At 71.4% G+C, this 451077-nt stretch carries 399 protein-coding genes, 2 tRNA genes and 9 pseudogenes (2 of these 410 cut by a window edge); 203 read left to right on the top strand and 207 right to left on the bottom strand.

Going from position 1 to position 451077, the window contains the following annotated elements; genetic code table 11:
* The 3 genes from gmk to QM782_RS13640 all read left to right on the top strand — a co-directional run.
* Positions 1-104: the 3' end of a guanylate kinase gene (gene gmk / locus QM782_RS13650; RefSeq protein WP_415203444.1), read on the top strand. 517 nt of this gene lie to the left of the window's left edge; only the last 104 of its 621 coding nucleotides appear in the window; the start codon falls outside the window, past its left edge; it ends in the stop codon at positions 102-104.
* Positions 105-122: 18 nt separating this feature from the next.
* A complete protein-coding gene (gene rpoZ, locus QM782_RS13645; protein WP_145544909.1) occupies positions 123-326 on the top strand; it encodes a DNA-directed RNA polymerase subunit omega in 204 nt (67 codons plus the stop codon).
* A gap of 91 nt (positions 327-417) precedes the next feature.
* Positions 418-2700, top strand: a complete 2283-nt coding sequence (locus QM782_RS13640) for a RelA/SpoT family protein (RefSeq protein ID WP_415203443.1) — start codon at positions 418-420, stop codon at positions 2698-2700.
* Here the strand turns inward: QM782_RS13640 and greB are convergent.
* From greB to QM782_RS13605, 7 genes are all read right to left on the bottom strand, one after another.
* Positions 2673-3236: a transcription elongation factor GreB gene (greB, locus tag QM782_RS13635; RefSeq protein WP_415203442.1), complete on the bottom strand. Its 564-nt coding sequence runs from the start codon at positions 3234-3236 to the stop codon at positions 2673-2675. The two genes, QM782_RS13640 and greB, sit on opposite strands and share 28 nt — an antisense overlap.
* A 28-nt stretch (positions 3237-3264) precedes the next feature.
* The gene (locus QM782_RS13630; protein WP_415203441.1) at positions 3265-3609 is read right to left on the bottom strand and encodes a hypothetical protein; all 345 of its coding nucleotides are present in this window, start codon (positions 3607-3609) and stop codon (positions 3265-3267) included.
* Positions 3590-3847 carry a hypothetical protein gene (locus QM782_RS13625; RefSeq protein WP_415203440.1) on the bottom strand — a complete coding sequence of 86 codons (258 nt, stop codon included), beginning with the start codon at positions 3845-3847 and terminating at the stop codon, positions 3590-3592. The genes QM782_RS13630 and QM782_RS13625 overlap by 20 nt, the downstream gene beginning before the upstream one ends.
* 237 nt (positions 3848-4084) lie before the next feature.
* Positions 4085-4489 (bottom strand): HipA domain-containing protein, encoded by a 405-nt coding sequence (locus QM782_RS13620; RefSeq protein WP_415203439.1) that lies wholly within the window; start codon positions 4487-4489, stop codon positions 4085-4087.
* Positions 4470-4724, bottom strand: coding sequence for a hypothetical protein (locus tag QM782_RS13615; RefSeq protein WP_415205649.1), 255 nt, complete (start codon positions 4722-4724; stop codon positions 4470-4472). The genes QM782_RS13620 and QM782_RS13615 overlap by 20 nt, the downstream gene beginning before the upstream one ends.
* A gap of 518 nt (positions 4725-5242) precedes the next feature.
* Entirely contained in the window at positions 5243-6460 is a 1218-nt protein-coding gene (gene zigA, locus QM782_RS13610) for a zinc metallochaperone GTPase ZigA (protein ID WP_415203438.1), read from the bottom strand.
* Between the two features lie 30 nt (positions 6461-6490).
* On the bottom strand, positions 6491-6751 hold the full coding sequence (locus QM782_RS13605; protein ID WP_415203437.1) for a hypothetical protein: 261 nt from the start codon (positions 6749-6751) through the stop codon (positions 6491-6493).
* On the opposite strand from QM782_RS13605, the gene QM782_RS13600 reads away from it, so the two are divergent.
* The 5 genes and pseudogenes from QM782_RS13600 (at position 6722) to QM782_RS13580 (ending at position 9390) form a co-directional block, all read left to right on the top strand.
* Entirely contained in the window at positions 6722-7210 is a 489-nt protein-coding gene (locus tag QM782_RS13600; RefSeq protein WP_415203436.1) for a hypothetical protein, read from the top strand. The genes QM782_RS13605 and QM782_RS13600 overlap by 30 nt on opposite strands.
* A 155-nt stretch (positions 7211-7365) precedes the next feature.
* Positions 7366-7746 (top strand): annotated as a pseudogene (locus QM782_RS13595) (transposase); the annotation flags it as partial.
* 43 nt (positions 7747-7789) lie between these two features.
* Positions 7790-8164, top strand: a complete 375-nt coding sequence (locus QM782_RS13590) for a hypothetical protein (protein WP_415203435.1) — start codon at positions 7790-7792, stop codon at positions 8162-8164.
* A 6-nt stretch (positions 8165-8170) separates the two neighbouring features.
* Entirely contained in the window at positions 8171-8455 is a 285-nt protein-coding gene (locus QM782_RS13585) for a hypothetical protein (RefSeq protein ID WP_415203434.1), read from the top strand.
* Positions 8456-8538: 83 nt separating this feature from the next.
* Positions 8539-9390, top strand: coding sequence for a PoNe immunity protein domain-containing protein (locus tag QM782_RS13580; RefSeq protein WP_415203433.1), 852 nt, complete (start codon positions 8539-8541; stop codon positions 9388-9390).
* 322 nt (positions 9391-9712) lie between these two features.
* On the opposite strand, the pseudogene QM782_RS13575 reads toward QM782_RS13580, so the two are convergent.
* Positions 9713-10910, bottom strand: a pseudogene (locus QM782_RS13575) (IS256 family transposase).
* 160 nt (positions 10911-11070) lie between these two features.
* Here QM782_RS13575 and QM782_RS13570 point away from each other — a divergent pair.
* A pseudogene (locus QM782_RS13570) lies at positions 11071-11837 on the top strand (IS30 family transposase); the annotation flags it as partial.
* On the opposite strand, the pseudogene QM782_RS13565 reads toward QM782_RS13570, so the two are convergent.
* From QM782_RS13565 to QM782_RS13540, 6 genes and pseudogenes are all read right to left on the bottom strand, one after another.
* A pseudogene (locus QM782_RS13565) lies at positions 11804-12025 on the bottom strand (transposase); the annotation flags it as partial. The pseudogenes QM782_RS13570 and QM782_RS13565 sit on opposite strands and share 34 nt — an antisense overlap.
* A gap of 246 nt (positions 12026-12271) precedes the next feature.
* A complete protein-coding gene (locus QM782_RS13560; RefSeq protein WP_415205648.1) occupies positions 12272-13036 on the bottom strand; it encodes a substrate-binding domain-containing protein in 765 nt (254 codons plus the stop codon).
* Between the two features lie 92 nt (positions 13037-13128).
* Positions 13129-13965, bottom strand: a complete 837-nt coding sequence (locus tag QM782_RS13555; RefSeq protein WP_415203432.1) for an anti-sigma factor family protein — start codon at positions 13963-13965, stop codon at positions 13129-13131.
* 9 nt (positions 13966-13974) lie between these two features.
* Entirely contained in the window at positions 13975-14481 is a 507-nt protein-coding gene (locus QM782_RS13550; RefSeq protein WP_415203431.1) for an RNA polymerase sigma factor, read from the bottom strand.
* Positions 14482-14493: 12 nt separating this feature from the next.
* Complete coding sequence (locus QM782_RS13545; protein WP_415203430.1) at positions 14494-14931, bottom strand: nuclear transport factor 2 family protein; 438 nt, start codon at positions 14929-14931, stop codon at positions 14494-14496.
* Positions 14932-15220: 289 nt separating this feature from the next.
* Positions 15221-16138 carry a DUF6683 family protein gene (locus QM782_RS13540; RefSeq protein ID WP_415203429.1) on the bottom strand — a complete coding sequence of 306 codons (918 nt, stop codon included), beginning with the start codon at positions 16136-16138 and terminating at the stop codon, positions 15221-15223.
* A 235-nt stretch (positions 16139-16373) separates the two neighbouring features.
* Between QM782_RS13540 and QM782_RS13535 the strand changes: the two are divergent.
* A pseudogene (locus tag QM782_RS13535) lies at positions 16374-17128 on the top strand (IS5 family transposase); the annotation flags it as partial.
* A gap of 55 nt (positions 17129-17183) precedes the next feature.
* Here QM782_RS13535 and QM782_RS13530 read toward each other — a convergent pair.
* Complete coding sequence (locus QM782_RS13530; protein WP_415203428.1) at positions 17184-18299, bottom strand: NAD(P)/FAD-dependent oxidoreductase; 1116 nt, start codon at positions 18297-18299, stop codon at positions 17184-17186.
* Complete coding sequence (locus QM782_RS13525; protein WP_415203427.1) at positions 18299-19147, bottom strand: N-formylglutamate amidohydrolase; 849 nt, start codon at positions 19145-19147, stop codon at positions 18299-18301. Before QM782_RS13525 ends, QM782_RS13530 begins: the two co-directional genes overlap by 1 nt.
* Before the next feature lie 149 nt (positions 19148-19296).
* Between QM782_RS13525 and QM782_RS13520 the strand changes: the two genes are divergently transcribed.
* Positions 19297-20001 carry a glutathione binding-like protein gene (locus tag QM782_RS13520; protein WP_415203426.1) on the top strand — a complete coding sequence of 235 codons (705 nt, stop codon included), beginning with the start codon at positions 19297-19299 and terminating at the stop codon, positions 19999-20001.
* On the opposite strand, the gene lolD is transcribed toward QM782_RS13520, so the two are convergent.
* From lolD to QM782_RS13505, 3 genes are all read right to left on the bottom strand, one after another.
* Positions 19981-20682, bottom strand: a complete 702-nt coding sequence (lolD, locus tag QM782_RS13515; RefSeq protein ID WP_415203425.1) for a lipoprotein-releasing ABC transporter ATP-binding protein LolD — start codon at positions 20680-20682, stop codon at positions 19981-19983. The genes QM782_RS13520 and lolD overlap by 21 nt on opposite strands.
* Positions 20675-21931 carry a lipoprotein-releasing ABC transporter permease subunit gene (locus QM782_RS13510; protein WP_415203424.1) on the bottom strand — a complete coding sequence of 419 codons (1257 nt, stop codon included), beginning with the start codon at positions 21929-21931 and terminating at the stop codon, positions 20675-20677. Before QM782_RS13510 ends, lolD begins: the two co-directional genes overlap by 8 nt.
* Positions 21932-22001: 70 nt before the next feature.
* On the bottom strand, positions 22002-24341 hold the full coding sequence (locus tag QM782_RS13505) for a putative bifunctional diguanylate cyclase/phosphodiesterase (RefSeq protein WP_415203423.1): 2340 nt from the start codon (positions 24339-24341) through the stop codon (positions 22002-22004).
* 220 nt (positions 24342-24561) lie between these two features.
* On the opposite strand from QM782_RS13505, the gene QM782_RS13500 reads away from it, so the two are divergent.
* Both QM782_RS13500 and recJ read left to right on the top strand, forming a co-directional pair.
* A complete protein-coding gene (locus tag QM782_RS13500; protein ID WP_415203422.1) occupies positions 24562-25509 on the top strand; it encodes a hypothetical protein in 948 nt (315 codons plus the stop codon).
* Entirely contained in the window at positions 25506-27212 is a 1707-nt protein-coding gene (recJ, locus tag QM782_RS13495) for a single-stranded-DNA-specific exonuclease RecJ (RefSeq protein WP_415203421.1), read from the top strand. The genes QM782_RS13500 and recJ overlap by 4 nt, the downstream gene beginning before the upstream one ends.
* Positions 27213-27219: 7 nt before the next feature.
* On the opposite strand, the gene QM782_RS13490 is transcribed toward recJ, so the two are convergent.
* From QM782_RS13490 to QM782_RS13465, 6 genes are all read right to left on the bottom strand, one after another.
* Positions 27220-28383 (bottom strand): ABC transporter substrate-binding protein, encoded by a 1164-nt coding sequence (locus QM782_RS13490; protein ID WP_415203420.1) that lies wholly within the window; start codon positions 28381-28383, stop codon positions 27220-27222.
* A 10-nt stretch (positions 28384-28393) separates the two neighbouring features.
* Positions 28394-29701, bottom strand: coding sequence for a CitMHS family transporter (locus QM782_RS13485; RefSeq protein ID WP_415203419.1), 1308 nt, complete (start codon positions 29699-29701; stop codon positions 28394-28396).
* Positions 29702-29720: 19 nt separating this feature from the next.
* Positions 29721-32447: a CoA-binding protein gene (locus tag QM782_RS13480; protein WP_415203418.1), complete on the bottom strand. Its 2727-nt coding sequence runs from the start codon at positions 32445-32447 to the stop codon at positions 29721-29723.
* 26 nt (positions 32448-32473) lie between these two features.
* Positions 32474-33760: an ATP citrate lyase citrate-binding domain-containing protein gene (locus QM782_RS13475; protein ID WP_415203417.1), complete on the bottom strand. Its 1287-nt coding sequence runs from the start codon at positions 33758-33760 to the stop codon at positions 32474-32476.
* 125 nt (positions 33761-33885) lie between these two features.
* On the bottom strand, positions 33886-34626 hold the full coding sequence (locus tag QM782_RS13470) for a LytR/AlgR family response regulator transcription factor (RefSeq protein WP_415203416.1): 741 nt from the start codon (positions 34624-34626) through the stop codon (positions 33886-33888).
* A 31-nt stretch (positions 34627-34657) separates the two neighbouring features.
* Positions 34658-35695 carry a histidine kinase gene (locus tag QM782_RS13465; RefSeq protein WP_415203415.1) on the bottom strand — a complete coding sequence of 346 codons (1038 nt, stop codon included), beginning with the start codon at positions 35693-35695 and terminating at the stop codon, positions 34658-34660.
* A 71-nt stretch (positions 35696-35766) separates the two neighbouring features.
* On the opposite strand from QM782_RS13465, the gene argH reads away from it, so the two are divergent.
* Positions 35767-37164, top strand: a complete 1398-nt coding sequence (argH, locus tag QM782_RS13460; RefSeq protein WP_415203414.1) for an argininosuccinate lyase — start codon at positions 35767-35769, stop codon at positions 37162-37164.
* Between the two features lie 24 nt (positions 37165-37188).
* Here the strand turns inward: argH and QM782_RS13455 are convergent, their stop codons facing one another.
* From QM782_RS13455 to QM782_RS13445, 3 genes are all read right to left on the bottom strand, one after another.
* Positions 37189-38832 (bottom strand): ShlB/FhaC/HecB family hemolysin secretion/activation protein, encoded by a 1644-nt coding sequence (locus QM782_RS13455; protein ID WP_415203413.1) that lies wholly within the window; start codon positions 38830-38832, stop codon positions 37189-37191.
* The gene (locus QM782_RS13450) at positions 38819-53068 is read right to left on the bottom strand and encodes a leukotoxin LktA family filamentous adhesin (protein ID WP_415203412.1); all 14250 of its coding nucleotides are present in this window, start codon (positions 53066-53068) and stop codon (positions 38819-38821) included. The genes QM782_RS13455 and QM782_RS13450 overlap by 14 nt, the downstream gene beginning before the upstream one ends.
* A gap of 278 nt (positions 53069-53346) precedes the next feature.
* Complete coding sequence (locus QM782_RS13445; protein ID WP_415203411.1) at positions 53347-55374, bottom strand: 7TM diverse intracellular signaling domain-containing protein; 2028 nt, start codon at positions 55372-55374, stop codon at positions 53347-53349.
* A gap of 61 nt (positions 55375-55435) precedes the next feature.
* Here QM782_RS13445 and QM782_RS13440 point away from each other — a divergent pair, with 61 nt between their 5' ends.
* Positions 55436-56140, top strand: coding sequence for a response regulator transcription factor (locus QM782_RS13440; RefSeq protein ID WP_415203410.1), 705 nt, complete (start codon positions 55436-55438; stop codon positions 56138-56140).
* Positions 56141-56197: 57 nt separating this feature from the next.
* On the opposite strand, the gene QM782_RS13435 is transcribed toward QM782_RS13440, so the two are convergent.
* Positions 56198-56701: a gluconokinase gene (locus QM782_RS13435; RefSeq protein ID WP_415203409.1), complete on the bottom strand. Its 504-nt coding sequence runs from the start codon at positions 56699-56701 to the stop codon at positions 56198-56200.
* Positions 56702-56828: 127 nt separating this feature from the next.
* On the opposite strand from QM782_RS13435, the gene QM782_RS13430 reads away from it, so the two are divergent.
* From QM782_RS13430 to QM782_RS13405, 6 genes are all read left to right on the top strand, one after another.
* On the top strand, positions 56829-57488 hold the full coding sequence (locus QM782_RS13430; RefSeq protein ID WP_415203408.1) for a response regulator: 660 nt from the start codon (positions 56829-56831) through the stop codon (positions 57486-57488).
* Positions 57489-57742: 254 nt separating this feature from the next.
* Complete coding sequence (locus QM782_RS13425; protein WP_415203407.1) at positions 57743-59002, top strand: ATP-binding protein; 1260 nt, start codon at positions 57743-57745, stop codon at positions 59000-59002.
* Positions 58999-60228 carry a CaiB/BaiF CoA transferase family protein gene (locus QM782_RS13420; protein ID WP_415203406.1) on the top strand — a complete coding sequence of 410 codons (1230 nt, stop codon included), beginning with the start codon at positions 58999-59001 and terminating at the stop codon, positions 60226-60228. The genes QM782_RS13425 and QM782_RS13420 overlap by 4 nt, the downstream gene beginning before the upstream one ends.
* Positions 60229-60336: 108 nt before the next feature.
* Complete coding sequence (locus tag QM782_RS13415; protein ID WP_415203405.1) at positions 60337-60684, top strand: carboxymuconolactone decarboxylase family protein; 348 nt, start codon at positions 60337-60339, stop codon at positions 60682-60684.
* 76 nt (positions 60685-60760) lie between these two features.
* Positions 60761-60961 (top strand): hypothetical protein, encoded by a 201-nt coding sequence (locus QM782_RS13410; RefSeq protein ID WP_415203404.1) that lies wholly within the window; start codon positions 60761-60763, stop codon positions 60959-60961.
* Positions 60958-62190, top strand: a complete 1233-nt coding sequence (locus QM782_RS13405) for an MFS transporter (RefSeq protein ID WP_415203403.1) — start codon at positions 60958-60960, stop codon at positions 62188-62190. The genes QM782_RS13410 and QM782_RS13405 overlap by 4 nt, the downstream gene beginning before the upstream one ends.
* Before the next feature lie 6 nt (positions 62191-62196).
* On the opposite strand, the gene QM782_RS13400 is transcribed toward QM782_RS13405, so the two are convergent.
* The gene (locus tag QM782_RS13400; RefSeq protein ID WP_415203402.1) at positions 62197-64416 is read right to left on the bottom strand and encodes an EAL domain-containing protein; all 2220 of its coding nucleotides are present in this window, start codon (positions 64414-64416) and stop codon (positions 62197-62199) included.
* Between the two features lie 200 nt (positions 64417-64616).
* Between QM782_RS13400 and QM782_RS13395 the strand changes: the two genes are divergently transcribed.
* The 13 genes from QM782_RS13395 (at position 64617) to QM782_RS13335 (ending at position 76778) form a co-directional block, all read left to right on the top strand.
* Positions 64617-66110: a DegQ family serine endoprotease gene (locus QM782_RS13395; protein ID WP_415203401.1), complete on the top strand. Its 1494-nt coding sequence runs from the start codon at positions 64617-64619 to the stop codon at positions 66108-66110.
* 125 nt (positions 66111-66235) lie between these two features.
* Positions 66236-66460 (top strand): hypothetical protein, encoded by a 225-nt coding sequence (locus QM782_RS13390; protein ID WP_415203400.1) that lies wholly within the window; start codon positions 66236-66238, stop codon positions 66458-66460.
* A 21-nt stretch (positions 66461-66481) separates the two neighbouring features.
* Positions 66482-66802 carry a thioredoxin family protein gene (locus QM782_RS13385; protein WP_415203399.1) on the top strand — a complete coding sequence of 107 codons (321 nt, stop codon included), beginning with the start codon at positions 66482-66484 and terminating at the stop codon, positions 66800-66802.
* 44 nt (positions 66803-66846) lie between these two features.
* Positions 66847-67812: a YcjF family protein gene (locus QM782_RS13380; RefSeq protein WP_415203398.1), complete on the top strand. Its 966-nt coding sequence runs from the start codon at positions 66847-66849 to the stop codon at positions 67810-67812.
* Between the two features lie 31 nt (positions 67813-67843).
* Positions 67844-69055, top strand: coding sequence for a tetratricopeptide repeat protein (locus QM782_RS13375; protein ID WP_415203397.1), 1212 nt, complete (start codon positions 67844-67846; stop codon positions 69053-69055).
* A 230-nt stretch (positions 69056-69285) separates the two neighbouring features.
* A complete protein-coding gene (locus QM782_RS13370; RefSeq protein ID WP_415205647.1) occupies positions 69286-70518 on the top strand; it encodes an MFS transporter in 1233 nt (410 codons plus the stop codon).
* 45 nt (positions 70519-70563) lie between these two features.
* Positions 70564-71424 carry a dihydroorotate dehydrogenase electron transfer subunit gene (locus tag QM782_RS13365; RefSeq protein WP_415203396.1) on the top strand — a complete coding sequence of 287 codons (861 nt, stop codon included), beginning with the start codon at positions 70564-70566 and terminating at the stop codon, positions 71422-71424.
* A complete protein-coding gene (locus tag QM782_RS13360; RefSeq protein ID WP_415203395.1) occupies positions 71417-72367 on the top strand; it encodes a dihydroorotate dehydrogenase in 951 nt (316 codons plus the stop codon). The genes QM782_RS13365 and QM782_RS13360 overlap by 8 nt, the downstream gene beginning before the upstream one ends.
* A gap of 12 nt (positions 72368-72379) precedes the next feature.
* Positions 72380-73636, top strand: a complete 1257-nt coding sequence (locus QM782_RS13355) for a hydantoinase/carbamoylase family amidase (protein ID WP_415203394.1) — start codon at positions 72380-72382, stop codon at positions 73634-73636.
* A gap of 3 nt (positions 73637-73639) precedes the next feature.
* Positions 73640-74698 (top strand): dihydroorotase, encoded by a 1059-nt coding sequence (pyrC, locus tag QM782_RS13350; protein ID WP_415203393.1) that lies wholly within the window; start codon positions 73640-73642, stop codon positions 74696-74698.
* Positions 74699-74829: 131 nt separating this feature from the next.
* A complete protein-coding gene (locus tag QM782_RS13345; RefSeq protein ID WP_415203392.1) occupies positions 74830-75735 on the top strand; it encodes a helix-turn-helix domain-containing protein in 906 nt (301 codons plus the stop codon).
* A 12-nt stretch (positions 75736-75747) separates the two neighbouring features.
* Positions 75748-76440 (top strand): orotate phosphoribosyltransferase, encoded by a 693-nt coding sequence (locus tag QM782_RS13340; RefSeq protein WP_415203391.1) that lies wholly within the window; start codon positions 75748-75750, stop codon positions 76438-76440.
* 11 nt (positions 76441-76451) lie between these two features.
* Complete coding sequence (locus tag QM782_RS13335) at positions 76452-76778, top strand: hypothetical protein (protein ID WP_415203390.1); 327 nt, start codon at positions 76452-76454, stop codon at positions 76776-76778.
* 32 nt (positions 76779-76810) lie between these two features.
* Here the strand turns inward: QM782_RS13335 and QM782_RS13330 are convergent, their stop codons facing one another.
* Positions 76811-77971 carry a fatty acid desaturase family protein gene (locus tag QM782_RS13330; RefSeq protein WP_415203389.1) on the bottom strand — a complete coding sequence of 387 codons (1161 nt, stop codon included), beginning with the start codon at positions 77969-77971 and terminating at the stop codon, positions 76811-76813.
* 140 nt (positions 77972-78111) lie between these two features.
* Between QM782_RS13330 and QM782_RS13325 the strand changes: the two genes are divergently transcribed.
* From QM782_RS13325 to QM782_RS13305, 5 genes are all read left to right on the top strand, one after another.
* A complete protein-coding gene (locus tag QM782_RS13325) occupies positions 78112-79158 on the top strand; it encodes a DnaJ C-terminal domain-containing protein (RefSeq protein WP_415203388.1) in 1047 nt (348 codons plus the stop codon).
* A 304-nt stretch (positions 79159-79462) separates the two neighbouring features.
* A complete protein-coding gene (locus QM782_RS13320) occupies positions 79463-85387 on the top strand; it encodes an alpha-2-macroglobulin family protein (RefSeq protein ID WP_415203387.1) in 5925 nt (1974 codons plus the stop codon).
* A complete protein-coding gene (locus QM782_RS13315; protein WP_415203386.1) occupies positions 85380-86354 on the top strand; it encodes a GSU2403 family nucleotidyltransferase fold protein in 975 nt (324 codons plus the stop codon). Before QM782_RS13320 ends, QM782_RS13315 begins: the two co-directional genes overlap by 8 nt.
* The gene (gene pbpC, locus QM782_RS13310; RefSeq protein ID WP_415203385.1) at positions 86351-88498 is read left to right on the top strand and encodes a penicillin-binding protein 1C; all 2148 of its coding nucleotides are present in this window, start codon (positions 86351-86353) and stop codon (positions 88496-88498) included. Before QM782_RS13315 ends, pbpC begins: the two co-directional genes overlap by 4 nt.
* A gap of 100 nt (positions 88499-88598) precedes the next feature.
* Positions 88599-89747: an NAD(P)/FAD-dependent oxidoreductase gene (locus QM782_RS13305; protein ID WP_415203384.1), complete on the top strand. Its 1149-nt coding sequence runs from the start codon at positions 88599-88601 to the stop codon at positions 89745-89747.
* Positions 89748-89799: 52 nt separating this feature from the next.
* On the opposite strand, the gene QM782_RS13300 is transcribed toward QM782_RS13305, so the two are convergent.
* The gene (locus QM782_RS13300) at positions 89800-92037 is read right to left on the bottom strand and encodes an NADP-dependent isocitrate dehydrogenase (RefSeq protein ID WP_415203383.1); all 2238 of its coding nucleotides are present in this window, start codon (positions 92035-92037) and stop codon (positions 89800-89802) included.
* A gap of 159 nt (positions 92038-92196) precedes the next feature.
* Between QM782_RS13300 and dinB the strand changes: the two genes are divergently transcribed.
* From dinB to QM782_RS13285, 3 genes are all read left to right on the top strand, one after another.
* Complete coding sequence (gene dinB / locus QM782_RS13295; protein WP_415205646.1) at positions 92197-93345, top strand: DNA polymerase IV; 1149 nt, start codon at positions 92197-92199, stop codon at positions 93343-93345.
* A gap of 163 nt (positions 93346-93508) precedes the next feature.
* Entirely contained in the window at positions 93509-94966 is a 1458-nt protein-coding gene (locus QM782_RS13290) for a YncE family protein (protein WP_415203382.1), read from the top strand.
* A gap of 94 nt (positions 94967-95060) precedes the next feature.
* Positions 95061-95408, top strand: coding sequence for a hypothetical protein (locus tag QM782_RS13285; protein WP_415203381.1), 348 nt, complete (start codon positions 95061-95063; stop codon positions 95406-95408).
* Here QM782_RS13285 and QM782_RS13280 read toward each other — a convergent pair.
* From QM782_RS13280 to QM782_RS13245, 8 genes are all read right to left on the bottom strand, one after another.
* A complete protein-coding gene (locus QM782_RS13280) occupies positions 95365-96273 on the bottom strand; it encodes an alpha/beta hydrolase (RefSeq protein WP_415203380.1) in 909 nt (302 codons plus the stop codon). The two genes, QM782_RS13285 and QM782_RS13280, sit on opposite strands and share 44 nt — an antisense overlap.
* Entirely contained in the window at positions 96270-97070 is an 801-nt protein-coding gene (locus QM782_RS13275) for an ABC transporter ATP-binding protein (RefSeq protein ID WP_415203379.1), read from the bottom strand. Before QM782_RS13275 ends, QM782_RS13280 begins: the two co-directional genes overlap by 4 nt.
* Entirely contained in the window at positions 97067-98137 is a 1071-nt protein-coding gene (locus QM782_RS13270; protein ID WP_415203378.1) for a FecCD family ABC transporter permease, read from the bottom strand. The genes QM782_RS13275 and QM782_RS13270 overlap by 4 nt, the downstream gene beginning before the upstream one ends.
* Positions 98134-99252, bottom strand: a complete 1119-nt coding sequence (locus QM782_RS13265; RefSeq protein ID WP_415203377.1) for an ABC transporter substrate-binding protein — start codon at positions 99250-99252, stop codon at positions 98134-98136. Before QM782_RS13265 ends, QM782_RS13270 begins: the two co-directional genes overlap by 4 nt.
* A 170-nt stretch (positions 99253-99422) precedes the next feature.
* A complete protein-coding gene (locus QM782_RS13260; protein WP_415203376.1) occupies positions 99423-101057 on the bottom strand; it encodes a PepSY-associated TM helix domain-containing protein in 1635 nt (544 codons plus the stop codon).
* On the bottom strand, positions 101054-101374 hold the full coding sequence (locus tag QM782_RS13255; RefSeq protein ID WP_415203375.1) for a hypothetical protein: 321 nt from the start codon (positions 101372-101374) through the stop codon (positions 101054-101056). Before QM782_RS13255 ends, QM782_RS13260 begins: the two co-directional genes overlap by 4 nt.
* Positions 101355-101627 carry a hypothetical protein gene (locus QM782_RS13250; RefSeq protein WP_415203374.1) on the bottom strand — a complete coding sequence of 91 codons (273 nt, stop codon included), beginning with the start codon at positions 101625-101627 and terminating at the stop codon, positions 101355-101357. The genes QM782_RS13255 and QM782_RS13250 overlap by 20 nt, the downstream gene beginning before the upstream one ends.
* Before the next feature lie 74 nt (positions 101628-101701).
* Complete coding sequence (locus QM782_RS13245; RefSeq protein ID WP_415203373.1) at positions 101702-103837, bottom strand: TonB-dependent receptor; 2136 nt, start codon at positions 103835-103837, stop codon at positions 101702-101704.
* A gap of 232 nt (positions 103838-104069) precedes the next feature.
* Between QM782_RS13245 and QM782_RS13240 the strand changes: the two genes are divergently transcribed.
* The 5 genes from QM782_RS13240 to QM782_RS13220 all read left to right on the top strand — a co-directional run bounded on the left by QM782_RS13240 (position 104070) and on the right by QM782_RS13220 (position 112700).
* Positions 104070-104966 carry an alpha/beta hydrolase gene (locus QM782_RS13240; protein ID WP_415203372.1) on the top strand — a complete coding sequence of 299 codons (897 nt, stop codon included), beginning with the start codon at positions 104070-104072 and terminating at the stop codon, positions 104964-104966.
* The gene (locus QM782_RS13235) at positions 104963-106186 is read left to right on the top strand and encodes an MFS transporter (RefSeq protein ID WP_415203371.1); all 1224 of its coding nucleotides are present in this window, start codon (positions 104963-104965) and stop codon (positions 106184-106186) included. The genes QM782_RS13240 and QM782_RS13235 overlap by 4 nt, the downstream gene beginning before the upstream one ends.
* A 2-nt stretch (positions 106187-106188) precedes the next feature.
* Positions 106189-107847 (top strand): (2,3-dihydroxybenzoyl)adenylate synthase, encoded by a 1659-nt coding sequence (locus tag QM782_RS13230; protein ID WP_415203370.1) that lies wholly within the window; start codon positions 106189-106191, stop codon positions 107845-107847.
* Positions 107840-108082 (top strand): phosphopantetheine-binding protein, encoded by a 243-nt coding sequence (locus QM782_RS13225; RefSeq protein ID WP_415203369.1) that lies wholly within the window; start codon positions 107840-107842, stop codon positions 108080-108082. Before QM782_RS13230 ends, QM782_RS13225 begins: the two co-directional genes overlap by 8 nt.
* A 712-nt stretch (positions 108083-108794) precedes the next feature.
* Complete coding sequence (locus QM782_RS13220) at positions 108795-112700, top strand: amino acid adenylation domain-containing protein (protein WP_415203368.1); 3906 nt, start codon at positions 108795-108797, stop codon at positions 112698-112700.
* A 366-nt stretch (positions 112701-113066) separates the two neighbouring features.
* On the opposite strand, the gene QM782_RS13215 is transcribed toward QM782_RS13220, so the two are convergent.
* A complete protein-coding gene (locus tag QM782_RS13215) occupies positions 113067-113507 on the bottom strand; it encodes a hypothetical protein (RefSeq protein WP_415203367.1) in 441 nt (146 codons plus the stop codon).
* Positions 113507-114523, bottom strand: coding sequence for an NADP-dependent oxidoreductase (locus QM782_RS13210; protein ID WP_415203366.1), 1017 nt, complete (start codon positions 114521-114523; stop codon positions 113507-113509). Before QM782_RS13210 ends, QM782_RS13215 begins: the two co-directional genes overlap by 1 nt.
* Before the next feature lie 89 nt (positions 114524-114612).
* Here QM782_RS13210 and QM782_RS13205 point away from each other — a divergent pair, with 89 nt between their 5' ends.
* Positions 114613-115182: a TetR/AcrR family transcriptional regulator gene (locus tag QM782_RS13205; protein WP_415203365.1), complete on the top strand. Its 570-nt coding sequence runs from the start codon at positions 114613-114615 to the stop codon at positions 115180-115182.
* A gap of 61 nt (positions 115183-115243) precedes the next feature.
* Positions 115244-115468: a hypothetical protein gene (locus tag QM782_RS13200; protein WP_415203364.1), complete on the top strand. Its 225-nt coding sequence runs from the start codon at positions 115244-115246 to the stop codon at positions 115466-115468.
* Positions 115469-115557: 89 nt separating this feature from the next.
* Here the strand turns inward: QM782_RS13200 and QM782_RS13195 are convergent, their stop codons facing one another.
* From QM782_RS13195 to QM782_RS13185, 3 genes are all read right to left on the bottom strand, one after another.
* On the bottom strand, positions 115558-115758 hold the full coding sequence (locus tag QM782_RS13195; protein ID WP_415203363.1) for a hypothetical protein: 201 nt from the start codon (positions 115756-115758) through the stop codon (positions 115558-115560).
* 126 nt (positions 115759-115884) lie between these two features.
* Positions 115885-116232 (bottom strand): DUF2845 domain-containing protein, encoded by a 348-nt coding sequence (locus tag QM782_RS13190; RefSeq protein WP_415203362.1) that lies wholly within the window; start codon positions 116230-116232, stop codon positions 115885-115887.
* 5 nt (positions 116233-116237) lie between these two features.
* Entirely contained in the window at positions 116238-117098 is an 861-nt protein-coding gene (locus QM782_RS13185) for an alpha/beta fold hydrolase (protein ID WP_415203361.1), read from the bottom strand.
* A gap of 91 nt (positions 117099-117189) precedes the next feature.
* Between QM782_RS13185 and QM782_RS13180 the strand changes: the two genes are divergently transcribed.
* A complete protein-coding gene (locus QM782_RS13180) occupies positions 117190-119076 on the top strand; it encodes a bifunctional metallophosphatase/5'-nucleotidase (protein WP_415203360.1) in 1887 nt (628 codons plus the stop codon).
* A gap of 336 nt (positions 119077-119412) precedes the next feature.
* Here QM782_RS13180 and QM782_RS13175 read toward each other — a convergent pair whose 3' ends face one another.
* From QM782_RS13175 to QM782_RS13145, 7 genes are all read right to left on the bottom strand, one after another.
* On the bottom strand, positions 119413-120777 hold the full coding sequence (locus QM782_RS13175; RefSeq protein WP_415203359.1) for a hypothetical protein: 1365 nt from the start codon (positions 120775-120777) through the stop codon (positions 119413-119415).
* Entirely contained in the window at positions 120774-121673 is a 900-nt protein-coding gene (locus QM782_RS13170) for an ABC transporter ATP-binding protein (protein ID WP_415203358.1), read from the bottom strand. Before QM782_RS13170 ends, QM782_RS13175 begins: the two co-directional genes overlap by 4 nt.
* A complete protein-coding gene (locus tag QM782_RS13165) occupies positions 121670-122062 on the bottom strand; it encodes a GntR family transcriptional regulator (protein WP_415203357.1) in 393 nt (130 codons plus the stop codon). The genes QM782_RS13170 and QM782_RS13165 overlap by 4 nt, the downstream gene beginning before the upstream one ends.
* A 311-nt stretch (positions 122063-122373) precedes the next feature.
* On the bottom strand, positions 122374-123219 hold the full coding sequence (gene queF, locus QM782_RS13160) for an NADPH-dependent 7-cyano-7-deazaguanine reductase QueF (protein WP_415203356.1): 846 nt from the start codon (positions 123217-123219) through the stop codon (positions 122374-122376).
* Positions 123216-124076: a 2OG-Fe(II) oxygenase gene (locus QM782_RS13155; RefSeq protein WP_415203355.1), complete on the bottom strand. Its 861-nt coding sequence runs from the start codon at positions 124074-124076 to the stop codon at positions 123216-123218. Before QM782_RS13155 ends, queF begins: the two co-directional genes overlap by 4 nt.
* Before the next feature lie 227 nt (positions 124077-124303).
* Positions 124304-125080 carry a peroxide stress protein YaaA gene (gene yaaA / locus QM782_RS13150; RefSeq protein ID WP_415203354.1) on the bottom strand — a complete coding sequence of 259 codons (777 nt, stop codon included), beginning with the start codon at positions 125078-125080 and terminating at the stop codon, positions 124304-124306.
* Between the two features lie 43 nt (positions 125081-125123).
* A complete protein-coding gene (locus tag QM782_RS13145) occupies positions 125124-125987 on the bottom strand; it encodes an amidohydrolase family protein (protein ID WP_415203353.1) in 864 nt (287 codons plus the stop codon).
* A gap of 103 nt (positions 125988-126090) precedes the next feature.
* Here QM782_RS13145 and QM782_RS13140 point away from each other — a divergent pair, with 103 nt between their 5' ends.
* The 9 genes from QM782_RS13140 to galU all read left to right on the top strand — a co-directional run bounded on the left by QM782_RS13140 (position 126091) and on the right by galU (position 138520).
* The gene (locus tag QM782_RS13140) at positions 126091-126864 is read left to right on the top strand and encodes a crotonase/enoyl-CoA hydratase family protein (protein WP_415203352.1); all 774 of its coding nucleotides are present in this window, start codon (positions 126091-126093) and stop codon (positions 126862-126864) included.
* Between the two features lie 30 nt (positions 126865-126894).
* Positions 126895-128805: a feruloyl-CoA synthase gene (locus QM782_RS13135; protein ID WP_415203351.1), complete on the top strand. Its 1911-nt coding sequence runs from the start codon at positions 126895-126897 to the stop codon at positions 128803-128805.
* A 19-nt stretch (positions 128806-128824) separates the two neighbouring features.
* On the top strand, positions 128825-129589 hold the full coding sequence (locus tag QM782_RS13130; RefSeq protein ID WP_415203350.1) for an SDR family NAD(P)-dependent oxidoreductase: 765 nt from the start codon (positions 128825-128827) through the stop codon (positions 129587-129589).
* Positions 129590-129625: 36 nt separating this feature from the next.
* The gene (locus QM782_RS13125; RefSeq protein WP_415203349.1) at positions 129626-130615 is read left to right on the top strand and encodes a tripartite tricarboxylate transporter substrate-binding protein; all 990 of its coding nucleotides are present in this window, start codon (positions 129626-129628) and stop codon (positions 130613-130615) included.
* 31 nt (positions 130616-130646) lie between these two features.
* Positions 130647-132326 carry a tannase/feruloyl esterase family alpha/beta hydrolase gene (locus QM782_RS13120; RefSeq protein ID WP_415205645.1) on the top strand — a complete coding sequence of 560 codons (1680 nt, stop codon included), beginning with the start codon at positions 130647-130649 and terminating at the stop codon, positions 132324-132326.
* A 36-nt stretch (positions 132327-132362) separates the two neighbouring features.
* The gene (locus tag QM782_RS13115) at positions 132363-134072 is read left to right on the top strand and encodes an acyl-CoA dehydrogenase family protein (protein WP_415203348.1); all 1710 of its coding nucleotides are present in this window, start codon (positions 132363-132365) and stop codon (positions 134070-134072) included.
* 16 nt (positions 134073-134088) lie between these two features.
* Positions 134089-134610: a MarR family winged helix-turn-helix transcriptional regulator gene (locus QM782_RS13110; RefSeq protein ID WP_415203347.1), complete on the top strand. Its 522-nt coding sequence runs from the start codon at positions 134089-134091 to the stop codon at positions 134608-134610.
* 64 nt (positions 134611-134674) lie between these two features.
* Positions 134675-137521 carry a valine--tRNA ligase gene (locus QM782_RS13105; RefSeq protein ID WP_415203346.1) on the top strand — a complete coding sequence of 949 codons (2847 nt, stop codon included), beginning with the start codon at positions 134675-134677 and terminating at the stop codon, positions 137519-137521.
* A 96-nt stretch (positions 137522-137617) separates the two neighbouring features.
* A complete protein-coding gene (galU, locus tag QM782_RS13100) occupies positions 137618-138520 on the top strand; it encodes a UTP--glucose-1-phosphate uridylyltransferase GalU (protein ID WP_415203345.1) in 903 nt (300 codons plus the stop codon).
* A 17-nt stretch (positions 138521-138537) separates the two neighbouring features.
* Here galU and QM782_RS13095 read toward each other — a convergent pair whose 3' ends face one another.
* From QM782_RS13095 to QM782_RS13070, 6 genes and pseudogenes are all read right to left on the bottom strand, one after another.
* Complete coding sequence (locus QM782_RS13095; protein ID WP_415203344.1) at positions 138538-138777, bottom strand: sulfurtransferase TusA family protein; 240 nt, start codon at positions 138775-138777, stop codon at positions 138538-138540.
* An 11-nt stretch (positions 138778-138788) separates the two neighbouring features.
* Positions 138789-139310, bottom strand: coding sequence for an NUDIX hydrolase (locus QM782_RS13090; RefSeq protein WP_415203343.1), 522 nt, complete (start codon positions 139308-139310; stop codon positions 138789-138791).
* Positions 139307-140209, bottom strand: a complete 903-nt coding sequence (cysM, locus tag QM782_RS13085; RefSeq protein ID WP_415203342.1) for a cysteine synthase CysM — start codon at positions 140207-140209, stop codon at positions 139307-139309. The genes QM782_RS13090 and cysM overlap by 4 nt, the downstream gene beginning before the upstream one ends.
* A 773-nt stretch (positions 140210-140982) precedes the next feature.
* On the bottom strand, positions 140983-141612 hold the full coding sequence (locus tag QM782_RS13080; protein WP_415205644.1) for a transposase: 630 nt from the start codon (positions 141610-141612) through the stop codon (positions 140983-140985).
* Entirely contained in the window at positions 141546-142820 is a 1275-nt protein-coding gene (locus tag QM782_RS13075; protein ID WP_415203341.1) for an IS256 family transposase, read from the bottom strand. Before QM782_RS13075 ends, QM782_RS13080 begins: the two co-directional genes overlap by 67 nt.
* A 66-nt stretch (positions 142821-142886) precedes the next feature.
* Positions 142887-143622, bottom strand: a pseudogene (locus tag QM782_RS13070) (IS256 family transposase); the annotation flags it as partial.
* A gap of 544 nt (positions 143623-144166) precedes the next feature.
* On the opposite strand from QM782_RS13070, the gene QM782_RS13065 reads away from it, so the two are divergent.
* Positions 144167-144895: a PEP-CTERM sorting domain-containing protein gene (locus QM782_RS13065; RefSeq protein ID WP_415203340.1), complete on the top strand. Its 729-nt coding sequence runs from the start codon at positions 144167-144169 to the stop codon at positions 144893-144895.
* A 221-nt stretch (positions 144896-145116) separates the two neighbouring features.
* Positions 145117-145299 carry a hypothetical protein gene (locus QM782_RS13060; RefSeq protein ID WP_415203339.1) on the top strand — a complete coding sequence of 61 codons (183 nt, stop codon included), beginning with the start codon at positions 145117-145119 and terminating at the stop codon, positions 145297-145299.
* Positions 145300-145307: 8 nt separating this feature from the next.
* Here QM782_RS13060 and nhaR read toward each other — a convergent pair whose 3' ends face one another.
* On the bottom strand, positions 145308-146204 hold the full coding sequence (gene nhaR, locus QM782_RS13055) for a transcriptional activator NhaR (RefSeq protein WP_415203338.1): 897 nt from the start codon (positions 146202-146204) through the stop codon (positions 145308-145310).
* Positions 146205-146357: 153 nt separating this feature from the next.
* Here nhaR and QM782_RS13050 point away from each other — a divergent pair, with 153 nt between their 5' ends.
* Complete coding sequence (locus tag QM782_RS13050; RefSeq protein ID WP_415203337.1) at positions 146358-146888, top strand: Rrf2 family transcriptional regulator; 531 nt, start codon at positions 146358-146360, stop codon at positions 146886-146888.
* Here QM782_RS13050 and QM782_RS13045 read toward each other — a convergent pair.
* Positions 146878-147798 carry an SDR family oxidoreductase gene (locus QM782_RS13045; RefSeq protein WP_415203336.1) on the bottom strand — a complete coding sequence of 307 codons (921 nt, stop codon included), beginning with the start codon at positions 147796-147798 and terminating at the stop codon, positions 146878-146880. The two genes, QM782_RS13050 and QM782_RS13045, sit on opposite strands and share 11 nt — an antisense overlap.
* Before the next feature lie 47 nt (positions 147799-147845).
* Between QM782_RS13045 and QM782_RS13040 the strand changes: the two genes are divergently transcribed.
* The 4 genes from QM782_RS13040 to QM782_RS13025 all read left to right on the top strand — a co-directional run bounded on the left by QM782_RS13040 (position 147846) and on the right by QM782_RS13025 (position 152627).
* Positions 147846-148931: a CDP-6-deoxy-delta-3,4-glucoseen reductase gene (locus tag QM782_RS13040; protein WP_415203335.1), complete on the top strand. Its 1086-nt coding sequence runs from the start codon at positions 147846-147848 to the stop codon at positions 148929-148931.
* Entirely contained in the window at positions 148928-149908 is a 981-nt protein-coding gene (locus QM782_RS13035) for a Bug family tripartite tricarboxylate transporter substrate binding protein (protein WP_415203334.1), read from the top strand. The genes QM782_RS13040 and QM782_RS13035 overlap by 4 nt, the downstream gene beginning before the upstream one ends.
* A 421-nt stretch (positions 149909-150329) precedes the next feature.
* On the top strand, positions 150330-151436 hold the full coding sequence (locus tag QM782_RS13030; RefSeq protein WP_415203333.1) for a response regulator: 1107 nt from the start codon (positions 150330-150332) through the stop codon (positions 151434-151436).
* Between the two features lie 357 nt (positions 151437-151793).
* A complete protein-coding gene (locus QM782_RS13025) occupies positions 151794-152627 on the top strand; it encodes an endonuclease/exonuclease/phosphatase family protein (RefSeq protein ID WP_415205643.1) in 834 nt (277 codons plus the stop codon).
* A gap of 20 nt (positions 152628-152647) precedes the next feature.
* Here QM782_RS13025 and QM782_RS13020 read toward each other — a convergent pair whose 3' ends face one another.
* Both QM782_RS13020 and phaC read right to left on the bottom strand, forming a co-directional pair.
* Entirely contained in the window at positions 152648-153826 is a 1179-nt protein-coding gene (locus QM782_RS13020) for an acetyl-CoA C-acetyltransferase (protein WP_415203332.1), read from the bottom strand.
* A gap of 55 nt (positions 153827-153881) precedes the next feature.
* A complete protein-coding gene (gene phaC / locus QM782_RS13015; protein WP_415203331.1) occupies positions 153882-155582 on the bottom strand; it encodes a class I poly(R)-hydroxyalkanoic acid synthase in 1701 nt (566 codons plus the stop codon).
* Positions 155583-155663: 81 nt separating this feature from the next.
* On the opposite strand from phaC, the gene QM782_RS13010 reads away from it, so the two are divergent.
* Complete coding sequence (locus tag QM782_RS13010) at positions 155664-155963, top strand: hypothetical protein (protein WP_415203330.1); 300 nt, start codon at positions 155664-155666, stop codon at positions 155961-155963.
* On the opposite strand, the gene pgeF is transcribed toward QM782_RS13010, so the two are convergent.
* From pgeF to QM782_RS12995, 3 genes are all read right to left on the bottom strand, one after another.
* Positions 155895-156656: a peptidoglycan editing factor PgeF gene (gene pgeF, locus QM782_RS13005; RefSeq protein ID WP_415203329.1), complete on the bottom strand. Its 762-nt coding sequence runs from the start codon at positions 156654-156656 to the stop codon at positions 155895-155897. The genes QM782_RS13010 and pgeF overlap by 69 nt on opposite strands.
* Positions 156656-157306: a maleylacetoacetate isomerase gene (gene maiA / locus QM782_RS13000; protein WP_415203328.1), complete on the bottom strand. Its 651-nt coding sequence runs from the start codon at positions 157304-157306 to the stop codon at positions 156656-156658. The genes pgeF and maiA overlap by 1 nt, the downstream gene beginning before the upstream one ends.
* Positions 157307-157407: 101 nt before the next feature.
* Positions 157408-158079, bottom strand: a complete 672-nt coding sequence (locus tag QM782_RS12995; RefSeq protein ID WP_415203327.1) for an OmpA family protein — start codon at positions 158077-158079, stop codon at positions 157408-157410.
* A 190-nt stretch (positions 158080-158269) separates the two neighbouring features.
* Here QM782_RS12995 and QM782_RS12990 point away from each other — a divergent pair, with 190 nt between their 5' ends.
* Together QM782_RS12990 and QM782_RS12985 are read left to right on the top strand one after the other, a co-directional pair.
* Positions 158270-158968 carry a fumarylacetoacetate hydrolase family protein gene (locus tag QM782_RS12990; protein WP_415203326.1) on the top strand — a complete coding sequence of 233 codons (699 nt, stop codon included), beginning with the start codon at positions 158270-158272 and terminating at the stop codon, positions 158966-158968.
* Between the two features lie 43 nt (positions 158969-159011).
* Positions 159012-159560 carry an NUDIX hydrolase gene (locus QM782_RS12985; RefSeq protein ID WP_415203325.1) on the top strand — a complete coding sequence of 183 codons (549 nt, stop codon included), beginning with the start codon at positions 159012-159014 and terminating at the stop codon, positions 159558-159560.
* Positions 159561-159575: 15 nt separating this feature from the next.
* Here the strand turns inward: QM782_RS12985 and QM782_RS12980 are convergent, their stop codons facing one another.
* From QM782_RS12980 to QM782_RS12950, 7 genes are all read right to left on the bottom strand, one after another.
* Complete coding sequence (locus QM782_RS12980) at positions 159576-160289, bottom strand: ABC transporter ATP-binding protein (RefSeq protein ID WP_415203324.1); 714 nt, start codon at positions 160287-160289, stop codon at positions 159576-159578.
* A 1-nt stretch (position 160290) separates the two neighbouring features.
* Complete coding sequence (locus tag QM782_RS12975) at positions 160291-161061, bottom strand: ABC transporter ATP-binding protein (protein ID WP_415203323.1); 771 nt, start codon at positions 161059-161061, stop codon at positions 160291-160293.
* 12 nt (positions 161062-161073) lie between these two features.
* A complete protein-coding gene (locus QM782_RS12970; RefSeq protein ID WP_415203322.1) occupies positions 161074-162267 on the bottom strand; it encodes a branched-chain amino acid ABC transporter permease in 1194 nt (397 codons plus the stop codon).
* 14 nt (positions 162268-162281) lie between these two features.
* A complete protein-coding gene (locus QM782_RS12965) occupies positions 162282-163211 on the bottom strand; it encodes a branched-chain amino acid ABC transporter permease (protein ID WP_415203321.1) in 930 nt (309 codons plus the stop codon).
* A 162-nt stretch (positions 163212-163373) separates the two neighbouring features.
* Complete coding sequence (locus QM782_RS12960; RefSeq protein ID WP_415203320.1) at positions 163374-164675, bottom strand: replication-associated recombination protein A; 1302 nt, start codon at positions 164673-164675, stop codon at positions 163374-163376.
* Positions 164676-164715: 40 nt separating this feature from the next.
* The gene (locus QM782_RS12955) at positions 164716-164832 is read right to left on the bottom strand and encodes a tyrosine-type recombinase/integrase (RefSeq protein ID WP_415203319.1); all 117 of its coding nucleotides are present in this window, start codon (positions 164830-164832) and stop codon (positions 164716-164718) included.
* 204 nt (positions 164833-165036) lie between these two features.
* On the bottom strand, positions 165037-165696 hold the full coding sequence (locus QM782_RS12950; protein ID WP_415203318.1) for a phage integrase N-terminal SAM-like domain-containing protein: 660 nt from the start codon (positions 165694-165696) through the stop codon (positions 165037-165039).
* A 152-nt stretch (positions 165697-165848) separates the two neighbouring features.
* Here QM782_RS12950 and QM782_RS12945 point away from each other — a divergent pair, with 152 nt between their 5' ends.
* Positions 165849-166406 carry a hypothetical protein gene (locus tag QM782_RS12945; RefSeq protein WP_415203317.1) on the top strand — a complete coding sequence of 186 codons (558 nt, stop codon included), beginning with the start codon at positions 165849-165851 and terminating at the stop codon, positions 166404-166406.
* A gap of 414 nt (positions 166407-166820) precedes the next feature.
* Here QM782_RS12945 and QM782_RS12940 read toward each other — a convergent pair whose 3' ends face one another.
* Positions 166821-167837, bottom strand: coding sequence for an IS110 family transposase (locus QM782_RS12940; RefSeq protein WP_415203316.1), 1017 nt, complete (start codon positions 167835-167837; stop codon positions 166821-166823).
* Between the two features lie 139 nt (positions 167838-167976).
* Here QM782_RS12940 and QM782_RS12935 point away from each other — a divergent pair, with 139 nt between their 5' ends.
* Entirely contained in the window at positions 167977-168810 is an 834-nt protein-coding gene (locus QM782_RS12935) for a hypothetical protein (protein WP_415203315.1), read from the top strand.
* 68 nt (positions 168811-168878) lie between these two features.
* Here QM782_RS12935 and ltrA read toward each other — a convergent pair whose 3' ends face one another.
* Positions 168879-170216, bottom strand: a complete 1338-nt coding sequence (ltrA, locus tag QM782_RS12930; RefSeq protein ID WP_415203314.1) for a group II intron reverse transcriptase/maturase — start codon at positions 170214-170216, stop codon at positions 168879-168881.
* A 670-nt stretch (positions 170217-170886) separates the two neighbouring features.
* On the opposite strand from ltrA, the gene QM782_RS12925 reads away from it, so the two are divergent.
* The 4 genes from QM782_RS12925 to QM782_RS12910 all read left to right on the top strand — a co-directional run bounded on the left by QM782_RS12925 (position 170887) and on the right by QM782_RS12910 (position 173614).
* On the top strand, positions 170887-171348 hold the full coding sequence (locus QM782_RS12925; protein WP_415203313.1) for a YybH family protein: 462 nt from the start codon (positions 170887-170889) through the stop codon (positions 171346-171348).
* Positions 171349-171628: 280 nt separating this feature from the next.
* Positions 171629-171844, top strand: coding sequence for a hypothetical protein (locus tag QM782_RS12920; RefSeq protein WP_415203312.1), 216 nt, complete (start codon positions 171629-171631; stop codon positions 171842-171844).
* Positions 171845-171926: 82 nt separating this feature from the next.
* Positions 171927-172283, top strand: coding sequence for a hypothetical protein (locus QM782_RS12915; RefSeq protein ID WP_415203311.1), 357 nt, complete (start codon positions 171927-171929; stop codon positions 172281-172283).
* A 482-nt stretch (positions 172284-172765) separates the two neighbouring features.
* Complete coding sequence (locus QM782_RS12910) at positions 172766-173614, top strand: hypothetical protein (RefSeq protein WP_415203310.1); 849 nt, start codon at positions 172766-172768, stop codon at positions 173612-173614.
* 837 nt (positions 173615-174451) lie between these two features.
* On the opposite strand, the pseudogene QM782_RS12905 reads toward QM782_RS12910, so the two are convergent.
* The 6 genes and pseudogenes from QM782_RS12905 to QM782_RS12880 form a co-directional block, all read right to left on the bottom strand.
* Positions 174452-174561: pseudogene (locus tag QM782_RS12905) on the bottom strand (IS110 family transposase); the annotation flags it as partial.
* Positions 174559-174706, bottom strand: a pseudogene (locus QM782_RS12900) (IS110 family transposase); the annotation flags it as partial. The pseudogenes QM782_RS12900 and QM782_RS12905, both read right to left, overlap by 3 nt.
* A gap of 213 nt (positions 174707-174919) precedes the next feature.
* On the bottom strand, positions 174920-175252 hold the full coding sequence (locus QM782_RS12895) for a hypothetical protein (RefSeq protein ID WP_415203309.1): 333 nt from the start codon (positions 175250-175252) through the stop codon (positions 174920-174922).
* 57 nt (positions 175253-175309) lie between these two features.
* Positions 175310-175504 carry a hypothetical protein gene (locus tag QM782_RS12890; RefSeq protein WP_415203308.1) on the bottom strand — a complete coding sequence of 65 codons (195 nt, stop codon included), beginning with the start codon at positions 175502-175504 and terminating at the stop codon, positions 175310-175312.
* A gap of 213 nt (positions 175505-175717) precedes the next feature.
* Positions 175718-176113, bottom strand: coding sequence for a hypothetical protein (locus QM782_RS12885; RefSeq protein WP_415203307.1), 396 nt, complete (start codon positions 176111-176113; stop codon positions 175718-175720).
* An 87-nt stretch (positions 176114-176200) separates the two neighbouring features.
* On the bottom strand, positions 176201-177496 hold the full coding sequence (locus QM782_RS12880) for a diguanylate cyclase domain-containing protein (RefSeq protein ID WP_415203306.1): 1296 nt from the start codon (positions 177494-177496) through the stop codon (positions 176201-176203).
* A gap of 632 nt (positions 177497-178128) precedes the next feature.
* On the opposite strand from QM782_RS12880, the gene QM782_RS12875 reads away from it, so the two are divergent.
* From QM782_RS12875 to QM782_RS12865, 3 genes are all read left to right on the top strand, one after another.
* A complete protein-coding gene (locus tag QM782_RS12875; protein WP_415203305.1) occupies positions 178129-178458 on the top strand; it encodes a hypothetical protein in 330 nt (109 codons plus the stop codon).
* Between the two features lie 61 nt (positions 178459-178519).
* Positions 178520-178858, top strand: a complete 339-nt coding sequence (locus QM782_RS12870) for a YnfA family protein (protein WP_415203304.1) — start codon at positions 178520-178522, stop codon at positions 178856-178858.
* Between the two features lie 119 nt (positions 178859-178977).
* The gene (locus QM782_RS12865) at positions 178978-180222 is read left to right on the top strand and encodes an SMP-30/gluconolactonase/LRE family protein (protein ID WP_415203303.1); all 1245 of its coding nucleotides are present in this window, start codon (positions 178978-178980) and stop codon (positions 180220-180222) included.
* A gap of 34 nt (positions 180223-180256) precedes the next feature.
* On the opposite strand, the gene QM782_RS12860 is transcribed toward QM782_RS12865, so the two are convergent.
* From QM782_RS12860 to QM782_RS12850, 3 genes are read right to left on the bottom strand one after another with little or no spacing between them, the layout of a single operon-like run.
* Positions 180257-180454 carry a DUF2892 domain-containing protein gene (locus QM782_RS12860; protein ID WP_415203302.1) on the bottom strand — a complete coding sequence of 66 codons (198 nt, stop codon included), beginning with the start codon at positions 180452-180454 and terminating at the stop codon, positions 180257-180259.
* 44 nt (positions 180455-180498) lie between these two features.
* Positions 180499-181026: a rhodanese family protein gene (locus QM782_RS12855; RefSeq protein ID WP_415203301.1), complete on the bottom strand. Its 528-nt coding sequence runs from the start codon at positions 181024-181026 to the stop codon at positions 180499-180501.
* A 15-nt stretch (positions 181027-181041) separates the two neighbouring features.
* The gene (locus tag QM782_RS12850) at positions 181042-181347 is read right to left on the bottom strand and encodes an ArsR/SmtB family transcription factor (protein WP_415203300.1); all 306 of its coding nucleotides are present in this window, start codon (positions 181345-181347) and stop codon (positions 181042-181044) included.
* An 83-nt stretch (positions 181348-181430) separates the two neighbouring features.
* On the opposite strand from QM782_RS12850, the gene QM782_RS12845 reads away from it, so the two are divergent.
* From QM782_RS12845 to QM782_RS12835, 3 genes are all read left to right on the top strand, one after another.
* On the top strand, positions 181431-182315 hold the full coding sequence (locus QM782_RS12845) for an MBL fold metallo-hydrolase (RefSeq protein WP_415203299.1): 885 nt from the start codon (positions 181431-181433) through the stop codon (positions 182313-182315).
* Positions 182312-183511, top strand: a complete 1200-nt coding sequence (locus QM782_RS12840) for an MFS transporter (protein WP_415203298.1) — start codon at positions 182312-182314, stop codon at positions 183509-183511. The genes QM782_RS12845 and QM782_RS12840 overlap by 4 nt, the downstream gene beginning before the upstream one ends.
* A 71-nt stretch (positions 183512-183582) precedes the next feature.
* Positions 183583-185337 (top strand): ABC transporter ATP-binding protein, encoded by a 1755-nt coding sequence (locus QM782_RS12835; RefSeq protein WP_415203297.1) that lies wholly within the window; start codon positions 183583-183585, stop codon positions 185335-185337.
* A 25-nt stretch (positions 185338-185362) separates the two neighbouring features.
* On the opposite strand, the gene QM782_RS12830 is transcribed toward QM782_RS12835, so the two are convergent.
* On the bottom strand, positions 185363-186112 hold the full coding sequence (locus QM782_RS12830) for a dienelactone hydrolase family protein (RefSeq protein ID WP_415203296.1): 750 nt from the start codon (positions 186110-186112) through the stop codon (positions 185363-185365).
* Positions 186113-186132: 20 nt separating this feature from the next.
* On the bottom strand, positions 186133-187107 hold the full coding sequence (locus QM782_RS12825; RefSeq protein WP_415203295.1) for a tripartite tricarboxylate transporter substrate binding protein: 975 nt from the start codon (positions 187105-187107) through the stop codon (positions 186133-186135).
* A 267-nt stretch (positions 187108-187374) separates the two neighbouring features.
* Here QM782_RS12825 and QM782_RS12820 point away from each other — a divergent pair, with 267 nt between their 5' ends.
* The 3 genes from QM782_RS12820 (at position 187375) to QM782_RS12810 (ending at position 191420) form a co-directional block, all read left to right on the top strand.
* Positions 187375-189159, top strand: coding sequence for an NAD(P)-binding domain-containing protein (locus QM782_RS12820; RefSeq protein ID WP_415203294.1), 1785 nt, complete (start codon positions 187375-187377; stop codon positions 189157-189159).
* A 129-nt stretch (positions 189160-189288) separates the two neighbouring features.
* Entirely contained in the window at positions 189289-190221 is a 933-nt protein-coding gene (locus QM782_RS12815) for a LysR family transcriptional regulator (protein ID WP_415203293.1), read from the top strand.
* A 179-nt stretch (positions 190222-190400) separates the two neighbouring features.
* Positions 190401-191420, top strand: a complete 1020-nt coding sequence (locus QM782_RS12810) for a Bug family tripartite tricarboxylate transporter substrate binding protein (protein ID WP_415203292.1) — start codon at positions 190401-190403, stop codon at positions 191418-191420.
* Between the two features lie 105 nt (positions 191421-191525).
* Here QM782_RS12810 and QM782_RS12805 read toward each other — a convergent pair whose 3' ends face one another.
* Positions 191526-192098 (bottom strand): carboxymuconolactone decarboxylase family protein, encoded by a 573-nt coding sequence (locus QM782_RS12805; protein WP_415203291.1) that lies wholly within the window; start codon positions 192096-192098, stop codon positions 191526-191528.
* A 467-nt stretch (positions 192099-192565) separates the two neighbouring features.
* On the opposite strand from QM782_RS12805, the gene QM782_RS12800 reads away from it, so the two are divergent.
* The 3 genes from QM782_RS12800 to QM782_RS12790 all read left to right on the top strand — a co-directional run bounded on the left by QM782_RS12800 (position 192566) and on the right by QM782_RS12790 (position 195055).
* Complete coding sequence (locus QM782_RS12800; RefSeq protein WP_415203290.1) at positions 192566-193663, top strand: zinc-dependent alcohol dehydrogenase; 1098 nt, start codon at positions 192566-192568, stop codon at positions 193661-193663.
* A 56-nt stretch (positions 193664-193719) separates the two neighbouring features.
* Positions 193720-193914, top strand: a complete 195-nt coding sequence (locus tag QM782_RS12795; protein ID WP_415203289.1) for a hypothetical protein — start codon at positions 193720-193722, stop codon at positions 193912-193914.
* Between the two features lie 157 nt (positions 193915-194071).
* Positions 194072-195055, top strand: a complete 984-nt coding sequence (locus QM782_RS12790; protein ID WP_415203288.1) for a tripartite tricarboxylate transporter substrate binding protein — start codon at positions 194072-194074, stop codon at positions 195053-195055.
* A 48-nt stretch (positions 195056-195103) separates the two neighbouring features.
* On the opposite strand, the gene QM782_RS12785 is transcribed toward QM782_RS12790, so the two are convergent.
* The 8 genes from QM782_RS12785 to QM782_RS12750 are packed head-to-tail and all read right to left on the bottom strand — an operon-like array spanning position 195104 to position 203411.
* On the bottom strand, positions 195104-195922 hold the full coding sequence (locus QM782_RS12785) for an SDR family NAD(P)-dependent oxidoreductase (RefSeq protein ID WP_415203287.1): 819 nt from the start codon (positions 195920-195922) through the stop codon (positions 195104-195106).
* Between the two features lie 27 nt (positions 195923-195949).
* Positions 195950-196720, bottom strand: coding sequence for an SDR family NAD(P)-dependent oxidoreductase (locus QM782_RS12780; RefSeq protein ID WP_415203286.1), 771 nt, complete (start codon positions 196718-196720; stop codon positions 195950-195952).
* Entirely contained in the window at positions 196717-197478 is a 762-nt protein-coding gene (locus tag QM782_RS12775) for a carboxymuconolactone decarboxylase family protein (RefSeq protein ID WP_415203285.1), read from the bottom strand. The genes QM782_RS12780 and QM782_RS12775 overlap by 4 nt, the downstream gene beginning before the upstream one ends.
* A 26-nt stretch (positions 197479-197504) precedes the next feature.
* Entirely contained in the window at positions 197505-198764 is a 1260-nt protein-coding gene (locus QM782_RS12770) for a thiolase family protein (RefSeq protein WP_415203284.1), read from the bottom strand.
* 18 nt (positions 198765-198782) lie between these two features.
* Positions 198783-200282, bottom strand: coding sequence for a class I adenylate-forming enzyme family protein (locus tag QM782_RS12765; protein ID WP_415203283.1), 1500 nt, complete (start codon positions 200280-200282; stop codon positions 198783-198785).
* A gap of 22 nt (positions 200283-200304) precedes the next feature.
* Positions 200305-201372, bottom strand: coding sequence for an amidohydrolase family protein (locus QM782_RS12760; RefSeq protein ID WP_415203282.1), 1068 nt, complete (start codon positions 201370-201372; stop codon positions 200305-200307).
* Positions 201373-201374: 2 nt separating this feature from the next.
* Complete coding sequence (locus tag QM782_RS12755) at positions 201375-202379, bottom strand: tripartite tricarboxylate transporter substrate binding protein (RefSeq protein ID WP_415203281.1); 1005 nt, start codon at positions 202377-202379, stop codon at positions 201375-201377.
* Between the two features lie 45 nt (positions 202380-202424).
* A complete protein-coding gene (locus QM782_RS12750; protein ID WP_415203280.1) occupies positions 202425-203411 on the bottom strand; it encodes an Ldh family oxidoreductase in 987 nt (328 codons plus the stop codon).
* A gap of 263 nt (positions 203412-203674) precedes the next feature.
* Between QM782_RS12750 and QM782_RS12745 the strand changes: the two genes are divergently transcribed.
* Complete coding sequence (locus tag QM782_RS12745; RefSeq protein WP_415203279.1) at positions 203675-204451, top strand: SDR family oxidoreductase; 777 nt, start codon at positions 203675-203677, stop codon at positions 204449-204451.
* 9 nt (positions 204452-204460) lie between these two features.
* Here QM782_RS12745 and QM782_RS12740 read toward each other — a convergent pair whose 3' ends face one another.
* Genes QM782_RS12740 through QM782_RS12725 form a run of 4 tightly spaced genes read right to left on the bottom strand, consistent with a single transcriptional unit; the run spans position 204461 to position 208733 of the window.
* Positions 204461-204928, bottom strand: coding sequence for a C40 family peptidase (locus tag QM782_RS12740; RefSeq protein WP_415203278.1), 468 nt, complete (start codon positions 204926-204928; stop codon positions 204461-204463).
* Between the two features lie 5 nt (positions 204929-204933).
* Entirely contained in the window at positions 204934-205593 is a 660-nt protein-coding gene (gene lolA, locus QM782_RS12735; RefSeq protein ID WP_415203277.1) for an outer membrane lipoprotein chaperone LolA, read from the bottom strand.
* Between the two features lie 31 nt (positions 205594-205624).
* The gene (locus QM782_RS12730) at positions 205625-208012 is read right to left on the bottom strand and encodes a DNA translocase FtsK (RefSeq protein ID WP_415203276.1); all 2388 of its coding nucleotides are present in this window, start codon (positions 208010-208012) and stop codon (positions 205625-205627) included.
* Positions 208013-208058: 46 nt separating this feature from the next.
* Positions 208059-208733 carry a Crp/Fnr family transcriptional regulator gene (locus QM782_RS12725; RefSeq protein WP_415203275.1) on the bottom strand — a complete coding sequence of 225 codons (675 nt, stop codon included), beginning with the start codon at positions 208731-208733 and terminating at the stop codon, positions 208059-208061.
* 161 nt (positions 208734-208894) lie between these two features.
* Here QM782_RS12725 and trxB point away from each other — a divergent pair, with 161 nt between their 5' ends.
* The 8 genes and pseudogenes from trxB (at position 208895) to QM782_RS12685 (ending at position 214948) form a co-directional block, all read left to right on the top strand.
* Entirely contained in the window at positions 208895-209845 is a 951-nt protein-coding gene (trxB, locus tag QM782_RS12720; protein WP_415203274.1) for a thioredoxin-disulfide reductase, read from the top strand.
* 136 nt (positions 209846-209981) lie between these two features.
* Positions 209982-210218: a 50S ribosomal protein L28 gene (rpmB, locus tag QM782_RS12715; RefSeq protein WP_145551552.1), complete on the top strand. Its 237-nt coding sequence runs from the start codon at positions 209982-209984 to the stop codon at positions 210216-210218.
* 21 nt (positions 210219-210239) lie between these two features.
* Complete coding sequence (gene rpmG, locus QM782_RS12710) at positions 210240-210410, top strand: 50S ribosomal protein L33 (RefSeq protein ID WP_087282504.1); 171 nt, start codon at positions 210240-210242, stop codon at positions 210408-210410.
* 124 nt (positions 210411-210534) lie between these two features.
* A complete protein-coding gene (locus QM782_RS12705) occupies positions 210535-211395 on the top strand; it encodes a 3',5'-nucleoside bisphosphate phosphatase (RefSeq protein ID WP_415203273.1) in 861 nt (286 codons plus the stop codon).
* The gene (locus QM782_RS12700; protein WP_415203272.1) at positions 211392-212270 is read left to right on the top strand and encodes a DMT family transporter; all 879 of its coding nucleotides are present in this window, start codon (positions 211392-211394) and stop codon (positions 212268-212270) included. Before QM782_RS12705 ends, QM782_RS12700 begins: the two co-directional genes overlap by 4 nt.
* A 6-nt stretch (positions 212271-212276) precedes the next feature.
* Positions 212277-212909: pseudogene (locus QM782_RS12695) on the top strand (L-threonylcarbamoyladenylate synthase); the annotation flags it as partial.
* A gap of 13 nt (positions 212910-212922) precedes the next feature.
* Positions 212923-213591, top strand: coding sequence for a site-2 protease family protein (locus tag QM782_RS12690; RefSeq protein WP_415203271.1), 669 nt, complete (start codon positions 212923-212925; stop codon positions 213589-213591).
* A gap of 10 nt (positions 213592-213601) precedes the next feature.
* Complete coding sequence (locus tag QM782_RS12685) at positions 213602-214948, top strand: tryptophan--tRNA ligase (protein WP_415203270.1); 1347 nt, start codon at positions 213602-213604, stop codon at positions 214946-214948.
* A 31-nt stretch (positions 214949-214979) separates the two neighbouring features.
* Here the strand turns inward: QM782_RS12685 and QM782_RS12680 are convergent, their stop codons facing one another.
* Positions 214980-215600: a superoxide dismutase family protein gene (locus QM782_RS12680; RefSeq protein ID WP_415203269.1), complete on the bottom strand. Its 621-nt coding sequence runs from the start codon at positions 215598-215600 to the stop codon at positions 214980-214982.
* A 123-nt stretch (positions 215601-215723) separates the two neighbouring features.
* A complete protein-coding gene (gene glgX, locus QM782_RS12675) occupies positions 215724-217838 on the bottom strand; it encodes a glycogen debranching protein GlgX (RefSeq protein WP_415203268.1) in 2115 nt (704 codons plus the stop codon).
* 337 nt (positions 217839-218175) lie between these two features.
* Here glgX and QM782_RS12670 point away from each other — a divergent pair, with 337 nt between their 5' ends.
* The 3 genes from QM782_RS12670 to QM782_RS12660 are packed head-to-tail and all read left to right on the top strand — an operon-like array spanning position 218176 to position 220913.
* The gene (locus QM782_RS12670; RefSeq protein ID WP_415203267.1) at positions 218176-218814 is read left to right on the top strand and encodes a CDP-alcohol phosphatidyltransferase family protein; all 639 of its coding nucleotides are present in this window, start codon (positions 218176-218178) and stop codon (positions 218812-218814) included.
* A 54-nt stretch (positions 218815-218868) separates the two neighbouring features.
* Positions 218869-219630 carry a c-type cytochrome gene (locus tag QM782_RS12665; RefSeq protein ID WP_415203266.1) on the top strand — a complete coding sequence of 254 codons (762 nt, stop codon included), beginning with the start codon at positions 218869-218871 and terminating at the stop codon, positions 219628-219630.
* The gene (locus QM782_RS12660; protein WP_415203265.1) at positions 219627-220913 is read left to right on the top strand and encodes a cytochrome c; all 1287 of its coding nucleotides are present in this window, start codon (positions 219627-219629) and stop codon (positions 220911-220913) included. Before QM782_RS12665 ends, QM782_RS12660 begins: the two co-directional genes overlap by 4 nt.
* Positions 220914-221348: 435 nt before the next feature.
* Here the strand turns inward: QM782_RS12660 and ybaL are convergent, their stop codons facing one another.
* Together ybaL and phbB are read right to left on the bottom strand one after the other, a co-directional pair.
* Positions 221349-223049 (bottom strand): YbaL family putative K(+) efflux transporter, encoded by a 1701-nt coding sequence (gene ybaL / locus QM782_RS12655; RefSeq protein WP_415203264.1) that lies wholly within the window; start codon positions 223047-223049, stop codon positions 221349-221351.
* A gap of 137 nt (positions 223050-223186) precedes the next feature.
* Positions 223187-223924, bottom strand: a complete 738-nt coding sequence (gene phbB / locus QM782_RS12650; protein WP_415203263.1) for an acetoacetyl-CoA reductase — start codon at positions 223922-223924, stop codon at positions 223187-223189.
* Between the two features lie 58 nt (positions 223925-223982).
* On the opposite strand from phbB, the gene QM782_RS12645 reads away from it, so the two are divergent.
* Positions 223983-224504, top strand: a complete 522-nt coding sequence (locus QM782_RS12645) for a hypothetical protein (RefSeq protein ID WP_415203262.1) — start codon at positions 223983-223985, stop codon at positions 224502-224504.
* 61 nt (positions 224505-224565) lie between these two features.
* On the opposite strand, the gene ampC is transcribed toward QM782_RS12645, so the two are convergent.
* From ampC to ppsA, 12 genes are all read right to left on the bottom strand, one after another.
* A complete protein-coding gene (gene ampC / locus QM782_RS12640) occupies positions 224566-225729 on the bottom strand; it encodes a class C beta-lactamase (RefSeq protein ID WP_415205642.1) in 1164 nt (387 codons plus the stop codon).
* Positions 225730-226045: 316 nt separating this feature from the next.
* A complete protein-coding gene (locus QM782_RS12635) occupies positions 226046-226660 on the bottom strand; it encodes a PEP-CTERM sorting domain-containing protein (protein ID WP_415203261.1) in 615 nt (204 codons plus the stop codon).
* Positions 226661-227212: 552 nt separating this feature from the next.
* Positions 227213-227300: transfer RNA gene (locus tag QM782_RS12630), tRNA-Ser, on the bottom strand.
* Between the two features lie 51 nt (positions 227301-227351).
* Entirely contained in the window at positions 227352-228674 is a 1323-nt protein-coding gene (gene serS / locus QM782_RS12625) for a serine--tRNA ligase (protein ID WP_415203260.1), read from the bottom strand.
* A 16-nt stretch (positions 228675-228690) separates the two neighbouring features.
* Positions 228691-229644, bottom strand: coding sequence for a threonine/serine dehydratase (locus QM782_RS12620; RefSeq protein ID WP_415203259.1), 954 nt, complete (start codon positions 229642-229644; stop codon positions 228691-228693).
* Positions 229644-231044, bottom strand: coding sequence for a replicative DNA helicase (gene dnaB / locus QM782_RS12615; protein WP_415203258.1), 1401 nt, complete (start codon positions 231042-231044; stop codon positions 229644-229646). The genes QM782_RS12620 and dnaB overlap by 1 nt, the downstream gene beginning before the upstream one ends.
* A 182-nt stretch (positions 231045-231226) precedes the next feature.
* Complete coding sequence (gene rplI, locus QM782_RS12610) at positions 231227-231679, bottom strand: 50S ribosomal protein L9 (protein ID WP_415203257.1); 453 nt, start codon at positions 231677-231679, stop codon at positions 231227-231229.
* A 12-nt stretch (positions 231680-231691) separates the two neighbouring features.
* Positions 231692-231976: a 30S ribosomal protein S18 gene (gene rpsR / locus QM782_RS12605; protein ID WP_415203256.1), complete on the bottom strand. Its 285-nt coding sequence runs from the start codon at positions 231974-231976 to the stop codon at positions 231692-231694.
* Positions 231963-232286: a primosomal replication protein N gene (gene priB / locus QM782_RS12600; protein WP_415203255.1), complete on the bottom strand. Its 324-nt coding sequence runs from the start codon at positions 232284-232286 to the stop codon at positions 231963-231965. The genes rpsR and priB overlap by 14 nt, the downstream gene beginning before the upstream one ends.
* Before the next feature lie 43 nt (positions 232287-232329).
* Positions 232330-232701 (bottom strand): 30S ribosomal protein S6, encoded by a 372-nt coding sequence (rpsF, locus tag QM782_RS12595; protein WP_415203254.1) that lies wholly within the window; start codon positions 232699-232701, stop codon positions 232330-232332.
* A gap of 93 nt (positions 232702-232794) precedes the next feature.
* The gene (locus tag QM782_RS12590) at positions 232795-235062 is read right to left on the bottom strand and encodes a VC_2705 family sodium/solute symporter (protein ID WP_415203253.1); all 2268 of its coding nucleotides are present in this window, start codon (positions 235060-235062) and stop codon (positions 232795-232797) included.
* Positions 235063-235084: 22 nt separating this feature from the next.
* A complete protein-coding gene (ppsA, locus tag QM782_RS12585) occupies positions 235085-237475 on the bottom strand; it encodes a phosphoenolpyruvate synthase (protein ID WP_415203252.1) in 2391 nt (796 codons plus the stop codon).
* 227 nt (positions 237476-237702) lie between these two features.
* Here ppsA and QM782_RS12580 point away from each other — a divergent pair, with 227 nt between their 5' ends.
* On the top strand, positions 237703-238524 hold the full coding sequence (locus tag QM782_RS12580; protein ID WP_415203251.1) for a pyruvate, water dikinase regulatory protein: 822 nt from the start codon (positions 237703-237705) through the stop codon (positions 238522-238524).
* A gap of 21 nt (positions 238525-238545) precedes the next feature.
* Here QM782_RS12580 and QM782_RS12575 read toward each other — a convergent pair whose 3' ends face one another.
* The 6 genes from QM782_RS12575 to QM782_RS12550 form a co-directional block, all read right to left on the bottom strand.
* Positions 238546-239307 carry a heme ABC transporter ATP-binding protein gene (locus QM782_RS12575; protein ID WP_415203250.1) on the bottom strand — a complete coding sequence of 254 codons (762 nt, stop codon included), beginning with the start codon at positions 239305-239307 and terminating at the stop codon, positions 238546-238548.
* Entirely contained in the window at positions 239304-240350 is a 1047-nt protein-coding gene (locus QM782_RS12570; RefSeq protein ID WP_415203249.1) for a FecCD family ABC transporter permease, read from the bottom strand. The genes QM782_RS12575 and QM782_RS12570 overlap by 4 nt, the downstream gene beginning before the upstream one ends.
* Positions 240347-241189: a heme/hemin ABC transporter substrate-binding protein gene (locus tag QM782_RS12565; RefSeq protein WP_415203248.1), complete on the bottom strand. Its 843-nt coding sequence runs from the start codon at positions 241187-241189 to the stop codon at positions 240347-240349. Before QM782_RS12565 ends, QM782_RS12570 begins: the two co-directional genes overlap by 4 nt.
* A 184-nt stretch (positions 241190-241373) precedes the next feature.
* A complete protein-coding gene (locus QM782_RS12560; RefSeq protein WP_415203247.1) occupies positions 241374-242429 on the bottom strand; it encodes a hemin-degrading factor in 1056 nt (351 codons plus the stop codon).
* Positions 242426-242749, bottom strand: a complete 324-nt coding sequence (locus QM782_RS12555; RefSeq protein ID WP_415203246.1) for a hypothetical protein — start codon at positions 242747-242749, stop codon at positions 242426-242428. Before QM782_RS12555 ends, QM782_RS12560 begins: the two co-directional genes overlap by 4 nt.
* A 244-nt stretch (positions 242750-242993) precedes the next feature.
* Positions 242994-245198 (bottom strand): TonB-dependent hemoglobin/transferrin/lactoferrin family receptor, encoded by a 2205-nt coding sequence (locus QM782_RS12550; protein ID WP_415203245.1) that lies wholly within the window; start codon positions 245196-245198, stop codon positions 242994-242996.
* A gap of 288 nt (positions 245199-245486) precedes the next feature.
* Here QM782_RS12550 and QM782_RS12545 point away from each other — a divergent pair, with 288 nt between their 5' ends.
* From QM782_RS12545 to QM782_RS12505, 9 genes are all read left to right on the top strand, one after another.
* On the top strand, positions 245487-246026 hold the full coding sequence (locus QM782_RS12545; protein WP_415203244.1) for an RNA polymerase sigma factor: 540 nt from the start codon (positions 245487-245489) through the stop codon (positions 246024-246026).
* 410 nt (positions 246027-246436) lie between these two features.
* Positions 246437-247585, top strand: coding sequence for a FecR family protein (locus QM782_RS12540; RefSeq protein WP_415203243.1), 1149 nt, complete (start codon positions 246437-246439; stop codon positions 247583-247585).
* Positions 247586-247716: 131 nt separating this feature from the next.
* Positions 247717-250170 (top strand): TonB-dependent siderophore receptor, encoded by a 2454-nt coding sequence (locus tag QM782_RS12535; protein ID WP_415203242.1) that lies wholly within the window; start codon positions 247717-247719, stop codon positions 250168-250170.
* Between the two features lies 1 nt (position 250171).
* Positions 250172-251101, top strand: coding sequence for an alpha/beta hydrolase (locus tag QM782_RS12530; protein WP_415203241.1), 930 nt, complete (start codon positions 250172-250174; stop codon positions 251099-251101).
* 99 nt (positions 251102-251200) lie between these two features.
* Complete coding sequence (locus QM782_RS12525) at positions 251201-253621, top strand: TonB-dependent siderophore receptor (protein ID WP_415203240.1); 2421 nt, start codon at positions 251201-251203, stop codon at positions 253619-253621.
* 14 nt (positions 253622-253635) lie between these two features.
* On the top strand, positions 253636-253932 hold the full coding sequence (locus tag QM782_RS12520) for a DUF3649 domain-containing protein (protein WP_415203239.1): 297 nt from the start codon (positions 253636-253638) through the stop codon (positions 253930-253932).
* Positions 253929-255542: a PepSY-associated TM helix domain-containing protein gene (locus QM782_RS12515; protein WP_415203238.1), complete on the top strand. Its 1614-nt coding sequence runs from the start codon at positions 253929-253931 to the stop codon at positions 255540-255542. The genes QM782_RS12520 and QM782_RS12515 overlap by 4 nt, the downstream gene beginning before the upstream one ends.
* Positions 255539-255838 carry a DUF3325 domain-containing protein gene (locus tag QM782_RS12510; protein ID WP_415203237.1) on the top strand — a complete coding sequence of 100 codons (300 nt, stop codon included), beginning with the start codon at positions 255539-255541 and terminating at the stop codon, positions 255836-255838. The genes QM782_RS12515 and QM782_RS12510 overlap by 4 nt, the downstream gene beginning before the upstream one ends.
* 45 nt (positions 255839-255883) lie before the next feature.
* Entirely contained in the window at positions 255884-257053 is a 1170-nt protein-coding gene (locus QM782_RS12505) for a YncE family protein (protein ID WP_415203236.1), read from the top strand.
* A gap of 45 nt (positions 257054-257098) precedes the next feature.
* On the opposite strand, the gene ahpF is transcribed toward QM782_RS12505, so the two are convergent.
* Together ahpF and ahpC are read right to left on the bottom strand one after the other, a co-directional pair.
* Complete coding sequence (gene ahpF / locus QM782_RS12500) at positions 257099-258655, bottom strand: alkyl hydroperoxide reductase subunit F (RefSeq protein ID WP_415203235.1); 1557 nt, start codon at positions 258653-258655, stop codon at positions 257099-257101.
* Positions 258656-258753: 98 nt separating this feature from the next.
* Positions 258754-259317 (bottom strand): alkyl hydroperoxide reductase subunit C, encoded by a 564-nt coding sequence (ahpC, locus tag QM782_RS12495; RefSeq protein WP_415203234.1) that lies wholly within the window; start codon positions 259315-259317, stop codon positions 258754-258756.
* 249 nt (positions 259318-259566) lie between these two features.
* Between ahpC and bfr the strand changes: the two genes are divergently transcribed.
* From bfr to hemP, 11 genes are all read left to right on the top strand, one after another.
* Positions 259567-260043, top strand: coding sequence for a bacterioferritin (gene bfr / locus QM782_RS12490; RefSeq protein ID WP_415203233.1), 477 nt, complete (start codon positions 259567-259569; stop codon positions 260041-260043).
* A 147-nt stretch (positions 260044-260190) separates the two neighbouring features.
* Complete coding sequence (locus QM782_RS12485; protein WP_415203232.1) at positions 260191-261708, top strand: efflux RND transporter periplasmic adaptor subunit; 1518 nt, start codon at positions 260191-260193, stop codon at positions 261706-261708.
* Complete coding sequence (locus tag QM782_RS12480) at positions 261708-263696, top strand: MacB family efflux pump subunit (RefSeq protein ID WP_415203231.1); 1989 nt, start codon at positions 261708-261710, stop codon at positions 263694-263696. The genes QM782_RS12485 and QM782_RS12480 overlap by 1 nt, the downstream gene beginning before the upstream one ends.
* An 11-nt stretch (positions 263697-263707) precedes the next feature.
* On the top strand, positions 263708-265102 hold the full coding sequence (locus QM782_RS12475) for an efflux transporter outer membrane subunit (RefSeq protein WP_415203230.1): 1395 nt from the start codon (positions 263708-263710) through the stop codon (positions 265100-265102).
* Between the two features lie 445 nt (positions 265103-265547).
* On the top strand, positions 265548-267767 hold the full coding sequence (locus QM782_RS12470) for a catecholate siderophore receptor Fiu (protein WP_415203229.1): 2220 nt from the start codon (positions 265548-265550) through the stop codon (positions 267765-267767).
* Between the two features lie 16 nt (positions 267768-267783).
* Positions 267784-268461, top strand: coding sequence for a Fe2+-dependent dioxygenase (locus QM782_RS12465; protein WP_415203228.1), 678 nt, complete (start codon positions 267784-267786; stop codon positions 268459-268461).
* 126 nt (positions 268462-268587) lie between these two features.
* Positions 268588-268878 (top strand): bacterioferritin-associated ferredoxin, encoded by a 291-nt coding sequence (locus QM782_RS12460; RefSeq protein WP_415205641.1) that lies wholly within the window; start codon positions 268588-268590, stop codon positions 268876-268878.
* A 111-nt stretch (positions 268879-268989) separates the two neighbouring features.
* Positions 268990-269694, top strand: coding sequence for an energy transducer TonB (locus QM782_RS12455; protein ID WP_415203227.1), 705 nt, complete (start codon positions 268990-268992; stop codon positions 269692-269694).
* Between the two features lie 29 nt (positions 269695-269723).
* A complete protein-coding gene (locus QM782_RS12450; RefSeq protein WP_415203226.1) occupies positions 269724-270440 on the top strand; it encodes a MotA/TolQ/ExbB proton channel family protein in 717 nt (238 codons plus the stop codon).
* Between the two features lies 1 nt (position 270441).
* Positions 270442-270852, top strand: coding sequence for an ExbD/TolR family protein (locus tag QM782_RS12445; RefSeq protein WP_415203225.1), 411 nt, complete (start codon positions 270442-270444; stop codon positions 270850-270852).
* Positions 270853-270993: 141 nt separating this feature from the next.
* Positions 270994-271161: a hemin uptake protein HemP gene (gene hemP, locus QM782_RS12440; protein WP_415205640.1), complete on the top strand. Its 168-nt coding sequence runs from the start codon at positions 270994-270996 to the stop codon at positions 271159-271161.
* Positions 271162-271323: 162 nt separating this feature from the next.
* On the opposite strand, the gene QM782_RS12435 is transcribed toward hemP, so the two are convergent.
* Positions 271324-271731, bottom strand: coding sequence for a GlcG/HbpS family heme-binding protein (locus QM782_RS12435; RefSeq protein WP_415203224.1), 408 nt, complete (start codon positions 271729-271731; stop codon positions 271324-271326).
* Positions 271732-271907: 176 nt separating this feature from the next.
* Here QM782_RS12435 and QM782_RS12430 point away from each other — a divergent pair, with 176 nt between their 5' ends.
* Complete coding sequence (locus QM782_RS12430) at positions 271908-272609, top strand: Bax inhibitor-1 family protein (protein ID WP_415203223.1); 702 nt, start codon at positions 271908-271910, stop codon at positions 272607-272609.
* Positions 272610-272685: 76 nt separating this feature from the next.
* Here the strand turns inward: QM782_RS12430 and rlmD are convergent, their stop codons facing one another.
* The 5 genes from rlmD to surE form a co-directional block, all read right to left on the bottom strand.
* Positions 272686-274113, bottom strand: coding sequence for a 23S rRNA (uracil(1939)-C(5))-methyltransferase RlmD (rlmD, locus tag QM782_RS12425; RefSeq protein ID WP_415203222.1), 1428 nt, complete (start codon positions 274111-274113; stop codon positions 272686-272688).
* 100 nt (positions 274114-274213) lie between these two features.
* A complete protein-coding gene (locus QM782_RS12420) occupies positions 274214-275197 on the bottom strand; it encodes a sigma-70 family RNA polymerase sigma factor (RefSeq protein ID WP_415203221.1) in 984 nt (327 codons plus the stop codon).
* Entirely contained in the window at positions 275194-276138 is a 945-nt protein-coding gene (locus QM782_RS12415) for a peptidoglycan DD-metalloendopeptidase family protein (protein ID WP_415203220.1), read from the bottom strand. The genes QM782_RS12420 and QM782_RS12415 overlap by 4 nt, the downstream gene beginning before the upstream one ends.
* Before the next feature lie 50 nt (positions 276139-276188).
* A complete protein-coding gene (locus QM782_RS12410) occupies positions 276189-276944 on the bottom strand; it encodes a protein-L-isoaspartate(D-aspartate) O-methyltransferase (protein WP_415203219.1) in 756 nt (251 codons plus the stop codon).
* The gene (gene surE, locus QM782_RS12405) at positions 276944-277720 is read right to left on the bottom strand and encodes a 5'/3'-nucleotidase SurE (protein ID WP_415203218.1); all 777 of its coding nucleotides are present in this window, start codon (positions 277718-277720) and stop codon (positions 276944-276946) included. Before surE ends, QM782_RS12410 begins: the two co-directional genes overlap by 1 nt.
* A gap of 108 nt (positions 277721-277828) precedes the next feature.
* Between surE and QM782_RS12400 the strand changes: the two genes are divergently transcribed.
* Positions 277829-278818, top strand: coding sequence for an NADPH:quinone oxidoreductase family protein (locus QM782_RS12400; RefSeq protein ID WP_415203217.1), 990 nt, complete (start codon positions 277829-277831; stop codon positions 278816-278818).
* A 59-nt stretch (positions 278819-278877) separates the two neighbouring features.
* On the opposite strand, the gene QM782_RS12395 is transcribed toward QM782_RS12400, so the two are convergent.
* Together QM782_RS12395 and QM782_RS12390 are read right to left on the bottom strand one after the other, a co-directional pair.
* Positions 278878-279774 (bottom strand): PP2C family protein-serine/threonine phosphatase, encoded by an 897-nt coding sequence (locus QM782_RS12395; protein ID WP_415203216.1) that lies wholly within the window; start codon positions 279772-279774, stop codon positions 278878-278880.
* Positions 279771-280787, bottom strand: a complete 1017-nt coding sequence (locus tag QM782_RS12390) for a serine/threonine protein kinase (protein ID WP_415203215.1) — start codon at positions 280785-280787, stop codon at positions 279771-279773. Before QM782_RS12390 ends, QM782_RS12395 begins: the two co-directional genes overlap by 4 nt.
* 72 nt (positions 280788-280859) lie before the next feature.
* Here QM782_RS12390 and QM782_RS12385 point away from each other — a divergent pair, with 72 nt between their 5' ends.
* Positions 280860-281777 carry a YicC/YloC family endoribonuclease gene (locus QM782_RS12385; protein WP_415203214.1) on the top strand — a complete coding sequence of 306 codons (918 nt, stop codon included), beginning with the start codon at positions 280860-280862 and terminating at the stop codon, positions 281775-281777.
* Positions 281778-281915: 138 nt separating this feature from the next.
* Here QM782_RS12385 and fdhD read toward each other — a convergent pair whose 3' ends face one another.
* From fdhD to QM782_RS12370, 3 genes are all read right to left on the bottom strand, one after another.
* Positions 281916-282758, bottom strand: a complete 843-nt coding sequence (fdhD, locus tag QM782_RS12380) for a formate dehydrogenase accessory sulfurtransferase FdhD (protein ID WP_415203213.1) — start codon at positions 282756-282758, stop codon at positions 281916-281918.
* 102 nt (positions 282759-282860) lie between these two features.
* Positions 282861-283952, bottom strand: coding sequence for an iron-sulfur cluster carrier protein ApbC (gene apbC, locus QM782_RS12375; protein WP_415203212.1), 1092 nt, complete (start codon positions 283950-283952; stop codon positions 282861-282863).
* A 215-nt stretch (positions 283953-284167) separates the two neighbouring features.
* Positions 284168-285085, bottom strand: coding sequence for a LysR family transcriptional regulator (locus QM782_RS12370; protein ID WP_415203211.1), 918 nt, complete (start codon positions 285083-285085; stop codon positions 284168-284170).
* Positions 285086-285226: 141 nt separating this feature from the next.
* Between QM782_RS12370 and QM782_RS12365 the strand changes: the two genes are divergently transcribed.
* The 4 genes from QM782_RS12365 (at position 285227) to fahA (ending at position 291424) form a co-directional block, all read left to right on the top strand.
* On the top strand, positions 285227-287299 hold the full coding sequence (locus tag QM782_RS12365) for a hydantoinase/oxoprolinase family protein (protein WP_415203210.1): 2073 nt from the start codon (positions 285227-285229) through the stop codon (positions 287297-287299).
* Entirely contained in the window at positions 287296-289062 is a 1767-nt protein-coding gene (locus QM782_RS12360; protein WP_415203209.1) for a hydantoinase B/oxoprolinase family protein, read from the top strand. Before QM782_RS12365 ends, QM782_RS12360 begins: the two co-directional genes overlap by 4 nt.
* The gene (locus QM782_RS12355) at positions 289059-290030 is read left to right on the top strand and encodes a Bug family tripartite tricarboxylate transporter substrate binding protein (protein WP_415203208.1); all 972 of its coding nucleotides are present in this window, start codon (positions 289059-289061) and stop codon (positions 290028-290030) included. The genes QM782_RS12360 and QM782_RS12355 overlap by 4 nt, the downstream gene beginning before the upstream one ends.
* Before the next feature lie 74 nt (positions 290031-290104).
* Complete coding sequence (fahA, locus tag QM782_RS12350; RefSeq protein ID WP_415203207.1) at positions 290105-291424, top strand: fumarylacetoacetase; 1320 nt, start codon at positions 290105-290107, stop codon at positions 291422-291424.
* 25 nt (positions 291425-291449) lie between these two features.
* Here the strand turns inward: fahA and QM782_RS12345 are convergent, their stop codons facing one another.
* Together QM782_RS12345 and QM782_RS12340 are read right to left on the bottom strand one after the other, a co-directional pair.
* Positions 291450-292403, bottom strand: a complete 954-nt coding sequence (locus tag QM782_RS12345) for a 2-hydroxyacid dehydrogenase (RefSeq protein WP_415203206.1) — start codon at positions 292401-292403, stop codon at positions 291450-291452.
* Between the two features lie 6 nt (positions 292404-292409).
* Positions 292410-293252, bottom strand: a complete 843-nt coding sequence (locus QM782_RS12340) for an IclR family transcriptional regulator (RefSeq protein WP_415203205.1) — start codon at positions 293250-293252, stop codon at positions 292410-292412.
* A 190-nt stretch (positions 293253-293442) separates the two neighbouring features.
* Here QM782_RS12340 and QM782_RS12335 point away from each other — a divergent pair, with 190 nt between their 5' ends.
* The 10 genes from QM782_RS12335 (at position 293443) to QM782_RS12290 (ending at position 304083) form a co-directional block, all read left to right on the top strand.
* Positions 293443-294507, top strand: a complete 1065-nt coding sequence (locus QM782_RS12335) for an ABC transporter ATP-binding protein (RefSeq protein WP_415203204.1) — start codon at positions 293443-293445, stop codon at positions 294505-294507.
* Positions 294504-295361 carry an ABC transporter permease gene (locus QM782_RS12330; protein ID WP_415203203.1) on the top strand — a complete coding sequence of 286 codons (858 nt, stop codon included), beginning with the start codon at positions 294504-294506 and terminating at the stop codon, positions 295359-295361. Before QM782_RS12335 ends, QM782_RS12330 begins: the two co-directional genes overlap by 4 nt.
* A gap of 11 nt (positions 295362-295372) precedes the next feature.
* Complete coding sequence (locus tag QM782_RS12325) at positions 295373-296167, top strand: ABC transporter permease (protein WP_415203202.1); 795 nt, start codon at positions 295373-295375, stop codon at positions 296165-296167.
* A 13-nt stretch (positions 296168-296180) separates the two neighbouring features.
* Positions 296181-296510 (top strand): (2Fe-2S)-binding protein, encoded by a 330-nt coding sequence (locus QM782_RS12320; RefSeq protein ID WP_415203201.1) that lies wholly within the window; start codon positions 296181-296183, stop codon positions 296508-296510.
* Positions 296507-297937, top strand: a complete 1431-nt coding sequence (locus QM782_RS12315; protein WP_415203200.1) for an FAD-dependent oxidoreductase — start codon at positions 296507-296509, stop codon at positions 297935-297937. The genes QM782_RS12320 and QM782_RS12315 overlap by 4 nt, the downstream gene beginning before the upstream one ends.
* On the top strand, positions 297930-299063 hold the full coding sequence (locus tag QM782_RS12310; protein ID WP_415203199.1) for an NAD(P)/FAD-dependent oxidoreductase: 1134 nt from the start codon (positions 297930-297932) through the stop codon (positions 299061-299063). The genes QM782_RS12315 and QM782_RS12310 overlap by 8 nt, the downstream gene beginning before the upstream one ends.
* A 17-nt stretch (positions 299064-299080) precedes the next feature.
* Positions 299081-300136: an ABC transporter substrate-binding protein gene (locus QM782_RS12305; RefSeq protein ID WP_415203198.1), complete on the top strand. Its 1056-nt coding sequence runs from the start codon at positions 299081-299083 to the stop codon at positions 300134-300136.
* Positions 300137-300201: 65 nt separating this feature from the next.
* The gene (locus QM782_RS12300; protein ID WP_415203197.1) at positions 300202-301734 is read left to right on the top strand and encodes an aldehyde dehydrogenase family protein; all 1533 of its coding nucleotides are present in this window, start codon (positions 300202-300204) and stop codon (positions 301732-301734) included.
* Positions 301735-301807: 73 nt separating this feature from the next.
* The gene (gene metG / locus QM782_RS12295) at positions 301808-303880 is read left to right on the top strand and encodes a methionine--tRNA ligase (protein ID WP_415203196.1); all 2073 of its coding nucleotides are present in this window, start codon (positions 301808-301810) and stop codon (positions 303878-303880) included.
* Positions 303880-304083: a hypothetical protein gene (locus tag QM782_RS12290; RefSeq protein WP_415203195.1), complete on the top strand. Its 204-nt coding sequence runs from the start codon at positions 303880-303882 to the stop codon at positions 304081-304083. Before metG ends, QM782_RS12290 begins: the two co-directional genes overlap by 1 nt.
* 34 nt (positions 304084-304117) lie before the next feature.
* On the opposite strand, the gene fdhE is transcribed toward QM782_RS12290, so the two are convergent.
* From fdhE to fdnG, 4 genes are read right to left on the bottom strand one after another with little or no spacing between them, the layout of a single operon-like run.
* Entirely contained in the window at positions 304118-305059 is a 942-nt protein-coding gene (fdhE, locus tag QM782_RS12285) for a formate dehydrogenase accessory protein FdhE (RefSeq protein ID WP_415203194.1), read from the bottom strand.
* On the bottom strand, positions 305059-305685 hold the full coding sequence (locus QM782_RS12280) for a formate dehydrogenase subunit gamma (protein WP_415203193.1): 627 nt from the start codon (positions 305683-305685) through the stop codon (positions 305059-305061). The genes fdhE and QM782_RS12280 overlap by 1 nt, the downstream gene beginning before the upstream one ends.
* Entirely contained in the window at positions 305682-306611 is a 930-nt protein-coding gene (fdxH, locus tag QM782_RS12275; RefSeq protein WP_415203192.1) for a formate dehydrogenase subunit beta, read from the bottom strand. Before fdxH ends, QM782_RS12280 begins: the two co-directional genes overlap by 4 nt.
* Before the next feature lie 12 nt (positions 306612-306623).
* Positions 306624-309689, bottom strand: coding sequence for a formate dehydrogenase-N subunit alpha (gene fdnG / locus QM782_RS12270; RefSeq protein ID WP_415203191.1), 3066 nt, complete (start codon positions 309687-309689; stop codon positions 306624-306626).
* A 106-nt stretch (positions 309690-309795) separates the two neighbouring features.
* On the opposite strand from fdnG, the gene QM782_RS12265 reads away from it, so the two are divergent.
* On the top strand, positions 309796-311469 hold the full coding sequence (locus tag QM782_RS12265) for a SulP family inorganic anion transporter (protein ID WP_415203190.1): 1674 nt from the start codon (positions 309796-309798) through the stop codon (positions 311467-311469).
* 71 nt (positions 311470-311540) lie between these two features.
* Here QM782_RS12265 and bamE read toward each other — a convergent pair whose 3' ends face one another.
* Positions 311541-312053, bottom strand: a complete 513-nt coding sequence (gene bamE, locus QM782_RS12260) for an outer membrane protein assembly factor BamE (protein WP_415203189.1) — start codon at positions 312051-312053, stop codon at positions 311541-311543.
* 40 nt (positions 312054-312093) lie between these two features.
* Here bamE and QM782_RS12255 point away from each other — a divergent pair, with 40 nt between their 5' ends.
* The gene (locus QM782_RS12255) at positions 312094-312300 is read left to right on the top strand and encodes a DUF3460 family protein (RefSeq protein WP_415203188.1); all 207 of its coding nucleotides are present in this window, start codon (positions 312094-312096) and stop codon (positions 312298-312300) included.
* Between the two features lie 32 nt (positions 312301-312332).
* A complete protein-coding gene (locus QM782_RS12250; protein ID WP_415203187.1) occupies positions 312333-313178 on the top strand; it encodes a segregation and condensation protein A in 846 nt (281 codons plus the stop codon).
* 6 nt (positions 313179-313184) lie between these two features.
* Here the strand turns inward: QM782_RS12250 and QM782_RS12245 are convergent, their stop codons facing one another.
* The 4 genes from QM782_RS12245 to QM782_RS12230 all read right to left on the bottom strand — a co-directional run bounded on the left by QM782_RS12245 (position 313185) and on the right by QM782_RS12230 (position 315445).
* The gene (locus QM782_RS12245) at positions 313185-314189 is read right to left on the bottom strand and encodes an NAD(P)H-dependent glycerol-3-phosphate dehydrogenase (protein WP_415203186.1); all 1005 of its coding nucleotides are present in this window, start codon (positions 314187-314189) and stop codon (positions 313185-313187) included.
* A gap of 30 nt (positions 314190-314219) precedes the next feature.
* Entirely contained in the window at positions 314220-314693 is a 474-nt protein-coding gene (gene secB / locus QM782_RS12240) for a protein-export chaperone SecB (RefSeq protein WP_415203185.1), read from the bottom strand.
* Positions 314694-314765: 72 nt separating this feature from the next.
* Positions 314766-315035: a glutaredoxin 3 gene (gene grxC / locus QM782_RS12235; RefSeq protein WP_415203184.1), complete on the bottom strand. Its 270-nt coding sequence runs from the start codon at positions 315033-315035 to the stop codon at positions 314766-314768.
* Positions 315035-315445 carry a rhodanese-like domain-containing protein gene (locus QM782_RS12230; RefSeq protein WP_415205639.1) on the bottom strand — a complete coding sequence of 137 codons (411 nt, stop codon included), beginning with the start codon at positions 315443-315445 and terminating at the stop codon, positions 315035-315037. Before QM782_RS12230 ends, grxC begins: the two co-directional genes overlap by 1 nt.
* Before the next feature lie 117 nt (positions 315446-315562).
* Between QM782_RS12230 and gpmA the strand changes: the two genes are divergently transcribed.
* The 3 genes from gpmA to QM782_RS12215 all read left to right on the top strand — a co-directional run bounded on the left by gpmA (position 315563) and on the right by QM782_RS12215 (position 318666).
* Complete coding sequence (gene gpmA, locus QM782_RS12225; RefSeq protein WP_415203183.1) at positions 315563-316309, top strand: 2,3-diphosphoglycerate-dependent phosphoglycerate mutase; 747 nt, start codon at positions 315563-315565, stop codon at positions 316307-316309.
* Positions 316310-316418: 109 nt separating this feature from the next.
* Positions 316419-317855, top strand: a complete 1437-nt coding sequence (locus tag QM782_RS12220) for a S41 family peptidase (protein ID WP_415203182.1) — start codon at positions 316419-316421, stop codon at positions 317853-317855.
* 61 nt (positions 317856-317916) lie between these two features.
* The gene (locus QM782_RS12215; protein ID WP_415203181.1) at positions 317917-318666 is read left to right on the top strand and encodes a HesA/MoeB/ThiF family protein; all 750 of its coding nucleotides are present in this window, start codon (positions 317917-317919) and stop codon (positions 318664-318666) included.
* On the opposite strand, the gene QM782_RS12210 is transcribed toward QM782_RS12215, so the two are convergent.
* A complete protein-coding gene (locus QM782_RS12210) occupies positions 318667-319179 on the bottom strand; it encodes a thermonuclease family protein (protein WP_415203180.1) in 513 nt (170 codons plus the stop codon). It lies immediately after the preceding gene.
* 71 nt (positions 319180-319250) lie between these two features.
* On the opposite strand from QM782_RS12210, the gene QM782_RS12205 reads away from it, so the two are divergent.
* A complete protein-coding gene (locus tag QM782_RS12205; RefSeq protein WP_415203179.1) occupies positions 319251-320969 on the top strand; it encodes a SulP family inorganic anion transporter in 1719 nt (572 codons plus the stop codon).
* A gap of 40 nt (positions 320970-321009) precedes the next feature.
* On the opposite strand, the gene QM782_RS12200 is transcribed toward QM782_RS12205, so the two are convergent.
* Genes QM782_RS12200 through QM782_RS12170 form a run of 7 tightly spaced genes read right to left on the bottom strand, consistent with a single transcriptional unit; the run spans position 321010 to position 328350 of the window.
* A complete protein-coding gene (locus QM782_RS12200; protein WP_415203178.1) occupies positions 321010-321888 on the bottom strand; it encodes a DUF429 domain-containing protein in 879 nt (292 codons plus the stop codon).
* Entirely contained in the window at positions 321873-322310 is a 438-nt protein-coding gene (locus QM782_RS12195; RefSeq protein WP_415203177.1) for a type IV pilin protein, read from the bottom strand. Before QM782_RS12195 ends, QM782_RS12200 begins: the two co-directional genes overlap by 16 nt.
* Complete coding sequence (locus QM782_RS12190; protein ID WP_415203176.1) at positions 322307-325576, bottom strand: pilus assembly protein; 3270 nt, start codon at positions 325574-325576, stop codon at positions 322307-322309. The genes QM782_RS12195 and QM782_RS12190 overlap by 4 nt, the downstream gene beginning before the upstream one ends.
* An 11-nt stretch (positions 325577-325587) precedes the next feature.
* On the bottom strand, positions 325588-326325 hold the full coding sequence (locus QM782_RS12185) for a PilX N-terminal domain-containing pilus assembly protein (protein WP_415203175.1): 738 nt from the start codon (positions 326323-326325) through the stop codon (positions 325588-325590).
* On the bottom strand, positions 326322-327149 hold the full coding sequence (locus tag QM782_RS12180) for a prepilin-type N-terminal cleavage/methylation domain-containing protein (protein ID WP_415203174.1): 828 nt from the start codon (positions 327147-327149) through the stop codon (positions 326322-326324). The genes QM782_RS12185 and QM782_RS12180 overlap by 4 nt, the downstream gene beginning before the upstream one ends.
* Positions 327146-327802 carry a type IV pilus modification protein PilV gene (pilV, locus tag QM782_RS12175; protein WP_415203173.1) on the bottom strand — a complete coding sequence of 219 codons (657 nt, stop codon included), beginning with the start codon at positions 327800-327802 and terminating at the stop codon, positions 327146-327148. The genes QM782_RS12180 and pilV overlap by 4 nt, the downstream gene beginning before the upstream one ends.
* The gene (locus QM782_RS12170; protein WP_415203172.1) at positions 327793-328350 is read right to left on the bottom strand and encodes a GspH/FimT family pseudopilin; all 558 of its coding nucleotides are present in this window, start codon (positions 328348-328350) and stop codon (positions 327793-327795) included. Before QM782_RS12170 ends, pilV begins: the two co-directional genes overlap by 10 nt.
* Before the next feature lie 224 nt (positions 328351-328574).
* On the opposite strand from QM782_RS12170, the gene QM782_RS12165 reads away from it, so the two are divergent.
* From QM782_RS12165 to QM782_RS12155, 3 genes are all read left to right on the top strand, one after another.
* Positions 328575-331442: an aconitate hydratase gene (locus tag QM782_RS12165; RefSeq protein WP_415203171.1), complete on the top strand. Its 2868-nt coding sequence runs from the start codon at positions 328575-328577 to the stop codon at positions 331440-331442.
* Complete coding sequence (arfB, locus tag QM782_RS12160) at positions 331439-331858, top strand: alternative ribosome rescue aminoacyl-tRNA hydrolase ArfB (RefSeq protein ID WP_415203170.1); 420 nt, start codon at positions 331439-331441, stop codon at positions 331856-331858. The genes QM782_RS12165 and arfB overlap by 4 nt, the downstream gene beginning before the upstream one ends.
* 166 nt (positions 331859-332024) lie before the next feature.
* Positions 332025-332612, top strand: coding sequence for a CBS domain-containing protein (locus QM782_RS12155; protein WP_415203169.1), 588 nt, complete (start codon positions 332025-332027; stop codon positions 332610-332612).
* A 73-nt stretch (positions 332613-332685) separates the two neighbouring features.
* On the opposite strand, the gene QM782_RS12150 is transcribed toward QM782_RS12155, so the two are convergent.
* Complete coding sequence (locus QM782_RS12150; protein ID WP_415203168.1) at positions 332686-333906, bottom strand: M20 aminoacylase family protein; 1221 nt, start codon at positions 333904-333906, stop codon at positions 332686-332688.
* Between the two features lie 219 nt (positions 333907-334125).
* Positions 334126-335184 (bottom strand): porin, encoded by a 1059-nt coding sequence (locus tag QM782_RS12145; RefSeq protein WP_415203167.1) that lies wholly within the window; start codon positions 335182-335184, stop codon positions 334126-334128.
* Between the two features lie 295 nt (positions 335185-335479).
* On the opposite strand from QM782_RS12145, the gene coq7 reads away from it, so the two are divergent.
* Entirely contained in the window at positions 335480-336097 is a 618-nt protein-coding gene (gene coq7, locus QM782_RS12140; protein ID WP_415203166.1) for a 2-polyprenyl-3-methyl-6-methoxy-1,4-benzoquinone monooxygenase, read from the top strand.
* A 16-nt stretch (positions 336098-336113) separates the two neighbouring features.
* Here the strand turns inward: coq7 and QM782_RS12135 are convergent, their stop codons facing one another.
* On the bottom strand, positions 336114-336566 hold the full coding sequence (locus QM782_RS12135; RefSeq protein ID WP_415203165.1) for an OsmC family protein: 453 nt from the start codon (positions 336564-336566) through the stop codon (positions 336114-336116).
* A 293-nt stretch (positions 336567-336859) separates the two neighbouring features.
* On the opposite strand from QM782_RS12135, the gene ilvA reads away from it, so the two are divergent.
* The 3 genes from ilvA to QM782_RS12120 are packed head-to-tail and all read left to right on the top strand — an operon-like array spanning position 336860 to position 339808.
* The gene (gene ilvA, locus QM782_RS12130; RefSeq protein WP_415203164.1) at positions 336860-338428 is read left to right on the top strand and encodes a threonine ammonia-lyase, biosynthetic; all 1569 of its coding nucleotides are present in this window, start codon (positions 336860-336862) and stop codon (positions 338426-338428) included.
* 13 nt (positions 338429-338441) lie between these two features.
* Positions 338442-339248 (top strand): adenosylcobinamide-GDP ribazoletransferase, encoded by an 807-nt coding sequence (locus QM782_RS12125; protein WP_415203163.1) that lies wholly within the window; start codon positions 338442-338444, stop codon positions 339246-339248.
* On the top strand, positions 339248-339808 hold the full coding sequence (locus QM782_RS12120) for a histidine phosphatase family protein (RefSeq protein WP_415203162.1): 561 nt from the start codon (positions 339248-339250) through the stop codon (positions 339806-339808). The genes QM782_RS12125 and QM782_RS12120 overlap by 1 nt, the downstream gene beginning before the upstream one ends.
* On the opposite strand, the gene QM782_RS12115 is transcribed toward QM782_RS12120, so the two are convergent.
* Positions 339795-340262, bottom strand: coding sequence for a type II secretion system protein N (locus tag QM782_RS12115; protein WP_415203161.1), 468 nt, complete (start codon positions 340260-340262; stop codon positions 339795-339797). The genes QM782_RS12120 and QM782_RS12115 overlap by 14 nt on opposite strands.
* A 48-nt stretch (positions 340263-340310) precedes the next feature.
* Between QM782_RS12115 and gspG the strand changes: the two genes are divergently transcribed.
* From gspG to QM782_RS12045, 14 genes are all read left to right on the top strand, one after another.
* Complete coding sequence (gene gspG / locus QM782_RS12110) at positions 340311-340748, top strand: type II secretion system major pseudopilin GspG (protein WP_415203160.1); 438 nt, start codon at positions 340311-340313, stop codon at positions 340746-340748.
* Positions 340723-341193, top strand: coding sequence for a Tfp pilus assembly protein FimT/FimU (locus QM782_RS12105; protein ID WP_415203159.1), 471 nt, complete (start codon positions 340723-340725; stop codon positions 341191-341193). Before gspG ends, QM782_RS12105 begins: the two co-directional genes overlap by 26 nt.
* Positions 341190-341546: a type II secretion system minor pseudopilin GspI gene (gene gspI / locus QM782_RS12100; protein WP_415203158.1), complete on the top strand. Its 357-nt coding sequence runs from the start codon at positions 341190-341192 to the stop codon at positions 341544-341546. Before QM782_RS12105 ends, gspI begins: the two co-directional genes overlap by 4 nt.
* Positions 341547-341548: 2 nt before the next feature.
* Positions 341549-342217 carry a type II secretion system protein J gene (locus QM782_RS12095; protein WP_415203157.1) on the top strand — a complete coding sequence of 223 codons (669 nt, stop codon included), beginning with the start codon at positions 341549-341551 and terminating at the stop codon, positions 342215-342217.
* Positions 342214-343203 carry a type II secretion system minor pseudopilin GspK gene (gspK, locus tag QM782_RS12090; protein WP_415203156.1) on the top strand — a complete coding sequence of 330 codons (990 nt, stop codon included), beginning with the start codon at positions 342214-342216 and terminating at the stop codon, positions 343201-343203. The genes QM782_RS12095 and gspK overlap by 4 nt, the downstream gene beginning before the upstream one ends.
* A 97-nt stretch (positions 343204-343300) precedes the next feature.
* Positions 343301-344533 carry a type II secretion system protein GspL gene (gene gspL, locus QM782_RS12085; protein ID WP_415203155.1) on the top strand — a complete coding sequence of 411 codons (1233 nt, stop codon included), beginning with the start codon at positions 343301-343303 and terminating at the stop codon, positions 344531-344533.
* Positions 344533-345048, top strand: coding sequence for a type II secretion system protein GspM (gene gspM / locus QM782_RS12080; protein ID WP_415205638.1), 516 nt, complete (start codon positions 344533-344535; stop codon positions 345046-345048). Before gspL ends, gspM begins: the two co-directional genes overlap by 1 nt.
* Positions 345048-345857, top strand: a complete 810-nt coding sequence (gene gspN, locus QM782_RS12075) for a type II secretion system protein N (protein ID WP_415203154.1) — start codon at positions 345048-345050, stop codon at positions 345855-345857. The genes gspM and gspN overlap by 1 nt, the downstream gene beginning before the upstream one ends.
* 4 nt (positions 345858-345861) lie before the next feature.
* Positions 345862-348261 carry a type II secretion system secretin GspD gene (gene gspD / locus QM782_RS12070; protein ID WP_415203153.1) on the top strand — a complete coding sequence of 800 codons (2400 nt, stop codon included), beginning with the start codon at positions 345862-345864 and terminating at the stop codon, positions 348259-348261.
* The gene (locus QM782_RS12065; protein ID WP_415203152.1) at positions 348258-349652 is read left to right on the top strand and encodes a GspE/PulE family protein; all 1395 of its coding nucleotides are present in this window, start codon (positions 348258-348260) and stop codon (positions 349650-349652) included. Before gspD ends, QM782_RS12065 begins: the two co-directional genes overlap by 4 nt.
* A gap of 1 nt (position 349653) precedes the next feature.
* Positions 349654-350880 (top strand): type II secretion system inner membrane protein GspF, encoded by a 1227-nt coding sequence (gene gspF, locus QM782_RS12060; RefSeq protein ID WP_415203151.1) that lies wholly within the window; start codon positions 349654-349656, stop codon positions 350878-350880.
* A 268-nt stretch (positions 350881-351148) separates the two neighbouring features.
* Positions 351149-352054: a 5'-nucleotidase gene (locus QM782_RS12055; protein WP_415203150.1), complete on the top strand. Its 906-nt coding sequence runs from the start codon at positions 351149-351151 to the stop codon at positions 352052-352054.
* A 55-nt stretch (positions 352055-352109) separates the two neighbouring features.
* Positions 352110-352532: a septal ring lytic transglycosylase RlpA family protein gene (locus tag QM782_RS12050; RefSeq protein WP_415203149.1), complete on the top strand. Its 423-nt coding sequence runs from the start codon at positions 352110-352112 to the stop codon at positions 352530-352532.
* 70 nt (positions 352533-352602) lie between these two features.
* Positions 352603-354387 carry an ABC transporter ATP-binding protein/permease gene (locus QM782_RS12045; RefSeq protein ID WP_415203148.1) on the top strand — a complete coding sequence of 595 codons (1785 nt, stop codon included), beginning with the start codon at positions 352603-352605 and terminating at the stop codon, positions 354385-354387.
* 44 nt (positions 354388-354431) lie between these two features.
* Here the strand turns inward: QM782_RS12045 and QM782_RS12040 are convergent, their stop codons facing one another.
* Positions 354432-354896, bottom strand: coding sequence for a DUF1854 domain-containing protein (locus tag QM782_RS12040; RefSeq protein ID WP_415203147.1), 465 nt, complete (start codon positions 354894-354896; stop codon positions 354432-354434).
* Positions 354896-357196: an ABC transporter ATP-binding protein gene (locus QM782_RS12035; protein WP_415203146.1), complete on the bottom strand. Its 2301-nt coding sequence runs from the start codon at positions 357194-357196 to the stop codon at positions 354896-354898. Before QM782_RS12035 ends, QM782_RS12040 begins: the two co-directional genes overlap by 1 nt.
* A gap of 80 nt (positions 357197-357276) precedes the next feature.
* On the opposite strand from QM782_RS12035, the gene cphA (QM782_RS12030) reads away from it, so the two are divergent.
* The 7 genes from cphA (QM782_RS12030) to QM782_RS12000 all read left to right on the top strand — a co-directional run bounded on the left by cphA (QM782_RS12030) (position 357277) and on the right by QM782_RS12000 (position 366435).
* Positions 357277-359508: a cyanophycin synthetase gene (gene cphA / locus QM782_RS12030; RefSeq protein WP_415203145.1), complete on the top strand. Its 2232-nt coding sequence runs from the start codon at positions 357277-357279 to the stop codon at positions 359506-359508.
* A gap of 47 nt (positions 359509-359555) precedes the next feature.
* Positions 359556-362141, top strand: a complete 2586-nt coding sequence (gene cphA / locus QM782_RS12025; RefSeq protein WP_415203144.1) for a cyanophycin synthetase — start codon at positions 359556-359558, stop codon at positions 362139-362141.
* Between the two features lie 90 nt (positions 362142-362231).
* Positions 362232-362975 carry a septum site-determining protein MinC gene (gene minC / locus QM782_RS12020; RefSeq protein WP_415203143.1) on the top strand — a complete coding sequence of 248 codons (744 nt, stop codon included), beginning with the start codon at positions 362232-362234 and terminating at the stop codon, positions 362973-362975.
* A 25-nt stretch (positions 362976-363000) separates the two neighbouring features.
* On the top strand, positions 363001-363813 hold the full coding sequence (minD, locus tag QM782_RS12015; protein WP_415203142.1) for a septum site-determining protein MinD: 813 nt from the start codon (positions 363001-363003) through the stop codon (positions 363811-363813).
* A 5-nt stretch (positions 363814-363818) separates the two neighbouring features.
* The gene (minE, locus tag QM782_RS12010; RefSeq protein WP_415203141.1) at positions 363819-364079 is read left to right on the top strand and encodes a cell division topological specificity factor MinE; all 261 of its coding nucleotides are present in this window, start codon (positions 363819-363821) and stop codon (positions 364077-364079) included.
* A gap of 4 nt (positions 364080-364083) precedes the next feature.
* Positions 364084-364566, top strand: coding sequence for a CreA family protein (locus QM782_RS12005; RefSeq protein WP_415203140.1), 483 nt, complete (start codon positions 364084-364086; stop codon positions 364564-364566).
* Between the two features lie 234 nt (positions 364567-364800).
* Positions 364801-366435, top strand: coding sequence for an MFS transporter (locus QM782_RS12000; protein WP_415203139.1), 1635 nt, complete (start codon positions 364801-364803; stop codon positions 366433-366435).
* Between the two features lie 77 nt (positions 366436-366512).
* Here the strand turns inward: QM782_RS12000 and erpA are convergent, their stop codons facing one another.
* The 3 genes from erpA to rplM form a co-directional block, all read right to left on the bottom strand.
* Entirely contained in the window at positions 366513-366878 is a 366-nt protein-coding gene (gene erpA, locus QM782_RS11995; RefSeq protein WP_415203138.1) for an iron-sulfur cluster insertion protein ErpA, read from the bottom strand.
* A 127-nt stretch (positions 366879-367005) separates the two neighbouring features.
* Positions 367006-367398 (bottom strand): 30S ribosomal protein S9, encoded by a 393-nt coding sequence (gene rpsI, locus QM782_RS11990; protein ID WP_415203137.1) that lies wholly within the window; start codon positions 367396-367398, stop codon positions 367006-367008.
* 11 nt (positions 367399-367409) lie between these two features.
* Positions 367410-367838, bottom strand: a complete 429-nt coding sequence (gene rplM / locus QM782_RS11985; RefSeq protein ID WP_415203136.1) for a 50S ribosomal protein L13 — start codon at positions 367836-367838, stop codon at positions 367410-367412.
* A 167-nt stretch (positions 367839-368005) separates the two neighbouring features.
* Here rplM and QM782_RS11980 point away from each other — a divergent pair, with 167 nt between their 5' ends.
* From QM782_RS11980 to QM782_RS11970, 3 genes are all read left to right on the top strand, one after another.
* Complete coding sequence (locus QM782_RS11980; protein ID WP_415203135.1) at positions 368006-368926, top strand: 23S rRNA (adenine(2030)-N(6))-methyltransferase RlmJ; 921 nt, start codon at positions 368006-368008, stop codon at positions 368924-368926.
* A 104-nt stretch (positions 368927-369030) separates the two neighbouring features.
* On the top strand, positions 369031-370089 hold the full coding sequence (locus QM782_RS11975; protein WP_415203134.1) for a porin: 1059 nt from the start codon (positions 369031-369033) through the stop codon (positions 370087-370089).
* 31 nt (positions 370090-370120) lie between these two features.
* On the top strand, positions 370121-371020 hold the full coding sequence (locus QM782_RS11970) for a DMT family transporter (RefSeq protein WP_415203133.1): 900 nt from the start codon (positions 370121-370123) through the stop codon (positions 371018-371020).
* A gap of 12 nt (positions 371021-371032) precedes the next feature.
* On the opposite strand, the gene QM782_RS11965 is transcribed toward QM782_RS11970, so the two are convergent.
* The gene (locus tag QM782_RS11965) at positions 371033-371722 is read right to left on the bottom strand and encodes a histidine phosphatase family protein (protein ID WP_415203132.1); all 690 of its coding nucleotides are present in this window, start codon (positions 371720-371722) and stop codon (positions 371033-371035) included.
* A gap of 82 nt (positions 371723-371804) precedes the next feature.
* On the opposite strand from QM782_RS11965, the gene QM782_RS11960 reads away from it, so the two are divergent.
* On the top strand, positions 371805-372533 hold the full coding sequence (locus tag QM782_RS11960) for an alpha/beta fold hydrolase (RefSeq protein WP_415203131.1): 729 nt from the start codon (positions 371805-371807) through the stop codon (positions 372531-372533).
* On the opposite strand, the gene coaD is transcribed toward QM782_RS11960, so the two are convergent.
* The 3 genes from coaD to QM782_RS11945 form a co-directional block, all read right to left on the bottom strand.
* Positions 372499-372999 (bottom strand): pantetheine-phosphate adenylyltransferase, encoded by a 501-nt coding sequence (coaD, locus tag QM782_RS11955; RefSeq protein ID WP_415203130.1) that lies wholly within the window; start codon positions 372997-372999, stop codon positions 372499-372501. The two genes, QM782_RS11960 and coaD, sit on opposite strands and share 35 nt — an antisense overlap.
* Positions 373000-373047: 48 nt before the next feature.
* Positions 373048-373653 carry a 16S rRNA (guanine(966)-N(2))-methyltransferase RsmD gene (rsmD, locus tag QM782_RS11950; protein ID WP_415203129.1) on the bottom strand — a complete coding sequence of 202 codons (606 nt, stop codon included), beginning with the start codon at positions 373651-373653 and terminating at the stop codon, positions 373048-373050.
* Positions 373654-373718: 65 nt separating this feature from the next.
* A complete protein-coding gene (locus tag QM782_RS11945) occupies positions 373719-374336 on the bottom strand; it encodes a LysE/ArgO family amino acid transporter (RefSeq protein WP_415203128.1) in 618 nt (205 codons plus the stop codon).
* An 85-nt stretch (positions 374337-374421) separates the two neighbouring features.
* On the opposite strand from QM782_RS11945, the gene QM782_RS11940 reads away from it, so the two are divergent.
* Positions 374422-375315 carry a LysR family transcriptional regulator ArgP gene (locus tag QM782_RS11940; protein WP_415205637.1) on the top strand — a complete coding sequence of 298 codons (894 nt, stop codon included), beginning with the start codon at positions 374422-374424 and terminating at the stop codon, positions 375313-375315.
* 1 nt (position 375316) lies between these two features.
* Here QM782_RS11940 and QM782_RS11935 read toward each other — a convergent pair whose 3' ends face one another.
* Together QM782_RS11935 and QM782_RS11930 are read right to left on the bottom strand one after the other, a co-directional pair.
* Complete coding sequence (locus QM782_RS11935; protein ID WP_415205636.1) at positions 375317-376642, bottom strand: M16 family metallopeptidase; 1326 nt, start codon at positions 376640-376642, stop codon at positions 375317-375319.
* Between the two features lie 35 nt (positions 376643-376677).
* The gene (locus QM782_RS11930) at positions 376678-378078 is read right to left on the bottom strand and encodes a M16 family metallopeptidase (protein ID WP_415203127.1); all 1401 of its coding nucleotides are present in this window, start codon (positions 378076-378078) and stop codon (positions 376678-376680) included.
* Positions 378079-378107: 29 nt separating this feature from the next.
* On the opposite strand from QM782_RS11930, the gene ftsY reads away from it, so the two are divergent.
* A complete protein-coding gene (gene ftsY / locus QM782_RS11925; RefSeq protein ID WP_415203126.1) occupies positions 378108-379307 on the top strand; it encodes a signal recognition particle-docking protein FtsY in 1200 nt (399 codons plus the stop codon).
* Between the two features lie 78 nt (positions 379308-379385).
* On the opposite strand, the gene QM782_RS11920 is transcribed toward ftsY, so the two are convergent.
* Together QM782_RS11920 and QM782_RS11915 are read right to left on the bottom strand one after the other, a co-directional pair.
* Positions 379386-379826 carry a peptidase dimerization domain-containing protein gene (locus QM782_RS11920; RefSeq protein WP_415203125.1) on the bottom strand — a complete coding sequence of 147 codons (441 nt, stop codon included), beginning with the start codon at positions 379824-379826 and terminating at the stop codon, positions 379386-379388.
* A 16-nt stretch (positions 379827-379842) separates the two neighbouring features.
* Positions 379843-381579, bottom strand: a complete 1737-nt coding sequence (locus QM782_RS11915; RefSeq protein WP_415203124.1) for a peptidase M20 — start codon at positions 381577-381579, stop codon at positions 379843-379845.
* 330 nt (positions 381580-381909) lie between these two features.
* On the opposite strand from QM782_RS11915, the gene QM782_RS11910 reads away from it, so the two are divergent.
* Entirely contained in the window at positions 381910-382332 is a 423-nt protein-coding gene (locus QM782_RS11910) for a Fur family transcriptional regulator (protein ID WP_415205635.1), read from the top strand.
* Between the two features lie 34 nt (positions 382333-382366).
* Here the strand turns inward: QM782_RS11910 and QM782_RS11905 are convergent, their stop codons facing one another.
* The 12 genes from QM782_RS11905 to QM782_RS11850 form a co-directional block, all read right to left on the bottom strand.
* Positions 382367-383737, bottom strand: a complete 1371-nt coding sequence (locus tag QM782_RS11905) for an OprD family outer membrane porin (protein WP_415203123.1) — start codon at positions 383735-383737, stop codon at positions 382367-382369.
* 11 nt (positions 383738-383748) lie between these two features.
* Positions 383749-384960, bottom strand: coding sequence for a DUF1624 domain-containing protein (locus tag QM782_RS11900; protein WP_415203122.1), 1212 nt, complete (start codon positions 384958-384960; stop codon positions 383749-383751).
* Positions 384961-385062: 102 nt separating this feature from the next.
* A complete protein-coding gene (locus QM782_RS11895) occupies positions 385063-386400 on the bottom strand; it encodes a sigma-54-dependent transcriptional regulator (protein WP_415203121.1) in 1338 nt (445 codons plus the stop codon).
* Positions 386397-388259: an ATP-binding protein gene (locus tag QM782_RS11890; RefSeq protein ID WP_415203120.1), complete on the bottom strand. Its 1863-nt coding sequence runs from the start codon at positions 388257-388259 to the stop codon at positions 386397-386399. Before QM782_RS11890 ends, QM782_RS11895 begins: the two co-directional genes overlap by 4 nt.
* 235 nt (positions 388260-388494) lie before the next feature.
* Positions 388495-389382, bottom strand: a complete 888-nt coding sequence (locus QM782_RS11885) for a transporter substrate-binding domain-containing protein (RefSeq protein ID WP_415203119.1) — start codon at positions 389380-389382, stop codon at positions 388495-388497.
* A 155-nt stretch (positions 389383-389537) separates the two neighbouring features.
* The gene (locus QM782_RS11880) at positions 389538-390293 is read right to left on the bottom strand and encodes a hypothetical protein (protein WP_415203118.1); all 756 of its coding nucleotides are present in this window, start codon (positions 390291-390293) and stop codon (positions 389538-389540) included.
* Between the two features lie 284 nt (positions 390294-390577).
* On the bottom strand, positions 390578-391750 hold the full coding sequence (locus QM782_RS11875) for an acyl-CoA dehydrogenase family protein (RefSeq protein ID WP_415203117.1): 1173 nt from the start codon (positions 391748-391750) through the stop codon (positions 390578-390580).
* 49 nt (positions 391751-391799) lie between these two features.
* A complete protein-coding gene (lpdA, locus tag QM782_RS11870; RefSeq protein WP_415203116.1) occupies positions 391800-393200 on the bottom strand; it encodes a dihydrolipoyl dehydrogenase in 1401 nt (466 codons plus the stop codon).
* Positions 393200-394459 carry a dihydrolipoamide acetyltransferase family protein gene (locus QM782_RS11865; RefSeq protein ID WP_415203115.1) on the bottom strand — a complete coding sequence of 420 codons (1260 nt, stop codon included), beginning with the start codon at positions 394457-394459 and terminating at the stop codon, positions 393200-393202. Before QM782_RS11865 ends, lpdA begins: the two co-directional genes overlap by 1 nt.
* A gap of 3 nt (positions 394460-394462) precedes the next feature.
* The gene (locus tag QM782_RS11860) at positions 394463-395254 is read right to left on the bottom strand and encodes an enoyl-CoA hydratase/isomerase family protein (protein WP_415203114.1); all 792 of its coding nucleotides are present in this window, start codon (positions 395252-395254) and stop codon (positions 394463-394465) included.
* A 17-nt stretch (positions 395255-395271) separates the two neighbouring features.
* Positions 395272-396261 carry an alpha-ketoacid dehydrogenase subunit beta gene (locus QM782_RS11855; protein ID WP_415203113.1) on the bottom strand — a complete coding sequence of 330 codons (990 nt, stop codon included), beginning with the start codon at positions 396259-396261 and terminating at the stop codon, positions 395272-395274.
* Positions 396258-397229 carry a thiamine pyrophosphate-dependent dehydrogenase E1 component subunit alpha gene (locus QM782_RS11850; RefSeq protein ID WP_415203112.1) on the bottom strand — a complete coding sequence of 324 codons (972 nt, stop codon included), beginning with the start codon at positions 397227-397229 and terminating at the stop codon, positions 396258-396260. Before QM782_RS11850 ends, QM782_RS11855 begins: the two co-directional genes overlap by 4 nt.
* Before the next feature lie 301 nt (positions 397230-397530).
* Here QM782_RS11850 and QM782_RS11845 point away from each other — a divergent pair, with 301 nt between their 5' ends.
* Both QM782_RS11845 and QM782_RS11840 read left to right on the top strand, forming a co-directional pair.
* Positions 397531-398325: an SDR family NAD(P)-dependent oxidoreductase gene (locus tag QM782_RS11845; protein WP_415203111.1), complete on the top strand. Its 795-nt coding sequence runs from the start codon at positions 397531-397533 to the stop codon at positions 398323-398325.
* A gap of 64 nt (positions 398326-398389) precedes the next feature.
* Positions 398390-401851 (top strand): indolepyruvate ferredoxin oxidoreductase family protein, encoded by a 3462-nt coding sequence (locus tag QM782_RS11840; RefSeq protein WP_415203110.1) that lies wholly within the window; start codon positions 398390-398392, stop codon positions 401849-401851.
* 95 nt (positions 401852-401946) lie between these two features.
* On the opposite strand, the gene QM782_RS11835 is transcribed toward QM782_RS11840, so the two are convergent.
* Positions 401947-402561 (bottom strand): TetR/AcrR family transcriptional regulator, encoded by a 615-nt coding sequence (locus QM782_RS11835; RefSeq protein ID WP_415203109.1) that lies wholly within the window; start codon positions 402559-402561, stop codon positions 401947-401949.
* Positions 402562-403077: 516 nt separating this feature from the next.
* On the opposite strand from QM782_RS11835, the gene QM782_RS11830 reads away from it, so the two are divergent.
* From QM782_RS11830 to QM782_RS11815, 4 genes are all read left to right on the top strand, one after another.
* Complete coding sequence (locus tag QM782_RS11830) at positions 403078-404040, top strand: Bug family tripartite tricarboxylate transporter substrate binding protein (RefSeq protein ID WP_415203108.1); 963 nt, start codon at positions 403078-403080, stop codon at positions 404038-404040.
* Between the two features lie 658 nt (positions 404041-404698).
* Entirely contained in the window at positions 404699-405427 is a 729-nt protein-coding gene (locus tag QM782_RS11825) for an autoinducer binding domain-containing protein (RefSeq protein ID WP_415203107.1), read from the top strand.
* A gap of 152 nt (positions 405428-405579) precedes the next feature.
* Positions 405580-406320, top strand: a complete 741-nt coding sequence (locus tag QM782_RS11820) for a LuxR family transcriptional regulator (protein ID WP_415203106.1) — start codon at positions 405580-405582, stop codon at positions 406318-406320.
* Positions 406317-406514 (top strand): helix-turn-helix domain-containing protein, encoded by a 198-nt coding sequence (locus QM782_RS11815; protein ID WP_415203105.1) that lies wholly within the window; start codon positions 406317-406319, stop codon positions 406512-406514. Before QM782_RS11820 ends, QM782_RS11815 begins: the two co-directional genes overlap by 4 nt.
* Before the next feature lie 737 nt (positions 406515-407251).
* On the opposite strand, the gene QM782_RS11810 is transcribed toward QM782_RS11815, so the two are convergent.
* The 4 genes from QM782_RS11810 to QM782_RS11795 all read right to left on the bottom strand — a co-directional run bounded on the left by QM782_RS11810 (position 407252) and on the right by QM782_RS11795 (position 411774).
* Positions 407252-407536, bottom strand: coding sequence for a hypothetical protein (locus tag QM782_RS11810; protein WP_415203104.1), 285 nt, complete (start codon positions 407534-407536; stop codon positions 407252-407254).
* A 9-nt stretch (positions 407537-407545) separates the two neighbouring features.
* Positions 407546-410518 carry an RHS repeat-associated core domain-containing protein gene (locus tag QM782_RS11805; RefSeq protein WP_415203103.1) on the bottom strand — a complete coding sequence of 991 codons (2973 nt, stop codon included), beginning with the start codon at positions 410516-410518 and terminating at the stop codon, positions 407546-407548.
* Between the two features lie 281 nt (positions 410519-410799).
* A complete protein-coding gene (locus tag QM782_RS11800; RefSeq protein ID WP_415203102.1) occupies positions 410800-411540 on the bottom strand; it encodes a PEP-CTERM sorting domain-containing protein in 741 nt (246 codons plus the stop codon).
* Positions 411541-411774 carry a hypothetical protein gene (locus QM782_RS11795; RefSeq protein WP_415203101.1) on the bottom strand — a complete coding sequence of 78 codons (234 nt, stop codon included), beginning with the start codon at positions 411772-411774 and terminating at the stop codon, positions 411541-411543.
* A 173-nt stretch (positions 411775-411947) separates the two neighbouring features.
* Between QM782_RS11795 and QM782_RS11790 the strand changes: the two genes are divergently transcribed.
* A complete protein-coding gene (locus QM782_RS11790) occupies positions 411948-412625 on the top strand; it encodes an alpha/beta hydrolase (protein WP_415203100.1) in 678 nt (225 codons plus the stop codon).
* Positions 412626-412694: 69 nt separating this feature from the next.
* Here the strand turns inward: QM782_RS11790 and QM782_RS11785 are convergent, their stop codons facing one another.
* The 4 genes from QM782_RS11785 to ptsP form a co-directional block, all read right to left on the bottom strand.
* Complete coding sequence (locus QM782_RS11785) at positions 412695-413522, bottom strand: shikimate 5-dehydrogenase (RefSeq protein WP_415203099.1); 828 nt, start codon at positions 413520-413522, stop codon at positions 412695-412697.
* Positions 413519-415291: a fructose-specific PTS transporter subunit EIIC gene (locus QM782_RS11780; protein WP_415203098.1), complete on the bottom strand. Its 1773-nt coding sequence runs from the start codon at positions 415289-415291 to the stop codon at positions 413519-413521. Before QM782_RS11780 ends, QM782_RS11785 begins: the two co-directional genes overlap by 4 nt.
* 19 nt (positions 415292-415310) lie before the next feature.
* Positions 415311-416273 (bottom strand): 1-phosphofructokinase family hexose kinase, encoded by a 963-nt coding sequence (locus QM782_RS11775; RefSeq protein WP_415203097.1) that lies wholly within the window; start codon positions 416271-416273, stop codon positions 415311-415313.
* Positions 416274-416430: 157 nt separating this feature from the next.
* The gene (ptsP, locus tag QM782_RS11770; protein ID WP_415205634.1) at positions 416431-418980 is read right to left on the bottom strand and encodes a phosphoenolpyruvate--protein phosphotransferase; all 2550 of its coding nucleotides are present in this window, start codon (positions 418978-418980) and stop codon (positions 416431-416433) included.
* A 186-nt stretch (positions 418981-419166) separates the two neighbouring features.
* Between ptsP and QM782_RS11765 the strand changes: the two genes are divergently transcribed.
* Positions 419167-420207, top strand: coding sequence for a LacI family DNA-binding transcriptional regulator (locus QM782_RS11765; RefSeq protein WP_415203096.1), 1041 nt, complete (start codon positions 419167-419169; stop codon positions 420205-420207).
* A gap of 7 nt (positions 420208-420214) precedes the next feature.
* Here the strand turns inward: QM782_RS11765 and QM782_RS11760 are convergent, their stop codons facing one another.
* Positions 420215-420727 carry a DUF1697 domain-containing protein gene (locus QM782_RS11760; RefSeq protein WP_415203095.1) on the bottom strand — a complete coding sequence of 171 codons (513 nt, stop codon included), beginning with the start codon at positions 420725-420727 and terminating at the stop codon, positions 420215-420217.
* A 10-nt stretch (positions 420728-420737) separates the two neighbouring features.
* Positions 420738-421802, bottom strand: a complete 1065-nt coding sequence (selD, locus tag QM782_RS11755) for a selenide, water dikinase SelD (protein WP_415203094.1) — start codon at positions 421800-421802, stop codon at positions 420738-420740.
* Positions 421803-422007: 205 nt separating this feature from the next.
* Here selD and rpoH point away from each other — a divergent pair, with 205 nt between their 5' ends.
* The 3 genes from rpoH to QM782_RS11740 all read left to right on the top strand — a co-directional run bounded on the left by rpoH (position 422008) and on the right by QM782_RS11740 (position 425546).
* Entirely contained in the window at positions 422008-422943 is a 936-nt protein-coding gene (gene rpoH / locus QM782_RS11750; protein WP_415203093.1) for an RNA polymerase sigma factor RpoH, read from the top strand.
* 97 nt (positions 422944-423040) lie between these two features.
* Positions 423041-424012 (top strand): Bug family tripartite tricarboxylate transporter substrate binding protein, encoded by a 972-nt coding sequence (locus QM782_RS11745; RefSeq protein WP_415203092.1) that lies wholly within the window; start codon positions 423041-423043, stop codon positions 424010-424012.
* Between the two features lie 40 nt (positions 424013-424052).
* Entirely contained in the window at positions 424053-425546 is a 1494-nt protein-coding gene (locus tag QM782_RS11740) for a hypothetical protein (RefSeq protein WP_415203091.1), read from the top strand.
* Between the two features lie 22 nt (positions 425547-425568).
* On the opposite strand, the gene QM782_RS11735 is transcribed toward QM782_RS11740, so the two are convergent.
* The 5 genes from QM782_RS11735 to QM782_RS11715 all read right to left on the bottom strand — a co-directional run bounded on the left by QM782_RS11735 (position 425569) and on the right by QM782_RS11715 (position 429730).
* The gene (locus QM782_RS11735; protein ID WP_415203090.1) at positions 425569-426159 is read right to left on the bottom strand and encodes an SCO family protein; all 591 of its coding nucleotides are present in this window, start codon (positions 426157-426159) and stop codon (positions 425569-425571) included.
* Complete coding sequence (gene cyoE / locus QM782_RS11730) at positions 426156-427028, bottom strand: heme o synthase (RefSeq protein WP_415205633.1); 873 nt, start codon at positions 427026-427028, stop codon at positions 426156-426158. The genes QM782_RS11735 and cyoE overlap by 4 nt, the downstream gene beginning before the upstream one ends.
* A 101-nt stretch (positions 427029-427129) precedes the next feature.
* Positions 427130-428299 carry a COX15/CtaA family protein gene (locus QM782_RS11725; RefSeq protein ID WP_415203089.1) on the bottom strand — a complete coding sequence of 390 codons (1170 nt, stop codon included), beginning with the start codon at positions 428297-428299 and terminating at the stop codon, positions 427130-427132.
* Positions 428296-429024, bottom strand: a complete 729-nt coding sequence (locus QM782_RS11720) for a hypothetical protein (RefSeq protein WP_415203088.1) — start codon at positions 429022-429024, stop codon at positions 428296-428298. Before QM782_RS11720 ends, QM782_RS11725 begins: the two co-directional genes overlap by 4 nt.
* Positions 428966-429730, bottom strand: a complete 765-nt coding sequence (locus QM782_RS11715) for an SURF1 family protein (RefSeq protein WP_415203087.1) — start codon at positions 429728-429730, stop codon at positions 428966-428968. Before QM782_RS11715 ends, QM782_RS11720 begins: the two co-directional genes overlap by 59 nt.
* Here QM782_RS11715 and QM782_RS11710 point away from each other — a divergent pair.
* On the top strand, positions 429715-429942 hold the full coding sequence (locus QM782_RS11710) for a twin transmembrane helix small protein (RefSeq protein ID WP_415203086.1): 228 nt from the start codon (positions 429715-429717) through the stop codon (positions 429940-429942). The two genes, QM782_RS11715 and QM782_RS11710, sit on opposite strands and share 16 nt — an antisense overlap.
* A 49-nt stretch (positions 429943-429991) precedes the next feature.
* Here the strand turns inward: QM782_RS11710 and QM782_RS11705 are convergent, their stop codons facing one another.
* The 7 genes from QM782_RS11705 to QM782_RS11675 all read right to left on the bottom strand — a co-directional run bounded on the left by QM782_RS11705 (position 429992) and on the right by QM782_RS11675 (position 436054).
* The gene (locus QM782_RS11705; RefSeq protein ID WP_415203085.1) at positions 429992-430873 is read right to left on the bottom strand and encodes a cytochrome c oxidase subunit 3; all 882 of its coding nucleotides are present in this window, start codon (positions 430871-430873) and stop codon (positions 429992-429994) included.
* Between the two features lies 1 nt (position 430874).
* Complete coding sequence (locus tag QM782_RS11700; RefSeq protein ID WP_415203084.1) at positions 430875-431480, bottom strand: cytochrome c oxidase assembly protein; 606 nt, start codon at positions 431478-431480, stop codon at positions 430875-430877.
* 7 nt (positions 431481-431487) lie between these two features.
* Positions 431488-431598: a cytochrome oxidase small assembly protein gene (locus QM782_RS11695; RefSeq protein WP_415203083.1), complete on the bottom strand. Its 111-nt coding sequence runs from the start codon at positions 431596-431598 to the stop codon at positions 431488-431490.
* Positions 431599-431614: 16 nt separating this feature from the next.
* Complete coding sequence (gene ctaD, locus QM782_RS11690) at positions 431615-433237, bottom strand: cytochrome c oxidase subunit I (protein ID WP_415203082.1); 1623 nt, start codon at positions 433235-433237, stop codon at positions 431615-431617.
* A gap of 34 nt (positions 433238-433271) precedes the next feature.
* Complete coding sequence (gene coxB / locus QM782_RS11685) at positions 433272-434459, bottom strand: cytochrome c oxidase subunit II (protein ID WP_415203081.1); 1188 nt, start codon at positions 434457-434459, stop codon at positions 433272-433274.
* A gap of 41 nt (positions 434460-434500) precedes the next feature.
* Positions 434501-434977 carry a DUF2244 domain-containing protein gene (locus tag QM782_RS11680; RefSeq protein WP_415203080.1) on the bottom strand — a complete coding sequence of 159 codons (477 nt, stop codon included), beginning with the start codon at positions 434975-434977 and terminating at the stop codon, positions 434501-434503.
* A gap of 171 nt (positions 434978-435148) precedes the next feature.
* The gene (locus QM782_RS11675; protein WP_415203079.1) at positions 435149-436054 is read right to left on the bottom strand and encodes a biotin synthase; all 906 of its coding nucleotides are present in this window, start codon (positions 436052-436054) and stop codon (positions 435149-435151) included.
* A gap of 42 nt (positions 436055-436096) precedes the next feature.
* Between QM782_RS11675 and QM782_RS11670 the strand changes: the two genes are divergently transcribed.
* Both QM782_RS11670 and QM782_RS11665 read left to right on the top strand, forming a co-directional pair.
* Positions 436097-436801: a phosphoribosyltransferase family protein gene (locus tag QM782_RS11670; RefSeq protein WP_415203078.1), complete on the top strand. Its 705-nt coding sequence runs from the start codon at positions 436097-436099 to the stop codon at positions 436799-436801.
* Between the two features lie 19 nt (positions 436802-436820).
* On the top strand, positions 436821-437306 hold the full coding sequence (locus QM782_RS11665) for a tRNA (cytidine(34)-2'-O)-methyltransferase (protein ID WP_415203077.1): 486 nt from the start codon (positions 436821-436823) through the stop codon (positions 437304-437306).
* A gap of 98 nt (positions 437307-437404) precedes the next feature.
* Here QM782_RS11665 and QM782_RS11660 read toward each other — a convergent pair whose 3' ends face one another.
* Complete coding sequence (locus QM782_RS11660; RefSeq protein WP_415203076.1) at positions 437405-438025, bottom strand: AAA family ATPase; 621 nt, start codon at positions 438023-438025, stop codon at positions 437405-437407.
* A gap of 106 nt (positions 438026-438131) precedes the next feature.
* Positions 438132-438887, bottom strand: coding sequence for a sulfite exporter TauE/SafE family protein (locus QM782_RS11655; RefSeq protein WP_415203075.1), 756 nt, complete (start codon positions 438885-438887; stop codon positions 438132-438134).
* Positions 438888-439020: 133 nt separating this feature from the next.
* Here QM782_RS11655 and QM782_RS11650 point away from each other — a divergent pair, with 133 nt between their 5' ends.
* Entirely contained in the window at positions 439021-439455 is a 435-nt protein-coding gene (locus QM782_RS11650; RefSeq protein ID WP_415203074.1) for a DUF1841 family protein, read from the top strand.
* A 74-nt stretch (positions 439456-439529) separates the two neighbouring features.
* Here QM782_RS11650 and QM782_RS11645 read toward each other — a convergent pair whose 3' ends face one another.
* Positions 439530-440213, bottom strand: coding sequence for a c-type cytochrome (locus tag QM782_RS11645; RefSeq protein WP_415203073.1), 684 nt, complete (start codon positions 440211-440213; stop codon positions 439530-439532).
* An 88-nt stretch (positions 440214-440301) separates the two neighbouring features.
* Here QM782_RS11645 and QM782_RS11640 point away from each other — a divergent pair, with 88 nt between their 5' ends.
* From QM782_RS11640 to QM782_RS11605, 8 genes are all read left to right on the top strand, one after another.
* Positions 440302-441144, top strand: coding sequence for an AAA family ATPase (locus tag QM782_RS11640; protein ID WP_415203072.1), 843 nt, complete (start codon positions 440302-440304; stop codon positions 441142-441144).
* A 9-nt stretch (positions 441145-441153) separates the two neighbouring features.
* Complete coding sequence (locus QM782_RS11635; RefSeq protein ID WP_415203071.1) at positions 441154-441756, top strand: GNAT family N-acetyltransferase; 603 nt, start codon at positions 441154-441156, stop codon at positions 441754-441756.
* Positions 441757-441768: 12 nt separating this feature from the next.
* A complete protein-coding gene (locus tag QM782_RS11630) occupies positions 441769-442965 on the top strand; it encodes a vWA domain-containing protein (protein ID WP_415203070.1) in 1197 nt (398 codons plus the stop codon).
* Between the two features lie 4 nt (positions 442966-442969).
* A complete protein-coding gene (locus tag QM782_RS11625; RefSeq protein WP_415203069.1) occupies positions 442970-444883 on the top strand; it encodes an autotransporter assembly complex protein TamA in 1914 nt (637 codons plus the stop codon).
* Positions 444883-448965, top strand: a complete 4083-nt coding sequence (locus QM782_RS11620; RefSeq protein ID WP_415203068.1) for a translocation/assembly module TamB domain-containing protein — start codon at positions 444883-444885, stop codon at positions 448963-448965. Before QM782_RS11625 ends, QM782_RS11620 begins: the two co-directional genes overlap by 1 nt.
* A 25-nt stretch (positions 448966-448990) precedes the next feature.
* Positions 448991-449065: transfer RNA gene (locus QM782_RS11615), tRNA-Arg, on the top strand.
* Positions 449066-449476: 411 nt separating this feature from the next.
* On the top strand, positions 449477-450136 hold the full coding sequence (locus tag QM782_RS11610; RefSeq protein ID WP_415205632.1) for a response regulator transcription factor: 660 nt from the start codon (positions 449477-449479) through the stop codon (positions 450134-450136).
* On the top strand, positions 450133-451077 hold the 5' portion of the coding sequence (locus QM782_RS11605) for an ATP-binding protein (protein ID WP_415203067.1). The gene runs 417 nt beyond the window's last position; the window shows 945 of its 1362 coding nt (coding positions 1-945); its start codon is at positions 450133-450135; its stop codon lies beyond the right edge, outside the window. The genes QM782_RS11610 and QM782_RS11605 overlap by 4 nt, the downstream gene beginning before the upstream one ends.

Genomic DNA, 451077 nt, shown 5'->3' with positions numbered 1-451077 from the left:
GGGCCGTCTTCGACTTGAAGACCATCGTGCATGCCCAGCGACTCAAATACCTGGCGCAGGTTCGCGCCAGGGCCGAAACCTTCAAATCCCTGCACATCCTCTAGCCGCACTGGAGCATTGCCATGGCCCGCATCACCGTCGAAGACTGCCTCGAACAGGTTCCCAACCGCTTCCAGCTGGTGCTGGCCGCGACCTACCGCGCCCGCATGCTGAGCCAGGGCCACGCGCCCAAGATCGAGAGCAAGAACAAGCCCGGCGTGACCGCGCTGCGCGAGATCGCGGCCGGCAAGGTCGGCCTGGAAATGCTGAAGAAGGTGCCGACCTGAGCGTCCGCGCCCGTTGCTGAAAAGGCACCGCCCCGCGGTGCCTTTTGCTTTTGGGGCCCGCCGCGAGGAGCCTGCACGCTACAGTTGGGCCATGAACGCCGCGCTGCCCACCTCGGCCATCGATCGGACCGCCCCCGTGCCGGAGACGCCGGCCGCGGCGAACGCCGCCGCCGCCAGCTTCGCGGCCCTGACCGCCAGCCTGGACTACCTGGACGCGCAGAGCATCGAGCAGGTGCGTCAGGCCTACCGCTTCGCCGACGAGGCCCACCTGGGCCAGCTGCGCTCCAGCGGCGAGCCGTACATCACGCATCCGATCGCCGTCGCCGCCCAGTGCGCGGCCTGGAAGCTCGACGCCCAAGCCCTGATGGCCGCGCTGCTGCACGACGTGCTGGAAGACTGCGGCGTGACCAAGCCCGAGTTGATCGAGCGCTTCGGCGCGCCGGTGGCCGAGCTGGTCGACGGGCTGACCAAGCTGGACAAGCTGCAGTTCAACACGCGCGAGGAGAACCAGGCCGAGTCCTTCCGCAAGATGCTGCTGGCCATGGCGCGCGACGTGCGCGTGATCCTGATCAAGCTGGCGGACCGCACCCACAACATGCGCACCATGGGCGACATGCCGCGCAGCAAGTGGGGCCGCATCTCGCGCGAGACGCTGGACATCTACGCCCCGATCGCCTACCGGCTGGGCCTGAACGTGACGTACCGCGAGCTGCAGGAACTGGCCTTCCAGTACCTGATGCCCTGGCGCCACGGCGTGCTGGCCAAGGCCGTGGCCAAGGCCCGCAGCCGGCGCCGCGACCTGGTGCAGAAGGTGCAGCAGGAATTGGAGGGCGCCTTCGCCGCCGCCGGCATGAAGGTGCGCATCGCCGGGCGCGAGAAGACGATCTACTCCATCTACCGCAAGATGGACGACAAGCACCTGTCGTTCGCCCAGGTCAACGACATCTACGGCCTGCGCGTGATCGTGGCCAGCGTGACGGACTGCTACACCGCCCTCGGCGTGCTGCACCAGCTGTACAAGCCGGTGCCGGGGCGCTTCAAGGACTACATCGCGATCCCCAAGGCCAACGGCTACCAATCGCTGCACACCACGCTGGTCGGGCCGGCCAACGTGAACATCGAGTTCCAGATGCGGACCGAGGCCATGCACGTCGTGGCCGAATCCGGCGTGGCCGCCCACTGGCTCTACAAGGCCCACCAGCCCGATGCCGGCGCGGCCGAGCGCAACGGCACGCAGTGGCTGCAGTCGCTGCTGGACATCCAGCAGGAGACCCGCGACGCCTCGGAGTTCTGGGACCACGTGAAGGTGGACCTGTTCCCCGACGCGGTCTACGTGTTCACGCCCAAGGGCCAGATCCTGGCGCTGCCGCGCGGCGCGACCGTGGTCGACTTCGCCTACGCGATCCACAGCAACGTGGGCGACCGCACGGTGGCCGCGCGCGTAAACGGCGAGCAGTCGCCGCTGCGCACCGAGCTGCACAACGGCGACGTGGTGGAGGTGATCACCGCGCCGGTGTCTTCGCCGAACCCGGCCTGGCTCAGCTTCGTGCGCACCGGGCGGGCCCGCTCCAAGATCCGCCACCATCTCAAGAGCCAGGCCCTGACCGAGTCCGAAAGCCTGGGCGAAAAGCTGCTGACCCAGGCGCTGCGGGCCGAGGGCATCGAGGCCCTGCCCGCCCAGGACGCCGAAGGCCAGGCGGTGTGGGACAAGCTGCTGCGCTTCTCCGGCAACCGCACGCGCGCCGAGCTGATGACCGACATCGGCCTCGGCAAGCGCATCGCCAGCATCGTGGCCAAGCGGCTGAAGGTCATGGTGACCGAAGGCGGCGCCAAGCCCGACGCGCTGCTGATGACGCGCGAGCGCTACACCGCGCACGAGACTGTGTCGCAGGGCGGCGTGCTGATCGACGGCAGCGAGAACGCCTCGGTGCAGTTCGCGCGCTGCTGCCGGCCGGTGCCGGGCGACGAGATCGTCGGCTACCTGGGCCGCGGCGAGGGCCTGTTCATCCACACCGCCGAATGCGCCACGGCCAAGCGGCTGCAGTACAAGGACAGCGAGCGCTTCATCGCCGTGGCCTGGTCCGACGAGCCGGTGCGTACCTTCGAGACCGGCATCGTGGTCACGATCAGCAACGGCAAGGGCGTGTTGGCGCGCGTCGCGGCCGCGCTGGCGGAATCCGAGGTCGACATCACGCACATGGACATGGGCCAGGAAGAGGCGCAGGACGCCACGGACCTGCGCTTCGTCGTCACCGTGCGCGACAAGGCGCACCTGGACCAAGCGATGCGCAACCTGCGCCGCACGCACTCGGTATTGCGCGCCGTCCGCGCCACGCCGGCCCCGTATCAGGGCACGGCCGGCGGCGCCGGGTAGCGCACCGCCAGCACCTCCAGTTCGCGCACGCCGGCCGGGGTGGCCAGGCGGACCTCGTCGCCCACGCGCGCGCGCAGCAGCGCACGCGCGATCGGGGCGATCCAGCTGACCTCGCCGGCCGCGCTGTCGGCCTCGTCGATGCCGCGGATCGTGACGGTCTGCTCCTCGCCCTGCGGATCGGCATAGGTCACGGTCGCGCCGAAGAACACCTGGTCGCTGCCGTGATGCACGGTGGGGTCGGTCACTTCGGCGATCTCCAGCCGCCGCGTCAGGAAGCGGATGCGCCGGTCGATCTCGCGCAACCACTTCTTGCCGTACAGGTAGTCGCCGTTCTCGGACCGGTCGCCGTTGCTGGCGGCCCAGTGCACGACCTCGACGACCTTGGGCCGCTCGTTGTCGATCAAGTCCAGCAGTTCGGCCCGCAGCCGCGCATAGCCCTGGGGGGTGATGTAGTTCCGGCCGCCCGCGGGCAGCGCCGGTAGCACCGGCCCGTCGTCGTCCTCGCCATCGGTTTCCTTGGTGAACGCCTTGCTCATGGCACGAGTGTGCGGCAAAAAACGAACGCTACAGCCGCGGCAGGTCGCGCAGGCTGCGCCCGGGCCGGCGCGGGTCGACCTCGATCGACTCGCTGCCGTCGGACTCCACATGGACCTTGACCGCGTCGCCCAGCCGGGCACCGTCCGGCCCCTGGAACAGCGGCACCACCGGCTCGGCGTCCAGCAGCTTGTCCACGACTTCCACCGTGTCGACCACGGCTTCCTGCGACAGCGGGGAAGGCACGTGGTCGGCCGGACACGCCAGTTCGCGCCGGTCCGCCAGGTACCAGCGCACCCGTACCACCTGGCCGCGGGCGTCCAGCTGCACGCCGGTCACGACGTGGGCCGGGCCGTCACGCGCCTGGATGCTCATGGCGCGGCGAATGGCGGCGGGCCACCCGGATCGGCTGGCCCGGATGCCCGGGCAGGCGCGTCGGAACATCGCCCTCGTCGGGCGGCTCCTGCACCGGCACCCCCGGCTCGGGGTTGACGGGTTCCTCGTCGTCGAACGGGCCGCCGGGCAGCGGCACGGGCGGCACCGGCTGCGGCGCCGGTACCGTGGACGACAGGAGGGGCGCCAAACGGGCGACGCGTTCAATGGTCACGAGCATGCAGACATCCTCCGGAGGGACTCTGCATGGTGGCCGCCGCGCCCGTGGCCCGGCATCGGCCGGCGGCCCGGATGGCCGTAGTCGAAGACCGACAGGTTGGGCGGCGAGCTTCCCGCGTCAACGAGGCAACGAAAAACGGCTTATCGATCCGGCGGTGGCCATCTCGCCAGGAGTCAACGCCGGGCTGCAACCGTCCAGGCATGCGCCATGCCGTCTGCCCACGCACGGTGCATCTGCTCAAGCGGATCTGCCGGCATCCGCCCCATCGCTCCGGGCTTCCGGCAAGGTGTGTTCCATCGCATGGGCGATGGCCGCGAGGACCTGTGCAGGCCGCGTGACGCCGCAGATGGGGCACCCGAAATCGTGGAATTCCTCGGCGAAGAAATAGGTCCTGGCCTGATGCCTGCCCGCGAACAGCTTCAGCGCCAGCGTTCGGTCCTCCAGTGGCGGGCCTCCTCCCTGGTAACGGGTGTATTCGTAGATGGAGGCCGTCACCACCTCGAACATCGGCGCCAGCCACAGATCCTCGTCGGGGCGGCAAAGGACTTCACAGTTCTTCAGGTGGGCGTCGCCGTTGCGGACCATGACGAAGAACGCGACTTGCAGGAAGAAGCGGTGCAGCTTACCGCCGTGCAGATGCAACCGAAGCAGCAGCTCCGCGATTCGCTGGTCGCTGTCCCGGTACGTCGGTCGGACAGGATGTCGCGCACGCCCAGTCTCCCGCACGCGCAGCGATGTCCTCGAGACCGAGGCGGCCGACCCGCCCGTCCTCATGGGCGACCAAATCGAAGCGGTCGAGCACAAGCATCGGCCCGTCCTCGGACAGTTCGCACATAGGCACCTCGATTCCTGCCCGGCGTGCCGCGCCGAAGCACACGTACTCGTTGACAGCCAGGCCAGGATGCCCGGCGACGAGGCCCTGTTCTTCTGGCTGCCGCTGCCCGCGCCGTGGGGCGCCTCGGATTTCGCGATGCGGCTGCGCCGCGAGGGCGCGGTCGTGGCACCCGCCAAGGTGTTCTCGCTGGAACTGGCCTGCGCGCCCAACGCCGTACGCATCGCCACCGGCACGGTCGCGTCGCGGGAGGAACTCCCGCTGGCGCTGCAGCGCCTTCACGGCCTGCCGGCGCAGAACCCTTCGCTGCCCAGCGCGATCGACCGATCAAGAAGAGGCCGGACCTCCGCCACGGCGCCTGTCAGTCGTCGGTCCACGCCTCGCCGTCCTGCACCCGCAGTTCGTACAGCGCATAAAAGGGCACGCCAGCGATGGCGCGAAAAGCCGGGCCCAGCCAGAGAACGGCAGCCCATCGCCCTCCATCACGGCATGGGCCGCCGCCAGCCGCAGCCGCGGCGATGCCGCGGTCAGCTCACTCAGCCGGCATGGGGAACATGGACATGTCAGGGCCAATCAGGGAACGGGTTGCGCCAGGTCGTCCACGTCTCGGGCCCGCACTCCATCTCCTCATCCGTCAGCAAACAGGCGTCGAAGCGCGCACGAAGTGCCGCTTCGTCCATACCCATGCCGATCAGCACGAGCTCCTGGCGGGCATCGCCCACGTTCTCGTCCCAGTTCTCGCGGATCAGGGCCAGGGATTCCGGATCCTGCGGCCAGCGCTCCTGCGGCACGGCGGCCCACCAGTAGCCGGCCACGCCGTGCCGGGCCACCGCGCCCGCCTGCGACCAGTTGCCCGCCAGCGCCGGATGGCTGGCCAGCCAGAAGAAGCCCTTGGAGCGCACCACGCCGGGCCATTCGCTTTCCACCAGGTCGAAGAAGCGTTGCGGATGGAAAGGCCTGCGCGCGCGGTAGACAAAATTGCGGATGCCGTATTCCTCGGTCTCCGGTGTGTGCGTGCCGCGCAGCTCCTGCAGCCAGCCGGGCGCCTTGGAGGCTTCGTCGAAGTCGAACAGGCCCGTGTTCAGCACGCGGTCGAGCGGCACCTGGCCGAACGCGGCGACCTCGACACGGGCGCGCGGGTTGAGGCTGCGCAGGATCGCCATCAGCCGCTCGCGCTCCGCGTCGCCGATGAGGTCGGCCTTGTTGAGCACGATCACGTCGCAGAACTCGATCTGGTCGATCAGCAAGTCCACCACCGTGCGCCGATCTTCCTCGCCCAGCGACTCGCCACGCGACTGGATGCTGTCGCGCGAGCTGTAGTCGCGCAGGAAGTTGTAGGCATCGACCACCGTCACCATCGTGTCGAGCCGGGCCACTTCGCCCAGGCTGCGGCCGTCCTCGCCCTCGAAGGTGAAGGTCTCGGCCACGGGCAGCGGCTCGGAGATCCCGGTGGACTCGATGACGAGTTGGTCGAAGCGGCCTTCCTTGGCGAGCCGATCCACTTCCACCAGCAGATCCTCGCGCAAGGTGCAGCAGATGCAGCCGTTGCTCATCTCCACCAGCTTCTCGTCGGTGCGCGACAACTCCGCCCCGCCGTCGCGCACCAGTGCGGCGTCGATGTTGACCTCGCTCATGTCGTTGACGATGACCGCCACGCGCCGGCCTTCGCGGTTGTGGAGGATGTGGTTGAGCAGCGTGGTCTTGCCCGCGCCGAGGAAGCCGGACAGGACGGTGACAGGGAGCTTGTCGAGCCGGGACGGGGTCTGAAGGTCGGTATTCATCGTGGTGTCTTGTGGAACAACTGAGGTCGATCACTGATGGCGATCGGTGCTGCCGGCGTGGTCAGCTCCCATCCGGCCCTGGTCCCGTGCAGGTCGCGCATCTGCCGCAAAGCTCGAGGACGGATGTGCGTTCCAGGAGCAGGCGTCGTTCTTCATCCAGTGGCCCAGCTCGTCGTCGGTGAACGCATCGGCATGCCCGCAGCCGCCGCAGAGGGCGAACGCCTTGGGCCATGCCGACAGCCGCGGAAGGATGCACGACACATGGGCGTTCAGCGCTTCCAGGCGCTGCACCCAGCCATGCGCAACCGGTCGCGCAACGCACGAGCGCTGCGCGGGCCGTCGGCCTGCCGCAGCGTCGCAAGGATTCGCTGCCGGCTGGCGAGGTCAGTGGCATGGGAATCTCCTGCCGGACACTTCTCGGTCGCATCACTTTCAAGAAACAGATGTTATAACATAACCTACATCGAGGAAAAGACGCCGTGCGACCTCGGTGGCTGCGTCAAGTCGTGCAAGGCCGCGGCGAAGGAGAAGAGCTTGATCCCCAAAACCTACGACCAGTGGCACCACTGCATCACCGTCGAATGCGGCCTGGCGTTGACACGAACGTTCATCGCCCAGCGCCTGGCCGTGTGGCGCAACGCGCAATCGGAAGAAACCTTACGCTTCCGTCGACTCTACGGCGATCAGCATTGGAAGTCGGTGATGGCCTGGTTCGAGCAGGCCAGCCTCGAGCCCGATGCCAGGGAATGAAGCCCCCAGGCCGCCCCCAGCGCGCCGATGCGACGTCGACCGACTGTGGTCCCGCAGCCCTTCTTCATCCAAGCCGCGGCGCCTGATGTGCAGCGACGCCAGCTTGCGCACCATCCCCCCACGGCAAAGGCGACATGGCCCTTCACACGCGCAGCATCGTCGCAGACAACCGCCACGACTCGGTGGTGTTCGACGCGCTGGTCGACGCGATGCCGGGTGTGGGCGGCAAGCGCGGCAGGCCGCGCCGATGGCCAGGCAAGCTGCATGCGGACAAGGCTGACGACTGTGAGCGATGCCGCGCTCACTTGAAGCGCCGGGGCATCGAGGAGCGCATCGCCCGCAAGGGCATGGACCGGCTCGGACATCGCCGCTGGATGGTTGAGCGCACGCATGACTGGCTGGCCGCCTTTGGCAAGCTGCGCACTCGGTTCGAGCGCCGCACCGACATGCATCTCGCCTTGCTTTCCGTCGCCTGCTTCATGGCTGGCAGCCCGGTACGACGAGACGCCAAACACCGCCGAGCCTATTGCCGATAAATCGCAGGCCAAGGATGCCGGCCTAAACGGCTGGTCTGTCGCCGTGCACTGGTACACGCAGCTGGCCGATCTGATCGCGTCACCGGCCTTTCATACCCTTGCGTTGTCATCGGGCTATGGGAGCCCGGCGCAGCTGCGTGAACAGGCCGTTCTGAGGGCGGCGGTGCGACCGATGCCGGGCGGTCACGGACTGACTGCAGACTGCCCGGCCGCGTTGCGCCAACTGATCGATCACGCGGAAGCTTTTCCAGCCGAATCCGCACGCCAAAAGATGAGCCGCGTGACACGACTGCACCTGTTCCGCGAGTTCCAGAGCACCATTGGCCTAGCCTACTATCGCGGTTGCGAAGGCGTTGCAGCTGACCGCGACCGGGCCTACGAATGGCTGGGCCGCCTGTTTCCAACAACGAACAAGTGAGTCGACTTGAATCTTGACTATCCGAGTCACCTGACGCCGCCGGCGCAGCAGGCCTGGGCGGAATTGCTGGACAAGGGTACCCCGAAGCACCCGTCCCGCCCGCGCGATGCTTTCAACGCCTATTGGCGGATGTCCAACGACAGCCCCGCGCAGATGATCGAGGCAGGCAAGCCCTATACCAACCTGGCAATCGAGCATGCCTGGCACTGTTACTTCCTGGCAGCTCGCAAGCATGCGCAGCACGAGGCCTTGCGATGGTTGCGGGTGCATCCGCAGGTAAAGTGCAAATAGGCCATCACGGCGTTCCAGGCTCGCAACAACCGGCGGATTGCCAATCGATATTCGGTCTGGCGACGTGCGAAAGGATAAGAAATATGCATGGTTTCGGCGTAGCAAAACCCGAGAAGGAATTCCTGTCTGACAGGCGGGATGTATCAGTGACGTATAGCGTCTATCGCGATCAGATGGACCGCTTCCTGGAGGCGTTTGATTTCCATGATGAACGGCCTTTCGAGCAGTACGTCGTGCCTAGCGATGGAGGACAATCGCTCGCTGCCGTCTCAGGGGGACTTGGTGCAATGGCGTGGGATACGGTTTCGTATCTGCACCTTCAATACTCTTCCGGTGCGTCGCCCAGCGAAATGCGCAGCTGGTATCCAAGTGCATTGGCATTTTGGGAGGAATACGCGTACTTTCATGAGGCGTTTCATCAAAGCCCTTCGTCGAATTACGTCATTGCGCACATGACGCTCGGCGATTCCGGCTACTGGGATGCGATACGCATGACCAGCTTCGCAATCTTGCTCGGGCATGTCGATGCGCTTGCTCGCTTGTGCGCCATCTGGGACTACGGCAACCAGCCACTCGATGGTCTTCTTGAGCGGCTTGTCGCCCCCTTCGTTCCGGGCCGCGCGCCGCCGCCCGCCACCTGCACCCGCCACCTGCCGTATTCCATGCTCCTCGAGGTCTTCGACTCCTCACCCGACCAGCGCCCCGCGCTCATGTCGAAGTACCTGGACGAGTGGTACACCGCCAGCCGCCGCGAACCCTACTACGAATCGCACAAGAAAGGCCGCGAGCACAGCTATTTAGGCCTGTGGAGCTTCGAAGCCGCCGCGGTGACCCGTGTTCTGCAAATCACCGACAGCAGCTATCGCGACAAGAACTTCTATCCGGGCGACCTGCTCGATTATGCGCGTGGCCTGCCCACGCCTCCGGACCGATAAGAACCGGCTTTCCAGATTTCCAGACCATCCGCCAGGATGGCTGCCGGCGCGAGTGGAAATGGGTGCGTTTCCTCGATGCATCTCCCTCCAGCACGATGGCGTCCCGCGTGAGGTTGACCATGGTGTTTTCAACATGGTGGCGAGTTGCAATGGTCGGGAATGTCGTGCATTGGGTGGATTCAACCGGTCGTCGCAACACCTTCAATCAAGGAGGTTTCTATGGGCCGACCTGCGGGCGGATGCAAAAGCTGACGGGGCGTGGTGGTCGCGTCCCATTCCGTGGTGTAGGTCCACAGCCCGGACAGGCTGAGATGCACGGTACTCAGCGAGCCACAGCGGACAGCCGAGTGGGGGCAGTGTCGCTCAGGGCCTGCAGGCCTTCAAGCTGCATGTAGCGCCGGTTGAGCGACCACTCGTCGTTCTGCTCGAGCATCATGGCGCCGACCAGGCGCACGATGGACGCGTCGTTGGGGAAGATGCCCACGACGTTGGTACGCCGCTTGATCTGCGCGTTCAGCCGCTCCAGCGGGTTGGTGCTGTAGATCTGCGTCCAGTGCGCCCGCGGGAAGGTCATGAAGGCCAGCACGTCGTTCTCCGCCTCGTCCATCACGGCACTGAGCTTGGGGAACTTGTCCCTGAGCTGGCCGGCCACCGATCTCCATTGCGTGCGCGCCGCCTCGGCCGACTCCTGCACGAACACCGTGCCGATGGCCGCAGAGACCATACGCCGCTGGGTCTTGCCGGCGTGCGCCAGCGCGTTGCGCATGAAGTGCACGCGGCAGCGCTGCCAGGTGGCCTTCAGGACCTTGGAGGCGGCCGCCTTGATGCCCTCGTGGCTGTCGCTGATCACCAGCTTGACCCCGCGCAGGCCGCGCCGGTTCAGGCTGCGCTAGGCGCTCGGTCCAGAACGGCTCGGCTTCCGAGGCGCCGACTTTCAGCCCCAACACCTCGCGCTGCCCGTCGGTGTTCACGCCCACGGCCACTATCACCGCCACGCTGACGATGCGCCCGGCCTCGCGCGTCTTCACGTAGGTCGCATCCACCCACAGGTAGGGCCAGTCGCCCTCGATCTGGCGCCCCAGGAAGGCGTTGACCCGCTCGTCCAGTTCGCCGCACAGCCGGCTGACTTGGCTCTTGGAGACGCCACTCATGCCCAGCGACTTGACCAGCTCGTCCACCGAGCGGGTGGAGATGCCCTGCACGTAGGCCTCCTGGATCACGGCGGTCAGCGCCTTCTCGGCCGTGCGCCGCGGCTCCAGGAACTCGGGAAAGTAGCTGCCCTGGCGCAGCTTGGGGATCTTCAGCTCCACCGAACCGGCGCGCGTGTCCCACACCCGTTCGCGGTAGCCGTTGCGGCTGTTCAGCCGCTCGGCACTTTTTTCGTCGTAGCCGGCGCCGCAGCGCCCCTCGACGTCCAGCTCCATCAGCCGCTGGGCCATGAATTGCACCATCTGGCGCAGCACGTCGATGTCCGCTCCCTTCTCGGCAAGCTCGGTCAATGCCATAGTGGCGTTGGTCATCGTGATTTCCCTTCGCAAGGATCAAGGTTGGTATTCGCACCTCAACCCTATCCGGGATCACGATGGCCACCCCACAAGGAGCGGCCGCCGCGCGGCAGGCCGCTGCGGGTTACGCCCTACGGGCTCCACCCTGCGCGGCCTGCCGCGCGATCAAGACTTACACCACTTCCTGGGACATCAACTCGCAGAGCGAGAGGAGATTGCCTTGCTGCGAGCCCAGGATATCAGTGTGAGGGAGATAGCTCGCCGTCTGGGACGAAGCCCCTCGACTGTCTCGCGAGAGCTGACGCGCAATGCCGCGACACGCAGTGGCAAGCTCGACTATCGGGCATCGGTTGCGCAGTGGAAGGCCGAGCTTGTGGCCAGGCGGCCAAAGCCAGCCAAGCTGGTCACCAACGCGCGGCTGCGGCGCGATGTCCAGGACCGCTTGGAGGGCAAGCTGCATGACATCCAAGGCAAAGAAGTCACCGGTCCACGGCAGGCGCCGCTCATTGGGCGCAGCAAGCCATGGCCAATGCGCTCAAGCAAACAGTGACCACGCTGCCTGCGCAACTGTGGCGGTCGCTGACCTGGGACCACGGAAAGGAGTTGTCCGATCATGCTCGGTTCACCATCGAATCGGGCGTGAAGGTCTTCTTTGCCGATCCACACAGCCCCTGGCAGCGCGGTACGAATGGGAGCACCAACGGCCTGCTGCGCCAGTACTTCCCCAAAGGCACTGATCTGTCTCGGTGGGACGTGCGCGAACTTCAAGCTGTGGCCAACGCCTTGAGCAACAGGCCACGCAAAACGTTGGACTGGAGGACTCCGGCGGAGGCGCTGAACGACTACTTAATTCCGCCGCGTAACCCGGTGTTGCGACGACCGGTTGAATCCACCAACCAGGTCGGAACCTTTGCCAGAATGTTGCGCTCCATCTGGCCTTGACGTGACAGCTGCCGGCGCAGCCTTGCGAGTTCCTCGCGTTCTCTCCCGTTCAGAGCCCTGCCGCCCGCCTGCCCAGAAGATGCCCGTGCACCGGCAGCACCGACCCAGTTGGCGATGGTCTGCGCGCTCACATCGAACTCGCGCGCCAGCTCCGCCAGGGTCCTGCCGGCTCGCACCAGCTCTGCCATCTATTCTCGAAACTGCGCCGGATACGGCGACCTTGTCTTGCCCATCTCGGACTCCTTGTTCTACAGCGTAAGGTGCTCGTCAAACCGGGGCTGCTTCAGGCTGGCACAGCCTGTTCTGACGGACAGGACCGCGGCGTGAGCGGGGTCCGGCGCGACGAAGAATGGCCGCCAGCAAGCCGAGGAAGTCGTGAGATCCGGCGTCGCCGCCACACCGCCGCTGCGGCTAGAAGACCAGCCGAGGCAAAGCTACCGAGTACCGGGTTGCGTATGCCACCCCCACTTGGCGAAGACACGCCGACCCTCTTCGGATTTCAGGTAGGCGACGAAACCGCGTGCTGCCTCAACATTCTTGCCTTTGGCGGTCAATACCACTCCGGCGTCTCGATAGATGCGATACGGCTCCTCCACGGGCACGACCTGCGCCAGGCCGGGATTGGCAACCTGCCAGATATTCCAGATCAGCCAGGCATCGATCTCGGGCCGCTCGGTCCATTGCCGGCGCGCCAACGCGCTGTTGGCCGCCTCCGGCAATACCAGGTTGCGCCGGAACGCCTTCACGATATCGATGTCTCCCGTCCGGCCTGCGACGTCTTCCCACAGCCCTGTCTGGCCGGCGCCGGCAACGGCCAGGATTTTGATGCCCGGTTTCAGTAGGTCGTGGAAGCCCTGGATCCCCTTGGGATTGCCTGGGCGCACCAGGATCGCCACCGGACGCAGGTAGAGCGGTTCGGCCTCACGCAGGTCGAAGGCACCCGGAAGCGCCTTGGCAAAGTCGCTCATCATGTTCTCGGCACCGCTGAACACGACGTCGGCGTCCGCTTTGGCCTTCTCCACCCACTGCGGAGTCGGTCCGGCCACCACCTCGACACGGACACCACTGGCCGCGCCGTACGCCTGGGCGGCCTCCTGCATGGCAGGGGCCGGTCCGCCCGGACCATAGACATTGATCGTCACCGGCTCGTTCGCCGCCGCGGTCAGCGCTGCCGCGGTCAGCGCGATGGCGGCCACCAGACGAAGGGGCGAGACCCTCGTGGACATTCTGAAACTGCACATGGATGTGCTCCGCAAGAAGAAGAGGAAAAGAGAAAAGCAGGTTCAGGCCACTACCTGCCGTTGCCGATCTGGCGATAGACCTCGGTGGAAACACGCCCCAGTTCCGCCCGGCTCGAGAAGGAGGAAAGCGCATAGCCGAACGAGCCATCGATCCAATAGAACACATTGACGTCACCCTCTCGCACGAACCGGAACGCAGTCTCGCCGGGCACGGCATTCCCTTCGCTGCGAGCCGCCGTCGTGGCGGCTCGCACTTCGTTGGAAACGTACAAGGTGAGCCGCGTTCCTACGGAGTCGCGGTACATGAACTGCGCCACGGGACCTGCGCCACCGGGCAGCAAGCGACCACCTTCCAGGGTGTAGCCGAGCGCTTGCAGGCGCGGTGGATGCATGGGGCTCCCCATGCGCTTGGACAGCCAGGTGACGAGCTGATCCTCGTGGAGGCCATCGATTTCCACCGCGCGCCGCTGGTCCGGCACAAAGACGGCATGGGCAACCGCCGCCCGCTGCGCAAAGCCGTTGGCGTTGCCGGCCTCCCCCCTTGCGGCGGTCGGCGATTGGTGGCGTGAAGCCGCAAGTTCGCCGCGCAGTCCCCAGCCCAGCACGCCCCCGGCGCATACCAGAGCGACGCTGGCCACCAGGCGCCAAGTCGTCCAGCGCGCAGCAGGACGAGCCGCCCGCAACAACCCGGCCGGGATCGGCTCATCGGCCACGCCGTCGAACAGCCCATGCAGCTCGCGGTTCTGCGCCCGCCACGCCGCCACGCGGTGCGCTTCGTGCGGATGCGCGGCGAGATAGGCGTCGACCTCGCGCGCGCGGCCTTCGGCCAACTGGCCGTCCACCAGCGCATGCAACTCGGCTTCAGTGACGGGGGAAGAGGTTTTCATGGCAGCAGCTCACTTCACGACCTTCATGCGTACAGGCGGTGCGCTTCCCTCCATCAGCGAGCGCAAGCGCTCGCGCCCGCGTGCCAGCCGCGACATCACCGTACCCGTGGGAATGCCCAGCGTCAGCGCCACTTCGGCATACGTCATGCCCTCCAGCCCGACCAGCAGCACCACCTCCCGCTGTTCGGCGCTCAGATGCAACAGCGCGTCCTGCAGGTCGAGCATCTCCGGGTGACCCGCGGAGGGCGCGGCGACAACGATGTCCTCTCCCTCCTGCCACTCGACCGTCGCCACCCCCGGTCGTCGCACCCTGTCGATGTACAGGTTGTGCATGATGCTGAACAGCCAGGCCCGCATGTCGGAGACTTGGGGCCAGTGCGACGCCTTGGACCAGGCCCGCTCCAGCGTCTCCTGGACGAGGTCATCCGCATCTTCCCGGTGGCGGGTCAGCGCACGCGCATAGCGCCTCAGCCGTGGCAGCCAGGCCAGCAGGATGTGCTCGTCGTGCAAGCTCATGCGTGGAGCGGCTCAGTGGGTCTGGGGTACCGGGAGCTTGGGGTCGATCTGCCAGATCTCGTTGACGATCCTGCCGTCACGGAACGTCAGGATGTAGCGCACCTGGATCCGGCCCTTGCCTTCGAACAGCACGTTCGCCGATACCGTCGCCCCTTGGGGGTTGGCCGACTCCTCCAGCGCGCCGACCTGGAGCCTGAGGGGGCCTTGCGACCCCGCGAACTTCGTCCAGACGCCGCGAATGGCATCGGCACTGGAATAACTGCCGTCCAGTGGCCCGCCCACCCATTGGAGCTGGGCCCCCTCGGCATAGGCACGCATCACCGCGTCGACGTCGCCGGCGGCAATGGCCTGGAAATGGCTGCGGGCATCATCGGCAGCCGCGGCGTGCACGGCGCTGGCGAGCAGGGACATGCCGCTGGCCACGGAAACAAGGAACAGGCGTTTCAGCATGGAGGCTCCAAGGGAAGATTGATCAGGACTTGAAGGACCATTTGTGGTCCGTCATCGCAGCAGACGTTCGCGGTCCTGGCTTTATTCCAGAGGCCCGGGAAAAATTCCATGGGACGCGGCCCACCCCGCCACAGCAAGGCCTGCACGCTTGGTCGGCCTCGTCACATCCGCCTCCACACCGTCAGTCTGCTTGGCGCGCCATTCCTTCAGCGTCCCGGTGGCTCACCGAACCTCCGTGCGGGGCCGGCGACCCTGAGCGGATGGGATGGGCATTCACCGCGCCGCTTTCTCAGCGCTGCACCACCCCCTGCGCAGTCATCTCCGTGCGGGCGGCGTCGACGCCCAACTGCGCGAGGTAGCCGCGCGCCGCTTCTCGCATGCGGGCCTGGATCTGCGCATCGGGCTGGCGTCGCAGGGCCTGGCGGGTGAGCGCCATGAACGTGCCCAGTATGGCGAGTTGTTCGTAGGCGTCCTGCTTCTCGGCGGTGCCGATGCGCGCAAAGCCGGGCTGGCCGACGACGGCGGGGCGCAATTGCTCGACCACGGCCGGGAAGTACGCGTCGGGGACGTCGCGGTCGTGGTAGGCCATCAGGTTGCCGGCGATGAAGGCGGCCAGCGCACCAGCCAGGTCGCCGCGGGGCACGCCCATGCGCGCCTCGACCTGGTGGTAGCCGTCCAGCAACTGGCGGAAAGTCCGCACCGCCTCGACGCGGCGCTGGGGCGGGTAGTGCTGGGCCAGCTTCTGTGGCGCGCGGGGCGTGGCCCGGACGGGCACGACGGTCATGGTTCGGGCGCGATGGTCCATGCCGCCTTCGACGAACGCCGCATTGCCCGCCTCTTGTCGCTTCTTCTGCCCCTTCTGGAGCATGCGCCTGGCCAGCACGCCCTGCATGAGGCCCGTGGCCAGGTCGTCGCTGGGCACGAAGATCGGCGGATCGGCCTGTGCGGTGGACAAGGCCGTGGTGAGCAGAGCTGCCAGCAGCGCGTGGACGGCGTCGCGCCACGAAATCCGCAGGCGGGGGAAGCAACGGGGCAAATGATTCATCCGTTCTCCTAGCGGCGAAGACTCTCCGATGCGGCCATCGGGAAGCAGCAGGCCGACGCCCCCCCCCCCGAGGATCGGGGAGACTGCCAGGTCAGCCTCGGCGACTGCCCTCGATGGGCCGCCCGCGCCACGCCAGCAGATGCACTGACGCACGATGATCACCCGGCGCTTCTTGCTTCAGCCATGCGGGCGCAGCGAGGCCTCGACCATCTGGCCTCCCCCGGGTAGTCCACCAGGCCGGCTCCAGCCCCGTCCCCCGATCCTCGGCTTTAAACGCATCCATGGCAACCCGGCCCCCACAGGATCCCCCTGACACGTCAAAAAGACAACGGGCTCGGGCGCCTGTCATCAATCGGGCCAGGTCGTTGGAAGCAGTTCCTTCCATCATGTGGAGACGATGGCCAAGAGACATGCCCCGGATGATGGGCAATGGGAGCGCATCAAGCACTTGTTGCCGGGCCGGGCAGGACAGCCCGGAGCCAGGGCCAAGGGCCGCCGATTGTTCGTGCATGCAGTGCTGTATCGCTACCGTGCCGGCATCCCCTGGCGGGACTTGCCGGCGCGCTTTGGCGATTTCCGCGTCGTGCACACACGCCACTCGCGCTGGAACACCAGCGGTGTGGGGCAGCGGGTATTTGAAGCCTTGGCGCAGAACGCGGACAACGAATACGCGCTGATCGACACGCACCATCGTGCGCGCCCATCAGCACAGTGCCGGGGCTAAAGGGGGAGCCCGACCACATCAAGCGCTCGGGCGCACAGCCGAGGCGGCCTGAGTACCAGGATCCACGCCACGGTCGATGCGCTGGGCCACCCCACGGACCTTCACCTCGCGCAGGGCCAGGCCCACGACCTTCAGGGTGCCGAATCCTGCTCAAGGCCAACACCCGCGCAGGCCGTCATCGCCGACAACGCCTACGAGGCCCTGCCCGGCCGATCGAGCCCTTGCTGCGCCAAGGCAAGGCCATGGTCATCCCTTCGCGGGGAACGAACGAACAGCCGCGCGAACATGACCGAGACCTGTGCGAGGCACGCCACCTGATCGCAAATTTCTTTGCGCGCCTGCAGCAGTGCCGTGCCAGTGCCACGCGCTACGACAAGGCTGTGCGCAACCTTCCGGGAGCCGTTCACCTAGCCGCAGCCATGGCGTGGCTTGCACCACAGGCCCGATCCACACGGCCTTTGCGGGCGCTGATTGATGACACGCCTAGCCGTCGCCCAGCAGCGCGGCCACGCGCTCGCCGATGGCCAGCGAACTGGTCAGCCCCGGCGATTCGATGCCGAACAGGTTGACGAGCCCGGGCAGGCCATGCTCGGCAGGCCCCTGGATCACGAAGTCGCGCGCCGGCTCGTGCGGCGCCTGGATCTTGGGCCGGATGCCGGCGTAGCCGGGCTGCAGCGCCCCATCGGGCAGGCCCGGCCAGTACTTGCGCACCTCGGCGTAGAAGGCGTCTCCGCGGCGCGGGTCGACGACCAGGTCGTCGGGCGACTCGACCCACTGCACGTCGGGCCCGAACTTGGCCTGGCCGCCCAGGTCCAGCGTCAGGTGCACGCCCAGGCCGGCAGCCTCGGGGGCCGGGTAGATCAGCCGCGAGAACGGTGCGCGCCCGGCCAGCGTGAAGTAGTTGCCCTTGGCAAAATGGCTGGGCGGCACCAGCGCCGGGTCCAGGCCCTCGCAGCGGCGCGCTAGCGCCTGCGCCGTCAGGCCCGCGGCGTTGACCACGGCGCCGGCCAGCAGCTCGGTGCCGTCGCGCATCGTCAGCACGAAGCCCCCGGGCACGCGGCGCGCACGCTCCACCGGCGTGTTCAGCGCGACCACGCCACCGGCGTTCTCGAAATCGCCCTGCAGCGCCAGCATCAGCCCATGGCTGTCGACGATGCCGGTGGACGGGGAATGGATGGCGGCGGTGCAGCGCAGCTGCGGCTCCAGCGCGCGCGCCTGGTCGGCCGACAGCAGCACGAGGTCGTCCACGCCATTGGCCGCGCCCTTGGCGACGATGCCGGCCAGCTGGGCGACCTGGGCCTCGTCGGTCGCGACGATCAGCTTGCCGCAGCGCCGGTGGGCGATGCCGCGCTCGGCGCAGTAGGCGTACAGCAGCGCCTTGCCGTGCACGCACAGCCCGGCCTTCAGCGAGCCCTGGGCGTAGTAGATGCCGGCGTGGATCACCTCGCTGTTGCGCGAGCTGGTGCCGGTACCGATGGCGTCGGCCGCCTCCAGCACCATCATCTCGCGGCCGGCGAAGGCCGGGGACAGCGCCAGCGCGCGCGCGGTGGCCAGGCCGACCACGCCGGCGCCGATCACGATCAGGTCGACGCGGTCCATCACAGGCTCCTCGGGTCGGTCGCCAGCAGCCGCTCGACCAGCGAGCGCAGATGGCCCTTGAGCCGCTCGGCGCCCTCGTGCAGCACCAGGGTCTGCTCGTCCATGTAGAGCTTGCGGTTGATCTCCAGCTGCACGCTGTGGCGCTGGCGCGCCGGGTCGCCGTAGCGGCGCACCAGCTCCACGCCCTTGTACGGGTGGTTGTAGGAGACGTCGTAGCCCAGGCCCTGCAGGTGCTCGCCGATCAGCCGCGACAGCGCCGGCGCGGCGGTGCTGCCGTCGCGGTCGCCGACCACGAAATCGGCATGCGCCAGGCCCGGAAAATCGGTGGCATAGCGCGAGGCCACGGCCGGCATCGAATGGCAGTCGACGTGCAGGCTGTAGCCGTGGCGCGCGTGCGCCGCGTCGATGGCCGCGGCCACGGCCGCGTGGTAGGGCTGCCAGCAGCGCGCGATGCGGCCCTGCACCTCCGCCACCGAGAGCTTGCGGTCGTACAGCGGCACGCCCTCGTCGGTGGTGCGCCAGATCAGGCCCTTGCCCAGCCGCACCTTGGACAGCACGCGCGGGTCGGTCGCGATCGGGCCGGGCCACGGTGCGTCCAGCAGCGATTCGTCGATCTCGGTCAGGTCGCGGTTGGCGTCCAGGTAGCTGCGCGGGAACAGCGCCTCGATCCAGGCCACGCCCAGCGCCGGCGCGAAGTCGTAGAGCTTCTCCACATGCGTGTCCTCGGTCCGGCGCAGCACCTGCAACGCGCAGACGCAGCCGAAATCCTCGGGATAGGTCGTGCCGCTGTGGGGGGAATCCAGAACCAGCGGGGTGCTTCCCGCCAGGGCGCGAACATAGGAAGACATGCGCCGGATTGTGCGGCAAAACACCGCCCCGGCGATCCCGCCCACGGGCACCCCGCGGTGCGGCCGCCACGCGGCCGAACCGTGGAATACTCCTCTCTCGGCAGGGCGCGTCCGGCACCGGGGCGCCTGCCGCACCTGGTGCCAATCCCATGATCGAGCTGCACTACTGGCCGACGCCCAACGGGTGGACCATCTCCATGATGCTGGAGGAGTGCGGCCTGCCCTACCGCATGGTGCCGGTCAACATCGGCCGCGGCGAGCATTTCACGCCCGAGTTCGTCGCGCTGATCAACCCGCACCCCAAGATGCCGGCCATCGTGGACCATGCGCCCGCCGGCGGCTGCCCGCCGCTGACGGTCAGCGAGACCGGCGCCATCCTGCTGTACCTGGCCGAGAAGGCCGGCTGCCTGCTGCCGGCCGCCGGCCCCGAGCGGCTGCAGGTGCTGCAGTGGCTGATGTGGCAGGTCGGCGGCCTGGGGCCCATGGCCGGGCAGTACGGCTATTTCCTGCAGTACGCAGCCGAGCACGTGCCCTACGCGATCGAGCGCTACGGCATCGAGGTGCGCCGGCTCTACGGCGTGCTGGACCGCCAGCTCGGCAGCACCGGCGCGCACGTGGCCGGCGCGGCGTTCTCGATCGCCGACATCGCCGTGCTGCCCTGGATCCGCATGCACAAGGCCCACCGCATCGACCTGGCGGCGCACCCGCACATCGCGCGCTGGCACGCCGCCGCGATGGCCCGGCCCGGCGTGCAGCGCGGGCTGGCGCTGGGCCGCGAGCTGCGCGCGCCGGTGCTCAGCGAGGAGGCGCGCCAGGCCCTGTTCGGCGGCGGCTCACAGGGCCGGCCGCGCTGATCCGCCTTCCAGCACCCCGCGGTTGAGCCGCAGCAGCCGGCCGCAGCGCGCGGCCAGCGATTCGTCGTGCGTCACCACCACGAAGGCCGTGCCATGGTCGCGCGCCAGCCGCAGCATCAGGCCGAACACGGCCTCGGCCGTGGCGCGGTCCAGGTTGCCGGTGGGCTCGTCGGCCAGCACGCAGCGCGGCGCGGCGACCAGCGCGCGCGCGATCGCCACGCGCTGGCGCTCGCCGCCCGAGAGCTCGGCCGGCCGGTGCGCCATGCGCTCGCCCAGGCCGACCTGCGCCAGCACCGCCGCGGCGCGCGCGGCCGCGGCGGCGCGCGTCTCGCGCCGGATCCACAGCGGCATGGCCACGTTGTCCAGCGCGCTGAACTCCGGCAGCAGGTGGTGGAACTGGTAGACGAAGCCCAGCTCGCGGTTGCGCAGCGCGCCCTGCGCGGCCGGCCCCAGCGCGCCCAGGTCCTGGCCGGCCAGCTGCACGCGGCCGGCCGAGGGCGCGTCCAGCCCGCCCAGCAGATGCAGCAGCGTGCTCTTGCCCGAGCCGGAGGCGCCGACGATGGCGACCGTCTCGCCGGCGTGCACCGCCAGGTCCACGCCCTGCAGCACCGTCAGGTCGATGCGGCCTTCGTGGAAGCGCTTGCCCAGGCCCTGGGCCAGCAGGATGGGGGCGTCACTCATAGCGCAGCGCCTCCGCCGGGTTCACGCGGCTGGCGCGCCAGCTCGGGTACAGGGTCGCCAGGAAGGCCAGGACCAGCGAGATCACGGCGATCGGCACGATGTCGCCCTGCTGCGGGTCGCTGGGCATGCGGTTGATCAGGTAGACCTCGCGCGGCAGGAAGCTGGCATGGAACAGCCGCTCCAGCGCCGGCACGATCACGTCGATGTTGAAGGCCACGGCCAGCCCCAGCGCCAGCCCGGCCAGCGTGCCGATCACGCCGACCATGGCACCCTGGACCATGAAGATACCCATGATGCTGCGCGGGCTGGCGCCCAGCGTGCGCAGGATTGCGATATCGGCGCGCTTGTCGGTCACCGTCATCACCAGCGTGCTGACCAGGTTGAACGCGGCCACGGCCACGATCAGCGTCAGGATGATGAACATCATGCGTTTTTCCAGCTGCACGGCGGCGAACCAGGTGGCGTTCTGGCGCGTCCAGTCGCGCAGCAGCAGGTCGCCCGACAGCGTGCCGGCCAGCTGCAGCGCCACCTCGCGCGCCTGGTGCAGGTCGCGCAGCTTGAGCCGCACGCCACTCGGGCCTTCGAGGCGGAACAGCCGCTCGGCGTCCTGGATGTGGACCATGGCCAGCGCCGAGTCGTACTCGTAGTGGCCCGAGTCGAACAGGCCCACCACCGTCATCTGCTTCAGGCGCGGCACCACGCCGGCCGGAGTGACCTGCCCCGAGGGCGCGACCAGCGTCACCGCGTCGCCCTCGTGCACGCCCAGGCCGCGCGCCAGGTCCACGCCCAGCACGATGCCGAACTGCCCCGGCACCAGCCGCGCGATGGCCGCGCCGCGCTGGCCGCCGGCCAGGTCGGTCACCTCGCCCTCGGTCGCCGGGTCGATGCCGCGCACCAGCGCGCCCTTCATGTCCTCGCCGCGCGCGATCAGCGCCTGGCTGGCGATGAACGGCGCCGCGCCAATCACCTGCGGGTTGCGCCGGGCCTCCTGCATGGTGCGCTGCACGTCGGGGATGGCCTGGCCCTGCGGCGCGTAGATCTCGATGTGCGAGACCACGCTCAGCATGCGGTCGCGCACCTCCTTCTGGAAGCCGTTCATCACCGACAGCACGATGATCAGCGCGGCCACGCCCAGCGCGATGCCCAGCATGGACACGCCGGAGATGAAGGAGATGAAGCCGTTGCGGCGGGTCGCCCGCCCGGCGCGGGTGTAGCGCCAGCCGACCGTCAGTTCATAGGGAATGGGCATCGACCGAGTGGACCGGCAGGAGACGCCCGCCGCGGAACCGGCGATTGTGGCACCGCGCCGCGGCCGCCCCTCAGGGCAGCGCCGCCGCGGCCAGGGCGTCCTGCTGCGCGAGGAAGCCCTGGATCTCCGCCGCCGCCAGCGGCCGGCTGAACAGGAAGCCCTGCAGCAGCTCGCAGCCGCGCTCGCGCAGCATGTCGGCCTGGCGCTCGGTCTCCACGCCCTCGGCCACCGCGATCACCTGCAGTGCGCGCGCCATCGCCAGGATGGTGTCCACGATCACGCGCGCGCCGTCGTTGCGCGACAGGTCCTGCACGAAGCTGCGATCGATCTTCAGCGTGTCGAACTGGAAGCGGCGCAGGTAGCCCAGCGCCGAGTAACCGGTGCCGAAATCGTCCAGCCCGATGCGGTAGCCGCGCCGGCGCAGCGCCTGCAGCGTGGTCACGGCGTTGTCGATGTCGTCCACCAGCGCGGACTCGGTCACCTCCAGTTCGATGCGCTGCGGCGCGATCGCGCCGGCTGCGGCCTCGATGCGCTCGACCAGATCGCTCGCGCCGAGCTGGGTGGCCGACAGGTTGATCGCCACGCTCAGCTCCGGCGGCCAGCCCGCGGCGTGGCGGCAGGCCTCGGCCATGACCCAGCGGCCGATGTCGTGCATCAGCCCCGCCGATTCGGCGATGCCGATGAACTCGGCCGGCTCGACCTCGCCCAGCTCGGGATGGCACCAGCGCAGCAGTGCCTCGAAGCCGCGCAGCCGGCCGCTGCTGGCGCAGACCTGGGGCTGGAACGCCAGCCGGAACTCGCCGCGCTCGACTGCGCCGCGCAGCGCCTGCTGCATCAGCACGCGCCGGCGCGTGGTCTCGGCCAGGCCCGCGTGGTAGAAGGCCCAGCGGTTGCCGCCCTGGCGCTTGGCCTCGTACATCGCGGCATCCGCGTGGTTCATCAGCGCATCCACGTCGTCGCCGTCGGCCGGCGCCAGCGCCACGCCGATGCTCGAGCGCAGCTGCAGCGGCCGGCCCTGCAGTTGCACCGGCTCGGCCAGCGCGGCCAGCAGGCGCTGCAGCAGCGGCTCCAGGTCGGCCTCGCGCCGCGTCCCCAGCGCCAGCAGCGCGAACTCGTCGCCGCCGAGCCGGGCGATGCCGTCGCTGCGCCGCGCCACGGTCTGCAGCCGCCGCGCGAAGGCCTGCAGCAGCGCGTCGCCAGCCGCGTGGCCCATGCCGTCGTTGACCTGCTTGAAGCCGTCCAGGTCCATCACCAGCACCGCCAGCGGCGCCGTGCGGCCGGCGTCGGCCTGCAGCTGCGCCTGCAGCGCCTCGCGGAAGCTGGCCCGGTTGCCCAGGCCGGTCAGCGCGTCATTGTGCGCCATCCAGCTCAGGCGCCGGTGCGCCAGCTGGCGCTCGGTCACGTCCGCGGCCACGCCGCGCCAGCCGGCCGGCACGCCGGCCGCGTCCAGCAGCGGCCGGGCCGTCAGCGCCCACCAGACCGTGTCGTCCCCCGCCCGCAGCGCCACCATCTGCTCGCGCATGGCGCCGCCCTCGCGCAGCCGCCGGCGCAGCGCCGCCATCAGCCGGCGCGCCTCCTCGCCGGGCGGGCACAGCCGGCGCAGCAGCGCCAGCGCGCGCAGCCGCCGCAGCCGCTCGCGCGGCACGCCCAGCCGCTCGGCCAGCCGCCTCGACGCCCGCACGAAGCGCCCGCCCGCGTCGATCTCCCACAGCACGTCGCTGGTGTGGTCCTCGAAGTCGCGCAGCAGCAACCCGATGACCTCGGCCTGCTGGTCGGCGCGCGCCTCGGCCAGCAGGCGCGCGGCGAAGGTCCGCGCGAACGCCCAGACCGCGTACACCACGGCCGTCGTGAACAGCGCCAGCATCAGCAGCGAGCCCGTCCACTGGTCGGCGCGCGCCAGCCCGAGCAGCCCCCCCGCCGCCACCAGCAGCACGAACGTGGTGCCCGCGCCCGGCAGCGTGAACAGCGCGAAACCGCCGCCGCAGATCATGCCCACGGTGATGGTGCCGACGAAGAAGCGGCCGTTCTCTTCCACCAGCGGGAACAGCGTGGCGGGCAGCACGGCCCAGGCCAGGCCCATCAGGCCGGCCTGCAGGGTCGCGCGCCACACGGCCCGCCGCGAGGCGGTCGCCCGCGGACCGGCGCGGCGCGAACGCAGCCAGCCGTGCAGGCCCCTGGACGCCAGCAGCACGATCACCACGCCCCAGCCCAGCAGCAGGGCATGCGGCGCATGCGACCACAGCACGATGGCGATCACGATCGCGTTCAGCACGTTGACCGCCATCAGCGCCGGCGTGATCGCCAGCAGGCCCTGCAGCTGGCGCGCGCGGAAACGGGCGGCGTCGGCCTCGGTCGCGTCGTAGACCCGGAACAGCGCCGCTAGCCGGCCGAGGACGCGCGGCAACCTCATCGGAGCAGCCCGGCCGCAGTGGGGAGCGCAGCGCAGCGGAGACGGACCTGCATGGCGTGGCGTGGCTCTGGTGGAATGCCTTCCGGGAGGCGACGCAGGCACCCCGGCGATGGCGACATTTGCTCATTTTAGTAACCACTGCTTGCACTGTGTTCGCTATCGCGCAGCACGAATCCCGGCGCTCCACGGCGGCCGGCCAACTCCGGGACAATCGCGCGCCATGCCTGCTCCCGCCGCCCTGCTGATTCCCCACGCCGCCAGCGACGCCCCGGCCTGCCGCGCCGCCCTGGGCACGCTGCAGCTGCCCGCGCTGGCGGCCCTGCTGGCGCGCCTGGCGCCCGGCCCCGTGCAGCGCCTGCCCGACGCGGCGCTGGACACGCCGGCCGAGCGCGCACTGGCCGAGGCCCTGGCGCTGCCCGGCGGCGACGGCCGCTGGCCCTGGGCCGCGCGCGCGGCGCGCCAGGCCGGCCTGGCGCCGGGCGACCGGGCCTGGGCGCTGCTGACGCCCTGCCACCTGGAAGTCGGTATGAGCGCCGTGGGCCTGACCGACCCGGCCGCGCTGCAGCTCGCGCCCGACGAAGCCGAGGCCCTGCTGGCCACGATGGCGCCCTACCTGGCCGAGGACGGCATCGTCTGCGAGCGCTGGCTGGGCCACGCCTGGCTGGCCCACGGCGAGCCCTGGCGCGGCCTGGCCACGGCCGGCCCCGAACGCGTGCTGGGCGAGGACGACCTGCACCCCTGGCTGCCCGGCAGCCCGCTGCTGCGCCGCCTGCAGAACGAGATGCAGATGCTGCTCTACACGCACCCCGTCAACGCCGCCCGCGAGGCCGCGCGCCGCACGCCGGTCAACGCGCTGTGGATCAGCGGCTGCGGCACCTGGCCGGCCGCGCCGCAGGCCGCCGCGGCCGAACCGCAGGTGGCCGTGCAGCTGCGCGACGGCGCGCTGCGCGGCGACGCCGCCGCCTGGGCGCAGGCCTGGACGCAGGTCGACCGCGAACACTGCGCGCCGCTGCTGGCCCGGCTGCAGGCCGGCGAACCGGTCGCGCTGACGCTGTGCGGCCGCCGCGCCTGGCAGCGCCTGGACGGCCGCCCGCGCCCGGCCTGGACGCGCCTGCTGGGCGGCTGGCGCACGGCCACCAGCCCCGCCGCCGTGCTGGAGGCGCTGTGAAGATCCGTCCGCGCGACGTGCCGCCGCGCGCGGCCTGGGCGCTGGAGCAGGCCGGCGTGCACCCGCTGCTGGCGCGGCTGTACGCGGCGCGCGGCATCCGCAGCCACGAGGAGCTCGACGACGGCCTGGCCCGGCTGCTGCCCACCGACACGCTGCGCGGCGCCGACGCCGCCGCCCGGCTGCTGGCCGACGCGATCGCGCGCGATGCCCGCATCTGCATCGTGGCCGACTACGACTGCGACGGCGCCACCGCCTGCGCCGTGGCCGTGCGCGGCCTGCGCCTGCTGGGCGCGCGCAGCGTGCGCTACCTGGTGCCCGACCGCGTAGTCGACGGCTACGGCCTCACGCCGCAGATCGCCGAACGCGTGCACGCCGGCGGCTGCGACCTGCTGGTCACGGTGGACAACGGCATCGCCAGCGTCGAGGGCGTCGCGCGCGCACGCGCGCTGGGCATGGCCGTGCTGGTCACCGACCACCACCTGCCCGGCCCGGCGTTGCCGGCGGCCGAGGTGCTGGTCAACCCGAACCAGCCGGGCTGTGCGTTCGAGAGCAAGTCCATCGCCGGCGTCGGCGTGATGTTCTACGTGCTGATCGCGCTGCGGGCCGAACTGCGCGCGCGCGGGGCCTTCGGCGCCGCGGCGCAGCCGCGGCTGGACGCGCTGCTGCCGCTGGTCGCGCTCGGCACCGTGGCCGACGTGGTGCGGCTGGACGCCAACAACCGCCGCCTCGTGGCCCAGGGCCTGCGCCGCATCCGCGCCGGCCACGCCCAGCCCGGCCTCGCCGCGCTGTTCGAGGCCGCGGGCCGCCGCGCCGCCCAGGCCACGGCCTTCGACTTCGGCTTCGCGCTCGGCCCGCGCCTGAACGCCGCCGGCCGGCTGGCCGATATGACGCTGGGCATCGAATGCCTGCTGGCCGACGACCCCGGGCGCGCCGCCGAGCTGGCGCGCACGCTGGACGCGATCAACCGCGAGCGCCGCGGCATCGAGGGCGAGATGCGCGAGCAAGCGCTGGCCGTGGCCGCGGCCCTGTGCGGGCCGGACGCCGCGCCGCCGCCGGCGCTGTGCGTCTACGACCCCGGCTTCCACGAAGGCGTGGTCGGCATCGTCGCCTCGCGGCTGAAGGACCGGCTGCACCGCCCGGCCTTCGTGTTCGCGCCCGCGCACGAGGGCGGTGCGCTCAAGGGCTCGGGCCGCTCGATCCCGGGCTTCCACCTGCGCGACGCGCTGGACCTGCTGACCAAGCGCCATCCCGGCGTGCTGCTGCGCTTCGGCGGCCACGCGATGGCGGCCGGCTGCACCGTGGCCGCCGACCGCTGGCCCGAGTTCGACGCCGGCCTGCGCGCGATCGCCGCCGAATGGCTGGACGAGGCGGCGCTGACGCGGCGGCTCGACACCGACGGCCCGCTGCCACCCGAGTACCGCCGCGCCGACATGGTCGACGCGCTGGAGCGCGAGGTCTGGGGCCAGGGCTTCGCGCCGCCGACCTTCAGCGAGGAGGTCGAGGTGCTGTCGCAGCGCCTGGTCGGCGAGCGCCACCTGGCGCTGAAACTGCGCCACCAGGGCCAGCCGGTGGACGGCATCTGGTTCGGCCGCGCCGAGCCGCTGCCCGACCGCGCGGTGCTGGCCTTCCGGCTCGGCGCCGACGAATGGCAGGGCCAGCGCCGCGTGCGCTTCGTGGTCGAAGGAATGGACGGCGGCGGCTGAGCGAGCCTCAGCGGCCGCGCAGCGGCTGCCCGATGGCCTGGCGCCAGCGCTGGATGAAGGCGCGGTAGGGCTCCAGCTGCAGGTCGCGCGTCAGTTCCGCGCCGGGCACGATGGGCCGCAGCGCCTGGCCCAGCTGCTGCGTCAGCTGCGCGGCCGTGGTCTGGCCCTGCACGTCGGCGCGCACCGCGTACAGGCCCTGGCGCGCGATCAGCGCCTGGCCGCGCCGCGACAGCGTGTAGTCCACCCACAGCCGCGCCGCGTTGGGCCGGCGCGCCCGCTGGGCGATCAACTGCAGCCGCGACAGCACCAGCGTGTAGTCGCTCGGGAACAGCACGCCGATCTCCGGGTGGCGGCGCGCCTGCGCCAGCGAGTAGGCGCCCAGCACGTTGTAGGCCACCGCCGCCTGGCCGCTGGCCACCTGGCGCAGCATGGCCCCGGTGGTCGCGGCGAAGCGCACGCCGGCCTTGCCCATGGCCTCGGCCAGTTCCCAGAACGCTGCCGGCATGGCGCGCGCGTCCTGCGCGGCCAGCAGGAAGCCGAGGCCCGACTTCTCCACGTCGAAGGTCATCACCTTGCCCCTGAGCGGCGCGGCCTGCGCGGCCAGCAGCTTGGCCAGGTCGGCATGCGTGCGCGGCGGCTCGGGCACCAGCTTCTTGTTGTAGGCGACGGCGATGGGCTCGAAGGTCGTCGCCCAGGCCTGGTCGTGCAGCCGCGCCCAGTCCGGCAGGCCGGCGCGCTCGGGCGAGGCATAGGCCAGCGCATAGCCCTGCTCGACCAGGCTGACCTGCAGGTCCATGGCCGAGCTCCACAGCACGTCCGCGGTGTCGCGGCCGAGCTGCGTCTCGGCCACGAAGCGGTGGTGCATCTCGGTGCTGGTCTGGTCCTCGTACTCCACGTGCACGCGGGGGTACATGGCCTGGAAGTCGTCCAGCAGCGGCTGCGCCACGTCGGTGTCGGTCGTGGCGTAGATGACCAGCCGGCCCTCGTCCTCGGCCGCGCGCACGGTGGCGGCGTAGTCTGCCGAGTAGCCGGCCGGCGGCGCGGCGCGCGGCGCGAAGTCCAGCAGCTCGTCCGCGTTCTGCGCGGCGGCCAGCCGGCTGGCGCCGAGCGCGGCCAGCCCCAGCACGAGGCGGCGGCGGGTGGCGAACGGAGGCAGTGCGTGCTCGTCCATGGCCTGCACCTCAGCCCAGGCGCGCCAGCGGGATCACGCCCAGCAGCAGCGTGGCCACCAGCATCACCACCGCCGCCGACAGCGCCCACAGCAGCGTGAAGCGCTGGTGGTCGCCGAACTCCACCTTGGCCAGGCCCACCAGCAGGTAGGTGGACGCGACCAGCGGGCTCAGCAGGTGCACCTGCTGGCCGACCAGTGAGGCGCGGCCGATCTCCGCGGCCGTGAAGCCGTGGATCGCGCCGGCCTTGGCCAGGATCGGCAGGATGCCGAAGTAGAACGCGTCGTTGGAGATGAAGAAGGTGAACGGCACGCTCAGCACCGCGGTGACCACCGCCAGGTAGGGCTCCAGCCAGTGCGGCAGGCCGGAGATGACGCTGGCCGCGATCGCGTCCACCATCTTCGTGCCCGACAGGATGCCGACGAAGATGCCGGCCGCGAAGATCAGCGCCACCACCGGCACGATGTTGGCGGCATGCGCCTCGAGCCGCTCCTTCTGCTCGCCCAGGCGCGGGTAGTTGATCATCAGCGCGATCGCGGCGGCCACCATGAACAGCACCTGCAGCGGGAAGGTGTCCATGATCAGCAGCACCATCAGCGCGATGGTCAGGGCGAGGTTGACCCAGATCAGGTGCGGGCGCGCGGTGGACTCGCTGGCGCCGACCGCGGGGTCGGCCACCACGCCCCCGCCCACCGGCAGGTCGATGCGGCCCAGGCGGCGCTGCTCGCGGCGGCCCAGCACGAAGGCGACGAACAGGCCCCAGGCGCCGGTGATGATCATCGGCAGGATCATCGGCACGAACAGCTGGCTCGCCTCGACGCCCAGCGCGCTGGCCGCGCGCGCCGTCGGGCCGCCCCAGGGCAGGATGTTCATGTTGCCGCCGGCCATCATGATCACGCAGGTCAGCACCAGCCGGCTGATGCCCAGCTTGTGGTACAGCGGCAGCATGGCCGCGCAGGTGATCATGTAGGTGGTGGAGCCGTCGCCGTCCAGCGAGACGCAGGTGGCGAGCAGGAAGGTGCCCATCACGATCTTGGTCGGGTCGTGGCCGACGATCTTCAGGATCATGCGCACGGCCGGGTCGAACAGCCCGGCGTCGATCATGATGCCGAAGTACAGGATGGCGAACATCAGCATCACGCCGGTCGGCGCGAGCTTCTTGATGCCATCGAGCATCATCGGCCCCAGGCCCATCCCGAAGCCGCCGATCAGCCCGAAAACGATCGGCACGATGATCAGCGCGATCATCGCCGACAGGCGCTTGGTCATGATCAGCGCCATGAAGACGATGATCATCGTGTAGGCAAGTGTGGTCAGCATCTTTCTTGTCTCCGCCAGCTCAGGCCACGAACCTGCAGGCAGAGGCCGCGGTGCGCGTGTCCATGTTGCGGCCGCGGTTCAGGTGGTCGTCGGCCTCGGCTGCGCAGCCTAGCATACGCGGGTACAGGAAGATCGTGAACGCGGCCGTCTCGAGCTCGCGCTCGCCGATCTGGCCGGCCGCCAGCGGCTGCCACAGCATCTTCAGCAGCAGCGCGGCGATCACCGCGTCCACGTTCACGCAGTAGACGTTGCGCGAGACGCCGGCGTCGTACAGCGCCTGCACCAGCTCGCGGTAGAAGGCGTGGAACACGTTGCGCTCGCCGCGTGCCTCGAACTGCCGGGCGATGAACACCTCGCGCGGGTCGTGGTTGACCGGCTTGTCCTTGAACACCGGGTGGTTCACGCCCGGCAGCTTGGCGATGTCCAGGCTGCCGGCGCTCTTCTTCTGCGTCTTGTAGCGGGCGTACTGCTCCACCGCACGCCGGGCCAGCGCCTGCAGGTCGACGCCGTGCTCGGCGGCGGAGGGGTCCTGCAGGCCGCTGTCCTTGAACTGCTCGCACAGGTAGGCGATGCCTTCGTAGCCGTTGCCGCCGTGCGCATAGCCGGTGTGCGTCAGAAAGCCCATCAGCGCCTTGTTCAGCTGCACGCGCTCGGGCTGCTCCGGCCCGTCGGAGGACACCGCGCCCTTGGCGCCCTGGGCCGAGATCGCGCCGGGGCCGTTGGTCAGCAGCAGGCCGACCAGGGTCTCGAACGCGAACAGGTCGTCCTGCTTGGGCAACTGGCCCAGCAGCGCGGCGAAGGCGATCTCGCCCAGGCGGAGCTGGCCGAGCAGCCGCGCGTCGTCGATGCCGCAGAAGCGGCCCTCGGCGTGCTGGCTCGCATCGGCCGAGGCGCCGATCAGCGTGCCGAACAGCTGCAGCCACCACGGGAAGCTCTCGGCCGTGACGCGCGAGATGCGCTTGCGCGACAGCGGCCCCCAGGCCAGCGTGGCGCTGATGGCCGCCAGCACCGCGGCCTCGGTCGGATGGCCGGGCTGGCTCTGCAGCCAGCGCAGGAACACCGAGCGCGCGCCGCGCGCCTGGACGCCGGCCAGCAGCCGCTCGGCCTGGGCGTCGGGCGCGGCGGCGGTCAGCGCCGGCCCGCCATCGGCGTCGACCCGGCCCACGTCGAAGTCGTCGGACAGCGAGGCGCCGAACTCGTTGCCCAGCCCCGCGGCATGGAAGCGCTCGATCATGAAGCGCAGCGCCTCGCGGGCGGCCTGCTGGCGCTTCGGCCCGACGATGGCGGCGGCGGCGGCCAGCACGGCGTTGGGCGCGTTGCCGGCCTCGCGGCTGGCCTGGGCCGCGGCCAACTCGGGCTTGCCGTGCAGGTTCACGTAGGCCGCGATGGCCGGCGCGACCAGCTTGCGGTCGTTCTCGCCGCCCACGTCGTGCACCAGGGCCAGCGCCACGTTGGACTCCAGCGGCAGCGTGGCGGCCGTCAGCATGCTGGTGCCGTGCAGGCTGCTGACCTGCGTCTTCGGGTCCATCTGCGAGGCGCCGGAGGCGTCCTTCATGGCCTGGCGCGGCACCACGCCGCCGATCTGCGTGTTCAGGAGCGCGATCTGCTCGTCGTACGGCGCGATGGCGCGCACCACCGGGATGCGCAGCGCCTCGGGCAGGTCCAGCCCTTCGTCGGAGCCGAACCAGGGCTTGAGCGCCAGGCTGCCCTCGGGCGCGAAGTCGGGCATGGTGGCGTTGGCGCGCATCACCGCCGTCAGCGCGGCCGGGATGTGGGCGATGTTGGTCACCACCGCGCCCCTGGCCGAGAACACCGGGTTCTCGGGCGTGAAGATGCCGTCCACGCCGAACTTCTCCATGAACCAGCGTTCCTTGGCCTGGGCGTCGTCGTTGCCGCCGGCCATGGCGCCGGCATGGCCCACGGCGCGCGTGAGCTTGCTCTTCCAGCGGCCGACCACGCAGGCCACCACCGGCTTGGTGAACTGCGCGTCGTACTCGTAGTAGCCGCCCGGCTCGCAGTACAGGACCGCGGCCTTGCTGCGCGCGTCGTTGGCCAGCGCGAAGGCGAACTCGGGCGCGGCGTAGTGGATGTAGACGTCCTTGCCGCTGCTGATGACGGTGGTCGTGCCCCAGCCGGCCATGCGCAGGTACTGCGCGATCGTGGTGGAGAAGCCACCGGAGTTGGAGAAGATCGCGATCGAGCCGGGCTTGAGCGAATCGCCGGGCTTGTCGCCGCCCAGCGCGCCGCCGATGCGCACCTGGTTCCACGAGTCGGCCACGCCCAGGCCGTTGGCGCCGAAGATGTCGATGCCGTTCTGCTGGCCCATGGCGCGGATCTCGCGCGCGTCGTGCACCGCGATCTTCTCGGTGATGATGAAGATCTTGCGCAGGTCCGGGTTCACGCGGATCAGCTCGGCCACGCCGTCGCGCGCGGCCGAGGGCGGCAGGTAGACCACGCCGCAGTTGAAGCGGTGGCCGGCGGCCAGCGCGTCGCGCACGTTGTTGTAGACCGGGATGTCGCCGATCGGCGTCTCCAGCACCGAGCCGCCCTTGCCGGGCGCGGTGCCGCAGACCACGTTGCCGCCGGAGTAGGCATGGCTCACGGGCGTCACGTCGCTGGATTCTCCGCCCAGGATGTTGAGCACGCAGACGCGGTCGTCGCGCGAGGCGACCTGCGTCAGCGAGCTGATGCCCACGTGGTACTTGAAGTCGCCGACGCCGCGCCGCTGCCAGTTGTTGTTCAGCATGATGTGTCTCCGCAGGAAATGAGGGTTCAGGCGGCCACCGGGGCCTCGATGCCCAGGCGGCTGGCGACCTGCTGGCGGCCGCCGTTCTGCATCCAGGCGTCCACGTCCTTGGCGAACTGGATCACCTCGCTCATGTCCGAATCGAAGCCGAACAGCCGGTACGGCAGGCCCAGCGCGTCGCAGGTGTCGCGCAGCGCGCCCATGCCGCGCACCAGGTTCGGGCCGCCGCGGCCCAGCACCACGTACAGCGGCGTGGGGCCGTGCGCGCTGAAGTGCTCGCGCAGCGCGTCGGCCATGGCGCGCAGCGTCTCGAAGATGTCGGTGTTGTTGCTCTTGCCGCCGATGATGAACAGCACGTTGGCCTGGCGCAGCCAGTGCTTGAAGCAGATGCGCGCGACCTCCTTCATCTTCTCGTAGGGCGGGTTGCCGCCGAAGTCCGAGCTGATGATGGCCGCGTCGCCCAGCATCTCGGTGACCAGCGAGTTGGCGCCGCCGCCGAAGGTCGGCGCCAGCACCGTGCCCTTGTCGTTGATGACGTACACGTCGCTCTGGCCCTGGTGGGTGCGCAGCGTGTTGATCTCCTGCTCGAAGGGCGAGTAGTCGGCGGCGAACAGGTGCACGGGCAGCTTCAGGCGCAGCCAGCGCGGGTCGTCGCGGTCGAAGCCGCACTTGAAGTCGCAGGCCACCGGCGTCAGGCGGCCCCGCTTGTCCGGCCGCATGCGAATCGGGTTCAGCTCCAGCGTGGTCATGCCGAAGTTGTGGAACAGTTCCCACAGCTTGGGCAGCTGCTGCACCAGCGGCGAGATGATCTCCCGGGGCGCGCCGATCTCGGTCAGCGCGTTAGCCACGACGAAGGCCTTCAGGCCGGTCAGCGGGTCGAACGGCACCTGGGCCACCAGGCTCTTGTCCAGCTCCTCGATGTCCATGCCGCCCATGTGCGTGAGCGTCATCATCGGCGCCCGGTAGTGCGTGGAGTCGGTGATCGAGAAGTAGACCTCGTGCTCGGCCGGCACGCCGGCCTCGAAGGTCACGCCATTGGCCTTGGCCCGCTGGTTGCCGTGCACGTGCTCGGCGAAGTACAGGCGCTCCTTCTCGGCCAGCGCGGTCTGCATGTCCTTGGCGCGGCCCAGCAGGCCGGCCTTGCCCTTCTTGCCCACGCCGCCCTTGAAGACCGGCTTGACGAACAGGAGGCCGTGCTTGTCGAGCATGGCCTTGATCTCCTCCTCGGTGGCGCCGGGACCGAGGACTTCGGTCGTGGGAAAGCCTGCGAATTCGAGCAGGCGCGACCCGTGCAACATGCCGGTGATCTGCATGGCGTTGTCTCCGTTGGTTGTGGTGAGGGGAACGGCTTCGATGCTAGGAATCGAAGCTTTCAGTCCGCCATCACGGAGTCGAGGGATAACCCCGATGGCACGCCATGCGCGCCGGGCGCGTGGATTCAGCCGGCCAGCACCTCGCGCACCGCGGCGAGCTGCCGGCGCGACACGGCCAGCGGCTCGTCCAGGCCGTGCAGGCGCACGGCCCAGCCCTCGCCTTCCTCGGGGTCGTGGTGCTTCTCGAGCGCGCGCAGGGCCTTGCGCGCCACCAGCGCGTTGCGGTGCACGCGCAGGAAGTGCTCGGGATGGCGCGCCTCCAGGTCGTTCAGCGCGCCGTCGAGGATGTAGCTGCGCGCCAGCGTGCGCACCGTCACGTACTTCAGCTCCGCCTTCAGGTACAGCACCTGGGCCAGCGGCACGCGCTCGGTACGGCCGCGGTCCTGGATCAGGATGAAGGCGTCCGCGTCCGGCTCGGCCGGCTGGCCCGCCAGGCCGCGCAGCCGCTCGACCTTCTGCAGCGCATGCTGCAGCCGCTGCAGCCGCACCGGCTTGGTCAGGTAGTCCACGGCCTCGACGTCGAAGGCCTGCAGCGCATGCTGGGCATAGGCCGTCACGAACACCACCGCCGGCGGCTGCGGCAGCGCGCGCAGGCCGTTGGCCAGCACCAGGCCGTCGCGGCCGGGCATGTGGATGTCCAGCAAGGCCAGGTCGAAGCGCTCGCGCTGCAGCAGCGCCATCGCCTCGGCGGTGCTGGCGGCCTCGCCGCAGACCAGCGCCGCCGGCGCATGGCAGTCGCCCAGCAGCGTGCGCAGGCGCGCACGCGCCAGCGGCTCGTCGTCCACGATCAACACGCGCAATGCCATGGCTCGGCTCCTCTGATGGTTGGCCGGCGGCTCACATCGGCACCTCGATGCGCACGCGGAACACCCCGTGCCGCATGCCGGCCTGGAAGCTGCCGCGCATGTCGTGCAGCAGGCCGAGCCGCCGGCGCACATTGTCCAGCGCCACGCCGTGGCCGGCGGGCCCCTGGCCGGCCGGCACGGTGTTGACGACCTGGATGACCACCGTGGTGCCCTGGCATTCGCTGCTGATGCGGATGTCGGCCCCTTCGTCGCTGGGTTCCACACCGTGCTTGACGGCGTTCTCCACCAGCGGCTGCAGCAGCAGCGGCGGCAGGCGCACGTCCTCGGCCCGCGGATCGAGCGACCACTGCACCCGCAGCCGCCGCCCGAAGCGCACCTCCTCGATCGCCAGGTAGCGCTCGGCCAGCGCGATCTCCTCGCCCAGCGTGACGGACGCGGCCGGCGCCATCAGCGCGTGGCGGAACAGTTCGGCCAGGTCCTCCAGCAGCGCCTCGGCCTTGGCCGGCTCCTCGCGTACCAGCGCGATCGCGCTGTTCAGCGTGTTGAACAGGAAATGCGGCCGGATGCGCGCCTGCAGCTCGGCCAGCAGCGCGGCGGTGGCCGCCGGCGTGCGCGAGCGGGCGCGCAGCAGCAGCCCGGCGACCAGCAGCATCGACAGCAGCAGCCCGGTGGCCGCGCAGGCCAGCCAGGGCGGATCGGCCACGGCCCCGGTGACGCGCAGCAGCGCGCAGGCGGCGAGCCCGGACAGCACGCCCAGCACCACGCCGGCCGGATAGTGCGCGCGCCGCCCGAGCCGGCCCAGGCTGTGCTTGAGGCTGCAGCCCAGCGCCAGCCACAGCAGCGTCGCCGGCAGCGCGCCCACGGCCCACAGCGCCAGCCGCTGCAGCCAGTGCACGACGCCGGCGCTGCCATACATCGCGCCGACCGCCAGCACCGTGCCGACGAACAGGATGGCCCGCAGCACGACGCCCGGCTGGCAGGCGTCGAACACGAGCGTGGAATCGCGGCGGCCCCGGCGCGGCGGGGCCGCGCGGTCCTGGAAGGCCGATAAAATTGACGGGTCCTTCATGCGCGGGCTGCGGGCGGGGCCCGGATTATGGGCCACCGCCTGCGCGCACCGCCCCCCTCTCCCGCACCTCCATGTCCCAGAACCAACTCGACAAGAAATCCCAGGCCTGGTCGGCCCTGTTCGACGAACCCATGAGCGAGCTGGTCAAGCGCTACACCTCCAGCGTGTTCTTCGACAAGCGCCTGTGGCAGGCCGACATCGCCGGCAGCCTGGCGCACGCGGAGATGCTGGCCGCGCAGCAGATCATCTCGGCCGACGACCTCGCGGCCATCCAGAAGGGCATGGCGCAGATCGCGCAGGAGATCGAGTCCGGCGCGTTCGACTGGAAGCTCGACCTGGAGGACGTGCACCTGAACATCGAGGCGCGGCTCACGCAGCTCGCCGGCGACGCCGGCAAGCGCCTGCACACCGGGCGCAGCCGCAACGACCAGGTGGCCACCGACGTGCGGCTGTGGCTGCGCGGCGAGATCGACCTGATCGACGGCCTGCTGACGGACCTGCAGAAGGCGCTGGTCGGCATCGCCGAGCAGAACGCGGACGTGATCCTGCCCGGCTTCACCCACCTGCAGGTGGCCCAGCCGGTGAGCTTCGGCCACCACATGCTGGCCTACGTGGAGATGTTCGCGCGCGACGCCGAGCGCATGGCCGACGTGCGCCGCCGCACCAACCGGCTGCCGCTGGGCGCCGCCGCGCTGGCCGGCACCAGCTACCCGCTGGACCGCGAGCGCGTGGCGCGCACGCTGGGCATGGAAGGCGTGTGCCAGAACAGCCTGGACGCCGTCAGCGACCGCGACTTCGCGATCGAGTTCACCGCCGCGGCCAGCCTGGCGATGGTGCACGTCAGCCGCCTGTCCGAGGAACTGATCCTGTGGATGAGCCAGAACTTCGGCTTCATCCGCATCGCCGACCGCTTCACCACCGGCTCGTCGATCATGCCGCAGAAGAAGAACCCCGACGTGCCCGAACTGGCGCGCGGCAAGACCGGCCGCGTGGTCGGCCACCTGATGGGCCTGATCACGCTGATGAAGGGCCAGCCGCTGGCCTACAACAAGGACAACCAGGAAGACAAGGAGCCGCTGTTCGACACCGTCGACACGCTGAAGGACACGCTGCGCATCTTCGCCGAGATGGTGCAAGGCATCACCGTCGTGCCCCAGGCCATGGAGCAGGCCGCCGCGCGCGGCTACGCCACGGCCACCGACCTGGCCGACTACCTGGTCAAGAAAGGCCTGCCGTTCCGCGACGCGCACGAGACCGTGGCGCACGCGGTCAAGGCCGCGCAGTCGCACGCCTGCGACCTGTCGGAATTGCCGCTGACCGTGCTGCAGGGCTTCCACCCCGCGATCGAGAAGGACGTCTACGGCGTGCTGAGCCTGCGCGGCTCGCTGGATGCGCGCGGGACGCTGGGCGGCACCGCGCCGGCGCAGGTCAGGGCGCAGATCGCGCGGCACCGCGCGCGGCTGGGCTGAGGCGGCCGAGGCGCCGCGCCGGCGTCAGAAGGCGCGCAGCACGATCTGCGCGTTCACGCGCACGTGGTCCTGGTCCGGGCGCACGTCCAGCAGCGGCCTGCCGACGGTGACCTCGCCCGACACGCGCTGGCTGAACTGCCAGCTGAAGCCCACGCCCACGCTTTCCAGCTTTTCCGGCTGGATGAACGAGGCATCGATCCGCCCGAAGTCGTAGAACGCGAAGGCCGTGAGCCGCGGATCCACGCGGTAGTTGGCCTGCACGCTGCCGTACACGCCGCCGTCTCCGGCCAGCTCGCCCTGCCGGTAGCCCCGCACCGTGGTGGCGCCGCCGATCTGGAACAGCTGGCTGGAAGGCAGGCCCTCGCGGTGCGCATGCTGCCAGGCGCCCGAGAAACTGACGAAGCCGTTGCGGCCCACGTTCCGGCTGGCCTGCCAGTTGCCGGACCATATGTCGAAGCCCGCCGTGCTCGGCGTGCCCAGCAGCTCGCTGTTGGCGCGGCGGTAGCCCAGGCCCAGGCGCAGCGAGGTGCCGGGCGTCAGGTACAGCGCGCTGATCTCGCCCTTGGCGCCTTCCACCTTGTTCTCGTTGAGGAACACGCCGGACACGTGGTTGGTGGTGCGCTGGTAGCCGTAGCCCAGGTAGCCGGTCAGCAGCCAGTCGGCATTGCTCCACAGCGGATGGCTCAGGAACACCTCGGCGTTGTCCGAGTCGCTGCGCGAGTCCAGCGCGGCGAACGGCCCGCGGACCACCTCGGCGCGGCTCTTGCCCAGGCGCACGCCGGCGCGCGTGCCGCGCCGGTTCACCGGCGCGTCGTACGACAGCGAGCCGACCGCCGAGCCGCGCGAGCCCGCGGCGAACAGCGAGAACACGTCGTCGCCGCCGAGCGCGCCGTAGTGGCGGAACATCAGGCCGGCCTGGGCCTCGCCGGTGGCGTCATAGCCGTGGTTGTTGACGAACACGTCCAGGCTGTTGCGCGGCGGTTCGGACACGGTCACGTAGACGTCGGTCAGCCCGTAGCGCTGGCCCGGCTGCAGCGCGGCGGTGACGCTGCTGGCGTACAGGCGGTTGTAGCGCGAGAGCTCGGCCTCCAGCCGCTGCGGATCGATGACCTCGCCGGCCGGCAGGTCCAGCCGCTCGCGCACGAACCCGGGGCGCATGTAGGTCAGGCCCTCGACCTTCACCTCGCCCACGCGGCCCTCGACCAGTTCGATGCGCACGCGCCCGCCCTCGATGCGCTGCGCCGGCAGCACCGCGCGCGCGGTGGCGTAGCCGCGCTCGTCGTACCGGCGGTTGACCGCCGAGACGACGTCCTTCAGCTCGGCGAAGCCGATCTCCCGGCCCAGGTAGGGCTGCGCGATGGCCTCGAGTTCGCCGCGCGACAGGATCGCCGAGTCGCTGAACACCAGCGCGTTCAGCGTGAAGCGCAGGCTGTCGTCGGCGGGGACGGTCGGGTCGGCGGCGCGCGGCACCTCCAGCACGCGCGCCGGGTCCTGCTGGCGCTGCTGGGCGTCGAGCCGCTCGCGCTCGCGCTGCTGCTGGCGCAGCAGTTCGGAGCTGATCGCGCCGGGCGGGATGGCCTGCACCTGCGCGTGCGCCGCGGCCGCCATCGCGCAGCCCAGCACCAGGCCCGCGATCGGGCGCACCATGTCGTTCTTACTTGCTCTCACGGTCGTCTTCTTCCAGGAGGTTCACCGCCACGGGGGCGTTGCCGAGGTTCGGCGTGCGTTCGTCGGCCGGCCGGGTGGGATGCTGCGCACCGAACGCGGGCGGCGTCCCGCCGGCATGCAGCGGGGCCAGGTCGTGGCTGAACATCGGGCGGGCCAGGTCGAAGGCCGCGTAGCCGTTGGTCACCCAGTTGCGCGTGAACACGCCCCTGGCGGAGTCGAACCACATCGGCGCGCGCGAGCCGGTGGCGCCCTTGCCTTCCAGGTCCATCGTGAAGTCCCGCGTGGGGATGAAGTACTGGAAGTCCTGCGTGTAGCGCAGCGCCGGCGTGATGTTGTCCATCAGCAGCGTGGCGTGCGCGTTCGACAGCGTCATCTCCTCGCCGATGTGGCCGCTGACCACGTGGGCACGCTCGGCGTCGGTGGCGATGTCGGCCCGCCGCGCGGACAGGCGCTCGAAGCGTACGTGCGGCGCGCCGGCGACGTGCATCGTCACGCGCTCGGCCGGCTGGCCGTCCAGGCCGGTCGCCCAGACCTGCAGCGGCGTGGCCTGCTGCGTCTGCGTGACCTGGGCGCGCAGGCTTTCGGTGCGCACGTCCAGCTGCCGGGCCACGCGCACGTCGGCCAGGTCGAGGTCGGTGGTGGCGCGCCGGCCGTCGCCTTCGCCGCGCAGCCAGGCCGAGCCGGCGAGCGCGTGCACGCGGTCGGACTGCGCGTCGCGCAGCAGGTGCAGCCGCACGTCGCCGGCCGGCGTTTCCGCATTGAAGCGGCCGGTGTGCAGGCGCACGGCGTTGGCCGCCTCGCCGATGCCGGTGGCCGCCAGCAGGTCCACCTGGCCGGTGGCCTCGTCGGTGGTGGTGATGACCGCTTCTTCGTCGCCCATGCGGATCGCGCCGCGGTCGGACCGCAGCACGGCGCGGCCGTCCAGCGTGCTGGTGCCGATCACCAGGTCGCCGCTGGTCGCCTGCACGTTCGCGCCCAGGCCGGCCAGCTGCAGGCTGCCCTGCTTCTGCACCAGCCGGAACGCCTGCTCGGCGGTGCCGATGTGGCCGGCCGGGCGGCCGTCGGCGTCCACCGCGCGCAGGCTCACCAGCGCGCTGTCGAAGGTGGCGTACTCGCCCAGCGAGCGGAAGTCGCCGCGGTTGGCCACGATGTGGGTCTCGCCCCGCACGTCCAGATTGCCGAGCACCACGTCGCCGTCGACCACCCGCACGTGGGCCGTGCCGGGCGCCACCAGGCGGTAGAGGGTCACCGGATCGCCGCCCAGGCTGGTGACCCGGACCGGGCCGCCCGACGAACCGATGTCGCGGCCCGCGTCGAGGTGCAGGCCACGGGTGGCGATGACCGCTGCCTCGTCGCCCATGCGGATTGAACCGCGGTCGGACCGCAGCACGGTGCGGTCGTCCAGCGTGCTGGTGCCGATCACCAGGTCGCCGCTGGTCGCCTGCACGTTCGCGCCCAGGCCCACCAGTTGCAGGCTGCCCTGCTTCTGCACCAGCCGGAACGCCTGCTCAGCGGTGCCGATGTGGCCGGCCGGGCGGCCGTCGGCGTCCACCGCGCGCAGGTTCACCAGCGCGCTGTCGAAGGTGGCGTACTCGCCCAGCGAGCGGAAGTCGCCGCGGTTGGCCACGATGTGGGTCTCGCCCTGCACGTCCAGGTTGCCGAGCACCACGTCGCCGTCGACCACCCGCACGTGGGCCGTGCCGGGCGCCACCAGACGGTAGATGGTCACCGGGTCGCCACCCTGGCTGGCGACCTGGATCGGGTCGTCCGGCGAGCCGATGTTGCGGCCCGCGTCGATGTACAGGCCGCGGGTGACCGCGCCGGCCACGCCGGCGGCGGTCTGGTTGACCACGTCGCGCCCGGCGTAGACGTACAGCGTGCCGCCCACCGAGATGTCCTTCAGGATCACGTCCCGCGAGGTGCCGACGTGGTAGTCGCCCTTGGCGTTGATCACCACCGGCTCGCTCGACTCGACCACGAGGTCGAAGCGCGGCTGGAGCGTGAAGCGCACCGTGTCGCCGTCGATCTGCTCGGCGCGCATCGTGCCTGGCTTGGCCTCGGCCAGGAAGGCGAGCAACTGGCTGGCCGAGTAGCTGTTGCCCTCGGAAGAGGACAGCTGCGTGACCGTGGACGTGTAGCCGCTGCCGCGCTTGACCGTGAACACCAGCGTCTCCGACGCGGGCAGCGCCTGGTTCGGGTCGTTGTTCAGGCGGATCGCGCCGTTGGGCGCCGACACGTTGGGCAGCGCGCCGGTGGACGGGCGGGTGCCCGCTTCCGCGCCGGCGTTGACGGCGGTGCCCAGCGCGCCCTTGTCCCAGACCGCGCCGTGGGTCATCTGCGCGTACAGCGGCGACGAGGCGTCCAGCGTGTACTGCAGGTTCGCGGTGCGTGTGCGCAGCAGGCCCGCGTCCAGGCCCGGCACGCCGTTCAGGAAGTCGCGGGCTTCCTGGTAGCGCGCCCGCATGGCGGCGTCGACCTCGGCGTTGCTCGCGTCGCGGCCCAGGCCGGCGCTGACCTGCGCGCGGAACAGGTCCAGGCCCGCGGCGGTCAGCGCGAAGCCGCCGTCCGGGTTCTGCGCCACCTCGCGGATGTTCCAGTAGTCGCTGTAGTAGCGCCCGACCCGGTTCTCGTAGCCCCGGATGGTGCTGCCGGCGTGGTCCGCGTCGGTGATGCCCATCGACTCCCACAGCGCGATCTTCTCCTGCATCTTCGCGTCGTGGTCGGCGCCCTTGGGCGCGGCGCCGAGGATCTGGCCGCCGGGGGTGTTGAGTTCCACGCTGCCGAGCAGGGACTCGATGCTGCCCACGTTCATGTTGCCGCTGGCCTGGGTCAGCGTGACGCTGCCGGGCGCGGAGGCATTCATCTCCTGGCTCTGCGTGACCAGCGGCCGGCTGGCCGAGCCGATCGAGCTGCCCGAGCCGGAATGCAGGTGGAGCACGTCGCCCGAGATCGAGGCACCGCTGGCGTCCGCGTGCTGGTAGATACCGCCGACCGCGTTGATCGTCACGTTGCCCGGCGTCTGGATCGACCTGGCGTAGAAGTCGCCGGTGCTGTCGAGGAACACGTCGCCCTGGCTGGTCGCGCTCACCGACGCGCCGGCCACCCGGTTGTCGATGATGTTCAGGCCCTGGGCCGCGCTGCCGATGCCCGCGGTCGCGTTGAGCTGCAGGTCCAGGCCCTGGATCGAGCCGCCGGCCTGCAGCAGCGCGCCGCCGTTGACGTCGAAGCGGGTGGTGCCCACGTCGTTGCGGATGTCCCCGCCGACCAGCACGTTCGAGGTCGAGTCCACCTGCAGGCGCGACGCGCCGTTGCCGACGAAGCGGATCGGGATCGCATGGTCGGCCTTCACGCTGTTCGTGATGTCCAGCGTGATGTCGGTGGCCACGTTGAACTTCGTGCCGGGCTGGTAGCCGCCCCACTCGTGGCCGCCGCCGGTGACGGTGACGGTCGTGTAGTCGATGTCGGCATCGGCCCACTGCATGAAGGCCTGGCTGGAGCCGGTGGGCGCGCGGACCACCACCTTGCCCTCGCCTTGCAGGTAGGACTTGCCGTCGGCCGTCGCGATCTGGCTGGTCCAGTGGCCGAGGTTCTGGTAGACGACCTCGTCGTACCCGTTCTGGGTGAGCGGGCCGTCGTACGCGCGGGTGACGTGGTACTGCTGCGTCCACTCGTAGCGCGCGCCGGCCTGCGGGTTGTAGGCGAACGCGCGCCCGATGTCGCTGTCCCGGGCCGCGCCGGCCAGGCTGGTCGCGCCGTTGGCGTCGTTGTACACCTGCACGCTGTCCTGGCCGGCCTGGTTCACGTACCACCAGGTCTGCGCGCGGCCCGCGGCCGCGCCCGAGCCCCAGGTCTTCAGGGTGTCGGTGATGCGCACCACGCTCTGGCCACCGCTGCCCAGGTCGATGTCCGACAGCTGCAGGTCCCGGCCGGTCGTGTTGTGGATCTGCACGTCGCCGTAGCCCGAGTGGACGACGATGTTGCCCAGCGTGTTGGTGTTGATGATGTTGCCGGTCAGCGAGACCTGGCCGCCGCCCGAGGCGTCGATGCGCTGCACCTGGATGCGCTGGTGGTCGGAGTCCCAGTACACCGCCGGCACGTCGTCGGCGCCGTTGCCGTCGGCGATGGCCTGGACGTTGTGCAGCCGCACCAGGCCGTTGCCGCTGGCGATGCTGGCGATCTCGGTGGCCGCGGCGCTGCCCAGGTCGAGCGACCAGTCGGTGCGCTGGCCGGCCTCGATGCCCGCGTTGATGTTGATGTTGCGCGCGTTGACGTTCAGCGAACCGCCGACCTTGATCGCGCTGGCGGCCGAGCCGGACGTGTCGGACTGCGACAGCGCGGCCGCGCTGCGGCTGGCGATCGGGTGGATGCCGGTGTACGACCAGCGGAACACGCCGGTGTTGTTGGTCCAGAAGCTGTGGTCGCTGGCCGACAGGTTGCCGCTGTAGCGGTAGACGCCGTCCTCGAACCAGGTGCGCCCGGTGGTGTCGTCGCTGGTGGTTTCCCAGTAGCCGCGCCACAGGCCGTCGAGGACGACCTGCTGGTCGTAGCCGTTGCCGCGGCCGTAGCGACGGACCAGGTAGTCGGTCAGCGCTTCGCTGGTGCCGTACTTCAGCGTGCCGTCGGCGTTGGTGTTGTAGACCACGTTGGCCGCGTATTCGGCGATCGCGTCGGGTACGTTGCGGCCGTTGAGGCGGCCGATCTCCTCGGGCGACAGGCCGTTGATGAGGCCGGCCCACTCCGCCTCGACCGAGGCGACGTTCCAGCTGCGGCCCGGCAGGTTCACGAACAGGTCGCCGTTGGGCACGTCCATGCTGAGGCGGTAGCTCTCGATGGTGGCGAACTGCGAGATGTTGCCCGACTGGTTGCGCAGCGAGGTCGTGCCCTGGAGGTTCTGGATGTCGCCCAGCACCAGCAGGCCCGGCGCCCTGCCGGTGTTGCCCGGCAGCTGCGTGTCGTAGGTGTTCTCGATCACCACCGAGGGCAGGTCCGGCCGCTGGCTGGCTTCGTAGTAGTCGGACTGCGAGCCGCCCACCTCGGTCAGCCGGGCGCCGCTGGCGGACAGCCTGGCCGCGCCGGTGGAGACGATCCGGCCGCTGCCGGCGGCCGACACCAGGATGCCGTTGGTCACCAGGTAGTCGTCGGAACTGTTGTGGACCACCACCGTGGGTGCGCCATAGGCGGTCAGGCGGGCGCCGGACTGCTGGATGCGGTCCGCGCCCACGCGGATGTCGCCCGCGCCGGCGATGACGTCGCCCACCACCAGCGTGTCCACGCTGGTGCTGCCGTTGGCGCCCGCGCCCAGCGCCTGGGCGGTGCTGGCGCGCATCTGCGTGTACAGGTCGATCTGCTCGCCCAGGCGCGCGTATTCGCTGGACGACGGGTTCAGCCCGGCGCGCTGCTGGGCGAGCGCGGCCAGCGTGGCGTCGATCTCGGCCAGCGGGCGGAACGCGCCGGTGCTGCCCGCGGCCTTGAACTGCACCTCCAGGTCGCCCAGCGACGAGACGGTGCGCAGCGTGCTGCCGTCCCAGTAGACCTCCTGCCGGTTGCTCGCGCCCGCGACGATCTCGGCGTTGGCCAGGTCCATGCCGGCGGACTGGTGCACGCGGTTGGAGCGCGTGGTCTGGTCGCTGGAGAACAGCGCCAGGTACGGGTTGGTGCCCCGGCCGTTGCCGTCCGCGCGCACCGCGCCGTTGGTGGCCACCAGGTCGACGTTGCGCACCGAGCGCACGCGGTCGTTGGCGCCCAGCACCAGGTCGTTGGTGGTGGTGGCGGTCGCGTCCGCGTCCAGCACCGCGGTCACCGGGATCAGCGTGTTGTTGATCACCACGGTGCTGGCCGAGGCCTCGATCTCGTTGGACAGGTTGCCGTCGGCGCTCTGGCCGGCGCGCAGGCCGACGTTGCCGTAGCCCAGCACGTCGGCGTCGGCGCCCAGGCGGACCAGCTGCCGGGCCTGGAGGGCGATCTGCGCATCGCCGCCGCCGGCGCCGACCAGGCCGTACACGTCCACGTGCGCGCGGGTGGCCGCACGGGTATCGGTGTAGGCGCCGGCCTGCAGCAGGCCGCTGCTGCGCAGCTGCGCGCGGTCGCCCGCCACCACCTCGTTGGCCAGGCCCACGTCCATCCGGGTGCCGGCGAACGGCGCGGCGATGGCGCCGCCGGCCGACAGGCGGGCGGTGTCGGTCGCGCGCAGGGTGTTGTGCGCCGTCATGCGCAGGTGGCCACGGTCGGTGTCCAGCGGGCTGCCCACGGTGGACAGGGCCACGTCGTTGCCGAGCTGGACGCGGCTCGCGTCGCGGATCGTGTTGTCGATCAGCACGGCGCTGCCGCTGACGACGCCGCCCGAGCCCGAGAAGGCGTCGGCGCCGCCCTGCGTGATGCTGTGGGCTTCGAGGTCCAGCCCTTCGGCGGCCGCGACGCGCGCGCCGTCGCGCACCAGCACCCGGGTGTTCGCGCCCAGGTCCAGGTCGATGAAGGTGCCGGAGGCGCCGACCATCGCGGCCTGCAGCGAGTCGCTGTCGGCCGCGTAGTCCAGCCGGTGCTGCGCCAGCGCGTCGACCCGGCCGGCCAGCACGTCGGCGGCGCCCAGCAGCTCCACCGTGGTGGCGCTGGCGCTGTCCAGGTGCAGGGTCGAGGCGCTGCCCGCCACCACCCCGCCGCTGCCGGCGACCGCCTTGCCGCCGACGCCGTTGCTGCCCGTGGCACTGAGGTCCAGCGTGCCGCCGACCAGGCCGGTCGCGCCGAAGCGCACGCCCTGGCTGTTGTGGATGCCGGCGTTGCCGATGTTCGCGCCGACGGCCAGCAACCCGCCCACGGCGATGCCGGTGGCATCGGTGCGCGCACGGGTGGCGTCGCCGGCCTGCACGGCCGCGTCGCCGCCGATGGCCAGCTGCGTGCCCTGGCCGAGTTCGGCCTGCACCTGGGTGGCGAGGCTGGCGTTCGCCAGCGTGGCGTTCACGCCCAGCAGCACGCCGCCGCTGGCGCCGACCGCGCGGGCCTCGGCGCTCTGGTCGCGGGTGCGCTCGGCCGCCGCGGACACCTCCAGCGAACCGCCTTGGAGGTTGACCGCGCCGGCGCCGGCCTGGACCTGGCTGTCCACGCGCGCGTCGGCCACGCTGGCGCCGACGGCGCCGCCGCCCACCGTGGCGCCGATGGCCACGGCGCGGGCCATCGGGTCGGTGCTGGCGCGGATGCCGATGGCGCCGCCGGCGGCCAGCCGGCTGCCGTCGCCGACCCAGGCGCGGGCCCGGGTGTCGTCCGCGGCCAGCGCGGCCACGGCGTTGCCCGACACGATGCCGCCGCCCACGCCGACGGCCTCGACCGTGTTGCCCGAGCGGGCCGACGCATCGACCGCGATGCTGCCGGCGTTCACCTGCACATTGCTGCCCAGCAGCGCCTGCGCCTGGCCGGCGCTGCTGGCCGTGGCGATCGAGGCGCCCACCGCCACGCCACCGATGCTGGCGCCGATGGTCTGCGCGTTCAGCGCGTGGTCCAGGCCGGCGTCCACGGTCACGGCGCCGCCGGCCGTGACCGTGGCGCCGTCGCGCACGCGTGCGGTGGCCTGGCTGGATTTCTCGCTGACCGCCACCGCGGCGCCCAGGCCCAGCAGCCCGCCGCCGCCGGCGCGCGCCTTGGCCTCGGTCACGCCGTCCTGCCCGTCCTCGGCCCGCAGCGCGACGTTGCCGCCCGCCGTCGCGCTGCCGCCCAGTTCGGCCAGGCTGCGGTCGCCGGCGTTGATCACCGCCACGCCGCCGCCCGCGCCGGCCAGGCCGGCCGCCACGCCCCAGGCTTCGCTGGACGCATTGGTGCGGTTCGCGGCCTCGACGCCGATGTGGCGCCCGGCCTCCAGCCGGGCGTCGCCCACGCGGGCCGCGGCCGAGTACTGCGCCGAGTCCGGCGCGGACAGGAAGCGGGCGTTCGGGCTCACCGTCTTCTGGCGCGCGTCGATGTCGCCTTGCAGCCTGCCGGCGCCGGCGTAGCTGCTGCCCATCTGCCCGCTCAGGCCGGAATCGCGCGCCACGTTCTGCGCGTTCGACACGCTGCTGTCCAGGCTGCCCGTGGCCTGCGAGGAAGCACCGGCCGACACGCTGACCACGGAAACGCCGGCGCCGGCGCCGACGAAGCCGCCGCCGGCCGCGGCGGCCGACAGGGACGCGATGTCGCGACGGTTCTCCGCCGCGATGGCGATGTCGCGGCCGGCGCGCACGTCGGCGCCGTCGCCCACCGCCGCCACCGCGCCGCTGCGCACCACCTGCACGTCGGCGCCCGCGCCGACGCCGGCTGTGCCGCCCACGCCGGCGGTGCCGAGCACGCTGTGCGTGGCGAGCGCGTCCTGCGCGTGCACGCGCACGTCCTGCTGCGCGCCGCCCAGCTGCGTGTTGATGCGGCTGCCGGCGCCGATGCCGGCGACGGTCTGGCCGGTGGCGGTCAGCACGCTCACGGTGCCGGCCACGCCGGCCGTGCCGCCGCCCGCGCCGGTGAAGCCGATGAGGTCCACGTCCTGCCGGGCGCCGGCGACGATCGCCGTGGTGCCCGCGGCGTCGAGCCGGCTGGCGCCGGTGGTGGATGCCTCGGTCTTCTGGTCGAGCGTGGTGACAATCACGGTCGCTCCGGCGCCGACGGTGCCGCCGGCGGCCAGGCCGCCGGCCACGATGTCCAGTGCGTTGTCGGCGTCGGCCGTGACCGCGATGCCGCCCTGCTGGCTGCGCAGGGCGGCGTTGTCCGCGCTGGCGCGCACCGCGCCTTCGAGCGTGGTCACCGCCACCGAGCCGTTGGCGCCGGCGGTGCCGCCGATGGCCGCGCCCACGACCACGGCGTCGAGGTCGTGCGTGGCGCGCGCGGCGACGCCCAGCGCGCCCTGCGCCGTCACGCCGGCGTCGCGCACGCGGGCCTGGGTGTCGTGGTCCATGAAGGTGGTGGTCACCGAGGCGCCCACGCCGGCGGTGCCGCCGGCGCCGCCGGCGCCGTTGCCCGCGTTCACGCGGGTGTGGTGGTAGGCGCCGACCTGCGCGGCCTGCTGGCTTTCCACCGTGCCGCCATCGATGGCGGCGAGCGTGGCGCCGCCGACCTGGTTGACGGTGACGGCGCCGGCGATGCCCACGTTGTTGCCCGCGCCGACGCTGGCGGCCACGGTGTCGATCTCGTCGGTGCCCAGCGCCACGACGGCCACGCCCTGGAGGGTGGACTGGCCGGTGCGCGCGCGCAGGTCCTGGCCCGTGTCGCCGCCCAGCGTGCCGTCGGCCACGTTCTGGGCCGCGCCCTGGCCGTTGGCGCCCAGGCGCGTGCCGGCGCCGGCCACGCGGGCCGTGGTCGTGCCCTCGAGCTGGTTGACCGCCACCGCGCCGGCCAGGCCGACGCTGGACAGGCCCACGCCCAGCGCGCCGGCCACGGTCTCGATGTCGCTGTCGGAGCGGGCCGACAGCAGCAGGCTGCCGTCGGTCTGCACGTTCGCGCCGCCGGCGATCTCGGCCAGCGTGGCACCGCCCACCGTGTTCACCGCGACCGAGCCCGCCAGCCCGACGGCGCCGCCGCCGGCACCCGCGGCCAGCGACTGCAGCTGCTGCTCACGCAGCGCGCTAACGCGCACCGGGCCGCCGGCCGACAGCGTGCCGCCGTCGACCCCCGCGTCGACCTGGCTGCCGATCTCGTTGTACGAGCCGGCGATGCCCACGCCTGCGCCCTGGCCGCCGTAGGCCAGCGCCCCGGTCAGGCTGCGGATGCGCGAATGGTCGGCGGCGTCGACCAGCAGCGCGCCCAGCGCCGTGAGCTGGCCGCCGTGCGTGCGCGCGCTGGTGCGGTTGTCGATGGTGTTGATCGCCACCGAGCCGGCGACCGCGGCGGAGCGCGACGCCACGGCGCCGCCGGCCACCAGCGCGCCGATGTCCGCGGACTGCGCGGCCGCCACGCGCACCGCGCCGGCCTGCGCCTGGCTGCCGGCGATCTCGGCGCTGACGCTGTCGCCGATGGTGTTGTAGCCGAAGCTCGCGCCCAGGGCGCCGCCGCTGCCGATGGCGGCCGAGCCCGAGGCCGTGTGGATCGCGCTGCCGTTGCCGGCGTCGACCGCCAGCGCGCCGCCGAGCTGCAGGCCGCCGCTGTCGCGCAGCGCGGCCGTGGTCTCGCGCCCGACCTCGTTGATCGCCACCGCGCCGTCGAAGGCGTACTGGTTCGAGTAGCCCATGGCCGCGGCCACGGACACCAGCTCGGCCTCGCTGCGCGCCTGCAGCGTCAGCCCCGCGCTGCTGGTCACGCCGCGCAGCTGCTCGGCCAGCGCCTCGGTGCCGCCGCCGATGTGGTTGATCGACAGGCCCGCGCCCACGCCGGCCTTGCCGCCGAAGTTGGCGGCGCCGGCCACCGCGTGGATGGCGGCGTGGTCCTGCGCGGCCACCTGCATGCCCTGCGCGGCATCGACCAGCCCGTCGGCCACGCGGGCGCGGGTGGTGCTGTCGATGTCGTTGATGCTGACCGAGCCGGCGACCTGGTAGCTGCTGGCCGACGCGCTGGCGGCCACGCCGGCGGAGATCGACAGCGCGCTGGCGCCGTTGTCGGCCTGCACGTCCACCGTGCGGGCGGCGACGCGGCCGGTGGCGGCCAGCTCGGCCTCCACCCGCGCATCGACGGTGTTCTGCGTGTAAGCGCCCGCCAGGCCGACGCCGCTGCCGCGGTTGGTCGAGACGGCCGCGCCGCCCGCGACCGCGTGCAGCGCCGTGACGTCGGAGGCCTGCACGCGCAGCGTGCCGGCCTCCACGTCGAGGTCGTCGGCGATGCGCGCGCCCACGCGGTTGTCCAGCAGGTTGACGGCGGCGGAGCCGGACACGTTGACGCCGAACGCGCCGGTGCCTTCACGCAACTGCGCCGCGCCCTGCGACGACGGTGCCGGGGGCGAGGTCAGCGCCACCGACAGCGCGTAGTTGCCCACGCGGCCGCCGCTGGCGGCCTCGACCCGCAGGTCGCCGGCGGCCGACACTCGGCCGGCGGCGCCGTGGGTGTCGCGGCTGCCGATCCAGGCCTCGGTGGTGCGCGAGAAGTCGTGCACGCCGGCCGCGACGCCGGCGGCGCGCGAGGACGACGCGGCGACGCCACCGGTCACGGTCAGGCTGTCGGTCTCGTCGCGCGCCGCGACCGTCACGTCGCCCTGCGCGCCCTGCCCGGCGCCGACCTCGACCGTGGCGCCGTCGTCGATGCCGGCGCGGCTGCGGTGGTCCAGCGTGCTCACCGCCACCGAGCCGTTGAGCGCGTTGGTGCCGCCCTTGGAGCCGGAGACGGCGTAGTGGACCATGTCCACGTCGACGTCGGCGCTCACGTCCAGGCGGTTGGCCTGGATCTGCGCCGCGCCGACGATCGCCTCGGCGCGGTGGCTGTAGTTGCCCACGACCACGCCGGCGCCGATGCCGTTCTTGCCGCCTTCGCTGCCGAACAGCGACGGGTCGGCGGCGACGTGGACCATCTGCGACGCGACCTGCGCGCCGATGGCCACGCTCTGGGCCTGGCCGGGCGCGCGGTAGGCGGCGTCCTGGTTGATGCGTACGCCGTCGCCGACGTTCACCAGTGCCTGCAGGCCCACGTTGTGCACGTTGACCATGCCGCTCAGGGTGTTGCCGCTGTCCTGGGCGCCTTCGGCGGCCACCGTGGCGGCGGCGTCGACCCAGGTGCTGAAGAACTGGTCGTTGTGGCGCACCGTGTCGAGGAAGTCGTCGACGTTGCCCTCGCCGAACGCCTTGATCAGGTTCGACAGGAAGTTCTGCTCGGCCAGCGGGATGCTGGCCTTGGCCGAGATCTCGAGCGCGCGCAGCGCGTCCAGCTCGGCGCCCTCGCGCACCGTCAGCAGCGCGCTGTTGTCCTGGCTGCTGACCAGCACGGCCACCGACGCGCCGTTCTTCTTCTGGCCGCCCTCGGCCTGGAAGTCCAGGGCTTCCTTCTTGGACGCTTCGTCGCTCACCTGCGCCGACACCGAGGAGTCCAGCGTGTCCTGCACCTCGGCGTGCAGCGCCGCGTCGCGGCCCGCCTTGACCTGGGCGCTGCCGCCCAGCGTCAGGTCGGCGCCGTTCGCGTGGTCCACGTAGGCCAGCGCGCCGGCCACGCCCAGCTCCTTCAGGAAGCCCTGGGTGTCGCCATTGCCGCCCTGGGACCCGCCCGCTGCGGTGAGCAGCGAGAACAGTTCCTTGGTGCCTTCGATCGCGGCGGTTCCGCCGTCCGCCGAGCGCAGCGTGCCGACCTTGTCGGCCAGCCCCTCTTCCCCGCCGATCTGCACCGACGCCGCATGGCTGTTGGCCAGCGTGCGGGCCAGCGCCTCCAGGCGGACGTCGCGGCCGGCCTCGGCGCGGCCGTCGAAGGTGTTGCGCGCCTGCAGGTCCGAGCGGGCCACCAGCACGGCCACGCCGATCGCGCCGTCGCTGTCGCCGGCCGTGGCGACCACGCTGAAGTCCTTGACCATTTCGGCACGCACCGACACGTCCTCGGCGGCCTTGAGCACCGAGCCGCTTCCCACCTCGGTGATCGCCCGGCCCTGGGCCAGGGCGACGTTGGCCGTCAGCGTGGCCGGCGGCGCGCCCGTCACGGCCATGGATTCCACCAGCGTGTCCACCGTGGCGCGGGACTGGCTGTCCAGCCGCACGTTGCCGGCCTGCGATGCGATGCGCACGTTGTCGCCCACCTGCAGGCGGGCGTCGGCGTTGGTCACCGACACGACGGCGCCGATCAGCAGCCCGTCGATCGCGGCCTTGGCCTGGGTGGCCGCGTGCGCGGCGATGTCCACGTCGCCCGCGGCCAGGATGGTGGCGTTGTCGCCGATGTGGATGCCCGCCTTGGCATTCAGCACCTGCACGCCGGCCAGCAGGCCGGTGCCGGTCAGCGTGTCGACCACCTCCTCGATCAGGCCACCGCCGCCGGGCTGCGCCTGGAGCACGCCGGCGGCGACCAGCGCCTGGCGCTGCTGGGCGCGCTGCGCCTCGCCGGGCAGGTCGGCCTGCGGGTTGCCCTGGCCGTCGTAGGTCGCGTAGAGCGTGCTCTGCGCCATCGCGTCGGTCAGCGCGGTGGCGGCCTGCGCCACCATCGCCACGCGGTGGCCGCGAATGTCGGCGCGTTCGCCGATCGTGATGCTGGCTTCGTTGCCGCCCGCGCCGACCAGCACGCCCGGCGCCACCTGCACGCCCTCGGCGCGATGGGCCGTGAGCGTCACCTCGCCGCCCTGCAGGCCGGCGCTGTTCGTGTGCGCATAGAGCCGCGCGTCCTGGCCCACGGCGATGCGGGGCGCTTCGAGCGCGATGTGGCCCGAGTCGGCGCCGGACACGGCGTCGCGCTGCTGCTGCGCGCCGGCCGTTTCGCTGCCGGCGAAGCTGCGGGTGGACAGCAGCGCGCCGTCGCCCAGCGCCACGCGCGCGCCCGCCTGGATCTCGATGCCGCCGGCCGCGCCGTCGGTGCGCAGCCGGCCGTCCACGGCCGCGCCGTCCGCCGCCACGATGCGGATGTCGCCCGGCGTGCCGCTCAGCGCCACGCCGCCGGCCAGGCCCTGCAGGTTGACCAGTTGCTCGATGCGCGCGCGGCCCTGCTGGCCGGCGGTGACCTCGCCCTGTGCGCCCACCTCGACGTTGCGGGCGGCCAGGTTCACGGCGCCGGTGGCGTTCACCTGGCCGCGGATGGCGATCAGGCCAGACTCCGACATCGGCACGTTGCCGGCCATCAGCTGGGCCGTGGCCGCGGCGCTGATGCTGCCGCCCGGGCCCACCAGGGTTTCGGCGAAGGCGGCGGTGGGCGCGGTGACGGTGAGCGAGCCCACGTTGACCACGCCCGACGCGCCCACCACCAGCCCGTGCGGGTTCACGAAGAAGATGTTGCCGCCGAGCTGGCCGTTCTGGTAGCCGTTGAGGATGCCGTCGATCTCGCTGCGCTGCTCGCGCACCACGTTGACCAGTGCGCGCGCCGCGTTGGGCACGTGCAGGTTGGCGATCTCGCCGCCGCCCACGTTGAAGCGCGAGAACGAGTTGAACGCGTTGCCGCCCTGCAGCGTGGCGGTGGTGATGTCGGCGGTGCTGCCGTTGCGCACGACCGCGGTCTGCGTGCGCCCGTCAGCCACGATGCCCTGCGCATGCAGCGCCGGCGTGGCCAGCAGCGCGCCCAGGGCCACCAGCGCGGCGCCGTTGGCGCTCTTGGCGGACTTGGACTTGCCACCCGACGTGGCGTTTTCCCCCACGACCTGCCAAAGGCCCCTGGCGCGGTTCCAGACGGTGCGATAGATGTGATTCATGCCGGCGAGATCCCTTCTACGGAACGGATCGGCGCGGCCAGGCTTCCGCTGGCCCCGGTCTTCGGCGCATGGGCGCGCGTGCGCGCGCCCATGGCGGATGCCCTCAGGGGAACAGGCCTTGCGCGGCAGCCCTTTCAGCGGCAGCGCGCAACGGAATCTGGCAAAGCCGATCCGTCAAAACAAACCCAAATGTTTCGACGTGCGAATTTCTTTGCCAAATCTATCGGCCCGGGCAAACCCGAGGCTGAGCAAATCTGAGCGCCGGCCGTAGCCAGCCGTCACAAAGCCAGCCGCAGCGAGAAGCACACGGGTTCCGCGCCGCCGGCCGCCGCGAGGGAAACCGCGCCACCCAGGCGCTGCGCGATGCGCTGTACCAGGTACAGCCCCAGGCCGGCGCCCGGCCGGTTGCCCACGCCGGCGCCCCTGTAGTATTTTTGAAACAGCCGCTCGCGCTCGGCGGGGGCGATGGCCTCGCCGGCGTTGACCACATCGATGTGCAGCCACGGGCCCTCGCGCCGCGTGTGCACCTGCACCGGCTGGTCCGCCGGCGCGTGGCGGTCGGCGTTGGCCAGCAGGTTGCGCAGCGCGATGCGCAGCAGGCCGGCATCGCAGGTCACGGCGTCGGCGCCCGGGCCGATGCGGCAGGCCATCCGGCCCGGCGCGAATTCGCGCGCCAGGTCGTCCAGCAGCGCCCGCAGGTCGCAGCGCTGCGGACGCAACAGGGAACGCGGCTCGCTGATCCGGTCGTCGGTCAGGTATTCGTCGACCAGCGCCAGCAGCCGGCGCGCGGCGTCCTGGATGTTGGCGCAGCGCACCAGGTTCCGCTCCGGCGGCGCGCCCAGGTTGCGCCCGAGCTGCTGGGCCAGGGTGGTGATGATGGCCAGCGGCGTGCGGAACTCGTGCGACACCATCGCCACGAAGTCGCGCTGCTCGGCGCGCACGCGGCGCTCCAGCTCCAGCGTGGCGCGCAGGCCTTCCTCCAGCTGCTCGCGGCGGCCGATCTCGTCGAGCAGCTCGGCGGTGCGCGCCGCCACCTCCTGCTCCAGCCGCTGGCTGTGCTCGCGCGCCAGGTGGGCGGCCAGGTGGGCCTGCTCGCGCTCGCGGGCGCGCCGGCGGCGCTCGTACCGGCCGAAGATCGCCAGGCTCAGCAGCACCATGTGCAGCATGGTGCCGAGCGCGGAGGCGTATTCGGTCCAGACGTTGAGCGGCAGCCAGCCCAGGTTGCGCAGGAAGCTCGTCGCCACGCCCAGGTAGAACACGCCGAACACCAGCGCGAAGAAGCGGGCGGGCCGGTAGCCCCGCAGCAGCAAGAACACGTCCAGCGCCGTCAGCAGCACGATCATCGCCAGCGCCACCGCCTGCACCGGCACCACGCCGGCGCCGTAGCGGCCGAGCAGCACGTTGGCCACGCCCGCCAGCGCCACCGCCCACAGCGCGGCGAGCAGCGCGCGCGCCATGCGCGGGTAGATGGCCGCCAGCTCGAGCTGGCGGAACGCCACCAGCGCGGCCACCGGCATGGTCAGGCACATGCTCGTGCCCAGCAGCGGGTCGCTCCAGGCCACCGGCATGCCGGTGGCCTGCTGCACCAGCCCGAGCGAGACCACCTCGTTGAGCACGGTCCCGCCGATGTACGCCAGGAACAGCCCGCTCATGCGCGTGCGCGTGGCGACCCAGAACACCGCGTGCAGGCAGATCAGCAGCAGGTAGAAACCGAAGTACAGGCCGAAGAACAGCCCCTCGCGGCGCGACTGGTTGTCGAACGCCAGGCGCTGCCAGACGCTCAGCTGGGTCTGCATCGCGTTCTTGCTCTGCAGGCGCAGCATCAGGGTGTAGCGGCCGGGGGCGGACGGCGAGAACTCGAACGCCGGGCTGCGGTAGTCCACCGGCCACAGGTGGCGGGGCAGGTCCTCGCCGCTGCGACCGAGCAGCCGCCAGCCGCCGTCCGGCCCGGCCACGTAGACGCGCACGTCGTCCAGCAGCGCGTTGCCCAGCTGCAGCATCCAGCCGCTGGGCTGGACCGCATCGACCCGAAGGGTGACGCGCAGCCACACGACCGACCGGATGTAGCCCGCGCCCAGGTTGCCGGGCAGCGGTCGCCAGGCGCCGGCGGCGGCGGCCTCGCCGGGCGCCAGCGCGCCGCCCGGGTCGTCCAGCGCCTCCAGCTGGCCCGCGGTGCCGAAGAACCGCTGGTCGGCGGCCAGCGCCAGCTCCCCGCCGCAGGCGGGCCCCGCGGCGCCGAGGCACAGGGCGAACCACAACATCAGCGCCTGCCATCCGAAGGGCCTGCGGTAGTATTTCACGGACATTTCTTGGTGCTTGCGCCGGCGGCGGCCAGGGTAGCCGGCGCGGCCGCCCGGCGACTTTTCCATGCTCGACATCATCCTGCTTGAAGACGAGCCCATTCTGAGCCAGGAGCTCGGCGAGTTCCTGGAGGAACAGGGCTACGCGCCGCTGCGCCTGGACAGCCTGCAGGCGTTCGACCGCCATTTCGACCCGAAGCGGCACCGGCTGGCGGTCATCGACATCGGCCTGCCCGACGGCAGCGGGCTCGAACTGATCCGGCGGCTGCGGCATTCCGGCGAGCCGGTGGGCATCGTGGTGTTCAGCGCGCACAGCACCAGCCTGGACCGCATCCGCGGGCTCGCCGTCGGGGCCGACCACTACCTCGGCAAGGGCTGCGACCTCGACGAACTGGCCGCGACCCTGGGCGCGCTGGTCCGCCGCCTGGACCTGCAGCATGAAGCCCCGCCCCAGCCGTCCGCCAAGCCGTGCTGGACCCTGGAACTGGGGCCGCGGCACCTGCACGTGCCGGGCGCGCCGCTGGTCCCGCTGTCGCAGCAGGACCTGGTGGTGCTGGGCTGCCTGATGGCCAGCCCCGGCGCCAGCATCAGCCGCCGGCAGATCGTCGCGGCGCTGGGCGCCGACTACCTGGACTACGACCAGCGCCGGCTGGACACGCAGATGCGCCGCCTGCGCCGCCGGGTGGAGGACATCAGCGGCCGCCCGCTGCCGGTCAAGACGCTGCGCAACAGCGGCTACTGCTTCTACGAGCCCGCCACGGTCCTGGACTGAGCGCGCGCCCCCGCCAACCCGAGCTCGCCTCGCCAAGCCCTGGGGGGCGCCGGCGCACTACGGCGTGGTGCCGAGCCACTCCCCCACGCACCGCGCCAGCACCTCCAGCGGCTCGGTCGCGTCCAGCCGCAGCACGCCGGCCTCGCCGGTCGGCGGCTCCAGCGTGGCGAACTGGCTGTCCACCAGCGAGGCCGAGAAGAAATGCGTGTCGCCGCGGCCCTGCACCCGTGCCAGCGACTCGGCCGGCGTCAGCTCCAGGTAGGCGAAGCGCAGGCCCGGCAGCGCCTGGCGCAGGCGGTCGCGGTAGCTGCGGCGCAGCGCCGAGCAGGTCAGCACCACGCCGCGCGCGCCATGCATGGCCAGCTGCCGCCCCAGCTCGTCGAGCCAGCCGGCGCGGTCCGCGTCGGTCAGCGGCACGCCGCGGTGCATCTTGTCGCGGTTGGCGGCGCTGTGGAACTCGTCGCCCTCGACCAGCACCGCCCCCTGCGCGGCGGCCACCGCCGCCCCGAGGCTGGACTTGCCGCAGCCCGCCACCCCCATGACCACCAGACCACCCTGCATCGCGCCGCACCCTCGCCGAAGTTGTGAAGAGGCGCCATCGTAGCCGCGCGGCAGCACGCCCCCGGCGAGCAGCCCGCTTAAGCCCGGCTTCAGCCGGCCGCCGCGGGCGGCTCCTATCATCGGCCGCATGCGCCTGCTGCTGGTCGAAGACGACACCATGATCGGCGAGACCGTGCTCGACCTGCTGCGGGCCGAGCATTTCGCCGTGGACTGGGTGCGCGACGGCGAGATGGCCGACCAGGCGCTGCGCAGCGAGCGCTACGACCTGGTGCTGCTGGACCTGGGCCTGCCCCGGCGCGACGGCCTGGAGGTGCTGCGCGCCCTGCGCGCGCGCCAGGATGCGGTGCCGGTGCTGATCGTCACCGCGCGCGACGCCGTGGCCGAGCGCGTGGCCGGCCTGAACGCCGGCGCCGACGACTACGTGCTCAAGCCCTACGACCTGGACGAGCTGCTGGCACGCATCCACGCGCTGATCCGCCGCAGCCACGGCCGCGCCGACCCGGTGGTCGCCTACCGCGACCTGCGGCTCAACCCGGTCACGCGCGAGGCCACCAAGGGCGGCGAGCCGGTGATACTGTCCGCGCGCGAATGGGCGGTGCTGGAAGCGCTGATGAGCCGGCCGGGCCAGGTGCTCTCGCGTGCGCAGCTGGAGGAAAAGCTCTACGGCTGGAAGGACGACATCAGCTCCAACGCGGTGGAGGTCTACATCCACGGCCTGCGCAAGAAGCTCGGCCCCGGCCTGATCCAGAACGTGCGCGGGCTGGGCTACCTGCTGCCCAAGGCATGAGCACCGCCGGACCGCCCCAAGGGGCTCGCACCGCAGCCGGTACGGGCGAAGACACTCCAGTGAGCCCCGCCCGGCCGCCCGATGGAGCGCATTGCCTCCCGGAGGAACCAGGCCGCAGGCCCGAGGGTGCGCCGGTGAGCGCCGCACGACGGCAGCATGCAGGCGCGGACACCGCGGCTCGGCCGGGCGAAGGTCCGCCGCCCTCCCCATACGCGGCCCGGCATTCGCTGCAGCGCCGACTGCTGGCCTGGCTCATGACGGCCATCGTGCTGGCCGGCGTGATCCTGGCCGTCACCGCCTGGCGCGGCGCGCTGCGCCAGGCCGACGAGATGTTCGACTACCACCTGCAGCAGATGGCGCAGGCGCTGCGCGGCGGCATCCCGCTGGCGCCGCCGGGGTTCGACGGCGACGCCGACGACGAGTACCTGGTGCAGATCTGGGGCGCGGACGGCGTGCAGCTGTTCCGCTCCGTGCCCACGCCGCTGCCGCCGCGCGCGGTGCTGGGCTTCTCGGACGCGCGGCTGCAGGGCCGGCACTACCGCGTCTACACGCTGCAGACGCCGCTGCAGACCATCCAGATCGCGCAGGACCTGGACCAGCGCCAGGCCCGTGCGCGCGCGCTGGCGCTGCGCGCGGCCCTGCCCATGGCCGCCGCCGCGCCGCTGCTGATGCTGCTGGCCTGGTGGGGCATCCGCCGCTCGCTGGCGCCGCTGGCGCGCACCCAGGCCGAGGTCGCCACGCGCGCGGCCGGCGACCTGTCGCCGCTGCAGGGCGCGGGCCTGCCCGACGAGGTGCGTCCGCTGGTGGACGAGATCAACGCGTTGTTCGGCCGGCTGGACCAGGCCTTCGCCGCGCAGCGCGCCTTCGTCGCCAACGCGGCGCACGAGCTGCGCTCGCCGCTGGCCGCGCTGAAGCTGCAGGCCCAGGCGGTGGAGCGCGCGGCCGACGAGGCGGCCCGCGCCACCGCGCTGGCGCGGCTGCACCAGGGCATCGAGCGCGCGATCCGGCTGATGCAGCAGCTGCTGGTGCTGGCGCGCCAGGAAGCCGCGGCACCCGCGGCAAGCGCGCCGGCCCCGGTGGCGCTGGCGGCGCTGGCGCGCCGCGTGGCCGGCGAGATGGCGGCCGAGGCCCAGGCCCGCGGCATCGACCTGGGCGTGGACATCGCGGCCGAGACCAGCGTGCCCGGCGACGCCGAGGCGCTGGCCATCGGCCTGCGCAACCTGCTGGACAACGCCATCAAGTACACGCCCGCCGGCGGCCGCGTGGACCTGGTCGCCGAGCCCTGCGCCCTGGCCGTGCACGACAGCGGCCCCGGCATCGCGCCCGAGGAGCGCGAGCGCGTGTTCGAGCGCTTCTACCGCAGCCCCGGCGCACCGGCCGGCGGCAGCGGGCTGGGCCTGGCGATCGCGCGCGCGATCGCCGAACGCCACGGTGCGACACTGCGGCTCGGCCCCTCCGAACACCTGGGCGGCACCTGCGCGCGCCTGCGGTTCCACCCGCCTCCTTCCGCATGAACACCGCCCCTCCAGACCCCCGCGCCGGTGCCGGCGCATCCCCCGAGGCCCGCCTGCCCTACGCCGGCGTGCGGGTCGTCGAGTTCACCCACATGGTCATGGGCCCGACCTGCGGCCTGCTGCTGGCCGACCTGGGCGCCGAGGTCATCAAGGTCGAGCCGATCGAGGGCGACGGCACGCGCCGCCTGCTCGGCTCGGGCGCCGGCTTCTTCCCGGCCTTCAACCGCAACAAGAAGAGCATCGCGCTGGACCTGAAGCAGCCCGAGGGCCGCGAGGCCGCGCGGCGCCTGGCGGCCACCGCCGACGTGGTGAGCGAGAACTTCAAGCCCGGCACCATGGCCAGGCTGGGCCTGGACTACGCCAGCCTGCGGCCGCTGAACCCGCGGCTGGTCTACGTGAGCCACAAGGGCTTCCTGCCCGGCCCGTACGAGGACCGCACGGCGCTGGACGAGGTGGTGCAGATGATGGGCGGGCTGGCCTACATGACCGGCCGGCCCGGCGACCCGCTGCGCGCCGGGGCCAGCGTCAACGACATCATGGGCGGCATGTTCGGCGCCATCGGCGCGATGGCCGCGCTGCGCCGGCGCGCGCAGACCGGCGAAGGCTGCGAGGTGCAGGCCGCGCTGTTCGAGAACAACGTGTTCCTGGTCACGCAGCACATGATGCAGTTCGCCGCCACCGGCCGCGCGGCCGACCCGATGCCGGCGCGCATCTCGGCCTGGGGCGTCTACGACGTGTTCACGGTGAAGGACGGCGCGCAGATCTTCCTCGCGGTGGTCAGCGACCGGCAATGGGCCGCGTTTTGCCAGGCCTTCGCGCTGGCGGACCTGGCGGCCGATCCGCGGCTGGCGACCAACAACGACCGCGTGCGGGCGCGCGAGTGGCTGCTGCCGCGGCTGCGCGGGCACCTGGCCGGCTACGCGGCGGACGAACTGGCCGCCGCCTTCGAGGCGCACGAACTGCCGTTCGCGCCGATCGCACGCCCGCAGGACCTGTTCGACGATCCGCACCTGAACGCCAGCGGCGGCTTCGGCCAGGTGCGCATGAACGACGGCCACCTGTCCAAGGTGCCGCTGCTGCCCTTCACGCTCGACGGCGCCCGCCCCGGCATCCGGCTGCAGCCGCCCGCGGCCGGCGAGCACGGCGACGCGCTACTGCGCGAACTCGGCTACGGCGAGGCCGAGATCGCCGGCCTGAAGGCGCGCGGCATCGCCGGCGGCGGCTGAACCCCGGGGCGCCCGCCCGGCCCGGCCGGAACCCGCCATTGGCATAAGCTCCCGCCGCCGGGCGCCATGCCGGCGCCCGGATACACCAACCCAGAAGAGGACGACGACATGATGCAAGACTGGAACGCCTACCGTGATGCCCTGCTGGAGCGCGTGGGCGACTACGCCAAGCACAGCCCCGATGTGATGCGCGGCCTGGCGACGATCAACAACGCCGCCGCCAAAACCGGCCACCTGGGGCCCAAGGTGCACGAGCTGATCGCGCTGGCGGTGGCCGTCACCACCCGCTGCGACGGATGCATTTCCTCCCACACCAGGAAGGCCGTCGAGGCGGGCGCCACGATCGAGGAGATCTCCGAGGCGCTGGGCGTGGCCGTCGCGCTGAACGCCGGGGCGGCGCTGACGTATTCGGCGCGCGTGATCGAGGCCTACCAGCAGTTGCCGAACGGCAAATAAGCCGCACCGGCAGGCCCCCTCCGGCCTGGCGGTCCCGTTCCGGCTTCAGCAAACGCGGCCGCACGAACGGCGCGCCGTGCGCATCGACACGGGCCCGCATCGTCCCGGCGCCGCGAGGCCTGCACCCCTGTTCCCGGACGGCATCGAGCAGGCCGGCCTGCGGCGGCTGGCGCCGGGCCGCTTGCCCGGACATCGTCGTGCCGACGATGAACCACCCGCACCGCATACGATGCGGCCTGCGCAAAAAAAAGAGCGGGACATCCGGGAAAACCAATGACGAACAACAAGACCGCGCCGGCAAGCAGCGCTTCCTCCGTGCTGCCCGAGAAGGTGCAGCGCGGAAACATCTGGCGCCTGTCCATCGCCCAGGCGCTGGCCGGCGCGAACTCGGTGGTGGTCTACGCCACCGGCGCCATCGTCGGCAATGCGCTGGCCCCCGAGCCGATGCTGGCCACCCTGCCGCTGTCCATCTTCGTGGTCGGCATGGCAGCGTGCATCCTGCCCGTGGGTGCCATCGCGCGGCGCCATGGCCGGCGCGCCGCCTTCCTCGCAGGCACCGGCACCGGGGCGCTGGCCGGCCTGCTGGCCATGCTCGCCGTCCTGCTCGGCGCGTTCTGGCTGTTCTGCCTGGCGACGTTCTTCGGCGGCTGCTACGCGGCCGTGGTGCTGTCCTTTCGCTTCGCGGCCGCCGACGGCGTGGCCCCGCAGCGGCGCGCTCGCGCGCTGTCGCTGGTCATGGCCGGCGGCGTGGCCGCCGGCGTGGTGGGGCCGCAGTTAGTGACCTGGACCATGGACCTGTGGCCCCCGCACATGTTCGCGGCCACCTTTCTCGTGCAGGCCGCGGTCGCCGTGGTGTCGGCGGCCATTCTGCGGGGCGTGCGCCTGCCGATGCCGACGGCCGAGGAGCTCGCCGGCGGCAGGCCGCTGGCGGAGATCGTGCGCCAGCCGCGCTTCGTGGCCGCCGCGATCTGCGGTGCGGTGTCCTACATGCTGATGAACTTCCTGATGACGGCCGCGCCGCTGGCGATGCATCTCCACGGGCATTCCCAGGGCAGCGCCAACCTGGGCCTGCAATGGCACGTCATCGCGATGTACGCGCCCAGCTTCTTCACCGGCCGGCTGATCGCGCGCTTCGGCGCCGGGCGCATGTCGACGGCAGGCCTGGTCTTGACGGGCCTGTCGGCCGCCATCGGGCTGGGCGGCGTGGACGTGGCGCATTTCTGGGCCACGCTGATCCTGCTGGGCCTGGGGTGGAACTTCGGCTTCCTCGGCGCTTCCGCGCTGGTGCTGGAGTGCCACCGGCCCGAGGAGAGGACACGCGTGCAGTCGCTCAACGACTTCATCGTCTTCGGCCTGATGGCGATCGGGTCGTTCTCCTCCGGCGGGCTGCTGTCCGCCTACGGCTGGAACACGGTGCTGTGGGTGTCGTTCGTGCCGCTGGCGCTGGCGTTCGCGGCGCTGGCCATGGCGGCGACGATGAAGGGCGACACCCGCGCGGCGCCGTAGGCGGCCTCACGGCCCGGACTGCGCCGACAGCCAGGCCTCGAACGCGTCCAGCCGCATCGGCATGCCGTACAGGTAGCCCTGCACCTCGTCGCAGCCGAGCTGGCGCAGCGCCGCGGCCTGGCGCTCGGTCTCCACGCCCTCGGCCAGCACCCGCATGCCCAGCCGGTGGCCCAGCGGCACGATCATCTCGGCGATGCGGGCGTTGCCGCTGTCCGAGTCCAGCGCGGCCACGAAGGCGCGGTCGATCTTGAGCCGGTCGGCCGGCAGCCGGTCCAGGTAGGACAGCGAGGAAAAGCCTGTCCCGAAGTCGTCGATCGCCACGGCGACGCCGCGCGCCCGGATCTCCTGCAGCAGCGCGGCCGCGCGCTCCATGCCCATCACCGAGACCGACTCGGTGATCTCCAGCTCCAGCGCCGCGGGTGGCAGGCCGGCGTCGCGCAGCGCCTCGTCCACCTGGGCCAGGAACTGCGGCTGCGCGAACTGCAGCGGCGACACGTTGACAGCCATGCGCAGCGCGGGCCGCTGCGCACGCAGGTGCGCCAGCGCCTGCAGCGCGGTGCGCAGGACCCAGCTGCCGATCGGCACGATCAGGCCGGACTGCTCGGCCACCGGGATGAAGACCGCCGGCGGGATGAAGCGCCCGTCCTCGGCGCGCCAGCGCACCAGCGCCTCGGCCCCGACGACGCGGCCGCTGGCCAGCGACAGCTGCGGCTGGTAGACGACGAACAGCTTGTCGTGGTCGAACGCCTGCTGCAGGCCGTGCATCAGCCGGATGCGCTCGCGCGCGGCCACGCCGACCTCGGCCGTGTAGTACTGCGCATGGCCCTGGCCCGAGGTCTTGGCCTGCTTGAGCGCGATCAGCGCGTTCTTGAACAGTTCCTGTCCGCTGGCGGCGCCCTCGCTGCGCGCCAGGCCCATGGACAGCGACACCGGCCGCGCCACGCCCTCGACGTCGTAGGGCCGCGCCGACCACTGCGCCAGCCGGCCCGGCTCGACGACCGCGGCATCGCCCCAGATGCCGAAGGTGTCGCCGGCCACGCGCGCCAGCATGCAGCGCGCCGGCAGATCATGCTGCAGGCGCTGGACGATGGCCAGCAGCAGCATGTCGCCGTAGACGTAGCCGAACATGTCGTTCGTCTCGGAAAAGCGGTCGATGTCCACCAGCGCCAGCACCTGGCCGGCGCCGCGGCCGGCCTCGATCTCGCGGTCGATGTGCCGCAGCAGCGCCGGGCGGTTCGGCACGTCCAGCAACCGGTCCTTGAAGGCCAGCTCGCGCAGCCGCGTCACCAGGTCGATGTTGGACGCCGACAGCGCGATGTTGGCGCAGAACACCTCCAGCAGCCGCGCTTCCACGTCGCGCAGCGGCCGCCCGGTGCGCACGAAGGCGGCGAAGTCGCGGCCCTCGCGGCCGGCGAAGAACAGCGTCAGGTGGCCGGCTTCCAGCTGGTGGCGGCGCTCGGCCCAGGCGCGCGCGAGGCTGCCCTCGGCCACCGGATCGCCGAGATCGCAGGAGTCGCGGTCGATCAGGTGGGCGAACGCGCCGGCCGCGGCGATCACCGTGCAGTGCGGCTGCCCGGCATCCTCGGCCAGCCGCCGCGAGGCACACACCAGGCCGTCGGGCGCCACGCCGACCAGGCCGGCGATCTGGGTGATCACGCCCTCGGCGAAGGTGCGCAGGCCCTGCTCGGCCAGGAACTGGTTGCTGGCCCGGATGATCTTCTGCAGCCCGCGGCGGCCGTCGTCCAGGCGGCGCAGCTGGTCGTAGGCGCGGATCGCCGCCGTCAGCGTGATGTACAGCTTGGCGGGGGTCAGCTCGCCCTTGGTCCGGTAGTCGTTGATGTCGTAGCGCCGGATCGTGTCGATGCCCGGCGCGTAGTCCGGCTGCCCGGTGTGCAGCACGATGCGCACCTCGCGCAGCCCGAGCTCCTCGCGGATACGGCCCACGGCCTGCAGGCCGGCCTCGCCGGTCTCCATGACCACGTCCAGCAGCACGACGGCCACGTCGCGCTGGCGTGCCAGCAGTTCCAGCGCCTCGGCCGAGGAGCGGGCATGCAGGAGTTCCAGCGGGCGGCCCTCGATCTCCAGCCCGCGCAGGCCGAATTCGGTGCACGCGTGGACGTCCTCGTCGTCGTCCACCACCAGGATGCGCCATGGCGCCTGCCCGGCGGGATCCGTGCAGGGAACCTCGTCGTCGATGAATTCTTGGGGTGCTTGCGGCTCGTTCATGTCCTGTGCCAGGCGCGCACGCGCGAGCCCGCCCCCGGCGGCATTGCACGACGTGCGAGTACATCAGTGTGGCAGCTACCGCGGCAGCTGGCAGTTCTGACAGGCCGCGCTGCACAGGGGCGATCCCCCGACTTAAGTCTGATCTAAGCCTGCCTCCCCATGATTGCCGACATCCGCAATCGAACCGAAGGATGCATGCCATGACCAAGAACCTCCACACCCCGGCCCCCCGCAAGACCCCGATGATCCTGGCGCTGCTGGCCGCCGGCGCCATCGGCGGCGCCGGCGTCGGCCTGGCGCGCGGCGGCGCGGCGCAGGCCGCGGACACCCAGGCCATGCCCGCCGCCACGGCGCCGGCGACCACGGTCGCCCTGCCCGACTTCTCGCAGATCACGCGCCAGTACGGCCCGGCGGTGGTCAACATCAGCGTGACCGGCAAGGCCAGCGCCACCGGCGACGAGCGCAGCGCGCAGGACGAGGACCCGTTCGGCAACGATCCGTTCTTCGAGTTCTTCCGCCGCTTCCAGCAGCCCGGCCAGGGCCGCATGCCACGCGGCGAGGCGCCGCTGGTGCGCGGCCAGGGCTCGGGCTTCATCGTCAGCCCCGACGGCGTCATCCTGACCAACGCCCACGTGGTGCGCGGCGCCAGCGAGGTCACGGTCAAGCTGACCGACCGGCGCGAATACCAGGCCAAGGTGCTGGGCGCCGACCCGCGCACCGACGTGGCGGTACTGAAGATCCAGGCGAAGAACCTGCCGGTCGTGAAGATCGGCTCCACCTCCGACCTGCAGGTCGGCGAATGGGTGCTGGCGATCGGCTCGCCGTTCGGCTTCGAGAACACCGTGACGGCCGGCGTGGTCAGCGCCAAGGGCCGCTCGCTGCCGGACGACAGCGCCGTCCCGTTCATCCAGACCGACGTGGCCGTGAACCCCGGCAACTCCGGCGGGCCGCTGTTCAACGCACGCGGCGAGGTGGTCGGCATCAACTCGCAGATCTACAGCCGCACCGGCGGCTACCAGGGCGTGTCGTTCGCGATCCCGATCGACCTGGCCGGCCGCATCCAGCAGCAGATCGTGCAGCACGGCAAGGTCGAGCATGCGCGGCTGGGCGTCACGATCCAGGAAGTCAACCAGACGCTGGCCGACTCCTTCAAGCTCGACAAGCCCGAGGGCGCGCTGGTGGCCAGCGTGGAAAAGGGCAGCCCGGCCGAGAAGGCCGGCCTGCAGCCCGGCGACGTGATCCGCGCGATCGACGGCAAGCCCATCGTGGCCTCGGGTGACCTGCCGGCCGCCATCGGCCTGGCCGCGCCCGGCGACACGGTCCGGCTGGACGTGTGGCGCAAGGGCGGCGCGCAGCAGGTCGCCGCGCGCCTGGGCGGCGCCAAGGAGCAAACCGTGGCCCAGGCCGGCGGCGACGCCGGCGCGCCGCAGGGCCGGCTCGGCCTGTCGCTGCGCCCGCTGCAGCCGCAGGAGCGCCAGGCCGCCGGCGTGAGCGAGGGCCTGGTGATCGAGCAGGTGGGCGGGCCGGCGGCGCGCGCCGGCGTGCAGCCGGGCGACGTGCTGCTGGCCGTCAACGGCACGCCGGTGCAGAGCCTGGAGCAGGCCCGGGCGGCCGTGGCGCGGGCCGACAAGTCGGTGGCCCTGCTGATCCAGCGCGGCGAGGACAAGATCTTCGTGCCGGTGCGCCTGGGCTGAACCGCCCCCGCGCCCCCAGAGGGCGCGCTGTAGGCGGCGGCCGACGGCCGCTGGCGGCGCGCCACCCTTGCGCGGCGCGCCGCGGCCGGCCAGCATGGGGGCTCGATCCACCGCAGGAGACCCGCATGCCCGCCCCTTCCCCCGTCGAACGCCAGGCCCCCGACCCGATCGTCGCGCGCGAGCAGGCTGCCACCGGCCACCATGACACGCCGCTCGAATCGCTCGGCAAGGCCATCACCGACCCGCTGCGCGAGGCCGCCGGCCAGCCCGAGGAAGACGTGCGCCGCGCGCGCGAGCACGCCACGCCCCAGCCGTATCCCGACGACGACGATGCCGACGCGGACCGCTGAGCGCGGCTACGATCGCCACCCATGAACGCCCCCTATACCGAAGAGCCGCCGCGCGCCGAGATCGAGGCCACCCGCGGCCCGCTGGTGCTCGAGTTCGGCGACAACTTCTGCGGCATCTGCCGCGCCGCGCAGCCCGAGATCACCCGCGCGCTGGCCACGCGGCCCGACGTGCGCCACCTCAAGATCGCCGACGGCCGCGGCCGGCCGCTGGGCCGCGCCTTCGGCGTGAAGCTGTGGCCCACGCTGGTATTCCTGCAGGACGGCCGCGAGATCGACCGGCTGGTACGCCCGGTCGATCACCACCCGATCGCCAAGGCCTTGCGCGCGCTGCCCGCGAGCTGACATAAGCTGGCGGCCCTTCGTCGCCGCCACATCCGCTACCCGCCATGACGCCTGCCGAGAACCGCGCCATCCTGTCCCTGAGCCTGCTCGCCGCCTTCGCCGACGGTGACAAGCACGAACGCGAGCGCGCCGAGATCCGGCGCATCGCCGACAGCCTGGCGCAGGCCGACGGCGTGCACCTGCCCACGCTGGTGCAGGACGTGCTGATGCGGCGCGTGCAGCTGGCCGACATCGCCGCCGCGCTGCCGGACGCCGGCGCGCGCCAGCTCGCCTACGAGATGGCGGTGTGCGTCTGCGACGCCGACGGCACGCAATCGCCGGCGGAACGGCAGTTCCTGGCGCAGGCCAAGGCCGCGCTGGCCCTGGCGCCGGCCGATGCCGAGCGCTTCGCGCAGCAGGCCGAGGCGCTGGCGGCCATGCCACTGGAATCCGCGGCCGCGCCTGCCACCGCACCTGCCGCCACGGCTGCGGCACCCGCCGCCGCGCCGACCGTCGACGAGGCCGCGCTGGACAAGAAGATCCTCGACGCCGCCATCCTGAACGGCGCGCTGGAACTGCTGCCCGAGAGCCTGTCCACCATGGCCATCATCCCGCTGCAGATGCAGTTGGTCTACGGCATCGGCAAGGCGCACGGCTACGCACTGGACAGCGGCCACGTGAAGGACTTCCTGGCCACCGTGGGCGTGGGCCTGACCTCGCAGTACCTGGAGCAGGCCGGCCGCAAGCTGATCGGCGGACTGCTCGGCAGGCTGGGCGGCCGGCTGCTGGGCGGCGCGGGCCGCCAGGCCGTCAGCTCGGGCATGAGCTTCGCCACCACCTACGCGCTGGGCCACGTCGCCAGGCGCTACTACGCGGGCGGGCGCGTGCTGTCCGCGCAGCTGCTCAAGGACAGCTACGCCGGCCTGCTGCGGCAGGCCCAGGGCCTGCAGGCACGCTACCTGCCCGAGATGCGCGAGCAGGCCCGCACGCTGGACGCCGGCAAGGTGCTGGACCTCGTCAGAGGGCGCTGAGCCGCGCCGGCGCCGGCTATGCTGGCGCCGCATGAACGCACCGAACGACGACGCCTTCGCCCAGGCCCGCGCCCTGTTCCTGGACGCCGTGGCGCTGACCGAATCCGGCCGCCATGCCGAGGCCGAGCCCCGGCTCGAAGCCGCCGCGCGCCTGGTGCCCGACCGCCCCTCCACGCTGCTGAACCTGGCCATCGTGCGGCTGCGGCTCGGCCGCCTGCAGGACGCCCTGGTGCCGCTGGACCGGCTGGCGGCGCTGCAGCCGCAGGACGCCGCGGCCGGCTACCAGCGCGCGCTGGCGCTGAACCGCCTGGGCCGGCACGCCGAGGCCTTGCAGGCGCTGGACGCGCTGCTGGCCGTGCAGCCCGGCCTCGCGCCGGCCCACCAGATGCGCGGGCAGACCCTGCAGATGCTGGAGCGGCATGCCGAAGCCCTGCCGGCCTACGAACGCGCCGTGGCCCTGGACCCCGGCCTCGGCGAGGCCTGGCACCTGCTGGGCCAGATGCTGCGCGACCTGCGGCGCACGGACGACGCGCGCGACGCATTCCGCCGCGCGCTGGCGGCCGGCGCCGACCCCGCGCTGTGCCGCTACTTCCTGGCCGGCCTGGGCGAAGGCGACGCGCCGCAGGCCTCGCCCGAGGCCTATGTGCGCGGCCTGTTCGACACCTACGCCGCGGACTTCGAGCCGCATCTGCTGGACGTGCTGCGCTACCGGGCGCACGAGCATGTGGCGCGCGCCGCCGCGGCGCACGGCGCCGCGCCCGTGGACGCCGCGCTCGACCTGGGCTGCGGCACCGGCCTGTGCGGCCCGCTGCTGCGCCCGCTGGCACGCACGCTGCACGGCGTGGACCTGTCGCCCACGATGCTGGAGCAGGCCGGCCGGCGCGGCGCGTACGACGCGCTGGTCCAGGCGGACATCGCCGACTACCTGCAGAACACGGCGGAACGCTACCAGCTGGTCGCGGCCGCCGACGTGTTCATCTACGTCGGCGACCTGGAGGCCGTATTCGCCGGCGTGCGCCGCGTGCTGGCGCCCGGCGGCGTGTTCGCGTTCTCGGTGGAACGCGCCGACGGCGAAGGCTCGCGCCTGCTGCCCAGCCTGCGCTACGCGCACTCGGAGGCCTATCTGCGCGCACTGGCCGCGCGGCACGGCCTCGCGGTCGCCGCGCTGCAGCCCGCCACGCTGCGCGAGGACCAGCGCCAGCCGATCGCGGGCCTGGTGCTGTGCCTGCGCGCGCCGGCCTGAGGTTCGGGCCACGGCCAGCCGGAGCCCGCGCCGGCTGCACCCGGATGGGCGCCTGCACGGCAGTGCCATGCGCATCCCCGAACTTTCTCCATCTGGCCATACGCCCTATGGCGTAGGGGTTAGCACCAGTGCCTATCCACTGGATGTATATCTTTTTTGATACGAGAATCGGGTACTTCTTTATTTCGATACTTTGACGAATCCAAGGAGAAATCGACGTGGAAGCGAACATGGGCACTTCGGCGGCCGAACCCGCCGGAAAAGACAAAGTCACCCGCTACGGATGGAAGGCATTGGCCGGCTCGGCCATCGGCTACGCCATGGACGGCTTCGACCTGCTGATCCTCGGCTTCATGCTGCCGGCGATCTCGGCCGACCTGCAGCTCACCCCCGGGCAGGCCGGCTCGCTGGTGACCTGGACGCTGGTCGGCGCGGTGGCCGGCGGCATCCTGTTCGGCGCCTTGAGCGACACCTACGGCCGCATCCGCGTGCTGACCTGGACCATCGTGATGTTCGCCGCGTTCACGGGGCTGTGCGCCGTCGCCCAGGGCTATTGGGACCTGCTGGTCTTCCGCACGCTGGCCGGCGTCGGCCTCGGCGGCGAGTTCGGCATCGGCATGGCCTTGGCGGCCGAGGCCTGGCCGGCCCGGCACCGGGCCCGCGTGTCGTCCTACGTCGCGCTCGGCTGGCAGGCCGGGGTGCTGGGCGCGGCGCTGCTGACGCCGCTGCTGCTGCCCCACATCGGCTGGCGCGGCATGTTCGTGGTCGGCGTGTTCCCGGCGCTGATCGCCTGGGTGATCCGCAACCGCCTGCACGAGCCCGAGGTGTTCGTGCGCCGCGCCAAGGCCGAGGGCGCGCGCGGCAAGGCGTTCAGGCTGCTGGTCAAGGACGGCCGCACGACCCGCACCAGCCTGGGCATCGTGATCCTGTGCTCGGTGCAGAACTTCGGCTACTACGGGATCATGATCTGGATGCCCAGCTTCCTGTCCAGCAAGCTCGGCTTCAACCTGACCAAGTCCGCGCTGTGGACCTCGGTCACCATCGTCGGGATGATGGCCGGCATCTGGGTCTTCGGCCAGCTGGCCGACCGCATCGGCCGCAAGCCCAGCTTCCTGCTGTTCCAGGCCGGCGCGGTGGCCATGGTGCTGGCGTACGCCCAGCTGTCCGACCCGGTGGCCATGCTCTGGGCCGGCGCCGTGATGGGCATGTTCGTCAACGGCATGCTGGGCGGCTACGGCGCGCTGATGTCGGAGGCCTATCCGACCGAGGCCCGGGCGACGGCGCAGAACGTGCTGTTCAACATCGGCCGCGGCGTCGGCGGCTTCGGGCCCGTGGTGGTCGGCGCCCTGGCCGCGGCGTATTCGTTCCAGGTGGCCATCGCGCTGCTGGCCGCCATCTACGTGATCGACATGCTGGCCACGCTGTTCCTGATCCCGGAGCTGAAGGGCGTCGAGCTCGATTGAGCGCCACAGGCGCCGGCCCCACGCAACGCCACCACGGAGAACCCCATGGAATGCACGACGCAGGCATCCGCCTGCTTCCAGAGAAATGCCGAGCACGTGGCCTCGCACCGCTGCACGGTCGCGGAACACCGCTGGGTCAACGACCGCTACAAGTACCTGCGGCTCAGCGCCGAGGCCGACCTGGCCGGCGCCACCCGCCCCGGCCAGTTCTACCAACTCAAGTGTCCGGCCACCAGCGACCTGCAGCCCTTCCTGCTGCGGCCCATGAGCGTCTACGGCGTCGGCCCCGAAGCCGGCACCATCGAATTCCTCTACAACGTGACCGGCGTGGGCACGCATGCGCTGTCGGCGCTGCCGGTCGGCGGCACGATGGACATCGTCGGCCCGCTGGGCAACACCTTCGTGCTCGAGCCGGGTTTCACGCGCATCATGGTGGTCGCCCGCGGCGTCGGCCTGGCCACCATGGCGCCGCTGCTGCAGCACGCGGCCCGGGCCGGCGTCGCGGTCACGGCCGTGATGTCGGCCCGCACGCCCGGGGACCTGATGCGCGACGAGTTCCTGCGCGGCGTGCCGGCCGACGTGCATTGCGTCTACGACAGCGACGGCAGTTCCTCGGTGGAGGCGCTGGAAGTCCTGCTGCGCGGACTGCTGCAGGCCCGGCACCACGACGTGGCCTACACCTGCGGCTCGCACCGCGTGCTGATGCTGCTGCAGCGGCTGCTGCAGGACCATCCGCAGACGCGCGGCGAGGTCGCGATGGAGCAGCGCATGGCCTGCGGCATGGGCGTGTGCCTGTCCTGCGTACGCATGTTCGACAAGGGCGGCGACAAGCAATTCCTGCGCGTCTGCCGCGAGGGCCCGGTGTTTCCGATCCACGAGGTCGTCGGGGAGGTGGAATTTGGCTGATCTGTCCGTCCGCGTCGGTGACCTGCGCCTGCGCAACCCGGTGATGCCCGCCTCGGGCTGCTTCGCGATCGAGTACGCCGAGGCGCTGGACCTGAACCGCCTGGGCGCCCTGGTCATCAAGAGCGTCTCGCCCAAGAGCCGCGCCGGCAACCCCACGCCGCGCGTGGCCGAGGCCTACGCCGGCATGCTCAACTCGATCGGCATCCCGAGCAAGGGGCTGGACTACTACCGCCGCGAGGTGCTGCCCGCCTACACGCCGTTCGACACGCCCGTGGTGGTGTCGATCTCGGCCGACACCGTCGACGAATTCGCCGACGCCGTGGCCCAGATGTCGCTGCCCGAAGTGGCGGTGATCGAGGCCAACATCTCCTGCCCCAACCTGGAAGCCGACGGCATGGCCTTCGCGATGACGCCGGAGACCACGTACAAGGTGGTCAGCGCGATCCGCCGCAGGACCAGCCATCCGTTCTGGGCCAAGCTCACGCCCAACGCCTCGCAGATCGCCGCCGTCGCCCGCGCCGCCGAGGAAGCCGGCGCCGACGCGCTGGTGATGGGCAACACCGTGCTGGGCATGTCGATCGACGTGCGCACGCGCAAGCCCCGGCTCGGCAACGTGATGGGCGGGCTGTCGGGGCCGGCGATCAAGCCGATCGCCGTGCGCATGGTCCACCAGTGCTACCGCAGCGTGCGCATCCCGATCATCGGCTGCGGCGGGATCCAGAACGCGGACGATGCCGTCGAGTTCATGCTCGCCGGCGCCAGCGCCGTGCAGGTCGGCACGGCCTCGTTCCTGGACCCGGGCGTGATGCAGAAGATCATCGACGGGCTGCAGGCGTATTGCGACGCGATGGGCGTGCAGAGCCTGCGCGACCTGACCGGCCAGGTGAAGATCGACCGGCAGCTCTCCGACCGCTGGCTGCGCTTCGCCCAGCAGTCCGGCTGAATGGACCGCGCCATGGACTTGACCTCACTGCGCCCCCTGGCGGAGAAGCTCTTCGCCGACATCCGTGCCCTGTCCTTCGACGGCGTGGGCGTCACGCGCGCGAGCTACGGCGCGGGCGAAACGGCCGCCGCCGACTACCTGCGCGCCTTCGCCCTGTCCGAGGGCCTGCGCGTCGCGGACGACCGTGCCGCCAACCTGGTGTTCGGCCAGCCGGATGCCGATCCGGCCGCGCCGGCGGCCTGGACCGGCAGCCACATCGATTCCGTGCCCCAGGGCGGCAACTTCGACGGCCTGGCCGGCGTGGTCGCCGGCCTGCTGTGCCTGGTCGCCCGCCGGCGCGAACCACATGGCGCCAGGCTGCCACTGGAGGTGGTGGCCTTCCGTGGCGAGGAGAGCGCCTGGTTCGGCAAGGCCTACATGGGCTCGGGCGCGCTGTTCGGCAAGATCGGCGAATCGGACCTGGCGTTGAAGCAGCGCAGCACCGGGCAAACGATGGCCGAATGCATGCGCGAGGCCGGCGCCGACGTCGACGCGATCCGCGGCCGGCAATGGCTGTTCGACCCCGCGCGCGTGAAGGCCTACCTGGAGCTGCACATCGAGCAGGGCCCGGTGATGGTCGCGCGCCAGCTGCCGCTGGCGGTCGTCTCCGGCATCCGCGGCAACGTGCGGCACAACCGCATCGTGTGCCATGGCGACGCGCAGCACTCCGGCGTGGTGCCGCGCTGGCTGCGGCACGACGCGATGTTCTCGGTCGCCGACCTGATCATGCGGCTGGACGAGCACTGGCGCGTGCTGCTGGAGCGCGGCACGGACCTGGTGGTCACCACCGGCATCGTGACGACGGACCCGGACGAGCACTCCATCTCCCGCATCCCGGGCAGCGTGCGCTTCAGCTTCGAGGCGCGCAGCAAGAGCGAGGACACGCTCGAGGCCTTCTACCAGCTGATGCGCGCGGAATGCAAGGCGATCGAGCGCGAGCGCGGCGTGCGCTTCGAATTCGACCGGCGCCTGCTCAGCGAGCCCGCCACCATGGATGAACGCCTCTGCGGGCTGCTGGCGCAGGCCTGCCGGGACGTCGGCGCCGCGTTCGAGACCATTCCCAGCGGCGCCGGGCACGACGCCTCGCTGTTCGCCAACGCCGGCATTCCCTCGGGCATGCTGTTCGTGCGCAACCAGAACGGCTCGCACAACCCGCACGAGGCCATGGAGATGGACGACTTCATGCTGGGCGTGCAGGCCCTGAGCGACGTGTTCGAACGCCTGGACTGAGCCATGGCCGCGACCGACGCCCTCACGCTGCGCCGCCCCGACGACTGGCACCTGCACCTGCGCGACGCGGAGATCCTGCAGGCCGTGCTGGCGCATTCGGCGCATCCGTTCGCGCGGGCCATCGTCATGCCCAACCTCAAGCCCCCGGTCACGACCGTGGCGGCGGCGCGCGCGTACCGCGCGCGCATCCTGGCCGCGCTGGCGCCGGGCGTGGACTTCACGCCGCTGATGACCGCCTACCTGTGCGACGACACGCCGGCCGACGAACTGCGCCGCGGCTTCGAGGAAGGCGTGTTCGCGGCCGCCAAGCTGTACCCCGCCGGCGCCACGACCCATTCGGAATTCGGCGTCACGTCCACCGCCCGGGTGGCCCGGGCCCTGGAGACGATGCAGTCCCTCGGCATGCCGCTGCTGGTGCATGGCGAAAGCACGCGGCCCGAGGTCGACGTGTTCGACCGGGAGGCCGTGTTCATCGACGACACCCTGCAGCCGCTGCTCGCGGATTTTCCGGCGCTGAAGGTGGTGATGGAGCACATCACCACCCTGCAGGCGGCCGCGTTCGTCTCGGCCGACGCGAGCGGCCGCCTGGGCGCGACGATCACGCCCCAGCACCTGATGTTCAACCGCAACGCGCTGTTCACCGGCGGCATCCGGCCCCACTTCTACTGCCTGCCGGTGCTCAAGGCCGAGCGCCACCGCCTGGCCCTACGCCGCGTCGCGACCTCGGGCGACCCGCGCTTCTTCCTCGGGACCGACTCCGCGCCGCACCTGCGCGCGCTGAAGGAGGCGGCCTGCGGCTGCGCGGGCATGTTCAACGCCCCCAGCGCGCTGCAGTGCTATGCGACCGTCTTCGAGGAGGAGGGAGCGCTCGACCGGCTGGAAGCCTTCGCCAGCGTCCACGGCGCGCGCTTCTACGGGCTGCCGCTGAACCAGGGCACGGTCACGCTGCGCCGGCAGCCGGCCATGGTCCCGCAGGACGTGCGGCTGCCCGGCGGCTCGGCGATCCACCCGTTCCTGGGCGGCAGCACGCTGCCCTGGCGCCTGGAACCCGCGGCCGACTGATGCGCATACCGGCCCGGACCCGTCGCCACGACCACCGGCGCGCCGCGCGCCATGCCGGCGGGAGACGCCGCATGGCGGACCGCTGCCTGTCGCCTATAGTCTCATTTTCGATTCCTGAATTGAGAAACGAGATGAAGCTGGAGGCAAGGGCGTTCAAGTCGTCGATCGACTATGCGTCGCTGGGCGACCGGCTGCGCGCCTACCGGATCGGCGCCTCGCTGCAGGCCGAGGACGTCGCCGAGCAGCTCGGCGTCTCGCGCGCGGTCGTCTACCGGATGGAAAAGGGCGAGATCGTCAAGATCGAGACGCTGGAACGGCTGGCGCAGCTGCTGGAGACGTCCCTGGCGTCCCTGCTCGGCGTGGAAGTGGAGTACTACGCCTCGGCGCTCGGCCTGTTCGAGCGCATGCGGCAGTTGGAGGAGTCGTCCGAGCGGATCCTGGCGCACTTCGAGCCGATCTCCGTGCTGCTGACCTCGGACGACTACCTGGGCTACCTGCGCGAGATGCTGCTGGAGGCATCGCCCCGTACCGCGGGCAAGGGCGTGAAGCTCGCCGACGTCGACCAGATGCTGCAGATCATGCAGGAGCGCAAGGCCTTCTTCGAGCGGCGCAAGCCGCACATCGTGAGCCTGATCGGGCTGCGCGAACTGGAGCGCTTCGTGCAGACCGGCCTCGTGGGGCGGGTCGGCCTGCCGGAAGCGATCCGGCGCGAGCGCGTCCAGGCCGCACGCCGGGAAGTCGGCCGGATCGCCGACCTGCTCGACAGCGAGCCGATCCATGTGCAGATCGGGCTCATCGACGACGCCATGCCGGCCTCGACCTTCCAGCTCTTCTCGGGGCCGCGGCATGCCGTGCTGGCGGTCAGCCCGTTCCGGCTGGGCGAGCTGCCGAACGTGCGCAACGGCATCGCCACCATCACCGCCTCGCCCGAAGCCGTGCGCATGCACGAGGACATGGTCGGCCGCCTGTGGAAGAGCGCCTACAAGGGCGCCAACGGCGCGCAGGTCCTGCGCCGGCTGCTGGCGCACATTCACTGACCCTGGAGCAACATGCACTCACACTACCTGCAAACGGAGCCGCGCCGTGCCGTGGCGGCGGCCCTGATCGACAGCGGCTGCGTCTCGGTGTGCGCCGACGAGCCCTTCCGGCTGCCGTCGGGATGGGCCAGCCCGGTGTACATGGACGGCCGGCAACTGGTCTCGTTTCCCGCGGCGCGCAAGTCGGTCCTGGCGCACGCCACGGACCTGCTGCGCAGCACCGGCGCGCTGCAGGGGCTGGCCGGCATCGCCGGCGGGGAATCGAGCGGCATCGCGCTGGCCGCCTGGCTCGCGGACGCGTCGGACCTGCCGCTGCAGTACGTGCGCAAGCGGGCCGCGGGCCATCGCCACGTCGAAGGCTGCGTCCAGCCGGGCGGCCGGATCCTGCTGGTCGACGACGTGATGGCCATCGGCCAGTCCAAGGTGCAGTTCTGCCGCGCACTGGCCGCGGCCGGCGCCCGGGTCACGGACATCCTGGTCGTGTTCGCCTACGACACCTTCCCGATGGCGGCCGGCCTGGCCAGCGCCGATGTCGGGCTGCACGTGCTGTCGACCTGGCGCGACGTCCTGGCCGTCGCCCGGGACCGCGGCGACTTCACCGATGCGGCCCTCGATACGCTGGAGGGCTTTCTGAACGACCCCGTCGGCTGGTCGCGCACCCACGGAGGCTGGGGACCCGCGATCGCCGACGGCACCCATGCATAGGAGATGCAACCATGAGCTTCCCAGAAATCGCACAACGCTTTGCCGAGACCAGCTCGGGCACCGACGCCTTCAAGGTCTTCTACAAGGAGGCCTTCAAGCTGATGCAGGCGGACCCCGTCAACGCGAGCCTGTACTTCGTGCCGGGCATCGCGGCGCAGTCCTTCGTGCGCAACTACGAGGACCAGGGCATCACGACCGAGTTCGCCGACCGGTCCAAGGCGATCCTGGTGGAATTCAACGCCAAGATCGTCCAGGCCCTGGCGTCCGATCCGGCCGAGCGCCTGCGCCTGCTGAGCGAAGTGGCGCTGGCGTACGAGTGGAACGTGCACGACTTCTGACGCCGGCCTGAACCGGGCGCCGGGCCGGCCGCTCAGGCCACCACCGGCTGCTGCTGCGGCCGCTCGCGCCGCGGCGCCGCGGCGCCCTGCTCCGGCAGCGCGTTGCGCGCCGCCAGGTGGATCGCCGGCGCCGTCGGCCGGCCGTCGAAGTCCAGCCACTGGTGGCGCTCGAAGTCGTACAGCTTGCACTGGCGCAGCGTGCGCAGCACGCCGCCGATGGACCAGGGCTCGACCACCAGCCGGTTGCCCAGCAGCTCGTTCATGCGCTGCTGGGCCTCCAGCAGCCGGTAGCTCGGGATGCCGTGGTGCGCATGGTGCGCGGCGTGGCAGTAGACGTTGTTGACCAGGCGGCTGAACCAGTCCGGCATGGTCAGCACGGTGGAGCACAGCTCGGGCGCGTAGTCGCCGGTGCGCGCGATGTCGCCCTTGAACCAGGGGATGCACGGGTGCGTGTGCATCAGGTACAGCGCCACGCTGCTGATCCAGAAATGCAGCATCAGCGGCACGCACCAGCCCAGCAGCACGGCGGTGCCGGCCCCGATCGGCGCGATGCGTGGCGCCGCCAGGGCCAGGAAGGCCACCATGCCGCCGTGGAACAGCGCCAGCGGCACGGCGTAGGCCATGGAGACGCCGCGCTGCTCGGACGGCGTGCGCGGGTTGGGCCACACGCGGGTCGGGATCCAGCGCAGCGCCCAGTACAGGAACACGCCGACGACGTTGGGCGAGCGGTAGACGCGCTCGGCCCATTGCTGCCAGCGCGGCAGCGCGTCGTACTCGGCCTTGGAGTACGGCACGTAGAAGTCGAAGTGGTCGCCGTTGGTGCGCGGGTGGTGCACGTGGTTGTGGTCGTGCGTCCACATACGGTAGTTCTGCACCGAGGGCACGCCCAGCGCCAGCGCGAAGCACCAGTTCAGCCGGCGGCTCGCGCACAGCGTGCGGTGCGAGGCGTCGTGCGCGAGCGTGTACATCGAGGTCAGCCGCACGCCCAGCAGCACGCTGGCCAGGATCTTCCAGCCCAGCGCCGGCGCGAACAGCACGGCCGCCCACAGGCCCCAGTACAGGCCCCAGTCGCGCAGGAACAGCAGCACGCCGCTGCGGTCGCGCGGGGTGGCGAAGACGGACAGCTCGCGGATCAGCCGCGCCCGCGGGATCGCGGGCGGCGTGGCGGACAGCGGCGCGGCGGTGGAACGCATGGAAACTCCTTGTGACTGCATGTAACCGGATGTACCGATTCGAACGCAGCACGGCCGCCGCCGAAGCGCCGAAAAGCGGCTGGAAAGCCGGCCGATTCGGCGGAGCCATCGGCTACCATCGCCGCCCCAGGGAGTGAACCGTGGTCACCGACCAAGCCTATGCCGAGCTGGGCCTGCGCCCCGGCGCCAGCGAATCCGAGATCAAGGCCGCATGGCGCCGCATGGCGTCGCGCTGGCACCCCGACCGCAATTCCAGCAGCCAGGCCGTGGTGCGGATGCAACGCATCAACCAGGCCTTCGAGGCGCTGCAGCGCGTGCTGCAGCAGGAAATGCCCGAACCGGAGCCTGCTCCCGAGCCGTCGGAACCGCCACCACCACCGCCGCCCGAGCCCGCCGCCGCGCCGCCGCGCGCGGCCGACCCGGCCCACCCGCCGATCCGCCGCAAGCTCAAGCTGACGCTGGAGGAAGCCGCGGCCGGCTGCGTCAAGGCGCTGAAGGGCCGCTTCACGCCCGTCTGCAGCCACTGCGCGGGCACCGGCCACCACGTGCTGGGCAGCGCCTGCCGCCGCTGCCGCGGCAGCGGCAGCTTCGTGCGGCCCTCGGCCTGGTTCGGCTGGCCCGGCCAGCGCGAGGACTGCGAGGACTGCGGCGGCACCGGCATCGCGCGCGAGCCCTGCCGCCACTGCGAGGGCCGCGGCAAGCTGGCGCCGGTGGCCTACCAGGTGCAGGTGCGCATCCCGCCCGGCGTGCGCGAGGGCGACCTGCTGCACGTGGCGACCCGGCGCGCGCCGGCCGACCTGGAGGTGCAGGTGGGCCTGGCGCCGCATCCCTTCTTCACGCTGGAGGACGACGGCGCGCTGCACTGCCGCGTGCCGGTGGACGGCTTCGCCTGGATGGCCCACCGCACGCTGCAGGTGCCCACGCTGGAAGGCACGCAGGCGCTGGCGCTGCGCCGCGACCAGCAGCGCTACCGGCTGGCTGGCCAGGGTTTTCCGACGAGCCACCGCGGCCCGCGCGGCGACCTCGTGGTGGACATCGAGCCGGTGTTCCCCGACAGCCTCGGCACCGACCAGGAGATCCTGCTGGACCAGCTGATCGCCAGCAACGCCGGCCCCGGCGCGGACCCGCGGCTGGCGCAGTGGCAGCAGCAGATGCGCGCGCGCGAACGCAGGCGGCCGAAGGGCTGAGAAGCGGTCACGCCTCCCTCGCGTCCGCGCGAGGGAGGGCCCTGACGGGCGTCCTCTTGCATCGCCTTCGACCTGCCCGGGGCCCCGCCCTTCGGGCCGGGGCACGCCAGGCCGCATGCGGGCATTGCAGTCCTGGCCCTGGCGTCCGCCAGGGCGGCGGCCTGCGCCTGCGGCCCGGCGTTCCCCGTCGTGGGCGCGATCGGTCCATTCACGGCTTCTGAACCACCGGAACGGTGGACCGGCACGCGGCACGGGAGCGCCCGCCCGTGCGCTACCCTGCGCCCCTCGGAAAGGACCCGCCCGCATGCCCGCTCGCCCGCTTCGCCGCCTGCTCGCCACGCTCGCCTGCTCTGCCCTGCCGCTGGCCGCGCAGGCGCTGCAGATCAGCACCGTCACGCCGCAGGGCGAGGTGGACGAGGCGCGCCAGGTGGTCGTGCGCTTCGACCAGGACGCGGTGCGCTTCGGCGACGCGCGCGCGCCGGCGCCGGTGGCGGTGCGCTGCGCCGACGAGGCCGCGGGCCGCGGCAGCGGCCGCTGGAACAACGCGCGCGAATGGGTCTGGCAGTTCGCCGACGCCCTGCCGCCGGGCCAGCGCTGCGAGGTCGCGGCCACCGGCAGCCCGGCGCTCGGCGGGCGCACCCGCTTCACGTTCCAGACCGCCGGGCCGTTCGTGCGCAGCACCTGGCCGTACGAGGGCACCACCGTCGACGAGGACCAGTTCTTCGTGCTGCGGCTGAACGGCCCGGCCAGCACCGACAGCGTGCGCGCCAGCGTCTGGTGCGCGGTCGAGGGCATCGGCGAGCGCGTGCCGGTGCGCCTGGTCGAAGGCGCCGAGCGCGCGGCGCTGCTGCAGGCGCGGCACCTGCAGGAGGCGGCCGAGCGCGCGCCGCTGGCGCTGCAGACCGTGGCCTGCAACCGGCGGCTGCCGGCGTCGGCCGGCCTGCAGCTGGTGGTCGGCGCCGGCCTGGCCACGCCCGGCGGCATCGCCGGCCGCACGGAGCGGCGCCTGCGCTTCACGGTGCGCGAGCCGTTCACTGCCAGCTTCGGCTGCGAGCGCGAGAACGCCCAGGCCGACTGCCTGCCGAACCGCCCGCTGGCGCTGCGCTTCAGCGCGCCGCTGCCGCGCGCGCAGGCCGAGGCCGTGCGGCTGCAGGGCGCGGGCCGCACGCTGGCGCCGCAGATCGACGGCGATGCGGGCGACGCGCTGGTGCAGGCGCTGCGCTTCGACCCGCCGTTCGCCGAGCGCGCGGCCTTCACGCTCGCGCTGCCGCCGGACGTGCGCGATGGCGCGGGCCGCGCGCTGGCCAACGCGGCCACCTTCCCGCTGGCGGTGCGCACCGGCGCCATGCCGCCGCTGGCCAAGTTCGCCTCGGCGCCGTTCGGCATCGTCGAACGGCGGGCCGAGCCGGGCGGGATGGGGCTGCTGCCGGTCACCGTGCGCCGCATCGAGGCCGGCGCCCACGACGCGCAGCTGGCCACGCTGCGGCCGCAGGGCGATGCCGAGGTCTTGGCCTGGCTGCGCAAGGTGCGGCGCTACGACCGTTCGGAGGTCCCGCGCCGCCAGGCCGCCGCCGAGCTGCGGCAGCCGCTGCCGCCGGTGGTCGATCCCGAGCAGAAGGACTGGGTGCAGCCGCGCATGCTGTCGCTGCTGGCCGGCCAGGACGGCGTGCACCGCCAGGCGCTGCCGCCGCAGGCCGAGGCGCAGGACCCGCGGCCGTTCGAGGTCATCGGCATCCCGCTGCCGGCGGGCTTCCACGTGCTGGAGATCAGCTCGCGCCGGCTCGGCGAGGCGCTGCTGGACGAGCGCTACGGGCCGCAGCGCGCGATGGTGGTGCGCGGCACCGCGCTGGTCACCGACCTGGCGGTGCACTTCAAGCTCGGCCGCACCAACGCGCTGGCCTGGGTCACGGCGCTGGACAGCGGCAAGCCGGTGGCCGGCGCGCGCGTGCGCGTGTACGACTGCCGGGGCCGCGAGGCCGCCGGCGGCAGCACCGACGCCCAGGGCGTGCTGCGCCTCGCCGGCCTGTCGCCCGAGCCGCCCGCCTGCCAGGACGACGAAGGCGCGCCGGCCTGGTTCGTCACGGCCCGCGCGCGCGGCGCCGACGGCGTGGAAGACCTGGCCTTCGCCTTCAGCGACTGGGACCGCGGCATCGAGCCCTGGCGCTTCAACCTGCCGACCAGCCAGGACCCGCAGCCCACGCTGCGCGCCCACACCATCCTGGACCGCACGCTGCTGCGCGCCGGCGAGACGGTGGGCATGAAGCACCTGCTGCGCAGCGAGACCGGCACCGGGCTGGCCGCGGCGGACTGGCAGCCCGCGCTGCTGCGGATCACGCACGTCGGCAGCGGCCAGTCCTTCGAGCAGCCGCTGCCGTGGCGCCGCACCGCCACCGGCGGCCAGAGCGCCGAGAGCACGTTCACGCTGCCGCCGGCGGCGCGGCTGGGCGAGTACCAGATCGAGCTCGCCGACGGCAGCGGCGAGAACCAGCGCAGCCTGCCCTCCGGCAGCTTCCGCGTGGAGGCGTTCCGGCTGCCGGTCATGGCCGGCCGCATCGCGCCGGCCGGCGGCGGCCCGCTGGTCGCGCCGGAGCAGCTGGCCGCCGACGTGGAGCTGCACTACCTCTCGGGTGGCGGCGCGGCGCGGCTGCCGGTGGAGGTGTCGGCGCTGCTGCGCGAGCGCTGGCTGCAGTTCGACGGCTTCGACGCCTTCGGCTTCGCGCCGCCGCGCGACCGCACGCGCGAGGCCGGCGGCGAGGACGAGGAAGACGACGAGGCCGCCGCCGGCCCGCGCGTGGTGGCCGACAAGCTGCCGCTGACGCTGGACGCGCAGGGCGCCGGCCACGTGGCGCTGCCGCCCTTGCCGGTGCTGCCCGGGGCGCCGCGTGCGCGCGAACTGCTGCTGGAGGCGCGCTACGCCGACCCCAACGGCGAGATCCAGACGCTGCGCAGCACCCAGACCGTCTGGCCCGCGGCCGTGATCGCCGGCATCCGGACCGAGGGCTGGGTCTCGGTGCGCGGCCGGGTGCCGCTGCAGGCGCTGGCGCTGGACCTGGCCGGCCGCCCCAAAGCCGGCGTGGCGCTGGAGGTGCGCGCCCAGGCGCACCTGGTCACGACCAGCCGCAAGCGCATGGTCGGCGGCTTCTACGCCTACGACAGCCGGACCGAGGTCCGCGACCTGGGCAGCGTCTGCAGCGGCCGCAGCGACGCGCGCGGCCTGCTGGTCTGCGAGGCGCGGCTGGACCAGAGCGGCGAGGTCGAGCTGGTCGCGACGGCCCGGGACGAGGCCGGCCGCAGCGTGCAGGCCGCGACCTCGGTCTGGGTCACGCGCCAGGGCGAGCTGTGGTTCGGCGGCGAGAACAACGACCGCATCGACCTGCTGCCCGAGCAGCGCGAGCTGCAGCCCGGCGAGACCGCGAAGCTGCAGCTGCGCATGCCGTTCCGCCAGGCCACGGCGCTGGTCACCGTCGAGCGCGAGGGCGTGCTGTGGCAGGACGTGGTGGCGCTGAGCGGGCAGGACCCGACGATCCAGCTGAAGGTGCAGGAGGACTGGGGCCCGAACGTCTACGTCAGCGCGCTGGTGCTGCGCGGCCGGCTGCGCGAGGTGCCCTGGTACTCGTTCTTCACCTGGGGCTACCGCGCGCCGCGGGCCTGGTGGGCGGCCTTCCGCCACGGCGAGCCGGTGGTCGCGCCGACCGCGCTGGTGGACCTGGCCAAGCCCGCGTTCCGCCTGGCCGTGGCCGAGCTGAAGATCGGCACGCGGGCGCACCGCATCGACGTGCGGGTCGAGCCCGAGCAGGCCAGCTACCCGGTGCGCGGCCAGGCCCGCGTGCGCCTGCACGCCCTGCTGCCGGACGGCCGGCCGGCCGCCAACGCCGAGGTCGCGCTGGCCGCCGTGGACGAGGCCCTGCTGGAGCTCGCGCCCAACGGCAGCTGGGACCTGCTGGACGCCATGCTGCAGCGCCGCCCCTGGGGCGTGCAGACCGCCACCGCGCAGATGGAGGTGATCGGCCGGCGCCACTACGGCCGCAAGGCGCTGCCGGCCGGCGGCGGCGGCGGGCGCAGCCCCACGCGCGAGCTGCTGGACACGCTGCTGCTGTGGAACCCGCGCGTCGCGCTGGACGCCCAGGGCCGGGCCGAGGTGACGGTACCGCTGAACGACGCGCTGAGCAGCTTCCGCATCGTCGCCGTGGCCGACAGCGGGCAGGCCGCGTTCGGCACCGGCCAGGCCACGGTGCGCACCACGCAGGACCTGCAGATCATCAGCGGCCTGCCGCCGCTGGTGCGCGAGGAAGACCGCTACCGCGCCCGCTTCACGCTGCGCAACACCACCGGCCAGCCGATGCAGGTGGAGCTCACGCCGCGCGCGACGCTGCTCGACCTGCCGCCGCAGACCCTCGACATCCCGGCGCACGAGGCGCGCGAGGCCGCCTGGGACGTGACGGCCCCGGCCCAGCCCGTGCAGGCGCGGGCCGAGGCCATCGTGTGGGAGATCGAGGCGCGCGACCGGCGGGGCGGCGCGCGCGACGCGCTGAAGCTGAGCCAGCGCATCGTGCCGGCCGTGCCGGCCACGGTGCAGCAGGCCACGCTGGTGCAGCTCGACGGCGCGTTCTCCCAGCCCGTGCAGGCGCCGGCCGGCGCGCTGGCCGCGGACGGCCGCCCGCGCGGCGGCCTGCAGCTGGCGCTGCAGCCGCGCCTGGCCGACGGCCTGCCGGGCGTGCGCGACTGGTTCCGCCGCTATCCCTACGACTGCCTGGAGCAGAACGCCAGCCGCGCGCTGGGCCTGCAGGACGCCGCGCTGTGGCAGGCGCTGGTGGCCCGGCTGCCGACCTACCTGGACGCCGACGGCCTGGCCGGCTACTTCCCGCCGCGCGAAGGCGAGGCCGCGCGCGGCAGCGACACGCTGACCGCCTACCTGCTGGCCGCCGCGGACGAGGCCGCGGCGCTGGACGGCGCCTTCGCGCTGCCCGCCCCGCTGCGCCGGCAGATGGAGGACGGCCTGCTGGCCTTCGTCGAAGGCCGCATCCGGCGCGACTTCTGGAGCCCGCGCGCCGACCTGGACGTGCGCAAGCTCGCCGCGCTGGAAGCGCTGTCGCGCAGCGGCCGCGCACCGGCCCGCCTGCTGGACGCCATCGCGCCCGCGCCGGAGCAATGGCCCACGCACGCGCTGCTGGACTGGCTGGCCATCCTGCAGCGCGTGGACGGCGTGCCGCGGCGCGCGCAGCGGCTGGAGCAGGCGCAGCAGCTGCTGCGCAGCCGCCTGGCCTACGCCGGCACGCGCATCGGCTTCTCGACCGAGCAGAGCGACGGCTGGTGGTGGCTGATGGCCGGCGGCGACGCCAACGCCGCGCGGCTGCTGCTGGCCGTGCTGGGCGAGCCCGGCTGGCAGGCCGACCTCGGCCGGCTGGCCGCCGGGCTGATCGGGCGCCAGCAGCGCGGCGCCTGGTCCACGACCACGGCCAACCTGTGGGGCAGCCTGGCGCTGTGGCGCTTCTCGGCGCTGCGGGAAGCGGAGCCGGTGACCGGCAGCACGCGCCTGCAGCTCGGCGCCGCCTCGGCCCGGGCGGACTGGCCGCCCGCCGGCGCGCCCGCCACGCTCACGCCCTCCGCGCTCACGCCCTCCGCGCTCTCGCCCTCCGCGCTCTCGCCCTCCGTGCTCACGCCCTCCGCGCTCTCGCCCGCCGCGCTGTTCCTGCCCTGGCCCGGCAGCGCGCCGGCCACGCTGCAGGCGGTGCACGAAGGCAGCGGCAAGCCCTGGCTGACGCTGCAGTCGCTGGCCGCGGTGCCGCTCGACGCGCCGTTCGACGCCGGCTACCGCATCGCGCGCACCGTCACGCCCGTCGAGCAGGCCCGGCCCGGCCGCTTCACGCGCGGCGACATCCTGCGCGTCACGCTGACCGTCACCGCCGCGCAGGACATGGCCTGGGTGGTGCTGAGCGACCCGGTGCCCGCGGGCGCCACCATCCTGGGCAGCGGCCTGGCGCGCGACGCGCAGATCGGCGTGCAGGACGAGCCGCGCGGCGGCAGCGCCTGGCCGGCGTTCGAGGAGCGCTCGTTCGAGGCCTTCCGCAGCTACTACGGCTTCCTGCCCCGCGGCCAGGCGACGGTCAGCTACACGCTGCGGCTCAACAACGCCGGCGACTTCGCGCTGCCGCCCACGCGCGTGGAGGCGATGTACGCGCCGGAGGTGTCCGGCGCGCTGCCGAACCCTCGGATGCACGTCGATGGATGACTATGAAAATACCGACATCCTTCCGCTCAGCGAAGCGCAGACGCGCCAGTACATCGATGCGGAGTCGGCCTGGCGGGCGTTGGCGCAGGCACGACAGGCCGCCTGCGAAGTCCGCGGCTCGATGATGTGGCGCACGCAGGCCGGCAGGCGCTATCTGGTACGCGTGTCCGCCAGCGGAGCACAGACCTCGCTGGGGCCTGCGTCCGAGGCCAATGCCGAGATCTTCGAGCGCTTCATGGCGCGCAAGCAAAGCGAGGAAGCCCGGCTCAGGCGCCTGCGCGAGACCGTGCAGCAGCCTGTGCGCATGAACCGCGCACGGCGCGTGGGCCGCGTGCCGGCCATCGTCGTGGACACGCTGAACGCACTGGCCAAGGCCGGCTTGCAGGAGCACTTCATGACCGTGGGCACGCACGCGCTCTATGCCTACGGGACAGCCTGCGGCGTACGCGCCGACGCCACCGCCACGCAGGACATCGACCTGCGGCTGGACGCGCGCAAGCACCTGCGGTTCGTGACGACCATGCAACGCCTGGACACCTCGCTGCTGGGCAGCGTCCAGAAGGTCGACCCCAGCTTCGTGCTGCGCGGCGACCAGCGGTACACCGCCGTCAACGCCGCGGGCTTCGAGATCGACGTGATCCGCCGCGCCGTGCAGGGCAGCGGCGCGGACGACCCGCATCCGCTGCGCGTGTCGGCGTTCGAGGACGATTTCCGGACCGTGCAGGTGTCCACGGGCCAGGCGCTGCCGGGCGGCGGGCGCTTCACGCAGATGGTGGTGGCGACGAACGGCCGGATGGCGACGATGCATGCGCCCGCGCCCGACAGCTTCGTGCGCATCAAGGCCGGACTGGGCCGTCGCGCCGACCGCGACCCGCTGAAGCGGCGCAAGGATGCGCTGCAGGCGCGCATGGTGCAACAGTTGCTGGAGGCGCACGGGCTCGGCTACCAGGCCGGGGGCACCGCGTGACGCGGCGCCGGTGCCAGGCCGCCGCCGCGGCATGCCTGTTCGCCGCGGCCGTCGCCGCCCACGCCCTGCCCTCCTACGACGAAGTCCGCGCCGCGCACCGCCCGTCCGAGACGCTGGTGCTGGCGCGCGACGGCCAGCTGCTGCAGCGCGTGCGCACCGACGCCGGCGTGCGGCGCGGCGAGTGGGTGGCGCTGGACCAGGTGTCGCCGGCCCTGCGCACGGCCCTGGTGCTCGGCGAGGACCGGCGGTTCTGGCAGCACGGCGGCGTGGACTGGCGCGCCGTGCCGGCGGCGGCCTGGGCCAACCTGTGGAACACGCGCACGCGCGGCGCCTCCACGCTGACCATGCAGCTGGCCGGCCTGCTCGACGCGGACTGGCGCGCCGGCCCGGGCGGGCGCAGCCTGCCCCAGAAGCTGGGCCAGGCCGTGGCCGCGCAGCGGCTGGAGCGCCACTGGCGCAAGGACCAGATCCTGGAGGCCTACCTGAACCTGGTGCCGCTGCGCGGCGAGATCGTCGGCATCGACGCGCTGGCGCGCAGCCTGTTCGGCAAGGCCCCGCACGCGCTGGACGCGCGCGAGGCCGCCATCGCCGCCGCGCTGGTGCGCGGGCCGAACGCGGCGCCGGCCGTGGTCGCGCAGCGCGCCTGCGCGGTGCTGCGGCTGGCCACCGACGCCGGCGCCGACTGCCCCGCCCTGGCGCTGGTCACCCAGGCGGCGCTGCAGCGCCGCGCCTGGCCGGCCAGCGAGGGCATCGCGCCGCACCTGGCGCGCCGGCTGCTGCGCGAGCAGGCGCCCGCAGGCGCCGCCAGCGTGCGCAGCAGCCTGGACGCCGGCCTGCAGCGCTTCGCCCTGCAGCAGTTGGGGCGCCAGCTGCGCGAGCTGCGCGGCCGCCAGGTGGAGGACGGCGCCGTCGTCGTGCTCGACAACGCCAGCGGCGAGGTGCGGGCCTGGGTCGGCTCCTCCGGCGCGCTGTCGCGCGCGGCCGAGGTCGACGGCGTGCTGGCGCCGCGCCAGCCCGGCTCCACGCTCAAGCCCTTCCTGTACGCGCAGGCCATCGCCGAGCGCCGGCTCACCGCCGCCTCGCTGCTGGAGGACGCGCCGACCGCCATCCCCACGCCCGCCGGGCTGTACATCCCGCAGAACTACGACCGCCGCTTCAAGGGCTGGGTGTCGGTGCGCACGGCGCTGGCGGCCTCGCTGAACGTGCCGGCCGTGCGCACGCTGGTGATGGTCTCGCCCGACGCCTTCGCCGCGCAGCTGGGCGCGCTCGGGCTGGCGCTGCCGCAGCCGGGCGCGTACTACGGCACCAGCCTGGCGCTGGGCAGCGCCGAGGTGACGCTGCTGGCGCTGGCCAACGCCTACCGCGCGCTGGCCGACGGCGGCCGCTGGAGCCCGGTGCGGCTGACGCCGCCGCCCGGGCCGCCGCAGCGGCGCCCGGCGCTGGATGCCGGCGCCGCTTTCATCGTCGGCGACATCCTGGCCGACCCGCTGGCGCGCGCGCCGACCTTCGGCACCGACAGCGTGCTGGCCACGCGCGGCTGGGCGGCCGTGAAGACCGGCACCAGCAAGGACATGCGCGACAACTGGGCGGTCGGCTGGTCCGACCGCTACACGGTCGGGGTCTGGGTCGGCAACGCCGGCGGCGGCCCCATGCACGCGGTCAGCGGCACCAGCGGCGCCGCGCCGGTCTGGGCCGCGCTGATGCAGTACCTGCACCGCGGCGCGGCCAGCCGCGCGCCGGCCGCGCCCGCGGGGCTGGAGCAGGCCGCCGTGCGTTTCGGCGACGGCCTGGAAGCCGCGCGGCGCGAATGGTTCCTGCCCGGCACCGCGCAGCCGGAGTTCGCCCTGTCCGGCGCCCCGGGCGACCGCCGCGCCGCGCCGCGCATCCTGGCCCCGGTGGACGGCAGCATCGTCGCGCTGGACCCGGACATCCCGCCCGGCCGCCAGCGCCTGCAGCTGCGCGCGCAGGGCGCACAGCTGCACTGGCGGCTGGACGACAGGCCCCTGGGCCGCGGCGCCGAGCTGGCCTGGCTGCCCTGGCCGGGCCGGCACCGCGTGCAGCTGACGGATGCGCGCGGGCAGGTGCTGGACGAGGTGCGCATCGAAGTGCGCGGCGCCGAGGCCGTGGCCGCGCGGCCGCGCTGACGGCAGGCCCGGCGCGGCGTCGCGCCATGCCGGAGAGACGCGACGGGTGATCCGGCACGCGCCGCCGTGCGCAGCCCGCCGCTGGCCTATGCTGGCGCCCATGCCGTCCACCACGCCCCCACCCACCGACTGCGATTTCCTCGTCGTCGGCGCCGGCATCGCCGGCGCCGCGGCCGCCTACTGGCTGGCGCCGCACGGCCGCGTCGTGCTGCTCGAACGCGAGGCCCAGCCCGGCATGCATTCCACCGGCCGCTCGGCGGCGCTGTACATGGAAAGCTACGGCCCGCCGCAGGTGCGCGCGCTGACCTGCGCCAGCCGGTCCTTCCTGCACCAGCCGCCGGCCGGCTTCGCCGAGCATCCGCTGCTGACACCGCGCGGCGCGCTGATGGTGGCCGCGCCGGGCGAGGAGGCCCTGCTGGACGCGCACTGGGAGATCGTGCACGCGCTGGACCCGCAGGCGCGCCGGCTCGATGCCGCCGCGGCCCGCGCGCTGGTGCCGGTGCTGCGGCCCGAGCGCCTGATCGGGGGCGTGCTGGAACCCGGCGCGGCCGACATGGACGTGCACGCCATCCACCACGGCTACCTGCGCGGCGCGCGCGCCCACGGCGCCCGGCTGGTCTGCGATGCCGAGGTCACCGCGCTGCAGCACGCCGGCGGCGCCTGGCTGGCCCAGGCCGGCGGCAGCGCCTGGCGCGCACCGGTGCTGCTGAACGCGGCCGGCGCCTGGGCGGACCAGCTGGGCGCGCTGGCCGGCGCCCGCCCGCTCGGCCTGCAGCCGTACCGGCGCTCGGCCATGCTGTTCGAACCGCCGGAGGGACTGGACTGCAGCCGCTGGCCGACGGTGCAGGCCGCCAGCGGCGAGTGGTACGTCAAGCCCGACGCCGGCTTGCTGCTGGGCTCGCCGGCCAACGCCGACCCGGTGCCGCCGCACGACGTGCAGCCCGAGGAGCTGGACATCGCGCTGGCCATCCACCGGATCGAGGAAGCCACCACGCTCACCATCCGCCGCCCGCGCCGCACCTGGGCCGGGCTGCGCTCCTTCGTGGCCGACGGCGGCCTCGTGGCCGGCTTCGACGCGGCACTGCCGGGCTTCTTCTGGGCCGCCGCCCAGGGCGGCTACGGCATCCAGACCTCGGCCGCGATGGGCCAGGCCTGCGCGGCGCTGGCACGCGGGCTGCCGCTGCCGCCGGCGCTGGCCGGCTTCGGCCTCACGCCGGCGATGCTGTCGCCCGCGCGGCTGCAGGGCTGAAACAGCGGTTCAGGGCAAGGCGCGGCACGCGGCCGCGCCCCTGGGGGCACCGTCAGGCGCCCAGCGTGGCCAGCGCGTCGTTGAAGGTCTTGCTGGGCCGCATCACGGCCGAGGCCTTGGCCTCGTCGAGCTTGTAGTAGCCGCCGATGTCCACCGGCTTGCCCTGCACCTCGATCAGCTCCTGGGCGATGACGGCCTCCTTCTCGGCGAGCGTCTTGGCCAGCGGCGCGAACCGGGCGGCCAGGTCCGCATCCTCGGTCTGAGCCGCCAGCTCCTGCGCCCAGTACAGGGCCAGGTAGAAGTGGCTGCCGCGGTTGTCGATCTGGCCGGTCTTGGGGTTCGGGCCCTTGTTGTTGTCCAGCAGCTTGCCGGTGGCCGCGTCCAGCGCCTTGGCCAGCAGCTTGGCCTTGCCGTTGTTGTTCTTGATGCCCAGCTCTTCCAGGCTCACGGCCAGGGCCAGGAACTCGCCCAGCGAGTCCCAGCGCAGGTGGTTCTCCTCCACCAGCTGCTGCACGTGCTTGGGCGCCGAGCCGCCGGCGCCGGTCTCGTACATGCCGCCACCGGCCATCAGCGGCACGATGGACAGCATCTTGGCGCTGGTGCCCAGCTCCATGATCGGGAACAGGTCGGTCAGGTAGTCGCGCAGGATGTTGCCGGTGGCGCTGATGGTGTCCAGCCCGCGCACCACGCGCTCCAGCGTGAAACGCATCGCGCGCACCTGGCTCATGATCTGGATGTCCAGCCCGGTCGTGTCGTGCTCGTGCAGGTACATCTTGACCTTGGTGATCAGCTGGTTCTCGTGCGGGCGGTACGGGTCGAGCCAGAACACCACCGGCATGCCCGAGTTGCGCGCGCGCGTGACCGCCAGCTTGACCCAGTCGCGGATCGCGGCGTCCTTGACCTGGCACATGCGCCAGATGTCGCCGGCTTCCACGTTCTGGCTCATCAGCACCTCGCCGGTGGCCAGGTCGGTGATGTTGGCCACGCCGTCCTCCGGGATCTCGAAGGTCTTGTCGTGGCTGCCGTATTCCTCGGCCTGCTGCGCCATCAGGCCGACGTTGGGCACGGTGCCCATGGTCCGGGGGTCGAACGCGCCGTGCCACTTGCAGAAGTTGATCATCTCCTGGTAGATGCGGGCGAAGGTCGACTCGGGCATCACGGCCTTGACGTCCTTCAGGCGGCCGTCGGCGCCGTACATCTTGCCGCCGTTGCGGATCATGGCCGGCATCGAGGCGTCCACGATCACGTCGTTGGGCGAGTGGAAGTTGGTGATGCCGCGGGCCGAATCGACCATCGCCAGCTCGGGCCGGTGCTCGTGGCAGGCGTGCAGGTCGCGCTTGATCTCGTCCTGCTTGCTCTGCGGCAGCTTGGCGATCTTGTTGTACAGGTCGACCATGCCGTTGTTGACGTTCACGCCCAGCTCATCGAACAACAGGGCGTGCTTCTCGAACGCTTCCTTGTAGAAGATGCGCACGCAGTGGCCGAACACGATGGGGTGCGAGACCTTCATCATCGTCGCCTTCACGTGCAGCGAGAACATCACGCCGGTCTTGCGCGCGTCCTCGATCTCCTTCTCGTAGAAGGCCAGCAGCGCCTTCTTGCTCATGAACATGGAGTCGATGACCTCGCGGTCCAGCAGCGACACCTTGGGCTTGAGCACGATGGTCCTGCCGCTCTTGGTGATCAGCTCCATCTTGACGTCGCGCGCGCGGTCCAGCGTCATCGACTTCTCGCCGTGGTAGAAGTCGCCGGCGTGCATGTGCGAGACGTGCGAGCGCGAGGCCTGGCTCCAGTCGGCCATGCTGTGCGGGTGCTTGCGGGCGTATTCCTTGACGGCCTTGGGCGCGCGGCGGTCGGAGTTGCCCTCGCGCAGCACCGGGTTCACCGCGCTGCCGGTGCACTTGTTGTAGCGCGCGCGGATCTCCTTCTCCTCGTCGGTCTTGGGGTTCTCCGGGTAGTCGGGGATCTTGTAGCCCTTGTCCTGCAGTTCCTTGATCGCCGCCTTGAGCTGCGCCACCGAGGCGCTGATGTTGGGCAGCTTGATGATGTTGGCCTCGGGCCGCAGCGTCAGCTTGCCGAGCTCGGCCAGGTTGTCGGGCACGCGCTGCTCGTCGGTCAGCGCTTCCGGGAACAGGCCGAGGACGCGGCCGGCGACCGAGATGTCGCTGGTTTCCACCGCGACGCCGGCCGAGCCGGCGAAGGCCCGCACGATCGGCAGGAAGGAGTGGGTCGCCAGCAGCGGCGCCTCGTCGGTGAGGGTGTAGATGATCTTGGGCGTGTTCTCTGCCATGACGGGCTTCCTAGACGTTGGGGAGAGCGTTGAACAAAGGGATCGTGCACGAAGCGTACCAAGGCCTTCGGTCGAGGGCGACGATGATAGCGACTGCCCCGGCGTATCCTCGCGGCGGTGAGCCCCACGCCCCCCGTCCGCCGCATCGCCCACCTCGACATGGATGCGTTCTACGCCTCGGTCGAACTGCTGCGCTACCCGCAGCTGGCGGGGCAGCCGGTGGTCATCGGCGGCGGCCGGCGCAGCGCCGACGGGCCGCTGGCCCAGGGCGGGCGGCTGCCGCTGGAGCAGTTCCCGCGGCTGGCCGACTACGTGGGCCGCGGCGTGATCACCACCGCCACCTATCCGGCGCGCGCCTTCGGCGTGGGCTCGGCCATGGGGCTGATGAAGGCCGCCAGGCTGTGCCCGCAGGCCATCCTGCTGCCGGCCGACTTCGACGAATACCGGCGCTTCTCGCGCCTGTTCAAGAGCACCATCGTGGAGATCGCGCCGCAGATGGAGGACCGCGGCGTGGACGAGGTCTACATCGACTTCACCGCCGTGCCGGGCGGCCAGCGCGAGGGCGGGCGCGTGCTGGCGCGGCTGATCCAGCAGGCCATCCTCGAGCGCACCGGCCTGACCTGCTCGATCGGCGTGGCGCCGAACAAGCTGCTGGCCAAGATGGCCAGCGAGTTCGACAAGCCGAACGGCATCTCCATCCTGCACGAGACCGACCTCGAGGCCCGCATCTGGCCGCTGCCGGCGCGCAAGATCAACGGCATCGGCCCCAAGGCCGACGCCAAGCTGGCGGCACTGGGCATCCGCACCATCGGCGACCTCGCCGCGCGCGACCGGGCCTGGCTCGTCGAGCGCTTCGGCAAGGCCTACGGCGCCTGGATGCACGAGGCCGCCTGGGGCCGCGACGAGCGGCCGGTGGTGACCGAGAGCGAGCCGGTCTCGGTCAGCCGCGAGACCACCTTCGACCGCGACCTGCACGCGGTGCACGACCGCGCCGAGCTGTCGGCGATCTTCACGCGGCTGTGCGAGAAGGTCGCCGAGGACCTGCGGCGCAAGGGCTACGCGGGCCGCACCATCGGCATCAAGCTGCGCTACGACGACTTCCGGACCGCCACGCGCGACCAGACCATCGCCGCGCACACGGCCGACGCCCGCGCGATCCGCCAGGCCGCCGGGCAATGCCTCAAGCGCGTGCCGCTGGAGCGCCGGCTGCGGCTGCTGGGGGTGCGGGTCGGCGCGCTGCGCCGGCTCGACGGCGACGGCGCGGCGGCGGCCCCTGCCGCCCCGGACCCGAACGGCCGCCTGTTCTGAGCCAATGCAAAGAATTGCGAAGCGCGGGCCGCCGGCCGCGCGCCGCCCCGGGCCGCCTATAGAATCGCGCGCCAATCAGAATCATTCTCATCTTCACCGACGGGCCGCGAGGCCCGTCCGGCGCACACGCCTTTTCTTTCATCCAAGCAACAAGGGAGATTGCATGAGCATCCGAGCTTCTGCCGAACGCAGCGCCCGCTGGGCCCGCCCGGCGCAGACGATCCTGGCCGTGTCGATGGCGCTGGGCCTGGCGGCCTGCGCTTCCGGCCCGCAGTTCAGCGCGCAGGATTCCGGCTTCAAGGGCCGCGTCAGCGTGGCAGACACGCCCGTGGTGCTGGCCGGCCAGCCGGTCACGCTGGCCGGCAGCAACTTCACGCCGGGCCAGAAGGTCACGCTGAGCTACGGCGGCGTGGCGCTGGGCTCCAGCGCCACGGTGGACAAGGACGGCGGCTTCCGCACCCGGTTCGTGCTGCCGGCCGACGCCCAGGTGGGCCGCTATTCGCTGGTGGCCAGCGCCGCCGACCCGGCCGCCTCGCTGCTGGTGCCGCTGAAGATCTCGCCGAACGTGCCGCTGTCGGGCCAGGACCGCTTCGCCGTGAAGTCCGAGCCGCTGGTGCCGGGCCTGTACCAGGCCGGCTATTCGGCCAGGACCGACCGCGTGTTCGTGACGGCCGCCGTCGGCCGCCCGCCGGTCACCCGCAGCGAGATCGTGAAGATCAACGCGCAGACGCTGGCGATCGAACAGCGCGTCTCGCCGCTGCCGGCGCCGAACCCGCCGGCCCGCGCCGGCGGCCCCGGCGGCAACGCCCCGGCCGGCGACAAGCCGCAGCTGCCCGGCCTGTACGCGGTCTACGGCGTGGGCGTGGACGATGCCAACGGCAACGTCTGGGTCACCAACACGCGCCAGAACACCGTGGCCGTCTACCGCCAGTCCGACCTGGCGCTGGTCAAGCAGTTCGAGCCCGGCGCGCTGCCGCACGGCCGCGACGTGCTGGTCGACGGCACCCAGGGCAAGGCCTACGCCTCGCCGGTCGGCGAGGCGTACGTCGCCGTGTTCAACGCCAAGGCGCCGGCCTTCCTGAAGAACATCCCGATCCAGACCAGCCTCCGCGGCCCCGGCGCGAAGCCCTTCGCGCCGATGAGCCTGGCGCTGGACGAGGCCGGCAGCCGGCTGTTCGTCGTCAGCTCCGGCGGCGAGGTCGCGGTCATCGACACCAGGACCGACACGGTGGAGAAGGTGTTCGCGGTCGAGGGCGCGGTGTCGGCCTCCGGCGTGGCCTACGACGCCCGCACCGGCCGCGTGTTCGTCTCGGCCCAGGGCTCGGACAACGTCGTCATCGCCGATGTCAAGACCGGCAAGACCCTGCACGACGTGAAGGTCGGCGCCGGCTCGCTGAACGTGGCGTTCGACCCGGCCCGGCGCCTGGCCTACGTCGCCAACCGCGCCAGCGACACCGTGACCGTGGTCGATCCGGACGGCCGGATCGTCGGCAACCTGGACCTGGGCAGCTTCCCCAACCACGTGGCCGTGGACGGCAAGGGCAACGCCTTCGTCGTGAACAAGGCCCGCGGCACGGGCGACGCGGAAGGCGACCGCATCAGCCGCGTGACGCCGCGCTGAACGCCGGCTGACGCCTCTGCGCGCGCCCCGGGGCTCCGGTCCCGGGGCGCGCGCGTTTTGGCCACCCGTTCCCGCCTTCCGACGCGCCTTCGGCATGGCACCGCCCCGCCCGCCGCTCGCCTGCTGGCCGCCGGTCTACCTGCTGGCGCTGCGCGGCGACCCGAGCGCGGTGGTGCACCTGGGCATGCTGGCGCACGAAGGAGAACACACGCCCGCGCAGGAGGCAGGCGCCCGCGCCGCGGCCGCGCAGTTGTACCGGGAGCTGTCCCGGGAACGCGCCGGCCTGGGCCTGCCGCCGTACGACGACCGCCTGCCGCCGGACATCCGGCAGGCGCACGAGGACTTCCAGCGCGTCGTCGGCAGCCTGCTGCGCGAGGCGCTGGATGCCGGCCGCCGGCCTACGCCGCGCACAGGCGCAGCACCCGCTGCGCCGCGACCATGACGACCGAGGCGTGGTCCTCGTCCGGGAAGATGGTGAAGCCCAGGCGGTCCGCGCCGATCCAGCCGCCGATGTCCGCCGCCAGCGCCTGCGCGGCCTCGACCATGCGGCGCTGCGCGCGCCGCGCCACCAGCTGCCCGGCGCCGGGATGCGCGCGCTGCCAGGGCGGCACCTCGCCCTCCCATTGGCCCACGGCCATGAACACCCGGGCCTGGCGCGTGCCCGGCAGCGCGGCCGCCAGCCGCGCGCGCAGGCCGGCCTCGTCCCACCATACCGAGGGGCTGATCGCGGCCCAGGTGCGGAACGCACCGGGCCGCGCGGCCAGCGCCTGCAGCACGAAATGGCCGGCCAGGGAATGGCCGAACAGCGTCTGGCGCGCGGCGTCCAGCGGCAGTTCGCGGCGCAGCGCCGGCGCCAGCTCGTCGGCCAGGAAGGCCAGGAAGGCCGGCGCGCCGCCGCAGATGCCGTCGGCCGGCGGCGGCTCCAGCGCCGGCGGGCCGCAGGTGTAGTCGCGCCGGCGCAGCGCGTCGGCGAACAGCGCCTCGCCGTCGTGCGCGATGCCGATGACGGCGGTCGCGGCGACGCCGGTCGCGTCCGGCCGGCGGCTGCAGCGGCGCACGGCCTCGACGAAGGTGCCGAACAGCGCGTTGGCGTCCAGCACGTAGACCGAGGGAAAGCCGCCGGGCGGCGGCGGGCCGGGCGGCAGCCAGACGCTGACGCGGTAGTCCGCCCCGACGGCCCGGGCACGCACGCGCCGCGCCTGCGTGCCGGGCAGCTCGACGGGCGGCCAGCCGGCGCCCGCCGGGGCGGCACCGTCGCCCGCACGGGCAGCGGCGCGGGCACCTGGGGGCGGCCCGGCGGTGCTCACAGCACCTCGTCCACCATGATCTGCAAGCTGCCGCGCGAGCAGTGCTCCACGCGCGCCCGCACGCCGTAGACGCGCGCCAGCGTGTCGGGCGTGATCGCCTCGGCCGGCGTGCCGGTGGCCACCACCGCGCCCTTGGACAGCATCACGATGCCGTCGGACCAGCGCGCGGCGATCTGCAGGTCGTGCAGCACCATCAGCGCGATCATGCCGCGCTCGCGCGCCAGCTCCTGCACCAGCCGCATCACGCGCAACTGGTGCTGCAGGTCCAGCGCGCTGATCGGCTCGTCCAGCAGCAGCACGCGCGGCCCGCGCACCAGCGACTGGGCCAGCGACACCAGCTGGCGCTGGCCGCCGGACAGGTGGTCCAGCCCTTCCATCGCCAGGTGCAGGATGCCCACGCGCTCCAGGATGGCGACGGCGCGGCGCTGGTCGGCCTCGTGGCCGGCGCGGCCGGGCTCGCCCGGCTGGTCGGTGGCCGAGGCCTGCAGCGCGCCGAGCACGCTCTCCAGCACCGACAGCGCCACGCCCTGCGGCAGCGTCTGCGGCATGTAGGTCACGCGCCGCGCGTGGTCGGCCAGCGGCAGGCCGACCAGTTCCTGCCCGTCCAGGCGCACCGAGCCGGCGGCCGGCAGCAGGCCCGCCAGCGCGCGCAGCAGCGTGCTCTTGCCGGCCGCGTTCGGGCCGAGCAGCGAATGCACCTCGCCCGGCCGGAACAGCGGCAGGTCCAGGCGCTGGATCACCCGGCGGTCGCGGTAGCCGGTGGACAGCCCGCGGACCTGCAGCGCCCCGGCCGTCACGCCCGCCCCCCGGGCTTGCGGAAGATCAGGAACAGGAACACCGGCACGCCGACGATGGCGGTCACGATGCCCACCGGCATCAGCGCGCCCGGCACCAGCGTCTTGCTGGCCACCGAGGCCAGCGACATGACCAGCGCGCCGCACAGCAGGCTGGCCGGCAGCAGGAAGCGGTGGTCCTCGCCCAGCAGCAGCCGCGCCATGTGCGGGCCCACCAGGCCGATGAAGCCGATGGTGCCGGCGAAGGCGACCGAGGTCGCCGCCAGCAGGCTCACGCGCAGCAGCGTCAGGAAGCGCAGCCGGCCCACGTCCACGCCGAAGCTGCGCGCGCGGTCCTCGCCCAGGCGCAGCGAGGTCAGCCGGCCGGCCGCCAGCAGCGAGAACGGCGTCACCGCGGCCAGCACCAGGGCCAGCACGCCGACGTGGTTCCAGGTCGCGCGCGAGAGCGAGCCCATGCTCCAGAACACCAGCTGCTGCAGCGCCTCCTGCGAGGACAGGAACTGCACCAGCGCGACCAGCGCGTTGAACGCGAACACCAGCGCGATGCCCAGCAGCACGACCGTCTCCACGCCGGCGCTGCGCCGGCGCGCCATCATCTGCAGCAGCAGCACCGAGCCGAACGCGAACGCGAAGGCGTTGATCGGCACCATCCACTCGGCCGGCACCAGCGGCAGGCTCACGCCCAGCACGATGGCCAGCGCGGCGCCGAACGAGGCCGCCGAGGACACGCCCAGCGTGAACGGGCTGGCCAGCGGGTTGTTCAGGATGGTCTGCATCTCCGCGCCGGCCAGCGACAGCGCCGCGCCCACCAGCACCGCCATCAGCGCATAGGGCAGCCGCACCTGCCAGACGATGGCCTGCTGCGGCGGCGTCAGGCTCTCGGGCGAGACGATGCCGCCGAGCACCTGCGCGGCCGTCAGCGCCGAGGGGCCGGTCACCAGGTCCAGCAGGAAGGCGGCCACGCACAGCACGGCCAGCCCGGCGAGGATCAGCAGCCGGCGCACCACCAGCCGGCGGTAGGCCGCCAGCACCTCGTCGGCGCCCAGGCGCAGCTCGGCGGCGCCCGTCATTTCAAGCCGATCCAGCCGGTGCCCTGGTAGGGCACGGCCAGGAACTGGCGGTTGATCTCGTCCAGGGTCCGGGCCGGGTCCACGTCGCGGAACAGCGCGGGGTGGATCCAGGTAGCGAAGGCCTCGATCGCGACGATGTCGATCGGCGAATTGATCAGTTGGTGCGCCAGGCCGTAGGCGCGGCCGGCCTTGACGGCCGACAGCTGCGCGATGCCCTGGCGCTGCGCGATGGCCGCCAGCGAGGCGCGGGCGCGCGCGGCGTCGTAGCCGGCGCCCAGCACCAGGCCGCCGGCCTTCTCCAGGTGCGCGCCGCCGGTGGCGATGTAGACGCTGGGGTCGCGCGACATCACGTATTCCAGGTTCAGCTTGCCGGTGGAGGACTTCAGCACGTCGGCGCCGATGTTGTGGCCGCCCACGAAGTCGATGTAGTCGCCCATGTTGCCCTTGCCGGGCGAGTTGCAGCAGTCCTTGCTGATGCCGGCATGGGCCTCCAGGAACACCGTAGGCCGGTCCGTGGCGGCCAGGGCGGCCACGCGCTGGGCGATGCGGTCCATGTGCTGGCGGCGGAACGCGATGTAGGCCTCGGCCCGCGCCTGGCCGCCGGTCAGGCTGCCCAGGATGCGCAGGCTGGGCTCCTGGTTCCTGAACGGGTTCTGGAAGAAGTCGATGAACACCACCGGGATGCCGGCCGCCTGCAGCTGGGCGATCTGGGCGTCGCTCGGGCCGCTGTCCAGCGAGACCACGGCCACGTCCGGCGCGGCGGACAGCACGGCCTCCAGGTTGAAGCTGCCGGCCGAGCTGGCGACCTGCGGCAGCTTGCCCAGCGCCGGGAAGCGGGCCAGGTACTGCGCATAGGTCGCCTCGCCGATGCGGTGGATGTCGCGCGGCCAGGCCGCCAGCGGGCGGACCGGGTCGGGCTGGATCAGCGCCAGCGCGACCAGGAAGCGGCCGTCGTCGATCGTGATCTTGCGCACCTGGTCGGGCACGGTCACCGTGCGGCCGCGCAGGTCGACGATGCGGGCGGCCGCGGCGGGCTGCGCGAACAGCAGCGCCAGCAGCGACAGCACCAGGCCCGCGCACAGCGACCGGGCAAGGCGGTGAAGGCTTGTCTTCAAGAACGATTCCCAATTGCAGGACAGCCCCGGATGTTGCCACAGGGCCCCTCGGGGCCGGGGCCGCCCGGCCCTGCGCCCGTGCAAAGTATTGCGAAGGCCCGGGGCCGCCACTGCGCGCGCGGCGTGTGCGCCGATGCCACGCTGGCCGGCAGGCGCTGCGGCTGCCACCCCTACGCGCGCGCGGTTCGCGCGGCTTGCGCCTGCCCGTGCGGCACGGACCAGATGCTGTCCGCCGGCCCGCACCGCACGCGCCGGGCCGTGGCACGCGCCATCCACGCCAGCGCCAGCGCGCCGGCCAGCGCGGTGGCGTCCACGCCCCACGGCGCGCCGTCCGCCCACGCGCCCGAGCCCGGCGCCAGCCAGCCCAGCAGGCTGGAGGCCGGGATCGCCAGCGTGCACGCCACCGCCAGCCACAGCAGCGGCGCGGCGGCGCGCGCCGCGCCGCGCGCGAAGGCCCAGGCGACGCAGCCGAAAAACACCGCGTAGTAGAGGCCGGCGTGCCAGGCGGCCATGTCCTGCACCCGGCCCGGCAGCCACTTGGCGGCGGCCAGGGTCAGCGAGATGCCGGCCACGCAGCCGATGCACACGCCCACCGTGGCGGCGGCCATCAGCGCGGTGTCGCGCCGCTGCACCGGCATGTCGCTGCCCTTGCGCTGGGCCTTGCGCCGCGTCTCCACCCACAGCAGGTTGCCGCTGTAGAACAGCCATGCGCCCGCCAGCCCCAGCAGGAAGTACAGCCACAGCACCGCCGTGCCGCCGAACGAGGCCATGTGCAACGCGAAGAAGCTGCTGATGAACAGGTTGGGCGTGGTCTGCGCGCCGGAGAGATAGTCGGCGGAGAGCAGCTTGCCGGTGTACGGGTCGATCGCGGCGAAGCCGCCCAGCGCGCGCGGCGAGACGGCCTGCGGGTTCTTGCCCCAGACGCGCACCATGGGCCGCGGGCCCGTGGCCTGCGTGTACTGCAGCCCGCCGGGCTCGAAGCCCGGCGCGGCGTCCCGGGCGATCTGCGCGAGCCGCGAGGGCGGGAGCATGTCGGCCGGGTCGCGCGCCGGCGCATCGGCGGGCGGGGCCGGGGGCCGGGCGTAGGTCTGCGCCCACCGCCCCTGGTGGACGAGCCTGTCCTGCAGGGCATAGATCTGGTCGTGGTAGGCGAACACCACGGCGCTCAGGGCCATGACAAGGTGGAACGGCAGGCTGACGATGCCCACCACGTTGTGCGCGTCCAGCCACATGCGCTTGAGGTTCCTGCCCACCCGCAGCGCGAAGAAGTCCTTGACCAGCGAGGGCAGCAGCACCACGACGCCGGACACCAGCGCCACGAAGTACAGCACGGAGACCACGCCCATGATCCAGCGGTTCGGGTCCGAATCCACGGGCAGGCCGACGACGCGGTGCAGCACGTCAATGAACTCCACCAGCCGCGCGGGGCGCTGCTCGCGCACCTGCACGCCGCCGCCGGCATCCAAAACCGCGGTGTAGTGGCGCGCGGCGCTTTCGTCGTGGTCGCCGGCATCGGGGTCGCGCACCTGCCATTCCAGGCGCGGGATGGCCTGGTCGCCTTCCAGCCGCAGGACGGCCTCGCGCGCGGCGGCGGGCGTGGCCGCCAGGGTCCGGGCGATCAGCGGCTGCGCCTCGTCCATCGGCACCGGCTGCACGCGGGCCGCGGGCGGCGTGGACCAGCGGCGCAGCGGCTCCTTGAACACCGTGAGCGCGCCCGCGTAGAAGGCGATGAACAGCGCCAGGCCGCTGACGATGCCGGTCCAGGTGTGGACGGACTTGTAGGTGCGGACGTGGTCGGCCCTCATGCCGCGCCCCCCTGCCGCACCAGCCACCAGACGCCCAGGGCCACGACGTTGGCGCCCAGCAGCCAGGCCCAGGCGCGCAGGCCGCTGGAGAAGAAATACACGCCGGACAGCACGCCCAGCCACACCGGCGGCACCAGCCACATGGCGAGCTGGCCGCTCACCGGCAGCGGCATGCCGGGCAGCTGCGTCATCAGCAGCCCGGCGGCGACGAGGGACAGGCTGAAGCCCAGCAGCAGGCCGGCCAGGGTCTTGGAGACCCAGTCCGGCCGGACCGGGCGCGGCCGGACCGCCCCGGCTTCAGCGGGCGCGGCGGGCATGGGCCAGCGCTCCCGCGTAGGGCAGGACGGCGAGCACCAGCATCAGCGTGGTGCCGAGGACGAAGGCGGCGGCCAGGCGGTGCATGTCCTGCACCAGCGCCAGCCAGCCGAGCAGCAGCAGGCCCGCGCTCGCGGCGCGCGCCGGCCGCCGGGGCCAGGGCGCGGCCCACAGGCGCTGGTTGGGCGAGGCCGCGTAGAGGCACAGGCAGGCCAGGGCCGTGGCGGCCAGGCCGAGGAGCGTGGAGAAGGGCATGGGCGTTGCGCGCTGCGTGGAAGGCCCTTGCCGGACGCGAGCACCCGGCGGGACATCTGGCCTGGGGCCGCGGATCAGAACGACACCGTCGCCGACAGCTTGAAGGTGCGCGGCGCGCCGGGCATCACGAAGCCGTCGGCGAACAGCCCGATCCAGTACTTCTTGTCGGTCACGTTCTCCACGCTGGCGTTGAAGCGCACGGGCGTGGCGCCAAACTTGGTGGCGTAGGCGGCGTCCAGGTCCAGGCGGTTCCACGACGGCACGCGGATGCGGTTGCCCGAGTCGGCCCACTGCGCGCCGGTGTAGACCACGCGGCCGCCCACCTTCAGGCCCTGCACGGGCGTCTGCCAGTCCAGGCCGATGCGGGCGCGCCACTCGGGCGTGCCGTAGGTGTCCTTTCCGGCGTTGCGCTGCTCGGACTTGAGGTGGGTGATGCCGCCCAGCAGCGCCAGGTCCTGCGTCAGCAGGCCGTACATGCTCCACTCCAGGCCGCGCAGGCGCTGCTCGCCATCTTCCGCCAGCGGGGCGGGGGCGACCCCGGTGAACGAGGGGCGCTTGATCTGGTAGGCGCTGAAGGTGTGCGTCAGCTCGCCGGTCTGCAGCTTCACGCCCAGCTCGGCCTGCTTGGTGACCTTGGGAGCCAGCGCCTCGCCCGCGTTGGCGTAGCCCACGCCCACGATCTGGCCCGGCTCCAGCCCTTCGGTGTAGTTGCCGAACAGCGAGACACCGTCGCCCCAGGGGCGCACGACGGCGGCGACCATCGGCGAGAAGCGGCTCTTGCTGTAGCTCGACAGCGGCATCTTCACGGTCTGGTGGCGCCCGCCCACGGTCAGCAGCACCTTCTCGCCGGCGAAGCCCATGGTGTCGGCCACGGCGAACGAGCGGTAGTCGTTCTTGGTGGTGTAGCCGGTCCAGTTCGGCGCGGCGGGCAGGGGCGGGTCCACCGGGTCGTACATGTTGGTGGTGTAGCAGTAGTTGCAGGCCGTGTTGACCGTGCCTTCCTTGTGCTTGAGGATGTTGGCCGACAACTGCAGGCGGTGGCGCACCTCGCCGGTGTCGAACTTGCCGATCACGCCCGCCTCCGCGGTGCGGCGCTCGGACTTGGTGTGCACGTGGTAGATCGCGCCGCGCGTGGTGCCGTCCGCACGGGTGACGAAGGCGCGGGTACCGAACAGCAGGCCCTTGCCCTCGGCTTCGGAGCCGCCCAGCGCGAAGTAGCCCTGCCAGTCCCGGGTGAAGTCGAACTCGGCGCGGGCCAGCGCGCCGCTGTTGTCGTACTTGCCGTAGGTGCCGCGGAACATGTTGGTGTCGCCCTTGGGCGGGTCCAGCAGGTAGCCCACGCCGGGGATCTGGCTGTTGCCCAGGAAGTTGAACATGCCCGGGCTGCCGTTGTCGATCTTGTTGACGCTGCTGTACAGGTCCAGCGAGAAGCGGGCGCCGTCGCCCAGGTAGTCCAGCGCCAGCGCGCCGACGCGGCGGGTCTGTTTCTCGTCCTTGGCCCCCATCTCGCCGTTGCCGTAGACGCCGTTGAAGCGCAGGCCCAGGCGCTGCTCGGCGCCGAAGCGCTTGCCCACGTCGGCATGGGCCTGGAAGTAGGAATGCGTGCCGTAGGTCAGCGTCAGGTCGGCGGTGGGCTGCGCCAGCGCGCGCTTGGTCACCATGTTGACGGTGCCCGCCACGCTGTTGTTGGGCGGCATGCCCGACAGCAGCACGTTCGGGCCGCGCAGCACCTCGACGCGCTCGAACATCTCGATCGGCACCGAGTTGGCCGGGGCGATGCCGTACAGGCCGTTGGTGGCGATGTCCATCGCGCCCATGTCCAGCCCGCGCAGGTTGAAGTTCTGCAGCAGGTGGTTCTTGTTGGTGGTGAAGACGACGGCCGAGTCGTTCTCCAGCACGTCCTGCAGCGTCAGCGCCGACCAGTCCTCGGCCAGCTCGCGGGTGTAGGCATTGACGTGCACCGGCGCGTCGACGATGGAGGTCGCGCCCAGGATGCCCAGGCGCGCGCCCTTGGCCGCCTTGCGGCCCGGCGCCAGCAGGGGCAGGTCTTCCCGCTCGTAGCTGTCGCGCACGGTGACCTGCGGCAGCGCCGCCGCCTTGTCGGCCCCTTCCGTGGCCGTCTGGGCCATCACGGCGGAGCCGGCGCCGGCCGCCATCAGCGCCAACACCAGGGAGTTGAGCCGCAGCGTGCGGCCGGAAGGTACGTGCATGGGTCCACCCTCGAATACAAAAGCAAAAGATAATTATTGTCATTACTACATGCGGATCGCCGCCCTGCCCCTGTGCGCGCCGCCATCGGCCCCTCGATCTGTCGGCAACACGCAACAACCCATGCCCCAGCCCAGGCCAATGGCAGCCCGCACGACACGCTCTAGAATCCGCGATAAAAATCATTCGCATCCAGACACGGTCCTGGCGGTGCCGCCAGGACGCCTTCCTCCGTTGCATCCGACCTTCCATCCGTTGCGCCGCCACCTCTTGGCGGCCCTGGCCGGCGCCGGGCTGCAGGCCTGCGGCAGCGCCGTCCCGGCCCGGCCGGCGTACCGCGTCGAGCGCTTCGGCCTCGCGTCGGCCGACGGGCAGCGCGGCTACCGCGTCCAGCTGGCGATTCCGCGCGCCGCGCCACCGGCCGCGGGCCATCCGCTGCTGGTGCTGCTCGACGGCAACGCCGCCTTCGCGCTGCTGACCGACGAGCTGCTGGCGCAGCAGGCGGCCGGCGGCCGGCCGCTGGCCATCGCCGCGCTGGGCTACGAGGGCGGCCCGGCCGCCGAGGCCGCCGCGCGCGCCTACGACTACACGCCGCCCCTGCCCGGCGGGCAGCCGGCCTGGGACGACGCCGCGCAGCGGCGCCCGGCCGGCGGCGCCGAGCCGTTCCTGGACCTGCTGGAACGGCGGGTGCTGCCCGCGGTCCGCCGCGCCGTGCCCTGCGATCCGGCCCGCGGCACGCTGTGGGGCCATTCCTACGGCGGCCTGCTGGCGCTGTACGCGCTGTTCACGCGGCCGGCACTGTTCGCGCGCTACGCCGCGGCCGATCCCTCGCTGTGGTGGCACGACGGCGCCCTCCTGGCGGTCGAGCCGCAGGCGCGGCCGCTGCCGGCCGGCCGCACCACGGCGCTGCTGCTGATGGCCGGCGGCCCCGCCACGACCGCCGCGCAGGCGCCAGACCGCGCCGAGCGCGCGCACCGCCGCGCCGTGCTGCAGGCGGCCCTGCCGCAGCTGGCCGAGCGCCAGGCGCGCCGCCCCGGCATGGCGCTGGACTACCGCCTCTTCCCGGGCGTCGGCCACGGCCCGATGCGGGCGGCCTCGATCCCGCCGACGCTGGAATTCGCCGCCCGATGACCACCACCGCTCCATCCACCGCCGCGCCGCGCCCGCCCATGGGCCCGCTGGTGTTCGCCGCGCTGACCGGCACCATGGCCATGATGGCCTTCGTCGCCGTGGTCGGCCCCATCGTGCGCCGGCTCGGCCTGCCCGAATGGGTGGCCGGCCTGTCCGTCACCACCGGCGGCATCCTGTGGATGCTGCTGGCGCGCTGGTGGGGCGGCGTGGGCGACCGGCGCGGGCGCAAGCCGGTGCTGCTGATCGGCCTGGCGGCGTTCGCGCTGGCGTACTGGGCGCTGGCCGCCGGCATCGACCTGGCGCTGCGCCAGCACCTCGGCACGCTGGCCGCGCTGGCGCTGCTGGTCGCCGCGCGCGCGCTGATCGGCGCCTTCTACGCCGCCGTGCCGCCCACGGCCGCCGCCGTGATCGCCGACCACACGCTGCCCCGCGAACGCCCGGCCGCGATGGCCAGGCTGGGCTCGGCCAACGCGCTGGGCCTGGTGCTGGGGCCGGCCGCGGCCGGCTGGCTGGCCAGCCGCGACCTGGCACTGGCGCTGTACGCGGCCGCCACGCTGCCGGTGCTGGCGCTGGCGGTGGTGTGGATCGCCCTGCCCGGCGAGCGCGCGGCCATGGCGCAGCGCCCGCCCGGCGCCAAGCCCATGGGCCTGCTCGACGCGCGGCTGCGCGTGGCCGCGCTGACCGGCTTCGCGGCCATGGGCTCGGTGTCCATCGCCCAGGTGCTGGTCGGCTTCTTCGCGATCGACCGGCTCGGCCTGCCGGTGGCCGAAGGCGCGCGCGTGGCCGGCCTGGCGCTGACCTGCGTGGGCTGCGCGCTGATCGTGTCGCAGCAGTTCGTGATGCGCCTACGGACCGTGCCGCTGCCGCGCTGGATCGCGCTCGGCGCGCTGGTCGCCGGCTGCGGCTTCGCGGCCGTGGCCGCGGTGCGCTCGCAGGCCATGCTGCTGGGCTGCTACGCCACCATGGCCTTCGGCATGGGCCTGATCTTCCCGAACTTCCAGGCCATGGCCGCCAACGCCGTGCAGCCGCACGAGCAGGGCGCGGCCGCCGGCACGCTGTCGGCCGCGCAGGGCCTGGGCATGGTGCTCGGCCCCCTCTTCGGCACGCTGCTGTACCGCCAGGCGCCGGCCCTGCCCTACCTGCTGGTGGGCGCGGGGCTGTGGGCGCTGGCCCTGTTCGCCTTCCTGCGGCTGCGCCCGGCAGCCGCCCCGACCCGATGACGATGACTCCCACCCTGCCCCTGCAGCAGCGCTGGCCCGACGACCTGGCCGCGCGCTACCGCGCCGCCGGCTACTGGCGCGGCGACACCTTCCCGGCCATGCTGCGCCGCTGCGCGCAGCGCTTCGCCGACCGCACCGCCGTGGTCGGCGGCGACGAGCGCTGGACCTACGCCGAGCTGGCGCGCCGCGCCGAGACGATCGCCGCCGGCCTGCTGGCGCTGGGCCTGGCGCGCGGCGACCGCGTGGTCGTGCAGCTGGGCAACACGCCGGCGTTCTACGCCGTGGTGTTCGGCCTGTTCCGCGCCGGCCTGGTGCCAGTCTACGCGCTGGCCGCGCACCGCATCACCGAGATCGCGCACTTCGTGCGCAAGGCCGAGGCCGCGGCCTACGTGGCCGTCGAGCGCTACGAGGGCTACGACTACCGGCAGCTCGCGCGCGCGCTGCGCGCGCTGGCGGACCTGCCCACGCTGCGCCACGTCGTGATCCACGGCGACGCCGCCGAGTTCACCGCGCTGGACGCGCTGGCAGGCGACCCGGCGCGGCTGCCCGCGGCCGACCCGGACCCGCAGTCCGTCGCCTTCCTGCAGATCTCGGGCGGCTCCACCGGCCTGTCCAAGCTGATCCCGCGCACGCACGACGACTACATCTACAGCTTCCGCGCGTCGAATGCCATCTGCGGCATCCGCGAGGACACGGTGTACCTCGTGGCGCTGCCGGCCGCGCACAACTTCCCGATGAGCTCGCCGGGCGCGTTCGGCGTGTTCCACGCCGGCGGCACGGTGGTGCTGTCGCCCTCGCCGTCGCCGGACGTGGCCTTCCCGCTGGTCGCGCGCGAGCGCGTGACCGACCTGGGCCTGGTGCCGCCGCTGGCGCTGCTGTGGGCGCAGGCCGCGGCCAGCACGCCGCACGACCTGTCCAGCCTGCGCGTGCTGCAGGTCGGCGGCGCCAAGCTCACGCCCGAGGCCGCGCGCCGCGTCGTGGCCGGGCTGCCGGTGAAGCTGCAGCAGGTGTTCGGCATGGCCGAGGGCCTGGTCAACTACACGCGGCTGGACGACGACGAGGACACCATCCTGACGACCCAGGGCCGCCCGATCAGCCCCGACGACGAGGTGCTGGTCGTGGACGACCACGGCGAGCCGGTGCCCGACGGCGAGGTCGGCTACCTGCTCACGCGCGGCCCCTACACCATCCGCGGCTACCACAACGAAGCGGCGGCCAACGCGCGCTCGTTCACCGCCGACGGCTTCTACCGCACCGGCGACATGGTGCTGCGCAAGCCCAGCGGCCACCTGGTCGTGCAGGGCCGCGCCAACGACCACATCAACCGCGCCGGCGAGAAGATCTCGGCCGAGGAGGTGGAGGACCACCTGCTGGCGCACCCGCAGGTGTTCGACGCGGCGGTGGTCTCCATCCCCGACGACTACCTGGGCGAGCGCAGCTGCGCCTTCGTGATCGCGCAGGGCGAGCCGCGGCCGCGCGTGCCCGAGATCAAGGCCTTCATGCGCACACGCGGCGTGGCCGCCTTCAAGATCCCGGACCAGGTGGTGTTCGTGGACGCCTTCGACACCACGGCGGTCGGCAAGACCAGCCGCCGGGAACTGCGCGCACGGCTGCGCGCCGACTATCTGCTGGCCGAACAGGCCAGGCAACGCCATGAGTGAAGCACTGACCCTGGAACGCATGCGCGCCGACGTGGCCCGCATGCTGCGCGAAGACCCCGAGGCCATCGGCCTGGACGACAACCTGATGGACTGGGGCCTGGACTCCATGCGCCTGCTGAACCTGGTGCTGGCCTGGAACGAAGCCGGCCTGCAGCTGGACCTGTCGGAGATCGGCGCGGAAACCACGCTGAACGGCTGGTGGCGGCTGGTGCAGCAGCGGCAAGGGCAGGCATGAGGGTGGAACGGACTTCGACTGCCCCCCTCCCAGGCCGAGCGCAGCGAAGGCAACCCAGGGCCGAGCGCAGCGATGGCCCGAGTGGCTGTTCCCCCTGTGCCTGCGCCGAGCAGCGCAGCCGCCAGCGGGAAAAGGGCCGTGCATGTCTGAGCCCGAAGGGCGAGTTTGCACGGACCCCGCTGGCGGCGAGCAGCGCAGGTTGCCCGGAGCGCCGCAGGCGCGCAGGGTCGCAGGTACCGGGGGCGCCTTCTTTTGCTTCCTTTTCTTGGCGAGACAAGAAAAGGAAGTCGCCTGCGGGGGCGAAATCCCCGCCTGCGGCAGCTGAATTTCCATCTGTGCGTGCCACGCACAGGGGCCGGGATGTGCGCCCGGCGGCGCAGTCACTTTCTCTTGTCTCGCCAAGAGAAAGTAACCAAAGAGAAGGCGACCCCAGTGCCCACGACCCTGCGCGCCTACGGCGCTCCGGGCAACCTGCGGTGCTCGCGGCATGGGCGCATCGCATCACTCGCTACGTTCGCTGCGCGAACTCCGCTCAGGCAGATGCGATGAGTCAGTGCACGAAGCGCGCGATGCTCGCGCGCCGCCCATGCCGCTGCGCTCCTCGGCGTGGGCACAGGGGCCCCGGGGGGCGGACATCCATCCGGGCCGTCGCTGCGCTCGGCCTGCGATCCGGGCCATCGCTGCGCTCGGCCCTCGTTCCTGGAGGGACGGCATGACCGACTGGCCGCTCACCGAGGCGCAGGAAGGGCTGTGGTACGCGCAGCGGCTCGATCCGGACAACCCGGCCTTCAACTGCGGCCACGCGCTGTGGATCGACGGGCCGCTGGACGCCGAGGCCTTCGCCCGCTGCGCCGAACAGGCCGCCGCCGAATGCGAGTCGCTGGCGCTCGTGCTGCGCGACACGCCCGCAGGCCCGCGGCAGCGGCTCGATCCGGACCGCCGTCCGCGCCTGGAACGCATCGACCTGTCGGCCCATGCCGACGCCGAGGCCCGCGCGCGCGCCGCCATGCAGGCCGACATGCACACGCCGCTGGACCCCACGCGCGACCCGCTCGCGGTCCAGCGCCTGTACCGCCTGGGCGACGGCCGCCACTGCTGGTACCAGCGCGCCCACCACCTGGCCAGCGACGGCTACGGCATGGCGCTGTGGAGCCAGCGCCTGGCCGAGCTGTATGCCGAACGCGTGGCCGGCGGGCCGGCGCGCCAGCCGCTCGCGCCCTTCGAGCGGCTGGTCGAGGAAGACCAGGCCTACCGCGCCAGCCCGCGGCGCGCGCAGGAAGGCACGTTCTGGCGCGAGGCCTTCACGCCCGTCCCCGAGGTCGCCGGCCTGGCGGCCGGCCGCGCGCTCGCGGACCACGGCTGCCACCGCCTGGCCGCGCCGCTGCCCGCCGCGCTGCGCACCGACCTGCTGGCCGCGGCCGCGCAGCGCGAGCTCGGCTGGCCCGACCTGCTGACCGCGCTGGCGGCGCTGTACTGCCTGCGCATGGCCGCGGCCGAATCCACGGTGCTCGGCATCCCCTTCATGGGCCGCCTGGGCAGCGCCGCCGCGCGCGCCAGCGCGACCACGATGAACGTGCTGCCGCTGCAGGTCGAGGCCGCGCCCGGCCAGCCGCTGGCCTACTTCGTCGAACGGCTCGCGCGGACGCAGCTGCGCGCGCGCCGCCACGGCCGCTACCGCAGCGAGCAGCTGCGGCGCGACCTGAACCTGCTGGGCGGCCAGCGCCGGCTGCACGCCGCGCTGGTCAACGTGCAGCCGTTCTACACGCCGCTGGTGCTGCCCGGCCTGGCGAGCCGGCTGGAGATCCTGGGCACCGGGCCGATCGACGACCTGACCCTGGGCTTCCGCGGCGACGGCCGGCAGCAGCTGGAACTCGAACTGGAGGCCAACCCGCGGCTGTACAGCCGCGCCGCGGCCGAGGCCCACCTCGCGCGACTGCCGCACTTCCTGCGCGCCGCGCTGGACACGCTGGCCGCCGGCGGCGCCATCGACGACGTGCCGCTGGCCAGCCCCGCCGAGGCGCAGCGCCACCTGTTCGCGCTGAACGCCACCGACCACCCCGTGCCCGCCACCACGCTGGCCGCGCTGATCGAGGCGCAGATGGCCGCGCGGCCCGACGCCACCGCGCTGGAATTCGAAGGCGCCACGCTGAGCTACGCCACGCTGGAGCGCCGCAGCCGCGCACTGGCGCTGGCGCTGCGGGCCCGCGGCGTGGGCCGCGACCGGCTGGTCGCCGTGGCGCTGCCGCGTTCGCTGGAGCTGCTGGTCGCGCTGGTGGCGGTGCTGCGCGCCGGCGGCGCCTACCTGCCGCTGGACCTGGCGCACCCGCCCGAACGCCTGGCGCGCGTGGTGCAGCTGGCGCAGCCGGCCTGCGCGCTGGTGCGCGAGGAAGACACCGCCCGCTTGCCGAGCGCCCTGCCCCGCCTGCATCCGCACGCCTGGCCGCGCGATGCCGACGCCGCGCTCGACGCGCCGCCGGCGCCCCGCGATGCGGCCTACGTGATCTACACCTCCGGCTCCACCGGCGAGCCCAAGGGCGTGCTCATCGAGCACCAGGCCATCGTCAACCGGCTCGAATGGATGCGCCAGCACTACGGCTTCGGCCCGGACGAGCGCATCCTGCAGAAGACGCCGGCCACCTTCGACGTCTCGGTCTGGGAATTCTTCCTGCCGCTGCTGGCCGGCGCCACGCTGGTCATCGCGCCGCCCGAGGCGCACCGCGACCCGGCCTGGCTGGCCCGCCTCCTGCGCGAACAGCGCATCACCACCTGCCACTTCGTGCCCTCGATGCTGGCGGCCTTCCTGGCGCACCCGGCCGCGCGCGGGCTGGCGCTGCGGCGCATCTTCTGCAGCGGAGAGGAGCTGCCGGCACCGCTGCGCGACCGGCTGCACGCCACGCTCGCGAGCGAGCTGCACAACCTGTACGGCCCGACCGAGGCCGCCGTGGACGTGAGCTACTGGGCGGCAGGCGCCGACGACCACAGCCGCCCGGTGCCGATCGGCCACCCGGTCTGGAACACGCGGCTGTACGTGCTCGACGCGCGCATGCGCCCGCTGCCGCCCGGCGTGGCCGGCGACCTGTACCTGGGCGGCGTGCAGCTCGCGCGCGGCTACCTGGGCCGCGACGACCTGACGGCCGAGCGCTTCCTGCCCGACCCGCACCGCCCCGGCGAGCGCCTCTACAAGACCGGCGACCTGGCGCGCTGGCGGCCGGAAGACGGCGCCGTGGTCTTCCTCGGCCGCAGCGACCACCAGGTCAAGCTGCGCGGCCTGCGCATCGAGCTCGGCGAGATCGAGGCCGCGCTGCACGCCACCGGCCTGGTCGCACGCGCCGAGGTCATGCTGCGCGAGGACGCCGGCGGCGAAAAGCGCCTGGTCGCCTACGTGCAGCCGGCCGCCGGCGCCGATGCCGAGCCCGAGGCGCTGCGCCGGCGCCTGGCCGCGCGCGTGCCGGACTACATGCTGCCGGCCGCGATCGTGGCGCTGTCGGACTGGCCCGTCACGGCCAACGGCAAGCTCGACCGCAAGGCCCTGCCGGCGCCGCGCCGGGACACCGGCGCGCCGGCCGGCCGCGCGCCGCAGACCGCCACCGAGCAGGCCGTGGCCGCGCTGTTCGCCGAACTGCTGCGCCTGCCGGCCGGCACGCCGGTGGGCGCGGAAGCGGACTTCTTCAGCCTCGGCGGCGACTCGCTGTCGGCCGTGCAGCTCCTGCTGCAGATCGAGGAGCGCTGGCACCGCGACCCCGGCCTCGGCACGCTGTTCGAGGCGCCCACCGTGGCCGCGCTGGCCGCCGCGATCGACAGCGAGCAGGTGCGCTTCGACAGCGGCCTGAAGCCGCTGATCCGGCTGGCCGCCGGCAACCCGGCGCTGGCGCCGCTGTTCGTCGTGCATCCGGCCGGCGGCATCGCCTGGGGCTACCGGCTGCTGGCGCGCGCCATCGCCCAGGGCGGCGCGGGCCGCAGCGTCTGGGGCCTGCAGTCGCCGGCGCTGGCGCCGGAGCAGCCGCTGCCGGCCGGCATCGACGCCCTGGCCGAGGAATACGCCGCGCGCGTCGACGCGCTGCAGCCCGAGGGCACGCTGCACCTGGCCGGCTGGTCGGTCGGCGGCATCATCGCCCAGGCCATGGCCGTGGCGCTGCAGCAGCGCGGCCGCCAGGTCGGCCTGGTCGCGCTGCTGGACGCCTACCCGGCCGACTGCTGGCGCGGCGAGCCCGAGCCCACGCCGCTGCAGGCGCTGCGCGCGCTGCTGGCCATCGCCGGCCACGACCCCGAGGGCCACCCCGAGCTGGACACGCGCGAGAAGGTCATCGCCTTCCTGCAGGCCGGCGACACCGCGCTCGGCAACCTGCCCGCCGCCGCGCTGGAAGGCGTGGTGCGCGTCGTGACCGACACGAACCGGCTGATCCGCCAGCACCACCACCGCCGCATGGCCGGCACGCTCGTCCACGTGCGCGCCGCGCGCGACCACGCCGGCAAGCCGCAGCTGCAGGCCGCGCGCTGGCGCGACTACGCCGAGCGCGTGGAGGCGCTGGAGGTGCCGCTGCTGCACGCGCAGATGACCGGCCCCGAGGCCACCGCGCTGATCGCGCCGATGCTGGCGGCGCGCATGCAGGGCACCTAGCGCCCGCCTGCGCTTGCAGGCGGCTTTCGGCCTGCGGCGGCGGGAGGCATCCATCCAGTTCCAGCCCCGCCATGCCGACTGCGGCGCCCCCATCGCCATCGAGAGGAGAAGTCATGGGCCGAAGGTGGCCTCGATACCGGCTTTGCGCCACGAACTGGCGTATGAACCCATCTCCCGAATGCGCCAATGCCCGTGCTGTGGGCGTTCACGCATGAGACTCAACAATTGACACAGCAAGATTGGACGATGGCGGCTCAAGGGCCCGCACGCGCTCCATGAACCGAGCCGGCACGTCGGACGGCTCCCCCGCGGCCGCAGCCGGTAGGTCGTCCGCGGCGGCACGCGCGACATCCATGCATCCGCGTGCTACCCGGTGCGATCGACGATTGGGTCATGCACGTCCTCCATCCATTTCCCCATTCTGGAAAGATCACCGTCCACCTTCAGTTCGCCCGTGCTCAGCATGCGGCCGCGAGTGGCCGGAAACTTCGCATCGGCGCTGCGCAACACATTGAGCTGCCGCGCCGCCGCGGCCGTTACCTCGACCGTGATGTCCGCCCGCTCGTCCCGCCGCGCGCCGATCCGGAACGACGGCTTGCCTTGGACGATGTCGAAGCGAATGCCTTGAACAAGGCCGTCGGACAATTCGGCCCCGTCGGTGTAGCGCTCCACGAACGACAGGGTGAGTTCCGGCGCAAGCCCAGCCTGCGAAGCGGCTTCGGACATCAGCGTCCCGACCATCCGGAACCACTCCGCCGTGCCGTGGCGAATCTTCGAGGTAGGGGTCACTTCCTTCTCCTTGGCCATCACCGGACCGTGAGTGCGATCTTCCCTCGGGTATGTCCGCGGGCCGCTCGTTCATGCGCCTGCCGTGCATCCGCCAGCGCGAACGTGCTGTCGATGGCGACGCGAATCGTTCCCGCATGGAGCAAGCCGGCAAGTTGCGCGAGCTGCGCGCCACTCGACCGAACCTGCGTTGTGGACACGGTGACACCCAGCTTCTCGGCCTCATCGGCGCCGGAGAACCCCAAGGGGAGGATCGGGAACAACGCGCCTCCGCGCTTGAGCGTGCGCAAGAAACGGCCCGTGGCCGGGCCACCCACGGCGTCGACGACGAGGTCGACGTCACGGACGACATCCTCGGCAGCGGTCTTCGTGTAGTCGATGAATTCGTCGGCCCCCAGGTCGCGCAGGAACGCTTCACGCTGGCCGGCACCCACCGCGATCACGCGCGCACCCTGCCACTTGGCAAGTTGCAGCGCGAAGTGCCCCACGCCACCCGCAGCCCCGTTGACCAGGACGGTCTTGCCCTCGAGCGGCACGGGCTCGTGCCTGTCGGGCTGGAGCGGGTTTTGCACGTCGTGCCCCAACTCGATCAGGAACTGCCATGCGGTGAGCAGCGACATCGGTGCTGCGGCGGCATGCGCATGGTCAATGCCGGCTGGCTTGATCGCCACTTCCGATGCCGGCACGCTGACGTACTCGGCATAGGCCCGGCTGCCCCCGGCCAGGCCGGTGGGAAAGCGGACCATCGAATACACCTCGTCACCGACGGAGAAGCCCTCGACGTCATCGGCGACCGCCTCGATCACTCCCGACACGTCCGTGCCGAGAATGAGGGGGAAGGACACCTGCGGCTGCCACTGCGGCGGCAGCATCTTGTAGCCCTCGCGCAAGTACCAGTCGGGAGGGTTGAGCCCGACCGCATGCACGCGCACGCGCACTTCCCCGGGCCGCAGCTCGGGCATCGGTGCATCCTCGTAGCGCAGTACGTCCGGGCCACCGAACTCGTGCTGTTGAACGGCCTTCATCGTCCTGGTCATCGTGATTTCTCCTTCAGAGGGAATGCGGTATGCTGAACGGAACAGTGATCCGAATATACGGAGCAGTGATCCGTTTGTCAAGGAAACCCATGCGAGCCGACGCCAAGAAGAACTACGACCACCTCCTTGCGGTCGCACACCGCGTTCTTGCCGAACAAGGTGCCGATGCGTCGCTGCGCGACGTTGCCCGCCAGGCTGGCGTGGGACTCGGCACGCTGTACCGCCACTTTCCGACGCGGGAGGCGCTGCTCGAAGCCCTGCTCCGCACCCACTTCGACGAGTCGGCGCACAGGGCGAACGAGCTTGAACGGTCAGACGATGCGGGAAGCGCGCTCGTGACGTGGATACGAGAGGCCGTCGCGATGACGCACCACTGCAGCGGCACCATTGCCTTGATGGTGGCTGCGATTTCTGACGAGGATTCCGCGCTCCATGCCTCCTGCGTCACCTTGCGCGCGGCTGGTACGCGCCTGCTTCTGCGTGCCCAGGCAGAAGGCGTGGCGCGATCCGACATGGATGGCAATGATTTGTTCTCGTTGATCAGCGCGCTGGCATGGCTTGCCGACCAGCCGCCGCTCGTGCCGCGCGCGGAGCACCTCTTTGACATGATGGTCGGCGCGATCCTTGTGGATCGCAGTCGTGCGAACGATTCGGCATGAAGCTCATGCCGAAGGTGCGGCAGTGAGCAGGCCCAAGCTCTCGACAGCCCGCGAGCACCGGATGAAGCCGGGCGAAAACCCGCCCATGGGCCTGAGAGGTGGGCAGCTGAACGCGCAGCCGAAAGCGGCACTGGCGGACATCGCGCCGATCGTCCGCAGGCCCGTGGGTCTTCGCCACGATCATTCGTACGGCGAGCTCGAACCCGAGATGAACACCCGGCCGATGACGCAGGGCCCGCCTTCGGCGCATGCTCGGCAACCAGTGCATGCCCATCCCAGCGCATGAACGACGCACTGACCGGCACCGCGCCAGGCCGAGGTCATTGCGAAACAAAAAAGCCCGGCAGCGCCGGGCTCGTGCAGGGGCAGCGGTGTTCAGGCCGCGCTGGCCTTCTTCTTGGCCCCCTTCTTGGCGTGGGTCGTGTGCTTGGCCTTGGCCTTCTTGGCGGCGTGCGGGGCGGGCGCCGGGGCGGCCGCGGCGGGGGCCGCGGTGGCGTCGGACGCCGGCGTGTCGGCAGCCATCGCGCCGGCGGCGAACAGCGTGGTGGCGGCGAGAACGGTCAGCAGCTTCTTCATGGTCGGAACTCCATCGGGTTGATGCTCGGCGCGGTGCGCCGATGCCGCTCCACAACGGCGCAGCCGGGGGGAGGAGTTGACCCCGGCGCCGGCGCCGACAGCTTCGCGACAGGTTCCGCGGCGCCGCTACATCCGCGGGCCGTAGCGGATGTCGTGCAGCACGCCTTCGCGGAACTGCAGGATCGTGATGAACTGGCCGGTGCCGGGCCGGTAGGTCCACTCCTCGACCGGCTCGCACACGGTGGCCTGCTGCGCCCCGCCGAAGGTGTTCGGCGCCACGCCGACCGGCTTGCAGAAGCTGTCGCGCGCGGCCGGCGCGCCGCACTTGGCCTCGACGATGGACTTGGTGTCGCCGTACTGCGCGAAGTCGCGGCCGCAGCGCAGTGTCTGCGTCTGGGCCTGGGCGGCGCCGGCCGCAGCGCACAGCAGGCCGAGGACGGCGGCGCGCCAGCGCGCGGGGATGGTGCAGGGCATGGGGCTCACTCCTCGTCGGTCAGGGCGGCGGCCAGTGCCGCGTCGAATACCGCGGGCTGCTCGTACTGGACCCAGTGCCCGGCGCCGTCGATCAGCGCCAGGCCCCGGAAACCCGGCTCCTGCGCGAAGGCGGCGGCCAGCGCGTCCATGCGCCCGCGGTACAGCACGTCCTCGCGGCCGTAGATCGCCCGGACCGGGCAGTGCAGTTGCCGCAGCGCCTGCTTCAGCGCCTCGGTGCGCGACAGGCGGCGGCGCTGCAGGCGGTCGCGCCCGACGTTGGCCGCGTGCAGCGCCAGGGCCAGCGCGTCGATGGCCTCGGGCCGGTGCAGCATCAGCACGCCCAGGTTGTGGCGGTGCACGGCCGCGCGCGCGGCCGGGTCGGACAGGTGGCGCCAGCCGCGCAGCACGACGGCGCCGGAATCGGACACGCCCATGGCCGGCGCGCCGACCAGCACCAGCCGCGCCGCGCGCGCCGGATGCGCGGCGGCCAGCAGCCCGGCCGTGAGGCCGCCGAACGAGAAGCCCACGAGGTCGCAGCGCTGCCCGCCCAGCAGGTCGGCGAAGCCCTGCTCCAGCGCCTGCGCCACGGCGTCGGCATCGCCGCCGCCGGGCGGGCGCGCCGAGTCGCCGAAGCCCGGCAGGTCGGGCACCAGCACCTGGCGGCCGGCCGCGGCCAGCGCATCGATGTTGCGCACCCAGTGGGTCCAGCTGCCGCTGCCGCCGTGCAGCAGCACGACCGGGCCGGCCGGCCCGGCGTCGGCCGGGCCCCAGCGGTGCCACTGGATGTGGCCGTCGCCGCACAGCGTCTGCAACGGCTGGGCCGCGGCCAGCAGCCGCGGGATCGGATCGGGAAGGACGGACGACATCGCCAACTTATACCGCCGGCGGCTTTTCATGTCCCTGTCACCCTGGCTCGCGAGCATGCCGGCTTCCCTGTTGCAACGGTATGGAGCTTCGATGACGATGTGGCGCAAGGGCCTGACGGCCATGGCGGTGGCGGCCCTGGTGGCGGGCTGCGGCGGTTCCGGCGACGACGGCCAGCCGCTGGAGCTGACCATCCTGCACATCAACGACCACCACTCCACGCTGGAGAGCCGGAGCAAGACGCTCAAGCTGCCGGCCGGCGGCGCCACGCCCGAGGACGTGGCGGTGGACGCCGGCGGCTTCCCGCGCGTGGCGGCCGCCATCGCCGCGCTGGCCGCGCAGTCGCCCAACGTGCTCAAGCTGCACGCCGGCGACGCGCTGACGGGCACGCTGTACTTCAACCGCGCGGGCGCCGACGGCGAGGCCGATGCGGCGATGATGAACACCGTCTGCTTCGACGCCTTCACGCTGGGCAACCACGAATTCGACAAGGGCGACGGCGGCCTCAAGGGCTTCCTGGACCTTCTGCACGCGGGCAGCTGCAAGACGCCGGTGCTGAGCGCCAACGTCCGGTTCGGCGCTGGCTCGGCCCTGAACGCGAGCCGCGCCCCGGGCCTCGTGCGCCCGTCCGCCGTGCTCGAGCGCGGCGGCCAGAAGATCGGCCTGGTCGGCCTGACCATCGCCGGCAAGACCAAGGCCTCGTCCAGCCCCGATGCCGACACCACCTTCGAGGACGAGGCCGTGGCCGCGCAGCGCGAGATCGACAGGCTGCGCGCGCAAGGCATCGACAAGATCATCGTCATGAGCCACATCGGCTACCAGTACGACCAGCAGGTCGTCGCCAGGCTGTCGGGCGTGGACGTGGTCGTGGGCGGCGATTCGCACACGCTGCTGGGCCCGGAGGCACTCGCCACGACCGGCGTGGGCACGCCCGGCGGCGCCTACCCCACGCGCCTGGTGGACAGGGACGGCAGGAACGTCTGCCTGGTCCAGGCCTGGGAATACGCGCAGGTGGTCGGCGAGCTCAAGGTCCGCTTCGACGCCAAGGGCGAGGTCACCCACTGCAGCGGCACGCCGCACGTGCTGATCGGCGACGACTACACCGTGGGCGGCCAGGCCGCCACCGAGGCCCAGCGCACGGCCATCGCGGCCAGCGTCGCGGCCACGGGCTTCCTGCGCGTGACGGCGCCGCAGGCCGCGGCCACGGCCGTGCTGCAGCCGTTCAAGGACAGGGTGGCGGTGTTCAACCGAACCCAGGTGGCGGTGGCGCCGGTCGAACTGTGCTCGCGCCGCGTGCCGGGCGGACCGGGCTCGGTCGACTACGGCCGCTCCGGCGCGGACTGCAACGCCGAGGGCAGCGTGAGCGTGCGCGGCGGCGACATCCAGCAGCTCGTGGCCCAGGCCTACCTGGAGGTCGCGAACGCGCACTACGGCGGCGCCGACATCACGCTGCAGAGCGGCGGCGGCGTGCGCATCCCGCTGCGGGGCACGGTGACGGCGGCGCAGGCGATCCAGGTGCTGCCCTTCGGCAACATGCTGTTCCGCCTGGAGGTGACGGGCCAGGAGGTCAAGAGCATGCTGGAGGACGGCCTGGAAGCCGTCTTCGGCACCGGTGGCACGAGCGGCCCCTACCCCTACACCGGCGGCCTGCGCTTCGACGTGAACGTGCCGGCCGGCTTCGGCAACCGCGTCGGCGGCATCGAGGTCCGCGACAGCGCCACCGGCGACTGGGTGGCGCTGGACCCGGCCAGGACCTACAGGCTGTTCGTGCTGAGCTTCAACGCCACGGGCGGCGACGGCTACCGGACGCTGGCCGCCGTGCCGGCCGCGCGCCGCCTGGACATCGGCGCGCTCGACGCCGACGCGTTCTTCAGCTACATTGAAGGCTTGGCCAAGGACGCCACGACCGGCCTGCCCGTGCTGGGCCGGCTGCCGCACGACCTGTACAGCACCAAGTCGTTCACCGGCCCGAACCCCTAGGCAACATTCCCCGAGCCGCTTCGCCGCTCCCCCTTTTCGCTGCGCGAGGGGGCACGTCCAGCGATGTCTGGCCGCGCCCGCCCCGCGGATGGATGCCGCCGGCAGGGCCTGCCCCACGGCCGCCTGGCCCGCCGGGATGCGACGGGTGCCGTGCCCCCGCCAGCCGCTGCGGTGCGTCAGCCGGCCGGCAGCCGGCGCGTGAACGCCCCGCAGGGCGCGGCACGGGTGTCCCCGAGCGCCTCCCGTGCACGCGGGCGATGCCCAGGCGCAGGCCGTCCGCGCCGGCGTGGGACGGGCCGGACGGTGCGATCGGAGGCAGCAGCAGGCATCCGCCAATCATGCCCAGGCGGGCGCCGCCGCGCCGCCGCGCAGCTGCCGCCGGCAGGCGATCCAGGCCGCTGCCGCCATGGCCGGCACGGACGCGGCCCAGGCCAGGCCCAGCCCCGGCGGCAGCGGCTGCGCCTGCGGCCACAGGACGATGCAGCTCGGCACCGCGGCCAGCAGCAGCACGGCGCCCAGGGCGCGGCGCCACAGCGCCGGGCGGCCGGCCCAGGCCCACAGCGCCGCCAGCACCCCGGCCGGCAGCAGCAGCGCGGCCCAGGCCGCCAGCCACGGCAGCCAGGCCGGGCCGACCTCGTGGCGCAGCAGCACCACGGCGCCGATGCCCAGCGCCAGCAGGCCGATCCGCTCCAGCAGCACGGACAGCGTGAGCCGCCACAGGTGGTGCGCCAGCCCCGCCGGATGCGGCGCCACCGCCGGCGACAGCAGCAGCTCGCCCAGCACGGCGCCGCGCTGCCGCCGCAGCCGGTCCAGCTGGCGGGCCGGCGCGGTCGCCAGAAACAGCAGCAGCCATGCCGCGATCCACAGCCAGAGCACGTTGTCGCGCCGCACCGTCACCAGCACGCCGGCCACGCCGGCGGCCGTCAGCAGGGCCTGCCCCCAGCGCCCGTCCAGCATCCGCTGCTGCCGGAAGGTCTGGAACGCCGGCCCCAGCATGCCGGCCAGCGCGTCGGCCCCGGCGGAGACGGCTGGCCCCTGGCGCGCCGGCCGGTCGGCGCCCGGCCGCGCCAGCAGCAGCGGCAGGCGCGACAGCGGCGTGCGCAGCAGCACGGCCGCGGGCGACCAGCCGGCCCGGTGCGCCCACGCGGCCGACGCACGCCAGAGCCCCCAAGCCGCGGCCAGGCAGCCGGCGCCGAGGCCCCAGGCCAGCCAGCCGTCCAGCAGGACCGGCGGCACATGTCCGCCGAGCTGCAGCAGCTGCAGCGTCGCCAGCAGCAGCAGTCCGCCGCCCAGCCACGGCAGCGGCAGGTGCAGCGCCAGCAGGGCCAGCGTGGCGCCGCGCCACGCGGCCGCCGCCAGCGCAGCGATGTCGGCACCGGCCGGCGCCCACAGCACGAGCGCCAGCAGCGGCGCGCCCACGCTGCACAGCAGCTGCAGCAGCATGCCGGCCGCCCACAGGCGCGCGGCGCCCGGCAGGCACGCGGCGCGCGCGTCCGCCGCCAGCGCGTGGCTGCGCGGGCCCCAGCGCAGGCACCAGAACGCGGCCACCAGCGTCCAACCCTGGCCCCACAGGCGCTGGCCTGCCGGGCCGCCGAGGCCGTGCCCGATCCAGGCCGCCAGGCCGAACAGGGCCACGAACCCGCCCACGCTGGCCACCAGGCGCCAGCCGCCCGGCAGCATGGCCTGCAGCGCGCGCCTCATCCCGCCAGCTCCACGAACAAGTCCTCCAGCCCGAGCGCGTGCAGCTGCGCCGCGGCCGGCAGCGCCTCGCGCAGGCGCGCCGGCTCGCCCCGCAGCAGCAGGCTCCAGCCGCCGTCGTCGAGCCGCCGCCGCGCCAGTTCGCCCGGCAACGGCTGCGGCGGCAGCGGCGCGCCGGCCGGCAGCCAGGCGCGGCGCACGCCGTCCTTCAGCGCGTCCAGGCTCTCGTGCAGCAGCAGCCGGCCGCCGTGCAGCACGGCCACGTGCGAGGCCACCCGCTCCAGGTCCGACAGGATGTGGCTGGAGAACAGCACCGTGCTGCCGTGCTCCAGCACGCCGTCGACGATCTCGCGCAGCAGCGCGCGGCGCGCCACCGGGTCCAGCGCGGCGGCCGGCTCGTCCAGCACCAGCAGGTCCGGGCGCGGCGCCAGCGCGCGGACGATGGCCACCTGCTGGCGCTGGCCGGGCGAGAGCTCGCGCAGCCACCGGTCCCGGTGCAGGCCCCAGCGCTGCAGCAGCTGCGCCGCCAGGCCGTGGTCCCAGCGCGGGTACAGGCCGGCCACGAAGTCCAGCATGGCGCCCACGCGCATCCAGCCGAAGCTGTCGGGCCGCTGCGCCACGTAGCCCAGGCGCGCCTTCTCGGCATCGCCCAGGCGCTGCGACGGCCGGCCGAGCAGCCAGGCCTCGCCCTGGTCGGGCCGCTGCAGGCCCAGCAGGCATTCGATCAGCGTGGTCTTGCCGGCGCCGTTGCGGCCGGCCAGGCCGACGACGCTGCCGGGCGCGACCTGCAGCGCCACCCCGTCCAGCACCCGCCGGCCGCCGAACCCGCGCACCAGCCCCCGCGCGCCGAGCACCGGCTGCGCCACCCCCTCCACCTGCTCCACCATCGCCTGCGTCATGCCTCGCCTCCTTCCATGACCGACCGCAGCGCGGCCGCCACCTGTTCCGCATCCAGCCCCAGCTCGCGCGCCTGGCGCGCCAGCGCGCGCAGCGCCGGCTCCAGCGCCTGCAGCCGCGCGCCGGCACTGCGCGCCGCGCGGGCCTGCGCGGCCACCACCATGCCGACGCCGCGCCGGCGCTCCAGCACGCCCTGCTCCTGCAGCAGCGCATAGGCCTTGGACACCGTCATCGGGTTGACCGCATGCGCGGCCGCCACCTCGCGCACCGAGGGCAGCTGCGTGCCCGGCGGCCACTGCCGCGCGGCGACCAGGCGCGTGACCTGGCCGACGATCTGCCGGTAGATCGGGTCGGGGGCGCCGGGATCGATGTGCAGCGACAGGCCATCCATGTGTATCACTATACCAATACACATAGCGCGCCGGCGGGCCAGCGCCAGGCGGTGTCGCTCAGCCCGCCGGCCGTGCGGGAGCGGCCTGGCCAGCCAGGCCGGTGCGCTGCGGCGCCATCCAGGCAGCCCCGGGGCCCGGTCGGTGCGCTGCGCGGGCGGCGCCAGGTCGGGCAGCCAGCCGGCCGCACGCGCAGGGGGCCCGGGAGCAGTGGCGCGAGGCCCTGGCAGGCGCAGGGGGCACTGGCTGGCGCCAGGGGGCCCTGGCTTGGCGCGAGGCCCGCAGTGGCGCGGGCCCGGGCCGCGGCGCGCGGCTACTGGCGCGCGGTGCGCACGTTGGCCGGCACGGCGCCGGGGTGGCTGGTGCGCCAGGGGTTGATGTCCAGCCCGCCGCGCCGGGTGTAGCGCGCGTACACGCTCAGCTTGACCGGCCGGCAGCGGCGCCAGATGTCCATGAAGATGCGCTCCACGCACTGCTCGTGGAACTCGTTGTGGTTGCGGAAGCTGACGATGTAGCGCAGCAGGCCGGCCTGGTCGATCTGGGGGCCGGAATAGGCGATCTGCACGCTGCCCCAGTCGGGCTGGCCGGTCACCAGGCAGTTGCTCTTGAGCAGGCCGGAGGTCAGCACCTCGCTGACGGGCTGCTCGTCGAAGCTGGCGCGCAGCAGCTCGGGCGCCGGCTGGTACTGGCTGCAGTCCAGGTCCAGCCGGTCCAGGCTCAGGCCGTCCAGCTCCTGGATCGGCTGCCGGTCGAACTGCTCGGGCCCGAGCAGCCGCACGCCGATCTTGGCCGGCGTGTCGCTGCCGCGCCAGACGGCCTCGGACAGGTCGGCCCGCAGCCGCGCGCGCACCGCCTCGGCGTCGTCGAACACGGTGTTCGAGAAGCTGCCCAGGTACAGCTTGAAGGACTTGCTCTCGACGATGTTGGGCGTCTCGCAGGGCACGGTGAAGTGCGCCAGCGCGATCTGCGGCTTGCCGCGCGGGTTCAGCCAGCTCAACTCGTAGGCGGTCCACAGGTCGGCGCCGAAGAACGGCGCGCGGCCGGCGACGCCGATCTCGGCGCGCTTGCCGGCGCGCGCGATCGGGAACAGCAGCGCGGGGTCGTACTGGTCGGCATAGGCGGAGGCCTTGCCGAGCGGGGAGTGTTCGGGGAGGTTCATCGGAATTCGTTCTGCCGCAGCCACTTGGTGGCGATCCATTTCTCGCCGACGACCACCGGCGAGCCGCCGTGCAGCGTGCGCGTGCTCGGGTGCGGCCGCTCGTAGCTGAAGAACACGGCGTTGCCGCGCTTGGGCGCGACCTCCAGCTGCGCGTCGGGAAACACGGTGCCGCCGCCGCCTTCGGGCTCGGCCAGGTACATCACCAGCGTGGCCACGCGCTGGCCGCCGCGGCGCAGGATCGTGGCCGTGCCGGGCTCGCCCGGGTCGAAGTAGTCGTAGTGCGGCTTGTACTCGGCGCCGGGGCCGTAGCGCAGCACCTGCAGGCCCTCGCCGTTCTGCACCGGCCAGCACAGCAGCCGGGCGATGCGCTCCTCGATACGGGCGATCAAGTCGGTCTCGGCGCGCTGGAAGAACATGCCGTCGCTGGTGCGGTCGACGTTGATCTCCTCGCCGCCGGTCTGGGTGGCGACCGTGCGCGAGCGCGCCATGCGCGGGCGCGCCAGGTCCACCAGCGCCTCGCATTCGTCGGCGGCCAGCAGGTCGCCGAACACCACGATGCGCGGACTGCGCTGCACGCTGATCACGTGCACACGGCGGTCGCCGGCATCCAGGTACAGCGGCGAGCCTTCCAGGTCGGGCTCGGGCACGGCGCTGGCCGGCGGCAGGCTGGTGGCCTGGCGCGCCTGGTCCAGGTGGGCGCGCAGCGTGGTCTCCATGGCCTGCGCGGCCAGGGCCTCGTCCCAGCCGGCATCGCACATGGACTTGAGCAGCACTTCGGGCGCATGGCCGGCCTGGGCCTGCTCGACGATCCACTGCCGCAGCTGCGGCGTGACGGCTTGTTGTGCGTTGGCGGACATGCGGCTCCTTCGCGGATCGGAAATGGCCTTGGCCGGACTGGCTTCAGCCGGGATGGCCTTGGCCGGACCGGCGTCAGCCGGGATGGCTTCAGGCGGACTGGCGTCAGCCGGGATGGCCTTGGCCGGACTGGCGTCAGCGGGACTGGCTTCAGACGAACTGGCTCCAAGCAGACTGGCCTTATACGCAACAGCTTCGAACGGACCGGCTTTGGCCGGCCGCAGCGTCTTCATCCAGCCCGGCGCCGGAACACCAGGCGGTCCGGCTCCGAGGCCTGCTCGTCGTAGGCGTAGCCCTCCAGGTCGAAGCTCCGGAGCCCGGCCGGCGTGGCCACGCGGTGGCGGATCGCATGGCGCGCCATCAGGCCGCGCGCACGCTTGGCGAAGAAGCTGACGACCTTGTAGCGGCCCCCTTTGTACTCCTCGAACTGGCATTCGACCACCCGCGCGCGCAAGGCCTTGCGGTCCACGGCCTTGAAATACTCCTGCGAGGCCAGGTTCACGACGACGGGCTGGCGGTCGCCGGCCAGCTCGCCGTCCAGGTATTCGGCGATGTGGCTGCCCCAGTACTGGTACAGGTTGGCGCCGTGCGGGGTCGCGAGCGCCGTGCCCATCTCCAGCCGGTAGGGCTGCATGCGGTCCAGCGGGCGCAGCACGCCGTACAGGCCCGAGAGGATGCGCAGGTGCCGCTGCGCCCACTGCAGGTCGGCGGCCGACAGGCTGCGCGCGTCCAGGCCGCCGTAGACGTCGCCGTCGAAGGCCAGCACGGCCTGGCGCGCGTTACGAGCCGTGGCGCGGGGGCTCCAGGCCTGGTAGCGCGCCACGTTCAGCGCGGCCAGCCGGTCGGACAGGTGCATCAGATCGGCGATCTGCTGCGGCGACTGCCCGCGCAGCACCTCGATCAGCGCGCGCGCCTGCGCGGGAAACAGCAGGCCGGTGTGCGGCAGGTCGTCGGCGACGGGGGTCTCGTAGTCCAGGGACTTGGCGGGGGACAGCAGGAACAGCATGCGCGCGGGCGAAAACGAAGCCGGAAATTATCCGGCAGGCCGTTCACGCCAGTCCCAGCAGCCGCATCGCGTTGCCCTTGAGCAGCCCGGGCATCACCTCGGGCTTGAACCCTGCCTCCTCCGAATCCTTGAGCCAGCGGTCCGGCGAGATCAGCGGCCAGTCGCTGGCGAACAGCACGCGGTCCTTCAGCAGCGAGTTGGCGTACTGCACCAGTTGCTTGGGGAAGTACCTGGGGCTCCAGCCCGACAGGTCGATCCACACGTTGGGCTTGTGCGTGGCCACCGACAGCGCCTCGTCCTGCCACGGGAAGCTCGGGTGCGCCATGACGATCTGCATGTCCGGGAAGTCGATCGCCACGTCGTCCAGGTGCATCGGGTTGCTGTACTCCAGCCGCAGGCCGCCGCCGCAGCGCATGCCCGAGCCGATGCCGCTGTGGCCGGTGTGGAAGATGGCCGGCAGCCGGTGCTCGGCGATCACCTCGTAGATCGGCCAGGCCATGCGGTCGTAGGGGTGGAAGCCCTGCACCGTCGGGTGGAACTTGAAGCCCTTGACGCCGTGCTCCTCGACCAGCCGGCGTGCCTCGCGCGCGCCCATCTTGCCCTTGTGCGGGTCGATGCTGGCGAAGGCGATCATGATGTCGGAGTTCTTCTGCGCGGCCTCGGCGATCTCCTCGTTCGGGATGCGGCGGCGGCCCAGGTTGGACTCGCTGTCCACGCCGAACATCACGAAGCCGATGCGGCGCTCGCGGTAGTAGTCGATGCTCTCCTGGATGGTCGGCCGGCGGCTGGAGCGGAAGTACTTGTCGGCGGCACGGTCGTACTCCTCGCCGTAGCTGTCGAAAGGGTTCCAGCAACTCACCTCGGCATGGGTGTGGGTGTCGATGGCGATCAGGTTGGTGCAGTCCACGCAGGTCTCCGGTCTAGGGAAAGTACTAGGGATCAAGCCGCGCCGGGCGTCTTGATTTGGTTATTTTTCATAACCATAATCGATCCACCTTCAGGACGCAATCATGACCTATCCCGACCTCTCCCTCGAACGCCAGGACGACATCGCCATCGTGCGGCTGGAACGTGCCGCCAAGCGCAACGCGCTGAACGACGGCCTGATCCTGGCGCTGCGCGACACCTTCCAGAACCTGCCCGAGGGCGTGCGCGCCGTGGTGGTGGACGGCGCCGGCGAGCACTTCTGCGCGGGGCTGGACCTGTCCGAGCTGACCGAGCGCGACGCCGGCCAGGGCCTGATGCATTCGCGCATGTGGCACCAGGCGCTGGACGGCCTGCAGTTCGGCCCGGTGCCGGTGGTCGCGGCGCTGCACGGCGCGGTGGTCGGCGGCGGGCTGGAGCTGGCCTGCGCCTGCCACATCCGCGTGGCCGACAGCACCACCTTCTACGCGCTGCCCGAGGGCTCGCGCGGCATCTTCGTCGGCGGCGGCGGCTCGGTGCGCATCCCCAAGCTGGTCGGCGTGGCGCGCATGACCGACATGATGATGACCGGCCGCGTCTACAAGGCCGAGGAAGGCGAGCGCGCCGGCTTCGCGCAGTACCTGGTGCCCGCGGGCCAGGCGACGGCCAAGGCGGTGGAGCTGGCCAGGCGCATCGCCGGCAACGCGCCGCTGACCAACTACGCGCTGATGCACGCGCTGCCGCGCATCGCCGAGCAGCCGGCCGACCACGGCCTGTTCACCGAGGCGCTGATGGCCGGCATCGCGCAGAACGCACCGGCCGCCAAGGAACGCCTGCGCGACTTCCTGGAAGGCCGCGCCGCCAAGGTTTCCAGGGACTGACGACACCCCCCACCTTTTCCGGAGGAAGACATGACGCAACCGAACCAGGCCGCCGCCGGCGGCCCGGGCGCTGCTGCGCCCCGCTACCGGCCGATGGCCTACGGCGTCACGCGCGGCGTGCTGCGCCAGGGCGCCGACGACGTGCGCTACCTGACGGCCGACCGCCCGCTGCCGCACTACGCGCACTGCATGAACGACCGCCTGGTGCACTGGGCCGCCGTGGCGCCTGAGCGCACCTTCATGGCCCAGCGCGAGCGCCTGGCCGACGGCAGCCGCGGCGACTGGATCCGCCTGGGCTACGGCGAGTTCCTGGCCAGGGCCCGCGCGATCGCCCAGGCGCTGCTGCAGCATGGCCTGTCGGACGAGCGGCCCGTCGCCATCCTGGCCGAGAACGGCCTGGACCATGCGCTGGTGGCCTTTGGCTGCCTGCTGATCGGCGTGCCGCACTGCCCGGTGTCCACGCCCTACGCGCTGGTCAGCAAGGACTACGACAAGCTGCGCCACGTGATGCGGACGCTGACGCCGGGCCTGGTGTTCGCGGCCGACGCGCGCTTCGGCCCCGCCATCGCCGCCACCGTGCCGGCCGACGTGCCGGTGGTGCTGGGCGCGGGCAGCCTGCCGGACCGCGCCACCATCGCGCTGGCCGAGCTGCTGGCGACCCCGCCCACGCAGGCGGTGGACCAGGCCATGCACCGCGTGCACCCCGGCACGATCACCAAGTTCCTGTTCACCTCGGGCTCGACCAAGAACCCCAAGGCGGTCGTCAACACGCACCGCATGTGGTGCGCCAACCAGCAGCAGCTGCGCTCGGGCATCCCGGTCCTCGCGGAGCGGCTGGAGGACGGCTGCGGCCCGGTGCTGGTGGACTGGCTGCCCTGGAACCACACCTTCGGCGGCAACCACAACGTGGGCATCGTGCTGGACAACGGCGGCACGCTGTACATCGACGAGGGCAAGCCGACGCCGGCCGGCATCGCCGAAACGCTGCGCAACCTGCGCGAGATCGCGCCGACGATCTACTTCAACGTGCCGACCGGCTTCGAGGCCATCGCCGACGCGATGGAGACCGACGCGGTGCTGCGCCGCAACCTGCTGTCGCGCTGCCGGCTGTTCTACTACGCCGGCGCCGCGCTGCCGCAGGCCGTGTGGGACAAGCTGTACCGCGTGGCCGAGGCCGAGGTCGGCGAGCGCATCGTGATGGGCACCGGCCTGGGCATGACCGAATCGGCCCCGTTCGCGCTGTGCGTGACGCGCCCGGACGTGGTGACCGGCGAGCTGGGCCTGCCGGCGCTGGGGCTGGAGGTCAAGCTGGTGCCGGCCGATGGCAAGACCGAGGTGCGCTACCGCGGCCCCAACATCACGCCGGGCTACTGGCGCCTGCCCGAGGAGACGCACGAAGCCTTCGACGAGGAAGGCTTCTTCTGCAGCGGCGACGCGGTGGAGTGGATCGACCCGCAGGACATCCACCTGGGCCTGCGCTTCGACGGCCGCATCGCCGAGGACTTCAAGCTCGCCACCGGCACCTTCGTCAGCGTGGGCCCGCTGCGCGCCAAGGTCACCGGCTTCGGCGCGCCCTACGTGCAGGACGTGGTGCTGACCGGCCTGAACCTGAAGGAGGTCGGCGCGCTGATCTTCCCGACCCAGGCGGTGCGCGAGCTGGCCGGCCTGCCGGCCGCGGCGCCGCAGGCCGAGGTGCTGGCGCACCCGGAGGTGCAGGCGCACTTCCAGCGCGTGGTCGACCGCCTGGCGGCCGACGCCACCGGCAGCGCCAACCGCATCGCGCGCGCCGTGCTGGTGGCCGAGCCGCCGTCCATCGACCTGGGCGAGGTGACCGACAAGGGCTCGATCAACCAGCGCGCCGTGCTCAAGCACCGCGCCGCCGTGGTCGAGGCCCTGCACGCCGGCACGCTGCCGCACATCCTGCAACCGCAGTTCGTCTGACACCCACAAGGAACGACACATGAAGATCGAAGGACAGGCCGCCCTCGTGACCGGCGGCGCATCGGGCCTGGGCGAGGCCACCGCGCGCGAACTGGCGCGCCTGGGCGCCAGGGTCGCCGTGCTGGACCGCAACCTGGCGCAGGCGCAGCAGGTCGCGGCCGGCATCGGCGGCATCGCCTGCGCCTGCGACATCACGGACGCCGCCAGCGTCGAGGCCGCGCTGGCCGCCGCCGAGGCCGCGCACGGCCCGGCCCGCATCCTGATGAACGTAGCCGGCATCGGCTCGGCCAAGCGCGTCGTCGGCAAGGACGGCCGGGCCGCGCCGCTGGAGGACTTCGCCCGCGTGATCACCGTCAACCTGGTCGGCACCTACAACATGAGCCGGCTGTTCGCGGCCCGCTGCGCCGCGCTGGAACCGCTGGACGGCGGCGAGCGCGGCGTGATGATGTTCACCGCCTCCGTGGCGGCCTTCGACGGCCAGGTCGGCCAGCAGGCCTACAGCGCCTCCAAGGGCGGGCTGGTCGGCATGACGCTGCCGATGGCGCGCGACCTCGCGCAGCACGGCATCCGCGTCTGCACGGTGGCGCCCGGCATCTTCGCCACGCCGCTGCTGCTGGAGCTGCCGGAGGCGGTGCAGGCCTCGCTGGCGGCCTCCATCCCGTTCCCGCCGCGGCTGGGCAAGCCGTCGGAATTCGCCGAGCTGGCCTGCCACATCGTCACCAACGGCCACCTGAACGGCGAAGTGATCCGCCTGGACGGCGCCCTGCGCATGGCGCCGCGCTGACCCCTTTTCCCCCGATCCATCCCCCGGAGACACCCCATGCAACACCGTCGCCATTTCCTGCAGACCCTGGGCAGCGCCGCCGCCCTGGGCGCCCTGTCCCCGCTGTCCGCGCTCGCCCAGGCGCTGGACCAGGTCAAGATCATGTACGGCTTTCCGGCCGGCAGCGCCGGCGACAGCGTGGCCCGCCGCGTGGCCGAGAAGCTGGGCGGCACGCCCTACAGCAAGAACCCCGGCTACGTGGAGAACAAGGCCGGCGCCGGCGGCCGCATCGCGGTGGAGAGCCTGAAGGCTTCGCCGGCCGACGGCTCGGTGCTGGCGCTGGCGCCGGTGTCGGCGCTGGCCGTCTACCCCTACATCTATCCCAAGCTCAGCTACAAGCCCGAGGAGGTGACCCAGGTCTCCATCGGCGCCATCATGTTCCACGGCCTGGCGGTGGGCCCGGCCGTGCCGGCCGAGGTCAGGACGCTGAAGGATTTCCTGGCCTGGGCCAAGGCCAACCCGGACCGCGCCAGCTACGGCACGCCGGGCGCCGGCTCGATGCCGCACCTGCTGGGCGCGCTGCTGGGCATCCGCTCCGGCGTGGACCTCAAGCACGTGCCCTACCGCGGCACCGTGCCCAGCATCACGGACCTCGTGGGCGGCCAGATCGCCGCCGCGGTGAACCCCAGCGGCGACTACCTGCAGTACATGAAGAACGGCCGCGTGCGCGTGCTGGCGACCTCGGGCCGGCGCCGCTCGCCGTTCCTGCCGGACGTGCCGACCTTCACCGAGCTGGGCTTTCCCGACGTAACCTCCGAGGAATGGTTCGGCTTCTACGCGCCGGCCCGCACGCCGGCCGCCACCATCGCCACGGCCAACGCCGCCATCACCGCCGCGCTGAAGGACAAGACCGTGATCGACTCGCTGGCCATCGTCGGCCTGCTCGCGCACGGCAGCACGCCGCAGGAGATGGCGGCCGACCAGAAGGCCGAGTACGAGCGCTGGGGCCCGCTGGTCAAGCAGATCGGCTTCACGGCCGAGTCCTGAACGCGCCGCCGGAGGAGGAGACGACATGACGATGAAGACAAGCCTCGCGGCCCTGGCGCCGGCGCTGCTGCTGGCCGCCTGCGGCGGCTCGGACGACGGGCTGCCCCAGCTGTCGGCGGCCCAGCCGGCCACGCTGCGGTCCTGCGCCGACCTGGCCGGCCGGATCGCGTTCGCCGACACCACCATCACCGGCGCCGAGGAAGTGGCCGCCGGCACCCTCACGGTGGCCGGCCGCGGCGTGGCCGCCCACTGCCGCGTGACCGGCCGCATGTTCGAGCGCATCGGCGCCGTGGACGGGCAGCCCTACGCGATCGGCTTCGAGATGCGCCTGCCGGTGGACTGGAACGGCCGCTTCTTCTACCAGGCCAACGGCGGGCTGGACGGCAGCGTCGGCACCGCCAGCGGCGGCATCGGCGGCGGCGGTCCGCTCAGCAACGCGCTGGACAAGGGCTTCGCCGTGCTGAGCTCGGACGCCGGCCACGCCGGCAGCCTGGGCCCGTTCTTCGGCCTGGACCCGCAGGCCCGGCTGGACTACGGTTACCAGGCCGTGGGCAAGCTCACGCCGATGGCCAAGAGCGCGATCCAGGCCGCCTACGGCAAGGCGCCGGACCGCTCCTACCTGGGCGGCTGCTCCAACGGCGGCCGCCACGCGATGGTCGCCGCCGCGCGCTACGCCGACCAGTACGACGGCATCCTCGCCGGCAACCCCGGCACGCGCCTGCCGCGGGCGGCGATCGCCAACATCGCCGGCGCCCAGGCCTACGCGGCCCTGGCCACCACCGCCGGCGACCCGGCGACCGGCTTCACGCTGGCCGAGCGCCGGCTGGTGGCGCAGGCCGTGCTCGCCCGCTGCGACGCGCTGGACGGCGTCGCCGACGGCCTGGTGCAGGACAACGCCGCCTGCCAGGCCGCGTTCGATCTGGCGCGCGACGTGCCGACCTGCAGCGGCGCGCGCGACGGCAGCTGCCTGAGCGCGGCCCAGAAGAGCACGATCGCCGCGCTGTTCAGCGGCGCGACCACCGGCACGGGCGAGAAGATCTACGCCAGCTTCCCGTACGACGCCGGCCTGGACACCGGCGGCTGGGCGGCCTGGAAGTTCAGCAACTCGCTGAACCTGGACAGCGGCGCCGTCGCCTTCGTCTGGCAGGTGCCGCCGGCGGCCCGCGCCGGCTTCGACGGCCCGGCCTTCGCCCTGGCCGGCAGCGTGGACGACATGCTGGCCAAGGTGCAGGCCACCAGCGACCTCTACACCGAAAGCGCGCTGTCGTTCATGCTGCCGCCGGACTATGGCCGGCTGCCGGCGCTGAAGCAGCGCGGCGCCAAGCTGATGGTCTACCACGGCACGGCCGACCCGATCTTCTCCAGCGACGACACGCTCGACTGGTACCGCACGCTGCAGCGCAACAACCTGGACGACGCCAGCAGCTTCGCGCGGCTGTACCTCGTGCCCGGCATGAACCACTGCAGCGGCGGCCCGTCCACCGACCAGTTCGACATGCTGGCGGCGCTGGTGGACTGGGTCGAGCAAGGCCGGGCGCCGGACCGCGTGATCGCCGGCGCGCGCGGCGCCGGCAATGCCGGCGGGGCCAACGCCGACGTGCCGGCCGACTGGGCGGCCGACCGCACCCGGCCGCTGTGCCCATACCCGCTGGTCGCCCGCTACGACGGCAGCGGCGACCCCGAACGCGCGTCCAGCTTCCGCTGCCGCTGATCCTCCTCCTTCCCGCCCACCTCCTGCCGCACGCCGATGGACTACCGCCCCCGCCCCGACGACACCCTGTTCCTGCTGCGCGACGTGCTCGGCGCGGGCGCGCAGCTGCGCCGGCTGCCGCCGTTCGGCGAGGTGGACGACGCGCTGCTGGCCCAGGTGCTGGAGGAGGCCGGCCGCTTCGTGGCCGAGGTCATCGCGCCGCTGAACCGCCCCGGCGACGAGGCCGGCTGCCGCTGGGAGGCCGGCGCAGTGGCCACGCCGCCGGGCTTCGCGGCCGCCTACCGCGCGTTCCGCGAAGCCGGCTGGCCGGCGCTGTCGGCCGACCCGGAGCACGGCGGCCAGGGCCTGCCGGCGGTGCTGGAGGCGGTGCTGTACGAGTGGATGGCGGGCGCCAACCACGCCTTCCTGATGGCGCCGGGCCTGCTGCACGGCGCCTACGACTGCCTGCGCCACCACGGCAGCGCCGAGCTCCAGGCCCGCTACCTCGGCCGGCTCGCCAGCGGCGAATGGCTGCCGACGATGGCGCTGACCGAGCCCCAGGCCGGCAGCGACCTGGGCCTGGTGCGCACGCGCGCCGTGCCGCAGGCCGACGGCAGCCTGCGCGTGGACGGCGGCAAGATCTTCATCTCCGCCGGCGAGCACGACCTGACCGAGAACATCGTGCACCTGGTGCTGTGCCGGCTGCCGGACGCCGCGCCCGGCCCCAAGGGCCTGTCGCTGGCGCTGGTGCCCAAGGTGCTGCCCGACGGCCGCCGCAACGCGGTGGCCTGCGAGCGCGTCGAGCAGAAGATGGGCCTGCACGGCAGCCCGACCTGCGCGATGCGCTTCGACGGCGCCACCGGCTGGCTGGTCGGCGAGCCGCACCGCGGCCTGGCGGCGATGTTCGTGATGATGAACGCCGCGCGCATGCAGGTCGCGCTGCAGGGCATCGGCCACCTGGATGCCGCCTGGCAGCAGGCCGACGCCTACGCGGCCGAGCGCCGGCAGATGCGCGCGCCCGGCGCCAGCGGCGGCGCGCCCAGCGCCATCGCCGAGCACCCGGCCATCGCCCGCATCCTGGACACCCAGCGCGGCTGGGTCGACGGCGCGCGCCTGCTCGCCTACCGCACCGGCGTGCTGCTGGACGTGGCGCGCCATGCCGGCGACGCCCAGGCCCGCGACCGGGCGCAGCGCTGGTGCGCGCTGGTCACGCCGGTGCTCAAGGCCGCCTGCACACAGCAGGGCTTCGACGGCGCCAGCGCCTGCCTGCAGGTCTTCGGCGGGCATGGCTACATCCGCGAATGGGGCGTGGAGCAGCACCTGCGCGACGTGCGCGTGGCCATGCTCTACGAGGGCACGAACGAGATCCAGGCCATCGACCTGCTGGTGCGCAAGATCCTGCCCGACCGCGGCGCCGGCTTCTCGGCCGTGCTGCTGGAGCTGCGCGACGAGCTGGACGCCGCGCGCGAAGCCGACGCCGACGCCCAGCGCCGGCTGGCCCAGCTGCGCTACCTGGCCACCAGCGTGGCCGCCGCCGCGCCGGCGCGCGCGGCCCTGCCCTACGAGGTGGCCGACGACTTCCTGCGCACGGCCATGCTGGCGCTGACGGCCTGGGCCTGGGCCCGGATCGAGGCCGTGGCCGGCGGCGACCCGCGCTGGACGCGGCCGGCCGCCACCTGGCGCCGCCACGCGCTGCCCGAGTTCGACATGCGCCTGGCCATGGTCAAGCGCGCCTGCCAGGAAGCGGCGGGCGCCCCGCCCGGCTGAGGAACAATCGGGCGCCATGCCGCGCGCCCGTTCTCCCCTGCCCGCCCCCGCCGAGCCGCTGCCGGCCCCCGAGACGCTGGACACCAGCGTGCTGGAAGGCCTGGTCGGCTACAACGCGCGCCGCGCCGCGATCGCGATCGGCAACGTGTTCTTCGAGCGCATGGCGCCCTACGGCCTGAAGCAGCCCGACTTCTCGGTGCTGGCGCTGCTGGCGCACAACCCGGGCGCCACCTCGCGCCAGCTGTGCGCCACGCTGGACATCCTGCCGCCGAACTTCGTGAGCCTGATCGCCGCGCTGGACCGGCGCGGCCTGATCGAGCGCCGCCCGCACCCGCGCGACCGCCGCGCCGTCGGCCTGCACCTGACCGAGGCCGGCCGCGCGCTGGCGGCCGAGACCGAGAAGATCGTGATCGAGATGGAGAACGAGCTCGCCGGCCGCCTGACCGGGCGCGAGCGCGCCACGCTGCAGCGGCTGCTGCAGAAGTTCTACCTGGGCCGGGGCGAAGAACGCCCGGAACGGGGACGGACGCCCGCCTAAAATCGCCGCCTTCGCCTTCCCGCCCGCGGCGCCGCCCCGGCGCCGCCTCCCGTCTGGATTCCCCATGAGCGACACCCCCGAGCAACCGGGCCTGGCCGGCCTGTCCAAGTCCTTCGAACCCGCCGCCATCGAGGCCCGCTGGGGCCCCGAATGGGAGCGCCGCGGCTACGGCGCCGCCGGCGTGCGCGGCACGGGCGCGCCGCAGGCGGACGCGCCGGCGTTCGCGATCCAGTTGCCGCCGCCGAACGTGACCGGCACGCTGCACATGGGCCATGCGTTCAACCAGACCATCATGGACGCGCTGACGCGCTACCACCGCATGCGAGGCTTCAACACGGCCTGGGTGCCCGGCACGGACCACGCCGGCATCGCCACGCAGATCGTCGTGGAGCGCCAGCTGCAGGAGCAGGGCATCGGCCGCCACGACCTGGGCCGCCGCGACTTCGTGGCCAAGGTGTGGGAGTGGAAGCAGCACTCGGGCAACACCATCACCACGCAGATGCGCCGCATGGGCGACAGCGTGGACTGGAGCCGCGAGTACTTCACGATGGACGACAAGCTGTCCCGGGTCGTGACCGAGACCTTCGTGCGGCTGTACCGGCAGGGCCTGGTCTACCGCGGCAAGCGGCTGGTCAACTGGGACCCCAAGCTGCAGTCCGCGGTGTCGGACCTGGAGGTCGAGAGCGAGGAGCGGGACGGCTCGCTCTGGCACATCGCCTACCCGCTGACCGATGGTTCCGGCAGCCTGACGGTGGCGACCACGCGGCCCGAGACCATGCTCGGCGACGTGGCCGTGATGGTGCACCCCGAGGACGAGCGCTACCGGCACCTGGTCGGCCGGACCGTCACGCTGCCGCTGGTGGGCCGCGAGATCCCGGTCATCGCCGACGAGTACGTGGACAAGGCCTTCGGCACCGGCGTGGTCAAGGTCACGCCCGCGCACGACGTGAACGACTATGCCGTCGGCCAGCGCCACGGCCTGCCGATGCTCAGCGTGCTGACGCTGCAGGCGACCGTCAACGACGCGGCGCCCGAGAAATACCGCGGCATGGACCGATTCGCCGCGCGCAAGGCCATCGTGGCCGACCTGCAGGCCAGCGGCGCGCTGGTCGAGACGAAGAAGCACAGGCTCACGGTGCCCGTCTGCACCCGCACCGGCGAGATCGTCGAGCCGATGCTGACGGACCAGTGGTTCGTCGCCATGACCAAGGTGTCCGAGCAGGATCCGACCGGCAAGAGCATCGCCCAGAAGGCGATCGACGCCGTCAAGAGCGGCCAGGTGCGCTTCGTGCCCGAGAACTGGGTCAACACCTACGACCAGTGGATGAACAACATCCAAGACTGGTGCATCAGCCGCCAGCTCTGGTGGGGCCACCAGATCCCGGCCTGGTATGACGAGGACGGCAACGTGTACGTGGCCCGCAGCGAGGCCGAGGCCCAGGCGCAGGCGCCCGGCAGGACGCTGCGCCGCGACGAGGACGTGCTGGACACCTGGTACTCCTCGGCGCTGGTGCCCTTCAGCACCATGGGCTGGCCGGAGCAGACCGACGCGCCGACCGACGACTACAACCTGTACCTGCCCTCCACCGTGCTGGTGACGGGCTACGACATCATCTTCTTCTGGGTCGCCCGGATGATCATGATGACGACGCACTTCACCGGCCGCGTGCCGTTCCGCCACGTCTACATCCACGGCCTGGTGCGCGACGCGCAGGGCAAGAAGATGAGCAAGTCCGAGGGCAACGTGCTCGACCCGGTGGACCTGATCGACGGCATCGCGCTCGGCCCGCTGCTGGACAAGCGCACCACCGGCCTGCGCCGGCCCGAGACCGCGCCGCAGGTGCGCAAGAACACCGAGAAGGAGTTTCCCGAGGGCATCCCGGCCTACGGGGCCGACGCGCTGCGCTTCACCTTCGCGGCGCTGGCGTCCCTGGGCCGCAGCATCAACTTCGACAGCAAGCGCTGCGAGGGCTACCGCAACTTCTGCAACAAGCTCTGGAATGCCACGCGCTTCGTGCTGATGCACTGCGAAGGGCGCGACTGCGGCCTGGCGGCGCACGCCGAGGAGATGCACCGCTCCCCGGCCGACCGCTGGATCGCCTCCAGGCTGCAGCAGGTGCAGGCCGAGATCGCCCGGAGCTTCGCCGACTACCGGCTGGACAACGTGGCCAACGCGCTCTACGACTTCGTCTGGAACGAGTTCTGCGATTGGTACCTGGAGATCGCCAAGGTGCAGATCCAGCATGGCGGCGCGGCCGAACAGCGCGCCACGCGCCACACGCTGATCCGCACGCTGGAGGCCATCCTGCGGCTGGCGCACCCGGTCATCCCGTTCATCACGGAGGAGCTGTGGCAGAAGGTCGCCCCCGTCGCCGGGCTGGCCGGCCCGTCGGTCAGCGTGGCCGCATACCCCGAGGCCCGGCCCGACGGGGTCGACGAGGCCGCCCTGGCCCACGTGGCGCGGCTCAAGAGCGTGGTCGACGCCTGCCGCACCCTGCGCGGCGAGATGAACGTCTCCCCCGCCACGCGGCTGCCGCTGTACGTGGCCGGCGACGCCGCGTTCATGCGCGCGGCCGCGCCCGTGCTGCAGGCGCTGGGCAAGCTCAGCGAGGTCAGGGTCTTCGACGACGAGGCCGCCTGGCAGGCCGCCGCCCAGGCAGCGCCGGTGGCCGTGGTCGGCGAGGCCCGGCTGGCGCTGCACGTGGAGATCGACGTCGCGGCCGAGAAGACGCGCCTGTCCAAGGAGGTCGCGCGTATCGAGGCCGAACTCGCCAAGGCGCAGGGCAAGCTGTCCAATGCTGCCTTCACCGCCAAAGCGCCGCCGGCGGTGATCGAGCAGGAACGCACGCGCGTGGCCGATTTCTCCGCCACGTTACAGCGGCTTCACACCCAGCTTGTACGATTGGGTTGATACGGGCGGACCGCGCTGGATGGCATACGTGTTGCTTGAACGCCGGTACGCTGCTTCCCTGTGATCCATTGTCAGAAAGAGAGCATCCGGCCCATCATGTCCAGTTACCAGAAGACCGTCCACAAAGCCGTTTTCCCCGTCGCCGGCCTCGGCACCCGCTTCCTGCCGGCCACCAAGGCCCAGCCCAAGGAAATGCTGCCGGTGGTGGACAAGCCGCTGATCCAGTACGCCGTGGAAGAGGCCTATGCGGCCGGCATCCGCCAGATGATCTTCGTGACGGGCCGCAACAAGCGGGCCATCGAGGACCATTTCGACACCGCCTACGAACTGGAGGCCGAACTGGAGGCCGCCGGCAAGGAGGAACTGCTGGCGCTGGTGCGCAGCGTCGCGCCGGAAGACATGAACTGCTCCTTCGTGCGCCAGCCGCGCTCGCTGGGCCTGGGCCATGCCGTGCTGTGCGCCGAGCACCTGGTCGGCAACGAACCCTTCGGCGTGCTGCTGGCCGACGACCTGATGATCGGCCCGTCCGGCGGCAAGCCGGTGCTGGCGCAGATGACCGAGGCGTTCGGCCGCCTGGGCACGTCGCTGCTGGCGGTGCAGGAAGTGCCGCTGGAGCACGTGCGCCGCTACGGCATCGTCGCCGGCGAACCGGTCAAGCACATCGAGGGCGGCCGGCTGACGCGCGTAAGCCACATGGTCGAGAAGCCGGCGCCGGAGGACGCGCCCTCGCGCATGGGCGTGGCCGGCCGCTACATCCTCACACCGGCCGTGTTCAGCCATATCCGCAACCAGCCGCGCGGCGCCGGCGGCGAGATCCAGCTGACCGACGGCATCGCCGGCCTGCTGGCCACCGAGATCGTCCATGCCTTCCTGTACGAAGGCAAGCGCTTCGACTGCGGCAGCAAGCAGGGCTTCCTGGAAGCCACGGTGGAACTGGCGCTGCAGCACCCGGAAGTCAGCACCGGCTTCCGCGACTACCTCAAGACGCTGAAGGTCTGACCCCCGGCGCGCCAGCCTCAGCGCCGGCGCAGCACGTGGATGAATTCGCTGCCCACGGTCTCCTGCCTGACCAGTTCGTTGCCGGTCTGCCGGGCGAAGGCCTGGAAGTCGCGCAGCGAGCCGGCATCGGTGGCCACCACCTTCAGCAGCTGGCCGCTGTGCAGTTCGCCCAGCGCCTTCTTCGCCCGCAGGATCGGCAGCGGACAGTTCAGGCCACGGGTATCGATTTCCTTGTCGATGCTCAATCCGGTATCCATGGGTTCCTCGGTCAAGGTTCCAGGTATCGCGGCGTGATGCCGCGTGCGCGCAGCCACTCGGCCAGCGCCTGGCCGGTGCCGGCGCGCCAGCATTTCACGTCCTGCGGCGCGAACAGCTTGTAGTCCACCAGCTCGGGCGACAGCCGCACCTCGCCTTCGCAGACGGCGTGGTAGACGATGATCACCTGGTTCATGCGCTGGAAGTCGTAGACGCCGACCAGGTGCAGCGACGTGGCTTCCAGCGCCGTTTCCTCCTGGATCTCGCGCCTGATGCCGTCCTGCGGCGACTCGCCGGCCTCCATGAAGCCGGTGATCAGCGCGTACATCCGGTTCGTCCAGGCCGCGTTGCGGGCCAGCAGCACCCGGCCCTGGTATTCGACGATGGCGGCCAGCACCGGCGTGGGGTTGTTCCAGTGCGTGTAGCCGCAGGCCGGACAGCGCAGGCGTTCCTTGTCACCACCGTCCTCGGCCTGGGTGATCCACTGCAGCGGCGCGGCGCAGGCCGGGCAGAACCGGAAACCGTGGTCGCTCATGCCGGGAAGACGCCGGTGGACAGGTAGCGGTCGCCACGGTCGCAGACCACGAACACGATGGTCGCGTTCTCGACCTGCGCAGCGATCTGCTGCGCGACCCAGCAGGCGCCGGCCGCCGAGATGCCGGCGAAGATGCCCTCCTCACGCGCCAGCCGCCGGCACATCTCCTCGGCGTCGTCCTGCGCCACATAGACCAGTTCGTCGACCAGCGAAGCGTCGTAGATCGTCGGCAGGTATTCCTGCGGCCACTTGCGGATGCCCGGGATGCGCGAGCCCTCGCTGGGCTGCGCGCCGACCACGCGGACGGCCGGGTTCCGCTCCTTCAGGTAGCGCGCCACGCCGGTGATCGTGCCGGTCGTGCCCATGGCGCTGACGAAGTGCGTGATGCGGCCGGCAGTGGCGTCCCACAGCTCCGGACCGGTGGTCTCGTAGTGCACGCGCGGGTTGTCGGGGTTGGCGAACTGGTCGAGCACCCGGCCCTTGCCGTCGCGCTGCATCTGCTCGGCCAGGTCGCGCGCGTACTCCATGCCGCCGCTCTTGGGCGTCAGCAGCAGTTCCGCGCCGAAGGCCTTCATGGTCTGCGCGCGCTCGACAGACAGGTCCTCCGGCATGATCAGCAGCATGCGGTAGCCCTTGATCGCCGACGCCATCGCCAGCGCGATGCCGGTATTGCCCGACGTGGCCTCGATCAGCGTGTCGCCGGGCTTGATGTCGCCGCGCTCCTCGGCGCGCCGGATCATCGACACGGCCGGCCGGTCCTTGACCGAGCCGGCCGGGTTGTTGCCCTCGAGCTTGCCGAGGACCACGTTGCCGCGCGCGCCGTTCTCGGCCGCGCCGATGCGCTGCAGGGCGATGAGCGGCGTGCGGCCGATGGTGTCTTCGATCGTCGGGTAGTCCATGGTGGCACTGTGCCATAATTTCCGGCTCCCTTTGCATGCCATGGCCGGGTGGTTCCTGGCAAGCAACGGCAGGTAGCTGAAGTAGCATCGCGTCATGCCCGAGTGGTGAAATTGGTAGACGCAGGGGACTCAGACCAAATTTGAGCCCTCCGGGGGAAACCCCGGAGGTGAAGCCCGTCAAACTCGGTGAAGGCCCTGGACGCGAGTCCGAGCTAACGCCGAGCCAAGCCCTGGCGCCGCAAGGCTCCTCGGAAGGTGTAGAGAGCAGACGGCGGGCACCTAAGGCCGCAAGGCGATGGTGAAGGCGTGCTCCAGCCCACGAACACCGTTTCTTCGGAGACGGCGGCGGCGAAAGCCGAAGTGGGAAGAAAATCCCCCGCCGCAAGGCGTGCCGGTTCGATTCCGGCCTCGGGCACCAATCCAGAAAAGCCGTCTCTGCACACAGAGGCGGCTTTTTATTGGGATCGCCTCCCAAGAACGGCGGTGCACGGCCGCCCGATTACTGGCCACGCAGCAGCTTTGCGGCGCCGCCGACGAGCATTCCTCGAACGCATCGGACCGATCACCCTGCGTGCCGAACGTGGCCTGGAGTGGATGGGCCGCACCCCAACTCCAGCCGTCCACCGTGTTGTAGCGTGGAGTCGGCCCCGTTCAGCTCGTGTATGACCGCTACCGACGCATCTACGTCACCGTATTCAGGCGGTCGCCCTTCCGGTCGCGTCCCATCCCGTGGTGTAGGTCCACAGCCCGGACAAGGCTGAGATGCACGGTACTCAGCGAGCCACAGCGGATAGCCGAGTGGGGGCAGTGTCGCTCAGGGTCTGCAGGCCTTCAAGCTGTATGTAGCGCCGGTTGAGCGACCACTCGTCGTTCTGCTCGAGCATCATGGCGCCGACCAGGCGCACGATGGACGCGTCGTTGGGGAAGATGCCCACGACGTTGGTGCGCCGCTTGATCTGCGCGTTCAGCCGCTCCAGCGGGTTGGTGCTGTAGATCTGCGTCCAGTGCGCCCGCGGGAAGGTCATGAAGGCCAGCACGTCGTTTTCGGCCTCGTCCATCAGGGCGGCGAGCTTGGGGAACTTGCCGCTGAGCTGCTCGGCCACCGAGCGCCACTGCGTTCGGGCGGCATCGGCCGAGTCCTGCACGAACACCGTGCCGATGGCCGCCGAGACCATGCGCCGCTGGGTCTTGCCGGCGTGCGCCAGGGCGTTGCGCATGAAGTGCACGCGGCAGGGGAGAGTCCGAATTTCTGTGTTCGAGGCGCTGAGACTTTTGCACGGCGGCGGTCGGCGCTTGCGACGAGGCGAGCGACGCGGTGGGAAAGTCGGTCTTGGTCCTACGCGACGGTCCTGGTGAACCGGTCTTCGTAGAGGATCGCGAACTGGTTCATCGCCTCCTTCCAGTTGTGCGCAGCACGACCCCAGTCGGCCGTGATGTTGCGCAGGGCCAGCCAGATCAGTTTGCTGGCCGCGTCGTCACCGGGGAAGTGCCCGCGGGTCTTGATGATCTTGCGCAGCTGCGCGTTGATGCTCTCGATGGCATTGGTCGTATAGATCACCCGGCGCACTGGCGGCGGGAACGCGAAGAACGGGATCACGCGATCCCAGGCCCGGCGCCAGGCCGCCGCGACGGTTGGAAACTTCTGCCCCCAAGGGCCCTGCTCGAACGCATCGAGTTCGGCCTGCGCCGCCTCGGCGCTGGCCGCGGTGTGGATCGGCTTGATGGCCGCGGCCAGCAGCTTGCGCTGCTTCCAACTGGCGTAGTCCAGGCTGCTGCGGATCAGGTGCACGATGCAGGTCTGCAGCGTCGTGGCCGGGAACACCACGCCCAGCGCCTCGGGCATGCCCTTGAGGCCATCGGTAACGGCGATCAGGATGTCGTTGATGCCGCGCGTCTTCAGGTCATTGAAGACCTTCATCCAGAACTTGGCCCCTTCCGTGTTCTCGATCCACAGCCCCAGGATGTCGCGCGTGCCGTCGGGCAAAACGCCCAGGGCCAGATAGATGGCCTTGTTGCGCACCACCGCGTCCTCACGGATCTTCACGCGCAGCGCGTCGAAGAACACCACTGGGTACATGGCCTCCAGCGGCCTGGCCTGCCAGGCGCCGACCTCGGCCATCACGGCGTCGGTGACACTGCTGATGAACTCGGGCGAGACCTCGGTGGCGTATTGCTCGGCCAGGAAGGCCTGGATCTCGCGCACGGTCATGCCTCGGGCGTACATGGCCACGATCTTGTCGTCAAAGCCGGTGAAGCGCCGCTCGTGCTTGGCGATCAGCAGCGGCTCGAAAGAGCCATCACGGTCGCGTGGCACGTCAATGCGCAGCGGGCCGTCCTCGGTCAGCACGGTCTTGCCGCTCGTGCCGTTGCGCTGGTTGGCGCTGCTCTCGGGCTTGTCCGCCCCGCTGCGATAGCCCAGGTGGTGGCCGAGCTCGGCGCCCAAGGCGCGTTCGATGAGCGCCTTCTTGAACGCCATCGATGCGGCGTTGACCGCCTCGCCGGTCATGGGGCCGGTCACGAACTGGTCAAGCAGTTCCTTGGGGATCGACGGCAACGCCGCCGACTTGGCCGCGATGGCCGCATTCTTCAACTTCGTCTTGCTCTTTGGCATAGATGCTCCTCAGGGTCATGCTATGCCTCAAACACAAAATTCCGGACAGGCTCCGCGGCAGCGCTACCAGGTGGCCTTCAGGACCTTGGAGGCGGCCGCCTTGATGCCTTCGTGGCTGTCGCTGATCACCAGCTTGACCCCGCGCAGGCCGCGCCGGTTCAGGCTGCGCTAGGCGCTCGGTCCAGAACGGTTCGGCTTCCGAGGCGCCGACTTTCAGCCCCAACACCTCGCGCTGCCCGTCGGTGTTCACGCCCACCGCCACTATCACCGCCACGCTCACGATGCGCCCGGCCTCGCGCGTCTTCACGTAGGTCGCATCCACCCACAGGTAGGGCCAGTCGCCCTCGATCTGGCGCCCCAGGAAGGCGTTGACCCGCTCGTCCAGTTCGCCGCACAGCCGGCTGACTTGGCTCTTGGAGACGCCACTCATGCCCAGCGACTTGACCAGCTCGTCCACCGAGCGGGTGGAGATGCCCTGCACGTAGGCTTCCTGGATCACGGCGGTCAGCGCCTTCTCGGCCGTGCGCCGAGGCTCCAGGAACCCGGGGAAGTAGCTGCCCTGGCGCAACCTGGGGATCTTCAGCTCGACAGAGCCGGCGCGGGTGTCCCAGGTGCGTTCGCGGTAGCCGTTGCGGCTGTTGAGCCGCTCGGCGGGGTTCTTCTCGTCGTAGGCGGCGCCGCAGCGGCCTTCAACGTCCAGCTCCATCAGGCGTTGGGCCATGAACTGCACCATCTGGCGCAACACGTCGATATCGGCTCCCTTCTCGGCAAGCTCGGTCAATGCCATAGTGGCGGTGGTCATCGTGATTTCCTTCAAGGACAAGGTTGGTGGGTCGCACCTCAACCTTAATCCGGACTTCACGATGGCCACCCCATAAGGAGCGGCTGCCGCGCGGCAGGCTGCTACGGGTTACGCCCTACGGGCTCCACCCTGCGCGGCCTGCCGCGCGATCAAGACTTACACCACTTCCGGGGACATCAATGCCCTTCCTCCGCCCTTCTCCATCTCGGCCTCCTCCGCGGGCGAGAAAAGCGCCGAAATTCAGGATGAACCTCGGTGTCCCGCCGGTCGTCCTCGTTCACGGTGACGCGCACCTACCAACCCCCATCGCTTCCTGATCTGCAAGGCCACAACCGCAGCGTTTGGTGGACCTCGCCGACCGTGAAATAAGTTCTATCGAGATGTCACTATTTATTACATATGGATTCTCCCATTCAAAGGGATTGATGAAATTCCTTTGAATATCAATGTGTTATGACGACATTCCCCGCTGGCACGGATGCTGCTTATGAAGTCTCGCAAGGGCGAATTTGCCCTCCCCCCAAACTTCCCAAGGAGCCTTGACATGCAATTTCTGAACAAAGTACTCGCCGGTGCAACCCTTGCCGCAGCCATGGCCGCAACCGCCCAGGCCGGCGTGGTGTCGGTCGGCGGCGTGACGTGGAATACCGATGACGTGATCGATTTCAGCGGCACCACCGACACGGTCCGCCAGCTGATCGGCGCGGACGGTTCGCTGTCCGGCTCGGGCCTGATCACCAAGATCAACGGCAGCGGCAGCTTCTGCACCGCCTGCACCACCCTGAGCTTCACGTTCGGCGGCTACGAGCAGCTGACGGGCTCGCTGCCTGCCCCGGGCTCGTCGGGCACGAGCAACCTGACCTACTCCGACGGCTGGGTCAAGGTCTATGCCAACTACGCTGACGGCAGCAGCGCCCTGTGGCTGGACATGGTGGCCCACGCCATCGGTGATTTCAACGGCACCACCTTGATGGGCAGCATCACGACGGTGCTCGGCTCGGTGTCCGGAATGAACGGCCTGGGCTGGCTCGACGTGGTCGGCGGCCTGGCCGCCGATTACTTCGATACCAATGCCATGGCGGATGGCTCGGACTTCACGTTCAGCACCACCTTCACCAGCTACTACCCCGATTTCACCAACGCCGTGGGCTCGGGTACCTTCACCAGCCGCTCGGACGTCCCCACCGCCGATGTCCCCGAGCCGGCTTCGATCGCGCTGATGGGCCTGGGCCTGCTGGGCTTGGCCGCTCGCCACCGCAAGCAGGCTCAGTAAGCACCGTCCAGCCAGGAGCCGCTCGTCCCTCGGGCGCTCCTCCCCTCGCAGCAGCCCGGCAGGTGCAACCCGCCGGGCTGCTTTTCTGGGGGGCAGCGCAGAATGCGCGGCCTCCGCCCCCCAAGGGCGAGTTGGATTCCGACCTGAGGCACCACGGATCGCCTCACAGCCGCTCCCTCGCTCCCGTTAGCCTGCGGTCTTCGTCCCACTGGAGACCGACCATGCCACGCGGCGACAAATCCTCCTACACCAGCAAGCAGAAACGCCGGGCCGAGCACATCGCGCAAGGCTACGAACAGCGCGGCGTCGCGCGTAGCGAAGCCGAACGCCGCGCCTGGGCGACCGTGAACAAGGAATCCGGCGGCGGCAAGCAAAGCGGTTCCGGTCGCCGCCGCGCGGCCTGACGTCCCGGTCAGGCGTGGAACAGCTTGGCCCGCGCGGCCTGGGTGATCGCCGCGACGCCGGGATGGCTGATGCGGCGCTCGACCGAAATGGCGAAGAACTCCTCGAACAGATCCTCGACACGCCCGAGCACGTGCACCCGGTATTGCGCGGCGATCTGCGCCTCCAGCACCGACGGCGCCATGAACACGCCGCGGCCCTCGCGACCGAAGGCGTTCATCAATGCGGTGTCGTCGAATTCGCCGATGATGCGCGGCCGCAGCCGCATGCGCACCAGCCAGGGATCGAGCTGGCGCCGCACCGAGGAGCTGCGGCTCTGCACCAGCATCGGCATGCCGTCCAGGCATTGCGGAAATGCGCCGGCCAACTGGCCACGCAGCGCCTCGGAGCAGAAGAAGCTCATCGAGCTGCGGCCCAGCAGGTGGCTGAAGGCCCGCACGCTGATCTTGGGCGACACGCGCTCGTCGGCGATCAACAGGTCCAGCCGGTGCAGCGCGAGCCGCGCCAGCAGATCGTCGTACTTGCCCTCGTGGCAGATCAGCCGGACCGGCTCCGGCCCCTCCAGCGCCGGCTCCAGCAGCTGGTAGACCACGGACTTGGCCACCGCATCGGCCACGCCGACACGGAATTCCAGCGTGCGCCGCTCGCCGCGGGTGTGGCGCACGGCGGTCTCCAGCTCGGCGCCCAGCGCGAAGATCTCCTCGGCGTAGTCCAGCGCGATGCGGCCCTGCTCCGTCAATTCCAGCCGGCGGCCGACCTTGCGGAACAGCTTGTGGCCGATCCAGTCCTCGAACAGCTTGATCTGGCCCGACAGCGTCTGCGGCGTGGTGTGCAGCTGCTCGCCAGCCCGCATCACGCCGCCGGCCTTGGCCACGACCCAGAAATAGCGCAAATGCTTGAAGTTCATGGAACCTCCAGCCGGAAGCTGAGTCAACCTGTCTATCAGTTCCATCGCTTTTCTCGAAGAATTTCGACTTGAAATTCGAATATACGCGAAGTGTCGGAACCATTAGAGTTCCCTGTTCACCTCACCAGCCACGCCGACCAAAGGAGCCTTGCCATGCGATTGACCACCAAGAGCCGCTTCGCCGTGAACGCGATGATCGACGTCGCATTGCGTGAGCACCTGGGCCCGGTGACCCTCTCGGCTATCGGGGTGCGGCAAAAGATCTCGCTGTCCTACCTGGAGCAGATGTTCAGCCGGCTGCGCCGCTGCGGCCTGGTCGAGAGCGCGCGCGGGCCGGGCGGCGGCTATACGCTGGCCCGCAAGGCCAGCGCGATCAGCGTGGCGGACATCATCCTGGCCGTGGACGACCAGGCGGCGCAGGACGCGCAAGGTGCCGTCGCGCTCGGCGCTACGAACGGCAAGATGGTCGGCGACCTATGGGACAGCCTGTCCGCCTGCATGCTCGACTACATGCAGGGCATCTCGCTGCGCCAGTTGGTCGACGAGCAGCGGGCCAAGGGGGTGGAAATCGAGGCCGCGCCCGGCCGCCGCCGCACCGCTGTGCAGCCGCGCCCACGGCCGGCCGCCGTGCGCGCGCCGAACTCGGTGTTCGCCTACGGCCAGTACCTGCAGCTCAAGGGCTGACCCGCAGGCCCTGCGCCACCGTGGGGTGGCACAGCGCGAGCCGCAGCTCGCGCTTCATGCGCCGGTTCAGCAGCCGGCGCGACTCCTCCAGGAAGCTCAGCACCATCAACGGCAGCTGGCCGCGCGCCTCGGCGTGCGCCACGCGCGGCGGCCGGGGCATGCCGTACAGGTCGGCCGCCAGGTCGAAGTAATCGCCCATCTTCAGCTCGGAGTCGTCGCTGGCGTGCACGATGCGCCGCGACCGCCCGCGCCACAACGCCGCGATGCAGGCACGCGCCAGGTCGTCGGCGTGGATGTGGTTGGTGTAGACGTCGTCCTCGGCCCGCAGCACCGGCGTGCCCCGGGCCAGCCGCTCGCGCGGAGTGCCGCCGGGCCGGTCCGGTGCGTAGATGCCCGGGATGCGCAGCACGCTGGCCCGCACGCCGCCGGCCCGGGCCAGGAAGCGCACCGCCGCCTCGGCGTCGAGCCGCCGGCGCGCGCGTTCGGTGCGCGGCGCCGGCCGGCGCGTCTCGGCCACCCAGTCGCCGCCGCAGTCGCCGTAGACACCGCTGGTCGAGCCGTAGACCAGCGCGGCCGGCCGCGTGCGCCGCATCAGCACCCGGGCCAGCGCCCGCGTGCGCGGATCATGCGCGCCCTCGGCAGGCGGCGGCGCCAGATGCAGCACGCGCTGCGCCAGCCCCGCCAGGCGCCGCAGCGAGGCTGGCCGGTCCAGGTCGCCCGCCAGCGGCGCGATGCCCCGCGCGCGCAGCGCCGGCACGCGTTCGGGCGAGGACGTCAGCGCCAGCACGCGCACGCCGCGCGGCAGCCGTGCGGCCACGCGCTGGCCCACGTCGCCGCAGCCGACGATCAGCAGGCGCGTACGCCGGAAACGCGCCGGCAGCGCGCCGAGCGGTGATTGGTTTGAAGGCAAAATCCCGGGTCCACCGAAGCCGTGTAGAGCCCACGAGGATACCCAAGATGACCAGCACGCCGGCCGCCGCAGGCCCCTTCAAGATCACGGTGCAGCCCAGCGGCCGTGCATTCGAGGCCAACGCGCACGAAACGATCCTGGCCGCCGGCATCCGCCAGGGCGTGGGCCTGCCCTACGGCTGCAAGGACGGCGCCTGCGGCTCGTGCAAGTGCAGGATGCTGGAAGGCCGCGTGGAACACGGCCCGCACCAGAGCAAGGCGCTGTCGGCCGAGGAAGCCGCCGCCGGCCTGATCCTGACCTGCTGCGGCGTGCCGCAGAGCGACGTAGTGCTGGAGTCGCGCCAGGTCACCGACGAGAGCGGCTACCCGATCAAGCGCATGCCCGCGCGCGTCAGCAGCCTCGCGCGGCTCTCGCACGACGTGATGCTGGTCCGGCTGCAGCTGCCGGCCAACGACGCGATGCGCTTCCACGCCGGGCAGTACATCGAGTTCATCCTGCGCGACGGCGCGCGCCGCAGCTATTCCATGGCCAACGCGCCGCACACGGCCGCCGGCCAGCCCGGCGCCGTGCCGCCGGTCGGCCCCGGCGTGGAACTGCACATCCGCCACATGCCCGGCGGCAAGTTCACGGACCATGTGTTCGGCGCGATGAAGGAAAAGGAGATCCTGCGCATCGAAGGCCCGTACGGCAGCTTCTTCCTGCGCGAGGACTCCGACAAGCCCATCGTGCTGCTCGCCTCGGGCACCGGCTTCGCGCCGATCAAGGCCGTGATCGAACACATGCAGTTCAAGTCCATCACCCGGCCGGCCGTGCTGTACTGGGGCGGCCGCCGGCCGGCGGACCTGTACATGGACGACTGGCTGCGCGCCAAGCAGGCCGAGATGCCGAACCTGGCCTACGTCCCGGTCGTCTCCAACGCGCTGCCCGAGGACGGCTGGACCGGCCGTACCGGCTTCGTGCACCGCGCCGTGCTGGAAGACCTGCCCGACCTCTCGGGCCACCAGGTCTATGCCTGCGGCGCGCCCATCGTGGTCGATTCCGCGCGCGCCGACTACACGCGCGAGGCCGGCCTGCCGCCCGAGGAGTTCTACGCCGACGCCTTCACCACCGAGGCCGACAAGGCCCAGCCATGACCATGCCCTCCTCCCTCACGCGCCGCGGCGCACTCGCTGCTGCCGTCGCCCTCGCCGCCGCGCCGTTGTCGGCCCAGCCGTCCAGGACCATCCACCTCGTCGTGCCCTATGCCGCCGGCGGCCCGATCGACGTGACGGCGCGCGCACTGGCCGAGCAGGTGCGCGAATCGCTCGGCACCGTGGTCATCGACAACAAGCCCGGTGCCGGCGGCAACATCGGCGCCGATGCGGTGGCCAAGGCCGCGCCGGACGGGCTGACCATCGGCATCGCCGCCACCGCCACGCATGCGGTCAACCCCTGGCTGTACCGGAAGATGCCGTTCGACGCCGCGCACGACTTCGCGCCCATCACGCAGATGGTGCGCGTGCCCAACGTGCTGGTCATGAACGCCGAGACCGCGCAGCGGCTGAAGATCGCCACCGTGGCCGACCTGATCGCCTACGCCAAGGCCAACCCCGCCAAGCTGAACTACGGCTCCGGCGGCAACGGCAGCGCCGGCCACCTGGCCGGCGAGATGTTCAAGGCCCAGGCCGGCATCTACGCGCTGCACATCCCCTACAACGGCGGCAACCCGGCGCAGCTGGCGCTGTTGTCGGGCCAGGTGGATTTCAACTTCGACAACCTGGCCACGGCGGCGCCGGGCATCCGCTCGGGCAAGCTCAAGGCCCTGGCCGTGACCACGGCCACGCGTTCGCCGATGCTGGCCGGCGTGCCGCCCGTGGCCGACACGCTCAAGGGCTTCGCGATCGACACCTGGTGGGGCCTGGTCGCGCCGGCCGCCACGCCGCCCGAGGTAATCGCCCGGCTGAACCAGGCCTTCGTGGTCGCGCTGCAGTCCGAGGCCACGCGCCAGCGCTTCGCGATCCTGCTGGCCGAGCCGGTGCCGACCACGCCGGCGCAGTTCGGCGCCTTCATGCAGGCCGAGCTGGCCAAGTACCGCACGCTCGTCAAGGCCTCCGGCGCGCAGGTCGACTGACGGAAAAAGGGCTGCCCGCAGGCAGCCCAACCGGTACATCCGCTTCCCAGAAAGCACCTGTCCAGGATGCACCGGGCCACCATGATGCGCGTGCCGCTGCGGCCCGCGTGTAGGAATCGCCCGCCTTGGCACGTGGGTCGCAGCGGCTCCCGGTGCCGGACCCACAGCCCGGCTGCGGCCTCGCATGCAGTGCGCGGCACAGCCGCCCGCCAGCGCCGCAGGCGGGGAACTCGCATGCAACACTGAATGCCGATTGGCATACGCGGTATAAGCTGCGCCTGCTGTTGCAGTATCCAAACGACCATGCCGCCATGAATTCGCTCGATCCATCATCATCTGCCGAACCCAGGAGCGCCCTGCCCCCTGGTCGCCGCGTCGCCACCCGGCGTCCCGGCGGCACCGAAGCCGCGGGAGCCGCCGCATGAACGACCCGCTGCGCTTGCAGCCCAGGTCGACCGTGCTGGTCGTCGACGACACGCCGGACAACCTGTCGCTGATGAGCGCCCTGCTGAAGGACCACTACAAGGTCAAGGTGGCCAACCACGCCGAGCCCGGGCTGCGCATCGCCAACGCCGAGCCGCCGCCGGACCTGATCCTGCTGGACATCATGATGCCGGGCATCGACGGCTACGAAGTCTGCCGCAGGCTCAAGGCCGAGCCGCGCACGCGCGACATCCCGGTGATCTTCCTCACCGCGCGCTCGGAGGTGGAGGACGAGACGCACGGGCTGGAACTGGGCGCGGCCGACTACATCACCAAGCCGATCAACCCGTCGATCGTGCTGGCGCGCGTGCACGCGCACCTGACGCTGAAGGCGCACGCGGACTTCCTGCGCGACAAGAGCGCCTACCTGGAAAGCGAGATCGCCAAGCGCACGGCCGAAGTGCAGGCGATCCAGGACGTGACCATCATGGCCATGGCCTCGCTGGCCGAGACGCGCGACAACGAGACCGGCGCGCATATCCGGCGCACGCAGCTGTACGTGCGCCGGCTGGCCGAGCAACTCAGGGACCATCCGCGCTTCCGCGCGTTCCTGAGCGAACGCTGCATCGAGCTGCTGTACAAGTCCGCGCCGCTGCACGACATCGGCAAGGTGGGTATCCCGGACGAGATCCTGCTCAAGCCCGGCAAGCTCACGCCACAGGAATTCGAGATCATGAAGGGCCACACGACGCTGGGGCGCGCGGCGATCGAGCAGGCCGAGCAGCGCCTGGGCATGCAGGTGGACTTCCTGACGCTGGCCAAGGAAATCGCCTACAGCCACCAGGAAAAGTGGGATGGCTCGGGCTACCCGGAAGGCCTGTCGGGCGACGCGATCCCGATCTCGGCGCGGCTGATGGCGCTGGCCGACGTCTACGACGCGCTGATCAGCAAGCGCGTCTACAAGCCGGCCTTCCCGCACGAGGAGGCGGTGCGCATCGTGCTGGAAGGCCGTGGCAGGCACTTCGATCCGGACGTGACCGATGCATTCGCCGCCGCGGCGGAGGATTTCCGCGCGATCGCCGCAGAGCACCGCGACGAAGATTGAAGTGAGTCCCCCCTCAGTTTTCGCGCTGTGCGCTCCGCCACCCCCAAGCCGGTCCGAACCTCAGGAGGGGGGAAGATACAAGGGGGCTTCGGGCGGCACCGGCCGGTCCAAACTTCAGAGGCGAAGATATACAAGGGGGGCGGAGAGCCGCGGCACCAAGCCTGCCTGCGCAAGCTTGGACGGCCCGACGAGGCTGCTCCTCCGGCGGCAGCCGCGGCCTGCTGCAAGGCACGCCAGCGGCCCGGGTCGAGCCCGCTCCGCGGCGGCCGCTGGCATGGCCCGCTCCTGGACCTCTCGAACCGCTGCCGGCGGCCCCGCTCCGGGAACTGCGGGCTTACATGGAGAACTGCGATGCCGCTGCGCCTGCTGACCTGGAACGTGCAATGGTTCCGCGGCCTGGACGGTGTGGTCGACGTCGCACGCGTCATCGCGCATGCGCGGGCGCTGGCCGATGTCGACGTGCTGTGCCTGCAGGAGGTGGCCCAGCACTATCCGGCCCTGGCCGGCGGCGCCGGCTTCGACCAGGTGGCGCAGCTGCAGACGCTGCTGCCCGGCTTCGCGCTGTTCTACGGCGCCGCGGTCGACGAGCCCGGCCCGGACGGCCGGCGCCAGCGCTTCGGCAACCTGATCGCGACCCGGCTGCCGGCCGAGCACCTGCGCCACCTGAGCCTGCCATGGCCGCCCGACCCCGGCGTGCGCAGCATGCCGCGCCTGTGCACCAGCCTGACCGTGCGCTCGCCGTTCGGCCCGCTGCGCGTGATGACCACGCACCTGGAATACGACTCCGCGCTGCAGCGCCGGGCCCAGGCCGATGCGCTGGCCCGCCTGCACGCCGAGGCCTCCGCCCACGCCGCCAACCCCCTGCCGCCGGGCGCGGAAGCCGGCACGCCGTTCCAGGACAAGCCGCACACCGCCAGCGCGGTGCTGTGCGGCGACTTCAACAGCGGCCCCGGCTCGCCGGAGCATGCGGCGCTCCAGGCGGCGCGGCTGGTCGATGCCTGGCCGCTGGCGCATCCCGGGCAGGCCCACGCGCCGACCTTCCGGCTCTACGACAAGCGCTATGGCAAGACGCCGGTCGCCTGCGATGGCTTCTTCGTCAGCGAGGACCTCGCGCCGCGCGTGCGACGCGTGGAGGTGGATGAAAAAACCCAGCTGTCGGACCACCAACCGGTGATCCTCGAGCTGGGTTGAGGCCGCTCAGGCGGCGGGGATCAGCGCTCGATCGTCAGCGCCACGCCCATGCCGCCGCCGATGCACAGCGAGGCGATGCCCTTCTTCGCGTTGCGCCGGCCCATCTCGTGCAGCAGCGTGACCAGGATGCGGCAGCCGGACGCGCCGATCGGGTGGCCGATGGCGATGGCGCCGCCGTTCACGTTGATCTTGCTGGTATCCCAGCCCATGTCGTTGTTGACCGCGCAGGCCTGGGCCGCGAAGGCTTCGTTGATCTCCAGCAGGTCCAGGTCGGCCGCCTTCCAGCCGGCACGCTCCAGCGCCTTGCGCGAAGCCGGCGCCGGGCCCATGCCCATGACGGCCGGGTCCAGGCCCACGGTGGCGAAGCTGGCGATGCGGCCCAGCGGCGTCAGGCCCAGGGCCGCGGCCTTCTTGGCGGTCATGACGACCACGCCGGCGGCGCCGTCGTTGATGCCCGAGGCGTTGCCGGCCGTCACGGTGCCAGCCTTGTCGAAGGCCGGGCGCAGGCCGGACAGGGCCTCGGCGTTGGTCTTCTTGTTGATGAACTCGTCCGACGCGAAGACGACCGGGTCGCCCTTCTTCTGCGGAATGCTCACGGGAACGATCTCGTCCTTGAACTTGCCCGCCTCCTGGGCGGCGGAGGCCTTCTGCTGGCTGGCCAGCGCGAAGGCGTCCTGGGTCTCGCGCGTGATGCCGTACTGCTTGGCCACGTTCTCGGCGGTGATGCCCATGTGGTACTTGTTGTAGACGTCCCACAGGCCGTCGTTGATCATGGAGTCGACCATCTTCCAGTCGCCCATGCGCTGGCCGTCGCGCGAGCCCAGCAGCACGTGGGGGGATGCGCTCATGTTCTCCTGGCCGCCGGCGATCACGATGTCGGAATCGCCGTAGGCCACGGCCTGGGCGGCCAGCATCACGGCCTTCAGGCCGGAGCCGCACACGGCGTTGATCGTCAGGCCGGGCGTACCCTTGTCCAGGCCGGCCTTGATCACGGTCTGGCGCGCGGGGTTCTGGCCGGCGCCGGCGGCCAGAACCTGGCCCATGATGACCTCGCCGACCTGGCCGGCTTCCAGCTTGGCGCGGGCCAGCAGGTCCTTCACCACGATGGCGCCCAGCTCGGGCGCGGCGATCTTGGCCAGGCTGCCGCCGAACTTGCCGACGGCGGTGCGGGCGGCGGCGACGATGACGATGTCTTCCATGTGTGTCTTCCTATCTAGTGATGATGATGCGATGAGATGAGATGGCGGAATCGAGTCAGGCCTTGGCCTTCACGTAGCGGCCGGGCGCGGGCTCGATCGCCTGGTATTGTGATTGGGCGCGGCCGTAGTTGCGCGGCGCGGCGACCTGTCGGCCCGCATGGCTGGCCAGCCATTCGGACCAGTCGGGCCACCAGCTGCCGGCATGCTCGGTGGCGCCGTCGATCCAGTCCTGCACGTCGGCCGGGAACTTGGTGGCGCTGTTGGTCCAGTAGCTGCGCTTCTTCTTGGCCGGCGGGTTGATCACGCCGGCGATGTGGCCGGAGGCGCCCATCACGAAGCGCTTCTTGCCCGGCAGGACCTGGGTGGAGGCGTAGGCGCCGCCGATCGGCACGATGTGGTCCTCGCGCGAGCCGTAGATGTAGACCGGGATGTCGAGCTTGGACAGGTCGATCTTCTCGCCGCAGACCGTGGCCGCGCCGGGCTTGATCAGCCGGTTCTCCAGGTAGGTGTTGCGCAGGTACCAGGCGTAGAACGGGCCGGGCAGGTTGGTGGAATCGCTGTTCCAGTACAAGAGGTCGAACGGCGGCGGCGTCTCGCCCTTGAGGTAGTTGCCGACCACGTAGTTCCAGACCAGTTCGTTCGGCCGCAGGAAGCTGAAGGTGGAGGCCAGGTCGCCGCCCGGCAGCAGGCCGCTCTTGCCCATCTGCATCTCGCGGAACTTGACCATGTTCTCGTCGATGAACACGTCCAGCACGCCGGTGTCGGAAAAGTCCAGCAGCGTGGTCAGCAGCGTCAGCGAGGCCACCGGCTTCTCGCCGCGCGCGGCCAGCACCGCCAGCGCCGTGGTCAGGATGGTGCCGCCGACGCAGAAGCCCAGCGCGTTGATCTGCGGGGCGCCGGTCAGGTCCTGCACCACCTCGATCGCGCGGATCGCGGCGTCCTGGATGTAGTCGTCCCAGGTCTTGTCGGCGAACGACTGGTCGGGGTTGCGCCAGCTGACGACGAAGGTGCGGTGGCCCTGCTCGACCGCGTAGCGGATGAAGGAGTTGTCCGGCTGCAGGTCCAGGATGTAGAACTTGTTGATGCACGGCGGCACCAGCAGGAACGGCCGCTCGTGGATCTTGGCGGTCAGCGGCTTGTACTCGATCAGCTGGAACAGCTCGCACTCGAACACCACCGCGCCCTCGGTGGTGGCGACGTTGCGGCCGACCTCGAACAGGCTCTCGTCGGTCATCGACACATGGCCCTGCGCGATGTCGTGCAGCAGGTTCTGCATGCCCTTGGCGATGCTCTCGCCCTTGGTCTTGAGCGCCAGCGCCTGGGCATCGGGGTTCAGCGCCAGGAAGTTGCTCGGCGCGGTGGCCGCCATCCACTGCTCGACCGCGAAGCGCACGCGGGCCCGCGTCTTGGCGTCGGCCTGCACGGCGTCGGCCAGGCCCAGCAGGGTGCGCGCGTTCAGCAGGTAGGTGGCCGCGGCGAAGGACGCCACGGGATTGCTGGACCAGGCCTCGCCGGAGAAGCGCCGGTCGCGCTTCAGCGACTGCTGCATGCCCTGGCCCCACAGTTCGCCAGCCTCGCGCAGGTACTGCTGCTGCAATTCCTGCAGCTTGTCGGGCGCGAACGACAGCGCCGACACGCTGCTGGGCGAGACGGCGCCGATGGGCGCGGCCCCGGCGTGCACGGCCTTGTTCAGCATCTCGCCCATCAGGCTCTGGAATTGCTGGGCGGCCTGCGTCCAGTCTGCTTGAGAATTCATTCAGTCTCCTCGACCCTTGAATTGAGGGTAAACCCCTATTACACCAGCCGTCCGTTCAGGACGGCAACCCTTGTTACCTTTATGTACCTGGTCGTGATCGCGTGGATGTACGTGGCGCTGATGATGGCGGTGGCCGAGGCCACGAGCACGCAGGGAACGCTGCTTGGAGCGATTGTGACCTTTGTACTCTATGGCCTCGTTCCCGTGGCACTGGTGGTTTACCTGATGCTGACGCCGGCGCGGCGCAAGCTGCTGCGCGCCCGCGAAGCCGCCGAGGCCGAGCGCCAGCGGGCCGCACGCGCGCAACCGCCATCAGACACGCCAGACGCTGGCGGCCATGCGCCCGCAGACCCCGTCGCGCCGGTACGAAAAGAACCGTGAGGCGTTGGCCACGGTGCACCAGGCGGCGCTGCCGTCATTGCCGTGGACCGACGGCACGCCGGCCGCCCGCAGCCGCAGGCGCGCCAGCGCCGGCAGGTCGGCCAGCCACTTGCCGTGCACGGCATCGCCGGCCCGCGCGCGGAAATGCCGCACCGCCTCGGCATGGCCGGCCTCGAACGCGGCCTTGACCTCCTCGCCCACCTCGAACGCGGCCGGCCCGATGCAGGGGCCGAGCCAGGCGAGCAGCTCCGCGCCATGCGGCAGCGCAGCACGCAGGGCCGCCACGGTCGCCTCCAGCACGCCACCCGCCAGGCCGCGCCAGCCGGCATGGGCCGCCGCCACGGCGCGGCCCTCGCGGTCGCAGAACAGCACGGGCAGGCAGTCGGCCACCAGGATCGTGCAGGCCACGCCGGTCCGGCTCGTCCAGCTGGCATCGGCCTGCAGGGGTTCGGCCGACCCTTGCGGCGACAGCGGCACCACGGCCGCGCCGTGCACCTGCTGCAGGAACACCGGCACGCCGCCGGTCTGCCGCGCCAGCAGCTGCCGGTTGCGCACCACGGCCTGCGGCGCATCGCCGACGTGGTCGCCCAGGTTCAGGCTGTCGTAGGGCGCGGCCGAGACGCCGCCGGCGCGCGTGGTGTGCAGCGCCCGCACGCCGGCCGGCGCCGGCCAATCGGGCACCAGCAGGTCCATCAGGCCTCGAAGTCCGGACAGGCCGACGGCTGCGCCTGCTGCACGGCCGGCAGCGCCAGGGCGGCCTCGCAGGCGGCCAGCGTCAGCGGCAGGCCCGACAGGTCGACCTCGTAGCGCCGGGCGTTGAAGATCTGCGGCACCAGGCAGCAGTCGGCCAGCGTGGGCGTGTCGCCGAAGCAGAACGGCCCGCCACGGCCCGCTTCGCGCAGCTGCGCCAGCTGGCGCTCGAAGGCCTCCAGGCCGGTGCGGCACCAGTGCCGGTACCAGGCGTTCCTGGCGTCCTCGCCCAACTGCAGTTCACGCCCCAGGTACTTCAGCACGCGCAGGTTGTTCAGGGGATGGATCTCGCAGGCGATGGACTGCGCCAGCGCACGCACCTGGGCCCGCGCCAGCGGCTCGGCCGGCAGCAGCCGCGGCTCGAGCCGGGTCTCGTCCAGGTACTCGATGATGGCCATCGACTGCGACAGCCGCACGCCGTCGACCTCCAGCACCGGCACCAGCCCGTCGGCCGAGACGGCCGCGAAGGCATCCTGGCGGTGCACCCCCTTGACCAGGTGGATCGGCTCGTAGTCGTAGGCCAGGCCCTTCAGGTTCAGCGCGATGCGGACGCGGAAGGAGGCCGAGGAGCGGAAGTAGTTGTAGAGCTTCATGGCGGCGGCATGGAATGGTGGCGCGGCCGATTATCGGCACCGCGCCGGCCCGGCCGGGCCGCCTTCCGCCAGGCGGCGCGCGCGACCGCCACGGCCCTGCGTCATCCCTGGCGTTCGGCCAGGTAGATCTCCACCCGGCGGTTCCTGGCGCGGCCGGCATCGCTGCCGTTGTCGGCGATCGGCTCGTGCGAGCCGCGGCCGGCGGTCAGGATGCGGCGCGGATCGACGCCGCGGTCGGCCAGATAGTCGCGCGCGCTGTTGGCCCGCTGCAGCGACAGCGGGTCGTTGATCGCATCCGAACCCGTGGAATCGGTGTGGCCGATGATGCGGATCTCGGTGTTCGGCTGGTCGCGCAGGCCGTTGGCGAACTGGTCCAGGATCGGCCGCAGCGAAGGCCGGATGTCGGCGCGGCCGGTGTCGAACGAGATGTCGCTGGGGATCTCCAGCTTGAGCTGGTTGTCGGCCGTCTGGGTGACGGACACGCCGGTGCCGGCGGTCGCCCGCTCCATCTCGGCCTTCTTCTGCTGCATGTGGTTCGACCAGATGTAGCCGCCCAGCGCGCCCACGCCGGCGCCGATGGCAGCGCCCTTGCCCTTGCCGACCAGGGCGCCGGCCGCGGCGCCGACGCCGGCACCGATGGCGGTGCCCTTCTGGGTCTCGCTCATGTTGGCGCAGCCGCCCAGCAGCAGCGCGAGGGCCGTGGCCGCGATGCCGGCGCGCGGCAGCAGCCGGCTGGAAGACGCGGAAAGGGAAGACGAAGCGAAGAGGGCCATGCTGGACTCCTGTTGTTGTGGAACCGCCGATGCGGCAATGACGATGGGCGGCAGTTGTACCCGATGCCGGGGCACCGGCGCCAGTCGCGCCCGACGCCTCGGCATGTCGGACGAGCGCGCACGCCTTCGTCGTCGCCCACCCCGTGGCACACTGGCCGGCCCATTGTCACAGCCCGTCTGAAAGGTCCCGATGCGCTTCGTCTTCCCGCCCCCGCCATCCGTCGCCATTCCGGTCGTCGGCCAGGACGCCGCGTTCCCGGTCCACCGCGTCTACTGTGTCGGCCGCAACTATGCCGAGCATGCCAAGGAGATGGGCTTCACCGGCCGCGAGCCCCCCTTCTTCTTCATGAAGCCGGCCGACGCCGTGGTGCCGGTGCCGGCGGGCCAGACCGGCGCCATCGCCTACCCCAGCCTGACCCGGGACCTGCACCACGAGATCGAGCTGGTGGTGGCCATCGGCACCGGCGGGCGCGACATCCGGGCCGCCGACGCGCACCGGCACATCTTCGGCTACGCCGTAGGGCTGGACATGACGCGCCGCGACCTGCAGGGCGAAATGAAGAAGCAGGGCCGGCCCTGGTGCATCGGCAAGGGCTTCGACCAGTCCGCGCCGATCGGCCCGATCACGCCGGCGGCCCAGGCCGGCGACGTGGCGAACGCCGAGATCTTCCTGCAGGTCAACGGCCAGGACCGCCAGCGCAGCAACGTCTCGCAGCTGATCTGGAACATCGGCGAGACCATCGAGCACCTGTCGGCCGCCTGGACGCTGCAGCCGGGCGACCTGATCTTCAGCGGCACGCCCGAAGGCGTGGCCGCCGTCGTGGCGGGCGACCTGCTCAGCGGCGGCGTGGCCGGGCTGGAAGGGCTGTCGGTCAGGATCTCGGGCTGATGCGGCCGCGCGGGCCCGGGCACGGCGCCCTTACACTGCCCGCATGAGCTTGCGCCCCCTCATCAAGCACTGCCGCGAATGCGGCGCCGCCGTGGTCTACCGCGTACCCGACGACGGCGATACCAAGGAACGCGCCGTGTGCCCAGCCTGCGGCACCATCCACTACGAGAACCCGCTGATCGTGGTCGGCACGGTGCCGGTGCTCGGCGAGCGCGTGCTGCTGTGCAAGCGCAACATCGAGCCGCGCTGGGGCAAGTGGACGCTGCCGGCCGGCTTCATGGAACTGGGCGAGACCACCGCCGAAGGCGCCGCGCGCGAGACCGACGAGGAAGCCGGCGCGGCCTACGAGATGGGCGAGCTGTTCAGCGTGATGAACGTAGTGCGCGTCGGCCAGGTCCACATGTTCTACCGCGCGCGGCTACTGCACGACCGCTTCGCGCCGGGCCACGAGACCATCGAGGCGCGGCTGTTCCACGAGCACGAGATCCCCTGGGACGAGGTCGCCTTCCGCACCGTGCGCGAGACGCTGCAGTGGTTCTTCGCGGACCGCAAGGCCGGCCGCTTCGGGCTGCACCAGCTGGACATCGCGTAGGCGGCCGGCCCGCGCTCACTCGCCCAGGTACGCGGCCCGCACCTTCGGGTCGCTCAACATCAGCTTGGCGTCGCCGCTCATCGTGACGATGCCGGACTCCATCACGTAGGCGCGGTCGGCGATCGCCAGCGCGCGGCTGGCATTCTGCTCGACCAGCAGGATGGTCACGCCCTGCGCGTGCACGTCGCGCACGACCTCGAAGATCTTGTCGACCATGATCGGCGACAGGCCCATCGACGGCTCGTCCAGCAGCAGCACCTTGGGCCGGCTCATCAGCGCGCGGCCCATGGCCAGCATCTGCTGCTCGCCGCCGGACATGGTGCCGGCCAGCTGGTCCTTGCGCTCGCGCAGGCGCGGGAAGATGGTGAACATCTTCTCGATGTCCTCGGCGATGCCGGCCTTGTCGCTGCGCACGTAGGCGCCCATCTGCAGGTTCTCGGTGATGGTCATGCGCGCGAACACGCCGCGGCCCTCCGGCACCATGGCCAGGCCCTGCCGGACGAGGTCCCAGGCGCCCTGCCCGCGCACCGGCCGGCCCAGGTACTCGATGCTGCCGCCACTGGCCGGCAGCGTGCCGGTGATGGCCTTCATCGTGGTCGTCTTGCCGGCGCCGTTGGAGCCGATCAGCGAGACCAGCTCGCCCTGCCGGACCTCGAAATCGATGCCCTTGACGGCCTGGATGCCGCCGTAGGCCACCCGCAGGCCCTGGACCTTGAGCAGTACCGTCATCTCAATGCGCTCCCGTGCCCAGGTAGGCCTCGATCACCTTCTCGTTCTTCTGCACCTCGGCCGGCGTACCGGCGGCGATCTGCTTGCCGTAGTCCAGCACCGTCACCCGGTCGCACAGGCCCATCACCAGCTTCACGTCGTGCTCGATCAGCAGGATCGTGCGGTGGTCCTTGCGGATGCGGTCGATCAGCTCGCGCAGCTGCACCTTCTCGGTCGCGTTCATGCCGGCGGCCGGCTCGTCCAGCGCGATCAGCTGCGGGTCGGTGGCCAGCGCGCGGGCGATCTCCAGCCGGCGCTGGTCGCCGTAGCTCAGCGTGCGGGCCTTGTAGTCCGTCAGCTTGCCGATGCCCACGTAGTCCAGCAGCTCCTGCGCGCGCTCGGCGATGGCGGCCTCCTCGGCCTTGAAGCCGGGCGTGCGCAGCAGCGCGCCCAGCAGGCCCGAGCGCGTGCGCACATGGCGGCCGACCATCACGTTCTCCAGCGCCGTCATCTCGGCGAACAGCCGGATGTTCTGGAAGGTGCGCGCGATGCCGGCCTGCGCCACTTCGTGCACGGCCGTCGGCCGGTACGGCTTGCCGGCCAGCTCGAAGCTGCCGCTGTCGGGCGTGTACAGCCCGGTGATGACGTTGAAGAAGGTGGTCTTGCCGGCGCCGTTCGGGCCGATCAGGCCGTAGACCTGGCCGCGCTCGATCGTCAGGCCCACGTCGGAGAGCGCCTGCAGGCCGCCGAAGCGCTTGGAGATGCCGCTGACGTTCAGGATGATGTCCGCCATGTCGCCTCGCGCTCAGGGGTTGATGGACATCGGGCGGTCGCCGCGGCCGGGCACGGCGTCGGCCGGCGTGTCCACGCCCGGCGTGATGGCCTGGGCCGAGCCGGGCACCGGGTCCGGCGCCATCTTGCGGATCAGCGCCTTGCCGTGCTCCGGCGAGGGCCACAGCCCGCGCGGGCGCAGCAGCATCACGATGATCATGGCCAGCGCGATCATCAGCTGGCGCAGGATCGGCGCGTCGAGCCGGCCGTCCGTCATCGCCTGCAGCGGGCCGGCCACGTAGCGCAGCACCTCGGGCAGCGCCGACAGCAGCACCGCGCCCAGCACCACGCCCGGCAGGTGGCCGATGCCGCCCAGCACCACCATGGCCACGATCATCACGGACTCCATCAGCGTGAACGACTCGGGCGAGATGAAGCCCTGGAACGCGCTGAACATCACGCCGGCGACGCCGCCGAAGGCCGCGCCCATGCCGAAGGCCAGCAGCTTCATGTTGCGGGTGTTGATGCCCATGGCCTTGGCGGCGATCTCGTCCTCGCGGATCGCCATCCAGGCGCGGCCGATGCGCGAGACCTCCATCCGGTGGCACAGCACGATGCTGACGATCACCAGCAGCAGGAACAGGTAGTAGTACAGCGTGACCGAGGGCAGCGAGAAGCCGCCCAGCTTCAGCGTGCGGCCGAAGTCCAGCCCGAACAGCTTGATCGAGTCGATCTGGATCAGCCCCTTGGGCCCGTTGGTGATGTTGACCGGGTAGTCCAGGTTGTTCAGGAACACGCGGATGATCTCGCCGAAGCCCAGCGTCACGATCGCCAGGTAGTCGCCGCGCAGCTTCAGCGTCGGCGCGCCGAGCAGCACGCCGAACAGCCCGGCCACCGCGGCCCCGAGCGGGATGACCAGCCACAGCGAGGTGTGCAGCCCGTTCGGGAACATCGCGCGGAAGGCCTCGAAGGTCTCCGTCAGGTGCGGCGAGGCCATCAGCCCGAACAGGTAGGCGCCGACCGCGAAGAACGCCACGAAGCCCAGGTCCAGCAGGCCGGCGAAGCCCACCACGATGTTCAGCCCCAGCGCCAGCATGATGTACAGCAGCGACATGTCGGCGATGCGCACCCAGGCGTTGCCGAAGGACTGCAGCAGCAGCGGCAGCCCCAGCAGCACGACGGCGCAGATCGCCAGGGTCAGCGGCTTGTGGTTCTTGAAGAAGGACATGGCGGCGCCCCCGTTCAGGCCCGGTCGGCCACGCGTTCGCCCAGCAGGCCGGACGGCCGGAGCGTCAGGATGAAGATCAGCACCAGGAACGCGAAGATGTCCGAGTAGTGGCTGCCCAGCACGCCGCCGGTCAGCTGGCCGATGTAGCCCGAGCCGATGGCCTCGATCAGCCCCAGCAGGATGCCGCCGACCACGGCGCCGCCCAGGTTGCCGATGCCGCCGAACACCGCGGCGGTGAACGCCTTGAGGCCCGGCAGGAAGCCCATGGAGTGCTGCGCCGTGCCGTAGTTCGACGCGTACATCACGCCGGCGATCGCCGCCAGCACCGCGCCGATGATGAAGGTGGCCGAGATCACCATGTCGGGCTTGACGCCCATCAGCGCGGCCACGCGCGGGTTCTCGGCCGTGGCCCGCATCGCGCGGCCCAGCCGCGTGAAGTTGACCACCCACATCAGCACCGACAGCGACACCGCCGTGAGCCCCAGGATCAGGATCTGCGTCGGCGAGATGACGGCGCCGCCGATGTGGATCGGGTCGCCCGGCAGCAGCGTCGGGTAGGCCTTGTAGTTGGGCTTCCAGATGATCATCGCCAGCGTCTGCAGCAGGATGGACATGCCGATGGCGGTGATCAGCGGGGCCAGCTTGGGGCTGTTGCGCAGCGGCCGGTAGGCCACCTTCTCGATCACGAAGTTGAGCGCGGCGGCCACCACGCAGGCGATCAGCATGGCGACGACCAGGATGATCCAGCCCGGCGTGCCCGGCATGCTCTGCTGCATCAGGCCGATGATCGACCAGCTGGTCAGCGCGCCGACCATCAGCACCTCGCCGTGCGCGAAGTTGATCAGGTTGATGATGCCGTACACCATCGTGTAGCCCAGGGCCACCAACGCGTACATGCTGCCCATCACCAGACCATTGATGATCTGCTGTAGCAAGATATCCATTCGTTCTCCGTGGCCGTACGCCCAGTGCGCAGCCCTTTGTGGGGGCTAGCAAAAAGCCCGCCAGGCCAGTACGGCTGCGGGTCGGGGCGCGATTGTAGCCACGGGCCTGCGCCGCGCAGAGGTGTATGCGGGCGGGGTTTTCCCTCTGGAAAACCGGCCCGTTCAGCCGCGCGCCTGGCGGTTCTTCTCGCGCAGCGCGGCCAGTTTCTCGCCGATCTTCAGCTCCAGCCCGCGCGGCACCGGCTCGTAGAAACGCGGCTCGTCCATCCCCTCGGGAAAGTAGCGCTCGCCGGCCGCGAAGCCCTCCTCCTCGTCGTGCGCGTAGCGGTAGTGCTTGCCGTAGTCCAGGCTCTTCATCAGCTTGGTCGGCGCGTTGCGCAGGTGCAGCGGCACGGGCCGCGTGCCGTCGTGCCGCACGAAGGCGCGGGCCTGGCTGTAGGCCGTGTAGACGGCGTTGGACTTGGGCGCCACCGCCAGGTAGACCACGCACTCGGCCAGCGCCAGCTCGCCCTCGGGCGAGCCCAGGCGCTCGTAGACCTCGGCCGCGTCCAGCGCCAGGCGCAGCGCGCGCGGGTCGGCCAGGCCGACGTCCTCGCTGGCCATGCGCACCAGGCGGCGCGCCAGGTAGCGCGGCTCGGCGCCGCCGTCCAGCATGCGCACCAGCCAGTACAGCGCCGCGTCCGGGTCGGAGCCACGCACCGACTTGTGCAGCGCGCTGATGCTGTCGTAGAACTGGTCGCCGCCCTTGTCGTAGCGGCGCATGCGCTCGCCCAGCACGCGCAGCAGCCAGGCGTCGTCGATCGCCGCCAGCTCCTCCTGCCGCGCCGCCACGGCCAGCGTCTCCAGCGTGTTCAGCAGCCGGCGCGCATCGCCGTCGGCGTAGGCGACCAGCCGGTCCAGCGCCTTGGGTTCGATGGTTGGCACCCCGCCGACGGCCTGCGCGCGCGCCGCGATCTCGCGCAGCTCTGCCTCGCCCAGCGGCTGCAGCACGTAGACGGCCGCGCGCGACAGCAGCGCGGAGTTGACCTCGAACGACGGGTTCTCGGTAGTCGCGCCGATGAAGGTGAACAGCCCGCTCTCCACGTGCGGCAGGAAGGCGTCCTGCTGGCTCTTGTTGAAGCGGTGCACCTCGTCGACGAACACGATGGTGCCCTGCGGCGCCAGCCCCTCGCGCGCGGCCTGGGCGCGCTCCACCGCCTCGCGGATGTCCTTGACGCCGCCGAGCACCGCGCTGATCGCGATGAACTGCGCGTCGAAGGCATCCGCCATCAGCCGCGCGATCGTCGTCTTGCCGGTGCCCGGCGGGCCCCACAGGATGCAGGAATGCGGCTGGCCGGATTCGAACGCGATGCGCAGCGGCATGCCCTCGCCGAGCAGGTGCTGCTGGCCGACGACCTCGCCCAGGGACTTGGGGCGCAGGCGTTCGGGCAGGGGTTGGTGGAGAGGATGGGGTGATCGGCTCATAGGGTGTCCAGCGGGCTCAGCACGCCGCGGCCGCCCTTGTTCAGGACGTGCGTGCAGGCCATGGTAGTGCGCACGCCCTGTGGCCGGGCAGGTCCTGCGCGGTGTGGATGTCGTCGCCGGACTGCAGCATGTGCGTGGCGAAGGAGTGTCGCAGCACGTGCGGGGTGCAGGGCTTGTCGATGCCGGCACGGCGGACACCGCCACGGCCACGGCTTTCTGCACTGGTTGGTCGTGCAGATGGTGGCGCCACTCCGCGCCCGAGCGCGGGTCCACCGAACGCACAGCACTGGGAAATACGTGCTGTCAGCCGCCACGCCGTGGCGGCCTGGGGTACTTGACTGACGGCCAGCGCGTTTGGCAATCAGACGGCGCCGCAGCCAGCATCCAGATCCTCACGGTGCAACACGCAGACCCGCTCCATCTGGTCGCGCAGCGGCGCGATCAGGTTCCTGGGCAGCACGGTCACGCGGTCCTTGTTGCCCTTGCCTTCACGCACGACCAGTTCTCGTCGTTCGAGCTCGACGTCCTTCACGCGCAGGCGCAAGGCTTCGAGGATGCGCGCGCCGGTGCCATGCTGCAGCGACGCAACCAGCCAGTTCGTGCCCTGCAACTGCAGCAGCAGTTCGCGCACCTCGCGCTGCGTGAGCACCACGGGCAGGCGGCGTGCCTTCTTGGCCGAAACCACTTCGTCCAGCCAGGGAAGGTCATGCTGCAGCACCTCCTTGTAGAGAAACAGGATGGCGGCCTTGGCCTGGTTCTGGGTGGAGGCGGAAACGTTGCGCTCGACCGCCAGGTGCGTCAGGAAAGCCGTGATCTCCGGTGCGCCCATGTCCCGCGGGTGGCGCTTGCCATGGAACAGGATGAAGCGGCGGGCCCAGTCCATGTAGGCCCGCTCGGTGCGGATCGAGTAGTGCAGCACCCGGATGCGATCGCGCAGGGCATCGAGCAGCTTGGGCGGCTGGGACGGGGTGGCGGCGCTGGCAGGCGACCCGGGGCTCGCCGAAACGGACTGGGGCTCCATCAGCGAGATTTTAGGCGGCCTAATCCGTTTGGATGTCCATCGAAGTGATGAAGGAACAACGTGTTACCCGAAAGCGGCCGTTGACTTGGGCCGCCAGCGGCGCGTAGCATCGGTTGGCCTAAATTTAGTTGGGCTGCATAGGAGAAGTTCAAATGGCCGACACACCATCGAAGGACGAGGCCGCCGCTTTGCAGCTAGAAAATCTGCGGCACGAACTTCTATCGCTACGACGACCTTTCTGGCGAGATCCAAAGGCGGTCGGTGCCGTCATTGCTTTCTTGGCTTCATTTGCAGTAAACATTGGCCAGTACATCTCAGCCAGCAAGGAATCTATTCGAAAGGACAGAGAACTTACACTCAAATCTGAGCAGTGGACGTCGCAGAAACAGCAACTCGAACTAGAAGTGCAGCGCCTTAGGCAGCAAGTCCAGACTTCGGAACAGCAGGCTAGACGAGCACAGGTTGACATCGAGGAACTCGCGAAGGTCAAGAAGGATATCGGTACGTGGGAAGCGGCGGTAGCAGAGAGCGAACTTAAGATTGCGAACATGCGCAACAGCATTCCTCAATTCGAGAAAGAAGGGCGGAAGAATCGCGCAGAAGCCGAACGTGCGAATCTGGCACTTCAGGAGGGTCTGCTGACGATGCAGCAGGCGGAACTGCAAAAGTCCACAGTCAGGCGTGCCGAGCTTGAGGCTCTCCTCAAGTAGGCTCAAACCGTTCAAGCCGAATTCCGCCCAACCTTGCGCTCCAGCGGACGGCTTCGCCGCCCGCTGAGCTTGCTACAAGGGCTTCCCCATCTGTCAAGCCAACATCCATGCGTCCCACGCAGTGGGACATTGGATCTTCCTGATTAACTGACTGCCGAGCGTTGCAAAAGAGTTGAGGTCAACAAGGTGCGGACTGGCCAGACTACAACCGGTCATCGATGCAGCCGTTCAATGGCTGCGGACCCTGATGAAGGACGCACGCGAGAGACCCATTCGTTAGCCGGCGACGGTGAGGCCGCCCTAGAGCTTATCGGTCACTTCCCGCGCAGGTCCAAACCTGTTGCCATCAACGCTTGCCGTCACGCGGCGGTCAATTTCGAATCCTCAATTGGTGCACGGCATTGGGCAGGTCGCTCAGGCCGGCATCGCAAAGTCCTCGCCGCGCCTGAGCACCGCCCAGGCCATGCGCGCATTCTTGGCCGCGATGGCCACCACGGCTTTCCAATAGCCGCGTCGTTCCTGCAACGCCAGCGCCCAGCGGCTGACCGGATCGGGCTGGTTCTTCGCCGTGGCCAGCACCGCTCTGGCGCCCATGACCAACAAGCTGCGCAGGTACGGGTCACCGGCCTTGGTGATGCGTCCCAGCCGGGCTTTTCCGCCGGAACTGTACTGCCCGGGCACCAGGCCCAGCCAGGCGGCCAACTGACGGCCGCACTCGAACTCGTGGCCGTTGCCGACCATGGCCAGCAAACAGGTAGCGGTGGTCTCGCCCACGCCGCGAAGGCGCATCAGCCACTGGGCGCGCGCGTCCTGGCGGGCCTCCTGGCGGATGTATTGGTCGTACTGCGCGATGCGCTCATCGAGCCGGCTGACTTCGCTGAGCAGGTCGCCCACGATGGTGTTGGCCCAACCGGGCAGATCCTCCAGGCATTCGCAGGCACGCCGGCGCACGGTGGCGGCCTTGAGCGGCAGCACGATGCCGAACTCCGAGAGCAGGCCACGGATGCGGTTGAGCGTGGCCGTGCGTTGTTCGACGAATCCCTGGCGGGCACGGTGCAGCATCAGTTGGGACTGCTGCGCCAGGTTCTTGACCGGCACGAAACGCATGTGCGGGCGCTGCACCGCCTCGAAGATCGCGGCGGCGTCGGCCGCGTCGTTCTTGCCGCGCCGCCCGCTCATGCGGTAGGGCGTGACGAACTTCGGTGCGATCAGGCGCACGGTGTGGCCGCTGGCGGTGAACAGCCGCGCCCAATGGTGCGCACCCGAGCAGGCCTCCATGCCGATCACGCACGGCGGCAAGGCGGCGAGCAGCTCGTGCAGTTTCTCGCGCGCCACGCTCGGCCGGACCAACTCGGCCCGGCCGGCCTCGTTGACGCCGTGCACGGCAAAAACATTCTTGGCGAGATCGATACCGACGCATACGATGGCCATGGACTTCCCCTTTCGAACGAGTTGATGAGAGTTCGCAATTCCCATCGTGGCACTGAGTTGCCGGTTGCCGCAATGCGGCGGGTTCGGGACGGGGAAGTCCCTTTCATTCGTTAGGCCTCATCAAAACAGGTGCCATGCCATGCGGACGACCGTAGCCAAAATGCTGATCGCGATCTCACTCGGAATTGTCACGATCGGCGCCGCATCAATTGCGGCAGAGCAAAGCGGAGAATTCGGCTCTTGGAGCGCAAAACTGAAACAGTTTGGCGCAATAGTAATTGCAGCAGGGGTTCTGGCTCTTGTGGTAGGGCTAGCCCTTCACCTTCGGACAGTTATGCCCCCGATGGAAAAATTAAAAACGGCCGTCCTTGGCAAGGTTACGTATGAGGTTGATCAAGCAACTGTCGAAGATCTTGATTTCCTTTATACGAAATACGAAGATCTCTTTGGCACCGACCTGGTACCGCAAGACGAGTTTGGCCGATGGATGCGGCGCAACCCGAGGATTTGCTTTAAGGTGTTACGGATTTCTAATAAAGGCGGCAACTACACGGCAACCATTGTTGGCTTTTTCGACTTCGAACCACTCACGGCCGCCGCAATCAAGCGACTTAAGAGGACCAAGCCAATGGAGATACCGCGACCCCTCGAAGAAAATGACATAAGACCCGGCACAACGCCAGCGAAAGGATACTACATTGGATCTATCGGTGCGACATCGAAAAAGCCCCGCGATCAAGCTGCCACTCTTCTCTGGGCGTTTGACTTCGCGTCGAAGCTAAACATCAATACTGACGTAATTCTGTTCGCCAATCCCTTTACATCCGACGGCGTCCGTCTTTGCCAAGAGTTCGGCTTCATTCCGCTGAACAAGGACCGTCAAAGGGGGCTGTGGAGCCTTAGCCTACAGGCCGGTATTCGTCTGCCTGAATACGATCAGAAGATTAGAAGGCTTCTACTAAATGAGGCCTAATCGGGTAGCCGGGAGTTTCTAACTCCCAGCCCCCACACCACCCACCGTGCGGGTCCGCAGTGGGCGGTTCAACAAGTTGGCACGCGCGACGAAGTTCTGTTTGTCTTGTCTCGTTTTTCCGTATAGCCCTGGGCCTTGCACCACAGGTCTTTCACGCTGAGCAACCCTTGCTCCTTCAGCCACGCGTTGGATACCGCCTGCTGGATCACCTGGGTCCTGGACATTTGCCAGTAGCTGTTGCTACTGACGCCGTGTTGAATCGCCGACTTCAGGCTCACGCCCAGCGCCAGCAGGTTTCTGATCTTCGTGCGCGCCCAGCGCCACTGTTTCCAGTAGCACATGCGCAATCGCCTTCTGATCCACTCGTCCAGTTCGGGCACGGGCCGGTAGTACTGGCTGATGCCGAAGTACCCCACCCATCCCCGAAGATATTGCCCCAGCCGGTGCAGCCGGTATGGCATGGACACGCCCCAGCTGCGCCGCGTCAGCTCACGGATGCGGTGCTTGAAGTCGGCCAGGGCCTTGTCGGCCCAGCGTATCTTCTTGCCCTTGATCGTGAAGCCCAGGAAGGCGCATGCGCTCATCGGTGCCACCTTGCTTTTGGCGCGGTTGACCACGAGCTTGAGGACTGTTTCCAGATACCGCGTGATGGAGCCCATCACACGCTGCGCGGCGCGTTCGCTTCGGACCAGGATGACCAGGTCGTCGGCGTAGCGCGCAAAGCGGTGTCCCCGCCGTTGCAGCTCCAGGTCGAGCTGGTGCAGCACGATGTTGGCCAGCAGCGGCGACAGCGGCCCACCCTGTGGGGTGCCCACCTCGCTCGGCTGTACTTGCTCACCGACCAGCACCCCGGCGCGCAGGTCGTGCCCGATCAGGGCCAGCAGCCGCTTGTCGGCAATGGTGCGGCCCAGCAGATTCATCAGCACGTCATGGTTGACTGTGTCGAAGAACTTGGCCAGGTCGATGTCCACTGCGATGTGGGCGCCGTCCGTCACGATGGCTTGCACCTGCCGTATGGCCTGGTGTGCGTTGCGGCCCGGTCGAAAGCCGAAGCTCGATGCCGAGAAGCTCGGCTCGAAGATCGGCGTGAGCACTTGGGCAATGGCTTGCTGGATCACCCGATCCATCACGGTGGGGATGCCCAGCATCCGTTGGCCGCCACCGGGCTTGGGGATGTACACCCTTCGCACGGCCTGCGGCTGGTACCGCCCTTGCCTGATCTGCCCTCGCACGGCGGGCCAGTGCGCGCGGGCATGGGCAGCAAAGTCCTCGATGGTCACGCCGTCGATACCCGGCGCGCCATGGTTGGCCTTCACCCGCTTCCATGCCCGCGCCAGGTTGTCGCTGTCCAGCACGTCGTCGAGCAGATCGTCTGTCGTTGTTGTCGTCACTTCGTCTTGGGTCAAGGCTCGGTGCGTGCTGGCCGCCGCCCGCATCTGGCCCGTTCGGGCTTGGACGATGGGGTCGAGGTTTGCACGTCTGCTCCTTGTGTCTCGTTGTTTGGCCCTTGGGCACCCCGACTGCCGGGCGCCTACTACGGCCGCTGCTGACTTCTGCGCCGTCACGGTGCCCATTGCTGTGCACCGCGCTGCGTGGATGCTGGACGGTTGCTGCCTCGTTCTTCGACACGTGGCGGGCAGCACGCCGCGGCGCTCGGTTCTTGGTGGCCCGGTGTGAACCTGTCCGGGTGTCTTCGTCCTGCAGCCGCGCCGCGTGCGGCGCAGATCTCCCCAGGTAAGAACGCGAACTGTCGGTGCACAAGCGCCGCATTTACCGTAGGCAGCGTACCGGTGGGCTTTGCCGTCATGTGCCGGCTCGCCTCGCCGCCCTCGGCCTTCCATGCGGTTCGTGTTCCTCGCCTCGCACCTCTTGCGCTCCGGCTTCCTCCAGACACGCGCTCGCGCGCTTGCCCTTGCCTTCGGCTCGTGGTTATCCTCGTCTCATCATGATCCGTCCAAGTCGGTACTCCCACAGGGGACTCGCACCCCATAAGTTCGCGCCCATGCTGGGCGCACACTGGTTGTTCAACAGGACGTCCACCAGCTTCGCTGGCAGCCGCCTGTTAACGCGGGCGTCATGCGCAAGAATCGTCCGAGAGAGGCCACAGTAGTTATGTCCAGAATGAAAGAACCAGAAGATGCGCCTCTTGCATTCCAAGAAGCCTGGAATGCTCATGACATGGATGCGCTCGGTAGCCTGTTTGACTCAGATGCAACATTCGTAAATCGCTTTGGCCACTATGTCCGAGGCGTTGACGAGATTGTTGCGCTCCATGTTCCTATACATAAAACGATTTACAGCGACTCCACGCTCAACAATGAGCTGATCAGTGCAACCAAAATTTCTGATGGAGCAGTAGTCATTCATTTCTGGAGTCGGCTGGCTGCCGGTGCGGCTCATCCGGCTGGGCCGCATGAGGTTGACACGTTGATTCTTGCGGTACTCACGAAACAAGATGATATTTGGCGCATTAGGGCGCTTGAGAATGTAACTCTGGCAAACCCAAGAACCGGGGAGCCAGTGTTGCGTGGCGCCTAACAATTAGTCGATTGGGCCGTCTACGGCGGCCGCTCGCCTTTACGTTAGGCGCCGCAAGTTCAGCGATATCAGCCGTTCGGCCGATTCAAGGAAATTTACAAGGGGAGAAAGAGTGAGGAGTCAGGTTCTAACCACCGTCTCAAGACCGTCCAGTTTCGAGCTACAGAATGCAATTTTCAGCTTCTCTGACGGCGCACCCGAGTCAACTCCAGATGATTTAATCAACCACGCGCTCGCAATCACTGGAGAAGCCTGCTCTCTGATCGAGGCCGGGAAGTCAATGGACGAAGTCATCTCACACTTCTCTGCACTTGGCCTTTCTGAGGGATGCGCGAGACCGTTTGTAGAAAAGGCGAAGGAAGTCGTTAGCTGGAATAGCAAACTCAACGAGTCAGTGGCGAGCACAGCGCAAGGTGGCAATAGCCTGCAAATACTGCAGATCATTGTTCCGATAGCAGTCGCCATAGCAGTTCTTGCCTATGTCTTCATTCGGTGAAAGCGCTGCCTTCAACAGCGGCGCCTGACCCTTCCTTCAAGCGGACGCCTGACGGCGCCGCTTAAGTCAAATGTTAGCTCTCATGAAACCAATTACCTCGGCTGCACTATCTGCACTAGCGTTCGGCATCATCGGATGGTTTGTAGGTTTCGGTGTCGGCTTCTCAGGACTCGTTTCGTCCCTTGTTTTTGCCGCGACAGGATCATTCTTTGGCCTACTGTTATTCTCGGTTGGCGCAAAGGCATTCTGGCTTCCTGTAGGCGGCTTGATTGTTGGTGTCGCACTTGTGCTAGCTGCACAATTGATGACCATAGTCGCCTTTGACGCCTCCTACTTCATTTTCGTCCCGTTGTTAGCGTCTGTAGTGATTACACCAATTGCCAGCATTGCTTTCAAGATGTTTCCCGCGCTTCGCAAGCGTATCTTCAGGGATCCGTGAGCCAAAGTCAGTAGTGAGAGCTAACAACTCCATAACACTTGATATTCACGTAAGGGGCAAGGACGACATCCTCACTCGCAGCGGCTCTGATCTTGCTCGATCAGCTATAGGGCGAAAGTCGGCCCGGACAACTGGCGCAACAGCAGCATGGATCAACTCCCCCGCGGCGCTGGCAGCCTTGTTCGCGCTTGGCTGGGCTGCATTGCGACTCCTGTCCTGGCTCCTTGGTCTAGTCTTCTGATGTTGAGCTTCCGAACGACTGCCTGTGACGCCTCGTTCAACCGGATGCGCTACGGCAGCCAGCGCTTGGCCGCTCCAGGCGCCAGTGGCATCATGCCTTCCACGGCCAAGCGCCGCCTGCCTCCGCAGGTTGCTATATCGCATATCGGTTGTTCCCCAGTAAGTTCACTGTCTAACTAGTTGCTCCAGCGGACCGCGTTCGGCGTCCGCTGAGCATCGACGTTGGGCGCTTCTTGGCGCGTATGGAGATCCTGTTGCAACATCGGAGCTTTGTCTGCTTACTTCTGACGTTGGCACTTCTTTCCGGCTGCGATCGCGTGCCCGACTACGATAGCAAAGAAGCCCAAGATTTGATGAGAACAACGGTCTACACACTCGTCAAGAACGCGCTTCGGGAGACAGGCACGTCGGATGACGGCCAAGCGCAGAAGCCGCTCGCATTGCAGATATCCGATCGACATCAAGCAATGATCGATATGTATCACCCCCACGTCGCGATTGCCGTCGACGGGAAATGGCTGCGATCGCGCTTGGAAACAGGGGCGCCAGATCTGTTTAAAGGCGAGAACTTTACAGCCTACCTAATGCTCAAGAACTACGGGGTGATTAGGGAGGCAGTGAGTGTCAGTCTTGCTCAACATGAGCCCCTTCCGGACCGGGTCGAGGACAAGCGCACATATAAAAAGGTATGCCGGGCAAAGCTCACTATCGCTCCCAACGGCCAGTCATCAAAGAAATTCGAGTCGATCAATCTGACTTACTCGGTGAATCCCCCGCCACGCAGCGGCCGGACAAGCGCAGCAAGTCCTTTCTACGTCGCGGTCAACTTCTTTGAAGCGACAGAGCCACCCTTGCCGTTCTCTTTGTCCGAGAGCGAGAAGGTCGCGCTGATGGCATTGGGTGCGGTCAAAGACATACGAGCAGTGCCACGTCCGCAGAGCCCAGAAACTAGAGTGATAAAGATAGCGCTGCGCGCATTCCGCGCCTACATGGAAAGCGAAGAGGCAACAGCGACGGAAGCGCCGCCTAATCCTTCCATCGAGAGGACGCCGCCCGGCAAGCCGGTCAGCGCATCTCATGTCAAACGTTAGGCATCGCAGAACCTATCACATCTCAGCTCAATGAAAACTAGCCTCAGTCGATCCAAGAAGTCCGTATTCTTTCTATGTCTGGCGCTCCTCGTGACGCCACCGATGCTTTTGAACATCACCCCATTTCCACTGCTCAATATCGACTCTGACGGCTACGGGAGACCCTGCCACAGCCCTAATCGCGAGTACTACATAGAGCGATACACGACGCTTCTAAAGGCCCTGTACATCAACCCTTCCCACTCAAAGGAAGGACTCGCAGTTCTGTATTCCAAAGATGGAAAGGAACTCTTTAGAGGAAAAGCCGATGACATCTACAAGCCGGGATGGAATGGGGACAAAGTCGGATTCTTCGGTAAATGGGGTGGCCACTGGAGCATCCAATTGCCGTCCAACGCAGGCAATTCCATAGGCTGCAATACCAACCAATAGGCAGGCACTCGATGCCTAGCCCTTCCATCGAGAGGATGTCACAAAGGCTTAGCCCTTGCGCCGCCTCTCATGTCAAACCACAAGGGCTTCCCCATTCGTCAAGAAAAAGCTGTCTCCGCCCGCGCAGCGGGGGCATTGATTTTTCCTAATAGCTGACTAAACAGCTGAGGTCAACAAGGTGCGGACTGGCCAGACGACAACCAGTCATCGATGCAGCCGCTCGAGGGCCGCGGGCCCTGGTGAAGGACGCACGCGGGGACCCATTCGTTCGTCGGCGACGCAGATGCTGCCATCGAGTTGATCGGCCGTGTCCCGCGCAGGTCCAAACCTGTCGACATCAACGCTTTCCGTCACGCGGCGGTCGGTTTCAAAGTTTGCTCTGGCACTTGCAAAGTGGCGAAGCGCTCATGCAGGCAGTGCAAAGTCTTCTCTCGCCTCAGCACCGCCCAGACCATGCGTGCGTTCTTGGCCGCGATGGCCACGACGGTTTTCCAGTAACCGCGGCGTTCCTGCAAGCATGGCGGCAGCGCCGCGATCAACTCGTGCAACTTCTCGCGCGTCACGCTCGGGCGGACCCCACTCGGCCCGGCTGCCCTCATTGCCGCCGTGCACGGCAAGAACATTCTTGGCCAAATCGATGCCAACGAATACGATGGCCATGGACACCCCCTTTTGAACGGGTGGAGGAAATTTCGCACTTCTCATCGTGGCACTCACATGCCGATTGCCGCAAGGCAGCTGGTTCGGAACGGGGAAGTTCCTTTCATTCTTTAGGCCTCATTTTTATTGATTCTTTTGGGGGAAATTGATATGCCAAATGGAAAACCGGGTGATCACCCATGGACTGATTTTTTCACGCACGGATACAAGAAGTTACTTCCAGATGACATGGCCGCGATGCTGAACGCAATTCACTCTGTATCGCCACAGCTGATCGAACATTTCGCCAATGCGGACATGTTTGATTGAGTAAATGGAAATGATCTTGACAATGGACGGGAAAAATTGAGAAAGATCATGGCCGCCAATGACATTTCCTTCATCGAGTGATTCCCAACCATTCGCTCGACCGACGCGCCAGGAAAGCCAGCCCTGCTTTAGGCGGAGATTTATTTCATCAATGGCAACAAACCTTCTCAAGAACCCAAGGATTTGGTGGCACCTAACAATTGGCGCCACGGCACTCTGGCTGGTATCGGCTTTCATATTCTCAGACCTTTGCCTGAGCTTTGGCGGCGGACAACCGCAATGCAGTGGAACCCACTATCCAGAGCTACTGGCCAGCATATCCATCATTTTGTTTGTATCAGGCATAACGTTCATTCCAATACTATTTCTCATCGCGATAGTCGTCACCTTGACTGCAAGAAATCGCAGCCGATCTTGACCTCCTGCAAACGAGTTGCCACCGAAGAGTTCTTCATGCATTTCTTGATGATCGACGGCATTCTCAATCATTGACTACCAGACACACGGAGAAGGCGAAAGCCACCGCGGAGGGACCGGCCACCCATCTACAGGCAGGCTTCTGCCGGCCAAATCATCCGAGGGCCCCGATAAGAGCCACTGGCCAGGCCACATTCGCTCCTCGCGCTCGAACCATGGACGAGCGATCGAATTCATCTGCTGCCGCTCTGATCGGTGGCGGGTATCTGCCATCGCATGTCCAATTCATTGAATTGGCCCCCAAAGGGGTGCCAGATTCTCCCGGGCCGCGGGCATCTGAGGAACATGGCCGGGATCGGACACGCCATCGCGCGTGCGCGCCGCCCGAAGAATGTGTGCGCTTTTGTCGACCAGCGCCAAATCGACTCTCTGCCAGCCGCCGCATTCCTTCAGCTCCCGTTCACCTGGGCCGACATCGTCCCGGGCAGCCTCAAGGACAATCACCGGGGCGCCCTCAAGACGCTCCAGCTTGCTGCGTTCGCGATCTCGCTTCCCTGCGCAGCGTGATGCATGCGGGCCGCGCATCAACCTGTCACGCACGAAGCCTCTGTGCACGCATGGCTCGAACTGCCCGGCTGCAATCACACCAAGCCTGGCGATGGTGCTGACGGTCCCGGTCATGGGCGCCCTGTGCGGAGTGGTGATCCGCTGCTCGTCCGTGTACTACGGCGGACCGTCGTGGCTTTCCCTGCCCAACGCAGGCGCCGATCACGTCCCCGCGCCGGCGTCGTACAGGCGAACCGTGTTCTTGCCGGCCTTCTTGGCCGAATACAGCGCCCGGTCGGCGCATTCCAGCAGCCGGGCGGCTTCCTGCCCGTGCTCCGGCCCGCATGCGGCCCCGACGCTCAGCCCGATGGAGATGTGGGCCGCATCGATGACGAACGGCCGCGCGATTTCCGCAATCAGCCGCTGCGCCTGCGCGATGGTCTCCAGGCCGCCCCGGCCGTCGGACAGGGCCGTGAACTCGTCCCCGCCCATGCGGAACACGCGGTCCGATTCACGCAGGGAAGCCTGCAGGCGCGCGGCGGCTTCGCGCAGCACCGCGTCGCCCGCGGCGTGCCCAAGCGTGTCGTTGACCCGCTTGAAGCCATCCAGATCCATGTAGAACAGCACGAACCGCCCGCCTTCGTGGCGCACCCGTTCGATGGCCAGGTCCAGGCTGGCGGCGAAGGCGGCCCGGTTCGGCAGGCCGGTCAGGTCGTCCACCTGTGCCAGATGCTTCAGCCGTGCCTCCACCTGCTTGCGATGCCCGATGCCGCGCACCGTGGTGACGTAGCCGTCCGGCCGGCCGGTGTGGCGATCCCGCGTCAGCCTGATCGAGGCTTCGAGCCACACCCAGGAGCCATCCTTGTGGCGCTGGCGCTGCTCGGAGCGGCCGTCCACCAGGCGGCCGGCCCGCACCTCCTGCATCAGCGCCTTGAACGCCGGCACGTCGTCGGGATGGGTCAATTCGATGGCCCTGCGCCCGAGGAGCTGCGACGGCTGATAGCCGAGCAGATCCTCGACCGAGGGCGATACGTACTGGCGGACGCCGTCGAGGTTGCCCCGGATGATCGTGTCGGTCGCCGACTCCGCCAGCAGCCTGAAATCGCTTTCCCGGCGCAGGGCCCCCTGCGCCAGCTCGAACAGCCGCAGCTGTGCGGTCGCCAGCGCGGCGAATTGCTCGAACTGGCGCCACTCGTGGATGCCCAACACCCTGGACGCAGCGCCGAACAACGAGAACCGGCCGACGCCCCCGTCACCGAACGGCATGGACGCGATCAGGCGATCGTCCTCGCCGAGCAGGCCCGCATCACGTGCGCCGCCGGCCTGCTGCGCATCGGCGGCGGATGCCGATCCGGCGGCGTGCCAGACTTTGCTGGTGCCCTGGACCTGGATGGTCGCCGCGGCCATGCCGAGCATCCGGCACGCCATGCCGCACAGCAGATCGAAGCGCAGATCCGACAGATCGGCCGCCTGCATGCCGCCTGCAGGGCGATGCACCGGATCATCGTCAATGGCCATTCCTGTGATTTCTCGCTGCATGGTGTTCCACGACTTCCCGCCGGAGTCGCGCGCGCCGGCCGATCATCCGCTGCGCAAGGCCAAGCAATGGGCCGATCGAACGCAGGGCGCGATGTCGCCAGACCTGGACGCCGTGCTCGGCAACAGGCCGATCGTCAACTCCCCCGAGCGCCGGCTCGAGGGGCGATTGCTCGCCGCACTGTACCTGATCCACCCGTGCCGGCAGCGCTGCGAATACCGGGAGAGACCCTTTCGCATGGCGGCTGCTTCGGAACGGGGAAGCCCCTTCATCCACCGGGCGACTCCCGGCGACGATGGACCAGGCGCACGCAGGCGGGTACCGTGGCGCGCTGCCCGGAGAGCAGCCATGTCCACCCTCGCCGCAAGCGAAGTCCGTGCCAACCCGTGCCGTCTCATCGACCAGGCGGCGGAGTCCCGCCAGCCGATCCACGTCGCGGGCCCGCGCACGGGCGCAGTTCCGCGGTCGGCAGAGCTGTCGGCAGAGAATGGGCAGTCCATCCGGCAAGCGCCGTACCTCTTGTCCATTCCCGGCAGGAGGGCATGGCCGAGCCTCCTGGTGCCAGCCCCCGGAATCTGCCGGGATGTCCCATGCATGCCAACGGCCTACAGCCATGACCGACCGCACCGACAACACAGGCCAGCTGGCCGCCATCAACCACAAGATTGTCGCCGCGGGCGAGGTGCTTCCCGCGGTCCAGCTCAAGGACGGCAGCACGGTGCAGACCGGGACGGTCGCGGCCATGCTGCACAACGTCGCCCTGTACAACGCCGGCGAGCGCGGCCAGGTGGAGCGGGAGCTCGCGCTGTCGATTCCGACGCTCGTCAAGGTCGGCCTGTTCGACCTGTTCGCGCCCGAGGAGTGGATCAGCGGCGCCAACCCCGGCCGGCGCTTCGTGGGCGAGCGGGCGCTGGACTACCTGAAGGGCCGCGCGTGCCGTTGACCGGCCCCCGCCCGACCCGCCGGCGCCGCGCGGGCGCCGGGCCGGCCCGGGGCCGGGCGCGATGACGCTCGATGCCCTGCGCACCTTCGGCCTGTTCGTCGCCACGGCGCTCGCGGAGATCGTCGGCTGCTACCTGCCCTACCTCTGGCTCAGGCAGGGCCGCACGGCCTGGCTGCTGGTGCCGGCCGCGGCGAGCCTGGCCGCGTTCGCCTGGCTGCTGACGCTGCATCCGCAGGCGGCCGGCCGCGTCTACGCGGCCTACGGCGGCGTGTACATCGGCGTCGCCCTGGCCTGGCTGTGGCGTGTCGACGGCATCCGGCCGACGCCGGCGGACTGGATCGGCGTCGGCCTGTGCCTGCTGGGCATGCTGGTGATCATGTTCGGGCCGCGGCAGGCCTGAACAGCCGCCGCGAACAACTTGTTGCAGGCGGCCGCGCCGCGCGCCCGTATAAGGACGGCCCGGTGCCGCGGCAACGCCCGCGCGCCGGCCACAAGCAACAACGTACGGGAGACAGACGCATGCCAGACCTTCGCACACTGCCGCCACCGGCGGACGCCCATGACACGCGCGCGCCGGACGGTGCCCCGGCCGCGGCGCGGCGCCGCTTCCTCGGCCGCACCGGCGCCGGGCTCGCCGCGCTGGCGGTGCCCGCGGCCTGGGGCCAGGCCAGGACGCCGGCGGCGCCGCCCGGCCCGCCCAGCACCGTGACCACGCCGCCGCGCGACTTCGGCCCCGGCGCGCCGCCGACCACCTATTTCTGGGATCCGGACGTGGTCGCCGTCGATCCCTCGTTCAACGAGCTGGCCCAGCCCAACGCCGCGATCCGGCGGCTGTGGACCGGCGGCGGCTGGCTCGAAGGGCCGGCCTGGAACGCGGTCGGCCGCTTCCTGGTGTGGAGCGACATCCCGGCCGACCGGCAGCTGCGCTGGCTGGAGGACGACGGCCATGTCTCGGTGTTCCGCGCGCCGTCGAACAACAGCAACGGCAACTGCTTCGACTACCAGGGCCGGCAGATCGCCTGCGAGCACCTGACGCGCCGCGTGGTGCGCTACGAGCTGGACGGCTCGGTCACCGTGCTGGCGGACCGCTGGAACGGCAAGCCGCTGAACTCGCCGAACGACGCCGTGGCGCACCCGGACGGCAGCATCTGGTTCACCGACCCGCCCTACGGCGCGCAGTTGTACGAGGGCGTGCCCGACCCGGCCGGCGGCGCCAGCAACCGCCAGGGCCGGCTGAACACCCGGCTGGGCCAGCCGGCCGGCATCGGCGACGCGCGGCAGGAGCTGCCGACCCAGGTCTACCGCTGGGACCCGAGCGGCCGGCTCGACGCGGTGATCGCCGGCAACCAGGTGCCCAACCCGAACGGGCTGTGCTTCTCGCCGGATTTCGGCAAGCTCTACGTCACCAGCACCGGACCGGCGGGCAAGGGCGACGTCCACGTGCTGGACGTGGGCGCGGACCACCGGCTGTCCAACCAGCGGGTGTTCTCCGACTGCATGGTCGACGGCGTGAAGTGCGGGCCGGACGGCATCCGCGCCGACGTGTTCGGCAACCTCTGGGTCGCCAGCAACGCCGGCCGCGCCGTGGGCTACAGCGGCGTGACGGTGTGGAACCCCGAGGGCCGGCTGATCGGCCGCATCCGCCTGCCCGAGGCCTGCGGCAACCTGACCTTCGGCGGGCCCAAGCGCAACCGGCTGTTCATGATCGCGAGCCAGTCGGTCTACGCGGTCTACACCGCGACGCAGGGCGCGGCACCGAGCTGAGGAGCGACGGGCCGCGCAGCAGCGCCGCCAGCCCCTACTTGCGCGAGGCCAGCGGGCAGGTTCTCAAGCCCAGCAGCGGATACACCGGGCAGAAGCGCAGCAGCGCGGTCAGCAGCGGCACGATGCCGAGCCAGCCCCACCAGCCCACGGTGCCGGTGGCGGCCAGGGCGATCAGCACCAGGCCGACCAGGATGCGCAGTACGCGGTCGATGCCGCCGACGTTCGATTGCATGGGAAAGTCCTCCTGTCGTTGAAAAAACCGGATCGGCCCGCGTCTCAGCCGGCCAGCGCCCTGCGGTTCCAGGGCATCTTCATCAGCACGCGGGCCATCCCGCAGAAGCCCGAGGCGCCGGCAAACACCAGGCCGGCGCCGACGGCGCCGGACAGCGCATGGAACCAGGGCGACACCGTGGCGCCGAGCACGCAGCCCAGCACGATCAGCGCGCCGGCGGCCAGCTGCACCTGGCGCTGCAGCGCCAGCGGCTGCCGGGCGTCCACCACCACGGGCAGGCCGGCGCGCTTCCAGGCGTCCAGGCCGCCGTCGAGCAGGTAGGCGTCGCAGGCCACGCTGGCGCCCAGCACCTGGGCGGCGAGCCGGGTGCGCTGGCCGGAGCGGCAGTGGAAGACCACGGCCGCGGCGCCGCCGGCCGGCACGGCGCCGGCGGACAGCCGCTCCAGCGGCACGCTGACGGCCTGGCCGATGCGCTCGCGCGCGTGCTCGTCGGCGCTGCGGATGTCGACCAGCACGGCGCCGCGCGCGACCAGGTCGCGTGCGTCCTGCGGGGAGATCGTGGCAACGGACATGGCGGGAAGCTCCTTTCAGGGGCAGTAGATGCTCTTGAGCGTGGCGATCAGCGTGCGCACGTCGGGGTTGTCGATGCGGTAGTACAGCGTCTGCGCCTCGCGGCGGAAGGTCACCAGGCCCTCCTCGCGCATCTTGGCCAGGTGCTGCGACAGCGCGGACTGGCTCAGCGCCACCTGCTCCAGCAGCGCGCCGACCGACATCTCCCCGTGCTCGATCAGCAGGCACAGCACCAGCAGGCGGTGCTCGTTGCCGACGGCGCGCAGCAGCGCCGCGGCACGCGCCGCGCCTTCGTACAGGAACTGCCGGTCCTTCTCATCCATCGCTCGGGCACCTCCGAATTAATTAAGACATTTCTAATTTAACATGTTCTAATAAAATAGCAAGACTTCGCAGGACCGACACCATGGCCGACACGCCGGACATCCAGGCCTTCTTCGACGAGGCCACCCACACCGTGACCTACCTGGTCGCCGACCCGGCCACCGGCCAGGCCGCGGTGATCGACCCGGTGCTGGACTACGACCACGCCAGCGGCCGCGCCGGCACGGCCGGGGCCGACCGCGTGCTGGCCGCGCTCGGCGCCCGGGGCGCGACGCTGGCCTGGGTGCTGGAGACGCACGCCCACGCCGACCACCTGAGCGCCGCGCCCCACCTGCGCCGGCGCACCGGCGCGCCGGTGGCCATCGGCGAGCACATCCGCGACGTGCAGGCCATCTTCCGCCCGGTGTTCGACCTGGACGACGTGTCGGGCGACGGCAGCGAGTTCCAGCGGCTGCTGCGCGACGGCGACGTGCTGCCGCTGGGCCGGCTGCGCATCGAGGTGCTGCACACGCCCGGCCACACGCCGGCCTGCGTGTCCTACCGCATCGGCGACGCGGTGTTCGTCGGCGACACGCTGTTCATGCCCGACTACGGCACCGCGCGCGCGGACTTCCCCGGTGGCGATGCGCGCACGCTGTACCGCTCGATCCGCCGCCTGCTGGCGCTGCCGCCGGCGACGCGGCTGTTCATGTGCCACGACTACAAGGCCCCCGGGCGCGACGCCTACGCCTGGGAGAGCAGCGTGGCCGCCGAGCGCGCCGCCAACGTGCACGTGCGCGACGGCGTGGACGAGGACGCCTTCGTCGCGCTGCGCGAGCGGCGCGACGCCACGCTGGCGGCGCCGGCGCTGCTGCTGCCGTCGGTGCAGGTGAACATCCGCGCCGGCCGGCTGCCGCGGCCGGCCGCCAACGGCGTGCCGTACCTGAAGATCCCGGTGCGGTTCGGCACCACGGCGGAGGCCGCATGACGGCCGGCGCGCAGCAGCAGCAGCTGGCACGCCGCAACGTCGGCCTGCTGATGGCGGCGCAGGCGCTGGGCGGCGCCTCCCCGCCGATCATCATCTCGCTGGGCGGCCTGGTCGGGCAGATGCTGGCCAGCCGGCCCGACCTGGCCACACTGCCGGTCAGCCTCTACAACCTGGGCCTGGCGCTGTCGACCATCCCGGCCGCGCTGCTGATGCGCCGGCTCGGCCGGCGCGCGGCCTACGTGGCGGGCGCGCTGCTGGCCTGCGTGGCCGGGCTGGTCGCCTGGTCGGGCATCGTGCAGGGCAGCTTCGCCACCTTCTGCGCCGGCACGGCGCTGGCCGGCTTCTACGGCGCCTGCGTGCAGAGCTACCGCTTCGCGGCCTCGGACGCGGTGGCCCCGCCGCAGCGGCCGGCGGCCATCTCGCGCATCATGCTCGGCGGCCTGGCCGCGGCCGTGATCGGCCCGCAGGTGGTGATCTGGACGCGCGACGCCTGGCCCACCGCGCCGTTCGCCGGCAGCTTCCTGGGGCAGACCGCGCTGGCGCTGCTGGCGCTGCCGCTGCTCCTGCAATTGCGCATGCCGCCGCCGCAGGCCGAGGCGGCGGCGGACGCCGCGGCGCGCCCGCTCGGCGTGATCGCGCGCGACCCGCGCTTCGCCGTCGCCGTGGTGGCCGGCGTGGTCTCCTACGGGCTGATGGCCTTCATCATGACCGCCGCGCCGATGGCCATGGTCGGCTGCGGCCACACCGTGGGCGAGGCCGCGCTGGGCATCCAGTGGCACGTGCTGGCCATGTTCGCGCCCAGCTTCTTCACCGGGCGGCTGATCGCGCGCTTCGGCAAGGTGGCCGTCACCGCGGCCGGGCTGCTGCTGATCGCGGCCTCGGGCCTGCTGGCGCTGGCCGGGCTGGAGCTGCTGCACTTCTGGGGCTCGCTGGTGCTGCTGGGGGTGGGCTGGAACTTCGGCTTCATCGGCGCCACCGCGCTGGTGACCGAGGTCTACACGCCGGCCGAGCGCGCCAAGGTGCAGGCGCTGAACGACTTCCTGGTGTTCGGCACGGTGGCGCTGGCCTCGTTCGGCTCCGGGCGGCTGCTGAACACCGCCGGCTGGGACACCATCAACACCGCCATGCTGCCGCTGATCGCGGCCGTGCTGCTGGCGCTGGCCTGGCAGGGCCGGCGCCGGGCGGCCGCAACCTGACGGCACGCACGGGAGCCAGAGCGCGCCGCGTACCATGCGCGGCCGCCTGCCCTTCCCCGCCTCCGCCGCGCATGCCCGCTCCAGCCTCCGCCCCCACCACCCCCTCCCACGCCGCGCGCGAGCTGTACGCCGCGCTGTGGCGCCACGCCGAAGGCGCGCGCGGCCAGCTGGCCGGCGCCATGGCGCTGCTGGGCGGCGCCCAGCTGGTGCGCCTGGCCATGCCCTGGCTCGCGGCCCAGGCCATCAACGCGCTGCAGCGCGGGCAGCTGGAAACCTCGGCGCAGTGGATCGGCGGGCTGATGGCCGTGTACCTGGCCTCCTGGCTGATGCACGGCCCCGGCCGCGTGCTGGAGCGCAACGTGGCCGTGCGCGTGCGCGAGCAGCTCGCCGATCGGCTGTACCAGCGCATCGCCGGCGCGCCGCTGGCCTGGCACGGCGAGCAGCATTCCGGCGAGCTGCAGCACCGCGTGCACCAGGCCAGCCGCGCGCTGGCGGACTTCGCGCAGAACCAGTTCGTCTACCTGCAGAACGTCGTCAACTTCTTCGGCCCGCTGGTCGCGCTGACGCTGCTGTCGGCCAGCAGCGGCGCACTGGCGCTGGCCGGCTACGTGCTGATCGCCGGCGTGATCCTGCGCTTCGACCGCGCGCTGATGCTGCTGGCCCGGCAAGAGAACGACGCCGACCGCCGCTACGTCGCCGCGCTGGTGGACTTCATCGGCAACGCCGGCACCGTGATCGGCCTGCGCCTGGCGGCCGCCTCGCGCGCGCTGATGCACCTGCGCATGCGCGCCGTCTCCGGCCCGCTGCGCCGCGCCACCATCGTCGGCGAGGGCAAGTGGTTCACGGTGGACATCCTGGGCCTGCTGCTGACCTGGGCGCTGGTGGTGCTGTACGTCTGGCAGACGCGCACCCCGGGCGAGGCCGTGCTGCTGGGCGGCGTGTTCATGATCTACCAGTACGCGCAGCAGACGGCCGGCGTGATCGGCTCCATGGCCGGCAACTTCCAGAGCTTCGCGCGCATGCACACCGACTACCGCAGCGCCGAGCCGCTGCTGAGCGCCCCGCAGCGCGCCGGCGAGGCGGCCGAGGCGCTGGACGCGGACGCGCGCTGGCAGCGGCTGGCGCTGCGCGGGCTGGACTGGCGCTTTGCCGGCGGCGGCAGCCGCGGCAGCGGCCTGCAGGCGGTGGACCTGGACCTCGCGCGCGGCACGCGCGTGGCGCTGGTCGGCCCCAGCGGCGGCGGCAAGAGCACGCTGCTGCGCGTGCTGGCCGGCCTGTACCCGCCCGCCGGCGGCCAGCTGCTGCTGGACGGCCAGCCGCAGCCGTGGGCCCGGCTGCGCCGGCTGGCCACGCTGCTGCCGCAGGAAAGCGAGGTGTTCGAGGCCAGCGTGCGCGAGAACCTGGCCTTCGGCCTGCCGCGCGAGGACGCCGAGCTGCAGGCCGCCATCCACGCCAGCGCCTTCGACGAGGTGCTGGCCGGCCTGCACGGCGACCTGGACCAGCCGCTGACCGAGCGCGGCGCCAACCTCTCCGGCGGCCAGCGCCAGCGCCTGTGCCTGGCGCGCGGCGTGCTGGCCGCGCGCGGCAGCTCGCTGCTGCTGCTGGACGAGCCGACCAGCGCGCTCGACCCGGCCACCGAGGCGCGCGTGCTCGACCGCATCGCCGCCGCCGTCCCCGACGCCTGCCTGGTCGCCTCGGTGCACCGCATGAGCCTGCTGCCGCACTTCGACCAGGTGGTGCTGATGGAGGCCGGCCGCGTGCGCGACGCCGGGCCGCGCGAGGAGGTGCTGGCGCGGCAGCCGCAGCTGCGCGCTGCGGCCGGCTGAGCCGGGCCCGCGCAGGCCTGCGCGCTCAGGCAGTGCCGAAGAGCTTCCCGGCCAGGAAGGCCAGGCTCCGACCGTGCGCCAGCGCCGCGCTGGCGGGGTGGTAGGCCGAGCGCTCCCAGCAGTTGAAGCCGTGCGGGGCGTCCTGGTACACGAAGACGTCGGCGCGCGGCCCCATCGCCGCGCGGATGCGGTCGACCGCCTGCGGCGGGATGTGCACGTCGCGACCGGCGTAGTGGAACTGCATCGGCGCGCGTATCGCCGCCGCCAGCGCCAGCCGGTCGTCGATGCCGCCGCCGTAGTAGGCGATGCCGGCGTCGACGTCGGTGGCCGCGCAGGCGACGTAGGCCAGCAGCCCGCCCAGGCAGAAGCCCATGGTGCCCACGCGGCCGCCGGCCACTTCCGGCAGCGCGCGCAGCGCGGCGACGGCGGCCTGCGCGTCGGCCTGCATCTCGGCCGGCTGCAGCGCGTGCATCATCGCCATCCCGCGTTCGCGGCCCGCGCCGGCGTAGTCCAGCTGCACCCGCCGGGCCTGGCGCCAGAACACGTCGGGCGCGAGCACGGTGAAGCCGTGCAGGGCCCACAGCCTGGCCAGCGCGCGGATGTGGGAGTTCACGCCCACGATCTCCTGGTAGAGCAGCAGGCCCGGGCCGCGGCCGGCCGGCGGCAGGGCCAGGTAGCCCTCGTGGCGCGGCTCCGGGCCGATGGGCATCCAGCGGGTGCGGACCGGCCCGGCGCCGGCGTCTTCGTCCCCGGGTGGCAGGGTGGTGCGTGCCATGGGTGTGCGGGGGTGGCGCTTCAGCTCTTCTTCGACAGCTGGGCGATGCGCATCCAGTAGGCCTCTTCCTCCCGGACCTGGCCGGCGAACTCCCGGTGGCCGACCAGCTCGACCGAGGCCGACTGCTGGGCGCAGAACGCCTTGAACTCGGGCGTCTGCCCGGCGCGGATGAAGGCGTCCGATAGCAGCTGCAGGGCCGCCGGCGGCGTGCGCGCCGGCGCCAGCACGCCGCTCCACGAGGACATGTCGAAGTCCGGCACGCCGGCCTCGATCGCGGTCGGGACGTCGGGGAAGGCGTCCCAGCGCGTCCTGCCGGTGACGGCCAGGCCGCGCAGCTTGCCGGACTGGAGCAGCGGCAGGATGACGCCCGGGCCCTGGCAGGTGAACTCCACCTGCCCGCTGGCCACGTCGATCACGGCGGGGCCGTTGCCGCGGTAGGCGACGTGCCGCGCCGTGGTCTGCGTCGCGTCGTTCAGCGCCACCGCGCACAGGTGGGCCGTGCTGCCGATGCCGCTGGACGAATAGGTGAGCTCGCCGGGCCGGGCCTTCATCGCGGCGATCAGGTCGGCCAGCGTCTTGTAGGGGGCGTCGGTCCGCACCACGATGCCCAGCGCCACGCGCGACATGCGGGCGACGGGCACGAAATCCGACAGCGGGTCGAAGGTCAGCGGCGTGTCCGACAGGCCGCGCGCCGCGTAGTGGGCGCTGCCGGTGTAGAGCAGCGTGTAGCCGTCGGCCGGCGCCCTGGCCACGACCTCGGTGCCGAGCAGCAGCCCGGCGCCCGGCCGGTTCTCGATCACCACCGGCGTGTTCAGGCGCCTGGAGACCGGGTCGGCCATGAAGCGCGCCAGGGCATCCAGCGTGGTGCCCGGCGAGGCCGGAATGATGCACTTGATGGGCTTGGCGGGGTACTGCTGCTGCGCGTGGGCGGCCGCGAACTGCCCGGTGGCCGCGAGCGCGGCCGCCTGCATCGCGCGCCGGCGTGAAATGACCATGCTGTCTCCTTCGGTGGTGCCCGGCCGCCAAGCGCATCCGGATGCGCGGAAATTCTAGGAACGGGGGTAGCGCCCCGGCTTTGCGGTCCGCGGCAATCACCTTGCCGCCGGCTGCCGGAATGGGCCGGCGCACGGGCCCCGATCTTTGCGCGCCGCGTCATGGTGCTTGCCACGCAGGCGCATGCAGGCCGGCACCGCGTTCCTAGAATTTTTCAGTTCCACGGCGGGCGTCGCGGCGCAGGCGGAGCGAGAACAGGAGCAACGGTGATGGATGAGGGTGTTTCCCAGATCGAGCGGGTCGAACGGATCGAACAGATGACGGAGGCGCAGGTCGTCCAGGCATGGCTCGGGCGTTTCGAGCAGGCACTGTGCGCGCGCAGCGCCGAGCGGATCGCCGCGCTGCTGGCCGACGAATGCCACTGGCGCGACCTGTGCGCGTTCACCTGGTCGATCTCGCCCTGCGACGACAAGGCGGCGGTGGTCCGCCAGCTGCTGGCCAACCAGGAGCGCGTGCAGGCCAGGGGCTTCGCGATCGCCGGCGGCAGCGTCGCGCCGCGGCGGGTCCGGCGGCTGGGGGTGGACGTCGTCGAGGCGATCTTCGCCTTCGAGACGCAATGCGGCCGCTGCAAGGGCGTGGTGCGCCTGCTGCCCGGCGAGCAGCCCCGGGCCTGGGTCCTGATGACCTCGCTGCGCGAACTCAAGGGGCACGAGGAGCCGGTCCACGCGCGCCGCCCGGGCGGCTCGGCGTATTCGCGCGAGTTCGGCGGCGAGAACTGGGCCGACCGCCGGGCGCGGGAGCAGGCCTTCGAGGACCGCGACCCGGCCGTGCTGATCATCGGCGCCGGCCAGAGCGGGCTCACGCTGGCGGCCCGGCTGCGCCTGCTGGGCGTGGCGGCGCTGTGCGTGGACCGGCACGAGCGCGTGGGCGACAGCTGGCGCAAGCGGTATCACTCGCTGGCGCTGCACAACCAGGTCGACCTCAACCAGATGGCGTACATGCCGTTTCCCGCGAGCTGGCCCAAGTACCTGCCCAAGGACATGCTGGCCAACTGGCTGGAGCACTACGCCTGGGCGCTGGAGTGCAACGTCTGGATGCGCACCACCTTCGTGGAGGGGCGCTACGACGACGCGGCGGGCCACTGGGTGGCGGTGCTGCGACGCGCCGACGGCAGCCAGCGCGTGATGAGGCCCCGGCACATCGTCTTCGCCAACGGCATCGTCGGCGCGCCGCGGATCCCCGCGCTGCCTGGGCTGCCGGAGTTCCGCGGCCAGGTGCTGCACACCCACGACTACCAGGACGGCGCGGCGTGGAAGGGGCGCGACGCCCTCGTGCTGGGCACCGGCACCAGCGGCCACGACATCGCGCAGGACCTGTGCAGCCACGGGGCCAACGTGCGGATCATCCAGCGCGGCTCCACCACCATCACCAGCGTCGAGGCCGGCGAGCTGGTGTACCCGCTGTACTACAAGGACGGCCTGTCGACCGAGGACGCCGACCTGATCGCCACCAGCGCGACCTACGCCCTGGCGGTGCGCAACGCGCAGGCCGTGACCAGGCTGCAGAAGGAGGCCGACAGGGAGCTGCTGGCCGGCCTGCAGGCGCGCGGGTTCAAGCTCGACTTCGGCGAGGACGAGACCGGCTACGTCATGAAGGTGCGCCGCATCCACGCCGGCTACTACCTCAACTGCGGCTGCTCCGATCTGATCGTCCAGGGCAAGGTCGGGCTGCTGCACTTCGGGGACATCGAGCGCTTCGTGCCCGAGGGCGTGCTGATGAAGGACGGCCGCGTGGAGAAGGCCGAGCTGCTGGTCGCCGCGACCGGCTACGAGCCCCAGCAGGAGGTCGTCCGGCAACTGCTGGGCGATGCGGTCGCCGACAAGGTGGGCCCGATCTGGGGCATCGACCCGGCCGACGGCGAGCTGCGCAACATGTACCGGCCCACGCCGCAGAAGGGCCTGTGGTTCCTAGGCAGCGGGATGTCGCAGGCGCGCATCTACACCCACTTCGTGGCGCTGCAGATCAAGGCCCGCGAGCTGGGCCTGGTCGCCTGAGCCGGGTGCCGGGGGCGCGGACGCGTCCCGCCTCTCCGCTTCGGCCTTTCCTTCCAGCGGCCGCGGCGCCCTGCGCGGGCATCGCCGGCGCCGGTGGATTGCGGAACAATGCGCCCAGGAATTTTGGGCATGGACGAATTCACGCGCATCCAGACCTTCGTCAAGGTCGTCGAAACGGGCAGCTTCTCGGCCGCGGCGCGGCACGAGTCCTCCACTAGTTCGGTCGCCAGGCAGGTCAAGTCCCTGGAGGACGAGCTGGGCGTGCGCCTGCTCAACCGGACCACGCGCAGCCTGTCGCTGACCGAGCCCGGCCGCGTCTTCTACGAGCGCGCCTGCGCGCTGGTCAAGGACCTGAACAACGCCAAGCTGGCGGTCAGTTCCTTCCAGGACGACGTCAAGGGCCTGCTGCGGGTGTCGCTGCGCGTGTCCACCGGCACGACCATCATCGTCCCGGCGCTGCCCGCGCTGCTGGAGCAGTACCCCGAGCTGCGCATCGACGTCTCGCTCACGGACGAGCGCTGCGACCTGGTGGCCCACAACATCGACGTGGCGGTGTGGATCGGCCACATCCCCGACTCCAACATGATCGCCCGGCGGCTGACGCCCAGCCAGCGGATCGTCTGCGGCGCCCCGGCCTACTTCCGCCGGCGCGGCGTGCCGCAGGTGCCCGCGGACCTGCGCCGGCACGCGTGCATCGTCTACAACATCCCGACCCATCGCCACGCCTGGACCTTCAGCAAGGACGGGCAGCACGAGGAGGTGGAGGTGCAGGGCGCCCTGCGCTCGGACAACGGCCTGGTGCTGCTGTCCGCGGCGCAGGCCGGCCTGGGGCTGATCGTGGTCCACGAATGGATGGTGCGCCTGCCGATCGCGCAAGGCCAACTGGTGCGCGTGCTGGCGGACTACGCCGTCAACCCGACCGTCGGCGACGCCGACCTGCACGTGGTCTACCCCAGCAGCCGCGGCGTCTCGCGCAAGGTGCGCGTGTTCGTGGATTTCCTGCTGCAGCTGTTCCAGGGCCAGGCGGCGGCAGGCGCCGCGGCCGCGCCGGCACGCCAGTAGTCCCGCCGCGCGGCGGCGGCCGGCCGCGCGGCGGGACGGCGCGGGCACAGTTTGCCGCCCGGCGCAAAGCTGCTTGCCGCCACGTCCCCTGGATGCGCCAGGGAGCCTCCTCCTAAACTTTTTCGCTGCCGCGCGCGGGGCTGCCCGCTGTGGTTGCGCACGACGAAGAGGAGACCCGCATGCGTTTCGCCCCCAGGGCCCGCCGCCCCCATCCCAACCGCCGCGACGCCTGCGGCGCCATCGCCGGCCTGGTGTCCGCAGGGCTGCTGGCCGGGCCGGCGCGGGCCGCCGACGATTTCCCGGGCAAGCCGGTGATGCTGGTGGTGCCCTACGGCGCAGGCACCACGGGCGACCTGTGGGCGCGGATGGTGGCGCCCCGCCTGTCGACCCTGTGGAAGCAGCCCGTGATCGTGGACAACAAGCCCGGCGGCAGCGCGATGATCGGGACCGCGCACGTCGCGCGCTCGGCGCCGGACGGCCACACGCTGCTGATCGGCAGCCTGTCCACCAGCATGGCCAGGCTGACCAACGCCTCGGTGCCGTTCGACCCGCAGGTCGAGCTGGTGCCCGTGTTCAAGTTCCTCAACTTCCACATGGTCTTCGCCACCAACAGCGCGACGCTGGCGAAGGCCAAGGACCTGCGCGCGCTGGTGGCGCTCAGCAGGTCGACGCCCACGGGGATCTTCTTCGGCGGCACCGGCCCGGGGACGGCCTTCAACATGACGGCCGGGTTCGTGCTCAAGGGGCTGGCGGCGAACTACTCCGAGATCAACTACAACGGCACGCAGCCCGTCACGATCGCGCTGGTGCGCGACGACGTGCAGGTGGCCATCAACACGCCGGCCGCCTTCAAGCCGCAGTTCGACAACGGCACCGTGCATCCCATCGCCGTGCTCAGCGAGGAGCGCTACCCCGACCTGCCCGGCGTGCCCACCGTGCGCGAGATGGGCTACCGGGGCTTCCTGCCGACGGTCTGGAGCGGGGTCTTCGCCGCGCGCGGCACGCCGCAGCGCGTCCTGGAGAGGATCGCCGCCGACCTGCTGGCCGTGTCCATGGCGCCGGACATGAGGGACCGCATCGAATCGGCCTTCGCCGGCGTGGTGCCGCAATCCGACCCCGCGAGCTTCGCCAGGGAGCTGGAAGCCGACACCCGCCAGTGGAAGGAGTACCTGGACAGCATCGGCTTCAAGCCGGCCTAGCGTCGGCCGCGGGGACAAGCCGGGCACCGCCGAGCGGCGATGCCCGTCCGCGCGAGCCGCCGGGGCCGCGTGGGCAACGTCCCACGCCGAGCGGCGCCGCGCGGTTCAGGCCTGCCGGGGGTGGTCCGGGTCCTCGAGCTCGGGCGCGACGTGGGCGGGCAGGCCGAGCTCGAAGGCGTTCAGCGTGAAGCATGCCAGGCAGTAGTAGCCCAGGACGCTGACCAGCTCGGCCAGCCCGCGCTCGCCCAGCAGCCCGACGGCGCGCCGGTACAGCTCCTCGGGCAGGCGCCCGGTGCGGAGCATCTGCGCGGCCACGTCGTACACGGCGCGGCCGCGCGCATCGGCGATCCCGGGCACGCGCCGGGCCGCGATGTCGGCCACCACCTGCGGGTCCAGGCCGGCGGCGAGCGCGTACTTCTTGTGCGCCGTCCATTCGAGGTGGGAGGTCCAGTGGCGGCCGACCATGATGATCGCCATTTCCAGCCAGTGGTTCTCGATCGAGGTCTCGAAGCGCAGGACCTGGCCGAGCATCTGGATCCGGCGCGCCATCTCGGGGTTGCGCAGCCAGGCGATCATCGGCTCGGGCACCTTGCCGCGTGGCCCGGCGACCACCTCCGCGATGGCCTGCTTCTGCTCCGCGGTCAGTTCGTCCTGCGCAGGCATCTGGATTCGTGGCATGCGATCTCCTCGGGGTTGGAAAGCGGCCGCCTCCCCTGCCGCGGGGATGCGGGCGCGGGAAAAATTCTAGGAACGCGCGGCCCCGCGGACACCGGTGCCGCCGGCAAGCTCCCTTGCGCCAGGCGCAAGAGTGCGCCGCGCCCGTACCACGGCCGGCCGGGCGCGTGGTGGCCGCGATGGCGGCGGCCGGTGCAAAGCACCTTGCCGGTGGCCGGCATGGACGCTGGCACGGCGGCTGCCTAGACTGGACGCATGCGAGCGGTGGTTTCCATTCCCGAAGGCGCGGTGCGACCTGCCCGCCCCGCGGCCCCGCCCGCGCAGGTGGGGAGTGCGCGCGGCCGGCCACCGCCGGCACGCATGGAGACGGACGCCCGTTTCGGCCCGGTCGCCCTGGCGCCCTGAAGCGGCTGGCCCGCCTTCGCACGCCGCCCGCGTCGCCCCGCCCCCCGAAGCATCGAAGGAGCCCCATGCAATCGACCGCAGCCGTTCTCCACGCCAGCCGGCGCCTCGCACTGGCCGAGCTGCCCGTTCCGGACCGCCTGGCACCCGACGAACTGCTGCTGCGCGTGGAGGGCTGCGGCATCTGCGGCACCGACTACGAACAGTACGCCGGCCTGTTCGAGGGCACCGGCAAGCTGGCCGACTACCCGCTGATCCCGGGGCACGAGCCCGTGGGCCGGGTCGAGCGCATCGGCGATGCCGCCGCCGCGCGCATGCGCGTGCAGGTGGGCGACCGGGTCGCGGTGCAGCCGCACGCGGGCTGCGGCGTCTGCCGCTACTGCACCGCCGGGCGGATGCCGCTGTGCCCCCACAAGCGCGTCTACGGCTTCGTGCCCCTGTCGGTGGGCTCGGGACTGTGGGGCGGCTTTTCCGAGTACATGGTGCTGCAGGGCAACACCGTCCTGCACAAGCTGCCGGAGCATGTCTCCATCCAGGACGCGGTGCTGTTCAATCCGCTGGCGGCCGGCTTCGAATGGGTGGTCGCCATCGGCGGGACCGGCATCGGGGACGACGTGCTGATCCTCGGGCCCGGCCAGCGCGGGCTGGCGGGCGTCATCGCCGCGGTGGCCGCCGGCGCCAACCGCATCGTCGTGACGGGGCTGGAGCAGGACCGGCACAAGCTGGAGATCGCCCGGTCGCTGGGCGCCACGGAGACGGTGGTGGTGGACCCCAGGGACCCCGCGGCCCTGACCCGGGCGCTGGCCGGGCAGTCCTTCGACCAGGTGATCGACGTCACGCCCTTCGCGACCCAGCCGATCAACGACGCCATCGCGCTGGTGCGCCCTGGCGGCACCGTGGTGCTCGGCGGCCTGAAGGGCGACGCACGCCGGCTCGACCTGTGTCCGGACCCGATCGTGCTCAAGGGCATCCGCATCTGCGGGGCGCGGGGAGTGGCCACGCGCTCCTATGCGCTGGCCGTGCGCGCCGTGGCCTCGGGGGCCTACGACTTCGGGCCGTGGCATACCCATACGATGGGACTCGAGGACACCGAGCTGGCGATCCGCGTGCTGTCCGGCGAGCTGCGGCACGGGCCCGAGCCGCTGCACATCACCATCGTCCCCTAGCGCAGGCCATGTGCGCAGGCTGTTTCGGAATCCTGCCGGCGGACGGGCACGACGCCATGCCCGAGGCGCAGGCCGCGGAACTGTTCCGCCGGCTGGTGCAGCGCCGGCGCGACGCGGCGGAACGTGCGGGCACCCGGGGCGGCGCCGGCCTGCCGCCCGCCGCCGAAGCGGCCGGCGGAGCCGGCGCGGGACCGCGCCAGCGCGCGCGCTACCCAGCCGGCTACCGCACGCCGGAAGGCGGCGCAGCCTGATCCGCCCTCACGTGCGCCCCCGCCCGCGAACAGGCACCCGCCGCGGCCTGCGCAGGCGCCGCGGCGGCGCAGCCATCCATGCGATCGGCCGGCAGGCACCCCTGTGGCCTGCGCCGCGTCGTTCCCGCCATCCCTGCCACCCGAGAACGAGGAGTCCATGACCCGCCCTTTCCAGAGGAGACAGCTGCTCCACGCCGCCGCGGCGCTGCCGCTGGCCGCGCTGGCGCCCGCGCGCGCCCAGCAGCCCTACCCGGCCAGGCCCCTGCACATCGTCGTCCCGTCCTCCACGGGCACGTCCACCGACACCACGGCGCGCTTCTTCGGCGAGGCGCTGACCCGGCGGCTGGGCGTGCCGGTGGTGGTCGAGAACCGCGGCGGCGCCGGCGGCCTGATCGCCTACAACGCCGTGGCCAAGTCGCCGCCCGACGGCTACACCATCCTGCTGTCGGGCCTGCCGCTGTACCTGCTGCCGCTGTTCTCGGAGGCGCCCGACCCCTTCGACCCGGTCAAGGACTTCACGCCGATCGCGCGTGCGGTGCGGGCCCCGCTGGCCTTCGTCGTGCCGGTGGACTCCCCGTACCGGACCCTGGGCGAGCTGCTGCAGGCGCTCAAGTCCCGGGCCGACGACCTGACCTACTCCTCGCAGGGCATCGGCAGCAGCGCCCACCTGTGCGGGGTCCTGCTCAACAACGTCAACCAGAGCAGCGCGCGCCACATCCCCTTCAAGGAGACCAGCGCCGCGGTGACGGACGTCGCCGCCGGGCGCATCGCCTTCTCCTGCCAGGGCTCCAGCAGCGTCCTGCCGCTGGTGCAGGGCGGGCGCCTGCGCGCCCTGGCGGTGACCAGCCCGACGCGCTGGAGTTCGCTGCCGGACGTGCCGACCGCCGCCGAGGCCGGGCTGCCGGGCTTCGAGATGTGGCCGGGGCTGGACTTCGTCGGGCCAGCGGGGCTGCCGGCGCCGGTGGTCCAGGCCCTCTCCGACGCGGTCATGCAGATCGGCCAGACGGCCGAGTACCGGACCCTGTGCGACAAGGTCGCGATGCTGCCCGAGGTGATGGACCACCGCCAGCTGAAGGCGGCGGTGCCGCAGGAGGCAGCGCAGTGGAAGCGCATCGCCCTGCTGGCGCGCGGCACCGCGTAGGCACCGCCACGTTCCCCCGCGGGGGAACAGGGAAACGGGCGCGGCCGCCTACCGCGCCGCGGTCACGCCGCCATCCACCACGAGCTGGGTGGCGGTGATGTAGCCGGCCTCGTCGCTGGCCAGGAAAACGACGGCGTTCGCGATGTCCCAGGCGCTGCCCATGCGGCCCATGGGGATCATCGCGGTGCGCTTGGCGCTGAGCTCCTCGGCGCTGACCTTGAGCTGCTTGGTGATGCGGTTGGTCACCGTGGGCGTGTCCATCATCCCCACCACCACGGTGTTCACGCGGATGCCCTTCTTGACGTAGGCGATGGCCGTGGCACGGCTGAAGGCCATCAGGCCGGCCTTGGAGGCGGCGTAGGCCACGTGCACGCGGCCGCCCACCTGGTGCGACATGTGGGCGATGCTGGAGATGTTCACGATGGCGCCGCCCCGACCCTCGGCCTCGAACTGGCGCTCCATGACGGGCAGCACGTGCTTGCAGCCGAGGAAGGCGGTCTTCAGGTTGAAGTCCATCTGCCGGTCCCAGTCCTCCACGCTGAGCGACACGGGGTCGCCGGGCACGCTGCCGCCCGCGTTGTTGACAAGGATGTCGATGCGGCCGAAGCGCTGCACGCAGGCGTCCACCGCCGCCTTCACCTCGTCGCTGGCGGTCAGGTCGCAGCGGCAGCCGTCCCAGCGCGGGCCGAGCCCTTCGGCCGCCATGATGGCCCCGGTGGCCGCCAGCGCCTCGGGGTTGAGGTCGACGCCGAACACCTGCGCGCCCCGGCGCGCCAGCAGCACCGCCGTCGCGCGGCCGTTGCCCCATCCTTCGCCGAGCGAGCCGGCGCCCCCGACGAAGGCCACTTTTCCGGTCAGATCCAGCATGTCTTTCGTGCTCCTTGTTCCCTGGTGCTATTCGGCGACGGGCCCCGGCACGCCGCCGTAGATGTTCCACGCGCTGGCGACCGCCCAGCCGGCATCGATCAGCAGGTCGGTGCCGGTGATGGCCGAGGCACGGTCCGAGAGCAGGAATTCCACGCCCTCGGCGACCTCCGAGGGCTGGATGCGCCGGCCCAGCGCCATCTGCGCGTCGACGTCGACCGCATAGCGGCCCGGGGCCCGGGCCTGCACCCGGGGCACCAGCACCGCGCCGGGCGACACCGAGTTCACGCGCACGCCGCTGCGGCCGTACTGGGCCGCGAAGTTGCGGCTCATGTTCACCAGCGCCGCCTTGGTCGGGCCGTAGGCGTGCTGGGGCGAGGCCGCGTGCGCCAGGATGGAGGCCACGTTCACGATGCTGCCGCCGCCGCTGCGCGCCATCTGCGCGGCGAACACGCGGTTCGCGTTGAAGCTGCCTTCCAGGTTGACCCGGACGATGCGGCGCCACAGGTCCATGGGCAAGGCGTCGGGCGCGTACTTGTCCTGGAACGCCGCCGCGGCGACGACCAGGCCGCGCACGCCGCCGTGCCGCTGCGCCAGCTCGGCGGCCAGGCGCTCGACCGCGTCCAGGTCGCTGATGTCCAGCGCGTGGCCGCTGCCGCCGGTCTCCTGCGCCACGGCCAGCGCCGCGGCTTCGTCCAGGTCGGCGACGGCGACCCGCCAGCCGCGCTGCGCCATGGTCCTGCAGCATGCGGCGCCGATGCCGTTGCCGCCGCCGATGACCAAGCCCCACGGTGTCGTCATGTGCCTGTGCTCCCGGTCGCGAGTGGAAATGCCGCCAGCGCCTGCGCGCCGAGGATGAAGCCTTCCAGCCCCGTCAGCGCGGCCAGCTGGAACACCTCGAGGATCTCGTCGCGGGTGGCGCCATGCCCCAGCGCATGGCGGATGTGCAGCGCCAGGCCCGGGCCGTAGCCGTGGGTCGGGCCGCAGTCGATGGCGATGTAGATCAGCTCGCGCTCGCGGGCGCTGAGCACGCCGTCCTTCCAGGGCTGCATCGAGACCTCCGACAGCGCGCCGAAGTACTCGGGCATCAGCCGCGCGAGCGCGTCGCGCTGCTCGTTCCAGAACCCGCGCGTGCGGATGAAGTCGGCCTTGGCCGCCTCGGCCTGCGCCGTCGCCGGCGGCAGTTCGGCGTCCGGATGGCCCGCGTCCCGCAGGGCGTCGAGCAGAATGGGCACGGCGGAATACAGCGCGTGGTTGGCCACCCCGACGATAGACGTCAGCACGTCCAGCACGTCCTGCGGCGAGGCGCCGGCCGCGATGGCGCGGCCGATGTGGCGCCGCAGGGCCTCGGAGTCCAGCGCCGTGACCGAGCCGTGCAGCGCGACCAGCACCAGCTCCTTCATGCGCGGCGAGAGATGGCCGCCACCGACGATGGTGCGCCAGTAGCGGGAGGCGGCGGCCAGCGCCGTGGGGGCGGCCTGTTCCAGCCACCGGGGCACGGCGGGGTCGTCGAAGGCCTGGCCGAAATGCGCGGGGTCGCGCGCAGCGTCGTGTTGCACGGTCGTCTCCTGGATGTTCGCGTCTGTCACCGGACCAGCGGGCCGAGCACGTGGACGGCGGTGGCCGCCTCCTCCACGCCCCAGAAGCCGCCGCCGTTCTCGATGACCCCCAAGCGCGCGCCGGCCACCTGGGCCGTGCCGGCCTCGCCGCGGATCTGGCGCACGATGTCGCGCACCATGATGAGCCCCGTGGCGCCCACCGGGTGGCCCTTGGAGATGAGGCCGCCGGAGACGTTGACCGGGATGCGCCCGCCCAGCTCGGTGGCGCCGGACAGCGCCAGCGCGCCGCCCTCGCCGCGCGGGCAGAAGCCCAGGTTCTCGGCCTGGATCACTTCGGCGATGGAGGTCGCGTCGTGCAGTTCGCACACGCCCATGTCCTGCGGCCCCGCGCCGGCTTTCTCGTAGGCCTTGAGCGCGGCGATGCGGCCGGTGTGCCGGTCGAAGTCGGCCGGATCGCGGTCCGAGCTGCTGACGATGACCGAAGAGGCGATCTTCACCGCGCGCCGCGTGCCCAGGCGCTTGCGCGCCGCCTCGCTGACCAGCACCGCCGCCGCCGCGCCGTCGCTCACCGGGGAGCACATGGAACGGGTGAGCGGCCACACCACCTGCTTGTCGGCCAGCACCTCCGCGGTGGTCATGCCCTTGCGGTACTGGGCATGTTCGTTGTGGACGGAATGCCGGTGGTTCTTCGCGGCGATGGCCGCGATCTGCTCCTGCGTCGTGCCGTAGGTCGCCATGTGCAGCCGTGCCATGCCGGCGTAGAGGTCCATGAAGAAGGTGCGGCCCGGCGCGCCGAACTGGATGTCGTCGACCGCGGTGGGCGGCACGGCGGACTGCCCCAGTGCCACCAGCGGGTCGAAGAAGTCCCGCACCTTGTAGACGTCGATGCCGCCGTTGAAGGCGCGGAACATCTCGTCCGGCCGGTCGGGAAAGAACTGCTTGTCGGCGCCCACGGCGATCACGATGTCGTACTGGCCCGCCAGGATGCTCGTCATGGCCTGGTTGAAGGCCGTGCTGCCGCCCGCGCAGGCGTTTTCCACGTTGACGATGGAACGGGTCTGCCAGCCCATGGAGCGCAGCGCGCATTGGCCGCGGATGGAGTTCTGGCCTTCCATCTGGCCCTGGCGGGAGTTGGCGAACCAGGCGGCCTCCATGTCGGGCAGGGCCAGTTCCGCGTCGGCGAGCGCGGCCTCGACGGCCTCGCGCACCAGGTCCTTGACGGAGCGTTCGGGGAACTTGCCCAGCCGGGTCATGCCGACGCCGGCCACGTAGACGTTGTTGCTCATCGAATTCCTTCCTGGGAATCAGCGGCGCATGGCCGCGTCGCGCGCCTCGCGGCGCTGGACCTTGCCCACCGGGCTGCGCGGCAGCGAAGAAGTGATGTGCACGCGCTTGGGCGCCTTGACCGATCCCAGCTGCACCTTGCAGAAGGCGATCAGCTCGTCGGGCGTGGCCGCATGGCCGGCCCGCAGCTCCAGCGTGGCTTCCACGCGCTCGCCCCAGTGCGCGTCGGGCACGCCGAAGACCACCACTTCCGAGACGGCCGGGTGCCGGGACAGCGCGGCCTCCACGTCCGAGGGGTAGACGTTGAAGCCGCCCGAGATCACCACGTCGCGCAGCCGGTCCTTCAGGTAGAGGAAGCCGTCGGCATCAAGCAGGCCGCCGTCGCCGGTGTGCAGCCAGCCGTCGCGGATGGTCCTGGCGGTTTCCTCCGGCATGCCGAGGTAGCCGTTCATGACCAGGTCGCCGCGCACGCAGACCTCGCCCAGCTCTCCCGGCGGCAGGCGCTGCCCGTCGCGGCCGAGGATCGCCACCTCCACCAGCGGCGCCACGCGCCCCACGGAGGCGATGCGCCGCGGGTCCGCGCAGTCGGCGGCGCGCGCGATGGTCACGATCAGCGGGGCCTCGGTCTGGCCGTACATCGTCTCGACCACCGGGCCGAACACCTGCTGCGCCTCGCGCAGCCGCGCCGGCGAGGCGGGCGCGGCGCTCCAGATCAGGTGCGCCAGCGCGGACAGCTCGCGCGGCCGCGCCTTCTGCTCGTCGATCAGCGTGTAGAGCATCGTCGGCGGCATCCACACCATCGTGATGCGCTCGCGCTGCATCAGGTCCAGCAGGTTGGCGGCGCCGGGGTCCGCCGTCATCACCACGCAGCCGCCGCGGGCCAGCGTCGGCAGGATCATCGCGCCGGCGCCGTGCGTCATCGGCGCCGCGCACAGGTAGCGCTCCGGCCCCTGCAGCCCGAAGCCGATCAGCACGTTGGCCACCAGCGTGTTGATGCAGCGGAACGACTGCATGACGCCCTTGGGCACGCCGGAGGACCCGCCGGTGAACTTGATGCCGTTGATGTCGGCCAGCGTGGCCTGCCAGTCGGAGCGCTGCCCCTGGTGGCGCTGTTCCAGGTCCTCGGTGGAGCGCGGGTCGCCGGCCTCGGCGTTGGCCACCAGCACCGGCTGCGCGACCGGCGTGAACCGGTCCAGGTAGTCCCGGTGCACGACCAGCAGGTCGGGCCGCGCGCGCGCGATCTGGGCGTCGAGCTCGGCCCGGGCGTTGCGGCCGTTCAGCGGCACCAGCACCGCGCCGCTGGCGTGGATGGCCATCAGCGCGACCAGCATCTCCAGGCTGTTCGGGCCGAGGATGGCCACCGTCGGCCGGGGCTTGCCGGCCGTGGCCTGCAGGCCGGCGCCCAGGGCTTCGCAGCGTTCGAGCAGCACCCGGTAGGTGCAGCGGCGCGCGCCGTCGACGGCGGCGACGGCGTCGGGCGTGGCGGCGGCGGCATGGCGCAGGAATTCGATCGGGAACATCGGGTCTCCAGGCAGGGGGTCGTCAGGCGAGCAGCTCGGCCAGCGCCGGCACGTGACCCAGGCGGTAGAAGCGGGTGGCGCTGCGCCAGAACACGTCGGCCTTCTCCTGCGCGCTGGCGCCGGAGAAGATGCGCTTCATCGCGTTCAAGCCGATGCCGTAGCCGTAGCTGCCCTTGTCCACGTCGAAGTTGCTCTCGACCATGCAGCGGTCGGTGCCGAAGGTCTCCGCGCAGGTCTCCACCCAGGGGCGCCAGGCGTCGGCCAATTGCTCGGAGGAAGGGGCCTGGGGCAGCTTCTCGAAGCCGAAGCCGTAGATCTTCATGCCCAGGCCGCCCAGCTTCATCATGACGTTCGGGCAGCGCGCCAGCGCCTGCAGCCCGGCCTTCCATTGCGCGAAGACTTCCGGGCGCCGGGTGGCATAGGCCCCCACGGCGTGAATGCCGCCGCAGTGGTTCACCACGATGGGGGTCTGCGGAAAGGCGCGTGCCAGTTCGGTCAGGCGCGGCAACTGGTGGAACAGCAGCCAGGCATCGAAGCTGAGCCCCAGGGGGGCGAGATGGGCGAAGCCGGCGCGGAACTGCGGCGTGGCCAGCATGTCCTCGGTGGTGCTGTAGGCGGGGTTGAGCAGCGCGGGATCGGGGTCCCAGGTCGCGGTGTCGCGCACGCCGCGGAAGCGCCCGCCGGCCGTACCGCCGCCGGCCACGAGGTGCGCCTCCAGCACCGGGCGCACCGCGTCGCCCAGCCGCAGGTCGGCGGCGCCGACGATGCCGGCGCACATGCGCAGGCGGCCGTACAGGCCGCTGGCGCTCATGGCGGCCGCGCCGTTGGCGAACTCGGTCTCGCCCACGGGCCGCATCGCCACCGGGCCGTCGGCGCGCACCATGCCGCGGCATTGCACGAACACGGTGGCCCGCACGTCGTGGCCGCTGGCGCGCACGTCCTCCAGCATGTCCTGGAACAGGTACCGCCCGCTGGGCCGGTCGTACAGATGGTGGTGCGCGTCAACGACGGGCAGCGCCGGCTCCAGCGCCGCCTCGGTGCGCGTGGCCAGCCAGTCGTGCCGGATCGGGTTGTGTTGCAGTCCTGCCATCCCTAGGTTCCTCGTTGCGTCCCGCTGGCCAGCGCGAACAGCCGCTGGAAGGCGGCGAGCTCCGTGGGCGCCAGCGCGGTCAGCCGCTGGTGGTCCTGCAGGTCGACGGTGTACGCGTTCCTGCTGCAGAACTGCCGGAACGCGGGCGTGTCCGCGGCCTGCAGGATGGCGTCCGACAGCACCTGCGCGATGGGCCCGGGCACGCCGGCCGGCGCCAGGAAGTCCAGGCCCGAGAAGATGCGCAGGCCGGGCAAGCCGGCCTCGGCGCCGGTGGGCACCTGGGGCAGCGCCTCCCAGCGGTCCGGGCCGGTCACCGCCAGCGCCCGCAGCGTGCCGGCCTGCACCAGCGACAGCGCGGAGCCCGAGCCCTGGCAGGTGAAGTCGACGCGCCGGGCCGCCACGTCGAGCACGCCGGAGGACGTCTCCTTGTAGGCCACGTGGTTCGCGGAGGTGCCGGTGAGCGCGTTCAGGAGCACGGCGCACAGGTGCGCGGAGCTGCCCACGCCCTGCGAGGCGTAGGTCAGCTCGCCGGGCCGCGCCTGCATGGCCTGCACCAGCTCGGCCAGGCTGCGGTAGGGCGCGTCCTGCGACACCGCCAGCACCAGGGAGGTGCGCGCGACGCGCGCGATGGAGCTGAAGTCCCGGATCGAATCGAAGCGCGCCGTCTCGGGCGAGAACAGCGGCATGGTGTAGCGCGGCTGGCTGGCGATCAGCAGCGTGTAGCCGTCGGGCGGGGCCTTGATGGCCGCCATGTAGCCCAGCAGCGCGCCGGCGCCGGCCCGGTTCTCCACCACCACCGGGCTGCCCAGCCGCCTGGCCATGGCCTCGGAGAAGAAGCGCGCCACCGCGTCGGAAGTCGTGCCCGGCCCGGACGGCACCAGGATGCGGAGCGGCCGTGCGGGGAAGGACTGTGCCGCGGCCGGCCGGATGCCGGCGGCCGCCAGGGCGCCCGCGGCCAGCAGCAGGCGCCGCCGTGCGCCGCCTGCGGGCGCGGGTCGTCGGGGCATGGGCGTCAAGGGCATCAAAGGCTTCTCCAGGAAACGGGGGCAGGTTCAGTGCGCCGCCGCGGCCAGGGACGCCAGGATGGCCTCGTCCACCTCGATCCAGCCGCGCGCGCGGCCTTGCGCGACCTTGTGGCGCGTCGCGGCGCCGGGCACCCGCACCGGGGGGCCGCCGGGCACCGGCCTGGACGCCTCGACCCGTGTGCACAGGGCGCCGATGTTGCGCTTGAACGCATCCACCGGCATCAGCAGGGCCGGGTCCAGCGCGAGGAAGAAGTAGCCCCACACGCCGTCCTCGGCGACGATGGGGTCGCTGCCGCCCAGGATGCCCAGCGCCTGGACGACCATGCCCACGCCCGAGCCGCGCGCGCCGCCCCAGGCCAGGATGGCGCCGGCCAGCGCGGCCGCCGGGTCCACCGTCGGCATGCCCTGCGCGTCGATGGCGAGCCCTTCGGGCAGCGGCAGGCCGCGCCGCTGGTGCAGCAGCACGTCGCCCCACATGGTGGTCGCGGTGGCGAAGTCCACGACCAGCGGGCCGTCGTCGGACGGGAACGCGAAGGCGATGGGGTTGGTGCCCAGCAGGCGGTCGATGCCGCCGTAGGGCGCGATGCGCGCCGTGGAGTTGGCCGCATGCAGGGCGACCAGGTCGGCCTCCGCGGCCCGCTCCACGTAGTAGCGCAGCAGTCCCGAGAACCAGCTGTCGCGCACGCCGACGATGCCCACGCCGCTCTTCTTGGCCAGCGCGATGGCCTTGTCCATGGCCAGCGTCGAGGTGACGTAGCCATTGACGCCGGCGCCGTCGATGAAGGCGGACTGGTCGGTCTCCCGCAGGGTGCGGATGGTGCCGCCGGTGCCGCGTTCGCGCAGCATGGCCGCCATCGGCTGCAGCCGCGGCAGGCCCGCGTAGTCGTGCCCCGCCAGGTGGGCGTAGACCAGGTGGTCGGCGACCATGCCGGCGTGCTCGGGCGGCATCCCGTGCCGGCAGAGGAAGTCAACGGCTGTCTCCCGCGCCTCGTCGAGGCGGATCCTGGTCTTCATGTGGCCTGCCCTGGGTATGAAGTGCAGCGGGCATTGTGGGAGACACCGGACGCTCCCATCTACGCCGGTGCCGGCAAGGTGCTTTGCGTTGCACGGCAAGCTTGCGCCTCGCGCCGGCGCCCGGCCACCCGGAGGGAAGCACCTTGACCGGCAGCGCAACAATGGGCCATTGCCCGGCCTGTACGCTACCGGCAGGAACCGAAGACCGGCACGCTGATCGCAGGACGCGAACCGCCCGGACGACATCCAAGGAGGCAAGAGACATGCAGACAGGCGGCGGTGTACGCAGGGTGGCGCTGGTGACCGGGGGAGCGCAAGGCATCGGCCGCGCCATCGCCGAGCGGCTCGTGCACGACGGGGCCGCGGTGGTGCTCGGCGACCTGGATGCCGACCGGGCCCAGGCGACCGCGCGGGAACTCGCGGAACGCGGAGGACCGGGGGCGCAGGTGGTGGCGCTATGGCTGGACGTCGGCGACGAGGCATCCGCCGCGGCGGCCTGCGCCGCGGTCCGGCGCCGCTTCGGGCGGCTCGACATCCTGGTCAACAACGCCGCCGTCGCCGGCTGCCGCACCGCCGTCGAGGCGATGGCGCTGGCGGACTGGGAGCGCACGCTGCGGGTCAACACCACCGGCACCTTCCTGATGTGCCGGGAGGCGGTGCCGCTGATGCGGCAGGGCCGCTGGGGCCGCATCGTCAACCTCTCGTCGATGGCCGGGCGCACGCGCTCGGGCCTGAACAAGTCCGACTACGCCGCCAGCAAGGCCGCCGTCATCGGCTTCTCGCGCGTGCTGGCCGACGAGGTGGCCGGCCACGGCATCACCGTCAACTGCATCGCCCCGGGGCGCATCCTCACCGAGATGACGCGAGCCGTCGGCGCCGCGCAGGAAGGCTACTTCGAACGGGCGCTGGCCGAAACGCCGGTGGCGCGCCTGGGCGAGCCGGTGGACGTCGCGCACGCGGTCGCCTTCCTGTGCTCGGAGCAAGCCGGCTTCGTCACCGGCGCCGTGCTGGACGTGGCCGGCGGGCGGTTCATGCCCTGACCGCGAGCCCTACGGCCGGCGGAACGCCACCCGCTGCCGCGCCCAGTACGGCCCGTCCAGCCGGTCCAGGCGCACCGTGCCGCCGGTGGACGGCGCGTGCACGAAGCGGCCCTCGCCCACGTAGATGCCGGCGTGGGTGCGCGCGCCGAAGATCACCAGGTCGCCGGTGCGCAGCGCCGTGCGGTCCACGGCCGCGCCCCAGTCCGCCAGCTGCGCCACGGTGCGCGGCGCGGCCACCGGCGTCTCGCCGTGGCGGTAGACGTAGCCGATCAGGCCGCTGCAGTCGAAGCCGCCGTCGGGGGTGTTGCCGCCGTAGCGGTAGGGCGTGCCGACCAGGCCCAGCGCGTGCACGGCGGCGTCGCGCGCGGCCTCGGGCGTGAGGTGGCTCTCGCCCGGCGTACGCGGCGTGCGCGGTGCGCTGCCGCAGGCCGCCAGCACGGCGGCCAGGGCCAGCGGCAGGACGGCGCGCCGCTGCATCGGCCTTACTGGCGCAGCACGTCGGCGCCGGCCGGCGGCTGGAACTGGAAGGTGGCGGCCGGCAGCGCCGGGTTGACCTCGACCTGGCTGAAGCGCAGCACCGAGCGCTGGCCGAAGCTGTCGGCGATCTCCAGCGCCGCCAGCTCGGGCGCCTTGTCGCCGGGCTTCAGGCCCACGCGCACCAGGGCCAGCTGGCCATCCTTCGACTTGGGCGTGGCCTCGACCCACTGCAGGCCGTCCGCGTCGGGCGCGGCCTTGAGCGTGAAGTCGGCGCGCAGCGCGGCCAGGTCGGGCGCGGCGGCGACCAGCGCGGCCGGCGTGGAACCCAGCACCTCGGCCTGTTTGCGCGCGGTCACCTGGTTCAGGTCCACGTCGTACAGCCACAGCGTCTGGCCGTCGGCGACGATGGTCTGCTCGAAGGGCTTGGCGTAATCGAAGCGGAAGCGGCTCGGCCGCTGGAACGCGAAGCTGCCGCTGGAGGTCTTGCTGCGCGCGGCCTGGCCGTCGCGCGGCGGCGCGGTCACGGTCTGCGTGAACGCGGCGCGGCCGCTCCGCACGGTCTTGACGAAGGTTTCCAGGCTGTCGAGCGCGTCGGCATGGGCGGCGCAGGCGCCCCAGGCCGCCAGGCCGGCCAGCGCCAGGGTGCGCAGGGAAGAAAGCATCATGCCGCTGGGAGTCGGCCGGGCCGCGCTTGGTTCATTCCGCGCGCTCGGGCACCAGGATCTCGCGCTGGCCGCTGCCGCTCATGGCGCTGACGAGGCCGGCCTTCTCCATGTCCTCGACCAGCCGCGCGGCGCGGTTGTAGCCGATCTTCAGGTGGCGCTGCACCAGCGAGATGCTGGGCTTGCGGTGCTTGAGCACGACCTCGACGGCCTGGTCGTACATCGGGTCCTTCTCGCCGCTGCCATCGCCCTCGCCCGGGTAGTCGGTGCTGTCGCCGTCGACGGTGCCGCCCTCCAGCACGCCCTCGATGTAGTCCGGCTCGCCCTGGCTCTTGAGGTAGGCGACGACGCGATGCACCTCGTCGTCGCTGACGAAGGCGCCGTGCACGCGGATCGGCAGCCCGGTGCCGCTGGCCATGTACAGCATGTCGCCCATGCCCAGCAGGGCCTCGGCGCCCATCTGGTCGAGGATGGTGCGGCTGTCGATCTTGCTGGACACCTGGAACGCGATGCGCGTCGGGATGTTGGCCTTGATCAGGCCGGTGATCACGTCCACGCTGGGGCGCTGCGTGGCCAGGATCAGGTGGATGCCGGCGGCGCGCGCCTTCTGCGCCAGGCGGGCGATCAGCTCCTCGATCTTCTTGCCGACCACCATCATCAGGTCGGCCAGCTCGTCGATGACGACGACGATGTGCGGCTCGCGCTTGAGCGGCTCGGGGTCGTCCGGCGTCAGGCTGAAGGGGTTGTAGATGAACTCCTCGCGCGCGGCCGCCTCGTCGATCTTGGTGTTGTAGCCGGCCAGGTTGCGCACGCCCAGCTTACTCATCAGCTTGTAGCGGCGCTCCATCTCGGCCACGCACCAGTTCAGGCCGTGCGCGGCCTGCTTCATGTCGGTGACGACCGGCGCCAGCAGGTGCGGGATGCCTTCGTAGACCGACATCTCCAGCATCTTCGGGTCGATCATCAGCAGGCGCACGTCGCGCGCCTCGGCCTTGTACAGCAGCGACAGGATCATCGCGTTGATGCCGACCGACTTGCCCGAGCCGGTGGTGCCGGCCACCAGCACGTGCGGCATCCTGGCCAGGTCGGCCACCACCGGGTTGCCGACGATGTCCTTGCCCAGGCCCATGGTCAGCAGGGACTTGGCCTCGTGGTAGACCTGCGAGCCCAGGATCTCCGACAGCTTGATCGACTGGCGCTTGGCGTTGGGCAGCTCCAGCGCCATGTAGTTCTTGCCCGGGATGGTCTCGATCACGCGGATCGACACCAACGACAGCGAGCGCGCCAGGTCCTTGGCCAGGTTCACGATCTGCGAGCCCTTGACGCCGGTGGCCGGCTCGATCTCGTAGCGCGTGATCACCGGGCCGGGCGAGGCCAGCACCACCTGCACCTCGACGCCGAAGTCCTTGAGCTTCTTCTCGATCAGGCGGCTGGTCATCTCCAGCGTCTCGCTGGACACCGTCTCCTGCCGGCTCTGGGCGGCGTCGAGCAGGTCGACCTGCGGCAGGCGCGAGTCGGGCAGCTCGACGAACAGCGGCTTCTGGCGTTCCTTGACCACGCGGACGCTGGGCGGCGCCTCGGCCGGCACCGGCTCGATCGCCACCGGCGCCTTGGGCGCCTTGGCGGCGCGCGCCGGCCTGGCCACGGCAGCGGGCGCCTCGCCGTCCGGCGCCTCGATGCGCCCGTCCAGCGGCGCCGGGTCGTCCAGCGTGCCTTCGGCGCGCTCGCGCACGGCCTGCTTGCCCAGCGCGCGGTCCTGCGCGGCCTCGCGCTGCTCGCGCCGCCGCTCGACCAGCGCGTGCAGCCGGGCGCCCAGGCGCTCGGCCACCTGGGCCCAGGAGAAGCGGAACACCGCCGCCACGCCGATGATGCCGGCCACGATGGCGACCAGCCCCGAGCCGGCGAAGCCCAGCCACTTCAGCGCCAGCGGGCCGAACAGGTAGCCGACGACGCCGCCGGCGTCGCCCGGCAGGCCGGGTTCCAGCCGGTACAGGCGCGTCCATTCCAGCGTGCAGCTGGCCGCCAGCAGCAGCGCCAGGCCGCACCAGAACGCCAGCGTCCCGCCGCCGATCGCCGCCGCCGCCGTGCGCCGGCCCGGCACGCCGCGCATCCAGCCGGCCAGCTGCGCCAGCCAGGCGCGCGCGCCGGCCGCCACGCACCACCACACGGAATAGCCCAGCGCGAAATAGCTCAGGTCGGCGACCCAGGCGCCCAGCCGGCCGCCCCAGTTGCGGGTGGCGCCGGGGCCGCCGGAGGTGGACCAGGCGGCGTCCTGCGGCGAATAGCTGATCAGCGCGATGAACCAGAACGACAGCGCCAGCAGGGCCAGCAGCAGCCCGAACTCGCGGGCGAAGCGCGCGATGCCCGAGCGCGGCGGCTCCGCGCCCTGCGCGGAATTGAGGGTGTTGAGCGAGTAGGTCATGGAAGCAGCGGCGAAGCTTACCCCATGCCCCCGCGGGCGCAGGCGCTCAGGCCAGCGCGTTCAGGCGGTCCTTGATGTGGATGGCGCCGGTCTCCTGCGTCTCGATGTAGCCGCGCTCTTCCAGGTCCTTCATGACGCGGCTGACCATCTCGCGCGAGGCGCCGACCATCTTGGCGATGTCCTGGCGCGACACCTTGTCGCGGATCTGCACCACGCCCTGGGTGTCGGGCGCCGCCAGCTCCAGCAGCGCATGGGCCACGCGGCCGTAGACGTCCATCAGCGCCAGCGATTCGATCTTCTGGTCGGCCCGGCGCAGGCGCTTGACCAGCCCGGTCATCACGGCGCGGGCCATCTGCGGGTTGTCGGCCACGCAGCGGTCGAACTCGGCGCGGCCCAGCACCAGCATGTCGGTCTGCACCTCGGCCAGCACGGTGGCCGAGTGCGGCTCGTTGTCGATCAGGCTCATCTCGCCGATGCAGTCGGCCGGGCGCAGCGTGGCGATGATGACCTCGCGCCCGCGCGTGTCGGTGGTCACCACGCGGCAGCGCCCGCTCAGCAGGATGAACAGGGCGTTGGTCTTGCGCCCCTGCTCCACGATGATCTCGCCGCGCTTGACGCGCCGCTTGCTGACGGCCTGCGACACCAGGTGCGCCTGCTCGCCGGTCAGCATGGAAAACAGCGGGACGCGCAGCAGCAGCTCGAGATTGGACAGCATCGACATCGGCCAGGACTCCTTCTTGTTGGGGGCGCCCCCGGTATGAACGGGCGTTTCGCGATCCGGGCACAATCGCGGCCCTGCACGTTGGCGCGCGCCCGATTCTGTGGGAAAAGACACATGGCGTACACCACAATGTGTGCATTTTTCGCACGAAAGAACGCCCGATGTCGACTCAAAAACACAGCAAAGTTCTGATTCTCGGCTCCGGCCCGGCCGGCTATACCGCGGCCGTCTATGCCGCGCGCGCCAACCTGAACCCGGTGCTGGTCACCGGCATCGCCCAGGGCGGCCAGCTGATGACGACCACCGAGGTCGACAACTGGCCGGCCGACGTGCACGGCGTGCAGGGCCCCGAGCTGATGCAGCGCTTCCTGGAGCATGCCGAGCGCTTCAAGACCGAGATCGTGTTCGACCACATCCACGGCGTGGACCTGTCGCAGCGGCCGTTCCGGCTGTCCGGCGACGGCGGCGCCTATACCTGCGACGCGCTGATCGTGGCCACCGGCGCCTCGGCGCAGTACCTGGGCCTGCCGTCCGAGGAAGCCTTCATGGGCAAGGGCGTGTCGGCCTGCGCCACCTGCGACGGCTTCTTCTACCGCGACCAGGACGTCTGCGTGGTCGGCGGCGGCAACACCGCCGTCGAGGAAGCGCTCTACCTGTCCAACATCGCGCGCAAGGTCACGCTGGTGCACCGGCGCGACAAGTTCCGCGCCGAGCCCATCCTGGTCGACAAGGTCATGGAGAAGGTGGCCGAGGGCAAGATCGAGCTGCAGCTGTTCCACGTGCTCGACGAGGTGCTGGGCGATGCCAGCGGCGTGACCGGCGTCCGGCTCAAGGACGTGCGCGACGGCAGCACCCGCGACATCGCGCTGAAGGGCTGCTTCATCGCCATCGGCCACAAGCCCAACACCGACATCTTCCAGGGCCAGCTGGAGATGAAGGACGGCTACATCGTCACCCGCACCGGCCTGCAGGGCATGGCCACGATGACCAGCGTGCCTGGCGTGTTCGCCGCCGGCGACGTGCAGGACCACGTCTACCGCCAGGCCATCACCAGCGCCGGCACCGGCTGCATGGCGGCGCTCGACGCCCAGCGCTTCCTGGAGCAGGAGTGAAGCCGGCTATAATCCTTGGCTTTGCCGAAAAAGCCTGAGGCAAACAGGAAACCGCCACCTGATCCTGGCGAGGTCAAGCCGTCACACACCTTGCGCACCTGCACGAGGTGCCGGCTGTTCGATAGAAAGAGTGACCATGTCACGCGTATGTGAAGTCACGGGCAAGGGCCCGATGGTCGGGAACAACGTTTCCCACGCCAACAACAAGACCAAGCGCCGCTTCCTGCCCAACCTGCAGTACCGCCGCTTCTGGGTCGAGTCGGAGAACCGCTGGGTGCGCCTGCGCATCTCCAACGCCGGCCTGCGCCTGATCGACAAGAACGGCATCGACGCCGTGCTCGCGGACCTGCGCGCACGCGGCCAGGCAGCCTAAGCACTGTAAGGAACACACACCATGGCCACCAAAGGCGGACGCGAAAAGATCAAGCTGGAATCCACGGCCGGCACCGGGCACTTCTACACGACGACCAAGAACAAGAAGACCATGCCCGAGAAGATGTCCATCACCAAGTTCGATCCCAAGGCTCGCAAGCACGTCGAGTACAAGGAAATCAAGCTGAAGTGATGCGCCCGGGCCCCGGCCCGTGCCGAACCGACGAACCCGCTCACCCGAGCGGGTTTTGTCTTTGGGGCGTCCGCTGCCGCCTGGGCGACCGCGGACAATGCCCTGGCTTCCTACAATGCCTGCCGTGTCTTCCTCCTCCATCCGCAACGCCGACCTGCACTGCCACTCCATCGTGTCCGACGGCACGCTGACGCCCGAGGAGCTGGCCGCGCGCGCGCGCGCCAACGGCGTGGAGCTGTGGGCGCTGACGGACCACGACGAGGTCGGCGGCCAGCGGCGCGCCGCTGCTGCCGCACGCGCCAACGGGCTGCGCTACCTGACCGGCACCGAGATCTTGGTCTCCTTCGCCGGCGAGACGGTGCACATCGTCGGCCTGGGCTTCGACGCCGAGGACCCGCGCATGCAGCAGGGCCTGGCCGACACCCGCGACGGCCGCGGCCCGCGCGCGCGCGAGATGGCCGAGGGGCTGGCCAAGGTCGGCATCCTCGGCGCCTACGAGGGCGCGCTGAAGTTCGTCGGCAACCCGGCGCTGATCTCGCGCACGCACTTCGCGCGCTTCCTGGTCGAGTCCGGCCACTGCAAGGACACGCCCGAGGTCTTCCGCAAGTACCTGACCGAGGGCAAGCCCGGCTACGTGCCGCACCGCTGGGCCTCGCTGAAGGACGCGGTCGGCTGGATCACCCAGACCGGCGGCGTCGCCGTGATCGCGCACCCGGGCCGCTACAAGTTCAGCGCCACCGAGGAGTACGCGCTGTTCAGCGAGTTCAAGGCCCACGGCGGCCGCGCGGTCGAGGTCGTGACCGGCAGCCACACGCCGGCCGAGTACGTCGAGTACGCCGCGATGGCGCGCGAGTTCGGGCTGGCGGCCTCGCGCGGCAGCGACTTCCACAGCCCGGACGAGAGCCACTGCGACCTGGGCACCCTGCCGTACCTGCCCGAGGACCTGACCCCCGTCTGGGAGCTGCTGGCGGACCGCATCCAGTGACCGCCGCCGCCTCGCCGCTGGGTGGCATCGCCCTGGTGCTGGCCGCGGTCGCCTGCTTCGCGATGCTGGACACCGTGACCAAGGCCGTCACGGCCGGCGTGCCGCTGCTGATGGCCCTGTGGTTCCGCTACGTGTTCCAGGCCGTGGCGACCACGGCCATCGTGCTGCCCAGGAGCGGCCTGGCCCTGCTGCACACGCGGCAGCCGGGCTTCCAGCTGCTGCGCGGCCTGCTGCTGCTGGCCAGCAGCCTGCTGGCCTTCCTGAGCCTTCGGACCATGCCGGTCGGCGAGTTCACGGCCATCGTCATGATCACGCCGCTGGTCATCACGCTGCTGGCCTCGCGCACGCTGGGCGAGCGCGTCCCGCCGCGGCGCTGGGTGCTGGTCGCCGGCGGCTTCGTCGGCACCCTGGTGATCATCCGGCCCGGCGGCGAGGCCTTCGACTGGCGGCTGCTGATGCCGCTGGCGCTGGTGGCCACGAACGCCAGCTTCCAGGTGCTGACCAGCCGGCTCGCGCGCACCGAGGCACCGCTGACCACGCACCTGTACACCGGCTGGATCGGCACCCTGGCCGCCTCCGTCCCGCTGCCCTTCGTCTGGGTGCAGCTGCCGGACTGGCGGCTGTGGACCGGCCTGCTGCTGATGGGCCTGCTGGGCACCGTCGGCCACTTCATGCTGATCCTCGGCTACGCGCGTGCACCGGCGGCCACGCTGACGCCGTATCTCTACGGCCAGATCGGGTTTGCGATGATCGGGGGCTGGCTGGTCTTCTCGCACGTGCCGGACGGCTGGTCGCTGCTGGGCATGGCCCTGGTCGCCGTGTGCGGCGCGGCCGGCGCCTGGCTCACGCTGCGCGAAAGCCGGCCCAGGGACTGAACAACCATGGCTCAATTCTTCGAAGTGCATCCCGACAACCCGCAGCCGCGCCTGCTCAAGCAGGCCGCCGCGCTGCTGGCCAAGGGCGACATCGTCGCCGTGCCGACCGATTCCAGCTACGCCCTGGTCTGCCAGCTGGACGACAAGGCCGCGGTGGACCGCATGCGCCGGCTGCGCGGCGTGGACGAGCGACACCACCTGACGCTGCTGTGCCGCGACCTGTCCGAGCTGTCCAGCTACGCGCGCGTGGACAACAAGCAGTACCGGCTGCTGAAGTCCGCCACGCCCGGCCCCTACACCTTCATCCTGGAGGCCAGCAAGGAAGTGCCGCGGCGCGTGAGCCACCCCTCGCGCAAGACCATCGGCCTGCGCGTGCCCGAGCACAAGGCGCTGCAGGAACTGCTGGCGCTGCACGGCACGCCGCTGCTGGCGACCACGCTGATCCTGGCCGACGAGACCGAGCCGCTGAACGACGCGGCGGCGATCCGCGCGCGCCTGGAGCACCAGATCGCCGCCGTGCTCGACGCCGGCGCCTGCCCCTCGGAGCCGACCACGGTCATCGATGTCACCGCCATGGGCACCGGCGGCGACCCGGTCGTGGTGCGCGAGGGCCGCGGCCCGCTGGCCCCCCTCGGTCTGCGAGAATCCCCCAGTGAACTTCGACACCACCATCCAGAGCCTGCTGATCTTCGCGCTGCCCGTGCTGTTCGCGATCACGGTGCACGAGGCCGCGCACGGCTTCGTGGCGCGGCACTACGGCGACAACACCGCCTGGCTGCTCGGCCGCGTGACGCTGAACCCGATCAAGCACATCGACCCGGTCGGCACCATCGCCATGCCGATCCTGCTGTACCTGGCGACCTCGGGCGCCTTCGTGTTCGGCTACGCCAAGCCGGTGCCGGTGCAGTTCGGCCGGCTGCGCAACCCCAAGCGCGACATGGTCTGGGTCGCGCTGGCCGGCCCCGTCGCCAACCTGGTGCAGGCGCTGCTGTGGGGCGTGCTGTTCTACCTGCTGGCGGGCCTGGGCATCCACGAGCCCTTCTTCCTCAAGATGTGCCAGGCCGGCATGCTGGTCAACGTCGTGATGTTCGCGTTCAACCTGTTCCCGCTGCCGCCGCTGGACGGCGGGCGCGTGCTGGTCGGCCTGCTGCCGTACAAGCAGGCGGCCCTGCTGTCGCGCGTGGAGCCCTGGGGCTTCTTCATCGTCATGGGCCTGGTGCTGGCCGGCGTGGTCGGCACGCTGTGGCTGCAACCGATCATGGGCCTGACCTTCGACCTGCTGGACCTGCTCCTCACCCCGCTCTCCTCCCTGATCCGCTGAAACCCTCCCCATGAGCACGCTGCGCGTCCTGACCGGCATCACCACCTCCGGCACCCCCCACCTGGGCAACTACGTCGGCGCGATCCGGCCGGCCGTGCGCGCCAGCCGCGCGCCCGCCACCGACAGCTTCTACTTCCTGGCGGACTACCACGCGCTGATCAAGGTCGACGAGCCGGCGCGCATCCAGCGCTCCACGCTGGAGATCGCCGCGACCTGGCTGGCCGCCGGCCTGGACCCCGAGCGCGTGACCTTCTACCGCCAGTCCGACATCCCGGAGATCCCCGAGCTGACCTGGCTGCTGACCTGCGTGACCGGCAAGGGCATCCTGAACCGCGCCCATGCCTACAAGGCCGCGCTGGACCGCAACGCCGCGGCCGGCGCCGACCCGGACTTCGACGTCACGGCCGGCCTGTTCATGTACCCGGTGCTGATGGGCGCGGACATCCTGATGTTCAACGCGCACCGGGTGCCGGTCGGCCGCGACCAGGTGCAGCACATCGAGATGGCGCGCGACATGGCGCAGCGCTTCAACCACCTGTACGGCGAGCATTTCGTGCTGCCCGAGGCGGCGGTCGAGGAATCCGTGGCCGTGCTGCCCGGCCTGGACGGCCGCAAGATGAGCAAGAGCTACGACAACACGATCCCGCTGTTCGCGCCGCGCGAGCAGCTGCGCAAGCTGATCGCCGGCATCGTCACCGACTCGCGCGGCCCGGGCGAGCCCAAGAGCACCGAGGGCTCGGCGCTGTTCCAGATCTACCAGGCCTTCGCCGACGCCGGCGAGACCGAGGCCCTGCGCCGCGCGTTCGCGGACGGCATCGCCTGGGCCGACGCCAAGCAGGCGCTGTTCGAGCGCATCGACCGCGAGATCGCGCCGATGCGCGCCACCTACCAGGGCTACATCGACGACCCGGCCCGCGTCGAGCACGTGCTGCTGGCCGGCGCGCAGAAGGCGCGGCACCTGTCCGCGCCCTTCATCGGCCGGCTGCGCCACGCCGTGGGCCTGCGGCCGCTGGAGGCGCCGGCCGCCGCGGCCAGGGCCCCGAAGGCGGCCAAGGCCGCGCTGCCCTCCTTCAAGCAGTACCGCGAGGCCGACGGCCTGTTCTATTTCAAGCTGGTCGATGCCGGCGGCGCGCTGCTGCTGCAGAGCGGCGGCTTCGCCTCGCCCCGCGACGCCGGCCAGGCCATCGCCCGGCTGACGCGCGAAGGCGCCGCGGCCCTGGCCGCGCTGGCGCCACAGCTGCAATCCACCGCCGCCGGCGCCGTGGCCGCACTGGCGCAGCTGGCCGCGCCCAGGGACGGCGGCGATTCGGTGGCCGGCGAGGAAGACCCCGGCGCGGCCGTCGAACCCAAGGCCTGAGCCCCCGCGGCGTGGGCCGCGCCCCGGCGCGTCAGCGCACCAGGTGGCGTTCGGGCCCGATGCTGCCGACCACCGCGTCGAGCCGGGCCGGCTGGATCACGCCGCACAGCACGCGCCCGCCGGAGTTGCCGGCCGGGTTGGTCTGGTAGTCGTCCGGGTCGGCGTGCACGACCAGCGCGCGGCCCATGATGGAGTTCGGCCCCGGCGCCAGCGTGACCTTGGGGCTCACGTAGCGCAGCGTGGCGCGGCCCTGCGCGTCGGCCATCAGGTTCGGCGCATCGCCGGCATGGCGCACGCCGTGATCGGGATGGCCGTGCCGGCCCGTGCCTTCCGGATCGAAATGCCCGCCGGCCGCGCCGAACGCGACGGTCTTGCCGGCAGCGTCGGAACTCGGCTCGCACTTGCCGTTGGCATGGATGTGGAAGCCGTGCTGGCCCGGCGTCAGGCCCTGCACGTTCACCACGATCTCCACGCCGTCCGGCACGGCCGTCAGCACGGCCTGGCCGGCCGGCGCGCCGGTCGCGGTGGCCAGCTTCGCGATCGCGCCGCTGCCGCCCGCGCCCGGTGGCGCCGCGGCCCGCTGCGCGCAGCCGATCAGCGGCAGGGCCACGGCGGCAGCCAGCAGCACACGATCCCAGGATGTCGTTCTCATAAAGTGTTCCTTGTCAGTCCGTCGATGCGGCGCACTCCGCGCCGCGTGCGAGGCGGGACCGCACACTAGCAGCATTCCGCGGCCGCCGGCGTAGGAATCGTTCTCATCTTGTAACGCCGGCCATCAGCCCTGCGTCAGCACCAGCATGCCATGCGCCTTGAGCCGCAGCTTGGCGCCCGGCGCCACGCGGCGCGCGCGCCCGTCGCCCAGGCGCCCGCGCTGCGTGGCCACGCGCAGCTGCCAGGCCGGGCCGAAGCGCGTCTCCTGCGGCACCGTGAACAGATGCCCCTGCGGCGCGCCGTTGAACATCAGCAGCACCGAGGGGCCGGGCCGCGGCGCGCGGCCCTTGGCATGGTCGGCGCCGCCATCGAACACCACCTGCAGGCAGCGCGCGGCCGGGTGCTGCCACTCGTCCTCGGTCATCGGCAGGCCCCAGACGCTGTACCAGGTCACGTCCGGGCGCTCGCCGTCGCCCACGGGCCAGTGCTCGCTGCGCAGCACCGGCAGGCTCTTGCGCAGCCGGATCAGGCCGGCCGTGAAGTCGATCAGCGCCTCGTCGCGCGCGCCCTCGCTCCAGTCGAACCAGCTGATCGGCCCGTCCTGGCAGTAGGCGTTGTTGTTGCCCTGCTGGGTGCGGCCCATCTCGTCGCCGCCCAGCAGCAGCGGCACGCCGCGCGACATGAACAGCGTGGTCAGCAGGTTGCGCTGCTGGCGCGCGCGCAGCACCAGCACGCGCGGGTCGTCGGTCGGTCCCTCGGCGCCGCAGTTCCAGCTGCGGTTGTGGCTCTCGCCATCGCGGTTGTCCTCGCCGTTGGCTTGGTTGTGCTTGTCGTTGTAGCTGACCAGGTCGCGCAGCGTGAAGCCGTCGTGCACGGTGACGATGTTGACGCTGGCCGACGGCGGCCGGCGCGAGGGCGCGAACACCTCCTGCGTGCCGCACAGCCGCGAGGCGAAGCGCGGCAGGCTGTCGTCGGCGTTGCGCCAGAAGTCGCGCACCTCGTCGCGGTAGCTGCCGTTCCATTCGGACCAGCCGACCGGAAAGCCGCCGACCTGGTAGCCGTAGTCGCCCAGGTCCCAGGGCTCGGCGATCATCTTGACGCGGCGCAGCACCGGGTCCTGCGCCACCGCCGACAGGAACGGCGTGCGGTGCTCGAACGCGCCCGAGGCGCTGCGTGCGATGGCCGGCGCCAGGTCGAAGCGAAAGCCGTCCACGTGCATCTCTTCCACCCAGTAGCGCAGGCTGTCCATGACCAGGCGCAGCACCGGCGGGTTGCTCACGTCCAGCGTGTTGCCGGTGCCGCTGAAGTCCTTGTAGTAGCGGCGCTCGTCCATGAGCCGGTAGTAGGCCTCGTTGTCGATGCCCTTGAAGCACATGGTCGGCCCCAGGTGGTTGCCTTCGCAGGTGTGGTTGTAGACCACGTCCAGGATCACCTCGATGCCGGCCTGGTGCAGCGCCTTGACCATGCCGCGGAACTCCGCGACGCCGCCGTCGCTGCCGTTGGCGCAGTAGCGCGGCTCGGGCGCGAAGAAGCCGATGGTGTTGTAACCCCAGTAGTTGGACAGGCCCGCATCGGCCAGGCGGCCCTCGTCGTCGAAGGCCTGCACCGGCAGCAGCTGCACGGCCGTCACGCCCAGGCGCTTCAGGTGGGCGATCGCGGCCTGGTTGGCCAGGCCGGCGAAGGTGCCGCGCAGCGGCTCGGGCACGCCCGGCAGCTGCCGCGTGAAGCCGCGCACGTTGATCTCGTAGAACACCGTGTCGGCCATGGCGGTGCGCGGCGGCCGGTCGCCCTGCCAGTCGAAGTCCGGCGCCAGCACGACGGACTTGGCCGCCACGGCGGCGCTGTCGGCGTCGTCGCGCGCGAGGTCCTGCTGCGGGTCGCCGAGCGGGTAGCCGAAGGTCACGGCCGCGCCGCGCAGCGGGCGGTCGATGGCGCGCGCATACGGGTCCAGCAGCAGCTTGGCCGGGTTGCAGCGCTGGCCGCCGGCGGGATCGAACGGGCCGTGCACGCGCACGCCGTAGCGCGCCCCGGGCGCCAGGCCGGGCACGAAGCCGTGCCAGACGTCCTCGGTGCGCGCGGGCAGCCGGATGCGGCGCTGCTCCTCGCGGCCCTCCGGGTCGAACAGGCACAGGTCCACGGCCTCGGCCACGCTGGAGTACAGCGCGAAGTTGGCGCCGCCGTCGCGCAAATGGATGCCCAGGGGCCAGGGCCGGCCGGGTTCGCAGGTTTCTTCCGTCATCGCACAGCTCTGGGAAGCGGGAAAGCGGCCATTGTTCGCCAGGCGGCCGGCCGTGTGCGTCGGACGGCGCGCCGCAGCGCGCGTAGGAGCGCACAGGGATCAGGCGCGGCGCCGCGGCGCGGACCGCCGCGCCGGCGGCAGCTGCGAGCCGTCGGCCGGGCGAGGCCGGGACGGATGGCACCCTTCCAGAGGGCTCGCCGCATGCTTCACGCCTCGTTCCGCATCGCCGCCTTCGGCGACCGGGCGACCCGCCGCGACAGCCATCCCGGCCGTACTCGCCCAGCAGCGCACTAACGCCGGCGCGCGAAGAACACCGCGCCTCCACGAGAATCGCCGCATGAGCGCCCCATCCCAACGCCCCGCCCCTCGCCATTTCTCGATGCTGCGCGGCTTCCACCTCGCGGACTTCTTCACGCTCGGCAACGCCGCGTTCGGCATGGCCTCGGTGCTGCTGGCGATGCAGTTCCTGGCCACGGGACGGACGCGGCATTTCCTGCTGGCCGCGGCGATGACGCCGATCGCGCTGGTGTTCGACGTGCTGGACGGCCGCATCGCGCGCTGGCGCCAGCAGCACTCGGCGCTGGGCCGCGAGCTCGACTCGCTGGCCGACATCGTGTCCTTCGGCGTCGGGCCGGCCGCGCTGGGCTTCGCCGCCGGCCTGTCCGGCGGCTGGGACGCGGCCATCCTGCTGTACTTCGTCTGCTGCGGCGTCAGCCGGCTGGCGCGCTTCAACGTGACGGCCGAGACGCTGTCCCAAGGCAGCGACAAGGTCGCCTACTTCGAGGGCACGCCGATCCCGACCAGCGTGGTGCTGGTCGGCGTGCTGGCCTTCGCGGCCTGCCAGGGCCGCATCGGCGACGCCCTGTACGGCGGCAGCTGGCTGCTGGGGCCGTGGCGGCTGCACCCGCTGGCGCTGCTGTTCGCGCTGTCGGGCACGCTGATGGTCAGCAAGACGCTGCGCATTCCCAAGCTGTAGCCCCTGCGCGGCGGCCCGCCGGAAGCGCCCGCCGCTGAGGCATGATCGGCGCCCGTGACCTTCCGACCCGCCACGCGCGCCAAGCGCCCAGCCCTTCGTCCCGCCCTGCGCCGCGCGGCCCTGCCGTTCGCGCTGCTCGCGCTGCTCGCCACCGGTGCCGCCCGGGCACAGCCGGCCGTGCCCGACAGCATGGCCCAGCGCATGGCGGCCTGCACGGTCTGCCACGGCCCGGCGGGCCGCGCCGGGCCCGACGGCTACTACCCGCGGCTGGCCGGCAAGCCGGCCGGCTACCTGTACCACCAGCTGCTGAACTTCCGCGACGGCCGCCGCCACTACGGCCTGATGACGCAGCTGGTGGACCGCCTGAGCGACGACTACCTGCGCGAGATCGCCGAGTACTTCGCCGCGCTGGAACTGCCCTACCCGCCGCCCGCCCCGGCCAGCGCGCCGGCCGCGCTGCTGGAGCGCGGCCGCCAGCTGGTGCACCAGGGCGATCCGGCGCGTGGCCTGCCGGCCTGCGTGCAGTGCCACGGCGCGGCCATGACCGGCGTGGCGCCGAACGTGCCCGGCCTGCTCGGCCTGCCGCGCGACTACCTGAACGGCCAGCTCGGCGCCTGGCGCACCGGCCAGCGCAAGGCCCTGGCGCCCGACTGCATGGCCCACGTGGCCGAACACCTGGCCGACGCCGACGTGGCCGCCGTCTCCGGCTGGCTGGCGGCCCAGCCGCTGCCGGCCGATACCCGGGCCGCGGCGCAGGCGCCCGCCGGCAACACGCTGGCCTGCGGCAGCGCACCGGAAGTGGGAGGCACGCGATGACGCGCCGCCTGCCGCGCGCCCTGGCCGTGCTGGCGCTGCTGCTGGCCGGCGCCGCGGCGCTGGTCTGGTGGCTCAACGTGCGCGGCGAACCCGACCTGGCGGCGGCCGCGCCCGACGCGCCGGCCACGCCGGCGCAGGTCGCCCGCGGCGCCTACCTGGCCCGGGCCGGCAACTGCGCGGCCTGCCACACCAGCCGCGGCGGCGCGGCGTATGCCGGCGGCACGCCCATCCCGACGCCGTTCGGCACGGTCTACGGCAGCAACCTGACGCCCGACGCCGAGCACGGCCTGGGGCGCTGGACCGCCACCGAGTTCTGGCGCGCCATGCACCATGGCCGCTCGCGCGACGGCCGGCTGCTGGTGCCGGCCTTCCCGTACACCAGCTTCACCGAGGTCACGCGCGCCGACGCCGACGCGCTGTTCGCCTACCTGCGCAGCCTGCCGCCGGTGCCCCAGCCGAACCGGCCGCACGAACTGCGCTGGCCGTACAACCAGCAGGCGGCGCTGGCGGTCTGGCGCGCGCTGTACTTCCGGCCCGGTGAGTACCAGAGCGATCCGGCGCAGGACGCCGAATGGAACCGCGGCGCCTACCTGGTGCGCGGCCTGGGCCATTGCGCGGCCTGCCACACCACGCGCAACGCCTGGGGCGCCAGCAGCGAGCGGCTGCCGCTGTCCGGCGGGCTGATCCCGATGCAGAACTGGTACGCGCCGGCGCTGACCTCGGTGCGCGAGGCCAGCGTGGCCGACTGGCCGCTGGACGACGTGGTCGCGCTGCTGCAGACCGGCGTCTCGCCGCGCGGCTGGGTCACCGGGCCGATGGCCGAGGTGGTGCTGCGCAGCACCCAGCACCTGACGCGCGAGGACCTGGCCGCCATGGGCCGCTACCTGCAGGGCCTGCCGCAGCAGCCCGCGCCCGAGTCGCAGCCGCGCCCGGCCCCCGGCACCGAGACCGCCACGCTGGGCAGCCGGCTCTACGAGCACCACTGCGCGCAGTGCCACGGCGATGCCGGCGAAGGCGCCGGCGGCGTCTACCCGCCGCTGGCCGGCAACCGGGCGGTGACCATGGCCTCCACGGTCAACCTGGTGCAGGTGGTGCTGCAAGGCGGCTTCGCGCCGGCCACCGCCGGCAACCCGCGGCCCTACGGCATGCCGCCCTTCGTGCTGGCGCTGTCGGACCGGGAAATCTCCGCCGTGCTGACCTACGTGCGCAGCGCCTGGGGCAACGACGCGCCGGCCGTCAGCGAGCTGGACGTGAACCAGCTGCGCACGACGACTGCGCGCTGACGGGCCTCCGGTCTTTGCGCTGCGCGCTCCGCCGGCCCACTGGAGGGGACGGCGGCCCGCGGTGCCCAGCCTGCCTGCGCAGGCGTGGACGGCCCGATGCAGTTGCTCCTCCGGAGCAGCTGCGGCCTGCAAGGCACGCCTGCGACCGGGCCAAGGCCCCTTCCGCGGGCCGGCAGCTGGCATGGCGTGCTCCGTGGCTTCTCGAACCGCGGGCCAGCCGTGCGGGCTGCGGGCTCATGGAAAACCGAAACGGCTCAACCTAAAAACAGCAGCTGACGGGTCGAAACGCAGGCAAGTGCTTGCCGCGCCCTGGAATGGATCGGCTGTGCGACGCACCCATGTGGAACGGCCCCGCAGTTGCCGAAAACGGCCGCCACCCCGTGCCAGCGCTTGCTTTTCTTTGTTCTCGACACCACCCCACTGCCGTTTCCAGGCTCAATGCGCCGCGGCGCCGGCCGTGGCGCGCTCGACCACGTGGCGCGACATGGATTGGGCCAGCTCCTGCTCGCCCAGGAACACGCGGCCGGCCTGCTCCTCGTTCAGCAGCCGTGCCTCGGTCTCGCTGTGGGTGCGCACGGCGATCTCGATCTGCGGGTTCAGCGCCCGCGCCACGCTGATCATCTGGCGCACGTTCAGCGAATCCGGCGTGGCGATCACCAGCATGCGCGCGCGTGCGATGTGGGCCTGGATCAGCGTGCCGGGCTCGGACGCGTCGCCGAACACCGCCGCCATGCCCTCGCCACGCAGCCGCTCCACGGTCTCGCGGTTCTGCTCGGCCACGACGAAGGGGATGTGGTGCGCCTGCATGGCCGCCGCGATGCGCCGCCCCACGCGGCCGTAGCCCACCAGCACCACCTGCTGCGCCAGGTACTTCGGCTCGGTGTGCGTGGGCAGCTCGGCCATCGGATCGTCGCGCGCCTCCATGCGCCGCGCCAGCGCCGAGCGCGCCAGGATCCAGCGCTGCATCGGCTCGGCGCAGTAGAACGCGGCCGGGTTCAGCGCGATCGAGATCAGCGCGCCGGCCAGCACCAGGCTCTGCCCTTCGGGCGGCAGCAAGCCGAGCGAGGCCCCGAGCCCGACCAGGATGAAGGAGAACTCGCCGATCTGCGCCAGGCTGGCCGACACCGTCAGCGCCGTGTTCAGCGGGTAGCGGAAGGCCAGTACCAGCACCGCCGCCGCGATCGACTTGCCGATCACGATGATGCCGACCACGGCCGCCACCTGCAGCGGGCGCTGCACCAGCACCATCGGATCGAACAGCATGCCGACCGACACGAAGAACAGCACCGCGAAGGCGTCGCGCAGCGGCAGCGATTCCTCGGCCGCGCGGTGGCTGAACTCCGATTCGCGCATGACCATGCCGGCGAAGAAGGCGCCGAGCGCGAACGACACGCCGAACAGCGCCGTCGAGCCGAACGCGATGCTGACGGCCGCCGCCACCACGCACAGCGTGAACAGCTCGCGCGAGCCGGTGCGCTGCACCTGCCACAGCAGCCAGGGAAACAGCCGCCGGCCCACGACCAGCATCAGCGCGACGAAGCCGCCGACCTGCAGTACCGTCAGCCCCAGCGTGCGCCCCAGCGCGCCGAAGTCGGTAGCCTGGCTGCCGCCCAGCCAGCCGCCCAGCGGCGGCAGCAGCACCAGCACCAGCACCATGGCCAGGTCCTCCACCACCAGCCAGCCGACCGCGATGCGGCCGTTGAAGGTGTCGAGCACGCCGCGGCCCTCCAGCGCGCGCAGCAGCACCACGGTGCTGGCCACCGACAGCGACAGGCCGAACACCAGCGCCCCGCCGGCGTTCCAGCCCCACAGCAGCGCCAGGCTGGTGCCCATCGCCGTGGCCACGCCGATCTGCACCACGGCGCCGGGCAGCGCGATCTTGCGCACGGCCAGCAGGTCCTCCAGCGAGAAATGCAGGCCCACGCCGAACATCAGCAGCATCACGCCGATCTCCGCCAGCTGCGACGCTATGCCGGCGTCGGCCACGAAGCCCGGCGTGAACGGCCCGATCACCACGCCCGCCAGCAGGTAGCCCACCAGCGCCGGCAGCCGGATGCACGAGGCCAGGAAGCCGAACACCAGGGCCAGCCCCAACCCGACAGCCACGGTGCTGATCAGGGAGACACTGTGCGGCATGGCGGGCCTTTCGGGCGTGGGTGGATTGGTCGGGCGGGGCTGCGCTGCAATTTACCGTAGGCCTGCGATTCGTCCGCATCCAAAAACGAAAAACCCGCCGAAGCGGGTCTCTCGTTGCGCAGATGCGGCAGCGCCGATCAGCCCATGTGCAGGCCGCCGTTGACCGAGAAGTCGGCACCGGTGGAGTAGCCGCCCTCCTCGGACGCCAGCCAGGCGATGATGGAGGCGATCTCCTCCGGCTGGCCCAGGCGCTTGACCGGGATCGTGGCGATGATCTTGTCCAACACGTCCTGGCGGATCGCGCGCACCATGTCGGTCCCGATGTAGCCCGGGCTCACGGTGTTGACCGTCACGCCCTTGTTGGCCAGTTCCTGCGCCAGCGCCATCGTGAAGCCGTGCATGCCGGCCTTGGCGGCGGAGTAATTGGTCTGGCCGGCCTGGCCCTTCTCGCCGTTGACCGACGAGATGTTGATGATGCGACCCCAGCCCTTTTCCACCATGTCGCCGACGACCTGCTTGGTCACGTTGAACATGCTGTTCAGGTTGGTCTCGATCACCGCGTCCCAGTCCTCGCGCGTCATCTTGAGGAACATGCGGTCCTTGGTGATGCCGGCGTTGTTGACCAGCACGTCGATCGAACCGTGCTCGGCCTTGGCCTTGGTGAAGGCCTCGACCGTCGACTCCCAGTTGCCGACGTTGCCGGCGGAAGCGTAGAAGGTGTAGCCCTGCTCGGCCTGCTCGGCCACCCACTTGGCATGGTCGCGGGTCGGGCCGCAGCCGGCGATGACCTTGAAGCCCTCCTTGTGCAGGCGCCGGCAGATGGCCGTTCCGATGCCACCCATGCCGCCGGTGACGTATGCAACTTTCTGTGTCATGTCTGAAAAATCTCCGTAATAGGTGCGTTGACCTATCCGGAAATGTACCTAATGCGTGATGAATGCCCGCCCCAGGAAAACACTGAAGGGAGGGACATGGCCGTTCGTCGAGCCGACGCAACATGGCGTGCCGTCCGACGCGCCGCGCCCCGGGCGGCGTCTACGCTCGCAGCCGATGCGCCGCGCCCGCCGGCGCGCCGCGGACGCCACGACCGGAGGCCACATGCTCAGCCTGGAACCTGGAATCTATTTGCGCGTACAGGAACTCCCGAACGGCCCCACGCCATTCCCGCTGCGCAGCGGCTTCGGCCTGGACACGGCCTACCGTGCCCTCGGCCTGTTCAACCCGTCCGAGACGTCCGACGCGTACTTCATCCTGTCGAACGACCGCGACGAGATCTGGTTCATCTGCAACCGCCACCTGCGCTGCCTGGGCCTGCTGCGCGGCAGCCAGGCGACCCGGATGCCGCTGGAACAGGCGCGCACGCTGCTGCGGATGGAGTCCTGCGCCATGCCCGACGCGCTGCTTGCGCCAGGGACGGGCGGGCGGACGCTGCACCAGGGCGCGCAGGCGATGTGAGGTCGGGCGGAAGGCCGCCGAAGCAATTCGGCCCTCCGGAACACTCGCAGGGGAGGGTGGGCTATGGCACGTCCGAGGCAAGCTGCTGCAGCACGGCATGCGCCGCCGTGATGCGCGCCGGAATCGGAAAGTTCCTGTTCGCCAGCATCACGATGCCGATCCTTTGCTCCGGCACGAACGCGACATAGGCGCCGAACCCATTCGTGGAGCCGGTTTTGTTGAAGAGGGTGGGCGCCGAAGGACTTTGCGGTGGCATCAGTCGCGTTGCGGCATGGGGCTCCATGGCCATGGTCACGGAGTTGCCGGCCAACAGTCGGTCCAGCGCGATCGGATAGGGATATTGCTCCCAGCCGAGCCCTTGCACCATCTGGCCGATCCTGAAATATCCAATCTGGGTCGCTGCCAGGGCATCCCGCATCGGAGCCTCGAAACGCTCCGGCCGGATGTTGGCGTCGACGAAACGGATCATGTCGGCGGCGGTGGATTTGACGCCATAGGCTTCCGCATCGAAAGCGCCCGGATTCACGCGTATCGGCTTGTCGGCCTTGTCGTAGCCCCAGGCATAGTTGCCCATCTCCGCTTCAGGCACCCGGATGTAGCTGTGGCGCAGGCGGAGCCGGGGAAAGAGTTCGGTTTGGACGAGATCGGCGAAATCGCCGTTCATCGCGACACCGGTGACATGCCCGAGGAGGCCGATGCTGGGATTGGAGTATCGCCGCTGCTCGCCTGGCGCGGCGGTTGGGCTCCACTGCCGGAAATAGGCCCACGTCTCGGCACCATGCGTGACGGCCTCGGGAAACTGCAGCGGCAGCCCGCCCGCGGTATAGGTTCCGAGCTGGAGCAGGGTCGCCTTGTCGATGGCGCTGCCACGCAGTTGCGGCACATACTTGCCCGGGCCATCGTCCAGGGATAGCTTGCCGAGCGTCAATGCGTAGGCTGCCAGCGTCGCGGTGAATGTCTTGCTGACGGAGCCGATCTCGAAGAGCGTGTCCTGCGTGACCGGCACCTGGCTTTCCTTCGAAGCCACTCCGTAGTTGAAGAAATACTGCCGGCCACCGACCGTCACGGCCACGGCGATCCCGGGCACGCCATGCGCCTTCAGGAGCGGTTGAAAGGCACGGTCCACGGCGGCGGTGATCTGGCCGGGAGCATCGTCAGCCCGGGCGGCGATCGGGAGCAGGCATATGGCCGAAGAAAGGGTGGCCAGGACGAGTGGCCCGAGCATCGTTGCACGAACAATCATGGATTTCCTCTTTCGTTGGAATGGCGCTTGTCGTGGAACGGAGTACAGCAGTCCGCTCAGGTCAAGGCGCATTTCCGACCACCTTCGCTCGACTCCGCTTGTTTTTCAGGCTTTTGCGAGAAGGCCATGTCACGGTCGACCCATCAGAAATGCCGACAACGGACGCATGCTTCAACGGAGCGACGTCAGGCGGACTGAAATAAAAAGCCCCGTAGAACCACTGTCCTACGGGGCTTTTTTGGGGAGGGCCTGCCCGGTAGCTAGGGCACCTCGCGCTACAGGCCGCCCCCGCGCTGGGTTATGGCGCGCTCGCGCCGTCCAAGGCAAGCCGCTGCCGGCGGCGCGTGCCGATCAGGCCGAGCAGTCCGGCGCCCAGCAGCACGGCGGTGGTCGGCTCGGGCAGCAGCCATGGGTCGCTGGCTGCAACAATGTTGCCGCTGACGCGGATGACGTAGCCTGTCAACTCCATCATCGTGAGCACGCCGTTCCCCGCAAAGCCGCCGCCCTCGATGCTGCTGCCTGGCAGCGCCTGGCCGTCGTAGGGGTGAGGATCGCCGGTGAAGGTGGCCCTGATGCCCAGCGTGCAGTCACGGACATTGGTGCCGTCACCGCCCACTGAAATAGCGAAACCCGTGGGCGAGTATCCCAGCCCCCCCATGGTGTGCGCAGACCAGTCTGCACCGCAGCCGAGGATGTCGAACGACGCGAGGCCGGGGCCACCGTCGATGCCGTTTGTTTGGCCTCCGTTGGCATTGATCTCCGCCTCGCGCGTGCGATCGATGGCCATCCAGACGTGAACCGGGATCGTGTCGTAGTACCACGCCGCGTTCGCGAAAATATCGATCCGCACGATCTCGCTGTGTGCGGACAGCGCTGCGCCGGCCAGCGCAAGGGCTGCTGTGATCTTCTTCATTCTCTTCCTCCTCGTGCCGGCATCAGGGCCTGCCGGCATGGCCGGCGGAGTGTAGCGAGTGTTACATGGTCGATGAGCGTAGGTGCTTACCCGACAAGCGGTGGATTTGGGCGCTACCAGCGCACGGCATGCGGGCGGCGCAGCAGCCGAGAAGAGGTGAGTTGGTCGATGGCCGACCGGGGACGGAGAGCCGACCGTGGCGGTAGTGTGACCGGCCGGCCCGGACGACAGCGCAGCCCACTACGACCACACCGTCACGGACGAAGCTGGCGTTCTGGACGGCGCAAAAGAGAACACCCCGGCGAGCCGGGGTGCTTCTTCTGCCACTACTTCCAAGGGCGGCGGGACGCATCGGGACCGTGAGACTTTTCGGCCCATCTCTCCGATACCAACAGAAGCCCGAGCCCCTACCATCAGACATACCAACGCCGAGCGCGAGCTTCAACAAATCAATGTGAGACATCCTGATAGAAAAAGCCCCGTAGAACCACTGTCCTACGGGGCTTTTTTGCTGGTTTCCTAGATCGTCTGAGACGATCTGAAATCCATTGTTGGCGGAGAGGGTGGGATTCGAACCCACGGTACCTTGCGGTACGCCTGATTTCGAGTCAGGTACATTCGACCACTCTGCCACCTCTCCTGAAATCCGTGGCGGTCCCGGCGGTCGACCCGGGATGCGAAGCCCACGATTCTAGCAGGACAAACGCGCGGTTCCGCCCAGGTAGGGGCGCAACGCTTCCGGCACGGTGACCGAGCCGTCCTCGTTCTGGTAGTTCTCCAGCACCGCGACCAGCGTGCGGCCCACGGCCAGGCCCGAGCCGTTCAGCGTGTGCAGCAGCTCGGTCTTGCCCTGCGCGTTCCTGAAGCGCGCCTGCAGCCGGCGCGCCTGGAAGGCCTCGCAGTTGGAGACCGAGCTGATCTCGCGGTAGGTATTCTGCGCCGGCAGCCAGACTTCCAGGTCGTGCGTGCGCGCCGCGCCGAAGCCCATGTCGCCGGTGCACAGGCACATCACGCGGTACGGCAGGCCGAGCTTCTGCAGCACGGCCTCGGCATGGGCGGTCATCTCATCCAGCGCCTCGTAGCTCCTGTCGGGGTGCACGATCTGGACCATCTCGACCTTGTCGAACTGGTGCTGGCGGATCAGGCCGCGCGTGTCGCGCCCGGCGCTGCCGGCCTCGGAGCGGAAGCACGGCGTGTGCGCGGCCAGGCGGATCGGCAGCGCGTCCAGCGGCACGATCTCGTCGCGCACGAAGTTGGTCAGCGGCACCTCGCTGGTCGGGATCAGGTACAGCGCCTGGTGGTCGGGCACGGGCTCGGATTCCTGGCCGCCCTTCTTGGCCGCGAACAGGTCGCCCTCGAACTTGGGCAACTGGCCGGTGCCCTGCATGGTGTCGGCGTTGACGACGTAGGGCACGTAGCACTCGGTGTAGCCGTGCTGCTGGGTCTGCACGTCGAGCATGAACTGCGCGAGCGCGCGGTGCAGCCGCGCCGCCTGGCCGCGCATCACGGTGAAGCGCGCGCCGGACAGCTTGACGCCGGTCTCGAAGTCCAGGCCCAGCGGCACGCCGATGTCCACGTGGTCGCGCGGCGCGAAGGGCAGCGCCTTCGGCTCCTGGCCGTCCGGGCTCCAGCGGCGCAGTTCCACGTTGCCCTGCTCGTCGGCGCCGACCGGCACGCTGGCGTGCGGCAGGTTGGGCACGGCCAGCAGCAGTTGCTGCAATTCGGGCTGCAGCTGGTCCAGCCGCGCGGCCGAGGCTTCCAGCTCGGCCTTCAGCGCGTTGACCTCGGCCATCACGGCGTCGGCGCTCTCGCCCCGGGCCTTGAGCTGCCCGATCTGCTTGCTCAGCGCGTTGCGGCGGGCCTGCAGTTCCTCGGTGCGGGTCTGCAGCGTCTTGCGCTCCGCTTCGAGGGCCTTGAAGGCCGCCACGTCGAGGTAGGGCTGCGGGCTCTTGCGCTGTTCCAGCCGTGCGACGACGGCGTCCAGGTCTTTTCGGAGAAGGGTGATGTCCAGCATCGGCGGATTCTAGTTTTCAGGCCAGGGTGGCCGGGTCCACGTTGCCGCCGCACAGCACCAGGCCGACGCGCTCGTCGGCACGCGGCACATAGGCACCGCTCTGCAGCGCCGCCAGGCCCAGCGCGGCGGCGGGCTCGACGGCCAGGCGCAGCTCGCGCCACAGCCATTGCTGGGCCTGACGGATGGCCTCGTCGTCGAGCAGCAAGGCGGATTGCACATGCTGCTGCGCGACGCGCCAGCCGATGTCGCCGATGCGCCTGGCGCCCAGCGCATCGGCAGCCACGCCACCGACGTCCACGTCGACCGGCGCGCCGGCTTCGCGCGCCCGGAACAGCGTGGGCGCCAGGGCCGGCTCCAGCGCGACGACGCGGCAGCGGCCCGCGCACCAGGCGGCGATGCCGCCGATCAGGCCTCCGCCGCCCACGCTGACGAGCAGGCTGTCGGGCAGGCCGCTGGCCTGCTCCTCGATCTCGCACGCCAGCAGGCCGGCACCGGCCACGACCTCGGGCTGGTCGTAGGCGTGGGTCAGCAGCGCACCGGTCTCCCGCTGGCGCGCCAGGCAGGCGGCCAGGGCCTCGGCATAGGCCGCGCCGACCACGCGCACCTCGGCACCCAGCGCACGCAGGCGCGCCTGCTTGGCCGGCGAAGAGATGCGCGGCACGAACACCTCGCAGCGCACGCCCAGGGCCTGGGCGGCCGCGGCCGTGGCGATGCCGGCATTGCCGCCGGAGGCCACGACCACGCCCGCCGCGGGGATGGGTTGCGCCAGCAGCCGGTGCAGCATGCCGCGCGCCTTGAAGCTGCCCGACACCTGCAGCTGCTCGAGCTTGAGCCAGACCTCGGCGCAGCCCAGGCCCAGCGCCGCGCCGGGCAGTCGCCACAGCGGCGTGGTCCGCAGAAAGCCGGCAGGGCCCTGGCGCAGGCGCGCGTGCGCGGCCGCGATGTCCGCGCGCGTGACGGCCGCCGGCATCAGTAGCCGTCGTCCGAGCCGGCCGCCAGGCTCTCGAACTTGGTGATGTTGCGCAGGAACGCGAGCTTGACGGTGCCGGTCGGGCCGTTGCGCTGCTTGGCGATGATGATCTCGGCCACACCGGGCTCCTTGCAGGCGTCCTTGGTGTAGTACTCGTCGCGGTAGATGAACATGATGATGTCGGCGTCCTGCTCGATCGCGCCGGATTCGCGCAGGTCGCTCATCATCGGGCGCTTGTCCGGGCGCTGCTCCACGCTGCGGTTCAGCTGCGACAGCGCGATGACCGGGCACTGCAGCTCGCGCGCCAGCATCTTCAGGCCGCGCGAGATCTCGCCGAGCTCGGTGGCGCGGTTCTCGTCGCTGCCGCCCGAGCCGCTCATCAGCTGCAGGTAGTCGACCACGATCAGGCCGAGCTTGCCGCACTGGCGCGCCAGCCGCCGCGCGTTGGCGCGCAGCTCGCTCGGCGACAGGCCGGGCGTCTCGTCGATGTGCAGCGAGATGTTGCGCAGCTTCTCGATCGCCTCGGTCAGCCGCGGCCATTCGTCGTCGGTCAGCCGGCCGTTGCGCAGGTGGCTCTGGTCGACGCGGCCGATCGAGCCGACGATGCGCACGGCCAGCTGGGCAGCGCCCATTTCCATCGAGAAGATCGCGACCGGCAGGCCCTCGTGCAGCGCTACGTGCTCGGCGATGTTGACCGCGAACGCGGTCTTGCCCATGGACGGGCGCGCCGCCAGCACCACCAGGTCGCCGGGCTGCAGGCCGGAGGTCATGCGGTCCAGGTCATAGAAGCCGGTGGGCACGCCGGTGATGTCGTTGGCGTGGTCGGCCATCTCCTGCACGCGATCCAGCAGGTTCACCACCAGCGACTCCATGGCCTGGAAGCCCTGCCGGTTGCGCGCCCCTTCCTCGCCGATGTTGAAGATCTTCTGCTCGGCCTCGTCCAGGATCTTCTCGACCGCGCGGCCCTGGGTGTTGAAGGCCGCGGTGGCGATCTCGTCGCTGGCCGTGACCAGCTTGCGCAGGATGGAGCGCTCGCGCACGATCTCCGCGTAGCGCCGGATGTTGGCGGCGCTGGGCACGAACTGCGCCAGCGCGTTCAGGTAGGCCAGCCCGCCCACGTCGTCGGCCTTGCCGACGGACTGCAGCGCCTCGTAGACCGTGATCACGTCGGCCGGCTTGTTGGCGTTCACCAGGTCGCGCACGGAGGAGAAGATCAGCCGGTGCTCGTAGCGGTAGAAGTCCGTGTCCTTGAGCACGTCGCCGATGCGGTCCCAGGCGGCGTTGTCCAGCAGCAGGCCGCCGAGCACGCTGGACTCGGCCTCGATCGAATGCGGCGGCACGCGCAGCTGCGCGATCTGGCGGTCCTGCGGATCGTCGTCGATGGAGAACATGGCAGACATCGGAGGTCCTCGAAGGCAAGCGCGGGATGCTACGCCCCCCGCCTCGCCGCGTCATGGGACAAGGCTGTGCATAAGCGGTGGAGCGGCGGTGGGCCGCCTGCTGGCAGCCTGTGGGCAGACGGCCCCCGGAAAAACAAAAGCCGCCGGGCTTGCGCCTGGCGGCTTCGCGCGGGGACGGGCGGTCAGGCCGTCTCGCCGTAGACGGAGACGCCGATCTCGACCAGCACGTCGGTGTGCAGCGAGACGCTGACGGTGCTGTCGCCGACCATCTTGATCGGGCCGCTGGGCATGCGCACCTGCGACTTGACGAGCTTGTAGCCGAGCTTTTCCAGCTCTTCGGCGATGTCGGCGTTGGTCACCGAGCCGAACAGGCGGCCGTCCACGCCGGCCTTCTGGGTCAGCTTGACGGTGGTGCCGGACAGCTTCTCGCCCTGGGCCTGGGCTTCGGCCAGCTTGGCGGCGGCGGCCTTCTCCAGTTCGACGCGGCGCGCTTCGAACTCTTGCTTGGCGGCCTCGGTGGCGCGGCGGGCGCGGCCGGTCGGGATCAGGAAGTTGCGGGCGTAGCCGTCCTTGACCTTGACGATCTCGCCCAGGTTGCCGAGGTTCACGACCTTGTCGAGCAGAATGACTTGCATGGTCTGCGCTCCTTAGATGCGGTGCTGGTCGCTGTACGGCAGCAGCGCCAGGAAGCGGGCGCGCTTGATGGCCGTGTTCAGCTGACGCTGGTAGAAGGCGCGGGTTCCGGTCAGGCGCGCCGGGATGATCTTGCCGTTCTCGGCGATGAAGTCGCGCAGGACGTCGATGTCCTTGTAGTCGATGTGCTCGACACCGGCCACGGTGAAGCGGCAGAAGCGCTTGCGCTTGAACAGCAGCGATTGGGTGTTGCGCTTGGGACGCTTGTCCTTGTTGTTGAAACGCCTAGGTCCGGCCATGGTGGGCTCCTGATGATTCGGTTGAAACTGGTTGAAACTCTTGCACGTGCAGCACGAGGCCCTTGCCGGCGCGCTGGTTGGCGACGAAGCCGGCGAAACGCCAGCTGCTGCCGACCGCCTGCTGCCGCATCCGCTCGGCCACGGCGCCGAAGGCCACGGCCCGCAGCGTCGCCTTGACCAGCCGGCTCTGCCCTGCTTCCTCGACCTGGGACTCGTGTTCGAGCACCAGATCCTGCGCCGGCAATCCGGCGGGGGTGTAGCGCAGGGCCTTGAGTTCGGCGATCGAGGCCGTCAGCAGCAGGTGGTTCATGCCTGCGCTGCGCGGCGCACGGGGGGCTGCTGCCGTGCCGTCCTCAATGCTGGCTGGCGGCCTCGGCCTGCGCGCTCTTGCGCGCTTCCTCGCGCTCGACCGTCTTCATCATGGACGACGGGCCGGTCTCGGCCTTGCGCGTCTGCACCGTCAAGTGGCGCAGCACGGCATCGTTGAACTTGAAGGCATGCTCCAGTTCGTTCAGCACGTCCTGGCCGGCTTCGATGTTCACGCACAGGTAGTGCGCCTTGGCCAGCTTGTTGATCATGTAGGCCAGTTGACGGCGGCCCCAGTCTTCCACGCGGTGGATCTTGCCGCCGCCGCTGGTGATCATGGACTTGTAGCGCTCCAGCATGGCCGGAACCTGTTCGCTCTGATCCGGATGGATCATGAGGATGATCTCGTAATGACGCATGGACTCTCCTTGAGGATCGGGGCCCCGGCGCAAGGCCGGGGCCGAAGCCACCCGCAAGGCGTCAACCGCGGTGTGGCAAGGCAAAGCCGAGCATTATAGCCGGCCCGCCTGCGTGCGCCAGCTCACCAACCCGATCGCGAGCACGGCGGCGGCAAAGCCGAACACGCCGGCCGCCGCCGGCTGGATGCCGAACCACAGCCCCGTGCCCGAGAAGCCGAGCCAGCCGCGCGCCAGCGGATGGTGCGCCAGCATGTAGGCCAGCGTGACGCCGGCGCCGCACAGCATGCCGGCCACCACGCCCGCGCGCGTGGCGCGGCGCCAGAAGATGCCGGCCACCAGCGCCGGGAAGAAGGTCGAGGCCGCCAGCGAAAACGAGGCCGTGACCAGGTACAGGATGTCGGCCGAGCGCCAGGCCGCCACGTAGGCCGCCGCCAGCGCCACCATCAGCAGCGCGAACTTGGACAGCACCACGCTGTAGATCGCGCCGACGCGCCGCCGGCCGCCGCGCAGGTACAGGTCGTGCGCGAAGGCGTTGCCCATGGTCAGCAGCAGGCCGTCGGCCGTGGACAGGGCGGCCGCCAGCCCGCCGGCCGCCACCAGGCCGGCGACCACGTAGGGCAGCCCGCCGATCTCCGGCGTGGCCAGCATGATGATGTCGGCGCCCAGGCGGATCTCGGCGAACTGCAGCACGCGGTCGCCGTTGACGTCGGCCACCGAGACCAGCGAAGGATCCACCCGTGCCCACTGCGCGATCCAGGCCGGCAGGTCGTCGAAGCTCCTGCCGACCAGTTCGCTGAGCACCTCGTACTTGACCAGCACCGCCAGCGCCGGCGCCGCGATGTAGAGCAAGGCGATGAACAGCAGCGACCAGCCGACCGAGCTGCGCGCGTCGGCGACCGAGGGCGTCGTGAAGAAGCGCGTCAGCAGGTGCGGCAGGCCTGCCGTGCCCAGCATCAGGCAGAACATCAGCGCCAGGAAGTTCAGCCGCGCGGTCGAGAACGCCGCCTGCTCGGCCGGCGAGCCCTGCGGATCGCCGCCGAACGGCGTGCCCATCGGCGCCACGCCGCCGAGCGGGCGGGCGCGCTCCTGGTTCTCGGCCAGCGCGCGCGTCCAGCGTTCGCGTGCGGCCTGCTCGGTCGCGGGCAGCACGTTCAGCGCCCGGCTGGCGTCCGCCAGTTCGCCCTCCGGGGCGCCCTCGGCCCGCAGCTGCTGCAGCCGCTGCCGGGCCTGCTGGCGCTCGCGCGCCAGCGCGGCCGGCACGTCGCGCAGCATGGCCTCGTAGGCGTCGGCGCGGCGCGCATACTCGGCCACCACGGCGCGCTCGGCCGGCGATGCCGCCAGCGCGGCCTCGCGCTGCGCGATCCGGCCGAGCTGCGGGCCGTAGACGAAGGGTGCGGCCGGATTGCCGAGCTGCTTGTAGGCCAGCCAGGACACCGGGATCAGGAACGCCAGGATCAGGAGCACGTACTGCGCGACCTGGGTCCAGGTCACCGCCCGCATGCCGCCCAGGAAGCTGCAGACTAGCACGCCGCCGAGCCCGAGCAGGATGCCGATCTCGAACTGCACGCCGGTCAGCCGCGAGGCGATCAGCCCCACGCCGTAGATCTGGGCGACCACGTAGGTGAACGAGCACAGCACCGCCGCCAGCGCCGCCAGCACGCGCGGCCAGCGCCCGCCGAAGCGCTGCGCGAAGTAGTCGGGCACGGTGTAGATCTCCGCGCGGCGCAGCGCCGGCGCGATCAGCAGCGCCACCAGGCAGAAGCCGCCGGTCCAGCCCATGATGTAGGCCAGCCCGCCGGCCTGTGTCTCCGAGCCCGAGAAGCCCTGCAGGTACAGCCCGCCGGCCAGGCTGATGAACGAGGCCGCGCTCATCCAGTCGGCCGCGGTGGCCATGCCGTTGTAGAGCGGCGGCACGCGGCGGCCGGCCACGTAGTACTCCTCGGCATCCGAGGTGCGGCAGAAGATGCCGATGGCGGCGTACAGCGCCAGGCTGGCGAACAGGAAGATCGCGCCGATCCAGGGCCGCGGCAGGCCGGCGCGCTCGGCCAGCGCCATCGCCGCCAGGAACAGCAGCAGGCACAGCACGTACAGGGCGAAGATACGGTGCAGGCGGCCCAGGTCCATGGCCGGCGCCGCATCGTGCCGGCGGCGGACCCAGGCGTAGGTGGCGACGATGGCGATGAAGCCGAACACCGCGCCCTGCGCGCAGAACCAGTAGTTCAGCGGCCAGCCGGCGACGACCGCGCCCAGGTCGCGCACGAAGAAGACGACGCCGAACGACAGCACCGCCCACAGCACCAGCAGGCCGATGCGCAGGCCGGTGCGCGGGCGCGGCGCGGTGGCGGAATCCAGGGCTGCCACGCCGCGCCGCTCGAGCAGGCGGTCAGCCGGCCAGGCGCTGCCAGGTCGCGACCACGGTGTCCGGGTTCAGCGAGATCGATTCGATGCCCTGGTCCGCCAGCCACTGGGCGAAGTCCGGGTGGTCGCTGGGCCCCTGGCCGCAGATGCCGACGTACTTGCCCTTGCGCTTGCACGCCTCGATCGCGCGCTTGAGCATGGCCTGCACGGCCGGGTCGCGCTCGTCGAAGTCGGCGGCCAACAGTTCCAGGCCGGAGTCGCGGTCCAGGCCCAGCGTCAGCTGGGTCAGGTCGTTCGAGCCGATCGAGAAGCCGTCGAAGTACTCCAGGAACTCGTCGGCGAGGATCGCGTTGCTGGGGACCTCGCACATCATGATCAGCTTCAGCCCGTCCTCGCCGCGCTTCAGGCCGTAGGTGCCGAGCAGCTCGGTCACGCGCCTGGCCTGCGTCAGGGTGCGGACGAAGGGCACCATGATCTGCACGTTGCTCAGGCCCATCTCGGCGCGCACGCGCTTCAAGGCCTGGCACTCCATCGCGAAGGCCTCGCCGAAATCGGCGCTGATGTAGCGCGCCGCGCCGCGGAAGCCCAGCATCGGGTTCTCCTCGTCCGGCTCGTAGCGGCTGCCGCCGATCAGCTTGCGGTACTCGTTGGACTTGAAGTCCGACAGGCGCACGATCACCGGCTTGGGCCAGAAGGCCGCGGCGATCGTGGCCACGCCCTCGGCCACCTTGTCGACGTAGAACGCACGCGGCGAGGCATGGCCGCGCGCCACGGACTCGACCGCCTTCTTCAGGTCGGCATCGACGTTCGGATAGTCCAGGATGGCCTTGGGATGCACGCCGATGTTGTTGTTGATGATGAACTCCAGCCGCGCCAGGCCCACGCCGCCGTTGGGCAGCTGGCAGAAGTCGAAGGCCAGCTGCGGGTTGCCGACGTTCATCATGATCTTGGTCTTGATCTCGGGCATGGCGCCGCGCTCGACCTCGGTGACCTCGGTCTCCAGCAGGCCGTCGTAGATGCGGCCGGTGTCGCCCTCGGCGCAGCTGACGGTGACCAGCGTGCCGGTCTTGAGCCGCTCGGTCGCGTCGCCGCAGCCGACCACGGCCGGGATGCCCAGTTCGCGCGCGATGATGGCCGCGTGGCAGGTGCGGCCGCCGCGGTTGGTCACGATGGCGCTGGCGCGCTTCATCACCGGCTCCCAGTTCGGGTCGGTCATGTCGGTCACCAGCACGTCGCCGGGCTTCACCTCGTCCATCTGGTGGATGCCCTCGACCACGCGCACCGGGCCGGTGCCGATCTTCTGGCCGATCGCGCGGCCTTCGGCCAGCACGGCGCTGCGGCCCTTGAGCTTGTAGCGCTGCTCGGCCTTGCCGGCCTGCTGGCTCTTCACGGTCTCGGGCCGCGCCTGCAGGATGTAGAGCTGGCCGTCGGTGCCGTCCTTGCCCCACTCGATGTCCATCGGGCGGCCGTAGTGCTGCTCGATCACGAGCGCGTAGCGGGCCAGTTGCTCGACCTCGGCGTCGGTCAGCGAATAGCGGTTGCGCTGCTCGGTCGGCACGTCGACGGTCTTGACCAGCTTGCCGCTGGCGGCCTTCTCCTCGGGCGTGGCGAACACCATCTGGATCAGCTTGCTGCCCAGGTTGCGGCGGATCACGGCCTTGCGGCCTTCCTGCAGCATGGGCTTGTGCACGTAGAACTCGTCGGGGTTGACGGCGCCCTGCACCACGGTCTCGCCTAGGCCGTAGCTGGAGGTGATGAACACCACCTGGTCGAAGCCCGACTCGGTGTCCATCGTGAACATCACGCCGGCCGCGCCCTGGTCGGATCGCACCATGCGCTGCACACCGGCCGACAGCGCCACCACGTCGTGCGCGAAGCCCTTGTGCACGCGGTAGCTGATCGCGCGGTCGTTGTAGAGGGAGGCGAACACCTCCTTCATCTTGTGCAGCACGGCCTCGATGCCGACCACGTTCAGGAAGGTCTCCTGCTGGCCGGCGAAGGAAGCGTCCGGCAGGTCTTCCGCGGTGGCGGAGGAACGCACGGCGAAGCTGGCCTGCTCGTTGCCGGCGGACAGCTGGGCGAAGGCCTCGCGCACGCCCTGCTCCAGGTCGGCCGGGAACGGCTGGGCCTCGATCCAGCCGCGGATCTCGGCGCCGGCGGCCGCCAGCGCGCGCACGTCCTCGACGTCCAGCGCCGCCAGGCGCTTGCTGATGCGCTCGTACAGGCCTTCGTAGGCCAGGAACTGGCGGAAGGCGTGGGCCGTGGTCGCGAAGCCCGTGGGCACGCGCACGCCCTGGGGCAGTTGGGAGATCATCTCGCCGAGGCTGGCGTTCTTGCCGCCGACCGCCTCGACGTCGGTCATCCTCAGGTTCTCAAACGGTACGACCAGGGCGGTCGCCTCAAAGAGTGCAGACATGGGAAAGCTCCAAAGGTTGTGAAACCGTCTGCACGCCGCCCGCGGGACACCCCGCCGCCAGCGGCGCTGCCCATGCCGGCGGCGCAACGTCGTTGTCGTTGCTGTATGCGCGCACGCCACATGGTGAAAATGCTGGACATCGACAGGCATTGTAGGGGCGGGGCCCGCAGCCCCGCGCCGGTGCAGGCACGGTTCCTGCACAATCTTCCGCAATCCATGGAGCGCACATGACGACCCGCACCGTATTCTTCATCTCCGACGGCACGGGCATCACGGCCGAAACCTTCGGCAACGCGATCCTGGCGCAGTTCGACATGAAGACGCGCCACGTGCGCCTGCCGTTCGTGGACACCATCGACAAGGCCCACCAGGCGGTGCGCCAGATCAACCACACGGCCGAGCTGGAGAACCGCAAGCCGCTGGTGTTCACCACCATCGTGAACGTGGAGGTGCTTCAGTTCTTCGAGCAGCACTGCCACGGCATGCTGCTGGACATGTTCGGCACCTTCGTGCGGCCGCTGGAGCTGGAGCTGGGCATCAAGTCGCACCACCGCGTGGGCCGCTTCTCCGACATCAGCAAGAGCCGCGAGTACAACGACCGCATCGCCGCGATCAACTTCTCGCTGGAGCACGACGACGGCCAGTCCGACCGCGACCTGCAGCAGTCCGACGTGATCCTGGTCGGCGTGAGCCGCAGCGGCAAGACGCCGACCTCGCTGTACCTGGCCATGCAGTACGGCCTGAAGGCCTCGAACTACCCGCTGATCCCGGAGGACTTCGAGCGCAAGCAGCTGCCGCCGGCGCTGGTGCCGCACCGCGGCAAGCTGTTCGGCCTGACGATCAACCCGGAGCGGCTGGCGGAGATCCGCAACGAGCGCCGGCCGAACTCGCGCTATGCCTCGCTGGAGAACTGCCGCATGGAGGTGGCCGCGGCCGAGTCCATGATGCGCCGCAGCGGCATCCGCTGGCTCAGCACCACGACCAAGTCGATCGAGGAGATCGCGACCACGATCCTGCAGGAAGTGCGGCCGGAGCGGCTGATCTACTGAACACCCGCGCGGCGCGGCCGTTCAGCCGAACAGGTACTGCAGCATCCCGTCGCCCGCCGCAGCCGCGCTGCACTGCACGCCCCAGACCGCCAGCACGCGCTCGGGCGTCAGCACCTCGCGCACCGGTCCCGCGGCCTGCAGCGCGGCATCGGCCAGCAGCACCGCGCCGTCGGCGTAGCGCAGCGCCAGGTTCAGGTCGTGCAGCACCAGCACCACGCCCAGGCCCTGCGCGTGCGCCAGGCGGCGCAGCAGCTGCAGCGCCTGGTGCTGGTGCGCCAGGTCCAGCGCGGCGGTGGGTTCGTCCAGCAGCAGCCAGCGGCCACCCTGGGCCAGCGCGCGGGCCAGGTGCACGCGCGCCTTCTCGCCGCCGGACAGGCTGTTGAACACCCGGTCCGCCAGGTGCGCCACGCCGGTGTCGCGCATGGCCTGCGCGACGATGCCGGCCTCGTCCGCCGAAGGCCGCAGCCGGTGCGGGTAGCGGCCCAGCTCGACGACCTCGCGCGCCAGGAAATCGAAGGCGACCGGCGCCTCCTGCGCCATCACGGCGCGACGCAGCGCCAGCGCGGCCGGCGCCATGCCGGCCAGGTCCTGGCCGTCCAGCAGCACCCGGCCCCGGCTGGGCCGACGTTCGCCCGACAGCAGCGCCAGCAGCGTGGACTTGCCGGCCCCGTTGGGCCCGAGGATGGCGGTCACGCGGCCCGGCACCAGCCGCAGGTCGGTCGGCTGCAGCAGGGTCTTGCCGCCGACCAGCGCCGCCGCGCCCTCGCAGGCGAAGCCGGTCACACCCGCCCCCGCATGCGCCGCAGCATCAGCAGGAACAGCGGCACGCCGAGCGCGGCCGTCAGCACGCCCAGCGGCAGCTCGGCCGGTGCCAGCACGGTGCGCGCCACCAGGTCGGCCAGCAGCACCAGCGCCACGCCCAGCAGCGCCGAGGCCGGCAGCACCACGCGGTGGTCCGGCCCGGCCGCGAGCCGCACCCAGTGCGGCGCGATCAGGCCGACGAAGCCGATCACGCCGGTGGTAGCCGTGACGGCGCCGACCGCGACGGCCGTCACCAGCACGATGCGGCGCTTGAGCCGCTCCACGTCCACGCCCAGCAGAGCGGCCTGCGCCTCGCCCAGCGCCAGCGCGTTCAGCGGCCGCGCGCAGCCCAGCCCGGCGGCGCCGGCCGCCAGCACCAGCGCGCCGACCAGCGCCGCGGCGCTCCAGCGTGCGCCGCCCAGGCTGCCGAGCAGCCAGAACTGCAGGTTGCGCAGCTGCTCGTCGGTGGCCAGGAAGCTCAGCAGCCCCAGCCCGGCGCCGGCCAGCGCATTGACGGCGATACCGGCCAGCAGCATCAGCCCGACCTGGGTGCCCTGCGCGGTCTGTGCCAGCAGCACGATCAGCACCGTCACCCCGAGGCCGCCGGCGAAGGCCGCCAGCACCAGCGGCGCACTGCCGAGCGCGCGCGACGCCTGCGGCCACCACAGCTGGCCGAGCACGATGGCCGCGCCCGCGGCCAGCGCGGCGCCGCTGCTGACGCCGATCAGCCCGGGGTCGGCCAGCGGGTTGCGGAACAGGCCCTGCATCAGCGCGCCGGACAGGCCCAGGCCGGCGCCGGCGGCCACGCCCAGCAGCAGCCGCGGCAGCCGGATCGAGGCGAACACCAGCTGTTCGCGGCTGGGCTCGGGCACGCCGCGGACCATGTCCCACAGCACCTGCAGCAGCTGCGACGGCGTGATCGCGAAGGCGCCGCGGGCGGCGCCGAGCACGAGGGCGGCCAGCAGCAGCGCCGCGCCCAGGCCCAGCACCAGGCGCGGCGGCAGGCGGCGGGCCGGCGCGGTCAAGAAGCCAGCGCCTGGAACTTCTGGTGCAGCGTGGCCACGGTCGCCGGCAGCCGCGGCCCCATGCCCAGCAGTTCCAGCGCGTCCATGGCGATCAGCGCGCGGCGCGCGTAGGCCGGCGTCAGCGCCAGTTCGGGCCGGGCCCAGAAGCGCTCGGCGCCGCCGTGGGCCTGCAGGCTCTGCGAAGTGGTCAGCACGCAGTCGGGCGCGGCGGCGGCCATGGCCTCGGCCGTCATCGGCCGGTAGCCGGCGAAGCCCGACAGGCAGTTGACGCCGCCGGCGAAGCCGATCACCGCGTCGGCCGCCGTGCCCTGCCCCGCCACCTGCGGGCTGGCGCTGTGCGAGAGCACGAACAGCACACGCGCGCGGCGCGGCGCGGCGGCCACGCGCTGGCGCACGTCATCCCACGACCGCTGCAGGCGCTGCGCCAGCGCGCGTGCCTCGGCCTCGCGCGCGCAGGCGCGGCCGACGGCATCGACCACCTGCAGCACCTCGCTCCAGTCGTGGCGCGCCGGCACCAGTTCCACGCGCACGCCGGCGCTGCGGACCTGGTCCAGCACCACGGGCGGGCCGGCCTCGGCGCTGGCGACCACCCAGTCGGGCCGCAGCGACAGCAGGCCCTCGGCCGACAGCTGGCGCATGTAGCCGACCTTGGGCGTGCGCTGGGCCGCCGCCGGGTACAGGCTGGTGGTGTCCGTGCCGACCAGCAGCGCTTCGGCGCCCAGCGCGTAGACGGTCTCGGTGATGGCGCCGCCGACCGTGACCAGGCGCGGCGGACGCGGCTGCGCCAGTGCCAGCACCGGCACGCCGGCCAGCCCGCCGAGCAGCCTCCTGCGCCTCACTGGACCACCTCGCCCGTACGGGCTGCGGTGCGCGCCTCTTCGGGCGGCCGGACGAGGCGCACTGGAGTACCTGCGCCCATCCAGGCAGCGGTGCGCGCACCTCGGGGTGGCCCGGCGGTACTCACTGGACGACCTGCGCCCGTACGAACTGCGGTGCGAACCCCTTCGGGCGGCCGGACGGGGCTCATGCGCGCGGCAGCCCGGCGACCAGCGCGCGCCAGGCCGGCAGTTCCGGCTGGCCGGGCTTGCGCGCGCCGAAGAACATGGCCATCAGCGTGCCGGCAGGGTCGAACAGCTCGACCGAGGTCACGGTGCCGTCGTCGGTCGGCTTGGCCACGACCCAGGCCGTGTCGACCATGTCCTCGCGCAGGTGCAGGCTGAAGCCCGGGTCCAGCACGTTGAGCCAGCGCGCCCCGCCACGCTCCAGCGGAACGATGCGCGCCACCGGCCCGGTGTGGATCTGGATGCAGCCGGGGCTGCCGACGAAGACCATGATGGCCGTGCCGTCGGCCGCCGCCGCGTCCAGCAGCGTGCGCGCGGTGCTGGCCGGCACGCGTTCGCTGAAGCGCCCCTCGACCAGCCGGAACGCCTGCTGGCGCTCGGCGCCGAAGCGCTTGAGCAGGCCGAAGAACTGGTGCGTGTCGGTCATCGCGGCCCAGGCTTCGCGCAGGCCGGCCGCGTCGATCTCGGCATCGGGCCGCGGCGGCTCGGGCGCGGCGGGCGGTGCGAAGTCCGGCGCCGGGCCGGGCGCGGCGAAGCGCTCGACCAGCGCGGCCCAGGCGGCGGCGTCGCTGCCCGGGCGCTGGAACACCTTGTGCACCGCCGTGCCGTGGCGGTCGTAGAACTGCAGGCTCGCGAGCGGCGGCTTGCCGGCGTCGGCGGCGGCCTCCTCGACCGCGAAGCCGGCGTGCCAGCGGTCGAAGAACAGCCGCAGGTCGATCGCCTCGCCCAGCGCCAGGCCGATGGCGTCGCCGCCGGTGACGTTCACGTAGCAGCCGGTCTTCTCGTGCACCACGGCCTCGTTGCGCGTCAGCGCCATCAGCTCGCCGCACGCTTCCAGGCCCTGCAGCAGCGTGACCCAGGGCCCGTGCAGCGCACGCGCGCGCAGCGGCTCGCCGTGCGCACCCTGGTGGGCGGCGACGGCGGCGCCTTCGCTCAGGCCGATCGCGGCGGCGGCGTCCTTGGCGCGCAGGCCCTGCCGGCGGGCGGCGGCGAAGGCCGCGCGGACGGCAGCGCTCATTGCAGCCGCTCCGGCGGCCGGTGCCACAGCACGCTGGGCGGCAGCCGCACCGCGTGGTCGCTGCCGCGGCCCTGTTCGTCCCAGCGGCGCTGCAGGCCAACCGCCATGCTGCGGAACTCGGCCGACAGGCCGGCGTGCCGCGCCAGCGCGTCCAGGTTGTCGGCCACCTTGCGCGCCATCAGCGCGCGCTGGCCGGCGCAGCAGGCCTGGGCGTGGCCGGTCATCAGCGCCAGCGTGCCGGCCAGCAGCGCTTCGGCGCCGGGCAGGCCGTACTCTTCGTCGGCATGGCCGGCGGCAGGGAATGGATCGTGGCAAGCCATGGGGGGACCCTCGGTGCGAATGGTCAGAAGCTGAGAATGGATCGACCGCGCCCACGACGGGGAGCGCCGGGCCACCGGCGCAGGCCGCCACCCTGGCGGGCGCCAGGGCGGGGACCGCGACGCCCGCATGCGGCCTGGCGTGCCCCGGCCCGAAGGGCGAGCCCCCCGGCACAGCGTTGGCGATGCGGGCGGACGCTCATCGAGCGACCCGCGTCGGTATGGGGAGTTGTTCGTGCACGGCTTCTCAGAAATCGGCGACCAGCGTCAGCTTGGCATAGCGGCCGGGCTGCGTCCAGGCGTCCAGCGTCGCCAGCGTGGACGACACGCCGTTCACGTCGGACCAGTTCCAGTACTTGCGGTCGGTCAGGTTGTAGATGCCGGCCGTCAGCCGCAGGTCGGGCCGGATGCGCCACTGCGCCGTCAGGTCCAGCGTGGTGGCCGAGGGCGTGGCGAACTGGGTGGCCAGGCCGCTGACGTCGATGTCGCGCAGCTTCTTGGCGGCGCGGTAGGTCGCGTCCAGTCGCGCGGCCAGCGGGCCCCAGTCATAGGCCAGGCCGAGGTTGACGCGCTCGGGGTTGACCGAATTGATGGGCTGGCCGGTGTCGCGGTCGCGCCCGCGCGTGCGGCCGTAGGCGAACGGCATCGACAGCCGGCCCGGCCCGACGCGGCCGAACTCAGCCTCGCCCTTGATCTCGAAGCCGTCGAGCTTGACGCGCGCGACGTTGACGGACTGGAACACCGCCGGATCGGCGGGCGAGAAGCTGCCGCCGACCAGTTGGTTGTCCTCGATGAAATCCTTGAAGCGGCTGGTGAACACCGACAGGTCCAGCCGCAGGTTCTGCAGCCGCCCGCGCAGGCCGAGCTCGAGGTTCTGGCTCTTCTCGGGCTTGAGGTTCGGGTTGGCGATGCTCTGGTAGTTGGCGACGGTGTTGGCGAAGAAGCCGTTGACCTGGCCCGCCGTCGGCGCCTTGAAGCCGGCCGCGTACTGGCCGTAGACACTCCACGCATCGTCGGCCCGGAACACCACGCCCAGCTTGGGCGAGGTGGCCGAACCGCTGAGCGAGACCGGCGGCGTGGGCGCGGTGTAGCCGTCGGGGCTGGCGTCGATCTCGAAGCGGTCGTGCCGCAGGCCGGGCGTGATGCTCCAGCGGCCGAGCACGATCTCGTCCTGCAGGTACAGCGCGTAGCTCTTCTCCTTGGTGTCGGGGAAGCGCTTGAGCGGGTAGCTCTCGCCGGCCGGCGGCGTGGTGCCGGTCTGCAGGTTCTCCACGCGCAGCTGCGTGGCGTCCAGGCCGTAGGTCAGGCGCTGCACGGTGCCCGCGGCGCTGCGCAGCGTGGTGCCGGCCTGCAGGTTGGCCTGCAGCGCGCGCTCCTGGTAGAAGCTGTTGCGGCTGCGGTCGGCGGCGGTGTTGCGGTCCTGGAACTGGTATTCGTTGCCGCGCGCGTCCTGCCAGGCCAGCATGGCCTGCACGCGCTCGGCCCAGGGCGCGTCGAGCTGCCAGCTGCCGTCCCAGCCCAGGCGATTGCGGCGCATGTCGGTGCGGGCGCTGGCGCCGACCACCGAGGTCGGCGCCAGCGGCGGCTTGGCGATGTTGGACAGCAGCTCGTAGTCGGACTGCCTGTCCACGTGCTCGGCGGTGATGACGTGCTTCTGCCGCCCGTCCGGCCGCAGCACCAGCTTGCCGAGCGCCGCGCGGCCCTTGTCGGTCTGCGGGTTGGGCGTGGTGCGGTCGGTGTCGGCGGTGTCCACGCTGCCCTGGTTGTCCAGCGCGTGCGCGCGGCTGCCGTCCAGCGACAGCAGCCATTCCACGCCCGCGCGCGGCCGGCCGGCCAGCGTGGCGCCGGCGCGCCAGCCATCGACGTCGCCCTCGTAGCCCAGGCGCGCCTGGCCGCCCAGCGCGCGGCCGTCGCGCAGGAAGTCGGCCGGCTCCTTGGTGATGAAGTTGACCATGCCGGCGATGCCGTCCGAGCCGTACAGCGCCGAGGTCGGGCCGCGCACCACCTCGACGCGCTTGACCAGGCCGATGTCCAGGTAGTCGCGGCCGATCGCCGTCTCGCTCTGGAACATGTAGCTGCGCGGCAGGCGCACGCCGTCGACCAGCATCAGCACGCGGTTGCCGTCCAGGCCGCGGATGTTGAAGCCGGCGTTGCCGTCGCGGCCAGTCTGCGCACCGATCGTGAAGCGGGCCGGCGCGCGCTGCACGGAGACGTTGGGCAGGTCGCGCGCCAGATCGCGGATGTCGCCGATCTGGCGCTGCTCGATCTGCTGCGCGCCGATCACGTCGATGCTCTGCGGCAGCAGGTCGGGGTCCTGCTCGCTGCGCGAGCCGCTGACCACGACCTCCTTCAGCGCACCCGCGGCGGGCGGCTGCTGGGCGAACGCGGGCGCCAGGCAGGCCGTGGCAGCGGCCAGTGCGAGCGTCGAGAGGGAAGAAGAGGAGGAATGCACGTTGGCCAGCCTTCGCAGAAAGGAAACGGCGCTGGCGTGCCCGGCACTGGCGGACCAGGAGGGGTGGCTGGCAACGGGTGGATTATATGAGAGCCATTCTCAACAAGACCGTGGCAGACGCTGCGCGCCCCCGTGCTCGCGACAGCCGTGGCGGGCGCGCCACGAGAACGAGAGTGATTCTTATTGAGCGCACTACAATGCGCCGCGCCGCCCTGCCGCGGATCCTGCAGCCGCCCAGCTCACCGCCATCCCGATGGCCTCTCCCGCTTCCCCCTCTTGGGGCCCGCCGTGCAAGCCCAGTTCTACGACGACCTGCTGAAGTTCTTCACCCATGCGGTGAAGGACCCCCACGAGGCGCAGGACCTCGTGCAGGAAACGTTCGACCGCGTGCTGGCGAGGATGGCCGCCGGGCAGCCGGTGCAGAACCTGCGCGCGCTGCTGTACGCGGTGGCGCGCAACCTGCTGATCGACCGCCACCGCCAGCTGCAGGTGCGCGGCCACGCCGGCGACGAGGCCCTGGCCGAACTGCCCGCCCCGCCGGCCGACCAGCCGGAGGCGCGCTACGCCGGCCGCCAGCGCATGCGCCTGCTGGTGCACACCATCGAGAACCTGCCGCTGCGCTGCCGCGAGGCCTTCGTGCTGCACCGGATCGACGGGCTGCCGCAGGCCGAGGTGGCCGCCCGCATGGGCGTGAGCCTGAACATGGTCGAGCGCCACGTCATGCTCGCCGTCGCCGCCTGCCGCAAGGCCCTGGGCGACGAGCGCCCGCGCCGCGAGACGGCCGCGGCCGGCGCCTGCGGGCCCGGCGCCGGACAGGACGGCGCGTAGCCGGCCCGTCCCGCCATCGCCGGCCCCCGTCCCGCTTCTCGCCACCCTTCGGTTCGCCACGGCGCCGGCGCGCCGCCCGCAGCGCACGGAACCGGGCCGCAGGCAGCGGCCCGACAGGCCGCGGACGACAGGCCATGCCAGCGGCCACCGCGGACCGGCTCTGCCGGAGCGCAGGCGTGCCTTGCAGGCCACAGCGGCCCCTGGGGAGCCGACTCGTCGGGCCGTCCGGGCCTGCGCCGGCAGGCCTGGAGCCGCGGCCCTCCACCCCTGAAGGGGTCGGCGCAGCCCGCAGCACGGAGACCGAGGGTGGTTCGTTTCGGCGCGGCCGGGATTTTCGCGGGCCGCCCATCAGGTTCCCGGCGCCTGATCCGTCATCATTGGGAGAACGACGCCACGAGCCGCCACGCGCCATGACCGCCCCGCACGCCCCTTCGCCACCCCCGGCCGCACCGGCCCAGGACGGCGCGGGCGCGCAGCCGCCGCTGGACGATGCCCTGCTCGACCACCTGCCGCCCGCCGAGTTCGAGGCGCTGCGCTGGTCGGTGCGCGCCGCCGACGGGCTGGACGCCCCGGCGCGCGCCGAATTCGAGGCCTGGCTGGCGGCCGCCCCCGCGCACCGCGCCGCCTACGAGGACCTGGCCGGCGTCTGGAGCGCGCTCGACGCGATACCGCCCGCCGGCAAGGCGCGCCTGCGCGCCGCCGTGGCCATCGACGCCGCGGCCGCCTCGTCGGCCCGCGACGTGGCCCGCCAGGCCCAGGCCGGCGCGGCGCCCGCCCCACCGCCGGCCCACCCGGCCCGCCGGCGCCTGGCGCAGGCCCTGGCCGCCGCCACCGCCCTGGGCGTGCTGGGCGGCTGGCTCGGCTGGAACCGCTGGCAGGGCCAGCCCGTGTTCAGCCGCCACTACGCCACCGAGCGCGGCCGCAGCCTGGACGTGGCCCTGCCCGACGGCAGCGGGCTGGTGCTGGACACCGCCACCCGGGTCGAGGTCACGCTCTACCGCCAACGGCACGAAGTGCGCCTGCCCGAAGGCCAGGTGCTGTTCCGCGTGCAGCCCAACCGGTCCCGGCACTTCGACGTGCTGGCCGGCGCCGCCCGCGTCACGGTGCTGGGCACCCAGTTCTCGGTGCGCTACACCCCCTCCCAGGGCAGCCAGGCCGTGCAAGTGGCCGTGATCGAGGGCCGGGTGCGCGTCGCGTCGAACCGGGCCGGCACCGCCGCCGCGCCCCAGGCGGTCGAGATCGTCGCCGGCCAGGCCGTGGCGGCCGATGCCCAGGGCCGCCTCGGCCCCGTCTCCCAGGTGGCGGCCGGCGCCATCGCCGGCTGGCGCCGCCAGCGGCTGGACTTCGACGGCGCGCCGCTCGCCCAGGTACTGGCCGAGATCGCCCGCTACGGCGACATCGGCGTGCGCCTGCACGACGCCGCCGTGGGCCGCTTGCCGATCACGGCCAGCGTGGACCTGCGCAACCCCGGCGCCTTCGTCCAGGCCCTGCCGCAAGTGCTGCCGGTGCGGCTGGAGCGGCGCGGCGGCGACGTGGAGATCGTGGCCGGCCCGCGCTGAGCCCCCCACGCAAGCGCAGGCGGAAAAAACAGCGCGGCGCACATCAGGGTCGGCCCGGCCGATCCGTCTCCTGCAGTGAACCCGGGCCACGCCCCGTGGCAAACCGGTTGCCCCCAGGAAAAGGATCCCCCATGCGCACATCCCCCCGCCCGCTCACGCCCCGCCGCCCCGGCGCCCGTTTCGCCATCGCGCCGGTGGCGCTGGCCACCCTGCTGGCGCTCGGCGCCCTGCCGGCGGCGCAGGCCCAGCAGCCGGCGGGCGGCGGCGCGCCGGTGGCCGTCCGGATCGCGGCGCAGCCGCTGGCGCAGGCCCTGGCCGAACTGGCGCGCCAGACCGGCACCACCTTGGTGGCCACCCCCGCGCTGCTGGCCGGCAGGACGGCGCCCGCCGTCTCCGGCAGCCTGTCGGCGCAGCAGGCGCTGGACCGGCTGCTGGCCGGCAGCGGCCTGGCCGGCACCGCCCGCGACGGCGTGCTGACCGTGCAACAGGCGTCACAAGCGGGCGGTGAATCGGTTCTTCCGATCGTCACCGTGACGGCCGGGGCCGGGCGTGCCGACGGATTGCCGCAAGCCTATGCGGGCGGACAGGTGGCCACCGGCAGCCGGCTCGGGCTGCTGGGCAACATGGATTTCATGGAGACGCCGTTCAGCACGGCCGCCTACACCGAGGATTTCATCAACGACACGCAGGCCACGGACATCGGCGCCGTGATCGCCGCCACCGACGCCTCGGTCTACGTGGCACAAAAGCGTGGCTTGCAGGAGTCGTTCCTGATGCGCGGCTTTTCCATCTCCGGTTCGGACATCACCTTCAATGGCCTGGCAGGCATGGCACCGATGCAGCGCGGCTCGACCAAGATGGCCGAGCGCGTTGAGGTGCTGAAGGGCCCGTCCGCCATGCTGAGCGGCATGACGCCCGGCGGCAGCGTGGGCGGCAGCGTCAACATCGTGCCCAAGCGCGCGGGCGAGGAGCCGCTGACGCGGCTGACGACGACCTACGAGTCCGACAACCAGTTCGGCCTGCATGCCGACATCGGCCGGCGCTTCGGCGAGCGCAAGCAGTTCGGCATCCGCTTCAACGGCGTGGTGCGCGACGGCGACACGGCGGTGGACGACCAGCAGCACAAGATGGCGCTGGGCGCGCTGGGCCTGGACTGGCGCAGCGAGCGCGTGCGCGTGTCGGCGGACCTCTACCGCCAGCGCGAGCGCCTGGACGGCATCGACTATTTCGGCATCGGCACCATCGCCGCCGGCGTCACGCGGCTGCCCGCGCCGTTCGACGGCAGCACCAACCTGGCCGCGCCCTGGTTCTTCAACATCAACACCGCCACCACGGCGCTGGCGCGCGCCGAATGGGACATCACCGACAACGTGACGGCCTACGCGGCGTTCGGGCGGCGCGAGAGCAGCTACGACGCGCTCATCAGCCGCAGCACGCTGGCGAACGACGCGGGCGGCATCAGCGCCACGCTGGTGCGCCAGTACTACCACCAGGTGGTGCATTCGGGCGAGGTGGGCGCGCGCGGCAAGTTCAGCACGGGGCCGGTGGACCACGCCTGGTCGCTGGCGTTCACCGGCTACCAGAGCGAATACGGGGTGGTCAACCGGCAGTTCACGGCCAGCACCAACATCTACGCGCTCAATTACGGCGCCATGCCCGACCTGGCGGGCTTCTCCACCAGCGGCGTGCCGATGACCTCCAGGACCGAGCTGGACGGCGTGGCGCTGGCCGACCGCATGTCCTTCCTCGGCGACACCGTGCAGCTCACGCTGGGCGCGCGCCACCAGAAGGTCAAGACCGCCAGCATCAACGCCACCACGGGCGCGCGCACGGTGACCTACGACCAATCGGCGCTGTCGCCCTCGGCCGCGCTGCTGGTCAAGCTCACGCCGCAGCTGTCGGTCTACGGCAGCTACATCCAGGGCCTGAGCCAGGGCGGTACCGCGCCGGCCACCGCCGCCAACGCCTACGAGACGCTCGCGCCCTTCAAGACCAAGCAGTACGAGGTGGGCGCCAAGTACGACTTCGGACGTGTGGCCGCCACGGCCAGCCTCTACCAGATCACCAAGCCCAGCGCCTACACCGACCCGGTCACCAACATCTACGCCGCCAGCGGCGAGCAGCGCAACCGCGGCGTGGACGTGAGCGTGTTCGGCGAAGTGCAGCGCGGCCTGCGCGTGCTGGGCGGCGTGTCGTACATCGACGCCACGCTGCGCAAGCAGCTGCGGGGCCTGAACGACGGCAGGCAGGCCACCGGCGTGCCGCACTTCATCGCGCGGCTGGGCGCCGAATACGACGTGGCCGCCGTGCAGGGCCTGACGCTGACGGGCCGCGTCAACCACGTGGGCCGGCGCTACGCCACGGCGGACAACCGCCTGTCCCTCGCGTCCTACGCCACGCTGGACGTGGGCGCGCGCTACGCCCTGCGCGTGGCCCAGCGGCCCGTGGTGCTGCGGGCCAGCATCGACAACCTGACCAACAAGGCCTACTGGGGCGGTTCGTGGCAGGGCTCGGGAGACTCGGGCCTGTCGGGCGGGCTGGGCGCGCCGCGCACCGTGCAACTCTCGGCATCGATGGACTTCTGACATGGCCGGCCACCCCGGGGTGACGCGCCGCGCCATGGGCGCCTGCGGCCTGGGGTTCGGCCTGGGGCTGGTCCGGCCCGCCGCTTCCGCAGCGCCCACCGGCCTGCAGGACACGGGGCACGCCGTGGCCCTGGCCGGCACGCGCGAGTTCGGCCTGCGGTCCGCCGCGGGGCGCGACTACCGGATCCTCGTCGCCCGGCCGCCGGGCGAGGCGCCGCCGCAGGGCTACGGCGTGCTGCTGGTGCTCGACGGCAACGCCTACTTCGGCGTGGCGGCGCAGGCCATGCGCATGCTGGCGCGGTTCCCGGGCATCGGGGCGGCCGCCGGGCCGCCCGCACCCCTGCTCGTGGTGGGTGTGGGCGATCCGGGCGACGCGGAGCTGGACGGGGCCCGCCGGACCTGGGACTTCCTGCCGGTGCCACGCGAGGGCCCGGCGCACGCGCAGCGCGCCCAGCTGGGCGCGGAGCCGGGCGGTGCCGACGCCTTCCTGGACTTCCTGGTGCAAACGCTGCGGCCCGCGCTCGCGGCCCGCTATCCGCTGCGGCCGGACGGCCACACGCTGGCCGGGCACTCGCTGGGCGGCTACTTCGCGCTGCATGCGCTGGCCCGCTCGCCGCTGGCGTTCCAGCGCTATGCGGCCATCAGCCCCTCGCTGTGGTGGGACGGCCAGCGGCTGGTCGCCGACATGGCGCAGTCCCGTCCCGGCCCCGGCCGGGCGCGCGTGCTGCTGGCCGTGGCGCGCGACGAACTGCCGGGCTTTCCCGAGCGCACGGCCGCCATGCTGGACGGCGCGCGCCGCATGCGCGGCGTGCTGGCCGGGCGCGGCCTGCCGCCCGAGGCGCTGCAGTACCTGGAGATGGAGCGCGAGGACCACCTCACCATGCCGTTCGCGCTGATGCCGGCCGTGGTGCGCTTCGCGGCCGCGCCGTAGCGGCCCGCGCACCCCGAGAAATTCGCCGGGCACATCAGGACTTCCCCCAGTGATCCGTCTCCTGCAATGAAACCCGGTTTCCTTCAGGAGCAGCATCGCATGCACATTCCCCGCCGCCCGTCCTCCCCCGGCTGCCGGCCCGCCCCGCTGGCGCTGGCCGTGCTGCTGGCGCTCGGCGCCCAGCAGGCGCTGGCCCAGTCGCCGGCGGGCGCAGGCGCCCCGGCGCCCATCCGCATCGCCGCCCTGCCTCTGGCCCAGGCGCTGGCCGAGCTGGCCCGCCAGACCGGCACCACCCTGGTGGCCGCACCCGCGCTGCTGGCCGACCGGACGGCGCCGGCCGTGGCGGGAACGCTGTCCGCCCAGCAGGCGCTGGACCGGCTGCTGGACGGCAGCGGGCTGGCCGGCACCTTCCGGGACGGGGTGCTGACGGTGCAGCGCGCGCCGCAGGCGGGCAGCGGCGAATCGGCGCTGCCGGCCGTGACGGTGACGGCCGGGGCCGGGCGCGCCGGCGAACTGCCGGAAGCCTACGCGGGCGGCCAGGTGGCCAGCGGCAGCCGGCTCGGGCTGCTGGGCAGCAAGGACTTCATGGAGACGCCGTTCAACACGATCAGCTACACCGACACCTACGTCCAGAACGTCCAGGCCGACCAGCTGAGCCGCGTCATCGCCCTCACCGACCCGAGCGTGTTCAGCAACGGCGCCACCGGCATGCTGTCGGACAACTTCACGCTGCGGGGCTTCGGCCTGTCCCAGAGCGACGTGGCCTACGGCGGGCTGTACGGCCTGATCCCGTACTACCGCGTCACGCCGGAGCTGGCCGAGCGCATCGAGGTGCTCAAGGGCCCGTCGGCGCTGCTCAACGGCATGCCGCCGGGCGGCTCGGTCGGCGGCACCGTCAACCTGGTGCCCAAGCACGCCGGCGAGGAGCCGCTGGCCCGGCTGACCGCGACCTACGCCTCGGACGCGCAGTTCGGCATCCATGCCGACGTGGGACAGCGCTTCGGCCCCGACAAGCAGCTGGGCGTGCGCTTCAACGGCGTCTGGCGCGACGGCGACAGCGCGGTGGACCACCAGTCCAAGACGGCCAAGCTGGCGGCGCTGGGGCTGGACTGGCGGGCCGACCGGGTCCGGCTGTCGGCCGACCTGTACGCCAGCGAGGACCACACCCGGGGCCTGAACCGCGGCATCTCGCTGGCCTCCGGCGTGGCCGTGCCGCGGCCGCCCCGGCCCGAGACGCTGCTGGCGCCGGACTGGACCTTCGGCACCACCAAGGACCAGGCCGTCCTGCTGCGCGGCGAGGTGGACGTCACGCACGACCTCACCGCCTATGCCGCCTACGGCCACGGCCGGACCGACTTCGACGCGCTGGCCAGCTCGACCTACACCGTCCTCAATGCCCAGGGCGACTACCGCAACAACTTCTCGCACCAGCGCTCGATCTACGACAAGGATTCGGCGGAAGCCGGGGTCCGCGCCCGCTTCCACACCGGCGGCGTCGGCCACGAGCTGGCCCTGACGGCGACCTACTACCAGCACGACAACCAGTTCGGCTTCCTGCGCAACATGCTGGCCCGGGACTGGGTGACCAACCTCTACGACCCGGCCTGGGGGCCGAGCCTGGACACCAGCTACAGCCACGCTCCGCTGGCACGCACCGGCGCGCTGCGCACCACCAGCTACGGCGTCGCCGACACGCTCTCGTTCGCGCAGGGCCGGGTGCAGCTCACGCTGGGCGTGCGCCGCCAGAGCGTGGTCAGCGACACCTTCGACGCCGGCACCGGCGCGCGCACGGCGCGCTACGAGGCCAGCGCCACCACGCCCGCCGCCGCGCTGCTGGTCAAGGCCACGGACCGGCTCTCGGTGTACGGCAACTACATCGAGGGCCTGAGCCAGGGCGCCACCGCCCCGGCCACCGCCGCCAACGCGGGCGAGGTGTTCCCGCCCTACAAGACGAAGCAGCAGGAGGTGGGCCTGAAGATGGACCTGGGCGGCTTCGGCGCCACGCTCAGCCTGTTCCAGATCACGCGGCCCAGCGCCCTCACCGACCCGGTGACCACCCTCTATTCCTTCGGCGGCGAGCAGCGCAACCGCGGGGTCGAGCTCGGCTTCTTCGGCGAGCCCGCGCACGGGCTGCGGCTGCTGGGCGGCATCGCCTACACCCAGGCCAAGCTGACCAGGACCCAGGGCGGCGCCAACGAGGGCCGCGACGCCACGGCGTTCCCGCGCTGGCAGGGCAAGCTGGGCGTGGAGTGGGACATGCCGGCCGTGCAGGGGCTGACGCTGACCGGCAACGCCGTCTCGATGTCCCGGCAGTACATCAACGCGGACAACTCGCTGTGGGTGCCGGGCCGCACGGTGTTCGACCTGGGCGCGCGCTACGCGCTGCGGGTGGCGGCGCGGCCCGTCACGCTGCGCGCCACGGTCCAGAACGTGGCCAACAAGGCCTACTGGGCCGGATCACTGGCCAGCGGCACGGGGGCGCCGCGCACCTTCCTGCTGTCGGCCTCGGTGGACTTCTGACGCCTGCCCATGCCATGAACGCACCGATGTCCAAGATCCTGGCCTGGGGACCGCTCGCCTCGCGCGTCGTGGCCGCGCTGTTCGGCGGCTACGCGCTCGCCGCACTGGCCTCGGTGGCCGCGCTGGCGCTGCCGCTGCGCGCCTCCGAGGCGGTGTTCACCGGCATGCTGGCGAGCTTCCTGGTCTACGCCGGCGCCGCCGTCTGGGTGTTCGCCGTGCGCTCGGCCACGCGCGCCTGGGTCGGCCTGCTGGTCGTGGCGCTGCCGCTGCTGGCGGCGGCGTGGACCGTGTGGCGGGGAGCGCCGGCATGAGCCAGGTCCAGCCGCGCGGCATCCGCCAGACCATGTCCGACCTGCACATCTGGGTCGGCCTGCTGGCCGGCTGGGTGCTCTACGCCATGTTCCTCACCGGCACGGTGAGCTATTTCCGCGAGGAGATCTCGCGCTACATGCGCCCCGAGCTGCCGGCCGCACAGGCCCTGCCGGACGCGGGCCGAACGGCCGAGCGCGTGGCCGCCGCCATCCTGGCGCAGGCGCCCGGCGCGCCGCAGCTCAGCGTCACGCTGCCGACGCCGCGCAACCCGACGGCCTCGGCCTTCTGGCGCCTGCCGCCCGGCCAGCAGGGCGGCGCGCGGGGCCGCGGCTTCGCCAACGGCGTGTTCGACGCCGCCACCGGCGCGCAGCTGGACGCGCGCGACACCCGCGGCGGCGACTTCTTCTACGCCTTCCACTTCAACCTGCACTACATGTCGCCGCTGTGGGGCCGCTGGATCGCGGGCTTGTGCGCCATGTTCATGCTGGTGGCCATCGTCAGCGGCGTCATCACGCACAAGAAGATCTTCGTGGACTTCTTCACCTTCCGCTGGGGCAAGGGGCAGCGCAGCTGGCTCGACGCGCACAACGCGCTGTCGGTGTTCGGCCTGCCCTTCCACTTCATGATCACCTGGAGCGGGCTGGTCACGCTGATGGTGATGTACATGCCCTGGGGCCTGCAGGCGCTCACGCCCCCGGAGCGGATGGCGGCGACCACCGAGATGCGCTTCTTCCTGCCGCCCGGCAAGCCCGCCGGCCAGGCCGCGCCGCTGCTGCCGCTGGCCGGCTTCGTGCACCAGGGCGAGCAGCGCTGGGGCGCGGGCGGCGTGGGCACGGTGCAGGTCAACCTCGCGGGCGACGCGCAGGCGCGGGTGATCGTGGCGCGCCAGCAGGCCCAGCGCATCTCGACCACGCCGCAGTACCTGATGTTCGACGGCGTGTCGGGCGCGCTGCTGCAGGCCAAGGACGCGTCCGGCCCGGCCGCCACCACGCAGGGCGTGCTGTACGGGCTGCACCTGGGCCGCTTCGCCGACACCGTCACGCGCTGGCTGTATTTCCTGGTCAGCCTGGCCGGCACGGCCATGGTGGGCACGGGCCTGGTGCTGTGGACCGTCAAGCGCCGCGCCAGGCTGCCCGATCCCGCGCGGCCGTACTTCGGCTTCCGGCTGGTGGAGCGGCTGAACATCGCCGCCATCGCGGGCCTCTCGGTCGCGATGGCCGGCATGCTGTGGGCCAACCGGCTGCTGCCGCTGGGGCTGGCCCGGCGCGCGGACTGGGAGATCCACGTGTTCTTCATCCTCTGGGCCGGCACGCTGGCCTGGGCCGTGCTGCGGCCCGCCCGGCGGGCCTGGATCGAGTTGCTGTGGGCCGGCGCGGCGGCGCTGGCGCTGCTGCCGGTGCTGACGGCCCTGACCACCGGCCGGCCGCTGTGGCGCAGCCTGGCGAACGGCGACTGGGTGTTCGCCGGCCTGGAGCTGACGCTGCTGGCGCTGGCCGCCCTGCACGCGGTGCTGGCCGTGCGCACGATGCGCCACCAGCCCACCGTACGGCCGGTGCGCCAGGCGCGGCCCGTGCGTGCCGGCGGCCTGCCGGCGCGAGGAGGCGCATGATGGTCCACTGGACGCTCCTGCTGCTCTGCACGGCAGGCTTCGGCGCCCTGGCGCTGGCCATGGACAGGCACCAGCAGGACGTCTTCGGCCGCGAACTGCCGGCCCGCGCCGGCCGGGCGCTGCGCGTGCTCGGCTGGGCGCTGCTGGCCGCCGCGCTGTGGCGGGCCGTGGCCGCCCAGGGCTGGGGCCTGGGCCTGGTGGCCTACAGTGGCCACACCAGCGCGGCCGCGGGCCTGGTGTTCGCGGCCCTGGTGCTGTGGAACCGCTGGCGCGCACGCCGGCCGGCCGCGCGCTGATCCCGTTTTCGTTTCCCGTTTCCTCCCCCTGAAGAAGGCATGACCATGCAACCCTTGAAGTCCCTTTCCCTGCTGTCCCTGGCCGTGGCCGCCGCGCTGGCGGGCTGCGCCGCGCAGCAGGGCGGCGGCCCCGCCGCCTCCGCGCCGGCGCAGCAGGCCGCCCGCCAGGCCAGCGTCACGCGCCAGGCGCTGGCCCAGGGCCTCTACGAGCTGGCCTACAGCACCCGCCAAAACGCCGTGTTCGTCGTCTCCTCCGGCGGCTTCGGTCCGACCGCCGCGCCGTCCAAGGTGCTGCGCCTGAACCCCGAGACCCTGGCCGTGGAGGCCGAGATCCCGCTGGAGCGCAAGGGCTTCGGCGCCACGCTGGACGACGCCGCGAACCGCCTCTACGTGGGCAACACCAACGACGGCTCCATCACCGTGGTCGACACCGCCACCAACAAGGTGGTGGGCGTGGCGCAGCTGGCGCAGAAGGCCAAGGTCACCGGCCCCGACGGCAAGGAGGCCGAGCGCTACCCGCACAACTTCCGCGAGATGGTGGTGGACGCGGCCAACCACCGGCTCTACGCCCCGGGCCTGACGTTCAAGGACAGCGCGCTGTACGTGGTGGACACGCGCACGCTGCAGGTCGAGAAGGTGTTGCCCGGCTTCGGCTTCGTCGCCACCGGCGTGGCGCTGGACACCCGGGGCGGCAAGCTCTACGTGTCCAACTCGCAGGGCCAGCTGTTCACCGTCGACACGCGCACGCTGGCCGTCGCCAAGGTGGAGACGGCGGCCGGCGACCAGTTGCTCAACCTCGTGGTCGACCAGGGCGGCAGGCGCGTGCTGGCCACCGACCAGGGCATGGAGATGATGGACGGCATGCGCGCCAAGGCCGGCGGCCTGGCCAGCTACCAGCGCCGCGGCACGGGCAACCAGGTCGTGGCGCTCGACCCGGCCACCGGCAAGGCCCTGGCCAGCCTGCCCACGGGCGAGGGCCCGGTCGCCCTGCTGCTGGACGAGCCGCGCCAGCGCCTGTACGTGACCAACCGCGGCGCCGGCACCGTGACGGTCTTCGACACCCGCAGCAACGCCCTGCTGCAGACCATCCCGCTGCCCACGCACCCCAACAGCCTGGCGCTGGACGCGCAGCGCAACGTGCTCTACGTGACGGTCAAGAACGGCGAGAAGGACCCCAAGGGCGGCAACGAGAGCGTGGCGCGCATCCGGTTCTGACGGGCGGCCGCAGCGGCGGGCCGCCCGCCGCTGCGGGCCGCGCCGTCACGCCGGCGCCGAGGTGCGGATCAGGTGGTCGAACGCGCTCAGCGCGGCCTTGGCGCCTTCGCCGGCGGCGATCACGATCTGCTTGTACGGCGTGATCGTCGCGTCGCCGGCCGCGAACACGCCGGGCACCGAGGTCTGGCCGCGCGCGTCCACGATGATCTCGCCGTGCTTGGACAGCTCCACCGTGCCCTTGAGCCAGTCGGTGTTGGGCACCAGGCCGATCTGGATGAACACGCCCTCCAGGTCCACGCGGTGGCTCTCGCCGCTCGCGCGGTCCTTGTAGACCAGGCCGTCGACCTTCTGCGCGCCGGTGATCTCGGTGGTCTGCGCGTTCACGATGACCTGCACGTTCGCCAGGCTGCGCAGCTTGCGCTGCAGCACCTCGTCGGCGCGCAGCTTGGCATCGAACTCGATCAGCGTGACGTGGCCGACCACGCCGGCCAGGTCGATCGCGGCCTCCACGCCGGAGTTGCCACCGCCGATCACGGCCACGCGCTTGCCCTTGAACAGCGGGCCGTCGCAGTGCGGGCAGTAGGCCACGCCCTTGTTGCGCAGCTCCTGCTCGCCCGGCACGTTGATGTTGCGCCAGCGCGCGCCGGTGGCCAGGATGATGCTGCGGCCCTTCAGCGAGCCGCCGTTGGCCAGCTTCACCTCGACCAGGCCGTCGCCCGGCACCAGCGCCTCGGCGCGCTGCAGGTTCATGATGTCCACGTCGTAGGCCTTGACGTGCTCCTCGAGCGCGACCGCGAACTTCGGCCCCTCGGTCTCCTTGATCGAGATGTAGTTCTCGATACCCATGGTGTCCAGCACCTGGCCGCCGAAGCGCTCGGCCACCACGCCGGTGCGGATGCCCTTGCGCGCCGCGTACACGGCCGCCGCCGCGCCGGCCGGGCCGCCGCCGACGATCAGCACGTCGTAGGGCGCGCGCGCCGTCAGCCGGGCGGCCTCGCGCTGGGCCGCGCCCTTGTCGAGCTTGCCGACGATCTCCTCCAGCTCCATGCGGCCCTGGCCGAACGAGGTGCCGTTCAGGAACACCGTCGGCACGGCCATGATCTGGCGCTCCTCGACCTCGGCCTGGAACAGCGCGCCGTCGATCGCGGTGTGGGTGATGTTCGGGTTCAGCACGGCCATCAGGTTCAGCGCCTGCACCACGTCCGGGCAGTTCTGGCAGGACTGCGAGAAGTAGGTCTCGAAGTGGAACTCGCCCTCCAGGTTCCTCACCTGGTCCTGCACCTCCTGCGGCGCCTTGGACGGATGGCCGCCGACCTGCAGCAGCGCCAGCACCAGCGAGGTGAACTCGTGGCCCAGCGGCAGGCCGGCGAAGCGCAGGCCGGTGTTCACACCGGGGTTGGTGATCAGGAACGAGGGCTTGCGCTCGCCGTCGTCGCTGCGCTCGACCAGCGTGATCTTGTCGGTCAGGCCCACGATGTCGGCCAGCAGCGAACGCAGTTCGCCGGACGCCGCGCTCTCGTCCAGCGAGGCGACGATCTCGATGGGCTGGCTCACCCGTTCCAGGTAGGCCTTCAGTTGCGTCTTGAGGTTGGCATCCAGCATGATTGTCAATTCCTATCAGTCAGTTAAATTCAATAGCCATGATCGGCGGGCTTCAAAAAAAGCCCGGGCATGCCCAGGCTTTCTTCACGCGGCCGCGCTCAGATCTTGCCGACCAGGTCGAGCGAGGGGGCCAGCGTCTTGGCGCCCTCTTCCCACTTGGCGGGGCAGACTTCGCCGGGGTGCGAGGCCACGTACTGGGCGGCCTTGACCTTGCGCAGCAGGTCGGCGGCGTTGCGGCCGATGCCTTCGGCCGTGATTTCCACGGCCTGGATCACGCCCTGCGGATCGACGATGAAGGTGCCGCGGTCGGCCAGGCCCTGGCCGGGGCGCAGCACTTCGAAGTTGTTGCTGATTTCCCAGGTCGGGTCGCCCAGCATCGTGTACTTGATCTTCTTGATCGTGTCGGAGGCGTCGTGCCAGGCCTTGTGCACGAAGTGCGTGTCGGTGGACACGGAATACACCTCGACGCCCAGCTTCTGCAGTTCTTCGTAGTGGTCGGCCACATCGCCCAGTTCGGTCGGGCAGACGAAGGTGAAGTCGGCGGGATAGAAGAAGAACACGGCCCACTTGCCCTTCACGTCGGCGTCGGTCACTTCGATGAACTTGCCGTTCTTGTAGGCCTGGGCTTTGAAGGGCTTGATTTGGGTGTTGATCACGGACATGGTCTTCTTTCCTTGAGAGGGAGGATGGGTGAAGCGAAGCCGTGAGCTTAACTCCGCCGCGCACCATTCGGCCAATGGATTGGCCATATCACCCGGATTGAAAAAGCCAATGCGCGCGCACCGCGAACGCCTATCAGTGTCAGCCGCAGCCACAGCGCGAGCCCGGGGGCATTGGTTGGCGCCGGGGGGCAAGGCCGGGACAATGCCCGCCTTGATCCACGTCACACCAACACAAGAAAGGATTCCCCCATGCAAGGCGACCCCCAAGTCATCACCCACCTGCAGGCCCAGCTGAAGAACGAGCTGACCGCCATCAACCAGTACTTCGTGCACTACCGCATGCTCAAGCACTGGGGGCTGCCCCGGCTGGCCAAGAAGGAGTACGCGGAGTCCATCGGCGAGATGAAGCATGCCGACAAGCTGATGGACCGCATCTTCATGCTCGACGGCCTGCCGAACCTGCAGGACCTGGGCAAGCTGATGGTCGGCGAGGACGTGCCCGAGATCCTGGACTGCGACCTGAAGATGGAATATGCCGCCCAGGCGACGATCAAGGACGGCATCGCCCACTGCGAGAGCGTGCGCGACTACGTCTCGCGCGACCTGCTGCAGGACATCCTGGACGACACCGAGGAGCACATCGACTTCCTGGAGACCCAGATCGACCTGGTGCAGAAGGTCGGCGTGCAGAACTACCTGCAGAGCCAGATGGGCGACGGCGACTGACCACCGCCGCCCGGCAGCGGGCCGCGCCGTGGCGCGCGAGGCCCGGCTTTACCCAAGCGCCACATTCGCGCAACACAATGCACATCAACGGCGCCGGCAGCGACTGCACACTGCCGGCTTTTCTTCGTCCGCTGTTGCGCACCGATCTTGGCTCCCTCGAACACCACCTCCCCGTGGCCGCGCGTCGCCGGCCTGCTGCTGGCTCTGGCGCTGCTGGCCGGCGGCGCCTACCTCGGCTGGAAACACTGGCTGCAGCCCGCCAATCCGCGTGAGCAATACCAGATCGCCCGCGTGCAGCGCGGCGACCTGGAGGACCTGGTGACGGCCACCGGCACGCTGCAGCCGCGCGACTACGTGGACGTCGGCGCCCAGGTCAGCGGCCAGCTCAAGAAGATCCACGTGGAGATCGGCTCCATCGTCCAGCAGGGCGACCTGCTGGCCGAGATCGACCCGACGGTGCTGCTGGCCAACGTGGACGCCGGCCGCGCCAACCTGCGCAGCCTGCAGGCCACGCTGCTGGTGCGCGAGGCCGCCCTGGTGCTGGCGCGCGACCAGCACCAGCGCCAGAAGAACCTGATGGCGGCCGACGCCACGACCACCGAGGCGCTGCGCACGGCCGAGAACAACCTGCGCTCGGCCGAGGCCCAGCTGGCCGCGCAGAAGGCCTCGATCGAGCAGACCCAGTCCACGCTGCGCGCCAGCGAGGCCAACCTGAACTACGCACGGATCTATGCGCCGATCTCCGGCGCCGTGGTCTCGATCACGGCACGCCAGGGCCAGACGCTGAACGCCAACCAGTCCGCCCCCATCCTGCTGCGCGTGGCCGACCTGTCGACGATGACGGTGCAGACCCAGGTGTCCGAGGCCGACGTCGGCAAGCTGCGCGTGGGCATGCCGGTGTATTTCACGACGCTCGGCAGCCAGGGGCAGCGCTGGTACGGGCAGCTGAGCAAGGTCGAGCCCACGCCCACGGTCACCAACAACGTGGTGCTCTACAACGCGCTGTTCGACGTGCCGAACGCCGACCAGCGGCTGATGACCTCGATGACCGCGCAGGTGTTCTTCATCGCCGCGCAGGCGCGCGACGCATTGCTGGTGCCGGCCGCCGCCGTGCAGAGCCAGCCGCGCGGGCCGCGGCGCCCGGCCGCCCCCGGCAGCGCGGCGGGGCCGGCCGCCACGGCCGCCTCCGCGGCGGGCGCGCAGGCGCCGGGCGCCCCGGCACAGGCACAGGCACAGGCACAGGCACCGGACCGCGAGCGCCTGCGGGCCGAGATCGCCCAGATGGACGAGGCGCAGCGCCGCGTCTTCTTCGAGCAGCGCCGCCGCGAGCGCGAGGCCGGCGGCACGCCTGCCGCGGAGGCGGCCGAGCCGGCCGGCCGCGGCCGGTTGGCCGGCCCGGCCGGGCCGGCCCAGCGCGGCCCGCGCCAGGCCACGGTGCGCGTGATCGACGCCGCGGGCCAGGTGGAGGAGCGCCGCGTCGAGGTCGGCATCAGCAACCGCGTGCAGGTGCAGGTCCTCGCCGGGCTGGACGAGGGCGACGAGGTGATCGCCGGCCAGCGCCTGCCGACGGCCGGCGCCTCGGGCGCGCGCGGTGGCGGAACGGGGCAGCAGCGCTCCGGCCTGCAGGGCGGCGCGCCGATGATGCCCCCCGGAGGCCCGCGCTGATGAAGCGCGCCGAGGACCCGGCGCTCACGCCGCCCGCCGCGGCCGTCCCGCCGGGCGCGCCGCTGATCGCGCTCGAGGGCGTCACCAAGACCTACGCCAACGGCGACCTGTCGGTGCAGGTGCTGCACGGGATCGACCTGACGATCCGCGAAGGCGAGTTCGTCGCCATCATGGGTGCGTCCGGATCGGGCAAGTCCACGCTGATGAACATCCTGGGCTGCCTGGACCGGCCGACCACGGGCTGCTATCGCTTCCTGGGCCGCGACGTCTCGCGCCTGGACCGCGACGAGCTGGCGCTGCTGCGCCGCGACGACTTCGGCTTCGTGTTCCAGAGCTACCACCTGATCGCGACCGCCAGCGCCGCCGAGAACGTGGAGGTGCCGGCCATGTACTCCGGCATGCCGGCCGCCGAGCGCCATGCGCGCGCGCTGCAGCTGCTGGACGGCCTGGGCCTGGGCGACCGCCACCACCACCGGCCCAACCAGCTCTCCGGCGGCCAGCAGCAGCGCGTGTCGATCGCCCGCGCGCTGATGAACGGCGGGCGCATCATCCTGGCCGACGAGCCCACCGGCGCGCTGGACAGCAAGAGCGGCGCCGACGTGATGGCGCTGCTGGCCGAGCTGTCGGCCCAGGGCCACACGGTGATCCTGATCACGCACGCGCGCGAGGTGGCCGACCACGCGCACCGGCTGATCGAGATCAAGGACGGCCGCATCCTGTCCGACAGCGGCCGGGCCGACCGGTCGCCGCAGGACACCGCGTTCGCGCCGCAGCCGCACCGGGGCGGCGGCACCTTCGTCGGCGACGTGGTCGAGGCCGCCAAGATGGCGCTGCGCTCGCTGCGCGCCAACGTCTTCCGCTCGGTGCTGACGCTGCTGGGCATCGTGATCGGCGTGGGCTCGGTGATCGCGATGCTGGCCATCGGCGACGGCGCCAAGCAGGCCGTGATCGACCGCATCAGCGCCATGGGCTCGAACCTGCTGCTGGTGCGCCCGGGCGCGCCGAACCAGCGCGGCTTCAACAGCACGGCCACGCTGGTGCTGCCCGACGTGCAGGCCATCGACGCCGTGCCCAACGTGCTGGCCGCCGTGCCCGAGCAGTCCAGCAGCGTGACGGTGCGCCACGGCAGCGCGGACTACAGCACCAGCGTGACCGGCACCTCGTCCAAGTTCCCGCTGGCGCGCCAGTGGCCGGTGGCGCGCGGCACCTTCTTCAGCGCCGACGACGAGGAGAACTACGCCACCGTGGCGGTGCTCGGCCAGACGGTGGCCCATGCGCTGTTCGCCGACGGCGCCGACCCGCTCGGCCAGTACATCCTGGTCAACAACCTGATCTTCCAGGTCATCGGCGTGATGTCCGAGCGCGGCGCCTCGCCCATGGGCAGCGACCAGGACGACGTGGTGTTCGTGCCCTACGCGACGAGCAGCCTGCGCCTGTCGGGCCAGCGCTTCCTGCGCAACGTGACGGTGGCAGTGGACGACGTCTCGCGCATCGACGCCACGCAGGCCGACGTGGAACGGCTGCTGCTGGAGCGCCACGGCGTGGTCGATTTCCAGATCCGCAACATGGCCTCGATCCTGGAGGCCAGCGCGCAGACGCAGAACACCATGACCATCCTGCTGGGCTCGATCGCCGCGATCTCGCTGCTGGTCGGCGGCATCGGCGTGATGAACATCATGCTGGTGTCGGTGACCGAGCGCACGCGCGAGATCGGCATCCGCATGGCCACCGGCGCGCGCGAGCGCAACATCCTGCAGCAGTTCCTGATCGAGGCGGTGGTGGTCTCGGCGCTGGGCGGCGCCATCGGCGTGGTCGGCGGCCTGGTGACGGCGGCGGTCATCGAGGCCCTGGGCACGCCGATCCGGTATTCGCCGGCCCCGGTGCTGCTGGCCTTCGGCTGCGCCTTCGCCACCGGCCTGGTGTTCGGCTGGCTGCCGGCGCGCAAGGCGGCGCGGCTCGATCCGGTGGTGGCCCTGTCTTCCGAATGAAAGCGCTCTCCATGACTGCCCTGCCCTTCCCGCGCGGTGCCGCCGCCGTGCTGCTGACGCTGCTGGCCGCCGGCTGCGCCATGCCGCCGGCGCAGCCGCCGCGCCAGGCGCCGGTGCTGCCGGCCGGCTTTTCCGAGGCGCCGGCCGGCGTGCAGGCGCTGCAGCCGGACTGGTGGAACACCTTCGACGCGCCAGAGCTGGCGGTGCTGATCGACGAGGCGCTGGCCGGCAGCGCGGACCTGGCGATCGCGGCCGAGCGCGTGCGCCAGGCGGAGCTGGCGGTACGCAGCGCCGGCGCCTCGCTGTTCCCCGCGCTGTCCGGCGGCGCCAGCACGGGCGAGCGCTACAGCGATCCCCCGGGCAGCGGCGGCAGCAGCGCGGGCAGCAGCGGCCTGTCGCTGTCGGCCAGCTACGAGATCGACCTGTGGGGCCGGCTCGCGGCCGGCGTGGACAGCGCCCGGGCGTCGCTGGCGGCCAGCCGCTACGACGAGCAAAGCGCCCGCCTGTCGGTCACGAGCGCCGTGGCCAACGCCTATTTCCAGGTGCTGGCGCTGCGCGTGCGGCTGGCCATCGCGCAGGAGAACCTGGCGATCGCCGAGCGCGTGTTCAAGGTCGTGCAGGCGCGCTACGACAACGGCGCGGCCTCGGCGCTGGACCTGTCGCGCCAGCAGACCACGGTGCTGAGCCAGCGCGCGGCCATCGAGCCGCTGCAGGTACAGCAGCGCCAGACGCTGACGGCGCTGGCGCTGCTGCTGGGCCGCGCGCCGCAGGGCTTCGCCGTCGCCGGCATGCCGCTGGACGCGTTGAGCGTGCCGGCCGTGGCGCCCGGCCTGCCGTCCGAACTGCTGCTGCGCCGGCCCGACCTGGCCGCCGCGGAGGCCGCGCTGCAGGCGGCCGACGCCAACGTGGCCGCCGCGCGCGCGGCGCTGCTGCCCAGCATCCAGCTGTCGGGCTCGGCCGGCCTGGCCAGCACGGCGCTGCTGTCGCTGGCCAACCCGACCTTCAGCCTGGGACTCACCGGCTCCATCGCGCAGACGCTGTTCGACGGCGGCCGGCTGCGCAACCAGGTGCTGACCAGCGAATCGCAGCGGCGCGTGCTGGTCGAGAGCTACCGCGCGGCCATCCACGCCGCGCTGAAGGAGGTCGAGGACAGCCTGTCCAGCATCGCCCGCAACCGCCACCAGGAACAGGCGCAGCAGGCGATCCGCGACGAGGCCCGGCGCTCGCTGCAGCTGGCCGAGCTGCGCTACCGCGAGGGCGTGGACGACCTGCTGAGCATGCTGGACGCCCAGCGCACGCTGTTCTCGGCGCAGGACAGCCTGGCGCAGCAGCGGCTGGCGCGGCTGACATCGGCCGTGGACCTCTACAAGGCGCTGGGCGGAGGCTGGATGCGGCCCGACTCCTGAGAAGGGGTGAACGAACCGCGCTCACCCACGCGCGGCCCGATGACCGCCTGCTTCTCGCACCACGCGTGCTCCACGGGCCTCGCCCTGTGGGCCGGGATGCGCCAGGCCGCATGCGGGCGTTGCAGTCCTCGCCCTGGCAGTCCTCGCCCTGGCATCAGCCAGGGCGGCGGCTTGCGCCTACGCCCGCGGCCAGCCGCATCCCGTCGGGGATGCGATCGATTCATCCACGCCTTCTGAGTGGGTTCGAGCCGGTTCGTTGCGATTACGCAACGGATCACTGGAATCATCTAATGAGAATAATTACCATCCGCCGGCCGAACGCCGCCGATGGCAGGCGGTCGCGCACGCCCTAGCCCGCCACCGCTCTCCCGGCCTGCTTCCACGCCGCGCCGATCTGCGCCAGCCAGCCATGGACCCCCATGCAGATCCAACGGAGGGAGCACCCATGTCCTACATCAAGAGCCGCAAGCATCCGCGCGCCGGCAACGCCGCGGCCGCCACGCTGGTCGCCATCGCCCTGCCCGTCGCCGCCCAGACCACGCCCACCCAGAGCGCCGGAACGCTGCGCGAGGTCCAGGTCCAGGCCAGTCCGGACGACTACAAGCCCGAGCGGGCCAGTTCGCCCAAGTTCACCCAGCCGCTGGTAGACACGCCGCAGACCGTGACCGTCATCAAGAAGGAAGTGCTGCAGGACCAGGCCGCCACGACCTTGACCGACGCGCTGCGCAACACGCCCGGCATCACGCTGCAGATGGGCGAGAACGGCAACACCGCCACCGGCGATGCCGTGTTCATGCGCGGCTTCGACACGGCCGGCAGCATCTTCGTGGACGGCATCCGCGACGTGGGCAGCATCTCGCGCGACGTGTTCAACATCGAGCAGGTCGAGATCGTCAAGGGGCCGGCCGGCACCGACATCGGCCGCGGCTCGCCGACCGGCTACATCAACCTGCAGAGCAAGGTCCCGTTCGCCGAGAACGACGCCAACGCCTCGGTCAGCCTGGGCAGCGGCGACCACAAGCGCGCCACGCTGGACCTGAACCGCAAGCTGAACGAATCGGGCTCCGCCGCCGTGCGCCTGAACCTGATGGCGCAGGACAGCGGCGTCGTCGACCGCGACGAGGTCAAGAACAAGCGCTGGGGCTTCGCGCCCTCGCTGGCGCTGGGCCTGAACACGCCGACGCGGGCGTATTTCTCGTACCTGCACATGAACCAGCGCAACCGGCCGGACGGCGGCTACCCGACCCTCGGGCTGCCGGGCTACTACCTCAGCGCCATCGGCGGCAACGCCGCCCCGGTGGACAAGAGCAACTTCTACGGCTGGGCTTCCGACCACGACAACGTGGACGCCGACATGTTCACGGCGCGGGTCGAGCACGACCTGGCGCCCGGCGTCACGCTGCGCAACATCACGCGCTGGGGCCGCACCAAGCAGGACCAGGTGCTGACCGGCGTGTTCGGCAGCGGGATCGATCCGGTCGACCTCGCCGACCCGTCGACCTGGCTGATCCGCGTGCTGCCCCAGGGCAAGCTGCAGCGCAACGAGGTGCTCGCCAACCAGACCAACGTCACCGCGGACCTGACGCTGGGCGGGCTGCAGCACAGCTTCAGCGGCGGACTCGAACTGTCGCGGGAGAAGCAGTCGACGGGCAGCAGGGCGGCTCCCTCCGGCAACTACTGGGTCAACCTGTACCACCCGGACATCAACCGCCCCGCGGTGCCGGTGACCGCGACCGGCGCCCGCACCGCGGGCGAGGTCACGACCACCGCGCTGTACCTGTTCGACACCATCAAGCTCAGCCCGGCCTGGCAGATCAACGGCGGGCTGCGCTGGGAGCACTACCGCACCGAGTACCTGAGCCTGCCGGCGACCGGCAGCACGACCGCGGCGACCAGCCTGTCGGACTCCGACAACCTGTTCACCGGCAAGGTCGGCCTGGTCTACAAGCCCGCGCCGAACGGCAGCATCTATGCGGCGTACGCGACCTCGGCCAAGCCGCCCGGCAGTGACTTCGCGCTGTCCGGCACGGCCGGCAACTCCAACAATCCGAACATGGACCCGCAGAAGGCCCGGACCGTGGAACTGGGCACCAAGTGGGACGTGCTGGACAACCGCCTGGCGCTGACGGCGGCCCTGTTCCGCACCGAGAACACCAACGAGCTGGGCGTCGCCGACCCGGTGACCGGCGCCATCGACCAGTTCGGCAAGACCCGCGTGCAGGGCCTCGAACTCAGCGCGATCGGCGAGATCACCCCGGCCTGGCAGATCATCGCCGGCCTGGCCAGCACCAGCGCCAAGATCCTGGAAGGCTCGCGCACCGGCACCACCACCGGGGCCACGGTCCGCTACTCGCCCAAGCTGACGGCCACGCTGTGGTCGACCTACAAGCTGCCGTTCGGGCTGACCGTGGGCGGCGGCGCGCGCTACGTGGACACGCAGGCCCGCTCCACCACGACGGCGGCCGTCGCGTTCTTCCCCCAGATCCCGAGCTACACGGTGCTGGACGCGATGCTGGGCTACCAGGTCAACAAGAACCTGTCGCTGCAGCTGAACGTCTACAACCTGACCGACAAGTTCTACCTGGCGCGCGTGAACAACGCCGGCAACCGCGCCACGGTGGGCACGCCGCGCTCGGCGGTGCTGACGGCCAAGCTGCAGTTCTGACCGCAGGCGCCGCGCCATGCTGCTGCACGTCCCGCAAGTACTGCACGCGCAGGCCGTGCGCGACATGCGCGCGGCGCTGGACGCCGCCGACTGGGTGGACGGCCGCGCGACGGCCGGCGCCCAGGGTGCCGGCGTCAAGCACAACCAGCAGCTGGCGGCCGACAGCCCGCTGGCGCGCACGCTGGGGCGGCAGGTGCTGCAGGCGCTGGCGCGCAGCAGCCTGTTCCGCGCGGCGGCCCTGCCCCAGCGCTTCGTGCCGCCGCTGTTCAACCGCTACCAGGGCGGCGGCCGCTACGGCATGCACGTGGACGGCGCGGTCCAGGTGCTGCCCGACGGCGAGAACCTACGCACCGATCTGTCCTGCACGCTGTTCCTGACCGACCCGCAGGACTACGACGGCGGCGAACTGGTGGTCGCCGACACCTACGGCACGCACGAGGTGAAGCTGCCGGCCGGCGACCTGATCCTGTACCCGTCCACCAGCCTGCACCGCGTGGAGCCGGTCACGCGCGGCGCCCGCGTCAGCTGCTTCTTCTGGCTGCAGAGCATGGTGCGGGACGACGGCCAGCGCAGCATGCTGCTCGAACTCGACCAGGCCCTCCAGAAGCTGCGCGCGCGCCACGGCGACTCCGAAGAAATCCTCGCGCTGACGGCCCTCTACCACAATCTGCTCCGGGCCTGGGCGCTCACCTGAAGTCCCCCACCGGCGAGAAAGGCCGCCGGCGTGTCGGACATTGTTGATGAATGCGAGGAGTTCGTATTTATAATCGACCCCCTCAAGCCCTCCATCAGCAGCCAGCCCCCACCCACCTTCGCCACCATGATCGTCTGCGTGTGCAACCGGGTCTCCGACCGTGAAATCGTCCGCCATGTGCGGGCCGGTCTGAGCTTCGACGACATCCAGCTCGAGCTGGGTGTGGCCACGCAATGCGGCCGGTGCGAAGGGTGCGCGCGCGATGTCGTCGAACAGTGCAGTCGCCTGCACCCGGTCGCGGCACTGCACAGCGCCATCGGACCGGATGACCGCGGCCTCGACGCCCCGATCCCCCAGCACGCCAGCGGCATCCAGGAAAGCATGGCATGGAACTCCTCTCGCTCGGCGGCAGCCTGATCCTCGTGGTCGGGTCGGCCTGGTGGATCTTTCGGAGCTAGGTCCGCCCCGCCCTGATGCTCGCCCCGAGGCGCCCGCGTGGCGCCCGCTTCGGTATTTGCCTCCTCATCCATGGCCTCCAGCACCTATCCACCCCCCAGTGGCCTGAGCCGCAACACTGTCATCGTCGGCAGCGTGATCGCCTTGCACGCGGCCGCGCTGTGGGCGCTCCAGAACGGCCTGCTCCAGCGCGCCGTCGAAGTGATCGTCCCGGTCGAGATCCTGTCGCAGTTCGTCGAGCCGCCCCGGCCGACGCCGCCTCCACCGCCGCCCGTCCCCGCGCCGCCGCAGCAGCAGGTCAAGAAGCCGGAAGTCAGGCCCAAGCCGCCCAAGCTGCCGCCCGCGCCGCAGCCGATGGCGATCAAGGACCCGACGCCGGCACCCGCGGCGCCCGTCGGCGTGGTCGAACCGCCGGCGCCGCTGCCGCCGATCGAGCAGCCGGTGGCGCCAGCCCCCCCTGCCCCGCCGCCGCCGGCACCGCCGGCGCCGCCGCAGATCCAGATGCCGTCCAGCAGCGCCAGCTACCTGCAGAACCCGAGCCCGGTCTACCCGGCCATCAGCCGCCGCCTCGGCGAGCAGGGCAAGGTCATCGTGCGCGTGCTGATCGGCACCAACGGCCAGCCCGAGCGCGCCGAGGTCAAGCGCTCCAGCGGCTTCGAGCGGCTGGACCGCGCGGCCCTCGACTACGTGATGAAGTGCCGCTACGTGCCCGGCAAGGTCAACGGGGTGGTCCAGGCCATGTGGTACGAGGCCCCGGTCAACTACGTTCTCGAATAACGCTTTTTTTCTATTTCTGGGAGTAACGCATGGATACGCATTTCGGCCTCGCCAACGTCTGGCACCAGGGGGACATCGTGACCAGGGCGGTGGCGGTGCTGCTGCTCGGCATGTCGCTGGCCTCGTGGATCGTGATTCTGATCAAGGCGCTGGACATCGTCCGCTACAAGAAGATGGCCCGCCGGGCCGAGGGCTTCTGGCACAGCGAGGACTTCGCGACTGGCCTGTCCAAGCTCGGCAAGGACCCGTCCAACCCGTTCCTGCGCCTGGCCGAGGAAGGCCGCGAGGCCACCGCCCACCATCGCAACACCAAGGCGCATCTGCACGACAGCCTGGACATCAGCGACTGGATCACGCGCGCGCTGCGCAACAGCATCGATGCCTCGAGCGCCCGCATGCAGTCGGGCCTGGCGATCCTGGCGTCGGTGGGCTCCACGGCGCCGTTCGTGGGCCTGTTCGGCACGGTGTGGGGCATCTACCACGCGCTGGTGGCGATCGGCATGTCGGGCCAGTCCACGATCGACAAGGTCGCGGGCCCGATCGGCGAGGCCCTGATCATGACCGCGCTGGGCCTGGCCGTGGCCATTCCGGCCGTGCTCGGCTACAACGCGCTGGTGCGCGGCAACAAGTACGTGCTGAACAAGCTCAACAGCTTCGCGCACGAGATGCATGCCTACTTCGTGACGGGCGCGCGCGTGCAGTCCGGGCAGTCCGCGACGATCGTGGCGATGAAGAAGGGAAGCTGAAATGGCCTTCGGCACCCAGGACGATACCGACGATGTGATGAACGAGATCAACATGACGCCCCTGGTGGACGTCATGCTGGTGCTGCTGATCATCTTCATCATCACGATCCCGGTCATGAAGCACGCCGTCAACATCGACCTGCCGCGTGCCACCAGCGACCCGGAGGATGCGAAGCCCGAGACCATCCGCCTGTCGGTGGCGGCCGACGGCGGCTACTACTGGAACGAGACCCGCATCACGGACGAGGAACTGCTGCCGCGCCTGCAGGCCGAGGGCGCGCGCGAGCCGCAGCCCGAGCTGCACATCCGCGGCGACCGCGAGGTCCGCTACGAACGCGTGGCCCAGGCCATGTCCGCCGCCCGCCAGGCCGGCGTGCGCAAGATCGGCTTCATCACCGAGCCACAACCCTGACCGTGGAGGGGGCATAAAAAATTTTTTGCCCCTTCTCTTGACTTTTAATTGCGAATCGTTATCATTCATACATCGCAAGTTGATCAAGGACCCCGCACCATGCACGCTGCCACCTCGACCCTGATGCCTGCCGGCCCTGCCATGCAACGCTTCTCGACGGCCGACATGCAGCGCCTCGGCGCGGCGAACGGGCTATCGCTGGAAAGCCATGAACTGCTGCGCGGCCACAAGGCCGTGGAGATCAAGCACAACGGCGCGGTCTACCGCCTGCAGACCACCAAGCTGGGCAAGCTGATCCTGACCAAATAGGTTTCATCGTGGGGCGACTCCAAGACTGATCTCAGTCTCCAAGGGTCGTTTTTGCTAGCCAACGGGCTTGCCCGACTAGCCAAGCACTTTTTTCCCACGCCAGAACGACAAAGCCGGCCACCTTGGGCCGGCTTTGTGCTTTCTGCGCGACGCAGACGGTTCTTACAGGCCGATCGCGGCGATGCCCGCGCGTGCGATCTGCGCGTCCTCGGTCGACTTGACGCCGCTGACGCCCACCGCGCCGATGCACTGGCCGTCCTTGATGATCGGCACCCCGCCTTCCAGCAGGCCCTGGATCTCCGGGGCGCTCAGGAAGGCGGTGCGGCCGCCGTTGACCATGTCCTCGTAGCCCTTGCTCTCGCGCCGCCCCAGGGCAGCCGTATGGGCCTTGGCCGGTGCGATGTGGGCCGACACCGGGGCCGCACCGTCCAGGCGCTGCAGCCACAGCAGGTGGCCGCCGTCGTCGACGATGGCGATGGTCACGGCCCAGTTGTTCTTCTGGGCTTCGGCCTCGGCGGCGGCGGCGATGGCCTTGAGGTCGGACAGTTCGAGGAAGGATTTGGTCTTCATGGTGCGGTAGCGGTCGAAAAGCCGAGAGCATAAACAAACAAAAGCTCCGCGCGCGGCGCCCCGGCCACCCTCCGTTGCGCCAATAGACACCGCCACGGGACTGGAATTGCGGCCGGCCACTTGAATCTGCCTAGAATTTCCGCATCTGTCCCCCTGGCAACGCAGGAGTCCACCGCATGAACCATCCCGTACGCACCATCGACGCCGCCGGCTACGGCGGCTACGCCGTATCGCAGGAGCAGCGCAACAAGGTATTGCGCAACACCTACTGGCTGCTGGCACTGAGCCTGCTGCCGACGGTGCTGGGCGCATGGATCGGCGTGTCCACCGGCATCACCGCCGCACTGGCGGGCGGGACCGGCCTCCTGGTGTTCCTGGCCGGCGCGTTCGGCTTCATGTTCGCGATCGAGAAGACCAAGAACTCCTCGGCCGGCGTCGCCGTGCTGCTGGGCTTCACGTTCTTCATGGGCCTGATGCTGTCGCGCCTGATCGCGGCCGTGCTGGGCCTGCAGAACGGTGCCGAACTGATCATGACGGCCTTCGGCGGCACGGCCGGCGTGTTCCTGGCCATGGCCGGCATGGCGACGGTGGTCAAGCGCGACCTGTCTGGCCTGGGCAAGTGGCTGTTCGTCGGCGCCATCGTGCTGCTGGTGGGCGGCATCGTCAACGTGTTCGTCGGCTCCACGGCCGGCATGATGGCCCTGTCGGTGGCGGCGATCGGCATCTTCAGCGCCTTCATGCTGTACGACCTCAAGCGCATCATGGACGGCGGCGAGACCAACTACATCAGTGCCACGCTGGCCTTGTACCTGGACCTGTTCAACGTGTTCCAGAGCCTGCTGGCCCTGCTGGGCATCCTGGGCGGCGAGCGCGACTGAGCGGACATTCCGCCCTTCCCTGCCAAGGCCCCGCATGCGGGGCTTTTTTACGTGCGCCGAACCTCCCGGCGCGCCTTCAGCCGGCGTACTCGAACTGCGCCATGCTCTCCACGTGGGCCGTGTGGGGGAACATGTTGACCGCCCCCGCCGCCACGCAGCGGTAGCCGGCCTCGTGCACCAGCACGCCGGCGTCGCGCGCCAGCGTGGCGGGGTTGCAGCTCACGTAGACGATGCGCCGCGGCGGCGCCCAGCCCGGCACCGGCGCACGGCACAGCCCGGCCAGCGCCTGCACCAGCGCGTGCGCGCCCTCGCGCGGCGGATCGACCAGCCACTTCTCGGCCGCACCGTCGGCCGCCAGTTGCTCGGGCGTCATCTCGAACAGGTTGCGCGCCACGAAGCGCGTCGGCGCCAGCGGTCCGAAGACGCCGCGCGCACCGGCGTTGAGCCGGTAGTTCTGGCGCGAGCGCTCGACCAGCGCCTCGCTGCCCTCCACGCCCAGCACCTCGCGCGCACGCGTGGCCAGCGGCAGGCTGAAGTTGCCCAGGCCGCAGAACCAGTCGATCGCGCGCTCGTGCGGCTGCACGTCGAGCAGGCCCAGGGCGCGCTGCACCAACACGCGGTTGATGTGGGCGTTGACCTGGGTGAAGTCGGTCGGCCGGAAGGGCATCACGATGCCGAACTCGGGCAGCCGGTACGACAGCGGGATGGCCGCCGCCTCGTCCAGCAGATGCACCGAATCCGGCCCCTTGGGCTGCAGCCACCACTGGACGCCATGAACCTGGGCGAACGCGCGCAGGCGCTGCAGGTCGGCCGCGCCGAGCGGCTCCATGTGGCGCAGCACCAGCGCGGTCACGCCGTCGCCCACGGCCAGCTCGATCTGCGGCAGCGTCTGGCACGCCTCCATCGCGCCGATCAGCGCCCGCAGGGGCAGCAGCAGCGCACTGACGTGCGGCGGCAGCACGTGGCACTCGCGCATGTCGGCGACGTAGCGGCTCCGGCGCTCGTGGAAGCCGACCAGCACCTCGCCCTTCTTGTGCACGTAGCGCACCGACAGGCGGCCGCGGTCGCGGTAGCCCCAGGCCGGCCCTTCGATCGGCCGCAGCATCCGCTCCGGACGCACGCGGCCGAGGCGCGACAGGTTGTCCTCCAGCACGCGCTGCTTGACGGCCACCTGCGCGGCCGGGTGCAGGTGCTGCATCTTGCAGCCGCCGCAGGCGCCTTCGTGCAAGCCGAAGTGCGGGCAGGCGGGCCGCACGCGCTGCGAGGACTCGCGCAGCACGGCGGTCAGCGTGGCCTGCTCGAACTGGTGCTTGCGGCGGTACACGCTGGCCGTCACGCGCTCGGACGGCAGGGCGCCCTCGATGAACACCACCTTGCCGTCCTCGCGCCGGGCGACGCCCTGGGCTTCCAGGTCCAGCGCGTCCACCTCCAGCTCGGCGCTGGCGGACGGCTCGGGGGCGCCGGCGGGGGTCTTGCGACGCGTGTTCTCGTGGGCTCGGGACATGGCCCGGATTGTCTCAGCAGGCGAAGGGGCAGCCCCGCTGCGCAGCGGACACCCAGCGCATCCGCCCCTCCGGGCGCCACCAGCGTCGGCGGGGCCGCGGCTACAGCAGCGCGTCCTTGTCGACGCCGTGGCGGCCCAGCAGCAGCTTGAGCTTGCGCAGCGCCTCGTTCTGGATCTGCCGCACGCGTTCGCGCGTCAGGTGCAGGCGCTCGCTCAGCGTGTCCAGCGTTTCCGGCTCGCGGTCGTGCAGGCCGAAGCGGCCATCCAGCACCTCGCGCTCGCGCGGCGACAGCGCGCCGGTCCAGGTCTCCAGCAGCTGCTCGACCTCGCGCGCATGCATCACGCTGGACGGATCAACGGCCTGCTCGTCGGTCAGCAGGTCGGCCAGGGTGCCGCTCTCCTCCGTGCGGTCCAGCGCGGCATCCAGCGAGCGCGGCGTCTCGGCCAGCGCCAGCAGGTCGGCGACCTCCTGCACCTCGCGGCCCAGCAGCGCGGCCACGTCGTCCACGCGCACGCCGTCGGGCCGCGTGGCCTGCAGGGACGCGTCGTTCTCCAGCATGCGGCGCGCGCGCAGCACCTGCTGCAGCTCGCGCACCACGTGCACCGGCAGCCGGACCACGCGGCCCTGCTGCACCACGGCACGTTCGACCGACTGGCGGATCCACCAGGTCGCATAGGTCGAGAAGCGGAAGCCCCGCTCGGGCTCGAACTTGTCGATCGCGTGCATCAGGCCCAGGTTGCCTTCCTCGATCAGGTCGCTCATCGGCACGCCCCGGCCCAGGTAGTTCTTGGCGATGCTGACGACCAGGCGCAGGTTGTGCTCGATCATCGACTGCCGCGCCGCGAAGTCGCCGGCGCGTGCGCGCGAGGCCACCTCGAACTCCTCCTCGGGCGTGAACAGCGCGGTGCGCCGCACGTCGCGCAGGTACAGCGTCAGGATGTCGCCCGACTCGCCTTCCAGCGGCACGCCGTCGAGCAGGCCCTCGCGGGCGCCGGGCGGCGGCGCCTCGGCGGCCGGTCCGGTGCCGTGGTGCTGCGACGCATCCGGCTCGGGGGAAGGGCTGGATGCGTCGCGCTTCTTCATGGCGCGGGGCGCGGCGGCAGGTACTTCAGCGGATCGACGGGCTTGCCCTGCCGCCGGATCTCGAAGTGCAGCTTCACGCGGTCGGCGTCGCTGCTGCCCATCTCGGCCACCTTCTGCCCCTTGCGCACGGTCTGGTCTTCCTTGACCAGCAGCGTCTGGTTGTGGGCGTAGGCCGTCAGGTAGGTATTGTTGTGCTTCAGGATGATCAGGTTGCCGTAGCCGCGCAGGCCGGCGCCGGCATAGACGACCTTGCCGTCGGCCGCGGCCAGCACCGCATCGCCAGCGCGGCCGGCCAGGTCCACGCCCTTGTTCTTGGCTTCGTCGAAACCGCCGATCAGCGAACCGCCGGCCGGCCAGATGAAGGCCATCTGCTGGTCGCCGCCCTCGTTGCCGCCGACGGCCGCCGGCGCCACGGCGACGGTGGTGGGCGCGGCAGGTGCCGGCGCCGGGGCGGGCGCGGCCGCCGGGGCGCTGGCAGCGGCCTGGGCGCTGGCGGCCGGCCGGGACGCCGCAGCCGCCGGCGCGAGCGGCGCACCCTGGGCCGCGCCGGACGAGGCGACCGGGCGCGTCACCACGCCCGCCTCCGCGGATGCGGCGGGTGCCGATGCATGGGCCGTGGGCGGCGCCACGCGCAGCACCTGGCCAACCTCGATCAGGTTCGGATTCTCGATGCCGTTCCAGCGCGCGACGTCGCGCCAGTTCTGCCCCGTCTCCAGGCCGACACGGATCAGCGTGTCGCCGGGCTTGACGGTGTAGTAGCCGGGCTTGCCGGCGTTGGGGTCCGCAGGGGGCGCCGCCGCCTCCACCGGAGCCGGACTGGCGACGCTCGGCGGCGCCGCGCTTGCGGATGCCGCGGTACCGCGGTTCTCCACGGGTGCGCCACGCACGGGCACATTGCGGGTCGCGCACGCACTCAAGGCCAGCACCGCGACCAGTGCCATCACTTCGTACGACCGCCGCGCCTTCACACCAACCATCAACACGCTCCCTGTCAACCGACGCCGGATTTTAAGGGGACGAAGTGCACGGCCTCGAGCCACTGCTGGCGCGGCCCCTGGGGCGTCCGGTCGACCACGACCAAGGCCTGCCGGCCATGGGCACCGAGGATGGGCGCCACCAGCCGTCCGCCCACCGCCAGTTGGTCCAGCCACGCGGGTGGCACGGCCTCGCCGCCGGCGGCGGCAATGATGGCTGCATAGGGCGCCCCCTTGGCATAGCCGGCCATGCCGTCGCCGAACAGCAGGTGCACGTTGGCCAGGCGCAACGGCCGCAGGTTCTCGCGCGCCTTCTCGTGCAGCCCGCGCAGCCGCTCGATGCTGTAGACCTCGCGCGCCAGCAGCGACAGCACGGCGGCCTGGTAGCCGCAGCCGGTGCCGATCTCCAGCACGCGGCCGGGCTTGCCCGCGGCCGCCAGCTCACTGTCCAGCACCAGCTCGCACATGCGTGCGACGACGGTGGGCTTGGAGATCGTCTGGCCCAGGCCGATCGGCAGGCTGGTGTCCTCGTAGGCCTGCGTCACGAGCGCGCTGTCGACGAAGCGGTCGCGCTCGACCCGCTCCATCGCGGCCAGCACGGCCTGCGACTGGATGCCGGCCTCGGCCAGCCGGCGCACCATGCGCGCACGCCGCGCCCCCGAGTCGGGCCGCGCCGTGGCGTGCGCCGGCGCCGCGGTGGCGGCCGGCCTGGCGGCGGGCGGCCGCGCCGGGCCGGTGCCCAGGCGCGCAGGAAAGCCCGGACGCGTCGCCATCAGCCGACCGATGCGCCGGCGGCCGACACGCCGGCCAGCACGTGCGCCCACTGCTGCAGCCGCGGATGGTCGGTCAGGTCCACCTGCAGCGGCGTGATGGCCACGTGGCCCTGCTCCGTGGCATGGAAATCGGTGCCCTCCGCGCCATCCTTGGCCGCGCCGGCGCCACCGATCCAGTACATGGTCTCGCCGCGCGGACTGTCCATGGTGATCACGCGCTCGGCCGCGTGGCGCCGGCCCAGCCGGCACACCCTGGCCGGCTTGAGCTCGGCCAGCGGCCGGTTCGGGATGTTGACGTTCAGCAGCCAGGGCGCGTCGCCGACCGCATGGGCCTGCATCAGCTGCAGCACCAGCGCACGCGCCGTCGCGCCGGCCGCGTCCAGGTGCTGCCAGCCCTTCTCGGTCTGCGAGAACGCGATGGCCGGCACGCCGAACAGGTAGGCCTCCATCGCGGCGCCGACGGTGCCGGAGTAGATCGTGTCGTCGCCCATGTTGGCGCCGTTGTTGATGCCCGAGACCACCAGGTCGGGCCGGTAGCCGAGCAGGCCCGTCAGCGCGATGTGCATGCAGTCGGCCGGCGTGCCGTTGACGTAGCGAAAGCCGTTGGCGCCCTGGTGCACGTACAGCGGCGCATGGAGCGTCAGCGCATTGGACTTGGCGCTGTTGTTCTGCTCGGGCGCGATGACTTCGACCTCGGCGACGTCCTTCAGCGCCTGGTGCAGCGCGGCAATGCCCGGCGCCTGGTACCCGTCGTCGTTGCAGATCAGGATCTTCATGGACTCGGCTCTCGCATTCGCGCGGATTGTAGGGGCCGCCTGTGCGACGAATCGGCCATCCTGCGCCCCTATCATGGGCTGCCTGGAACACTGGCAAGGAGACACGAGATGCATGCATGGCTGTGCGAGAACCCCGTGGGCGTGGACGCGCTGGTCTGGAAGGAGCTGCCGACGCCCGAACCCGGCCCGGGCCAGGTGCGCGTGCGCATCCATGCCGCCAGCCTGAACTTTCCCGACCTGCTGGTCGTGCAGAACAAGTACCAGACGAAGCCCGACCTGCCGTTCGTGCCGGGCATGGAGTACGCCGGCGTGGTCGAGGCCGTGGGCGAAGGCGTCCGCCAGCTCTCGCCCGGCCAGAACGTGGCCTGCCTGGCCGGCACCGGCGGCTTCGCCACGCACGCGCTGGCACCGGCGGCGCAGTGCATGCCGCTGCCGGCGGGCTTTCCGCACATGGATGCGGCCGCCTTCATCCTGACCTACACGACCTCGCACCATGCCCTGGTGGACCGCGCCCGCCTCGCGCCCGGCGAGACGGTGCTGGTGCTCGGCGCGGCCGGCGGCGTGGGCACCGCGGCGATCCAGATCGCCAAGGCCGTGGGCGCGCGCGTGATCGCCGCCGCGTCGAGCCAGGAGAAGTGCACGCTGTGCCGCGCCATCGGCGCCGACGCCACGATCGACTACAGCCAGGAGACGGCCACCGGCGGCTGGCGGGACGCGATCAGGCGACTCACGGACGGCCAGGGCCCCGACGTGGTCTACGACCCGATCGGTGGCGAATTCGCCGAGCCCACCTTCCGCTCGATCGCCTGGCGCGGCCGCTACCTCGTCGTGGGCTTCGCCTCGGGGCCGATCCCCTCGCTGCCGCTGAACCTGGCGCTGCTCAAGGGCGCGTCCATCGTCGGTGTGTCCTGGGGCGGCTTCTCCAGGCGGGAGCCCGAGGCCAACGCCGCCGCGCTGGCCGAACTGGCGCAGTGGTACGCACAGGGCCGGATCAAACCGGTGATCGACCGCACCATGCCGATGGCCGAACTGAAGGCCGCCTACGCCCGCATGGGCGCGCGCGCCATCCAGGGCAAGCTGGTGCTGGTGAATCCCTGAGCCCGGGCTCGGCTGGCGCTGGCATGCCGCGCTGCGGCGCACGCCAGGCTCCGGCCCCGTCACGCCTTGCGCATCCTCGAACGACGGATGGCTTCGTTGATCTCGGCGATCGAGCGCTCGATCGCCGCGTCGTCGAGTTCCTGCGCCGGCGCCTGGGCGTCCAGCGACTGGACGGTGGCGGCGAAGCGGGCGGTGTCGGCATGCTCGATGCCCAGCGTAGAGACGAAGCTGCCCGTGCCGTCCCATTCCACGCCCAGCGCGGTCACGTTGTCGCTGGCGCCGCCGGCCTCGCGCAAGGCCTGCTCGACCAGCTCGGGCACGGCGTGCTGGACGGCCTGCTGGCTGAGGCCGCGCACGATCACGTCCTCGGCCAGGCTGCCCCACAGGCCGTCGGAGCACAGCAGGAGCTTGTCGCCCTGGTGCAGGGCCACGGGCCCGGCCACGTGATAGACCGGCAGGGCCGGCGAGCCCAGGCAGGTGAACAGCATGTTGCGGGATATGCGGCCGGTCTGCGCGTCGTCCGGCGGCAGCTGCTCCGCATAGGAATGGTCGCGCGTGCGCATCATCAGCGCGCCGCCGCGCACGAGGTACAGGCGGGAATCGCCGCAATGCACCCAGTGCGCGGTGTCGTCCTGCAGCACCGCCGCCACCAGCGTGGTGCGCGGCGTGTCGGCCATGCCGCGCTCGGCCCCGTGGCGCAGGATGCGGCGGTGCGCGGCCAGCAGCGCGTGCACCAGGAAGTCGGGGGCCCGCGGCAGCCGCGGCGTCGCCTGCTGCCGGTACAGGGCCGACACGGTCTCCAGCGCCAGCTGCGCCGCGACGTCGCCCTCCGGATGGCCGCCCATGCCGTCGGCCAGCACGAACAGCGCGGACTCGCGCGTGTAGCTGTACCCCATCCGGTCCTCGTTCCTGGCCCGCCCTCCGCGCCGGCTGACCTGGAACACCGAGAACCTCATCGGGACGTCTTGTCCGCCGAACCGGCGGACGTCATCGGGCGCGTGGCCTTCTTGGAATCGGACACCAGCGTGTCGAACTGCAGGCGGATCTTCTCGCCGACCGACAGCTTGGTGTAGCGGCGCTCGCCCTCGCGGCTGAGCTCCTTCTGCAGCGCGAACACCGACTGCGGGCGCGACAGCGGGTCGAGCGCCATGCACCACTCGACGACCTCGATCAGGTTGTCCGAGTACACCCCGCGCAGCCGCGACAGCGACAGCGCGAGGCGGTCCTTGTCGAGCCGCTGCGGCGCCTCGGCCGGCGGATAGCCCAGCATGCAGGCGTAGATGCAGCCGCCGATCGCGTAGATGTCGGTCCAGGGCCCCATGGTCGCGTCGCGCCGGTACATCTCGGGCGCGGCGAAGCCCGGCGTGTACATCGGGCGCACGAAGTTGCCCTCCTTGTTCAGCACTTCGCGCGCGGCACCGAAATCGATCAGCACGGCCTTGTCGTCGTCGGTGATGAAGATGTTGGCCGGCTTGATGTCCAGGTGCAGCATCTTGTGCTGGTGCACGATGCGCAGGCCGCGCAGCACCTCGTCGAACAGCGAGCGGATCGTCGACTCGCGGAACACCTTCTGGCGCCGCAGCTCGCGCGAGGTGATGATGAAGTCCTGCAGGGTCGCGCCCTCCAGATAGTTCATCACCATGTAGACGGTCTCGTTCTCGCGGAAAAAATTCAGCACGCTGACGACGGACGGATGCGAGATCTGCGCCAGCGAGCGCCCCTCCTCGAAAAAGCTCTTGAGGCCCAGGCGGTACAGCGAGAGCTTGTCCGGTGGCACCCGGGGCAGCAGGTCGCCGGCCTCGCGCGAAGCCAGCGAAGAAGGAAGGTATTCCTTGAGGGCCACCTGGCTGCCATCGCGGTCGGTCGCGAGGTAGACCATGCCGAAGCCACCGGAAGACAGGCGCCGCACGATGCGGTAGCCCCCGACAATGGTGTCGGGCTGCAAAGGCGCCGGCTTGGTTTTGCTCATGGTCCTGGCTGAATCCCCGTGAGTGGCGGAAGCCGTTATTCTCTGGCCCTCGCAAACGACCAGCACCTTCTCATGGCAGTTTACAGCATGACCGGCTACGCCAGCGCCCAGCAAAGTGGCGCCGGCGCCCCCGCGGACCAGGACGGCAAGGCCACGCCGGCAGGTCGCCTCGCCATCGAGCTGCGCTCGGTCAACAGCCGCTTTCTGGATCTCGCCTTCCGCCTGCCGGACGAACTGCGGCAGCACGAGCCGGCGCTGCGCGAACTGCTGGCGGCCAGGCTCAAGCGCGGCAAGGTCGAGCTGCGCGCGGCCATCGGCCAGCCCGACGCCACCGGCGTGCCCGAGCCCACGCCGCGCCTGCTGCAACGCCTCAATGCCGTGCAGGACCAGGTGCGCGCCTGGCTGCCGGGCGCGCCGCTGCTGTCGGTGGCAGAAGTCGTCCGCCTGGCCGCCGGCGAACAGCAGCCCGCCGGCGACTTCCGCGAGGCGGTGCTCCCGCTGGCCGAGAAGGCGCTGGAGGAACTGGTCGCCGCGCGTCAACGCGAAGGTGCGCGGCTGGCCGCGATGCTGGCCGAACGGCTCGGCCAGTTGCGTGCGCTGGCCGGGCAGGCGTCGCCACTGGTGCCGCAGCTGGTGGAGCAGCAGCGCCAGCGGTTCCTGGAGCGCTGGAAGGAAGCCATGGCACTGGCCGACGGCGCCACGCCGCCCGAGGCCGCACAGGACCGCGCCCTGACCGAAGCGACCGCCTTCGCGATCCGCATCGACGTGGCCGAGGAACTGACGCGGCTGAACGCGCACCTGGACGAGATCGAGCGCCTGCTCCAGCACGGCGGCGAACTCGGCAAACGGCTGGACTTCCTGATCCAGGAACTGCACCGCGAGGCCAACACCCTGGGCTCCAAGTCCGCCGCGCTGGACCTCACGCACATCTCGGTCGACATGAAGGTGCTGATCGAGCAGATGCGGGAGCAGGTGCAGAATCTCGAATGAAACTTCAGGAAGGTACATTCCTTCCTGAAGTGCCTTGGAGCTTCATACCAGTCGATTCGCGACCACCACCGCACCGAAGCAACAGCCAACGTTGCGAAGGATTCGCCGTGCAATGCGCCGCCTGCCCGGCACAGGCGATCAGATTGCGTCCCCCGCCCACGCCACGCGTTCGGGATGCGTGTAGACGCTCAGCTCGTCGCCGCGCGCGAATCCGATCAAGGTCAGGTTCGCGTCCTGCGCCAGGTCGACGGCCAGGGCGGTGACGCCCGAGACGGCCGCCAGCAGCGCGCTGCCGGCGCGCACGGTCTTGCCGGCCATCTCGTAGCTGGCGCGGCTGGTCACGACGATGAAGCCGTCCTGCGCCGCCAGCCGCGCCGACAGCATGGCGCCGACCAGCTTGTCCAGCGCGTTGTGCCGGCCCACGTCCTCGCGCACCAGCAGCACCCGGCCGGCCACATCGGCGAAACCGGCCGCGTGCGTCGCGCCGGTCGCCGCGCGCAGTGGCTGCAGGCCGTCCAGCGCGTACATCGCGCGCGACACGGCCGCGGACGCGAAGCGTGCCTGGCTGTGCAGCGGCGCCGGGCGGCGCACGGCCTGCGGCAGGCTTTCGGCACCGCACAGGCCGCAGCCGGTGCGGCCGGCCAGGCTGCGGCGCCTGTCCTTGAGCCGCGCGAAGCAGCCGGCGGCGATCTCGATGCGCACCGTCAGGCCGCCGCAGCCCGCCGCGACCTCCAGGTCGCGCACGTCGGCGCGGCTGTCGACGATCTCCTCGGTCAGCGAGAAGCCGAGCGCGAAGTCCTCCAGGTCCAGCGGGGTGGCCAGCATCACGGCGTGCGAGATGCCGTTGTATTCCAGCGCGACGGGCACCTCGTCGGCCACGCAGTCGCTGGCGTGCAGCGGCGTCCCCCCGCCCCGTCCGCCGACCACGGCCACGCGGTGCGTGCCGGGGGGGATGTTCAACGGCGCGTCATGCGGCTTCATGCGCGCTAGTCTCGCATCACTGGCCGGTGACTGCAGCCGCAGCCACCGGCAGTGCCCGCCCGGCCGGCCGGCGCTCCTGAAGCCCGCCGGCGCCGCAGTGGCTCAGGTGTCCTTCGACACCGTGATCGTCGGGAACTTCGAGGAGAAGTCCTTGTTCTTCTGCGCGATCGCCACCGCCACCCGGCGCGCCACGGCCTTGTAGACCGCGGCCAGCTCGCTGTCGGGCTCGGCCACCACGGTGGGGCGGCCGCCGTCGGCCTGCTCGCGGATCGAGAGCGCCAGCGGCAACGCCCCCAGGTAGTCCAGCTTGAATTCCTCGGCCATGCGCTTGCCGCCGTCGGCGCCGAAGATGTGCTCGGCATGGCCGCAGCGGCTGCACACGTGCACCGCCATGTTCTCCACCAGTCCCAGGATCGGCACGCCGACCTTCTCGAACATGCGCACCGCCTTCTTGGCGTCGATCAGCGCGATGTCCTGGGGCGTGGTCACGATCACGGCGCCGGTCATCGGCACGCGCTGGGCCAGCGTCAGCTGGATGTCGCCGGTGCCGGGCGGCAGGTCGACCACGAGATAGTCCAGGTCCTTCCAGCGGGTCTGGCGCAGCAACTGCTCCAGCGCCTGGGTGGCCATGGGGCCGCGCCAGATCATGGCCTGGTCCTGCTCGACCAGGAAGCCGATCGACATGATCTGCACGCCGTGGCCGAGCAGCGGCTCCATGGTCTTGCCGTCGCCGCTCTCGGGCCGGCCGGAGACGCCCATCATCATGGGCTGGCTGGGGCCGTAGATGTCGGCGTCGAGCAGGCCGACCGTGGCACCCTCGGCCGCCAGCGCCAGCGCCAGGTTGGCCGAGGTGGTGCTCTTGCCCACGCCGCCCTTGCCCGAGGCCACGGCCACGATGTTCTTGACGCCCGGCAGCAGCTGCACGCCACGCTGCACCGCGTGCGCCGTCACGCGCGTCGCGACGTTGACGGACACGTTCTCCACCCCCGGCACGCCGCGCGCGGCAGCGATCAGCGCGCTGCGCAGCGCCGGGATCTGGCTCCTGGCCGGGTAGCCGAGCTCGACGTCGAACGCCACCTCGCCGCCCGACACGCTGAGGTTGCGCACCGCCTTGGCGGACACGAAATCCCGGCCCGTGTTGGGATCGACCACCTGTTCGAGCGCCTGCAGCAGCGCCTGCTCCGTCACCGACATCGCGTCATCACTCCTCTGGAGGGCGCCGAGTGTACCGATGGCCCCTCCGGGGCGCTGGCGCGCGTGCCACCTGTCCCCCACCACGCCCACGGCTTGCGGCACGCGGAGAGCGCCCTGTAAAGCGAGCGGGGCTTCGACCGCCCCCGTCCAGGCGCTGCGACGGCCATGGTGCCCGCCGCCACGCTCCGCGTCGCCGGGCATGCATGCGCCCCTGGCTATCCGCTCTCCATCATCCCCGGCAGGTGGCGGACCAGGAAATCGATCAGCAGGCGGGTGCGGCCGAGCACGTGCCTGTTCGGATACAGCACCCACAGGCCGGGCACCTCGCCGTCGGCGTAGACGCACGCGTACTGCGGCAGCAGGGGCACGAGGGCGCCGGCGGCCAGCTCCTCCCGGATCAGCGTGCGCGCGATCCGGGCGATGCCCACGGATTCGCGCGCCAGCGCCAGGAGCAAGGCGTAGTTGTCCACCTCGACGAAGGGCGTGATCTGCTGCGACACCAGGGAACGACCGCGCTGGAAGAACCAGTTGCGCGCTTCGTTGGCGGAATGGGTCAGGCAGCGGTGCCGGGCCAGGTCCTGCGGCGTGCCGGGTGTGCCATGCCGCTGCAGGTAGCGCGGCGTGGCGCACAGCACCCGCTGGTACGGCCGCACCCGCTGGCCGACGATGCTGGAGTCCGCGATGCGGCCGGACTGGATCGCCAGGTCGAAATGCTGCTCGACCAGGTTCACATGGCTGTCCGTCGTGGTGATGCTGATGCGGATCTGCGGGTAGAGCTCGCTGAAGCGCCCCAGCAGGCTCGGCAGATAGGCGACGGCCGCATAGTGCACCGCCACCATGCGGATCAGCCCCGCGGGGGCGCTGCGCAGCGCCGCCAGGCGGTCCACCAGCTGCTCCTGGGTCTCCAGCGACTGGCGGGCCCAGGCCAGCGCCATCTCGCCGGCTTCGGTGAGCTTCATGCTGCGCGTGGTGCGCTCGAAGAAGCGGGCGTCGAACGCACTCTCCAGGGAAGCCAGCTGGCGCGTGGCCAGCGACGGCGCGATGTTCAGCTGGCGCGCCGCGCCCGCGATGCTGCCGTGTTCGGCCACGAGGCTGAACAGCGTCAGCAGTCCGGAGATCGAGGTGGGCTTCATGGGGGCGATGGGATTGTCTTGCCAATCAGTGCAGGAAATGCACTGGTGATGTGTTGTCCACGTGCTTTCGCAGCGGTGACGGATGGGGAACCATGCCGCCCGCGGCCCGGCGAGGCCGCCAGAACGCAAGGAGCAACGGGCATGCGATTCCTCATCGCCACCGATACCGGTGGAACATTCACCGATGTCGCTGTCTTCGACCGGCAGACGAACCAGGTCACCTACGGCAAGACCCTGACCAACTACGCCAACCTCATCGACGGCGTGCTCGAAGGGCTGGCCACCACCGACGCACGCCTGGACCAGGCGCTGCTGCTCAAGCACGGTACGACGCACGTCATCAACACGCTCCTGGAACGCACGGGTGCCCGCACGGCGCTGGTGACCACGCGCGGCTTCGGGGACTCGCTGGAGATCGGCCGCGGCAACCGGCCGGTGCCGTTCGCCATGGAGTACCGGCGCGAGAAGCCGCTGATCGAGCGCAGGTGCCGCTTCGAGGTCGACGAACGCATGGACTCCAGCGGGCGCGAGATCGTGCCGCTGGACCTGGAGCAGGTACGCGCGCTCGCGCGCCGTTTCCAGGACGAAGGCTTCGAGGCCGTCAGCGTCTCGTTCATCAACGCCTACGCCAATCCGGCGCACGAGCGGCAGGCCGCGGCCGTGCTGCGCGCGTTGCTGCCCGGCGTCTACGTGACCTGCGGCACGGCGCTCACCCGGGAATGGTTCGAGTACGAACGCACCTCGACCGCCGCGGCCAACGCCTACGTGGGCGCGCGCATGTCCGCCTATGTCGAGACGTTCGAGCAGCGCCTGCGCGACCGGGGCTTCGCCGGAACCTTCTACATGATGGGCTCCAACGGCGGGGTGCTGTCCCGCGCCCGGGCCACCGAACAGCCGGTGGCGCTGGTGGAGTCCGGGCCCATCGGCGGCTGCATCGGCGCCGCGATGTACGCGCGCGCACTGCAGCTGCCGCGCGTCATCGCCTTCGACATGGGCGGGACGACCGCCAAATGCGCGCTGGTGCAGGACGGGCGCTTCGACGTGCAGCCGGTGTACTACGTCGGCGGCTACGACTACGGCTTTCCGCTCAAGACGCCCGTGCTCGACATCGTCGAGATCGGCACCGGCGGCGGCTCCATCGCGAGCGTCAGCGCCGACGGACGCATGACCGTGGGGCCGCGCAGCGCCGGCTCGGAGCCCGGCCCGGTGGCCTTCGGGCGCGGCGGGACGGAACCCACGGTGACCGACGCGAACCTCGTCCTCGGGCGCATCAGCGCCGGCAGCTTTCTGAACGGCCGACTCCAGCTCGATCGCACCGCCGCGCGCGCGGCCATCCGGGACAAGGTGGCCCGTCCATTGGGCTACGAAGGCGAGGACGGCATCGAGCGCGCCGCGCAGGGCGTCCTGGACCTGGCCGTGGCCGCGATGGCCGGGGTCATCAAGGAGGTCACCATCGAGCGCGGCCACGACGTGCGTGAGTTCGTGCTGCTGCCCTTCGGCGGCGGCGGCCCGCTGTTCGCCGGCATCCTGGCGCGCCAGTTGCGCATCCCGGCGGTGGTCGTCCCGCCGCATCCCGGCAACTTCTCCACGCTGGGCATGCTGACGGCGGGGGCGCGCATCGATCTTTCGCACATGGTGGTCGCCGAGGCCACCGAGCCGGCGCTGCAACGGGTGGCGCAGGTCTTCGAGTCGCTGCAGGAAGAGGCCCGGCAGACCATGCGCCACGAACTCGGCATGGCCGAACTGCGCTTCGAACGCGGCCTGGAGATGCGCTACCGGGGCCAGAAGCACGCCGTGCGCGTGCCGTTCGACCCGTCGATGGATCTGGCCGGCCTGCTGGTGGCCTTCAGGGAAGCCTACCTGGCACGCTTCGGCCACGCCAACAACAGCGCCGTGGAGATCCTGGAGGCGCGCCTGGGCGTGGAAGCCGACGTGCCGACCCCCGACCTCGCGCACCTGGCCAGCCTGCCGCCCGGCGGCACGGCGCCACGGCCGGCCTCGCGCCGCGAGGTGTTCTTTCCATGGCCCGATGGATTCATCGAGGTGGATGTCTGGCGCCGCGACCAGCTGCCACCCGGTTTCGTGATCCACGGGCCGGCGGTGGTGGAGGAATTCAGCTCGACCACCATCCTCGTGCCCGGTGACGTCGCCACGGTGGGCGCGCTGGGCGAACTCGCAATCCGCTGCGCCGACGCGCAGGAGGTTCAACGATGACGAAGGCACCCCCGCCAGGCTGCGACCCGATCACGCTGGAGATCATCAAGCACGAGCTGGTGTCGATTCCGAACCAGGTCGACAAGAACATCACCCGCACGGCGTTCTCGCCGCTCATCAACGAGTACAAGGACTACGCGGTCGGCATCGTCGATGCGCAGGGGCAGCTGATCTCGCAGTCGCGCGGCAGCCTGGCCATCTTCGTGGCGAACGCGCTGGGCACGGCCGTGAAGGACGGCCTGGCGCTGTACGGGGCCGACCGGCTGCGCCACGGCGACGTGCTCATCTCCAACCACGCCGGGACACTGGGCCAGCACCTGAACAACGTGGTCATGTACACGCCGGTGCGCCTGCAGGACGGCGCCGGCGAGATCGATGCGTTCTTCTGCGTGCTGATGCACTGGCTCGACGTGGGCGGCGCCATCGTCGGCTCGTGCACCTCGACCACCACGACCGAGATCTTCCAGGAGGGCCTGCAGCTGCGCAGCGTCAAGCTGCTGGACGGCGGCGTGCGCCAGGACGGCATGTTCCGCGTCATCGAATACAACACGCGCTTTCCGGAAATGCTGCTGGGCGACGTGGAGTCGCAGATTGCCGGATGCCTCAAGGGCCGCGACATGGTGGCCGAGGTCATCGGCAAGTACGGCCGCCGCACGTACCACGCGGCCGTGGCGCAGCTGTGGTCCCAGGCCGAGGCGCGCGTGCGGGCGGCCATCGCGGCCGCGCCGGACGGCGAGTACGAGGCATCGTCGTTCCTCGACGACGACGGCCTGGGCGACGACCCGGTTCCGATCCGCGTCAAGGTCAGGATCGCCGGCGACCACCTGACGGTGGACTTCTCCGGCGTCTCGCCCCAGCTGCCAGGGCCGCTCAATGCCGGACGCAACGGCGGCGCGGTGGCCGCCGCGCGCATCGCGCTGAAGTACCTGTTCTCGGCCGACGAGCCGGTGAGCGAGGGCGATTTCCGGCCGCTGACGGTCGAGATCCCCGAGGGAACGTTCCTGTCCGCGGGCCCCACGGCGGCCATCGGCAGCTCCGGCAGCATGATGCCGACGGTGGTGGACACCATCCTGCGCGCGCTGGCGCCAGCGTTCCCGGAGCACGTCGCGGCGGCCCACCACGGCACCTACGGCCTGCACACCTTCGACGGCATCAGCCCGGCGACCGGCGCGCCGTTCTTCCATCTCGACACCTGCGTCGGCGGCTGGGGCGCCAGCGGCACGGTGGACGGCTACGGGCCCTCGCGCTCCAACGTGCATGGCGACACCTCCGACGTGCCGATCGAGATGCAGGAAGCCTTCAACCCGTACTGGCTGGAGTCCTACGCCATCCGCCAGGACTCCGGCGGCCCGGGCCGCCGGCGCGGCGGCGTTGGCGTCGTCAAGACCTACCGCGTCACCGCGCCGTGCCGGCTGAATCTCAAGATCGATCGCACCAAGTGCCCGCCCTGGGGGCTGGGCGGCGGCGGCGAGGGACTGCCCGGGCAGGTCCGCATCCAGCGCCATGACGGGCAGACGCTGGACGTGCTCAAGGGCGAATACGCCCTGCAGCCGGGCGACCAGGTCGTCATCCGCACCGCGGGCGGCGGCGGGCACGGACCGGCGCGCACGCGCGAGATCGAGCACGTGCTCGCCGACCTCAGGCAGGGCTACGTCTCGCGCGAGGCGGCCGAGCGGGACTACGGCGTCGCCACCGACGCCAGCGGCGCGCTCGATCTCGAACGGACCCGGCAACTCAGAAACACCCCCAAGGAGACATCATGAAAACACGTGCATTCCTCGCCGCGCTCGCCGCCGGCGCCCTGCTGGGCGTTCCCGCGCTCGCCCAGCAGGCCTATCCCTCCAAGCCGGTGCGCCTGATCATCCCCTTCGGCGCAGGCGGCGCCACCGACGTCATGGGCCGCGTGCTCGCGGAGGAGCTGCGCGGCGAACTCGGCCAGTCGATCGTGGTGGAGAACGTCACGGGGGCCTCCGGCATCATCGGGGCCCACCGCGTGGCTCGTGCCCCGGCCGACGGCTACACCCTGCTGTTCACCACCAACGTGCAGGTCATCAACCCGGCGATCCGCAAGGTGCCGTTCGACGCGGTCAAGGACTTCACCCCGATCGCCTTGATCGGCTACGTGCCCAACATCCTCGTGGTCAAGGCCGATGCCCCCTACCGCACCTACCAGGACTACGTGGCGGCGGCGAAGGCCGACCCCGGCGGCATCACCTTTGCCACGCCGGGCGTGGGCACGTCGACGCACTTCGCGGGGGAGCAGCTCGGCTACCTCACCGGCACGCGCTACACCAACGTGCCCTACAACTCCACGACCGCGATGGCCCAGTCCGTCCTGGCGGGAGACGTCAAGTCGACCTGGCTGCCCGGGCAGGTCGCCGAGCCCTACATCCGGGCGGGCCAGCTCCGGGCGCTGGGCGTGGCCAGCGAGAAGCGATCGGTCTTCCTGCCCGACACCCCGACCTTCCGCGAGCTGGGCCTGCAGGGCCTGGTCAGCGAGACCTGGTGGGCCCTGTTCGCGCCGGCCGGGCTCGCGGCACCCATCGCCAAGCAGCTGGTGGATGCGATGTCCAACGTCATGTCCCGGCCCGCCGTGCAGGAGAAGATGCGGCAGGCCGGACTGGACCGCGCGGCGCCGCTGATGGGAGAGCCCGTGCGCGCCCTGATGGCGGAGGACCTGAAGCTCTACCGCGACATCGTGCACGCTGCCAAGATCCCCCAGCTGGATTGACCCGGCGGCAAGGCGCGCCGCCCTGGCGGCCGCCGATGCGGCCCCAGGGCGCCCCATCGGAAGAAGCTTCGACCATGCACCTCCTCGACCACACCCACGACGTGAACGCCCGCAGCTGGCTGGCCTCGGCCCAGGCCCCGGGCGGCGATTTCCCGATCCAGAACCTGCCGTACGCCGTGTTCCGGCGCCGCGGCACGCCGGACATGTTCCGCGGCGGCGTCGCCATCGGCGACCAGGTGCTGGACCTGGCCGCGCTGAGCGCCACCAGCGCGCTCGACGGCACCGCCCTGCAGGCCGCCCGCGCCGCCGCGCAGAGCGCGCTCAACGACTTCTTCGCGCTCGGGCCGGCGGCCTGGCGTGCGCTGCGGCACGCCCTGTTCGCACTGCTGAAGGACGGCTCGGCGCAGGCGGACACCGTGCGCGCCTGCCTGGTGCCGCAGGCCGGCGCCGAGTACACGTTGCCCGCGCGCATCGGCGACTACACCGACTTCTACACCTCGCTGGACCATGCGCTGAACTGCATGCGCATCATGTACCCGGAGGCGGACGTCACGCCCAACTTCCGCTGGATGCCGCAGGCCTACCACGGCCGCGTGTCCACCATCGGCGTGAGCGGCCAGCAGTTTCGTCGCCCCCTGGGCCAGTCCGTCCCCCAGGGTGCCCGCACGCCGGCCTTCCAGCCATGTGCCCGCATGGACTACGAGCAGGAGCTGGGCATCTGGATCGGCTGCGGCAACGCCATGGGCGAGCGCATCCCGCTCGACGCGGCCGAGGCGCACATCTTCGGCATCGGCCTGCTCAACGACTGGTCGGCGCGCGACATCCAGGTGTGGGAGATGGCGCCGCTCGGCCCCTTCCATGCCAAGAACTTCGCCACCACGGTCTCGCCCTGGATCGTGACGCTGGAGGCATTGGCGCCCTACCGCGCCGCCTGGTCGCGCCCACCGGCCGACCCGCAGCCGCTCCCCTACCTCGATACGCCCGCCAACCGCGCGGCCGGCGCCTTCGACATCCGGCTCGAAGTGTGGCTGCACAGCGAACGGGCGCGCCGCGAAGGCCGTGGCCCGGCGCGGCTGTCGGGCACGAGCTTTCGCCACCAGTACTGGAGCATCGCCCAGATGGTGGCGCACCACACGGCCGGCGGCTGCTGCCTGAACCCGGGCGACCTGATCGGCAGCGGCACGATCTCCGGCCCCGGGCCGGGCGAGGCGGGCGCGCTGGTCGAGCTGGCCCACGGCGGGCAGCGGCCCGTGGCGCTGGGCGACGGCGAGGAGCGCGGCTTCCTGCAGGACGGCGACACGGTCGTGATGCGCGGTTGGTGCGAGAAGCCCGGCGCCGCCCGCATCGGCCTCGGCGAGTGCCGGGGGACGGTGCTGCCGGCGCTGCCGGCATGACGGGACGGCCGCGGACGGCGGCCGCTCAATACCCGCGCGCGCGGTCGTAGGTGTGTGACAGCGGCTCGCCCCGCTGCCACTGGGCGATGCTGAAAGCCGCCTGCACGGCCTTCGCGCGGCGGCTGGCCGAGGCGGCGGTGTGCGGCGAGATGAAGATGCGCGGATGCCACCACAGCGGCGAATCCGCCGGCAGCGGCTCGGGATCGGCCACGTCCAGGAAGGCGCTGCCGATCTGGCCGCCGTCCAGGGCCGCCAGCAGGTCGCCGGCGTGCAGCTGCAGGCCGCGCCCCACGTTGATCAGGTGCGCGCCGCGCGGCAGCTGGCCGAACAGCCCGGCGTTCAGGATGCCGTGGGTGCCGGGGGTGTCGGGCAGCAGGCAGACCAGGATCTGGCTGCGCCGCAGCAGCGCGGGGAGCTCGTCGGGGCCGGCATAGCTGTGCACGCCGTCCACGTGCTTGCGGCCTTGCGACCACCCCAGCACGGTGAAGCCGACCGCCCGCAGCATGGCGGCGGCGGCCAGCCCCAGGGTGCCCAGTCCCAGGATGCCGACGGTCATTTCCCGGGCGGTCGCGGGCGGGCTGAACTCCTGCCAGTGCCGCAGGCGCTGCTGGTGGATCGCGCGCAGCATGTCCTTCTGCAGCATCAGCGCCGCCATGGTGCAGAACTCGGCCATGCGGGTCTGGGTCTCGGGCGTCACCATCCGCACGATGGGCAGGTGCGCGGGCAGCAGCGGGTCGGCCAGCAGGTGGTCCACGCCCGCGGCCGAGCTGAGGACGGCCTTGAGCCGCGGGAACCGGGCCAGCCGGCCGGCCTCGGGCTCCCAGACCAGGGCGAAGTCGATGCAGCCGCGGTCCAGCGCGGGATCATCCCAGTCGTGCACGCGCACCTGCGGCGCCAGCTCGGCGAACAGGGTGCGCCATTGCGGCACGGCGGCGCTGCCTCCGCTCTTGACGACGAGATGGATGTCGGACGGGGGCATGGCGGATCAGAGGGCGCGGCGGGAGGTGCTGGCGACCATGGAATGCATGGGGTGGCGCAGGGTCGGGTCGAAGGGGTTGATCTGCGCGGACAGCTGCTGCGCCTCGCGGGCCAGCATGTCCCGCACGATGGGCAGGCGCTCGTCGTTCAGGCGGCTGACGTGCGTGCCCACCGACAGGGCCGCCACCACGCTGCGGTTGCGGTCGAACACCGGGACCGCGATGCCCGCCATGCCCTCCAGCAGGCCGTTGGTCCTGGCGCAGTAGCCGAGTTCGCGCGCCTTCCGGACCTCGGTCCGCAGGTAGACCTCGTCGTACACGTTGTAGTGCCGGATGCGCGGCAGGTTGTAGCGCAGCACTTCCTCGTGCTCGGCCTCCGGCAGGTGCGCGAGGATGACCAGGGCCCCCTGGCCGACGCCCAGCGCCACCCGCCCGCCCACGTCGCCGGTGAACGTGCGGATGGGGTACTGGCCCTCCACGCGATCGAGGCAGACCGCGTCGAAGCCCGAGCGCACCAGCAGCAGCACCGTGTCGCCCAGGCTGGCGTTCAGGCGCAACAGCGCCGGGCGGGCCAGCGAGCGCAGGTCGTTCACCGCGCCCGCCTGGGCCGCCAGGCAGAACAGGTCCAGGCTCAGGCGGTAGAGCTTGTGCTGCCGGTCCTGCTCCACCACCCCTTCCTCCATCAGGCCCTGCAGCAGCCGGTGCGTGGTGGCCTGGGTCAGTCCCAGCTTCTTGGCCAGGGAGGTGACGCGCACGCCCTCGTGCTGCTGCTCGCCCATGGTGCGCAGGATCTGGAAGGTGCGGTGCATGGCGCCGCGGCGGTGCGCGTCGTCGCTGGGGGCGGAGGGCATGGTGGGCGGAACGAAGGTGGATGGCGTCATCCAGTTTATTCCGTTGAACGGAATAAATAAGAGAAAAAATCCATTATTCGCGTTTTTACCTAGATTGAAGAAATCCCAAGGCACAAGAATTGCAAAAACAACGCGACGTTCTTCAATTTTTTGGAGTCTGGCGGCGCCCCCGGGTCGCAGAGGATGACTTATGAGCTTCTTGCGCATCAACCATGTTTCCAAGCGGTACGGCGACACGTGGGCCGTCCGCGACTTCGACCTGGAGGTGCGCAAGGGCGAGTTCGTGTCGCTGCTGGGGCCGTCCGGCTGCGGCAAGACCACCACCCTGCAGATGGTCGCGGGCTTCGTGGAGGTGAGCGAAGGCCGCATCGAGCTGGAAGGCCGGGACATCACCCACGCCAAGGCCAATGCGCGGGGCCTGGGCATCGTGTTCCAGACCTATGCGCTGTTCCCGCACATGACGGTGCGCGAGAACGTGGAGTTCGGCCTGGAGATGCGCAAATGCCCGCCGGTGGAACGCCGCGAGCGCGCCCTGCAGGTGCTGGCGCTGGTGCACCTGGAACGGCACCTCGACCGCTACCCGCGCGAACTCTCCGGCGGCCAGCGCCAGCGCGTGGCCCTGGCCCGGGCGCTGGTCATCCGGCCGCCGGTGCTGCTGCTGGACGAGCCGCTGTCCAACCTGGACGCCAAGCTGCGCGAGGAGATGCAGTTCGAGCTGCGCGAGATCCAGCGCAAGCTCGGTACCACCACCATCATGGTCACCCACGACCAGGCCGAAGCCATGTCGATCAGCGATCGGGTGGTGGTCATGGAGACGGGGCGCATCACCCAGGTGGACACGCCGCTCGCCGTGTACGAGCACCCGCGCAATGCCTTCATCTCCACCTTCGTGGGCAAGGCCAACCTGCTGCAGGCCGCGGTGGCGCCGGGCGCCGACGGCGCGGTGCGCGCCGCCGTGGGGCCGGTGCAGATGGCGCTGCCGCCGGGCACGCCCGCGGGCGCCGCGGTGGTGCTGGCGCTGCGCCCCGAGAAGCTGTCGTGCACCGCCGCCGGCACCGGCCGCTGCGAGGGACAGGTGACCGAGCGCTTCTTCCTCGGCAACCTGTGGATGTACACCGTGCACACGCCGCTGGGCCCGCTGCTGGTGTCCGCCGTCAACGACGGCGGCGCGCCCTGCGACGTGGGGCAGGCCGTGGGCGTGGACTGGCAGGACCGCGACGTGCGCGTGATCGGCGCCGGCGAGGCGGTGGCATGAACCGGCGCGCCGCCTGGGTGCCCTGGGGCCTGGCCGGGCCGGCGCTGGCCCTGTTCGCCGTGATGCTGCTGGTGCCGCTGGCGCTGAGCGTGATGCTGTCCTTCAACGCCTTCGACGCCGACAAGGGCCCCGTCGCCGGCAGCTTCACCATCGCCCACTACCTGCACGTGGTGCAGGACCCGTACTACTACGAGATCTTCTGGCGCACGCTGCGCGTGTCGGCGCTGGTGACGCTGGCGTGCATCCTGGTCGGCGCGCCCGAGGCCTACATCCTGAGCCGCATGCGCCGGCCGTGGCGCTCGGTCTTCCTGCTCGTCATCCTGGCGCCGCTGCTGATCTCGGTGGTGGTGCGCGCCTTCGGCTGGAGCATGCTGCTCGGCCCGGAAGGGCTGATCAACGGCGCGCTCAAGCTCGTCGGCATCGGCCCGGTGAAGCTGCTGTACAACGAGGCGGCCATCGTGATCGCGCTGGTGCACGTGATGCTGCCCTTCATGGTGATCCCGGTGTGGACCTCGCTGCAGAAGCTCGACCCCTGGGTGGAGAACGCCTCGCTGTCGCTGTCCGCCTCGCACTTCACCACCCTGCGCCGCGTGGTGCTGCCGCAGGTCATGCCGGGCATCCTCTCGGGCAGCCTGATCGTCTTCGGCCTGTCGGCCAGCTCGTTCGCCATTCCGGGCCTGCTGGGCGGGCGCCGCGTGAAGATGGTGGCCACGCTGATCTACGACGAATACCTGAACGAGCTGAACTGGCCGCTGGGCGCGGCGATCGCACTCATTCTGCTGGCGGCCAACCTGGTCATCATGCTGGGCTGGAACCGCATGGTCGAAGGCCGCTACCGCAAGACGCTGGGCTGAAGGAGCGCATCATGCAAAGGAACGGACCCCTGGCGCTCGCCTTCAATGCGCTGGTGATCGCCTTCATGCTGGCGCCGCTGGTGATCGTGTGCATCGTCGCCTTCACGCCGCACGAGACGCTCACGCTGCCCACCACCCGCTTCTCGCTGCGCTGGTTCGACCGGGTGCTGCACCACCCCGACTTCGTGCAGTCGTTCTGGAACAGCCTGTGGCTGGCCATGGCGGCCGCCACCCTCTCCACCGTGCTGGCGGTGCCGGCGGCGCTGGCCATCGTCCGCCACGACGTGCCGGGCCGGGCCTTCCTGCAGGGGCTGTTCCTGTCCCCGCTGATCATTCCCCACCTGGTGCTCGGCGTGGCGCTGTTGCGCCTGTTCTCGCTGGTCGGCGGCCAGGGCAGCTTCGGGTGGCTGGTCTTCGCGCACGCCCTCATCGTCACGCCCTACACCATGCGGCTGGTCATGGCGGCGCTGGTGGGCTTCGACCACACGGTGGAGCAGGCCGCCTGCTCGCTGGGCGCCGGCAGCGCCACGGTGTTCCGCCGCATGACGCTGCCGCTGATCCTGCCCGGCATCACCGGCGGGTGGCTGCTGGCCTTCATCAACAGCTTCGACGAGCTGACGATGTCGATCTTCGTGGTGTCGCCCTCCACCGTGACGCTGCCGGTGCGCATGTACATGTACGCCACGGAGTCGCTCGATCCGATGATGGCCGCCGTCTCGGCGCTGATCGTGTTCCTCACGCTGGCGCTGATGCTGGTGCTGGACAAGGTCTATGGCCTGGACCGCATCCTGATCGGCAAGCATTGAGGCAGGTGCCGCGATGAATGCTCCCATCCCACGGCCCGCGGCACGCGGCCAGCTGCAGCGCCTCAAGGAACTGGACCGCCCCGCAGTGGCCTTCGTGCTGGACGGCCGGCCCGCCACCGCCCTGGCCGGCGATACCGTGCTGACCGCGGTGCTCACGCAGGCGGGCCGGTTGCGCGTCAACGAATTCAGCCGGCAGCCGCGCGCGGGCTTCTGCATGATGGGCGCCTGCCAGGACTGCTGGGTGCGGCTGGCCGACGGCCGCGCGCTGCGGGCCTGCCAGGCCATGGTCGAGCCGGGCATGCACGTCTGCACGCAGCCCGCCGGTACCGGAGACGCCGCATGACGGCCCCCTCCGCCCCCGCCCCCACGCCGCAGCGCCAGGCCCGGCAGGACCTGCCGCCGGTGATCGTCGGCGCCGGGCCCGCCGGGGTGCGCGCCGCCGCCACCTTGCTGGCCCACGGCCTCGCCCCCATCGTGCTGGACGAGGCGCCGCGCGCCGGCGGCCAGATCTACCGGCGCCCGCCCGAGGGCTTCGGCCGCAGCGCCGAGGAGCTGTACGGCACCGAGGCGCGGCGCGCGCAGGACGTGCACGCCACCTTCGAGCGCATCCGGCCCCGGCTCGACCACCGCCCGCAGACCCTGGTCTGGAGCGCGCAGCCCGACCTGCTCGACCTGCTGCACCTGCCCACGCGCGAGGCCGGCAGCCTGCCCTGGCGCGACGTGATCGTGGCCACCGGCGCCACCGACCGGGTGCTGCCTATCCCCGGCTGGACGCTGCCGGGCGTCTACACGCTGGGCGGCGCCCAGGTGGCGCTCAAGTACCAGGGCTGCGCGATCGGCGACGCCGTGGTGTTCGCCGGCACCGGGCCGCTGCTGTACCTGGTGGCCTGCCAGTACGCCCAGGCCGGGGCCCGGGTGGTGGCCGTGCTGGACACCGCGCCCGCCGCTGCGCGCTACCGGGCCGCGCCGGCCATGCTGGGGCAGCTGGCCGTGGCCGCCAAGGGCATGCGCCTCGTCGGCTGGCTCCGGCTGCGTGGCGTGCCCATGCACCACGGCGTGCGGCTGCTGCGGGCGGAAGGCGCGCAGGCGGTGGAACAGCTCGTCTGGCGCGACAGCGCCGGGCGCGAGCAGCGCACCGCCTGCACCGCGGTGGGCCTGGGCCATGCGCTGCGGCCCGAGACGCAGCTGGCCGACCTGCTGGGCTGCGCGTTCGAGTTCTCGGCGCTGCACCGCTGCCACGTTCCGCGCGTGGATGCGGCGCGGCGCAGCTCGGTGCCGGGCGTGTACCTGGCGGGCGACGGCGCCGGCATCCTGGGCGCCGATGCGGCCGAGCTGTCGGGCGAACTGGCCGCCTGGTCGCTGCTGGAAGACAGGCAGCTGGCGACCGACCACCGGCGCACCGCCCGGCTGCGCCGCAGGCTGGCGGGGATGGAACGATTCCGGCACGCGCTGGAGACCGCCTTCCCCTTCCCCGGGGACTGGGCCGCGCAGGCGCCGGACGATCTGGTGGTGTGCCGCTGCGAGAACGTCACCGCGGGCACGCTGCGCGAGACGGCGGCCGCCTGCGGCGCCCGGGAGATCAACCGCCTCAAGGCGCTGTGCCGCGTGGGCATGGGCCGCTGCCAGGGCCGGATGTGCGGCGCGGCGGCGGCGGAGATCCTGGCGCAGGCCCAGTCGGTGCCGCTGGCCGAGGTCGGCCGCCTGCGCGGGCAGGCGCCGATCAAGCCGCTGCCGCTGGACCTGACCGTGCGGGAGGAGCGCCATGCGTGAGCAGCTGGCCTGCGACGTGGCCGTCATCGGCGGCGGCATCATGGGCAGCGCCACGGCCCTGTTCCTGCGCCGGCGCGGGCTGGCCGTCACCCTGCTGGAGCGCGACCTGTGCGGCTCGCGTTCCAGCGGCGTCAATTTCGGCGGCGTGCGGCGCCAGGGACGGCCGGTGGCGCAGCTGCCGCTGGCGCAGCGCTCGCACCGGCTGTGGGGGCGGCTGACCGAGCTGATCGGCACCGAGGCCGAGTACGAGCGCAGCGGCCACTTCAAGATCGCCCGGAGCGCGGCCGACATGGCGTCGCTGGCCCGCTATGCCGAGCGCGGCAACCGCCACGGCCTGGGCCTGCAGCTGATCGAAGGGCGCGCCGCGCTGCACAAGCACTTTCCGATGGGCAGCGGCCAGATCGTCGGCGGCTCGCTCTGCCCCGAGGACGGCCAGGCCAACCCCCGCCTGCTGTCGCCCGCCTTCGCCCGCGCCGCGCAGGCCGCCGGGGCCGACGTGCGCGAGCACGCGCCGGTGCAGTCGGTCGAGCACGACGGCACGCGCTTCGTGGTCCAGGCCCTGCAGCACGGCCGGGCGCTGCAGGTCCGGGCGCCGGCGCTGGTGAACTGCGCCGGCGCCTGGGCCGCGCCGTTCGCCGGGCAGTGGGGCGAGCCGGTGCCGCTGCGCACCTCGCCGCCCGCCATGGGCGTGACCGAGCCGCTGCCGTTCTTCCTGCGCTGGAGCCTGGGCGTGGAAGGCGGCGGCATCTACTGCCGCCAGGTGCGGCGCGGCAACGTGGTGTTCGGCGGCGGGCGCGGCTACCTGCTCGACGGCCTGCGCGCGCGCTCGTCGCATGCGGCCATGCTGGCCCAGCTGCCGCAGCTGGCGGCCCTGCTGCCCCAGCTGGCGACGGCCCACGTCATCCGCACCTGGAGCGGCACGGAAGGCTACCTGCCCGACGACCAGCCCGTGCTGGGCGCCAGCGCGCGCCGCGCGGGCCTGTTCCACGCGTTCGGCTTCGCCGGCGGCGGCTTCCAGCTCGGCCCGGGCGTGGGTGACGTGATGGCCGAGCTGATCGCCGAAGGCCGCACCAGCACCCCGATCGACTCGTTTTCCATCCACCGCTTTCTGCAAGCAGCTGCTTGATTCCCCAGGAGATCACCATGTTCCAGCACCACGCGAAAAAGTCCTCCGTCGCCCTCGCCGCAGCCGCGCTGCTGCTCGGGGCCGGCGCGGCGCAGGCCCAGACCAGGACGCTCTACATCGGCATGAACGGCGGCAACATGGAGCGCACCTACACGCAGTTCGTGTTCCCGCCGTTCGAGAAGGCCAACGACGTCAAGGTCGTGGTGGTGCCCGGCACGTCCACCGACATCCTGGCCAAGGCGCAGGCCGCCAAGGGCAAGGCGCAGATGCACGTGATGGTGCTGGACGACGGCATCATGTACCGCGCCATCAACATGGGCCTGTGCGAGAAGCTCAAGCCCTCGCAGAACATGGCGGCCGTGCCGGCCATCGCGCACCTCAAGGACGACCATGCCGTGGGCCTGTCGATGGGCATGACCGGCCTGGCCTACAGCACCAAGATCTTCGCCGACAAGGGCTGGGCGCCGCCGACCTCGTGGGGCGACCTGGCCGACCCCAGGTACAAGGGCAAGGTGGTGGTGCAGTCCATGCCCGCCTCCTCGTTCGGCCTGCACGCATTCCTGATGTTCAACCGCCTGCAGGGCGGCACCGAGAAGAACGTGGAGCCCGCCTTCAAGGCCTGGCCCGGCACCATCGGCCCGAACGTGGTGGAGTACATCCCCAATTCATCCAAGGTGGTGGAGATGATGCAGGCCGGCGACGCCGCGCTCTTTCCCTACACGCTCACGCAGGTGGAGCTGATGAAGTCCAAGGGCATGCCGATGGAGTTCGTCGCCCCCAAGGAAGGGGCGGTGCTGCTGCTCACCGCGCAGTGCGTGCTGGCCAACAACCCCGACGCGGCACTGGCGCACAAGCTCGTGGACTACCTGATCAGCCCCGAGGCGCAGGCGCTGGCCATGGAGAACGGCTCCTACAACCCCGTCAATCCGCAGGCCGTGCTCAAGGGCAAGGCGGCCCAGGAGCAGGCCCGGATGAACGACATCCTGAAGACCGCGGTGGCCGTGGACTGGGACGTCGTCAACGCCGAGCGCCCGGAGTGGAGCAAGCGCTGGAACCGCACGGTGGAGCGCTGAGCGCCCGCCGGCAAGCAGCTCTTCTTTTTCGATCGACCACGAGAACACGGCAAGGAAATCGCGCGATGTCCGACTCCAGCACACGCTTGCACAAGGTATTGAACGCCCTGGGCCTCGATCTGGCGCCTTGGCAGGGCACGGACTGGACCAGCCGCGCGCCGCGCGACGGCGCGGTGCTGGCCACCGTGCGGTCGCACGCCGCCGGACAGGTGCAGGCCGCCCTGGAGGACGCGCACCGGGCCTACCTGGCCTGGCGCAGCGTGCCGGCCCCAGTGCGCGGCGAGCTGGTGCGCCGCCTGGGCGAGGCGCTGCGCCGGCACAAGGCGGCGCTGGGCGAGCTGGTCTCGCTGGAGGTGGGAAAGATCGCCTCGGAGGGCCTGGGCGAGGTGCAGGAGATGATCGACATCTGCGACTTCGCGGTCGGCCTGTCGCGCCAGCTGCACGGCCTGACCATCGCGAGCGAGCGGCCCGGCCACCGCATGATGGAAACCTGGCACCCGATGGGGGTGGTCGGCATCATCTCGGCGTTCAACTTCCCGGTGGCGGTGTGGTCGTGGAACGCGGCGCTGGCCCTGGTGTGCGGCAATGCGATCGCCTGGAAGCCGTCGGAGAAGACGCCGCTCACCGCCATCGCCTGCCAGCACCTGCTGCAGCAGGCCATCGAGGCGTTCGGCCGGGACAGGCCGGGCACCGTCCCCGCCGGCCTGAGCCAGCTGCTGATCGGCGGACGCGACGTGGGCAAGGCGCTGGCGGCGAGCCGCCTGGTGCCGGTGGTCAGCGCCACGGGCTCCACCCGCATGGGGCGCGAGGTCGGCGTCCAGGTGGCCGAGCGCTTCGGCCGGTCGATCCTGGAGCTGGGCGGCAACAACGCGATGATCGTGACGCCATCGGCCGACCTGGAGCTGGCCGCCCGCGCCATCACCTTCGCCGCCGTGGGCACGGCGGGCCAGCGCTGCACCTCGCTGCGCCGCCTGATCGTGCACCGCTCGGTGGCCGACACGCTGGCGGCCCGCCTGCAACGGATCTACCGCAGCATCGCCATCGGCGACCCGCTGGCCGACGGCACGCTGGTGGGGCCGCTGATCGACCGGGCCGCGTTCGACGCCATGCAGCAGGCGCTGGCGCAGGCGCGGGCCGAGGGCGGCGAGGTGCTGGGCGGCGAGCGCGTGCGCGAGGACCTGGGCGCCGACGCGTGGTACGTGCGCCCCGCGCTGGTCCGGATGCCCAGGCCGTCGCCGGTGATGGACCACGAGACCTTCGCGCCCATCCTCTATGTCGTGGCCTACGACGGCGACACCGACGAGGCCATCGCGCTGCAGAACGGCGTGCCGCAGGGCCTGTCGTCCGCCATCTTCACCGCCAGCCTCGCCGATGCCGAGCGCTTCATGTCGCCGGCGGGCAGCGACTGCGGCATCGCCAACGTCAACATCGGCACCTCGGGCGCCGAGATCGGCGGCGCGTTCGGCGGCGAGAAGGAAACGGGCGGCGGCCGCGAATCCGGCTCGGACGCCTGGAAGGGCTACATGCGCCGCGCCACGAACACCATCAACTACAGCGGGGCGCTGCCGCTGGCGCAGGGCGTGCGCTTCGACGTGTGACGGCGGCCGGCCAGCCGGCCGGGGGCGGCGGACTCCTACAATCCCCGCCTTCCTCCGAACGCGCCTTCCACCGATGACCGCCCCGCGCAAGATCTTCGTCACCACCGCCCTGCCGTACGCCAACGGCAAGTTCCACATCGGCCACATCATGGAATACATCCAGGCCGACATCTGGGTGCGGTTCCAGCGCATGCAGGGCGCCCGGGTGGACTTCGTCGGCGCCGACGACGCGCACGGCGCGCCGATCATGATCGCGGCCGAGAAGGCCGGCCTCACGCCCGAAGCCTTCGTGGCCGGCATCGCGGCCGGACGCAAGCAGTACCTGGACGGCTTCCACATCCGCTTCGACAACTGGCACTCCACGCACAGCCCCGAGAACACCGCGCTGGCCCAGGCCATCTACAAGGACCTGCAGGCCGCCGGCCTGATCGAGACGCGCACCATCGAGCAGTTCTTCGACCCCGAGAAGAACATGTTCCTGCCCGACCGCTACATCAAGGGCGAATGCCCGCGCTGCCACGCCAAGGACCAGTACGGCGACAACTGCGAGGTCTGCGGCGCCGTCTACGCGCCGACCGAGCTGATCGAGCCGTACTCGGCCCTGTCCGGCGCCAGGCCGGTGCTCCGGCACTCCGAGCACTTCTTCTTCCAGCTGTCGGACTCGCGCTGCGTGGAGTTCCTGAAGGACTGGACGCAGAACGGCCTGCACGTGCAGCCCGAGGTGGCCAACAAGGTCAAGGAATGGTTCGGCGTGCGCACCAACCCCGACGGCAGCAGCAGCGAGGGCCTGGGCGACTGGGACATCAGCCGCGACGCGCCCTACTTCGGCATCGAGATCCCGGACGCGCCGGGCAAGTACTTCTACGTCTGGCTGGACGCGCCGATCGGCTACCTGGCCTCGCTGAAGAACCTGCTGGAGCGGCGCGGCGAGGACTACGACGCCTACATGGCCGACCCGGCGCTGGAGCAGTTCCACTTCATCGGCAAGGACATCGTGACCTTCCACACGCTGTTCTGGCCCGCGATGCTGAAGTTCAGCGGCCGCAAGACGCCGGACAAGGTCTGCGTGCACGGCTTCCTGACCGTCAACAACGGCGAGAAGATGAGCAAGAGCCGCGGCACCGGCCTGGACCCGCTGAAGTACCTGGAACTGGGCATGAACCCCGAGTGGCTGCGCTACTACCTGGCGGCCAAGCTGAACGGGCGCAACGAGGACATCGACTTCAACCGCGACGACTTCATGGCGCGCGTGAACGCCGACCTGGTCGGCAAGTTCGTCAACATCGCCAGCCGCGCGGCCGGCTTCATCGCCAAGCGCTTCGCGGGCCGGCTGGGCGCCCCGGACGCCGACGGCCAGGCGCTGCTGTCGGCGCTGCAGGCCGAGGCCGGCACCATCGCCGAAGCCTTCGACCGCCGCGACACCGCGCGCGCGCTGCGCGAGACCATGCTGCTGGCCGACCGCGTCAACGAGTACGTGGATGCGAACAAGCCCTGGGAACTGGCCAAGCAGCCCGGCGCCGACGCGCGGCTGCAGGAGGTCTGCAGCACCTGCATCGAGGCCTTCCGCCTGCTGGCGCTGTACCTGAAGCCGGTGCTGCCGGCACTGGCGCTGCAGGTCGAGGCCTTCCTGCAGACCGCGCCGCTGCAGTGGGACGACGCCCGGCGCCTGCTGGGCGCCGGCCACGCGATCGGCGCCTACCAGCACCTGATGCAGCGCGTGGACATCAAGCAGCTCGACGCGCTGTTCGAGCCGCCGCCCGCGCCGGAACCCGCCGCCGTGCTGCCCGGCGGCGAGGCCATCGCCGACACCATCACGATCGACGATTTCGCCAAGGTGGACCTGCGCATCGCCAAGATCGTGGCCTGCGAGAAGGTCGAGGGCTCGACCAAGCTGCTGCGCCTGACGCTGGATGCCGGCGAGGGCCGGACGCGCAACGTCTTCAGCGGCATCGCCTCCGCCTACCAGCCCGAGCAGCTGGCCGGCAAGCTGACCGTGCTGGTCGCCAACCTGGCGCCGCGCAAGATGAAGTTCGGCGTCAGCGAGGGCATGGTGCTGGCCGCCAGCCACGCCGACGAGAAGGCCCAGCCCGGCATCCACGTGCTGGAACCCTGGCCCGGCGCGCAGCCGGGCATGCGGGTGCGCTGATGGCGCGGGTACGCACGCTGATGGCCGCCCTGCTGGCGGCGTCGGCCTGCCTGCTGGCCAGCGGCTGCGCCGTCGTCACCGTGGCGGGTGCCGCCGTCGGCGTGGCCACGACGGCGGTCGGCGTGGCGGCCGACGTGGCGGTGGGCGCCGTCGAAGTCACCGGCAAGGTCGCCGGCGCCGTGCTGCCTTCCAGCGACGATTGAGCGCGCGCGGCGTCCGGCCGCAGGCGCCCCAGGGTCAGACCGCCAGCGGCCGCTCGATCGCCAGCAGCGGGTTGCCGCTGGCGCGCGCGAATTCGGTCTCGCCCATCAGCAGGTCCAGCGTGATGCTGGCCAGGTCGTCGGCCAGCGCTTCGGCGAACGGGTCCTTCTCCTGGTTCACGATCTTGCGGTAGGTGCGGCACTGCGCGCAGGTCTCGGCCAGCACGACGGGCGGCGCGCCGTCCACGCCCTGGTAGCGCACGCCACCGGTCGACTCGCAGTGGCTGCACTTGACGCGCACCATGTGCCATTCGGTCGCGCACAGGCCGCAATGCAGGTAGCGGTGGCCGCCCGCCTCGCCGCCGATGCGCAGCACGCTGGCCACCGGCAGGCTGCCGCAGACCGGGCAGACCGTCGCCGGGCTGGCAGGGGGCACGGCGTGGCTAGGCACGGCCGCGGCGCGGGCCGCGAACACGACCTGCAGCGCCGCCATCACCAGCGGCGCGGCCGCCAGGTCCTCGTGCGCGACGTTGTCGCCCAGCGCCTGGCGCGCCAGCACGTCGAGCACGGCGTCGGGCATGTGCGCCAGGCGCGCCAGCGCCGGCTGCAGTGCGGCCGGCAGGCCCGCGTCGGCCTGCAGCCGGGCGGCCAGGTCGCGCAGCACCGCGCGCCACGGCGGCGGCAGCGGATCGGATGCCGGCAGCAGCGGCATGCCGGCCTCGGCCGCGCGCCGCACGGCCGGCGCATCGGGCGGCCCGAACGGCGGCAGCGTGGCGACGAGCTGCTGCTGCGCCTCGACGATGCGCGCCGCGAAGCGCAGGTAGTCGGCGATCGGGCTACCCTCGGCCAGCTGGCGCAGCCGCGCCGCGCGCTCCTGGAACAGCGCGGCGGGCTGCTGCGGCAGGCGCACGCGCGGAAAGCTGATCCGGTCGAGCGCCTCGATCTCGCCGGGCTGCAGGATGCGCTGCGTGGCCGCCATCAGCGCTCGTCACCGGTCATCTTGCGGTACCAGCCACGGTGGTGCTGCTTGGCCCAGGCGCGGGTCACCGTGCCATAGAGCATCGCGCGGATGGTGCCGCGGGTCCAGATCGCGGCGTAGACGTGCAGGATGATCAGGCCGATCATCCACACGGCGGCAACGGCGTGCAGCACCGACGCGACGCGAATCACGGTGATGGGCGGCGCCCACCAGGCGCGCCACATGAGCACGCCGGTGACGACGATCAGCAGCATGCCGACCACCAGCCCCCAGAACAGCAGCTTCTGGCCGCCGTTGTACTTGCCCTGCTCGGGCATGTCGTGGTCGTTGCCGTCCACCATCTTGTTCACGTTCCTGAGCCATTCCACGTCGCGCCGTTCGATGAGGTTCAGCCGCCAGAAGCGGAAGAACATCATGACGAAGAACAGCGCCATCACCACCCCGATGTAGGGGTGCAGGATGCGCGTCCACGGCCCGCCGCCGAACAGCTGGGTGAGCGGGAAGAAGGCCGGGTGGAAGAAGGCCAGGCCCGAGAGCGCCAGCAGGATGAAGCAGATGCCCACGATCCAGTGGTTGGCGCGCTCGCCGGCCGTGTAGCGCTGCAGGTCGCGTGGATTGCGTCTCATGGCCGGTTCTCCTTGTCCAGGGCTTCCGCCTCACGATCCTGGCGCTCCATCTCGTCCTCCAGGTCCTTCGAGACGTCGTTGGGGCCCTTGGTGATGTAGTGGAACAGGCTGCCCAGCGCCGCCGCGCCCAGGGCGGCCATGGCGAGCGGCTTGGAGACGCCCTTCCACAAGCCGACCAGCGGACTGATCTTCGGCGCGTCGGGCAGGCTGGCGTACAGCGAGGGCTGGTCGGCATGGTGCAGCACGTACATGACGTGCGTGCCGCCCACGCCGGCCGGGTCGTATAGGCCCGCCTGGGCGAAGCCGCGCTCCTTCAGGTCGGCGATGCGCTCCTCGGCATGGTCCTTCATCGCCTGCTTGGTGCCGAAGACGATGGCGCCCGTGGGGCAGGTCTTCACGCACGCCGGCTCCTGGCCCACGGCCACGCGGTCCGAGCACAGGGTGCACTTGTAGGCCTTGTGGTCCTTCTTGGAGATGCGCGGCACGTTGAACGGGCAGCCGGTGACGCAGTAGCCGCAGCCGATGCAGTGCTCCTCGTGGAAGTCCACGATGCCGTTGGTGTACTGCACGATCGCGCCCGGCGAGGGGCAGGCCTTCAGGCAGCCCGGGTCCTCGCAGTGCATGCAGCCGTCCTTGCGGATCAGCCACTCCAGGTTGCCCGTGGCCTCGTTGTCGTATTCGGTGAAGCGCATCACCGTCCACGCGTTCTCGGTCAGGTCGTTCGGGTTGTCGTAGACGCCGTGGTTCTCGCCCGGTTCCTGGCGCAGGTCGTTCCACTCCATGCAGGCGGTCTGGCAGGCCTTGCAGCCGATGCACTTGGAGACATCGATGAGCTTGGCCACCTCGCCCGACTGCGGCGTGCGCGCCTGGGGCGCCGGGGTGGTGGTGGCGGACCGGCGCTTGATATCGAGGGATTGCAATGACATCGGTGCGCCTCCTTACACCTTCTCGACCTTCACGAGGAAGGTCTTGAATTCCGGGGTATTGGAATTGCCGTCGCCCACGAAGGGCGTCAGCGTGTTGGCCAGGAACCCGGGCTTGGTCACGCCCTTGAACCCCCAGTGGATCGGGATGCCCACGTGGTGCACGGTCTTGCCCTCGATCTTCATGGGCTTGATGCGCTTGGTCACCACCGCCACGGCCTTGATGAAGCCGCGCTTGGAGCTGACCTTGACCTTGTCACCCGCCGCGATGCCGAGTTCCCTGGCCAGCGCCTCGCCGATCTCCACGAACTGCTCGGGCTGCGTGATGGCGTTGACCAGCGCATGCTTGGTCCAGTAGTGGAAGTGCTCGGTCAGGCGGTAGGTCGTGCCCACGTGCGGGAATTCCGACGCCTTGCCGAAGGTCTCCCAGATGTGCTTGAACACCCGCGCGGCCGGCGAACTCGTGGCCTTGGGATTGTTCGGGTACATCGGGTTGATGCCCACCGGCGTGTCGAACGGCTCGTAGTGCGTGGGGAACGGCCCCTCGTTCATGCCCTTGCGGGCGAAGAAGCGCGCCACGCCCTCGGGGTTCATGATGAACGGGCCGTTGCCGGTCTCGGGCGCCAGTGCCGGCCCCATGTCGGGCACGTCGACGCCGCCCCAGGCCTTGCCGTTCCACTCGACGAGCTTGCGGTTCGGGTTGAACGCCTTGCCCTGGAGGTCGGCCGAGGCCCGGTTGTAGAGCACGCGGCGGTTGGCCGGCCAGGCCCAGGCCCAGTTCAGCGTGTTGCCGATGCCTGAGGGGTCGGAGTTGTCGCGCCGGCCCATCTGGTTGCCCGCCTGCGTCCACGCGCCTGCGAAGATCCAGCAGCCGCAGGCCGTCGTGCCGTCGTCGCGCAGTTCGCCGAAGCCCGAGAGCTGCTGGCCCGCGGGGCGCAGCACCTTGGTGGCGTCCTTCGGATCGACGAGATCGACGAGCGCCTTGCCGTTGTACTCCTTGGCGATCTCCTCGGAGCTGGGGTGCGCGGCCTGCGCGTATTTCCAGTCCAGGTTGACGATCGGGTCCGGGAAGGCGCCGCCTTCCTTCTGGTACAGGGCCTTCAGGCGCAGGTGCAGGGCCGACATGATGGCCACGTCGGTGCGCGCCTCGCCGGGCGGCTCGGCAGCCTTCCAGTGCCACTGCAGCACGCGCGAGGAACTGACCACCGCGCCTTCTTCCTCCGCGAAACAGGTCGTCGGCAGGCGGAACACCTCGGTCGCGACCTGTGCGGTGTCGATGTCGTTGTACTCGCCATAGTTCTTCCAGAACTCCGAGGTCTCCGTGGCCAACGGATCCATGACGACCAGGAACTTGAGCTTGGCCAGGCCGTCGCGCACGCGCCCGCTGTTGGCCAGCGCCGCGATCGGGTTGAAGCCCTGCGCGATGTAGCCGTTGACCTTGCCCTCGTTCATGAGCTGGAAGACCTGCAGCATGTCGTACTGCTTGTCCAGCTTGGGCAGGTAGTCGTAGGCCCAGTTGTTCTCGGCCGTGGCGGCGGCGCCGAACCACGACTTCATGAGGCTGACGTGGAACTTCGGGTAGTTCTGCCAGTAGCTCATCTGGTTCGCGCGCAGAGGCTTCTGCGTGCGCGAGGCGATGTAGGCCTGGTAGTCCTGCTCCTTCTCGCCCGGCAGCGTCAGGTAGCCCGGCAGGCTGCCTGACAGCAGGCCCAGGTCGGTGAGGCCCTGGATGTTGGAGTGCCCGCGCAGCGCGTTCATGCCGCCGCCGGCGATGCCGATGTTGCCGCACAGCAGCTGCACCATCGCGCCGCAGCGCAGGATCTGCGCGCCGATCGAGTGCTGCGTCCAGCCCAGCGCGTACAGGATCGTCATCGCGCGGCCCGCCACGGCCGTGCTGGCGATCTTCTCGCACACGTGCAGGAACTTGTCCTTGGGCGTGCCGCAGACGCTCTCCACCTTCTCGGGCGTGTAGCCCTCATAGTGCTTCTTCATGAGCTGGTACACGCAGCGCGGATGCTGCAGCGTGGGGTCGGTCTTCACGAAACCGTCCTCGCCCAGCTCGTAGTCCCAGCTCTTCTTGTCGTAGCTGCGCTTCTCCTCGTCGTAGCCCGAGAAGATGCCGTCCACGAACTGGTAGTCATCGCGCACGATGAAGCTGAAGTCCGTGTAGTTGTGCACGTACTCGTGGTGGATCTTGTCGTTGGCCAGCAGGTAGTGGATGACCCCGCCCAGGAACACGATGTCCGACCCCGACCGGATGGGGGCATAGAAATCGGCGACCGAGGCCGAGCGGTTGAAGCGCGGATCGACCACCATGAAGTACGCCTTGTTGTGCGCCTTCGCTTCGGTCACCCACTTGAATCCGCAGGGGTGCGCTTCGGCGGCATTGCCGCCCATGATCAAAATAACGTCCGCGTTCTTGATGTCGACCCAATGGTTCGTCATCGCTCCACGGCCAAACGTCGGGGCAAGACCTGCCACCGTCGGGCCGTGTCAGACACGTGCCTGGTTGTCGAACGCCAGCAGGCCCCAGGAACGGGCCACTTTGTGGGTGATGTAGCCGGCCTCATTGCTCGACGCGGAGGCGGCGAGCATGCCGGTGGTGAGCCAGCGGTTCACCGTCAGGCCGTCGTCGGTCCTGGCCTGGAAGTGCGCGTCGCGGTCTTGCTTGAGCAGCTTGGCGATGCGGGTCAGCGCATCGTCCCACGAGATGCGCTTCCACTCGTTGGAGCCCGGCGCGCGGTATTCGGGGTAGAGCAGGCGGTTGGGACTGTTGATGAAGTCCAGCAGGCCCGCGCCCTTGGGGCACAGCGTGCCGCGGTTGACCGGGTGGTCCGGATCGCCCTCGACGTGGATCACCGAGGGCTTGGCGTTCTTGGCGCCGTCGCCCAGGGAATACATCAGGATGCCGCAGCCGACCGAGCAGTAGGTGCAGGTCTGGCGCGTGACCGTGGTCGCGGCGAGCTTGTACTGGCGGACTTCGGCCAGGGCGGTGGCGGGCGAGAAGCCCATCAGCGCCAGGCTGGAGCCCGCCAGCGTGGAGCCAGTCACCTTCATGAACTGGCGGCGGGAAACGTTCATCGTGGCGGTCCTTGTGGTCTGAACCTGGGTCCAGCCATTTTAGGGACGGGTCACCAGCGTGCATCCGAGCATGTACCAATCCCCGCCGCCCCGCCACAATCCGCGCATGCCGCCACCGCTCCAGCTCGCGCGTTTCCATCCCCGACTGCTCGATGCACTGCACGGCTATTCGCGCGAGCGCTTCGCCAGGGATGCCGGCGCCGGGCTCACCGTCGGCATCGTCGCCCTGCCGCTGGCCATGGCCTTCGCGATCGCCAGCGGGCTCAAGCCCGAGGCCGGCATCTGGACGGCCATCATCGCCGGCTTCCTGATCTCGGCCCTGGGCGGCTCCAGCGTGCAGATCGGCGGGCCGGCCGGCGCCTTCATCGTCATCGTCTACGGCATCGTCGAGCGCTACGGGCTGGCCAACCTGCTGATCTCCACCGCCTGCGCCGGCGTGCTGCTGTTCCTGATGGGGCTGTTCCGGCTCGGCCGGCTGGTGCGCTACGTGCCGATCAGCATCGTGGTGGGCTTCACCAACGGCATCGCGGTGCTGATCGCGCTGTCGCAGATCAAGGACCTGCTCGGCCTGTCGATCGCCAAGATGCCGGCGGACTTCTTCGCCCAGCTGCACGCGATCGGCACGCACCTGGGCAGCCTGAACCCGTGGGCGCTGGGCCTCGGCATGGTCTGCCTGCTGGGCGTGCTGGCCTGGCCGCGGCTGTTCGCCGACGACACGCGGCTGGGCGCAGCCATGCACCAGGTGCTGGGCCGCAACGCCAAGTTCGAGCGCCGCGCGCGCTTCGCCGGCGCGCGCGTGCCGGGCCCCATCGTCGCGCTGGTCACGCTGACGGCGGCGGCCTGGTGGTTCGCGCTGCCGGTCGAGACCATCGGCTCGCGCTTCGGCAGCATCCCGCAGGGCGCACCGGCGTTCGCGCTGCCCGAGTTCTCGTGGGAGACGGTCAAGCTGCTGCTGGCGCCCACGCTGACGATCGCGCTGCTGGGCGCCATCGAATCGCTGCTGTGCGCACGCGTGGCCGACCAGGTGTCGGGCCTGCCACGGCACGACCCGAACCAGGAGCTGATGGCCCAGGGCGTGGCCAACTTCGTGACGCCGTTCTTCGGCGGCATGCCGGCCACCGGCACGATCGCGCGCACGGTGACCAACGTGCGCTCGGGCGCCAGCTCGCCGGTGGCCGGCATCGTGCACGCCGCCACCCTGCTGCTGGTGGTGCTGGCGGCGGCGCCGCTAGCGCTGTACGTGCCGCTGGCGGTGCTGGCGGGCATCCTGCTGTTCGTGGCCTGGAACATGGGCGAGTGGCGCGAGTTCGCACACCTGCGGCGCTACAGCAACCACTACCGGCTGCTGATGCTGGGCACCTTCCTGCTGACGGTGGTGTTCGACCTCACGGTAGCCATGCAGGTCGGCCTGCTCCTGGCCTGCGGGCTGTTCGTGCGGCGCATGAGCGGGCTGTTCCGCGTCGAGCAGGTCGAGCGCAGCGACGACGCCATCACCTACAAGCTGTACGGCGCCCTGTTCTTCGGTGCCGTGGCGCAGATCGACCGCGCGGTGCAGGAGGTCGAGGCCGCCCCGCCCGGCCAGACCGTGGTGCTCGATGCGCTGCAGCTGGTCTCGCTGGACACCTCGGGCCTGGACGCGCTGCGCCAGCTGCACAAGGCCGTGCTGCAAAGGGGCGGCACGCTGCGGGTGGAGTCGCTGCAGGCGCAGCCGCGCGCGGTGTTCGAACGCTCGGGCTTCGCGGCCGAGCTGGCGCAGCAGCGGGCCTCAGCCGAGATCTGATTGCGGATCGCCGAAGCATGCCCCGTGCGCGAGCGCCCGCGCGGTACGGGAACCGGCCGGCAGGCGCACGGCTACCGGCCCTGGTTCTCCGACGCTTCCGGGTCGGGCACGCTGCCGGTGCGCAGCACGCGGTAGTCGCGGTCGAAGTACACCGTGAACAGCATGGAGCGGTTGGGCGGCTCCAGGTAGCGCCAGTCGTAGGCCACCTCGCGCTGCAGGTCGAACGGCGTGATGCGGCGCGGCTTGCCGAGCATCTTGCGCACGTCCTCCATCATCATGCCGGGCTGCACGCGGGCGAAGTTCTCGGGCGTCAGCACCTGGCGCAGCGCGCTCATCTTGCCGTCCGGGCCGATCGTGATCATGTAGTTGCGGTGGCCCGCCGGCTGGCGGTTGTACTCGAAGGTGCGGCCGCCGCCGGGCGCGTCCCAGATCTTCTCGGGCTCGCCGAACTGCTTGCGCACGTCGGCTTCGGTGGCCACACCCTCCTCCAGCGCATCGATGCGCTGCGGATCGCAGGCCGCCAGCAGCAGGCCGGCCGCCACCGCGCAGGCCAGCCGCACCACCCGAATCGCATGCGCCGCCATCGTGCCCCCTTAAAATCCGTGCCTTCGAAAGGTTCAGTGTATGCCCTTCTTCCGCCGCCCCGACTACAAGTCCGACGCCACGCAGTTCATCGACCAGCTCAAGGCCCAGCAGCCCGACCTGGAGGCGCGCCAGCGCGCCGGACGCGCGCTGCTGTGGGATAAGGCGGTCGACCGCAACGCCTGGTCCGAGTACCGCGCCGCGCGCGTGCCGCAAAAGCCCTACGTCTACCAGACCGACAACAGCTGAACGGCCGGCCAGCCGACACGGGCGCCGCACCATTGCGACACGCGCTGCCGCAGGCCGCCCCGGAGCCGGCCGAATCCACGCCCGACGTCGTGGACCAGGTCGCGCTGGCACGCCTGTATGGCGAACCGCTGTTCGCCATGCCGCAGGATCTCTACATCCCGCCGGATGCGCTGGAGGTGTTCCTGGAGGCCTTCGAAGGCCCGCTGGACCTGCTGCTCTACCTGATCCGCCGGCAGAACTTCAACATCCTCGACATCCCGATGGCCGCCGTCACGCGGCAATACCTGGACTACGTCGAGGAGATCCGCAGCCGCAACCTGGAGCTGGCCGCCGAGTACCTGCTGATGGCGGCCATGCTGATCGAGATCAAGTCGCGCATGCTGCTGCCGCCCAAGCCCGCGGCCGAGGGCGAGGAGCCCGAGGACCCGCGCGCCGAACTGGTGCGCCGGCTGCTGGAGTACGAGCAGATGAAGCTGGCTGGCGCCCGGCTGAACGCGCTGCCGCAGTTCGGCCGCGACTTCCTGAAGGCCCAGGCGACCATCGAGCAATCGCTGCAGCCGCGCTTTCCCGACGTCAGCCTGGAAGACCTGCAGCAGGCCTGGCACGACATCATGCGTCGCGCCAGGCTGGTGCAGCACCACCGGATCACGCGCGAGGAGCTGTCCGTGCGCGACTACATGACGCAGGTGCTGCGCACGCTGCAGGGCCGCAAGTTCGTCGAGTTCGAGGAGCTGTTCAACCCCGAGAAGGGCGGGCCGGTGCTGGTCGTGACCTTCATCGCGCTGCTCGAGCTGGCCAAGGAGACGCTGGTCGAGATCGTGCAGGCCGAGGCCTTCGCGCCGATCTACGTGCGGCTGGCGTACACGCCGGCCGCCTGACGACCGTCAGATGCCGTCGGCCGCCGGCTCGCGGCCCATCAGGGCGGCCACGGCCTCGTGCGGACGCATGCGCCCGTCCAGCAGGGCCACCACGCTCTCGGTGATCGGCATGCGCACGCCCAGCGCCGCGGCGCGCTGCAGCACCGTGCGCGCGCTGTAGACGCCCTCGGCCACGTGGCCGAGCGAGGCCATGGCCGCGTCCAGGCGCAGCCCCTGCGCCAGCAGCAGGCCGACCTTGCGGTTGCGGCTCAGGTCGCCGGTGGCCGTCAGCACCAGGTCGCCCAGACCCGACAGGCCCATGAAGGTCTCGGCATGCGCCCCCAGCGCCACGCCCAGCCGGCTCATCTCGGCCAGGCCGCGCGTGACCAGCGCGGCGCGCGCGTTCAGCCCCAGCGCCAGGCCGTCGCACAGGCCGGTCGCGATCGCCAGCACGTTCTTGACGGCGCCGCCGACTTCCACGCCGACCACGTCGTCACTGCTGTATACACGCAGCGTGGCGCCGTGGAAGGCCTGGACCAGCTGCTCGCGCAGGGCGGCATCGGCGCTGGCCGCGACCAGCGCGGTCGGCTGGCCGGCCGCGACCTCCTGCGCGAAGCTCGGCCCGCTCAGCACGCCGAAGGCCGCGCCGGCCCCACCAGCGACGTCGTGGAGCACCTCGTGCCCCAGCAGGCCGGCGCCGCCGGCCTCGAAGCCCTTGCACAGCCAGGCCAGAGGCCGGTCCAGCGGCACCAGTTCCGCCAGCATCGCGCGCAGGGCCGCCATCGGGGTGGCGACGACCAGCAGGTCCTGGGAGGCGCACAGCGGCGCCAGCGGGCCGTCCGCCAGCTGCAGCGGCGGGGGCAGCGCCGTGCCCGGCAGGTAGCGGGCGTTGACGCGGTCCGCCTGCATCTGCGCGCGTTGTGCCGGATCGCGTGCCCACAGCGTCACCGCATGGCTGCCGCCGTGCAGGCGGCTGGCATGCACGGCCAGCGCCGTGCCCCAGGCACCGGCTCCGAGCACCGCGATCCGCATGGCCTGCGCGGGCGAGCGCCGCCGGGCGGCTTACTGGACGGCCGGGACGGCGCCGCCGTTGGCGGCGGCCTGCTGCGCCTGCTGCTGCTCGTACATGGCCTGGAAGTTGATCTCGGCCAGATGCACCGGCGGGAAGCCGGCGCGCTGCACCAGGTCGGCCACGTTGCCGCGCAGGTAGGGGTAGACGATCTGCGGGCAGGCGATGCCCATGACGGGGCCCATCTGCTCCTGCGGCAGGTTGCGGATCTCGAAGATGCCGGCCTGCTTGGCCTCGACCAGGAACACGGTCTTGTCGCCGACGCGGGTGTGCACGGTGGCGGTCACGGCGACCTCGAAGATGCCGTCGGCCACGTTGGTGCCATCCACGCCGAGCTGGATGTCGACGTGCGGCTGCTCCTGCTGCAGCAGGATGGCCGGAGAGTTGGGCTGCTCCAGCGAAGCTTCCTTCAGGTAGATGCGCTGGATCTGGAACACGGGAGCTTGGGCTTGGGTCTCGTCGGCCATGAAATGCTTTCGGATGTACAAAACGAAGCCCGCCGGGAATGCACCCGCGGCGGGCGGAAAGTCAGCGGCGGATTATCGCCCGCCGGCGCCCTGCAGCAGCGGCACCAGGCCGCCGCGGCCGTCCAGCGCGATCAGGTCGTCGCAGCCGCCGACGTGGGTCTCGCCGATGAAGATCTGCGGCACGGTGCGCCGGCCGGTCAGATCCATCATCTTCTGGCGCTCGGCCGGATCGGTGTCCACGCGGATCTCCTCGATCTCGTCCACGCCCTTGGCCTTGAGGATCTGCTTGGCACGGATGCAATAGGGGCACACGGCCGTGGTGTACATGCGCACGTGCTGCATCAGGACTTCTCCACCGGCAGTTCGGCCGCGCGCCAGCCTTTCATGCCGCCGGCCACGGCCTGGGCCTTGTCGAAGCCCAGCTTCTTCGCGATGGCCACGGCGCGGTTGGCGCGCGCGCCGGTCGGGCAGATCAGCAGCAGGGGCACGCCCTTGTTCTTGACCTGGGTCGCCAGCTTGTCCTCCAGCTGGCCGAACGGGATGTGGCGGGCGCCGACCACGTGGCCGGCGGCGAATTCGGCGTCCTCCCCGACGTCGACCACGACGGCCTTCTCGCGGTTGATCAGCTGCACGGCGCCGGCCGGCGTCAGCCCGGAGGCACCGGTCGCGCCGGACAGCATGGGCCACAGCAGCAGGCTGCCGGACACCAAGGCCACCAGCACCAGCATCCAGTTGTCGATCACGAAATTCATCTGCACGCTTTCTCGTTGGCCGGCCAAGCCGGCAGGCGCGCGATTCTAGAATGGCAGGCTTCGCGCGCGCCGCGGCGCGCCGGCAATCCCCTGCAGCCCTTCCCCCGCCCGACCACCATGCACAAGCTCGTCCTGATCCGCCACGGCGAATCGACCTGGAACCTGGAAAACCGCTTCACCGGCTGGACCGACGTGGACCTGACCGACACCGGCATCGCGCAGGCCAAGAACGCCGGCCAGCTGCTGCGCGCCGAGGGCTACGACTTCGACCTGGCCTACACCAGCGTGCTCAAGCGTGCCACGCGCACGCTGTGGCACGTGCTGGACGAGATGGACCGCACCTGGCTGCCGGTGGTGCACAGCTGGCGCCTGAACGAGCGCCACTACGGCGCGCTGCAGGGCCTGAACAAGGCCGACATGGCCAAGCAGTACGGCGACGAGCAGGTGCTGGTCTGGCGCCGCAGCTACGACACCCCGCCGCCGGCGCTGGAGCCGACCGACCCGCGCAGCGAGCGCGGCGACGTGCGCTACGCCCGGCTCGAGCCCGGTCAGGTGCCGCTGACCGAATGCCTGAAGGACACGGTGGCCCGCGTGCTGCCGTTCTGGAACGAAGCCATGGCGCCGGCGATCCAGTCCGGCCGCCGCGTGGTCGTGGCCGCGCACGGCAACTCGATCCGCGCGCTGGTCAAGTACCTGGACGGCATCTCCGACAGCGACATCGTCGGCCTGAACATTCCCAACGGAATCCCGCTGGTTTACGAACTGGACGCCGAGCTGAAGCCGCTGCGCCACTACTATCTCGGCGACGCGCAGGCCGCAGCCGCCGCAGCGGCGGCCGTGGCCGCCCAGGGCCGCAAGGCCTGACGCCGGACCGGCTGCCGGGCACCGTTCTTTCCCGCCTTTCCAGCGGAACTGGCCGGCGATCCGGGATTCCAATCACACATTTGTCGCTTGCTGTCGGGGATTGCTCGCAATGGGTCAGAAACTGAAGATCGCCGGCTGGGTGGCAGCCGGTGCCCTGGCCGGGGCCATGACCACCGTGTCGCTGCAGACCGTGGCGCGCGGCGCCATGGCGCCGCTGCCGCTGGAGGAACTGCAGCAGCTCGCCGCGGTGTTCGGCATGGTCAAGAGCGACTACGTCGAGCCGGTCGACGAGAAGAAGCTGATCAGCGACGCGATCGCCGGCATGGTCGCCGGCCTCGATCCGCACTCGCAGTACTTCGACAAGAAGTCGTTCAAGGAATTCCGCGAGGGCACGACCGGCCGCTTCGTCGGCGTGGGCATCGAGATCTCGCAGGAGGACGGCCTGGTCAAGGTGGTCTCGCCGATCGAGGGCTCGCCGGCCTTCCGCGCCGGGCTGAAGCCCGGTGACCTGATCACCAAGATCGACGACACGGCCGTCAAGGGCCTGTCGCTGAACGACGCGGTCAAGCGCATGCGCGGCGAGCCGAACACCAAGGTCGAGCTGATGATCTTCCGCAAGGACGAGGACCGCACCTTTCCGGTCACGATCACGCGCGAGGAGATCCGCACCCAGTCGGTGCGCGGCAAGGTGGTCGAGCCCGGCTACGCCTGGATCCGGCTCAGCCAGTTCCAGGACCGCACGGTGGAGGACTTCGCGCACAAGCTGGAAGAGATCTACCGGCAGGACCCCGGCCTGAAGGGCCTGGTGCTGGACCTGCGCAACGACCCCGGCGGCCTGCTGGACGCGGCCGTGGCGGTGTCCTCGGCCTTCCTGCCCGAAGGCGTGACCGTGGTTTCCACGAACGGCCAGCTCGCCGACAGCAAGTTCACCTACAAGGCCGCGCCGGAGTACTACCTGCGCCGCGGCGGCACGGACCCGCTCAAGCGCCTGCCGGCGGCGCTGAAGAGCGTGCCGCTGGTGGTGCTGGTCAACGAGGGCTCGGCCTCGGCCAGCGAGATCGTCGCCGGCGCGCTGCAGGACCACAAGCGCGCCACCATCATGGGCAGCCAGACCTTCGGCAAGGGCTCGGTGCAGACCGTGCGCCCGCTGGGGCCCGACACCGGCCTGAAGCTGACCACCGCGCGCTACTACACGCCGAGCGGCAACTCCATCCAGGCCAAGGGCATCGTGCCCGACGTGATGGTGGACGAGACGGCCGAGGGCAGCCCGTTCGCCGCGCTGCGCACCCGCGAGGCCGACCTGGAAAAGCACCTGACCAGCGGCCAGGGCCCCGAGGTCAAGGACGCCGCGCGCGAGAAGGCGCGCGAGGACGCGCGCAAGCTGCTGGAAGAGGAAGCCAGGAAACCCGTGTCCGAGCGCCGGCCGCCGGAGTTCGGCTCGGACAAGGACTTCCAGCTCGCCCAGGCGCTGAACCAGCTCAAGGGCACCCCGGTGCTGGTCAGCAAGACGCTGACCGAGCGCCCGGCCGAGAAGAAGGACAACTGAGTCCCCGCCACCTCCGACGCGTGCGCAAGGCCCCGCGACGCGGGGCTTTGTCGTTGACGGCATGAACGACGACCAGCTCCTGCGCTACTCGCGCCACATCCTGCTCGACGAGATCGGCATCGACGGCCAGCAGCGCCTGCTGGCGGCGCATGCGTTGATCGTCGGCGCCGGCGGCCTGGGTTCGCCGGCCGCGCTGTACCTGGGCAGCGCCGGCGTGGGCCGGCTCACGCTGGTCGACGACGACACGGTGGACCTCACCAACCTGCAGCGCCAGATCGCCCATGCGACGGACCGCATCGGCCAGCCCAAGACCGCCTCGGTGCGCCAGGCCGTCGCGGCGCTGAACCCCGAGGTGCAGATCGAGACGGTGCAGCAGCGCGCCGACCCGGCGCTGCTGGACGCGCTGGTCGCCGCGGCCGACGTGGTGCTGGACTGCTGCGACAACTTCGCCACGCGCCAGGCCGTCAACGCGGCCTGCGTGCGCTGGCGCAGGCCGCTGGTCTCGGGCGCGGCGATCCGCTTCGATGCGCAGCTCGCGGTGTTCGACCCGCGCGACCCGGCCTCGCCCTGCTACGCCTGCCTGTTCCCGCCGGACAGCCCGCCCGAGGAAACGCGCTGCGCGACCATGGGCGTGCTGGCGCCGCTGGTCGGCGTGGTCGGCAGCCTGCAGGCCATGGAGGCGCTGAAGCTGCTCAGCGGCGCCGGGCCTGCGGCGGCCGGCCGGCTGCTGATGCTGGACGCGCGCCGCACCGAGTGGAGCACGCTGCGCGTGCCGCGCCAGCGCGGCTGCCCGGTCTGCGGCGGCCGCTGATCAGTGCGCACAGGGCCCGTGGCGGCGGCGGAACGTGTAGGGCCGCACCGCATCGGCACGGGCGAACAGGCCGCGCGCGGCGGCCCGCGCGGCCTGCTCCTCGCGCACGTAGGGCCCGGGGTTGTGCCGGTAGCGGTACGACCAGGCATGGCCCGCCCGCACCTGCAGCGCGCCCAGGTCCTGCCCGTGCAGCCAGACCCGCGCCAGCAGCCGGCCGTAGTTGTCCCGGCGCAGCCCCTGCACGCGCACCGGCTGGCCCAGCGCCTGCCGCGCCAGCGCCGAGCGGGCGGCCTCGCCGTGGGCCTGGCAGTGTTCCGGCGCGTCGATGCCGTGCAGCCGGATCTTGCGCGGCGCTCCGCCGGCGGCCGGCCGCACCCACAGCGTGTCGCCGTCGCTGACGTGGCTGACCTGGCCCGGCCAGGCCGCCCGTCCGCGCTCGGCGGCAGCGGCAGGCCATGCCCAGGACAGGACGGCGAGGCAGAGCAGCCACAGCACGCGGGAACGCAGAGACACGGAAGCGACGGACATGGGAAGAAAGCGAGTGGGAGAATGCGCGCGGCCCGACGAGGAGCGGGCCGCTCCGCATGATGCCTGAAACGCAGCCCCCGCCCCGGCGCGCCTGGCGCCGCTTCTTTCCGTTCCTGGCCTGGCCGCGGCCGGACTTCGCCACGCTGCAGGGCGAGGCGCTGGCCGGACTGACGGTCGGCATGATGGTGATTCCCCAGGGCGTGGCCTACGCGGCCCTGGCCGGCATGCCGCTGGTCACCGGCATCTACGCCTCCCTGCTGCCGGCGCTGGTGGCGGTGCTGTTCTCGGCCTCGGCGCGGCTGTCGGTCGGCCCGACGGCGCTGACCTGCCTGCTGATCGGCACGTCGCTGACCGGCATGGCCGAGCCGGGCAGCGCACGCTGGGTCGACCTCGCGGTCTGGCTGTCCCTGCTGTCGGGCCTGCTGCAGGTGGTGCTGGGCCTGGCGCGCTTCGGCTGGCTGCTGAACGTGGTCAGCGCGCCGGTGCTGACGGGCTTCACGCAGGCCGCGGCGGTGCTGATCCTGCTGTCGCAGCTGCCGCACCTGCTGGGCCTGGGCGGCGCCTGGACCGAGATCGCCAGCTGGCAGCGGCCGGACCTGCGCGCCGCGCTGCTGGGCCTGGGGGCGCTGGCGCTGCTGCAGCTGTCGCGGCGGCTGTCGCCGCGGCTGCCGGCGGTGGTGCTGGTGGTGCTGGCGGCGTCCGGCGTGTCCTGGCTGATCGGCTTCGAGGCGCACGGCGGCGCCGTCGTCGGCGCGCTGCCGGCCGGCGCGCCCCATCCGTACTGGCCGGGCTGGCCGGGCTGGCAGGCCTTCGGCCAGCTGCTGATGCCGGCGCTGGTGGTCACGCTGATCAGCTTCCTGGAGACGGCGTCCAGCGCCAAGGTCGACAGCCAGCGCGGCGGCCAGCGCTGGGACCAGGACCAGGACCTGATCGGCCAGGGCCTGGCCAAGCTGGCGTCCGGCCTGTCGGGGGCGTTCCCGACCAGTTCCTCCTTCTCGCGCTCGGCGCTGAACCTGTACGCCGGCGCGCGCACCGGCTGGGCCACGGTGTTCGCGGTGGTGGTGGTGCTGGCGGCGCTGCTGTGGTTCACGCCGCTGCTGCACCACGTGCCCAAGGCGGTGCTGGCCGCGGTGGTGGTGGTGGCCACGGTCGGCCTGCTCAGGCCCGCCGCGTTCGTGCGGCTGTGGCGCATCTCGCGCGTGGAGGCGGTGACGGCCGGCGTGACATTCGGCGTCACGGTGCTGTCGGCGCCGGCGCTGTACTGGGGCGTGATCGCCGGGCTGCTGATGAGCCTGTCCCACTTCCTGTACCAGCGGCTGCATCCGCGCATCATCGAGGTCGGCCTGCATCCGGACGGCAGCCTGCGCGACCGGCACCTGTGGCAGCTGCCGCCGCTGGCGCCGCAGCTGTACGCGCTGCGCATGGACGGCGGGCTGAACTTCGCCTCGGCCGCGGCCTTCGAGCGCAACATCCTGGAGCACCTGGCCGACGATCCGCAGGTGCGCCACGTCTGCCTGTTCGCGCTGTCGATCAACCACATCGACGCGACCGGCGCCGAGATGTTCGGCCAGCTGCGCAAGACCCTGCGCGAGCGGCGCATCTGCCTGCACCTCGCCGGCGTCAAGCTGCCGGTGGAACGCGTACTGCTGCGGGCCGGGGAGCTGCCCGCACCCGGCGCGCCGGCCGATCCGCTGCTCCATCTGTACCGGACCGACGCCGAGGCCCTGGCGGCCTTCCAGCGCATGCGCGGGCACTCGCCCGAATATTCGATCTGAGCGCTTGCCGGTACCGGCCCCGCGCACCGCAGGCGCCCGGTCAGCCGCCGATGGACGGCCACGGCACCGTCACGATCCATCCCTCCAGCGGATCGAGCTGCGGCGGCAGGCCGTACAGCGGCGCGCCGTCGCGGTGCCGCGCCAGCGCCCAGCCGGCCTGCAGCAGGCACAGCGCGGCGTCCAGCCGGTCGCCACTGGCGTCGGCCACGAGTTCCAGGGCCTGGTCCGCCGTGCAATCGAGCGACAGCCCGAGCGAGGACGCGCCGGCGCCGCTGCGCAGCGCGTCGACCAGCGCGCGGCGCGCCTGCTGCCGCTCGGGCGTCTGCCGCGCGCGGTCGTCGCTCTTGTAGCTGCGCCGGCCGATGAGGGCGCGCGCCAGCAGGCCGGGATAGGCCTCCAGCCCCACGCGCCTGGCCGCGGCGCCGGGCGGCGGAGGCGGCATCAGGCCGGGCAGGTGCACGCCGGCCTGCAGCAGCAGCGGCACACCGGCATGCAGCATGAAGGCCACCGGCGGGTTGACCCATTTCATCGACGGGCTGGCGCCGGCCGGCCGGTCGACCGCGCGGTGCGCGAACTTGGCGCCGGCCGGCCGCGCCGCGCACCAGGCCACGAAGCAGGCGCGGATCTCGGCGCGCGTGAGGCCGGCGTAGTGGCGCATGCAGGCCTGCCAGTCGGTCGGCCAGCCCAGCGCCTGGACCAGCGTGCGCGGCAGCCCGAACGGCAGGTCGAAGCCGCCGACCCAGTCGCGCGGCGCGGCCAGCCAGTCCGCGAACGCCGCCAGCGTGTCGCAGCGGACGAAGCCGTGCAGGCGCACGGCGCGCCCGTCCAGCGCGCCCAGGGCCAGCACGATGGGCTTGCGCCGGCCCGGGCTGCTGCTGAAGTCGCAGCCCAGCAGCGCGGGATTCAGCGGTTCCAGCACTCCTGCACGCCGAGCACGGCGCCCGTCACGCCGCGCTGGCCGGTGTGCGTCAGCGTGTAGCTGCCGCACTTGTCGCCGGCCTGGCTGCCGGCCGGCGTGGCGGTCAGCGTGAAGGCCGTGCCCGTCGTCGAGGCCACGGAGATGGTGTAGCGGCCCGACGGCACGCGCGTCAGATTCGCCGGGAACGCCGCCGCCAGCGGATAGCTCCCCATCGCCGTCGCCGCGCGCTCCATCCACTGCGCGGCCTGCTGCAGGCCGGCGCGCGCCTCGGCCCGCGCGCCGCGCCGCACGTATTCGATGTAGCTGGGCAGCGCGATCGCGGCCAGGATGGCGACGATGGCCACCGTGATCATGAGCTCGATCAGCGTGAAGCCCCGCTGGGGCTGCCGGCGACGGGCGCGGCGAAGCGGTCCGCGCCTCATTGCAGCTGGCGCCAGCTGGGCCGCAGCGGGGTTTCGGGCATCAGGCGCAGCCGGTCCACCACGCCGCTGATCCGCAGCTCGTGGGTTCCCGTGCGCACCCGGTTCTCGGCGCCGGAGGCCACCATGCGCGACGCCCCCCGGTCGGCGGCGTTGTAGTAGCCGTCGCCATTGGTGTCCAGGATCTGCACGCTCGGCCGCTTGCCGTCCATGATGTTCAGCAGCGTGCGAAAGTTCTTCTGCGCGGTCGAGGACGGCGAGCAGCTTTCTCCGCCCGTGCCGCTGCCGGTGCCCGGCACCAGGGAGATCAGTTCGATGTTGTTGCTGCCGTCGTAGAAGCTCATCTGGCCCAGCATCCGTTCGCCGCGCTCCGGCAGGTTCAGGTACCAGCCCTTCTTGGCGTCGTTGCCTGTGTACTGCACGTCGTTCTGGCTCACGGTCCAGAACGTGCGCGTCGCGCTGTCGCCAGTGCCGGAAATCTCGGCGGCGTCCACGCGCTGCTCGACCAACTGGCTCACGCCGGTCCCCACCGGCGTCGGCGTGGCGGCGTCCGCGTCGATCACGACCTTGCGGTCCGACAGCTTGTAGCGCGTGTTGTCCAGCACCGCGTAGACGGTCTGCACGGAGGTGTCGACCCGGTCCCCCTCGGTCAGGTTGCGGCCGGTGCCGAAGGCCACCATCAGTCCGCCGGCGCCGCGGTCGTTGGCGCGCACCAGCGGCGGCGACGTGATCGGCTGCGGCGTACTGACGCTGCCCTCGGTGTGGACGGCCGTGTACAGCGGCCGGCTGCCGAAGGCCACGCCCCAGCCGGACGGATCGGCGGCCGACACGTCGAACTTCCACAGGTTGCCGTGCAGGTCGCCGGCGTAGACCACGTCCGGCGTGCCGTCGCCGTTGATGTCCACCAGGCGCGGAGCCGACAGGCCGTTGGCGTCGCCGGCGGTGTTGCCGGCCGCGATCTTGACCAGCGCCCGGTCGCCGTCCAGGTACTGGATCAGCAGCACCGGCCGCTCGCTGGTGCTGTTGTAGCCATTGCCCATGACCGCGGCCCAGCGTCCGTCGTTCATGCGCACGATCTGCGTGGTCTGGCGCGGGTTGCCGTCCTCCAGCACCGGGTTGGCCATGATGTGGCCGATGTCGGCATCCACCGCCACCGAGCCCGCCGCCGCGGTCTTGTCCATCACCACCAATTGCTCCGCATTGGCCTTCAGCAGGTTCGACGGCACGGCGCTGTTGTCGGTCGCGGTACTGCCCGGCGCGGTCACGTCCAGCACGAAATAACCCTTGCCGCCGGCGCCCAGCGTGCCGACCAGCAGCGTGCGCCAGTCGGGATCGGTGGCGTTCCCCAGGTTCACGTCGCCGCTGAACGGCGAGCCGTCCACGTAGTAGCGGTGCTGGTAGTCGCTCCGGGTCAGCAGCGGCAGGTTCGCGATCACGCCCTTCGGCACGTAGGCGAGCTTCTCGCTGCCGTCCGCGCCCGAGAAGCCGTGCAGCATGCCGTCGTTGCCGCCGACGTAGACCATGGGCAGGCGCTTGGCATGGCGCTTCGCGAAATCGGCGTAGCGATCGAAGCTGTAGTTGCCGACCGGCTCGGCGACATACCACAGCGCCGAGTTGACGATGTCGCCCTGGCGCGAGCCGCGCGTGCGGAACGCCACGCCTTCCACGCTCCGGCCTTCCTGCCTGCGGTCGCCGCGGATGAAGTTCAGGCGCTCGCGCGCGACGGCGTCGGACACCGTGCCGGCCCCCTGGGCCTTCAGCAGGGCCTTCTGCGCGGTGCTCAGATAGGTTTCGCCGGAGGCCCATTCGAACGACGTGCCGCCACCGCCGGTCTCCAGGTCGCGCCAGGTCAGGATCAGCCGGTCGTCGATGCCGGCGGCGGTCAGCGCGTCGAGCTTGTCGGCCGTGGTCCGGCTCGTCCCCGTGCCCCAGCCGCCGTAGGGCGTCGCGGCGCCGGTTTCCGCTGCCAGCGTGTCGGCTTTCACGTGGCCGGTCCACTGGGCGGCCTCGTAGCCGGACGTGTACTGCACCGCGGCCGTCTGGGCGACCGAGGAGGCCGAGTTCGCGAAGCTGGTGACCGGCAACCCGGCGTCGGTCACGATCGCGCTGAAGATGTCCTGGAATGCCCGGATCAGGCCATCCGAATCGGTGGCCGGAATGAAGCGCCCGCGGCCGGCCAGCGCCATCTGCCACAGCTCCATTCTTTTGGCATCGATGGAGTCGTTGGGATTCGCCCAGGTGACGGCACCGGTCACGAGCTTGGGGAAATCGCCGCCGAACGTATCGTTGGTGGCGGCGTCCCACACCGGCGCACCGGCCCACGACGACGCGTCGCGGAAACCGATCGTATAGGTCGTGATGTTCTGCCAGGTCGCCGGATTGTTCCGGGGGTTCCAGTACTCCGGAAGCGCCACCCGGATCCCGCCGGCCTCGTAGGTCTGCGACCCTGGCTGCCGGATCTGCGGGGCAAGATTGTTCGCCAGCCCCGTCGCCAGGTCCGTGGACCAGTAGTAGAAGGCCAGGTCCGCCAGCGTCGGCGCGGCGCTGCTGCGGTACAGGCGGGTGACGGGACTGCCCGCGTCGTAGAGTTCGCCATCGGGGAGGGTCATGGTCTGCGAATCGTGGTTGCCGTAGGCATCGCCGCGGGTAGGCGGAGTGACGTTCCATTCACCGTCCGTCATCAGGATGACGTAATTGCGGCGGCAACTCTGGACCGTTCCGAGAGCCGTTCCGGGAACCTCGGCCCATGGGCCGTACGGATCGCTCACCGAGGCATTGCGCAGATACTGGCCGATCTGGTTGTAGGTCTCGTGGGTCGGCGTGCCGTAGGCGCCGTTGTCGTAGCCCAGCTGGCCGGCGGTCTCCGCCTCCCTGGCCGGTCCAACCCATGTCAGGAACCTGGCGCGATGGGCTGCGTCGAGCACACGCACCGCATGGCAGCCACTGGTGTTGCTGCCCACGACCTGGCACTGGTTGAACGTGTTCCAGCCGAGCCGCACGGAGCCATCCGGCACGACCTGCGTGTCGGCGTCGAAGATGGTGTGCAGGGCCGTCTTCAGGGCCCGCATGCCGCTGAGCGAATTGGCCGCCGTGCCCATGCTCCCGGAATCGTCCATCGACAGGATCACGTTCGGCGCCGGCTGCCGGCTGGCCGAGCCGGCCGGGTACTGCGCCAGTGGCAGCTGCGCGGCGAACGACGCCGGCGGCACGCCCAGGGCGGCGATCAGCACGCACAGCAGCGAGCGGCGGGCCGTGGGATGTGGACGCATCGGGGCCTCCTTCAGTTCTTCAGCTTCTGGTGGGCGAAGGTCGACTGCAGCACGACCTGCGTGCGCTGGTTCGGGCCGCGCGCGATGGCTGTGATGCGGTAGACGACGTTGGGATTCAGGTTCAGGTCCATCTTGGATCGGTCGGTCAGCAAACCTGCCTCGCTCCTGTCGTAGGGCATGACCTCGATCCAGTACCAGGCACCGCCGTCGCTGGCGTTGCGGCTGGCGAGCAGCGGGTTCGCCAAGGCGGCACTGCCGCCGGCGGACAGCGCGCCGGTGTATTCGCCATAGCGCGCGCCCACGCCGTCGGCCGTCATCTCCGTCATGGCCGCCGCGTCGTTCCAGAAGTCCTGCTCGCCGGTGCGCTTCTGGCAGATGCCCTGCAGGCAGCGGGTCGGGGCCGTGTCCAGCCGCCCCAGCAGGGTGCCCAGATCCTTGTCCTCGTCGATGAACCGCAGCGTCGCGCCACGGCGGCAGATCCGGACGTCGCTGGCCGACGGCACGCAGTTCGTGCCGTCGGCGTGCGTGCCGCGGATGTCTTGCTCCGCGTCCTGGATCATGGCCTGCGCCGCCTCGAAGGCGCGCTGGTAGCTGGCATCGTTGCCGACCAGCGCCTCGTTGACCAGCGAGGAGCGGAACGCCCACAGCGCCAGCAGCGACGACAGCAGCACCACGACCATCACCACCAGCAGCGCGATGCCGCGTGCGCGCCGGCGCGCGCCCATGCCCGACGGCGCGGCGCGCCTCATCGCGGCGCCCCCTGCGCGCGCAGCTGGAAGGTGTTGCGGAACACCAGGCGCAGGCGGTTGCCCATGCCGGTCTCGGCGTCATTGCAGTCGCGGTAGGTCGCGCTCGCGGTGTCCAGCGGCTCGTCGCCGACGAGCTCCAGGCACACATCCACCGCGACCACGCTGGGCCATTCGCCGTTCACCCCGGCCGCGTCGACGCGCCGCACCACCGCATTGCCCGAGGCGTCCAGCCCTTGCAGCAGATAGCGCACCTGGAAATCGGCCACGTTGCCGATCACCGCTTCCGTGCGGCCGTCGGCGCCTGCGCATTCCAGTTCGCCGCTGACGGCGCCGCTCGGGCGGTTCAGCCGGAAGCTGCTCTGGATCGCCAGGTCGGACGGCTGGCGGCCCAGGCAGTCGCGCAGCAGGGACTGCGCCTGCTCCTGGCCGTGCAGCTGCTCCTTGTAGTTCTGGTAGCCGACCCGCAGCGGATGGCTGGCGTCCCGGCCCAGCGTGTCCTGCGTGCGGTCGAAGCTGGTCTCGAAGGCCACGCTGTCCAGCGCCTCGACGCCCTGCTCGCTGCCCTCGCCGGGCTTGCCGAACGCCAGGTTCAGCCGCACCGAACCGGCCTGGCGCACCTGCGTGCCGATCACGCGCAGCGCATGGGCGGCCTGCTGCTGCAGCTGGCTCGCATCGCCGACCGTGCCGGACACGCCGCGCGACACCAGCAGCGCGCCCAGCGCCACGGCCACGACCATCAGGCCGATGGCCAGGCCGACCATCAGCTCGACCAGGGTGGCCCCCTTCTGCGCGGAGGGCGGAGGAACGGCGCGCCGCGGCTTCATGGGCAGTACACCAGCGGGTCGGTCCCGCCACCGAGCGCGTCGGCCGTGCAGCGCAGCGTGGGCACCAGGTACTGCAGGTGGCAGATCCGCTCCGCCGGACAGGCGACGGCCACGGAACCGCCGCCGGCGCCACTGGCGGCGCTGGCCGGCGGCATGGCGAACGGCGCCTTGTACTGCGCGGTTTGCGCGGCGGTAGCGCCCTCGCGCTCGTTCTCGCGCCAGCTGATCATCACGCCCAGCATCGGGCGGCTGTTGGCGCTGCCGGCATCGGCGGCGCGGAACACCCGGGCATCGCCCAGCGGCATCGTGGCCTGCACCGTGTCCTTCCACCGCAGCACGTCGTGACGCGCCAGGTTGGCCGCCGTGCAGCCGGCCGAGCAGTCGGGCACGGCACCGGCCACCGCGCCCCAGTCGACGACGTACTGGTCCAACACCGCTTCCGTCAGCGCGCTGGGATTGGTCTTGATGCGCTCGCTCAGGTCCTCGATCAGCCGCAGCGCCTGCGCGCGCCGCACCGCCGTCTGCGTGTCCGACAGCGTGCGCAGCTGCACCCCGAGGATGCCGAGCACGCCCAGCGCCACCAGCACGATCGCGATCAGGGACTCCAGCAGCGTGAAGCCCTGCTGCCGCCCGCGCCCGCCGCTCAGGCACATGTGGCGACTCCCGGCCGGGCGCGGACCCGGCCGCCGGCGCCGATGCACAGCGCGCCGACCACCGGGGAGCCGCTGCGCGCGGGTGCGACCGCGAAGCCGAGCGCGCCGCCCTGCAGCTCGCCCCAGCGCGAGAGCCGGTAGGCGCCATCGCCGTTCAGGTTGGTGAAACGCAGGCCGCGCGTGGGCGGCGAGACGCGCAGCGTGGCCTCCCCCTCGCCCAGCACGCCGTCGCCGTTGGCATCGTCGAACACCGTCCAGCCGCAGGACCAGTCGGCCGCATCGTCGGCCGGCGACGCGCATTCGCCCCCAGCGGGCGCGTTGCGCACCACCGCGACGCCGCCGCCGCGCTTGATCGCCTCCGAGCGCGCATAGGCGAAGGTCGCCGCCATTTCCTCGGTGGCCTGGCGCACGCGCCAGCGTTCGATCACTGGCACCAGGCTGGGGCCCGCCAGCGCGGCCAGCACCGCCAGCACGGCCACGACCACCATCAGTTCGATGGCCGTGAAGCCGCGGGACGAGGACGGAAAGCCGCAGGACGGGCACAGCATGACGGATCGAATGCTAACCGGCGGCGCGGCGAATCAGGCACGCCGCCCGCCCGCCATAGCGGGCGCAGCCCCGCACGACGAGCAGCCGGCCCCGCGCAGCCCTTGCGCCAGCCCTGCGAATGCCGAGCGCCGGCGCACCGTTCGCGCGCCGGTAGTAGGATTTCCCGGCGCCCGCGTGCGCGGGCGTGCCCCACGCAGAACCAAGGACAAACGGAGTCTCCAGCATGGCCCACGCATTCGCCCGCACCCGCAAGCGCTTCACCACCGCCTCCGGCAAGACCGGCCAGCTCTATTCGCTGCCGGCGCTGGCCAGGGAGTTCCCGCAGATCCGGCGCCTGCCGGTGTCGCTGCGCATCGTGCTGGAGTCGGTGCTGCGCAACTGCGACGGCCGGCGCGTGACCGAGGACAACGTGCGCCAGCTCGCCTGCTGGGCGCCGAATGCCGAGCGCACCGAGGAGATCCCCTTCGTCGTCGCCCGCGTGGTGCTGCAGGACTTCACCGGCGTGCCGCTGCTGGCCGACCTGGCCGCCATGCGCAGCGTCGCCGCGCGGCTGGACAAGCCGGTGCACCGCATCGAGCCGCTGGTGCCGGTGGACCTGGTGGTGGACCACTCCATCATGGTCGACTACTACGGCACGAAGAACGCGCTGGACCTGAACATGAAGCTGGAATTCCAGCGCAACCGCGAGCGCTACGAGTTCATGAAGTGGGGCATGCAGGCGTTCAAGACCTTTGGCGTGGTGCCGCCGGGCTTCGGCATCGTGCACCAGGTCAACCTGGAATACCTGGCGCGCGGCGTGCACAAGACCCGGGACGGGGTCTACTACCCCGACAGCCTGGTCGGCACCGACAGCCACACCACCATGATCAACGGCATCGGCGTCGTGGCCTGGGGCGTGGGTGGCATCGAGGCCGAGGCGGCGATGCTGGGCCAGCCGGTCTACTTCCTGACGCCCGACGTGGTCGGCTTCGAGCTGACCGGCCGGCTGCGCGAGGGCGTGACGGCCACCGACCTGGTGCTGACCGTCACCGAGATCCTGCGCCGGCACAAGGTGGTCGGCAAGTTCGTGGAGTTCTTCGGCGAGGGCACGCGCACGCTGGCCCTGCCCGACCGCGCCACCATCGGCAACATGGCGCCGGAGTACGGCGCGACCATGGGCTTCTTCCCGGTGGACGAGAAGACCATCGAGTACTTCAAGGGCACCGGCCGCAGCAAGGCCGAGATCGAGGCCTTCGAGGCCTACTTCCGCGCCCAGGGCCTGTTCGGCGTGCCGAAGGCCGGCGAGATCGACTACTCCCAGGTCGTCAGGCTCGACCTGGGCGACGTGACGCCCAGCCTCGCCGGCCCCAAGCGCCCGCAGGACCGCATCGAGCTGGGCAACGTCGCCACCCAGTTCCGCACGCTGTTCAGCAAGCCCGTGGCCGAGAACGGCTTCAACCAGCCGGCCGAGGTGCTGCTGACCCGCCACCAGGTGCGCGGCACCGACGAGCCGCTGCTGGACAAGGTGCCCGAGACGCCGCCCACGCCCAGCGGCGCGGCGCTGCCGGTGGCCGAGATGGAGGCCAACAAGTCCACGCTGGCCGCGGCCCGGCACGAGGCCGCGCCGCCGAAAAGGAAGGCGCCGGAGGTCGCGATCGGCAACGGCGACGTGCTGATCGCAGCCATCACCAGCTGCACCAACACCTCCAACCCCAGCGTGCTGCTGGCCGCCGGCCTGCTGGCGAAGAAGGCCGTGGAAGCCGGCCTGAAGGTGCAGCCGCACGTCAAGACCTCGCTGGCGCCGGGCTCGCGCATCGTCACCCAGTACCTGGAGGAAACCGGCCTGCTGCCCTACCTGGCCAAGCTCGGCTTCGCGCTGGCCGGCTACGGCTGCACCACCTGCATCGGCAACGCCGGCGACCTGGCGCCGGAGTTGAACGAGGTCATCACGAAGAACGACCTGGTCTGCGCCGCCGTGCTCTCGGGCAACCGCAACTTCGAGGCGCGCATCCACCCCAACCTCAAGGCCAACTTCCTGGCCAGTCCGCCGCTGGTGGTGGCCTACGCCATCGCCGGCACCGTGCTCAAGGACCTGATGACCGAGCCGGTCGGCAAGGGCAAGGGCGGCCGGGACGTGTACCTGGGCGACATCTGGCCGACGAGCGAGGAGATCCACGCGCTGATGCGCCACGCGATGAACGCCCGCGCCTACCGCGAGAACTACGCCAAGGTGAAAACCGAGCCCGGCAAGCTGTGGGAGAAGATCAAGGGCGTGACCGGCGACACCTACACCTGGCCGCCCAGCACCTACATCGCCGAGCCGCCGTTCTTCGCCGGCTTCACGCTGGCGCCGCCGGCGGCGGACGAGGCGGTCGCCGTGCGCGGCGCGCGCATCATGGCGCTGTTCGGCGACTCCATCACGACCGACCACATCTCGCCGGCCGGCTCCATCAAGGCCAGCGCGCCGGCCGGCCTGTGGCTGCAGGAGCACGGCGTTCAGAAGGCCGACTTCAACAGCTACGGCGCGCGCCGCGGCAACCACGACGTGATGATGCGCGGCACCTTCGCCAACGTGCGCATCAAGAACCTGATGATCCCGCCCGCGGCCGACGGCTCGCGCGAGGAAGGCGGCCTGACGCTGCTGCAGCCCACCGCGGCCGGCGCCCGCCCCGAGAAGATGCCCATCTACGACGCCGCGATGCGCTACATGGCCGCCGGCACGCCCACGGTGGTCTTCGCCGGCGAGGAGTACGGCACCGGCTCCAGCCGCGACTGGGCCGCCAAGGGCACGTTGCTGCTGGGCATCAAGGCCGTGGTCGCCAAGAGCTTCGAGCGCATCCACCGCAGCAACCTGGTCGGCATGGGCGTGCTGCCGCTGCAGTTCCGCCATGGCGAGAGCTGGGAGTCGCTGGGCCTGCAGGGCGACGAGACCATCGACATCGTGCCGGCCGCCGACCTGGCACCGCGCAGCAGCGCGACCATGGTCGTCACGCGCGCCGACGGCAGCACGCACGAGACCAGCCTGCTGCTGCGCATCGACACGCCGATCGAGGTCGAGTACTACCGGCACGGCGGCATCCTGCCGTACGTGCTGCGGCAGTTGCTGGAATGACGCGGGCCGCCGCCCAGCCCCTGCTGGCCGACGAATCCGAGGTCGAGGTCACGGCCATCCGCGCGCAGGGCGCGGGCGGGCAGAACGTCAACAAGGTGTCGAGCGCGATCCACCTGCGCTTCGACATCCCGGCCTCCTCGCTGCCCGAGGACGTGAAGGCCCGGCTGCTGGCGCTGCGCGACGGGCGCATCACGCAAAGCGGCGTGCTGGTCATCAAGGCCCAGCAGCACCGCACCCGGGACATGAACCGGCTCGACGCCTTCGCGCGCCTGCACGAGCTGGTGCAGAGCGTCGCGCGCCCGCCGCGCGTGCGCAAGCCGACCAAGCCGACCGCCGCCTCGCGCCTGCGGCGGCTGGAGGGCAAGAGCCGCCGCGCCAGCACCAAGGCCGGGCGCGAGCGGGTACCGGCCGAGTAGCGCCCCGGGACGGGCTGTATGCCACTCGCCGTTTGACGTTGCGCGGCGCGGCGTCGCATACTGGCCCGGCGGTGCCACACCACACCAGGGAACTCGGGCCGGCGGAGCGGGTCCGTGTCGCAGAGGGCGCCGGCGCGCTCCACCCGCCTTGCAAAGGACCTGCACCATGACCGGCACGAGCTTCAAGCCACTCGTCACCCACCACCTCTCGGGCCACGCGCTGCTGGCGCAGCCGGCGCCGGACAAGCCCGTCTCGCCCTCGTCGCCGGCGCTGGACGTCATGACCGATTTCCTGCTCACGCGGCCGGTGACGATCGCGCCCGACGCCAGCCTGTTCGCGGCCAACGAGGCCATGATCGCCCGCGGCGTGCGCATGCTGTTCGTGACCGAGGGCGACCGGCTGCTGGGCATCATCAGCACGCAGGACACGCTGGGCGAGCGCCCCATGCAGCTGCGCCACCAGGGCAAGGGCAGCGTGTTCGACCTGACCGTGGCCGACCTGATGCACCCTCTGTCCACGCTGGAAGTGCTGTCGCTGGCCGAGGTGCGGCACGCCCACGTCGGCGACCTGGTGGCCACGCTCAAGCGCCTGGGACGCCAGCACGTGCTGGTCAGCGACGGCGCGGCCGGTCAGCCGCTGGCGATCCGCGGCATGTTCTCGGCCACCCAGATCGGCCGCCAGCTCGGCGCGCCGGTGGAAACCTTCGAGCTGCCGCACACCTTCGCGCAGATCGAGGCCGCGCTGGCAGGCTAGATCGAGGCGCGGCACCCATGCAGCCACGCCAGGCCGCCAAACAAAGGCCCGTCGAGGCCGCCGGACGCGGCCGTCACGCCGGCTCCGCAGGCAGCGGCATGCCCTGCTCGACCAGGCTGGCGTGCAGCGCGGCACCCAGCGGCAGGATGTCGTCGTTGAAGTCGTAGCGGCTGTTGTGCAGGTGGTGGCCGCCGGACGCGCCCTGGCCCAGGCGCAGGTAGGCGCCCGGCCTGGCCTGCAGCATGAAGGAGAAATCCTCCGCGCCCATGCTGGGCTCCAGGTCGCGCACCACGCGGTCGGCGCCCACCAAGCCCTCGGCCACGTCGCCGGCGAAGCGGGCCTCGGCCGCGCTGTTGATCGTCGCCGGGTAGATGCGCTCGAAGCGCACCTCGGCGCGTGCGCCGAAACCCTGCGCGATGGCGCCGCACAGCTCGGCCAGGCGGCGCTCGATCAGTCCCTGCACGGCCGGGTCGAAGGTGCGCACCGTGCCGACCAGCGTGGCCTCGCCGGGCACCACGCTCATCGCGGAAAGGTCGCCGGCCTGCATCGCGCACAGGCTGACCACGGCCGCGTCGATCGGCCGCGTGTTGCGCGAGACGATGCTCTGCGCCGCCGTGATGATGTGCGCCGCCACCAGCACCGGGTCGACCGTCTGGTACGGGTGCGCGCCATGGCCGCCCCTGCCGGCCACGGTGATCGTCACGCGGTCGGCCGCGGCCATCATCGGGCCGCTGTTCAGGCCGACCGTGCCGGGCGGCAGGGCCGGCCAGTTGTGCATGGCGTAGACGGCATCGACCGGGAAGCGCTGGAACAAACCGTCCTGCACCATGGCGCGGGCGCCGGCATGCCCCTCCTCGCCGGGCTGAAAGATCAGCACGGCGGTGCCGTCGAAGCGGCGCGTCTCGGCCAGGTAGCGGGCGGCACCGACCAGCATGGCCGTGTGGCCGTCGTGGCCGCAGCCGTGCATCAGGCCGCTGCGCAGGGAGCGCCAGGCGCACTCGCCCTGCTCGGTCATCGGCAGCGCGTCCATGTCGGCGCGCAGGCCCAGCATGCGGCCGCTGGCCTGGCTGCGCCCGCGGACCACGCCGACCACGCCGGTCCCGGCGATCCCGGTGTGCACTTCGTCCACGCCGGCCAGGCGCAGCGCCTCGGCCACGCGGGCCGCGGTGTAGTACTCCTCGAAGCCCAGTTCCGGATGGGCATGCAGCTCGCGCCGCAGCGCGGTCAGCTCGGGATGGAACTGCGCGATGCGGGCGAAGGCCCGCCCGCCCGCCTGTAGCGTGGGGGCTCGCATCAATGTCCTCCTTGCCGGGCCAAGCGCAGTCGCGGAGCACCCCTCCGGCACAGGCGGGCGGCCAGGAATGCCGGCAGCCTCTGCATGGCATGGGCGAGGGACAAGAGCCGGGACAGCACGAACATCGGGCCTCTCAGGGACGTGAAAAAGCCGCCGGTCTTGCGACGCGGCGGCTTCGAACGCTGTGGTTCTCAGGCTGCCCGGTGGGCAGCACAAGAATCAGAACGTGTGAACCACACCCAGGCCGACGGCGTAGGGGTTGGCCGGGGCAGCGACCGCGGAGACGTTCTGGTCGTAGCCCTTGCCGTAGTCCACGTACAGCGTGGTGCGCTTGGACAGCGCGTAGTTGGCGAACACTTCCAGCGCCTTGATGTCGGCACCGGTGTTGCGGGCGTAGGCCACGCCGACGTTGGCAGCGCCGAGCGGGGCGGAGACCGCGAGGGTCCAGCCCTTGCCGCCGGCAAGACCAGTACCAGTGCTGCCAAAGTTGCCACCGTTAGCGACGAAGCCGTTGTAGTTCTTGACGCCTTCGCTTTCACGGCGGTTGTAGGTCGCAGCCACCTTCACGACGTCCAAGTTGTAGCTGGCACCCACGGCATACGCGGTCCGGTAACCGTTGGCCGCCTTGGTTTCGGCGACCGCGCCGATGGCCAGCGGGCCGTTGGCGTAGGACAGGCCCAGGCTGTACTGGTTCTTGGCAGCGGACGTGACGTTCGTGCCCTGCGCGTTAGCCTGGTCACCCTTGGCGATGAACGAGGCGCGCGCGACCACACCACCGAAGTTCGGCGAGGTGTACTTGAACTGGCTGCTGCGGCGCGAGCTGCCATACCACGTCACACCGCTGATGCCGCCACGGTCGTAGGCGGAAGAGTAGGCCGTGCCGTTCAGGTCGAAGGTACCCATGACGTCGGCACCGATGGACGTGGTGCGGCCCAGCTGCACCAGGCCCCAGCTGGCGCCGCCCAGGCCGACATAGGCTTCACGGCCGAAACTCAGGGTGCTGCTGCCGGTCGACAGGTCGAGACCACCGGTTTCCAGACCGAAACGGGCCGACAGGCCGCCGCCCAGGTCTTCCACGCCCTTGAAGCCGATGCGGGAGGTCGCCTGGAAGCCGTTGGGCGAACCGCCGTAGCCTTCGTCACCATTGTTCAGGCCCCACTTGCCACCCTTCAGCTTGCTGGCGCCGATGTCCAGCACGCCGTACAGCGTGACGGAAGATTGGGCCATGGCGGCACCGGAGGCGGCCAGCACAGCCAGCGCGATCAGACTTTTTTTCATTGCGAGATTCTCCAAGGTTAAACATAGGGCTCCGGTTCGAAGAGGGCGTCAGGTACTGGATACCTCTTTTCGCCTTCACCGGAGACCCGGGCCAACCTCCTGCTAGGAAGTTGGGCCTATTGCACCAGAGCCGATGGCCCAAGGCAAAAGAAATACCCTGGAATCACGCCATTCCGTCGTACCGCTACAACAGATCGACCAGCGCGCGTGGGCGATTGGCAACAGCCCCCCAGGGCCCGGCCGCTCGCAAGCCGACCCTATACTGGGCTTTTCCCCTTCCCCTCGCTCCTGCCGCATGGACCGCCTTCTCAGCACCGCCGATGCCGCGCTCCGCACGCTGTTCGTCCGCCCGCATGCCAGCCGCGCCTGCCCCACCGTGCCGGCCGAGGACACGGCACTGAGCGCGCAGGACAAGCGCCTGTCCGGCGCGTTGATGCGCGTGAACCATGTCGGGGAGGTCTGCGCCCAGGCGCTGTACACCGCCCAGGCCCTGGCGACCCGCGACGCCGGGCTCAGCGCCCATTTCCGGCAGGCGAGCCAGGAGGAAACCGACCACCTGGCCTGGACCGCGGAACGGCTGGAGGAGCTCGGCACGCGGCCTTCGCTGCTGAATCCGCTGTGGTACGCCGGCGCCTTCGCCCTGGGCCTGGTCGCCGGCCGGATCAGCGACCGGCTGAGCCTGGGCTTCGTCGTCGAGACGGAACAGCAGGTGGCGGAACACCTGGATTCGCATCTGGCGCGCCTGCCGGCCGCGGACCACGCGTCGCGCGCGATCGTCGCGCAGATGCGCGACGACGAACTGCGGCATGCGCACGAAGCCGCCGACGCCGGCGGCATCCCCCTGCCGCTGCCGGTGCGCGGGCTGATGCGCATGGCGGCCAAGGTCATGACGACCACGGCCCACTACATCTAGCAGGAACGCCGGCCCGTCAGGCCGGCTGCAGCAGTTCGAAGCTGGTCGTGATCTCGGCGGTCTTGCCGAGCATGATGGTCGCGGAGCAGTACTTGTCGTGGCTCATGGCGATGGCGCGCTCCACGGCGGCGGGCGGCACGTCCTTGCCCGTCACGGTGAAATGCATGTGGATCCTGGTGAACACCTTGGGGTCCGTGTCCGCCCGCTCGGCGCTGAGCTTGACCGAGCAGCCGCGCACGTCGTGCCGGCCGCGCTTGAGGATCAGCACGACGTCGTAGGCGGTGCAGCCGCCGGCGCCGGCCAGTACCGTCTCCATCGGCCGCGGCGCCAGGTTGCGGCCGCCGTTCTCCGGCCGCGCGGCGTCCGGCGCGCCGTCCATCGCCAGCACGTGGCCGCTGCCGGTCTCGGCCACGAAACCCATGCCCGATTGCGTGCCGGCCGCGCCGGTCCAACTCACTGTGCACTCCATCCCTGATCTTTCCCGAGCCCTGGACTCGCTCATGTTTGCGTGGAAGCAACGAATTCTTCACGGAATTCGCGCGCTGGCAGGTCACCGATGTTGCGACGCACAAAAGATGGCTATACTTCGTTCCATCGCATCGCAATTGCGGTGCACCGATTGTCTCCTCCACCCTCCGAAAAGGTGGATTAGCCCCGAGTCGAAAGACTCGGGGCTTTTTCTTGGCCGCTCCCGGCCGGCCGCCGTGCTGTGCGCCGGGTTCTATGATCCCGCCCTCCCCTGACCGCCCCGCTCCCGCTGCCATGCCTTCTTCGACCCCGCCCCTGTCGCCCGCCGATTATCTGAAGAAGATCCTGACCGCCCGGGTCTACGACGTGGCCGTGGAGTCGCCGCTGGAGCCGGCGCGCAGCCTGAGCCAGCGCCTGCACAACACCGTGCTGCTCAAGCGCGAGGACCAGCAGCCGGTGTTCAGCTTCAAGCTGCGCGGCGCCTACAACAAGATGGCGCAGCTGTCGCCGGCGCAGCTGAAGAAGGGCGTGATCTGCGCCTCCGCCGGCAACCACGCCCAGGGCGTGGCGATGAGCGCGCGCAAGCTCGGCACGCGGGCCGTGGTGGTCATGCCCACGACCACGCCGCAGCTGAAGATCGACGCCGTGCGCAGCCTGGGCGGCGAGGTCGTGCTGCACGGCGACAGCTATTCCGACGCCTACCAGCATGCCGCCCGGCTGGAGAAGAAGGAGCGCCTGACCTTCGTGCACCCGTTCGACGACCCGGACGTGATCGCCGGCCAGGGCACGATCGCGATGGAGATCCTGCGCCAGCTGCAGGGCCTGGGCTCGCACCACCTGGACGCCGTGTTCGTGGCCATCGGCGGCGGCGGCCTGATCGCCGGGGTGGCCAACTACATCAAGGCGGTGCGGCCGGAGATCCGGGTCATCGGCGTGCAGATGAACGATTCGGACGCCATGGCCCGCTCGGCCGAGGCCGGCGAGCGCGTGGCGCTGGACGACGTGGGCCTGTTCTCCGACGGCACGGCGGTCAAGCTGGTCGGCGAGGAGACCTTCCGCGTCGCCAGCAGCGGGCTGGTGGACGATTACATCCGCGTGGACACCGACGCCGTCTGCGCCGCGATCAAGGACATCTTCGTGGACACGCGCAGCATCGTGGAGCCGGCCGGCGCACTGGCCGTGGCCGCGATCAAGCAGTACGTGGCCACGCACAAGACGCGCGGCGAGACCTACGCCGCCATCCTGTGCGGCGCCAACATGAACTTCGACCGGCTGCGCTTCGTCGCCGAGCGCGCCGAGGTCGGCGAGGAGCGCGAGGCGCTGTTCGCGATCACGCTGCGCGAGGAGCGCGGCAGCTTCCGGCGCTTCTGCGAGGCGGTGGGCGCGCTGCCGGGCGGTCCGCGCAACGTGACCGAGTTCAACTACCGCATCAGCGATGCCGAGCAGGCCCACGTGTTCGTCGGGCTGACCACGCAGGGCAAGGGCGAGTCCGCCAAGCTCAAGGCCCGCTTCGAACGCAGCGGCTTCCAGGCGCTGGACCTGACGCACGACGAACTGGCCAAGGAGCACGTGCGCTACATGGTCGGCGGCTGTTCGCCGCTGGCGCGCGACGAGCGGCTGCTGCGCTTCACCTTCCCCGAGCGGCCCGGCGCGCTGCTGAAGTTCCTGAGCCTGATGCGGCCGAACTGGAACATCAGCCTGTTCCACTACCGCAACCAGGGCGCCGACTACGGCCGCATCCTGGTCGGCATGCAGGTGCCGGCGGCGGACGACAAGGCCTTCCGCAAGTTCCTCGGCACGCTGGGCTACCCCTGGGTCGAGGAGACCGACAACCCGGTCTACCGCCTGTTCCTGCGCCACTGAGGACCGCGGCGCCATGCAGGGGCTGCGCCACTACCTGATCGCGCTGCAGTTCTTCACCCGCGTGCCGGTGACCGGACGGCTGGCGGCCTGGGTCGGCTTCAGCCCGGCCATGCTGCGGGCCGCGGCCGCGCACTTTCCCGGCATCGGCTGGCTGGTGGCGGCCTGCGTGGGCGCGGCCAGCGCCGCGCTGTGGCAGCTGCTGCCGGCGCAGGGGTTCACGCCGCTGGCGGTCGCGGCGCTGGGCACGGCCGCCGGCGTGCTGCTGACCGGCGGCTTCCACGAGGATGGACTGGCCGACGTCGCCGACGGCCTGGGCGGCAGCCTGGACCGCGAGCGCGCGCTGGACATCATGAAGGACTCGCGCGTCGGCGCCTTCGGCGTGATGGCGCTGGCGCTGGCGCTGCTGGCCAAGGTGGCGCTGCTGGCCGTGCTGGGCGCCGCCGGCCTGGCGCCGCTGCTGTGGAGCCTGCTGGGCGCGCACGTGCTGTCGCGTCTGCTGCCGCTGGCCCTGCCGGCCCTGCTGCCGCATGTGGGCGACACGGCCCGCTCCAAGAGCAAGCCGCTGGCCGACCACGTGGGCGGCCGCACGCTGGCGGTCGCGCTGCTGTGGACGGCGCCGGCGCTGCTGGCCGTCGCCCTCGCGCTGGGGGCGGCCCTGGCGCTGTGGGCCAGCCTGTGCAGTCTTGCTGCGGTGGCCTGGATGTTCCGGCTGTTCCGCCGCCGGCTGCAGGGCTTCACCGGCGATGCGCTGGGCGCCACGCAGCAGGTCTGCGAGATCGCGTTCTACCTGGGCGCGGCCTGCGCGCTGGGACGCGGCTGATGCAGCTCTGGTTGCTGCGGCACGCGGACGTGCAGCAGGCCGCCGGCCTGTGCTACGGCGCCACCGACGTGCCGGCGCAGGCGGACCGGACCGAAGCCTGCGCCGTGCGGCTGGCCCCGCTGCTGCCGCACGGCGTGCGGGCCTGGACCTCGCCGCTGCGCCGCTGCCGCGCGCTCGCCGACGCGCTGCAGGCGCTGCGCCCGGACCTGCAGGCCACGGCCGACCCGCGCCTGGCCGAGATGGACTTCGGCACCTGGGAGGGCCAGTCCTGGGACGCCATCGGCCCGGACGCGCTGGCGGCCTGGACCGCCGACTTCCTGCACCACCGGCCCGGCGGCGGGGAGTCGGTCGCGCAGTTCCTGGCGCGCGTGCGGCAGGCCTTGGAGGAATACGCCGCCCCGGGCGGCGCACACGGCCTGTGGATCACCCATGCCGGCGTGATCAAGGCCGTGCGCCTGCTGCACGCCGGCACACGCATCGCGCGCGCCGACGAATGGCCGCGGGACAGCGTCGCCTGCGGCGACTGGCTGGTGCTGGATCTGCCGCCTAGCGGCGGATGAGCGGCGGCAGCTCCAGCGTGGCCACCGGCGGCGCATCCGGGCCGGGCGCCAGCACCGCCTTGCGCGCCTCGACCGAGGCCAGCAGCACGCCGGGCTCGATCTCGGCACCGACGCGGAATGGCCTGGGCGGCTGGCCGGCCACCGCGATCAGCGCGGCACCGCCGCGGCGCCGGTCGGCCACGACGCCGGTCAGCACGTAGCGGTTGCCGGCCACCGCCACCGGGGCGGCCGCCAGCTGCGCGGACGCGCCCAGCGCACGCGCCACGGCCGCGACGTCGGCCTGCGCCGGCGCCGTGCGCGCCACCGGCACCGCGGTGGACGGCCCGGCCGGGCCGAGCAGCCGCAGCCCCCAGTACGCCGCGCTGGCCAGCGCCAGCGCCCAGACCGCGAACGTGGTCAGGCGCACCGCCCAGGGCCTGCCGGCGCGGGCGGGGTCGGAAACGGAGCGCAACATGCGGCGATTATCATGGAACGCTTCGCCCCGGTTGTGCTCCACCTCGCCATGACATCGCTGCCTTCCCTCCGCCGCCGCATGCAGGCCGGCTTCACACTGATCGAGCTGATGGTCGTGCTCGTGATCATCGGCGTGCTGGCTGCGCTGATCGTGCCCAACGTGCTGGACCGCGCCGACGATGCGCGCGCCACCGCCGCCAAGACCGACGTGGCCAACCTGATGCAGGCGCTGCGCATGTACCGGCTGGACAACCAGCGCTACCCGACGGCCGAGCAGGGCCTGCAGGCCCTGGTGGCCAAGCCCACCGCCAACCCGGTGCCGCCGAACTGGAAGCCCTATGTCGAGAAGCTGCCGAACGACCCCTGGGGCCGCCCCTACCAGTACCTGAACCCCGGCGTGCGGGGCGAGATCGACGTGATGTCCTTCGGCGCCGACGGCCAGGCCGGCGGCGAGGGCAAGGATGCGGACATCGGCAGCTGGCAATAGGCCGGGCAGGCCACCGCGCGGCGCCGGCTTCACGCTGCTGGAGCTGCTGGTCGTGGTGGCCATCGTCGCGCTGGCCAGCGCCGGCGTCGGCTTCGCGCTGCGCGACACCGCCGCCAGCGTGCTGGAGCGCGAGGCCGAGCGGCTGGCCGCGCTGTTCGAGGCCGCGCGCGCGCAGTCGCGCACCAACGGCCTGCCGGTGCGCTGGCGCGCCTCCGGGGACGGCTTTCGCTTCGACGGCGCGCTGCCCGGCACGCTGCCGCAGCACTGGCTGAGCCAGGACACCGTCGTGGCCGACCAGGCCAGCGTGCTGCTCGGGCCCGACCCCATCATCGGCGCCCAGGCGCTGGAACTGCGCAGCGCCAGCCGCCCGGGGCTGGCGCTGCGGGTCGCCACCGACGGCGTGCGCCCGTTCACCGTGCAGACGCCGCCAGCGGTGCAGCCGTGAACCGGCTGCGCGGCTTCACGCTGGTCGAGGTGCTGGTCGCGCTGGGCATCGTCGCGATCGCGCTGCTGGCCGGGCTGCAGGCCACCGGCGCCCTGACGCGCAACGCCACGCGCCAGTCCGACCTGCTGCTGGCCCAGCTGTGCGCCGAGAACGAACTGGCCGAACTGCGCCTGGGCCGCCGGTTCCCCGGCGTCGGCGACACCGACCTCGCCTGCGAGCAGGCCGGCCGGCAGTTCCGCGTGCACCTGGCGGTGCGGCCCACGCCGAACCCGAGCTTTCGCCGCATCGACGCCCAGGTGCTGGAGCACGACCGGCCGGTGCTGAACATCACCACCATCCTGGGGCGCTACTGAGCATGCCCGCACGCAGCCGCGGCTTCACGCTGGTCGAACTGCTGGTCGCGCTGGCCGTCATGGCCCTGGTCGCGGTCATGAGCTGGCGCGGCCTGGACGGCATGACGCGCGCGCAGGCGCAGACGCGCGCGCACACCGATGCGGTGCTGGCGCTGCAGACCGGCCTGGCGCAGTGGACGGCCGACCTGGACGCGATGCTGGAACTGCGCGAGCTGCCGGCCCTGGACTGGGACGGCCGCACCCTGCGCATCGTGCGCGCAGCCAGCCTGCCCGGCCAGGGCGGCCCGCAGATCGTGGCCTGGACACTGCGCGGCGTGGCCGCCGGCGGCCAGTGGATGCGCTGGCAGTCGCCGGTGCTGCACAGCCGCGCCGAACTGCTGCAGGCCTGGGACAGCGCCGCGCTGTGGGCGCAGAACCCCGGCAGCGAGGCGCGCCGCTACGAGGTCGCCGTCATGCCGCTGGCGGACTGGCGCATCTTCTATTACCGGTCCAACGCCTGGACCAACCCGCTGTCCAGCCCGGACACGCGCGCAGCCGCGGGTGCCGGAACCGGCACCCCGCAGTTGCCCGACGGCGTGCGCCTGCAGCTGGAGCTGCCGCCCGGCGGCGTGGTCTCCGGCGTGCTGACGCGCGACTGGGCCCGCCCCACCGTGGGAGGCGGGCTGCCATGAACGCCGCCCGGCGGGACAGGATCGGCACGCCGGCGGGCGCCGCCCGCGCCCAGCGCGGCGCCGCGCTGCTGCTGGCCATGCTGACGGTGATGCTGGTCGCCACCTTCGCCGCCACCGCGCTGTGGCAGCAGTGGCGCGCGGTCGAGGTCGAGACCGCCGAGCGCGCGCGCAGCCAGTCGGCCTGGGTGCTGGTCGGCGCGCTGGACTGGGCGCGGCTGATCCTGCGCGAGGACGCGCGCGCCGCCAACATCGACCACCTGGCCGAACCCTGGGCCGTGCCGCTGCAGGAGTCGCGCCTGTCCACCTTCCTGGCCGCGCAGGGCGGCGCGCTGCAGGGTGGTGACGAGGACCTGCCCGACGTCTTCCTGTCCGGCCGCATCGTCGACCTGCAGTCGCGGCTGAACATCGACAACCTCGTCAGCGCGCAGGGCGAGCCGAATGCCAAGGCGCTGCAGGCCTTCACCCGGCTGTTCGAGCTGCTGGGCCTGCCGCCGCAGGAACTGGAGACGATGGCCAGCAACCTGCAGCACGCGCGCCCGGCACAGCTGGCGCAAGGCGCGGACGTGCCGCTGTGGCCGCAGCGCTTCGAGCAGCTGGCCTGGGTCGGCCTGTCGCCGGACACGCTGCGCGCGCTGGCGCCGCACGTCACCGTGCTGCCGCAGCACACCACCGTCAACCTGAACACCGCCAGCGCCGAGGTCATCGCCGCCGCCGTCGAGGGGCTGGATCTGGCCGAGGCGCAGCGGCTGGTCGACGCGCGCGCGCGCAGCGCGCTGCGCAACGTCGACGAAGCCGCGCGCATCCTGGAACGCGAGGCCAGCGCGTTCACCCCGGGCGACTTCAGCGTGCGTTCGGACTTCTTCGAGGTGCACGGCCGGCTGCGCATGGACGCCGTGCTGGTGCAGGAACGCTCGCTGCTGCGGCGCAGCGGCGCCACCGTGACCACGGTCTGGCGCGAGCGCGTGCGCGGCGAGGTGCTGCAATGACCGCCCCGCCGCGTTCACGGACGGTCCCTACAATCGCCGGCCGCATGCCCTGCCCCGCGCACGCGCGCGCCGGCGGGCCCTGCACGGAGAGGAGCGAGTGAGCACCCTGATCGTCGTGCTGCCCCGGGAAACCCCCGGCGCAGCGACCCCCCTGGAATACCTCCTGAGCGCCGACGGCCGCAGCGTGGACCGGCACGAGCACGCCGCCGCGGCGCTGCTGCCGGCCGCGCGCGAGGTCGTGGCGCTGGTGCCGGCGCAGGCGCTGTCCTGGCACCGCGTGACGCTGCCCAAGGGCGCGCTGGCGCGCGGCGCGGCCGGCACGCCGCGCCTGCGCGCGCTGCTCGAAGGGCTGCTGGAAGACCAACTGCTCGACGAACCGTCGGCCGTGCACTTCGCGCTCGAAAGCGGCGCCCGCGCCCAGGCGCCGGCCTGGGTGGCCAGCTGCGACCGCGCCTGGCTGCGCGCCTGCCTGGCGCTGCTGGAGGCCGCGCGCCGGCCGGCCGCGCGCGTGGTGCCGGAACTGGCGCCCGGCACCGAGCAGGTGCAGGTCATCGGCACGCCCGATGCGCCGCTGCTGGCCTACAGCGGCGCCCAGGGGGCCAGCGTGCTGCCGCTGGCCGCCCCCGCGCTGCAATGGGCGCTGGCCCAGGCCGGCGCGGCCGAGGGCATGCCGGTCCTGGCCGAACCCGGCGTGGCCCGGCTCGCCGAGGAGCTGGGCGCCCACCCGGTCCAGCTGCGCAGCAGCGCCGAGCGCTGGCTGCAGGCGGCGGCCGCCACCGGCAGCTGGGACCTGGCCCAGTTCGACCTCGCCAGCTCCGACCGCCGCCGCGCGCTGCAGAGCACGCTGCGCCGCGTGGCCGCGCTGGCACGCGGCCCCGAATGGCGTGCCGCGCGCTGGGGCGCCGGCGTGCTGGTCGCCGCCCACCTGGTCGGCGTGAACGCCTGGGCCTGGAAGGAATCGGCGGCGCTGCGCGACAAGCGCGCCGCCGTCGACGGCATGCTGACCGGCACGTTTCCCGGCGTGCGCGCGGTAGTGGACGCCCCGGTGCAGATGGCGCGCGAAGTCGCGCTGCTGCGCCAGTCCGCCGGCAGCAGCACGCCGCGCGACCTGGAGGCCATGCTGGGCGCGCTGGGCGCGGCGCTGCCGCCGGGCCAGAACCTGCAGGCCGTGGACTACGGCAACGGCGAGGCGCGCGTGCGCGGCCTGGCGATGGCGCCGCCGGCCGCCGCCGCGCTGAACGACCGGCTGCGCCCCCACGGCCTGGCCGCCCAGCCCGAAGGCGAGCGCTGGCTGCTGCGCCCGCTGCCGGCCGCCGGAGCCGCGCCGTGATGCGCGCCGCCGCCCGGGCCGAATGGCTGCAGGTCCTGCGCACGCGCTGGAACCTGCTGGCCCCGCGCGAGCGCGCCGGCCTGGTGCTGGCCGGCGTGCTGGTGGCCGTGGCGCTGCTGTGGTGGGTGCTGCTGGGCCCGGCGCTGGCCACGCTGCGCCACGCCGAGGCGCAGCACCAGCAGCTCGACGCCCGGCTGCAGGCCATGCGCAGCCTGCAGTCCGAAGCCATGGCGCTGCAGAACCAGCCGCGCATCACCTACGACGACGCGCTGCGCGCGCTGGAGGCCTCCGTGCGCCAGCGCCTGGGCGCCACCGCCCAGCTCAGCGTGGCCGGCGAGCGCGCGACGCTGACGCTCAAGGCCGCCGAGCCCGAGGCCCTGGCCCGCTGGCTGGCGCAGGCGCGCGTGAATGCGCGCGCCATGCCGGCCGAGGCACGCCTGACCCGCACGCCGGGACCGGCCACCGCCCCCGCGCGCTGGGACGGTTCCCTGGTGCTGACGCTGCCGGCGCGCTGATGGCCGTGGCCCGCCCGCGCTCCACCGCGCCCCGCGCCGCCACCGCCCGGGGCGCGGCCTGGCTCGGCGCCGGCTGCGGGCTGCTGGCCGGGCTGGTGCTGTTCGCGCCGGCGCGCTGGCTGGCCGCCGCCGTCGAGCACGGCAGCGGCGCGCGCGTGCTGCTGCGCGAACCGCGCGGCAGCGTCTGGACCGGCTCGGCCCAGCTGGTGCTGGCCGGCGGCGCCGGCAGCCGCGACGCCGTCGCCCTGCCCGACCGGCTGCACTGGCGCATCCGGCCCGCCTGGCAGGGCCTGCAGGTGGCGCTGCGGGCCGCATGCTGCATGGACCAGGACTGGCAGCTGACCGCGCGCCCCAGCTGGACCGGCGGCGCCGTGGCGCTGGCCGACGGCCGCTCGCACTGGCCGGCGACCGTGCTGGCCGGCCTGGGCACGCCGTGGAACACGGTGCAGCCCGAAGGCAGCCTGCTGCTGTCCACGCAGGGCCTGTCGTTGGCCTGGGTCGCCGGCCGGCTGCGCATGGACGGCCGCCTGCAGCTCGATGCGGCCGACGTCTCCTCGCGGCTGTCCACGCTCCGGCCCATGGGCAGCTACCGGCTGACGCTGGCCGGCGGCGACGACGCCGGGCCGCGCCTGCAGTTGGAGACCCTGGCCGGTGCGCTGCAGCTCAGCGGCAGCGGACAATGGACGGGTTCGCGCCTGCGCTTCCAGGGCGAGGCCAGCGCCGCGCCGGACCGGGTCGATGCCCTGTCCAATTTCCTGAACATCATTGGCCGACGCAATGGCCTGCGTTCGACCATCCAAGTGGGCTAGCCCGATGAACACTCTTGCGAACCGTCGATTCCCGCCGCCGCCCGCCGCCTGCGCGCTGGCCGCCGCACTGCTGTGCGGCGCGCTGCCGGCCGCCGCGCAGCCGCTGGCACCGAACCCGGTGCAGCTCAACCCGGTGGTGCCGAACCCGCCGCCGCAGGCCGCCCCCGCCGGCGCCGGCGGCCCGTCCACCGTCCGCCTCACGCCCAGCGGCCCGCGCCCCGGCGACCCGGTGACGCTGAACTTCCAGAACGCCGACATCGAGGCCGTGGCCCGCACCATGGCCACCATCACCGGCCGCAACGTGGTGGTCGACCCGCGCGTGCGGGGCACGATGAACCTGTCCACCGACCGGCCGGTGCCGCCGTCGGTGGCCTACGGCCAGTTCATCGCGGCGCTGCGCATGCAAGGCTTCACCGTGGTCGATGCGGCCGGGCTGGACAAGGTGGTGCCCGAGGCCGATGCCAAGCTGCAGGGCGGCCCGGTCAGCATCAGCGCGGGGCCTGGCGAGGGCCTGCCCTCGGGCAACCAGATCGTCACGCAGATCTTCCGGCTGAACCACGAGAGCGCCAACAACCTGGTGCCGGTGCTGCGCCCGCTGATCAGCCCGAACAACACCATCAACGCCAACCCCGGCACCAATTCGCTGGTCATCACCGACTACGCCGACAACCTGCGCCGGCTGGCGCGCGTGATCGCGGCGATGGACGTGTCCAACGCCACCGACGTGGAGGTGATCCCGCTGCGCCACGCGATCGCCAGCGACCTGGCGCCGCTGGTGGCGCGGCTGATCGAGCCGGGCAGCAGCGGCGCCGCGCCGGTGCCCGGCCAGGCCGCCGACACCTCGTTCCGCACCACGCTGCTGGCCGAGCCGCGCAGCAACGCGCTGGTGGTGCGCACCGCCAACGCGGCGCGCATGAACCTGGTGCGCACGCTGGTCGCCCAGCTGGACCAGCCGCCCGCGCCCGGCTCGGGCGCCTCGACCGGCAACATCCACGTCGTTTACCTGAAGAACGCCGACGCGGTGAAGCTGGCGACCACGCTGCGCGCCGCCCTCGGCGCCGCCGGCGGCGCCAGCAGCGGCGGCACGGGCCCGTCCGGCAGCGGCGGCGGCGGCAGCAGCAGCCTGCCCAGCCTGTCCTCGCAGAACCAGGGCATCCTGCAGACCTCCACCAGCGGCAGCACCGGCAACAGCTTCGGCAGCAGCGCCGGCACCGGCAGCGGCACGCTGGGCGGGTCCACCTTCAACCAGTCCGGCAACCAGCCGTCCACCGGCGGCCAGATCCAGGCCGACCCCTCGACCAACTCGCTGATCATCTCGGCGCCCGACCCGCAGTACCGCCAGCTGCGCGCCGTGATCGACAAGCTGGACGGCCGCCGCGCCCAGGTGCTGGTCGAGAGCCTGATCGTCGAGGTCAACGCCGAGAAGGCGGCCGAGTTCGGCATCCAGTGGCAGACGCTGCTGGGCGGCGGCGCCAACCACATCGGCGTGATCGGCACCAACTTCTCGGTCGGCGGGCAGAACATCCTGAACCTGCAGCTGGGCAACATGCTGGCGGCCTCGGGGTCGGGCGACTTCGTGGCGCCCTCCACCGGCGCCAACCTGGGCTACATCCACCGCACGCGCGGCAACTACCTGCTGGGCTTCCTGGCGCGCTTCCTGGAATCCAAGGGCGACGGCAACATCCTGTCCACGCCCAACCTGCTGACGCTGGACAACGAGGAGGCGCGCATCATCATCGGCGAGAACGTGCCCTTCGTGACCGGCTCGTACACCAACAGCACCAGCACCAGCAGCGGCACCGTCAACCCGTTCCAGACCTACGAGCGCCAGGACGTGGGCCTGACGCTGCGCGTGCGGCCGCAGATCAACGAGAACGGCACCGTGAAGATGGCGATCTACCAGGAGAGCTCGGCCGTCAAGGGCGGCACGGAATCCTTGCCCAGCGGCCCGACCACGACCAAGCGCGCGATCGAGTCCACGGTGCTGGTGGACGACGGCTCCATCATCGTGCTCGGCGGCCTGCTGCAGGACCAGTATTCCGGCAGCCAGGACAAGGTGCCCGGCGCCGGCGACATCCCGTTCTTCGGCAACCTGTTCAAGAGCGAGTCGCGGCTGCGCAAGAAGACCAACCTGATGGTGTTCCTGCGGCCCGTGGTGGTGCGCGACAACCAGTCCGCCGAGCAGCTGACCATGGACCGCTACGACCTGATGCGCGTCGGCCAGCAGCAGGCGCAGCCGGAAGAGAGCGCGCTGGTCCGCGTCAACGAGGCCCCGGTGCTGCCGGAGCAGCCGCTGCGCCGCCCGGCCCAGCCGGCGCCGGTGCCCTCGCCGCTGCTGCCGCCGTCCACCAACCTGCAGACCCAGCCGCCGGGCAGCACGTCGCAGCCCGTGAACCAGCCGTGACACGCCACCCGCTGCCCTACGCCTTCGCGCGCAGCCAGCAGCTGCTGCTGGAGGAGGACGGCCTGGGCGGGCCGACGCTGTGGCTGCACCCGGCCACGCCGCCGGCGGCGGTGGCCGAGGTCATGCGCCGGCATGCCGTGCGGCAGGTGCAGTCGCTGCCGCAGGCGGCGCTGGCGCAGCGCATCAGCGCGGCCTACGCGCAGGGCGAGTCCAACGCCGCGGCCGTGGTCAGCGAGGTCGAGAGCGATGCCGACCTGTCGCGCATGATGCAGGAGCTGCCGGCGGTGGAGGACCTGCTGGAGACCTCCGACGACGCGCCCATCATCCGCATGCTGAACGCGCTGCTCACGCAGGCCGCGCGCGACGGCGCCAGCGACATCCACATCGAGCCCTACGAGCGCCATTCCAGCGTGCGCTTCCGCGTGGACGGCACGCTGCGCGAGGTGGTGCAGCCCAACCGCGCGCTGCACGCCGCGCTGATCTCGCGCCTGAAAATCATGGCCGAGCTGGACATCTCCGAGAAGCGGCTGCCGCAGGACGGGCGCATCAGCCTGCGCATCGGCACGCGCGCGGTGGACGTGCGCGTGTCCACGCTGCCCAGCGCGCACGGCGAGCGCGCGGTGCTGCGCCTGCTGGACAAGTCCGAGTCGCGCATCAGCCTGGCCTCCGTCGGCATGCAGGGCGAGGTGCTGGCCCGGCTGAAGGCGCTGATCGCCCAGCCGCACGGCATCATCCTCGTGACCGGCCCCACGGGTTCGGGCAAGACCACCACGCTGTACGCGGCGCTGGGCGAGCTGGACGCCGGGCGCGCCAACATCATGACGGTGGAGGACCCGATCGAGTACGAGCTGCCCGGCATCGGCCAGACCCAGGTCAACGCCAAGATCGACCTGACCTTCGCCAAGGCCCTGCGCGCGATCCTGCGGCAAGACCCGGACGTGATCATGATCGGCGAGATCCGCGACTTCGAGACCGCGCAGATCGCCATCCAGGCCTCGCTGACCGGCCACCTGGTGCTGGCCACGCTGCACACCAACGACGCCGCCAGCGCCGTGACGCGGCTGATCGACATGGGCGTGGAGCCGTTCCTGCTCAGCTCCTCGCTGCTGGGCGTGCAGGCCCAGCGGCTGGTGCGCAAGCTGTGCACCGCCTGCCGCGGCGCCGGCTGCGAGGCCTGCGGCCAGACCGGCTACCAGGGCCGCACCGGCGTGTTCGAGCTGCTGGTCGCCGACGAGCGCATCCGCGCCCTGGTGCACAACCGCGCCGCCGAGGCCGACATCCGCGCCACCGCGCAGCAGGCCGGCATGCTGCTGATGCGCGAGGACGGCGAGCGCCTGGTGGCGGCCGGCATCACCTCGCGCGAGGAACTGCTGCGCGTGACGAGGGACTGACGTGCCCGCCTACGCCTTCGAAGCCGTCGATGCCGAGGGCGCGACCCGCAAGGGCGTGCTGGAGGCCGACACCGCGCGCGCCGCGCGCAGCATGCTGCGCGCGCAGGCGCTGGTGCCGCTGTCGGTCGAGCCGGTCGGCGCCCAGGCCGCGCCGGGCGGCGGCCCCGCGCGGCGCGCGCTGTTCGCCGGCCGGGTGTTCCGCGGCACCGCGCTGGCGGTCTGGACGCGCCAGCTCGCCGGCCTGGTGGCGGCCGGCCTGCCGCTGGAGCGCGCACTGACCGCGCTGACCGAGGAGGCCGAGGACGAGCGCCAGCGCCACCTGCTGGCCGCGCTGCGCGCGGAGGTCAATGCCGGCGCCTCGTTCGCCAAGGCGATGGCCCAGCACCCGGGCGAGTTCAGCCCGATCTACACGGCCGTGGTCGGCGCCGGCGAGCACAGCGGCAAGCTGGGCCTGGTGCTGGAGCGCCTGGCCGACGACCTGGAAGCCCGCCAGGAACTCAAGGCACGCCTGATCGGCGCGGCGCTGTACCCGGCCATCGTGACGCTGGTGGCCATCGTGATCGTGATGTTCCTGGTCGGCTACGTGGTGCCGCAGGTCGCCAACGTGTTCGCCGGCACCAAGCGCGCGCTGCCGTTCCTGACGGTGGTCATGCTCGCCATCAGCGACCTGGTGCGCACGCACGGCTGGTGGATCGCGCTGGCGCTGCTGGCCGGCGGCGTGCTGCTGCGGCTCGCGCTGCGCGGCGAGGGCGCGCGCCAGCGCTTCGACGCCATGGTGCTGCGCCTGCCGCTGGTCGGCCGGCTGGCCGCCGGCTACAACGCGGCGCGCTTCACCAGCACGCTGGCCATGCTGGCCGCGGCCGGCGTGCCCATCCTGCGCGCGCTGCAGGCCGCGGCCGAGACGCTGAACAACCGCGCCATGCGCGCCGACGCGCTGGACGCGCTGGTGCTGGTGCGCGAGGGCGCGCCGCTGGCCTCGGCGCTGGCGCAGAAGAAGCGCTTCCCGGGCCTGGTGGCCATGTTCGCGCGGCTGGGCGAGCAGACCGGCGAGCTGCCGACCATGCTGCAGCGCGCCGCGCGCCAGATCGGCGGCGAGGTGCAGCGCCGCGCGCTGGCACTGGCGACCATCCTGGAGCCGCTGCTGATCGTGGCCATGGGCGTGATCGTGATGCTGATCGTGCTGGCCGTGCTGATGCCCATCATCCAGCTGAACCAGTTCGCGAGGTGAATGGCCCACCACCGGTCCGCGCGCTGCGCGCCCTGCCAACCCCTTCCAGGGGCGCAGGGCCGCGGCTGCAAGCCGGCCTGCGCAGGCCTGGTCGGCCCGACGCGGCGGCTCCTCAGCAGCCGCTGCGGCCTGCAAGACACGCCTGCGGCCTGGCAGCGCCAGTGCCGCGGCGTCTTGTTGGCATGGCCTGCTCCGCGGCCTCGGGAGCGGCGGCTTGCCGCCCGGTTTCGTGGACGGCGAATGGCGCGCCGCGCCGTGGAGAACTGACATGCCCGTGACGCTGGACGACAAGCTCGTGGTCGCGATCTCCTCGCGCGCGCTGTTCGACCTGGAGGAGGAGAACCGCGTGTTCGAGGCCGGCGACGCACGCGCCTACATGCAGTTGCAGCTCGACCGGCTGGACGTGCCGGCCCGGCCCGGCGTGGCCTTCTCGCTGGTGCGCAAGCTGCTCGCCTTCAACGATGCGCAGCAACAGCGCGTGGAGGTGGTGGTGCTGTCGCGCAACGACCCGGTCAGCGGCATGCGCGTGTTCCGCTCGGTGCGCGAGGCCGGCATCAAGCTCGAGCGCGGCGTGTTCACGCAGGGGCGCGACCCGTTCGGCTACCTGCGGCCGCTGCGCGCCCACCTGTTCCTGTCGGCCAACGAGGCCGACGTGCGCGAGGCGCTGGCGCAGGGCTTCCCGGCCGCGCGCGTGCTGACGGAATCGGCCCAGGCCGGCATCAACCACCCGGACGAGGTGCGCATCGCCTTCGACGGCGACGCGGTGCTGTTCTCCGACGAGGCCGAGCGCATCTACCAGGCCCAGGGGCTGGACGCCTTCCAGTTGCACGAGACCGACAAGGCCGCGCTGCCGCTGCCGGACGGCCCGTTCAAGCCGCTGCTGGCCGCGCTGCACCGGCTGCAGCAGGCCGGCACCGCGCGCATGCGCATCCGCACGGCGCTGGTCACGGCGCGCAGCGCACCGGCGCACGAGCGGGCGATCCGCACGCTGATGAACTGGAACATCGCGGTCGACGAGGCCATGTTCCTGGGCGGCCTGCCCAAGGGCGAGTTCCTGCGCGAGTTCGAGCCCGACTTCTTCTTCGACGACCAGACCAGCCACGTGCGTTCCGCGGCACGCCACGTGCCGGCCGGCCACGTGCACCACGGCATCGCCAACCCACCCGCCGGCTGACGAAATGCCCTTGAGGGCTGCTATTCTTTTCCCTCCATCAACGCAGGAGGAAGACATGCAGACCCAACCATCCACCGTGCGCCGCTGGGCGCTGGCACTGGCCGTGGCGCTGGCCGGCCTGGCCGGCGCGCCGGCCCAGGCCGCCGACGCCGAATCGGGCCTGGCGGCCGTCTACACGCCGCGGCTGAACGGCCACCGCACGGCGTCCGGCGAGCGCTACGACAAGAACGCGCTGACCGCCGCGCACAAGACGCTGCCGTTCGGCACCAAGGTCCGGGTGACGAGCGAGCGCACCCACAAGAGCGTGGTGCTGCGCATCAACGACCGCGGGCCGGTGCAGGAAGGCCGGGTGCTGGACATCTCCTCGCAGGCGGCGCGCGCACTGGGCCTGCACCCGCGCGACCTGGCGCGCGTCAAGGTCGAAGTGGTCGGCCACGCGCCAGCCCGCCGCGCCGGCCAGCATCGCCGGGCGGCTTAAGCCTCGCCTCAGCCCGGCCCGCGGCCGGGCCGCTAGCATGGCCGCGCCCTCCCTGACGACACGGCGCCCCATGCAACTCCACGAACGCCTCGCGCTCACGCGCCAGCAGATGCGCCGGATCTGGCGCCTGTCCCTGCCCTACTTCCAGTCCGAGGAGAAATGGCGCGCCCGCGGCCTGCTGGCCGCGATCGTGGCGCTGAACCTGGGCGGCGTGTGGCTGCTGGTGCAGTACAACGACTGGTACCGCGTGTTCTACGACGCGCTGCAGGAGAAGAACCAGGCCGTGTTCTGGCAGCAGCTGGGCCGCTTCGCGCTGATCGCCTTCGGCATGATCGTGCTGGCGGTCTACCGCTTCTACCTGACGCAGCTGCTGGAACTGCGCTGGCGCGCCTGGCTGACGCGCCACTGCCTGCAGCGCTGGATGGCGCACCAGGCCTTCTACCGGCTGGAACTGGCCCGCTACGGCCAGGCGCAGAACGGCGCGGTGCCGGACAACCCGGACCAGCGCATCCAGGAAGACCTGAACCTGTTCACCACCTACACGGTGTCGCTGACCATGGGCGCCTTCAAGGCGGCGCTGACGCTGGCCAGCTTCGTCGGCGTGCTGTGGGGGCTGTCGGGCGCGTTCGCGTTCGAGCTCGGCGGGCACCACGTGGAGGTGCCCGGCGTCATGGTCTGGCTGGCCGTGCTGTACTGCCTGGCCGGCAGCCTGGTCACGCACTTCATCGGCCGGCCGCAGATCGGGCTGAACTTCCGCCAGCAGCGGCTGGAGGCCGACTTCCGCCACCACATGGTGCGCGTGCGCGAGTACAGCGAGGCGATCGCGCTGGACCGCGGCGAGCCGGTCGAGCACGCGCAGCTGGACCTGCGCTTCTCGCGCGTGCTGGCCAACTACCTGGACCTGCTGCGCGCGCAGAAGCGGCTGATCTGGTTCAGCAGCTTCTTCGGCCAGGCGGCGGTGATCTTCCCGTTCCTGGTGGCGGCGCCGCGCTTCTTCAGCGGCGCCATCCAGCTCGGCGATCTGATGCAGATCTCCTCGGCCTTCGGCCAGGTGCAGGAATCGCTGGCCTGGTTCGTCGACAACTACCAGGAGCTGGCGACCTGGCGCGCGACGACCGACCGGCTGACCAGCTTCGAGGACAGCCTGGCCGCGCAGGCCGAGCCCGGGCCGCTGCAGCACGCGCGCCGCCAGGACGGCGGGCTGGCCGCGCACGACCTGACGGTCGCGCTGCCGGATGGCACGCCGCTGCTGGCCGGGCTGGACCTGGCCGTCGGCGGCGGCGAGCGCGTGCTGGTCAAGGGCCCGTCCGGCAGCGGCAAGTCCACGCTGCTGCGCGCGCTCGCCGGCATCTGGCCGCACGCCAGCGGCCGGGTGGCGCTGCCGGCCGAGGCGATGTTCATCCCGCAGCGGCCCTACTTCCCGGACGGCGCGCTGCGCGACGCGCTGGCCTACCCCGAGCCGGCGGCCCGCTACGACGACGACGCGCTGCGCGCGGCGCTGCGCGACGCCCGGCTGCCGCAGCTGCAGGACCGGCTGGACGCGCACGACGCCTGGAGCCAGAAGCTCTCCGGCGGCGAGCAGCAGCGCCTGGCCATCGCCCGCGTGCTGCTGAAGAAGCCGTGCTGGATCCTGGCCGACGAGGCGACCAGCGCGCTGGACCCGGCCGCCGAGCAGGACCTGTACGCCCGGCTGGCCGCCACCGCCCAGGCCGGCGGCGGTAGCCTGGTGTCGGTCGCGCACCGGCCCGGCCTGGCGGGCCTGCACGACACGGTCTGGGAACTGGTGCCCGGCGCCGGCGACGGCCGGGGCGCACGCTGGCAGCTGCGCCGGCAGGCCGCGGCCCCCGGCAGCTGACACGGGCGGTTGACCCCGGCAGGCGGCCCGGCCGCTCCGGCGGGCTACAGGAAGCGTTCCAGCAGGCGGCGCGACGCCCGGTCCAGGCCGCGCCGGTCGCGGATCCGGTAGTACACACCCTGGCCGCTGGTGATCAGCAGGCCGCCATCGGCCAGGCGGCGGATGTCCTCCTCGCTCTTGAGCACGAACTCGGTGGCGCCGCGGTCGGTCTCCACGCGCCAGATGCTGGGCGTGGCGAAGGTGGACACCCCCAGCAGGCGCCGCACCTCGGGCTGGAACTCGCGCGCGGCCAGCTCCTGCTCGACCAGCGCGCGCGGCCCGTCTGCCAGCGCGTCCAGCCGCTCGATCCAGGCCAGCTCGTGCCCGTCCGGCCCGACCAGCGACAGCCCGGCCCCGGGCTCCGACAACGGGAACGCCCGCACCGGCACCACGCCGGCGTGCTCGACGCCGTCGGCCGTGCGCAGCACCAGCCGGCCGAGCGCGTCGCGCGACAACGTGAACGCCGCCATCAGACCGCCCCCGCCGGATGGGCCGCGTGCTCGGGCGCCGGCACGCGGGCGTCGGCCTGCGCGTCGGCATCGGCATCGACGCGCCGCGCCTGGGCTTCGTACAGCCGCCAGTAGGCGCCCTGGCGCGCCATCAGCTCGTCGTGCGGGCCGACCTCGACGACGCGGCCGCGGTCCATGACGACCAGCCGGTCGGCCTTGCGCAGCGTGGACAGCCGGTGCGCGATGGCGATCGTCGTGCGGCCCTGCACCAGGTTGTCCAGCGCCTTCTGGATCTCCTGCTCGGTCTCGGTGTCCACGGCCGAGGTGGCCTCGTCCAGGATCAGGATCCGCGGGTCGATCAACAGCGCGCGCGCGATCGAGATGCGCTGGCGCTCGCCGCCGGACAGGCCCTGCCCGCGCTCGCCGACCAGCGAGTCGTAGCCCTGCGGCAGCCGCAGGATGAACTCGTGCGCATGGGCGGCGCGCGCCGCGGCCACGATCTGCGCGCGCGTGGCCTCGGGCCGGCCGTAGGCGATGTTCTCGGCGATCGTGCCGAAGAACAGGAAGGGCTCCTGCAGCACCAGGCCGATGTGGCGCCGGTAGTCGGCCACGGCCAGGCGCCGCAGGTCCATGCCGTCCACGCGGATCGCGCCTTCGCTGACGTCGTGGAAGCGGCAGATCAGGTTGACCAGCGTGCTCTTGCCCGAGCCGCTGTGGCCGACCAGGCCGATCATCTCGCCGGGGCGGATGTCCAGCGACAGGTCGCGGATCACCGCGCGGCTGCCGTAGCGGAACGTGATGCCGTCGATCTGCAGCGCACCGCGCAGGCCGCCGGCCGGCAGCGGCAGCGGGTCGGCCGGGTCGGGCACGCTGGACTGGTGGTCCAGGATGTCGAAGATGCGCTTGGCGCCGGCCGCGGCCTTCTGCGTGACCGAGACGATGCGGCTCATGGAGTCGAGCCGCGTGTAGAAGCGGCCGATGTAGGCCAGGAACGCCGTCAGCACGCCGACCGTGACCTGCTGGTGCGCGACCAGCCAGATGCCGAAGGCCCAGACCACGAGCAGGCCGATCTCGGTCAGCAGCGACACGGTGGGCGTGAACAGCGACCAGGTGCGGTTCAGCCGGTCGTTGACCGCCAGGTTGCGCTGGTTGGCCTCGCGGAAGCGCTGGCCCTCGCGCGCCTCCTGCGCGAAGGCCTTGACCACGCGGATGCCGGGGATGGTGTCGGCCAGCACGCTGGTGACCTCGGACCAGACGCGGTCGATCTTCTCGAAGCCGGTGCGCAGCCGGTCGCGCACCACGTGGATCATCCAGGCGATGAACGGCAGCGGCAGCAGCGTGACCAGCGCCAGGCCCGGATGGATCGAGAACAGCACGGCCGCCGTCATCGCGATCATCAGCACGTCGGTCGCGAAATCGAGCGCATGCAGCGACAGGAACACGCAGATCCGGTCGGTTTCCGAGCCGATGCGCGCCATCAGGTCGCCGGTGCGCTTGCCGCCGAAGTAGTCCAGCGACAGCTGCAGCAGGTGGTCGAAGGTGGCGGTGCGCAGGTCGGCGCCGATGCGCTCGGACACCAGCGCCAGCAGGTAGGTGCGCCACCAGTTCAGCGCCCAGCCCAGCAGCGCCGCCGCCAGTAGGCCGCCCAGGTACGCCAGCACGCGCGCGGCCTCGATCCGCTGGCCGTTCTGGAACGGGATCAGCACGTCGTCCATCAGCGGGATCGTCAGGTAGGGCGGCACCAGCGTGGCCGCCGTGGACGCCAGCGTCAGCACGAAGCCGAGCAGCAGCTGCAGGCGGTACGGGTGGGCGAACCGCCACAGCCGCAGCAGCACCCAGGTCGAGGGCGGCGTATGCAACTCGCGGAAACAGACGTTACAGGTCTCGCTGTCCGGCGGCAGCGGCGCGTGGCAGGTCGAGCAGGTGCCGGCCTCTTCCTCGTCCGGCGGGGCCGGCAGGCCGCGGCGCTCGAACGCGCGCAGCAGCCGCAGCGCCTGCGGGTCCCGCGCCAGCGTGTAGTGCCAGCGCCCCAGCAGCTGGCGGCCGTCGTGCAGCTCCAGCCGGCCGACGCCGCCGTGCTCGGCATGGTGCAGCACGAGCTCCGGCGCCAGCGGCCAGCTGCGCACGCTGCCGGTGGGCGCCACCGCGATCAGCCGCCGCTCGGTCAGGGCCAGCAGCCCGGCGCCGAAGTGCAGCGCCTCGTCCAGGTCAACCGCCACGCTGGCCATGACGTTTTCTGCACCTGCCAGTTCTGCCAGGAGTGCAGACTGGTGTCTTGAAGAACCGTCTCTGGAGACCTCGACCTGATGTGGATGCTGCATGGTGAACGACGGAGGCGGCGGATTCTCGCCGAAGCGACCCGCCCGGACGGCGGCCGACCACAACGCACCAGCGTGCCCACATGACGACAGCCACCGCGGCGCTCTCGCCGGACGCCGACATCCAGCTGCTGCGCATCCGCTACCTGCGCGGCCCGAACATCTGGACCTACCGTTCCGCCCTGGAGGTCTGGCTCGACCTCGGTGAACTGGAAGACCACCCCTCCAACCTGCTGCCCGGGCTGACCGAGCGGCTGGTCGCCATGCTGCCGGCGCTGGTCGAGCACCACTGCGGCGTGGGCGAGCGCGGCGGCTTCCTGCAGCGCCTGGTCGAGGGCACCTGGGCCGGCCACATCCTGGAGCACGTGGTCATCGAACTGCTGAACCTGGCCGGCATGCCGACCGGCTTCGGGCAAACCCGCAGCACCTCGCGGCGCGGCGTCTACCGCATGGTGTTCCGCGCGCGCGACGAGCAGGTCGCCCGCACCGCCCTGGCCTGCGGCCACCGGCTGCTGATGGCCGCGATCCACGGCCAGGCCTTCGCCGTGCCGGTGGCGGTGGCGCAGATCCGCGCCAAGGTGGACGACTGCTACCTGGGCCCGAGCACGGCCTGCATCGTCGGCGCCGCCACCGACCGCGGCATCCCCCACATCCGGCTGAACGGCGGCAACCTGGTGCAGCTGGGCTACGGCGCGCGGCAGCGCCGCATCTGGACGGCCGAGAGCGACCGCACCAGCGCCATCGCCGAGGGCATCGCCCGCGACAAGGACCTGACCAAGCGCCTGCTGGCCTCCTGCGGCGTGCCGGTGCCCGAGGGCCGCGTCGCGGACAGCCCGGCCGACGCCTGGGAAGCGGCGCAGGACATCGGCCTGCCGGTGGCCGTCAAGCCCTCGGACGCCAACCATGCGCGCGGCGTCAGCCTCGACCTCTCGGAGCGGGCCGACGTCGAGAAGGCCTACGGCATCGCCGACGCCGAGGGCAGCGAGGTCATCGTGGAGCGCTACATCCGCGGCGACGAGCACCGCCTGCTGGTGGTCGGCGGCAAGGTGGTGGCGGCGGCGCGCGGCGCCAGCCTGCACGTCACCGGCGACGGCCGCCAGACCGTGGCCCAGCTGATCGACAGCCAGCTCAACAGCGACCCGCGGCGCGGCGACGCCGAGGAGTTCCCGCTGGAGACCATCTGCCTGGCGAAGGACGGCGTGATGCGCCTGCTGCTGGAACGCCAGGGCCTGACCGGCGACGCCGTACCCGCCGCCGGCCGGCGCGTGCTGGTGCAGCGCACCGGCAACGTGGCGATCGACTGCACCGACGAGGTCCACCCCGAGGTCGCGCACGCGGCCACGCTGGCAGCCCGCGTGGTCGGGCTGGACATCGCCGGCATCGACCTCGTGGCCGAGGACATCGCCAGGCCGCTGCAGGCGCAGGGCGGCGCCATCGTCGAGGTCAACGCCGGCCCCGGCCTGCTGATGCACCTGAAGCCGGCCGAGGGCGCGCCGCGCCCGGTCGGCCAGGCCATCGTCGACCACCTGTTCGCCGAGGACGAGTCCGGCCGCATTCCCATCGTCGGCGTGGCCGGCGGCGAGGGCACCCTGGCCGCCCGGCTGGTGGCCTGGCTGCTGCACCTGTCGGGCCGGCGCACCGGGCTGGCCTGCCGCGACGGCCTGTTCCTGAACAGCCGCCGCGTCGACGGCGGCGACTGCGCCGGCTGGGAGCCCGGCCACCGGCTGCTGGTCAACCGCTCGATGCAGGCCGCCGTGATCGAGAACGGCCCGGCCTCGATCCTGCGCGACGGCCTGGCCTACGACCGCTGCCAGGTCGGCATCGTGACCGACCTGGGCGGCGCGGACGCGCTGGCCGAGTTCGACATCCAGCAGAGCGAACAGCTCGTCCGCGTGCTGCGCACGCAGGTCGACGTGGTGCTGCCCGATGGCTGGGCCGTGCTGAACGCGGCGGACGCGCGCATCGCCGCGCTGGCCCCGCTGTGCGACGGCCAGGTGATCCTGTATGCCCAGGACGCCGGCCTGCCCGCCGTCGAAGCCCACCGCACCGCCGGCGGCCGGGCCGTGCTGCTGCTGCAGGGCCAGGTGGTGCTGGCGCAGGGCGGCAGCGCCACGCCGCTGTGCGGCATGCCCCAGCCGAGCGCCCGCCGCGCCAAGAGCCTGCGCGGCGACGAGCTGCAGTGCGGCGTGCTGGCCGCCGTGGCCGCGGCCTGGGCACTGCAGATTTCCCCCGACCTGATCGCCGCCGGCCTGAAGACCTTCGAGATCGACCCCGCCCCCACGACCCGCGGCGCCGGGACCCTGGCTGCACGCTGATGCCGATGCCCTCCGACGACAGCTGCGTGCCAGCACGAGACAACACCATGCACATTTCCCGCGTGCGGGCCCTGCGCGGCCCGAATCTGTGGAGCCGGCACACGGCGCTCGAAGCCGTCGTCGCCTGCGCGCCGCCGGAGCGCTCAATCGTCGAGCTGCCGGGCTTCGAGATCGCGGTGCGCGCGCGCTTTCCCACCATCGGCGCGCTGCGCACCGGCCCGGCCACGGGCCCGGTGGCGCTGGCCCACGTGCTGGAGAGCGCGGCGCTGGCGCTGCAGGCCCAGGCCGGCTGCCCGGTGACCTTCAGCCGCACGGCGGCCACGCTGGAGCCGGGCATCTACCAGGTCGTCGTCGGCTACAGCGAGGAGGCCGTCGGCCGCCGCGCGCTGGAACTGGCCGAAGCCCTGGTGCGCGCCACGCTGGACGGCCAGCCGTTCGACGCGCCGGCCGCCATCGCCGAGCTGCGCGCGCTGGACGAGGACGAGCGCCTGGGGCCCAGCACCGGCTGCATCGTCGAGGCGGCCACCGCGCGCGGCATCCCGTACCGGCGGCTCACGCGCGGCAGCCTGGTGCAGTTCGGCTGGGGGGCACGGCAGCGCCGCATCCAGGCGGCCGAGCTGGACGCCACCAGCGCCGTCGCCGAATCCATCGCCCAGGACAAGGACCTGACCAAGCAGTTGCTGCACGCCGCCGGCGTGCCGGTGCCCCGGGGCCGGCCGGTGGCCAGCGCCGACGAGGCCTGGGCCGTGGCCTGCGAGATCGGCTTGCCGGTGGTGCTCAAGCCGCAGGACGGCAACCAGGGCAAGGGCGTCACGGTCAACGTGGCGGACCGCGCGCACCTGGACACGGCGTTCGCGGCGGCGCGCGAGTACGGCGAGGTCATGGTCGAGCAATACCTGCCGGGCTGCGACTTCCGGCTGCTGGTGGTCGGCGACCGGCTGGTGGCGGCCTCGCGCCGCGATCCGCCGCAGGTCACCGGCGACGGCGCGCACACGGTGCGCGCGCTGGTCGAGATGGTCAACGCCGACCCGCGCCGCGGCGACGGCCACGCCACGGCGCTGACCCGGATCCGCTTCGACGACATCGCGATCGCCCGCCTGGCCGCGCAGGGCCTGCAGCCGGAGTCGGTGCCGCCCCGGGGCCAGCGCGTGATCCTGCGCAACAACGCCAACCTGTCCACCGGCGGCGCCGCCACCGACGTGACCGACGACGTGCACCCGGCCATCGCCGCGCACGCCGTGGCGGCCGCGCAGATGGTGGGACTGGACATCTGCGGCGTGGACCTGGTCTGCGAGACCGTGCTCAAGCCGCTGGAGCAGCAGCGCGGCGGCATCGTCGAGGTCAATGCCGCGCCGGGGCTGCGCATGCACCTGTCGCCCTCGTACGGCAAGCCGCGCGACGTCGGCCGGGCCATCGTGGAGACGCTGTACGGCCCCGGCGAGGACGGGCGCATCCCGGTCGTCGCCGTGACCGGCACCAACGGCAAGACCACCGTCACGCGGCTGGTCGCCCACCTGTTCACCGCCGCCGGCCTGCGCGTGGGCATGACCAACACCGACGGCGTCTACGTCGAGGGCCGGCAGATCGACAGCGGCGACTGCAGCGGCCCGCGCAGCGCGCGCAACGTGCTGATGCACCCGGAGGTGGACGCGGCCGTGTTCGAGACCGCGCGCGGCGGCATGCTGCGCGAGGGCCTGGGCTTCGACCGCTGCCAGGTGGCCGTGGTCACCAACATCGGCGCCGGCGACCACCTGGGGCTGAACTACATCACCACGGTCGAGGACCTGGCCGTGCTCAAGCGGGTGATCGTGCAGAACGTGGCCCCCGGCGGCCATGCCGTGCTGAACGCGGCCGATCCGAACGTGGCGGCCATGGCGGCGGCCTGCCCCGGCCAGGTGATCTTCTTCGCCGCCGACCGGCACCACCCCGTGATGGCCACGCACCGCGCCCAGGGCCGGCGCACCGTGCACGTGGACGGCGAGCACATCGTCGCGGCCGCCGGCTCCTGGCGCGAGCGCATCGCGCTGCGCGACGTCCCGCTCACCCGCGGCGGCGCCATCGGCTTCCAGGTCGAGAACGCGATGGCCGCGGTGGCGGCGGCCTGGGCGGCCGGCCTGTCCTGGGACGCGGTGCGCCGCGGCCTGGCCAGCTTCGCCAACGATGCCGACAACGCACCGGGCCGCTTCAACGTCATGGACTGGCACGGCGCCACCGTGATCGCCGACTACGGCCACAACCCGGACGCGATGCGCGCGCTGGTCGCGGCGGTCGACGCCATGCCGGCGCGCCGGCGCACGGTCGTGATCAGCGGCGCCGGCGACCGGCGCGACGAGGACATCCGCGCGCAGACCGCGATCCTCGGCGATGCGTTCGACCAGGTGATCCTGTACCAGGACGCTTGCCAGCGCGGCCGCGCCGACGGCGAGGTGCTGGCGCTGCTGCGCCAGGGCCTGGCGCAGGCGCGGCGCGCGCACGCGGTGGCCGAGGTCCACGGCGAATTCAAGGCCATCGACCAGGCGCTGGCGGCCCTGGCGCCGGGCGACCTGTGCCTGATCCTCGTCGACCAGGTGGAGCAGGCGCTGGCCCACCTGGCCAACCGCATGGAAGAGGTGGCCGACGCCCTGCCGGCCTGAGGACGCTTGGATACTTTCCGAGCGGTCCGCCGGCCGTGTGGGCCGGGCGCCCCGCAGGCTAGAATCCGCGCTTTTCCGAGACCGTCCCCCATGTCCGCAGCACCCGCCGGGCACGCCCGTGCCTGCTTCGACTTCAAGAGCGCCAGCCTGCCGCTGATCTCGGTGGTGCTCCGGACCTCCAACCTGGCCGAGCTGTCCCAGGAACTGCAGGCCCGCTTCGGCGAGACCCCGAACTTCTTCGACGAGGATCCCGCCGCGATCGTGCTGACGCAGATCGAGCAGGATCCGACGCCGCTGAGCTTCTCGGTGCTGGTCACGCTGCTCAAGCACTACAAGCTGCGGCCGATCGGCATCCACGGCGGCAGCGCCGCGCACCGCGAGCAGGCGGCCGCGGTCGGCCTGCTGGACCTGCGCGAGATCTCCTCGGGCGCCGTGGCCGTGCCGGCCGCCGAGGCGCCGCCGACACCCGCCCCGGCCCCGGTGGCCGCCCCGGCCGCGGCCACCGGTGTCACGATGGTGGTCGACCGCCCGCTGCGCTCGGGCCAGCAGGTCTATGCGCGCGGAGCCGACCTGATCGTGCTGCAGGCCGTGAACTTCGGCGCCGAGATCATCGCGGACGGCAACATCCACGTCTACGCGCCGCTGCGCGGCCGTGCCATCGCCGGCGCGCGCGGCAACACCGAGGCCCGCATCTTCTGCACCTGCCTGGAAGCGCAACTGATCTCCATCGCCGGCATCTACCGCACCAGCGAGGTCGCGCTGCCGCCCGAAGTCCAGGGCAAGACCGCCCAGGTACGGCTGGTCGGCGAGAGCCTGGTGCTCGAACCCCTGTGAACCCCCTTAGAAGGACCTGCATTCCATGAGCAAGATCATCGTGGTCACCTCCGGCAAGGGAGGCGTGGGCAAGACCACCACCAGTGCCAGCTTCTCGTCGGGCCTCGCACTCAAGGGCCACAAGACGGCGGTGATCGATTTCGACGTCGGCCTGCGCAACCTGGACCTGATCATGGGCTGCGAGCGCCGCGTGGTCTACGACCTGATCAACGTGATCCACGGCGAGGCCAACCTGCACCAGGCGCTGATCAAGGACAAGCAGTGCGAGAACCTGTACGTGCTGGCCGCCTCGCAGACGCGCGACAAGGACGCGCTGACGCAGGAAGGCGTCGAGAAGGTGCTCAAGGACCTCGCCGAGATGGGCTTCGAGTACATCGTCTGCGACTCGCCCGCCGGCATCGAGACCGGCGCGCTGCTGGCCATGCACTTCGCCGACTACGCGCTGATCGTCACCAACCCCGAGGTCTCCTCGGTGCGCGACTCCGACCGCATCCTCGGCATGCTGGGCTCCAAGACCAAGCGCGCCATCGACGGCAGCGAGCCGGTCAAGGAGCACCTGCTGATCACGCGCTACAACCCCAACCGCGTGGCCGACGGCCAGATGCTGTCGCTGCAGGACATCCAGGACATCCTGCGCATCCCGCTGATCGGCGTGATCCCCGAATCCGAGGCGGTGCTGCAGGCCTCCAACCAGGGCCTGCCGGCGATCCACGGCAACGGCACCGACGTGGCCGAGGCCTACAAGGATGTCGTGGCGCGCTTCCTCGGCGAGGACCGCCCGATGCGCTTCACCGACGCGGAGAAGCCCGGCTTCTTCAAGCGCCTGTTCGGGAGGTGAGCGCCATGTCCTTCCTGTCCTTCCTGCTCGGGGAGAAGAAGAAGACGGCCAGCGTCGCCAAGGAACGTCTGCAGATCATCCTGGCGCACGAGCGCGGCGGCCGCGGCGGCCTGAAGCCGGACATGCTGCAGGCGATGCAGCGCGAGCTGGTCGCCGTGATCTCCAAGTACGTCGCGATCAGCCAGGAGCACATCAAGGTCAACCTGGAGCGCCAGGACACGCTGGAAGTCCTCGAGGTCAAGATCGAACTGCCCGAGGGGCACTGAGCGCATGCGCCCGCTGCGCGCCTGGCTGCTGCTCGGCGGCGTCCTGTCGATCCTGGCCTGCTCGCGCGCCGATGCCGAGCGCGTGGGCGAGGTGGACACGGCCTTCCAGTGGATCGGCCCCAACCACAAGATCGTCGTCGACGCCTTCGACGACCCGCGCGTGCAGGGCGTGACCTGCTACGTCTCGCGCGCGCGCACCGGCGGCATCTCCGGCGCGATCGGCCTGGCCGAGGACAAGGCCGAGGCCTCGATCGCCTGCCGCCAGGTCGGCCCCATCAGCGTGCCGCAGCCGCTGCCGCGCCAGGAAGAGGTGTTCAGCGAGCGCATGTCGGTGCTGTTCAAGCGCCTGCGCATCGTGCGCATGGTCGACGTGCAGCGCCATGCCCTGGTCTACCTGAGCTATTCCGACAAGCTGATCGACGGCTCGCCGCAGAACGCCATCACGGCGGTGCCCGTGGACCGCGGCACTGCGCTGCCGGTCAAGTGAGACGCCGTGAATGCATCCCTCGCACCCACGCGAGGCCCCTGATGCGCATCCACGTGCATCGCCGACGCCGTGCCCGGGGCCTCGCCCGTCGGGCCGGGCACGCCGGGCCACAGGCGGGCGTTGCAGTCCTTGCCCTGGCACCAGCCGCCAGGACGGCGGCCTGCGCCTGGGGCCTGACGCACCCCGCCGTGGGCGCGATCGATCCATGCACAGCTTCCTGAATCTGCCTGGCCGATGCCCGAAGACCGCCCCTCGGTCCTGACGCCCGACGAAGCCTCGTCTCCCGACGCCGACCTGTCCGCGCTGGCGCCGCTGCGCTGGCCGGTGTTCCGCATGCTGTGGCTGGTCTGGCTGGCCTCCAACACCTGCATGTGGATGAACGACGTGGCGGCGGCCTGGCTGATGACCTCGCTGACCACCTCGCCGGTCTGGGTCGCGCTGGTGCAGACGGCCGCCACGCTGCCGGTGTTCCTGTTCGGCCTACCCAGCGGCGCGCTGGCCGACATCGTCGACCGGCGCCGCTACTACATCGCCACCCAGTTCTGGGTCGCCGCCGTGGCGCTGGCGCTGTGCGCCACCGTGCTGACGGACACGGTCACCCCGCCGCTGCTGCTGTTGCTGACCTTCGCCAACGGCATCGGGCTGGCGATGCGCTGGCCGGTGTATTCCGCCGTGGTGCCCGAGATCGTGCCGCGCGCGCAGCTGCCGGCCGCGCTGGCGCTGAACGGCGTCACGATGAACGCCTCGCGCATCGTCGGCCCGCTGCTGGCCGGCGCGCTGATCGCCAGCGTCTCCAGCGCCGCCGTGTTCGTGCTGAACGCGCTGCTGTCCGTGGCCTCGGCCGTGGCGCTGGTGCGCTGGCGGCGCGAGCACAAGCCCGATCCGCGGGGACGCCAGCGGCTGTGGAGCGCGATGCGCGTGGGCGTGCAGTTCGTCGCGCAGTCGCCGCGGCTCAAGGCCGTGCTGCTGCGCATCGCGCTGTTCTTCTTCCATTCCACGGCGCTGATCGCGCTGCTGCCGCTGGTCGCGCGCAACCTGCGCGGCGGCGACGCCGCCACCTTCACCGTGCTGCTGGCCGCCATGGGCGTGGGTGCGATCGCCACGGCCTTCCTGATGCCGCGGCTGCGCCAGCTGTTCGCGCGCGACCGGCTGGTGCTGGTCGGCACGCTCACGCAATCGGCCGCCACGCTGGCCGTGGCTTTCGCGCCCAACGTCGCCGTGGCGGTGCCGGCGATGTTCGTGGGCGGCATGGCCTGGATCGCCACGGCCAATTCGCTGTCGGTGTCGGCCCAGCTGGCGCTGCCGGACTGGGTGCGTGCGCGCGGCATGGCCATGTACCAGATGGCCATCATGGGCGCCACCGCGTTCGGTGCCGGCCTGTGGGGCCAGGTCGCCAGCTTCAGCAGCGTGCAGACCAGCCTGCTGGTCGCCGCCTGCACCGGCGGAGCCGGCATGTGGCTGCTGCAGCGCGTGGTCGCCGACCTGCAGATCGAGGAAGACCTGACGCCCTCCAACGCGCTGCCGGTACCGGACGCGCCGCAGCCGCCGGCCAGCGGCCAGGTGCTGGTCACGGTGGAGTTCCGCATCGACCCGGAGCGCGCGGCCGACTTCGTGCGCGTGATGCAGGAAAGCCGGCGCAGCCGGCTGGCGCAGGGCGCGCTGTCCTGGCACCTGCTGCGCGACATCACCGACCCGTCGCGCTACACCGAGCAGATCGTCGACGAGTCCTGGGCCGAGCACCTGCGCCGCTTCGACCGCGTGACCGCCGCCGACATCGCGCTGCGCGAGCGCAAGCTGGCGTTCCACCTGGACGAGGCGCCGCCGCGCGTCACGCGCTACGTGATCGACGCGGCGCCGTCCTCGTCGTAGGGCCGCCCCAGAAAACGAAACCGCCGGCAAGCCGGCGGTGCGTGGGACCGCGGCGCCTGCCGCGGATCAGCGGAGGATCAGACCGAGAAGCTGGAGCCGCAGCCGCAGGTGGTGGTCGCGTTCGGGTTCTTGATCACGAACTGCGCACCCTGCAGGTCTTCCTTGTAGTCGATCTCGGCGCCGACCAGGTACTGGTAGCTCATCGCATCGATCAGCAGCGACACGCCGTTCTTGGTCATCGTCGTGTCGTCCTCGTTGGCGATCTCGTCGAACGTGAAGCCGTACGAGAAGCCCGAGCAGCCGCCGCCCTGCACGAACACGCGCAGCTTCAGGTCGGGGTTGCCCTCTTCCGCGATCAGGTCCGCCACCTTGGCCGCGGCGGCATCGGTGAAGATGATGGGATCGGGCATCTGGGTTTCGACGTCGTTGGCGACTGCGCTCATGGGGATGGTTCTCCGTGGAAGGACGGCTGATGCTAAAGCAATCGCCTTGACGGCGCTGGCGATGCGGTCTTTGGAAAAGAAGAAGCCGCCCGGCGGGCGGCTTCTTCGGCGACGGTCCCCTGCGGGATCAGCGCTTGGAGAACTGCTTGCGGCGGCGTGCGGAGTGCAGGCCGACCTTCTTGCGTTCCACTTCGCGGGCGTCGCGGGTCACGAAGCCGGCGGCGCTCAGCTGGGGCTTGAGCGTCGCGTCGTAGTCCAGCAGCGCGCGGGTGATGCCGTGGCGCGTGGCGCCGGCCTGGCCGGATTCGCCGCCGCCGTGCACGTTGACCTGGATGTCGAAGGTCTCGACATGGTTGGTCAGCACCAGGGGCTGCTTGGCGATCATGATCGAGGTCTCGCGGCCGAAGTACTCCTGGATGTCCTTGCCGTTGACCGTGATCTTGCCGGTACCCTTCTTCAGGAACACGCGGGCGACGCTGGATTTGCGACGGCCGGTGCCATTGTTCCATTCACCAATCATTGCGCGGCTCCTCAGATTTCCAGCGGCTTGGGCTGCTGGGCGCTGTGCGGATGCTCGGCGCCGCCGTACACCTTCAGCTTCTTGATCATGGCGTAGCCCAGCGGGCCCTTGGGCAGCATGCCCTTGACGGCCTTCTCCAGCGCGCGGCCGGGGTGCTTGGCCTGCATGTCGCGGAAGTTGGTAGCCGTGATGCCGCCGGGGAAGCCGGAGTGGCGGTAGTACACCTTGTCCAGGGTCTTGGCGCCGGTGACACGCAGCTTGGCTGCGTTGACGACGACGATGAAGTCGCCGGTATCGACGTGAGGCGTGTAAATGGCCTTGTGTTTGCCGCGCAGACGGAGAGCAACTTCGCTGGCTACTCGTCCGAGGACCTTGTCGGTCGCGTCAATCACAAACCACTCATGCACGACCTCAGCGGGCTTTGCGCTGAAAGTGCTCATGCTCTTCTCTCTTGAGAACGGGGGTTCGGGCGGCTCTTTTCCACGGTCGGTGCTGCTCTGGTGGCAGCCTCTTAGGTGGCAGGTGGTTTTCGCCGCGGAGCCAGCCTATTCGCTGCGAAACCGCGCATTATAGGCAAAGCCGCCCGCTGCGCCATTACCATCGGCCGATGTTCAGTTACCGCCACGCCTTCCACGCGGGCAACCACGCCGACGTGCTCAAGCACCTGGCGCTGGTCGCCGTCCTGCGCCACCTCGCCGGCAAGGAGGCCGCGCTGGCGCTGCTGGACTCGCACGCCGGCGCCGGCCTGTACCGGCTCGACGGCGACTACGCCGCCACCAGCGGCGAGGCCGCCGACGGCGTGCTGCGGCTGCTGCAGGCGCCGGCCGGGCAGCGCGCCGAATGGCCGCAGGCGGTGCGCGACTACCTGGAGGTGCTGGCCGGCTTCAATCCCGGCGGCGGCCACCGCGTCTACCCCGGCTCGCCGTTCCTGATGCAGCGCCTGGCGCGGCCGCAGGACCGCATCAAGCTGTTCGAGATGCATCCGACCGACGCCAGGACGCTGCAGGCCAACGTCGCCCAGCTGGAGGCCGGCCGCCAGGTGCAGGTGCTGCGCGAGGACGGCTTCGAGGGCGTGCGCCGCTTCCTGCCACCGCCCTCGCGCCGCGGGCTGCTGCTGTGCGACCCGAGCTACGAGCTCAAGAGCGACTACGGGCGCGTGGCCGACCTGCTGGCGATGGCGCTGCAGCGCTTTCCGACCGGCACCTACCTGATCTGGTACCCGCTGATCGCGCGCAACGAGGCCCACATCCTGCCGCGCCGGCTCAAGACCGTGGCGGCGCGCGCCGGCAAGCCCTGGCTGCACGCCACGCTGACGGTCAAGGCCGCGCGGCAGCCCGCCGCGCCGGCCGCCGCCGCGGCAGCCACCGGCGAGCGCGCGCGCCGCCCCGGCCTGCCGGCCAGCGGCGTGTTCGTCGTGAACCCGCCGTACACGCTGCACGGCCTGCTGGCCCCGGCCCTGCCCTTCCTCGCGCAGACGCTGGGCCAGGACAAGCACGCCGCCAGCACGCTGGAGCGCTCGCCCGCCTGAGGAGGCCGCAGGCGCGTCCGCCGCGCCTTGTTGCGGTGCACAACCGTGGTATGGATTTTGCGGATGGAGGCGGCGTCGATCCGACGCTGTTCCTGTGAGATCCCATGCAACGCCCCCTGCCCCTGCTCGCCACCGCCGCTGCCGCGGCCGCACTGTTCGCCACCGCACCGGCCCACTCCCAGTCCAGCGTGACGCTGTCCGGCCTGCTCGACGCCTACATGGGCTCCATGCGCCTGGCCGGCGCGGACGACCGCGTGACGCACCTGGGCAGCGGCGGCATGACCACCTCCTGGTGGGGCCTGCGCGGCACCGAGGACCTGGGCGGCGGCCTGTCGGCCACGTTCGCGCTGACCGGCTTCATGCGCGTGGACACCGGCTCGCTCGGCCGCTTCGACGGCGATCCTTCCTTCTCGCGCGATGCCAACATCGGCATCTCGGGCGGCTTCGGCACGGTGAAGCTGGGCCGCTTCGCCGCGCCCAACTTCCTGCCGACCATCGTGATCAACCCGTTCGGCGACTCGTTCACGTTCTCGCCACTGGTGCTGCACGCCAACGTCAACACGCCGGCCTGGGCCCATCGCACCACGCCGTCGGACACCGGCTGGGCCAACCAGATCGGCTACACCACGCCGAACTTCGGCGGCCTCACCGCCACGCTGCAGTACCAGCTCGGCGAGCAGACCGGCGACAGCCGCAGGAACGTCGGCATGAACGTCATGTACGCGAGCGGCCCGTGGTCCGCCGTGGCGTACTACGAGCGCGACCAGATCTCCAACCCGGTCAACCCCAGCCCGCTGACCACCAACGTCAACGGCGTGGCCGTGCCCGAGACCAAGACCACCTGGATGGTCGGCGGCGCCTACAACCCGGGCTTCGCCAAGTTCTACCTGACCTTCGGCCGCGCCGGCGCGGACGTGGCCGACTACAACGCGCGGACCATCTCGGGCGGCGTGTCCATACCGGTCGGCGCCGGCATGATCCTGGCGGCCGTCGCGCGCACCAAGGTGGAGGGCAGCTACGACGGCACGCGCACCACGGGCAGCATCGGCTACGACTACTTCCTGTCCAAGCGCACCGACCTGTACGCCGTGTTCATGCAGGACCGCATCAGCCACCTGAACACCGGCAACAGCTTCGGCGTGGGCCTGCGCCACCGCTTCTGACCGGCGCCCGGGGCCGCTACCATCGCGGCCCATGTCGTCCGAGACGCGCCGGCAATGGGCGCTGGCCCTGATCTTCGTCACCCCCGTCTTCTGGAGCGTGAACTACCTGGTCGCGCGCAGTGCGCCGGGCGTGATCGAGCCGCACCTGCTGGCGCTGCTGCGCTGGGCCGCGGCCGGCGTGCTGTTCGCGATCCCGTCCTGGCGCGAGCTGCTGCGCCACCGCGCGCACCTGGCCGCCGACTGGCGCCGCTACCTGGTGCTGGGCGCGCTGGGCATGTGGATCTGCGGCGCCTGGGTCTACGTCGGCGGGCGCACCACGGCGGCCGTCAACATCGCGCTGATCTACGCGCTGTCGCCGGTGCTGATCGCGCTGGCCTCCGCGCTGTGGCTCGAGGAACGCCTCGGCCGCCCGCAGGCGCTGGGCGTGGCGCTGGCGCTGGCCGGCGTGGTGCACGTGGTGCTGCAGGGCCGCTGGGACCACCTCGCCGGCGTGCGGCTGGTCGCGGGCGACGCCTGGATCCTGGCGGCCACGCTGTCGTGGACGCTGTACTCCCTGCTGCTCAAGCGCTGGCCCAGCCCGCTGTCGCCGATGGCGCAGCTGGCCGCCATCAGCGCCGCCGGCGTGCTGGTGCTGCTGCCGTTCACGGCCTGGGAAGTCGCACACGCCGCGCCGCCGGCACTCACGCTGCACGGCTTCGCGCTGGCCATGGCCGCGGCCGTGCTGCCGGGCTTCGCGGCCTACCTGGCCTATGCCGTGATGCAGCGTGAACTCGGCGCCGCGCGCGTGGCCGTGGTGCTGTACCTGGGGCCGATCTACGCCGCCGGCCTGGCCTGGGCCGTGCTGGGCGAGCCGCTGCACGGCTACCACGCGGCCGGCATGGTGCTGGTACTGGCCGGCATCTACCTGGTCAACCGCCCCGGGGCGCGCTGACGGCCCATCTCGTCACACCCGCCGCCGGATCTCCGCCAGCCGCGCCTGGTCGTACACCGGCTGCGGCGGCATGTCCTCCAGGTGCGTCACGTCGGCCCAGTCCACGATCGCCAGGCGGTGCGCGGCCTGCTCCACGTGCACCTGCACCTGGTTCAGGCCGGCGTTGGGGATCAGCGTCTGGCGCGGGCCGTGCAGCGGCAGCGCACGCGCGGCGCGCCAGACCATGTCGAGCACGCCGCCGTGCGTGACCACGACCAGCGTCTGCCCGGCGTGCGCCTCGACCAGTTCGCGCAGGCCCTGCAGCACGCGGGCGTGGAAGCTGCGCGTGCTCTCGCCGCCGTCGAACGCCCAGTCGGCGTCGAAGCCGAGCCACGCGTTCCAGGCCGCCGGGTGCTGGCGCTTGATCTCGTCCACGCTCATGCCGTCGACGACGCCGAAGCTCTGCTCGCGCAGCAGCGGGGTCTCGATCGGATCGGCCGCGCCGCGCCGCGCCAGCGCCTCGGCCAGCGGCCCGGCGGTCTGCCGCGCGCGCGCCAGGTCGCTGCTGACCACGCGGTCCACCGGCGCCTCGCCCAGCCGGCGCGCCACGCGCCAGGCCTGTTCATGCCCGGTGGCGTTCAGCGGCACGTCGACCTGGCCCTGGAAGCGCAGCTGGCGGTTCCAGTCGGTTTCACCGTGGCGCACGAGGATCAGACGCGTCATGCCCCGATTATTCCGCCGCGCGCGATCCCCCAATGCAGAATGCGGCGACCCTTGGACCGCCGCGCCGCGCCGCTCATCCGCCATGACCCGCTTGATCCTGATTCCCGGCCTTGCCTGCGACGCCGCCATGTGGCAGGCGCAGCTGGCCGTGCTGCCGGCGCACTGGCAGCCCGCCGTGGCCGACGTGGCCACGCGCTGCGACGGCATCGCCGCGATGGCGCAGGCGCTGCTGGCCGAAACGCCGGGGCCGCTGGTGCTGTGCGGCGCCTCGATGGGAGGCATGGTGGCCATGGAGGCGGCGCGCCAGGCGCCCGCGCGCGTGCGCGGCCTGGCGCTGCTGGGCACCTCGGCCCGGCCCGAGACGCCGGACGTGCAGTCGCTGCGCGAGCAGGCCATCGCGCTGTTCGCGCAGGGCCGCGCCGCCGAGGTGCTGCGCGCCAACGCCTTCTTCGCGCTCGACCGCACCCACCCGGAACTCAGGGCGCTGACGGCGCGCTACCTGGCCCTGGTGACGCGGGCCAGCCCGGCGCAGCTGATCCGGCAGAACCGCGCCGTGAGCGCCCGGCCCGACGCGCGGGCGCACCTGCCGGCGCTGCGCTGCCCGGTGCTGCTGGTCACCGGCGCCTCGGACAGCCTGACGCCGCCCGAATGCGCGCGCGAGATCGCCGGCCTGGTGCCGCAGGCCGAGCTGCACCTGCTGCCGCGGTGCGGCCACATGCCGACGCTGGAGCAGCCGGCGGCGGTCAACGCGCTGCTGCTGGACTGGCTGGCGCGGATCAGCCGCCCTGCGGCGGACGCACCTTGTCCATGAGGCAGCGCAGCACGTAGGGCGAGACGAACTTCTCGACCTGGCCGCCCAGCGTCGCGATCTCGCGCACGAAGGTGCTGGAGATGAACTGGTAGCGGTCGCCCGGCGTCAGGAACACGGTCTCGACGTCGGGCATCAGCGCGCGGTTCATGCCGGCGAGCTGGAACTCGTAGTCGAAGTCGGTCACCGCGCGCAGGCCGCGCACCATGGCCTTGCCGCCGCGGGCCACGACGAAGTCGCGCACCAGGCCCGAGAAGCTCTCGACCTGCACCTGCGGATAGGGCTTGACCGATTCGCGGACCATCGCGATGCGCTCGTCCAGCGAGAACAGCGTCTTCTTGTGGTGGCCGGCCGCGACGGCCACGATCACCTCGTCGAACAGCTGCGCGGCGCGGCGCACCACGTCCTCGTGGCCCAGCGTCATCGGGTCGAAGGTGCCGGGATAGACGGCGATCACGTGCTTGCTCATGGGCTGCTCCTTTCCGTCGCCGCGGGCGGCTTGTCTCGTGCGGCGCGATTATGCAAGCCGCTCCAGCAGGTGCGCATGCACGGCGCCGGCCTTCAGGTGGCGCAGCGGCGCCAGGCCGTGCGCGGCCAGCCGCTCGTCGCGCCAGGGCTCGGGCGCCTCCAGGTACAGCCGGCCGCGCGGCGCCAGCACGCGCTGGGCGGCGTCCAGCGCGGCGTCGAACAGGCCGGCGTCGAACGGCGGGTCCAGCAGCACCAGGTCCATGCCGGCCGGCGCCAGCCGCGCGGCCAGCGCGATGCCGTCGCCGCGCTGCACGCGCACCTGGCGGGCCTGCAGCCGCTCGGCCAGCCGCGCGATCTGCGCGGCCAGCGCGGGATCGAGCTCGCACAGCAGCACCTCGGCGGCGCCGCGCGAGGCGGCCTCCAGCCCCAGCGCGCCGGTGCCGGCGAACATGTCCAGGCAGCGCCAGCCCGTCAGGTCCTGGCCCAGCCAGTTGAACAGCGTCTCGCGCACGCGGTCCGGCGTCGGCCGCAGCCCGGGCCGGTCGGCCACCGGCAGCCGGGTGCGCTTCCACTGGCCGCCGATGATGCGGATGTCGTGCGGCGCGCGGGCCGTGGCGGACGCCGCGGGAGCGCGGGCGGGGCGGGGAGCTGGCATGGGGCGCGAGCATACGGGCAACGCCCGGGCACGGGGCGCCAGCCCACACACCCGGCCGCCGCGAATCAGGGCCCGGCCCGGCACGCCGCCCGCGCCAGCCCGGCGGCCAGCGCCAGCATCGTGGCGCCGACCAGCCGGTCCAGCCACTGCCAGGCGCGCGGCCGGGCGAGCAGCGGCGCCAGCCGGCGCGCGCCGAATCCCAGTGCCGCGAACCAGCCGGCGCTGGCCAGCGTCGCCCCGGCCACGAAGGCCGCGCGCGCCGGCGCCGCATGCTGCGCGCCGACCGAACCGGCCAGCAGCACCGTGTCCAGGTACACGTGCGGATTCAGCAGCGTGAAGGCCGCCGCCTGGGCCAGCACGGCGACCCGCCCCGGCGCGACCGCGGCCACGGCCTGCAGTTCGGCCGGCCGCCGGCTGCGCCACAGTGCGCGCAGCCCGTAGCCGGCCAGGAACGCCGCCCCCAGCGCCGCCAGCCCGCGCGCCAGCCAGGGCCGTGCGCCCAGCACGCCGGCGAGCCCGTAGACGCCGGCGCCGACCAGCAACGCATCGGCCAGCGCACAGAACAGCACGACCTGCGGCACGTGCGCGCGGCGCAGGCCCTGGCGCAGCACGAAGGCGTTCTGCGCGCCGATGGCGACGATCAGCGTCAGGCTCAGCGAGAACCCCTGGAAGAAGGCAGTCATGCGCGCCAGCATGCCGGCGCGCGGCGCCGCCGGCCAGCGAGGATTCCTACACTCGATGCAGCCCTGCTTCATCGAGGAGAACCCCGTGCTGGACTACGCCGCCCTGTCCGCGCTGGCCGCCGTCGTGCGCGAAGGCAGCTTCGAGCGCGCCGCCCAGTCCCTGCACGTGACGCCCTCGGCCGTCTCGCAACGCGTGCGCCTGCTGGAGGAGCGCATGGGTTGCGCGCTGGTCGTGCGCGGGCAGCCCTGCACCGCCACCGAGGTCGGCCAGCGCCTGTGCCGCCACGCCGCCCAGGTCGCGCTGCTGGAGCACGACCTGCGGCACGCGCTGCCGGTGGCCCTGCCGCAGGCGGCCGATCGCACCCGGCTGCCGGTGGCCGTCAACGCCGACAGCCTGGCCAGTTGGTTCGCACCCGCCGCGGCGCGCTACGCGGCCGAGGCGCCGGTGCTGCTGGAGCTGGCGGTGGACGACCAGGACCACACGGCCGAGCGCCTGCGCAGCGGCGCCGTGCTGGCGGCCGTGACGGCGCTGGCCGCGCCCGCGGCCGGCTGCAACAGCCAGGCGCTGGGCGCGCTGCGCTACGTGGCCGCGGCCAGCCCGGCGTTCATGGCCCGGCATTTCGCCGACGGCGTGCAGGCACGCACGCTGGCGCGGGCGCCCAGCCTGCTGTACGACCGCAAGGACCGGCTGCAGGCGCGCTGGGTGCGCCGGCTGTGCCGCCGCACCGTGCCCCTGCCCTGCCACCTGCTGCCGTCGCCGCAGGCCTTCGTCGAGGCCGCACTGGCCGGCATGGGCTGGGGCATGCAGCCGCTGCTGCTGGTGCGGCCGCTGCTGGCCGACGGCCGGCTGGTGGAACTGGCGCCCGGCACGCCGCTGGACGTGCCGCTGTACTGGCAGCATGCGCGCGCGGCCTCGTCGCTGCTGGACGGGCTGGGCCGCGCCGTGCGGGACGCGGCCCGCGCCAGCCTGCTGGGCTGAGTCAGCTGCCGCCGACCACCACCGTGACCATGCGGTCGGGCTGCAGCACGCGCGCGAAGGTCTGGCGGATCTGCGCGGCGGTGACGGCCTGCACGCGCTGCGTCCAGGTGTCCAGGTAGTCCAGCGGCAGGTCGTTCCAGGCGATGTTGCTCACGTTGGCCAGCAGCTTGCGGTTGCTGTCCAGCCGCAGCGCGAAGCCGCCGACCAGGTTGTCCTTGGCGGCCTGCAGCTCGGCCTCGGTCGGGCCGTCGGCGACGAAGCGCGCCAGCGTCTCGCGCGCCACGGCGATGGCCTGGTCGGCCTGGTTGGCGCGCGTCGACAGGCCGATCGTGAACGCGCCGGCGTGCCGCCCCGGCGCGAAGTCGCTGGACACGCCGTAGCTCAGCCCGCGCGCCTCGCGCACTTCGTGCGTCAGGCGCGAGACGAAGCCGCCCGCGCCCAGGATGTGGTTGCCCACCAGCATCGCGAAGAAGTCCGGGTCGTCGCGCCGGATGCCCGGCTGGCCGATCAGCACCTGGGCCTGGGCGGCGGCAAACGGGATGCGCCGCTCCTCGGCCTTGGCCAGCGGCGGCACCTCGCCCACCGGCGGCAGCGGCGCGCAGCGCGCCTGCGGCAGCCGCGCCAGCAGCTGGCGCACCAGCGCGTCGGCCTCGCCGCGCGTGACGGCGCCGACCACGCTGACCTTGGCCCGGCACGGCAGCACGGCCTGCGCGTACAGCCGGCGCATGTCGGCCACCGAGATCGCGGCCAGCGTCTGCTCGGTCGGCTCGAAGCCGTAGGGATGGCCGCCGTAGACCAGCGCCGCGAAGGCGCGGCCGGCCACCGGGCCGGGCCGGGTGTAGGACTCGCGCAGCGCGGCGCCCATGCGCTCGCGGTCGCGCTGCCAGACGGCGGCGTCGAACGCCGGCGCGGCCAGCTGGCGCGCGGCCAGCGCCACGGCGCGCGGCAGCAGGTCCGGATAGGTCAGCGAGCGCAGCGAGAAGCTCATGCGGTCGCGGCCGGCGCTGGCGCCGAACGAGGCGCCCAGATCGGCCCAGGCCTCGCCCAGCGCGTTCTCGTCCAGCCCGGGCTCTGCGCCGCTGACGGCGATGCCCTTGCCGGCCTGCCCGGCCGTGACGGCGGCCAGGCCGGCCTGCGCGGCCGGGTCGCGGCGCGATCCGGCGTCGAAGTCGATCTGCACGTCCACCATCGGGATGGCCGGGCTCTCGACCAAGTAGACCTCGGCGCCGTCCGGCTGGGTCCAGCGCTGCAGCGGGATCGCGGCGCCGGCCCAGCCGGCGGCGCAGCACAGGACGGCGGCCAGCAGCGGGCGCAGCGCGGCATGCATGTTCTTCATGGGCGTTCGGAGCGGAGGAAAGGGGGTCAATGGCGCAGGCCGGCGGGGGCGGCCTTCCGGGCGGCGTCCCTGGCCGCCGGGTCCGGCGGCTGCGGACGCAGCACGGCCACGTTCAGCTGGTCGTCGCCGAAGTAGCGCGCGGCCACGGCCTGCACCTGTTCGGCCGTGACCTGGCGCAGCCGTTCGATCAGCCGGTCCGAGAAATCGGGCGCGAAGCCGTCGACCCACTGGCTGCCCAGCTCGCGCGCCTGGTTGAACAGCGAATCGCGGCGGTAGACCTGGCCGGCCACCCACTGCGTCTTCACGCGCTCCAGCTCGGCCGCGCTGACGCCCTCGCGCGCGACGCGGACGATCTGCGCGCGCAGCGCGGCCTCCAGTTGCTCGGGCGTCTTGCCGGGCGCCGGCACGCCGTCCAGCATGAACAGCTGCGGGCCGCGGCCGGTCAGGCCGTTGCTGGCGCCGGCGCTGTCGGCCACGCGGTCCGGGCCCTGGGTCAGCGCGCGCTCCAGACGTGCGCCGGGGTAGCCGTCCAGCACGGCGGCCAGCACCGTCAGCGCCAGCGCGTCGCCGCCGTCCTCCAGCCGCTCGAGCCGGGGCACCTTCCAGGCCATGGCCAGGTAGGACTGCTCGGCCGGCGCCTTCAGCTCCAGCCGGCGGATGCCCTTCTGCTCGGGCTCGTCGCGCGGCTTGCGCACCGGGACCGGCCCGGCGGGAATCGCGCCGTAGCTGCGCTCGGCCAGCGCGCGCACGGCCTGCGGGTCCACGTCGCCGGCAACCACCACGGCGGCGTTGGCCGGCACGTACCAGCGGCGGTGGAAGTCGCGCACGTCGTCGGCGGTCATGCTGTCCAGGTCGCCCATCCAGCCGATGACGGGGCGGCGGTAGGGCGCGGCCATGAAGGTCATCGCGTTCAGCGCCTCGATCAGCCGCGCGCGCGGCTGGTCGTCGGTACGCATGCGGCGCTCCTCCTTGATCACCGCGATCTCGCGCGTGAACTCGTCGTCGGGCCAGTGGTTGTGGGCGAAGCGGTCGGCCTCCAGCTGCATCACGTCCTCCAGCCGCCCGACCGGGATCTGCTGGTAGTAGCCGGTGTAGTCGTAGTAGGTGAACGCGTTCTCCGAGCCGCCCATGGCCGCCACGCGGCGCGAGAACTCGCCCGGCTTGAGCTGCTCGGTGCCCTTGAACATCATGTGCTCGAGCGCATGCGCCACGCCGCTGGTGCCGTCCACCTCGTCCATGCTGCCCACGCGCAGCCAGACCATGTGCACCGCCGTGGGGGCGCGCGAGTCGGGCTTAACGATCAGCGTCATGCCGTTGGAGAGCCGGAACTCCTGGGCCGCCGCCGCAGGCGGCGTCTGGGCCAGGGAGGGGGCGGCCGCCAGCGCCAGCGCGAAGGCCGCGGAACACGCAGAAAGAAGGCGTTTCATAGAATCGTCCGATTCTAAGAACGCCCCGAATGTTCACTTTCTTCAAGAAGAAGCCGGCATCTCCGGTCGAGCCGCCGGCCCCGCCGGTGGACGCGCCGGCGGCCGAGGCCCCCGCGCGTTCCGGGCGGGGCTGGCTGCGCAACCCGTTCGGCGGCAAGCCGGCCGCGGAGCCGGTGCCCGCGCCGGAACCCGCACCAGAACCCGCACCTGCGCCGGAGCCCGCGGCGCCGCCACCCGCCCCTGCCGCCATCGCCGCCGCCCCCACCGCGGAGACCGCGCCGGACGAGGCCCCCGAACCGGCGGTGCCCGCCGTGCTGGCCGAGCGCCCGCCGCGCCAGGGCTGGATGGACCGGCTCCGGCAGGGCCTGCGCAAGACCGGCAGCAGCCTCACCACCGTCTTCACCGGCACCCGGATCGACGAGCAGCTCTACGAGGAGCTGGAGGAAGCCCTGCTGCTGGCCGACGCCGGCGTGAAGGCCACGACCGCGCTGCTGGCCGACCTGCGCCGCCGCGTCAAGGACGCCCGGGCGACCGACCCGGCCGCCGTGAAGGCGCTGCTGGTGGAAGCCGTCGCCGGCATGCTGCGCCCGCTGGAAAAGCCGCTGGTGATCGGCGAGCACCAGCCCACCGTGGTCATGGTCGCCGGCGTCAACGGCGCCGGCAAGACCACCTCGATCGGCAAGCTCACGCGCCACCTGGCGGACCACCAGGCCAAGGTGCTGCTGGCGGCGGCCGACACCTTCCGCGCCGCCGCGCGCGAGCAGCTGGCGGTCTGGGCCGACCGCAACCTCGTGGAGATCGTCACCCAGCAGGGCGGCGACCCGGCCGCCGTGTGCTTCGACGCCGTCAACGCCGGCCGCGCGCGCGGCAAGGACGTGGTGCTGGTCGACACCGCCGGCCGCCTGCCGACGCAGCTGCACCTGATGGAGGAGCTCAAGAAGATCCGCCGCGTGATCGCCAAGGCCGACGCCAGCGCGCCGCACGAAGTGCTGCTGGTGATCGACGGCAACACCGGCCAGAACGCGCTGGCCCAGGTCAAGGCCTTCGACGACGCCATCGGGCTGACCGGCCTGGTCGTGACCAAGCTGGACGGCACCGCCAAGGGCGGCGTGCTGTGCGCGATCGCGCAGGAGCGGCCGGTGCCGGTCTACTTCATCGGCGTGGGCGAGAAGCTGGAGGACCTGGAGACCTTCGACGCCCGGGAGTTCGCGCAGGCGCTGCTGGGATAGCGGCGCCGCGCGACACGCGCACACGCGAACGCGCAGGGCCGGGATCGCTCCCGGCCCTTCCCACGCGGGCCAGCCCCGTCAGCGCGGCGTGACCGTGTAGCGGATGGTGGCCGGCGCGCCCGCGGTCAGGTCGCCTTCGCGCACGTTGCGGAACGCGTTCTCGGCGTCCGCGCCGGCCTTGGCCGCCGCGGCGACCTGGGCGGCCAGCGCGTTGTAGGCCGTGGCGTCGGCCGCCGTCAGCGTGACCTCGAAGCGGCCGTCGCTGGCGATGCTGTTGACCGAGTTGCCGCCGCCCAGGCCGCGCACCGCGTAGCTGCCCGCGGGCAGCAGCTGCTTGAGCTGGACCACCGCGCGCCCGGCGGCGTGCAGCGCGCTGGTGCGGCCGTAGTTGCCGTTGCTGTGCCCGCCCGGCCCCTGGAATTCCACCAGCAGGCTGGGAGGGTTGGGCTCGGCCGCGGCCGGCAGGCCAGCCAGGCCCAGGGCGGCCAGGCACAGGAGGGATCCGATCGTCTTGTTCATCGCATGTGCTCCTTGTTCACTCGACTTGCGCGGTGCGCTTGCCCATCGGCTCGGCTGCCGGCGCGACCACCGTGCCGTCGGCGGCATGGAAGCCGGCGGCGATCAGCGCCGCCGTCAGCGCGCGCTGCAGGCGCAGCACCTCCTGCTCCGGGTTGCCGCGCGTGCCCCATTCCCAGAACGCATGGGTGCCGCCGCTGCCCGCGGTCGAGGCCAGCGACCAGTTGTAGGTGGGCACGCCGATGGCCGCGGGAACGTTGTCGTTCAGGCTGCCCGCGTCGGTGCCGAGCGCGGTGCGCTTGTCCACGCCGACCACCTCCGCCGCCTGCCAGCCGGCCTGGATCGCCACGTCGCTGACGTTCTCGTTCACGTGGGCCGGCCGCAGGCCGAACCACACCAGCTCCATCGTCACCGCCTGGGCGCTGCCGTCGGCCAGGCCGTAGCGCGCGTTCTCCTCGCTCACGCCGGCCTGAAACAGCGGCTCGATGACGGCGCGGATCTCGTCCAGCGTCTCGGTGCGCGGCGAACGCATGTCGACCAGGATCGTGCAGCTCGGCACCACCGCGCTGCCGGCGGCCGGGTCCTCGCAGCTGGCCTGCCCCACGGTGTAGGTCGTGCGCGGCGCGCCCTCGCGCAGCTCGGACGGCGACTTCACGTCGGCGATCTTCGCGATGGAGGCGGCCATCGCCTCCAGCGCGCTCGGCGGAGTCGCCCCCGGCGCGGCCGGCGCCTTGTACTTCATCTCGAAGCGGTAGCTGCCCAGGAAGTTGATCGTGCCGCCGCCCTCGTTGCCGAAGTTGGCGACGAAGTTCAGCGGATTGGTCCCGGTGCCCAGGTTCTGGTCGTAGCCGTACAGCTGCTTCATGCCGGCCAGGTTGCCCTTGCCCTCCTCGCCGGCCGTGCCGCAGAGCCAGACGTCGTAGACCGGCCGGATGCCGTGCTTCTTCATCATGTGCGCCAGCGTCAGCACGCCCGAGGTGTTGCCCATGGCGTCGTTGTAGCCCGGCACGTAGATGCGCACCCCGCCGCCCTGCGCGGCCGCCTGCGCGTTCTCGAACCAGCGGCTGGCCACGCCGTAGTTGGTGTCCTCGACGATGCGGCCGGCGGCGTCGAAGGCCAGCTCGTCCACGATCGCGGCGAGCTCCGAAGGCAGCGAGACCACGGGCAGCGTGGCCGGCTGCAGCTTGATCGGCTGGAATGGGTTGCTGTCCGGCGGCAGCACCTCGGGGTTGACCACGTCGATGTGCGACTCCAGCAGCACCTTCGGGTACTGGCCCTTGTAGTGCTGCGCGCCGGGCGTGGAGGAATACGAGCCCTTGATCTCGACGCAGGCGTTGTAGACCGGCAGGCCGTCGACGACCTGCACGTCCGAGCCGTCCAGGTAGCCGTCCGCGCGCGTCTTCACCTCGCCGGGCAGGAAGCCCCATTCGTTGACCATCCGGCGGTGCACCTCGGCCGCCATGCGGTACTCGTAGCGCGACGGCGAGGCGATGCGCACCAGCTCCATGTGCTGGTTGAACCGCGCCTTCGCGCTCTCGGGCGTGCGCAGCTCCTGCAGCATGGCCGCGATCCGGGCGTCGCCCGCGATCTTGGTGGCCGCCGCCTGCACCGCGGGCGAGACGGACGGCACGTTGGGATTGGTCGGCGGCGGCGGCGTGATCGGCTCCTGCGGATCGTCGCCGCCGCCACCGCCACAGCCGGCGACGAACAGCGCCGCCGCGCAGGCCAGCACACCAGGTCTGAAATGCTTCGCCATGAAAGGCCCTCCAGTCGAATCCTCTGCGTGGGGGATGCCGCGGGGCCGGCCATGCCGGGGCCCTGCGGCCCATGCGCCAGAGCGTGCGAGCACGCGATGACGCGCGCCATTTCGCAAGCCATGTGCCAGCACGCCCGGGCCACCACGGCAAGGAATAAATGCATGGTTTTCAACGCTCTCGCGCCGCGCATGCGTCCGACGCGCCGCCGGCGCGGACGGAAAGCCGCGCGCGCGGACGGCCGGGCGGACGGGATTCCGTCGCGCCGCGCGGACGCGACGCGGCCGGATGCCCGCGACGCGGGCCTCGCCCGGACTGCCACAATCCGGCGCATGGAACGCGCGACCCGCCAACGCCATGCGATCCGTGCGGTGATGGAAACGGCCGCCCGGCCACTACTTCCCACGGAGATCCTCGTGGCCGCCCAGTGCGCGGTGCCGGCCCTGGGCCTGGCGACGGTCTACCGCAATCTCAAGCAGCTGGTGGAGGCCGGGGAGATCCAGCCGGTGGAGCTGCCGGGCGAGCCGCCGCGCTACGAGCTGGTGAGCCACCGGCACCACCACCATTTCCACTGCACCGCCTGCAATCGCGTCTTCGACGTGCACGCCTGCCCGGGCGACATGCGCAAGATGGCGCCCCGCGGCTTCACCGTGGAATCCCACGAGCTGACGCTGTACGGCGCGTGCAGCGACTGCCGGCACACCGCCGCCGGGCCGGGGGCCGGCCGGCAACCCACCCTGCCCCCTCGGGCCTGACGACGTCCGCGCGCCGCGGGCCCGGGCGCCGTTCTCAGCGGCTCAACGGGTACTCCACGGCAAGGCGCAGCTGCCGCGTGTTCAGTTCGGCCTGGGCGGCATTGGCACGGTGCACGCCGTAGCGCAGCAGGAAGGACAGTCCCTTGGCGCGGCCGCCCTGCACCGCATGGCGCAGCCAGAGGTCGCGCTCCCAGTGGCGGCCGCCCTGGCCGTAGCCCAGCCACGCGTAGCCCCCGCCCTGCGGCACATGGCGGCCGTCGGTGCCGCTGCCGCGCAGGTAGGCCACGCCCAGGCCGAGCCCCGGCACGCCCAGGGCGGCGCCGTCCAGCTCGTAGCGCAGCTGCCACGACTGTTCGTGGGGCGCGTTGAAGTCCGACAGCTGGGCCGCGTTGCCCAGCCAGATGGCGCCGCGGCTCACGTAGTCGAAGGGCGTGTCGCCGTTCACCTTCTGCCAGCCCAGCCCCACCTTGTGCGCCCCGGCGCGCCAGCTGCCCAGCAGGCTGGCCGTGGTGGTGTCGACGGGACCGGCCAGCGCACGGCCGGTGTCGCGGCTGCGGTAGAACTGCAGGTCCAGCCCCAGGGCGCGCTTGCCCTCCAGCGGCAGCGTGTAGGACGACCCGAGGTATTGCGTGGACCAGGTGTCCTTCAGCCGGCCCAGGTAGGCCGACAGCGACAGCGTGGGCCGGGCCTGCCAGGTGCCGCCCGCGAATGCGAAGGCATCGCCGCGCGGCGTGCGCGGGTCGAGGTAGTTGACGATGAGCGGGTTGTCGGTCGAACGCGCATGGCGGTCGGTGGAGCCGGTGAAGCGGCCGGCGTGCAACATCACGCCCGGGATGTCGCGGCTGACGACCTGCCAGCCGCGCATGGTCTCGGGCAGCAGCCGGCTGTCCGAGGAGCTGAACACCGGGCTCTTCGTCCGCTGCTCGCCGACATGCAGCACGGTGGCGCCCACGCGCGCCTTGAGGGCAGCGCCGCCGCGGGCGATCCCGTCCTGCGCATGGCCTTCGGCGTCCAGCGGCAGCATGCGGATCTTGCCGACGCGGTAGTCGTCGCCGTCCAGATTCCAGGCCAGGAACAGGTGGGCGTCGACGCCGAAGCCCACCGGGCCGCGGGTGAAGCCGGATTCGAGCGTGCCCATCAGCCCGTAGCCCCACTCCTGCGCGTAGTCGCTGCGCTGGGCGCGCGGCAGCACGGCGTTGCGCCCGCCGTTGCTGCGGTCGCCGTGGGTGTAGCTGCGCCGCTCGAACACGCTGCGGTTGAGCAAACCCCAGCGCGTGTCCTCGAGCAGGCCGCCGGCCTGCGCCTCGGCGCCATCGGCCCCCCAGGCGGCACCGCCCCCCAGGAGGAAAGGGGCCAGCGCCAGCCAGCGGCGCGGCGACGATCGGCCCGGACGGCGATCCGGCATGCCGGCGCCCTTCACAGGTACTTCAGCCATGCCAGGTCGCGGCGCCGCGCCTTGAAGGCCGCGAAGGCCTTGACCACCGGATACAGCGCCACCGCCAGTGCCACCGTGCACAGCCACACCGCCCCCATGCCGTCGAAGCCGAAGTAGTCGCCCTGGTTGTTGCCCCTGACCGCCTGCGCCGCCAGGTACAGGAACTTCAGCACGTACAGGTGCAGCACGTAGAAGAACATGGGCGCGGCGCCGAACACCGCCAGCGGCCGCAGCCAGGCGGCATCGGGCCGGCGGTCGAAGGCCCGCAGCACCAGCAGGCCGATGCCCAGCGTGAGCGCGATGAACAGCAGCGAGGGCGGGTACTTGGTGATGTTGACGAAGCCCATCAGCGTCCGCAGCGCCGTCTCGCCGGCGGCCCAGGGCTTGTCGCCGTACACGTTCAGGGCCCGCAGCAGCACGAAGCCCGCGAGCAGGCCGATGCCCCAGGCGAGCAGGCGGCGCTGGCGCTGCGCCGCGCCCGCGCCCGGCCCGAACCACGGCCCGGCGGCATAGCCGAGCGCGATCACGCCGATCCACGGCAGCAGCGGGTAGGAGGTGCGCAGCCGCAGCGTGTCGGACACCTCGATCCAGCCGCGGTCGTGCAGCACGGCCCAGGGCACGTGCAGCGCATGGCCGGCGGGGAAGTGCAGCCCGTCCAGCAGGTTGTGGCCCGCCACCAGCACCAGGCCCGCCACGACCAGCGCGCGGCGCGGCAGCCACAGCAGCGCCGCCAGCGCCATCATGGACAGGCCGATCACCCAGATCACCTGCAGGAACACCTTGGCCGGCGGGAACTGGAAGGTCCAGGCGAAGTTGACGACCGTGACCTCCAGCAGCACCAGGAACAGGCCGCGCTTGAACAGGAAGCCCGCGGCCGCGGCCCGGCCATCCGCGCCGTGGCGGCTGCCATAGAGGAAGGCCGACAGCCCGGTCAGGAACACGAAGACCGGCGCGCACAGGTGCGCGAGCAGCCGGCTGAAGAACAGGTCGGGCGGCGTGTCGGCCACCACCATCGGATCGGGCACCTGGTGGTGCAGGAAGAAGGTCTCGCGCACGTGGTCGAGCAGCATGAACACGATCACCAGGCCGCGCAGGGCATCGATGGCGCCGACGCGGGCGGCGGACGCGCGCACGGCACTGCCCGTGCGCGTCGCCGGCAAGCGGCCGGCAGCGTTTCTTGCAAGCTCTGTCATGGATGGATCGCCCCTTTATTGAGAACTCATTCTCAAATCATACAGGGGCATCCACAGCGGCCGGTGCCTCGCCCCTGCGGGCGGGGGGCGCCGGGCCGCCGCTCAGGACAGGCCGTACTTGCGCACCTTGTCTGCCAGCGTGGTCTTGGGGATGCGCAGGGCGCGCGCGCTGTGCGCCACGTTGCCCTGGTGGCGGCCGAGCTCGGCGGCGATCAGGTCGCGCTCGTAGCGCTCGACCATCTCGGTCAGCGACGGCGCGTCCGCGCCGGCGGGCGGCGCCGTGTCGGCGCCCAGCACCGCGCCCGGGATGCCCAGCACCAGGCAGTCGGCCACGTTGCGCAGCTCGCGCACGTTGCCGGGCCAGTCGTGCGCCATCAGCCGGCGCATCTGCTCGCGCGTCACGCCCGGGTTCGGCTTGTTGTAGCGGCTGGCGGCCCGCAGCATGAAGTGCTCGGTCAGCAGCGGCACGTCCTCGCGGCGCTCGCGCAGCGCGGGCAGCTCGATGGCGGCCACGTTGAGCCGGTAGTACAGGTCGAGCCGGAAGCCGCCGTCGCGGGCGCGCTGCAGCAGGTTCTCCTTGGTCGCGGCGACCACGCGCACGTCCACCGGCAGGCTGTCGTTGGCGCCCAGGCGCTCCACGCGGCGCTCCTGCAGCACGCGCAGCAGCTTGACCTGCATGCCGGTGGGCATGGACTCCAGCTCGTCCAGGAACAGCGTGCCGCCGTGCGCGTGCTCGATCTTGCCGATGCGCCGCTTCTGCGCGCCGGTGAACGCGCCGGACTCGTGGCCGAACAGCTCACTGTCCAGCAGGTTGTCGGGCATGCCGCCGCAGTTCAGCGCCACGAAGGGGTTGCCGCGGCGCGAGGAATGGGTGTGCAGCGCCTGCGCCACCACCTCCTTGCCGGTGCCGGTCTCGCCATGCACCAGCACGTCCACCGGCGAATCGGCGATCTCCGCGATCAGGTGGCGCACGCGCTGGATCTGCGGCGAGTTGCCGATCAACTGGCTCTCCAGCCCGGCGCGGCTGGCCAGCGACTTGCGCAGCGCCGCCACCTCCAGCGTCAGCGCGCGCTTCTCCAGCGCCCGGCGCACGACTTCGACCAGCGCCTCGGGCGAGAACGGCTTGGGGATGAAGTCGTAGGCGCCGCTGCGCATGGCCTCCACCGCCAGGCCCACGTCGCCATGGCCGGTGATCATGATGACCGGCATGTCGGCGTCGCGCTGGCGGCACCAGCGGATCAGTTCCAGCCCGTCCTGGCCGGGCAGCCGCATGTCGGTGACGACCACGCCGGCGAAGCCCGGCGGCACGATGGCCTGGGCTTCCTCGGCCGAGGCGGCGGCGCGCACGGCCACGCCGGCCAGCTGCATGGCCTGCACGCAGCCCAGCTGCACGTGCGGGTCGTCTTCGACGATCAGGACGGAAAGGTCGGTGTGCTTCATGTCGGTGTCGCTGTGGATGGCGCCTCGGCCGGGATCAGGACGCGGAACACGGTGCCGCCGCCGGGCCGGTCGCGCGCCTGGATGTCGCCGCCGAAGCCGCGCACGATGTCGCGCGAGATGACCAAGCCCAGCCCCAGGCCGGCGCCGGGCGCCTTGGTCGTGAAGAAGGGTTCGAACAGCTGCTCGCGTGCCCGGGGCGACAGGCCCGCGCCGTTGTCCTCCACGTCGATCCAGGTGCGCCGCGCGCCGCCGCCCGGCGCCGCGCAGTGGCCGGCGCGCAGCCCCAGGCAGGGCTCCGGCGTGGCGGCCATGGCGTCCAGCGCATTGCCGATCAGGTTGATCAGCACCTGCTCGAGCCGGTTCGCGTCGCACCAGGCGAACACCGCGCCGGGCGGGCAGCCGTTGTCCACGCGCACCCGCATCCGGCGCAGCCGCAGGCCGTACAGGAACAGCGCGTTGCTGAAGGTCTGGCCGATGTCGGTCGCGCCCAGCACCGCGTCGGACTTGCGCGCGAAGGCCTTGAGCGGCTGGATGATGCCGCCCATCTGGTCGGCCAGCCGCGCAATGATCTGCAGGTTGCCGGCCAGCGGCTCCATCTGGCCGCGGCGCAGGAATTCCTCGGCGTTGCCCGACAGCGTGCGGATCGCGCCCAGCGGCTGCGTCAGCTCGTGCGTGATGCCGGCGGCCAGCTGCCCCATCACGGCCATCTTGGCGGCCTGCACCAGCTCGTTCTGCGCGGCGCGCAGCGACTGCTCGGCCTGCTCGCGCTCGCGCACCTCGCGGGTCAGCCGCGCATTGGCGTCGAGCAGGTCCTGCGTGCGGGCGTGCACCTTCGATTCCAGCGCGGCGTTGGCGCTCTCCAGCATGCGCCGCGCCTCCCGGCGCTGGCGCTGGATGCGGCGCGCCTGCGCCAGCACCAGCAGCAGCAGCGCCACGAAGGCCGCCGCCACCGCGGCCATGGCGGCCTGCATGCGCGCGGCGTGGCGCACCGCCTGCAGGTCCAGGAACAGCATCACGCGCCAGTCCATGCCGTCCAGCGGGCGCGTCAGGATCAGCTGGTCGTCCAGCCGCTGGCGCTCGCGCGCCGGGTTCAGCCGCGGCGACAGCGGGAACTGCGCGATGCGCACGTCGTCGTACAGCCGCGTGAGCTGGTGGTCCACGCGCTGCTCCAGCGTCAGCGGCACCAGCGCGCTGTAGCGCCAGTCCGGGCGCGAGGAATGGATCACGACGCCGTTGGCGTCGGCCAGCAGCGCCGGCGCGCCGACCATGGCCCAGGTCTGGTCGATCGGCTGCAGGCTGATCTTGATGGCCGCCACGCCGACCACCTGCGCACCGTCGCGGATCGGATGCGAGACGAAGTAGCCGGGCGTCCTGCCGTCCACGCCGATCGCGAAATGCCGGCCGACGCGGCCCGACAGCGCCTCCAGGAAGTACGGGCGGAACGACACGTCGGTGCCCAGGCGGCTGTCGTCCGGATGGCTGTCGTTGCTGGACGCCACCACCACGCCGCGGTCGTTCAGCATGAACGCGGCCAGGCTGCCGACATGCGCGTTCAGCCGGCGCAGGTAGGTGCCGGCCGCGGCCACGCGCGCCGGCGTGGGCGGCCCGCGCAGCAGCGCCAGCACCTCGGGGTTGAGCTGGATCGTCGCCGGCACGTGCTCGGAGCGCTTGACCATGCCCTCCACGGCCGAGGCGAACAGGTCCAGCCGGTGGTTGGCCTCGGCCTGCAGCTGCTCCACGCCCGCGTCCTCCCCGGCGCCGTAGGCCAGCCAGGCGCTGGCGGCCATCAGCGCCAGCGCCGCGAGGGCGGCGAGCAGGCGCCGTGCGGCACGGAAACGGAGGCGTTCGCCGGGGTTCAACCTAGATTCGGCCGTCGGATGCGCCCGACGGTGCCGTGATCGGCGTGCCAGGCGAGGCGCGACGACGACGCGCACCGCCGTGCGCACGAGGGAGCGACGCCGCGTGGCGCGGCGAGCGCGGTGCCGACGGGTCCATCGCGCGGCCACCCGGCCGGTGGAGGTCATCGAAGACACGAAGCTCGGTGTCCATGCGGCGTTCCCAAGGGCTGCGGGCGGTCGACGGCCGAATCCGGGTTCAATCCACGGGGTCGTCGTTCGGGTGGCGGAACAGCTCGATCAGGTCCGGCGAAGGCGGCCAGTCCAGGTTCAGCCCGCGCGGGGGAATCGGCTGCTGGAACCATTTGCCGTACAGGCGCATGGCCTCGCCCGAGCGCATCAGCCCGGCCAACGCGGCGTCGACGATGCGCTTGAGCTCGCGGTCGCCGCTGCGCATCATGCAGCCGTACACCTCCGACGACATCGGCGAGCCGACCACCACCCAGCGCCAGGGATGCGCCGACTTGGCGCGCTCGCCGTACAGCAGCGCGTCGTCCATCATGAACGCGTCCACCCGGCCGGCCTCCAGCAGCGCGAAGGACTCGCCGTGGTCGCGGGCCACGACGATCGTGAACTTGTGGCCGATGCTCTCGTTGAACAGGCGCAGCAGCCGCTCCGAGGTGGTCGCGGCGGTGACCACCACGCGGCGGCCGGCCAGGTCCGGGAAGTCGCGGATGCCCGAGTCGCGCGCCGTCATCAGCCGCGTGCCGATGCGGAAGATCGACACCGAGAACGCGACCTGGCGCGCGCGCTCGCGGTTGTGCGTGGTCGAGGCGCATTCGATGTCCACCGCGCCGTTCTGCACCAGCGCCATGCGGTTCTGCGGCGTGACCGGCACCAGCCGGATCGTCAGCGCCGGCAGCTTCAGCTCGCGCTTGATCGCGTCGAGCACCTGCAGCATCAGCTCGTGCGAGTAGCCGACCACCTGGCGCCGCTCGTCGTAGTAGGAGAACGGCACCGAGGATTCCCGGTGGCCCAGGTTGATGGTGCCGGTGTCGGCGATGCGCTTGAGCGTGTCGACGGGCTGCGCGGCGGCCAGGCCGGCACACAGCAGCAGCGGGACGAGGACGGTCGAAAGACGCAGCATGGGCAGGCGTGGCGCGCGGAAACGGGGCCGGGATTGCACGCGCCGTGCCAGGGCGTCGGCCCGCCCGCCCCCATGCGGCGGCACGGTGCGCAGGCCGGCGCACGGACGGATTTCCGCCCCCGCCGGCCCGGCGCACACGGAAATCCGTCCGCGCCTCACCGCGCCGGGGCCGCCGCGGCGGCATCGGGCCGCGTGTCGCAATCGCCCTTGAACAGCTGCCGCCCGTCGTCGCGCACCAGCCGCGCGGTGCGCTTGCGCCGGTCCACGCGCCACTGCGCGCCGGTGCCGAACACGACCTCGTCGCCGGCCAGGAAGCCCGAGCTGAGCCACTGGCCGTTCACCGCCACGGCCTGCTCGGCGACGCTCCAGCGCACCTCCACGCGGCGCGGCGGCCGGCCCGAGTCCGGCTGCATCGTGCAGTACAGGCTGGCGCCGTCGGCCGGGCCGCCGTGCGCGGCCAGTTCGGCCGCGATCTGCGCGGCGCGGCCCGGCGCGCTGCTGGCCCGGCAGGTGAACGCGGCCACGAAGGCGGTGCCGTCCATCACGTGGACCGCGCCGAAGGCCAGGCCGGCCGGGTCGATCGCGCCGCTGCGCCGCGGCGGCTGCGCGAAGGGCTGCTCCGGCTCCAGCCGGCCCGAGGGCATGACCGAGGACAGGATCGCGATGCGCCGCGGCTCGCGGCAGTCCACCACGTAGTTGGCATAGCCCACCAGCGGCGCCGGCCGGTGCGCGTTGACCAGGAAATAGGTGCCGGCCACGTGGTCGCGGTCCACCACGTCCAGCGCGATCGCGTCCACGCCGACCAGCATCTCGTCGATGCGCTGGACCAGGTGGAACGGCGGCTGCTGGGCGCGCGGCGCGGTGGCGGCAAGGGCCAGCGCGAGACAGGGCAGGAGGCGGCGGATCGGCATCGTCGGCGAAGGCGGGAAACGCGGCGGATTCTCGCCCAGGGCGGCGCACGGCTCTTGCCGCCGTCGCTGCAGGCAGCGCACACGACGCCCGGCGCCCGCACCGTCAGCCGGCTTCGGCATCGGCGGAAGACGACGACCGGGCGGCCACAGACGCCGCCCCCGAGGGCACGCCGCGCTTCAGCCCGGCCGGACCGGACACAACGCGCCGTCGCGTACGCCGGCGCCTCGCCGGCCCCGGGGCCATCCTGCTCTGGCGATGGCGATGCACCGCCACGCCCACGACCTCAGTAGGAGCGCGGCATGCCGAGATCGTGGTTGGCGACGTAGTTCAGGATCATCTCCTCCGACACCGGGGCGAACTTGAACAGCCGGCAATCCCGCCACAGCCGCTCGACGTCGAACTCCTTGGCGTAGCCCATGCCGCCCATGGTCTGCATGGCGCGCTCCGTCGCCCGGGCAGTCGCCTGCGCCGCGAGCAGCTTCGCCGCATTGGACTCGCTGCCGTAGGGCAAGCCCCTGTCGAAATTGGTCGCGGCCTTGTAGTTGAGCAGGCGCGCGGCTTCCACCTCGACATGGCACTGCGCCAGCGGGAACTGGATGCCCTGGTAGGCGCCGATGGGGCGGCTGCCGAAGACCTTGCGGTCCTTGGCATAGTCGACCGCCAGGCGGATCGCCAGGTCGCCGGTGCCCACCAGGCCGGCGGTCGTGACGATGCGCTCCGTGTTGAGCACGTCCAGGAGTTCACGCCAGCCCTTGTGCAGCGTCCCGACCAGTTCGTGCGCCTCGACCCGGACGTTGTCGAAGAAAACGCTGCTCGAATCCAGCGTGCAGGTCCCCAGCTTGTCGATGGGGGCGTGGGTCAGGCCGGCGCGCTTCACGTCGATCATGAACATCGACAGGCCGTCGGTCCTCGACGTGGCCTCGGAGAGCTTCGAGGTGCGCGCCACGACGAGCATCTTGTCCGCCGACGCCACGCCGGTGATCCAGATCTTCTGGCCATTGAGGCGCCAGCCGGAGCCATCCGCCGCCGCGAACGTCTTCATCTCCAGGGTGTTGGTGCCCGCGTCGGGCTCCGTGAGGGCCATGCAGCAGTTGATCTTCCCCGCGATGATCTGGGGCAGCAGCTCCCTGCGCATCGCCTCGCTGCCGAAGCGCGACAGCGACACCCCGCCGAAGATCGGGTTGATCATGAACAGCTGCCCGACGGTGGAGCCGCCGCCGGTCGCGGCCAGGCTCTCGACGATGAGCGCCATTTCCATCATCCCCAGGCCGCTGCCACCGTGCTCGCCGGGAAGCGCGACCCCGCACAGCCCGGCGTCGCACACCGCCTGCCAGTACTCCCGGGGGAACGTCTTGGCGGCATCGAGCCTGCGCCAATACTCGGCACCGAATCGCCGCCCGACCTGCCGGGCGGATTCGACGATCATCTTCTGTTCGCTGTCCAGTTGGAAGTCCATACCGTCTCCATGAAAAATTGACGCAAGAGATCCCGCAGGGACGATCCCGCTAGATGTGAATCGGCCGACCGAACGCCGCCAGCACGGATTCGTGCATGGCTTCGGAGATCGTGGGATGGGGAAAGACCGTTTGGATCAACTGGTCCTCGGTCGCCTCCATGCTGGCGGCCAGCGTGAAGCCGTGGATGAGCTCCGGGGCGTCCGGCCCCACGATGTGCGCGCCCAGCAGCTCCCCGGTCTCTCCGTCGAAGATGGTCTTCACGAACCCCGACGGCTCGCCGATCGCGATGGCCTTGCCGTTGGCCTCCAACGGGAACCGCCCCACCCGGACCTTCGGGCGCTGCGCGCGGGCCTGCTCCTCGGTCAGCCCCACGCCGGCACTCTGCGGATGGCTGTACACGCAGCTCGGAATGAGAGGATGCGCATGCGCATCCACCGGCTGCCCGGCGATGCGTTCGGCGCAGGCCATGCCCTGGTGGATGGCCCGATGGGCCAGCATGGGCGCCCCCGTGACATCGCCGATGGCATGCACCGCCGGATCCGCCGTGGCGCCTGCAGCGTCGGCCACGACGAAGCCGCGGTCCACCCGCACCCCCGTGTGCTCCAGGTGCAGCGCCTCGGTGTTCGCGGCCAGGCCGATGGCCACGAGCACACGCTCGGCCTCCAGCGTCTCGCGCCCCGCAGGCGAGGCGATCTCCAACCGCACACCGCCATCGTCCAGCGTGGCCTTCGAGACGGTGGCGTTCAGCCGCACCGCCACCCCGTCCCGCTGGAACGACTGCTCGACGAACCGCGAGACGTCGGCATCGCTGGACGGCAGCAGCCTGGGCTGCGCCTCGACCAGCGTGACCCGGGTGCCCAGCGTCGCATAGAAGCTGGCGAACTCCATGCCGATCGCGCCGGCGCCGACGACCACGAGCGTCCTGGGCAGCGCGGGTGCGGCGAGCGCCTCCCGGTAGCTCCACACCCGCGCGTGGCCGAAAGGCAGGCCGGACAAGGGCCGCGCGCGCGCACCCGTGGCGATGACGACGTGGCGCGCCTGGATGCGCTGCGCATCGCCCCCGGCCAGGCGCACCTCCACGGCCCCCGCGGAAGAAAACGCGGCCTCGCCCTGCAGGACGGTGACGCCCGCCTTCCGCAGAAGATGCGCGACCCCCCTGTTCAGGCGCTGCGCGACCTCCCTGGACCGCGCCACGACCCGGCCGAAGTCCACGCCGGCCACCTCGGCCGATATGCCCAGCGCGCCGGCATGGCGGAACTGCCGCAGCACGTGCGCGGTATGCAGCAGCGATTTGGTGGGAATGCACCCCCAGTTCAGGCAGATGCCGCCCAGGCTCTCCCGCTCGACCAGCGCCGTGCGCCGCTGCAGTTGCGCCGAGCGCAAGGCGGCGGTGTATCCGCCCGGCCCGCCGCCGATCACCAGCGTGTCGAATTCCGTCGTCGTCGCCATCAGCTCACCAGCAGTTCGAGGGGGTGCTCGAGCGCCCGGACGACGCGCTTGAGGAATTTCAGGGCGCGAACCCCGTCGAGGACGCGGTGGTCCGCCGAAAGGACCATGCCCATCTCGTGGCGGACCGCGGGCCGGCCCTCCGGGTCCGGCCTGAAGACGCCGCGTATGCTGCCGACGCCCAGGATCATGGCCTGCCCGGGGTTGATGATGGACGCCATGTACGTGACGTCGTGCATGCCCGCGTTGGAGACGGTGATGGCGCCCCCGCGCATGTCCTCGGCGCTCAAGCGCCCGGCTTGCGCCCGTGCCGCGGCCTCCACCGCGTCGCGGGCGACCGCGGCGAGGGGGCGGCGCCCCGGTGCGCGGAGCACGGGCACCATGACGCCCCGCGCGGTATCGACGGCCATGCCGACGTCGGCATCCGCCAGTGTCAGGATGCCGTCGGCCGTCCAGACGCTGTTCAGCTCGGCAAGCTCCGCCAGGGCCCGGCCGACGGCGGCGACGATGAAGTGATTGACCGTGAACCGGACATCGGATTGCGCGGCATTCAGCTCGGCGCGCAGCTTCTGCAGCGCCGAGACCTCGGCCTCGACCGCGAGATAGAAATGCGGAATCTCCTGCTTGGCCTCGACGAGGCGGCGCGCGATCGCCCCCTCGATCGAGGTCGCCGGACGCAGCGCCCCCTGCGGGCGACCGCCCTGCCCGGCAGGGCCCGCCCCCACGGGCATGGCTGCGGCGCCGGGCGTCCCCGGAATGTCCCTCGCCCGTATGCGGCCCCGGGGCCCGCTGCCGGCCACCGCGGCAAGATCGATGCCGCGCTCCCGCGCGAGGCGCCGGGCCAGCGGCGTCGACAGCAGCCGCCCGGACGGGCTCGCAGGGGCCGGGCCGGCGGATGCCGCCGTGCGCGCCTCCGCCGCCGGCGCCGCGATGGGCGGCGCGGCGAGGCCGGCGGGCGCCGGCGCGGCGGCAGCGGACTCGGACGTGGACGTGACGGCATCGCCGGCCGCCGGCGACGGGGCCAGGCCATCGTCCCATTGGCCGATCACGGTGCCGACCGTCAAGGTGGCACCCACCTCGGCGGCGATGTCGAGCAGCGTTCCATCGGCCTCCGCAGGAACCTCGACCGCGGCCTTCTCCGACTCGATCACGAACAGGCTCTGGTCGATCTTGAACGCCTGGCCCGGCTTGACCAGCCACTCGACGAGCGTGCCCTCGGTCATCGTGAGCCCGAGCTTGGGCAACAGCAGATCCCGCCGCATGTCTCAGCGCCCGGTGAAGGTGGCGGGACGCTTTTCCAGGAAGGCGCGGCAGCCCTCGTGTGCATCGCGGCTGTCGAGCACCAGGCCGATCACGGCCTGCTCGTGGGCCAGGGCCGAAGGCAGCGGCATCTCCAGGCCATCGCGCAGCGCCCGCTTGAGCAGCTTCAGCGTCAGCGGGGATTTCTCGGCGATCTTCCCGGCCATGGCCATGGCCTCTTCCAGCAGCGACGCGCGCGGGACCGCCCGGTTGCACAGGCCGAGCGATACGGCTTTCTCCGCGCCGATCTGCTCGCCGCAGAACATCAGCTCCTTGGCCTGGCACAGCGGGATCTGGCGGATCAGGCGCTGCGAGCCGCCCGCACCCGGAAACAGGCCCAGGGTGATCTCGGGCAGCCCCAGCTTCGCCTCCTGCGCCACCAGGCGGATGTCCAGCGTCAGCAGCAGTTCCGTGCCGCCGCCGAGGGCCCAGCCGTTGATCGCGCCGATGGTCGGCTTGTCGCAGAGCTCGAAGCGCCGGAACACCCGGTGGATCACTTCCGCGAACTCCTGGTAGTGGTCCAGGCCCTGCCGGCTGTCCAGGTCGGCGATGTCGCCGCCCGCCACGAATGCCCGGTCGCCGGCGCCGGTGACCACGACGACGCGCACGCCCTCGTCCCGTTCGAAATCCGTCAGCGCGGACTCGAGCGCCAGCAGGGTCTCGATGTCCAGTGCGTTGAGCGTCTTCGGCCGGTTGATGGTCAGCACGCCGATGGCGCCGCGGCGCTCGCTGACCACCCGTGCGTTGAACTCGGTCATGAATACCTCCAAGCGTTTCAGTTGAGAACCTTGCGGGCAGCGGCCACCACCTTGGCGACGTCCACGCCGTAGCCCTGTTCCAGGGAGCTGGCGAACGGGGCCGGCATGAAGGGGGCGCCGACCCGCAGCACGGGCGCGTCCAGCTCGTCGAAGCCCTTGTCGGAGAGGGTGGCGGCAATTTCCGCGCCGACGCCGAAGGCCGTCACGGCCTCGTGCACGACGACGGCGCGGTGCGTCCGGGCGAGCGAGGCCAGCACGGTGCCCTCGTCCCAGGGCTGGATGGAGCGCAGGTCGATCACCTCCGCCTGCACGCCTTCGTTCGCCAGCGCCTCGGCGGCCTGGAGGCAGGTCGCGACCGTCGCGCCGTAGGTCACGAACGTCAGGTCGCGCCCCGGCCGCACCACGCGCGCCTCGCCGATCCGGCCGACGCGGGGCTCGACCGTCCCTTTCTGCGCATAGAGCCCCTTGTGCTCGACCACGATCACCGGGTCGGGGTCCGCGATCGCGGCGCGCAGCAGGGAATAGGCGTCCTGCGGATTGGAGGGACACACCACCTTCAGCCCGGGAACGTGGGCGAGCCACGCTTCGAGGCACTGCGAGTGCTGCGGCCCCGCGCTCAGGCCGCCGCCATGGGGCGTCCGCAGCACCATGGGCACGCTCCCTTGCCCGCCGAACATGAACCTGGCCTTCGCCGCCTGGTTCACCAGCGCATCCATGGCGAGCGTGATGAAGTCCATGAACATGATCTCGACCACCGGCCTCAGGCCCGTCAAGGCGGCGCCGACCGCCGCGGACGCGATGGAGGCTTCGGAGATCGGGGTATCGCGTACGCGCTCCGGCCCGAACGCCTTGAGCAGTCCCCGCGTGGCCTTGAACGAGCCCTCGGCCTCCGCGATGTCCTCGCCCAGGAAGACGACACGCTCGTCCTGCGCCGCCGCGTCATGCAGCGCCCGCGCGACGGCCTGGACGTACCGCATTTCCTGTGTGGATGGCTGGCGCGCGCTCATCGAACTTCTCCCGGGGTGTAGACATCGGCCAGCGCTTCCGGAAAGGTCGGCAACGGTGCGCCGCGCGCGATGCCGATGGCCGCGTCCACACGCTCCTGCACCGCGGCTTCCTCGGCCTCGAGTTCTGCGGCAGGCACGCCGTGCCGGACCAGGCGGGCGCGCAGGCGCTCGATGGGATCGACATCCGCCACCCGCGCCAGATCCGAGGGGTCGCGGTACTTCTGGGGGTCGCCTTCGAAGTGGCCCCGCACGCGGCACGTCGTGCATTCCAGGACCTGCGCACCCTCGCTCCGCGCCCGGCCACGGGCCTGGCGGGCGGCCTCGACCACCGCCGTCACGTCATTGCCGTCGACGCGCGCGAAGCCCAGGCGGAATGCGCCAGCCAGGTCCTCCAGCTTCGGCGCGAACTGGCGCTCCGTCGGCGAGAACTCGCTCCAGCCGTTGTTCTCGCAGACCAACAGCAGCGGCAGCTTCCACAGCGAGGCCATGTTCAGCGTCTCGTGGAGCACGCCCTCCGCCATGGCCCCGTCACCGAAGTAGGCCACGGCGATGCCTCCGGTCTTGCGCACCTGGTGCGCCAGCGCGCTGCCCAGCGCGATCGGAATGCCCGCGCCCACGATGCCGTTGGCGCCGAGCACGCCGAGCCGCAGGTCGGCGACGTGCATGGACCCGCCCCGCCCCTGGCAAAGCCCGCCGGCCTTGCCCATGATCTCCTGGAAAAAGCCGGCCAGGTCGAGACCCCGCGCCAGGACGTGCCCATGGCCTCGGTGCGTCGTCGTCAGCGTGTCACCCGCTTCGAGCACGCTGCCGACACCGACCGCCACGGCCTCCTGCCCCAGGCTCAGATGGATGAACCCCGGGACCTCGCCGTCCGCGAACAGACGGCTCAGCGCCAGTTCGACCCGGCGGACCAGCACCATTCCCCGGAACAACGGCAGCGACTCCGTCGCTTCTTCTTGCGCAGACATTGGATGGCTCACTCCCAGCAGAGGAACCTCGACCAGGCAGATGCTGCGAACTGGTCGTGGCAACTTACGAATGATGAATCGTGATTCATTTTTAGAGTGTAAGCACCCTCTTCCCGTCTCAAGCCCCTGGAAAACCCTAGGCGTTGTCGAGGTCCAATGCGCCCTCTCCCCTTGGCGCCAGGGCCCGCCCTGCATCTGCATACCCAGGGTTAACCCGGGGGAGAAATCCGATCATCCGGCGAGAAAATGAACGGTGAGTCATCATTCTTTATGGCGATCCATGAGATGAGGAGCGACGCAAATGAGTGCACTGGATGGACGTATCGCAATCGTGACGGGCGCCGCCCGTGGCATCGGCCTGGAGACGGCCCGGCAGCTGGGGCGGGCCGGCGCGCAGGTGGTGCTGGCCGACATCCAGCCCGAAGGGGGCCGCACAGCCGAGGAGGCGCTGCGGGGCGAGGGCCTCGCCGCCACCTACTTCAAGCTCGACGTGAGCATCGAGTCCGACTGGGAGGCGATGTTCCAGGCCGTCGGCACCCGGCTGGGCCAGCCCACCATCCTGGTCAACAACGCAGGCGTCTTTACCTCATCGCCCATCGAGCAGACGTCCATGGAGACCGTCACCCGGCTGATGCAGATCAATCTCGGCGGCGTCTTCCTGGGCACGAAGCACGCCATCCGGGCGATGCGCGGCACGCCGAAGGCCGGCCCCTCGGCCTCCATCATCAACTTGTCGTCGACCGTCGGTCTGGTCGGCTCGCCGTTTTCGTCCATCTACAGCATGACGAAGGGCGGAGTGCGGCTCTTCACCAAGTCGACGGCCCTGGAGGTGGCGGAGCTCGGCTACCACATCCGCTGCAATTCGGTCCACCCCGGCGTGGTCGCGACGGACATGGGCGACATGGTGGCCCAGCGCGTCATCAATTCCGGGGTGAAGCCGGAAGACGTTCCCGCGATTCTCGCGGCCAGGCACCCGATCGGCCGCATCGCGCAACCGGCCGAGATCGCCGCGGCCATCGTCTTTCTCGCCTCGCCGGCCTCCTCGTTCATGACGGGCTCCGAAGTCGTCGTGGACGGCGGCTGGACGGCCCGCTGACCGCGCACGATGCGTGGCCCTGGACGCCAGGGCCTGCCCCTCGACGAGACCACAAGACTCGAGCATGAACGACAAGCTGAACGAGAAGTACGCGCTGGCAACCGGCCGACTGATCATGACCGGCGTCCAGGCCCTGGTACGCCTGCCCCTGACGCAGCATCGGCTGGACCAGGCCAGGGGGCTGAACACCGCGGGCTACATCTCCGGCTATCGGGGCTCCCCGCTGGGCATGTACGACGCCGAGCTGGGCAAGGCCAAGGCGCTGCTCGATGCCGCGCGCGTCAAGTTCGTGCCCGGCGTGAATGAGGATCTCGCCGCCACGGCGGTCTGGGGCTCGCAACAGGCCGAGGTCGCAGGCGAAGGGCTCTACGACGGCGTGTTCGGGCTGTGGTACGGCAAGGGGCCGGGCGTCGACCGCTCCGGCGATGCCTTCCGCCACGCCAATCTGGCCGGCTCGTCACGGCACGGCGGCGTCCTGCTGGTCATGGGCGACGACCACACCTGCGAGTCCTCCTCCACCTGCCACCAGTCCGAGTTCGCATTGATGGATGCGCACATCCCGGTGCTGGACCCGTGCGGCGTCCGGGAAATCCTCGAGTACGGCCTCTTCGGCTGGGCCATGTCGCGCTTCACGGGCTGCTGGGTCGGGCTGAAGTGCGTCAAGGAAACCGCCGATGCCACCGCGTCGTTCCACTTCGACGAATCCGCCCTGGCGATCGTCGAGCCGGCCATGGCGGACCTTCCGGCGGATGGCCTGAACATCCGGCTGCCCGACACGCCGCATGCGCAGGAAGTGCGCATGCAGCGCCACAAGCTGCGCGCCGTCCATGCCTTCGTCCGCGCCAATCGGCTGGATCGCGTGATCGCCGAGAACCCGGGCGCCCGGATCGGCATCGTGACGCACGGCAAGTCGTACCTGGACGTCCTGCAGGCCTTCGAGATCCTCGGGTTTCCCGAGGAGAACATCGCCGACGCGGGTGTCCGCCTGCTCAAGCTGGCGTGCACCTGGCCCGTCGAGCCGGAGATCGTCCGGGACTTCGCGAGCGGGCTCGATCTCCTCATCGTCGTCGAGGAGAAAAGAAGCCTCGTCGAAGCGCAGATCAAGGACATCCTGTACGACACGGGCAGCCCGCCGCGGATCATCGGCAAGCGCGATGAACACAAGCAGGTCCTCTTTCCGGTCGAGATGGCGCTGGATCCGGTCCAGATCGCCGTCGCGCTGGGCAGGCGCCTTCCCATCCACGCGCCCGCGCTGGCCGACCGGCTCGCATCGCTCGACCGCATCCTGACCCGCGAGCCTCTCAAAGAGGCGATGGCACGTTCGTTCTACTTCTGCGCGGGCTGTCCGCACAATTCGTCGACCGTGCTACCCGAAGGGAGCAAGGGCTACGCCGGCATCGGCTGCGCCTGGATGTCGCAGTACATGGACAGGAACACCCTCGGCTTCACGCACATGGGCGCCGAAGGGCTCGCCTGGGTCGGGGAGCAGCCGTTCTCCAAGCGAACCCACATGTTCCAGAATCTCGGAGACGGCACGTACTTCCATTCCGGGATTCTCGCGATCCGGGCCGCCGTGGCCGCCAAGGCCAACATCACCTACAAGATATTGTTCAACGATGCCGTGGCCATGACCGGCGGGCAACGCCACGACGGGCCGCTCTCGGTGCCGTTGATCGCCGCGCAAGTGCAGGCGGAGGGCGTCAAGGACATCGTCGTCGTCACCGACGATCCAGGGAAATACACGAAGGGCGATGCCCTGCCCGGCGGCATCCGGGCGTACCACCGCGACGAGCTCCAGCGCATCCAGACGGAACTGCGGGCGATTCCGGGCGTGACGGCCCTGATCTACGACCAGACCTGCGCCGCCGAGAAACGCCGGCGGAGAAAGCGCGGCGAGTATCCCGACCCGGCCAAGCGGTTCGTGATCAACGAGACCGTCTGCGAAGGGTGCGGCGATTGCGGCAAGAAATCGAACTGCGTCGCCGTCGTGCCCGTGGAAACGGATCTCGGGCGCAAGCGCGCCATCGACCAGGACGCCTGCAACAAGGACTACTCCTGCAACAAGGGCTTCTGCCCGAGTTTCGTGACCGTCTACGGCGGTAGCCGGCGCAAGCAGACCGGCACCGGAGCGGATGCGCTGGCCGAACACCTTCGCGAGCCGACCTTGCCGGCGCTGTCCTCCGGCTCGTACGCCATCATCCTCACCGGTGTCGGCGGCACCGGCGTCACGACCGTCTCCGCGGTCCTGAGCATGGCGGCCCATCTCGAAGGCAAGGCCACCGGCGGCCTGGACATGGCCGGGCTGGCGCAAAAGGGGGGCGCCGTCTGGACCCACCTGCGCATCGCGGCGTCGGACCAGCACATCAACGCCATCCGGGTTCCGCCGGGGGGCGCGGACCTCATCGTCGGCTACGACATGGTCGTCGCCTCCCAGGCGAAGACGCTCGCCACGACGCTGCGCGGCAAGACCCGGCTGGTGGTGAACAGCCATCGGATCATGCCCGGGGAATTCACCCGCAAGCCCGACCTCGTCTTCCCGATCGATGCGCTGCGCATGCAGATCACGAAAGCCGTCGGGAACGGCTACGTCGACTTCATCAACGCGACCCACATCGCCACGACCCTCTGCGGCGACTCGGTGGCCACCAACTTCTTTCTGATCGGATTCGCCTACCAGCTGGGCTTGCTGCCGCTCCATGCCGAATCGATCCAGCGCGCGATCGCGCTCAACGGCGTCGCGGTGAAGATGAACCAGGACGCGTTCACCTGGGGACGGCTGGCGGCGCAGGACGGCGAAGCGGTGGAAAGCGCCATCAAGAAGGTCCGGGGAGTCCCACCCCACCAGGCCAATTCACTGGACGATCTGATCGAAGTGCACAGGAAGTTCCTGACGCAATACCAAAATCAAGCCTACGCCCAGAAGTATGAACGGCTGGTACGCCGCATCAGCGAATGGGAAGCACGGAACTTTTCCGCAAGCACGCGCTTGAGCCTGGAGGTCGCGCGCTCGTACTTCAAACTGCTGGCATACAAGGACGAGTACGAAGTGGCCCGGCTGCACAGCGATCCGGCCTTCCTGGAAAGAATCAACCGCGAGTTCGAAGGCGACTTCACCCTCAAATTCAATCTCGCCCCTCCGGGCATTGCCAAGGTCGACCCCATTTCCGGAGAACCGAGGAAGATCGAATTCGGAGGCTGGATGCTGCCTGTATTCCGCGTCCTCGCCCGGCTCAAATTCCTTCGAGGCACAGCCTTCGATCCCTTCGGCCACACCGCCGAACGCAAGATGGAACGCGCCCTCATCGGCCGCTACGAGGCGACGGTGGAAGCCATCATGATGGAAGTCCGCGACGAGGCATCGTTCGAACAAGCCGTGCGCATGGCGAAGATCCCTCAAAGCATCAAGGGCTATGGCCACGTGAAGGACAAGGCGTTCAAAGACGTTGATTTGCGATGGAACGACGCGCTGCTGAAATCCACCACGGAGCAAGAAGCGCCCCCGAGAAAAGAGGTCGCATCGCTGTAGCCGGCCGCCTACGCAAGCGCAGGGATCGCCCCTACGCCCGGAAGGCTGCGGCGAACAGGGGGCTCCGTCTCGGAATCCCCCATTCGCCCTCTACATCAGCGCTCTGCGTTTGAGATCCTGCGCGTCCCGGCCTCCTGCGTGCCGACGCAGGAACCGGCAAAGATGCCCTGGCGAACGAGTTTCATGTATGCGTCCACCACCCACGGCGGGATCTTCTTCTTTTGGCCGGTCCCGTAGACATACCGCCATGCAAGATAGCTTCGGGCCGCCATGAGGACAAACGCCACGACTTCGAGCTCCTCCATCTCGAAGGCCGGCAATTCCCCATGCTCCTTGGCATGCTTCAGAAAACTGACGTAGCCGTTGGAAACCAGTTGCAAATGAGCCTCGAACGCTTTGGGTGCGAAACTCTCCGCTTCATTCAGAATCCTGAAGAAATATGGATGTTTTTCCTGGAAAGAAAAAAAAGCCGCAAAGCTTTCCCGCTCCTTGCCCTCGGCGGTCGATTCATTCTTGGCGCACTCCCTGACGTATTCCAGCAACTCTTCCCCAAGGGCGGGAAGCAGCTGATCGAAAATATCCTGCCGGCTCGAGAAGTGATTGTAGAAAGTGCCTTGCGCAACACCGGCCCTCTGCGTGATCAGCGAAATGGACGCATTTTGGTATCCGACTTCCCCGACGATCTCGGCCGCCGCCTTCAGCAAGGCCATGCGAATAAGACGACCACGCTCCGAGCGTGAATCAGCGTCTCGCCAATCCAATTTTTTCTGTGTCATTTAGAGGTGCCAACGATGCACAACGTTTGGAAAACAAAATCGTCCCAAGCGCTGCTGTTTTCCATGACTGCCGGTTCATCATAACCCATTCACCGCCTGCCGGGAACGCTCGGCAGAATCGCTCTACAACAAGCGGTAACGGATCGGGACAGGCCTGCGCGGCGCACAAGCGCACGCTGCACGCCGGCATGCGCGGGCACCGGGCCGCTGCCGCAGCCGCCTTTCCTTCGCCATCCAGCACGGCTTCCGCGCACGCGCCCCGTTGCCCCGCAACGTGACTGGATCCGTCGCTCGCCTGAATCTCCATACCCCGGGAAAACACTAGCACCGCCGGCATTCAGTTCGCATAAATTACGATTCATGACTCGCGAGTCACCGTTCGCAGCCACGGATCGAAGCTAGTCATTTATGCCCCATCAAAGTCGAGCTGCTGGCTCTAAAGGAGACGCCATGAGAAATATCCTGTCGCGTGTACTGGCTTCATCGGCCCTGCTACTTGGCTGCCTGCCGGCAGTGACGGTCGCCGAGCCATACCCGTCGAAACCCATCGAGATCATCGTCAGCTACCAACCGGGTGGCGGCACCGACTCCGTTGCCAGGGCCTATGCGGAAGCGGTGAAGAAACATATCGGCCAGAGCGTCGTCGTGGTGAACAAGCCGGGCGCGAGCGGCACCATCGGGTTGCAGGACGTCGCATCCGCCAAACCGGATGGCTACAGGCTCGGGCTCACCACCATCGAGATGGTGACCCTTCCATTGCAGGGAATTGGCAAGTTCACCTACGAAGATTTCACGCCGATCGCGAAACTGAATTCCGATCCGTCGGCCGTGACGGTGCTGGCGGACTCCCCGTGGAAAACCATGGACGACTTCATTGCGGACGCCAAGAAACGGCCCAACAGCATTTCAATGGGAAATTCGGGCACCGGCACGATCTGGCATCTGGCCGCGGCAGCCCTGGAAGAAAAGACCCAGGTGAAGTTCAACCACATCCCCTTTCCAGGTTCCGTGCCTGCCGTCCTGGCACTGCTCGGCGGGCACATCCAGGCCGTGGCGGTCAGCCCCGGGGAAGTATCTCAATACGTGCAGGCCGGCAAGCTGAGAATGCTCGGCGTCATGACCAATCAGCGTGTCAAGGGGTTCGAGAACGTGCCGACCCTCAAGGAGCAGAATATCGACCTCACCATCGAGGCATGGCGTGGCATCAGCGGGCCCAAGAATATGCCGGAAGACGTCGTCAATAAACTGCGTGCCGCTTCGGAAAAAGCAGTCGACGAACCGGCCTTCCGCGCAGTGCTTGAGAAACTCAACTTCGGCCTCGCCTATGCCGACGCACCGGCGTTCCACCAGGAAATGGTCCGGGACGATACCTACTACAAGCCCCTGCTCAAGAAGATCGCGCCAGCGCAATAAAGAGCGGCAGCGCGTCCATTGCATCCCGGCCATGATCGGCCGCCCTTTCTCGGTCATGCACGGATGCCGTCTCCAGCGCGAGTTCCCGATCACCCGAGGCCTCGAAGCCTCGCTTCGAGGCAGCTTGCTTCCGTTGGCAGGACGGGTCGCGGGCATCGCCGCAGCCGGCGCCGGCGTATGGTGTCGGCGGCCGGCACCTCCAGGCCCCATGTCTTGAGCTGCGCGCCGCTGGCCGTGTAACCACGGCAGCCGACCAGCGGCGGCGCGCCGATCTGCACAACGCGGCACGCCAGGCGGCACCACCACCGTCCGCAGCACGTCTTGTTCGCCGTGTCACCGTAGCCCGCGGCAGAGAGCCCCGCGCTGCTCGTCGGCAGCTCGCCACAGCCACCATGCGGCCAGCGTGGCCCGCCAACGGCAACGGCCGGAACGCATCGACCAGGCAATCGATGCCGGCCGCCAGGTCGCGCTCTACCTCTACCGCACCCAACGCGATCGCGTCCGCGCCGACCAGCATCCCGCCGATCCGCCGGGCCAGGGGAGGACAGCATCCGCTGGGCGCGGCGCGGTTCTTCCTTCTTTTGGAGGAAGGCAGCGAACACAAAGTCACATCCCGCTCCGGAGAATACGCGCGTATCGAATCCCGGGGAGGGGAACCATGGAAAACGGACCAGCGGACGCGGGCTGGTGCGGCGATCTGCTGTGCGCGGTCGAAGGCAAGCAGGGCCTGGACGAGGTCTTCGGCATCATCGACGCCGCGGCGCGCAGCCTGGGCTTCGAGTACTGCGCCTTCGGCACGCGCCGCCCGCTGCCGCTCACGCGCGCACCAGTCTGGCTGTGCAGCAGCTATCCCACGGCCTGGAGGCAGCGCTACGCGCAGGCCGGCTACGTCGACGTCGATCCCGTGGTGCGCCACGGCGTGCGCAGCGAAGCCCCGCAGGTCTGGAGCGACGCGTTCTTCGCGCAGGCGCCGCAGCTGTGGGACGAAGCCCGCGCGGCCGGCCTGCGCCATGGCTGGGCACAGTCCAGCCTGGACTGCGTCGGCGTGGGCAGCCTGCTGACGCTGTCGCGTTCGGCCGAGCCGCTCACCGCCAGCGAACTGGCGCACAAGCAGGCGCGCCTGCGCGGCCTGGTGCAGATCGCCCACGTCGCACTGGGCCGCGCGCTGGCCGCGGCCGAGCAAGCCCCGCCCGCCGCGCTGACCGAGCGCGAGAAAGACATCCTGCGCCTGACCGCCAGCGGCATGACGGCCGAGCGGATCGCCGCCCGGCTGCTGGTCTCGGTCCACACCGTCCACTTCCACCTGAAGAACTGCGCCGCCAAGCTGCAGACCGCCAACCGGCCGTCCATGGTCGCGCGGGCGCTGGTCCTGCGGCTGCTCGACTAGGAAACACCGTGCCGCGGGGGTCCGCGGCCTGCCGTTTCTGGTAGTTCCGCCCGGCCGCGCCGTGCGGTGCAATGCGCCGCCCCGCCCACCGCCCAGCTGCAGCCACTGCGTGGCCGCAAGCCTGGCGCACCGGGCCGCCGCCTGCCCGCCCCATGGACCCCGCCCCCGAACAGGCCGTACCACCCGGTCCGCCGAACCGCGCGCCCGGACGCGCCACCGCAACGCTCGGCGCCGAAGTCGCCGCCCTCGGCTTCGAAGGTTTCGCCATGGTGGTCTGGCTGCCCTGGCCGGCCCATCACCCGGCCGTGCACGTCGTGAGCAACTTTCCCGAAGCCTGGCTGCGGCGCTACCGCGTGCGGGGCTATGCCGCCATCGACCCGGTGCTGCGCTGGTGCCGCACCAGCACGGCGCCACGGCCCTGGACCGAGGAATGGCTCACCCAGCAGGCCCCGCCCGCACTACTGCAGGCGGCCGCGGCCCACGGCCTGCGCCACGGCTGGTCGCAGGCCGTGCACGACGGCCTGGGCGTGCGCGGCATGTTCAGCGTGGCACGGGCCGCCGGGCCGCTCGACCCACCGGAACTGGTCCGCAAGCAGCCCACGCTGCAGCTGCTCGCCCACCGGGCGCATCGCCTGGTGCTGGCCGACCTGCGCGAGCACTGGGCCCGCACCGCCACCGAGCGGCTCACGCCGCGCGAGGTGGAAGTGCTGCGCTGGGCCGCCGACGGCAAGACCGCGCAGGACACCGCCGAGATCCTGGGCCTGAAGCTCACCACGGTGCGCTTCCACATCGACAACGCGGTGCGCAAGCTGCAGGCCGGCAACGTGACTGCCGCCGTGTTCCGGGCGCTGGTGCTCGGCGTGCTGCACGGGCTGCCGGAGCGGGAAAAATGAACACCCGCGATGAACAGTTCTTCAAGGAACCGGGTGCGCGCATCGCCCGCGCCCGCAAGGACCACGGCATGACCCGACAGCAACGGGCCGACGCGCTGGGCATCGCCCAGCAGACACTGGCGCACTACGAGGTCGGCCGCACTCGTATGCCGGCGTCGATGCAGCCGAGGCTGCGGCCGCGCCGGCCGGGCTGACCACGCGCAGCCGGCCCTCGGCGTCGTAGCTCAGCGCGATGGTCACGCCGGGCTGGCCCGGTTGGCGCCTCTTGAGCCGGTTGTCCAGGTCGTAGGTGTAGGTCCAGCTGCCGTCGCCGGTGAGGTTGCCGTTGACGTCGTGCGTGACGCTGGCGCCGGCTGCCGCCGTGTACTGGTTGCGCCCGTTGGCCGTGTAGCTCTTCGTGCCGTTGGCCACGTTGCCGGCCACCGGCCACTGGTACAGGTCGTTGCTCCAGCTGTTGGCAACGATCTCGCGCGCCTGGTTGCGCGTGGCGGTGTAGGTCTGGTCGTGCGTGGTGCCCGCCAGGTTGTGCGCCAGGGTGCTCAGGTCACCCTGGGCGTTGTAGCCGTAGCTCGTCGTCTGGCCTCAACAGAGCGAACTCTCTTTCCGTCTTTGAGAATTCACCGTCCTTTATGCGTGCGCTTCTTCTGCAGTCATCGGCACATTGCGCTCATTGAGGATGATGCGAATTGCTGCGCGGGTATCCGACTATACCGACCACCGCGCAACGTCAACATCCAAGCCCGAGCGCAACTCTTGCCTAATAGAGCGGCGGTTTCAAGCCCGAAGTGCAACACGTGGTCATTGAGAGGGTTCCCTCCAGACGCACCGTTACCCCACCCGTATATTTACTTCAACTCGGGTGCAGTTTTAGCAGCAAAGACTTCAGCCTTTGCCACTTCTCTTGCACCCTTTGCAGCAATGTGACACCTACTTAGGCAGCATCCTTGTAGAACGCAATGGCAGCTCGAAGCAGCACTGCTAAGTCACTGCCATCCTGCCTAAAGAATGCCTCACCAAGACGAGGACCAGAGACCACGACTGTATATATGACCCCGTCAAGACGACCACCGTCAATCTTAACCATTGCGCTTACCCCATCACGTCCGATCGCATCGAACACAGCCATTAACCCGGCAACATCGCGCCACAGCGTCAATTGCCGATCAACAACACGCCCACTGGCCACAAACTCATCCACTAGCTTCTGATCATTCATATCTCAACCTCAATGGCCAAGGGCCTTGGTGATGTCCTCGACATTCCGAAGCTTGCCTGTTGCAACGCTGTCGATAACTGAGCGAATCTTCGCTGGATCAGCGCCAGAACCTAACAATCTCTCGGCCACAGCCTGGGCCGTGCGCTTGTTTGCATCGTCAAACATATGGCGGCCAGCAATGTCACGTATTGCTGAGGCAGCTTGTGCTCCTGAGCCTTCCCGGTAAGCCATATTGGCCAGGACAATTTCAGCGTTGCCGGTCAACTCCGTAGTACCACCAAGAGCCTTGTTGATCGCACGAATTTCGCCAGCAGTTAGGCCCTTTGCCGCAATGGTACCAATCTTGGAAATGCTACCCGGGCCAACGCAGATGCTTGGACCGCCGGTTTGGATACACCCATTGTCATCGACCCGGTTTCGGAGGTTCAAGCTCCCGTCCGCGTTAACCAGCCCTGGAGAAGGTTGATTCACGGCATCCCAGATGTCACTTGCGCGCGAAAGCAAGTTGCCCTTCAGGATGCCGATCTGGGCAACAGCAAGTCCCGTCGGATCAATCCGATTGACCGGGTTGTTCCCCACGTAGGCATACAGGTTCAAGTCATCGGCCGTGCCGATGGGATCGGTCTGCAGGAAGCGGCCCAGCCTGGGGTCGTAGAAGCGCGCCTTGTAGTAGTACAGCCCGGCGGTATCGAGCAGCTGCTGGCCGGTGTAGCGGAACCGGGTGCCAGCGGTCGCGGTATGCGGCTCGCCGAAGGGGCCGTACTTGTTCACGTCGGTGCCCGTGCCCGCACTGTTGGCCACGGCCACGACGGAGCCCAGGTGGTCGGCGTACAGCCAGTTCTTGCTGGCCGTGCCCGTGCCGGTGTAGGCCACCAGCGGCTCGTCCACCCCGGGGCCGTGCACGTAGCGGTTCGTCAGCGTGCCTGCCGCGTTGTATTCGGCCACCAGGTCCGCCCCGTCGTACAGCCGCTGCGTGACCGCGCTGCCGCTGGTGCTGCTGCGCAGGCGCCCCTCGGCGTCGTAGGCGAGCGCGATGGCCGCCGCCGGGCTGGCCCGGTTGGCGCTCTTGAGCCGGTTGTCCAGGTCGTAGGTGTAGGTCCAGCTGCCGTCGCCGGTGAGGTTGCCGTTGGCATCGTGCGTGACGGTGCTGCCGGCTGCCGCCGTGTACTGGTTGCGCCCGTTGGCCGTGTAGCTCTTCGTGCCGTTGGCCACGTTGCCGGCCACCGGCCACTGGTACAGGTCGTTGCTCCAGCTGTTGGCAACGATCTCGCGCGCCTGGTTGCGCGTGGCGGTGTAGGTCTGGTCGTGCGTGGTGCCCGCCAGGTTGTGCGCCAGGGTGCTCAGGTCGCCCTGGGCGTTGTAGCCGTAGCTCGTCGTCGTGCCGTTGCCCAGCGTGACGGTGGTGCGCCGGCTCAGGTCGTCGTAGGCGTAGCTGGCCAGGTTGACGCTGTCGGTCTCCTTGATCACCGTGGGACGGTTCAGCGCGTCGTAGGCGGTGGTCACGTAGAACGCCGTCTCCGGCCAGGTCGTGCGCGTGCGGTTGCCCGCCGCGTCGTACTGGTAGGCGATCACGCGCGTGCCGGCCGTCGTGCTGGTCATGCGCCCGGCGTTGTCCCACGCGTAGGCGACCTTCTGCAGCGCATCGGCCGTGCTGGCCGTGAGCCGCCGGCCCAGCAGGTCGTAGGTGTAGCTGACGTTGTCCGCCGCCGCCGGGTAGGTGCGGCTGGTCAGCCGGTTCAGGTTGTCGTACGCCAGCGTGATGCTCTGCCCGCTCCTCTTGCGCAGGCTGGTGAGGTTGGCGCCGGCGTCGTAGCCGTACTGCTCGTAGTCGGTGGTGGAGGCGGTGTTCACCGTCGCGGGGTCGGGGAACTGGGTCTTCACCCGCCGGTCGTGCCCGTCGTAGCTGTGCGCGGTCAGGTTGTTCCTGGCGTCCTTCTCGCTGGCCAGCAGGCCGTTGGCGGTGTAGGTGTAGGTGGCGTAGGTCTGCGCCAGCGTGCTGCCCACGCCGCGCTTGACGCTTTGCACCGTGTCGTCCAGGTTGTAGACGGTCTCGCTCACCCGGTTGCCGCCTTCGGCTGCAGTGAGGTTCTCGGTGACGCGCACCAGGCGGTCCAGCTCGTCGTAGGCGTAGTCGGTCACGGGCACCGGGGCCGCGCTCGACGGGCAGGTGGTGTCCGCCGCGGTCTGCGCCGGGCCCCAGGCCTTCAGCAGCTTGCCGCTGGCCGTGTAGGTGCGGCAGCTGACCAGCCACTGCGTGCCGATCTGCGCGGCGCTGCGGATCAGGCGGCCGTCGCCGTCGTAAGCCAGCCGCGTGAGCTTGCCCAGCGCGTCGGTGACCTGCGTGGGGCGGCGTTCGGCGTCGTAAGCTGTCGTCACCGTGTCCGTCACGTCCGTGCGCTGGCCGTTGACCACCGTCGGGTTGCCCACCGCGTCGAAGGTGAGCGTGCTGGTGATGTTCAGCTTGCCGCTGCCCGCATCCGCCACCACCGTCTTGGGCACGTACTTGTTGGCCGCGTCGTAGGCGGTCGTGCCCAGCACCGTGTTGCTGGCGCTGGTCTTCTGGCTGACCGAGGTCTGCAGCCAGAACGCCGGGAGACCGGAGGCCGTGTAGGAGGTGTAGCCGTAGGTGGTCACCGGCTGCACGCCGCCCGCGTCGGCCGGGCGGGTCACCGCCAGCGGCAGGCCCTGGGCGGTGTAGGTGTAGCTGGTGACCTTGCCGCGCGCGTCCGTCGCGCTGGCCACCTTGTTGAACGTGCCCTCGTAGGTGAAGCTCTGCACCAGCGTCGCCAGACCCGTGCCAGGCTTGGCCACCTGGCGGATCGTCTTGACGTTGTGCGTGCAGCGCTGCTGCGCCGCGCACGGGGCGTCGTCGTATTCGTACTCGACGCTGTTGCCCTCGGGCAGCACGGTCTTGGTCAGGCGCGTCTGGCCGTCGTAGGTGTTGGCGGTGACCTTGCCGGTGGGGCTGATCGACTTGAGCACCTTGTACGCGCCGTCGAAGTACGTGACCCGGCTCTGGCTCAGCGGGCCCAGTTCCTCCGTGCGCGAGCCGGCGATATGGAAGGCAAGACCCGCAGGACACCGCCGAGATCCTGGGCCGGAAGCTCACCGCGGTGCGCACCCACATCGACAACGTGGTGCGCAAGCTGCAGGCCGGCAACGTGACTGCCGCCGAGCTCCGGGCATCGGCGCTGGGCCCGCTGCACGCGCTTGCGCAACGGGAATCGCCTTGAGAGACCAGGCCCCAGCCCGGCGCGCGGCCGTCAGGCTTGCGCGCCCTCACGCCGGCGCTGCGCTGCCGCCAAGCCTCCCAGCCCGGCCGCGAACAGGCCCAGCACGCCCGGCTCGGGCAACTGGCCGACGCGAACGGTTGCATAGGCATGTCCATCGCTGCCGATGACGCTGGCCAGGTCGACCGGCTGGCCAGCGTCATCGAAGCCGGCGAAGCGCTCGATGGTCACGGTATCGAAGAAGTCGGCGTAGCCGTCGTACGCCGCAGGACCGAGCTCTTCCAGATCGAGGTCGAAGTAGACGCTCGCGCTCAGGGCCAGGAAGAACGTCACTCGGGCGGAGAACACCGCGTGGCGGTTCGTCCAAATCTCCTCATGGACCTTCCGCTCCGAGGACTCCACGCCGGTGTAGTAGAACTGGCCTTGCTGATCCTGCAGCGTGGCGTCCGAGTAGCCGTCGCCGGGATCTTCCGGCGGAAAGCCTTTGACCATGCCATCGATCGACAACTGGGCGGCGACGTAGCGCAGACCGGGACCGCCGACCACCTGCAGTTCGTCGGAGATCGATGCCGTGGCGGTGAACGAGAACCCGCTCGGGACGCCTGCGGGATTGACCCAGTCGTACGGACTGCCGCCCACGTTGTCCCAGTTGTTCAGGCCAATCACGTAGCGCGGGTTGCTGGCGTTGTAGAACGGCGTGGTCAGCGTCGCCTGGACACCCGCGCGCAGCGTCTGCGGCCCGGCCTGCGCCTTCGCCGAGTACGAGAACGTCATCTACGCGGCGTTGCCCGCGGCGTCCAGTCCGGTGTAGTGCTTCGCGCGGCCGTCCGCGGCGAGTTCCGAGGACGAGACGAGCACCGGGTCCGCCAATGGCGCGCTGGTCCCGAGGTCGGGCGTCCGCATGCTGTCGCCCGAGGCGAGAACCGACGACGCGTACTGCGGCGCGGCCTGCGCCAGCGAAGGCAGCAGTGCTGCGAGAAGGCCAGCGGTCCCGAGGAGACGGCGCATGGAGTGTCCAGGCATGGGAGTTTCTTCAGTTGGAGGCTTGGTCACCGCCACACGGCGGGCGCGGCGGCAGGCATTGGACCGAACCACCGCCGTCCCCGGAACGGCCAGGAACACCAGGTTTTCCGCCCGGCGCCCCGCAGCCCCTAACATCCGCCCTTTTCACCGCCACCGCCATGTCCGCCCTGCTCGACACCATCCAGATCGAAACCGCCCCTTCGCCGACCGCCGCCGTGATCTGGATGCACGGCCTGGGCGCCAGCGGCGACGACTTCGCGGCCATCGTGCCGGAGCTGGACCTGTCGGGCTGCGCGCCGATCCGCTTCGTGTTCCCGCACGCGCCGAGCATGCCGGTCACCGTCAACGGCGGCTACGTGATGCCGGCCTGGTACGACATCTTCCAGCCCGACCTGGTGCGCCGCGAGGACGCCGAGGGCATCGCGCGCTCGGCCCGCGCGATCGAGGCGCTGGTCGCGCGCGAGGTGGCGCGCGGCATCGCGGCCCGGCACATCGTGCTGGCCGGCTTCTCGCAGGGCTGCGCGATGGCGCTGCACACCGGGCTGCGCCATCCGGCCCGGCTGGCCGGGCTGATCGCGCTGTCGGGCTACCTGCCGCTGGCCGGCACGCTGGCCGCGGAACGGCATCCGGCCAACTTCGACACGCCGGTCTTCATGGCCCACGGCACGGCCGACCCGGTGGTCGTGCCGGCGCGCGCCGAGGCCTCGCGCGACGCGCTGCAGGCGCTGGGCTACCGGGTGCAGTGGCATACCTACCCGATGCCGCACAGCGTGCACCCGCGCGAGATCGCGGACATCTCGCGCTTCCTGCAGCAGGTGCTGCCGGCGGCGGGCTGAAGCCCGCGCGCTGCGCGGCCGGGCGCCGCGGTTGCCGCCATGTGGCGGCACGGCCGCGCGCCGCGCGCCTCAACCCGCCCTGGCGTGCGCCGCTGCCGCGGCGATCTGCGCCGCGTCCGGCCGCACGCCGGTGTAGAGCACGAACTGCTCCACCGCCTGCAGCACGCTGACCTCGTCGCCGCCGATCACCGGCCTGCCCAGGCGGCGCGCGGCGCGCAGCAGCGGCGTCTCGGGCGGCAGCGCGACGACGTCGAACACGCAGGTCGCGCGGGCGATCCAGTCGTCGGGGAAGGCCTGCGCCGCCGCCTCGGCGCCGCCGGCCATGCCCAGCGGGGTCGCGTTGACCAGCAGCGCCCCGTCGGCCTCGCCCGCGCCGCCGAGCTCGGCCTGCCAAGGCAGGCCGTGCAGCGCGGCCACGGCCCGGCCGGCCCGGGCGTTGCGCGCGACCACGGTGCCCTGCAGCCCATGGTCCACCAGCGCGGCCAGCACGGCGCGGGCCATGCCGCCGCTGCCGCGCAGCACGAAGCGCGTGGACCGGGCCACACCGTGGGCCGCCAGCAGCGCGGCCACGGCCACGTAGTCGGTGTTGTGGGCGACCAACCGGCCGCCCTCGTTGACGATGGTGTTGACCGACTGCAGCCGCGCGGCCGAGGGCTTGAGCTCGTCCAGCAGCGGGATGCAGGCCTCCTTGAACGGCATCGACACCGCGCAGCCGCGGATCCCGAGCGCCCGCACGCCGCCGATGGCGGCGGGCAGGTCGGTGGTCGTGAAGGCCTTGTAGACGTAGTCCAGCCCCAGCGCCTGGTACAGGTGGTTGTGCAGGCGCGTGCCGAAGTTGCCGGGCCGCCCGGCCAGCGACATGCACAGCCGGGTGTCGCGGCTGATCTCCGGCTTCATGCGGCGACTTTTTTCTTCAGCACCCGCAGCGCCAGCGCCGTGACCAGGCTGCCGGCGACGATCGCCGCGGCGTACAGCAGCACGTGGTTGACCGCGTTCGGGATGGCCAGCACGAACACGCCGCCGTGCGGGGCCTGCAGCGCGATGCCCCACCACATCGACAGCGCGCCGGCGGTGGCCGCGCCGAGCACGCAGGCCGGGATCATGCGCAGCGGGTCGCGCGCCACGTAGGGGATCGCGCCCTCGGTGATGAAGGCCAGGCCCAGCACCGCGGCGGCCTTGCTGGCCTCGCGCTCCTCGGCCGTGAAGCGGCTGGCGAACAGCCGGCAGGCCAGCGCGATGCCCAGCGGCGGCACCATGCCGGCGGCCATGGCGGCGGCCATGGGCGTGGCCACGCCGCTGGCGATCAGCGAGGTGGAGAACACGTAGGCCGCCTTGTTGATCGGGCCGCCCATGTCGGCGGCCATCATGGCGCCCAGCGTGACGCCCAGCAGCACGGCGCTGGAGCTCTGCATGCCCTTGAGCCACTCGGTCAACGCGGTCATGATGCCGGCCACCGGCTTGCCGATGACCATCAGCATCAGCAGGCCGACGATGGCCGAGCCCAGCAGCGGCAGCAGCAGCACCGGCTTGAGCCCCTCCAGCCCGCGCGGCAGGCGGATCCACTGGTTCAGCCACTTGACGGCATAGCCGGCGATGAAGCCGGCCGCGATGCCGCCCAGGAAGCCCGCGCCCACCATGCCGGCCAGCATGCCGCCGACCATGCCGGGCGCGATGCCGGGCCGGTCGGCGATCGAGAACGCGATGTAGCCGGCCAGCGCCGGCACCATCAGCGCGAACGCGGCCTTGGAGCCGACCTGGAACATCGACCAGCCGAGCGTGCCCTGGTGCGCGTCGTCGGCGACGTAGATGCCGCCCAGCGCGAAGGCCAGCGCGATCAGCAGGCCGCCCGCGACCACGAACGGCAGCATGAAGGACACGCCGGTCATCAGGTGCTTGTACGGCCCGCCGGCCGCGGCCTTGGACCGGGCGCCGGCCGGGGCCGCGGCGGCGGCCGCCGCCGGCGCGTCGCCCTGCCAGGGCGCGGCCTCGGCCTGCGCCTTGCCGATCAGCGCGGCGGCGTCGTGGATCGCGGCCTTGGTGCTGGCGCCGTACAGGCGCTTGCCGGCGAAGCGGGCGCGGTCCACCTGCGTGTCGGCGGCGATCAGCACCAGGTCGGCCTCGGCGATGGCCTGGGCCGACAGCGTGTTCTGCGCGCCGACCGAGCCCTGCGTCTCCACGTGGATCTGGTGGCCCAGCGCCTTGGCACCCTGCTCCAGCGCCTCGGCCGCCATGAAGGTGTGGGCCACGCCGGTCGGGCAGGAGGTGACGGCGACGATCTTCAAGGGGCGGGCCGCGGCGGCGGCCTGGGCGGCCGGTGCGGCGGCCGGGGCCGCGGGCGCAGCCGCCGGGGCCATGCCCAGCCGCGCCAGCGCCTGCCGCACGACCTCGGCCGGGTCGCGGAACACGGCCTCGGGCGCGACTTCCAGCAGCCGGTCGGCCGGCAGCGCACTGCGGTCGATGCCGCTGCCGGCGTCGGCCGCCAGGATCACGGCCCCGGCCTGCGCGAGTTCACCGGCCGAGAAGCCGTCCTGCGTGCCGAAGCTGCTGACCACGCGCAGCTTGAGTTCATGCCCGAGGCGGGCGGCAGCCGCCTGCAGCGCCTCGCCCAGCATGAAGCTGTGCGCGGGGCCTGCCTGGCTGGCGGCGATGGCGAAAAGTTGGGCCATGGTGGATGTCTCCGGGCGTTCAGAGGGTGTGCGGCTGGATCTGCGCGGCCAGCGCGTCGATCTCGGGGCGGGGCGGCAGGCCGGGCGCGACGCGCTGGATGCGCGCGGCCGCGCAGGCCATGCCGAACACGGCGGCGTCCAGCGGCGCGCGGCCCTCGATCAGCGCGCCCAGCGTGCCGGCGACCAGCGCGTCGCCGGCGCCGACCGTGGTGGCCACCGGCACCCGGGGCGTGGCGGCGAACCAGCGCGTACCGCCGCTGGCGACCACGGCGCCGTCGCCGCCGAGCGAGACCACGACCAGCGCGATGCCGCGCTGCTGCAGCTGCGCCGCGGCGTCGGCCACGGCGGCGACCGTGGGCAGCGGCCGACCGACCAGTTCCTCCAGCTCGGCGCGGTTGGGCTTGACGAAATCGGGCGCGGGCTCCAGCTCGGCCAGCAGCGCGCGCAGCGTGGCGCCGCCGGTGTCGACCATCAGCCGCGCACCCCGGTCGCGCAGCGCGCGCGCCAGCCGGGCCATGCGCCCGGGCACGACGCCCGGCGGCAGGCTGCCGGCCAGCGTGACCCAGGTGCCGGCGCCGACCAGCGGCGCCAGCCGGCCCAGCAGGCCGGCCTCGGCACGGGCCAGCAGTTCGGCGTCGAAGGCGATGCCGGGCAGGTTGACGTCGGTGGTCTCGCCGCGCGCGGTGTCGGCCAGCTTGATGTTGGTGCGGGTGCGGCCGGGCACGCGCCACATCGCGTCCGCGATGCCGAGCGCGGAGAAGGCCTGCTCGAAGCGCTGCGGGTTCTCGGCGCCGAGCCAGCCGCCGGCCGCGACGCGCACGCCCAGCGCCGCCAGCACGGCGGCCACGCCGATGCCCTTGCCGCCGGCCTCGAACTGCTCGGCGCGCGCGCGGTGCACGGCGCCGGGCTCCAGCCGGTCGAGCGTGACGGTGTGGTCGATCGCCGGGTTCGGCGTGAGGGTGATGACCTGTGCCTGGTTCATCGCGGGGCTCCCTGGCGCGGCGCGCGACCGGCGTCCGGCGACGCGCCGCAGGCCATGTCGACGGCATCCGCGGGCGTGGCTTCGGCAGGCCGCAGGACGTCGTGCCCCCTCCAGGGGTTTGGCGAAGCGCACGCCGTGCGCGCGGACCGGGGGTGCTTCATTGCCCGGCCTCCGGCGCGGCGCGCAGCTGCGCGCCCAGCGCGCGCACCTGGTCGCCGTCGTCCATGTCCAGCGCCGCGCGCGCCAGGGCCTGCAGCTCGGCCAGGCTGTGGCGGCGCAGCAGGGCCTTGACGGCGGTGATGTCGCCCACGCTCATGCTCAGCTCCTGCACGCCCAGGCCGGCCAGCAGCGCGGCGCCCAGCGGTTCGCCAGCCAGGCCGCCGCAGACGCCGACCCAGCGGCCGTGGCGGCGTGCGCCGTCCACCGTGTCGGCCACCAGCCGCAGCACGGCCGGGTGCAGGCTGTCGGCCATGCCGGCCAGCTGCGGGTGCTGGCGGTCCACCGCCAGCGTGTACTGCGTGAGGTCGTTGGTGCCGATCGAGAAGAAGTCCACGTGCGCGGCCAGCCGGTCGGCCATGCGCGCGGCCGAGGGCACCTCGATCATGATGCCGACCGGGATGGGCACGTGCGCCAGGCCCAGCTGCTGCTGCACCTCGGCCAGCCGCGCCTTCAGGCGCCGCACCTCGTCGACGGTGCTGATCATCGGGAACATGATGGACAGCGGCCCGGCCTGCGCCGCGCGCACCAGCGCGCGCAGCTGCGGCAGCAACAGGTCGTCGCGCTGCAGGCACAGCCGCGCGCCGCGCACGCCGAGGAAGGGGTTCTCCTCCACCGGCAGGTTCAGGTGCGGCACCTGCTTGTCGCCGCCGATGTCCAGCGTGCGCACGATCAGCGGCCGGCCGGCCAGGGCCTGCGCCATGTCGCGGTAGACGGCGAACTGCTCTTCCTCGTCGGGCACGTGGTCGCGTTCGAGGAACAGGAACTCGGTGCGCATCAGGCCCACGCCCTCGGCGCCCTGCTCCAGCGCGCGCGGCACCTGGTCGGCGCGGTTCACGTTGGCGGCGATCTCGACGTGGTGGCCGTCGGTGGTGGTGGCCGGCTGCAGGCGGCTGGCGGCCTCCTCGGCCTGGTGGCGGGCCAGGCGCTCGATCATGGCCTCGGTCTCGGCCAGCGCGGCCTCGGTCGGCGCGACGTGGAGCTGGCCGCGGTAGCCGTCGAGGATCGCGCGCTCGCCCGGCGGCAGCTGCAGCACGCCGGCGCCGGCCGCGACCACCGCCGGCAGGCCCAGCGCGCGCGCCAGGATCGCGGTGTGCGCCGTGGGGCCGCCGCGCGCGGTGCAGAAGCCCTTGACGCGCTGCACGTCGATCTGCGCGGTGACCGAGGGCGACAGGTCGTCGGCCAGCAGCAGCGTGTCGCGCGGCCAGGAGGCCGGGTCCACGCCCGCGGCGGCTTCCTCGCCGCGGCCCAGCAGGTGGCGCAGCACGCGCTCGCCGACGTCCTGCAGGTCGGCGGCGCGGGCGGCCAGCAGCGCGTCCGGCAGCGCGCGCTGCACGGCCACGCGCTCGGCCAGCACGTGGCGCCAGGCCCAGGCCGCGCCATGGCCCTGCACCACGAGGCGGCTGACGTCGCGCAGCAGCACGGCGTCGCGCAGCATCTGGCCGTGGGCGTCGAAGATGCCGGCCTGCTCGGCCCGGCCCTGGCCGCGCGCGTCGTCGGCCAGGCGCTGGATCTGGGCCGCGGCGGCGTTCAGCGCGCGGTCCAGCAGCGCGGCCTCGGCGGCCACGCCCTGGTGCGTGTCGGGCACGTCCAGCGCACGGGCCTCGGCGCTGACCAGCGTGCCGATCACCAGGCCGGGGCTGGCGGCGATGCCGCCGATGGTCTGGCGCGCGGCCGGCTGCCAGCCGCCCAGCAGCCGGCCCAGGCCTTGCGCCTGCGACTGGCGCGCGGCGGCCAGCTCGGCCTGGCGGGTCTCCTCCTCGCCCAGGCGCACGACCAGGTCGCGCAGCGCGGCCACCGCCGCCTCGGCGTCCGGCCCCTGGGCCGACAGGCGCAGCGCGGCGCCACGGCCGGCGCCCAGGCTCAGCAGCGCGGCCATGTTGCGGGCGTCGGCCACGGCGTCGGCATGGCGCACGCGCAGCGCGGACTGGAAGCGCGCGGCCAGCTGCGCCCACTGGCCGGCCGGGCGGGCGTGCAGGCCGTTGGGGTAGTTCAGCGTGAGGTCCACGCCGAGCGGGAAATCCTGCGCCGGGGCAGCGGCGGCCGCGGCGGCGTCGGGCGCGGCATCGCTGGTCAGCGCGGCCACGATGTCCTCGGCGCGCGGGGTGTGCACCAGCTGCTCGATGCGGGCCGCGTCACGCATCAGCCGGGTCAGCCGGCGCAGCACGGCGATGTGCTCGTCGGACGCGGCGGCGATCGCCACGACCAGGTGCACCGGCTTGTCGGCGCTGCCCCAGGCCACGCCCTGCGGCACCTGCAGCACCGCCAGGCCGGTGCGGCGCACCAGGCCCTTGTCCTCGACCATGCCGTGCGGGATGGCCACGCCCTGGCCCAGCCAGGTGGTGGCGACCTGCTCGCGCCGCAGCAGGCTGTCGACATAGCCGGCGTCGCAGAAGCCGGCCTGCACCAGCAGAGCGCCGGCGCTGCGCACGGCATCGTCGCGGTCGGCCGGCCGGGCGGCCAGGCGGACCTCGACGGGAGTGAGGGCCAGGGTGTCCAAGCGAGTCTCCTGCGAAATGGAATCGATTCCAGAAATTATTCCGGCGACCGTCCATGATGTCCACCGGATTCGCCTGCTGCAGCGTACAAACCAAGGGTAAACACTAGGCGAAAGAACATTCTCCGGGCGCAGACATCGCCCCAGAATCCAGGAATCGATACCAGGAATCCGCCGCGCATGTCTTCCGCCCCCCCGCTCGCGGTGCCCGGCCAGCCCAGCATCAAGGACGTGGCCTCGCGCGCCGGCGTGTCCACGACCACGGTCTCGCGCGTGCTGACCGACGCCGAGGCCGTGCGCCCGGCGCTGCGCGCGCGCGTGCAGCAGGCCATCGCCGAGCTGGGCTGGCGGCCCAGCCTGGCGGCGCGCCGGCTGCGCCAGCGCCGCACCTCGCTGATCGGGCTGGTGGTGGCCGACATCCGCAACCCGTTCTTCACCGAGATCGGCCGCGCCGTGGAAGACGTGGCCTACGCCGCCGGGCTGCGGCTGATCCTGTGCAACAGCGACGAGGACCCGGCCAAGGAGCAGTCGTACCTGGAGCTGATGGCCGACGAGCGCGCCAGCGGCGTGATCCTGGCGCCGACGCTGGAGTTCACGCAGCGCCCGGGCTTCCCGGGCGGCCCCTGGCCGTTTCCGCTGGTGATGGTGGACCGCGCCCCGGCCGCCACCGCCTGCGACGCCGCGCTGCTGGACAACGCCGCCGCCGCGCACACGCTGGCGGCCCACCTCGCGGCCGAAGGCTGCCGCCGCATCGCGCTGCTGGCCGGCGCGCACAGCAGCACCGGCCGCGAGCGCCAGGCCGGCTACGAGGCGGCGCTGCGCAAAGCCGGCCTGGCGCCGCGCGTGCTGCCGCTGCGGCCGGACGCGCAGGCCGGCCAGGCCGGCGCCGCGCAGCTGCTGGCCGAGCCGGCGGACCGGCGGCCCGATGCGCTGCTGGCCACCAGCGGCCTGCTGCTGCTGGGCGCCTGGCGCGCGCTACGGGCCAGCGGCCTGCGGGTGCCGGCCGAGGTGGCGCTGGCCGGCTTCGACGACAACGACTGGACCACGATGCCCGAGCCGGCCATCACCGTGCTGGCCCAGCCGACGCAGGAACTCGGCCGCAGCGCGGCCGAACTGCTGCTGCAGCGGCTGGCCGAGCCCGGGCGCGCGCCGCGCCGCGTGGTGCTGCAGGGCCGGCTGCTGGTGCGCGGGTCGAGCCGGCACGGGCGCGGCGCGGCCTGACGGCCGGCTACGCCTGCGCGCACTTGCGCACGGTGTCCCAGGTGCGGGTCGTCACGTCCACGCCGAAGGCCTGCTCGATCAGCTGCATGAAGACCGGCCCCTCGCCGGGCAGGTAGGCGGTGAACGCCTCGGCGCCGACCTGGCAGGCCACGGTGGCGCAGCCGCGGGTCAGCGGCAGCGGGACCCGGGACGCGCGCGGCGCGCGCAGGAAGCTGACCACGCGCTTGGCCTGCGGCGGAAAGCCGAACGGGGCGAACGGATCGCCGGCCAGCAGGGCCTGCAGCGCGTCCACCGACCGCACGATGGTCGCGAAGCGGCGCCCCAGGCCCGCCTGCTGGGCCGCCTCGACGCGCTGCGCCAGCACCGCCTCCGGCGCCTCGTCCGCATCGAACACGGCATTGCCGCTGGACAGCACGGTCCGCACGCGCGCGAAGCCGGCGGCCTCCAGGCTGCGGCGCAGCGCCGGCATGCTGCAGTTCTGCGGACTGACGCCTCGCAGCAACGCGACGTAGCGCGGCATCGCCCGGCCCCTAGCGCACGACCAGCCGCGGCCCTTCGGTCCAGGGCTGCACCTCGCCGATCTCGGCCGCGGCCGCGAAGCCCTGCGCCCGGAACAGCGCCAGCACGTCCCCGACGCTGTCGGGCGCGCAGGCCACCAGCAGGCCGCCGCTGGTCTGCGGGTCGGTCAGCAGCGCCTGCTCGGCGGCCGGCAGGGCGTGCGCGACCTCGGCGCCGTAGCCGGCCCAGTTGCGGCCGGAGGCGCCGGTCACGCAGCCGGCGGCGACCAGCGCGCGCACGCCGTCCAGCACCGGCACGCGCGCCCAGTCCAGCACCACGCGGCAGCCGGCGCCGCGCGCCAGTTCCAGGCCGTGGCCGGCCAGGCCGAAGCCGGTGACGTCGGTCAGCGCGTGCACGCCGGGCAGTTCGGCCAGCGCCGGGCCGGGGGTGTTCAGCCGCGTCGTGGTCTCCAGCATGCGGGCGTAGCCGGCGGCATCGAGCCGTTCCTTCTTGAACGCGGCCGACAGCACGCCCACGCCCAGCGGCTTGCCCAGCACCAGCCGGTCGCCGGGCCGCGCGCCGGTGTTGCGGCGCAGCTTGTCCGGGTGCACCAGGCCCAGCGCCACCAGGCCGTAGATCGGCTCGACCGAATCGATGGTGTGCCCGCCGGCGACCGGGATGCCGGCCGCCTGGCAGACCGATTGCCCGCCGGCCAGGATGCGGGCGATGGTCGCGGTGGACAGCACGTTGACCGGCATGCCGACCAGCGCCAGCGCCAGGATCGGCCGGCCGCCCATGGCGTAGACGTCGGAGATCGCGTTCGTCGCGGCGATGCGGCCGAAGTCGAACGGGTCGTCCACGATGGGCATGAAGAAGTCGGTCGTCGCGACCAGCGCCTGCTGGTCGTTGAGCCGGTAGACGGCCGCGTCGTCCGAGGTCTCGATGCCGACCAGCAGCTCCGGCGGCACCGGCAGTCCGCCGCCCTGGTGCCGCAGGATCTCGGACAGCACGCCGGGCGCGATCTTGCAGCCGCAGCCGCCGCCGTGGGACAGGGAGGTCAGGCGGGGCTCGGCGGCGGTCGGTGCGGGAGTGGACATGGTCGCAGGCAGGAGGGGCTGGGGACGGCGTGCATTCTGGCCCAGGCCGCCGGCAGCGCCCATGGGGAACCCTTTTCCGCCGGACAAGTCCAACACGCCAGATCTGCCAACAGGGTTAACCCGAGTGCAGAACCTGCTTTCGCACCGTCTTTAGCACTCTTCATATGAGAGTGCTAACATGGTCCACCAAGGAAAGGAATCTGGTATGAGTCATCAAACTGGAACCGTGTCCACCGCGCTCACCGCCGCCAACCCGTGGTCCCTGGTTCCCCCGCTGGGCAACCTGGACGCCTACATCTCGGCGGTCAACCGGCTGCCCATGCTCTCCGTGGAAGAGGAGCAGCAGTACGCGCGCCAGCTGAAGAACGACAACGACCTGGAAGCCGCCGGCAAGCTGGTGCTGTCGCACCTGCGCCTGGTGGTGTCCGTGGCCCGGCAGTACCTGGGCTACGGCCTGCCGCACGGCGACCTGATCCAGGAAGGCAACGTGGGCCTGATGAAGGCCGTCAAGCGCTTCGACCCCGACCAGGGCGTGCGTCTGGTCAGCTATGCGCTGCACTGGATCAAGGCCGAAATGCACGAGTACATCCTGAAGAACTGGCGCATGGTCAAGGTGGCGACCACCAAGGCCCAGCGCAAGCTGTTCTTCAATCTGCGCTCGATGAAGCAGGGTTTCAAGGCCGAGGCCGCCGACGGCGCCACGCACCGCGACACGCTGTCGGACGGCGAGATCGCGGCCATGGCCGAGCAGTTGAGCGTCAAGCGCGAGGACGTGATCGAGATGGAAGCGCGCCTGGCCGGCGGCGACGTGGTACTGGACCCGGGCCCGGCCGACGGCGGCGAGGAAGCCTACGGCCCGATCGCCTACCTGGCCGACGGCCGGCAGGAGCCAACCGCGCAGATCGAGGCGCGCCAGCGCGACCGGCTGGCCAGCGACGGCATCAGCACCGCGCTGGCCGGGCTGGACCCGCGCAGCCGGCGCATCGTCGAGGAGCGCTGGCTCAAGGTCAACGACGACGGCTCGGGCGGCATGACGCTGCACGAGCTGGCCGCCGACTATGGCGTGAGCGCCGAGCGCATCCGCCAGATCGAGGCCGCGGCCATGAAGAAGATGAAGAAGGCGCTGGCGTATTACGCTTGACGTGCCCGCGGCACCTTCCGTCCGCAAGACGCCAGCGCCGGTGCGCTGGCGTTTTTTTTAGCCGATCATCACCCACCATCACCACAAGGAGACCCGAATGACCCTGTCCCGCCGAGCCCTGCTGGGCGCCCCGCTGGCCGGCCTCGCACCCTGGGCGCTGGCCCAGAGCGGCCACTGGCCGAACAAGCCCTTGCGGATCCTCGTCGGCTTTCCGGGCGGTTCCTCGCCGGACCTGACCGCGCGGGCGCTGGCCGAGCCGCTGTCGCGCGCGCTGGGGCAGCCGGTCATCGTGGAGTCGCGCGTGGGCGCCGGCGGCAACATCGCGGCCGACCAGGTGGCGCGTGCCACCGACGAGCACACCATCGGCCTGATGATCAACGGCAACCTGACGATCGCCAAGCTGCTGAACGCCAAGACGCCCTACGACCCGGCGCGCGACCTGGCGCCGGTGAGCCTGCTGGGCACGGCGCCCCTGGTGCTGGCGGCCGGGATCGACACGCCGGGCAGCACGCCCCAGGAATTCTTCGCCGCCGCGCGCGCCGCCGGCGACCGCTGGAACTACGGCACGCCCGGCGTGGGCACGGTCGGCCACATCGGCATGGAGCTGCTGAAGGCCAGGAGCGGCATCGCGCCGGTGCACGTGCCCTATCCCGGCAACCCGCAGGCGATCACCGCGATGATCGCCGGCCAGATCCAGATGGCGCTGCTGCCGCCGGCGCTGGCGATGGCGCAGGTGCGCGCCGGCAAGCTCAAGGCCATCGGCATCACCTCGGCCGGCCGCAGCCCGCTGGTGCCGGAACTGGCCAGCCTGGCCGATGCCGGCGTGCGCGGCTTCCAGCTGGAGATCTGGAACGCCGTGGCCGCGCCGGCCTCGATGCCGGCGGCGATCGTCGCGCGGCTGTCCGCGCTGATCGGCGACATCGTGCGCACGCCCGACATGCGCGAGCGGCTGTTCCAGCAGGGCTGGCAGGTGGTCGGCTCCTCGCCGGAAGGGCTGGCGAACCGCATGCGGGCAGACACGGCGCTGCTGGGCGGCGTGATCGTGTCGCAGGGCATCAAGGCGGAGTGACGGGGCCCGATCCGTTCCGCCGTCACGCCAGGAGCACCGCATGCCGCGCACCGAAGCCACCCGCCCCGCCGCCCGCAAGCGGCGGTTCCGCACGCTGGGATGGAGCGCGGCGGCGGCCGCGCTGGCACTTGGCCTGGGCGGCGCGTGGTTCGCCTATCGCCAGCTGGACCGCATGCCCGGGGAGTTGCTGCGCTACCTCGAATTTCGCCTGTACGGCCACACCAAGCTCGAAGCCCTGGCGCTGCCGGTGATCGGCCTGCTCCGGTCGCAGGTCGAGCGCCCGGTCCCGGCGGAGCTGTCGACGCTCGGCAAAGGCGTGCAAGCCTCCGGCCTTCCGCCGGTGCGCTATCGGGAGGGGAAGCCGCTCGAAACCCCGCTGCTGGGCGTGCCGGCACCGGCCGCGACGGTCCAGGTCGCCTCGCTGGAAGAGCTGCAGCGGGCCATGCAGAACGCCCGCCCCGGCGAGGTCATCGAACTCCTGCCGGGCCGCTACACGATGACGCGCAAGCTGTCCACGCCCGTGGCAGGCCATGCCGACAATCCGATCACCGTGCGCGCGGCCGCCCCGCGCAGCGTCGAGATCCTGGCGGCGACCGTCGAAGGCATCGTCGTCAGCCAGCCCTACTGGGTGTTCGAGAACCTCACGATCCGGGGCACCTGCAAGGCGGACGACGATTGCGAGCACGCGTTCCACGTGGTCGGCAAGGCCAGCGGCACGGTCCTGCGCAACAACCACCTCGTGGATTTCAACGCCCACGTCAAGGTCAACGAGCTTGGGGGCGCCTATCCCGATGACGGCCTCCTGCAATTCAACACGCTGGACAACAGCCGCCCGCGCCGGACACTGCATCCGGTCACGCCGTTCGACCTGGTCGCGGCCTCGCGCTGGGTCGTGGCCGACAACGTCGTGGCCAATTTCGTGAAGTCCAGCGGCAACGGCATCTCCTACGGCCTCTTCATGAAGGGCGGTGGCAGCGAGGGCCGCATCGAACGCAACCTGGTGATCTGCAGCACGCAGGACATCTCCGCGCGCGGCGACAGGCCCGGCTCGGGGGCGCGCGTCGGCATCTCGCTCGGCGGCGGCACCAGCGGCGAGAGCTTCTGCAGGAACGGGCATTGCGCAGCGGAGCACCACCAGGGCCTGGTCGCCAACAACGTGGTCGCCCACTGCAACGACGCGGGCATCGACGTCAACCGCTCGGAGCAGAGCGTCATCGCGCACAACACCCTGGTCAACACGGGCTGGATCGACGTGCGCAGCAGCCCGGCCTCCGCGGTGATCTACGGCAACTGGCTGGAAGGCCGCATCCGGACGCGCGGCGGCGGCTGGGTCGAGGCATCGCACAACGAAGACCGGCCCCTGCAGCGGTACGTGGCGGCGCTGGACGCCCTGGATCTCGGCTGGACGGCGACGCCTCCGACCATCGCGCCGGCGCGCGCCGTCGGCAACGACTTCTGTGGGCGCCCCCGCGGCGCTGCCACCCCGCCGGGCGCCCTGGGGATGGAAGGCCTGCCCTGCAGCAGCCGCCGGTGAACGGCGGCGTGCGGCGCACGCCTCAGCCGGCGGTCTTCAGCAAGGTGCGCACGTCGGCCGCCAGCGTTTCGGCGCCGGAGCCGTAGCGCACGTACAGGCGCAGCCGGCCCTGGGGGTCGTAGACGTAGCTGCCTGCGGAATGGTCCATGGTGTAGCTGCCGGGCGTCTTGCCGTCGACCTTCTTGTAGTAGAGCTTGAAGTCCTTGGCCATGGCGGCCAATTGCTCCGGCGCGGGACGCAGCGCGACGAAGTCCGGGTCGAAGTTCTCCATGTAGGCCTTCAGCACCTCGGGCGTGTCGCGCTCGGGGTCCACCGTGACGAACAGGCCCTGCAGCCGGGCGCCGTCCGCGCCGAGCAGTTCCTTGGCCTGGGCCAGTTCGGCCATGGAGGTCGGGCAGACGTCGGGGCACTGGGTGTAGCCGAAGAACACCACGACGACCTTGCCGCGGAAGTCCTGCAGCGTGCGTTCGCGCCCGGCCTGGTCGGGCAGCCGGAAGTCGCGCGCATAGTCGGCACCGGTGATGTCGACGGCCGAGAACTTCGGCTGGCCGTCGGAGCAGGCGGCGAGCCATGCGCCGGCGGCCGCGGCCAGCAGGGTGCGTCGTGAGGTCATGGCAGCAGGTAGTGGTCCAGCAGCAGCGCCGCGAACAGCGCGCTCAGGTGGATCAGCGAGAAGCGGAAGGTGCGGCGCGCCAACGCGTCGGAATAGTCGCGCCACAGGGCGAAGCCGTAGGCGCAGAAGCCCAGGCCCAGCACCACCGCGGCCGCCAGGTACAGCCAGGAGCTCATGCCGTAGACGAAGGGCAGCAGGCAGGCCGCGAACAGGACCAGCGTGTACAGCAGGACCTGCAGCCGCGTGAACTCGTTGCCGTGCGTGACGGGCAGCATCGGCAGGCCGGACTTGCGGTAGTCCTCCACGCGGTACAGCGCCAACGCCCAGAAGTGCGGCGGCGTCCACAGGAAGATGATCAGGAACAGGATCAGCGCCTCGGGCCCGACCTCGCCGGTCATGGAGGTCCAGCCCAGCACCGGCGGCATCGCGCCGGAGGCGCCGCCGATCACGATGTTCTGCGGCGTCAGCGGCTTCAGGATCACGGTGTAGACGACCGCGTAGCCGACGAAGGTGGCCAGCGTGAGCCACATGGTCAGCGCGTTGACGCTGGCGTACAGCAGCGCCGCGCCGGCGGCGCACAGCAGCGCCGAGAACAGCAGCGTCTGGCCGTCGCGCAGCTCGTTCTTGGCGGTGGGCCGCCAGGCCGTGCGCTTCATGCGCGCGTCGATGCCCTTCTCGACCAGGCAGTTGAAGGCCGCGGCCGCGGCGGCCACGAGCCAGATGCCGGCGCAGGCCAGCACCATGCGCAGCAGCTGCGCCCAGGACGGCAGGCCGGGCACGGCCAGCACCATGCCGATCAGCGCACAGAACACGATCAGCTGCACGACCCGCGGCTTGGTCAGCACGTAGAACTGGCGCACGCGGGACATGGACGGCACGGCCGGCGCCGCGGCGCGGGGCTCGGCGGTGCCTGGACGACCTTCGCCCGTACGGGCCGCGGTGCGAGCCTCCTGGGGCGGCCGGGCGAGGCTCATCGTCCGGCCTCCGCCGGGCGCAGCGCGCCCTGGCCCGCTGCGGCCGGGGCGGTGCGCGTGGCGCACAGCAGCCAGGTCAGCGCCACGACCAGCGCCGCCGCGCCACCAGTGTGCGAGACCGCCGCGACCAGCGGCCAGTCCAGCACGACGTTGGACAGGCCGGTGCCGAACTGCCAGGCCGCCAGCGCCGCCAGCCAGCGCGCCGGGCGCCGCACGCCCGGCACCTGCCACAGCCGCCAGGCCAGCAGCGCCAGCGCCGCCAGCACGGCATAGGCCGCCAGCCGGTGCGTGTAGTGGATGGCCGTCAGCGCCGCGAACTGCAGCGTGCTGCCGTCGGCCAGCTGGCCGAGCGGCCGCCAGAACTGGAAGCCCTGCGCGAAATCCATGGCCGGCCACCAGCCGCCCTGGCAGGTCGGGAATTCCTCGCAGGCCAGCACGGCATAGTTGGTGCTGACCCAGCCGCCCAGCGCGACCTGCAGCCAGACCAGCGCGGCCGTGGCCCACGCCAGGCCGCGCAGGCCGGGCGCCAGCACGGCCGGCCGCAGCGCGCCGGTGGCGCGCGCATCGCGGACCACCTGTGCGCACAGCAGCGCCAGCAGCACCAACCCGCCGAGCAGGTGCAGCGTGACGATGGCCGGGAACAGCTTCCAGGTCACGGTCCAGGCGCCGAACGCGCCCTGCAGGCAGACCCACACCAGCGTGACGCTCGGCCAGGCGGGATGGATGGCCAGCGGCGCCCGCGGCCGCCGGCGCCAGTCGGACCAGGCGACCGCGGTCAGCGTCAGGATCAGCACGCCCACGGCCGTCGCCAGGTAGCGGTGGACCATCTCGATCCAGGCCTTGGCGTGCGTAACCGGGCCGCTCGGCATCGTCGCCTGGGCCGCGGTGATCTCGGCGTGCGCGCCGATCGGGCTGGCATTGCCGTAGCAGCCCGGCCAGTCCGGGCAGCCCAGGCCGGAATCGGTCAGCCGCGTGAAGGCGCCGAACAGCACCAGGTCGAAGGTCAGGAACAGCGTCAGCAGCGTCAGCGCGCGGCGGCGCTGGGCCGGCGCGGCGCCACGGTGGCGCAGCAGCACCCAGGCCAGCGGACCGAGCGCGATCACGACGCCCATGAGCATCATGCGGGCGACGGGGGTCCAGTCGTAGGCGGCGACGGCCATCGTCATCGGCCCGGGTTGTCCCAGGAGGCGGAGGCGCGCAACAGGCGCTCGATGTCGCGCTTGGCCTTGGCCGCGCCGGCGGCGTCGAGCGCCGGCGGCAGGCGCATCATCCAGTGGCCCATGGGATCGACGATGTACAGGTGCTGCGCGAGCGTGTGGCCCGGCGCGGGCGCCAGCCACTGCGCCAGCCCGGCCGGGTCGACGCGCAGCACGGTGGCCGACTGCAGCGCCGGGCGCAGCGCCGCGCGCACGGGCGCGTCGTCGTCCACCAGCCAGACCCAGTCCATGCGGTCCTTGTCCTTGCCCAGGCTCTCGCGCAGCTGGCGCTGCAGGTACAGGTGGCGCTCGCAGGTCGCGCCGCAGGCGCCGCCGGCCACGCTGACGAGCAGCCACTGGCCCTTGAGGCTGGGCAGGCGGACGTCGCGCCCGTCGAGGTCGTGCGCCACCAGGTCGGGCAGCGGGCGCTGCGGCTCGACCAGCTCGCCGAACACGCGACGGCTCTCGGGCCGGATCACGTAGTAGGTGAAGTACGAGGCGACGACGGGCGCCGCGCAGATCAGCACGACCAGCAGCATCTTCAGCCGGCCGCTGCGCGTACGGCGCGCCACGGCATCCGCCGCCTCGGCCGGCGAGGGCAGCGAGTGCACGGTCAGCCCGAGCGGTTGATCGGCCTCAGCCACGGCGCGCGATGCGCCGAACGGAGGGACGGCGGACAAATTGGAACCAGACATAAAGACCCGTCAGCAAGGCGGCGAGCGCGAACCACTGGAAGGCATAGCCGTAGTGCTTCTCGACGCCGGTCCTGGGCACCGGCCATTCGCGCAGCAGCGCCGTGCCGTCGTCGCCGGTCTGCTGGACCGACTGTGGCCACAGCGGCAGGCCGGTCTCCAGGGCAAACGCGGGCAGGTCGAGATTCTGCCGGATCGTGCCCCGGTCCTCGCCTGCGAACTCGTAAAGCCTGGACGGCGGCGGGACGATGCGGCCCTGGATCTCGACGATGCCGGCCGGCGTCGGCACTGGCGCCAGCGCGGTGCGGTCCTCGAAGTTGCGCGGCACCCAGCCGCGCTGCACCAGCACCACGACCGGGCTGTTCTCCAGCGCCAGCGGCGTCAGCACGTAGAAGCCCGGCTGGCCGCGCATCTGGCGGTTGTCCAGGAACACCGTGCGCTCGGGCAGCCACAGGCCGCGCAGGCGCACGGCGCGGTGCAGCAGGGCCTGGCCGTCGCCGCTGGCCGGCAGGACCGCGCCGTCCAGCGCCGGCAGTTGCCCCTGTGCGTCGATCGCGGCCTGCAGGGCCTCCTTCTCGGCCGCGCGCGCGAGCTGCCAGCGGCCCAGCGACAGCGTCAGCGCGACGCCCAGCAGCGTGGCCAGCGTGAGCAGCCAGAAGCGCAGGCCGAAGCGCCGCGCTGGATAATCCAGCGATGCACTATTTCGCACTGGTGGCCTTCATCGCCATCATCGGCAGCCTGGGCGCGGCCCTGTACTTCATGCTGCGCGGCGGCACCGACGCCGACGGCGCGCCGCGCCCCAACCACATGCCGCGCGCACTGGCCGTCCGGGTGGGACTGTCGATCCTGCTGTTCCTGTGCATCCTGGTCGGCTGGAAGCTGGGATACCTGCATCCCACGGGCATCCCGGCTGGAAAGTAGCAAAAAACAAAAGGCCGCTGCGCGGCCTTCTGGCGAGCCCCCGAGGGCCTCACATCCAATAGACGAGCACGTACAGGCCGAGCCAGACCACGTCCACGAAGTGCCAGTACCAGGCCGCGCCCTCGAAGCCGAAGTGGCGTTCCTTGGTGAAGTGGCCGCTCATCAGCCGCAGCGTGATGAACAGCAGCATCAGCATGCCGACCAGCACGTGGAAGCCGTGGAAGCCGGTCAGCATGAAGAAGGTGGAGCCGTAGGGGCCGGACGTGAGCTTGAGGTTCAGGTCGCGGTAGGCGTGCATGTACTCGTAGCCCTGCACGCACAGGAACACGATGCCGAGGAGCACGGTGCACCACATCCAGAAGATGGTCTTGCCGCGGTCGCCGTGCTGCAGCGCATGGTGGGCGATCGTCAGCGTGACGCCGGAGCTCAGCAGCAGCGCCGTGTTGATGGTCGGCAGCCAGAACGGCGTCATGGCCTGGAACGGCTCGACGATGTTGGCCGGCGAACCGGTCGCGCCGGCGGCCATGCTGGGCCACACGGCCTTGAAGTCGGGCCACAGCAGCGCGTTGTCCAGGCTGCCGAGGGCCGGCACCGAGTGCGAGCGCATCCACCACAGGGCGGTGAAGAAGGCGCCGAAGAACATCACCTCCGAGAAGATGAACCAGCTCATGCTCCAGCGGTAGGACAGGTCGATCTTGCGCCCGTACATGCCGGTCTCGCTCTCGTGCACCGCGTCGCGGAACCACTGGTACAGCACCACCCACCAGAACAGCAGGCCGAAGGCCAGCGACCACTTGCCCCAGTCGTGCCCGTTGATCCACTGGCCGGCCCCGAGGATCACGAAGAACAGGCCGATGGCGGCCATGATCGGATGCCGCGAAGGCCCCGGCACGAAGTAGTACGGCGTGGATCCGTGGGTGGTTGCGCTCATGTCAGCTCCTGAATTCTTTGTTGTCGTGCGCGGCAGCGGCGGCGCTGTCCGGCGCCGGCGGCGTCTTGCCGCCCACCTCGAAGAAGGTGTACGACAAGGTGATCGTGGTCACGTCCCGCGACAGCTTGGGGTCGATGATGAAGGCCACCGGCCATTGCTTCTTCTCCCCCGGGTCCAGCGTGTACTGCGTGAAGCAGAAGCACTCCAGCTTGTTGAAGTGGGCCGCGGCCTGGCGCGGCGTGTAGCTCGGGATGGCCTGGGCCGCCATGCGCCGGTCCTGCACGTTCTGGAACTCGTACATCACGGTCGCCAGTTCGCCCGGATGCACCTGCAGGGAGCGCACGGCCGGCTTGAACTCCCAGGGGCCGCGCGTATTGGCGTCGAACTCCACGGTGATCGTGCGCGAGAGGTCGACCTGGGTGTTCCCGGGCGTGGCCTGGGAGGCGACGCCCGGCACCTGGCGCTCGGACAGCGACAGGACGTTGATGCCCGTCATCTCGCAGATGGCGTTGTACAGCGGCACCAGCGCGTAGCCGAAGGCGAACATGCCGGCGGTCACCACCACCAGCTTGCCGACCATCCGCAGATTCGCGCGCCGAAGGCTCATGCCATCCCTACCGGCCGAGGAAGACCATCTTGGCCATGAAGCCGAGGAAGAACACCAGCGCGACGGACGCCAGGATCAGCGCCATGCGCAGGTTCTGCCTCTTCTTCTCGGGCGTCATGTCCGGCTCTCGCGGCTCAGCCGACCACGCGCGTGGCGGTGGCGTCCAGCTTGGGCGGGTTCTCGAAGGTATGGAACGGCGCCGGCGACGGCACTTCCCATTCCAGGCCCTCGGCCGCTTCCCAGGGCTTCTGCGGCGCCTTCTCGCCCTTGCCGCGCATGCAGGGCAGCACGACGGCCAGGAAGAAATAGACCTGCGCGATGCCGAAGAAGAAGGCGCCCACCGTCGCGATCGCGTTGAAGTCGGCGAACTGCATCGGGTAGTCGGCATAGCGGCGCGGCATGCCGGCCAGGCCCAGGAAGTGCATCGGGAAGAAGGTCACGTTGAACGCGATCAGCGACCACCAGAAGTGGATCTTGCCGCGCGTTTCGCTGTACATCACGCCGGTCCACTTGGGCAGCCAGTAGTAGACGCCGGCGAACATCGCGTACAGCGAGCCGGCCACCAGCACGTAGTGGAAGTGGGCCACGACGTAGTAGGTGTCCTGCAGCTGGATGTCGATCGGCGCCATGGCCAGGATCAGGCCGGTGAAGCCGCCCATCGTGAACACGAAGATGAAGCCGACCGCGAACAGCATCGGCGTCTCGAAGGTCATCGAGCCCTGCCACATGGTGGCGATCCAGTTGAAGATCTTCACGGCCGTGGGCACCGCGATCAGCATGGTCGCGTACATGAAGAACAGCTGGCCGGTGACCGGCATGCCGGTCGTGAACATGTGGTGCGCCCAGACGATGAACGACAGGATCGCGATCGACGAGGTGGCGTAGACCATGGACGCGTAGCCGAACAGCTTCTTGCGCGCGAACGCCGGCACGATCTGGCTGATGATGCCGAAGGCCGGCAGGATCATGATGTAGACCTCGGGGTGGCCGAAGAACCAGAAGATGTGCTGGTACATCACCGGGTCGCCGCCGCCGGCGGGGTTGAAGAAGCTGGTGCCGAAGTGGCGGTCGGTCAGCGTCATCGTGATGGCGCCGGCCAGCACCGGCATCACGGCGATCAGCAGGTAGGCGGTGATCAGCCAGGTCCAGCAGAACATCGGCATCTTCATCAGCGTCATGCCGGGCGCGCGCATGTTCAGGATGGTCACGATGATGTTGATCGAGCCCATGATGGACGAGGCGCCCAGGATGTGCATCGCGAAGATGCCGGCGTCCATGGACGGGCCCATCTGCAGCGTCAGCGGCGCGTACAGCGTCCAGCCCGCGGCCGGCGCGCCGCCGGGCATGAAGAAGGACGAGACCAGCATGATGGCCGCCGGGACCATCAGCCAGAAGCTGAAGTTGTTCATGCGCGCGAACGCCATGTCCGAGGCGCCGATCTGCAGCGGGATCATCCAGTTCGCGAAGCCGACGAAGCCCGGCATGATCGCGCCGAACACCATGATCAGCCCGTGCATGGTGGTGAGCTGGTTGAACAGTTCGGGGTTCACGAGCTGCAGGCCGGGCTGGAACAGCTCGGCGCGGATCAGCAGCGCCAGCACGCCGCCCACCATCAGCATGGTGAACGAGAACAGCAGGTACAGCGTGCCGATGTCCTTGTGGTTGGTGGCGAACAGCCAGCGGCGCCAGCCCGTGGGCGCATGGTGATGGTCGTCGTGGGCGTGGCCGTGGTCGTGGGGATGGAGGACTGCGCTCATCTCGGTTTCCTTGTGCTGCAGGGGCTGCGCCGGATCACTTCGCGCGCTGCGCGACGACTTCGGAGGGCTGGACCAGCTGCCCGGACTTGTTCGACCAGGCGTTCTTGGTGTAGCTGACGACGGCCGCCAGGTCGGTGTCGCTGAGCTGCTTCCACGACGGCATCGCGCCGTTGGCCGCGCCGTGCAGCACGATGGCCAGCTGCTTGGTGTGGTCGGTGTCGAGCACGATGGGCGAGCCGTCCAGCGGCTTGATCGGGCCGGCGCCCTTGCCGTTGGCCTGGTGGCAGGCCGCGCAGTTGGCGGCGTAGACGCGCTCGCCACGCTTGACGATGTCCTCCAGCGTCCAGACCTTGTTCGGGTCGTCCAGCTTGGCGGCGGCCTTCTTGCGCTCGCCGTCGACCCAGACCGCGTACTCCTGCGCGGAAACGACCTTCACGTGGATCGGCATGTAGGCGTGCTCCTTGCCGCACAGCTCGGCGCACTGGCCGTAGTAGTCGCCGGTCTTCTCGGCGCGGAACCAGGTGTCGCGCACGAAGCCGGGGATCGCGTCCTGCTTGATGCCGAAGGCCGGCACCATGAAGGCATGGATCACGTCGTTGGCCGTCGTGATGATGCGCACCTTCTTGTCGACCGGCACCACCAGCGCGTTGTCGACCTTCAGCAGGTAGTCGTCCACCGGCTTGTCGGCGCTGGGGCCGCCGGCGTTGGACAGGGCGCGGTGCGAGCTGTCCAGCGTGGAGACGAAGGAGATGCCCTCGCCCTCGCCCTTCAGGTAGTCGTAGCCCCACTTCCACTGCATGCCGGTGACCTTGATGGTCAGGTCGGCGTTGCTGGTGTCCTTCAGCGCGACCACGACCTTGGTGGCCGGCAGCGCCATCAGGATCACGATGATGAAGGGGACGATGGTCCAGATGACTTCCACCGTGACGGACTCGTGGAAGTTCGCGGCCTTGTGGCCCACCGACTTGCGGTGCTTCCAGATGGAATAGAACATCACGCTGAAGACGGCGATGAAGATCACCGTGCAGATGATCAGCATCATCCAGTGCAGCCACTGCTGCTCCTCGGCGATCTTGGTGACCGGCGGCGCGAGGTTGAGCTGGCGCACGGCCGGGCCGCCCGGCAGGTCGGACACCGCATGGGCCGCGGAGGCGAGCCAGGCGCCCGAGGCGGCTGCCGCGGTGGACAGCAGGGAAGTCAGCTTGTTCCGGATCATTTTCATCGTCTCTACTTCTCGTCTTCAACCTGTAGGAACCGCCCTGCTCAGGCGCCGCGCAAGGCCATCCGGATCTCGCGCGCCAGCGCCGGCCGCAGATCGGGCCGCACGTAGCGCCCCACCGCGACGCTGCGCCCATGGCCCGAGACCTCGATCAGCGAACGGTCGCCGGCCCTGGGCTCCACGCGCACCCATTCCCGGCGGAACTCGGCACGCTGCAGGCGCCCGGCGCTCTCGAGCTCCACCACCAGGCGGCCGCCCTGCAGCGAGATGCGCTCGCCGTCGGTCGCATGGCGCGAGTACACGAGGAAGGCCAGCCCGACCATCAGCACCTCGATCCAGGCGAACGGCAACACCAGCTTGGCCCCCTGCAGCCAGAAGAAGGCCCCGATGCCCAGCGACACCACGCAGATCGACGCGTACAGCCAGAGCAACTGGGCCGGCGTGACGGAACAGTTGCGCTTCAGGAGCCAGTGGATCCCCTGGCCTGACACGGTGGCGAAGCGATAAACCAGTTTCGACACGGGCAAGGTCAACATCAATGTTGCGGCGCCCCGCCCGCTTTCGCCTGCAGGGCCGCCGCTGGATCCCATCGTGAGCAATGCCCGGGGCTGGCCCCGGGCGCGTTACAAACCCTTGATTCTAGACTGGGAATATCGCACGGTTCGCGCCGCGCGCCGCCCCTCTCCCCGGGCTCATTCTGCAGCGTCCGGACGGCGCCTAAGCAGTTGGCGCATGTCGTCCAGCGAGACCGCGCTCTCGGACGCCACGCGCACACGCGGCGCGGGCTTGAAGGCATGGCCGTAGACGATCTCGAAGGTCAGCGTCAGCCGGCCATCCTCGGCCGGATCGGCCAGGCCGGCCGCCAGCGCCTGCTTCAGCTGCGCCAGCCAGCGCCGGCCGCGCAGCGCGCCGAAGCGCCCAGGATGCAGGTTGCGCCCCAGCGCGCGCAGGTCCTCCAGCAGCTTGTCGGGCGTGGCATAGCTCAGCCGGATGCGTTCCATGTCCATGATGGGCTCGGCGAAGCCGGCGTGCACCAGCATGTCGCCCCAGTCGTGCATGTCGGTGAAGGCATGGCCGGGCGGCGGCCAGCCCAGGCCGGCATAGACGCGGCGCAGCTCCTGCAGCGAATCCGGTCCCAGACACGAGAACATCAGGAAGCCGTCGACCGCCAGCGCACGGTGCCAGGCGGCGACCAGCGCCTCGGGGTCGGCCACCTGGTGCAGCAGCATGTTGGACCACAGCATCTGCACCGCGCCGTCCGGCGGCGTGCCGCCATGCTGGGCCGCCACGCCCCAGCGCGCCGGCCGCCACCAGGCCTCGGTGGTCGCGTCCAGCGCCTGGCGCGTCAGCGCCGGCGTAGGCTCCACCAGCCAGGCCTGCGCCTGCGGGTAGCGCCGGCGCAAGGCGCCGTGGGCCTGGAGCCCGCCGCGCAGCACCGGCCAGTGCGCCCAGGCCTGCGGCTCGCGCCGGATCCATTGCAGCCGTTCGGCCATGCGGCGGGCGACCTCCTCGTGCAGCCACGGCGAGGCCTGGACCGGCTGCAGCGCCCAGCGGGCCGCCGCGGCGGCAGCGATGGTGGGGGGTCCGGACGAAGGCATGGGAGGGGGCGAAAAAGCGTGGCGAGTATATTGAGCGGCACCATGCTGCGCCGCTGGCTCGCCCTCGCGCTCGCACGGCTGCCCAGCCAGTGCGCCGTGTGCCGCAGCTGGCAGGCCGCGCCACTGTGCGCGGCCTGCGTCGCCCGCTTCGCCCGCCCGCAACCGCGCTGCGACACCTGCGCCCTGCCGCTGGCCGGCGGCGCGACGCGCTGCGGCGCCTGCCTGCACCGGCCGCCGCCACTGGATGCCTGCCACTGCGCCGTGGACTATGCCTACCCCTGGACGCAGTGCATCGGCGAATTCAAGTTCCGGCAGATGCCGGGCTGGGCCGAGGCGCTGGCCGGCCTGCTGCGCGCAGCACCCGGCGTGGCGGACGCACTGGCGCGCGCCGACCTCGTGCTGCCGATGCCGCTGTCGGCCGGGCGCCTGCGCCAGCGCGGCTACAACCAGGCCCTGGAACTGGCGCGGCGGCTCGCGCCGAACAAGACCGACGCGCGGCTGCTGTTGCGCGTACGCGAGACCGCGCCGCAGATGGCGCTGGACGCCGCCGCCCGCCGGCGCAACGTGCGCGGAGCGTTCGCGCTCGACCCGCCACGCGCCGGCCAGGTGCGCGGGCGCCGCATCGTGCTGGTGGACGACGTGATGACCAGCGGCGCATCCCTGCATGCCGCCGCCGGCGTGCTGCGCTCAGGCGGCGCGGCCGAGGTCTGCGCCGTGGTGCTGGCGCGCACGCCGCCGCCCGGCTGACGGCCGGACAATGCCCCCCATGTTCCACATCGTCCTGGTCGCGCCCGAAATCCCGCCGAACACCGGCAACGTCATCCGGCTGGCGGCCAACACCGGCTGCACGCTGCACCTGGTGGAACCGCTGGGTTTCTCGATGGACGACCGGCACATGCGCCGTGCCGGGCTGGACTACCACGAGTACGCCGAACTGCGCCGCCACGCCGACTGGCCGGCGCTGCTGGCGCACGAGCGGCCATCGCCCGAACGCATGTTCGCGCTGACCACGCGCGGCACGCGGGCGGTGCACGACGCGGCCTTCCTGCCCGGCGACTGGCTGGTGTTCGGCTCGGAAACCAGTGGCCTGCCGCCGGCGCTGCGCGACGGCTTCGCGCCCGAGCGGCGCCTGAAGCTGCCGATGCGCGCCGGCCAACGCAGCCTGAACCTGTCGAACGCGGTGGCCGTGACGGTGTTCGAGGCCTGGCGCCAGTGCGGCTTCGCCGGCGCCGCGGCAATTGCTCCGGCCTAGCGCAGAACGACGGCCCCGGCTCCGCAGGCCGGCCCGCCACCCCTTGCCACTCGGCCGCGACCGCCCTGGCCCGCGCCCATCTTCTCCGGCCGCCGCACTCAGGAGGCATCGAGCCAGCGGCACAGCGACTGCCACTGCTCCAGGTCCTTCTCCACGCGCTGCGGCGCCACGTCGAACAGTGTGAGCCCCCGCGCCGCCAGGTGCACGTAGTTCTGCGTGTTGCGCAGTTCACCGACCACCGGCAGGTCGAGGCTGGCCAGGTAGGCGTGCAGCCGCTCGGCCGCCAGCGTGCGCGTCTCCATGCGCATGCCGACGATGCCCACGGCCAGCTTGCCGGCGCGGCGCTTCTCGATCACCTTGTCCAGGAATTCGCGCGTGGCGAAGATGTCGAACACGCTGGGCTGCAGCGGCACGACCAGCTTGTCGGCCAGCTTCATGGCGTCGCCGAGGCGCCGGCCGTGCAGGCCGGCGGGCGTGTCGATGACCACGTGCGTGGCGCCCTTGGGCGGGCGCACGATCTCGTCCGCGGTCATCTCCCAGGTGCCGATCGCGCGCACCTGCGCGGGCCGCAGGCCCAGCCACAGCCGGGAAGACTGCTGGCGGTCCGCGTCGCCCAGCAGCACGGCGTGCCCCTGCGACGCGAAATAGCCCGCGATGTTGGTGGCCAGCGTCGACTTCCCGACGCCGCCCTTGGGATTGGCAACGACCACGACCGGCATGCACGCCTCCTCGCTGTTCGCGGCCCCGGTGCCGCGGCGCGGGCCGTATGTTAGCGGCCCCGTGCGCGGCATCGGCCCGGCCACGCCCTGGCCAGGCCCGCCGGCATCAGCGCAGACCGTCCCACAGCAGCTTGACGCCCGTCAGCAGCATGCCGATGTCGATCAGGCGGTAGAACAGCGCCGGCGACACCCGCCGCGCGAAGCGCACGCCGGCCCAGACGCCGACCGGCGCGAACGGCAGCAGCACCAGCGAGGTGGCGACGTTGCGCGCGTCGAACAGGCCCAGCCAGAGGTACGGGATCCACTTGGACAGGTTGATGCAGAAGAAGAACACCGCCATCGTGGCCGCGAACCGTACGGGCGGCAGTTGCAGCGGCATCACGTAGGCGTTGATCGGCGGCCCGCCGGTATGCGAAATGAAGCTGGTGAAGCCCGCCACCGCGGCCAGCAGCCGCCCGGCCCAGCGCGGCGGCGGCCGGCTGCCGGCGCGCGGCGGAAACAGCCAGCGCTGCGCCAGGAACAGCAGCGTGAACACGCCGACCAGCGTCGAAACGGTGCGCCCGTCCAGCACGCGGAACAGCGCCGTGCCGATCACCGTGCCGAGCAGGCCGGACGGGATCAGCAGCCGCAGCAGGCCGCGGTCCAGGTCGCGCCGGAACGCGGCCACGCTCAGCACGTCGCACAGCAGCAGCACCGGCATCAGCAGCGCCGCGGCCTGCGGCACCGGGATCGCCAGCGCCATCAGCGGCACCGCCAGCGAGCCCAGGCCGGCGCCGAAGCCGCTCTTGGACAGGCCCAGCAGCAGCACGGCGGGAATGGCCGTGGCGTAGAACACCCAGCCGGTGATCAGGGACCAGTCCATGGTGAGGGAGTACGGTTGTCGGGGACGGGAAAGGCGGCGCAGTGTAGGCCGCCCGCTGGGCCCCGTGTCCCGCGGCCGGGGGCACCTCCCGCGGCGCCGGGGACGCCATGGCCCGCGTGCTAGGCTCGCCGCCATGTTCACTCCCTCGCAGGCGGACGTGCGCCGCTTCTTCTGCGGCGCGCATGCCAAGGCCCTGGCCGGCCAGCCCATGGAGGCCATCGAGCTGCTGGCCAGCCAGTGGATCGCCGAGCATCCGCACTACCACGCCGACCTGGCCGACGCCGACGCCGCCGTCGCGCGCGTCTACGACGGCCAGGACGGCCGGCAGAACCCGTTCCTGCACCTGTCCATGCACCTGTCGATCAGCGAGCAGTGCTCGATCGACCAGCCGCGCGGCATCCGCCAGGCCGTGGAACTGCTGGAGCGCCGGCGCCGCTCGCTGCACGAGGCGCACCACGAGGTCATGGAATGCCTGGGCCGCATGATGTGGGAAAGCCAGCGCGCCGGCCGGCCGCCGGACGGCCAGGCCTACATCGACTGCGTGCAGCGCCGCGCCACCGCGGACTGAACCCTGCCGCAAACGACGAAGCCCGCACGCGGCGGGCTTCGGCCGGGCTGGGCTGGGCTGGGGGAAGCTTCTTATTAGCGGAAGGGCCGCTCCGGCAAGGTCTGCAGGCCGCCGTCCAGCGTCTGCAGATACCCCGCGATGGCCTTCAGCTCGGCGTTGGAGAACTGCTTGACGAGCGGCGCCATCACGCCGTTGTCGCGGCCGACCGGGCCATGGCCGGCACCGGCCTTGTAGGACTTCAGCGCCACGAACAGGTAGTCGGCGTACTGGCCGGCGATCTTGGGATAGCTCGGATCGATCGGCTTGGCGAAATTGGTGCCGTGGCAGGACACGCAAGCGCCCTTTTGCAGCAGCGCCTCGACCTGGGCGCTCGGCTTGTTCGACGGCTGCTCGGGCAGGCTCGCACCGTCGTGCACGCCGTGCGCGGCGTAGAACGCGGCGACATCGGCGATGTCCTGCTCGGACAGCGACTCGGCGATACCGCGCATCGACGGATGGCGGCGCGTGCCGGTCTTGTAGGCGTTCAGCGCGGACGCGATGTAGGCCGCGCCCTGGCCCGAGATCTTGGGCACCTTGTACACCTCGGGAAAGGCGGTCTGGTAGCCCGGGATGCCATGGCAGCCGATGCACATGTCGATCTTGCCCTGGCCGGCCTTGATGTCTCCCTTGACCTCCTGCGCCATCGCCCCCCCGGACAGGGCCAGTGCCGTCACAGAGGAGACAGCAAACGCAAACACCGTGGTCGTCAATTTATTCATTTTGCGCGCACAATCCCAATGAAATCAGGCTGGAATCAGCATTCGAGTATATCCGGCGCCTGCTCGCAACCACCCCCTCCCCCGACCCATGAAATTCCAAGGCTCGAAGAACTACGTTGCCACGCAAGACCTGATGCTGGCGGTGAACGCGGCCGCCACGCTCAAGCGGCCGCTGCTGGTCAAGGGCGAACCCGGTACCGGCAAGACCATGCTGGCCGAGGAGGTGGCCGCGGCGCTGGGCCTGCCGCTGCTGCAGTGGCACGTCAAGTCCACGACCAAGGCCCAGCAGGGCCTGTACGAATACGACGCGGTGAGCCGCCTGCGCGATTCGCAGCTGGGCGACGCACGGGTCAAGGACATCCACAACTACATCGTCAAGGGCGTGCTGTGGCAGGCCTTCACGGCCGAGCAGCCGGTGGCGCTGCTGATCGACGAGATCGACAAGGCCGACATCGAATTCCCGAACGACCTGCTGCGCGAACTCGACCGCATGGAGTTCTACTGCTACGAGACGCGCGAGCTCATCCAGGCCAGGCACCGCCCGCTGGTGTTCATCACCTCGAACAACGAGAAGGAACTGCCGGACGCCTTCCTGCGCCGCTGCTTCTTCCACTACATCAAGTTCCCCGACGCCACGACCATGCAGCAGATCGTGGACGTGCATTTCCCGGGCCTCAAGAAGGAGCTGCTGACGGCGGCGATGAAGACCTTCTACGACGTGCGCAACCTGCCCGGCCTGAAGAAGAAGCCCTCGACCTCCGAGTTGCTGGACTGGCTCAAGCTGCTGGTGGCCGAGGACATCCCGACCGAGGCACTGCAGAGCAAGGACGACAAGGTCGCCGTGCCGCCGCTGGTCGGCGCGCTGCTGAAGAACGAGCAGGACGTGACGCTGTTCGAGAAGCTGGTGTTCATGCAGCGGCACAACCGCTGAGCCCGCGCCATGGCGTTCGTCGAACCCGTCACGCTGCGCGACCGCGGCCTCCGGCTGGAGCCGCTGTCGCTGGACCACGAGGACGGCCTGCGCGCCGCGGCCGCCGACGGCGCGCTGTGGAACCTGCGCGTGACCTCGGTGCCCGAGCCGGACCGCACGCGCGCCTACATCGAGGACGCCCTGGCCAGCCGCGCTGCGGGCCACCGCTTCGCCTTCGCCGTGGTCGACGACGCCACGGGCACGGTGCTGGGCACCAGCAGCTACCACGACATCCTGCCGGCCGTGCGCCGCGTGGAGATCGGCTACACGTGGTACGCGGGGCACTGCCAGCGCACCCACGTCAACACCACGGCCAAGCTGCTGCTGATGGGCCACGCCTTCGACACGCTGGGCTGCCACGTGGTGGGCTGGCGCACCGACAACTTCAACTTCGCCTCGCAGGCCGCGATCGAGCGCCTGGGCGCGCGCAAGGATGGCGTGATCCGCGGCCACGCGCTGCGCCGCGACGGCACCATCCGCGACACCGTGATGTACAGCATGCGCGCGGGCGAGTGGCCGGAGGCCCGGGCGCAGCTGCTGTACCTGCGCGACCAGCCGCGCGCCCCACGCTGAGGAAGCCCCGCCATGCTGATCGACTTCTTCTACACGCTGCGCTCGGCCAAGCTGCCGGTATCGGTCAAGGAGTACCTGTCGCTGCTCGACGCGATCAAGCACGGCGTGGTCGGCCCGACCAGCGAGGACGGCGCCTTCTCGATCGACGACTTCTACTACCTGAGCCGCATCGCGCTGGTGAAGGACGAGAAGCACTACGACAAGTTCGACCGCGCCTTCGCCGCCTACTTCAAGGGCGTGGAAGCGGTGGCCGACTTCACCAAGGACATTCCGCTGGAGTGGCTGCGCAAGAACCTGGAGCTCGAACTCTCGCCCGAGGAGAAGGCCAAGATCGAGAAGATGGGCTGGGACGAGCTGATGGAGACGCTCAAGAAGCGCTTCGAGGAGCAGAAGGAGCGCCACGAGGGCGGCAGCAAGTGGATCGGCACCGGCGGCACCTCGCCCTTCGGTGCCAACGGCTTCAACCCGCAGGGCATCCGCATCGGCCAGCAGAAGGGCCGCAACCGCAGTGCCGTGAAGGTCTGGGACCAGCGCGCCTACAAGGACTACGACGACAGCCAGGAACTGGGCACGCGCAACATCAAGGTGGCGCTGCGCCGGCTGCGCCGCTTCGCGCGCGAGGGCCAGGCGGAGGAGCTGGACCTGGACGGCACCATCCGCTCCACGGCCGCCAACGCCGGCTGGCTGGACATCCGCATGGTCCCCGAGCGCCACAACAACGTGAAGGTGCTGCTGCTGATGGACGTGGGCGGCACCATGGACGAGCACATCGCCCGCGTGGAAGAGCTGTTCTCGGCCACCAAGAGCGAGTTCAAGCACCTGGAGTTCTACTACTTCCACAACTGCGTCTACGACTTCATGTGGAAGAACAACCGGCGGCGCTTCTCCGAGAAGTTCGCCACCTGGGACATCATCCGCAAGTACAACAAGGACTACAAGCTGGTCTTCGTGGGCGATGCGACGATGAGCCCCTACGAGATCCTGCAGCCCGGCGGCAGCGTGGAGTACCACAACGAGGAGGCGGGCGCCGAATGGCTGCAGCGGCTCACGCACGCCTTCCCCAAGTTCGCCTGGATCAACCCCGCCGAGCCGCAAGGGGCGTGGCAGTACCGCCAGAGCACCGTCCTGATCCAGCAGCTGATGGCCAACAGGATGTTCCCCCTGACACTCAAGGGACTCGAGGACGCCATGCGGCTGCTGTCAAAATGAACTGATGTCTTCTGCGGTCGTGATGCGCACGCCGGCCCGGTGGCCGGCTTTTTTGTTCCTGGTGCTGATCCTGCAAGGCTGCAGCCTGCTGCGCCCCCAGCAGCCGGACGGCACCCAGGCCGTGAACGGCGGGCAGCCCGCCCAGGACGGCGAGCAGGCCGCCGACAAGGGGCGGCGCGACGCCTTCGCGGTCGAGGTCCGCGGCCCGAAGCCGGCCCGCGAACTGCTGGAGCGGCACCTGGACCTGCAGCGCTACCGCACGCTCGACGACCTGACGGTGGCCGAGATCTCGCGCCTGATGGCCGCGGCCGAGCCGAACGCGCGGCAGCTGCTCGGCACGCTGGGCTACTTCACGCCGCAGCTGACGCTGGAACTGCAGGACACGCCCGGCGGCGAGCAGGCCGACCACCTCGTCGTCGTCACGGTGGACCCCGGCCCCGCCACGCGCGTGGGTGAGGTGCAGCTGGATTTCGAGGGCGACATCGCGACCGGCCGGCCCGAGGCGCAGGCGCAGCGCGGCGCCATCGAGCGCGCCTGGCCGCTGCGCAGCGGCGCGGCCTTCACGCAGGCGGACTGGGACGCGGCCAAGAGCGCCGCGCAGCGCGCGCTGACCGCGCGGCGCTACCCGCTGGGCCGCATCGCGGACAGCCGCGCCCAGGTCGATGCCGACCGGCAGTTGGCCGACCTCGCGGTGCGGTTCGACTCCGGGCCGGCCTACCGCTTCGGCGCGCTGCGGATCCGCGGCAGCGAGCGCTACGACCCGGTCAACGGCGTGCGCATCGCGCAGCTGCCGACCGGCCAGGAGTACGACCAGCAGAAGCTGCTGGACACGCAGACGCGGCTGGCCTCCAGCGGCTTCTACGAATCGGTGTTCCTGACGCTGGAGACCGACGGCACGGACCCGCAGGCCGTGCCGGTCATCGCGCAGGTCCGCGAGGCGCCGCTGCAGAAGCTGGTGTTCGGCGTGGGCTACACCACCGACAGCGGGCCGCGCCTGTCGATCGACCACATCCACAACAAGATCCCGCTGCTGGACTGGCGCGCGGTGTCGCGGCTGTCGCTGGACAACGAGGCGCAGTCGCTCGGCACCCAGCTGTTCGGCAAGCTGGACGAGCGGCTGTGGCGCTGGTTCGCCAGCGGCCGGGTGCAGCGCGAGCGGTCCGGCAGCTTCGACGTGACCAGCGGCAACCTGCGCTACGGCCGCAGCAAGTCCACCGACCACATCGACCGCAGCTGGTTCGGGCAGTACGACTACGCGCGCAGCTCGGGCGCCGACGCGCCGCCGCCGGCGTCCACGCTCAGCATGAACTGGGGCTGGACCGGCCGCTACTTCGACGACAACCAGCGCCCGCGCAGCGGCCAGGGCCTGCAGCTGGAGGTCGGCCTGGGCACCACGCTGCTGGGCGGCTACTACCCGTACAACCGCACCGTGGCGCGCTGGCTGGGCTACGTGCCGCTGTACCGGGTGCAGGCCGGCACCGGGCCGGACAGCCGCGCCCGGCGCGCCCGGCTGCAGCTGCGCGCCGAGGCCGGCGCCGTGCTGGCCGCCGATGCCGCGCAGATCCCGTCCACCCAGCTGTTCCTGACCGGCGGCGACACCACGGTGCGCGGCTTCGGCTACCGCCAGATCGGCGCGCGCTACACCAACGACACCACGGTGGCGGGCCGCTACATGGCGGTCGGCAGCGTCGAGCTGCAGCACCCCATCGTCTGGAACGGCGCGCTGACCGACTTCGAGGCCGTGGCCTTCGTCGACACCGGCTCGGTGGCCGACCGGCCGGCCGACTTCCAGTACAAGGTCGGCGCCGGTGGCGGCATCCGCTGGTACAGCCCGGTCGGCCTGGTGCAGGCCGACCTCGCGCATGGCTTCGGCGAGGGCGGCATCAATATCCACCTGCGCCTGGGGTTCACGTTCTGATGCGGCCGACCGACACCCCTTCTCCCCCCTCCCCGGCCACGCCCGCCGCCCCGGCCCGGCCGCCGCGGCGCCGCCTGCTGCGCGGCCTGGGCTGGAGCGCGGCCGCCCTGGGCACGGCGCTGGTGCTGGCGGGCGGCTACGGCTGGTGGTGGAGCGGCCGGCCGGGCTCGCTGGCCACGGTGCTGTCCTTGGCCGGCAAGTACCTGCCCCAGGGCCAGAGCCTGCAGACACGCGACGTGGACGGCGCGCTGCGCCATGGCGGACGCATCGCCTGGCTGCGCTGGCAAAGCCCGGCGATGGCCGTGGAACTGGCGGACCTGCGGCTGCGCTGGCAGCTGCGCCCGCTGCTGTCGCGCCGCGTGCAGGTGGACGAACTGGCGATCGGCCGCGTGCAGCTGACGCCCGGCGCGCCGCAGCCCGAGCAGCCGCCCGGCGAAGCCCTGCAGAGCGTGGCGCTGCCGGTGGACGTCGAGCTGCCGTTCCAGGTCGACCGCATCGTCTGGGGCGCCGATCCGGCCGCGCCGGCGCTGACGGTCGAGGCGCTGAAGGGCCACTACCGCTATGCCGGCGGCAGCCACCAGCTGCAGCTGGACGGGGTGCAGGTGGCCGACGGCCGCTACCAGGGCCGCGTGACGCTGCAAGGCGCCGCGCCGATGGCGCTGGACGCGGCCCTGCAGGGCCGCATCGCAGCGCCGATGGCCGAAGGCGTCGCGCCGCTGACGGTGCAGGCCGACGCCCAGGTACGCGGCCAATTGGCGCAGCCGGACGGCCGGCTGCAGGTCGAGGCCCACCTGGCGCCCGACCCGGCCGACGGCGAGGCCATGCGCGCCCGCCTGGCGGCCGAGATCGCGCCCTGGCAAGCCCAGCCCGTCGTGCGCGCCGACGCTGCATTCAGCGCGGTCGATGCCGCGCGCCTGTGGCCCGGCGCGCCGCGCACGGCGCTGTCCGGCCAGCTGCAGGCCGGCCCGGCCGATGCCGCGACCGCCGGCGCCACCGCCTGGCAGGCCCGCCTGCAGGCCGCCAATACCGAACCCGGCCCCTGGGACCGGCAGCGCCTGCCGCTCGCGCGCGTGGACGCCACGGCCCGGCTCGACGGCCAGGACTGGACCATCCCCGCCGCCGAGCTGGAACTCGGCCAGGGCCGCATCGCGCTGCAGGGCCGCTACAGCCCGGCCCCAGCGCCCTGGCAGGTCGAGGCGCGCATCGACCAGGTGCGGCCAGCGCTGCTGCTGTCCACGCTCGATGCCGCGCCGGTCTCCGGCCGTGTGGCGGCCGACCACCGGGACGCGCAGATCCGCTTCGACGCGAACCTCGAGGCCGCATCCGCGCCGCGCGGCGGCAAGGCGGCGTCGCCGCTGCGGGTGGACCTGGTGCAGGCGCGCGGCCAGTGGCACACCGCCACGCAGCAGCTGGTGCTGGACGCGCTGCGCGTGGACGCCGGCCCCGCCCGGCTGGACGGCCGGCTGCGCGCCCAGCTGGACACCCGCGCCGGTGACGGCCGCCTGGCGCTGCAGGCCCCCGGCATGCAGCTGCGCGCCGACGGCGACCTAGCCGCCGAGCGCGGCCAGGCCCAGGCGCAGCTGGACGTGCGCGACGCCGCCGCGCTGCAGCGCTGGGCCGCCAGCCTGCCGGGCGCCCGGGAGGCGCTGGCCGGCATCGCCGCCAGCGGCAATGCCCGGCTCGACCTGCGCTGGCAGGGCGGCTGGGCCGTGGCGCAGCGGCAGATCGAACAGCCCGGCCAGCCCCAGCGCAACCTGGCGCTGCAGCTGGCCCTGGACGCGCCCCAGCTGGACCTGCAGCTGCCCGCCGCCGCGGCGCAGCCGCCGCGGCGCATCGCCCTGCGCGGCCTGACGGCGCGGCTGGACGGCAACCCGGCCGATGCCCGACTCGCCGTGGACGGCGAGGCCCGCATGGACGAGCAGCAGTTCCGCCTGAGCACCCGCGCCAGCGGCGGCATCGCCGGCCAGGACCAGTGGCGCCTCGCGCTCTCGGCCCTGCGCGCCAGCGCCGCCGGCGTGGCGGGCGGCACCGCGCAAAGCCCCTGGCAGCTGGAACTGCAATCGCCGCTGGCCGCGACGGTGCGCCGCACGCCGGGCCCGGCCTGGCGCGTCGAGACCGGCGGCAGCAGCGCCACGCTGCGCGGCCCGGCGCCCGGCCCGGTGCAGCTGCAATGGCAGCCCACGCTGGTGGTGCAGTCCGCCGACACGCTGCAGCTGCGCAGCAGCGGCGGCCTGCTCGGCCTGCCGATGGCCTGGGCCGAGCATTTCGCCGGCGAGCAGATGCGCCGCAGCGGCCTGTCCGGCGACCTGGTGCTGGACGGCAGCTGGAACGTCGACACCACCGGCCCGCTGCGCGCCACGGTGCGCGTGGCGCGGCGCAGCGGCGACCTGCTGGTCCGCGCCGGCGAATCAGCGCTGGTGCGGCGCATCGAAACCACGGGGACGGGCACGCCCCGCGAGACCCGCATCGACGGCGGCAGCCCCTCCGCCGCCCCGGCCACGCCGGCCGGCATCCGGCGGCTGGAAGCCACGCTGGACGCCGAGGGCGAGAACGTGCGCGCCCGCGTCGTCTGGGACAGCGAACGCGCCGGCACGCTGGACGCCGACCTGCGCACCCGCGTCACCGGCAGCGGCACCGCGATCGCCTGGGCCGAGGACGCGCCGCTGTCGGGCCGGCTGACCGCCCGCGTGCCCGACATCGGTGCCTGGTCCATGTTCGCGCCGCCGGCCTGGCGCATCGACGGCACGCTGGCGGCGGACGCCGCGCTCTCCGGCACCCGCCGCGCCCCGCAGTGGAACGGCACGCTGAGCGGCGACGGCCTGGCCGTGCGGGCCGCGGTCGAGGGCGTGGAACTGAAGGACGGCCGGCTGCGCGCCCGGCTGGCCGGCACCCGGCTGACGCTGGACGAGCTGAGCCTCAAGGGCGGCCAGGGCAGCCCGGCGCGCATCGCCGGCCCTTCCGGCAACCTCAGCACGCTGTCCAGCGAGGCGGCGCACGACGGCGGCGAGCTGCGCCTGTCCGGCGACCTGCACTGGGACCCGGCCACGCCCGGCCACTCCGGCATCGGCGTGGACCTCGCGGCCGACCTGCGCGCACTGCGCGTGCTGGTGCGCAGCGACCGGCAGGTCACCGTCTCCGGGCAGGTGCGCACGGGCCTGCAGGACGGCCAGATCCGCGTGCGGGGCACGCTGACGACCGACCGCGGCGTGATCATCCTGCCCGACGAGAGCGCGCCGACGCTGGGCGGCGACGTCACCGTCCGCTCGGCCGCCATCGACGCCGAGGCGCGCGCGCAGGAAGCGCGCCGGCAGGCCAGCGCCGACGCCGCCGCCGCGCGCCAGGCCAAGGCCCAGCCCGCCAAGGTGCCGGACATCGCCGTCACCGTCGACATGGGCCGCGACTTCGCCGTGCAGGGCCACGGCCTGACCACGCGGCTGGGCGGCCGGATCAACGTCACGGCCAACGCCGGCAGCGGCGGCCAGCCGCGCATCACCGGCGAGATCCAGACCGTGCAGGGCCGCTACCGCGCCTACGGCCAGCAGCTGGACGTGGAATCGGGCCTGGCGCGCTTCAACGGCCCGTACGACAACCCGGCGCTGGACATCCTGGCGATCCGCCCGAACCTGGAGCAGAAGGCCGGCGTGCACATCACCGGCACGGCGCAGTCGCCGCGCGTGGCGCTGTACTCGGACCCCACGCTCAGCGACGCCGAGACGCTCTCGTGGATGCTGCTGGGCCGTTCGACCGCCGGCGGCGGCGCCGAGGCCGCCGTCATGCAGCAGGCCGCGCTGGCGCTGCTGGGCGGCTTCGGACCCAAGGGCGGCGGCGGCAACTTCGCCAGCCGCTTCGGCCTGGACGAGATCGGCTTCAAGGGCCCGGCCGCCGGCGGGGACGCCAGCAGCTCTGCCATCACGCTGGGCAAGCGCCTGACCGACCAGATCTACGTGACCTACGAGGCCAGCCTGGCCGGCAGCCTGGGCTCGCTCTACATCTTCTACGACCTCACCCGCAACCTGGCGCTGCGCGCCCAGGCCGGCATCAAGAGCGGCATGGACCTGATCTACACGATCAGCTACGACTGACCGACTCTCTACAATGCCGCCCGCCCTCCTCGTAGTTCAATGGATAGAACGAGCGCCTCCTAAGCGCTAGATACAGGTTCGATTCCTGTCGAGGGGACCAGCCCAAGGCCGTTCGCTTCCGCAAGCTTCCGGCCTTTTTCTTTTTCCCTCTGGGAACCCTGTGCGCGTAGTGCGCGGACGTGCGCCAAAGTGCGCAGGCATCCGGGGCAATGTGAAGGCACTTTGGGGGCATGGTTTCGGGGTCCGGGGGCACATGGCAGCAGGTGCCCCCGCCTCGATGCATGGCCCCGATCGAGCCGCTCGGACCTCCCAGGCAAATACCCCTCGGGGCTTGCGCGCACGAAAAGCCTCGAGGCGCGGTGTCTGCGAAGGAACTCGTCAGCACCTGATTTGCGACGTCACGCCACGCACCACGCCGGACCTGGGTGGAACAGGCCGTCGCCGGAGGCCCGGAAGCCGCCGCAGCGCCTCGCATCAGGCCCGCTTCATCTCCAGCATGTACCGTCGCGGCATGCGCATCCTGCTGCTCGAAGACGACCGCTCGCTCGGCGCCACGCTGCAATCGTGGCTGCAGATGGACGGCTACGCGGTGGACTGGCTCGTGCGCGGCGACCAGGCCGCCGCCGCGCTGGCCGGCCACGACTACCAATGCGTGCTGCTGGACCGGGGCTTGCCCGGGCTGCAGGGCGACGCCGTGCTGCAGGCGCTGCGCGCCCGCGGCGCAGGCGTGCCGGTGATCCTGATCACCGCGCGCGACACCGTGGCCGACCGCGTGCAGGGGCTGGACCTGGGCGCCGACGACTACCTGGTCAAGCCCTTCGACCTGGAGGAGCTGTCGGCCCGCATCCGCGCACTGCTGCGGCGCGACGCGCGCCAGCCCTGCGGCGTGCTGGAGCACGGTGGCGTGACGCTGGACCCGGCCGCCAAGCGCGTGACGCGCGACGGCGCGCCCGTCACCCTGACCGCGCGCGAGTTCGCCGTGCTGCACGCGCTGATGCGCCGGCCACGGCACATCGTCTCGCGCGCGCAACTGGAAGAGGCGCTGTACGGCTGGGACGAGGAGGTCGAGAGCAACACCATCGAGGTGCACGTCTACAACCTGCGCCGCAAGCTCGGCAGCCGCTTCATCACCACCGTGCGCCACCAGGGCTACGGGCTCGCACCGGCATGACGCTGCCCGCCGCCTACTCGCTGCGGCGCCGGCTGCTGGTCTCGGTGCTGGGCGCCAGCGTCGCGGTCTGGCTCGCCAGCCTGGGCATCGTGGTCGGCGTCGCCTGGCACGAGAGCAGCGAGATGTTCGACAAGGCGCTGAAGGAAAGCGCCCGGCTGGCCCTGGTGCTGGGCACCGAGCTGTCGGGCCGGGGCCTGCTGCAGCCGGGGGCACCGACGCAGCGCGCGCGCGACGACGACGGCGACCCGCTGCAGCTGAAGATCCACTACCAGCTCGTCGCCGGCGACCAGGTGCTGCGCCGCGCCGAGGAGGCGCCGGCCCAGCCTTTCGTGCGCGGCTTCCGCAAGGACGGCGGCCATGCCACCGTGCGCGTGGACGGCGCGACCTGGCGCGTCTACGTGCGCCGCGACCCGGCCACCGGGCTGCAGGCCCAGGTCGGCCAGCCCCTGGACGAACGGCTGAAGCTGCTGGAGGAGATGGCCGAGAAGCTGGCCTGGCCGGCGCTGGCGCTGGCGCTGGCGCTGGCGGCCTTCTGCTGGATCACGATCCGCCGCCTGCTGGCGCCGCTGGAGCGCACGGCCGCGGCCATCGCGGCCAAGTCGCCGCAGGACCTCTCGCCGGTGGCCGGCACGGCGCCGCAGCCGCGCGAGCTGCAGCCGATCGTCGATGCGCTGAACGCGCTGCTGGCGCGCCTGTCGGACGCGCTGGCGGCCGAGCGCCGCTTCACCGCCGACGCAGCGCACGAACTGCGCACGCCGCTGGCCGCGCTGCGCATGCGGGTGCAGCTGATCGAGCGCCGCCAGGGCGCGAGTGCACCCGACCTGCAGGCCCTGCGCGCCGACGCGGACCGCTGCACCGCGCTGGTCGAAAGCCTGCTGGCGCTGGCCCGGCTGGACCCCGGCCACGGCGCGCTGCAGCGCGAGACGGTGGACCTGGCACGA

Source organism: Pseudorhodoferax sp. (genome assembly GCF_047601025.1).
In the GTDB taxonomy this organism is placed as follows: domain Bacteria; phylum Pseudomonadota; class Gammaproteobacteria; order Burkholderiales; family Burkholderiaceae_C; genus Pseudorhodoferax.
The sequence above is the reverse complement of the archived record's forward strand: the minus strand, read 5'-3'. Positions and strand labels throughout refer to the sequence as shown.

Excerpts from the sequence above, each read along its gene's own strand:
- rpoZ (WP_145544909.1), top strand. The coding sequence starts at position 123 with ATGGCCCGCATCACCGTCGAAGACTGCCTCGAACAGGTTCCCAACCGC.
- QM782_RS13640 (WP_415203443.1), top strand. The coding sequence starts at position 418 with ATGAACGCCGCGCTGCCCACCTCGGCCATCGATCGGACCGCCCCCGTG.
- greB (WP_415203442.1), bottom strand. The coding sequence starts at position 3,236 with ATGAGCAAGGCGTTCACCAAGGAAACCGATGGCGAGGACGACGACGGG.
- QM782_RS13630 (WP_415203441.1), bottom strand. The coding sequence starts at position 3,609 with ATGAGCATCCAGGCGCGTGACGGCCCGGCCCACGTCGTGACCGGCGTG.
- QM782_RS13625 (WP_415203440.1), bottom strand. The coding sequence starts at position 3,847 with ATGCTCGTGACCATTGAACGCGTCGCCCGTTTGGCGCCCCTCCTGTCG.
- zigA (WP_415203438.1), bottom strand. The coding sequence starts at position 6,460 with ATGAATACCGACCTTCAGACCCCGTCCCGGCTCGACAAGCTCCCTGTC.
- QM782_RS13600 (WP_415203436.1), top strand. The coding sequence starts at position 6,722 with ATGGGCGTTCAGCGCTTCCAGGCGCTGCACCCAGCCATGCGCAACCGG.
- QM782_RS13580 (WP_415203433.1), top strand. The coding sequence starts at position 8,539 with ATGCATGGTTTCGGCGTAGCAAAACCCGAGAAGGAATTCCTGTCTGAC.
- QM782_RS13555 (WP_415203432.1), bottom strand. The coding sequence starts at position 13,965 with ATGAAAACCTCTTCCCCCGTCACTGAAGCCGAGTTGCATGCGCTGGTG.
- QM782_RS13550 (WP_415203431.1), bottom strand. The coding sequence starts at position 14,481 with ATGAGCTTGCACGACGAGCACATCCTGCTGGCCTGGCTGCCACGGCTG.
- QM782_RS13545 (WP_415203430.1), bottom strand. The coding sequence starts at position 14,931 with ATGCTGAAACGCCTGTTCCTTGTTTCCGTGGCCAGCGGCATGTCCCTG.
- QM782_RS13530 (WP_415203428.1), bottom strand. The coding sequence starts at position 18,299 with ATGGACCGCGTCGACCTGATCGTGATCGGCGCCGGCGTGGTCGGCCTG.
- QM782_RS13525 (WP_415203427.1), bottom strand. The coding sequence starts at position 19,147 with ATGTCTTCCTATGTTCGCGCCCTGGCGGGAAGCACCCCGCTGGTTCTG.
- QM782_RS13520 (WP_415203426.1), top strand. The coding sequence starts at position 19,297 with ATGATCGAGCTGCACTACTGGCCGACGCCCAACGGGTGGACCATCTCC.
- lolD (WP_415203425.1), bottom strand. The coding sequence starts at position 20,682 with ATGAGTGACGCCCCCATCCTGCTGGCCCAGGGCCTGGGCAAGCGCTTC.
- QM782_RS13510 (WP_415203424.1), bottom strand. The coding sequence starts at position 21,931 with ATGCCCATTCCCTATGAACTGACGGTCGGCTGGCGCTACACCCGCGCC.
- QM782_RS13505 (WP_415203423.1), bottom strand. The coding sequence starts at position 24,341 with ATGAGGTTGCCGCGCGTCCTCGGCCGGCTAGCGGCGCTGTTCCGGGTC.
- QM782_RS13500 (WP_415203422.1), top strand. The coding sequence starts at position 24,562 with ATGCCTGCTCCCGCCGCCCTGCTGATTCCCCACGCCGCCAGCGACGCC.
- QM782_RS13490 (WP_415203420.1), bottom strand. The coding sequence starts at position 28,383 with ATGGACGAGCACGCACTGCCTCCGTTCGCCACCCGCCGCCGCCTCGTG.
- QM782_RS13485 (WP_415203419.1), bottom strand. The coding sequence starts at position 29,701 with ATGCTGACCACACTTGCCTACACGATGATCATCGTCTTCATGGCGCTG.
- QM782_RS13480 (WP_415203418.1), bottom strand. The coding sequence starts at position 32,447 with ATGCTGAACAACAACTGGCAGCGGCGCGGCGTCGGCGACTTCAAGTAC.
- QM782_RS13475 (WP_415203417.1), bottom strand. The coding sequence starts at position 33,760 with ATGCAGATCACCGGCATGTTGCACGGGTCGCGCCTGCTCGAATTCGCA.
- QM782_RS13470 (WP_415203416.1), bottom strand. The coding sequence starts at position 34,626 with ATGGCATTGCGCGTGTTGATCGTGGACGACGAGCCGCTGGCGCGTGCG.
- QM782_RS13465 (WP_415203415.1), bottom strand. The coding sequence starts at position 35,695 with ATGAAGGACCCGTCAATTTTATCGGCCTTCCAGGACCGCGCGGCCCCG.
- argH (WP_415203414.1), top strand. The coding sequence starts at position 35,767 with ATGTCCCAGAACCAACTCGACAAGAAATCCCAGGCCTGGTCGGCCCTG.
- QM782_RS13450 (WP_415203412.1), bottom strand. The coding sequence starts at position 53,068 with ATGAATCACATCTATCGCACCGTCTGGAACCGCGCCAGGGGCCTTTGG.
- QM782_RS13445 (WP_415203411.1), bottom strand. The coding sequence starts at position 55,374 with ATGTCCGTGAAATACTACCGCAGGCCCTTCGGATGGCAGGCGCTGATG.
- QM782_RS13440 (WP_415203410.1), top strand. The coding sequence starts at position 55,436 with ATGCTCGACATCATCCTGCTTGAAGACGAGCCCATTCTGAGCCAGGAG.
- QM782_RS13435 (WP_415203409.1), bottom strand. The coding sequence starts at position 56,701 with ATGCAGGGTGGTCTGGTGGTCATGGGGGTGGCGGGCTGCGGCAAGTCC.
- QM782_RS13430 (WP_415203408.1), top strand. The coding sequence starts at position 56,829 with ATGCGCCTGCTGCTGGTCGAAGACGACACCATGATCGGCGAGACCGTG.
- QM782_RS13425 (WP_415203407.1), top strand. The coding sequence starts at position 57,743 with ATGACGGCCATCGTGCTGGCCGGCGTGATCCTGGCCGTCACCGCCTGG.
- QM782_RS13420 (WP_415203406.1), top strand. The coding sequence starts at position 58,999 with ATGAACACCGCCCCTCCAGACCCCCGCGCCGGTGCCGGCGCATCCCCC.
- QM782_RS13415 (WP_415203405.1), top strand. The coding sequence starts at position 60,337 with ATGATGCAAGACTGGAACGCCTACCGTGATGCCCTGCTGGAGCGCGTG.
- QM782_RS13405 (WP_415203403.1), top strand. The coding sequence starts at position 60,958 with ATGACGAACAACAAGACCGCGCCGGCAAGCAGCGCTTCCTCCGTGCTG.
- QM782_RS13400 (WP_415203402.1), bottom strand. The coding sequence starts at position 64,416 with ATGAACGAGCCGCAAGCACCCCAAGAATTCATCGACGACGAGGTTCCC.
- QM782_RS13395 (WP_415203401.1), top strand. The coding sequence starts at position 64,617 with ATGACCAAGAACCTCCACACCCCGGCCCCCCGCAAGACCCCGATGATC.
- QM782_RS13390 (WP_415203400.1), top strand. The coding sequence starts at position 66,236 with ATGCCCGCCCCTTCCCCCGTCGAACGCCAGGCCCCCGACCCGATCGTC.
- QM782_RS13385 (WP_415203399.1), top strand. The coding sequence starts at position 66,482 with ATGAACGCCCCCTATACCGAAGAGCCGCCGCGCGCCGAGATCGAGGCC.
- QM782_RS13380 (WP_415203398.1), top strand. The coding sequence starts at position 66,847 with ATGACGCCTGCCGAGAACCGCGCCATCCTGTCCCTGAGCCTGCTCGCC.
- QM782_RS13375 (WP_415203397.1), top strand. The coding sequence starts at position 67,844 with ATGAACGCACCGAACGACGACGCCTTCGCCCAGGCCCGCGCCCTGTTC.
- QM782_RS13370 (WP_415205647.1), top strand. The coding sequence starts at position 69,286 with ATGGGCACTTCGGCGGCCGAACCCGCCGGAAAAGACAAAGTCACCCGC.
- QM782_RS13365 (WP_415203396.1), top strand. The coding sequence starts at position 70,564 with ATGGAATGCACGACGCAGGCATCCGCCTGCTTCCAGAGAAATGCCGAG.
- QM782_RS13355 (WP_415203394.1), top strand. The coding sequence starts at position 72,380 with ATGGACTTGACCTCACTGCGCCCCCTGGCGGAGAAGCTCTTCGCCGAC.
- pyrC (WP_415203393.1), top strand. The coding sequence starts at position 73,640 with ATGGCCGCGACCGACGCCCTCACGCTGCGCCGCCCCGACGACTGGCAC.
- QM782_RS13345 (WP_415203392.1), top strand. The coding sequence starts at position 74,830 with ATGAAGCTGGAGGCAAGGGCGTTCAAGTCGTCGATCGACTATGCGTCG.
- QM782_RS13340 (WP_415203391.1), top strand. The coding sequence starts at position 75,748 with ATGCACTCACACTACCTGCAAACGGAGCCGCGCCGTGCCGTGGCGGCG.
- QM782_RS13335 (WP_415203390.1), top strand. The coding sequence starts at position 76,452 with ATGAGCTTCCCAGAAATCGCACAACGCTTTGCCGAGACCAGCTCGGGC.
- QM782_RS13330 (WP_415203389.1), bottom strand. The coding sequence starts at position 77,971 with ATGCGTTCCACCGCCGCGCCGCTGTCCGCCACGCCGCCCGCGATCCCG.
- QM782_RS13320 (WP_415203387.1), top strand. The coding sequence starts at position 79,463 with ATGCCCGCTCGCCCGCTTCGCCGCCTGCTCGCCACGCTCGCCTGCTCT.
- QM782_RS13315 (WP_415203386.1), top strand. The coding sequence starts at position 85,380 with ATGGATGACTATGAAAATACCGACATCCTTCCGCTCAGCGAAGCGCAG.
- QM782_RS13305 (WP_415203384.1), top strand. The coding sequence starts at position 88,599 with ATGCCGTCCACCACGCCCCCACCCACCGACTGCGATTTCCTCGTCGTC.
- QM782_RS13300 (WP_415203383.1), bottom strand. The coding sequence starts at position 92,037 with ATGGCAGAGAACACGCCCAAGATCATCTACACCCTCACCGACGAGGCG.
- dinB (WP_415205646.1), top strand. The coding sequence starts at position 92,197 with ATGGATGCGTTCTACGCCTCGGTCGAACTGCTGCGCTACCCGCAGCTG.
- QM782_RS13290 (WP_415203382.1), top strand. The coding sequence starts at position 93,509 with ATGAGCATCCGAGCTTCTGCCGAACGCAGCGCCCGCTGGGCCCGCCCG.
- QM782_RS13285 (WP_415203381.1), top strand. The coding sequence starts at position 95,061 with ATGGCACCGCCCCGCCCGCCGCTCGCCTGCTGGCCGCCGGTCTACCTG.
- QM782_RS13270 (WP_415203378.1), bottom strand. The coding sequence starts at position 98,137 with ATGACGGGCGCCGCCGAGCTGCGCCTGGGCGCCGACGAGGTGCTGGCG.
- QM782_RS13260 (WP_415203376.1), bottom strand. The coding sequence starts at position 101,057 with ATGAGGGCCGACCACGTCCGCACCTACAAGTCCGTCCACACCTGGACC.
- QM782_RS13255 (WP_415203375.1), bottom strand. The coding sequence starts at position 101,374 with ATGCCCGCCGCGCCCGCTGAAGCCGGGGCGGTCCGGCCGCGCCCGGTC.
- QM782_RS13250 (WP_415203374.1), bottom strand. The coding sequence starts at position 101,627 with ATGCCCTTCTCCACGCTCCTCGGCCTGGCCGCCACGGCCCTGGCCTGC.
- QM782_RS13245 (WP_415203373.1), bottom strand. The coding sequence starts at position 103,837 with ATGCACGTACCTTCCGGCCGCACGCTGCGGCTCAACTCCCTGGTGTTG.
- QM782_RS13235 (WP_415203371.1), top strand. The coding sequence starts at position 104,963 with ATGACCACCACCGCTCCATCCACCGCCGCGCCGCGCCCGCCCATGGGC.
- QM782_RS13230 (WP_415203370.1), top strand. The coding sequence starts at position 106,189 with ATGACTCCCACCCTGCCCCTGCAGCAGCGCTGGCCCGACGACCTGGCC.
- QM782_RS13225 (WP_415203369.1), top strand. The coding sequence starts at position 107,840 with ATGAGTGAAGCACTGACCCTGGAACGCATGCGCGCCGACGTGGCCCGC.
- QM782_RS13220 (WP_415203368.1), top strand. The coding sequence starts at position 108,795 with ATGACCGACTGGCCGCTCACCGAGGCGCAGGAAGGGCTGTGGTACGCG.
- QM782_RS13215 (WP_415203367.1), bottom strand. The coding sequence starts at position 113,507 with ATGGCCAAGGAGAAGGAAGTGACCCCTACCTCGAAGATTCGCCACGGC.
- QM782_RS13210 (WP_415203366.1), bottom strand. The coding sequence starts at position 114,523 with ATGACCAGGACGATGAAGGCCGTTCAACAGCACGAGTTCGGTGGCCCG.
- QM782_RS13205 (WP_415203365.1), top strand. The coding sequence starts at position 114,613 with ATGCGAGCCGACGCCAAGAAGAACTACGACCACCTCCTTGCGGTCGCA.
- QM782_RS13200 (WP_415203364.1), top strand. The coding sequence starts at position 115,244 with ATGAAGCCGGGCGAAAACCCGCCCATGGGCCTGAGAGGTGGGCAGCTG.
- QM782_RS13195 (WP_415203363.1), bottom strand. The coding sequence starts at position 115,758 with ATGAAGAAGCTGCTGACCGTTCTCGCCGCCACCACGCTGTTCGCCGCC.
- QM782_RS13190 (WP_415203362.1), bottom strand. The coding sequence starts at position 116,232 with ATGCCCTGCACCATCCCCGCGCGCTGGCGCGCCGCCGTCCTCGGCCTG.
- QM782_RS13185 (WP_415203361.1), bottom strand. The coding sequence starts at position 117,098 with ATGTCGTCCGTCCTTCCCGATCCGATCCCGCGGCTGCTGGCCGCGGCC.
- QM782_RS13180 (WP_415203360.1), top strand. The coding sequence starts at position 117,190 with ATGACGATGTGGCGCAAGGGCCTGACGGCCATGGCGGTGGCGGCCCTG.
- QM782_RS13175 (WP_415203359.1), bottom strand. The coding sequence starts at position 120,777 with ATGAGGCGCGCGCTGCAGGCCATGCTGCCGGGCGGCTGGCGCCTGGTG.
- QM782_RS13170 (WP_415203358.1), bottom strand. The coding sequence starts at position 121,673 with ATGACGCAGGCGATGGTGGAGCAGGTGGAGGGGGTGGCGCAGCCGGTG.
- QM782_RS13165 (WP_415203357.1), bottom strand. The coding sequence starts at position 122,062 with ATGGATGGCCTGTCGCTGCACATCGATCCCGGCGCCCCCGACCCGATC.
- queF (WP_415203356.1), bottom strand. The coding sequence starts at position 123,219 with ATGAACCTCCCCGAACACTCCCCGCTCGGCAAGGCCTCCGCCTATGCC.
- QM782_RS13155 (WP_415203355.1), bottom strand. The coding sequence starts at position 124,076 with ATGTCCGCCAACGCACAACAAGCCGTCACGCCGCAGCTGCGGCAGTGG.
- yaaA (WP_415203354.1), bottom strand. The coding sequence starts at position 125,080 with ATGCTGTTCCTGCTGTCCCCCGCCAAGTCCCTGGACTACGAGACCCCC.
- QM782_RS13140 (WP_415203352.1), top strand. The coding sequence starts at position 126,091 with ATGACCTATCCCGACCTCTCCCTCGAACGCCAGGACGACATCGCCATC.
- QM782_RS13135 (WP_415203351.1), top strand. The coding sequence starts at position 126,895 with ATGACGCAACCGAACCAGGCCGCCGCCGGCGGCCCGGGCGCTGCTGCG.
- QM782_RS13130 (WP_415203350.1), top strand. The coding sequence starts at position 128,825 with ATGAAGATCGAAGGACAGGCCGCCCTCGTGACCGGCGGCGCATCGGGC.
- QM782_RS13125 (WP_415203349.1), top strand. The coding sequence starts at position 129,626 with ATGCAACACCGTCGCCATTTCCTGCAGACCCTGGGCAGCGCCGCCGCC.
- QM782_RS13120 (WP_415205645.1), top strand. The coding sequence starts at position 130,647 with ATGAAGACAAGCCTCGCGGCCCTGGCGCCGGCGCTGCTGCTGGCCGCC.
- QM782_RS13115 (WP_415203348.1), top strand. The coding sequence starts at position 132,363 with ATGGACTACCGCCCCCGCCCCGACGACACCCTGTTCCTGCTGCGCGAC.
- QM782_RS13110 (WP_415203347.1), top strand. The coding sequence starts at position 134,089 with ATGCCGCGCGCCCGTTCTCCCCTGCCCGCCCCCGCCGAGCCGCTGCCG.
- QM782_RS13105 (WP_415203346.1), top strand. The coding sequence starts at position 134,675 with ATGAGCGACACCCCCGAGCAACCGGGCCTGGCCGGCCTGTCCAAGTCC.
- galU (WP_415203345.1), top strand. The coding sequence starts at position 137,618 with ATGTCCAGTTACCAGAAGACCGTCCACAAAGCCGTTTTCCCCGTCGCC.
- QM782_RS13095 (WP_415203344.1), bottom strand. The coding sequence starts at position 138,777 with ATGGATACCGGATTGAGCATCGACAAGGAAATCGATACCCGTGGCCTG.
- QM782_RS13090 (WP_415203343.1), bottom strand. The coding sequence starts at position 139,310 with ATGAGCGACCACGGTTTCCGGTTCTGCCCGGCCTGCGCCGCGCCGCTG.
- cysM (WP_415203342.1), bottom strand. The coding sequence starts at position 140,209 with ATGGACTACCCGACGATCGAAGACACCATCGGCCGCACGCCGCTCATC.
- QM782_RS13075 (WP_415203341.1), bottom strand. The coding sequence starts at position 142,820 with ATGCCAAAGAGCAAGACGAAGTTGAAGAATGCGGCCATCGCGGCCAAG.
- QM782_RS13065 (WP_415203340.1), top strand. The coding sequence starts at position 144,167 with ATGCAATTTCTGAACAAAGTACTCGCCGGTGCAACCCTTGCCGCAGCC.
- QM782_RS13060 (WP_415203339.1), top strand. The coding sequence starts at position 145,117 with ATGCCACGCGGCGACAAATCCTCCTACACCAGCAAGCAGAAACGCCGG.
- nhaR (WP_415203338.1), bottom strand. The coding sequence starts at position 146,204 with ATGAACTTCAAGCATTTGCGCTATTTCTGGGTCGTGGCCAAGGCCGGC.
- QM782_RS13050 (WP_415203337.1), top strand. The coding sequence starts at position 146,358 with ATGCGATTGACCACCAAGAGCCGCTTCGCCGTGAACGCGATGATCGAC.
- QM782_RS13040 (WP_415203335.1), top strand. The coding sequence starts at position 147,846 with ATGACCAGCACGCCGGCCGCCGCAGGCCCCTTCAAGATCACGGTGCAG.
- QM782_RS13035 (WP_415203334.1), top strand. The coding sequence starts at position 148,928 with ATGACCATGCCCTCCTCCCTCACGCGCCGCGGCGCACTCGCTGCTGCC.
- QM782_RS13030 (WP_415203333.1), top strand. The coding sequence starts at position 150,330 with ATGAACGACCCGCTGCGCTTGCAGCCCAGGTCGACCGTGCTGGTCGTC.
- QM782_RS13020 (WP_415203332.1), bottom strand. The coding sequence starts at position 153,826 with ATGGAAGACATCGTCATCGTCGCCGCCGCCCGCACCGCCGTCGGCAAG.
- phaC (WP_415203331.1), bottom strand. The coding sequence starts at position 155,582 with ATGAATTCTCAAGCAGACTGGACGCAGGCCGCCCAGCAATTCCAGAGC.
- QM782_RS13010 (WP_415203330.1), top strand. The coding sequence starts at position 155,664 with ATGTACCTGGTCGTGATCGCGTGGATGTACGTGGCGCTGATGATGGCG.
- pgeF (WP_415203329.1), bottom strand. The coding sequence starts at position 156,656 with ATGGACCTGCTGGTGCCCGATTGGCCGGCGCCGGCCGGCGTGCGGGCG.
- maiA (WP_415203328.1), bottom strand. The coding sequence starts at position 157,306 with ATGAAGCTCTACAACTACTTCCGCTCCTCGGCCTCCTTCCGCGTCCGC.
- QM782_RS12995 (WP_415203327.1), bottom strand. The coding sequence starts at position 158,079 with ATGGCCCTCTTCGCTTCGTCTTCCCTTTCCGCGTCTTCCAGCCGGCTG.
- QM782_RS12990 (WP_415203326.1), top strand. The coding sequence starts at position 158,270 with ATGCGCTTCGTCTTCCCGCCCCCGCCATCCGTCGCCATTCCGGTCGTC.
- QM782_RS12985 (WP_415203325.1), top strand. The coding sequence starts at position 159,012 with ATGAGCTTGCGCCCCCTCATCAAGCACTGCCGCGAATGCGGCGCCGCC.
- QM782_RS12980 (WP_415203324.1), bottom strand. The coding sequence starts at position 160,289 with ATGACGGTACTGCTCAAGGTCCAGGGCCTGCGGGTGGCCTACGGCGGC.
- QM782_RS12975 (WP_415203323.1), bottom strand. The coding sequence starts at position 161,061 with ATGGCGGACATCATCCTGAACGTCAGCGGCATCTCCAAGCGCTTCGGC.
- QM782_RS12970 (WP_415203322.1), bottom strand. The coding sequence starts at position 162,267 with ATGTCCTTCTTCAAGAACCACAAGCCGCTGACCCTGGCGATCTGCGCC.
- QM782_RS12965 (WP_415203321.1), bottom strand. The coding sequence starts at position 163,211 with ATGGATATCTTGCTACAGCAGATCATCAATGGTCTGGTGATGGGCAGC.
- QM782_RS12960 (WP_415203320.1), bottom strand. The coding sequence starts at position 164,675 with ATGAGCCGATCACCCCATCCTCTCCACCAACCCCTGCCCGAACGCCTG.
- QM782_RS12950 (WP_415203318.1), bottom strand. The coding sequence starts at position 165,696 with ATGGAGCCCCAGTCCGTTTCGGCGAGCCCCGGGTCGCCTGCCAGCGCC.
- QM782_RS12945 (WP_415203317.1), top strand. The coding sequence starts at position 165,849 with ATGGCCGACACACCATCGAAGGACGAGGCCGCCGCTTTGCAGCTAGAA.
- QM782_RS12940 (WP_415203316.1), bottom strand. The coding sequence starts at position 167,837 with ATGGCCATCGTATGCGTCGGTATCGATCTCGCCAAGAATGTTTTTGCC.
- QM782_RS12935 (WP_415203315.1), top strand. The coding sequence starts at position 167,977 with ATGCGGACGACCGTAGCCAAAATGCTGATCGCGATCTCACTCGGAATT.
- QM782_RS12925 (WP_415203313.1), top strand. The coding sequence starts at position 170,887 with ATGCGCAAGAATCGTCCGAGAGAGGCCACAGTAGTTATGTCCAGAATG.
- QM782_RS12920 (WP_415203312.1), top strand. The coding sequence starts at position 171,629 with ATGGACGAAGTCATCTCACACTTCTCTGCACTTGGCCTTTCTGAGGGA.
- QM782_RS12915 (WP_415203311.1), top strand. The coding sequence starts at position 171,927 with ATGAAACCAATTACCTCGGCTGCACTATCTGCACTAGCGTTCGGCATC.
- QM782_RS12910 (WP_415203310.1), top strand. The coding sequence starts at position 172,766 with ATGGAGATCCTGTTGCAACATCGGAGCTTTGTCTGCTTACTTCTGACG.
- QM782_RS12895 (WP_415203309.1), bottom strand. The coding sequence starts at position 175,252 with ATGAAAGCCGATACCAGCCAGAGTGCCGTGGCGCCAATTGTTAGGTGC.
- QM782_RS12890 (WP_415203308.1), bottom strand. The coding sequence starts at position 175,504 with ATGATTGAGAATGCCGTCGATCATCAAGAAATGCATGAAGAACTCTTC.
- QM782_RS12885 (WP_415203307.1), bottom strand. The coding sequence starts at position 176,113 with ATGACCGGGACCGTCAGCACCATCGCCAGGCTTGGTGTGATTGCAGCC.
- QM782_RS12880 (WP_415203306.1), bottom strand. The coding sequence starts at position 177,496 with ATGGCCATTGACGATGATCCGGTGCATCGCCCTGCAGGCGGCATGCAG.
- QM782_RS12875 (WP_415203305.1), top strand. The coding sequence starts at position 178,129 with ATGACCGACCGCACCGACAACACAGGCCAGCTGGCCGCCATCAACCAC.
- QM782_RS12870 (WP_415203304.1), top strand. The coding sequence starts at position 178,520 with ATGACGCTCGATGCCCTGCGCACCTTCGGCCTGTTCGTCGCCACGGCG.
- QM782_RS12865 (WP_415203303.1), top strand. The coding sequence starts at position 178,978 with ATGCCAGACCTTCGCACACTGCCGCCACCGGCGGACGCCCATGACACG.
- QM782_RS12860 (WP_415203302.1), bottom strand. The coding sequence starts at position 180,454 with ATGCAATCGAACGTCGGCGGCATCGACCGCGTACTGCGCATCCTGGTC.
- QM782_RS12855 (WP_415203301.1), bottom strand. The coding sequence starts at position 181,026 with ATGTCCGTTGCCACGATCTCCCCGCAGGACGCACGCGACCTGGTCGCG.
- QM782_RS12850 (WP_415203300.1), bottom strand. The coding sequence starts at position 181,347 with ATGGATGAGAAGGACCGGCAGTTCCTGTACGAAGGCGCGGCGCGTGCC.
- QM782_RS12845 (WP_415203299.1), top strand. The coding sequence starts at position 181,431 with ATGGCCGACACGCCGGACATCCAGGCCTTCTTCGACGAGGCCACCCAC.
- QM782_RS12840 (WP_415203298.1), top strand. The coding sequence starts at position 182,312 with ATGACGGCCGGCGCGCAGCAGCAGCAGCTGGCACGCCGCAACGTCGGC.
- QM782_RS12835 (WP_415203297.1), top strand. The coding sequence starts at position 183,583 with ATGCCCGCTCCAGCCTCCGCCCCCACCACCCCCTCCCACGCCGCGCGC.
- QM782_RS12830 (WP_415203296.1), bottom strand. The coding sequence starts at position 186,112 with ATGGCACGCACCACCCTGCCACCCGGGGACGAAGACGCCGGCGCCGGG.
- QM782_RS12825 (WP_415203295.1), bottom strand. The coding sequence starts at position 187,107 with ATGGTCATTTCACGCCGGCGCGCGATGCAGGCGGCCGCGCTCGCGGCC.
- QM782_RS12820 (WP_415203294.1), top strand. The coding sequence starts at position 187,375 with ATGGATGAGGGTGTTTCCCAGATCGAGCGGGTCGAACGGATCGAACAG.
- QM782_RS12815 (WP_415203293.1), top strand. The coding sequence starts at position 189,289 with ATGGACGAATTCACGCGCATCCAGACCTTCGTCAAGGTCGTCGAAACG.
- QM782_RS12810 (WP_415203292.1), top strand. The coding sequence starts at position 190,401 with ATGCGTTTCGCCCCCAGGGCCCGCCGCCCCCATCCCAACCGCCGCGAC.
- QM782_RS12805 (WP_415203291.1), bottom strand. The coding sequence starts at position 192,098 with ATGCCACGAATCCAGATGCCTGCGCAGGACGAACTGACCGCGGAGCAG.
- QM782_RS12800 (WP_415203290.1), top strand. The coding sequence starts at position 192,566 with ATGCAATCGACCGCAGCCGTTCTCCACGCCAGCCGGCGCCTCGCACTG.
- QM782_RS12795 (WP_415203289.1), top strand. The coding sequence starts at position 193,720 with ATGCCCGAGGCGCAGGCCGCGGAACTGTTCCGCCGGCTGGTGCAGCGC.
- QM782_RS12790 (WP_415203288.1), top strand. The coding sequence starts at position 194,072 with ATGACCCGCCCTTTCCAGAGGAGACAGCTGCTCCACGCCGCCGCGGCG.
- QM782_RS12785 (WP_415203287.1), bottom strand. The coding sequence starts at position 195,922 with ATGCTGGATCTGACCGGAAAAGTGGCCTTCGTCGGGGGCGCCGGCTCG.
- QM782_RS12780 (WP_415203286.1), bottom strand. The coding sequence starts at position 196,720 with ATGACGACACCGTGGGGCTTGGTCATCGGCGGCGGCAACGGCATCGGC.
- QM782_RS12770 (WP_415203284.1), bottom strand. The coding sequence starts at position 198,764 with ATGAGCAACAACGTCTACGTGGCCGGCGTCGGCATGACCCGGCTGGGC.
- QM782_RS12765 (WP_415203283.1), bottom strand. The coding sequence starts at position 200,282 with ATGTTCCCGATCGAATTCCTGCGCCATGCCGCCGCCGCCACGCCCGAC.
- QM782_RS12760 (WP_415203282.1), bottom strand. The coding sequence starts at position 201,372 with ATGGCAGGACTGCAACACAACCCGATCCGGCACGACTGGCTGGCCACG.
- QM782_RS12755 (WP_415203281.1), bottom strand. The coding sequence starts at position 202,379 with ATGCCCCGACGACCCGCGCCCGCAGGCGGCGCACGGCGGCGCCTGCTG.
- QM782_RS12750 (WP_415203280.1), bottom strand. The coding sequence starts at position 203,411 with ATGAAGACCAGGATCCGCCTCGACGAGGCGCGGGAGACAGCCGTTGAC.
- QM782_RS12745 (WP_415203279.1), top strand. The coding sequence starts at position 203,675 with ATGCAGACAGGCGGCGGTGTACGCAGGGTGGCGCTGGTGACCGGGGGA.
- QM782_RS12740 (WP_415203278.1), bottom strand. The coding sequence starts at position 204,928 with ATGCAGCGGCGCGCCGTCCTGCCGCTGGCCCTGGCCGCCGTGCTGGCG.
- lolA (WP_415203277.1), bottom strand. The coding sequence starts at position 205,593 with ATGATGCTTTCTTCCCTGCGCACCCTGGCGCTGGCCGGCCTGGCGGCC.
- QM782_RS12730 (WP_415203276.1), bottom strand. The coding sequence starts at position 208,012 with ATGACCTACTCGCTCAACACCCTCAATTCCGCGCAGGGCGCGGAGCCG.
- QM782_RS12725 (WP_415203275.1), bottom strand. The coding sequence starts at position 208,733 with ATGTCGATGCTGTCCAATCTCGAGCTGCTGCTGCGCGTCCCGCTGTTT.
- trxB (WP_415203274.1), top strand. The coding sequence starts at position 208,895 with ATGTCGACTCAAAAACACAGCAAAGTTCTGATTCTCGGCTCCGGCCCG.
- rpmB (WP_145551552.1), top strand. The coding sequence starts at position 209,982 with ATGTCACGCGTATGTGAAGTCACGGGCAAGGGCCCGATGGTCGGGAAC.
- rpmG (WP_087282504.1), top strand. The coding sequence starts at position 210,240 with ATGGCCACCAAAGGCGGACGCGAAAAGATCAAGCTGGAATCCACGGCC.
- QM782_RS12685 (WP_415203270.1), top strand. The coding sequence starts at position 213,602 with ATGAGCACGCTGCGCGTCCTGACCGGCATCACCACCTCCGGCACCCCC.
- QM782_RS12680 (WP_415203269.1), bottom strand. The coding sequence starts at position 215,600 with ATGAGAACGACATCCTGGGATCGTGTGCTGCTGGCTGCCGCCGTGGCC.
- glgX (WP_415203268.1), bottom strand. The coding sequence starts at position 217,838 with ATGACGGAAGAAACCTGCGAACCCGGCCGGCCCTGGCCCCTGGGCATC.
- QM782_RS12670 (WP_415203267.1), top strand. The coding sequence starts at position 218,176 with ATGAGCGCCCCATCCCAACGCCCCGCCCCTCGCCATTTCTCGATGCTG.
- QM782_RS12660 (WP_415203265.1), top strand. The coding sequence starts at position 219,627 with ATGACGCGCCGCCTGCCGCGCGCCCTGGCCGTGCTGGCGCTGCTGCTG.
- ybaL (WP_415203264.1), bottom strand. The coding sequence starts at position 223,049 with ATGCCGCACAGTGTCTCCCTGATCAGCACCGTGGCTGTCGGGTTGGGG.
- phbB (WP_415203263.1), bottom strand. The coding sequence starts at position 223,924 with ATGACACAGAAAGTTGCATACGTCACCGGCGGCATGGGTGGCATCGGA.
- QM782_RS12645 (WP_415203262.1), top strand. The coding sequence starts at position 223,983 with ATGAATGCCCGCCCCAGGAAAACACTGAAGGGAGGGACATGGCCGTTC.
- ampC (WP_415205642.1), bottom strand. The coding sequence starts at position 225,729 with ATGCTCGGGCCACTCGTCCTGGCCACCCTTTCTTCGGCCATATGCCTG.
- QM782_RS12635 (WP_415203261.1), bottom strand. The coding sequence starts at position 226,660 with ATGAAGAAGATCACAGCAGCCCTTGCGCTGGCCGGCGCAGCGCTGTCC.
- serS (WP_415203260.1), bottom strand. The coding sequence starts at position 228,674 with ATGCTGGACATCACCCTTCTCCGAAAAGACCTGGACGCCGTCGTCGCA.
- QM782_RS12620 (WP_415203259.1), bottom strand. The coding sequence starts at position 229,644 with ATGCCGGCGGCCGTCACGCGCGCGGACATCGCGGCCGCGCACGCGCGC.
- dnaB (WP_415203258.1), bottom strand. The coding sequence starts at position 231,044 with ATGTCTGCCATGTTCTCCATCGACGACGATCCGCAGGACCGCCAGATC.
- rplI (WP_415203257.1), bottom strand. The coding sequence starts at position 231,679 with ATGCAAGTCATTCTGCTCGACAAGGTCGTGAACCTCGGCAACCTGGGC.
- rpsR (WP_415203256.1), bottom strand. The coding sequence starts at position 231,976 with ATGGCCGGACCTAGGCGTTTCAACAACAAGGACAAGCGTCCCAAGCGC.
- priB (WP_415203255.1), bottom strand. The coding sequence starts at position 232,286 with ATGAACCACCTGCTGCTGACGGCCTCGATCGCCGAACTCAAGGCCCTG.
- rpsF (WP_415203254.1), bottom strand. The coding sequence starts at position 232,701 with ATGCGTCATTACGAGATCATCCTCATGATCCATCCGGATCAGAGCGAA.
- ppsA (WP_415203252.1), bottom strand. The coding sequence starts at position 237,475 with ATGTCTGCACTCTTTGAGGCGACCGCCCTGGTCGTACCGTTTGAGAAC.
- QM782_RS12580 (WP_415203251.1), top strand. The coding sequence starts at position 237,703 with ATGACGACCCGCACCGTATTCTTCATCTCCGACGGCACGGGCATCACG.
- QM782_RS12560 (WP_415203247.1), bottom strand. The coding sequence starts at position 242,429 with ATGAGCGCTGCCGTCCGCGCGGCCTTCGCCGCCGCCCGCCGGCAGGGC.
- QM782_RS12555 (WP_415203246.1), bottom strand. The coding sequence starts at position 242,749 with ATGGCTTGCCACGATCCATTCCCTGCCGCCGGCCATGCCGACGAAGAG.
- QM782_RS12540 (WP_415203243.1), top strand. The coding sequence starts at position 246,437 with ATGACCGCCCCGCACGCCCCTTCGCCACCCCCGGCCGCACCGGCCCAG.
- QM782_RS12535 (WP_415203242.1), top strand. The coding sequence starts at position 247,717 with ATGCGCACATCCCCCCGCCCGCTCACGCCCCGCCGCCCCGGCGCCCGT.
- QM782_RS12530 (WP_415203241.1), top strand. The coding sequence starts at position 250,172 with ATGGCCGGCCACCCCGGGGTGACGCGCCGCGCCATGGGCGCCTGCGGC.
- QM782_RS12525 (WP_415203240.1), top strand. The coding sequence starts at position 251,201 with ATGCACATTCCCCGCCGCCCGTCCTCCCCCGGCTGCCGGCCCGCCCCG.
- QM782_RS12520 (WP_415203239.1), top strand. The coding sequence starts at position 253,636 with ATGAACGCACCGATGTCCAAGATCCTGGCCTGGGGACCGCTCGCCTCG.
- QM782_RS12515 (WP_415203238.1), top strand. The coding sequence starts at position 253,929 with ATGAGCCAGGTCCAGCCGCGCGGCATCCGCCAGACCATGTCCGACCTG.
- QM782_RS12510 (WP_415203237.1), top strand. The coding sequence starts at position 255,539 with ATGATGGTCCACTGGACGCTCCTGCTGCTCTGCACGGCAGGCTTCGGC.
- QM782_RS12505 (WP_415203236.1), top strand. The coding sequence starts at position 255,884 with ATGCAACCCTTGAAGTCCCTTTCCCTGCTGTCCCTGGCCGTGGCCGCC.
- ahpF (WP_415203235.1), bottom strand. The coding sequence starts at position 258,655 with ATGCTGGATGCCAACCTCAAGACGCAACTGAAGGCCTACCTGGAACGG.
- ahpC (WP_415203234.1), bottom strand. The coding sequence starts at position 259,317 with ATGTCCGTGATCAACACCCAAATCAAGCCCTTCAAAGCCCAGGCCTAC.
- bfr (WP_415203233.1), top strand. The coding sequence starts at position 259,567 with ATGCAAGGCGACCCCCAAGTCATCACCCACCTGCAGGCCCAGCTGAAG.
- QM782_RS12480 (WP_415203231.1), top strand. The coding sequence starts at position 261,708 with ATGAAGCGCGCCGAGGACCCGGCGCTCACGCCGCCCGCCGCGGCCGTC.
- QM782_RS12475 (WP_415203230.1), top strand. The coding sequence starts at position 263,708 with ATGACTGCCCTGCCCTTCCCGCGCGGTGCCGCCGCCGTGCTGCTGACG.
- QM782_RS12470 (WP_415203229.1), top strand. The coding sequence starts at position 265,548 with ATGTCCTACATCAAGAGCCGCAAGCATCCGCGCGCCGGCAACGCCGCG.
- QM782_RS12465 (WP_415203228.1), top strand. The coding sequence starts at position 267,784 with ATGCTGCTGCACGTCCCGCAAGTACTGCACGCGCAGGCCGTGCGCGAC.
- QM782_RS12460 (WP_415205641.1), top strand. The coding sequence starts at position 268,588 with ATGATCGTCTGCGTGTGCAACCGGGTCTCCGACCGTGAAATCGTCCGC.
- QM782_RS12455 (WP_415203227.1), top strand. The coding sequence starts at position 268,990 with ATGGCCTCCAGCACCTATCCACCCCCCAGTGGCCTGAGCCGCAACACT.
- QM782_RS12450 (WP_415203226.1), top strand. The coding sequence starts at position 269,724 with ATGGATACGCATTTCGGCCTCGCCAACGTCTGGCACCAGGGGGACATC.
- QM782_RS12445 (WP_415203225.1), top strand. The coding sequence starts at position 270,442 with ATGGCCTTCGGCACCCAGGACGATACCGACGATGTGATGAACGAGATC.
- hemP (WP_415205640.1), top strand. The coding sequence starts at position 270,994 with ATGCAACGCTTCTCGACGGCCGACATGCAGCGCCTCGGCGCGGCGAAC.
- QM782_RS12435 (WP_415203224.1), bottom strand. The coding sequence starts at position 271,731 with ATGAAGACCAAATCCTTCCTCGAACTGTCCGACCTCAAGGCCATCGCC.
- QM782_RS12430 (WP_415203223.1), top strand. The coding sequence starts at position 271,908 with ATGAACCATCCCGTACGCACCATCGACGCCGCCGGCTACGGCGGCTAC.
- rlmD (WP_415203222.1), bottom strand. The coding sequence starts at position 274,113 with ATGTCCCGAGCCCACGAGAACACGCGTCGCAAGACCCCCGCCGGCGCC.
- QM782_RS12420 (WP_415203221.1), bottom strand. The coding sequence starts at position 275,197 with ATGAAGAAGCGCGACGCATCCAGCCCTTCCCCCGAGCCGGATGCGTCG.
- QM782_RS12415 (WP_415203220.1), bottom strand. The coding sequence starts at position 276,138 with ATGGCACTGGTCGCGGTGCTGGCCTTGAGTGCGTGCGCGACCCGCAAT.
- QM782_RS12410 (WP_415203219.1), bottom strand. The coding sequence starts at position 276,944 with ATGGCGACGCGTCCGGGCTTTCCTGCGCGCCTGGGCACCGGCCCGGCG.
- surE (WP_415203218.1), bottom strand. The coding sequence starts at position 277,720 with ATGAAGATCCTGATCTGCAACGACGACGGGTACCAGGCGCCGGGCATT.
- QM782_RS12400 (WP_415203217.1), top strand. The coding sequence starts at position 277,829 with ATGCATGCATGGCTGTGCGAGAACCCCGTGGGCGTGGACGCGCTGGTC.
- QM782_RS12395 (WP_415203216.1), bottom strand. The coding sequence starts at position 279,774 with ATGAGGTTCTCGGTGTTCCAGGTCAGCCGGCGCGGAGGGCGGGCCAGG.
- QM782_RS12390 (WP_415203215.1), bottom strand. The coding sequence starts at position 280,787 with ATGAGCAAAACCAAGCCGGCGCCTTTGCAGCCCGACACCATTGTCGGG.
- QM782_RS12385 (WP_415203214.1), top strand. The coding sequence starts at position 280,860 with ATGGCAGTTTACAGCATGACCGGCTACGCCAGCGCCCAGCAAAGTGGC.
- fdhD (WP_415203213.1), bottom strand. The coding sequence starts at position 282,758 with ATGAAGCCGCATGACGCGCCGTTGAACATCCCCCCCGGCACGCACCGC.
- apbC (WP_415203212.1), bottom strand. The coding sequence starts at position 283,952 with ATGTCGGTGACGGAGCAGGCGCTGCTGCAGGCGCTCGAACAGGTGGTC.
- QM782_RS12370 (WP_415203211.1), bottom strand. The coding sequence starts at position 285,085 with ATGAAGCCCACCTCGATCTCCGGACTGCTGACGCTGTTCAGCCTCGTG.
- QM782_RS12365 (WP_415203210.1), top strand. The coding sequence starts at position 285,227 with ATGCGATTCCTCATCGCCACCGATACCGGTGGAACATTCACCGATGTC.
- QM782_RS12360 (WP_415203209.1), top strand. The coding sequence starts at position 287,296 with ATGACGAAGGCACCCCCGCCAGGCTGCGACCCGATCACGCTGGAGATC.
- QM782_RS12355 (WP_415203208.1), top strand. The coding sequence starts at position 289,059 with ATGAAAACACGTGCATTCCTCGCCGCGCTCGCCGCCGGCGCCCTGCTG.
- fahA (WP_415203207.1), top strand. The coding sequence starts at position 290,105 with ATGCACCTCCTCGACCACACCCACGACGTGAACGCCCGCAGCTGGCTG.
- QM782_RS12345 (WP_415203206.1), bottom strand. The coding sequence starts at position 292,403 with ATGCCCCCGTCCGACATCCATCTCGTCGTCAAGAGCGGAGGCAGCGCC.
- QM782_RS12340 (WP_415203205.1), bottom strand. The coding sequence starts at position 293,252 with ATGCCCTCCGCCCCCAGCGACGACGCGCACCGCCGCGGCGCCATGCAC.
- QM782_RS12335 (WP_415203204.1), top strand. The coding sequence starts at position 293,443 with ATGAGCTTCTTGCGCATCAACCATGTTTCCAAGCGGTACGGCGACACG.
- QM782_RS12330 (WP_415203203.1), top strand. The coding sequence starts at position 294,504 with ATGAACCGGCGCGCCGCCTGGGTGCCCTGGGGCCTGGCCGGGCCGGCG.
- QM782_RS12325 (WP_415203202.1), top strand. The coding sequence starts at position 295,373 with ATGCAAAGGAACGGACCCCTGGCGCTCGCCTTCAATGCGCTGGTGATC.
- QM782_RS12320 (WP_415203201.1), top strand. The coding sequence starts at position 296,181 with ATGAATGCTCCCATCCCACGGCCCGCGGCACGCGGCCAGCTGCAGCGC.
- QM782_RS12315 (WP_415203200.1), top strand. The coding sequence starts at position 296,507 with ATGACGGCCCCCTCCGCCCCCGCCCCCACGCCGCAGCGCCAGGCCCGG.
- QM782_RS12310 (WP_415203199.1), top strand. The coding sequence starts at position 297,930 with ATGCGTGAGCAGCTGGCCTGCGACGTGGCCGTCATCGGCGGCGGCATC.
- QM782_RS12305 (WP_415203198.1), top strand. The coding sequence starts at position 299,081 with ATGTTCCAGCACCACGCGAAAAAGTCCTCCGTCGCCCTCGCCGCAGCC.
- QM782_RS12300 (WP_415203197.1), top strand. The coding sequence starts at position 300,202 with ATGTCCGACTCCAGCACACGCTTGCACAAGGTATTGAACGCCCTGGGC.
- metG (WP_415203196.1), top strand. The coding sequence starts at position 301,808 with ATGACCGCCCCGCGCAAGATCTTCGTCACCACCGCCCTGCCGTACGCC.
- QM782_RS12290 (WP_415203195.1), top strand. The coding sequence starts at position 303,880 with ATGGCGCGGGTACGCACGCTGATGGCCGCCCTGCTGGCGGCGTCGGCC.
- fdhE (WP_415203194.1), bottom strand. The coding sequence starts at position 305,059 with ATGGCGGCCACGCAGCGCATCCTGCAGCCCGGCGAGATCGAGGCGCTC.
- QM782_RS12280 (WP_415203193.1), bottom strand. The coding sequence starts at position 305,685 with ATGAGACGCAATCCACGCGACCTGCAGCGCTACACGGCCGGCGAGCGC.
- fdxH (WP_415203192.1), bottom strand. The coding sequence starts at position 306,611 with ATGTCATTGCAATCCCTCGATATCAAGCGCCGGTCCGCCACCACCACC.
- QM782_RS12265 (WP_415203190.1), top strand. The coding sequence starts at position 309,796 with ATGCCGCCACCGCTCCAGCTCGCGCGTTTCCATCCCCGACTGCTCGAT.
- bamE (WP_415203189.1), bottom strand. The coding sequence starts at position 312,053 with ATGGCGGCGCATGCGATTCGGGTGGTGCGGCTGGCCTGCGCGGTGGCG.
- QM782_RS12255 (WP_415203188.1), top strand. The coding sequence starts at position 312,094 with ATGCCCTTCTTCCGCCGCCCCGACTACAAGTCCGACGCCACGCAGTTC.
- QM782_RS12245 (WP_415203186.1), bottom strand. The coding sequence starts at position 314,189 with ATGCGGATCGCGGTGCTCGGAGCCGGTGCCTGGGGCACGGCGCTGGCC.
- secB (WP_415203185.1), bottom strand. The coding sequence starts at position 314,693 with ATGGCCGACGAGACCCAAGCCCAAGCTCCCGTGTTCCAGATCCAGCGC.
- grxC (WP_415203184.1), bottom strand. The coding sequence starts at position 315,035 with ATGCAGCACGTGCGCATGTACACCACGGCCGTGTGCCCCTATTGCATC.
- QM782_RS12230 (WP_415205639.1), bottom strand. The coding sequence starts at position 315,445 with ATGAATTTCGTGATCGACAACTGGATGCTGGTGCTGGTGGCCTTGGTG.
- gpmA (WP_415203183.1), top strand. The coding sequence starts at position 315,563 with ATGCACAAGCTCGTCCTGATCCGCCACGGCGAATCGACCTGGAACCTG.
- QM782_RS12220 (WP_415203182.1), top strand. The coding sequence starts at position 316,419 with ATGGGTCAGAAACTGAAGATCGCCGGCTGGGTGGCAGCCGGTGCCCTG.
- QM782_RS12215 (WP_415203181.1), top strand. The coding sequence starts at position 317,917 with ATGAACGACGACCAGCTCCTGCGCTACTCGCGCCACATCCTGCTCGAC.
- QM782_RS12205 (WP_415203179.1), top strand. The coding sequence starts at position 319,251 with ATGATGCCTGAAACGCAGCCCCCGCCCCGGCGCGCCTGGCGCCGCTTC.
- QM782_RS12195 (WP_415203177.1), bottom strand. The coding sequence starts at position 322,310 with ATGAGGCGCGGACCGCTTCGCCGCGCCCGTCGCCGGCAGCCCCAGCGG.
- QM782_RS12190 (WP_415203176.1), bottom strand. The coding sequence starts at position 325,576 with ATGCGTCCACATCCCACGGCCCGCCGCTCGCTGCTGTGCGTGCTGATC.
- QM782_RS12185 (WP_415203175.1), bottom strand. The coding sequence starts at position 326,325 with ATGAGGCGCGCCGCGCCGTCGGGCATGGGCGCGCGCCGGCGCGCACGC.
- QM782_RS12180 (WP_415203174.1), bottom strand. The coding sequence starts at position 327,149 with ATGAAGCCGCGGCGCGCCGTTCCTCCGCCCTCCGCGCAGAAGGGGGCC.
- pilV (WP_415203173.1), bottom strand. The coding sequence starts at position 327,802 with ATGTGCCTGAGCGGCGGGCGCGGGCGGCAGCAGGGCTTCACGCTGCTG.
- QM782_RS12170 (WP_415203172.1), bottom strand. The coding sequence starts at position 328,350 with ATGCTGTGCCCGTCCTGCGGCTTTCCGTCCTCGTCCCGCGGCTTCACG.
- QM782_RS12165 (WP_415203171.1), top strand. The coding sequence starts at position 328,575 with ATGGCCCACGCATTCGCCCGCACCCGCAAGCGCTTCACCACCGCCTCC.
- arfB (WP_415203170.1), top strand. The coding sequence starts at position 331,439 with ATGACGCGGGCCGCCGCCCAGCCCCTGCTGGCCGACGAATCCGAGGTC.
- QM782_RS12155 (WP_415203169.1), top strand. The coding sequence starts at position 332,025 with ATGACCGGCACGAGCTTCAAGCCACTCGTCACCCACCACCTCTCGGGC.
- QM782_RS12150 (WP_415203168.1), bottom strand. The coding sequence starts at position 333,906 with ATGCGAGCCCCCACGCTACAGGCGGGCGGGCGGGCCTTCGCCCGCATC.
- QM782_RS12145 (WP_415203167.1), bottom strand. The coding sequence starts at position 335,184 with ATGAAAAAAAGTCTGATCGCGCTGGCTGTGCTGGCCGCCTCCGGTGCC.
- coq7 (WP_415203166.1), top strand. The coding sequence starts at position 335,480 with ATGGACCGCCTTCTCAGCACCGCCGATGCCGCGCTCCGCACGCTGTTC.
- QM782_RS12135 (WP_415203165.1), bottom strand. The coding sequence starts at position 336,566 with ATGGAGTGCACAGTGAGTTGGACCGGCGCGGCCGGCACGCAATCGGGC.
- ilvA (WP_415203164.1), top strand. The coding sequence starts at position 336,860 with ATGCCTTCTTCGACCCCGCCCCTGTCGCCCGCCGATTATCTGAAGAAG.
- QM782_RS12125 (WP_415203163.1), top strand. The coding sequence starts at position 338,442 with ATGCAGGGGCTGCGCCACTACCTGATCGCGCTGCAGTTCTTCACCCGC.
- QM782_RS12120 (WP_415203162.1), top strand. The coding sequence starts at position 339,248 with ATGCAGCTCTGGTTGCTGCGGCACGCGGACGTGCAGCAGGCCGCCGGC.
- QM782_RS12115 (WP_415203161.1), bottom strand. The coding sequence starts at position 340,262 with ATGTTGCGCTCCGTTTCCGACCCCGCCCGCGCCGGCAGGCCCTGGGCG.
- gspG (WP_415203160.1), top strand. The coding sequence starts at position 340,311 with ATGACATCGCTGCCTTCCCTCCGCCGCCGCATGCAGGCCGGCTTCACA.
- QM782_RS12105 (WP_415203159.1), top strand. The coding sequence starts at position 340,723 with ATGCGGACATCGGCAGCTGGCAATAGGCCGGGCAGGCCACCGCGCGGC.
- QM782_RS12095 (WP_415203157.1), top strand. The coding sequence starts at position 341,549 with ATGCCCGCACGCAGCCGCGGCTTCACGCTGGTCGAACTGCTGGTCGCG.
- gspK (WP_415203156.1), top strand. The coding sequence starts at position 342,214 with ATGAACGCCGCCCGGCGGGACAGGATCGGCACGCCGGCGGGCGCCGCC.
- gspM (WP_415205638.1), top strand. The coding sequence starts at position 344,533 with ATGCGCGCCGCCGCCCGGGCCGAATGGCTGCAGGTCCTGCGCACGCGC.
- gspN (WP_415203154.1), top strand. The coding sequence starts at position 345,048 with ATGGCCGTGGCCCGCCCGCGCTCCACCGCGCCCCGCGCCGCCACCGCC.
- gspD (WP_415203153.1), top strand. The coding sequence starts at position 345,862 with ATGAACACTCTTGCGAACCGTCGATTCCCGCCGCCGCCCGCCGCCTGC.
- QM782_RS12055 (WP_415203150.1), top strand. The coding sequence starts at position 351,149 with ATGCCCGTGACGCTGGACGACAAGCTCGTGGTCGCGATCTCCTCGCGC.
- QM782_RS12050 (WP_415203149.1), top strand. The coding sequence starts at position 352,110 with ATGCAGACCCAACCATCCACCGTGCGCCGCTGGGCGCTGGCACTGGCC.
- QM782_RS12045 (WP_415203148.1), top strand. The coding sequence starts at position 352,603 with ATGCAACTCCACGAACGCCTCGCGCTCACGCGCCAGCAGATGCGCCGG.
- QM782_RS12040 (WP_415203147.1), bottom strand. The coding sequence starts at position 354,896 with ATGGCGGCGTTCACGTTGTCGCGCGACGCGCTCGGCCGGCTGGTGCTG.
- QM782_RS12035 (WP_415203146.1), bottom strand. The coding sequence starts at position 357,196 with ATGCAGCATCCACATCAGGTCGAGGTCTCCAGAGACGGTTCTTCAAGA.
- cphA (WP_415203145.1), top strand. The coding sequence starts at position 357,277 with ATGACGACAGCCACCGCGGCGCTCTCGCCGGACGCCGACATCCAGCTG.
- cphA (WP_415203144.1), top strand. The coding sequence starts at position 359,556 with ATGCACATTTCCCGCGTGCGGGCCCTGCGCGGCCCGAATCTGTGGAGC.
- minC (WP_415203143.1), top strand. The coding sequence starts at position 362,232 with ATGTCCGCAGCACCCGCCGGGCACGCCCGTGCCTGCTTCGACTTCAAG.
- minD (WP_415203142.1), top strand. The coding sequence starts at position 363,001 with ATGAGCAAGATCATCGTGGTCACCTCCGGCAAGGGAGGCGTGGGCAAG.
- minE (WP_415203141.1), top strand. The coding sequence starts at position 363,819 with ATGTCCTTCCTGTCCTTCCTGCTCGGGGAGAAGAAGAAGACGGCCAGC.
- QM782_RS12005 (WP_415203140.1), top strand. The coding sequence starts at position 364,084 with ATGCGCCCGCTGCGCGCCTGGCTGCTGCTCGGCGGCGTCCTGTCGATC.
- QM782_RS12000 (WP_415203139.1), top strand. The coding sequence starts at position 364,801 with ATGCCCGAAGACCGCCCCTCGGTCCTGACGCCCGACGAAGCCTCGTCT.
- erpA (WP_415203138.1), bottom strand. The coding sequence starts at position 366,878 with ATGAGCGCAGTCGCCAACGACGTCGAAACCCAGATGCCCGATCCCATC.
- rpsI (WP_415203137.1), bottom strand. The coding sequence starts at position 367,398 with ATGATTGGTGAATGGAACAATGGCACCGGCCGTCGCAAATCCAGCGTC.
- rplM (WP_415203136.1), bottom strand. The coding sequence starts at position 367,838 with ATGAGCACTTTCAGCGCAAAGCCCGCTGAGGTCGTGCATGAGTGGTTT.
- QM782_RS11980 (WP_415203135.1), top strand. The coding sequence starts at position 368,006 with ATGTTCAGTTACCGCCACGCCTTCCACGCGGGCAACCACGCCGACGTG.
- QM782_RS11975 (WP_415203134.1), top strand. The coding sequence starts at position 369,031 with ATGCAACGCCCCCTGCCCCTGCTCGCCACCGCCGCTGCCGCGGCCGCA.
- QM782_RS11970 (WP_415203133.1), top strand. The coding sequence starts at position 370,121 with ATGTCGTCCGAGACGCGCCGGCAATGGGCGCTGGCCCTGATCTTCGTC.
- QM782_RS11965 (WP_415203132.1), bottom strand. The coding sequence starts at position 371,722 with ATGACGCGTCTGATCCTCGTGCGCCACGGTGAAACCGACTGGAACCGC.
- QM782_RS11960 (WP_415203131.1), top strand. The coding sequence starts at position 371,805 with ATGACCCGCTTGATCCTGATTCCCGGCCTTGCCTGCGACGCCGCCATG.
- coaD (WP_415203130.1), bottom strand. The coding sequence starts at position 372,999 with ATGAGCAAGCACGTGATCGCCGTCTATCCCGGCACCTTCGACCCGATG.
- rsmD (WP_415203129.1), bottom strand. The coding sequence starts at position 373,653 with ATGCCAGCTCCCCGCCCCGCCCGCGCTCCCGCGGCGTCCGCCACGGCC.
- QM782_RS11945 (WP_415203128.1), bottom strand. The coding sequence starts at position 374,336 with ATGACTGCCTTCTTCCAGGGGTTCTCGCTGAGCCTGACGCTGATCGTC.
- QM782_RS11935 (WP_415205636.1), bottom strand. The coding sequence starts at position 376,642 with ATGCATGCCGCGCTGCGCCCGCTGCTGGCCGCCGTCCTGTGCTGCGCC.
- QM782_RS11930 (WP_415203127.1), bottom strand. The coding sequence starts at position 378,078 with ATGAAACGCCTTCTTTCTGCGTGTTCCGCGGCCTTCGCGCTGGCGCTG.
- ftsY (WP_415203126.1), top strand. The coding sequence starts at position 378,108 with ATGTTCACTTTCTTCAAGAAGAAGCCGGCATCTCCGGTCGAGCCGCCG.
- QM782_RS11920 (WP_415203125.1), bottom strand. The coding sequence starts at position 379,826 with ATGAACAAGACGATCGGATCCCTCCTGTGCCTGGCCGCCCTGGGCCTG.
- QM782_RS11915 (WP_415203124.1), bottom strand. The coding sequence starts at position 381,579 with ATGGCGAAGCATTTCAGACCTGGTGTGCTGGCCTGCGCGGCGGCGCTG.
- QM782_RS11910 (WP_415205635.1), top strand. The coding sequence starts at position 381,910 with ATGGAACGCGCGACCCGCCAACGCCATGCGATCCGTGCGGTGATGGAA.
- QM782_RS11905 (WP_415203123.1), bottom strand. The coding sequence starts at position 383,737 with ATGCCGGATCGCCGTCCGGGCCGATCGTCGCCGCGCCGCTGGCTGGCG.
- QM782_RS11900 (WP_415203122.1), bottom strand. The coding sequence starts at position 384,960 with ATGACAGAGCTTGCAAGAAACGCTGCCGGCCGCTTGCCGGCGACGCGC.
- QM782_RS11895 (WP_415203121.1), bottom strand. The coding sequence starts at position 386,400 with ATGAAGCACACCGACCTTTCCGTCCTGATCGTCGAAGACGACCCGCAC.
- QM782_RS11885 (WP_415203119.1), bottom strand. The coding sequence starts at position 389,382 with ATGCTGCGTCTTTCGACCGTCCTCGTCCCGCTGCTGCTGTGTGCCGGC.
- QM782_RS11880 (WP_415203118.1), bottom strand. The coding sequence starts at position 390,293 with ATGCCGATCCGCCGCCTCCTGCCCTGTCTCGCGCTGGCCCTTGCCGCC.
- QM782_RS11875 (WP_415203117.1), bottom strand. The coding sequence starts at position 391,750 with ATGGACTTCCAACTGGACAGCGAACAGAAGATGATCGTCGAATCCGCC.
- lpdA (WP_415203116.1), bottom strand. The coding sequence starts at position 393,200 with ATGGCGACGACGACGGAATTCGACACGCTGGTGATCGGCGGCGGGCCG.
- QM782_RS11865 (WP_415203115.1), bottom strand. The coding sequence starts at position 394,459 with ATGCGGCGGGATCTGCTGTTGCCCAAGCTCGGGCTCACGATGACCGAG.
- QM782_RS11860 (WP_415203114.1), bottom strand. The coding sequence starts at position 395,254 with ATGACCGAGTTCAACGCACGGGTGGTCAGCGAGCGCCGCGGCGCCATC.
- QM782_RS11855 (WP_415203113.1), bottom strand. The coding sequence starts at position 396,261 with ATGAGCGCGCGCCAGCCATCCACACAGGAAATGCGGTACGTCCAGGCC.
- QM782_RS11850 (WP_415203112.1), bottom strand. The coding sequence starts at position 397,229 with ATGTCTGCGCAAGAAGAAGCGACGGAGTCGCTGCCGTTGTTCCGGGGA.
- QM782_RS11845 (WP_415203111.1), top strand. The coding sequence starts at position 397,531 with ATGAGTGCACTGGATGGACGTATCGCAATCGTGACGGGCGCCGCCCGT.
- QM782_RS11840 (WP_415203110.1), top strand. The coding sequence starts at position 398,390 with ATGAACGACAAGCTGAACGAGAAGTACGCGCTGGCAACCGGCCGACTG.
- QM782_RS11835 (WP_415203109.1), bottom strand. The coding sequence starts at position 402,561 with ATGGCCTTGCTGAAGGCGGCGGCCGAGATCGTCGGGGAAGTCGGATAC.
- QM782_RS11830 (WP_415203108.1), top strand. The coding sequence starts at position 403,078 with ATGAGAAATATCCTGTCGCGTGTACTGGCTTCATCGGCCCTGCTACTT.
- QM782_RS11825 (WP_415203107.1), top strand. The coding sequence starts at position 404,699 with ATGGAAAACGGACCAGCGGACGCGGGCTGGTGCGGCGATCTGCTGTGC.
- QM782_RS11820 (WP_415203106.1), top strand. The coding sequence starts at position 405,580 with ATGGACCCCGCCCCCGAACAGGCCGTACCACCCGGTCCGCCGAACCGC.
- QM782_RS11815 (WP_415203105.1), top strand. The coding sequence starts at position 406,317 with ATGAACACCCGCGATGAACAGTTCTTCAAGGAACCGGGTGCGCGCATC.
- QM782_RS11810 (WP_415203104.1), bottom strand. The coding sequence starts at position 407,536 with ATGAATGATCAGAAGCTAGTGGATGAGTTTGTGGCCAGTGGGCGTGTT.
- QM782_RS11800 (WP_415203102.1), bottom strand. The coding sequence starts at position 411,540 with ATGACGTTCTCGTACTCGGCGAAGGCGCAGGCCGGGCCGCAGACGCTG.
- QM782_RS11795 (WP_415203101.1), bottom strand. The coding sequence starts at position 411,774 with ATGCGCCGTCTCCTCGGGACCGCTGGCCTTCTCGCAGCACTGCTGCCT.
- QM782_RS11790 (WP_415203100.1), top strand. The coding sequence starts at position 411,948 with ATGTCCGCCCTGCTCGACACCATCCAGATCGAAACCGCCCCTTCGCCG.
- QM782_RS11785 (WP_415203099.1), bottom strand. The coding sequence starts at position 413,522 with ATGAAGCCGGAGATCAGCCGCGACACCCGGCTGTGCATGTCGCTGGCC.
- QM782_RS11780 (WP_415203098.1), bottom strand. The coding sequence starts at position 415,291 with ATGGCCCAACTTTTCGCCATCGCCGCCAGCCAGGCAGGCCCCGCGCAC.
- QM782_RS11775 (WP_415203097.1), bottom strand. The coding sequence starts at position 416,273 with ATGAACCAGGCACAGGTCATCACCCTCACGCCGAACCCGGCGATCGAC.
- QM782_RS11765 (WP_415203096.1), top strand. The coding sequence starts at position 419,167 with ATGTCTTCCGCCCCCCCGCTCGCGGTGCCCGGCCAGCCCAGCATCAAG.
- QM782_RS11760 (WP_415203095.1), bottom strand. The coding sequence starts at position 420,727 with ATGCCGCGCTACGTCGCGTTGCTGCGAGGCGTCAGTCCGCAGAACTGC.
- selD (WP_415203094.1), bottom strand. The coding sequence starts at position 421,802 with ATGTCCACTCCCGCACCGACCGCCGCCGAGCCCCGCCTGACCTCCCTG.
- rpoH (WP_415203093.1), top strand. The coding sequence starts at position 422,008 with ATGAGTCATCAAACTGGAACCGTGTCCACCGCGCTCACCGCCGCCAAC.
- QM782_RS11745 (WP_415203092.1), top strand. The coding sequence starts at position 423,041 with ATGACCCTGTCCCGCCGAGCCCTGCTGGGCGCCCCGCTGGCCGGCCTC.
- QM782_RS11740 (WP_415203091.1), top strand. The coding sequence starts at position 424,053 with ATGCCGCGCACCGAAGCCACCCGCCCCGCCGCCCGCAAGCGGCGGTTC.
- QM782_RS11735 (WP_415203090.1), bottom strand. The coding sequence starts at position 426,159 with ATGACCTCACGACGCACCCTGCTGGCCGCGGCCGCCGGCGCATGGCTC.
- cyoE (WP_415205633.1), bottom strand. The coding sequence starts at position 427,028 with ATGTCCCGCGTGCGCCAGTTCTACGTGCTGACCAAGCCGCGGGTCGTG.
- QM782_RS11725 (WP_415203089.1), bottom strand. The coding sequence starts at position 428,299 with ATGACGATGGCCGTCGCCGCCTACGACTGGACCCCCGTCGCCCGCATG.
- QM782_RS11720 (WP_415203088.1), bottom strand. The coding sequence starts at position 429,024 with ATGTCTGGTTCCAATTTGTCCGCCGTCCCTCCGTTCGGCGCATCGCGC.
- QM782_RS11710 (WP_415203086.1), top strand. The coding sequence starts at position 429,715 with ATGCACTATTTCGCACTGGTGGCCTTCATCGCCATCATCGGCAGCCTG.
- QM782_RS11705 (WP_415203085.1), bottom strand. The coding sequence starts at position 430,873 with ATGAGCGCAACCACCCACGGATCCACGCCGTACTACTTCGTGCCGGGG.
- QM782_RS11700 (WP_415203084.1), bottom strand. The coding sequence starts at position 431,480 with ATGAGCCTTCGGCGCGCGAATCTGCGGATGGTCGGCAAGCTGGTGGTG.
- QM782_RS11695 (WP_415203083.1), bottom strand. The coding sequence starts at position 431,598 with ATGACGCCCGAGAAGAAGAGGCAGAACCTGCGCATGGCGCTGATCCTG.
- ctaD (WP_415203082.1), bottom strand. The coding sequence starts at position 433,237 with ATGAGCGCAGTCCTCCATCCCCACGACCACGGCCACGCCCACGACGAC.
- coxB (WP_415203081.1), bottom strand. The coding sequence starts at position 434,459 with ATGAAAATGATCCGGAACAAGCTGACTTCCCTGCTGTCCACCGCGGCA.
- QM782_RS11675 (WP_415203079.1), bottom strand. The coding sequence starts at position 436,054 with ATGCCTTCGTCCGGACCCCCCACCATCGCTGCCGCCGCGGCGGCCCGC.
- QM782_RS11670 (WP_415203078.1), top strand. The coding sequence starts at position 436,097 with ATGCTGCGCCGCTGGCTCGCCCTCGCGCTCGCACGGCTGCCCAGCCAG.
- QM782_RS11665 (WP_415203077.1), top strand. The coding sequence starts at position 436,821 with ATGTTCCACATCGTCCTGGTCGCGCCCGAAATCCCGCCGAACACCGGC.
- QM782_RS11660 (WP_415203076.1), bottom strand. The coding sequence starts at position 438,025 with ATGCCGGTCGTGGTCGTTGCCAATCCCAAGGGCGGCGTCGGGAAGTCG.
- QM782_RS11655 (WP_415203075.1), bottom strand. The coding sequence starts at position 438,887 with ATGGACTGGTCCCTGATCACCGGCTGGGTGTTCTACGCCACGGCCATT.
- QM782_RS11650 (WP_415203074.1), top strand. The coding sequence starts at position 439,021 with ATGTTCACTCCCTCGCAGGCGGACGTGCGCCGCTTCTTCTGCGGCGCG.
- QM782_RS11645 (WP_415203073.1), bottom strand. The coding sequence starts at position 440,213 with ATGAATAAATTGACGACCACGGTGTTTGCGTTTGCTGTCTCCTCTGTG.
- QM782_RS11640 (WP_415203072.1), top strand. The coding sequence starts at position 440,302 with ATGAAATTCCAAGGCTCGAAGAACTACGTTGCCACGCAAGACCTGATG.
- QM782_RS11635 (WP_415203071.1), top strand. The coding sequence starts at position 441,154 with ATGGCGTTCGTCGAACCCGTCACGCTGCGCGACCGCGGCCTCCGGCTG.
- QM782_RS11630 (WP_415203070.1), top strand. The coding sequence starts at position 441,769 with ATGCTGATCGACTTCTTCTACACGCTGCGCTCGGCCAAGCTGCCGGTA.
- QM782_RS11625 (WP_415203069.1), top strand. The coding sequence starts at position 442,970 with ATGTCTTCTGCGGTCGTGATGCGCACGCCGGCCCGGTGGCCGGCTTTT.
- QM782_RS11620 (WP_415203068.1), top strand. The coding sequence starts at position 444,883 with ATGCGGCCGACCGACACCCCTTCTCCCCCCTCCCCGGCCACGCCCGCC.
- QM782_RS11610 (WP_415205632.1), top strand. The coding sequence starts at position 449,477 with ATGCGCATCCTGCTGCTCGAAGACGACCGCTCGCTCGGCGCCACGCTG.